Origin of the sequence: Luteibacter anthropi, from assembly GCF_011759365.1 — a bacterium.
Classification (GTDB): Bacteria; Pseudomonadota; Gammaproteobacteria; order Xanthomonadales; family Rhodanobacteraceae; genus Luteibacter; species Luteibacter anthropi.
Genome location: NZ_JAARLZ010000001.1, coordinates 229,150 through 690,522, shown reverse-complemented (window position 1 = coordinate 690,522; position 461,373 = coordinate 229,150). Strand labels below are relative to the sequence as shown.

Below are 461,373 nucleotides of genomic sequence, written 5' to 3'. Positions count from 1 at the left end.
GCCCGTTCGGGCGCGCACGGCATCGTGCAGTTGCTGGCCGAGGCCCAGGCCGATGCGTCGCCGCGTGATGCCCATGGCCGCGACGCGCTGACCCTGGCCTGCCAGTCGCCCCGTGCGCAGGCCGCCACCGTCCGCGCCCTGCTCGCCCTCGGCGCCCAGCCGAAGGAAGCCGGCGCCGACGGACGCAGCGCACTGGACCACGCCGCCTCGGCCGGCCGCTGGGACTTCGTGGCCCTGCTCGACCCGGATACGCCGCTACCCACCTCCCTGAGCGAAGCCGTGCTACCCGAGGCCGGCGCCGATTCGCCGCAGCATCTCTATGACGCGTTGCGCTTCGGACACTGGGCCGTGGCTTCCACGTTTCATGGAAAGGTCCGCGAGTGGCCGCTGGAAGAACTGGCTGCGCTGTATGTGGATCTTGCCGGCAGCGGCCACGACGCTGCCCGCGCCTGGCTGCTCGACCACGGCCTGCCCGCCGACGCCCGTCTCGCCACCGCCCCGGGGGATGACACGGCCCTTGGCCGGCGCCTGTTCGACGCCCTGCTGCCCCAGCTTCCGCACTCCGCCGATGCCCTGCTGCAACTGATGCGTGCAGGCGCATCTCCCGCAGGCACGGGGTTGCTGGGCCAGGCCATCTGCCGTCTCGACGGCGTGGACGCCCGCCTGCCGCTGGCGATGCTGGAGGCCGGCGCCGATCCGTTCGGTGCCGATGCCCGCAGCCGCACGCCGGTCCATATGGCTGCCGCCACGGGACAGGCCGCCATCCTCGGCGCGCTGCTCGCCCGTGGCGTCGATCCGAATGCCCGCGACAGCGGCGGCCGTACGCCGCTTCACGCCGCCCTGGAGCATGGCGGCAATCCGTTGCCGCTGGTCCGCCTGCTCGTCTCGCACGGTGCCGACCCGGAAGCTGCCGACGTCAACGGCGAAACGCCTTACGGTCTCGGCATCGGCCAGGGCGAGATCGAGCGCTGGCTCAGCTGGCCCGTCTGGCAGCCTCCGCGTCGTCCCTTGCGCGCCGACGACCTTCCCGCCGCGGCCGCCGCCGGTGATGTGCATGCGGTAGAACGCCTGCTCGAACTCGGTTTCGCCGTGGACAGCCGGGATGCGCAGGGTGCCACCGGCCTGTTGCGCGCGGCAGGTGCCGGCCAGCGTGACGTCGTGCAGCGCCTGCTCGATGCCGGTGCCGACGCGAGCGCCAGCGCCACGTCGGGTGTCACGCCGCTCGTTGCTGCGGTCAACACGCGTCGCGACGGTGTCGTCGACTTACTGCTTTCGCGCGGCGTCGCCGCGGACCAGCGCCTGCCTGGCGATACCACGGCGCTGATGATCGCGGCCGCCCTTGGCTATCCGGATATCGTCGAACGCCTGCTCGCGGGCGGCGCCGAAGCCAACGCCGAAGATGCACACGGGCACACCGCGCTGCATGCTGCTGCCCAGTACTGCTTCAGCAGCAGCGACAGCCTGCGTGCACGACGCCTGCTCGACATCCTCATCGGCAAGGGCGCCGACGTGAACAAGGCCGACAAGGACGGCGCCACGTCCCTGTTGTTGCTGCTCGGCTCGCACATGCGCCCCGGCAGCGATGCCGACGCCACGCACCTGGGTGCGCTGGTTCCCGTGCTTCTCGATGCCGGCGCGAAGATGGAACACGCCGACCATCGTGGTGTCAGTGCGTTGCACGCGTGCGCCATGCATGCCTTGCTGGCACCGGCACGCGTACTCCTGCATCGCGGCGCCAACCGCAACGCGGCGGATGCCTTCGGACGCACGGCCGGCGATGTGGCCCGCCATCTTGGATATGTCGACATCGCCCACGAACTCGGTGTACGGCAGGGGGCTGTGCCCAGCGTGCGCCAGACCCTCCGGCAACCGGCCCAACCGGACTGACGCAAAAGCCCCCGTATTCGGGGGCTTTTTTGTAGGAGCGCGCCTTGCGCGCGACCGGCGGAGGGAACCGAGCGTGTCGGCGATGGCGACGGTGCGATAGGTATGCTTTCGCGAGCACCCATCGCCGATGCGATTGGTTCCCACACCTTCCAGGGAGGGATTTTCGGTTGGCGGCGGGACGTTGCAAACGGTCGCGCGCAAGGCGCGCTCCTACACAAGCGGGTATGCCAACCGGCTGGGAAGCCTACTTCTCCGACCGCTCCCGCTCTTCCGCCGCATCGGCCTCGAACAGCTGCTGTAGATCGTGCAGCGCCTCTTTCGAGGTCTGCACCAGTGCGGCCTCGTCGTCATATACGAGGTATTGCGCGCGCAGGGTCTGGTGGTCCAGCTTGCGGAAACGCTTGATGCGACTCTCGACCACGTCGGCCGGCATGTCGAGCGACTCCAAAACGTGACGGGTCATTTCCAGGCTGGAATAGAACGTCTCGCGCACCGGATCTTCCACACCGATATCCATCAGCCGGAACGCATGCTGACGGTTACGCGCACGCGCCACGATCTTCAGATGCGGATACTGGCGACGAATAAGTCGCGCCGTACGGATATTGGCTTCAGGATCGTCCGTGGCAATCACGAACACCTCGGCCTTGTCCGCCTGCGCGGCGCGCAACATTTCCGGACGCGCCGGATCGCCGAAGAACAGCGACGTACCGCCGAAGCGACGCGAGGTTTCCACCTGCTCGACCGAGCTTTCCAGCGCCACGAACTGGATGCCCTGCGCACGCAGCACACGGGCGACGATCTGACCCATGCGCCCGAAGCCGGCGATGATGACGCGCGGCGTATCCGTTTCGATGTGATCGAACTCGCGATCCGGCTTGCGCACCTTCTCGTGCACCAGCCGCGATGCGGCAAGCACCAGCAGCGGCGTTAGCGCCATGGACAGCGAGATCGCCATCACCATCAGCCCGCGCTGGCTGTCGTCGATCAGGCGCTTCTGCTGCGCCAGGTTGAGGATCACGAAGGCAAATTCGCCGCCACTGGCGAGCACCGCCGCCAATCGAACGGAATCGGCTCCGGTCAGTGAGCCGACCAGACGCCCCAGCGGCACGATCAGCGCCGCCTTCACGGCCAGCAGCAAAAGCACCATGCCGATGACCAGCAGCGGCTTGGCGACCAGCAACGCGAGATCCACCGACATGCCGACGCTGACGAAGAACAGGCCGAGCAACAAACCCTTGAAGGGCTCGATATTCGATTCGAGCTCGTGACGGTATTCCGAATCCGCCAGCAGCAGGCCGGCGAGGAAGGCACCCAGGGTGGTGGAAATGCCCGCCACTTCCATCAGCCATGCCGTGCCCATCACCACCAGCAGGGCCGTGGCGGTGAACACCTCGGTGCTCTTCGCCCGGGCCACGAAGCGGAACACATGGCGCAACAGCACGCGACCACCGATGATCACGGCAAAGATGGTGCCCACCACGCGCAGCACGCTCATCAGGTCGGGCGCATGGGTGTCGCGCGCCACGGCTCCGCCCAGCAAGGGCACCGCTGCGATAAGCGGAATCGCGGCCAGATCCTGGAACAGCAGGATGGCGAAGGCCTGGCGTCCGTACACCGTGCCCGCTTCCTTGCGTTCGGCAAGGATCTGCAAGCCGAACGCCGTGGATGAGAGCGCCAGGCTGCCACCGACGATGAGCGCGGCCTTCCAGGTCAGGCCGAAGAGGAAGTATCCGATGGCCCCCAGTGCCGTGGCACAGGCGACCACCTGGAGGCTGCCCGTGCCGAAGACGGCGCGGCGCATGACCCAGAGTCGTGAAGGGGAGAGTTCGAGGCCGATGACGAAGAGCATCAGCACCACGCCGAAGTCGGAGATGGTGGCGACCCCTTCGGTGTCGCTGACCAGCCCGAGCGCGGAAGGTCCGATGGCGACACCGGCCAGCAGATAGCCGAGTACAGCACCGAGCCGGAATCGCTTGGTCAAGGGGACCGCGATGACCGTCGCCAGAAGAAAGACGACCGCCGTCTCGAGAAAGTGATGTCCGTCCATCCAGCGACTCCCGACGTGCTGCCGGGGATTATGTCATGCAAGGGAGGACAGCGACCGCGATGGGATCACATCGCCCGACGCGCCGTACCCATCCGGCGCGTCTTGGGGCCATGTTCAAACGTCAGCTCTTCAGCCAGCGCGCTACGTCCACGGCGAAGTAGGTCAGGATCGCATCTGCGCCCGCGCGCTTCATCGCCAGCAGCGATTCGAGCACCACGGCTTTTTCGTCGAGCCAGCCGTTCTGTGCGGCCGCCTTGATCATCGCGTACTCGCCGCTTACCTGGTACACGAAGGTCGGCACGCCAAAGGTGTCCTTCACGCGACGCACGATGTCGAGATACGGCAGGCCCGGCTTCACCATCACCGCGTCGGCGCCCTCGGTGATGTCCAGCTCCACCTCGCGCAGGGCCTCGTCGCTGTTGCCCACGTCCATCTGGTACGTGTGCTTGTTGCCCTTGCCCAGGTTGGCGGCGGAGCCCACGGCATCGCGGAAGGGGCCGTAGAAGCTCGATGCATACTTGGCCGAATAGGCCAGGATGCGGGTATGGATGTAGCCCTCGTCTTCCAGCGCCTCGCGAATGGCGCCGATGCGACCGTCCATCATGTCCGAGGGCGCCACGAAATCCATGCCTGCCTCGGCCTGGGCCAGCGACATCCTGATCAGCGCTTCCACCGTCGGCTCGTTCATCACGTAGCCGTTCTCATCTATCAGGCCATCCTGGCCGTGCGTGGTGTACGGGTCGAGCGCGATGTCACCGATGAGGCCCAGCTCCGGAAAGCGCTTCTTCAGCTCGCGGGTGGCGCGCTGGAACAGGCCGTCCGGATTCCATGCCTCGCGGGCATCCTCGGTCTTCACCGAGGCGTCCACGGAGGGAAACAGCGCCAGCGCCGGGATACCCAGGGCCACGCACTCCTCGCCCAGCTTCACCAGCTCGTCGATCGACAACCGCTCGACGCCCGGCATCGACGGCACCGGCTGGCGCACGCCCTGCCCCTCGACGACGAAGGCGACCATGATCAGGTCGGAGACGGTAAGGACGTTCTCACGCATGAGAGCGCGGGAGAAGGCATCGCGACGCATGCGGCGCATGCGAACGGCGGGAAAGCTCATGGTGGCGACCTGTCTGGGTGGCGATCCACCCATTTTACTCCCCACCCCGCCCCTGGCGCCGGGCAAAGCGTCGCAGCCCGGAATGTGCAGAACGGGCCTCGTCCGCGACCCAGGTCGCCTCAGGGCTCGCTCCCTGCCCTCTTCCCATCAAACACCGGCACCCGCGCCAGCAGACAAAACGCCACGGCCACGACCAACCCCAGCAAGGCCCCGATACCCCCTTCGAGATAAACCGCCTGCGACTGCTGCCACGCACCGAACAGCGTCGACATGATCACCGCCGAGGCAATCCCACCCACGACACTTCCGCCGAGGCAGAACAGAATCGCATTGAGCATGCCGCAGCTACGAAGGAAAAACGCCAGCGGCAGGCCGAAAACGATCATGCAGGCATACGTGGGGATGGTGATCACCAGGAGCAGCGTATCCACCCCATGCCACGCGCCGAAATTGCCGTTCGAGGCGGCCGAGATCAACAGGACGACCAGGAAAGCCGCAGGCACGGCGAGTGGAGCGATCAGCGCCGCGGGGATCAGGCCGATACCGCGTTTCGCGGGCGAGGCCTGCGAGCTATCAAGGGTGCTCTGTTCCGTCATGCCATCTCCTTCGCTGCGAGGCTTTTATCTTCGTGCGTCAGCCACTGTGCCAGTGGAAGGGAACGGTTTTCAACAAGGCGCAGGCACCGGCTTCCTGTAGGAGCGCGCCTTGCGCGCGACCGGTTATCGCGAAAACGTGGATTTACTGGCCATACCGGTCGCGCGCAAGGCGCGCTCCTACACGGGTCAGGCGGCGTCGATGCCGGGGTGGCGGGCCAGGGGAATGCCGTAGATGCTGGAGAGCAGCGCGGTGTCGAGGGCCTCGGTGGGGGCGCCGTGGCGATGGAGTTCGCCGTTGGCCAGGACGGCGATGTCGTCCGCGTAGCGGGCGGCCAGGTTGAGGTCATGCAGTACGGCGATGACACCGAAACCCTGCTCTGCGCATTCCTTCGCGCGACGCAGGATGAAATGCTGGTGCGCGATGTCGAGACCGGCTTCGGGTTCGTCCAGTAGTAACCAGCTGCCTTCCGCCGCACCATCCCATACCTGGGCCAGCACGCGGGCCAACTGCACACGCTGCTGCTCCCCACCGGAAAGGCCCATGTAGCTGCGGCCGCGGAGATTCCACGCGTGCGCAGCGCGCAGCGCGCCGTCGACGATGCGGGCATCGCGCAGCGTATCGGCGGCATGCGGGCTGCGACCAAGCGCCACCACTTCATCCACGCCGAAACCGAATTCAAGATCGACACGCTGTGACAGCATCGCACGTCGACGCGCGAGGTCGCGCGGATGCCACTGCTGCAACGAACGGCCGTCGAGTGTCACGCGGCCGGTTTCCGGTGCAAGGCGTCCCGACAACACGCCGAGCAGGGTGCTCTTGCCCGCACCGTTCGGCCCGACAAGGACGAGCAGACGGCCGGGTCGCGCCGTGATCGAAACCTTCTTCAGCACCACGCGCCCACCGCGCTGTAATGAAACGTCGGTTGCTACCAGACAGGCCGTCATCGCACACCCTCCCCCACGTTGCGACGAATCAGCAGCCACAGGAAGAACGGGCCACCCACCAGCGCCGTCAGCACGCCAATAGGCAGTTCGCCCGGCGCCACCACCGTGCGCGCGAGTGCATCGGCTGCCACCAGCAACGATGCCCCGCCAAGTGCCGAAGCCGGCAACAGGAAGCGATGGTCGGGACCGAACATCATGCGCAGCAGATGCGGCACGACGAGACCGACAAAACCGATCACACCCGAAAACGCCACCGCCGCGCCCACCGACAAGGCGACGAGGCCAACGAGCAACGGCCGCAAACGCTCCGGACGAAAACCCAGCAGCGACGCCTCGCCTTCACCCAGCAGGAGTGCATTCAGCGCGTTCGCCGCCTTCGGCAGGCACAGCAGCGGCAGCAGTATCCACGGCGCCACGATGCCCACCTTCGACCAGCCCGCACCACCCAGGCTTCCCAGCGTCCAGAACGTAAGGTCGCGCAGTTGGTGTTCGTTCGCCATATACGTGAGCAGGCCCACGCCCGCCATGGCAATGGCATTGATCGCCACGCCGGCCAGCAACAGGTTCGCCACGCCCGGTCGGCGGCGACCCAGCACATACACCGTGGATGTGGCGATGAGGCTACCCATGAAGGCGCACAGTGCCACGAGCCATGAACCGGCCTGCCCGCCGATGACGATGGCGGCGATCGCGCCCAGCGCCGCACCCGACGACACACCGATGAGTCCGGGATCGGCCAGGGGATTGCGGAACAGGCCCTGCATGGATGCGCCGCCGCTTGCCAGCGCCGAACCCACAAGCACGGCAAGCACCAGCCGTGGCAGGCGCAGCATCAGCACCACGTTGTCATCCCCGACCGCCGCCATCCCGTCGAACCAGCGAGCCAGGGCCCCTATGATCTGGCTCGCCGGGATATCGATGGCGCCACGCGAAAGATTCCACAGCGATGTCGCCAGCAGCAGGGCCACGAGGGCCAGGAGGGCGACACCGCGACGGGAGCGTACGCGCGGGATAGCGGCGGTCACGGCATTCATCGCGCGGCCGTCGCCCAGCGGCGCTGGAGGTCCGAGGCGGCCTCTGCCGTGCGCGGGCCGAAGCCGAGCAAGGCCTGTCCTTCGACGAAGTAGATCCGCTTCGCCTTGCCGGCCGGCGTATCGGCCACGCCCGGCAGCTTGAGCACGCCGTCGAGACCACCCACGGCATCCTCGCGTTCCTTCATGAGCAGGATCACGTCGGGCTTGAGTCCCACCAGTGCCTCGGGCGACACCGGCTTGTAGCCTTCGATGCCGGTCGCCGCATTGACGCCGCCGGCGAGCACGATGGCGCGGTCGGCCGCGGTGTCCTTGCCTGCGGCCATCGGGCTGCCCTGCCCCGTGGACATCAGGAACACGGCGCGCGGATGCGTGCCCATGGCGGCCACGGCCTTCGCCAGTTCGGTGAAGCGCGCGGCCACCTGGTCGGCGAGCGTGGCGGCATCCTTCTCGTGGCCGAGCAACCGACCGATGGTGCGGATCTTGTTCTCGATGTCTTCCGGCGTGCGGGAGACCGGCAGGGTCTCGATACGCACTCCCGCATCGCGGATCTGGCCCATCGCGCTATCCGGGCCCGCATCATGCGTGGCGAGAATCAGCTGTGGGCGCAGGGCCAGCACGCCTTCCGCGCTGAGCTGGCGCACATAACCCACGTTGGGCAGCTTCGTCGCATCGGCAGGGAACAGGCTGGTGGAGTCGACACCGGCAAGATCCCCCTGCGCATGCAGCGCATAGATCGTCTCGGTGACATCGCCGCCGAGCGACACCACGCGCGTGGCGGCGGTGGCCGCCAGCGGCAGCATCAGGGCCACGAACAGGCCATAGCGCTTCATCTTCATGCCTTTTTCTCCACGCGTGCGAGCAACGCACGCCAGTCGTCACGTTCCGGGATACCTGGCTTGCGCTTGCCGAACACCTGCACGATCTGCGTGCCATCGGCGGCATACAGTTCCAGCGAGGTCACCACGCCTTCCGGTACCGGCTTGCGCACGATCCACGCACTGTCGATGGCATCGGTGCGCAGGTGCAGGTTGAAACCGTTGTCGAGCACGTTGAGCCAGGGACCGGCCATCTTCACGTTCTGCACGGCACCGGTATGGATCTGCACCACGCCTGGCGAGCCGACGAAAACCATCAGCGGCTCGCCGCCTTCGGCAGCGGCTTCCAGCACGGTGCGCAAGGCGTCGTCGACGACACGGTCCGCAAACTCGTCGCCCACCAGGCGCAAGGCCTGGGTCCGGGTGACCTTGTGCTTGCGGAGCATGGCGAAGAAATCGTGCGGATCACGCAGCGCACGCCAGCTGTCACGCAACGAAGCGGTATCCACGGCATCGTCGGCAAGCTGTTCGGGCAGGGGTTCGTCCACCGTCACGCAATCGATCAGCGGCGACTGCACGGCCGCCGTGTAGCGATGCACCAGCATGCGCCATGCCGAACGGTCGGTTTCGTCCGTGAGGTAGATCTTGTGCACGGCGCGACCATCGCCATCGAAGAACTGCAGGCTTTCCAGCTCGCGGCCACGCGACTGGTCGCGTACCACGAAGCCATAGCGCCAGTGCTTCAGGAACAGGCGCAGGTCGATGTCCTCGTCGAGCACGATACCCATCGTGCCGCCGATATCGATGTTGTTGTACTGGCCTTTCTTCTCATGCACGCAGTACGCATTGCGCGTGAGTGCCATCACGCGGCCCAGCTGAGGCAGGTCGCGAATCAACGTAGGCAGGTCGCCTTCCAGGCGGGTCACCCCGTCGCCGACGCGGCTGGCCACGAGGGCACCTTCGCTCACGCCAAGGCGCTCGGCGGCATCACGGGCACGCAGGCCGGGCTCGGTTTCGCGCAGCTGGCGCCAGCCGCTGATCAACGCGGGAATATCGATACGCGGGGTCGGGGGAGCGGTGATTTCTTGCATGACGACTGACTCCTTCAGAACGTGTAACGCACGGAGGCGCTGATGGCGCGGCCGGGCATCGTGAGGCGCTCGATCTGGGCGCTGGCGACCTGGGCGTCATCGACGCCACCGCCGTTGAGGCTGCCGACATTGGCGAGCACGCCGCCGTGCAGGTTGCCCCAGTCCCAGTACTTGCGATCGGTGAGGTTGGTGAGGCCCAGCGACAGCTCCACCGGCTCGACGGGCTTCCAGTGCGCGTAGAAATCGAGGGTGGCGTACCCCGGTGCGCGGAACAGCGTGGGGCTGTCCAGGCGCGTCTTGCGGCGCACGCCCTTGCCGATCAGCTCGGCGCCCCAGGTCTTCGCATCGTAGGAAATGCCCAGCACGGCGCTCAGCGGATCGACGCTGTTGAGCGGCGTCCAGCCCGGCTGCCCGGTCACCTGCTTGTCGCCGCGCGATGCCGCCAGGTTGCCCTCGATGCGCCAGCCTTGCAGCGTGTCGCTGAAGGCACCGAGCATCAGGCCACCGGAGGCTTCCACGCCCTTGATCGTGGCCTTCGGGAAGTTCACGGCCTGCATCAGGATCAGCAGGTTCTGCTGGACTGCCCACTGCGGCCACTGGCTCTTGTCGTTGAGCGTATAGCCACCGAAGATGAAATCGCGATAACGGTTGTAGTACGCACTGGCCGAGAAGTAGCCCAGCTCGCCATTGCCGCGGATGCCGATCTCCACGCCCTTGCTGGTTTCCGGCTTGAGGTTCGGGTTGGGAATGATGCCGTACAGGCGCGGCGTGCCCCATGCCACGGCCAGCTCGCTATACAGCGGCGGACGGAAGCCCTGCGCATACTGCCCGTAGACCTCGATGGCATCGGTCACCGCATAGGTGATGCCCAGCTTCGGCGAGAAGCGGTCCTTCTTCACCTCGTTGAGGCCGCTCGCCACGAAGGAGCTGTTGTAATACGGGTCGTTATGGTCCGGCTTGAACGCGTAGTGATCCCAGCGCACACCCGGGGTGATGCGCAGGCGCCCGTCAAGCATGGCGATTTCATCCTGCCCGAAGACCGAGTAGCGATCGGTGTCGTTGCGCGGGAAGAAGCGCAGCGGATAGTTTTCGGGCATGTAGGGGGTGTTGCTTGAGACGATGCCCGTGGCGATATCGCGACCCTGTCCGCCCAGCGAACCGGTGGGCGTCGTGCGCGAGGCTTCCACGCCGTAGGCGATACGCTGCTCCACGCTGCCGCCGGTGATCGACTTGTAAAGCGCCAGGCGACCACCGAACAACCGTTCGTTCAGATCGCTGAGGAAGGTGCGGTCATAAGTAGCCTTGCGTGATACGACGTTCGCCAGCGTCTGCGTGGTCGATTCGGTCTCGGACTTCTGCCAGTAGGCATCCCATTCCAGACGATCGGCAATGCCCAGGTCGATGTTGGTGTAACGCTGCCCCACCGACAGACGGAAACGCGTGGCGCGGTCGTCGGCCTTGTCCGAACCCAGGAGGGTCTGTCCCGGCTGGCCCAGCGCGCTAAGCACGTTGGTGGTGGTGCTGTTGCGGTACATGTCGACGGTGACGCGATCCTCGCGGCCAGACGGTGCGATGTGCACGTACTTGCCGAGCACGCTGGTGGTGCTGAACGACAGCGGATCAGGACGCGTGCGCAGGTAGTTCGACGTGGAGATGTCGCCCTTGTTGTTCAGCGCGCTGCCTTCACGGTGATCGGCCACGAAGACCACGCCGTTGGTGGGCGTGCCACCGGCCAGCGTCACTGACGTACCCAGCGAGCGGTCGGCGCTGTTGTAGCGCTCCTTGATCGAGGCGTAGGTGTCCTTGCCGTTCTTCAGGTAATCGGCCGGGTCCTTGGTGACGTAACGCACGGTGCCACCAAGCGCGTCGGACGGATCGAGCGCCGACGCCGGGCCACGAATGATTTCCGCGCTCTTGAGCGTGTCGGGATCGACGAAGCTGCGACCCGCACGCATGCCGGTGGTGGAGAAGCCGAACGAAGTGGATGCCGGCACGCCATCGGTGAGAATCGCGACGCGGTTACCATCCAGGCCACGGATATTGAAGCTGTCCAGACCCCAGCGGCCGGCCGTGCCCACGGCGGACACGCCTGGTTCGTACTTCACCAGGTCGCGGATGTCGGCCACGAGGTGGCGGTCCATTTTCTGGCGGTCGATGACGGTGACCGTGGCCGGCACATCGAACTTGAAGGCGGAGCCGATGGCCGTCACCGTGACGCGGGGCAGGTCGTCGGTGGAGGGGGCGGGCGCGGCAGCCTCGGCGGCATGCGCGGCGCCAGCACAGGTGAGAGCCGCGCCAATCAGCGCGGCGAGGGCGTTCTTCTGCAACACGGATGTCTTCCTTCGCTAAGGACGTACGTGCCCCGGAGGGCACGGTGGCGGGTGCTTGCGAAGGAGGCGGGGCCTCCGGCTGGCGGCCGGGATGTCGGGTCGCCGCATTACGTGAGCGGCGTCACACCCATCTTAATAAGAATGGTTCTTATTCACAACATGATCACGGACAACCGACCGGGCGCGGATCATGCGTCGAGGCGCCCCGTGGTGTCGGGGTCGAAGAAATGCAGGCGTTCTGGCCGGAAACCCAGCGACACGTCGGTGCCGGCCTGCACCGTGCTGTGCGGGGGCACGCGGGAAACCAGCTCGTCCTGCCCGTGCCGCATGTTGAGGAACACCTCATTACCCACCGGCTCGACCACGTCCACATGGGCATGCAGGCGCTCGTCGGTGCCCGGATGGTCTGCCACGGTGAGCAGGTCTTCCGGGCGCACGCCCACGATCAGCGGCTTGTCGATCCAGGCCGCGAGCGCAGGTGAATCGGTGCCCAGGGCCATCGAGGCATCCTTCATGACCAGGCGCAGGCCGTTCTCGCGACGCAGCGTGCCGTGGAACAGGTTCATCGCCGGGCTGCCGAGGAAACCGGCCACGAACAGATTGGCCGGCTTGTTGTAGAGATTCATCGGCGTATCGAGCTGCTGGATGACACCGCCGTTGAGCACGACGATGCGCTGGCCCAGCGTCATCGCCTCGATCTGGTCGTGGGTGACATACACCATGGTGGCACCCACGCGACGATGGATGCGTGCAATCTCCACGCGGGTAGACAGGCGCAGCTTCGCATCGAGGTTGGACAGCGGCTCGTCGAGCAGGAACACGGCCGGATCGCGGACCATCGCACGGCCCAGGGCCACGCGCTGGCGCTGTCCGCCGGACAACGCAGCCGGACGATGATCCAGCCGCTCATCCAGGCCGAGCATGGCAGCGGCATCGCCGACGCGACGGTCGATTTCCTCCTTTGCCACGCCGCGCAGGCGCAGGCCGAAACCCAGGTTCTCGCGCACGCTCATGTGCGGATACAGCGCGTAGTTCTGGAACACCATGGCGATGTCGCGATCCTTCGGCGCCACGTCGTTCACCACGCGGTCGCCGATGGTCATCGTGCCGTCCGAGATGGATTCCAGGCCCGCGATCATGCGTAGCAAGGTGGTCTTGCCGCAGCCCGAGGGGCCGACCAGCACCAGCAGTTCGCCATCGGCGATGTCGAAGCTTGCTTCCTTCAGGGCCACGTGGCCGTTGGGGTATACCTTGCGCACCTTGTCGAGGCGGACCGCTGCCATCACCTGCTCTCCCATGCGTCCGGAAAGCGCAAGGCAAGCCTGCCAAGGCACCGGACAATGGAGTATTCTGCCGACGTAATCGTTTACGTCAAAGTGTCGATGAAGGGCCTCGCACGCTATTACGTGAAGAGCCCGCTGAAGAAATCGTCACTGGACGGCAGCCCCCGCGCGAGGCAACCTTGCGGGCTATCCGTGACACGACAGGTTTTTCAACATGGCCAACGTTAGCGCTGCGGCGCCGACCCTGCTCGCCGACCTCGGCGGCACCAATGTGCGGTTCGGCATCGCACATCCGAAAGAAAAACAACCGCTTATCCAGGAAAGCATTCGTCGCTACCACGTCAAGGACTACCCCTCGCTGGCGGACGCCGCGAAGCAGTACTTCAAGGAAACCGGGCACCCCGCCCAGCGCGCCATCATTGCCGCCGCCGGCCGCATCGATAACGGCGAGACCGTCAAGGTCACCAACAATCCCTGGGCCATCAACGGCCACGCGCTCGCCAAGGAACTGGACCTCGAGTGGGTCCACCTGGTGAACGACTTCGCCGCGCAGTCCATGGCCGTGATGCTCATGAGCGCCGACAAGGTCGTCGACCAGGCCGGCCACCGCGAGCTGGAAGCCGTCGGCAACCTCCCGGTGCCGAAGATCGGCGCGAAGGAAGAACAGACCTTCGTGGTCGTGGGCCCGGGCACCGGCCTTGGCGTGGGCGGCCTGCTGATCCGCGGCGACAAGGTGAGCGTGCTGCAGACCGAAGGCGGCCATGCCGGCTTCGCCGCGCACAGCGCCGACGATATCGAGATCCTCAAGGTCCTCAACCTGCGTTACGGCCGTGTCTCGAACGAGCGCCTGATCAGCGGCCAGGGTCTGGAAAACCTCTACTCCGCGATCTGCGAGATCGCCGGCCAGAAGCCGGACGACAGCATCCGCGCCGAGGACATCACCAAGCGCGCACTGCTGCCGGGCCAGAAGTCCGGCACCGACGACAGCTGCCCCATGTGCACGCGCGCCGTCGAAACGTTTGCCGGCATCTTCGGCAGCGTGGCAGGCGACCTGGTGCTCACGCTCGGTGCGTGGGACGGTGTGTATCTCACCGGCGGCATGACCCCGATCCTGCTGCCCTGGATCCAGGCCGGTCATTTCCGCGAGCGCTTCGAGGCCAAGGGTCGTTTCCGCGACACCATGGAAGGCGTGCCCACCCAGGCCATCATGAATCCGGAACCCGGCCTCATCGGCGGCGCCGCCCTGGCGATTGTCGAGGCGGGCGGTACGCCGCTGCATCGCTGACGAGCTGTCGCGCGCAACCACACGTGTTTGTAGGAGCGCGCCTTGCGCGCGACCGGACATGTCGCTACGTCCGGTCGCGCGCAAGGCGCGCTCCTACATGGTCAGGTTAAGGCTGGATGTCTCGCTACGGCCGGTCGCGCGCTGGGCGCGCTCCTACGGGATCAGGGTGAGGGGGCTAGCAGGGCGTCGAGGTCGCTTTCGTCGAAGCTCAGGCGTTCGCGGCTGCCACCGCCTTCGAGCACGGCGTCGGCCAGTTCGGCCTTGCGGGTTTTCAGTTCCTCGATGCGCTCCTCCACCGTGCCCGCCGTGATCAGGCGATACACGAACACCGGCTTGTCCTGGCCGATGCGGTGCGCACGATCGCTGGCCTGCGCTTCGGCGGCCGGATTCCACCACGGATCGTAGTGAATGACCGTATCGGCGGACGTGAGGTTCAGACCCACGCCACCGGCCTTCAGCGACAACAGGAACAACGGCACCTCGCCATCCTGGAAACGCTGCACCGGTTCCGCGCGATCACGCGTTTCGCCCGTGAGCGTCACGTAGGTGATGCGACGGCGATCCAGCTCATGGGCAATGAGCTTCAGCATTTCGGTGAACTGGCTGAACAACAGCACGCGACGGCCTTCGGCAAGCAAGGCCGGCAACATGTCCATCAGCAGTTCGAACTTCGCCGACTCACGCACGCCGCGCGCGGCTTCGAGCTTCACCAGTCGCGGATCGCAGCAGACCTGGCGCAGCTTCAGCAGCGCATCGAGCACCACGATGCCACTGTGCGCGATGCCACGCTGCGCGATCACCTCGCGCAACTCTTCGGCCAGCGACAAGCGCAGGCTCTCGTAAAGATCGCGCTGCTTCGGCTCCATCACCACGCGACGCGTGATTTCGGTCTTCGCCGGCAATTCCGATGCCACCTGCGACTTGGTACGGCGCAGGATGAACGGCGCGATGCGACGATTCAGGCGCTCCTGGCACGCGATGTCCTGATGCTTCTCGATGGGCACGCGATAGTGACGACGGAACGCACCTTCATCACCCAACAGGCCAGGCACCGCGAGATCGATCTGCGACCACAATTCGCCAAGGTGATTCTCAAGCGGCGTACCGGTCAAACACAGGCAACGCGGCACGTTCAACGCAAGCAGTGCACGACGCGCCTGTGTACGAGGATTCTTGACCTGCTGTGCCTCATCCAGCACCGCCAGCGAGAACGGCTGTTTTTTAAGCGTCTCTACATCGCGCGGCAGCAACGCATACGTGGTGAGGATGACGTCCTGCTCCGCGATATGCGCGAATGCCTCCGCTCGCTGCGGACCATGCAGCGCCAGCAGGCGAAGCCCGGGCGCGAAACGCGCCACTTCCGACACCCAGTTGGGCACGAGGCTGGTCGGCACCACCACCAGCGCAGGTGAATTCAGCGAGCCGCTTTCCTTCAGTGCAACCAGGTGGGTGATGAGCTGCAAGGTCTTGCCCAGGCCCATGTCGTCGGCAAGCACGCCGCCGGTGCCGGCTTCGGCCAGGGCATTCATCCAACGCAGGCCGTCGCGCTGGTAACCGCGCAGCGTGGCCTGGATAGCTTCCGGCACGGCATCGCTCGCGCGCTCGGCCGCTTCACGCAGGCGGCGGGTAAAACCGCGCAGACGCTCCGGCGCTTCGAACGAACCACCGCTGGGCAGCGCCTGCGCGAGTTCTTCCAGGCGACCGGCCTGCACGCGGGGCAGGTGCAGTTGCTGGCGCGGTTTTTCGAGGTATTCGGCCAGCGGCGCAAGCAGGCCACGCAACTCCTTCAGGCGCACCGGCACGCGTCGACGCTCGTCGACCGGGGCATACCAGACCGAATCCTCAGCCTCGCCCGGTGCCGGACTCAGGCTGAGCTGGTGTTCGGCCAGTGCCTGCGCCACGGCGGGCAGCAGGTTCACGCGCTTGCCTTCCACCTCGATACCGATTTCCAGATCGAAGGCGCGGTCGGCATCGTCTTCCTTGGCCTGCCCGTACCAGTGGACCGGCCCCTCCAGCACCTCGAACGGGAAGCTCGGTGCGTACTCCATCACGAAGCCATCGACTTCGAGCTTGGGACGCAGCGCCAGCCAGCGTGCGGGGGTATTCACTTCGAGCGCACCCGCATAGCCTTTGCCGGGAAACAGCCAGGCATCCTCGGGCAAGGTATCGGCCATGTCCCAGGGCAGGCCCTCGGTATCCACGGCGGGGTTGAGGCCTACCGCTTCCAGCCGTTCCATGGTTGCCAGTTCTTCGGCGCGGCGACGGGCGATTTCCAGCAGCACGCCGTTACGCACGCGACGCACCAGCGGCTCACCGCCCCGACCCGGCAGGCGCTCGCCCGCGTAGTCGAACGACAGGCGGCCATACGCCAGCGGCGGTGTACCGGCTGCCAGGCGGGCATGCCGGGTCAGCGCGTGCAGGGTAAGGATGGGGCGCGGCGCGACCTCGGCTTTCTTCAGCTCACCAAAAACCTGGGGCGCGGGCACGCGGTCGCCGGTATGCGCGCGGACCAGGCCGTCGCGGAAGGCGCCCGTGTTTTCCGGCGACAGCGGCGGCAGGTCCAGCCACGCGCTCTCGTCCGGATCGCCCTGCAAGGGACCCACTTCGGCGTGCTCGGCATCGAGGAACCACAACGTACCCACGCGGAACAGGCGCTGGCTGGCCGGCACCGCCGGGAGCAGCTTCTGGCTGCCGTCCTTCTCCAGCTGCCAGCGCCAGTTGAGCGGCACGGCCTTGCCGCGCGACAGCTGAAGGCCGGCAACTCCGCCGAAAAAGCACGGTGCACTGTCGAGGATGTCGGCCAGCAGGTGATCGCCGAGCGTGCCCGTGAAGCGGGCATAGCTACGGCTCTTGCGCAGGGTCTGCGGCAGGCCCAGCACCGTGGCGGCCAGCCGCTTCTCGGTCACGCTGAGCGCGACCTCCGGCAGATGCCGCGCATCCAGCGGCAGCGGCCGCGAGTAACGGCCGTCTTCACCCACGGAAAGCAGTACGGGAGCCGCATCCAGCCGGGCGGCCGGCTCGTGGTCGTCGTTCACGCCTTCAAGGAAGAAGCCGAGCACCGTGCGCTCGCTGACGGGGGCCGGCGCGCCCTTGTCGCCGAGCACGCGGCGCCATGCCGGTGGCAGGGCTCCAGCCGTCCCGGCATGCCTACGTTTGTCGTCCGGTTGATGCATCCGTGTCGATCCCGCCCGCGCGACCAAAACAGGAAGCTTAGCAAAGGGATGATGACGTTCCGGTAGGACTTTTTACCCGGTGGACCGGCCCGGTTCAGCGAACCGGGCCGCGTCTTCAGTGCTGGCGACCCGGAAAGAGGTCGACGGGGTACTCGGCCTTCTGCTCGCGCCCCATCAGGGTGCGCAGGCCTTCGGCGGGCGTGACCTCGCCGTGGAGCACCGCCTGGACGGCGGCGGAGATGGGCAGGTCCAGGCCGTGGGCCGCCGCGAGGCGGGCTACTTCATCGGCCGTGACCACGCTTTCCACCACCTGGCCGATCTGGCGCACGGCCTCGTCGAGCGGGGTACCACGCCCCAGGGCCAGGCCCAGGCGACGGTTGCGCGACAGGTCGCCCGTGCAGGTGAGCACGAGGTCGCCAAGGCCTGCGAGACCCATGAGGGTTTCCGCACGCGCACCCAGGGCCACGCCCAGGCGCAGCATCTCGTTCATGCCGCGGGTGATGAGGCCGGCGCGGGCGTTGAGGCCCAGCTCCATGCCATCGGCCACGCCGGTGGCCACGGCCAGCACGTTCTTCATGGCGCCGCCAAGCTCGGCACCGAGGATGTCGTGGCCGGTGTAGGCGCGGAAATTCGGCGCGTGCAGCAGCACGGCCAGCTCCTTGCCGAAGGCCTCGTCGGTGGCATGCACCGTGACGGCGCTGGGCAGGCCGGCGGTGACCTCGCGGGCGAACGACGGCCCGGTGACGACCGCCGCGGGACGACCCGGCAGCTTCTCGTTCACCAGCTCGTGCAGGAAGCGGCCCGTACCGGTTTCGAAGCCCTTGGTCGCCCAGGACACCTTCGCGCCGGGTTCGAGCAACGGCACGATCTGGTCGAGCATGGCCGCGAAAGCATGGCTCGGCACCACGATCAGCACGATGCCCACGCCCTTCAGCACGGCAGCGAGGTCGCTCTCGTAGGTGAGTTCGGGCGGCAGGTCGAGGTCGGGCAGGTAGCGCAGGTTACGGCGCGCGGCGGCCATGGCCGCCAGCGCATCCGCGTCGCGCCCCCACAACCGGGTGGGAACCTCGTTTCGCGCCAGCAGTGCAGCCAGCGCGGTACCCCAGGAACCGGCGCCGAGGACGGCGACGGTGGGTCGGGAGGGAGCGCTCATGCTCAGCTGTTGAGCGGATGGGCCCCGGCGCCCTCGAGCTGCTGGCGCTGCTGTTCGGCGTACAGGGCGTCGAAGTTGATCGGCTGCAGCAGGAACGGCGGGAATCCACCCTCCTGGACCATCGCCGAGACCATCTGGCGGCCATACGGGAAGAGCAGGTTCGGGCAGTACGAGCCCAGGATGCCGTCGCGGTCCAGCTCCGGGAAGCCGGCGATGCCGAAGATGCCAGCCTGGTGCACTTCGGCCAGGTAGGCGGTGCGCTCGCCCAGGGCGCAGGTGAGCGTGAGGCTGAGCACGACTTCGTACATGTCGTTGCCGAGGTCGGTGGCCTTGTGGCCGAGGTTGAGCTGGACCTGCGGCTGGGCCTCGGTCTCGCCCATTTCCTGGAAGATCTGCGGGGCGTTGGGGGCTTCGAACGAAGCATCCTTCACGTAGATCTTCTGCAGCACGAGCTGCGGCTGGCCGGCCTGGCCGTTGGCGTTGATCTCTGCCATGGTCTTTCCTCGAATGCGTCGTGTGGTGTGGATTCACGCCAGCGGCGCGAAAGGCCGGATTGTTTCATACATCGTATGACAGCGCACAGTCCGACTTGCTACAGACCGTCGGAATCTGAGAGAATGCCCGGCTTCCCTATGCCATGCCGACATGTCGGCTGGGTCCGTTACGCGATGCGGGCCTCTTCAATGGCGGAAGCGTTCCATCTCCAGCCGTCGCGTGGCGCCCCCTTCCCGGGTCGTTGCTGGGCCGTCGCCACCCTGGCCAAAGGGCGGTCCAACAGAATCTAAAGGAGGCCACCATGGCCCGTAGATGCCAAGTCACCAACAAGGGTGTGCAGACCGGTAACAACGTCTCGCACGCGAACAACAAGACCCGTCGCCGCTGGCTGCCGAACCTGCACGAGCGCCGCTTCTGGGTCGCCAGCGAAAACCGTTGGGTCAAGCTGCGCGTTTCCAACCACGCCCTGCGCACGATCGACAAGAACGGCATCGAAGCCGTGCTGGCCGACCTCCGTTCCCGCGGCGAAAAGATCTAAGGAGATCGCACCATGGCAAGCAAGCGCGATAAGCACCGCCTGATTTCCACCGCGGGCACCGGTCACTTCTACACGACCACCAAGAACAAGAAGAACACCCCGGAAAAGATGGTCTTCATGAAGTACGACCCCGTCGTCCGGAAGCACGTCGAATACAAGGAAGGCAAGATCAAGTGATCTTGCGAAAAGGCCGCCGCAAGGCGGCCTTTTTTTATGGGCGCTTTCCGGATGCATGGACCGCACTGCTCTGTAGGAGCGCGCCTTGCGCGCGACCGGTTGTCGCGATAACCCGGTCGCGCGCAAGGCGCGCTCCTACATAAGCGGGTTGCGTCGATGAGCCAAAAAAAAGCCCGCCGGATGGCGGGCTTTTTCGAGCCAGGCGAAGAGCGCTTACGCGCCCACCGCCGAATAGCCCTTCAGCCGTTGCGCGAACTGCTGCAGCGAGCGGATACCGCTTTCCTCGGCCTCGACGATCCACTGCTGGAGCGCCTTCAGCGACTTCTCGGCACCGCGCTCTTCCATGAGGGCCACGAGACGGGCGCGGAACTCGCATACCGTACGCAGCGCCGGGCGATTGGCCAGGGCAGCATGCATGCGCTCGCGGGCATCGTTGTCGAGCCAGCGACCACCGTCGGCCAGGGCGCGGCGCAGGCGGCGCGGCACGGCCTTGATGGTTTCACCGGCCTGGCCGGCTTCTTCGCGCAGCGTCGGCAGGATGACGTTGCGGTAGTAGTCGGTGGTGGCCTGGAAACGCAGTGCCAGCACGCCCTTCAGCGTTTCGGCGTCCGGCAGGTGCACGTTCGGGCGGATGTTGAGCGTGGGAGCCACGCGCAGCACCTTGGCCAGGCGCACGGCACGCAGGCCGCAGATCACCGCCCAGCCGATGTCGAACTCCCACTTGCGCAGGGCAAACTTCGCCGAGCTGGGGAAGGCATGGTGGTTGTTGTGCAGCTCTTCGCCGCCGATCCAGAAGCCCCACGGCGAGATGTTGGTGGCCGTGTCGGAGCTTTCGAAGTTGCGGTAGCCCCACCAGTGGCCGATGCCGTTCACGAAGCCGGCGGCCCAGAACGGGATCCAGATCATCTGGATGGCCCAGATAGCCATGCCGACCACGCCGAACAGCGACAGGTTGATGATGGCCATCAGCGTCGGGCCCCAGTACGGGTGCTTGCCGAACAGCGTGCGCTCGAACCAGTCGTCCGGGGTACCGCGGCCGTACTTCTCCATGTCGGCCTTGTTGTAGCTGGCCTCACGGTAGAGCGACACGCCGTCGAGGAAGACCTTCTTGATGCCGAAGACCTGCGGGCTGTGCGGATCTTCCTCGGTCTCGACCTTGGCGTGGTGCTTGCGGTGGATGGCGACCCACTCCTTCACCACCATGCCGGTGGTGAGCCAGCCCCAGAAACGGAAGAAACCGTTGAGGGTCCAGTGGAAGTCGACACCGCGATGGGTGGCGCTGCGGTGGTAGTACAGCGTCACCGTGAAGATGGTGAGCTGCGTGACGACCAGCAGATAGACCAGCATCTCGCCCCAGCTTGCGCGGGTGAGGCCGTTGGCCAGGAAATCGAGCAGGGTGTCGAGCATCGGGTCGGTACCGCGCTAAGGATGAAAGAGATGTGCAGGGCCCAGTCTAGCGGGGGGTTTCCATACCCACCAGCACGGTGTTAGAGGAAATGTGAAGTCGGCGACTGTCGTTTCAACGGCCGTTTGCGCACAATCGCCGGATGATTGCCCCTCAAGCCGTTCAGAGAGATCAACACGCTGCGGCAAGATGTCCGCAAGATGCTGCGCGTAACCCGGCGTTGGGCGACGTATCTGCATGAATGCGACACCTATCCTGAATGTGTCCGGGGTCTCCCGGCGCCGCGCTGGCCGCGCGGCCGTCAGCGAGCTTTCCTTCAAGCTGAACCGGGGCGAAGTCCTGGGCCTGCTCGGCGTCAATGGCGCGGGCAAATCCACCACGCTGGCGATGCTCGCAGGCGCCCTGCGCCCTGATGAGGGCCGCATCGAACTGGACGGCCAGCGGTTCGACAACCATCCTGGTCTCGCCCGTCGTACCGTCGGCTGGCTGCCGGAAGCCGCGCCATTGTGGCCTGAGCTGTCGGTGGACGAACACCTCGCCGCCTTCGCCGCGCTGCGCGGTATCGGCAGGGCCGAGGCCCGTCGTGCCGCCGATACGGTCATGGAACGTCTTCAACTGGGCGATCTGCGCCGCCGCCTTGCCGGGGTCCTGTCCCAGGGCCAGCGCCAGCGGCTGGGGCTGGCCTGCGCGCTGCTGCACGAACCTCCGCTGCTGATCCTCGACGAGCCGGCCAACGCACTCGATCCCGTGCAGGTGGGCGAGTTGCGCAAGCTGATCCGCGAGCGCTCGGCGGCAGGTGGTGCCGTGATCCTTTCCACCCACGTACTGGGTGAGGTCGTGGCGGTCTGCGACCGCGTGGTCATTCTCCACGAAGGGCGCCTGCGCCACGATGCGCCGCTGGGCGACCACGCCACGCTGGAAAAGGCCTTCTTCGCCATCGCCACGGGAGCGGTCGCATGAGTCTCGCCGCGATGACCCGCCTCGAGCTGCGCCGGCTCGCCGTACGCCCCCTGGCCTGGGCACTGGCCGCGCTTACCATCGCATGGCTGGCCTGGACCTTCGTGCTGGGCCTGGGCCAGTTCCTCGGGGCGCAGGTGAAACTGGCCGCCGTGGCCGACGCCCCGGGCTTTACCGATCTGGTCGCCATTCCCCTGTTGGCCGAACTGGTGAAGCTGGCCTTCCTCGTGGTGCCGCTGATGACCATGTCCGCGCTGGCAGGCGAGCGTCGCTCCGGCACCTTGCCGCTACTGCTGTCCACGGGACTCTCGCCCTGGCGTGTCGTGCTGGGCAAATACCTCGCCGTGCTCGCCTGGCTGGCGCTATGGCTGCTCGCCACGCTCGCCATGCCGCTCGTGGTCGGCATCCAGGGCACGGCCGATTGGGGCAAGCTTGCCGCTGCCACGCTCGGTACCGCACTGACCCTCGCCACACTGGCCGCCATCGGCATCGCGTGCTCGGCCGCCACCACGTTTCCCGCCATCGCGGCCGCCGCCGCCCTGATCGTCACCCTGGCGCTATGGACGATCGATCGTGGTGCGCAGGCCGCGGGCGTGAACGGCGGTTTCCTCGAATGGCTCACGCTCGCGACGCATCTCCAGAACCTGCTGCGTGGCCTCGTGTCATCCACCGATCTCGTCTGGTTCGCGCTGGCGATCGCTCTTGCGCTCACGCTGGCCGTACGCCGGCTGGGCGCCGACAGGGAGCGCCAGTGATGCGACGCTTCGACCGCCTCTTCGTCGTGATTGCCCTTTTCATCGGTGCGGGCTGCATCGGCTTTCTCAGCACGCGCCATCCGTGGACCGCCGACTGGACGCGCGGCGCGCGCGCCAGCCTCGCGCCGGAAAGCATCGCGGTGCTGCATACCCTCGACGGCCCGGTCGACGTAGTGGGCTATCTGTCGCCGACCGGCCCCCTGCGTGAACAGATCGCCGGGGTCATGGAGCGCTACCTGCGCGAGAAGAAGGACCTCACCCTTTCCTTCATCGACCCGGACCTCGATCCCGCCGCCTCACGTCAGCTCGGTATCAGCGGCGACGGTGCCCTGCTGGTGCGCTACAAGGGTCACGAGCAGCGGGTGGAAAGCCCGATCAACGAGCGCAACCTGTCCAACGCCCTCGAACGACTGGCGCGTGGCGGTGAGCGCGTGATCGCCTTCGTCACCGGTGACGGCGAACGCCAGGCCGACGGCCACGCCAATGCCGACCTGGGCACCTTCATGGGCCAGGTGGAGCGACGCGGCGTGCGCGCGGTGCCGTTGAACTTCAGCCAGACGCGTGGCGTGCCCGAACACACCGATCTGGTCGTGCTCGCGAGTCCCTCCGTCGCCCTGCCCGCCGGCAGCGTGAAGGCCCTCGTCGACTACGTGCGCGACGGTGGCAACCTGTTGTGGCTTACCGAGCCAGCGAATGACGATCTCGGCACCGCGCCGCTGGCCGACGTGCTCGGCATACGCGTGCTGCCGGGCGTGCTGGTGGACGGCCAGGGCAGCACGCTGAACGTGCAGGACCCGCGCATCGTCGTACTGGGGGACTACCCGTTCCATGCGATCACGCGGGCGTTCCGTGACACCACGCTGTTTCCGCAGGCGTCGGCGCTGGCGCAGGTCTCCGCGCACGACTGGGCCGTGGTGCCCTTCCTGCGTTCGGGCGAACGCAGCTGGACGGCCTTCGGTGGCATCGACAACGACAAGCCGTCCACCATCGCCTTTCATCCGGAACATGGCGAAATGAAGGGGCCGCTGGATTTCGGTTTTGCCCTCAACCGGCTTTCACCGAATCCGACAAAGAGCGAACAGCGTGCCGTGGTGATCGGCGACGGCGACTTCCTCTCCAATACCTTCGTTGGCAACGGTGGCAACCGCGCGCTCGGCGAGCGGGTCATCGACTGGCTGCTGGGCGACGACGTACTGGTCAGCCTGCCCTCGCGCGGCGCACCCGACCGGGCCATCGCCCTGTCCCAGGGCGGACTCAACGCCATCACCTTCGGCTTCCTCGTCGCGCTGCCGCTATTCCTGCTCGGGCTGGGCACGGGCATCGCATGGCGCCGCCGGAAGCGCTGACATGAAGGCTCGGCTGGCTGCACTTTTCGTGCTGGTGATCCTGGTCGGCGCCGTTGCGTGGGAATGGCACACCGACGAAACCGACGCACGCGCCCACCGGCTGACGACGCTCGATCCCGACGCCATCGGCCGCATCGATGTGGCGTTGAAGGGTTACCCATCGCAGCGCTTCGAACGTCGCGCGGGGCACTGGATCGACACCTCTGGCACCCCCGCCGACGAAGGCCGGGCCGACGAGCTGGCGGCGCTGGCGACGACCCCGGTAAACGCATGGAAACCGGCCGCGGACTTCGATGCGGCGAAGATCGGGCTGGCCTCTCCGGCTGCCGTACTCGTGCTCGATGGGACACGTATCGAGTTCGGTGAGATGACGGCCCTGGGCAAGCAGCGCTATGTGCGGGTAGGCGACCGGATCGCTTTCGTGGCGGCGCAAGCGCTGCCCAGAGCCCCCAGAACGCGGAACCTCCCCCTGTAGGAGCGCGCCTTGCGCGCGACCCGCCTTTCGCAAAACCCGGTCGCGCGCGAGGCGCGCTCCTACAGGTGCTTGCCTGTCGCTGACAAACACCCCATCTTTCGCCCATGCCTGAACTGCCCGAAGTCGAAACCACCCGCCGCGGCATCGCCCCGCACCTGGAAGGCCGCCGCGTCCGCGATGTCGTGCTGCGACGTCCCGACCTGCGCTGGCCGATCCCGGGCGAGGTCACGCAGTTTCTGCCGGGACAGGTCATCGAATCGGTAGACCGGCGCGCGAAGTACCTGTTGCTGCGCACCCAGCTGGGCACCGCCCTGCTGCACCTGGGCATGTCGGGCATGCTGCGCGTGCTGCCTTCCGACACGCCGGTCAACAAGCACGACCACGTGGATATCGTGCTTGAGCGTGATCGCGTACTCCGCTTTACCGACCCGCGACGGTTCGGCGCGCTGCTGTGGCAGAAGCCGGGCGAAACGCACCAGCTTCTGGAAAACCTCGGCCCCGAACCCCTCACCGACGCGTTCGACGGCGACGTGCTCTGGCACCTGTCGCGCGGACGCAGTGCCCCGGTGAAAACCTTCCTGATGGACAACGCCATCGTGGTCGGCGTGGGCAACATCTACGCCAGCGAAGCGCTGTTCGCGGCAGGCATCGATCCGCGCCGCGCAGCCGGCAAGGTCTCGCGGGAGCGCTACGCAAAGCTCGCCGACGAGGTGAAACGCATCCTGGCTTATGCCATCACGCGCGGCGGCACCACCCTGCGCGATTTCCTGTCGCCCGACGGCGCCCCCGGATACTTCTTCCAGGAGCTGTTTGCCTACGGGCGTGCCAACGAACCATGCAAGGTATGCGGCACACCGATCCGCGTGGTGACACTGGGACAGCGAGCATCGTTCTTCTGCCCGAACTGCCAGCACTGAACGAACGGCAAGCCTCCCTAGGCCGACACCGCTGCGCGGCGAAGCCCTACATCGCGTAGTCCTGGCCCTCATCTACTCTTCCCGGCACCCACCCGAAGCATGGATGCTTATGAAGAAGTTGATGCTGTCAACGCTGGCACTGCTCGCCTGTAGCAGCGCACACGCGGATATTCCTTACGCCGACAACCCGAACCGGCCGTTCAACGAGTACACGTGGATATCGACGCATAATGCGTTCGCTACTACGATTTTCCCCAGCCAGACGCTTTCCATCAGGGAACAGCTCGACTCCGGCGTCCGCAGCCTGATGCTGGACCTTCATTATTCCGCAGGTGCCGTACGGCTTTGCCACGGCAGTTGCATCGGTACCGAGCCGACGTTCTCGTCGCTGCTCAATGGCACGATCCTCCCCTTTCTCTCGCGCCAGCCGGATGCCATCGTCACGCTCCACCTGGAGGACTACGTAAACCGCACTGAACTGGCCCATGCCTTTTCCAGTGTGACGGGACTGGCACCGCAGGTCTTCAACCCCAATCGCTGGGCTACCGCCCAATGGCCCACGTATCAGCAGATGGTCAACAGCGGCCAACGACTGCTCGTCTTCTCGCAGAGGCTGGCCAACAGCGGCGATATGGATACCGCCAGCGGACCGCTGCACGTGATGTACGACAGCGACTACACGGTGGAAAACTACTGGAGCATCGGCGACACCATCTTCACGCATGACCATTCGTGCCGGTCGCGATGGAACTCGGTGCCGCTCGACACGGCACAGGTGTGGAACCGCACCTGGTCACGCCTGTTCGTGATGAACCATTTCCACACCTCGCCTTTCGGCGATCATGCGCCCACCGACAACAACTACAACGTGTTGCGCAGCCGGATCGACAACGAATGCCACGCGGCGGCGCGACGCAAACCGAACTTCGTGGCCGTGGATTTCTTCCACAACGGCCAGCTCGGCAGTGTGGCCGGCTCGCTGAACATGGGAACGATCGAGCTGTTCGATGGTGTCAGCGGCACAGGTAATCGTCTTTGCGCCATCCCGGCCAGGGCCAGCCACTCGGAGTCCTTCGCTTCGGACAAGGGACATCGCTGCCCACCGCGCAAGGCCCGTTCGGCCGTGCTCCGCGACATACCCAAGGGCACCACGTTCCGGCTGATCGGCGGCAACGATGCATGGAACAGCCCTGCCATGCGTGTATCGGCGGCCGAGGATCTGTACGGCAAGTCGGCCGTACTGCATAACTTCGAGAACGGCCAGGAGTTCGGAGGCGTCATCGCCGACCGCCTGAACGGAGGCAGGCTGGCCGGCGAGGTGATAAGGGCGGTGGTCGAAACCTCGCCCTGAGGCGCTTTAATCCGGCCAGCGCATCGCTGCGTGCGAGTTGTTGAACCGGGGGTCGCTCTCGTCACCGGACAGGGCGACCTTCAGGCCACCGCGCACGCCCGTGACATCGATCAGCTGGCCTTCCTCGAAACGCGAACCCAGAGCGGCCAGTTCCACGAAGTTTTCCGTGAGCACGCCGACGCGGTCGATGTCGTGATCGGGCACGTTGGTGACGCTGACGTCCGGACGACCGAACTTACGCATGCCACGCGTGCGGATCCACGAGCGGCCCTTGGTTTCCTCGGGGCTGCACAGGATCAGCACATGATGGCGCGGCGGCGCACCGCCGGGTACGAGATAGTGCTCACGCCAGTCCTTCGCATCGAACAGGGTGAGAATCTGCGGGTCCACGACGACCTTGCCACCGACGTCGGTCAGTGCGGCGACGACGCCCAGCGTGTCACGCAGGTAATCGAGGCTCTCGCGATCGGGGAATCGCCCGCGAATCACCATGACGTGGGGTGCCGCCCTGGCGGCCTTGTAGCCTTCGGGGTTGTCCTCGTTCAGCAGGTCACCCAGCGCACCAGCCAGGGGATAGCCCTCCCAGCGTGCCAGCACCGTGTTCTGCATGCGCTGCATCTCGATGCCTTCAGGCAGGCCGGGGCTGCCGTACTTCGACGACGGAATCACCACGTCCTCGGCGAACGATCCGAAAACGAAGTACAGCAGTACAGCCTGCTCGTCGCTGGGCTGCCAGTAAGGGCGCGGCCATTCGGCGGCGGGGGTCGTCGTCTCGGTCACGCGGGATTTCCTTCGTTGGTGTCGTTTTCGCCGAGGGGCAGTACGGACTGCTGGAGCTCGATCCGGCCATCGCCGGCCGTGATGCTCTTGAACTCGGCACGGCTCACGGAGACATAGCGGTCGTTGCCGCCGATCTCAACCTGGGGCCCCTGGGTCACGGCACGCCCGTGTTCATCCACGCGAACCACCATGGTCGCCTTGCGCCCGGAGTGGCAGATCGTCTTGATCTCTTCCAGGTTGTCGGCCCAGGCCAGCAGGTAGCGGCTGCCTTCGAAGAGCTCGCCCCGGAAGTCGGTGCGCAGGCCATAGGCCAGGACCGGGATGTTCAGGTTGTCCACCACGTCGGACAGTTGCCAGACCTGGGCCTTGCTCAGGAACTGGGCCTCGTCCACCAGGACGCAGTGCAGGGGACCCCGGGCGGCGATATCCGCCTCCACGGCCGCCAGCAGGTCGTCCTCGGCGCCGAAGCGCACGCCGCGGGCCTGGAGGCCGATCCGGGAAGCCACCACGCCCTCGCCATAGCGGTCGTCCAGCGCGGGCGTGAGAATCAGCGTCCGCATGCCGCGCTCGTGATAGTTGTGGGCGCTCTGCAGCAGGGTCGTGGTCTTTCCGGCGTTCATTGCCGAGTAGTAGAAATACAGCTTTGCCATGCGGGCCCGGTCCGTTCGTGACCGGACATGGTACCCAAACCCGCCCCCGCCGGCTCCGCCCGCCCCCGGTCCGCCACCTGCTACCATCCGGGGCCTCGTCCGCCAGTCCACCCCGGCCGATCCGATGCTCAACCCCCAACAACACGCGGCCGTCGAATACTGCGACGGTCCCCTCCTTGTGCTGGCCGGCGCCGGCTCCGGCAAGACCCGTGTCATCACGGAGAAGATCTCGCACCTGATCTCCCGGCGGCACCTGGCGGCCGAGAAGATCGCGGCGATCACCTTCACCAACAAGGCCGCGAAGGAAATGCGCGAGCGCGTGGGCCGGCTCATCTCCGACGATGCCGCCCGGGCGCTTACCGTGTGCACCTTCCACGCGCTGGGCCTGAAATTCCTGCAGATCGAGCACGAGCGCGCGCAGCTGCGCCGCGGCTTCTCGGTGCTGGATGCCGAAGACAGCGCGAACATGATCAAGGAGCTGTCGCCCAAGGGCGTGAAGCCCGAGGTGATCACCGGCATCCGCAACCTGCTGGGCAAGGCGAAGAACTCCGGCCTCACGCCGGAAGAAGCCATGGCTGCCGCACGTACGCCGCGCGAGATCGAGGCGGCGACGATCTACGATCTTTACCAGCAGCGCCTCGCTGCCTTCAACGCGGTGGATTTCGACGACCTCATCCGCCTGCCGTTGCGCATCCTCGAAACCGATGCCGATGCGCGCGCGATCTGGCAGGAGCGCCTGCGCTACCTGCTGGTGGACGAATACCAGGATACCAACGACGCACAGTATCGCCTGCTGAAGACCATCGCAGGGCCGAAGGCGCGCTTTACCTGCGTGGGTGATGACGACCAGAGCATCTACGCCTGGCGTGGCGCCAACCCGGAAAACATCGACCAGTTGGGTCGCGACTTCCCGCAGCTTCGCGTGATCAAGCTGGAACAGAACTATCGCTGTGCCAAGCGTATCCTGCGTGCGGCAAACCATCTCATCGCGAACAATCCGCACGTTCACGAGAAGAAATTGTGGAGCGACCACGTCGAAGGCCCACCCATCCGCGTGATCGAGTGCAAGGACGGCGATCACGAAGCCGAGCGCATTGCCGCCATCGCGTCCACGCTGCACGAGAAGTACAAGGACAAGGGTTGCCGATGGGATGATTTCTGCATCCTGTATCGCGGCAATTTCCAGGCACGTCCGCTGGAAAAGGCGCTGCGCCTGGCCAAGGTGCCTTACCACCTGAGTGGCGCGCTGTCGTTCCTGGACCGTGCCGAGGTGAAGGACATCCTCTGCTATCTGCGCCTGCTCACCAATCCCACCGACGATGCGGCGTTTCTTCGCGTGGTGAACGTGCCCAAGCGGGAGATCGGTTCGACATCCCTGGAAAAGCTGGGCCAGATCGCGCAGACGCGCAATGCCTCGTTGCTGGATGCCGCGCGCAGCGATGCCGCGCTGAAGAACCTGGCCGCGCGCCCTGCTTCTGCACTGGCGGGTTTCTCGCGGCTGATGGACGAGCTGCGCAGTCACGCCGTGCACGAGAGTGCGGCGGATCTCGTCGCCACCGTGGTAGAGAAAACCGGCTATGGCGCGCACATTGCAGCGACGACACCGGATGATGCCCTGCGTGAGCGCCGCCTGGGCAATATACGCGAGCTGATGGACTGGTTCCGCGCCATGGGCCGCGATGGTGGCCGCACCGGCGACATCGCGCAGCAGCTGGCCTTGCTGAGCCATGCCGATCGTGATGATCCCGGCAATGCCTTGCGCATGATGACGCTGCATTCGGCGAAGGGCCTGGAATTCCGCTTCGTCTTCATCGTGGGTTGCGAGGATGGCACGCTGCCGCATGAGGGCGCGCTGGATGAAGGCCGGCTCGATGAGGAGCGGCGCCTGATGTATGTGGGTATCACGCGTGCGAAGGAGATGCTGACGCTTTCGTATGCGTCACGCTCCAAGAAGTACGGCGAGGTGCTGTCGAACGATCCCAGCCGGTTTCTTGAAGAGCTGCCGCAGGATGATCTGCATTGGGATGGGCAGGATCCGGAAGCGGATGCCGAGGTGAAGAAAGACACCGCGGAATCGCATATGGCGAAGATCCGGGCGATGCTGGCGGGGAATGGGTGAGCCGCGGGGCTTGGCTGCCGGCTTCGGATCAAGGTGGTCGCGCGCGAGGCGCGCTCCTACAGTTGGGGTGTCGCTTCGTTGTGGTTGCGCGGCCGCCCTTGTAGGAGCGCGCCTTGCGCGCGACCGTCATCGCGAAACGCCGAACCCTAAAGCCGCGCCCCCTGATCCGCCGCCAGCACGGCCTCCGGCAACACCGAAGGATCCACACCCCGTGCAAACAGCATCACCTGGAACCGCTCCCCCATCTGATCCGGCAGGGTGAGCTTCTTCACTTCCTGCGCCAGTCGGTAACGCGCCGCTTCGTCATCCAGCGCAAGGTAGTCATTCTCGAAAAACTCCTGCATATCGGCAGCGATAAGAAACTGCGCCTGCGGCACATACGCGGCTACACCGAAGCCGGCACTGTTACCCGCCTCGGCCAGCGCCGTGAAATCCACCGACGCCGTGAGATCCTGAAGACCCGGCAGGAAGAACGCATCGCCATGCGCGCGATGACGGTAGAACGCACGCAAGGTGCCGTCCGTGCGCTCGGGCAGGTAATACTCGCTGCGCGTATACCCATAGTCTGCAAAGATCATCGCGCCCTTGCGAAGCGTTCCCGCCACCGCCTGCATCCAGTACGGCAGCTGCGGAAGGATCTCGGTACGGTAACCGGCCTCGAATTCGCGCCCGAGGTCACGCTCGACATGGCGGACCGCGCCATTGACCAGCACGTCGGCCGGGCGGTCGTTGCGATGAAACCTGCCATCGCCATCGAGCACCACGTATTCCTCGTAGACCTCGCCGTCGCGCGTGGTGAAGCGCGTGGTCGGCAGCGCATCGATCACCTCGTTGGCGAACAGCACGCCCTCCCATTCTTCTTCCAGCGGAGCGTCGAGCCATACAGCCCGCGCCGCCAGTGCCGGCGGCAGGTTGGCATGCAGGCGCTCACGCTGGCGCTCGCGCAGGTCGGCGCTGGGCTCCAGGATCATGTAACGGCGCGGGACCTTCCCAGCGACATCGAGCGCGCGCAACGCAGCTTCCGCAAAGGCACCACTGCCACCGCCGATCTCCATGAAGTCGGCATCCGGCCCCAGCGACGCCAGCACCGGCTCGAAAGCGCGTACGACGCAGCGGGCAAACAGCGTGCCCAGCTCGGGGGCGGTGACGAAGTCGCCGTCTGCGCCGAACTTGGTCTTGCCTGCGCTGTAATAGCCCAGGCCGGGGGTATAGAGGCAGCGTTCCATGAAGCGCGAGAACGGCATCGGGCCATGCGCGGCGATTTCTTCACGCAGCAGGGCGGACAGGTGTTCGGAGTGGGCGCGCTCGTCGGCGCCGGGTTCGGGGAGGCGGTCGGTCATGGGGATCAGGATAACCGATCCCATGGGGTGAGCCGAAGGCAGTCGCCAGTCTGGTCGCGCGCAAGGCGCGCTCCTACAGGGCAAACGTGTAGGAGCGCGCCTTGCGCGCGACCGGTGCGAAGCGAGGCTTCCCTTAGAAATCCTGCTGCAACGAAAGGAACACGCCACGACGCGGACCAAACTGCGGCGCGCCTACGCCGATACCCGTGCCATCACGCAGCTCATACGTGCGATCCAGCGCATTCACCAGAGCCAGCTGCGCATGCGTCGCCGCCCCCTGGAAGAACTGGAAATCGCGACCGACGCTGAGGTTCAGCTGGAAATAGGCCGGCATGGTATCGCCGTTGGGCACGATTCCATCACGACGCAGGCCTGATCCGTAGAGGTAGTCCGCACCGATGCGCGTCGTATCGCCGAATACATAGCTGACACCGCCCGACGAGGTGAACTTCTGGTCGTGGTCGAGGTGGATGTAATGATCCGCGATATAGGCCAGGTCATCCGGCTGGAAGTTGTACTGGCTGGTGATCACGTTCTTGCCGACCGAGCGGTTGTACGCGAAGTTGAAATACGCCGTGAGCGCACCGCCGTCGTAGTTCACCGTGAACTCGGTACCCTTCACGCGACCCTGGTCGTAGTTGAACGTGGAATACACCAGCGCCGTGCCGAACTGGCCTTCATCCTGGATGCGCGAAACGCGACGCTTGTAGCTGTCCAGGCCAAGCGTCCACTGGCTGCCGATCTTCTGCGAGATACCGATGTCGTAATAGCTGGAACGCTCGGCCAGCGGGGTATCGTTGCCACTATCCGGCTGCGCACCCGTGGTGCCCGCGAACTTCGCGATCGTGGTCGGCGAAATCATCTCCGAGGCCGGCGGCGTGAAGTAACGCGAATAGCCGGCATGGATGGTTGTGGTATCGGTGGGCTGGTACACCACGCCCACACGCGGGCTGAGCTGGCTTTCCACGCGGAACGCGTCGTAACGGTCACCGCGCAGGCCGTAGTTCACGGTCCATTTGTCGCCGATGCTCCACTCGTCCTGCAGGTACACCGCATAGGTACGGGCGAGCACGCGGCTCGTATCGAGGATGTTGAGCGGCACGGTCGACGACTGCGCACCGGTGTCGTCCACCGGGAACACCAGCGAATTATTGCTGGACGTGGCACGCTCGAACGAGCCGTAGATGCCGTAACGCAGGGTGTGGTTGTCACCCCACGGCGTCGAGAAATCTGCCTGCAGCGTGGTCGCGCGATTGGCACGACGCACGGTGGACGCCACGCCGTTGAACATCAGGTCGCCGATGTCGTCGGGCGTGAAATCCAGGCCGCTGTAGCGCGCGCCAGCCGACACCTGATAAGCGGTATCACCCAGCTTTCCCTGCAGGCTCAGCACGCCGAAACGGGTCTTTTCCTGCTGCCGGTCATTGAGCTGGGAGGAATCGAAGTTGGTGACGTCGAGGTAACCGAACTGCGGGGTCTGACCCGGGTTGTTCGGCAGTTCGAAGCGGTTGTTGGTCACGCCGAACATGAAGCTCAGGCGCGTATCGTTGTTGATCAGATACGAGACATCGCCGAAGGCCTTCACCTGGTTGGTGTGGTCATGGATCGGCTTGCGGCTGGACGTCGGGTTTTCGATGCCGACATCGTTTTCGAGGTAGTTGGCGGTGAGGAACCAGCTCCAGTCACCACTGCGGCCGAACAGCGTGGCGTTCGGGTTCACCGTGCCGAACTGGCCGCCGGTGATGCCCACGCTGCCGCCGACGCCATCCTGCTTCGGCGTACGCGTGGTGATATCCACCACGGCGGCCGTACGGTCACCGTACTGGGCCGGCAGCGCACCCGTGAGCAGCTTCACGCTGTCGATGGTGCGCGCGTCGAGCGTCTGGCCGAAACCGCCGATGCTTTCGGGAATCAGCACGCCGTTGATGCGGTACTGCAGGTTGGCGTGATCGCCACGCACATGCAGCTGGCCGTAGGAATCCTGGACCACACCCGGCGCCTGCAGGATCGCCTGGTTCAGCGGCGTGGAATCACCCAGCGGAAGGGCCTGGATCGTCTGCCGGTCCATCACGTACTGGCTGCTGCCGGTATCGGGCGAAAGGCTGTTGCGTGCCTCGTCGAGGCGGGCGGTCACATCGACCTCGCCCAGATTCGTAGCTTTTTGCGGAGGCGCGTCATCCGCAAAAACAGGGGCGGCGGCGAGCGCCAGGGCGATGCTGAGAGCGAGACGGGCGGGAGTCATCGGGGGCCTTTCGTAAAATGTTATAATGTTGCGATACACAGTTTCATGACGGTACCTTTCCAACCGCTTTCACGCAAGCGTTAAACATGATGCGCTATCAATCGAAGGCATATCGTTTTTCTGCCGGATACCCTCATGCCAAAGCGCGATTCCGAGTCCACTTCCCGCGAGATCGTTCCCGTCACGGCCGGTGACCGTGGCGATAGTGCTGTCGCCAAGGCGATCCTCGAATTCGTCAGTCGCATCCCTGAAAGCGACGTGCCGCGCGCAAGCAAAAGCACGGTGGAAGAGGAATGCCGACGCCTCGCCAGCACCGCCGCCAACAAGGCGGCACTCACCGCCGGTTCGCTCGCCCTGCCACCAGGGCCGCTCGGCTGGCTGACGGTGCTACCCGAACTGGTGGCCATCTGGCGCATCCAGGGGCAGCTCGTGAGCGACATTGCCGCGGCGTACGGCAAGACAGCCAAGCTGGGTCGCGAGCAGATGCTGTGGTGCCTGTTCCGACACACGGCAGCGCAGGCGTTTCGTGACATCGCCATACGCGTGGGTGACCGGCTGGTATTCCGCACTACCGCAACGAGCGTGTTGCAGCGTCTGGCAGGACGCATCGGCGTAAGCGTGTCCAAGCGCGCCGTAGGCAAAGGCATTTCACGCTGGCTGCCCGTGGTCGGTGCACTGGGAGTAGGCGCTTACGCTTACTACGACACCGGACAAGTCGCGAAGACCGCCATCGACCTGTTCAGTGGAGAAATTCATATCGATGATGGCGATGAGTCTTCGTCGAAGACGCCAAAGCATCGCGCTACTGACGACAAGACGGCCCCCATCGCCGACACGGCCGGCGATCCGTCGCCCAAGGCGACGTCCCGCAAGCCAATGAAGAAGGCGGCTCCAAAAAAACGAGCCGCTGCAACCAAAACGACAAAATCGGCCACCCGGAAGGCCACGAAGAAAACCGTCGCCAAGCGCACTCCTGCAAAGAGAAGCATCCGCAAGGCAAAGCCCGCGACGTGACGTCACCGGTCGTTTGCGTCAAGCTTCACCCATCGTGAAAAAGGAACTCCGATGAACGCCTCGCCGGTCGTGCTCGTCACCGGTGGCGCCCGACGTGTGGGTGCCACCATCGTTCGCCATCTGCATGCCGCCGGATGCCGGCTGGCCGTGCACTACCGCCACTCCGGCGACGAAGCCCGGATGCTGGCCGACGAACTCAACGCATCGCGCGAAGGCAGCGTAGCGACCTTCGCCGCCCCGCTCGAAGACGATGCCGCACTGCCGACACTCGTGTCGTCCGTCATCGCCACCTTCGGTCGCCTAGACGGACTGGTGAACAACGCCTCGGCGTTCTATCCGACCCCTATCGGCACCGCCACGGGCAAGCAGTGGGACGACCTCTTCGCCGCCAATGCACGCGCACCTTTTTTTCTGGCGCAAGCGGCCGCGCCAGAGCTTCGTAAAAACAGGGGCGCCATCGTCAACATCGTGGACATCTACGCCGAGCGGCCTCTCGCGGATCACCCCATCTATACGATGGCAAAGGCCGCACTGGCGATGCTCACGCTGTCGCTGGCGAAGGATCTCGCCCCCGACGTACGCGTCAACGCCGTGGCGCCGGGGGCCATCCTGTGGCCCGAGTCGGGCAAGCCGGAAGACGCTGCCGAAACGCTCATCGCAAAAACACCACTGGCCCGCAAGGGTGAGCCAGATGACGTCGCCGAAGCGGTGCGCTGGCTGATGCTGGACGCCCGCTACACCACGGGGCAGACCATCCGCATCGACGGCGGACGCACGCTCACCATCTGATCGTGCGCTGCCGGTAAACCGATCAGTTCTTCTGGCGGAATGCCGATTCAAGCAGGGCTCGGTCGAAACCCTGCCCCGGATCGCCTTCCTGCGTGTAGCGGTAAAGTGCAGCGGAATACACACCGTGCATCGCCGTCTGGAAGAGGCTCAGGGCAACCAGGCCAAGCACGCCCGCCGCAGCCACAGCGATCATCAGCGCCATGGATTGCGTGGCCGCCGCGGCACCGAACAGGATGAGGCTGACGGCGACCAGGCAGAACGTCAGGATGCCGCCCACGACGCCAATACCGGCGTTGCCGATGAGGTTCTCGCCCCAGGTACCCTTGAGCAGCGATGCACTGCGCTTGACGGCATCCACCGGACCAATGTCCTGCGCGGCCAGCACCGGCACCACGAGAAAAGTCGCCACCGACCAGCCAAAGCCCAGCATGCCGATCACGATGCGCCCGATCAGGCCGAAGCGCTCCTGGAGGGAACGCAGGATGACACCGACGGTCGCCGCGATCAGGGCATAACCAAGGATGCTGGGTAACCGGCTCCAGGCCGCACTCAGGCCCTCACGGAACGTCGGATTGCCGCCACCCAGGCGAACCAGGGCCGCCGAGGCAAGCGCCGTGTTGAAGAAAATCACCACGGCATATTGCACAAAGTAGAAAACAAAGCTGAGCAGCATGACCAGCGGCGGCATCACATGATGGCGCTGCCCTTCGAAGTCGGCATGGTGATGCCGCAGCGACATGAACACCGGCCAGCCGAAGCTGGCGATCACCACCAGCGAGCAAAGCCCCGCCAGCAATGGAAACAGCATCAGCTCCTTGTCCTGCCGGAGAATATTGGCGCTGGCCTTCATCAACGCCCAGCTACGTGCGAACTTGCCCATGTCCTTCCGATTCCCTTGGCCGAGTGCGCGCTTTGTAGCACCTGAACGCCCCCGCCGCCATAGCCCCTTCTTCCTGTAGGAGCGCGCCTCGCGCGCGACCGGGGTATCGCAAACGATGAAAATTTTCGCGATAACCGGTCGCGCGCAGGCGCGCTCTTACAACAAGCCGCGATCACGTTCGACAGAGGCGGCGGGGGCGGCCCTTGGCGCGACTTGATGGAGGTGAGGGGAGCGGGCGGAAAAGGCCCGACGGGTGGCGGTCAGGATGACCGCCATTTCCCGCCGAGACACGGAGGTCGAGTCGGGAAACCCCGCCCGCTCCCCGGGCCCGAAGGGGCGTAAGCCATAAGACACTGAGCCGCGCAGCGGCTCCTCCTTTCCCGAGGGACACCGCAGGCCGGAGCGACAAGGGCCGCCCCCGTCGGCTCTGCGACGCTACGTATCAGCACCGAGCGCGAGGCCGTAAGGCTAGCCCTTCCTACGGAGCGAAACACCACATGGACTGGGTTTCTACGGAGCGCAACATCGCCGATGCGATCAGCTCCCACACCTTCGGTAGCGAGGCCTCTACGGTCGTTAACGAAACGTATCAAACGGTCGCGCGCAGGCGCGCTCCTACAGGAGGAGGGAGGTCAGGTGGGGGTCTACGGTTAGTGGTTCTTTTGCTTTGGGGAAAGCCTGCCATAGCTCGGCCATGCTTTGGCCGCTGACGGGGTGGCGCAGGTCCGGGGCGATGTCGGCCATCGGTTTCAGAACGAAGGCGTGGCGCAGTTCGCTGCGGGGCAGTTCCAGGTGGCCCTCGCCGCTCAGAACCAGGTCGTCGTAGAGAACGATGTCCACGTCGAGTGTCCGGCTGGCGTAGCGGTCGCCGCCACGGATGCGGCCATGGCGGTCCTCCAGCGCGTGGAGCCAGTCGTTGAGCTCCTGGGGAGGCAGGTCGCTGTCGAGGCCCACCGCCAGGTTCAGGAAATCGGGGCCGTCGAAGCCCACCGCCGCGCTCCGGTACACCGGCGAGACGTCCAGCGCACCAAAGCGCTCGCGAATCTCGGCCACGGCGGCGGACAACCAGCGCCCCGCGTCGATGTTGGAACCCAGGCTCAGGTACGCGCGGCCCATTCAGTGCTCCACGACACCTGCGTCGCGCAGGGCGGAAAAAGCCTCGCGCACGTCGCCACCCGATGGCTGCTGGAACGGACGCAGGCCGAACTCGGGAAGGATCGCGATGAGGTGATCGAAGATATCGGCCTGGATACGCTCGTAATCGAGCCAGACCACGGTATTGGTGAAGCAGTAGATCTCGAACGGAATGCCCTGCGCACCCGGGTCGCGCATGCGCACCATGCGGGTCATGCGATCGTGTACGTCCGGATGCGCCGTGATATAGGCCTCGGCATAGGCACGAAAGGCACCGATATTGGTCTGTCGGCGCCGGTTCACCGGCAGCCTGCCCGGCTCGCCCAGGGCTTCGTTCCAGCGCTGGATGTCTTCGCGCTTGCGGACGAGGTAATCCTTCAGCAGGCGCACCTTGCCGAAGCGTTCTATTTCGTCGTCTTCGAGAAAACGCACGCAGGCCGCATCGACATAAAGCTCGCGCTTGATGCGGCGACCGCCGGACTCGGACATGCCGCGCCAGTTCTGGAACGACTCGGCGATGAGCTTCCACGTTGGTACGGTGACGATGGTGCGGTCGAAATTGCGCACCTTCACCGTATGCAGCGTGATGTCGATGACGTCGCCATCCACGCCGGCCGAAGACATCGTGATCCAGTCGCCCACGCGCAGCATGTCGTTGGTGCTGAGCTGGATGCCCGCGACGAAACCCAGGATGGTGTCCTTGAACACCAGCAGCAGCACCGCCGACATGGCGCCGATGCCCGACAGCAGCAGGCCGATGCTCTGGTGGGTGAGCTTGGTGATCACCAGCACCAGCGCCACGATCCACAGCGCGAGGTTCAGCAATTGCACTACGCCCTTGATCGAGCGCTTGCCGGCAGGTGTTGCGCTATAAAGCGATTCGAAGGCGATCAGCGCGCGCCCCAGCGAGGCGATCACGCAGACGATCATCCAGCACACGGCAAGGTTGCGCACGAAGACGCCAATGCCGTCACCGGGTTCGAGCAGTATGTCGATGCCGTAATAGATGACGATGGCCGGCAGCATGCGCGCCAGCCAGCGGAAGGCGCCGTGCTCGTAGAGCGCATCGTCCCAGCGCCAGACGGTGTGTCGCGTGGCCACGCGCACCACGCGGTGCAGGAACAGGCGGCCGATGAGGCCTACCAGCCACGCCGCGAGGAACAGGCCGGCCACCAGCGTGACACGACGCAGCTCCGGCGATTCGATGAAGCCCTCCACGACCGAGAGCGCCGCCTTCGGGGCCATCATTCCGGCTTCGTACCCCGCTCGATACGCACACCTACGGCCTTCGCGCCACGTACGGCGCCGGGCTTGGAGAGTTTCAGGCGCACCCAGGAGACGCCGAATTCCTCGCGCACGATCTCGGCGCAGCGTTCGGCCAGGGTTTCCACGAGGCCGAAGCTGGACGATTCCACGTAGGACTGCAGCCGCCTGGAGACCGACTTGTAGTTGAGGGTGTGTTCGATGTCGTCGCTGGCGGCCGGGCGACGGTTGTCGAAGGCCATTTCCAGGTCGAACGACAGCGTCTGCCGGATACGGCGTTCCCAGTCGTAGATGCCGATGACCGCGTCGATGCGCAGGTCTTCGATGAAGACGATGTCCATGAAGAGGGGGCTGTTGTTGCTTGGGAGTGTTACAGGGTCGGTGACTGACCCGCTTAACGCAAGCCATGCAGGAGCGCGCCTTGCGCGCGACCGGGGGTACCACTCCCTCTCACCCGCTACCGGACGTCCCTGTAGGAGCGCGCCTGCGCGCGACCGGACCGGCCTGCGCCTCTGGTCGCGCGCAGGCGCGCTCCTACAGGGAGGGTGTCAGGCAGCGGGGGGCAGGGTTTCGAGGCTCCAGCGGGGTTGTACCTGGATCGTTTCATCCTGCTGCTGACCCGCCGCGAGGCGGATCGCGCCGGCCAGGGCGATCATGGCGCCGTTGTCCGTGCAGAACTGGAGACGAGGGAAGTACACGCGGAAGCCATCGGCGGCGCCGGCCTCGGCCAGCTGGGCCCGCAGGCGCTTGTTGGCACCCACGCCGCCCGCGATCACCAGCCGCTTCGCACCCGTGGCTTCCAGCGCGCGCCGGCACTTGATGGCCAGGGTATCCACGATGGCTTCCTCGAAGCCCCGGGCGATGTCCGCGCGCACCTGATCCGACTGGTCGGACTTCTGCCAGGCCAGCAGCACCTGGGTCTTGAGACCCGAGAAGCTGAAATCCAGCCCCGGCCGGTCGACCATGGGGCGGGAGAAGCGGAACGCGCCGGGCGTGCCCTGCTCGGCCAGCTTTGCCAGCGCCGGGCCGCCGGGATACGGCAGGCCCATCAACTTGGCGGTCTTGTCGAAGGCCTCGCCGGCGGCGTCATCCAGGGTGTCGCCCAGGATGCGGTACTGGCCGATGGCCTTGACCTCCACCAGCATCGAATGCCCGCCGGAGACCAGCAGGGCCACGAAAGGCGGCTCCGGCGGGTCGTCTTCGAGCAGGGGCGCCAGCAGGTGGCCCTCCATATGATGTACACCGATAGCCGGCACGCCGAGCGCCCAGGCCATGGCACGGGCGGCGGCGGCACCCACCAGCAGCGCGCCCACCAGGCCGGGGCCGGCCGTATAGGCCACCCCGCCCAGGTCGGCCGGCGTGAGGCCGGCCTCCTTCAGGGCCTCGCGGACCAGGGGCAGCAGCTTGCGCACATGGTCGCGGCTGGCCAGTTCGGGCACCACGCCACCATATTCGGCATGCAGGGCGATCTGGCTGTAGAGCGCATGGGAAAGCAGCCCGCGACCCGGCTGTTCAGGGTCCCAGCGGAGCAGGGCCACGCCCGTCTCGTCGCAGGAGGTTTCCACGCCCAACACAGGCTTTGAAATTTTCGTTTTGATCACGGTATAATCCACGGCTCACCCGGGTTCACGGGTTAGTTTAGACAAGTGGAGTTTCCATGCCGAGCGTTAAAGTCCGCGAGAACGAGCCGTTTGAGCTTGCCCTCCGCCGCTTCAAGCGTACGTGCGAAAAGGCTGGCGTGCTGGCCGAAACGCGCAAGCGCGAATTTTACGAAAAGCCCACCCAGGAGCGTAAGCGTAAGCGCGCTGCCGCGGTGAAGCGTCACCTGCGCCGTCTGTCTCGCGACACGACGCGCCGGACCCGCATGTACTGATTGCCTTCCTGGCCCCCGGGCCGGGAAATGGACTCGCGGCTGGCGCGTTTGCCCGCTGCCGCCGCAATCAGGCGGAAATCCGAGCCGGCTCCGCCGAAAGGTGGAGCCGGCTTTTCGTCGTCCTGGAGATAAAGCGATGAGCCTCAAGGCAAAGATCACCGAAGACATGAAGGCCGCCATGAAGGGCGGCGAGAAGGATCGCCTGGCCGTGATCCGCCTGGTACAGGCGGCCATCAAGCAGCGCGAAGTCGACGAACGGATCGAACTGGACGACAACCAGGTGCTGGCCGTCCTCGAAAAGATGCAGAAGCAGCGCCGCGACTCCATCGAGCAGTTCGACAAGGCCGGCCGCACCGAGCTGGCAGACGTCGAGCGCTATGAGATGGGCATCATCGACGGCTACCTGCCGGCCAAGCTCAGCGAAGCCGAGCTGGACGCCGTGATTGCCGCCGCCATTGCCGAATCCGGTGCCACCTCGGCCCGCGACATGGGCAAGGTCGTGGCGCTCGTGAAGGAAAAGGCCGCCGGCCGCGCCGACATGGGTGCCGTGGCAGGCAAGGTGAAGGCAAAGCTGGGCTGAGGCCTCTCGCCGGCGTGCGGTGGCGCGCCCGGCGCGTGTTCGGACGTTCCCGCCCTCGCCGTTGTAGGAGCGCGCCTTGCGCGCGACCGGTTTTCGCGAAAACCATCGACGCATTCGCATCACCGGTCGCGCGCAAGGCGCGCTCCTACAAGAGACATGGGGCGCCTTGGCACAGCCGGTCGCGCGCAAGGCGCGCTCCTACAGGAAGCGTGGGGCGAGGGGGCACGTGTTCACGGCAACCCCACGAACCCCAACGCATCCTCCCTCCACAGCTGGGGAGCACCTCCGGCGCCACCTGCGGAGGGAATCCCATGCTCAAGTACGCCATCATCTTCGGCCTGATCGCGCTCGTCACCGGCGCGCTCGGCTTCAGCCGGATCTCAGGCGTCGCCGCGACCATTGCCAAGGTCTGCTTCGCGATCTTCCTGATCCTCTTCGTCATCGCCATCCTGGCCGTCATCGGCGTGTTCAAACTGGCTTTCTGACGTCTCGTCAAGCTCCTGACGGAAGCCGAGGCGTGGCATCCTAGGCGTCCATGCGCGGTCGTATTCCCGACAACTTCATCGATGAACTGCTCACTCGCGTCGACATCGTCGACGTGATCGAGCGGCGCGTGCCGCTGAAGAAGGCCGGGCGCGAGTGGACGGCCTGCTGCCCATTCCACAACGAGCGCTCGCCGTCGTTCTACGTGAGCCCGGCCAAGCAGTTCTTCCACTGCTTCGGCTGCGGCGCTCACGGCAGCGCGATCAAGTTCATCATGGACTACGACCGGCTGGAGTTCCCCGACGCCATTGAGGAACTGGCCCAGTCGGTCGGCATGAAGGTGCCTTACGAGGGCGGCCGCGACGACAAGCCCCGCGAGGATCGCACCGACCTCTACACCCTGCTCGACGATTCCGCCTCGTACTACCAGCGCGAGCTGGGCAACAGCGCCGAAGCCCTGGCCTATGTCGAGCGCCGTGGCCTCGATGCGGAAACACTGAAACGCTTCCGCATCGGCTGGGCACCGGCCGGTTTCGACGGTGTATTGAAGGCACTGGGCACCAGCGACCAGAAGCGCAAGCTGCTCAACGACGCGGGCATGGTCGCCAGCAACGAGCGCGGCAACCGCTACGATCGTTTCCGCGAACGGGTGATGTTCCCCATCCTCGACCGGCGGGGCCGTGTGATCGCCTTCGGCGGACGCGTGCTCTCGTCGGACCAGGGCCCGAAATACCTCAACTCGCCGGAAACCCCGCTCTTCCACAAGGGCCGCGAACTGTTCGCCCTGTGGCAGGTGAAGCAGGCCAACCAGAACCTCACCCGGATCATGGTGGTCGAGGGCTATATGGACGTCATCGCCCTGCACCAGGCCGGCCTGCCCATTGCGGTGGCCACCCTGGGCACGGCCACCACGCCCGACCATGCCGAAGTGCTGTTCCGCGCCGCACCCGACGTCTTCTTCTGCTTCGACGGCGATCGTGCCGGCCGTGCGGCCGCGTGGAAGGCCGTGGAGTCCATCCTGCCGCGCATGCGCGACGGCCGTCAGGCGTTCTTCCTTTTCCTGCCCGATGGCGAAGACCCGGACTCCCTGGTACGCCAGGAGGGCAAGGAAGGCTTCGAAAAGCGCATGAAGGAAGCCATGCCGCTATCGGAGTACTTCTTCGACGAGCTGGGCCGTGATGTGGATGTCAGCCGTATCGACGGCCGCGCACGACTCGCGGAACGGGCCCGTCCGCTCATTGCGAAGCTGCCCGACGGCGCCTTCCGCGACCTCATGGCGCAGGAGCTTCAGCGCCGGACGGGTGCGAAAGCACAGCTGGATGCCGAGGCACCCAGGCCCACCTCCGGCAACAAACCCACCAATGTGCAGCGCAGCCTCGTGCGCGCCGCCATCGCCATGCTGCTGTCCCAGCCCAGCCTTGCGCTGGATATCGAGGAACCCCACGGCTTCCGCCGGTTCCAGGCGCGCGGCATCGACCTGCTGTCCGAGCTGATCGACGTAGCGCGCAACCGGCCGGGCATCAATCCGGCCGTGCTGCTGGAGCATTTCAACGAACGGCCGGAATACCCGGCCCTGATGAAACTGGTGGAAGGCGCGCTCATCGGCGAGGCCGACGCGCAGCGCACCGAATTCCTCGACGGGCTGGCCCAGATGGAGCGCCAGGCGATGACACAGCGTCGCGAGTACCTGATCCACCGCATGCGCGACGGCCAGCTCGACGACACCGAAAAAGCCGAGCTGCGGGTACTGCTCGCGGCCCGGGCCGCACCTTCGCCGCTGGAGGCCCGATGATGCAGCGCACCGCGCATGACACGCGATCCATGGGATCATCCGTCCTTCGTTCCATGAAGGGACCGGCCGGGGCCGGGTTCGTGCGTTACTGATGGATTTGCTCAACAACCTCGTCGATGTGTTCGGGCGGAGCGGCTATGCGGCCGTCTTCATCGCCCTGATGCTCTGTGGAGCGGGTATCCCGCTGCCCGAAGACATCACCCTCGTGGCCGGCGGCATCATTACGGGCCTGGGCTACGGCGACGTTCACACCATGGTGCTCGTGGGGCTGGCCGGCGTGCTGGTCGGCGATTCCACCATGTTCCTGCTGGGCCGCCATTTCGGTGCCCGCATCCTGCGCTGGCGTTTCGTGGCACGGCTGCTTACGCCAGAGCGCTATGCGAAGGTGCAGGAGAAATTCGAGCGTTACGGCAATCGCATGATGTTCGTGGCACGCTTCCTTCCCGGCATGCGCACCGCCGTGTTCATCACCGCCGGTGCCACGCATCGCGTGGGTTTTTTCCGTTTCCTGCTGCTCGATGGCATGGCCGCGATCATCAGCGTGCCGCTATGGGTGTACCTGGGGTATTTCGGTGCGCACAACCACGAGTGGCTGACGATGTGGATCCGTCGTGGGCAGACCGGCGTGTGGCTGGCCATCGGTGCGGTCATCGTCGTGCTGGGCGTGCTGTGGTGGCGCAAGCGCAAGGCCGACGCCCGCGACTGCTGAAATGCATTTGGCCGGAAAAATCGGCCACTTGCTCACCCCGAAATCGGAATATTTCATATAAATCAAATATATGAAAAAAACCGACCAATAACGACATAACGATTTTCCCCCATCGTCATCCCTTGACGCCCGATACTCCGATGGCCCATATCGGGCACCGAGGAGTTAGCGCATGGAAAACAAACACCCTGTTAGAGCGCTCACCTGGCCCGCAGGCGCGCTGCGGTTCACCACACAAAAAGACGGCCCCGTTTCACCGACCCTTCATCACAAGGCGCATGGTGACGTCCTGGACCTTCGGCTGGCGCTCGGAGACCACCTGCCGGCAGGGCATTATCTCTGGCTGGACAGCCACTCATTCGGTTATGACAGTGAAAGCCGGGACTCCGAAAGGGACGCTGTCATATGTGCAGCCATGAAGATTCCAGACGAAAGAGCAGAGTTGCGATTCGCCGTTCCGGAAGGCCTCATTTTCGGAGATATCAAAACAGGCTGGGGAAACATTTACTACAAAACCTCACCCGACGAAAATCCGCCTCAATTTGTGCAGGGAAGTTATAGCTGGCAACTCATACAATCTGATCTGGCGTCGTATCAACCGCCGACAGTGCCGCAGGCCGCCGATCGCATCATCGACATAGCAACGCTGCCAATAGATCGGGATGACGACGATAAAGAGGTATATGGGATAGACGTGCAACTTCCAAGGGGACAGGCACGTCGTCCCGTGGATGCCGTCGTAACGATGGTCTTCAGCGATACTACCGTTACATCGTCCGCAATACTCGAAGGAGACCTGCTCATCGCCCGGACATACTTTCCAAAGGAAAGGATCGACCGCTGGAACGGTAAACTCCTCGCCATCTATGCTTACTATCGCTACCCCGTATGGATTCCCGGCATAGGTATTCCCGATGCCGCACAGGTACACAAGTCGTCTGGTGAAGTCCCTTTCGTCAGTCAGTTTGCGCGTTACGGCGTCATCGACAGCCGACCTCCACGGCCATGAGCAGGGCTCTTGACGATATCAGAGATCATCCCAGCTCACCGAAGAGCCAGTCCTTGAATATCGTCGTCTCTTCGTTTGACAGCGCGTCCTGGGAGACCGACAGGTAGTACGTATGCTGCAGGTCTGCCTCCATGCGCAACGGCTCCACCAGTCGTCCCGCAGCGAGGTCATAGGCCACCAAAAGCTGCAGGGCAAGCGCGACCCCCTGCCCCTCAATGGCGGCCTGCAGCATCATGGTCCCATCTCCAAACCCCATCTCCCTGGAAATGAGGGAAGGCTCCACACCGTGGCGCCTGAACCATTGATCCCAGCCTGCGACCGGGGCGGCTCTCCGCCCCGGTCGCTCATGCAACAGCAGACAGGCTGCGAGATCTTCCGGGTGCTGAATCTGTTTCGCCAGCACGGGCGCGCAGACGGGGGTATAGGCTGAAGTTACGAGGGGCTCCATACCTTCAGCCGGACGGTCATCGATAGCAATATCCCAACCTCCTCCTCCGTCGATAACCACCTCGACCGCAATATCCGGGTGCTTCGCGAAGAACCGGAATAGCCTCGGCACGAGCCATTTGGTACCGAACGTAGGGGGCACCGACACCCGAAGACCCACGCTGCGCTGCCCCATGACCTGGTCCGTAGCATGTTGCAGCGCACGAAAAGCGTCGCGGATACGCGGGAAATAATTCTCCCCCGCCGTCGTCAGCGACAGCTTGTTGTTGCTTCGCACAAAAAGCGGTGTACCGAGGTAGGACTCCAGTAATTTGACTTGCGCGCTGACCGCAGCAGCCGTCAACGACAGTTCCTCACCGGCTTTGGTGAAGCTCAAATGCTGCGCCGCAAGCTCGAACACACGCACGGCGTTGAGGGGGAGCGAACGCTTCATTGCAGAGTCATCAAGAAAAATTTGGGGAAGACCCGAAGAATTTCTAGTTTGCCTGCGTTACCGGAAGCCGCCAAGAATCCGCTGCGCTTTCGAACGGATCTTCGATGAACATCCTTACCATCGACACCGGCACCACCAACACCCGCGTCACGCTCTGGCGCGACGGCGAGGTGCTCGCCAATGCCGCACGCCAGGTGGGCGTGCGCGATACCGCGATCACGGGCAGCACGGCAAAGCTGAAAGAAGGCGTACGCGAGACCATCGCCGAAACCCTTGAAACGGCAAATGTGCAGCGCAAAGACGTAGGGCTGGTGCTTGCCTCGGGCATGATCACCTCCAACGTCGGCCTGTGCGAGATCCCGCACGTGCCTGCACCTGCCGGCATCGACGACCTCGCCAAAGCCATGCGCGAATCACTGATCGCCGATGTATGGCACGCACCGATCTGGTTCGTGCCCGGCGTACGCAACGCGGTGGATCACATCGGCCTGCACAACTGCGAGGCGATGGACATGATGCGCGGGGAGGAAACCGAATCCTTCGCGCTCGTGGAACGCCTCGGCCTCGCCGAGCCCACCGTCATCGTGCTGCCGGGCTCGCACTCGAAGTTCGTCAGCATCGACGCGAAACAGCGCATCGACGGCTGTGTGACCACGCTGGCCGGCGAACTGCTGCACGTGATCTCGCACGACACCATCCTGGCAGGCTCGCTGAAGGATGGCTTCGCGAAGCGCATCGATCCGGAAATGCTGCTTGCCGGCGCCGAGTCGTCCAAGAAGATCGGCCTGGGTCGCGCCTGTTTCAGCGTGCGCATCCTCGACCAGTTCGCGGTGTACGACGCCAACGCACGCGCCAACTTCCTGCTGGGCGCGGTGCTGGGCTCCGACCTGCTCACGCTCAAGAATTCCAGCGCGATCCGCATGAGTCCGGGTACGCGCTTCGTCGTCAGCGGCAAGCCGATCCTGCGCGAGGCCATCGCCCGGCTGGTGGAAGGCGACGATTTCTTTTCCGGCACCGTCACGGTACTGGGCGACGACGAACAGCGCGATCTCGCGGGCAGCGGCGCCATCGCCGTCGCCCGCCAGCGCGGGCTGCTCGGCTGAACTGCGCACGCACATGAGGAGGGATCGCATGAAGATGAAGATCGCACTGGGCCTTCGCGCCCTTGCCCTGGCCATGGCTTTCACCGCCGCGCCCGCTTTTGCCGACGAACCGGTGAAGATCGGTTTCGTGGTGAAGCAGCCCGAGGAACCCTGGTTCCAGGACGAATGGAAGTACGCCGAGCAGGCCGCGAAGGAAAAGGGCTTCACCCTGGTGAAGATCGGCGCGCCGGACGGTGGCCAGGTGCTTACCGCCATCGACAATCTGAAGTCGCAGCACGCACAGGGTTTTGTCATCTGCACGCCTGACGTGAAGCTGGGGCCGTCCATCGTCGCCAAGGCGAAGATGAACCACCTGAAGCTGATGACCGTGGATGATCGTCTCGTGGATGGCGCTGGCAAGCCCATCGAGTCGGTGCCGCATATGGGCATCTCGGCCTCGAAGATCGGCGAGCAGGTGGGCCAGGCCATTGCCGACGAAATCAAGAAGCGCGGCTGGAAGCCGGAAGAAACCGGCGCGCTGCGCATCTCCTACGACCAACTGCCCACGGCCAAGGACCGCACCGACGGCGCCATTGCCGCACTCACGGCTGCAGGCTTCCCGAAGGCCAACGTCATCAATGCCCCGCAGGCGAAGACGGACACCGAAAACGCCTTCAACGCGGCCAATATCGCCATCACGCAGAACCCGAAGTTCAAGCACTGGGTAGCGTTCGGCCTCAACGACGAAGCCGTGCTGGGTGCCGTGCGTGCCGCCGAAGGCCGTGGTTTCCGAGCGGACAACATGATCGGCGTGGGTATCGGCGGCAGCAAATCGGCACTCAACGAGTTTGCCAAGGGCGAGCCGACCGGCTTCTTCGGCAGCGTGCTCATCAGCCCGAAGCGTCATGGCTATGAGACCTCGATCGACATGTACGAGTGGATCAGGACCGACAAGGCACCGCCCGCACTCACGCTGACCACGGGCCGTCTCATCACCCGCGGCAACGTCGCCGAAGTGCGCAAGGAAATGGGGCTTTGAGCATGGGGAGCGCGCCGCGCCTGGAATTCCGTCATATCGGGAAGAGCTTTCCCGGCGTACGCGCGCTCTCCGATGTGAGCTTTGCCGTGCGCGCCGGCAGCGTGCATGGCCTGCTCGGCGAAAATGGTGCCGGCAAGTCCACGATGATGAAGATCCTCGGCGGGGAATACATTCCCGACGAGGGCGCCGTGGCGATCGACGGCGACGTGCAGGCATTCCGCAGCGCCGCCGATGCCATCGGTGCGGGCGTGGCCGTGATCCACCAGGAACTCCAGTACGTACCCGAGCTGTCGGTGATGGAAAACCTGCTGCTCGGTCGCCTGCCCACGCGCTTCGGCCTCGTGGACCGCCGCCGCGCACTGGCCTGGACACGCGAACGCCTCGATGCACTGGGCGTGGACCTCGACCCGCGAGCGAAGCTGCGCCAGCTGTCCATCGGCCAGCGGCAGATGGTGGAGATCGTGAAGGCGATCCTGCGCGACGCCACCATCCTTGCGCTCGACGAGCCCACCAGCTCACTGTCGCACCGCGAAACCGAGGTGTTGTTCCGCCTGGTACGCGACCTGCGTGCACAGGGCAAGGCGATGATCTACATCTCGCATCGCCTCGATGAAATCTTCGAGCTGTGCGATGCCGCCACGATCTTCCGCGACGGCCGCAAGGTGGCCGATTTCGACACATTGGAAGGCGTGACCCGCGACACCCTCGTGCAGCGCATGGTGGGCCGCGACATCGGCGACATCTGGGGCTACAAGCCCCGCGAGCACGGTGACGTACGCCTGGCCGTGCAGGACGTCACCAGCCGTATCGTGCAGCGCCCGGTGAGCTTCGAGGTGCGGGCCGGCGAGATCGTCGGCTTCTTCGGCCTCGTGGGTGCGGGTCGCTCCGAAGTGATGCGCGCCGTCTACGGTGCCGACCGCCGTCTCTCCGGCGAGGTGAGCGTGGACGGCCATCCGGTGAAGCCCTCGCATATCCGCGATGCGATCCGCCACGGCCTGGTCTTCTGCCCGGAAGACCGCAAGGAGGAAGGCATCATCGGCGTGCGTTCGGTGTCCGAGAACATCAACATCAGTGCGCGACGCAACCACCTTACCGCCGGCCTGTTCGTGAACGACCGCGTGGAAGCGAAGACGGCCGACAGCTACATCGAACGCCTGCGCATCCGCACGCCGCACCGGCGCCAGGAAATCCGCCTGCTTTCCGGCGGCAACCAGCAAAAGGCCGTGCTCTCGCGCTGGCTGGCCGAGAAAGACCTCCGCGTGCTGATCGTCGACGAGCCCACCCGTGGCATCGACGTCGGCGCCAAGAACGAAATCTACAACGTGCTCTACGAGCTGGCCGCGCGTGGCGTGGCCGTGGTGATGATCTCCAGCGAGCTGCCGGAAGTACTCGGCGTCTCGGACCGGGTGATCGCCATGTGCCACGGCCGCATCGTTGCCCAGTTCGCCCGCGGCGAAGCGAACGAGCGCAACGTGCTCGCCGCCGCGCTCCCCGAAGGCACCACCGCCACGAACGCCAGGTAATCCCATGACCGACTCCCAAGCCGCCGCCATCGGTGCCACCCGCGAAACGCCGGCCGCCCGCCGCCGTGCCCTGCTCTGGCAGGTCGTGGACGACTACAGCCTCATCCTCATCTTCATTGCGCTGTTCGCCGTGCTGAGCGCCAGCGTCCAGTACTTCTTCTCGTGGGACAACATGGTCGGCCTGCTGCTGTCCGTGTCGCAGATCGGCATGGTCTCCTGCACCATGATGTTCTGCCTGGCCTCGCGTGACTTCGATCTCTCGGTGGGCTCCACCGTGGCCTTCGCCGGCGTGTTCTGCGCCATCGTCGCCAATGCCACGGGCAGCGTCACCATCGGTGTCGCCGCGGCCCTGGTCGCCGGTGGTCTCGTGGGCTTCGTCAACGGTGCGGTGATCGCCAAGCTCAGGATCAACGCACTGATCACCACGCTGGCCACGATGGAAATCGTGCGCGGCCTCGCCTTCATCAGCTCTCAGGGGCAGGCGGTGGGCGTCACCAACGAGGCGTTCTTCACCATCGGCAGTGCCGAGCTGCTGGGCCTGCCCGTACCGGTGTGGGTCACCCTGGCCTGCTTCGCCGTGTTCGGCGTGCTGCTGAACAAGACCATTTACGGCCGCAACACCCTGGCCATCGGCGGCAACCCCGACGCGGCCCGCCTGGCCGGCGTGTCGGTGGACCGCGTGCGCATCGCCATCTTCCTGATCCAGGGCGTGGTGGCAGCGCTGGCCGGCATCATCCTGGCCTCGCGCATGACCAGCGGCCAGCCCAATGCGGGTGAAGGCTTCGAACTGAACGTGATCTCGGCCTGCGTGCTGGGCGGCGTATCCCTCATGGGCGGCCGCGCCACGATCAGCGGCGTGATCGTTGGCGTTCTCATCATGGGCACTGTGCAGAATGCGATGAGCCTCATGAACATCGACGCCTTCTACCAGTACCTGGTCCGCGGCACGATCCTCCTGATCGCCGTACTCGTGGACCAGCTCAAGAATCGCAGGCAAGCCCGCTGATGACCGAATCCGACTTCAAGCCCCTCTCCGACCAGCGCCAGGCCCACGCCGAGGGCGTGATCTGGGACGACCTGGCCGGCCTGGTCCGCTGGACCGACATCGCCACCTCGCGCCTGTTCGCCTACGACCCGGCCACCGGCCATGTCAGCGAGCATGTGCTGCCCGCCCGGCTGTGCTGCTTCGCGCTCACGCACGAGACCGGCGTGCTGCTGCTCGCGCTGGAAAAGCAGATCGCCCGCTTCGACACGCGTGACGGCCGCCTGCACATCCTCCAGGACATCGAGCCGGAGATCCTCGGTACGCGTGCCAACGACGGCCGCTGCGACCGCGGCGGTAACTTTGTCTTCGGCACGCTCAACGAGCGCGGGCCGGAAAAGGTCGCTTCGTTCTGGCGCTATACGCACGATGGTCACTTGCATCGCCTCGCCCTGCCCAAGGCCGCCATCACCAACAGCATCTGTTTCAGCCCCGACGGTGAAACGATGTACTTCACTGATTCGCCCACCGCGCAGATCATGGCCTGCGATTACGACGCCGCCTCGGGCGATGTCGATCGCATCCGCGTCTTCGCCGAGCTCACACCGGGCTACGAGCCCGACGGCTCCACCGTCGATGCCGACGGCTTCCTGTGGAACGCCGAATGGGCGGCCTCGCGCGTGGTGCGCTACGCACCCGACGGCCGCGTGGACGCCACTATCGCCCTGCCCTCGAAGCAGCCCAGCTGCGTGAGCTTTGCCGGTCCCGGACTGGATCGCATGGTCATCACCTCCGCCCACCTGGGCCTGGGCGACAAGGCCGGTCCCTTCGACGGCGCCATCTACATCGGCACGCCGCCTGCCGGTCGCGGCCTGCCCGAAGCCCGCTACGGTCACAAGGTGAACGCATGAGCACGCCCGATCCGCGCACTACCCCGCTTCCCCGCCTTGCCGGCAAGGTCGCCATCGTTACCGGCGCCACGCAGGGCATCGGCGCCGCCACCGCGAAGCTGTTTGCCGCCCATGGCGCCGCCGTGGTGCTGAACGTGCTGGAAGACAACGCGCAGGCCCGCAAGACCCTGCACGACCTCAACACCGACCAGGCCATGCTGTTCGAGGCCGACGTCACCGACCCGCAAGCCATCCAGCGCATGGTGGCCGCCGCCACCGAACGCTTCGGCGCGCCCGACGTGCTGGTGAACAATGCCGGTATCAACGTCTTCAACGAGCCGCTGTCGCTCACCGACGACGAATGGACCCGCTGCTTCGAGGTGGACCTCAAAGGCGCCTGGAACTGCGCCAAGGCCGTCCTGCCGGGCATGCTTTCGCTGGGTCGCGGCAGCATCGTGAATATCGCCTCGGTGCACGGCCACAAGATCATCCCGCACTGCTTCCCCTACCCCGTCGCCAAGCACGGCCTCATCGGCCTGACCAAGGCACTGGGCATCGAATACGCCGCTAAGAACATCCGCGTGAACTCGATCTCGCCCGGCCTGGTGCTCACCGCCATCGCGAAGGCGGGCTTCGACGCCGCGCCCGATCCGGAAGCCGAGCGCCGCAAGCAGACCGAGATCCTGCCCAACAAGCGGATCGGCGAGCCGGAGGAAATCGCCTATACGGCGTTGTTCCTCGCCTCGGACGAAGCCCGCTACATCAACGCCGCCGACATCCGCATCGACGGTGGCCGCTCCCAGCTCTATCACGAGTAACCCCATGGCCTGGCCGACTGCGCTCCCCCTCATCGCGATCCTTCGCGGCGTCACCCCCGACGAGGTCGTCGGGCATGTCGAAGCCCTCATCGCCGAAGGCTTCGACGCCATCGAGGTGCCGCTCAACTCCCCCGACTGGCAGCGCAGCATCCCCCTTGCCGTCGAGGCTGCCGGCAAGCGGGCGCTGGTAGGCGCGGGCACCGTGCTCACCCCGGAGGCCGTGGACCAGGTCGCCGACCTGGGCGGCCACCTGCTGGTTACCCCCAACACCGACCCGGCGGTGATCCGACAGGGCCGCGCGCGCGGCATGTACGCCTCCATCGGCTTCACCACGGCCAGCGAGGCCTTCGCGGCCCTGGCGGCCGGCGCCCAGTCGCTGAAGCTGTTTCCGGCATCCTCCTTCGGGCCGGGATATGTGAAGGCCTTGCGTGCCGTGCTGCCTCCGGACGTGCCCCTGCTTGCCGTAGGTGGTGTCACCCCTGATAACCTCGGCCAATACCTCGACGCGGGATGCATCGGCGCGGGTCTCGGCAGCGACCTCTACAAGCCGGGCCAGCCCGTGGAGCGCACCCATGAGCGCGCCCGAGCCTTCGTCAAAGCCTATCGATCGGTCTAAGCATGAAAGTCACCCGGATTACCACGTACCGCGTTCCTCCCCGCTGGATGTTCCTGAAGATCGAAACCGACGAAGGCGTCGTCGGCTGGGGCGAGCCCGTCGTCGAAGGACGCGCGCGGACCGTGGAAGCCGCCGTGCACGAGCTCTCCGAGCTCGTCATCGGCCAGGATCCCTCCCGCATCAACGACCTCTGGCAGGCCATGTACCGTGGCGGGTTCTACCGTGGCGGCGCCGTGTTCATGAGCGCCATCGCCGGCATCGACCAGGCCCTGTGGGACATCAAGGGCAAGGTGCTCAACGCGCCGGTATACGAGCTGCTGGGTGGCCGCGTGCGTGACCGCATGAAGACATACTGCTGGGTCGGCGGTGACCGTCCCGCGGATGTCATCGCCCAGATCAAGGAGCGCATGACGCACGGTTTCGACACCTTCAAGCTCAACGGCTGCGAAGAGATGGCGATCATCGCCACGAGCAAGGCCGTGGATGCCGCCGTGTCGCGCGTGGCGGAGATTCGCGAGGCGTTCGGCACCGATGTCGAGTTCGGCCTGGATTTCCACGGCCGCGTGTCGGCGCCGATGGCGAAGGTGCTGGTCCGCGAGCTGGAGCCGTATCGTCCGCTGTTCATTGAAGAGCCGGTGCTGGCCGAACAGGCCGAGTACTACCCGCGCATCGCGGAGCTCACTTCGATTCCGCTGGCAGCGGGCGAGCGCATGTATTCGCGCTTCGAATTCAAGCACGTGCTGGAGCGTGGCGGCATCTCGATCCTGCAGCCCGACCTCTCACATGCCGGCGGCATCACCGAGTGCGTGAAGATCGCCGCGATGGCGGAAGCCTACGACGTAGCGGTGGCACCGCACTGCCCGCTGGGCCCCATCGCCCTGGCCTCGTGCCTGCACCTGGACTTCGTGAGCTGGAATGCCACGCTGCAGGAACAGAGCATGGGCATCCACTACAACAAGGGTGGCGAGGTGCTCGATTACGTGCGCAACAAGGAAGCGCTGAAGCTCGACGCCGAAGGCTATGCCATGCCGTTCACTGGCCCGGGCCTCGGTATCGACGTGAACGAGGAACTGGTGATCGAGCGCAGCCGTGACGCCGGAGACTGGCGTAATCCCCTGTGGCGACATGCGGATGGCACCGTAGCAGAGTGGTAACCACGCCCCGCCGCCTCTACCGATCTCAAGGTGGCCATGTGGAAAAACCTTTGGGCTACCGAACCCTTGTAGGAGCGCGCCTCGCGCGCGACCGGTTATCGCGAGCATCATCATCGTTTCGATTCAACCGGTCGCGCGCAAGCACGCTCCTACAACGTAGCGGTGCTCCCACTTCTTTGGTAGCAGGGCTAGCTAAAGGATTGATGGTTTCGCTATGACCGGTCGCGCGCGAGGCGCGCTCCTACAGGGGCTATCGCAAGAGTCGCGTCTCCCCTACACCGAGCCCGTCCAGCCGATACCCGCCTACCGCCTCGCGTACCAGCCGCAGCGTGGGAAACCCTACTGCCGCCGTCATCCGCCGCACCTGACGGTTACGTCCCTCGCGCAGCACGATGCGCAGCCACGAATCCGGTACCGTTTTGCGATAGCGTACCGGCGGATCACGTGGCCACAGCCACTCCGGCTCGGCCACCGCCTCGACACCTGCTGGCAATGTGGGCCCGTCGTTGAGCGCTACGCCACGCCGAAGACGCTCGATAGCCTCTTCGGTGGGCACGCCCTCCACCTGCACCAGGTATGTCTTCGGCTGCTTGTGCTTCGGATCGGCCAGCCGATGCTGCAGGCGACCATCGTCGGTAAGCAGCAACAGGCCTTCACTGTCGTGATCGAGCCGCCCTGCCGCATACACGCCCTTGTACGGCACGAAGTCGGCCAGCGTGCGCCGGCCGGCTTCGTCGGTGAACTGGCAGAGCACCCCGAAGGGTTTGTTGAGCGCGACCAGCACTTACTTCGCGGGCTTCACGAAACGCAGCGTCATGCGATCGGACTCGCCGATGGCCTCGTATTTCGCCTTGTCCTGCGCGCCCAGTTCGAGCACCGGAGGCAGTGTCCATACACCCTTGGGATGATCGTGGTTATCCTTCGGGTTGGCGTTGATCTCGCTCTGCCCGTCCAGCTTGAAGCCGGCATCGGTAGCGAGCTTGATCACGTACTCCGTCGGCAGGTAACCGGTGTTGACCACCTGGTCGAGGGTCTTGCCCTTGTCGGCGCGATGGTCTTCCACGCCCAGGACGCCACCAGGCTTGAGCACCTTGTAGAACGATTTGAACATCGTCTCGGCGCTGCCGTCGGCCGCCCAGTTATGCACGTTGCGGAAGGTCAGCACCATGTCGGCCGAGCCATCGGGACCAAGGTTCGGCGTCTTGTTGTCGAACTCAAGCAGCTTTGCGTTCGAGTACTGCTGCGGGCCGAACGAGAATTTCTTCTCCAGCGCCGCCTTGCTCTTCGAACCGGTCGGCACGGCACCGATGTAGTGGCCGTTGGCGTTGAGGAAGGGGCCGAGGATTTCGGTGAACCAGCCGCCCGACGGCCAGATCTCGATCACGGTCATGTCCGGGCGCACGCCGAAGAAGGTAAGCATCTCCTTCGGGTGACGATAGACGTCGCGCGCCTTGTTCTGCGGCGAGCGCCAGCTGCCGGCGATGGCCTTGTCGAGCTGGGAGGCGGAAACCTGTCCCGCGCTGGCGGGCGGCGTGGCCTGGGCGGGCTGGTCGGCCTGGAAGGCTTCGGCACTACAGGACACGGCGAGGCCGATCACGCTGGCAATGATGAATGTCTTCATGGCGCTACCGATGGGTTGGGAGAATGGACGGAAAGGCTAGCATGGGCGCCCCCACCACCCTCAACCGTTTGCGACGAAACGGTACCCGGCCGCGACCCACGCACCCCCTGTAGGAGCGCGCCTGCGCGCGACCGGTGAAATCGAAACGATGAAGCTATTCGCGACAGCCGGTCGCGCGCAGGCGCGCTCCTACAGTGACGGGGTGGACGGTATGTCTACGTCGGGGCGGGCATCATAGGGCGATCTTCAGGGAAGACCCGTCGCATGCCCGTTCCACGTCACCGCCCCCTTATCGCCGCCCTGGCCCTCGCCGGTACGGCCTCGGCCCAGGAGGCGCCGCGCCTCGCTCCCGTGGTGGTCACTGCCACCCGTACCGCGCAATCGCCGTATGACATTCCCGCCGCCATCGACAGCGTTGCCACGCCACCCGATGGGACGCTGGATGTGAACCTGTCCGAACGGCTGCAATCGATCCCCGGCGTCACCGCCCGCGACCGGCAGAACTACGCGCAGGATACCCAGATATCCATCCGCGGCTTCGGCGCCCGTTCCACCTTCGGCATCCGCGGTATCCGCCTCTATACCGACGGCATCCCCGCGACCATGCCGGATGGCCAGGGGCAGGTGACGCACTTCAACCTTGATTCCGCCGAGCGTGTGGAGGTGTTGCGCGGTCCGTTTTCCGCGCTTTACGGCAATGCCTCCGGAGGGGTGATCCAGCTGTTCACTGCCGATGGCACCGAACCACCCGAACTGCGTTTCGGCGTGGCGGGTGGCAGCAATGGCAATCTGCGCGTCTCGGCCAATGCGCGTGGCGTGGAAGGCCCCCTGGATTACAACGTGGACGTGAGTCACTTCCGCACCAGCGGCTACCGCGACCACAGCGCAGCCCGGCGCGAATCCGGCAACGCGAAGATCGGCTGGGCCATCGACGACGACCGCAAGCTCACCCTCGTGCTCAATGCCGTGGACATTCCGGGCGCGCAGGATCCACTGGGCCTCACGCGTGCGCAGTACAAGGCCAATCCGCGTCAGGTGGCCGCCGTGGCTGATAGCTACGACACCCGCAAATCGGCCGACCAGCAGCAGGCCGGCCTGATCTACGAGCAACGTATCGATGCGGCGAACAGCCTGCGGGTGATGGGTTACTACGGGCAACGAAGTGTCACGCAATATCTGTCCATCCCTGTGACGTCGCAGACCGGTCCGCGAAATGCAGGCAATTCCGGTGGCGTGGTGGACCTGTCGAACCAGTACGGCGGTGGCGATGTACGTTGGACCTGGCATGACACGCTTGCTGGGCGTCCGTTCGAGATCGCCGCCGGCGTCGCTTACGACAACCAGCATCAGCATCGCCAGGGCTACGAAAACTTCATCGGCGACGAACTCGGCGTGCGCGGTCGTAAGCGCCGTGACGAGATTGATCGCGTGTTCGATTTCGACCAATACGCACAGGCGACATGGCGCGTGGCGGATAACTGGACCTTGATGGGCGGCGTGCGGCACAGCAATGTGCGCTTTCGCTCGGACGATCGGTATGTCACGCCGGGGAACCCGGATGACAGCGGCGGCGTGAAGTATTCGGCTACCACACCCGTCTTCGGTGCGTTGTGGCGAGCCGCATCGTGGGCGCATCTTTATGCCAACTGGGGGCGAGGCTTTGAAACGCCTACGTTCTCGGAGATCGGCTATCGCGCCGATGGCGGTGCCGGGCTGGCGTTCAACCTGAAACCTTCGCGGTCGAAGAACATGGAGGTGGGCGTCAAGCTGCAACCCTCCAATCGCATTCATGCCGGCGTGGCCCTGTTCCGGGCCGACAGCGATAACGAGCTGGCCGTGGCCACGAACCAGGGAGGGCGCACCACCTACCAGAACATCGCGCAGTCTCGGCGACAGGGGATCGAGGCGTCCTTCGACGGGGAGTTGGCGAAGGACCTGCACCTGCTCGCGTCGTATACGCGTTTGCAGGCGACGTTCCGGTCCGCGTTCATGACCTGTATCGCGACGCCGTGCGTGCAGGCGCCTGTGGCAGCGGGCACGCGCATTCCCGGTGTGCCGCGATCCATAGGTTATGCGGCGTTGAAGTATGGGCGCGACAAGGGCTGGCAGGCGGGGATCGACATGAATGCCATGGGGGCGACGTCGGTGAACGACCTGGGGACGGAATCGGCCCCGGGGTATGCGTTGTTCGGGGTGTCCGGCGGGTACGTATTCGACCAGGGGCCGTGGCGGGTGAATACGTTCGCGCGTGTCGACAATCTGGCGGACCGGCATGTGATCGGGTCGGTGATCGTCAACGATGCGAACGGGCGGTATTACGAGCCGGCGCCGGGGAGGACGTTTCTGGTGGGAGTGGATGTGCGGTGGCGGTAGGGGTTGGGTGATCGCCTGAACGGTCGCGCGCTAGGCGCGCTCCTACAGATGGAGCGGTGGCTGGGGTACGGCCTGGACCGGTCGCGCGCGAGGCGCGCTCCTACAGATGGGTGGGGGGTGGGGTACGGCCTGAACGGTCGCGCGCGGGGCGCGCTCCTACATGGGTTTCGTGTAGGAGCGTGCTTGCGCGCGACCGGGATCAGCCGGAGATCGCCAGTCGCTCGGAGCGATACATCCACGCCGCACCGATCACCGCCAGGATGGCTGCTGCAAAGCCACCGGCCAGCATCAGCCCTATCTCGTTCGCGGTCACGCCATCGCCGCGCAGCAGCTTCACGATGGCAAGGTTCTGCCCCAGCAACGGCACCGCGTACATCCAGGCCTCGGGCCTCAGCGGAATCACCGACAGCAAGGCACTGGGCAGGATCGGGATGATCATCAGCACCGAAAGATACGTCTGCGCCTCACGGTAGCTCTTGGCCATCGCCGAGACCATCGATTGCAGACCGGCCAGCAGCAGGATCAGCGGCAGCATCAACAGCACCACCTGCCCACCGAAGGCAAAGCCCATGTCGAGCGCAATCCCCAGCTTATCCACGGGTATGAACAACGGCGCCGTGGAAAATGCCGACACGCTCAGCAACAGGCTCACCAGCGAGAACGTGCAGATCGCTGCCAGCTTGCCGGCCAGGATCGTCCAGCGCGCTACCGGATTGACGAACAACGGCTCCAGCGACTGCCGCTCGCGCTCGCCCGCCGTCAGGTCGATGGCGAGATACATGCCGCCGAGGAACACGGTGAGCACGAAGAAATACGGCAGGAACGAGAACATCAACGCCGAGCGCGACTGCGAGCTGGCCTGGTCACGGTCGGCCACCTGCACCGGCCATGCCGTCGTCGGCGACAGGCCGCGGGCAATGAGTCGCATGGCGCCTTCGCGCTTGCCGTACGATTCGATCACGTTACGAACGCGCGATACCGGCGTGGACGCATCGCGTCGCGAGGAATCGTAGATCAGCTCCACCTGCACGGCCTGCCCCTTGCTCCAGGCATCGGCATAGCTAGGCGCAATGCGCAGCACCACGTCAGCGCGCTGGTCACGCACCGCGTCCTCCGGATCGCTTACCGCAGGTGTCGCATCGATACCTGCCCCTTTCAGCGCACGGATGAGGTTCGGCGCCAGCTCCGCACCGATCACCGGCACATCGATGGGCCGATCCGCTTTGTCCAGTTCGCGATTCACCATGACGTTCATCAGCATGATGAACATCACTGGCCCCAGAAGCGGACCCGTCAGCAGCGCGTTGATAAGCGTACGGCGATCACGCAGGTTCTCGCGCACTTCTTTCCAGTAGACCGCAGTGAAGGCCCTCATGCAGCAAGCCCTTCATCGGTACCGATCAGGCTGACGAAAGCATCTTCCAGATTGGCCTGCCCGGTCTGCTCGAGCAGCGCCGCCGGCGACTCATCGGCAACGACACGCCCATGGGCAATCACCACGATGCGATCGCACAGCGCGGCGACCTCCTGCATGATGTGACTGGAAAACAGCACGCAACGCCCCTCGTCCTTCAGCTGCCGCATGAAGCGGCGCATGGCCCGGGTTGCCATCACATCGAGGCCATTGGTGGGTTCGTCCAGCAGTACGTTGCGTGGATCATGGACAAGAGCACGCGCAATGGCTGTCTTTACCCGCTGGCCCTGCGAGAAGCCCTCCGTGCGCCGCCTGGCAATGTCATGCATGTCCAGCGCTTCGACCAGCGCTTCCCGGCGGCGCGCGATGTCCTGCCAGGACATGCCATGCAGGCGGCCGAAGTAGTCGATGTTTTCCGCCGCCGTCAGCCGCTTGTAGAGGCCACGGGCATCGGGAAGCACGCCGAGCTGACGGCGCGCGGCCACGGGATCGCTCCACACCTCGCGCCCATCGACCAGCACTTCGCCGCTGTCCGGTTTCATCAGCGTATAGAGCATGCGCAGTGTCGTGGTCTTGCCAGCACCGTTCGGGCCAAGCAGGCCGGTGATCTCACCGTCGCGGGCCGTGAAACTCACGCCATTCACGGCGCGGACCTCACCGAAAGCCTTGTGCAGATTGCGTACTTCGATCATGGCGTGGCTCCGTTGAAGCCCACGAAGACGGGCAGCGGGGAGAGGCGGTCGAGACAGGAGGTATCGAGCGACTTCGCATCGCCCTTGTCCACGAAATCGACGTAAAGTCGTGGCATGCAGCCGCGCATCACGACGTTATGGCCCTGCCCTTTCAGTACAACGTGGCGGCCATTGGGCAGGCCCTTCAGCACATCGTCGCCATAACGCGGCGGCGTGACCGGATCGAACTCGCCGGACATCAGCAAGGCGGGCACGTCGCTCTTCAGCGGCTGGCGGAAATCCGCCGGGCGCTTGCCATGGGGCCAGACGGAACAGGCCGCGTGAAAGGCCTCGATCATGTTGTCGCCCAGGATCAGCTCGCGATCCTGCGGCCGCGAATGCAGGTCGTCGGCATCCTCGGAACAGATGACCGAATACTGCATGCCGCCGTCCATCGTGTCGCCCAGATCGCCCGTCAGCAGCTTGGCCTGTCCCAGCAAGGGACCGACGTCACCGTGAGCCGCCGCATCGAGCGAGAGCGGAAGCAACGCCGCCGTTTCCGGCGAATAGGCGAACATGCGCACCACCGTGGCCAGTGCGTAATCGCTGAGTACCCGCTGCACCGATGCGTAGTTCTGCGGGTCGCGGAAGCTTACCTTGTGCGGGTTGGCGCGCAGTGCATCGCGCAGCTGGTAAAGCGTCTGGTACGGGTCGCCAAAGCGTTTCTCACAGGCCGCATCCGCATGGCATCGAGCGAACTGTGCCTTGAGCGCGGCATCGAGATTCACCGCGAATTCCTCGCCCAGCACCAGCGAGTTCGGCGCGATGCCATCGAGCGCCAGAGTACGTACCGACTGCGGATGACGCATCGCATACTGCTGCGCCACACGGGTTCCGTAGGACACGCCGAGGATGTCGAAACGCGGCGAACCCAGGGCCTGGCGCACGTCTTCCAGGTCGGCCACGGCATCCGTGGTGGTGTAGAAACGCACGTCCGCGTCTTTCGACAGCTGGTCGAGGCAGCGTTGCGTGTCATGACGGATGGCATCGGCCTGGAGCAGATGCGAATCATCGGCGCCACCCGGCTCGTCGCGACAACTCAGCGGATGCGATTCACCGGTGCCGCGCTGGTCGAGCAGCAGAATGTTGCGATGGGCGAGCAGGCCCTGCAAGGCAGGAGCTATCTGCGGATAGCTTTCCACCGCCGACTGTCCGGGGCCGCCGGCAAGGAACACCACCATGTCGTCGGCGGGTACCTGGGCCGAGCTGCGCAGCACGGCAAGGCGCAGCGGAATCTTGCGTCCTTCCGGGTGCTCACGGTCTTCGGGCGCTTCAAACGGCGCACACCACGCTGCCGTGGACAGCCCCGAATGGGGTTGTGGCAGTTCGCAGGGTTTCAGTTCCAGCGAGCCAAGTTTCCAGACACGAGGCACCGCGGCATGTGTTGCGGCCGGCGCGTTCGAGGGCGGGTGCTGTCCGTGATGCAGGGTCTGCCGCAGGCCGAAGGCGGCGGCGAGGATCGCGATGACGATGGCGATCCGTGGAGCGCGTTTCATGCCGTCAGTCCTCCGGCGTGAAGATGGATTCGATGGGTAGCGTGAAAAGCTTCGCGATCTTGAAGGCCAGGGGTAGGCTGGGATCGTATTTTCCTGTCTCCACGGCATTCACCGTCTGCCGGGAGACATCGAGCTTTTCACCCAGGTCCGCCTGGGACCAGCCCAGGGCGGTTCGCAATTCACGGACGCGGTTGTTCATCGCAGGCGATAGTACAGACCGAGCACGCACTTCACGATGCCGAAGCAGCCGAACAGTACGGGCAGTACCCAGATCGCCACGGCCTCGGGTTTCGGCAGCGGCAGCACCTGTGCGTTCAGCAGCATGCCGTACGAGAAGTACCCGAAGGCACCGATGCCACCGCCGATGGCAATGGCTTCGAGATCGATCCGTCGCTCGAACTCATCCTGGTCACGAATGACCCGAACCATGGCACGAATGACGAAGGCAACGGGAATCGCAGGCAGTAACGTGACCACTGCACGTATCGCCGTGCCTTCGAGGGTCTTCAGCCAGCTCACCGACAGGAAGATCAGCAGCATGTAGCCCAGCATCGCCGGAATGAATTCCCGCAGGTAACGCTTGTGGACGGCACGCATCGTCATGTCAGTGGGCCTCGATGAAGTCGTTGAGCGCCTTTTCGAAGGCCTTGGGCTGGTCGAGCATCACGTAGTGGCGTGACGGTGCGATGGCGATGACCTTCGCATTCGGGGCGTTTGCCAGCAGCGACTGGTAATAGGCCACTTTCTGCGCTTCGGTGAGCTTCACCGGACCCTGCGCGGCGTCTGCCTCGCTGTAAGGGGCGATTTCCAGGATGGGTGCCGTGGCGCTCTTGAGGTCATCACGGTAATCGGCGCCGGCATCTTCCGCCGCGTAGCGAGCCACCGCCTTCTGGTCGCTGCGCCCGTTAAGCGGCGCCACCTTTTCGGCAATCTTCGGATCGAGCGTCCCGATCTTCTGCATGTACTGGAGCTGCTGTGCCTTGAAGACGTCCGGCGTGGCCGATTCGAACTGAGCCCGCATGCCCGCGGCAATCGCCGTGCGTTGCTCAGGACTGACGCGCTCCATGCCCGGGAACACCGGCAGGCCATCCACGGCGACCACGCCGCCGGTGAGATCCGGATGGCGACCTGCGAATCGCAGCGAAAGAGTGGCCCCGAGGCTATGGCCGACCAGTAACGGCTTGCCCAGGTGTTTCTCCTGAATGAGCTGCGCGAGCGAGGCGTCGGCGCGATCCATCCAGTTGCCGTCGGCGCTGGGTGCCGGCATGCCGTCGAAACCGGCCAGGGTTACGGCGTATACCGTGTTATGGCGGGACAGGTCGGCGATGGTGTCTTTCCATACCCAGGGGCCACCGGCCAGTCCGGGCACCAGGATGATGGTGCGACCACCATGACCATGCTGTTCGACCTTGAGCGTGCCCACCTCGAAGGGTGCAGCAACGGAAGGCGCCGTGGCGGCGTGCAGGGTGGACGCGGCGCAGGCAGCCATCGCGAGCGCGGCGAGACGGAAGATGATGCGGTACGACATGGTGAAGCCCCTCCCCAGTGGCATGGAGCGTGTCAAGCACGCTTGACACGCATCCTGAGCCCTTCCCCTCACCGTGTCAAGCACCCTTTACATGACCTGCCAACAGGCTAATTCGGCATCGCTAGGCGAATACGGCAGTGCATCCGAATTTTCACACACGCGCACATCGTCCTTCGTCAATGCTGTCCTCGACGGACACAGTTACCGCATGACGCGCTCCAACGCACGAGGCTTTGAGCAGGAGAGTCACCATGATCCGCCTCCGTCTGTTCGCCACTACCAGCGCCGTCGTGCTTGCCGCCATGGCGACAGGGGACACCTACGCCGCCACCGGTACCAATACGTTCAACGTGCTGATCACGATCACCTCGGCATGCAACATCACCACCACGGCGCCGACCAACGTGAACTTCGGCACGCAACCGTCCACGGCTACCAATGTGCCGAACCAGGGCGCACTTAACGTCAACTGCACGCCGCTGGCACCGTTCACCATTGCGCTGGACAACGGACTGAACGGAACCAACGTCAACACCCGCGCCATGAACAACGGAGCCACGCTGGTTCCGTACCAGTTGTACCAGACCGCCGTCATCAGCCCGACCACCGTGTGGGGCAGCACCACGGGCACCGGCGGCAACGTGTACTCGGGAATTGGCACCGGCCTGAGCGTGCCCATTCCGGTGTACGGAAATGTGCCCAGCACGAACTTTGCCACCGGTTCCTACAGCGACACCGTCACGGCCACCATCACGTACTGACTGCGACCCACGTTTCGAGGGAAGAAGGAGAGCCATCATGATCCGCATCCGCTCACTCATCGCCGCCAGCGCTACCGTGCTCGCCGTCGTTGCCACGCCTGGCGCCTTTGCCGCCACCGCCACCAATACGTTCAACGTACTGATCACCATTACATCGGCGTGCAACATCACCACTACCGCGCCCACCAACGTGAATTTCGGTACGCAACCGTCCACCGCCACCAACGTGCCCAACCAGGGCGCCCTGAACGTCAATTGCACGCCGCTGGCACCCTTTACCATTGCACTGGATAACGGCCTGAACGGTACCAACGTCAACAATCGCGCCATGAAGAACGGAACGACGCTGGTGCCCTATCAGCTGTATCAGACCGCCGTCATCAGTCCGAGCACGGTATGGGGCAGCACCACCGGTACCGGCGGCAATGTGTACTCCGGCATCGGTACCGGGCTGAGCGTCCCGATACCTGTCTACGGCAACGTGCCAAGCACGAACTTCGCCACCGGCTCGTATACCGACACCATCACCGCCACGATCACGTACTGACGGTGTTTCGGTGCTTTTCCCGGATGGGGTTGGCCGGGCTGCTGGCCGCCGCGATCCTGCCTGCACCCACCACGTGGGCCAGCGGATTGCAGGTGTCGCCCATCGGCCTTCGCCTGGCTGCCGGCACACCTGCGGATGCGCTATGGCTCACCAACACCGGCAGCGAAATCCTTCACGCGCAAGTCCGCGTCTTCCGCTGGATACAGCAGGATGGCCAGGACATGTACGACGCGTCACGCGACCTGCTGGCCAGCCCGCCCATGGTGACCATCGCACCGGGCGGCAAGCAGATGGTGCGCGTCATACGTACGGGCGCGCCGCCCGACGGCGCGGAAACGGCCTATCGCGTCATCGTGGACGAATTGCCCAACGGCAAGCACGACGGACTGAACTTCGTGCTGCGCTATTCCGTACCGGTCTTTCTCGCGCCAAAGGGCGATCCTGCAGTCAAGGCGACGCTGCATACCGAATGGATCACGACGCCCTCCGGGCCCATGGTCCGGATTCGCAACGATGGCAATGGCCATGCGCAGATCGCGGAACTGTCCTTCACGGACGCCAGTGGCAAGCGAACCACGCTGGTGCGCGGCCTGGTCGGCTATGCGCTGCCCGGAAGCACCATGAGCTGGCCGACACCGAAGGAAACGCCACCAGCCACCGGGGTGCTGAAAGCAAGGGTGAACAGTGAACCGGTCGAATCGACCCTGGTCACTGGCGCGGGCGGCCGCTAGCCTCCTGGCGTTCGATGCTGCTGTCGTGCACGCCGTCGAAAACCATGGTCCCGCCGACGCGATTCCTCCGCCGACGGTGACCACCCGCGAACGCCTGGCCGGGGAAGACCTCTACCTGGAGGTCACCCTCAATGGCACGAGCACCGAACGTCTCGTGCATTTCATCATGCGCGACGACACCCTCTGCGTGCAGAACGCGGATCTGCTGGCCATCGGTTTCAAGCTGCCTGCCAGCGACGAGCTGCGTTGCCTGCGCGATCTCAAAGGCGTTACGTACACCTACGATGCCAGCGAACAGGTCATCCATATCGAGGCCCCGCTCGACCAGCTCCACCTGCAACGCCAGGTGCTCAATACCGTGGAGCGTGCCTCGACACCGCCCACCAGCGGCACCGGCGTACTTCTCAACTACGACGTATATGCCTCGCGCGGCGGAGGGCTCGGCAACGTCAGCGCCTTCACGGAACTGCGCGGATTCAGCGACGGACTGGGCGTGCTCAGCTCCACCGCGCTGGCCCGACGCTACCAGTTGCAGGGAGAGGGCTGGCAAAGCCAGACGGTACGTCTGGATACGCAATGGCGGCTGTCATTCCCGCAGCACTCGCTTGCGCTGACCGTGGGAGACAACTTCACCGGCTATACGTCGTGGTCGCGCGCAACGCGTATCGGCGGCATATCGCTTGGCACGGACTTCTCGCAGCAGCCTTATCGCATCACCACGCCCCTGCCGCAGTTCTTCGGCGAAGCCACGGCTCCTTCATCGGTCGATCTGTATGTGGATGGTATCCGCCAGTACAGTGGCCGCGTGCCGGCGGGGCCGTTTCAGCTGACGGCGACGCCCGGCATCGACCAGGCCGGCCAGGCCCAGGTCGTGCTCACCGACGCGCTGGGCAGGACGAGCACGGTCACCTTTCCGTTCTATGCGGCGAGGCAGTTGTTGCGGCAGGGCATCGATGACTGGTCGGTCGATCTCGGCAAGGTACGCGAAAACTACGGCACGTCATCGTTCTCGTATGGCAGCGCGCTGATCGGCAGCGGCACGTGGCGGCACGGCATCACCGACCAGTTCACGCTGGAAGGACATGCCGAGGCGGGCGACGGACGTACCAGCGGGGGCGTGGGCGGGCTGTGGAACCCGTTCGGCGCAAGCATCTTCAATGGCTCGCTCGCCGGTTCGCGTGGTGGCGGCATGCAGTATGGGCTGGGCTATACGTGGGTGGGCAAGTTCATGAACGTTGCCGTGGACAGCCTGCGCAGCAACAGCAGCTACCGCGACGTGGCATCCAGTTACGGCTCGCCACCTCCGCGCGTGTCCGAGCGCGCCCTCGTGGGCTTCACGGTGCACGAGTCGAACTTCGGCGTGAACTACGTGCGGCTTCGTTACCCCGGGCAGCCCAACTCCCGTTATGGCGGATTGTTCGCCATGCGGACGCTCGGCCGCGGCATCTCGGTGAACCTCAACTACAACCAGAATCTCGACAGCGGCAGCGACCGCAGCCTCTTCGTGGGCGTCACCATCTCGCTGGACGATGGCCTCACCGCCAGCCTGTCCGGACAGAGGGACCACAACCAGACCTTCGCCATCGCCGACGTCAGCCGCCCCATCGACGGCGACGGCGGCTTTGGCTGGCATGTCCAGGGACGCAGCGGAGAAAACAGCGGCGGCCTGGCCGAAGCCGGCTGGCTTGGCGATCGCGGTCAGCTGACCGTGGGTGCGAACAACCTCGGGCCTTCGACGTATACGTATGCCGATGCCGTCGGCGCCGTGGTGCTGATGGGTGGTCATGCCTATGCATCCCGCCGCATCGACGACGCCTTCGCCCTGGTGAGTACCGACGGCACACCGGATGTACCTGTCACGCTCGAAAACCGCGCCATCGGACAGACCGACAGCCGCGGCACACTGCTGGTCGCCCGCCTCAACGCCTGGCAGGACAATCACCTGGGTATCGATCCCCTCGATCTGCCTGCGGACGCGCGTATCCAGCGCGTCGATGCGGTCGTCGCACCATCGGATCGATCGGGCGTACTGGTCCGCTTTCCGGTGAAGTATGTGCGAGCGGCGACGATCCTGCTCGTCGATGGCGCAGGCAAGCCGCTGAAGGTGGGCGGTACCGTGGATACCGGCGACGGTGGCGAGCCGGCCATCATCGGCTTCGACGGCATGGTCTACCTCGACCGCTTGCAGGCGGGCGACACCACGATCCACGTCCAGCCTCCCGAAGGGCCGCCATGCAGCGTCAGCTTCACCTATCCGGACAAGGCAACGGACCTGCCACAGCTGGGCCCCTTCACCTGCCGGAGCGATACGCCATGAAATGGCTTGCCGTGATCGCCCTGTTGCTGGCGGCCCTGTGCGTGGCTCCGCGAGCGGATGCCACCACGACGTGCAGTGTCACCAGCATCACGGGCGTGGCGTTCGGACCGGTCGACCCGACCGGCACCTTCGTGGATACGACGGCCACGCTCAACTACAGCTGCACATACACGGGCGCGCTGGGTGCGCTGTTCGGCAGCTTCGTCACTCTGTGCGGCAGCATCGGGCCTGACGATCTCGGCAATTTCTCGCCACGCACGATGATCGACCCGAGCGGCGATCGCATGCAGTACGGACTGTTCCAGGATGCAGGCCGAACGGTGGTCTGGGGCTCCCGCCTCAGCGGAAGCTATACCCCCGGTTCGTTCAACCTGCAGATCGGCCTGCTGAGCAATGGCGCCATAGTGAACGGAAGTACGACGATCTATGGTCGCGTACCTGCGTCACAATCCAACCTCTCGCCCGGCGCGTACGCCGCCACGCTTGCTGCCGCGAACAACCAGCTGACCTATAGCTATAACGAGGTATTGCTGAGCCTGGGCACCTTCCCGTCCAGTTGCACGGCGGGAGGTTCCGGCGGCCCTCTCCAGGCCACGATGCCGCAGATAAACGTATCGGCATCGGTGGCCGCCAAGTGCACGCTCGGCACCGCCACCAACATGCAGTTCGGCAATGTGTCGGGCCTGCTGAACACCACCAGCAATGCGACGACGCTGGTGCGCGTCACCTGCACCAATCGCGCAGCCTTTCAGGTGGGCCTGGACAACGGAATAAATGCATTGAGCGGACAGCGACGCATGTCGTCCGGTACGGGGTACGTCCTCTACGATTTGTACACCGATAACCTGGGGACGCAGCGATGGGGCAATACGCTCAACACCGACACGGCGGGCGGCACGGGATCCGGAGCGCAGCAGACGTTGACGGTGTATGGCTTCGTCCGGACACAGCCTGCCGTGCAGGCGGGAAACTATAGCGACACGATTACGGTGACCGTGACGTACTGAGGGCGTCCGGGGTTGTGTCTCGCCCCGTAGGGACGGTTCGCTTTCCGGCCTCGCGCCCGGCGGATCGCCCGTAGCGGAAGGGGTCCGGTGGGAAAGCCCGCAGGGTGACGCTCCCTTGTAGGAGCGTGCTTGCGCGCGACCGGATGAATCGAAACGATGATGTTGTTCGCGCTAACCGGTCGCGCGCAGGCGCGCTCCTACAAAAGCACGCCATCACGTCGGGAGAGGCCGGAAGACGAGCCCTCCCTACGATGCAAAAGCCCACCTGGTGAGCCATAAACACACGCGATTCTCCCGAACGCACCGACAGAAGCGACTACTTGGAGCGTCGAAAATCCCACACCTCCCACACAAAGGACGTGTCATGGATACCACGCCACCACAAGCGCCCCCAGCCCTGATGCTCTCTACGCAGCAGGAAGGCATCGATGCCGTCGCACGCATGGCATCCAGGCAAGGCTGGATCGCTACCCAGCAGGCATTGATGCCATCACCCGACGACATCGCGTCACAGCGGGATGTCGACGCCTTCCTTACGGCATTCGAAGCCTACTGGATCGATTCCGTCCGCCTTGAGGCTGATCGCGATCCCATGCCACGCCAACAGGCATTGGCCTGGCAGCTGGCTGGGCTGGCCCGCGACATCGCGGCCCTGATGGCCCGGGACGGCAGCCTGGATGACACGGCGGCCACTGCTGCGCAAGCACTGGCTGCCAATCCTGAGCAGATTCCCGCAGGGCTGCACGCTAGTGAGCTGCTGGTCAACGGCGCGCCGCTCGCGGGCACGCTGGTCTTGCAGAACGACAACCAACCCGACCAGGCCATCGTGCTGACCCTGGATGGTGGCTGGAAGGTCATCGGAAACCTCGATGCTTACTACCGCGAACTGGAGCACCGCATGCGTCACGCACTGACGCGACGATCCGACCTTCCGGCCATGGATCGCATGCAATCCGCTCTTGCCATGCAGCGATTCTCGGCAGGACTTCGCTCCGTGGAAGGCTCACCGTGGCAAGCCATGGCCAAGCGAATCGTTGACCTGCAGAAGGAAAAGTTTCGGCAAGCCTGGTTCCAGTCGCAGGTCATGTCGCCTGACGCGTCACCCGGTTTCGCCATCATCGACCAGATGCGCGATGCCCTGGAACTGGATGCCGTGATCGACATCGATGCCATGCTCGCCACCCGTGACGAGCGCCTCTATCTTGCCCACCAGGAAGATCGTCTGGCAGCCGTGCCTGCCCCGATGCGACAGGACTGGATTGCCGCTGCGCTGGCCTATCGTTCCGCGCATCGCGCAGCGGCTGGCATCCTTGCCGATCATGGCATCGCACCTCCCGTAGATGCATTGGCATTCGCTCTGCAGCGCAATGAACAGCAGCCCGCCATCGCGCTATACGATGCCTATCTGGAGAGCCTGCGTTCCGGTCGCGCCGGCGAGTTGCGCAAGCAGTTGACGACCGGTTTGAGCCATGCCTTGATGCGGATCAGGGCCGAAGACGCACGGCTCGGTTATGTCCTTTCGCACGAGCCTGCCACCTTTCGAGACGACCATTCCCAGCGTGGATATCAATGGGTCAAGGCGGTTCTCGATTCACCGGCGCCTGCCGGGCGTGCCAAGGTGGAGGGACACGAGATTGTCGCCAGCCAGGTTCTTCTTGCGGGCATTCCCGTGGAGGGCCTGATCGCCATCGGCGTGCGGCAGCCGCAAAGTGTTCCGACCGTGGTGCTGTACACACCGGATGCGCCTGACGGCAAGCACTTTCGCGAATTCGACGACTGGCAGGATGCCACGAACCGGTTCCTTCACCACCCCATGTTCCACGATTACCTCGCAGCACGCGTTCCGCAGCTTCCGGGTGACTTCGGGCAGCAGGCTTCCCTGCAGCGTGAAATCAAGGGTGACGTGCTCGACGCTCACTTCGATGAGGCCCTCGCCGCGCTTTCGCAGTCTGCGCTGATCGGGGATAGCGCAATGCCATCGATGCTGACCGCGCCATTTCGACATGTGACGCCGCCATGGTACGCAACCGGTTCCGGCGAACCCGCTTCCCGGGGCAAGCGCGACCTGTTCACATGGTTGCTTCGTCCCTTTCGTCGCAAGCCAAGATGGCCAAAGGCTATCGGTGGGAGCATGCCCGATGAAGCATGGGGAATCGTGCATCTACGAACGCAGGATCTCACTCCGGGGCCCTTCGAGCCCAGGTTCCTCGCTACCCGCGTGCGCAAGCAAGGCGAGCCGGATAGCCACGGACTGTATCGGATAGGCGGCCAGACCTATATCGATCATGACGGCCTGATGTACGGCGCCCGCTATGACGAACAGATGGGTGCCGTTCGCCTGCGTCGCCCGGATGCCGCTCCCACGGCTTATGGCCCTCCCATCCAGCGAATCGGTACCAATCGCTGGACACATCACCGGACTGGCCTGCTTGGCGGAGGTGACAGGCCTCGTCCTGCCTCATATCCGCCCAGAAGACATCGTGCCGTGCAAGGCCAGGGCGCTCGCTACTTTCAGCGCCTCATCGCCGAGCTGGAAGATGCCTTCCCCAATCCCGTCCAACGTGAGGCGGCGCTCACCGACCTGCGCGATCGCCTGGGCAATCCTGCTCATGTCCGGATCCTGCCCATGGAACACCAGCAACGCCTCGACATGGCCATGAATCGTGCTGCGAACGTTCGCCCTCCCCGCCTGCCTTCGGAGCCCGTTCCAGCGCCGCCGGGCTATCGTGTCCTCGCGGACGCAGAGGTGCCTGAGCTGGTTTACACACCGTGGCGTTCGGAAGGGCATCTCGTGCATATCCGGACATTCGGCGGCCGGCCCTCCACCTATCTGCGCATGGAGTCGGACATGGTGTCCGCTACGCATCAGGGCATTACCCTGCGCGGCACGATGGGCGATCCCGTGTCACATAACGTGCCTTCCTATGCCTTACGGATCAGGCTACGCGACGCTTATGGTAAAAGTATCCAGGCAGGGCAGGCACGCTTTGACGTCTATCAGCACATGCAGGACCCGAACGATCTGATCGTGCGACCTCGTGGCGACCTGCCGCTCATGCTGCATAACACCGAGTACGAGGTGACACTCAGTCCGATGAATGATCTGCCCAGCTTGCACGAGCTTCTGGAATAACTTTTGCTGCCGGCTTCTGTAGGAGCGCGCCTGCGCGCGACCGGCCGTTGCGATACCTCCGGTCGCGCGCAGGCGCGCTCCTACACCAGCTCTTCAGCTTCCAGTTCGCTTTTGAGATAGGCGTAGTAGATAGGGCCCGCGACCAGGCCGGGTATGCCGAAAGCGGCCTCAAATACCAGCATGGCCACCAGCAGCTCCCAGGTGCGTGCGCGGATCTGGCCGCCCACGATGCGGGCATTGAGGAAGTATTCCAGCTTGTGCACCACCACCAGGAAACCCAGCGCTGCCACGCCCACCCACAGCGATACCGACAGCGCGGCCACGGTGATGAGGGTGTTGGAAATCAGGTTGCCGACCACGGGCAGCAGGCCCACCACGAAGGTGATGATCACCAGCGTCTTTGCCAGCGGGACATCGGCGCCCAGCAGCGGCAGCACTACCAGCAGGAACAGGGCCGCCAGCGTCGTATTGATCGCCGAGATCTTCAGCTGCGCGAAGATGATGTTGTGGAAGGCTTCGGCCAGGCGACGCACCCGCGTCGACAGTTCGAACGCCAGCGGGCGTGCAGGGCGGCCACCCGAGCCATGCGAGATCGCCACTATGGCGCCCAGCACCAGGCCGATCAGCACATGGGCGAACACTCTTGCCGCCGTCGTTCCCACCAGTTGCAGGTCGCCCGAATGCTTGTGCGCCCAGTCCATGCCTTGCGAACGCATGTCGGCGAAGCTGTCGGGCAAGTTCGTGGTGATGAAGGCCGGCAGTTGCTCGTGCGCCTTGTTGAGCAGGGGCGACAGCTTGGTATCCCATAGCTGCTGCGGATCGCCAAGGTCGTGCCGGTAGAAGCCGAGGATGCCCACCACGATCAGCACGATGGCACCGACCACCACCACGGCCACCACCGCCACCGCGATGGTTCGCGCGCCTTCGCGCCCGGAGGTGATGCGCCGGATCAGCGGGGTCAGCGCCTCCACCACCTCGTACACCAGCAACCCCGCGAGCAGGGCAGAGACCAGGTGGATCATCAGGATGCCCCACAGCGCCAGCGCCGCCAGCAGGTAGCTGGCGATGCGCACGATGCGGGAATCGGTGGGAAGCTGGACCATGCCGGTACTCCTAGGGGTGGCGGGATTCCAGCAGGGAGGCGATGAATGTCAGATCAATCGCCCGGCTTCCAGCTCCGCCTTCAGGTAAGCATAGAAGATGGGGGCCGCCACGAGGCCCGGCAAGCCAAACGCCGCCTCGAAAACCAGCATCGCCACCAGCAGCTCCCAGGCACGGGCCCGGATCTGCCCACCCACGATGCGGGCATTGAGGAAGTATTCCAGCTTGTGGATGAGGATGAGGAAGGCCAGCGCCCCCAGGCCCACGTACAGCCCCACTGACAGGCCCACGATGGTGATGGCCGTGTTGGAGAACAGGTTGCCGATCACCGGTAGCAGGCCGACGATGAAGGTGATGACGATCAGCGTCTTGGTGAGCGGCAGGTGCACGCCGAACAGGGGCAGCACACCGACGAGGAAGATGGCGGTGAAAGCCGTATTCACCAGCGAGATCTTGATCTGGGCGAACACGATATTGTGGAAGGCATCGGCCAGCCGGGCACAGCGCAGGCTCAGTTCGGCAGCGAACGGCCCCATCTGGTGCGACGGTCGCGTGCGGCTCAAGGCCACGAAAGCACCCAGCACGAGGCCGATGACGATATGCACCAGCACGCGGGCCGCTTCCTTTCCGGCAAGCTGAAGCGTGACGGCGTGCGAGCGGGCCCAGTCCAGCGCGGTGACGCGCAGGTCGTCCACGCTGTCGGGCAGGCGATCGACCACGGCCTGCGGCAGCTGCTGCCGCGCGCGCTCCACCATCGGCATCAGCTTGTTCTGCCAGAGGTCTTCGGGGTTGCCGATCTCCATGCGGAAGAAGCTGATCGCGCCGAGGATGAGCAGGGTAATCACGCCCACCACGACTACGCCGATGATGGCCACGGCAAGCACGCGGGCACGATCGCCGGAGATGCGACGGCCCATCAGCGGCGCCAGGGACACCACCACTTCGTACACCAGCAGGCCGGCCATCAGGGCGGGCAGCAGGCGCAGGTAAAGAATCAGGAACAGGCCAAGACCTGCCATGAGGTAGCTGGCGATACGAGATGCCCTGATCCGGGATGAGACGGCGTCCATGAACGACCTCGTCGTGGATGAGGGCGAAGTCTGTCAGTACGGGGTGGCGTATACCAGAGCCCCGTCCGTCGTCACGCTGTCGTAAACTCCTCGGACAATCGCCGCCCCGCGGGCGCGCAGCCTGTTTCACCAGGGGTTTTCCTTACCATGAAGAAGTTCGTCCCGACCGCGCTTGCCGCGGCCCTGCTGCTGACCGCCTGCGCTGGCGTGCAGAAACCTGTCGCTACCGCCGCTCCCGCGCCGCAGGCACCCGCCGCCGCACCGGCTCCGGCCGGCCCCGTCGCCGACGACAACCTGAATGCCGTGGCGTGGACACAGACGGCCAGCGAGCACGACTTCATCTACCTGCAGACGTTCCGCAACGCGCAAGAGAAATTGCTCAAAGCGAAGGAAGACACCCGCTGGGACGCCCTGCCGAAGGACGATCGCGAAGCCCACGCTTCGCTGAAGGGCCTGAAGCCGGCCGTGGTGCTCGACATCGACGAGACCGTGCTCGACAACTCGCCTTACCAGGCCCGTCTGGTCCGTTCCGGTGGCGAGTTCAACGAGGCCGCCTGGGCCGAATGGTGCAAGGAAGCCATTGCACGCCCGCTGCCGGGCGCCGTGGAGTTCACGAAGTTTGCCGCCGACCACGGTATTGCCGTGATCTACATCTCCAACCGCGCGAAGGACCTCGACGAATCCACCCTCGCCAACCTGCGCTCGGCCGGCTTCCCCGTGGCAGGCAAGGAATCCTTCCTGGGCCTTGGCACCTTCGTCGAAGGCTGCGAGCAGGTGGGCAGCGAGAAGGGCTGCCGTCGCCAGCTGGTGGCGAAGAACTACCGCGTGCTGATGCAGTTCGGCGACCAGATCGCCGATTTCGCCAACATCCCGGGCAATACGGCCGAGGGTCGCACCAAGGCCATGGCCCCCTACACGGCCTGGATCGGCGAGCGCTGGTTCGTGCTGCCGAACCCCACTTACGGCGCGTGGGAGGCATCCCTGTTCGACAACGATTACACTCTGCCTCGCGAAGCGCGTCGGCAGAAGAAGATCGACGCATTGAAAATCAAATAATTCAATAAGTTAGTCGACACTTGCTAAGGTATTGCTTTAGCAATGTCGTCCAACTATCATTTGAGGCGCCAAAACCCGTGGCGCTGAAAGCAATGCGGGCAAGGCCATTTCCCTTGCCGGCTTCGGGCCGGATAACCCCGTGAGGCCTCCTGGTCTCCGGGGTTTTTCTTTATGCGGCCCTTCATCCTGACCGGATTACCCTTGTGATCGGCGGGGCTCCCCCGTACCCTCGCCTCCCCGCCGTTTACGGACGACGACCGATGCTCCGCTCCACGACCAAGGCCTGGTTACTGATCCCGGCTCTCGTTCTCCTGGCCGCCTGCGGCAAGGACAAGGAGCCACCGGGCACGCCGGGTGGCGGCTCACCGGAAGATGCCGTGCGCGCCTCGCTGGAGCTGATCCGCGACGGTCGCTTCGACATGTACTGGCAGCACGCGCTGCCACCCGCCGATTTCGCCACGCTGCGCGCCGACTGGACGCGCCGCGACAGCGCCCACGCACCAGTGGATCCGCAGGACAGCGCCCGCTTTGCGGCCATGGTGAAACGTTTCAGCGAGGCGGACGCCGAGAAGAAGCTGTTTGCCGATGTCCGCCCGACGCTGGTCCGCTTCGATCGTGACTACAAGGACCAGATGCCCCTGCTCTCCGGCGTGGGCCAGTCGCTGGCGCTGACGGCCATCGACCAGGACAAGGGCCTCTCGGTACCCCAGAAGCGCCAGCTGCGCGAAGCCGTGAACGCGATCATGCCCTGGACGCAGACGGTGGCCTGGAACGACCAGGCAAAGGCAAAGCAGGCCATCGCCATCGCCGTGGAGACGGTACGCAATGCGCACCTGTCCACGCCCGAGGCGCTGCATGCACTGGATTTCCAGCAGTCGATGGCAACGTATTCCACTGCATGGCTGGGCCTGAAGAAACTGCTCGACGTCTACGGACTTTCCCTGGACAAGAGCTTCGACACTGCCACTATCGAGACGCTGGAAAACAGCGGCGCCTCGGCGCACGTGAAGATCACCTACACCGTGCTCGACAAACCCATCCAGACCGACACCACTCTCGTTTTGCTCGACGGCCGCTGGTATGACAGCGACCTCCTGCAGGACGTCCGCGCCGAGCATGCCCGGCTGAGCGCTCCCGCGCCGGCCGCCAGCTCGCCCGCCCCCGCCGGCACTGCCGCCGCGCCCGCTGCCCCCGTGGCAGACGCCCGCCCCCGCTAAGGCCGTACAATCCTGTGATGTCCGATATTCCGATGAGTGCGGATCCGCACGTCCAAGTCGCCCGTTCTCCCTGGTGGTTCAAGCTGCTGGGGCGCCTGCTCGAACCCTGGGTGAAGATCAAGCGCGAACCCGCCGAACCCGCCGCCCTGCTCCAGAGCGGTGCGGCCGTCTGCTATGCCATCGAGCGCGACGGCACTTCCGATGCGCTGATCCTCGAACGCGCCTGCCGCGAGGCGGGCCTGCCCAGCCCCATGCAACTGCTCCAGCTGCCCGGCCGCCGCCGTCGCTCGGTGTTCTCGCTGAGCCGCCGCGAGGGCTGGCTGTTCGGGCGCACCGACACGCGCGGCCCCAAGGAGCCCATCGGCCAGCTGATCCAGGCACTGGAGGACGACCCCTCCCGCGATATCCAGGTGGTGCCGGTGTCCATCTACGTCGGCCGCGCCCCCAACCGTGAAAGTGGCTGGTTCAGCGTGCTGTTCGCCGAAAACTGGCTGGTGGTCGGTCGCTTCCGCCGCATGCTGGCGCTGCTGCTCAATGGCCGCGATACGGTCGTGCAGTTCTCCGCGCCGGTGTCGCTGCGCACCGTGCTGTCGGAATCCAGCGGCCTCACGCGCGAGCGCCTCACCCGCAAGATCGCCCGCGTGCTGCGCACGCACTTCCGCCGCATCCGCGCGGCAGTGATCGGCCCCGACCTCTCGCATCGCCGCACCGTGGTCGATGCGGTGTTGAACGCCCAGCCGGTGCGCGATGCCATTGCGGCCGCGTCGAGCAAGGAGAACATCACGCTGGCGAAGGCCGAACGGCGCGCGCGTGATTTCGCCCTGGAAATCGCCGCCGACTATTCGCATCCGGTGGTGCGCTCCACCTCGTTCGTGCTGTCCAATTTCTGGAACAAGCTCTACGACGGCATCGCCATGCATCACTTCGACAAGGCCCGCGCCGCCGCGCCGGGACACGAAGTGGTGTACGTGCCCAGCCATCGCAGCCATGCCGACTACCTGCTGCTGTCGTACCAGCTGCACCATTCGGGCATCGTGCCGCCGCATATCGCGGCCGGCGTCAACCTCAACCTGCCGCTTATCGGCCCCGTGCTGCGTCGTGGCGGTGCGTTCTTCCTGCGTCGCAGCTTCAAGGGCAACGCGCTGTACTCGGTGGTATTCAACGAATATCTCGCGCAGCTGGTAGACCGCGGCGTGCCGCTTGAGTACTTCATCGAAGGCGGCCGCTCGCGTACGGGCCGCCTGCTCACGCCGCGCGCCGGCATGCTGGCGATGACGGTACGCGCCTTCCTGCGCGCGCCGCGCCGCCCGGTGATGTTCCAGCCCGTGTACATCGGCTACGAAAAGCTGATGGAAGGCAAGTCGTACATCGGGGAGCTGTCGGGCAAGGCAAAGGAAAAGGAATCGCTGATCGGCCTGCTGCGCGGCCTTAAGGTGCTGCGCCAGCGCTACGGCCACGTCACCATCAACTTCGGCGAGCCGATCCTGCTTACCCCGATGCTGGACGACGCCTCGGCACAATGGCGCGAAACCACGGCCGACCCCGACGTGAAGCCGGAGTGGCTGGGCCGCGTGGTGGACGACCTCGCCGAGCGCATCCAGATCAACATCAATCGCGCGGCCGACGTGAATCCCATCAACCTGCTCGCGCTGGCCCTGCTGGCCACGCCCAAGCACGCGATGGCCGAGAACGACCTGCTCGCGCAGCTCGAACTCACCAAGGCGATGTTCCAGGAGCTGCCCTACTCCGACCGCGTCACGATCACGCCAATGAATCCGCAGGGCATCATCGCCTACGGCGAGCAGATGAACTGGATCCGCCGCGTACGCCATCCGCTGGGCGACGTGCTCGTTACCGAGGGCGAGCAGGCGGTGCTGCTGTCCTACTTCCGCAACAACGTGCTGCACCTCAATGCGCCTGCTGCGTGGGTGGCGGCCTGCTTCCTCAACAACCGGCGCATGTCGCGCTCGTCCGTGGTGCGCCTTGGCAAGATCATCTACCCGTTCATCCAGGGCGAGCTGTTCCTGCCGTGGGACGCCGAAGGCTTTGCCAACCAGGTGCAGGAAACGATCGATTTCTTCGTGCGCCGTGGTCTCATCGAAGCGACCGGCGAAGGTCGTGTGCTGGAACGCGGACCCGGTCAGGACGACGGCGCCTACCAGCTGCGTGTGATCGCTCGCAGCATGTTGCAGGCTTTCGAGCGCTATTACATCGCCATTGCCGCTCTGGTGAAGAATGGCCCGCACACCATGTCGGCGGGTGAGCTGGAAAATGCCTGCACGCTCACGGCGCAGCGCCTCAGCCTGCTCAACGAACTGTCCGCACCGGAATTCTTCGACAAGGCGCTGTTCCGCGGCTTCATCCAGAAGCTGCGCGAGGCGAAGATCGTCTGGACCGACGAGCAGGGCAAGCTCGATTTCGCCGACGCCCTGGAAGACATGGTGCGCGATGCACGCGTCATCCTGGCTCGCGAAGTGCGCCATTCGATCCTGAAGATCACCCCGGGCGGTGATAACGACCGCGATCTCGATGCGCGGCCGCCGGACGATCCGCAGGCCTCGGGCACCGGCGACTCGCTGCACGAGCGGCATGTAGCGAACGAGAAACACCGCCACCATCACGGCGACTGACACGTCTGACACAACCTCAGGGGCTACACCGACGGAAGTCCGTCGGGCGTAGCCCTAAGGTGGCACGTCCGCCACGCCGAGGACCGGCCCCATGGACATGCTGCCGCCGCAGGCCCCGCCTGCCATCGTTTCTTCCTGCCACCAGGCGTGCGACGACGCCATGCAACGCATGGCCGGTACCCAGCGCTGGCTGGTCGACCAGCAGGCCGAACTGCCTGAGCCGGGCGACGACGATGCCGTCCTTGATGAATACCTGGCGGACGTGGCCGCCTTCTGGTCGGAGCCCGTTCCCGGGACACCTGTGGAAGATCCGATTCCGCGCCGGGAGGCGCTTAACCGCCGCCTGATCCAGGCGGCCCGCGATGCAGCCCTTCTCCAGACCGGCATGGGTCTGCTGGATGCGGCGTCGCTTGCCCTCGTGCAGGCGGCTGTCCGCCCCTACCCTTACGCACTGCCACTCGATATCCGGCTGAACGATGTGGTGGTAGACGACGTGCCGATCGCAGGCATGCTGGTCCTGCGCGACGATCGGCATGACGACAGGGTGTTGCTGTTCACCGTGCATGCGGGCTGGGAGTTATTCCCATCGATCGAAACCCTGCTCGGGGATCTGCAATATCGCCTTCATGAGGAAGGCGAAGACGACGCGCCCCCGTCCATCTCACTCAGGAACACCGGAGCCACGGCGTTCACCGGAATGACGGAGCACCTCATCGGTGCGCTGGAGGATTCGCTCCTGATGGCATGGAGCGCTGACGCACTGGTCGATACGCAATCGTCCTTTCCCGGGTTCGAGGCACTCGTCGATCCCCATGCCATGGTGACGACATGGACCGATGAAGCTGACGTCTCTAGCGGGCGCAGTAGACGCTCCCCGCCGCTGCGTCCGACGAGCCTTGCACGCGGCATGCGTGACGGACTCAAACAGCGCCCCCCGATCGGCGGGCGTGTCGCCCGCCTGCCTCTGACGCCATCCGGGCGGGAGGCTGCGGTGGCCTTGCCTGGACAAGTGCAAGGCGGGCTCCCTGTACTGGCATTGCCCGCCGCGGACACGCTCTTTCCCACACGCTTCATCGTCCGGGACGTAACGACGCCTCCAGGGCCGGCCCCGCTGGATGGCGTTTTCGTCATCAATGGCACGCAAGTCATACGGCAGGGAGAGCATTTCTACCGGGTTCGCTTCGATGCGGGTATGGGTGGCTGGCGTCTCAACGCTACCGGAGCCCTGGATGCCCGCTACACCGGTCCTCTCATCGAGCGACGTCCTGATGGCATATGGCACTACCGACGTGCTGGGCTTGCCGGCGGCAGCGGTCGCCCTGTAGTACCGGCAAAACGGCGGGCTTCTGCACCGGCATCCGTCGATGTCGATCAGCTCACACCGGAACAGCTACGCATTCTTCAGGGCGAACTCTGCGAGCGGATCGGATTGAGTGATGGTATCGAACTCTATGGCCGCGTGATGCGCCAGGCATTGCCAGGTGCGCAGGCAGCACCGCTTACCGCTCGCGAACTGGCCGTGTGGAACCAGTCCCTGGCCTTCGCCCGCCATGGTCAGCGCCCCGTATCGACGCCTCCGAGGCCCAGGACAGAACTGTCACCCGAGTTGCGGGAGTTTTCCGCCGACGATCTGCGCTGGATACAACGCCGCCTCATCCGCCGTTTCGAGTTCGCCGACGGGTCGCGCATCTTTCATGAAATGGCTTACCGCCCCGTCGGAGCCGACGTCGGCCCCACCATGACAAATGAGCATGCAAGGGCCTGGACCGAGGTTCTCAAAGAAGCGGGGGAACGTCATTTGCAAGCTGCGCCGCTGACACCGCCGACGCCGCCTGCCCTGCGTGAACGGGCGTCTGTATCCCGGCGAAAATCATCGGACATCGAAGGCTTTTCCCATGCCGAGACGCAGAAGCTCCGCTATCACCTGAAGCATCGGCTTGGTAACGAGCGGGGAAGCCAGGTCTATCGCGAAATGGCCTTCGAGGCCTCCCGTGGCACGCCTACGGCATCGTCCACGGAGCAGGCGCTATGGGATGAAATCGTCGCTTTCGTGGTGGACCAGCGGGGCAAACCCCGCGCCAGGAAGACAATATCCACCGATATCGCCGATATCCGGTCCAGCGAGCGCCAGGCGCTTCGCACCATGCTGAAGGAACGTCTCGGCGACAAGGAAGGAGAGACGGTGTACCAGTCCATGGTCTACACCTATCCATCCTCCTCGACACCGCCCTCCCTGACGGCGGCACAACGCACGGCATGGGAACAGGCCCTGTCGGATATCCGCGCCACTCGGGTCCGTGCCTATACGCGCGACCATGCGCTGTCCCCCTCGCTCGCCGACATGTCGACCCGGGAACTGGAACTGCTCAGGGTCCATCTGCGCGAACGCATCCACTATTACCCGGGCGAGGCGCTCTATCACGAAATGGCGCATCTTCCGCCGGGCACCGCGCCATCGGCGGCCGTCACGCCCGACAAGCTCACCGCATGGCAGGACGCCGTGGCTTCGGTTCGCAGCCGTCGCTATGCGCCTGCATCGGAGACGATTGCACGCGATGTACTCGACGACAACCTGTGGTTCGTTCCGGAAAGCGAATGGCCGGAGGTCGTGTTTTATTACGCCCCGCAGGAAAGCCTGGAGAGAATAGGCGATACCGCGATTGCACTGGGGCAATCCCATCTCAGCGCCGAAGGCATCCGCGGCATTCCCTTGTTCACCCTGGCGCCGGACGTTCCCACCGGCCGTGTCGCCTCGCTGGCGAAAGGCTGGCTTCCTTCCCCTACGAAGGATGCGCACCGCTCCCTGGGTTCACTTACCGGTGCGTGGGCACGCATCGAACTACGCCCGGCATTGAAAGCCATCAATGGCGAAGCGCCCGCATTCGAGGTTTTTCGCCGGGGAAATATCGACAGTGGCGTGTATGTACTACGCCCGACGGCACGAAGTGCCACGGCAGGCACCGCTCGTCATCCCGCATGGTTGTTCGACCATTACTCCGTGCATCTCCCGTCGCCCTGAACCTCATTACGCAACGGGATATGCCCGGCCCCCTTCCCCCGAGAGCAAGGATGCCCCATTGAACGCACTGCCACCCCCGACGCCACCCGCGCACGTCACCATATCCCAGCAAGCGGCCGTCGATGCCATCGAACGCCTCCGCCAGACCCAGTTGTGGCTGACCACTCAACAAGACCATCTGCCTGAACCATCCGTCGCCGACGCAAGAGGGGAGCACCTGTCCACGCGTCTATCCATTTTCTGGGACACGCCGGTTCCCATGCCGTTCGGGGAAATACGCGCAAGCCGACGCAAGGCGCTCGGCCAGCTACTTGAGCGCATTGCCCGCGACGATGCCTCGCTCCGCGCTGGCGATGGCACACTTCCCATGGATGCGAGAAATGCCATCCACGATCTGATACGTGCAGGGGATACGCCCCCGGATCATCTGCATGCAGCGGTGTTGACGATCGACGATAGCGAATACGCCGGATCACTCATCCTCCGCGATGACCTCCATCCGCACCAGGTGATGTTCTTTACCCCACAAGGCGGCTGGGAGGTTTTCCCTTCAATTGACGAGCTTTATCGGGATATCGGACATCGCATGAAGGAATCATCGGCTCCCGATGAAGCCTGGCAACCGACTCAGGCAGAAAAAGGGCACGATGCAGGCAACGATCGGTTTTTCGGCATGCGTGCCCTGGGCGGCCATGCGTTCGAAGCGGTTGCCGATCAACTGATCGAGCACCATCACCGGAAAATCATGACAGCCATGGAAATTTCCGATGAACCGTTGCGAAGCGATGCGCTGTACGACGCCCTGGACCTTCATGCATTGATCGACGTGCACGGCATCGTCAGCCAGCGCGATGCTGCCTTACTCCGCCATGATCGTGACCTAATACTGGCGTCATACCCCGTCGCTCTCGCCGATGCATGGAGAGACGCGTCGGCCGGCTATATCGCAGCACAACGCAGAAGCGATGATGCCATGAATAGTGCGTCGGTAACCTCGCCGTTGTCATTGATGGAGTTCACGCGAAGCGTCCTCGCGACAAAACTGAAATCACTTGGCATCGGCGATGCACCTGAAATGATTCACGTAAGACGGAAGTCGATGCCGGGTGGCCCTGTCGATGTTCTGTCGACACCCAGGGAGCCATCGTCCCTGGACGACACCAACCTTCTCCAGCTGGCTTTCGACAATCTGCCTGGCCTGCCCCTGGACGATCTGTGGCTGGGCGACGCAAGCGGCATCGCCCACCCGCTGCTTACGCCTTCCATGACCCGCCAGCTTATCCGCGAGATGGATGCCGGGTCGGCCTATCTGCGTTACATCGACAGCATCCTGGGCGATACGGCGCAGGGAAGACGACACCGGCAGCTTGCCTCGGAGCACCTTCTGGCAAGGATGCGCCTTGATGCCGCGACTGCCCGGCTGGAAGGTCACGGTGCACAATCGACTGCCTCGCCCGATCCTGCACCCGGCGAGGCCGCATTGCGGCGGGTGGATGCCGTGCTTGACCGCGCGATGTCGCCGTCCCACGCAAGGCTGGACCACGCTCAATCCAACGTACTTCAGCTCACCTATCGGGGAAGTGCCGTCTCAGGACTTCTTCTCATCACCACGGGCACACGAGACATCGTTGCCTATACGCCGGGCGCCCCTGATGGTAGGGTGTTTCGCGCATTCACCAGCCGCGACGACCTGGTGGAGCAGTTTCTCCACCAGCCGCGCTTCGAGTCCTACCTCGTTGAAAGGCTTCCCGCGTCCATGGCCGTGCGAGACAGCAACGGATCGACGCGATTCGCTGTCTCACACGCGTCACGAACCTGGCGATGGGTAGTGGGCGGTACGGGTCATGAATTCTGTACTGAGCTGCAGGAGGCCTTCGGCTACAGGGATGTCACCGACACATTCCCAGATGCCGTATACGACACCGCACGCGACCTGGTCAGGCTGGATACCGCCTATCTCACCCGTACGACGTCCCATGCAGACTGGCGCACGGTGTCGCTCATCCTCGCGCCGTTTGGTGCCTCCGGCGGACGCATGGTGCAACTGGGCCTTGCGCCTCTCCAGTCGATTCCTCACCTGGCCCAGGCCGCATGGCGCGCCTACGACGACATCAAGGCGGGTGATTACACACAATCGTTTCTGAACGGCGTGGATGGCTATGTGGCGGCGCTGAACGTCATCCCTTTGCACGGTGTCGCTTCCCGCCCCCTGGCCAGCCAGGTACTCAGGTGGGGCAGGCACGCACCCGCCCCTGCGCCGTGGAGTTCCGCAACACATCGCACCCGTTGATCCCGAGATGTCCTGCCAGCCTGGCAATGTGCCTCGGCCGGGCATTGCACGCAAGGAACAACCGGGCACATGCCGTGCCCGGCATCACACCAAGGAGCCATCATGGATATGACACCCCCTTCCTCCCCGCCACTGCATGCAGGCACGACACAGGCCGAAAGGCAGGGCGCCGCACTGACGCGCCTGATTACCCTTGAACGATGGCTCGAACAATGCGAGCGGGATATGCCTGCACCACCCGCTCCCGGGACGCTGACCGGCATCGACACCCACCTCGCCGCCCTCCATGCGTTCTGGAACGCCACGGACACGTCATCCGGACTCGTACGCCAGCGTGCATTCGCGAACCATCTCGCACAGGCCATGCAGGACGAGGCAGGCACTCGCATCGCCGACGGCACGCTCGACATGCGTGCCGCACCACTCTTGCGGCGTCTGGCCTCGCTTCGCCATGTCGGACTGGCGGACGGCATCCTCGCCAGCGAAATCATGCTTGGCCACTCGGCTTACGCCGGCGGTCTCGTCGTCCAGAACGCAACGCATGCCGATCTGGTGCTGGTGTTTCTTCCCGAACGCGGGTGGGAGTCGTTCCGCAGCGCCGACAGCGCAAGGGACTACCTCCGCCACCAGTTGCTCCCGCAAGCGGGTGCGCTGCCTGGGATAACCGCCGATGACGCAGCGCAGGCCGCTCTCGATGACACGGTAGACCTGCGCCCCATCATCGGCGACACGTTCGATGCCCTTGCAGCACGATTCATCGACGTGCAGGCCGAGAAGATCACGCAGGCCTGGGACGACTACACGCTTGACCGCGCCCTGCCGGAAGCGGCCACACGATTCCTAGACGACCTCCGTGACCACCAGCGCATGACGTCCCAGTTCGACATCGCAGCGCTCCTCGACCTGCGCGAGGCCCGTCTGGTCGAACAGGTTCGCCAGGAGCGTCTCGCCCCTCTGCCTACCCAGGTCAGGAAGGACTGGAAACGCTCGCTCAGGTCCTACAACCGGGCGCTCGCCGATACGGCGATGCTTCGCGACGCCATAGGGCTCTCCGATCCGGATTCCATGGCAGAACACGCCTCCCGGCTGCTGACGGGGCCCCTGACATCGCTTGGCATAGAAGCAGATCCCGCCGATATCCAAGTGGAAATCACCTCCTTGCCGAACCCAGGCTCCCCATCCGATATCGGCAGCCATCTCATCTCAGGCCCGGCAACGCGCACGGTATCGCTCGTGGAACTGGCGATCCGCGGCATCGGCCAGTATGACCTCGAAAGCTACCGTGCGCTGGACATCCGGAGCGTCCCGCTGTCGCCCAAGCTCGGGCATGCGGCGATCAAGACACTCATCCGTGAAGCCGACATCGGCGCAAGCTACCAGGCTTATCTCGATACATTGTTCAACCAGGGCAAGCGTGGTGATGCCGCACGTGCGCTCGCCAAGCACCTTCAGGCCGCACGCATGCGGTTCGAAGCCGAGGACGCACGGCTGTCCTACCATCTTCCCGACGAACCGCGATCCTTTGCCGACGACCATGACGAGCAGGGCTTCCGCTGGGTCGATGCCGCGCTGCGTTCTCCTGCGGCGGGCCGGCGAGACAAGGTCAACCAGCACGACATCGTCGTGAACCAGGTGACTTACATGGACATACCGGTCAACGGCCTTCTCGTCTTCGGCAGCAGGCATGTCGCCAGCGTGTCGCGGGTCGTCCTCTACACGCCCGGCGCACCGGACGGAATGGTCTTTCGCGAATTCGCCGACCGCCAGGAGGCGGCCCGGAAGTTCTTCTACCATCCGGCCTACAGGGAGTACCTCCTCGATCGTCTTCCTGCGGAGTTCGCACGTCCGGCACCCATGGGGCAGAGTCGTGAATTCCGTGGTGACACGCGTTCGCACTGGGTTCTTGGTGCCGATCAGGGGGCTGCTTATACATTGACCGCAGAACCGTTCGCGGAAAAGGAAATCCATGGTGATTTCCTCGATGCCATGTATGACGCCAATGTCGGATTGCGCAAGCGGGATGCGCTATACGTCTCGCGTAACCGGCAGCATGCCGACCTGGAGTCGGTTCTTGGCCATCCGCTTGCCGATGCGCCTTTTTCACCGGGAGCGCAGTTCATCGCCAGCGCACTGGTCGAGATACCTGCCAGTGCGATCCGGGCCGTCCAGGCATCCTGGCGCTTCTACGACCACGTCAAGGCCGGAGATTCCCGTAGCGCCGTCCTTGCCTTTACCGAGGGATACACCAGTGCATTGAACATCGTCACGCCACCGATGCTGGGCAACATGGCGAAGGCGCCGCTGGTCCGCTCCGGTGCAGGCTCGACTACACTGATTCCCTCGGGGGTATCCACGGCGACAAGAGCGTCCACATTCGAAAGCAGCTATGTCGCAAGGCAGGTCGTACCCCGTACGCGAGCCGACCGTCACGGCATTCATCGTATCGATGGCCGCAACTACGTGGCAAAGGACGGGCTCATGTACCCGGTCCGGTACGACGAAGCCTATGGCTACTGGCGGCTGGAGAAGCCTTCCGGGTCACTTGATGCGAGCTTCAGTGGCCCCGCCATCGAACGCGTCGGGGAGCACTGGGAGTACGCCCGCCACATCGGCCTGGAGGGCGGCATGCGACGTGCCTTGCGTGAGCGGATGCGCCGGGTCCTGCGGCTGGATGACGATGCAGCACCTGCTGCCCAGCCGCCGGAAGCGCCGGCCGCAAGGCCGGCTGTCGATCCCATGGGCTGGTTCCCACCGAATGCCGAGCATCTGCGCCCACAGGTGATGGCCGCGCTGGCGGATAATCCCACAGGTCACGCCATGGTCCGGCAGGACGGGACCCGGTTTCATATGGCGCTGAGGTCCACGACCGCACGCATCACCCGCGACGGACTCTCTTCCGAGTTGTCGGAGCTGAGCATCTACCAACGCCGCATGTTCATGCACGAACTGGAAACCCGTTTCCCTGTCGCCACCGAACGAGCACGCGTACTGGACGAACTGGGACTGGCGAGGGATGGCCGTCGCCTCTCCTCCCCACCCCGGTCGCCCACCCGCTCCCCTTATCGCGGGGACGACGGACAGGTGCCCGTCGTTTCCTCCACCACGGCGGACGACGCGGCAGGAGCGGCTGCCACCCTGGACGATATGGCGGAGTTGCCCGTGACGGAGCCGCTCGATGCAGGCCAGCTGGCACGCTGGAACGAAGCATTGCAGGCAGCCCGCAACCATCCCCGGGTATCGCCCCGCGCACCGGGCGCCAGTGAAGCCACTGTAGTCCCGGGCCAGATCATGCCGCGTGACGCATGGCCCGAGCGGGTCTGGCTGTACGTGGACGAGGTGCCGTTCTATGCCCCCAACGGCACCATCGAACTCAGACTACCTCCCCGGATTCCACGTCAGTCGGCCAGGCGGCAGAACCGCTTCCGGGTGACCGACCTGCCCCCGGAGACTGGAAGATCCATTCTGGACGATGTGCTGGCCGTGCCGGCCAGCCGCCGCCAGGCCTTCGAGCACGACATGTGGATCGAGGTTGATACACGCGCCCTTCGTGACATCCAGGTCGCGAATGGCGAACCGGCCTATGATTTCTACCGGGCCACCCATGACCAGGGCGGCCATCGATTCAGCCTCCGCTCCTGGTTCCATGAACTGCGCCTGCCGGCGGGCAGCTACCGCATGGGCATGCGACCCGACTGAGTCCCCTGCCGCGCTCGCCTCACCGGAGTGGGCGCGGTACCATGGCCGGCATGGCAACCCAAGAAAAGACCACCCATTTCGGCTTCCGTGATGTCCCCCTGGCCGACAAGCAGAAGCTCGTCGGCCAGGTGTTCACTTCGGTCGCGCGCAGCTACGACCTGATGAATGACCTCATGTCGTTCGGCGTCCACCGGTTGTGGAAGCGCCATTTCGTGGCCGTCAGCGGTGTACGCAAGGGCGACCGGGTGCTCGACCTCGCCGGCGGCACGGGCGATATCGCCGCACTGCTCAAGCCCGTGGTAGGCGACGAAGGCGAAGTGGTGGTGGGCGACATCAATGCCGCCATGCTCGGTGTCGGCCGCGACCGGCTGACCGACCGTGGCCTGGTGGCCGGCCTGCGCTGGGCACAGATGAACGCCGAGGCGCTACCTTTCCCCGACAACAGCTTCGATGCCATCACCATCGCCTTCGGCCTGCGCAACGTCACGGACAAGGACAAAGCGCTTGCCGACATGCAGCGCATCCTCAAGCCGGGCGGTCGGCTGCTGGTGCTCGAGTTCTCGAAAGTGCGCAGCCCGCTTCTCTCGAAGCTCTACGACATGCATTCGTTCCAGATTCTTCCTCGCCTGGGACGCCTGTTCGCCAACGATGCGGATAGCTACCGCTATCTTGCCGAGTCCATCCGCAAGCATCCGGACCAGGAAACACTGAAGGGGATGATGATCCATGCGGGCTTCGGTCATGTCGAAGTGCGCAACCTCACCGATGGCATCGTCGCCATCCATCGGGGCTACAAGCTCTGAGCGCGCGCGTCGGCCGACGCCGACGTTCGATGCGATAAAAAGCGCCCCTCGCTTCGGCACGCGGCCCCATGCCGCGTGTCTCTGCGCGGATAGTGAAGGTCCGGCTTACCCACCACCCTTGGTCGTCCTCCCAACGCCAAGGAAAGCCCATTGGACGCACTCCCTCCGCAGGTACCCCCCGCCCTGGTGTCCCCTGCCGACCAGCCTGCGCTGGATGCCGTGCAACGCCTTGCAAGCACCCAGCTGTGGTTGCTCGAACAGCAGAACGCCCTGCCCGCGCCGCCCGATGGCACACGCCGGCTGGAAGATTTCCTGGGCGAACTCGAACAGTTCTGGGCCACCTCCGTCGAACAAAGCCCGGGACAATCCACCGGGCGCAGAGCCGCATTCGCTGCAAAGATCGCCAGCACCGCGCTCGATGACGCCATCCTGCGCCAGCTCGATGACACGCTGGCGCCTCCGTTCGCCGACGTGATTCGCCAGTTCATACGTGCCTCCCAGGGAGATATCCCGCCGTCGCTGCATGCCAGCACGCTGCGCATCGGTGAAACCACTTATGCCGGGGCACTCGTGCTGGCCGACGAACGCCAGCCCGGCGTGCGCCTGCTCTTCACCACGCACGGTGGCTGGGAGGTCTTTGCAGCGGAAAACGCATTGCTGACTACGGTCGAAAGCCGGATGCGCGAAGCGCTGGCCGCAACCGGTGAACTTCCGGGTATCGACAATGCGAGCATAGAACCCCTGCTGGACGGCCATTTCGTCGAACTCGCCCCGCTGTTATCCCGCCCCTTCGAAGCGGTGACCGGGCGGTTGATCGAGCGCTTCGACGAACGACTGCGTTCGACCTGGCAACTGGAAGGCCTGGACGATGCCAGCCGGGTCGATGCGCTTTACGAACGACTCAACCTGCATGAACTTCTGGACCTGCACGCCATGGTCGAACGCCGGGAAGCCGATCTGGTTGCACATGCGAGCGAGGAACGTCTTGCCATGGCGCCACGATCCATTCGCGATGCCTGGCGCACGGCCGCCCGCGATTACCACGCCACCTTGCGGCGCACGGCGTGGAACCACCAGACCAGCCAGCTCGACGAGCCCTCGTCCATGGCGGACGTCGCACGGGAATGGCTGGCGCAAGGCCTGCAGCAACGTGGGTATGAGATCGCCCCCGACGATATCCGCATTCGTTCGACACGGGCCCCGTTCACGCCCGATGCCATCATCTCCACCCTGAGCGAGGGTCCCGCACAAACGACCCAGAGTCTTGTCCAGTTCGCCTTTCGCAACACAGGCCTGCTCCCGACCGAGCTTCTTACGGTGCTCGATGCTTCCGGACAACCCCGTCACGACATCTCCGCAAGCACCATTCGCGACATCGTCCGCAGTATCGATCTTCCCAACCGGTATGCCTTGCATCTTGATGCCATCATGGGCGCATCACCTGAGGGCAGGCTTCTACGCACGCTTACAGGCCAGCTCATCCGCGCCCGCCTCCGACTGGAGGCTGCCGATGCCCGGCTGAGCTACTACGATCCGTCCGCACGACGTGGTTTCATCGACGACCACGAGGAACGCGCTTTCCAATGGGTACAGGCCGTCGCGGATCATCCCGCATCCACGGGGCGCACCAGAATTGGCGGGCACGAACTGGTTGTGGCCCAGCTGGTCTATCGAGGCGCGCCGCTGGCGGATATCTTTCTCATCGGCGTACGCCAGGCCGGTGCCGTATCCCGCGTGGTGTTGTATACGCCAGCGGCGCCCGACGGCATCGCCCTGCGTGAGTTCGAAGATCGCGCGCAACTGGCCAGGGAATTCCTGCTGAAGCCACAGTTCGAGTCGTATCTGCTCGACCGCCTGCCAGATGATTTCGCCACTGTCGATCAACACGGCCGGCATTTCTCGGTATCCGATACCTCGCGCATCGCTCACTGGTCGCTGGGTGGCGGTAGCTGTGGGGAGTGCACGAGGTTCGCCGAGCCATTCACCGAAACCGAAGTAAGCGCCGATATCTTCGACACGCTTTACGACACGGCTCTGTCGCTGGCAAAGCGCAATGCGCATACGCATGCCCGCTCGCTGTTCCTCGCGGACATCGACAGCTTGAGCCGCGTGGCGGGGGGAGTGGGCGATCTCGTCACACCGCAGTCCCTGATGCTGACGCCCTTGCTGGAGAGTCCGTTTCGCATCATGCCCTCGCTCTGGCGTGCCTACGACAACATCAAGGCCGGCGACCACGCCCAAGCCTTCGTCGATGCAACGGCCGCTTATACGGCAGCACTGAACGTGGTCCCCCTCTACATGACTGCACCAGCGTCACTGTCTGTAGCCACCATGCGCATGCCCCTACGTCATGACCGGTCGGCCGTAGCCGGCCGTAAGCCGGCCCGGCCCGACACCTTGTTCGAAAGCCGCTACCAGGCCCCGGATGTCGTACTGCCGTCCGGCCCGGTGCCTGAAAATGGCGTATTCGCTCTTGCTGGAAAGCAGTACATCCAGCAAGGGGGCAAGACATACCACGTGCGTTTCGATCATTCGATCCAGAGCTGGCGCCTCAGCCGCCCCGCCGCCCCGGACGCCCGTTTTCCGGGGCCTGCCATCGAGCGACTCACCGCCAGCCAATGGGGCCTGCGGCGCACCGGCCTGCGGGGAGGCGGTCGCAGCACGCCCTACAACATGACGACCGTGAGTCATTGGCTGCGGATGCGCTCACGGCTCGTACCCCATCTGCGAACGATGACGTTCGAGCAGGTATTGAGATTGCGCGACTGGCTGCAGAGCAACGTACCGGTTTCGGCCAATCGCATCTTCCGGGAACTCGGTGTCGTGCATGCCCGGGGCCATGTCCCACGGATCTCGCCCGTGGAGTACGCGCTGTGGGATCGGGCCGTCCGATACGCCCGGACAGGCCGCCGTAGCCCCCCCGACGGCACCGCAGTGGCTCCGCAGGTGGTACAGCCCGAGTCCCCGCCGCTCACCGTCCCGCGCCCCGGCCCATCGCGCCCGGCAGCCGGCTCGCCGGCGCAGGGAACATCGACCGCCACCCCATCCAGACCCCCTGCCGAACCGGCGAACGTGCCACCCGGTATGCAGCGCGTGCCCATGAACGAGTGGCCCGATACCGCTTACTACTATTCGTCACCGTTGACGGCAGAACTATGGAACGGCACAGGCATCCTGCCCCTGCGGCAGAGCCGCCTGATGCAGGGCCAAGTCGAAGGCGTCCCGCTGCTGACCCTTCCACCGGAAACACCCCTGGGCAACATCGCCGGCACACCGTCGGCCTGGATGCCGCATGCAAGGGGAAACGCGCCATCTCTGCGACTTGGTTCGGTGGCCGGTACATGGGTACGCATCGACCTGGCACAGGTGCGCGCCGGCTGGCCCCATTCGGCAACGCCATTTGAGGTGTTGCGCCCCTCCCCACCAGGGAGCACGGCACTCGTGGTGCGTCCGCTGAACAACACCGGTCCCGAGGCCACCGTGACCTTCCTGGGTCATTTCACCGTTCAGCGGTGGCCGACACCCTGATGCACACATCTGGTGTATCGCCCCGAACCCGTCGTTACACGTCTCTCGCAAGGAAAGCCATCATGGACGCGACGCCCTCTACCCCTCCCTCTATCACCCAAAGTACCGAGCAGGCAGCGGTGGATGCCTATCGCCGGATCCAAGAGACTGGCCTGTGGCTCTCGGAGCAGCAACAGGCGCTGCCGGCGCTTCGCGATACACCGGACCATACCGACCGTGAAACCTATCTCACCGCCTTGCATGCGTACTGGGACGAGACGATTGACCGGGCACCGGGCCGGAAGAGCCCGCGCAATACTGCCCTGGCCGACAAGCTCGCCACCGTGATGACAGGCGTGGCGGTATTGCGCCATCAGGATGGCAGCCTGGACGACGCGGCGCTCGATCTCATCCGGGCGTTTACCGTCACGGATACCATTCCGCCTCCGCATATCCAGGTACACGATGTGCGCTTTGGCGATGCGGTCCACGCCGGCATGCTCATCGCCTTCGACGATCGCCATCCCGATCTTGTCGTTGTGTTCAGTGCCGACCGGGGTTGGGACCGCTTCGACAATATCGACAAAGCCTACGATTTCATCGACCGTTGGGCGCGCAGGACCCTCGCGTGGCGCGATGACCTGCCGGGCCTGGCAAAGAAGGATATCGACACCCTCGGCGATTTTCCCGCAGTCGGGTCGCGCCCTGTCACCGGGTCGCCTCTTGAAGCCATGGTGGGCCGCTTCATCGGCATGCAGCGGGAAAAACTGCAGCAGGCGTGGCTCGAGTACGCACTCGAGCGATCGGTGCAAGGGCGTGACCTGCGATTGAAAGAACGAGTGGCTGATGCGACGCGTCTGCACGACCTGTTCGACACGAGCGCCATCCTGATCGTTCGGGAGGCTCTTCTGCTCCGGCATATGACACAGGACCGTCTCGACAGGCTTCCTGCCGACGATGTCGCCGCTTTCCGCGATGTGGACGGCGTGCGGTCCGCATGGCTGAAGGCGGCCGACGAATATGCCGCGACGTTGCGCGCCGTGGTTGCGCAACGCTCGGCCCTGGTCAGCGATCCACTACCGTCACTGCATCAATACGCGGCCGATATGCTTGGATCGATCCTCGGCACCATGGGTATCGATGAAGACCCCCGCGACATCCAGCTGACGCTGGACCGCACCAGCGACCCTGCTGCACGCCTGGATTCCTTGCAGGCCCTCCTGGAAGGCCCGCCGGCGCTGCACACGAATCTGCTTGATCTGGCCTATGCCAATGCCGAGGCCCCCGGCCTGGGACGATTCACCGCGCGTGACAGCCACGGTCAACTATTGCCGGCACTCGATGACACCACCCTTCGCGGCATCGTCCGCACGCTGGACCTGCATACGCGATATCCCGACCTCGTCGAGTCCGCACGACGCCATGGCGAGGCCGGTACGGCATACAGGGATACCGTCATCGACCTCCAGCTGGCACGCATGCGCCTGGATGCGGTCGACGCCCGTGTCACCGGCTTCCTGGCGCAGTCCGATGAAGGCAGGCATCACGGGCTTTCCCAGCGGGGCTGGTTGTGGACGCAAGCCGTGCTCGATTCGCCGGCGGCATTGCACAGGCGTCAGGTCCACCATATGGATGTGGCCGCACGCCAGGTGACCTACCATGGAGTACCCGTTCGGGACATCATGGAAATCGGATGGAAGCAGATACCACCATTTCATCCGGTCGAACTGATGTCGTCGCTGGTCTACTACACACCTGACGCACCTGACGGCGTGGTTTTTCGTGAGTTCGCCAATGCAGGAGAAGCCCAGCGATTGTTCTTCCGCCATCCGGCATTCGCCGGATATCTGCTGGAACGCCTTCCCCTTGAGTTTTCCGAGGTACCGGAGAACGGACACGTACGCCGCTTCAAGTCGAATCGTCGCACCGACTGGGTTTTCGGCAGTGGCGAGCCGGATGGCTACACACCCATGGAATTCTCCTTCATTTCAAGGGACATCCAGACCGACATCCTTGAGGCGAATCACGACGTGGCGATCGATCTCGTCCAGCGCGACGCCCGCCTTCTGACGACCAGCACGCGTGAAGCCGATACCCGGCGAATGATTGACCTGCTGCACAGGCGTCCTGCGGAGCAACTCGTTGGTCGTGTGGTGATGGGAGCGGTCACGGCGCCATTTCATGTAGCTCCTGCCGCGTGGCATGCCTACGACCACGTGCGGGAGGGTAACTACGTCGATGCGCTGGCCGACATCGCCGGCGCCTACGCGTCTGCCCTGGGAGCAGCCAGCCCTCCTGCAACCCTGCTCGCTGCAGCCCCGAGGTCGGTTGGCACGGCGTTCTTCCGCGCGGCGGGCGGCCTCGGGCTGACGACGCATGTCGTCGGTGCTGTTCCGGCACGCCGGGCCAGCGTGCCGGTAAAGGCGATCCAGCATCCACAGGGGGTGTATGCCATCGATGGGCGGACCGCGATGGCTATCGAAGGCAGGCTGTATACGGCGCACTATGACAAGGCCCAGGGCACGGTCAGTGCCGACATGTCGCAGCCGCTCGACATGAGGTCGGTGACTGCGGTCCATCGATTTCATCATGCCCGATGGCAGGCACAGCGTGCCGGTGGCCCGGCGGCAGAACCCGTGGCATCCACCGAGATCGCGGCGAGTGTGGGTGGCCGGCGAGACGTCAACCTTTATCAGGAGTATCTGGCGCAGATCGAAAGGGAGTTTCCCGACCTTGTCGAACGGCAGATGGTCAACCACCAGATGAGCAGGGAACTGGTCGGCCTGCCGCCGCTGCGACGAATCAGCACCGAACAACGCATCCGCGTCGAGCGTGCCTGGGCCACGGCGGAGCAGACGTTACGCACCTCGCTGGCCGAACGGCCGTTTATCCATGGCCGGTTCCGGCGCGTACCGGATGAAGCACTTCCGGAGAAGGTCTGGTTCTACGGCGAGCATCCCGTTTACAGAAGTCCGTTCGTCCGCACAGCCAGCCGTCGCCAGGATGTCGGGCGAAATGCATGGGGCGCCTTCATCGGCGAATCGCAAGGGCATGGTGTCGTCGGCATCCGGGTTACGACGGTGCCTCCGCAGGCGACGGATGCCGCCATTTCGGCGGGTAGTGCCCTGCGTCGTTTCGACCGATCCTCCGCCTTTGCCGTCCAGGTCAACGTGCGCGATGTCCTCGGGCAACAAGCCACGCCGCGAGGGAGCATGCAGCTGCTGGAAGTGGTTGGCAATGCCCACCAGTACATCCTGAGGCCCAGGACCGGAGGACTGTTCGAGATGAGGCGTGGACAATTCACGCTCGTCGACAGGCTACCTGATCCGGCTCTGCCAGCCGATCTTCCTTGAGCCATCCGGGACGGGCCGGCGCGCCAGCCTGTCCCGGAAGGACCCGGCCTGCCGACGGTGGCATACTGGGACCTTCCTGTCTTGTGGAAAAGCTCCATGCGCCTTCTTCCCTTTGCCGCCATCACCATGGCCTTCCCCGTCGTGGCTTTCGCCGCCGACCCGCATTCCTACGCCCAGCCGGAGGTGGTGAAGGTCACCCACCTCGACCTCGACCTGAAGCTGGACTTCGGCAAGCGCGAGCTGGCCGGCAACGCCACGCTGAAGCTCGACTGGAAGGACGGCAAGGCGAAGTCCCTGGTCCTCGATACCCGCGACCTGAAGATCGCCTCGGTGGAGAGCCTGGATGCCGCGGGCAAGGCGTCGCCGCTGAAATTCGCCCTGGCGCCGCGCGACAAGGAACTGGGCTCGAAGCTCACCATCGACGCCCCCTCGCACCCGGCCAGCGTGCGCATCACCTATGTCACGGTGCCCGAAGCATCGGGCCTGCAGTGGCTCACACCGGAACAGACCGCCGACAAGAAGCAGCCCTTCATGTTCTCGCAGTCCGAGTCCATCCACGCGCGTTCGTGGGTGCCTCTGCAGGATTCGCCGGCCGTTCGCTTCACCTACGATGCCCATGTGACGGCGCCGAAGGACATCCGCGTGGTGATGAGCGCCATCAACGATGCAAAGCATCCGCTGGATGGCAGCTTCACCTTCGACCAGCCGCACCCGATTCCCTCCTATCTGCTCGCGATCGCCGCGGGCGATATCGCGGTGAAGGAAACCGGCCCGCGCAGTGCCGTGTATGCGGAACCGAGTGTCGTCGGCAAGGCGGCCCACGAGTTCGAGGACACCGAAAAGCTCATCGCCACCACGGAAAAACTTTACGGCCCCTATGCCTGGGGTCGCTACGACCTGCTCGTGCTGCCGCCGTCATTTCCGTTCGGTGGCATGGAAAACCCGAACATGACCTTCGCCACGCCGACGGTACTGGTGGGCGACAAGAGCCTCGTTTCGCTGGTGTCGCACGAACTGGCGCACTCGTGGTCGGGCAACCTCGTCACCAGCGCTGCCTGGCGCGACATCTGGTTGAACGAAGGCTTCACCACCTACGTGCAGGGCCGCATCACCGAGGCCGTGTACGGCAAGGTGCAGGCCGACGAGGAAGCCCTGCTTTCCGCACGCGAGCTGCAGAAGACCATCGGCGACATCCCGGCCAATTCGCAGAAACTGGCGCCGGAGCCGCACGGCGTAGGCGCCGACGATTCGCTGTCGTCCGTGGCCTATGACAAGGGTTCGTGGTTCCTGCGCACGCTGGAACAGCGTTTCGGCCGCGACACGTTCGACACTTACCTGAAGGGCTATTTCGCGCACTTCGCCTTCCAGAGCATCGACACGGAAACGATGTTCGCTTACATGAAGGCCAATCTGCTCGACAAGTACCCGGGCAAGATGAGCGAAGCCGAGGCGCGTCAGTGGATCTGGCAGCCGGGCATCCCGAAGGATGCGCCGCTGCCGACGTCGCCGCGCTTCGATGCCATCGACAAGGAACGCACCGACTTCCTCGCCGGCAAGCTCGATGCGGCAAAGCTCGATGCCAAGGGCTGGAATACGCAGGAATGGATGTACTTCCTCGATCGCCTGCCTGACGTGACCCCGCTGGACCGCATCAGGGCCATCGACGCCGCCTGGCACCTCACCGGCACGCCGAACGCGGAAATCGGCATGCGCTGGTACAGCCACGCCATCGCCGCAGGCGACAAGGACGTGTGGACGGCCGCCGCCGAGCACATCACCCGCATCGGCCGCATGTACCTGTCCATGCCGATCTACCGCGCCTTCGCCCGCACGCCGGAAGGCCTCGCGTACGCCAAGGACGTCTACGCCAAGGCAAAGAGCGGCTACCACCCGCTGACCCAGCAGGCGGTCGAGCGCATTCTCGCCGGCACCTCGAAGAAGAAGTGACGCAGGAACCTGCGGGGGCTCTCAGGGCCCCCGCAAGGCTTGCATCCTGAGCCCGCGCCCCGCATCTTGCGGGGCGTCACATATCCGGATCTCCCCAATCCATGGCCAAGACCCCTACCCTCTCCACCAGCTCGCGTCCCCTCTGGCAGCGCCTGCTCCTGCGCCGGTTGAAGTTCCTCGTCGTCGTGGCGCTCGTGCTGGGTGTCGGCGCGGGCCTGGTCTACCTGTTTGCCCCACAGCTTCTGCTGAAGGCCGATGCCGCACGCCTGGCCATGCAGGCGCATGTGGAGAAGAAGACCGTCGTTGCCGGCGACACCACCTGGTCGTATTACGAAGGCGGTGAAGGCCCCACCATCGTGCTGCTGCACGGCTTCGCATCGAACAAGGAAGTATGGCTGGAAATGGTGAAGAGCCTCGGTAGCCATTTCCACGTGATCGTTCCCGACCTGCCGGGCTGGGGCGAATCCTCGCGCAATGCCGGTGGCGATTACGGCATCCCCGCCCAGGCCACGCGCCTGGAGAATTTCGTGGCCGCCGTGGGCGCGCAGCGTTTCATGCTGGTGGGCCAGTCCATGGGGGGTGCCATCGCAGGTGTCTACGCCGAGCAGCATCCGCAGCGCGTCGCCAGCCTGGCGCTGGTCAGCTCCCTGGGGCTGACCTTCAAGGACAACGATTTCACCCGTGAGGTGAAGGCAGGCAAGAATCCGTTCCTGATGGAAAACCGTGCCGATCTGGAAGCCATCCTTGCGCTGACTTTCCTGAAGCCGCCGCACCTTCCGGGCCGCGTGGAAGACGCGCTCTTGGCGCGTAACCGCAAGGATCACGATTTCATCGCGCGTACGTTCGATGAGCTGAAGCGTCCGGAGCAGGCCTTTGCGCTCGATCCGGTGATCGGCAAGCTCAACATGCCGGTGCTGGGTCTTTGGTGCCATGACGACAAGCTGATCGACGTGTCGGCACTGGATACGCTGCGTAGCGGGTTGAAGAGTGCACCGGCCATTGGTGCCACGGTGCTCAGCGGTTGCGGGCATATGCCGATGCTGGAGAAGCCTGAAGAAACGGCGCGGGTGTTGAGCAGTTTTGCGCTGGCGCATTGACGAAGAGGGGGCGCCTTTGGCGCCCTCTTTTTTACGTTTCGGCATGAACGGTCGCGCGCAGGCGCGCTCCTACAAGGGAAGCGTGTTTGTTGTGGTTTGGTCGCGGGGCCTGTCGCGCGCGAGGCGCGCTCCTACAGGGGAGCGTGTTTGTTGTGGTTTGGTCGCGGGGGCCTGTCGCGCGCGAGGCGCGCTCCTACAAGGGAGCGTGTTTGTTGTGGCGTGGTCGCGGGACCGTCGCGCGTGGGGCGCGTTCCTGCAGTGGTGAGGTAATCGGGGCCTTGTAGGAGCGCGCCTTGCGCGCGACCGGATATGGCATCCCCTGCAAAAGCCTGCCGCCGTCAATCCGCCACGTCGGCCACCAGCCTATCCAGCTGCATCTTCAGCTCGCTGCCATGCGCCCGCAGCCACGTACGCTGCTCCTTGTGATCGGGCATCAGGTTTTCCACCCAATGCCAGAAACGTGGCGAGTGATTGCGCACCTTGAGGTGACAAAGCTCGTGAACCAGCACGTAGCGCAGCGCTGCGGGCGGTGCGAGCGCCAGCGCGAGATCCAGGTTGATGCGATCACGCGTATCCAGGCTTCCCCACAGGCTCTTCAACGGGCGGATGCGCAACGCCGTGGGCGCCGCATTGATCTGCGGAATATAGGCCGGCAGCCAGCGCGACACATCGCGGCGGATCTGCGCCTCGAAGTGACTCGCCAGCAGGCCACGCGCAACCAGCAAGGCCCGGCTGTGCGGGCCGGGAATCATGAGCGTGAGCCCACCTTCGTGCGCCTCGACCTTCGGATAAGGCCCCTCGGCCCAGTCCAGCGTGATGTCCTCGCCACGGAAAGGGAACGTGGCTGGCACGCCCACGCGCAGACGCGGCAGCGGCGCCGAATCCATATGGAATTCGCCGAGCTTCTGCTCCAGCCAGTCGGCGTGATGGCGCAGGAAGGCCGTCATCTGCGCCGGGTGGGTGCCGTTGGGATAGGTGAGCCTCGCGCCCTTGGGCGTTACCGTGAGGCGAAGGCGACGCGCACGCGGATGCGCCGCCTTCAGCACCCGGATGGTGCCGCCGGTGGGGGTGGAGAGCTCAAGCCACTCGCTATCGTCTGATGCCATGTGCCGGTTCTCGTGCGTATCCCGACGAACATCCCATCCACCCGTGTCACCGACTGCGACGCTTACTCCGGACGCGGCAGTTTGAACCACTCTTCCAGCTTGCCCAGCAGGCGCTCGTATTCGAGGGCCATGAGGGAGAAGTTCGCGTCCATCTCGGCCGCGGCGGATTCGGGGCTGTCGGCCTGTTCATCCAGCACGACGTCGGTGAACTTGATTTTACGCAGGATCAGGTCTTCGCCAAGTACGAAGGAGATGCGGTCATCGAAGACCAAACCAAGCTGGAAGACCTGTTTTCCCGTGCGCAGATGCTCGCGAATCTCATCGGTGTCGAGATCTTGGCGGCGGCAGCGCGCAATGGCGCCCGAGGCCGTGGCCGGATCACGCAGTTCACATTCGTCGCCCAGCGCCAGGCCACCCGGCAGGTCGCCCGAGGCGACCCAGTGGGTCATCAGGATGCGGGGGGATTCTTCCGGTGCCAGCGGCACGGCCGGGAAGCTGCCCAGCGCCTCGCGAACCTGGCTCAACGTATTCTCAGCCGACTTGCGACTGGAGGTGTCGAGCACCAGCCAGCCATTCTTCTTGTCGGCGTAGGCGCGCATGCGGGAGCTGCGCACGAAGGCACGCGGCAGCAGCTCGTTCATGACGTCGTCTTTCATGCGCTTGCGTTCGCGGCCGCTGACCTTGCGGCCTTCCTCGTCCACGATCTTCTGCACGCGATTGGCCAGCTCGTCGTTCACGACGGACGAAGGCAGGAGCTTATCCTCGCTACCCACGGTGACCATCGTGTTGCGCCCCACGCTGTGCGTCAGCGCCTCGTCGTTGCGACCCAGCGGCGACACGAAGCCACGCGTGGACAGCTCCATGGGCCCCACGGGGCGCAGGCGGTGTTCGGGCAGGGCTTCGTCGAGGCGTTCGAGGTCGTCGGAAACGGTAGCGGAAAAGCGGAACAGCGTGAGATTGCGAAAGAACATGTATCAGGGATTCTCTGGCGAATGAAGGGCCGTGGCGGGCGCGAGGCGCCCGCCGGCGAACGGTCCAGTCTAAACGGTCAGACGACCTTGGCGATCGCGTCGGCGACGCGATCGATGTTGCCGTCGTTCAGCGCGGCCACGCAGATGCGCCCCGTGCTCACGGCATAGATGCCGAACTCCTCACGCAGGCGATCCACCTGCGCGGCCGACAGGCCGGAGTACGAGAACATGCCGCGCTGGGTCTGGATGAAGCTGAAATCGCCCACCTTTGCCAGGCGCTGCACGAGGCCGCTGCGCATCTGACGGATGCGCTGGCGCATGCCGCCCAGCTCGTCTTCCCACACCTTGCGCAGTTCGTCGTGGTTGAGCACGGCAGACACGATGGAACCGCCATGCGTGGGCGGGTTCGAGTAGTTGGTGCGGATGATGCGCTTCAGCTGTGACTGCACGCGCACGGCTTCGTCGTGCGAACCGGTGACGATGGACAGCGCACCAACGCGCTCGCCGTACAGCGAGAACGACTTCGAGAACGAGCTGGCGACGAAGAACGCCACGCCCGCTTCGGCGAACTGGCGCACGGCGGTGGCGTCTTCCTCGATGCCGTCGCCGAAGCCCTGGTAGGCAATGTCGAGGAAGGGCACGAGGCCGCGCTCGCGCACGATGTCGATCACGCGCTTCCAGTCGGCCGTGGCGAGATCCACGCCCGTGGGGTTATGGCAGCAGGCGTGCAGCACGACGACGGCGCCCCTGGGCAGCTTGCCCAGGGCATCAAGCATGCCGTCGAGGTTGAGGCCGTGCGTGGCCGCGTCGTAGTACGGGTATTCCACCACCTGGAAGCCGGCCGATTCGAACAGGGCACGGTGGTTTTCCCAGCTGGGCGTGCTGATGGCGACCGGCACGTCCGGATTCAGACGCTTGAGAAAATCGGCGCCGACCTTCAGCGCGCCCGTGCCGCCGAGGGCCTGGGCGGTGACCACGCGGCGCTCTTCCAGCAGCGGCGAGGCGGCGCCGAACAGCAGTTTCTGCACGCCGGCGTTGTAGAGCGCGATGCCGTCGATGGGCAGGTAGCCGCGCGGGAGGTGGGCCTTCACGCGTTCGTCCTCGACCTGCTGCACCGCTTTCAGAAGCGGGAGACGGCCGTTGGCGTCGTAGTACACGCCGACGCCGAGATTGACCTTATCGGCGCGGGTATCGGCGCCATAGGCTTCGTTGAGGCCAAGGATCGGATCGCGCGGGGCGAGTTCCACGGAGGAAAAGAGAGTCATGATCGGCAGGCCTTGAAGCGTCTAAAGGTGGAAGGATCAGTCGTTGTCGTCACCGGTGTCGCCACCGGAAAGCCATTCGTGCGCGTCGGCGCGTGCCGCACCTTCGCGTGCGCCCAGGCTGGCGAAGTCGAACAGGCCGCGATCGGCCAGCTGCGACGGCGCCACGTTGCCCAGGGCGCGGAAGATCGTCTCACTGCGGCCGGGATGGTTCTTTTCCCATTCCACCATCATCCGCTTCACCACCTTGCGCTGGAGGTTTTCCTGCGAGCCGCAGAGGTTGCAGGGGATGATGGGAAAGGCCCTGGCCTCGGCGAACGCGGCAATGTCGTCCTCGTGGCAGTAGGCCAGCGGGCGGATCACCACGTGACGGCCGTCGTCCGAAAGCAGCTTCGGCGGCATGGCCTTCAGGCTGCCCTGATAGAACATGTTCAGGAAGAAGGTACCCAGGATGTCGTCGCGATGATGGCCCAGGGCGATCTTCGTGATGCCGTTGGCGGCGGCCCACTGGTAGAGCGCGCCACGGCGCATCCGCGAGCACAGGCTGCACATCGTCTTGCCCTGCGGGATCACGCGGGTCACGACGCTGTAGGTGTCCTGTTCGATGATGTGGAACGGTACGCCGCGCGCCGTGAGGTACTCCGGCAGCACGTGTTCCGGAAAGTCGGGCTGCTTCTGGTCGAGGTTGACCGCCACGATCTCGAAGCGCACGGGCGCCTTGGCCTGCAACGAAAGCAGGATATCGAGCATCGTGTAGGAATCCTTGCCGCCCGACAGGCACACCATCACCTTGTCGCCGTCCTCGATCATCCCGAAATCGGCGATGGCCTGGCCCACCTGCCGGCGCAGGCGCTTGGCCAGCTTGGCGGCTTCGTAGGTCTGCTTGCGGGCGGTTTCGGGGGAGGCGGACATCGGGCGGGCTTTGAGACGGGCGGCCCCCTATTGTAGCCGCTGCGGGCCGCCGCGCCGGGAGGTAGACTTGCACCTTTCCCCCTTCGCCCGGCCTTTCGCCATGCAGGTTCAGGACCCGACCGAACTCAACCGCATGCTCGCCGAGCTGAAAGTCGAGCATCGCCAGCTCGACTCGGCCATCGAGCAACTTGTCGAAACCATCAGCCGCGACGAGCTCCAGCTCACCCGCATGAAAAAGCGCAAGCTCCAGCTGAAGGACGCCATCTCACGCATCGAGAGCCGTCTCATCCCGGACCTGGACGCCTGAGCGGAGCCGGTCCCGGGCGATACCGTATGTAGGAGCGCGCCTGCGCGCGACCCGTACGGAGCCACCCGTCCCGGTCGCGCGCAGGCGCGCTCCTACATGGTTGGTTCAGCGTTCCGCCAGCTGGTTGGTGGGGCCTGACGGGTGCACTACCAGGGTGGCTGTCATGCCCGCAGCCAGCACCGTACCGGCCGGCAGGTGGTCGGTGTCGATCTTCACGCGCACCGGTACGCGCTGCGCCAGGCGCACCCAGTTGAAGGTGGGGTTCACCGAGGCCAACAGGTCGCTGCCCGTGGGGTTGTCTGCATCGGTAATGCCGCGGGCGATGCTTTCCACTCGGCCCTGCAAGCGCACGCCGCCGCTCATCAGGCGGATATCCACCGCGTCACCCACGCGCAGGCCCGGCAACTTGGTTTCCTCGAAATAGCCGTAGATCCAGTAGGAGTGGCTGTCGATCAGGGCCAGTCGTGCGCTGCCCGCGCTGGCGTAATCGCCCACGCGCACGTCGAGGTTGGTGACGTAGCCATCCACCGGTGCCCGCACTTCCGTGCGGTCGAGGTTGAGCTGCGCGGCGGCCAGTTCGACCTGGGCCTGGGCTACGGCGGCAAGGGCCTGCTCCTGCGCGGCGGAGGCCTGGCGGGTGCTGGCCTGCGCGGCCTGCCAGCCGGCCTTGGCGGCGTTGGCGGCGGCCTGGGCGTTGGCCTTGTCTTCGGCCGAGATCACGTTGTTGATGAGCTTCTGGCGACGCTCCGACTGCGCCTCGTACATCTCGTAGTTGGACCGGCTCTGCTGGGCGCTGGCGCTGGCCGCGTTGATGTTGGCGCCCGAGGCACGCGCCGAGGCTTCGGCCGCATTGAGGTTGGCCTGGGCCTGGGCCACGGCGTTCTCGTAGCGTGCGCGATCCACCACGAAAAGCAGGTCGCCCTTCTTTACCGTCTGGTTGTCCACCACGCGTACATCGGTGACCAGGCCGGCGACATCGGGCGCGATGCGTACGATCTCCGCACGCACGCGGCCATCGCGTGTCCATGGCGAATACATGTAGTGCTTCCACAACGCATGGCCGACGAAGGCAGCGATGACGACGATGACCGCGGTGACGGCGAAGCGGACGACGGTGGCGAGTTTCATGGCGATATCACTCAGATCAGGAACAGCGCGAAGGCGCCGAAGACACAGACGAAGACGGCCAGGCGAAACAACGGCGGATGCCAGACCAGCCGGTACAGACCGAAACGGCCGGCGACCGCATCCAGCAGCCAGAGCAGCAGCAACGACAGGACGAAAAGGACGAGCAGCCCCGGAACGAGGGCGTCGCCGAGGGCGATTTCACGAGGCATGGGCGATGTCCTTGGTGAGCGGGGCGGTCGGCATGTACGCGGCGAGCACGGATTCGCCATCGAGCAACGCCAGCCGGACCAGATGAAGGTGTTCGAGCAGGTAACCCTCGCCCTGGTGCTCGCCGACGCTGGCGATGGCCGTGGCCACGGCATCGCGCGCGAGCAGATAACCGGGTGCATCGGGTTTCTCGTAGAAGCGCGCGAGCGTGTGCAGTGCTTCGTCGAGGTAGGGACGCAGGGTGCCGGGCACGTCGCGACGCCCCATGTCGTGACGCAGTTCGATCAGCGCACGGCCGGTCTCGTGCACCGCCAGCGCCCATGCAATGAGCGCGCGTGAATCGGCGCTGCCCGGCTGGGTCTGCGCCACGACCTGGCTGACAAGATCGTGGTTCACGCTTTCAAAGCGATGGCGAAGACCCGGCAACGGCGCTTCGGCAGCCAGCGCCACCTGGGAACGCAGACGGGCCAGCTGGCGACGACGCAGCCACGCACTGCCGATGGCCGGCGGAATCACCACGAAGGATGCCGCCGCCGCACCCAGGCCGATGACCTGGGCAATGGCGTCGTTGATGAAGTGCGCCGGGTCATAGGTCTGCACATTCTTCAGCGCGAGGATGTAGGCGAAACCCATCGCCCAGCCCAGGCCGATCGAGGCCAGGCTCGGCGTCATCATCATCACGAGTCCGATGGCCAGGAACGGCGCCACGCCGATGATGAGCAGGCCATAGCCATCCACCTGCGTCAGCACGAAGAACAGGCAGACAAAGCCCGCCACCATGCCCGCGAGATAACCAAGCATGACCAGCCAGGTTACCCGCGTGGGATTCGGCGTGGTGGCGAACAGGCCCGCAAAGATCGTCGCCAGCAGCATGGCGCTTGCCCCCATGGGCCATGCGCTTTCGATCCAGAACGCACCGAGCACCAGCATCGTCAGCGTAGTACGGAAGGTGGCGATGCTCGCACCGATGAAATCGTTACCCCGGTCGAAGCTCACGCGTTCAGCGGAGCCGCCAATGACACGCGGCGATTGCAACGAGGCCGCCGCGTCCACGTAGGCATGCAGCTCCTCGGCAAAGCGGCCGAGCAACGAAGCACCCGTATCGAAATCACGCAGATCCTGCGGATCGTCGAGCGTCGTGCGCAACTCGGCGGCCTGGCGACGCATGGCATCGCGCGCCGTAACGATTCGCGGCAACAGCACGCGCGCGGCAAGACCGGCATCGATCGGCGCATGCAAGGCCTCGCCCAGTGGGGCGTAAAGCTTTATCAGCGTATCCGCCGTGCGCGTCCGCTTAGCACGCTTCAGGCGGTTGATGAGGTGATGCAACGACTGGAAGCTGGTGGATGCTGCCATGAAACGCTGGTTGAAAAGGCGCATGTGGTTGCTTCGCGCACGTGCCTCGGCATCCTCGAAGATCACCGAGCTGCGCAGGTCTTCCAGCGTTACCGCCGCGCGCACGAAGCGAAGGTGGGCTTTTTCCATCGCATCGCGGGGAATGGCACCCTCCGTACTGTCACGCACGAAACCCACGAAGTGCGCGAACTGGTCGCGTGCCGCACGGCGAAGCACATCGCGCATGCGGCTGGGAAACACCACGTCGTTGACCACGCCGCTCACCAGCAGGCCCAGCAATACCTCGCTGATACGTGCCACGGCGGAATCGAACACGCCTGGCGGATTGTCGATCACCGGTACCGCCACGATGGCCGCCGTATAGCCGGCCAGCACGAAGGCGTAGGACTTGAAGTTGCGATACAGCGTGGCACCGCCCGCACACAGGCCGATCCACAGTGACAGCGCCACCAGGAAGAGGTCACGCTGCTGGGGAAAGGACGCCACGATGCCGATCGCGGCCGTCGCCCCGGCCAGGGTGCCGATGGTGCGGTAGAAGCTCTTCGCCAGCACCATGCCCGACTGGCGGTTGGCCACGATGATCGTGGTCAGCATCGCCGTAGATGGTGCCGGCAGGTCGAAGCGCATGGCCAGCCAGCCGGCCGCGAAGAACGAGATCAGCGTCTTGACGACGAACAGCCACACCGATGCCTCTTCGCGCAGGCTCTCGGCGAGCACCTGACGGAAGGGGGGAGCGGCGTTGGTAGGGTTCACGGTCGACATGACGAGCGCTCGCTCATTCCCCGAAGCCGGCCAGCATCTTCTTGAGCAGGGTCTCCAGCTGCCCCTGCTCGGTCTCGGACAGGTTACGCGTCTGCCGGTGAAGCAACGTGATGATCTCGGGCATGAAGCTCTCGATCAGCGCGATGCCTTCCGGGGTGAGGGTAAGGGTGACCTTGCGGCGGTCGTCCTCGCTACCCGAGCGGGCGATAAAGCCCTTGTCGCAGAGCTGGGTGGTCAGCCGGGTGACGTTCGCCGACTTCTCACCCGCCGCATCGGCCAGCTGGGAGGGATGCAGGGCGTTGTCCGTCGAGCCGTACAGCATCATCAGGATGTTGTACTCGGGATGGTTGATCCCGTAGGCCCGCAGCGTGGCGTTGGCCTGGTCGCTCATTTCCTTGAACAGGTGCTTCACCAGGCGCACCAGGGCCGCCGGCTGGCGCGGAAAGGCCGGGTATTTGGTGCGGGTGACCTGAAGGCGGGCTTCGGTGGGGGCGAAATCGCTCATGGGAGGGGTCCGGGATGGCTTCCCTCACAAATATATATTTTAATTCTGAAATATCAATAGGTGTACTAACTTTCCTGTAGGAGCGCGCCTTGCGCGCGACCGGGGCGGCGGGGCAGTCCCGGTCGCGCGCGAGGCGCGCTCCTACAGGGCAAAAAAAATGGCGCGCCTTGCGGCGCGCCATTCATGTTCCAGCGTTGGGGTCAGGCTTACAGCTTGACCTTCACACCCAGGTTGTAGAACCGGCCGATGGCGCCGTCCTGCGCATAGGTGGGGTTGTAGTTGACGGCCGCGTAGTTGGCGACGTCCAGCGGAGCCTTGCGGTCCAGCGCGTTCATGATGGACGCGGTGACCGAGATGCGCGGCGTGAACTGGTAGCTGCCGGTGAGGTTCAGCTCGGTGAACGAGCCCACGTGGCAGCTGTCGTAGCCATCCGGAATGCACTCGGTGCCGTAGACATCGGGCGCCGTGTTCTTCAGGCCACTGGTGTGGTACAGCGTGCCGGTCAGCGTGAGGTCGTGCCAGATCATGGTGTTCGCCCACGACTCACGGTACCTCGGCGTACCCGCACCCGACGACAGGTTGTACGGACCATGCGTGCCGGCGAACGACTGCGTGGTGCCGTCAGGCAGCTTCAGCTTCCAGCTGAAGATGTCCGTGCCGTTGAACTCGGAGATGTACTGGATGCCATTGGCGAACGTGAAGTGCGCCTGCAGGTCGACGTCGAGGCCGTCGGTCTTCAGCGAGTTGGCGTTGATATAGCTGCCGATCACTTCGATCGGGCGTGCCAGCGCGTTCGGGTTTTCCGGATCGGGCTTGTCGGCGATGACCTGGGTACCTTCCGGCAGCGGCTGACCCGCGTAGTAGGCGGCCAGGATCGCATTCGGGCTGGTCGGCGTGATCACATCGGTCTTCTTGATGTGATAGTAGTCGAACGATGCATTCAGCCAGCTGGTCGGCTGCAGCACCAGGCCCAGCGTGTAGCTCTTGGCACGCTCCGGCTTGATGTTCTTGTTGGCGTCGGTGAACTGCGCCAGCTGGTAGGTCTGCACGTAGCCGTTGTTGCCGTGCGCCGCGGCGAAATCCGGCGGCGGGCTGTAGCTGGTGAAGCCTTCGCTCGAGCTGGAACCGTTTTCCGAGAAGCTCGGAGCGCGCACGCCCTTGGAGAACGTGCCACGCACGGCCAGCCAGTCCAGCGGCTTCCACTTCAGGCCCAGCTTGGGCGCGAATTCGGTGCCGATATCGGAGTAGTGATCGACGCGACCGGACAGGTCGGCTTCCAACGAGGTCAGCAGCGGTGCGTCGAATTCGAGGTAGGCACCCGCGACGTTGCGGCTGCCGTTGGTCTGGGCATTGCCCAGGCCCTGGAATTCGTTGTCCGGGTTCAGCGTGGGATCGGCCTGCGCTTCATGACGCAGCTGCACGCCGGTTGCCATGCCGAACGAGCCGCCCGGCAGGTCGAACAGGGCACGGTTGGCGGAGAGATCCAGCGCGTTGAGGTCCGACGTGGACGTCTTGTTGTAGCCCGGCGCCAGCATGCTGCGAACGGCAGCGCTGTTCAGCGAGGGATTGATGAAGTTGTAGGTGCCGTTGTTGATCGAGTTGATCAGGGCGTTGTAGTTGATGTAGCCGTACTGCTGGGTGTCGAGGCTGGTGTGGTTGAAGATCAGCGCTGCGTCGTAATTCCACTCGCCCCAGGTGCCCGCGATGTCGCCGACGATGCGCAGGTTGTGGTTGTCGTAGTTGGTGCCACGCGGAATGTCGCCGAAAGCATAGTTCAGCAGGGCAGCCTGGCCGGCTCCCGCGAACGGGTTGTTCGGGTTGAGGGTGACGCCGTCACTCAGGTAGACCGGCAGGGCGATGTTGTTGGTGTTGTTCGGCGTGGAGTTCTGGATCTGTGCCGGGCCGTTGACCGCATAGGTCTTGGTTTCCATGTAGCTGAGCGACACGTATGCCTTGGTCGTATCGTTGATCTTCAGCGTCAACCGGCCATAAGCGCCGCCCTGCTTCATCTTGGCCTGGATCTGGCCGTACTGCGAAACCATGTTCTGCTGGCAATACGTGCCGGTGCTGTCGGTAGTCTGCGTACCCTTGGCGCCGCAGCCACCCTGCAGGATGCTGGAAGTCGCCCCCGGGTTCGCGACACCCGTGGTGACATCACCCAGCGTACCAAGCGTGCCAGGCGTAACGGAGCCATAGATCGAACCGGAACTCTGCGAAGGCTGACCGGCCTGGAGGTTTGGACCACCGATGCGGCTGAGGTCAGCCGTGTTGTACGGGAAACCACGGTCTCCCGCACTGATGGAATTGTCTTCCTGGTACTGCGCGCTGAAGTAGACGTTGTAGCCGTCCTTGTTCAGGTCGCCGCCGCCGGCCAGGAAGGTTCCCTTGCGGGTGAAGCCGCCACCGTGTGCGGAGTTGCCCACATCAGCGGATGCTTCCACGCCTTGATAGCCCGGCTTGAGGATGACGTTGACCACGCCGGCGATGGCATCGGCGCCGTACAGCGACGAGGCGCCGTCCTTCAGCACTTCGATGCGATCGACCGCAGCGAGCGGGATCGTATTCAGGTCGACGAACGAGCGCTGGCCGTCGTCCGCCACGGCGTAGTTGGCCGCGCGATGGCCGTCGATCAGCACCAGGGTGGAGTTGACCGTCAGGCCGCGCAGGGCCACGCCGGAGGAGCCGGCCGCGAAACCATTGGTGAAGCTGTTGGGAATCGAGCCGCTGTTGTCGGCAGAAATCGAGCGCACCACGTCGGTGATCGTGGTGTAACCGCTGCGGGCGATGTCCTTGGCGGAGATCGTGGTCACCGGCGAGGCGGTTTCAGTGTCGATACGCGGAATCGCCGAACCCGTGACCGTGATGGTCTGCAGGTTTTGCGGGTTGGTCTTTGTGTCCTGCTGGTTGGCGTTGTCGGCGGACTGCGCCCACGCGCTACTTGCAACGGGAGCCAGGAGCAACGCGGCCAAGGCGCCGGCGAGCTGATTGCGTTTCATGATGACCCTTACCCTGAATTCTGGACGAAGTGAGCTGGCCCGATACGATGATCAGGTTGGCTGAAGAACGCTGGTAATAACGAGGTCACAGATGGGGAATACCTCGTCTTGTATTCGAGTCTTCCAGCATCACCTTCGATTTACAAGCAGTTAACACAACCATCCAATTTTGCGGGTCTGGAACAAGTATTAAGTGAAAGTGGAAATTTCTCGCAATAACTTGATATTGCAACGCCTTGAAATATATATGTGTATCGATCCATAAGCGCATGATATTGCGATTTCTTTCGCTCCCCGGTTTCGCAATATCGGCATATGCCATTCACTTATATGAACGCTAGCCAACAAGACGTGGCGCAACCATTACTTCTGACTTATTTGCTGAAACCTGCGTCAGCGCTTTCGTATTTATCCATTCCATGGATATAAACCGTATTATCGAATTCACGACCTGTTTGCGAAAAATGTTCGCAAACAGGCCTTAACGCGTGAAAATCGCTAGTCAGGTTCCGGCAGGAACGAGCAGGTCGTCGATACCCGCACGATAGAACAACTCCCTGCGTACCCTGTCGGCCACGCCGTTCACGATCTCGGCCCCGTCCTGCGACGGATCGACGTGTACGCGGAAGGGGCGCTTGCCGAAGGGCATATCCACCACCTCGACGATCTTCCGGGCTACTTCCGAGGCGTCGGCATCGGCCGGCTCCAGTGCGGAAAGACCGGCCAGCACCTGGTCCGGAACGCCCGCGTACGGGCCATCGAGATAAGCGGCGACACGTAGCGGGTCATCCGGCTTGCCTGCATGAAGGAAATGATTGGTTCCCTTGGTGAAGGCCCCCGGCACCATGATCGACGTCTCGATGCCCCAGCGGGTCAGTTCGCCTGCGTAGGTTACGGCCAGCGAATCCATGGCAGCCTTGGCGGCAAAGTACGGCGCCAGGAAAGGAGGAGTGCCGCCGCGGGTACTGCTGCTGGACACCCAGACCAACAGGCCCCGGCCCTGCTTGCGCATCACCGGCAACGCCGCGCGATTCACCCGCTGGGTGCCGAGTACATTCACGTCGTAAAGCCGGGCGTACTGTTCGGCGGTGAAGGCTTCCGCCGGGCCGAATACCATATGTCCAGCGTTATGGATCAGGACATCCAGACGTCCGTCGCGCGCCATTACCGTGCTGATGGCGCTTTCGGCCGATGCTTCCGAGGTGACGTCGAGTTCGACGGTGCGCAGGTCGATACCGCGCTCCTTCGCCTCGGCCAGCACCTCCTGCGACCGGCCGGCGTTGGTGCCGGCAAGGTCACGCATGCTGGCGTAGACGGTATGCCCGGCTTCGGCGAGCGCACGGGCGGTAAGCAGGCCAAAGCCGCTGGACGCACCAGTGATCAGAATGACTTGTTTCATGGCATGAGGTCTCCAGGAAAAGAGCGCGGTCAGATCACGCCGCCGTTGGCGCGCAGCACCTGGCCGTTGATCCAGCTGCCGTCCGGGCCGACAAGGAAAGCGACGGCGGCGGCGATGTCATCCGGGGTGCCCAGGCGCTCCAGCGGCGAGAGCTTCGCCAGGCGATCAATCAGCTCGTCGGACTTGCCCGTGAAGAACAGCTCGGTGCCGGTCGGCCCCGGTGCGATCGCGTTCACGGTGATGCCACGACCGCGCAGCTCGCGAGCCAGCACCATGGTGGTGGCCTCGATGGCCGCCTTGGTCGCGGCGTAAGGCGCATAGCCCGGTTGCAGCAAGGCGACGACGCTGGACGAGAAGTTCACGATGCGGCCACCCTGGCGCAGGCGCTTCGCCGCCTCGCGCATCGTGTAGTAGCTGCCCTTCACGTTCACGCCGAGCAGGCGGTCCAGGTCTTCGTCGCTCAGGTCCGCCACGGGCGAAAGCGCCATGACACCGGCATTGTTCACGAGCACATCGACGCCGCCGTAAACCTCTTCCACCGTATCGAAAAGACGACGCACATCGGCCGGGCTGGCAACATCGGCCTGTGCCGTGATGGCACGACCGCCGCCGGCCTCGATACCACGCACCACGGCCTCGGCCGCCTGTGAATTGCCGGCGTAGTTGACGACGACGGTGAAGCCATCCTTCGCAAGGCGTGAGGCAACGGCGGCGCCGATGCCGCGGGATGCGCCGGTGACGATGGCGACCTTCTGGGTTTGCTCGTTCATGGGGAGGCTCCGGTACCGGCACCATTGCCGGGCAGGGAAAGCATGGCCGTTGCCAACTTCCGGATAATCCCCTTAGATTTGGCTTCACTATTCCTTCGGATGGAACAATATGAGCCTGGATCGCTTCGAGACCATGCGCCTGTTCGTCCGGATCGTGGAACGGCGCAGCTTCACCCTGGCAGCTTCGGACCTGAACCTGCCGCGCTCCACCGCTACCCAGGCCATCAAGCGACTGGAGACCCGGCTGGGTGTGCGCCTGTTGCAGCGGACGACGCGCCAGGTCAGCCCCACCCTGGATGGCGAGGCGTATCACCGCCGCTGCGTGACGATCCTCTCCGACGTGGAGGACGCCGAAGCCGCCTTCGTCGATGCGCGACCCACGGGTCTCCTGCGCGTAGACATGCACGGCATCCTGGCGCGCACGTTCGTACTGCCCGCGCTGCCGGATTTTCTCGCCCTCTACCCCGGCCTGCGGATGCACATCGGCGAAGGCGATCGCTGGGTCGACCTCGTGCGGGAGGGGGTGGACTGCGTATTGCGCGTGGGTGAGCTGGGCGACAGCACGATGGTGGCCCGGCGCATCGCGATGCTGGAGGAAGTGACCTGCGCCAGCCCGGCCTATGTGGAACGCCATGGCCAGCCGTCATCGCCCGATGACCTGCAGGGCCATCAGGCCATCGGCTTCCTGTCATCGGCCACGGGCGCGATGATCCCGCTGGAGTTCATGGTGGATGGCGAGGTGCGCTACGTCACGCTGCCGTCCACCGTAACGGTGACCGGCGCGGAGACCAACACGGACCTGGCGCTGCTGGGCCTGGGCATCGTGCAGGTGCCGCTGTACCACGTGGCGGGTTATCTCGCAGAGGGTCGCCTTATGCGTCTGCTGCCTGACTATCCACCGACACCGTCACCGGTGTCGGTGCTTTATCCGCACAGTCGCCAGCTGTCGCCGCGCGTGCGCGTCTTCATCGACTGGCTGGTGTCGGTATTCGACACGAGCGAGGAACAGGGTGTCCGCCCGCCGTGACGAGCGCGGTCAATTCTTGAGCGGAACGGTTTCGAAGCCACCCTGAGGTGCCGGGCTCTGCGGCGCCGGAGCGGGTGCACTGCGAGCTGCGGCGGAAGGTGCACGGGCACCACAGGTGTAGGCGATCCAGTCCTGCGCGCCTTCGTTCGGCTCGCCGGCGGGCTTCACGGTGTCGGCACCCATCTTCGCAGCTTCGTTACGGGCCAGCACTTCCAGTTCGTCGCGTACCTTGAGGTCGCTGCGATCGACCGGGCCGACGCGGTTCATCACCGACACCGACAGCTTGCCCTGCTCCCGGCATCCCGAGACGTCGCCGTTCCACGCGGTACGTACGTTGCGTGCGCTGTCGTCGAGTTTGATGCCCCACGAGCAGGCCGACAGGGCGAGAGGGAGGATGAGAACGATGGCCTTGCGCATGGGTAACTCCGGAATCACGGTCGGCGGCTATGCTAGCCGGATGGCGCCGTGCGCGCGATCACCCTGATCGCGCGCACGGCCGATGAGGTCACCTGGGCGACTTCACCGGATTGCCGTCGGCGTCGATCACCTGGATCTCGCCCAGGTTCAACGCACGCACAGGGGCTTCGATCTTGCGCAGGTCGCCGACGATCACCCAGGTGAGCGCGTTCGGATGGACCACCTCGGACAGCGCGTGTTCCGCTGCCGAACGATCCACCGCGTCGATGCGCGACTTGAGCGTCTGCACGTAGTCGTCAGGGCGGTCGTAGATCACGATGCTCGACAACGCACTCAGTACCGACCCCGTCGTTTCGAAGCTGCCCGGCAGTGCGCGCACGCGCTGTGCGCGGATCTTGGCGATCTCATCGTCAGTCAACGGCTTCGACCCGATCACGGCCTGGGCCTCCTTGAGGATCTCCGCAGCGGACTCGGCCGTCTTGTCGGTCTGTACCGGTGCGTAGATGAGCATCGGGCGCTGGCCCTTCGCATCGGACAGCATGCTGCCCGCACCGTAGGCCCAGCGCTTCTCCTCTCGAAGGTTCATGTTGAGACGCGAGGTGAAGGTGCCGCCGAAGGCGCCGTTGGCGATGCCCAGGTCCAGCGCATCCTTCGCCTTGGTCGAAGGCGCCAGCAAGCCGGCCAGGATCAGCGACTGCGGCGAATCCGGGCGATGAATCAGGAACACACGCGGCTTCGCCTGAGCGGCAACTTCGCCGATGTTCTTCTTCGGAATGGCACTGGCCGGCGCCTTCCAGTCGCCGAACACCGCATCGAGCTTCGGCAGGATGGCATCGAGCGTGGTGTCGCCCGCGACAAGAATGCGCAGGTTATCCGGACGCAGGTAGTCATGCTGGAAGGCCGTGAGGTCGGCGGCGGTGAGCGACGCGATGGCCTTCTCGTTGCCGCTGCCGGTGAACGGGATGCCATAGGCATGCTGCTTGCCGTAGAGCAGCGGCGGCAGCGTGCGCAGCGCAAGACTGGTGGGTTCGGTCTTCTCCTGGGCGATGCCGGAGATCCACTGGCCACGCACGCGTTCGATGTCCTCGGGCTTGAAGGCCGGGTGGCGAACGACATCGGCAAACAGCTCCAGCGACGGCTGAAGCTCGCTGTTCAGGGCATTGAGGGCCACCGCGCACGTATCGAGCGAGCAGCTGGAACCGATGATGGCGCCCAGGCGCTCCTTGCGCTTGGACACTTCCACCGAATCCAGGTCGGTGGTGCTCTCGTTGAGCAGCGCCGAGGTAAAGCTGGCCGTGCCGAGCTTGCGGCCCTGGTCGGCTGCATAGCCCGCATCGAACAGCAGCTGGATCTGCGTGACCGGTACCGTGTGGCGTTCGGCCAGCACTACCTCGATGCCGTTCTTCAGCTTGCCGCGCTGCAGGGCCGGGAACTTGAGGTCCGGGAAGCTGGTGACGGCCGGCACGCCCGACGCGCGATCGACCTCGGACTTGCCCGCGGTGTAGCTCTTGGCCGCAGGCAGCACCGCCTTCGGACGCCCGGCGGCATCGCCCAGCCCCTTCACTGCCTTGTCTTCGGCTTCCGGATCGAAGCCTGCCGGCGCCGGCAGCACGGTGAGCGTATAGCTGCCCTTGCCGAGCCAATGCTTCGAGGCGGCGAGCACGGTGGCCGTGGTGGCCTGCTGTGAGCGTTCGAGATCCTTGCGGTAGGCCGCGGGATCGTTACGGTAGACCTGGCCCTCGGCGAGGATCGTGGCCTTGCCCGAACCGCCCACCTTTTCCAGCACGCGCACGAAGCCGGCCAGGTTGCTCACCTTGGCGCGCTCCAGTTCGTCGTCCGTCGGGCCCTTGGCGAGGAACTCGGCCAGCACATCATTGGCCACGGCTTCGGCCTTGGCCGGATCGACACCTTCCTTCACGTCCATGGTGAGCTGCACCTGGCTGGCCAGGGCGAACGGACCGATGGAAATGCTGACGTCGTCTACCAGTTTGTCCTGGTAGACCAGGCGCTGATACAGGCGCGAGGACTTGCCACCACCGAGGGCGGTGGTGGCCAGGTCGAGCTGCACGGCATCGTCGGTGCCCAGCTGCGGGGCGATCCACGTGCGCACGATGCGCGGCTGAGCCACCTGGTCGTGCTGCACGCCACGAGTGGAGGTGGCCAGCGGTGTCACCCACGGCTGCTGGCGCGGCACCGGCGGGCCGGCGGGGATGTCGCCGAAGTACTTCTGCGCCTTCGCGCGGGCCTGCTCCACCGTGATGTCGCCGGCCAGCACCAGCGTGGTGTTGGCGGCGCCGTAGTAATCGTGGAACCACTGCTTCACGTCGGCGAGGGACGCCGCATCCAGGTCGGCCATGGAGCCGATGGTGTCATGGTGATAGGGGTGGTTTGCCGGATACGTGTTGACGAGCACGTTTTCATCGACGCGGCCATAGGGCTGGTTCTCGCCCTGGCGCTTTTCGTTCTGCACCACGCCGCGCTGGGTGTCGAGTTCCTTCTGGCCGATGGCGCCCAGCAGATGGCCCATGCGGTCGGATTCCATCCACAGCGCCATGTCGAGGGCAGTGGTCGGCACCGTCTCGAAGTAGTTGGTGCGATCGAACCAGGTGGTGCCGTTCATGTCGGTGGCGCCAGCCAGTTCGAATGGCTGGAAGTAGGTGCCCTTGTGGTTCTCCGAGCCGGAGAACATCAGGTGCTCGAAGAGGTGTGCGAAGCCCGTCTTGCGCGCCGGCTCGTCGGCCGAGCCCACGTGGTACCACACGCTGACGGCCACCACGGGAGCCTTGTGATCTTCGTGGACCACCACGGTCAGGCCGTTGGGCAGCTGGAACCGGGTGAAGGGGATCTCGGGAAGGGTGGCGGACGCGCCGTCGGCGGCGGATGCGCCGCCGGCCAGGGAAATCAGCCCTGCCGCGAGCAGGGTCAGGCGTTTCTTCATGCGAGCTCCTGGAAGCCAAATGGCCACGTTATCGACCGAGGCTAGCCCGCGTGGTTCACCGGGCGCAATCGGCATCGGTCATGCCCCTTGTAGGCGTGTCCGCTGGCCCTCTGGCTGTCCGCTTTGCGGGTGCGCCTGTCCGCGGACAGACAGTACCGACAACGACACCTGACAAACCTCATACGAATCAGCTGATTGCAGCCTCTGACCCGCTGGCACGGCGTTTGCCTTAATACCCATGCCGGGACCAGACGGCCCGACCCACCACCCACTGAAGGAATCACGCCATGAAGTACGAACTGCCGATGCTCGCCGCCCTGCTGGTCACTTCCATGCTGCTGTGCGGCTTCACCCTGGGCCTGATGGTCTGACCATCCCACACCACCCAAAGGACACTGCCATGAAACACGAACTGCTCCTGCTCCGTAGCCTGCTGGTCGCCTCGATGATCGTCTGCGGCCTCATCCTCGGGAACATGCTGGGTTACTCCGGCGACCCCATCCAGCTCGCCGCCAAGGGCGCCACCGCTACCGCGACCGGCTGCGCCCTGCCACACGATGGCGTCATGTGCGTGCCCTCTGCCTCATAATGGGCGCATGCCTCATGTCATCCTGTTCCGTCCTGAGATTCCGCCCAACACGGGCAATGTGATCCGCCTCTGCGCCAATACCGGTGCAGACCTGCACCTGATCCGCCCGCTGGGCTTCGAACTGGACGACACGCGCCTGCGCCGCGCCGGCCTCGACTACCACGAGTTTGCCCGTGTCGCCGTCCATGACGACCTGGACACCTGCCTGAAGGCGATCGGTCCCACCCGGGTATTCGCGTTTTCCACCCGTGGCCATCGCCTGCATACCGACGTGACCTACGCCAGCGACGACGCCCTGCTGTTCGGCTGTGAAACCGCCGGCCTGCCCGAGGACGTACTCGACGCCATCCCGGAAGACCAGCGCGTGCGCCTGCCCATGCGGCCGGGCAACCGCAGCCTCAACCTGTCCAACGCCGTGGCCGTGGCGGTCTTCGAGACCTGGCGGCAGACCGGTTTCGACGGCGCGGGCTGACCGCGACACTGCGGATACGTCCCTTCCGGGGGTGGCAGGCTACAATCCGGCCATGACCTCCGATCGTCCCTCGGCCGACGCCGGCCCGACCCGTTTCCTTCCCCGTCCGTTGCGTGTCCTCGCCGGCCGCGCGATGGAGTCCGTGCTCAACCGTGCCGTGGATCTCGACCCGGATACCCGCCAGCGCCTCGATGCCCTCGATGGCCGCAGCGTGCAGGTCCACCTGAGTGGCCCCGATCTGACCTTGCGCATCTCGGTGGAGAAAGGCCGCCTGCGTGTCGGCCCCGGCGAAGACGACAGCAGCCTGCGCGTCACCGCCTCGCCAGGCAGCCTGCTCGCCATGGCCCTGCGCCGCGACGATGACGGCGTATCCCCGGGCAAGGTCGATATCGCCGGTGACGCCGAACTGGCCCGCCGGCTCGAACGCCTTGCCCGCCAGTACGCACCGGATATCGAGGAAGCCTTCGCCCAGCGTTTCGGCGATGCGATCGGCGTACCGCTGGCGCAGGCCCTGCACAAGGCCTTCGTGCATGCGAAGCAGACCGCCGGCCATCTCACCGAGGATGGCGCGGACTGGTTGCGTGACGAAGGCCGTGTCGTCGTGGCGCCCGGCGAAGTGGATGTCTTCCTTGACGGTGTGGACGCGCTGCGCGAGCGCACCGAACGTGCCGAGGCGCGCCTTGCGCGTCTGGAGCGCTCGCTTAAAGGCAACAACGCATGACGTCGCTGCGCCTCGTTCCGCGCCTGCTGCGCGTCGCCGCCGTCCTGCTCAAATACCAGCTCGATGAGCTGGTCGATGGCGCCCACCTGTTCCGGCCCCTGAAGCTCGTGCGGCCGCTTTTCCCGCGTCCGGCTGCCGATGTGCGTGGCATGTCGCGAGGGGCGCGCCTGCGCCTCGCGCTGACGGAACTCGGCCCGATCTTCGTCAAGGCAGGCCAGGTGCTGTCCACACGCCGCGACCTGGTGCCCGGCGACGTGGCCGACGAACTGGCGCTGTTGCAGGACCAGGTGCAGCCGTTTCCCGGCGCCGAAGCCCGCGCCATCGTCGAGCGCGAGCTGAAGGCACCGGTCACCACGGTCTACGCCCGCTTCGACGAGAACGCGCTGGCTTCCGCCTCCATCGCCCAGGTGCACGCGGCCACGCTGCACGATGGCCGCGAGGTAGTGGTGAAGGTGCTGCGCCCCGGCATCGACAAGCGCATCGCACGCGACATCGACCTGCTCCAGGCGCTGGGTGAACTGGCCCAGCGCTGGCATCCCAATGCCGACAAGATCCGCCCGCTGGACGTGGTGGCCGAAGTCGAGAAGATGCTCGCCAACGAGCTCGATCTCCAGCGCGAAGGCGCCAGCGCCAGCCTGCTCCGGCGCAACTTCGCCAGCGGTGTCGATCTCTACGTGCCCGAAGTCCACTGGGACTACAGCACCGAGCGCGTGCTCACCCTCGAACGCGTTCGTGGCGTCAGCGCCGACGACATCGCGGCCATCGAGGCCGCAGGCCTGGATCGCAAGCGCCTTGCCGAGAAGGGCGTGCGCCTGTTCTACGAGCAGGTCTTCCGCGACAACTTCTTTCACGCCGATGCGCATCCGGGGAACATCTGGGTAGACACCGCGCGTATCGACGAACCGCGCTTCATCGCACTGGATTTCGGCATCATGGGCTCGCTGCCCGAGGCCGATCAGTACTGGCTGGCTGAGAACTTCATCGCCTTGTTCGAGCGTGACTATGCGCGTATTGCGCAGTTGCATGTCGCCGCGGGCTGGATGCCGTCGAACATCCGCCTCGACGAGCTCGAAGCCGCCGTGCGCACCGTGTGCGAGCCGTATTTCACGCGCCCGCTATCGCAGATCTCCATCGCCGAGCTGGTGGTGAAGCTGTTCCAGACGGCGCGTCGTTTCGAGCTGACGCTGCAACCGCAGCTCATCCTGCTGCAGAAGACACTGCTGAACATCGAAGGCGTGGGCCGCATGCTCGATCCGGAGATCGACATCTGGGCCGTGGCGCATCCGGTGCTCAAGCGCATCCTTCGCGAGCGCTACAGCCTTCGCTCCACGCTGCGCGACGTACGTCGTCGCGTGCCGGAGTGGTTGCACAACGCACCTCGCATGCCGGAGCTGGTGCGCGATGCGTTGCGTCAGGTCGCCAGTGGCGAACGCCGCCACGTGGCCGATCCGCTGGCGCTGGCACTCGCGCGCGAAGATGCGCGCCGATTGCACCGCTCCATCGCCTGTGGCCTGCTCGGTGGCTCGCTGTTCATTGGTGCGTCGTTGCTGTACGCGCTATCGCCGCATGCGGCGTGGCCCGTGGCGCTGGTGCTCGGCATCGTGGGTGTTGCAGCCTTCGTGGCCGCATGGCCGCGTCGCAGTCGCTGACCGACATGCTCGAGATCCTGTACCAGGACGACGACCTCGTCGCCGTCAACAAGCCTGCGAACCTCGCCGTGCATCGCTCGGCCTTCGTCGGCCCGGACGACGCCTTTCTTATCGACATGCTGCGCGAGCAGGTCGAGGGAAAACTGCATCTTGCGCACCGCCTTGATCGCGCTACTTCCGGCGTGCTGCTGGTGGCGCGCTCATCCGAAGTCGCCGCGCAGCTCGGCGAGCAGTTCATGGGGCGCACGGTACGCAAGCGCTATGCCGCCATCGTGCGTGGATGGCCCGATCCGGAAGACGGCTGCATCGACTACCCGCTGCCCGGCTCGCGCGAGACCGGTCCGCGGCGGGAGGCTCAGACCGATTACCGGCGGCTGGGCATCATCGAGGTGGATATTCCGCTGGGTCGCTACGAAAAGCAGCGTTACGCATTGGTCGCCGCCGAGCCACGCACCGGGCGCTTCCGCCAGATACGCAAGCATTTCGCGCATATCCACCACCCCATCGTGGGTGACAGCCAGCACGGACGCGGCGATCACAACCGGCTGTACAAGCAGCATTTCGCATCGCATCGCCTGCTGCTGCATGCCGCGAGGCTGGAGTTCACTCACCCCCGCGATGGCCGCCCCATGAGTATCGACGCAGGCTTGGATGCGACGTGGCTCCGCCTGCTCGAACACTTCAACTGGCAAACCGCCTACGACAACTGGAGCCTCGCTTGACCGTCGTTCCAGCGAACGCTGGAACCCAGCGCCCCGGTTTACCAGCAAACACGACCACGCTGCATCGGCTCGTGTGTAGGTCACCCTCGTGCAAAAACCCAGCGCACCGCGCTGGGTTCCTGCTTTCGCAGGAACGACGTGAGGGATAGGCGGGGAATCTCAGGCTGGTAACCCGTCGTTCCAGCGAACGCTGGAACCCAGCGCCCCGGTTTACCAGCAAACACGACGACGCCACATCGGCTCGTGTGCAGGTCACCCTCGTGCAAAAACCCAGCGCACCGCACTGGGTTCCTGCTTTCGCAGGAACGACGTGAGGGATAGGCGGGGAATCTCAGCCTGGTAACCCGTCGTTCCAGCGAACGCTGGAACCCAGCGCCCCGGTTTACCAGCAAACACGACCACGCCACATCGGCTCATGTGCAGGTCACCCTCGTGCAAAAACCCAGCGCACCGCGCTGGGTTCCTGCTTTCGCAGGAACGACGTGAGGGATAGGCGGGGAACCTCAGTCTGGTAACCCGTCGTTCCAGCGAACGCTGGAACCCAGCGCCCCGGTTTACCAGCAAACACGACCACGCCACATCGGCTCGTGTGCAGGTCACCCCCGTGCAAAAACCCAGCGCACCGCACTGGGTTCCTGCTTTCGCAGGAACGACGTGAGGGATAGGCGGGGAATCTCAGTCTGGCAACCCGTCGTTCCAGCGAACGCTGGAACCCAGCGCCCCGGTTTACCAGCAAACACGACCACGCCACATCAGCTCGTGCGTAGGTCACCCTCGTGCAAAAACCCAGCGCACCGCGCTGGGTTCCTGCTTTCGCAGGAACGACGTGAGGGATGGGCGGGGATTCTCAGTCTGGTAACCCGTCGTTCCAGCGAACGCTGGAACCCAGCGCCCCGGTTTACCAGCAAACACGACCACGCCACATCGGCTTTCGCGTAGAGGCCCTCTGGCGCAAACCCGCCGCAACGCATCATGACGGCATCATCTGCGCTGCTAGAATCCCCCACCATGCTCACCGTCACCCGATCCATCGCCATCCCCGAGACCGAACTGGTCGAGCGTTTCATGCGCGCCGACGGTCCCGGTGGGCAGCATGTGAACCGTACCGAGAGTGCGGTGGAACTGCGTTTCGACGTTGCCTCGTCGGCTTCGCTACCCGATGAAGTTCGTGCGCGACTGCTGGCCCGCCGCGACCGGCGCATGACCGATGCTGGCATCCTGGTGATCCAGGCACGCCGCTTCCGCGACCAGGGACGCAACCGCGACGACGCGCGCGACCGCCTTGTGGAGATCATCCGCGAAGCCACCGTCGTGGCGAAGAAGCGCGTGGCGACCAAGCCCACGCGCGCCTCGAAAGAACGCCGCCTCGCCGGCAAATCGCAACGCGGCGACACCAAGCGTGGCCGCTCCCGCGACTGGAGCCGCGAATGACAGGCATCCCCGAGCGCCTGCCACCCAACGTGCCGTCCTTGCCCGATTCCGCGTGGCGTCGTTTCTCACGCTGGGCCATCCGCATCAGCGGCTGGCGCATCGTGGGCGACCTGCCCGACCTCTCGCGCGTCATTCTCATCGGCGCGCCGCATTCGTCATACTGGGACGGCATCTGGGGCCTGCTGATGAAATCGGCCATTGGCCTGGATCTTGGCGTAATGATCAAGCGCGAAGTGTTCAGCGGCCCGTTCGGTCCCATCGTGCGCAAGCTCGGCATGATTCCCATCGATCGCAAGGCCGCCACCGACATCGTCGGCCAGATGGTGCAGCGTTTCGCCACCCACCCGAAGATGTGGCTGGGCATCGCACCGGAAGGCACGCGCAAGGCCGTCACACAGTGGAAATCCGGTTTCCTGCGCATCTCCCGCGCGTCGGGCGTGCCCATCCAGCCGATCTTCATCGATTACCCCACGAAGACCTTCACGTTTGGCCCGCTCGTGCACGCCAGCGACGATATCGACGCCGACATGATTCGCATCCGCGCGATGTTTGCCGGTTATCACGGCAAGCACCGCGACGTCTGATCCGCATCAACGCTCGGAATGCCCCGACTCGTCGTAATCGCGATGAGTCAGCAGACCGGGCCGGATGAGATCGACGAAGGCCCGTGCCTCCGGGCTCAGGAATTTGCCCTTGCGCATCACCACGCCATAGCTGCGTTGTGGCAGGTACTGGCGCATGTTCCGTATCGCCAGGCGCTCGCGATCGGCCTCGGTAAGGCAGATGCCGGTCACGATGGAGATGCCCAGTCCCATGGCGACGTATTGCTTGATGACATCCCAGCCACCAACTTCGATGGCCACCTTGTAGGGCACGTGACGCTGTTGGAACACCATGTCCACGAGGCGGTAGGTGGTGAGCCGTTTCGGCGGCAGGATCAGCCCGTACTGCGCGATGTCTTCCAGCCGGATGTCGCTCTTCGTCGCCAGCGGATGATCGGGCGGCATGATCAGCATCGGGTCGTAGTGATAGACCGGTGCCCACGCGATGTCATGGGGTACGTCGATCATCGAGCCGACCGCGATATCCACTTCGTCACTGCGCAACAGCGCAATGCCATCGCGATTGGTCACGTTGGACAGCGCCAGATGCACTCCCGGGTAGCGCTCACGATAAGTCTTCACCAGTTCGGGCAGCAGGTACTGGATGGTGGACGACCCGGCCGCAATGGTCAGCCTGCCCGCCCTGGCTCCCTGTACGCGCGTGCGGAACGCCTGGTCCAGGTCCTCGAAGCCCTCCACGAGGAGACGGGCCATCTCGTACAACGCCTCGCCGGCATCGGAGAGCGTGATACGTCGGCGGGTGCGTTCCAGCAGGGTGGCGCCCAGCTCCCGTTCCAGCGCCTTCAGCTGGAGGCTCACCGAGGGCTGAGACAGGAACAGGGCTTCAGCCGCCCGGCTGAGACTGCCGAGCCGGGCGATATAGACGAAGGCCCGCAGCTGCTTGAGGCGGTTGCCCTTGTAGTAGAAACGGCCGCCGGTGTCCTCGCCCTCCTGGGCCTTTGAAACCCTGGAACGGCTCTTCGGCGTGGTTTTCCGCCCGTCATTCAGCTTTTTCATGCTCCGATTTCCTGATGATAATCAGCGAACTGGAACTACTATTAATTTATTCAATATGTTTCTTTGAAACATATGCTTTGTCAAATTCAATGATCGAGGCGTAGCGTGAACTCCCGACCCGTCGCTGGAGGCATCACGTCATGGCCGTTCCCAAGAGTGCGATCGATCCCCTGTCCGGCGTCCGCGTGGAGGACCGCAAGGCCCACGCCGATGTCCTGACCCCGGGGGCCCTCGCCTTCGTCGCCGGGCTGCATCGGCGTTTCGACACCCGCCGCCTCGCCCTGCTGGCCGAACGCAGCGCCCGCCAGCAGCGCTATGACGCGGGCGAGCTGCCCGACTTCCGCCCCGACACGGCCGCCCTGCGGCAGAGCGACTGGGCCGTCGCCCCCATCCCGGCCGCCTTGCAGGACCGCCGCGTGGAAATCACCGGCCCGGTCGAACGCAAGATGATCATCAACGCGCTGAACTCGGGCGCGAAGGTGTTCATGGCCGACTTCGAGGATTCCAGCGCACCCACCTGGCACAACCAGATCGACGGCCAGCGCAACCTGCGCGATGCCGTGAACGGCAGCATCGAGTTCACCAACGACGCCGGCAAGCGCTACACCGTGGGGCCTCACCCTGCCGTGCTCGTCGTGCGCCCCCGTGGCTGGCACCTGCCGGAGCGCCACATGGAAGTGGATGGCGACATCGTCTCCGGCAGCCTGCTCGACTTCGGGCTCTACGCCTTTCATAACGCGCGGACGCTGCACGAGCGCGATCGTGGCCCCTACTTCTACCTGCCCAAGCTGCAAAGCATGGAAGAAGCGGCGCTATGGGACGAGGTGATGAGCCATGCCGAAACCGAACTCGGCCTGCCCGACGGCTGCATGAAGGCCACGGTGCTGATCGAGACGCTGCCGGCCGTGTTCCAGATGGACGAGATCCTGCATGCCTTGCGCAATCGCGTTGTCGGCCTCAACTGCGGCCGCTGGGATTACATCTTCTCGTACCTGAAAACCTTTCGCGCACACCGCGAGCGACTGCTGCCGGAACGCGGACAGGTGGGCATGACGGTACCGTTCCTGAAGGCCTACTCCGAGCTGCTCATCCGCACCTGTCATCGCCGTGGCGCGTTCGCCATGGGCGGCATGGCCGCGCAGATTCCCATCAAGGGCGACGAGGCCGCCAACGAAGCCGCGCTTGCCAAGGTGCGCGCCGACAAGCTGCGCGAGGTGACTGCCGGCCACGACGGCACCTGGGTGGCTCACCCGGCACTCGTCGCAGTGGCTCAGGCAGTGTTCGACGAACACATGCCAACACCGAACCAGCTGCACGTGCGCCGCGACGACGTCATCGCATCGCGTGACGCGCTGATCGCGCCCGCCATCGGCACGGTCACCCGCGAGGGTTTCGACAACAACGTGGAAGTCTGCCTGCGCTATACAGCCGCATGGCTGGACGGCCAGGGCTGCGTGCCCATCCATCACCTGATGGAAGACGCAGCCACCGCCGAGATCGCCCGCGCACAGCTATGGCAATGGCTGCACCACGGGCCGATCGAATTCAGCGACCACGCATCCATCAGTTTCGCCCTGTTCGATCACGCACTGGAAAAACATCGTCACCGCCTGCGTGATTCCTCCGCACCCGGTGCCTCACGCGCCGACGAAGCCGCCACCCTGCTGTCCGCGCTTACCCGTGCCGACGAACTGCGCGACTTCCTCACCCTGCCCGCCTACGAGCGCCTGTCCTGAGATTCCAAGGAGAACCACCATGAAGACGCACAACGCCGAACACATCACGCTGGACTGGAAGAACAACGACCGCTGGAACGGTATCGAGCGCCCCTATAGCGCGGAAGACGTGGTGCGCCTGCGCGGCAGCGTGCAGGTGGAACACACGCTGGCCCGTCGTGGTGCCGAACGCCTGTGGCGCTCGCTGCACGAGCGCCCCTTCGTGAATGCACTGGGCGCCCTCACCGGCAACCAGGCGATGCAGCAGGTGAAGGCCGGGCTGGAGGCCATCTATCTCTCTGGCTGGCAGGTCGCCGCCGATGCGAATACGGCAGGCACCATGTATCCCGACCAGTCACTGTACCCGGTGGATTCCGTGCCCAATGTCGCACGCCGGATCAACAAGGCGCTGCTGCGCGCGGATCAGATCCACCACGCCGAAGGCAAGGATGGCCGCGACTGGCTCGCACCGATCGTGGCCGATGCCGAGGCCGGCTTCGGCGGCGTGCTCAACGCCTATGAGCTGATGGGCCAGATGATCGAAGCCGGCGTGGCCGGCGTGCATTTCGAAGACCAGCTCGCCAGCGCGAAGAAGTGCGGACACATGGGTGGCAAGGTGCTGGTGCCGACGCAGGAAGCCGTGCAGAAGCTGGTTGCCGCACGACTGGCCGCCGACGTGGCCGGCGTGCCCACGCTCATCATCGCGCGCACCGACGCCCAGGGCGCAGGTCTCGTTACGTCGGACATCGACGACAACGACAAACCCTTCCTCACCGGCAAGCGCACCGTGGAAGGCTTTCACGAAAGCCGCCAGGGCCTTGAGCAGGCCATCAGCCGTGGCCTGGCTTATGCGCCGTATGCCGACCTGATCTGGTGCGAGACATCCACGCCGGATCTGGACGAAGCACGCCGCTTCGCCGAAGCGATCCATGCGAAGTTCCCGGGCAAGAAGCTGGCCTATAACTGCTCGCCGAGCTTCAACTGGAAGAAACACCTCGACGAAAAGACCATCGCCAGCTTCCAGAAGCGCCTGGGCGAGATGGGCTACGCCTTTCAGTTCATCACCCTGGCCGGCTTCCACGCACTCAACCATTCGATGTTCCAGCTCGCCAACGGCTATCGCCAGCACCAGATGGCAGCTTATGTGGAACTGCAGGATGCGGAGTTCGCTTCGGAAAAGGACGGCTACACGGCAGTGAAGCACCAGCGCGAAGTGGGCACGGGCTACTTCGATGCGGTGAACCAGGTGATCTCGGGCTCGCTCAGCTCGCTGTCGGCGCTGTCAGGTTCGACGGAAGAAGAGCAGTTCCACCCCGCCTCGGCCGCCTGATGCTCGTGTAGGAGTGCGCCTTGCGCGCGACAGGTGCGCCGTGCATGTCCCGGTCGCGCGCAAGGCGCGCTCCTACTGGAATAGCAGCTCGCGCGATTGCTGGCTGGGCCCACGCGGAAGGGGGCTTGGCTGGCTGTCGAGGGGGAGACTGCGACCGAGGGCGGGGAGACTGCGCGCGGTCGCGGTGCGTATTTTCTGTCTCTTGTGGCGGCGCGTCAAGGAATGACGCGCTGTTCCGGCGGCACCAGGGCGATCACCGTCCAGCCCGGGCGCGGTTCCAGCTCGCGATGTCCGGATGCGATGCGCAGGGCGCCCTTCTCTTCCATGCCGAACAACAACACCGTGCGCGAACCGTACTGCTCGATGAAGTGCGGCCAGTCGAAGGTTTCACTGAGGCGCGTGGACTTGATCCGCCAGCCCTCCTTCAACAGATCGGCGAAGCGCGCATGGGTCATGTCGTCGGCAAACAATGCCGTGGCGAGCAGGCTACCTGCCAGCGATGCGCGACCATGGCTTTCCTCCGGCGACAGGTTGCGCAGGCGATATACCTTGTCGCGCCCGAACTCTTCGCGGTAATGCACGCTCACCAGCGAATTCAGTTCGCGATGCGTGGACATCGCAAAAAGATGACCGATACCGGCCAGATCGAGATTGCGATCCGCCGCCTGCGAGGCCGGGTTACCGAAGAACGTGGAAAGACCCGCCATGCGTGCGGCACGAATGCCATTCCAGTCGTCGTCGGCCACCACCACGCGAAGGCCTTCGTTCGCCGCCAGGGCCTGCGCAATCTCCAGCGCCACATTGTCCGAACCATAGATCAGTACGCCACGCGGTTCCGGATCGGCCACCTTGAGCCAGCGGGCCAGGGGCCGCGCCGTGGCGCTCTGGAATACCACGGTGCCGATGATCATCAGGAACACCAGCGGCACCATCTTGTCCGCGCCTTCAAGGCCGATCTTTTCCAGACGGATGGCAAACAGCGCAGAGACCGATGCGGCCACGATGCCACGCGGTGCGATCCATGCAATCAGCGCACGCTCCTTCCACGCCAGCGTGCTGCCGACGCTGGAGATGAGCACCGATAGCGGCCTGATGAACAGCTGCGCGACTACGAAGATCGCAATACCCGCGAACAACGCGCCGTTGGGCAGTGGCCAGTCCAGTCGCGCGGCCAGCAGGATGAACAACGTGGACACCAGCAGCGTCGTCAGGTGCTCCTTGAAGTCCATGATGTCGTCGATGTGCACATCGCGCATGTTGCCCAGCGCGATGCCCATGATCGTCACGGCAAGCAAGCCCGATTCATGCTCGAAGTGATTGGACACGCTGAAGGCGGCCAGCACCGCCGCCAACGTGCCGAAGTTCTGCAGATACTCGGGAATGATCTGCCGACGTAACAGCCGGCCGAGCACGAAGGCGGCCACGCCACCCACGATCACGCCACAGGCCACGGTGCCCAGGAATACCTGGATGGAATGCCCCTGCCGGTGCGACACGATCGCTTCGTACACCAGCACGGCGAACAGCGCGCCGATCGGATCGATGACGATGCCTTCCCAGCGCAGGATGTTGGAGATGCGCGCATTGGGCCGTACCGTGCGCAGCATCGGCGCAATCACCGTGGGTCCGGTCACACAGGTCAGCGCACCGAACAGCAGCGACAACTCCCAGCTGAGTCCGCCGATCCAGTGCGCGGCAGCGGCCAGCATCAGCAGCGCCGCGATGGCGCCGTAGCTGACCAGGCCACGCACGGCGTGCCCGATACCTTTCAGCTCACCGAAGCGCAGCGTGAGGCTGCCCTCGAACAGGATGACCGCCACCGCCAGCGAAACGATGGGAAACAACAGGTCGCCCAGCAGCTGATCGGGATGCAGCAGCCCCGTCACCGGGCCGGCGACGATACCGGCGAGCAGCAGGAAGAGAATCGCCGGCAGGCGCACCCGCCAGGCCAGCCATTGGCACAGGAACCCGATGCCGAGCATCAGGGTCAGCAGCATTGCCAGTTCCATAGAGGTGCAGATCCTTGTTCCCAAAAGAAAAACGACCAGCTCGGGGAGCCGGTCGCCAACGGGGATCATAAGGATCCAAATGTGAAGAAAGGCCGGGTCCCGATGCTGGAGCGGGGGGAGGGAGGGGTATCCAGCATCGGGACGGGGCGGGCGGGCCATTATTAAGAGAACCGCCTGGTACAGAATTCTCCGCCCCCACCCCCTATTTGTCAACTCTTCAGTACATGAAATAAAGTTCACCGGAGGAAACGCACTGTTTCACGTCATCACGACACGACCTCGTGGCAACAGCGAAAGCGTTCGGTGCGCACGCTCTGTTCTTTTCCGTATCGGGAATCAGGCCGTCACCGGCTCACGAATACGCATGGGCTGCCACTGTGCGTACGTAAGCGAGCGCCACGCCCATTCGACCGGACCAAAACGGAAAGCACGCAGCCAGAGCATGCTTGCCACGATATTGAACGCCCAGATGGCGGCGACCACGTAGGTGATCTGGTAGTACTCCAGCCTGCCGTAGAGCGCCCAGGGGCCGACCGAGAACAGGGCACGCGCGATGAGGCTGGTAAGGAGGTAGTTGCTGAGCGCTGTCCTGCCCACCGCCGAAAGCGCATTCCACAGGCCCTTTGCCACGCCTTGCCTCATCAACAACAGGATGAGCGCCGTGATGGCGAGCGATGCGGCTTCACGATTGAGGTAATAAGGCAGGTAAAGCCACAGGCTCATGCTCCACGTGGTGAATCCGTCCTGCTGCACGTGCCATAGCCCGAGCAACGAGAGCGGCACCGAGATCAGGAAACCGATGGCTACCGTCCAGGCGTAGACTTTCGTGGATTGACGTCCGGTGAGGAATCCATTCTTGAAAAGCCCCATGCCGATCAGCATGGCACTGAATTCATCGAAGATCTCCAGGTAACCGCGGCCCGACCTATCGCCATAAAGACGGGTAAAACGCGCCTCCACGCCTTCCACATAGCTCTGCTCGCGAACCTCGGCGACCTGCTCGGCATAGCCTTCCTTGTCGGTCACCTGCGATGTATTGAGTTCTTTCCATTCTTTCGCGCGCTTGACCGCTTCTGCATCCGGGTGGGCGCCCGACGTGTGGCTTACCTCGGCCGTTACCTGCTGCTGGAGTGCAAGACGCTGCGGAAGCTTGAGGTAGAAAAGCGACATGCTGGTTGTTGCGATGAACAGGGAAACAAGTGTGCCGGTGATGATCAGTGTGCGCGACTTGAGCAGACGAAACGGATAAAGAAAGATAAGCGCGCACAGGCCGTAATGGAACAGGATGTCGCCCGTCCAGATGAATACGCCATGCAGGAATCCCATGACGAGAAGCCACATGTTGCGTCGCATATAAATGTCCGACGCGGATGTGACGCCATCCCGCCTCGAGATGCGCTCGGTGAGAAGAACCACACCTGCACCGAACAGCATGGCGAACATGCCGCGCATACGACCTTCGAAGAAGATCCACTTGATCGCCCAGATGATCATGTTGAGCGTGGCGTGGTCGCCCGTGAATGCATTCAGCGGAATACCGCCGAATGCACCGGGGATCGCAAAATCATCGATGTTCATGACGAGAATGCCCAGCAAGGCAAACCCGCGAAGGGCATCGATCGTGACGATGCGATCGGACAACGTCACCGGCTGGGCAGTCGCCGACGGACGCGTGCGCGGGATGGGGCCGACGCCGCCAGCGGCGGAGTCGATGCTGATATCGGACATGGATGGTTCACTCAAACGACGGCATGGAGGATCGACACATGGCGCCTGTCGATCGACTCAATCCCCCCTCAAGGACTGCGCGGTCTGTAAGTCTTCCTGACGCCGGCCGATTCGCTCCCGGCATCTTGGCCGTGATTGCGATCCTGGCGAGATTGCAGGCCTAGGGTATGGCGCCTTGCGCGCCGTGACTTGGCCGTTTGGGCTGCGAGGCGCGAAAACTATCGTTCCTGGCGGAGGAATAACAATATTTCTTCGCGAAATCGCCAGAAAATCGCTGCCCCGGCAAATACTGATGCCCCGACTATTCGCTGGCTACTCGTCAGGACGTGCCTTCCGCCTTATGCCCTGGCAACGCCGATGGAGTCCTGCGCCCCGGAAAATCCGCAGGCGCAGGAGCGGAGTGTTACTGCGGTGACGCCGTCACCTGATGTACGTTCCAGCCGGAGGCATCCTCATTGAGCGTGAGGACCTGGGTCCCGGCAGGGAGTTGTACCGAGGCGGTGACCGTGGTCCATGCCTGCCAGTTACCGGTGGACGGGACATCAATGCTGCCGCTGAGGTTGTGCCCCTGGGCATCGGCCAGATGGAAGGCACGGGGCACGCCACCCGGCGATGCCACGCGGAAGGCAAGCTGGTAGGTGCCCGGGCGCGCCACGTTCACGGTGTAGTGGAACCATTGGCCGCTGGCCGTCCAGCCGAGGTCATAGCCACCACCTGTGTCCGCGCTCGTTTCCAGGTCCACGCTGTCGGCGCGGGAGACATTCGCACCGCCGTTGGCCGACAGCACGTTATAGGCAATGGCCTGGCCGCCCAGGTCGTAACTCGCGAAGGCCAGCGTGCCGGGGAACGCCAGCGCATGGGAGAACGCCGTATCGACCACGGTCGACTGCCAGCTATTGCCATTGAGCGTAGCGCTGAAAGTCGGCTCGCTGTTCTGGTAGGGCAACTGACCGGCGGCAACGCCGTTCACCGTATTTGCCGTCAGCGTGGCATTGCCGTTCTTCGCCGGATAGAACGGCGCTCCGATGACGATGCCGTTGCGCCATGGTGACACCACGGTATTGTTCGACAGCGTCGTGTTGGTCGACGTCGAGAAACCGATGCCGTCGAACATCGGCTGCACGACGACGTTGCCCGTCACGACGTTGCCGTCCACGATGCCGGTGTTCTGACCATCGCTGCCGTTGCCGATGTGAATGGCTGGCTGCCCTTGATCGAAACCGTTGCCGCCTGCACGCTCGATGCGATTGCCCGCGATACGCGAATTGTGCAGGTCGTCGCCATTGACGCCGAAACGCCCTACGCCAAGGCCGGTATAACGCGCGGTGTCAGCAATCAGGTTGTCTTCCACGTCATGGCCGGTACCGCCATACACACCGATGCCCTTGCCATTCCATGCGGCGATGAGCGTATTGTCCGTTTCGTGGATGTTGGTCATCGGGCTGTAGAAAACCTGCCCTGCACCCGATCCGTTGTAATGCACCGAGTTAATCGCCATCGCATCGTCACCCGTACCACGGATGAAATTGTTGGTGGCGGTGAGGTTGTTGCCTTGCGTGGCATCCAGCGACACATTGTTGAGGTTGCAGCCATCCGCCCATACCGAGGTCACGCGGTTGTTGCGAATGGTGCCGCCGTTGCCTGCGGCCCAGTAGCCGGACAGCACATGCTCGGTCCACAGGTTTTCCAGTAGCCAGTTGGTGCCCGCGATATCCATCGCGCCGCCTGCACCGTCGATGCTTTCACGGCTGGTCGCGTTGGAATCCAGGTGCAGCCCGCGAATCGTGGACGAGTGCACCTGGAACAGCGCACCGAGGCCACCGGCGTTGTTGGGCAGGCTCACCTGGCGATAGATGGTGCTGTACCACATGCCTGCGCCCTGGATGGTCAGGCCGTTGACGATGAGGCCTTGCGTACCCTTCAGGTAGAACGTACCGGCCGGCACCCACAGCACGCGGTTCTGCGCCTGCGCCTGGTTGATGCAGTTCTGGATGGCGACCGAGCTGTCGGGCGCATTTGTATCGCCACGGCCCAGCGTCGGCGCGTTGTCGGCTACGGCGCCGCAATCGGTGATCGACAGCGAGCCGGCCGGCTGCGCGAGCGGTGCGGGCGGGTTCTCGACGTCGATCACGTCGAGGTCATAGAAGCTCGCGGAGTTGTCACCGTCCTTGCGGAACGAAAACGTGCTGCCCGGTGCGATCGGATCGCCCTGCACGAAGAAGTGACTGTCGTCGAAGAAGGCGCGCGGACGACCGCTGGCGGGATTCTGGTCGCTCGCCTGGTACTGCTGGCCCTCGTAGATCCACGACTGGTGGGAATTGAGATTGACGTGCTGGCGGAAAACGCCGTTGACGTAGAGGTTGAGCGTCGTTTCGATGCCTCCGCCCTGCGGGGCATCGGGCACACTGGCGCGAACGTCGATGTAGCTGATCGGCTGACCGGTGTCGTTGCTCCACCAGACTTCTTCGCCGGTGTTGCGCAGTTCCACATAGGAATGGCCGGAAGCTTCCAACGCGGGCGTCGCGAAACGGTCGGCCGGAGGTGCCGTGAGGGCAACGAGGTGCGCGCCGTTGAGGTGTCCGGCTTCGGCCTCGTAACTGGTGAACGGCGTATGTGCGCCATTGGCCTGGGCACCGGCGGAAACGGCCAGAAGGGCCGGAATCAGCATGCTCAGGATACGCGGGGCGGAAGGGATGCGATCGATCATCACGCTCGTCTCGTAAGGAAGGGATCGGGCGCATGGGCACGGCATGGAGTCGCTCGCGGATCCATGGCGAACCGGACGGTCATGAACTATCCCTTGCCTCGGCATACGTCATGGCATGACGTGCCGCGCAAACATGGCCCTTTGACACGCTAGCCCCTGGCGCACTCCCGTGCATGGCAAAAAATCGCGCGCTTTGTTTACCCCGGACAGGGGGTAGCCGGGCCGTGACGGGGATCACTCTCCGGTATGTGAAGACGGGTTCTTCCACCGGCTGTTGGCCTTGAATGGGATATACGATTCATATATGTTTCGCATATTCTTCAGGCAGGAACACCCATGGGCATCGTGAACATCGACGACGAACTGCACGACCAGCTGCGCCGCGCATGTACGGTCACCAGCCGTTCGATCAACGCCCAGGCCAATTTCTGGATTCGCATCGGCATGCTTTGCGAGCTGCATCCCGAGCTGAGTTTCCAGGAACTGGTGGCGAGGGAACTGAGGGAGGCCGGCGTCAGGTCACAGCCACTGGCCGCATCGGCGTGATCAAGCAGCCCGACGAAATCGTTCGCATGGCGGAATCCGGCCGCTTGCTGGCCTCCGTATTCCATGCCCTTGATCGCCTGCCCATGGAAGGCATGAGCACGATGCAGATCAACGATTTCGTCGAGCGCATGATCGTCGATGAACTGAAGGCTCGCCCTGCCAGCAAGGGACAGTATGACTTTCCCTATGTACTGAACGCCTCGATCGACAACGTCGTATGCCATGGCATGCCGTCGGAAGACGATATTCTGCGTAACGGGCAGATCGTCAACCTGGATATCACGCTGGAAAAAGACGGCTACGTTGCCGATTCCAGCACCACTTACCTGATCGGCGAAGTCGGCTATGCAGCCCGGCGCCTGGTCGATGTGACCTACCAGGCCATGTGGAAAGGCATCGCCGAAGTACGCCCCGGCGCACGCCTTGGCGACATCGGTCACGCTATCGCCCGCCACGCGCGCGAACACGGGTATAGCGTGGTCAAGGAATTCTGTGGCCATGGCATCGGCCGGGAGATGCACGAAGACCCGCAGGTGCTCCACTACGGACATCGCGGCACGGGCGTCGAATTGCAGGAAGGCATGACCTTCACCATCGAGCCGATGCTCAACGAGGGCAGGCCCGCCATCGTGTCGCATCCCGATCAATGGCCGGTGTACACGCGTGACGGCAAGTTGTCCGCACAGTTCGAACATACGGTGGCCGTGACACGACACGGCGTGCGAGTGCTGACGCTCAGGCCTGACGAAAAGCCGCTTTGTGCCATGAGCTGAGTGCAGGCTGCCAGCAACGCTGGTTTCGCCGGCTCACGTCGATCAGAAACGCCGGTAATGAAGCGCTTCCGCCAGATGCGGCTGTTCGACACACCCCGTGCCGCCTTCTAGATCGGCGATGGTGCGCGCCACGCGGAGAATGCGGTGATAGGCGCGTGCGGAGGCACCCAGCTTGTCGAGTGCCGATTCAAGCCACTCGCGCTCCGCATGCGGCAACGCGCAGTCCCGCTCCAGGTTCACGACGCTCAGTTCCGCATTGCTCTGCCCCGAACGCAGCAGCGCCTTCTCACGCGCCGTGATGACGCGACGGCGCACCGTGGCGCTATCTTCGTCCATGGGTGAAGGGCCGGCCGTGAGGGCCGAGATGGGGACGCGCGGTACTTCCACGCACAGATCGATGCGATCGAGCAGCGGGCCGGAAATGCGCGAACGGTAGCGCTGCACCTGATCCGGCGTGCAGCGGCATTCGTGCAACGGATCGCCTGCGTAACCGCAGGGGCAGGGATTCATTGCAGCGACCAGCTGGAATTCCGCCGGAAAGGTGGACTGGCGCGCGGCACGGGAGATAACGATCTGCCCGGATTCCAGTGGCTCGCGGAGCACTTCGAGGACATGCCGCGAGAACTCGGGAAGCTCGTCGAGGAACAGCACGCCGTTATGCGCCAGCGAGATTTCGCCCGGGCGGGGGCAGGAGCCGCCGCCGACCAGTGCCACGCCCGATGCCGTGTGATGCGGGGCGCGGAAGGGACGGCGGCGCCAGCCTTCCGGATCGATATCTTCGCCAGCCAGTGAGCGGATGGCGCAGCTCTCCAGCGCCTCGGATTCAGTCATGGGTGGAAGAATGCCGGGCAGGCGTTCGGCCAGCATGGTCTTGCCGGTGCCGGGCGGGCCGATGAGAAGCAGGTGGTGGCCGCCGGCCGCGGCGATCTCCAGTGCCCGGCGCGCCTGGTGCTGGCCCCGGATGTCGCCCATGTCGGGGCCGGACTGCGGCAGGTCGTAGAAGTCGGTGGATACCGGTGGTGGCACCAGCTCGACCTGCCCGCTCAGCCAGGCGCAGACCTCGGCAAGGCTGTCGGCAAGCAGTACATCGGCCTCGCCGATGATGGCGGCCTCGGCGGCATTGGCACGAGGTACGACGATGCGACGGCCGCTGCGACGGGCGCGGATCAGGGCGGGAAGGATGCCGGACACGGGGCGGAGCTCGCCGGACAGGGCCAGCTCGCCCAGGAATTCACAGTCGTCGAGCCGTTCGCGGGGCACCTGTGAGCCGGCGGCGAGGATGCCCAGGGCGATGGCGAGGTCGAAACGTCCGCCATCCTTCGGCAACTCGGCGGGCGCCAGGTTCACGGTGACCCGGCGGTTGGGATACTCGAAGGCGGTGTTCTGGATGGCTACCCGGACGCGGTCACGCGCCTCGCGCACCGCCGCTTCGGGCAGGCCGACGATGGACGTGGAGGGCAGGCCGCCGGACAGGTGAACCTCGACGACGACCTGCGGCGCGGCAACACCTTCCTGCGCCCGCGACAAGGTGACCGCGAGACTCATAAGTGGAGGTATCGTAACCGGTAACGGATTTGGCCGGGTAGCGAACGTCGTCGATCCTGCGGGGATCCTGTTCGCATACGCGCTCCTTGCGCCGGCGGGGAAAATAACCGCCCCCGACCGCTCTCGGGGTGAGGGTGACGGATCGGAGGCGGTCCCGGGACTTGCGGTCAGTCCTACTGGCCGCCGTGCGCTGCGCTGACTTCGAGATCAGCGATGCGCTTTTCCAAACTTTCGAGCTTTTCGCGCGTACGGGCCAGGACCTGGCTCTGGACGTCGAATTCCTCGCGGGTTACGAGATCGAGGCGGCGTAATCCCTGCGCCAGAATGTCTTTGATGTTGGCGTGCATGTCCTCACGCGCTTGCGCCAACCCTGGCGGAACCAACGATGCCAATCGCTGTGCGAGTTGATCGATACCCTGCACATCCATCTTGCGCACCTCGATGTCGTGGAATGAATTCTAAGTGATGGGATTGTAGGCGCTATAGGCGTACGCCCACACGTCTTGTAGGGTTTTTCCTACAAAGGACCCAGGAAGACGCCCGGCAGCCCGGATGGCACAATGTCCATCCCCCGCGCCGGCACCCGCCTGCGCCCCAAGGAGCCATACATGAAGCTGGTGGTCGCCATCATCAAGCCGTTCAAACTGGACGACGTCCGCGAAGCCCTCGCCGATGTGGGCGTCCAGGGCGTCACCGTGACGGAGGTGAAGGGCTTTGGCCGGCAGAAGGGCCATACCGAACTGTACCGGGGCGCCGAGTATGTGGTGGACTTCCTGCCCAAGATCAAGCTTGAGGTCGCCGTGGCCGACGACCAGATCGAGCGCGTGGTCGAAGCCATCCAGCAGGCCGCCCGTACCGGCAAGATCGGCGACGGCAAGATCTTCGTCAGTCCGCTCGATCAGGTGGTGCGGATCCGCACCGGTGAGCTGGACAACGACGCCCTCTGAGGGGCGTCGTCCTTAAGGGCATCCTCAGGCCGCGGCCTGCCCCAGCCGCTTGAAGCGGCGGTGGTGCATCAGGATGCCGATGTAGTAGGCCATGTAGTAGCCGATGGTCAGCCCGGCGATCACCATCGTGAGCGGGCTGTTACCCGGTGCCGGTGCATGCGGGTGCGCCTGCGCACCGCCGAACATGGGCGCCAGCACCAGGAAGCGCCAGGCCAGGCGGCCCAGCAACAGGGCCGTCAGCGCTGCGCCGATCCATGGATTGGGGATGTAGCAATCCTGGCCGCCGGTGCCCAGCTCGAAGCGGGTCAGGCGCAGCCCCAGCAGGCCCAGGGCGCCGCCCACCAGCAGCCCCGCGAAGCCGCCCTCCGCCAGGCGGATGTCCTGCAGGCCCGAGGACAGGATCAGCAGGGCGATCACCCCGAACAACACCACGCGACCCGTCATGCGGCGCGTGCGGATCGGCTGCCGGCCGAAGCTGCCGCGCACCCGGCGATAGATGGCAAATGCCACCAGGCCGCCGATGAGGATCGGGGTAAACAGGGAAGCGGGGGACTGCGTGGCGATCTGGGCAAGCATGGCGAGGCTCTCGCGTTCGTCGGATGGGCACAGCTTAGCCACGCGCCGGTGCCGCCACGAGGGCCAGTCGCCACCCTTTGCGGGTGACGACTGTCAGCCCGTCCCGCCGCCTGGACGAAGGCGGCCAGGCGCGGCGCGGCTTACGCCGAGGCCTTGCCCTGGTTGGCCACGGCGGCCATCTTGGCGGCGATCTCGGCCTGGTCGCCCAGGTAGTAGTGCTTCACCGGCTTCAGATCGGCGTCGAATTCATACACCAGCGGGATGCCGTTGGGGATGTTCAGCTCGGCGATGTCGTCATCCGAGATGTTGTCGAAGTACTTCACCAGCGCGCGCATGGAGTTGCCATGGGCCGCCATCAGCACGTTCCTGCCCGAGGTGATCGCCGGGGCCAGCACCTCGTGCCAGTACGGCAGCACGCGGGCCACGGTGTCCTTCAGGCATTCGGTGAGCGGTACGTCGGCGATGCCTTCGTAGCGGGCGTCGTCGGCGAAGGACATCTCGCCCGGCTTCAGCGCCGGCGGCGGGGTGTCGTAGCTGCGGCGCCAGATCTTCACCTGGTCGTCGCCGTATTTCGCGGCGGTCTCGGCCTTGTTGAGGCCGGTCAGCGCACCGTAGTGGCGCTCGTTGAGACGCCAGTCGGTAACCACCGGGATCCACATCAGGTCCATCGCGTCCTGCACGTGCCACAGCGTGCGCACGGCGCGCTTGAGGTAGGAGGTGTGGGCCAGGTCGAAGGTGAAGCCGGCTTCCTTGAGCAGGCGGCCGGCCTCCTGGGCTTCCTTCACGCCCAGCTCGCTGAGGTCGACATCGGCCCAGCCGCTGAAGCGGTTTTCGAGGTTCCAGGCCGACTGGCCGTGGCGGATCATGACGAGCTTGTACATGGCGTCCAACGCTGCGAGGGAAAAAGGCGATGGTGGGCCGTGGCCCTGGGGCCGTCAACTTCGGGACCCTGCCGGAAGTCACGCTAAACCTTGCGGCCGCAAGGGGCATCCTAGGCCTACCAGCCTACTCGTGGAGTAACACACCATGCGCCGCACCCTGCTTTCGATCCTCGTCGCCCTTTCCGTTGCCGGCAGCGCCATGGCGCGGGACACCGACCCCTACAACAAGGTCAACGGCTCGGTGGAGGTATCCTCCGGCGAACACGTGGACAAGGTCAGCACCGTCAACGGCAGCGTCCGCGTCGGCGACCGCGCGGTGGTGCAGAAGGCGCAGACGGTGAATGGTTCGGTGAAGCTGGGCGATTCGGCCTCGGCCGACCAGGTGAACACGGTCAATGGCGCCATCACGCTGAACAGCAACGCGAAGGTGAGCGGCGACCTGAAGTCGGTGAATGGCCGTGTCTCGCTGGACAAGGGCGCCGACGTGAAGGGCCGCCTGTACAACGTCAATGGCGAGATCGAGCTGGACGCCGCCCATGTGGGCCAGGGCATCGAGACGGTCAATGCCGACCTCACCGTGGGTGCGAATTCGCAGGTGGAGGGCGGTGTCCTCTACAAGAAGCCGCAGGGCAACAACTGGCGCAGCGAGAACCGCAATCCCAAGGTCGTGATCGGGCCGCATGCCGTGGTGAAGGGTGACCTTACCTTCGAGCGTCCGGTGGATCTGTTCGTGAGCGATTCGGCATCGGTGGGTAACGTGAGCGGCGCGACGGCGAAGAAGTTCTCGGGGTCGGCTCCGTAAGGGGATTTGTTGCCGATATCGCTTCGAATGGTCGCGCGCGAGGCGCGCTCCTACAAGGGAGCACGCCTCGCGAACGGCTACGCCATGCCCCTGTAGGAGCGCGCCTTGCGCGCGACCACCCTCACACCCAGTCGCGCGGCTTCAGGTACTCGTAAAGCCGCGCCTCGTCACTCCCCGCGTCCGGCGCATACGCATACTCGAAGCGCACCTGCGGCGGCAGGCTCATCAGGATCGACTCCGTGCGTCCGCCCGATTGCAGGCCGAACAGCGTGCCGCGGTCGTAGACCAGGTTGAACTCCACATAACGCCCACGGCGATAAAGCTGGAACTGCCGCTCGCGCTCGCCATGAGGCGTATCCCGACGACGCTCCACGATCGGCAGATAGGCATCCAGGAAGCCCTGCCCCACGTCGCGGGTGAAATCCAGGCAACGTTCGAAACCGCCTTCGTTGAGATCGTCGTAGAACAATCCGCCCACGCCGCGTGTCTCGTTGCGATGCTTCAGGAAGAAGTACTCGTCGCACCAGCGCTTGTAGCGATCGTAGACATCCTCGCCATACGGCCGGCACAGGTCGCGCGCCACGCCATGCCAGTGACGTACATCCTCGTCGAAGGGATAGAACGGCGTGAGGTCGAAACCGCCACCGAACCACCACACCGGCTCCACGCCCTCCTTCGAGGCTTCGAAGTAGCGCACGTTGGCATGCGTGGTGGGGATGTACGGATTGCGCGGATGCAGTACCAGCGAAACGCCCGTGGCGATGAAGCCGCCGCCGGCCAGATCCGGCCGGTGGGCCGTGGCGCTCGGCGGGAGCTGGGTACCGGAGACCCGCGAGAAGTTCACGCCCGCCTGCTCGAAGATGGCGCCGTCGCGCAGCACGCGCGTACGACCGCCACCACCGGCGGGGCGGGTCCATGCGTCTTCCTGGAAGCGTGCCTTGCCATCGATGGCTTCGATGGCGGCGCAGATGCGGTCCTGCAGCTCACGCAGGAACGATTCGGCAATATCGGCTTGTTCGGACATGGGCACCGCATCCTCTTGGCAGGCGTGCAGCTTATCAAGAGAGCCCTGATTCCCCGCTGCGGCACGCAGCCGCGCAGGCGTGACGCCTCAGGCGATGCGTGCAGCCATGCGGCGGTTGCCGGTAAGCGCCGCCCAGCGCATGCCCGTATCGATCCACATGAGGTAGCCGGCCTCCATCGCCATGCGCAGCAGATAGCGCCGCGTCCACGGCATGGCTTCTTCCGCCCCCAGCGCAGAGGCGTCGAAGCCCAGGCGTCCGGCGAGGTACATGCAGCGGGCGAGATGGTAGCGGCTGGTGACCAGCCAGACGGGCGGCAACGGAGCTTCGTCGCCGGCCCTGAGCAGCTCCCGGGCGTGACGCAGGTTTTCCAGGGAATCGATGGATATCTGCTCCAGATCCAGCGGCACGCCAGGGGGCCAGTCGCGTGCCTGAAGCCAGCGACGCCCGGCCTCTGCCTCGCTTATGCCGCCCCCACTCAGGCCACCCAGCAACAGGACACGGTCCGCGCGCCCGTCGAGTGCGTTATCCCGGGCCCGCGAAAGACGGGCGGCAAAATCGGCCTCGGGCCGGTCATCGACGAGGCGACGACCGAACACCAGGAACACGCCGCGATGCCCTGCCCGCACCGGCGCACCCCGCGCCAGCCGGATCACCCGTACCAGGTGCGCCACATACAGCAGGCCCAGGCTGCCCACGCAGGCAAACGCCGTGACGAAGGCCGCCACGAGGATGTCGCGATCACTCAGGTAGCGCCATACGCCACGCCGCAAGGGCTTCAGCAGACCGGAGGACATAGCGCTTCCGAGGCGTCCGGGAAAACGCGCAGTGTACCCGCCAGTGCCGCTGGCTGAATCCCGGTGCGGCGTTCACGCGACGCTAGGGATCAAAAACGCTAGGCTCCCGCCATGCCTCATCCCATGTCACCCCTGGCCATTCGCGCCTATACCGCCACCTCCGCGCTCGGACGCGGCCTCGATGCCCACGCGCAAGCCCTGGCCACCTCGCGCGGTGGCCTGCGTCCCAACGACATCAGTTCGGCACCGCTGGACTGCTGGATCGGACGCGTCGACGGTATCGAAGACGAAGCCCTGCCCCGCCCGTTCGCCGAATGGGATTGCCGTAACAATCGTCTTGCCTGGATCGCGCTGCAGCAGGACGGCTTCGCCGATGCCGTACGCGATGCGCGCCACCGCTACGGTGCATCGCGTGTAGCCGTGTTGCTGGGCACGTCCACGGCCAGCATCGGCGCCACCGAAGAAGGGTACCGGCGCCTGGATCACGGCCACATGCCTGCCGACCTGCACCGCCCTGCCTTGCACACGCCGCACTCGCTTGCCGGTTTCGTCGCCGCGGTGTTCGACCTGGAAGGCCCCTGCCTCACCGTCGCCACGGCATGTTCGTCGAGCGCGAAAGTGTTCGCCAACGCCGAGCGCATGATCCGCCTGGGCCTGATCGATGCCGCCGTCGTCGGTGGCACGGATACGCTCTGCGACAGCGTGCTGTTCGGTTTCAATTCGCTGGAGCTGGTGTCGCCGACGCCATGCCGCCCCTTCGATGCGGCGCGCGACGGTATCTCCATCGGCGAGGCCGCCGGCTTCGCACTGATCGAGCGTCCACGCGAGAACGAAGACGCGCCCCTGCTCATCGGCTATGGCGAAGCCAGCGATGCGCACCACATGTCCACGCCGCATCCGGAAGGGCTCGGCGCCGAACTCGCCCTGCGCGACACGCTTGAACGCGCAGGCATCACCCCTGCCGATGTCGACTATCTCAACCTTCACGGCACGGCGAGCCAGAAGAACGACGAGGTGGAAGCCGCCCTGCTGACCCGGTTCTTCCCGGCCACCACACGCGCCAGCTCCACGAAGGGTTTTACTGGCCACACGCTGGGCGCCGCCGGCATCCTCGAAGCGGCCATCACCCTGCTCGCCATGCGCGATGGCGTGGTTCCCGCCAATCTGGGTGCCGACTCGCCTGATCCGCTGTGTGGCCCGCAGATGGCGTGGCAGGCCGAGCAGGCCGAACTGCGCATCGCACTCAGCAACTCCTTCGGTTTCGGCGGCAACAATGCCTGCCTTGCCTTCGCCCGGCAGGGAGTACCGGCCTGAGCGCCGCCCTTACCGTGTGGGTTCACGGCATCGGCCTGTGGGCGCCGGGAGCGTCGGACTGGCATGGCTTCAGCGACATCGTGGCCGGAAAGGCAGAACCCTCCGCCAGCACACGCCCGAATGCCGACATCCTGCCGCCGAACGAGCGCCGCCGCGCACCGGAAAGCGTGCTGCTTGCCGCCGCCGTAGCCGGACAGGCCGTATACATGAGCGGCCTCGATGTGGCGACACTTCCCTGCGTCTTCGCCTCGGCGCACGGCGACCAGGCCATCACCGACTACATGTGCGAGACGCTGGCGCATGCGCCGCGAGAGCTGTCGCCAACGAAGTTCCATAACTCCGTGCACAACGCACCCGCGGGCTACTGGACCATCGCCACGCACTGCCATGCGGCCTCCAGCGCGGTATCGGGTGGACATCACGCCTTCGGTGCCTGCCTGCTGGAAAGCGCCGCGCAGGCCGTGGCCGATGATCGCCCCGTGCTCATGGCCTGCTACGACATCGCCGGCAGCGGCCCGCTGGGCGAGATGACCGACAGCACCGGCGCCTTCGCCGTGGCCCTGGTGCTGTCGCCGCATGCGCAAGGCGCGGCCGCACGCATGGATCTCACGCCCGAGCCGGGCAATATCGGCACGCAGGCCAGCGGCGATGCCTGGCTGGACACGCTTGCCGCAAGCAACCCCAGCGCCCTGTCTGTGCCATTGATGGCGGCGCTTGCGCGAACACATGCCACCGCCCTGCGCCTTCCCGCAGCGCAGGGACTCGATCTGCACATCGACCTGGGTTACCCCGCATGAACGCATACGTCGACCGCAACTGTGTACTGATTCCCTGCCTCAACGAGGAAAAGGCAATCGGCCGCGTGGTGGCCGATGCACTCTTGCTGGGCCTGCCGGTGATCGTGGTCGATGACGGTTCCACCGATCGCACGCCGGATATCGTAGCTGCGCTACCGGTAACCCTGATCCGCCATCCGCAGCGCCGGGGCAAAGGCGAAGCGCTGCGTTCGGGCTTTCGCGAAGCACTGCGCATGGACTGCGACGGCGTGGTAACGATGGACGGCGACGGCCAGCACCTGGCATCCGATATTCCCGCCATTCTCGACGCCGCTCGCAGCTATCCGGACAGCATCGTGATCGGCGCGCGCCTGCTCGATCGCCAGCAGCAGCCGAACGGTCGCCGCCGTGCGAACGCCGTGGCTGACTGGGGGATTTCCTGGGCATGCGGAAGGCCGATCGTGGATACACAGAGCGGCCAGCGTTTCTATCCGCGCGCAGCGCTCGACCTGGTCGACCTGCATGCGGAGAATTTCGTCTTCGAGGCCGCCCTGCTCATCACGGCCTGCCGGGAGCGCGGCATCGGCGTCGTCTCGGTACCCATCGCTTCGCGCTACCAGGGCGAATTCCGGCTCAGTCACTTCCAGCCGGTGCGCGACGTGACCCGCATCACCACCTACACCATCGGTCGCGTCTTCCACTACGGCGACATCCTGGCCAGCTACCGCCGCTCGCGCAGCCTGCCCACCATCATCGACGACCACCCCATCACCATGTAGGAGCGCGCCTTGCGCGCGACCGGTTGTCGCGAAATCGCCAACGTGCGGGCCATTCCGGTCGCGCGCAAGGCGCGCTCCTACAAGGGCGGATTGGTCTCAGGGTTTGAGATGTCGCTCGCGCACACTACGTCGGTCGGCCCGGAGGGGCCGGTCAGGCTCCTCATCAGTCACCCTTTTCCGCAGCCCCTCCGGGCCGCCGGTCATGCCGGCGGATGAATCACCGCCACCCTGCCCGAGGCGATCTCGCGGCCATCGTGTTCGATGCGGAAGGTGTACTGCGCTCCGTTGTCGTCCGCCATCAGGCACTGCGCGTAGACATCGAGACGCCCCGGCAAGTCGTCGACGCGCTGCACCGCCAGAACGACACCTCGCAGGCTCACGAGCATGCCGGGCCGCGGCGGCCTGCCACCCTCGCGCGCTGCTTTCAATGCACCGTGCACCGCCGTCGCCTGCGCACCATATTCCGCCAGATGCACCGCATGCATGCCGTCCGGCCCGCGCAATGGATGCGTCGGCGAGACATGGGTGCTGCTCCACGCATGAATGGTGTCGTCATCGAAGCGATCCACCCCGTCGAGCAGGCACATATCGCCCGCATGCGGGATGAGGTCGATGAAATCAGTCTTCGCGTACATGCGGGGCCATCAGGATGGACAGGCAGAAATGGAAGGCAACGCCGAGTGCCACGGTGAGACCGATGGCGCGCAGCACGGGAATGCTGGACCACGCGAGCATGCCGAACACCAGCAGGGCGGACAGCACGCAGACGATGGTGGCGTGCAGCGTACGACGCTGCTCTGCCGCGTCACCGGTATCCCGCTCGAAGAACAGCGCGTAATGCAACCCGAGACCCGCGGCGAGAATCAGCGCAACGAGATGGAACAGCGAGATGGGAATACCCGCCATGCGCTCGACACCCAGTACAAGAAAGGTGGCGAGGGTCATCGGCGCCAGTACGTGCCATGCCCGTCGCACGCTGCGCAGGGCGACGGTGATGGTGACGAAGAGCAGTGCCCCCGCCGCGAGCACGGCATACAGGATGCGCGTGCGATAGGCGGCGACCAGTGATTCCGATGCGTCCTTCAGGTCGAGCAGCCGCACGTCGACGCCCGTGGCATACAACGCGTGCCCGATGGCCTGCGGGTCACGCACCCCGCTGAGGGTGGATAGCCCCACCCAGTGATCGTCGCGGTGCACCAGCATGGCGGCAAGGCGCTGGCCCAATGCCGAACGGGCGAACGCTTCCGGCGTCAGCGACGGCAGGTTGCGCGCCGCTTCGACGTCGCTGACGAAGGGAGCGAATAGATCCTTGCGAAATGGCATGCCGGACAAGGCCGCATCGAGATCGTGATCGAGGGTGGCCTTGTCCGGCAGTTTCGCCTGCCGCGCACGCTGGGTCGCCCTATCCGGCAGGTACACCGATGCCAGTTCGTACCCATCGAGTGCCTTCGCCTTCACCAGCGAGTCCATGATCGGTTCCAGCTTTCTTGACGCCACCAGCACGCCGTCGGCATCGGCGGCCTGTACCACGAGCAGATAGCGCACGTCGGGTGCACCCAGCTCGCCGCGCAGGCGGGCGTCGGTCATGAGCAGGTCGCGCGGCACGGGCGTAAGCGCCGAAAGATCGTTCTGCCAGAACGGACCGGGCGCAAGGAAAAGCATCGCCAGCACGGCAAGCGTGACCGGCACCGGCAACCAGCGCGGACGCGGCAACGCATCCAGCCATACGCGCAAACGCGCCAGGCCGGGCGTATCCGCCACGTCACGCACCTGCACGGGCAGCAGATGCGGCAGGAGGTAGCGCGTGGACAATCCGGCGGCGAGCAGGCCGCTGATGGTGAAGACGGCCAGCTGCCGCAAGCCACCTACGCCCGACGCATAAAACGCCAGGTAGGCGATGCACGCGGATGCGATGGCGGTCAGCAGCAGTGGCCACAGGCCGCGCACGCTGGCTACCGCCGATTCGCCGGCACGGCGATGACTGAGCAAGCGGATCGGGTATTCCTGCGCCACGCCCAGCAGGGTGAAACCAAAAGCCAGGGTGATGCCGTGCACTTCGGGGAACATGGCCAGCAACGCGGCAATACCCGCCAGCGCACCGGTAGCCACCGGCAAGGCACCGAGCAGCAGGCTGCGTACGCTACGATAGGCCAGCAACATCAGCACGATGAAACCCACGGTGGAGATGCGGCCGATCCAATCAGCCTGCTCGCGTGTCTGCGCGTTCACCAGCACGGTGAAATAACCCGGGCCGCTGATCGTGAGACGGGCATCCTTGCCACCGGGCAGCGCGGCGAGCGCCGTGCGGATGTGCTCCACGGCCTCGCCCTGCCTTGCAGGATCAAAACCCGCGCCACGCGTCTGCGCCAGCAACAGTGCCTCGCCCTTCGATGAAAACCAGACGCCTTCGCGCACGTCCGGCGAGTGGGGCGGCGTCCAGCGCTCCGCGATCTTCAGCACTTCAAGCGTGGGATCGCGGGGCAGTAATCCCTTCAGAAGGCTTGCGGCCGGTGAGCTGAGGTCATCAAGGCGCTGCTGCAACTGATCGGCGAGGTAATCTTCATCGAAGGCCTGCGTGTCCAGCGTCGGTGACAGCAGATAACGATAGGGAAGCAGATTCTCGTCCAGCGCACCCATGTCGAAATCGCCATTCACCACCTGGGTGAACTCGGGATCCTTGCGCAACGCAATCGCAAGGCCGCGGCTCCATGTCGCTTTCTGCACATCATTGCCGCCGTCGATGGCGAGCAGCAGCAGTCGCGAGCCCGGGCCTTCGCCCACCTGCTCCATCAGCAGCTTCTGGTCCGGCGTGTCGGGCGCCGGCATGAAACTGCGCAGATCGGTGCCGATCTTCAGGTGCTGCGATGCGAACCAGCCCAGCAGGGCCAGCAGCAGCAACCACAGGATGAGCAGACCGAGGCGAGCCTGCTTCACATCGCGCCGCCACACTGGGCAATGACATCGGCAAGCTCCGGCTCCGCGACCATGTGACCGGCCAGATCGCCAAGCATGTCGATGGTGGTATCGCCATCCTTCTCGTTCATGCGCATGCAGCGCGGCTGGTTGCCGCTGCCGTAAACCTGGATGGAAACGATCTGTTTCGCGAGGCTGGGGTCGCGCGGTGCGAGGGTCAGTGCCCAGCGATCGGCATCACGTCCCAGCTGCACGTCGAAGGCGTCGTCCAGGCGCGACGCATCGCCGCCAAGCAACGCGACGAAGCTGTCGAGCAGGATCCGCAGCTGCGGCGCACGCTTCAGTGAAAACGTGCGCGGCTTGCGACCTTCACGCTCCTGGGTCACCTCGCCATCGGCAATGGTGGAGACTTCTTTCGCCGGCTTGTCGACGCGGCGCTCGAGCTTGTCGCCACCCAGCCAGGCAAGCTCACCCGACACCACCAGCGGCTTGTCGAGCACTTTCATGAAGCGGGCTTCCGCAAATGGCGTACGTGCCGGCGCGGGACGTTTCAGCGACGCGACCAGCGCCTTGGCATCCGCCGGTTCAGGCGTCGGAGCGGCGAGGCATGCCAGTGGCAACAGCAGGCTCGTCAGCAGGACCCATTTCTTGCCAGAAGTCATAGAAGTTGAACCAGTTGTAGGGATAGGCACGGCAATAATGCTCGATGCGCGCGGCATAGCGCCCGACGATATCGTCCAGGGCTGCCGCGCGGCCAGCACGCGGGATGTCGATGGCAGCCGCGAAGGGCTCGAAGATCAGCCGGTAGCGGTCGCCGCCCAGGTAAAGGCCCATGCACAGCATGACAGGCACTTTCAGGGCGGACGCCAGCAGCCACGGGCCCACGGGAAAGTCGGCCGGCGTGCCCAGGAACGACACCGTGCGCGAGGCTTCGCCCCGATGTCCCCGGTCGGCCAGCAGGGCCACCATATGTCCCTGCGCCACGCCCTCGGCCATCGCCAGGGCCACGGAGGCACCCCCCAGCGAGGCGTCGATCACGGCAGCGCCCACTTCCGGCGCCAGCGCTTCCAGCATGGCGGTCATGGCAGGGGTCTTCTGCTTGTCGAGTACCACCCGCAACGGCGCGTCGGGGCTGTGTGCGCCCAGTGCGCGCAGGGCTTCGAAGCTGCCCTGGTGCGAGCCGATCAGCAGCACGCCGCTGCCGCTACGGATGCGTTCGTTGAGTTCGGCCAGTCCCTCCACTTCCACGCGGAAATCGCGATCTCCGCGTGCAAGGAAGAACAGGCGGTCGAGCAAGGTGGCCGCGAAGAAATGGACATGATGAAAGACATCACGCGTCGTGACCGGGCGACCCAGTGCACGCTCCAGGTACAGACGCGAAGCCTGCCTTTCGTCGGCGCGACGCACGAAGAAATACAGGGTGATCGGATAGAGCAGGACACGCGTGACCCGGCGCCCCAGGTGCAAGGCGATGGTGCGGATCAGCCAGAACGCAAAGCGACCGCCGCCTTCCCGCTGCTGCCAGTGGCTCATACGACGCCCTCCAGCGTGCCGCGTACCAGTACGTCGTCGCCGCGGCGGATGGTGAAGCGGAAGCGATTTGCTTCGAGCGCCACCAGCTCAAGCAAGGCGCGCTGCTCCGGCAGGAGCGGCGCGAGGAATTTCGCGTCGATGACCTGGCGCGTTGCCATGCCACGCCATTCGCGCAGCGCATCGGCCGCCTGCTCCAGCATCAGCACCCCGGCCACGATCGGTCTGCCCGGGAAATGCCCGGCAAAGCTGGGGTGGTCGGCGTCGAAGCACAGCGGGCGGACGAAGGACGCGATGTCGGCGGTGTCAGTCATCGGCGAGGCTTCCGGCAGGGGCGTTCTGGGCGATGTCGCCTCCCAGCGAAGCATGCCTGGACGAACTACAGCGTGAACGGCACTCAGGCCGCAGCGCGGTGCTGCTCGATGTGATCGGACAGCGAGCGCAAGCTCGTGAAGATGGTGCGATTCTCGGGGTTGTCTGACTTCAGCTGGAAGCCATAGCGCTTGGAGACGGCCAGGGCGATTTCCAGCGCGTCGATCGAATCCAGGCCCAGCTCGCCCCCGAACAGCGGCGCATCGGGATCGATGTCGGCCGGCTTTACCGAGTCGAGATTCAGGCTGGAGATGATCAGTTCTGCGAGTTCTTGCTGTGCTGCGTTTTGCGTTGCCATCTGTAGTTCCAGGCTCCCGGATGTCCTGCCTCCCCCCGGATGGCAGCGGCCGCGGAGTGTAACATACGGCCTCGCGGCGCCTGATCGACAGGGTTCAGGCACATGAAAGCCACCCGAACGTCTTCACGACGTGAGCCCACGGGCGGACGCTATGATGCCGTCACGTTCCGCCATGGATCCCGTGATGCCCCAAGGCCGCGAAATGCGCGATCACGCGCCGTCCACCCGCCCCGCGCCCCGGGTGGGCTACCTAACCGGCACGGCCGGGCCCTCGTCGCGGACCCTGGTCCGGCTCCGCTTCGATACGACGCCCTCCCCGGGGGATGCGCGGATACTTCACGTTCCGCTGCCGCCCCTGGGCGACGCTCCCGCTGAGGTATGGGAGGTCGAAGGAGAGGTCAGCCACGGCATCCAGGACGACGTGCGCTGGTCATGCGGCGGCGGATGGCTCTTTGCGGCCATCGAGGTCCACGAGGCTGATCACGGCGGCCCTGAAGAAACCGCTGCCCATGCTTACGGGCAACTTTCCCGCTTCGTGGAAAACAGTGATACCGGACATGTGCAGCGTATCTGGAATTACCTCGGCGACATCAACCAGGGCACGTCCGATGAAGAGCGCTACAAGCGCTTCTGCACCGGGCGCATCCGTGGTATGGGAACTGTGTTCTCGCAGGGTTTTCCCGCGGCGACCGCCATCGGCCATCACGGCGACCCGGGCCTGCTCCAGGTCTACCTGCTTGCCACCGATGCAGCCGGTACGCGTGTCGAGAATCCCCGCCAGGTGAGTGCGTGGCGCTACCCCAGGCAGTACGGCGTTACGCCGCCGAGTTTTGCGCGCGCCACCCTGCTGCCCGATGACGATGTGCTGGCGATTTCAGGAACGGCCGCGGTCGTCGGCCATGCATCTGCGCATGCGGGCGATATCGGTGCACAGCTGGAAGAGACGGCACGCAACCTGGATGCGTTGCTGGCCGCAGCAAACCTGCCTGCCGGTTTTGATGGGAATGCTCCATTGAAGGCCTATGTGCGCCATCCCGGGCATGCGGACATCGTGCGGGCCTTCGCGGCACAGCGCTGGCCCGACGCGCCGATGCTGGTATTGCATGGCGATATCTGCCGCGAGGAGCTGCTGGTGGAAATCGACGGCTGGCGCTATCGCTGATCCGTGCGATGCCGCTGACATGGGCGGCATCGCTGACCTATGCGCTGCCGCTTATCTGCGCGCTACCGCTCACCTGTGCGCTACCGCTCACCTGTAGGAGCGCGCCTTGCGCGCGACCGGTACGGAGCTTTGGGTGGATCGCCCTGAACCGGTCGCGCGCAAGGCGCGCTCCTACAAGGTCACTGTTTTTTTGTGGGGCGCTTCCAGCTTTCGATGCTGGTCTGCTGCGCGCGGGTCAGGGTCAGCGTGTCTTTCGGCGCATCCCGGGTAATCACCGAACCCGCACCGATGGTGGCGCCATCGTGCAACGTGACGGGCGCCACGAGCGAACTGTTGGAACCCACGAACACGTTGTCGCCGATCGTGGTGCGGCTCTTGTTCACGCCATCGTAGTTGCAGGTGATCGTACCCGCACCGATGTTCGTTCTGCTGCCGATCACCGTGTCGCCCAGGTAGGAAAGGTGATTGGCCTTGGAGCCTTCGGCGATCCGTGCGTTCTTCGTCTCGACGAAGTTGCCGATGTGCACGCCGGCCGCCAGGTCAGTGCCGGGACGCAGGCGCGCAAAGGGGCCGATCGTGCAGGGACCATGCGTGACCACGCCATCGATGTCGCAATGGGACAACACCACAGTGCCCGCAGCCAGCGATGCATTGCGCACCCGGGTGAAGGCACCGATGCGCACGTTGTCGCCCAGGGTGACCTCGCCCTCGAGGATCACGTCGATATCCAGCTCCACGTCGCGTCCCGCCGATACCTTGCCGCGCACATCGAGGCGCGAAGGGTCTGCCATGCGTACGCCGGCAAGCGCCAGTTCGCGGGCCATGCGACGACGATACAGGGCTTCCAGCTCGGCCAGCTGCCAGGGATCGTTGGCGCCGGTCGCCTCCGTGGCATCGCAATCGATGCACGCGGCCGGGGCAGCTTCCGCAGCCGCCATGGCGAAGACATCCGTCAGGTAATACTCGCGCTGCGCATTGGTATTGGTAAGACGCTGCGTCCATGCCAGCAGTGCCGCGGCGTCACCGGCAATGATGCCCGTGTTGATGAGGTCGATCGCCCGCTCGGCGGCACTGGCGTCCTTTTCCTCCACGATATGGCGGATCTTGCCGGCGGCATCCAGAACGACACGGCCATAACCTCGCGGATCGTCCACGCGGGTGGCGAGCATTGCCAGCGAATCGTCGGCTGTCGCCAGCTGCGACAGTGTTTCCGGGCGGATCAGCGGCACGTCGCCATAGAGCACCAGCACCCTGCCCTGGAGCAGGCCTTGCGCCTGGAGGTTTTCGAGCGCAACGCGTACGGCGTGGCCCGTGCCCAGCCGCTCGGTCTGTTCGATCCAGCCCAGTGAACCATCGGCGGCAAAGGCATCGCGTACCTGCTGACCATTATGGCCATATACCACATGGATACCTGCAGGATCGAGGCTACGAGCCGCGTCGATGACATGAGCCAGCAAGGGCCGGCCAGCCAAGGGCATCAGCACCTTGGCGAAGGCGGATTTCATGCGCTTGCCCTCGCCAGCGGCGAGGATGAGGACGTGGAGCGGTTCTGCTGTCATGGATGATGCATGCCATGGAAAACGTGACGCGAACTGTCGCGCTTTTGCTGCCCCGTGCCAAGTCGGCCGGGTGGCCTGTCATTTATCCCTGGGCCGTTCCGTCAGATGCTCAAGGTTGGGCTTATAGGCCTGGACGAAGGCATTGCGCAGGATGCCGAGGATCGCCTGCACCGTGGAGACGCTGCGATCGTCGATGGTGCCGGAGATGGGAACCCGGGTGGCGAACTGATCGTTCTCGTGGTTCTTGAAGACCTTGGTCACGCCTTCGGCCACGGCCTCGTAGGCAAGCTTCAAGGGGTTCTTCTTTTCCTGCTCCACGTCTTGTTTCCAGCTGAATATCTTCAGCCCGCGAAACAGCGGCTTCGCATAACCTTCGATATGACGATCCCTGGCCTGCAGCTCCATCACGAAATCGCCTTCGCCACCTGCGAAATCCAGGCCGGTATAGGCGCGCGCCAGTTCGTTCGCCTTCACCAGTTTGATGTTCTTCACCGTGAGCTGGTAGTGGAAATCGCCCGACTTCTCCAGCGGATCAAACTCTGCCGAGGCCTCCAGCGGTGCATCGCCCAGGACTTTGGCCGTCGCATGCAGGTGGGCCACGCGTGAGCCGCCCTCGCGCTGCACATTGGTCAGGTTGCTGACCTGTGCCTCCACCGAGGCCATCTTCAGGTCCACCTTGGGGCTGGAGACGAAGTTATTGAAGGTGACCGTGCCGTTGTAGACATTCAGCTCATCGATGCGCGTGGGCACGATGGCACGCAACTGCTCGCGCCAGTCCACGCCCTTACCTGTCTGGGTATCGCCCTCGCCGCGTCCGTCGACGAAGTTCACCACCGGATCGAAGAACTCGACCTTGCCGCGCAAGTGTCCTTTGACCAGCGCCCGCCAGCTGAGGGCGATTTCGGTACGCGGTCCCTCGAACAGGGGCACCGGCACCTTGCCATCCACCTTGACGATCTTCATGGTGTTGATCGTGTACGCGCCGCGCCATAGGTGGATATCGATATCGTCGATATGGCCGGAGTACGAGCCCATGTGCGCGAGCCGGCCGTTGAGCTGCTGGAGCACGACGTAAGGCAATGCAATCCGCGCCGCCAGCAGGATGAGGGCAACGGCAAGGAGGGTCCAGAGACTGTGGCGGTAGCGGACGTGCATGGCCGGCAGTGTGGAAGGCCCGGGGTCATCGGAAGATGAAGAGCCGTCAGTCTGCTCCTACAATGGGCCCCCCAAAAAAAACCCCGCCGGGGCGGGGTTTTTTCGAAGCGTCAGTGCTTGAGCGTCTTTCGCATGCGCTCCAGGGCCTGGAGCTGCGCGAGGGCTTCGGCCAGCTTGGCCTGGGCCTCGGCGACGTCGAGCTGCTCGCCGCGGTTGGCCAGGGCGGCCTCGGCTTCTTCCTTCGCCTTCAGGGCGGCCGCCTCGTCGAGGTCGGCCGCGCGGGCGGCCGTGTCGGCGAGGATCGTGACAACCTGCGGCTGCACCTCGAGGATGCCGCCGGAGACGTAGAACTGCTGGCGCTCGCCGTTGCTGCCGACCACGTCCACGTGGCCCGGCTTCAGGCGGGTGATCAGCGGCGCGTGACGCGGCGCGATACCCAGCTCGCCAAGCTCACCGGTGGCGACCACGAGCGTGGCTTCGCCGGAGAAGATCTCGGCTTCGGCGCTGACGATGTCGACGCGGATGGTATGGGTCATGGGCTGGATTCCGTCAGTGGAGGATAGGAGGGAAGAAGGCGCTTACGCGGCCTTCTTCGCACCCATGTCCTCGCCCTTCTTGATGGCTTCGTCGATGCTGCCGACCATGTAGAAGGCCTGCTCCGGCAGGTAGTCGAGGTCGCCGTCGAGAATCATCTTGAAGCCGCGGATGGTTTCCTTCAGCGGCACGTACTTGCCCGGCGAGCCGGTGAACACTTCGGCCACGTGGAACGGCTGCGAGAAGAAGCGCTCGATCTTGCGGGCGCGCGACACCGAAGCCTTGTCTTCCGGCGACAGCTCGTCCATGCCCAGGATGGCGATGATGTCCTTCAGCTCCTTGTAGCGCTGCAGGGTGCCCTGGACGCGACGAGCGATGTCGTAGTGTTCCTGGCCGATCACCGAGGCATCGAGCTGACGGCTGCTGGAAGCCAGCGGATCCACGGCCGGGTAGATACCCAGCGAGGCGATGTCACGGCTCAGGGTCACGGTCGCGTCGAGATGCGCGAAGGTGGTGGCCGGCGACGGATCGGTAAGGTCATCCGCGGGCACGTACACGGCCTGGATCGAGGTGATCGAACCGGTCTTGGTCGAGGTGATGCGCTCCTGCAGGACGCCCATTTCCTCGGCCAGCGTCGGCTGGTAACCCACGGCCGACGGCATACGGCCGAGCAGCGCGGACACTTCGGTACCGGCCAGCGTGTAGCGGTAGATGTTGTCGACGAAGAGCAGGACGTCCTTACCCTTGCCCGAGGCGTCCTTCTCGTCGCGGAAGTACTCGGCCATGGTGAGGCCGGTGAGCGCGACGCGCAGGCGGTTGCCCGGCGGCTCGTTCATCTGGCCGTAGACCATCGCGACCTTGTCGAGGACGTTGGAGTCCTTCATCTCGTGATAGAAGTCGTTGCCTTCACGCGTACGCTCACCCACGCCGGCGAACACGGACAGACCCGAGTGCGCCTTGGCGATGTTGTTGATGAGCTCCATCATGTTCACGGTCTTGCCCACGCCGGCGCCGCCGAACAGGCCGACCTTGCCGCCCTTGGCGAACGGGCACATCAGGTCGATGACCTTGATGCCGGTTTCCAGCAGTTCGTTCGCGGTGGCCTGCTCGTCGTAGGACGGGGCTTCGCGGTGGATGACCCACTGTTCCTTCTCGCCGATGGGGCCGGCTTCGTCGATCGGGTTGCCGAGCACGTCCATGATGCGGCCGAGCGTGGCGCCGCCGACCGGCACCTTGATGCCTTCGCCGGTGTTGCGGGCGACGAGGTTGCGGCGCAGGCCGTCGGTGGAGCCGAGCGCGATGGCGCGCACGATGCCGTCACCGAGCTGCTGCTGCACTTCGAGGGTGATCTCGGTGCCGTCGATCTTCAGTGCGTCGTAAACCTGCGGTACCTGATCGCGCGGGAATTCGACGTCGACGACCGCGCCGATGATCTGAACAACTTTGCCCTGGCTCATGGAATGCTCCGGATGAATCTTCGTAAGGTTCTGGTGAGGCGCCGCGTGATGCGTCGCCATCGCGTGTAGTTTTCGGTCAGACCGCGGCGGCGCCGCCGACGATTTCCGAGATTTCCTGGGTGATCGCGGCCTGACGTGCCTTGTTGTAGACGAGCGTCAGTTCGCCGATGACCTTGCTGGCGTTGTCCGACGCGGCCTTCATGGCCACCATGCGCGCGGCGTGTTCGCTGGCGAGGTTTTCCAGTGCGGCCTGGTACACCACGGACTCGATGTACCGCGTCATCAGGTGCTCGAGCACCGTGCGCGCATCGGGTTCGTAGATGTAGTCCCAGTCGTGGGTCTGCTCCAGCTTCACGCCTTCGCTGGCCTTGCCTTCGGCGCCTTCCAGCTCGCTGGCCACCAGCGACACCGGGAGCAGGGCCTCGATGACCGGCTTCTGCACGATGGTGTTCACGAAGTCGTTGTAGACCAGGAACACGCGATCGAGCTTGTTGTCGGCATAGGCATCGAGCACGACCTTGATCACGCCGATCAGGTCTTCGAGCTTCGGCTTCTCGCCCAGGTGCGTGGCCGAACCGATGAGGTTCACGCCCTTGATGCGACGGAAGAACTGCACGGCCTTCTGGCCGATGGCCACCACGTCGATCTCGGCGCCCTTGCCCTGCCACTCGCGGATCGAGGCCAGCGTGCGGCGGAACAGGTTGGAGTTGAGGCCGCCGGCGAGGCCGCGGTCCGTCGACACCACGATGAAGCCGACGCGCGCGACATTCTCGCGCTCGGTGAGGAACGGATGCACGAAGTCCGTGCTGGCCTGGGCAACGTGCGCGATGACCTTGCGCATGAGGCGCGCATAGGGACGCGAGGCCTTCATGAGGTCTTGCGCCTTGCGGATCTTCGACGCCGAGACCATTTCGAGCGCACGCGTCACCTTGCGCATGTTCTGCGTGCTCTTGATCTTGGTTTTGATTTCGCGGCCGCTTGCCATGGCTTACTCGTCTGTAAAGGGTGACGCCGGATCACGGGACGGGCGATGTCGCCGCCCCGTGGGTCTCGCTATTACCAGCTACCGGTCTTCTTGAACTCGTCGGCGGCCGACTTGAAGGTCGCCTCGATGTCCTTGTCCCAGTCGCCGGTCTTGTCGATCTTCGCCATCAGCTCGCCGTGGTTCTGGCGGAAGAAGGCATGCAGGCCCTTCTCGAAGGCGAGCACCTTGTTGACCGGCAGGTCGTCGAGGTAGCCCTTCTCGGCCGCGTAGACCGACACGCCGAGCTCGGCGATCGACAGCGGGGAGTACTGCGCCTGCTTCATCAGCTCGGTGACGCGCTGGCCGCGATCAAGCTGGGCGCGGGTGGCGGCATCGAGATCCGAAGCGAACTGCGCGAACGCAGCCAGCTCGCGGTACTGGGCGAGGGCGAGCTTCACGCCGCCGGAGAGCTTCTTGATGATCTTGGTCTGGGCAGCACCACCGACGCGCGACACCGAGATACCGGCGTTGACGGGCGGACGGATACCGGCGTTGAACAGATCCGTTTCAAGGAAGATCTGGCCGTCGGTGATCGAGATCACGTTGGTCGGCACGAAGGCCGAAACGTCACCGGCCTGGGTTTCGATGATCGGCAGCGCGGTAAGCGAACCGGTCTTGCCCTTCACTTCGCCGTTGGTCATCTTCTCCACGTACTCGGCGCTGACGCGCGAGGCGCGCTCGAGCAGACGCGAGTGGAGATAGAAGACGTCGCCCGGATAGGCTTCGCGACCCGGCGGACGCTTCAGCAGCAGCGAAATCTGGCGGTAGGCCACGGCCTGCTTGGAGAGATCGTCGTACACGATGAGCGCGTCTTCGCCGCGGTCACGGAAGTACTCACCCATGGCGCAGCCGGAGTACGGCGCGACGTACTGCAGGGCGGCGGCTTCGGAAGCCGAAGCGACGACCACGATGGTGTTGGCCAGCGCGCCGTTCTCTTCGAGCTTGCGCACCACGTTGGCGATCGAGCTGCGCTTCTGGCCGATGGCCACGTAGATGCACTTAATGCCCGAGTGCTTCTGGTTGATGATCGCGTCGATGGCGACGGCGGTCTTGCCCGTCTGGCGGTCGCCGATGATCAATTCGCGCTGGCCACGGCCGATCGGGATCATCGAATCGATGGACTTGTAGCCGGTCTGCATCGGCTCGTCGACCGACTGGCGCCAGATCACGCCCGGAGCAACCTTCTCGACCGGGCTGGTGCCCACGGCGTCGATCGGGCCCTTGCCGTCGATGGGGTTGCCCAGCGCGTCGACGACGCGGCCGAGCAGGCCCGGGCCGACCGGCACTTCGAGGATGCGGCCGGTGGTCTTGGCGGCATCGCCTTCGCGCAGATGCTGGTACTCACCGAGCACCACAGCGCCGACCGAGTCGCGCTCGAGGTTCAGCGCGAGGGCGTAGGTGTCGTTCGGCAGCTCGATCATTTCGCCCTGCATCACATCGGCCAGGCCGTGGATGCGCACGATGCCGTCGGACACGCTGATGATCGTGCCTTCGTTGCGTGCCTCGGCGCCGAGCTTGAACTGCTCGATGCGGGTCTTGATCAGCTCACTGATCTCGGACGGGTTCAGAGTGGTGCTGGACATGGTCGGTTCCTTGGGTTGCGCCGCTCTCACGGCACCCGGTGGTATGAGAATCTCGTATCAGTGCGTCAGCGCGCTGGCCAGCCGTTGCAGGCGGCCTCGCGCCGAACCGTCGATGACCTGCTCGCCCGTGTCGATGACGACACCGCCGAGCAACGTCGCATCGACGTGCGTATCCAGTTCGATCTCGCGCTTGAAGCGGCGCTTCAGCGATGCGCGCAGCGTTTCCGTCTGCGACGCGTCGAGATCCAGTGCGCTCGTGACCTTGACCTTCAGGGTCGACTCCGACTCCAGCTTGTACTGGTCGTAGAGCGCGGCGATTTCCGGCAGGAGCACCATGCGGCCGTTTTCTGCCAGTTCCTCGAGGAAACGGGCGAACGGCGCATCGGCGGCCATGCCTTGCGGAAGATGGATCGCAACGAGCTGCGTCGGCAGCACGCGCGGATCGTTGCCGAGGCCGGCGACCTGGGGGTCGACCGCAACCGCGGCGGCGAAATTCAGCGCTGCCGACCAGTCGGCAAGCGCACCCGACGCGTGCGCCACCTCGAAGGCGGCGCGCGCGTAGGGACGGGCGAGGGTGAGCGCCTGGGCCATGATCAGATCTCGGCAGCGAGCTGGTCGAGCAGCGCCTTGTGGGCCGCCGGATCGATTTCACGCTGGACGATCTTCTCCGCGCCCTGGACGGCAAGCTTGCCGACCTGTTCGCGCAGCTGCTCACGGGCACGCTGTGCCATCGATGCGATCTCGTCCTGGGCCTGGGCCTTCAGACGGTTGATCTCGTCGGTGGCTTCCACGCGAGCCTTCTCGATGATGGCGTTGGCCTGGGCCTGTGCCTTGTCGATGATCTCGGTGGACTGCAGGCGGGCCTGCTTGATCTCGGAAGCGACCTTGGCGTCGGCATCCTTGAGCTCGGCGCGCGCGCGCTCGGCCGCGGCCAGGCCCTCGGCCACCTTCTTCTGGCGCTCCTCGATGGCACCGTTGAGCTGGGGCCAGATGAACTTGGTGGTAAACCAGACCAGGATCGCAAAAGAGATCATCTGGCCCAGGAAGGTCATGTTGATTTCCATGATCTCTCCGAAAGACTCCGAACGCTTGTGTACTGACGATCACCGTGACGCCAGGGCGTCACGGTGACGGAACGAACGGCTTCTTAGCCGCCGACGGCGGCGCGGACGGCGCCGACCAGCGGGTTCGAGAACGCGAAGAGCAGCGCCACGGCGAGACCGATGATGAACGCCGCGTCGATCAGGCCGGCGAGCAGGAACATACGGCCCTGGAGCAGCGGAACCAGTTCCGGCTGACGGGCGGCCGACTCGAGAAACTTCGAGCCCATGATGGCGATACCGAGACAGGCGCCGAGCGCGCCCAGGCCGATGATCACGCCGATGGCGATGGCGGTCATGCCCTGCACGTGGGCGAGAAGCGAGGCGAGTTCCATGGTGTTCTCCTGGATAAACGAATAGCGAAAGGTGGAAAGAAAACGAACTGAAAGAGGGTGGAACGTCGGTGCGGTGAGTTAGTGGTGTTCCCGCGCCGTGGCGATGTAGACGATCGTCAGCATCATGAAGATGAACGCCTGGAGGGCGATGATCAGGATGTGGAAGATCGCCCAGGCCGTGTTGAACACGACGCCAGGCACGAAGCTGACCCAGCTCACCATCAGACCGGCAATCAGCATGAACACCAGTTCGCCGCCGTACATGTTGCCGAACAGTCGCATCGCGAGCGACACGGGCTTCGACAGGGTTTCGACGACGTTGAGAAGGAAGTTCGGGATCACCAGTACAGCCTTGGCGATCGGGTTGTGTGCGTGGAACGGGGCGGTCATCAGTTCCTTGGTGAAACCGAAGCCACCCTTGGCCTTGATGCCATGGCCGATGACGATCAGCAGCACGGCGACCGACAGGCCCACGGTGGTGTTGATGTCGGCGGTGGGCACCAGGCGAAAATAGGTGTGATGCGCCACTTCATGACCCGCGAAGGTCTGGATGAGCCAGCCGGCCAGGTCGACCGGGAGAAGATCCATGGCGTTCATGAAGAACACCCACATGAAGATGGACAGCGCCAGCGGGGTCACCGTACGGCGATCGCCGTGGAAGGTGTCCTTGACCTGCGTGTCGACGAACTCGATCGCCAGCTCGACCAGGGCCTGGCCCTTGGACGGCACGCCCGAGGTGGCCTTGCGCGCGAACAGCCAGAACCACAGGCAGAACACGACGCCCAGGCCGAACGAGATGATGATGGAGTCGGCACGCAGGTTCCAGAACCAGAAATGATCGGTGCTGAAATTCACCGTCATATGGTTCAGGTGGTGCTGGATGTATTCGGTCAGACCGCCTTGCGGTTCGCTCGCCATGCCTCAACCCTTGAATCTGAATGCAAATACGTTGACCGCGTAGCCGACCACCAGGCCCACCAGAGTGGGCAAGGGTGGCAGCTTCCACTGAACCAGAATGAGCAGCAGTCCACCGATGAGCACGACCCAGCGAAGGATCATGCCCACCAGGAACCGCATGAACGTTGCTCCCGCTCCACCCAGCGCACCGAAGGCTCGCGCGGCAAGCAGCGCGGTGCCCATGGCGACGATCAGGGTGCCCCCGAAAGCGGCCAGACCGGCCGACCGCCCCTCCAGGGTGAAAGCGAGCCCTACGACAACGGCTATCACCAGCTGCGCGATGACCACGCGCATGGCTAGATGACGACCGGCTGCAAGACTGTTGAGCAACGCGAGGCTCCCGTGGTTACGCGCAAGGCGGCACCAGCTGGTTCAACGGGCCACGGTGTAATCCGGAAAAGTATACCAGCGGCGTAAACGACTGGACAAGCGAGGAAAGGGCGCTACCACTCGCCGGCGCGACGATCCGTCGCGTCGTTGGAACGCCGGCGCGGCGGGGTCAGGCCCTGGCGGGCCGGCCCACCATCGCGCCAAGTGACGTGGCCGTTGCGACGGCGACGTCCATGATGTCCCCTGCGGCTGTCGCGGCACGCTCGACGCCCTCGCGCTGCAGGTGCTCGCCACGCGCCAGGACGGCACGCAGGGCATCGGCATCGGGAGCGAGCATGACATCGGCCATCAGGCCGGTCGCGGCCCTGGCATGTCCCTCGATGGCCTGCAGATGCAGGTCGGCGACACGTTCCATGCTGCGCCAGGCCAGCGCCTGTGCAGCGGCGGCCTGCTCGACGAAACGGGCGAAATCGGCGTATCCGTTTGCGTTGGCCATGGGTGTCTACCGTCGGGGAACGGGGGGATGCCGGAGTGTAGTCCCGCCTGCTGCAAGGCAGCAACCATAATTTGTTGCGGTGACAGGTTTTCGTTTGCCGGAAATGCCCGTATCCGTCAGCCGGTGTATTCGGCGCCGGAGGTGCAGGTTTCGTGGACCACCACCTTGCACAGCAACGGGACCTCGGGACGCAGGTGCTCGAAGATCCAGCGGGCAAGGTTCTCGCTGGTGGGGTTTTCGAGACCCTCGATATCGTTGAGGTAGTGATGGTCGAGACGGTCGTAAAGCGGCTGGAAGCGGGCCTTCAGCTCGCCGAAATCCATGACCCAGCCCAGCACGGGATCGGTGGGGCCCTCCACGTGCAATTCCACATGGAAGGAGTGCCCGTGCAGCCTCGCGCACTTGTGCCCTTCAGGCACATTCGGCAAGCGATGGGCCGCTTCGATGTTGAAGGTCTTGAAGATACGCATGGCCGGTCCGGGAGGCTGGTGACCGCCTAGTTTAGCGGCACCCCCGTCAAAACGCGTGGATACGGCAGGTCTTCACGATCCCTGTCGCATTTCCGGCGATGCGACTGGACTTTTCCCCGATGAACGGTTGCAGTGGAAACTTCACGCGGGGGCGAGGGGTCCCGCGCACAGCCTGCCCATAGCGCTCACAAGGAGGCCTTCGATGGGCCCTGGTCGTGATTCGCCCGGTGGTTCGCCCGTGAGCGGACTGGCCGAGGAGGTATTTGCTGCATTGCCCTGGCCCTGCGTGGTCTGGCCCCGGGACGGGGGCCCGGCCGTCATGGCCAATGAAGCTTTCCGGCGCGAGTTCGGGAGCTTGCTTCCCACGAGCCTGCCCGACTGGTTCACCACGCACCTGGAGCCGGGCAATGCGAACGACGAGTTCGTGATCCGCATAGCGGAACGGGCGCCGCGCCGGTTCCGGCTGACGCGGCAGCCGCTGGATCTCGCACCGGCCGCCTTCGACGCCGCCTTCCTGATGCCCCTGCCGGACGACGAACCCGGCAGCGACGAGCCCACGCCCAACAGCTTTGCCATGCTGCGCCCGGACGTGAGCCTGACCCGGCGCGAATCCCAGGTGCTCGACGGCATCATGAGCGGCAAGCTCAACAAGGTGATCGCCGCCGAACTGAACATCAGCCACAAGACGGTGGAACTGCACCGGGCGAACCTGATGGCCAAGCTCAGGGTTCACAACGTGGTGGAACTGGCCCGCGTGGTACTGGAGCCACCTGCCGTCGGACGACGGGACGAAGCGCCCGCGGAAACCGAACCGGTGACGGGATGAAAAGAAAAAGGCCGCGCCCTTTGGGGCACGGCCTTTTCGTTTTGGTGGCTAGAGGCGGGCTCGAACCGCCGACCTCAGCATTATGAGTGCCGCGCTCTGACCAGCTGAGCTACCTAGCCATGGAACCTGGTCGTTCGTGAGACGGGCTCACGAAGGCCGGGCAGTTTAATCGGGGCTGGCTCGCCATTCAAGTAGTGCCTTGCCCCCGCTTCCGGCGCTGTGGTTGAATCGGGGCGAAGCGCGACGGTTTTCGTAAGCGCGCCGGGGTTTTGCGGAGGGTTGATGATCGACGCAGATGGCTACCGACCGAACGTGGGAATCGTCCTCCTCAATGGGGACGGGCGCCTGTTCTGGGCGCGCCGCGTCAATCGCGACGGCTGGCAGTTCCCCCAGGGCGGCATGCGCAGTGACGAAACGCCACTGGAAGCCATGTACCGCGAACTGGAGGAAGAAACCGGCCTGCTGTCCCATCACGTCGAAGTGCTGGCCGAGACCCGTGGCTGGCTGCGTTACCGCCTGCCGAGCCGTTTCGTGCGCCATCACCAGCGCCCCACCTGCATCGGCCAGAAGCAGGTCTGGTTCCTGCTGCGCCTGGTCGGCTGCGAGGGCGACCTGAAGCTCGATGCCTGCGAGAAGCCCGAGTTCGACCTCTGGCGCTGGGTCGATTTCTGGTACCCGGCCAACCACGTGGTCAACTTCAAGCGCCAGGTCTACGAACGGGCCCTGCGCCAGTTCGCCCCTACCGTCGAGACGATCTGCCGGGTCGAGGTGGGCCGCTGCCCGCAGCAGGCCGAGGCCCAGCGCCGGGCCGTCGAGGGCGGCTAGCCTCCCGTTCACAATCGCGCGGTTGACAATCGTTCGCATTCGCGTTCGAATGCGCGCCATGTACATCTGCATGTGCAATGCCGTCACCGACCACGCCATCCGCCGCGCCGCGGCCGAGGGCGTGGAGTCGTTTTCGGAACTCCAGGCCCGTACGGGCTGTTCCGACTGCTGCGGGGCCTGCGAGTCGGAAGCCCGCCAGTGCCTGCGCGAGGCCGTGGCCGAGACCCGCTCCGTACTGAGCTTCCTGCCCACCCCGGCCTGAGTCGGCACACCGCGTAGCGCGGACGCAAACCGTCTTCATTCTCGTTACGTCATCGTCTTTCCGGGCGACGTATAGTCGCACCCTGCTTATCCAGGGAGACCCCATATGAAGGGCGACGCGAAGGTCATCGAATACCTCAACAAGGTGCTCTACAACGAGCTGGCCGCCATCAACCAGTACTTCCTGCATTACAGGATGTTCAAGGACTGGGGCTACAACGAGCTGGCCAAGCACGAGTACGAAGAGTCCATCGAAGAGATGAAGCACGCCGACAAGCTGATCGAGCGCATCCTCTTCCTCGACGGCCTGCCGAACCTTCAGCACCTGGGCAAGCTGCGCATCGGCGAAAACGTGGTCGAGGCCCTTCAGGGCGACCTCGATCTCGAAATGATCGCCACCAAGGACCTGCGTGAAGCCATCGCCTACAGCGAAGGCATCCACGACTTCGTGAGCCGCGACCTGTTCAAGTTCATCCTTGGCCAGGAAGAAGAGCACATCGACTGGCTCGAAACTCAGTTCAGCCTCATCAAGGACATCGGCCCCGAGCGCTACATGCTCAGCAAGGTCGGATCGATCAACCACGATTGATCTCAGAAGGGCCGCCGCAAGGCGGCCTTACTGTTTCCGGGTCTGCGGCACGGTTCCTTGACCGTTCCGAAACACAAGGGCTATACCATCGGCCCTTCACGTTTCATCCACGGACCCGTCCATGGCCCCACGCCATCCGCCACGGTTCGTCGTGCGTACGCTCGACGACGCGGCCCGCGAACGCCGCCGGCGCCTCCTGCTGGGAGGCGGCTGGGCCGTGAGCGTGGCGTTGGCCCTGCTGCTGGGCGCGTGGTACGGCGGCCGCAAGCCAGCCAGCACGGCCGGTCATGGCGATGCGCAGCGCACGGCCACGGAAACCGAAGACCTCCGCCAGCAGGTGGCCAATCTCCAGCGGGATGCCCAGGTCGGCGATGTCGCCACCCGCGAGCTGAAACGCAACCTTGCCGAGCGCGACGAGGAAATCAGCGGCCTGCGCACCGATCTGGATTTCTACTCCCGGCTGGTCGGCGGCGACAGCCAGCGCCAGGGCCTGCGCATCCAGGGCGCCCGTGGCACGCCGGTAAAAGACTCCCCGCAGGCCTGGAACCTCGTCGTGACGCTTACCCAGAACGCCCGCCGCGGCGAGCTGGTGAAAGGCACCCTCCACCTCAGCGTGGAAGGCATCCAGGCGAGCAAGGTCGTCACCCTCGAAGGTGCGGCCCTCGGCCAGTCCGGCGACCTCGTGGACCAGCCCTTCTCCTTCAAATACTTCCAGCAGGTGCAGACCAGCTTCACCTTGCCCACCGGATTCCAGCCGGCACGGCTGCGACTGGTAGCCGCCGTGCCCGGCGGCGAATCCGTGGACACCACGATCGCCTGGACCGACGCCACCCGAAACGAGGACACCAACGATGTTCGGCAGTAACCGCAAGACCCAGCCACCCGCCGTAAGCCCCGCCGCCACCAGTCTGATCGCCCAGGGCGTCGTCCTGCGTGGTGATATCGACTTCCGTGGCGCGCTGCACCTGGACGGCACCATCGAGGGCAACGTACGGGCGGAGGGTGATGGCATTCTCACCATCAGCGAGACCGGGCGTGTCGTCGGGCGCGTGGACGTGCCACACGCCGTCATCAACGGCGGCGTCACGGGCGACGTCGAAGCCCGCGACCGCCTGGAACTGGCGCCGCTGGCCCATATCGAGGGCGACGTGCAGTACCAGGTGCTGGAAATGGCAGCCGGCGCGAAGGTGAACGGCCGGATGATCCATCGGGCGCCCCCCACCGTGCGCCAGCTCGCCGAAAGCGCCACCGAGGTCACCCGGGCACTGACCAAGGCTTGACCTGTCACGGATCGGCGCCATTATGGGCGCATGAACAACCCCTTCCCCATGGCTCCCACCGCCGCCGCGCCGGACTACCGGTCGGCCGGTGCACCCCTGATCTTCACCGAGGCCGCTGCCCGCAAGGTGCATGAGCTGATCGAAGAAGAAGGCAATCCGTCGCTCAAGCTGCGCGTGTACATCAACGGCGGCGGCTGCTCGGGCTTCCAGTACGGCTTCACCTTCGACGAAGACCAGGCCGAGGACGACCTCGCCATCTCCCGCGACGGTGTCACCCTGCTCGTCGATCCGCTCTCCCTCCAGTACCTCACGGGCGCAGAGATCGACTACAAGGAATCCTTCAGCGGCTCGCAGTTCGTCATCCGCAATCCCAATGCGAAGACGACCTGCGGCTGCGGCTCGTCCTTCAGCGCCTGAGCCACCGGGCGTGAGCGCACGGATGGATCGCGACAAGGCCGTGGCGGCGGAAGCCCGCGAGAACGTCTTCGCAGGCGTCGACATCGATCGCATGGCCGAACGCCGCGACGACCGCCTGTGGGTGGAAGAAACCGAACGCGCAGCGGATACCCGCTTCCTGGTGCTCGATACCGAAGGCCGCGCCATGGCCCTTACCGGTGCCGACCTGCCGCAGTGGATGTCGTCGAACATGCGTGCCGAACGCTTCGGCGACGTGCCTGCCACCTTTCTGGGCCTTGCCCGCGATTCCGCCTGGTTCGCGCTGGTGCTCGACGAAGCCCACGTGGAGATCTTCGTCGCCCTCACCGGAGCGCGTCGCGTCGGCTTGCGCGATGCCGGACTGGCCTTTCCCGCCTTCGAGGCCGGTCTGTTTGCCTTCGCCAAGGGCGTGACGCACTGGCAGCGACAGATGCGCTTTTGCAGCCTCTGTGGCGCACCGACGATGGTGGTGTCCTCCGGGCATCGTGTGCAGTGCACGAATCCGGACGAGCCCCACCTGCACTTCCCTCGTACCGACGCGGCGATCATCGTCATCGTCGAACACGAGGATGCCTGCCTGCTCGGGCGGCAGCGCGGCTGGCCCGTGGGACGCTACTCGACGCTGGCCGGCTTCATCGAGCCCGGTGAGTCGCTGGAAGACGCCGTGAAACGCGAAGTACGCGAGGAATCCGGCGTCGAGGTACTCCACGCCACCTACCATTCCTCACAGCCGTGGCCGCTACCTGCCTCGCTGATGGTCGGCTTCACCGCCACCGCGAAGAACCGCGACATCCGCCTGCGCGACGACGAACTGGAAGACGCCCGCTGGTTCACCGTGGCCGACATCGTCGAAGGCATGGCCAACGGCACGCTCGGCGTACCGCCACCGCTATCGGTGTCCTACCGGCTGATTGAGCACTGGCTCGCAGAACGAGGCGTCAGCCTCGATGAACTGGTTTCAGCCACGCCCCGCCGCTGATCCACAGCCCGGCGCCCTTCGCCTACAATCGGGCCATCGACACGCGGACTGCATCGTCATGGCCCTACGCCTCTTCGCCGTACTCATCGCCCTGGTCATCGTCTGGAGCGTGCCCCAGCTTGCCCGCTGGCGCGACGATCGCTGGTTCCGCGCCTGGGTGAGCCGGCTGGGCGATCTCTCCGGCGCGGGTCGCGTGGCGGTGGTGCTGCTCGTACCCGTCATCGGTTGCGCCATCATCGGCGGCATCCTCCGCGCCCTGCCCCTGTTCGACATTGCCTGGTTCGTCTTCGCGGTGCTGGTGCTGATCTATGCGCTGGGACCGCGCGAAATCGAGACGGACCTCGATGCCGTCCTGCATGCCCCCGACACGCTTCGCCGCGAAGAGGCCGTGGCCGCCCTGCGCCAGGACGAACAGCCCCTGCCGTGGTTTGCACCGGCGCTCGTGGAAGCAACTTTCTACGCTGCCCTGCGTCGTCGCTTCGGCGTGTTGTTCTGGTTCTTCGTTCTGGGCCCCGTCGGTGCCCTCGGCTACCGGCTGGCGCAGTTGCTGGGCCGCGACGCATCGCTTTCGCTGGATGGCGACGCACGCTCTGCGGCGCGACGCCTCGTGGACGCACTCGACTGGATCCCCGCACACCTCATGGTGTTCGCCATGGCCCTCGTATCCGACTTCGATGCCGTGGTCGGCGCGTGGCGCCATTGGCACCGTCACTCCGGCAGCCCGCGCTCGCGCCTGGAACCGGATTTCCTCGGCGCCGTCGCCCGCGCAGGAGTCGATGCCGACGTGGAAGCCGGCGACGGCTACGTGCAGGACGTAAGCGACCCCATCGCGGAACTCGAAGACGCACGCCGCGTCATACGCCGCGTGCTGATCGTGTGGCTGGCCGTGGTCGCCGTGATCGTGCTGGCGGCGTGGTTCGCCTGAGGCTTCACCTCAGGCCTTGTCGCCACGCAATTCGACCACGCGCTGTTCCAGCACGACGGCATTCGCACTGCCCACGGGTAGCGCCGTGCCACCCACCAGCTCGATGCGCGACCAGAACCGGCGCGGCAGGCGGGCACGATGCAGCGCATCGTCGCGACGGCTGAAGATGCTTCCCCACATACCCCGTAGCGCCAGCGGCACCACGGGCACCGGGCGACGCGCCAGGATGCGATCGACGCCAGGCCGGAAGGGTGCGATCGAGCCATCCTTCGTCAACGCCCCTTCGGGGAACACGCAGACGACTTCCCCCGCAGCCAGCGCCTGATCGATCTTCTCGAAAGCCTCTTCCATCAAGGCTTCGTTTTCGCTGCGGCCGGCGATGGGAATCGCCTTCGCCGTGCGGAACACGAAGTTGAGCACGGGAATGGAAAATATCTTGTAGTACATCACGAAGCGCATCGGACGGCGCACGCATGCCATCAGGATCAATGCGTCCATGAAGCTGACGTGGTTGCACACCACGAGCGCGGCACCTTCATCCGGCACGTTCTTCAGTCCATCCACCCGCACGCGATAAAGCGTATTCACCAGCACCCAGGTGATGAATCGCATCATGAATTCGGGCACGAGCGTGAAGATGTACACGGCCACCGCGATATTCATGAGACCGGTAACCAGGAAAATCGTCGGCACATCCAGGCCAAGCAGTGTCAGGCCGATACCGAAACCAGAGGCAATGCAGATCAGCAACGCATTGACGATGTTGTTGCCAGCGATGATGCGCGACAGCTTGTCGCGCTGTGCCCGGCTCTGCACAAAGGCAAACAACGGCACGACGTAGAAACCCGCGAAGGCACCGATCATCGTCAGATCGAATGCCACGCGCCATGCACCCGGCGCGGCAAGGAAACCCTTCCAGTCGAGCATCACGCCGACGGGAAGCGTGGGATGGGCAAAGAAGAGATCCACGGCAAATACGGTAAGGCCGAAGGCGCCCACCGGCACAAGGCCGATCTCCACGCGACGCCCCGACAGGCGCTCGCACAGGAGCGAACCGATGCCGGTACCCAGCGAGAACAACGTCAGGGCCAGCGTATTGACCGAGCCATCGCCGCCGAGGATATGACGCGTGTAGTTCGGCAGCTGCGCCACCATCACCGTGCCGAAGAACCAGAACCAGGAAATGCCGAGCACCGCATTCCAGATGGCGCGGTCTTCATGCGTGATCTTCAGTACGCGCGAGGTTTCGCTGACCGGATTCCAGTTGAACTTGAGATCGGGTGCCGTGGCCGGAGCAGCCGGAATGGCGCGACAGACCAGGTAACCCGTCAGAGCAATGAGGATGGTCGCCGCCGATGCCGCCAGTGTCCCATAGCCCGGAATCAGCATGAGCGAATTGCCGACGATCATGCCGATGAGCATGGCCAGCTGCGTACCCGTCTCCACGAGGCCATTGCCCCCTACCAGTTCGCTACGCTCGAGCGCCTGCGGCAGGATGGAATACTTGATGGGACCGAACACCGTGGAATGCATGCCCATCAGGAACAGCACCACCAGCAGAAGCGAAACATGATGCGTGAAAAAGCCAACGGCGGCGATCGCCATTGCCAGGATTTCGAACAACTTAACGAAACGGATGATCCGGGCCTTCTCGAATTTCTCGGCCAGTTGCCCCGCCGTGGCGGAGAAGAGGAAATACGGAAGAATGAACAGCGCCGGCGCAAGATTGGTGTAAAGCGATACCGTCTTGTCCGGAAGCGCCATCTGGAAGGCCACAAGCATGACCATGGCATTACGGAATGCGTTGTCGTTGAACGCACCTAGTGCCTGGGTCCAGAAAAACGGCGCGAACCGGCGCTTGCCAAGGAGGGAAAACTGGGACATGCCATGCGCAGCCTGATGGTTTGGAAGCAGTGTATCCCAGAGGTCCGGCATCACGGCAAGGCAGGCACCGACAGACGCCGTGGCCATGGCGCCGGAGACTGCATGCCCCAAAACAACGATCAAGGAGCGATCATGCCCACTTTGCAAACCCCCAGGGCCATTCTGGCCGCACTCGCCACTACAGGGTGTCTGGCCGCAAATGCGGAGGATGTCCGCCTTCCATCTTCCGCCTATGTACCGCACATCGAGATACGCGATGGTGACGCTTTCGAGGGGAACCGGAGCATCCATCACGACATCGTGGTCGTACGTGATGTCAACCGGTACAGGGATGAGAAGGTCATTCTCGTCCGCTCCACCGTCCAGCAGCGGCCTTCTTACGCCGGCCTGGTCTGGCCTTTTGACGAGCCGGAGCACGAATATGGCATAGCCCTGAGCATGGCGGACGCCTACCATGTCTGGACACAAGTCGTGGCGCCCGGGCTGCCTGGCGACCAGGTAAGGCTGGTGCGTCAGGCGCCGCGATCCGATGGCGCCACCGACCGCACGATACAGGACAAGATCAGCTTCAAGACCAGTGTCGGCATAGGAACCGGAGTCGAAACCAATGGCCCCCTGGCCAAGGATGGCGGCCTTTCCCTGGGCAAGCTACCGATCAGCTTCACGAGCGGGTTAGAGCAATCGACCGAGCGTACCGTCAGCATGACGCTGAAGGACTATTTCACGGATAGTTTCGTCACCAGAACCGACTACTCGCAGGTAGCGGCGTGGGCATTCCGCCTTGCTCCCGATATCGCCAACGACCTGTGGTACTCGTATTCACACTATCGCATCGGTCCAGGCTGGCTCTACAACCTCGCGAAGTTCACACCCATGATGCAACAGGCGGCCATCGAGGTGGTTTCGGAATGGCGGATTCCAGGCAGCTATGAAGGTCCGATATACATCTGGACAAACAGTCGCGTTGACTCGCGCACGCGAAGCGGTCAGGCCGGCGCCAATTTCGTGGAACGTGACCCGGCATCCGAGGTCAGCCATCTCACGGAAGTGGACATGGCTACACCCCAACTCGCCAGGCAGCAGGTCGTCAGGCTTCAGTCGCTGTCCGGCAATGGCGATTGTCTCACCCAGAAGCACACGGACAAACCCGCGATCACGCTGGAATCATGCACCTCGGGCGATGTGATGCCCGAACAGCAATGGTATCTGGATAACGACAGTACTTATCGCAATCGTGCGAGCGGCATGTGCCTCGCCGCCGATGTACTCAGCGGAGGTGCCGCAGCCGAGGCATGTGATGGCGCCATGCTCAACAAGCAATGGGAATGGCGCGCCGACCGAATCCACTCGCGTTTCATGGATGGCGGCGCATGGCGCCTTTATGTGCGTGACGGAAAGCCCATGACTATCTTCGACCCTGTCAGGCATCAGAACACCCCCAGCAATCCGTTTCATGCATTGCTGAAGCCATGGTCGTCATATCCGCACGCGCCTACCCAGGGCGATGTGGTGCCTGCCCTTGTCGGAACCTCACCCCAGATATCGCAAGGCCTGCTCAGCTACAAAGCCATAGGCAATGACGAGCGCTGGCAGCCGGTTCCCGTCGATTCAAGTCGTTAAGCTCACCAGCTGACGAGCAGCCCCTGCATCATCCGTCATGCCCGGGCACGAGGCGGCGTTCATCAATGATGGCGTCGCCTCTTTTTTTATCCGGGAGATCCGCCATCGCAGTTACCCACGCCTTATCGTAGCCATCATGCACCCTACAGTGTAGGCGCCGAGCCCTCCTTCACTTTAGGAGTTCACCTACAGTCGTGACCGGGCGATGTAGGCAATCTAAGCCTACCCACCCCCACGCCAAAGGATTGGCTATGAAACATCGATACCTTACCCTGGCTGTATCCGTCGCCTTGTTGCATGCCGCCACCTGTTCTGCCTCCTCCGTCGTCATTCCACTGTCTCCTCTCCCACATGCCGAAATGGCGGCCGCACTTGTTCCAGGTGCGACACCCGATACCGCAGATACGCGAATCACCCGTGCCTTTGACGGCCGGGTCGCGTGGATACACGAACATGACCTGGACGATCCTGCCGTACGCCGGCATGCTCATGCCGCGCTCGATGCCGGACTGTTTGTCCTCGTAACGGCGACTGGCGCGCATCGATCCAATGGTTCGAACATCTTCGGCATCGAAGCCACCAGCCAGAGGACGGTGTATCACCGGCAGGCCGGTGGAAAACTTGAAGCAGCGTCGGTCGCCGATACCCTGATGCCATCGGAAGCATCGACACTCATCGCCGACTGGATTGACCAGCGCACGGTGCGCCCGGCGATTACTTCACGATGTGCCCGGCTGATGAACGGACCTGGAGCCCAGAGCACCTATCATCCGCGAAAAGAATTCAGCAAGACCGAATTTTTTTCCAATGGCCGCTCGATCGAGTATGACGTCGCTGTCGTTCGCCAGATCAGGGCCGGTAATGACAACAAAGTCATCTCTATAAAAACCACAACGATCAACCGGCCAACAAGCAATGGCGCCTGGAATGGACAACCCAATGTCGATCGCGGCCGACTGCTCATCATTCCCCAGAAATACGTCGTGCTTACCTCCGTGCAGCCGGTAGGTGATACCGCAGACATCCAGCTGGACCAGGCACAGCCCATGGGACGTGGCCCGTCTTCGGAGCAGATCACTTATGAAACCGAAGTCCAGACCCAGGCTGGATCGAACACAACCGGAAAGATCGTCGATTTCCTGAGCGGCTTCGTCGATGGCCCCAAGGGCGCACTCGCGAAGTTGCCTGTGCTTTTCTCGACGCCATCGGATCAACGCACCGAGAGGAAATCAAGCACGACAACCCTTACCGACTACGGTGTCGAACTGACGAAGCTCAAGGCCCCCAATGGCGCTGAGCAGGCCATGTGGATCTATGAACTGGATAGATCCATCCAGTTAGACAACTCCCGCTTCGAAGATGGGGAAGACGGGCAATACAAGAACTACTCGATGAAGAAGTCCACCCCCATGATGCGAGCCGCGACGCTGACCACGCTGTCGACCTGGAACGTGCCGGGTCACTGGCGAGGATCGGTCGACCTGACGACCAGGGCTACCATTCAGAACATCCAGTTCAGGGATCCGAAGCTGGGAGCGCCTATCTTCTCTGCGGATAAACGGGACGATATCCATGTCACGTATCGCGTAGACCTTGATTCTCCGCTCCTGGCCAGACAACCCGTCGTGCGTTTGCAATCGAGAGCGATGGATGGCTTTTGCCTGGCCCAGCCAGATGCATCCTCATCGCGAATCGACCTCGCCGAATGTGACGCAGGCGAAAGCGGCCCGGAGCAGCAGTGGATGCTGGACGAAGAGCGACGCTATCGCAATCGCGCAAGCAATCACTGCCTCACTGTCAACAGGCAGACCGGCGACATCACCGCCACAACGTGCAAAAGCGGTCTGAACCAACAGTGGACCTGGGCAGCCGATCGCATCGTCGCCGGTATCAATGGCGGCAATAGCGAGCGCTTGCACGTTCTCCATGGGGAGCCCAGCGGCAGATTTATCGAGTCCGCTCACGACCTTGTCGAATTCAATCCACGACACGAACTACTGAAGCCCTGGTCGAACTACCCCGAAGCACCCCGTGCCGGCAGCCTCATTCCCAATCCGGACGGAAAGAGCGACCCGGTGCCTCCGTATTACCTGCAGTTCAAGCGGGTATCCGATGGTGAGCGATGGATCATCAAACCCGTCATGAACGAGCTGTGATGTCCGCATTTGATCGCTCCAGGGCGCGATAGGCGATATCGCGGCGGTGGAACGCACCCGTGAAGTGGATGCGTTCCACCGCCTCATAGGCGTTTTCACGAGCCTGCGCGATCGTGGCGCCCAGTGCGCACACCGTCAGCACGCGGCCACCTGCGGTCACAGGCCTACCCTCGCTATCGGTGGCCGTACCGGCGTGAAATACCTTCACATCGGTACCGAAATCGCCGTCTGCACCGGTAATCACGTCACCCGTACGCACCTTGCCCGGATAGCCGCCGGCCGCGAGCACGACGCCGAGCGACGGACGTTCGTCCCAGATGGCATCGACACGGCCGATGTCACCGTCGAGCGCCGCCTCGACCAGATCCACCAGGTCGGACTGCAAGCGCAACATGATCGGCTGGGTCTCCGGATCACCAAAGCGCACGTTGAACTCGATGACCTTCGGCGCGCCGCTCTTGTCGATCATCAAGCCAGCGTAGAGGAAACCGGTAAACGGTGCGCCATCGGCCGCCATGCCGGCGAGGGTGGGCTCGATGATCTCGCGCATGACGCGGGCGGAGACCTCGTCGGTGACTACCGGCGCCGGTGAATACGCGCCCATGCCGCCGGTATTCGGACCCTTGTCGCCATCGTCGCGACGCTTGTGGTCCTGGCTGGTCGCCATCGGCAGCGCACGCTTACCGTCGGCAATGACGATGTAGCTGGCTTCCTCGCCATCGAGGAATTCCTCGATGACGACGCGCGAAGAGGCATCGCCGAAGGCCTTCTCGCCAAGCATGTCCTGCAACGCCGCCTCGGCTTCCGGCAGCGTCATGGCCACGACGACACCCTTGCCGGCCGCCAGGCCGTCGGCCTTGATCACGATGGGAGCGCCCGTCTCACGCACATGCGCCAGCGCCGGGGCCAGCTCGGTGAAGACGGCATAGTGCGCCGTGGGAATGCGATGACGGGCCAGGAAATCCTTGGCGAATGCCTTGCTGCCTTCGAGCTGCGCGGCGGCCGCGCGCGGACCGAAGCAGCGCAGACCTTCAGCCGTGAAGCGGTCGACCACACCGGCGACCAGCGGCACTTCCGGACCGACAATGGTGAGGCCCACGCCTTCGGCCTTCGCCAGGGCCACGAGGCCGTCGATGTCCGTCACGACCACGGCCGCGTTGCGTAGCTTCGACTCGATGGCGGTACCCGCATTGCCCGGTGCCACGATCACCTCTTCCACGCGCGACGACTGCGCGATCTTCCAGGCCAGCGCGTGTTCGCGACCGCCGCTGCCGATGACGAGGACTTTCATGAGGGGACTCCAGGCCGGGTAATCGCCCATTCTACCCGCCCACCTGTAGGAGCGCGCCTTGCGCGCGACCGGGGGCACGGCGGAGTCTGTCGTTCGGATGCGTTACGGCTTTACCGGTCGCGCGCAGGCGCGCTCCTACAGGGTGGGGTGGATGAGGGCCAGGAGGGCGCCTCTGGGCAGCTTGCCCGTTTCGTTGCGCGGCAATTCGGCCACGAAGCGCAGGGGGCGCGGCAGGAAGACGGGATCGACCGCACTGCGCAGGGCGTTCAGCACGTCCTGTTCACCGAGACCGGGCGCGACCACCAGCCCGGCGATGCGGCGGATACCGGAGTTGTCGGCCTCGTCGAGCTGGAACAGCACGCCGTCGCGCACGCCTTCGATGGCAAGCAGGCGCCGGTTGAGGTCGCCCAGCGAGGCCCGCTTGCCTGCGATCTCCAGCAGGTCGGTGTTGCGGCCACACAACCGGAAACGCCTGCCCTCGTCATGCAGCGTGACGATATCGGCCAGCACGATCGGCTCCGCCAGTTGCGGTGCCTCGACCTGCGTGCCATCGGGCTGCGGATGCAGCGAGGCCCCCTCGTAAAGCAGCCAGTCGTCGTCCGTCGAGGTGCGCCGGCTGGCAAAGACACAGGTTTCCGTCGAGCCAAACACCTCGTACAGCGGCGCACCGAAACGGGCCTCGGCGGCCATCGCCAGTTCCCGTGGCATGGGGGCGGTGGCCGATACGAACGCCGCCAGGGAAGGAAACGCCACTCCCGACTCGACGAGCGCGCGCAGGTGTACCGGCGTGGTCACCAGCACCCGTGGCTCCGGCAGCTGCGCAAGGGCGGCGGCCACGTCCGCAGGAAAGAACGGGCGGCCGGCATGGATGCCGACTTCGGACAGCAAGGGCATGAGCACCGAGGTCTCCATGCCGTACATGTGCTGCGGCGGCACGGTGGCAACGCTGTGAAAGCCGTCGCCGATGACCTTGCGCAGCATCCGTTCGTTGCCTGCATTGCTGGCGACAAACGCCCCCCAGGTTTTCACGTTGGGCTTGGGACGCCCGGTGGAACCGGAGGTATAGCCAATCGCGACGATGGCATCGGCGGCAATGGCGGGCACCTCGCCATAGGCTGGCACGCTTTCGTGCAGCGTCGGCATGCGCACATAGCCGAAGGGCGCCGGCGCAAGCGCCAGATCGCCAATGGCGTAGGCACCGGCATGCTGCGCCATCACTTCGTCCACGGCATGGGGCGCGCGCGAGGGCGGCAGAAGATTGATCTGACCTCGTAGGATCAACGCAACGAAGGCTACGAGGAAGGCGTAGCGGTCTTCGCAAAGATTCACCGCAGCGCTGGCATCGGGCAGGCTCGCCGCCACCCGCTGCGCGTGAGCAAGAAATTCGCCAGCGGACACGGCGCGGCCATCCCTCCACGCGACCACACGCGACGGCGGGCCGGCCAGCAACGGCAGACGGGGCGCGGCAGCACGCCCGGATGATTCATAGACGATCGACAATGGCGCCCTCCCCCTCAGGTGCGGATCATAGCCCCGCTCAGGGCGTCGCGGATGGTGCTGGGGCGATCCAGGCCGCCCAGCGGCGCGTCGAGCGCCGCTTCCAGCCGTTCGCCGAAATACCGTTCCAGCGTCGCCACATCGCGCGCGGGCGGCTGTCCATGGGGATTGGCGCTGGTGGACACCAGCGCCCCGCCAAAGGCCTGGCAAAGCGCCGCAGCGGGCTCGTGGGACGTCACCCGCAGGGCAATGCCATCGTGCGCACCAGCCACCCAGGCAGGAACGTGGGCGCTGCGCGGGAATATCCAGGTATTGGGACCGGGCCATGACGCCCGTACCTGCGCCAGCACCTTATCGGATACCCGGCCGAAGTCGATGTACGGCCGCACCTGCTCGAAGTCGGCGGCGATGAGCAACACACCCTGGGTGGGCGGGCGCTCCTTCAGCGCGAACAGGCGATTCAGTGCCGCCTCGTCGTGCGGATCGCAGCCAAGGCCGAACACGGCCTCGGTGGGATAGGCCAGCACGCCGCCTTCGCGAAGGAAGACGGCCGCATCGCCGACGGAGGAACGATCAAAGCGACACATGTCACTCGGCCGCCGGAGTGGCCGCCTTCGTGGAGGCCTTCTTCGTCGCAGCCTTCTTTACCGCCGTCTTTTTGGCCGCAGTTTTCTTCGTGGCCGTCTTTTTGGTGGCCGTTTTCTTGGTTGCGGCCTTCTTGGTCGCCGTCTTCTTCACCGCAGCCTTTTTCGCCGCCGGCGCCTTCTTCGCTGCCGCTTTCTTGCTGGCCGACTTCTTCGTGGCCTTGCCGCCACGCGGCTTCTTCACCGGAGCGGCCGCCAGCAGTTCCAGGCATTCGGTTTCGGTGAGCGTCTTCGGATCGCGATCCTTCGGGATGCGCGCATTCTTCTCGCCGTCGGTGATGTACGGGCCATAGCGGCCGTTCAACACCTGAACGTCGTTGCCGAAGTCCAGGATGATGCGATTGGCGATGGCCTCGAGCTTTTCCTGCACCAGCTGCGTCGCGCGCGGCAGTTCGATGGTGTACGGATCGTCTTCCGGCTTGAGCGAGGCATAGGTGCTGCCCTGCTTCACGAAGGGTCCGAAGCGGCCGATGCCGACGGTGACGTCCTCTCCGTTTTCCGCCTGACCGAGGTTGCGCGGCAGCTTGAACAGCTCCATGGCCTCGTCGAGCGTGATCGTGTGCATGCTCTGGCCGGGGCGCAGGCTGGCGTAGGTGGGTTTGTCCTCGTCGTCCTTGCTGCCGATCTGCGCATAGGCGCCGTAGCGGCCCAGGCGCACCGACACCGGCTTGCCGGACTTGGGATCCGCGCCCAGTTCACGCGCGCCCGTGGCCTCGCTGCGATCCACGCTTTCGGTCTTGTCGTCCACCAGTGTCTTGAACGGCTGCCAGAAGCGCTCCAGCAACGGCACCCACTGCTCTTCGCCACGGCTCACTGCATCGAGCTCGTCTTCGAGGCGGGCGGTGAAGTCGTAGTCGACGTACTGCGTGAAGTGGCCCGAAAGGAACTGGCTCACGGCACGACCCACGTCGGTGGGCTTGAACCGACGGCTGTCGAGCAACACGTACTCGCGGCTCAGCAGCACCTGGATGATGCTGGCATACGTGGACGGGCGGCCAATGCCGTATTCCTCGAGCGCCTTCACGAGGCTGGCTTCGGAATAGCGCGGCGGCGGCTCGGTGAAGTGCTGGTCGGCGGCGATGGCTGATACCGGCACGACATCGCCCTGGGTCAGGCGCGGCAGGCGACGCTGTTCTTCGTCGTCCTCGCCCTTCTGGTCGCGCCCCTCTTCGTAGACGGCCAGGAAGCCCGGGTCGATGACGGTGGTGCCGGTGGCGCGGAAGGCCGAGTCGTCGACCGGGAACTCCACCGACACGGTGTTGAGCGTGGCGTGGACCATCTGGCAGGCGACCGTGCGCTTCCAGATCAGCTCGTAAAGCTTGCGCTGGTCGTCGTTGAGGAACGAGGCGACGCTGCGCGGAATGCGCATGGCCGAGGTCGGACGCACCGCCTCATGGGCTTCCTGTGCATTCTTGGACTTCGACTTGTAGACCTGCACGGCGTCCGGCAAGGCGGTCTTGCCGTATTCGCGCCCGATCAGGTCGCGCAGCTCGGCCACGGCATCGTCCGACAGTGCCACCGAGTCGGTACGCATGTAGGTGATGAGACCCACGTTGCCCTCGCTGCCGAGGGACACGCCCTCGTACAGGCCCTGGGCCACGCGCATCGTGCGGCTGGTGGAGAAGCCGAGCTTGCGGGCGGCCTCTTGCTGCAACGTGGATGTGGTGAACGGCGGCGCCGGGCGGCGCTTGCGCTCGCGGCTGGTGACCTCGCCCACGGTGAAGCGGCCACCGGCTGCCTTCTCCAGGGCAGAGCGAGCGGCCAGGGCGTCGGTTTCGTTGGTGAGGTCGAACTGCTCGAACTTCTTGCCGTGCAGCTTGACCAGGCGGGCCTCGAAGGCGCCGTCCTGGTGGGTGAGGCTGGCCTGGATCGTCCAGTACTCGCGGGCCTTGAAGGCTTCGATCTCCAGTTCGCGCTCGACGATCATGCGCAGGGCCGGAGACTGCACGCGACCGGCCGACAGGCCGCGCTGCACCTTGCGCCAGAGCACCGGGGACAGGTTGAAGCCCACCAGGTAGTCGAGGGCGCGGCGGGCCTGCTGGGCATCCACGAGGTCGTGGGACAGCTTGCGCGGGTTGGCCACGGCCTCCTTGATGGCCTTGGGCGTGATCTCGCTGAACACCACGCGCTGGACATCCTTGCCCTCGAGCAGGCCGCGCTCCCTCAGGATCTCGCTGATGTGCCAGGAGATGGCCTCGCCTTCGCGATCCAAGTCGGTCGCGAGGTAGATGCTGGTGGCCTTGCTGGCCGCCTTGGCGATGGCATCCACGTGCTTCTCGTTGCGGTCGATGACCTCGTAGGCCATCGCGAAGCCGTGGTCAGGATCGACCGCGCCCTCCTTCGGCCGCAGGTCACGGACGTGACCGTACGACGCCAGCACCTGGAAATCCGTGCCCAGATACTTGTTGATCGTCTTGGCCTTGGCGGGCGATTCGACGATGAGGAGGTTCTTTGCCATGCGCTGATCGATTCCGGAATATCGCCAGGGACCAGAGTGGACCCTAGCGTGTGTATATATTTAGTTGGAAACATATCGCCGGGATGGCTGTCAAGCCGTGGCGATCAGACGACGCGCTGGTAGCGGTTCCCGGGCAACGTAGCGATCTCGCCTTCGAGCTCCAGCATCAGCAGCATCGAGGAGAGGGCTCCGGGGGATAGACCGGTGACGCCCACCAGGGTGTCCAAAGAAGCGGGATCGTAACCCATGGCGTCGAGGAGGCGGCGATATTCCTCATCCTGGCGCCAGTCGAACGGCCCTTTCCGGGCCTTTGGCGCCCCCGCGGCCGGGGGATCGAGCCGGCGGCGCAGCTCGGCGCCCAGCTCCATGGCGGCCGGTGCCAGTGCCGCCAGAATCTCATCGGGACGCTGGACCAGCCTCGCCCCGTCGGCGATCAGGGCATGGCAGCCCTCGGCCAGCCGGTTGTGAATGGAACCTGGCAGGGCGAACACCTCCCGGCCCTGCTCCCCCGCCTGTCGGGCGGTGATGAGGGAGCCGGACTTTACCCCCGCCTCGATCACCAGCACGCCCAGCGACAGGCCGGCGATGATGCGATTGCGCTGCGGGAAGTGAAACGCCTGGGCATGCGTGCCGGGCGGATATTCGCTGACGATGGCACCCTGCTCCGCGATACGTCGGGCCAGGGCATGGTGCTTGCGCGGGTAGACCCGGTCGGGCCCGGTGCCGATCACCGCGATGGTGGGCTGGCCTGCGTCCAGTGCCGCCGCATGCGCCGCCCCGTCCACGCCGTCGGCCAGGCCACTGGTCACCAGCAGGCCGCCGCTTGCCAGCTCGCTCGCAAACCGGGCGGCGTTGGCCAGTCCGGGAGCCTGCGCCTGCCGGGCGCCTACGATGGCCACCTGGGGGTGCAGCAGCAGCGAGGCATCGCCCTTCACGAACAGCGCTGCCGGGGGATCGGGCATGGCTTCCAGTTGGGGCGGGAAGTCCTCGTCGATGCAGCGGAGCAGGCGGTGGCCGGCTCCCTCGATCCACGCCAGGTCGGCTTCCAGGGTCGCTTCGTCGGGATGGGCGAGCCAGCGGCGCCCGTCTTCGTCGAGGGCTTCTTCGTGCCGTTGCAGCCAGGCCAGCAGCGGACGTGCCCCGCCGCGTACGACAAGGCCTTCACGCAGGCGGCGGGCACTCAGCCCCGGGGTACGCAGCAAAACGAGCCAGTCGCGGAGATCGGTGGAATCGGTCATCCGGCCAGTCTAGGCGAGCCCGGGGCCACCCGGGGCACCCGCGCCAGCCGCCACGGGACTGGCGCAAGGCCGGCGCAACGGGTCAGCCTTGCCCGCAGGCGAAGCGCTTCACTCTGGAAGCGACAGGCGGTCGCCACGATGAACCGGGCGGAGCGAGTCCATCACCAGGGCGTAGCTGACATGGTCGAAGGTGCGGAAGACCATCAGGTGCCCGGCAAACTCGTCGGGCAACTGGACCGACGGCGAGCTGTCGCGCCGATAGGTGTTGCCCCCCACGTCGTCGGCGATGCTGTCACCCTGCGCCATGATGGTGAAGGTCGTACCGTTGTCGACGCCGTCGGCCGAACCAGCCGAAATGGCTACGACCTGCATGGCGCCGACGGCATTCTTGGCGTCGCTGAAGGCGATCACACGCGGATCGGCCGGCATCGATTTCGGCGCATGCGGGTAGAAATACGGGTCGTAAGGCTTGTCGTCGACCGGCATCAGGCGGTCGCCCTTGCGGACTTCGAGCGTCGAATCCACCAGTACCAGGCTGGCCACGTCACCCTTGGTCGCGATCACTTCGGCCGTACCGATCACCGAGACTTCCACGCCACGATCCTGGCCGGTGCCCCAGTGGGTATCGTGGATGGTGTCTTCCATCCAGGGCGAGGGATAGGCCGTGACATCGTCGTCCAGTTCGTCGGCGACGAAGGAACCCTGGCCAGGCCGGGTCAGTTCATCCACATGGCCCTGCCCCTCGTGCTGGCGGAAACGCTGGGTGGGGCGGACGATGGCCCAGCGCTGGCCCGGCTGTGCCGAGTCGAGCTTGCGGGCATACATCTTGTTGCCGGGCGCGGCGCGCAGGCGGTTTTCCTCGAAGCCCACCAAGTAGGGCGCGCGCTTGACTGAGTCGGCACTCATGACCCTCAGTTCCTTGAGGAAGGTACGCAGATTCGCCAGGGGAATGGCCGAAATGGGCTCTCCCTCCGGGCGCACACGTGGCTCCAGGCTGATGCGCGGCGTATTCGTGCCATCGAGGGACAGGTTCAGCACGTCGCCGGGATAGATCAGGTGCGGGTTGCCCACCTGCGGATTGGCCTGCCAGATTTCAGGCCAAAGCCATGGCTTACTCAGGAACTTCGCCGAAATGGCCCACAACGTGTCGCCCTTGCGGACCGTGTAGGTATCGGGATGCCCGGGGCGCAGCTGGGATGCGGCCGCGTAGACGGCCACGGTAAAAAACATGCCGCCCAGCAGCATGGCGAACTTCTTGATCATGGTGGGATTTCCCCCTCCCCGGTGCTGTGGCGAGTTTAGCTGAATCGACCACGCGCGCACTACGCAGGCCGCTCGCCCGGCCTGCCGCTCACGCGTAGAATAGGCGGCCATCCTACAAGGTCCATCTGCTTGGATTTCGCCGACTTGCCCGCATTTTGCAGGCCAAGGGCGCCGCAGTGGGCCACGCAACGATCAAGGTGACACCGTGTCCACCCTCACCATCCTGGAATTCCCCGATCCGCGCCTGCGTACCAAGGCCGCGCCGGTCACCACGTTCGACGATGCGCTGAAGCAGTTCGTCGCCGACATGTACGAAACCATGTATGCCGCCAACGGCGTCGGTCTCGCCGCCACCCAGGTCAACGTGCACCAGCGCGTACTGGTAGCCGACATGAGCGACGACCGCAGCGAAGCCCTGGCACTCATCAATCCCGAGATCCTCGAAAAGGACGGCCAGCAGGTCTACCAGGAGGGCTGCCTGTCGTTCCCCGGCATCTATGCCGACGTGACGCGCGCCCTCAAGGTGAAGGTCAGGGCGAACGACGTGAACGGCAATGAGATCGTGGTCGAGGCCGAAGGTCCGCTGGCCGTATGCATCCAGCACGAGATGGACCACCTGGCCGGTAAGGTCTTCGTCGATTACCTCTCCCCGCTCAAGCGCGGCATGCTGCTGAAGCGGATGGAAAAACAGCGCAAGGCCAGCGCCTGAGCATGGGCCTTCGTCCCCTGCGCGTGGTGTTCGCCGGAACACCCGACTTTGCCGTGCCCTGCCTCGAAGCCTGCCGCGCCGCTGGCGCCGAGGTCGTGGCCGTCTACACGCAGCCCGACCGCCCTGCGGGGCGAGGCCGCAAGCTGGCGGCCAGTCCGGTAAAGGAAGCCGCGCTCGCCGCCGGCATCCCCGTGGAACAGCCAGAATCCTTCAAGGCCTCGGCCGACCGTGACCAGCTGGCCTCCTACGCCCCCGACCTCATGGTCGTGGTGGCCTACGGGCTGATCCTGCCGCGCAAGGTGCTGGCCATCCCGCGCCTGGGCTGCTGGAACGTACACGCCTCCCTGCTGCCCCGCTGGCGCGGTGCGGCGCCGATCCAGCGCGCGATCCTGGCGGGCGATGCCGAGAGCGGCGTCGATCTCATGCAGATGGAAGCCGGCCTCGACACCGGCCCGGTACTGGTCGAACGGCGCACGCCCATCGCCGCCGACGAAACCGGCGGCAGCCTGCACGACCGGTTGTCCGCCCTGGGTGCCGAAGCTCTTGCCGAGGGCCTGCGTCGCACGATGGACGGTGAGACGCTGGTGCCGCGCACGCAGGCCGGGGAGGGTGTCGAATACGCCCACAAACTCGACAAGACCGAGGCGAAGCTCGATTTCACCCGGCCGGCCATTGAACTGGAGCGCAAGGTCCGCGCCTTCGACCCCTGGCCGGTCGCCGAAGCCGAAGTGGCCGGCGAGCGCCTGCGCATCTGGTCGGCCCGCGCCATCGCAGCCGAAGGCCATGCCACGCCAGGCGAAGTGATCGCCTCGTCGCGCGAGGGCATCGATATCGCCTGTGGCGCTGGCGCCCTGCGCCTGCTGGCCGTACAGCGTGACGGCGGACGCCGCATCGGTGCAGCCGATTACCTCAACGCTCGCCCGGAGCTGCGGAAGGCCGCTTCGTGAGCAAGGCTCCTTCCGTTCGCGCGCTGGCGGCACAGGCGCTGGCGGATATCGCCCTGTCCGGGCACTCCCTGCGCGAAGTGGCCGACCGCGCGCTGCCCCGGTTGCCCGACGCACGCGACCGCGCCCTGCTCACCGCACTGCTCAACGAAGGCGCCCGCTGGTGGCCTCGCTTCGACGCGGCACTTGATCGCCTGCTGGACAAGCCGATCCGTCGCAACGAACCGGTGATCCACGCCCTGCTGGTCACGGCGCTGGTCCAGCTGGAAATCCTCGAACTGGCCGAATACGCCGCCGTTGCGGCCACCGTGGAAGCCGTGCGCGAACTGCGTCGCCCGCGGCTGGCCGGCCTCACCAATGCCGTACTGCGTCGATGGCTGCGCGAGCGCCAGACCCTGCTTACCGCCCTGGATGCAGAACCCGCTACCCGGCACGCCCACCCCGCCTGGCTGGCTGCCGCGATCGCCCGCGACTGGCCCGACCAGACCGACGACGTGCTGACGGCGGCCAATCGCGAGCCGCCACTCATGCTGCGCGTGAATCGCCGGCGTGCCGAGCGGGCCGTCGTCGCCGACGAACTGCGTGCCGCGGGACAGCAGGTCGAACTTCATCCCTGGCTTGCCGACGGCCTCGTCCTTCCGCACAGCACCGACGTCACCCGCTTGCCGGGCTTTGCCGAAGGTCGTTTCGCCGTACAGGATGGCGCGGCACAGGTACCTGCCGACCTGCTTGCCCTCACGAACGGCCAGCGCGTGCTGGATGCCTGCGCCGCCCCGGGCGGCAAGGCGTGCCACGCACTTGAGCGAGCCGATGTCCATCTGCTCGCCGTGGAAGCCGATGCCCGTCGCGCGCCGCGCATCCGCCAGAACCTCGACCGGCTGGGCCTGCATGCCGAGGTCGTCGTGGGCGACGCAGGCGATACGAGTGCATGGTGGGACGACCAGCCCTTCGACAGGATCATGATTGACGCTCCCTGCTCGGCGACGGGAGTCATCCGGCGCCGGCCGGATGTCCGTCTTCACCGCAGGGAGGCGGACATCGCCGCCCTCGTGGCGCAACAGTCCCGCATCCTCGCAGCGTGCTGGAAGACGCTCGCCCCGGGCGGTCGCCTGCTTTATGTCACCTGCTCAATCCTTCGATGTGAAAACGAAGGGGTGATCGAAGCCTTTCTCCGCAACCACGCGGATGCAGCGGTGCTAGCCGTCGCCCTTCCCGCCGGCCAGCCGGCCGCCATCGGCTGGCAGGTGTTGCCAGGCGACGGGGACCTCGACGGAATGTATTACGCCCTCCTGGAAAAGAGCGCCAACTGAACGAGATCAGCGGCATGGTCATCCGAAGCGACAGGCCGGTGATGTAACATCGACCCGCATGCCGGGCTCCGGCGGCACCGTACGGCTGCCTGCATTCACGTGGCCGCGGTTTTCCCGACGGGCGTTGATGGAAAGAACACGCATGACCGCAGCCACCACGGCCGCCGAACCTGGTTACACCTGGCGTACCGTCCTGCTGAGCGCCCTCGTCGCCCTCGTGCCCCTGGCCGTTTCCGTACCCTACAAGCCGAAGGCGCTGCTTCTGCTGGGCCTGCTGGTGACCGGTATCGTGTTTCTCGTGCGCAGGCCGGACACCCGTCTTCGCTACCGGCTGGCCGGGGCCATGGTCGCGGTATGCCTGCTGCGCTTCGTCTACGCCATCGCCAACATCGCCTGGCACAAGCTCGGCTGGGGAGAGCTCGACCTCCCGGCGCAGACGCTGCTGTTCCTGGGCATCGCCGCCGTCTTCACCGTTCCCCTGGACTGGCGCCTCATCTGGAACCTGTTCGCCCTGGTGACGCTTGTGCTGGGAGGCTCGTGCATCGTGCAACATCATGTCATGGGCGTCGAACGTGCCTACGGCATCAGCGGTGGCGAATGGAGTGCCATCGAATTCACCATGGTCACGCTGTGCATGGTGCTGTTTTCCGTCATCCGGCTTATCCAGCCGGAGGTGTCGCGCCTCGAGCGCTGGCTGCATGCCGTCGCCGTCGGTGTGGGCGCCTATGGCGCCATCCTCACGCAGAGCCGTGGGCCGATGATCGCCTTCGTGCCGGCCTTGCTCGTCGTCATCGCCATTCATGTGCGACGCACGGGCCACTGGCGTGGCGCGCTGGTCTTCATCGGCATCCTCGCCGTGGGTGTCGCCGGTACCACGACCGTGCTCGACCACAAGGTCATTCACCGCTTCGGCGAAGTCAGCGGCGAAATATCCACCTTCAGCAAGGACAACACGGCCGGTCCGGTGCGGGAACGCCTTGCCATGTGGGAGGGTGCGCTGGCCGCCTTCAGCGAGCATCCGATCGCCGGCGTCGGCCTGGATCAGTTCGGCGTCTATTCGCGGGCCCGCATCGCGCGGGGCGAGGCCTCTGAAACCATCGCCAAGTACGACCACCCCCACAACGAATACCTGGAGGCCGCCGCAGCCGGAGGCCTTCCGCTGCTGGTCATCATTCTGCTGCTGTTCGTCCTGCCCGTCGTTCACTTCGCAAGACGCGTCGACAGCCCGGACGAATGGACGGCCACGCTGGCTACGGGCGGCCTCGCCCTGGTCATCGTTTATGCCCTTTCCGCCATGACCGACAACGTCTTCTACCGGGCCATGCCGCATTCGGTCTACCTCTTCCTCACGCTCGGTTTCATGCTCGCAACGGCACGCCCGGTGCGTGTCGCCCTGCCGAGGGGAGCGGCGGCGTAATGGCTCGCGTACACCTGCTCGCCTGGGACAACCAGCGCGGCCTTTCCCACGACATCGACGTGGTCGAGAAAGCCTTACGCGACCTGGGTCACGAGGTCACCGTCACTCGCCTGGGCTCACGCCGGCACGACGGCGCATGGCGCCTTCGCGGCATGCGTGCACGCATGCAACTGCGCTCATGGCTCAGCTTCGGAAAGCGCCCCGCCCGCTTCGACGTGAACCTCTCGCTCGAACACGTACGCCCTGCCAGCTTCGGCCTGGCCGATCTCAACCTGCTGATGCCGAACCCCGAGTGGGTTTCCTCGCGCAGCCTGCGTTACCTGCCCCGCTACGATGCACTGCTCACCAAGACACACGAAGCCACGCGCATCTTCGAGTCCCGCGGACTCCGGGCCATCGAAATCGGGTTCCGCAGCCGTGATCGTCACGACCCCACCGTGGCACGCAAGCCACGGTCGTTCCTGCATGCCGCAGGCTCCAGCCACCTGAAGGGCACCGCCACGCTGGTGGAGGTGTGGAAGCGCCATCCCGAATGGCCACTGCTCACCGTGCTGCGAGCCGGCCCTTCGGCCGAGGATGACGGCGGTGCCTCCAACCTGCGCATCGTCCGCGAACGGTTGTCCGATGAAGATGTGCAGCGGCTGCAGAACGAGCATACCTTTCACCTGTGCCTGTCGCAGACCGAAGGCTGGGGACATTACCTGGTGGAGGCGATGAGCTGCGCGGCGGTGGTGATCGCCTGCGATGGCGCGCCCATGAACCAGATGATCAACGAGAACCGAGGTATCCCGGTAGCGGCCCGCGAAGGCGAGGCCTACCATCTCGCACGCACCTGGCATGTGGATGAAGCCGCACTCGAACAGGCCATCGAGCGCGCCCTTGCCATGGGCGATGACGAGCAACGCACCCTCGGCGCCAACGCCCGGGCGTGGTATCTCACCAACCAGATTGCCTTCCCGGCACGCCTCGGTGCGGCGCTAGACTCGTTTGACTGATCCGGCCCGCACATCGGGCGGCGGCGTGGCGAATTCGGCAAGATACTGATCGAGGCCCAGCTCGCTGCGCACCAGCTTGCGCCGGCGGGTGTCGTCGAGGATGCGGTCGTTCGGGTTGTCGATGATGTTCTTGCGCGTGCGGTGGTACAGGTGCGTGGCCAGCCCGCTGAAACGCATCTCGCGACGCTGCAACCCCATGTGATACGCCCGGTGCACCAGCTCGGTGTCCTCGCGACCCCAGCCGGTCATGGTTTCGTTGAAGCCGTTCAGCGCCAGCAGGTCGTCGCGCCAGAAACCCATGTTGCAGCTCTTGATGCCACGCGTCTTGCGACCCGGCTTCGCGTACAGGCGCGCCAGCCACGGCAGGCGCAACGTATGCCGGCGTCGCTCGATACCCGGGGAGAAGAACGTGGCTCTCACCGAGCCGTCGGCCAGCATGCGTTGCGTAAGCGGCTCATCGCTGAGCACGCGCGAGCCCTGCACGTAGCAGCCCTTCATGGCGAAGGCCTCGTGGTCGGCCACGAAGTGCGGTTCGGCCACCATGTCGCCATCGAGCAGGATGATGTAGTCACCGGTGGCCGCGGCAATGGCCCGGTTGCGGGCCCGGCTCATCCGGGCGCCGTCGTCCGGCTGCCACAGGTGGACCAGCCGCATCGGGAAGCTGGCCGCCACGCGCTCGATCATCTGGCGTGTCTCGGCACGCGAGCCATCGTCGGAGACGATGACCTCGTCGGGCAGGCGGGTCTGACGAGCCAGGCCTTCGAGCACGCGCTCCAGGGCAAGGGGCCAGTTATAGGTGAGGATGGCGACGGAGATGCGCATGATCGCCGAAGAATAGCCGTTTCCGTCCGGGCCCGGGAGCGATTCGGTTAGACTTCGCCGATGGCGAGCCTCCCCCTGACCCTAGTCGTTATCACCTACAACGAGGCGCATACGATCGCCCGTTGCCTGGACAGCGTGCCCTTTGCCGCCGAGAAGGTGGTGGTGGACAGCGGCAGCACCGACGATACCGTGGCCATCGCAAAGGCCCACGGCGCCCGCGTGGTCCACCAGGACTGGCTGGGCTTCGGCCCCCAGCGCAATTTCGCCACCACCCAGGCCAGCCATGAATGGCTGCTGGCGCTGGATGCCGATGAATTCCTCTCGCCCGAACTGGCCGCCGAACTGGAAGCCGCCCTGCCGGCCATCCAGGCCAGCGGCGATGCCGCGGCGTACCTGCGCCGGCGCACCATCTACATGGGCCGCCCCATGCGCTGGTACCGCCCGGCCATGGGCGAGAAGATGGCCCGCCTGTGGCACCGCGACCGCGCCCGCTGGACCGACGCCCGCGTGCATGAATCGCTGCGCTTCGAGGGCGCCTCGCGCACCTTGCGCGCGCCCTTCGACCACGTGAACAACCCCAGCCTCGTCGAGAAGCAGCTGAAGGTGCTGCGCTATTCCGAGCTGAAGTGCCGCGACTGGTACGACAAGGGCAAATCCACGCGCATGTGGCAGACCCCGTTCGTGTTCTGGCTGGCCTTCATCAAGGACTACTTCTTCCGCCTCGCCTTCCTCGACGGCTGGCGCGGTTTCATCATTGCGCAGACGGCCGCCAGCTACGCCGTCTACAAGCGCATGCGCTACTACGAAATGCGGCACAACCCGGTCTCCCGCGACTCGGCCGCCACCGCCCTGCATCGCCACGGACTCGACCGGGGCTCGGACACCACGACATGAAGAAGCACTACCTCCTCTACGGATCGGAACGCTACGCCCTGGCCATCCTGCGCCCGCTGCAGGACGCCATCCGCGCGCGCGGCCACGAGGCCGCCTGGTTCTTCGACGGCCCCGGTGGCGAAGACCTGGTGGACGGTGAAGTCTGGCTGCGCACCACCGAGGAAGTACGTCGCTACAACCCCATCGCGGTGGTCACCTCCAGCAACGCGGTGCCGCATTTCTTCCCGGGTGTGAAGGTGGAAACCTTCCACGGTTTCGATGCCGGCAAGCCGCGCCACATCTATATCCGCGGCTTCTTCGACCTGTACTGCACCACCGGCCCGCGCGACACGAAGTCATTCGGCGAGATCGCCGCACAGCTCGGCCATTTCGCCGTGAAGGAAACCGGCTGGCCCAAGCTCGACCCGTACATGGGCGACATGGGACGGCGCCCGGTGCCCGACGTGCGCAAGCCGCCGGTGATCCTCTACCACTCCACCTTCTCGCCTTCGTGGAGTGCCGCGGAAATCCTCTACGACAAGGTGCGTGAGCTGTCGCGCGATGGCCGCTATCGTTTCGTCGTCACCTTCCACCCGAAGATGAACCCGGAGACGACGGCCAGGTTCCGTGCGCTGGAAAACGACTACCTGCGCTTCGCGGACAACGACAACATCCTTGAACTGTTCAGCGAGGCGGACATGATGTGCTCCGACACATCTTCCGCGCTGAACGAGTTCCTGCTCACCGGCAAGCCGGTGGTCACCTTCAAGAACCGTCGCCCCGGCCCACAGCTGATCGACATCGACGATCCGGCGCAGTTCGAGCCGGCCATCGAGCGCGCGCTGTCGCGTCCGCCCGAGCTGATGCAGGCCATCGATGATTACGCCAATGCGATCCATCCCTATCGCGATGGCCGCTCCAGCGAGCGCGTGCTCGACGCCATCGACGCCTTCATTGCCGAAGGTGCGCGTAACCGGCGCCGCAAGCCGCTCAACCTGTGGCGAAAGCTGAAGATCCGCAAGCGCATCGGGTATTGGGGACCGGCCTGAACCAATGCCTCTGCACGCTTCCACCACGGGGTAAGCGGTAGGACTGCAGTCAGCCAAACCGGGCATGACACGTTAGACTGTTCATGATCTTTTAACGGTGACGACGCCCTTGTCCTACAGCGCCTATACCCGCTCGGAACACCTTCGTGCCCTATGGCCATGGCTGCCCCTGTGGACAGCCATGGCCCTGCTTGCCATCTTCGCGCACGGCCCCATGCCGATGTTCTCCACGCGCACTCTGGCCGTGGCCTGGGAAATGTGGGCGCATGGCCACTGGCTGGTGCCGCATATCAACGGCGAGCCATACAGCGAGAAGGTGCCGCTGCTGTTCTGGCTGATCCACGCCGGCTGGGCCGTATTCGGCGTCAGCGACGTGTGGCCACGCGTACTCGAAGTCATCTTCGGCGGTGCCCAGCTGGTGCTGGCCTCCGTGCTCGCCAGCCGGCTGTTCCCGGGGCGCCCCTGGGTAGCCAAGGCCACGCCGTGGCTGTTGATGGCGCTGTCGTACTCGTTCCTGTTCGGCCTGCAGATCATGTACGAGGTGCTGCTCGTCGTCTGGGTGCTGGCCGCGCTTGTCTGCCTCACGCCCACGGCCACGCGCGCGCAACCGCGCTGGTGGCTGTTCGGCCTCCTCATCGGCGCCGGCCTGCTTACCAAGGGCCCGGTGATGATCGTGCACGTGATCTTCCCATTGCTGTTCGGCCCGCTGTGGAACGACTGGGCGCGACAGAACAAGGCCCGCTGGTATGGCTTCGGCATGCTGGGCCTGCTGCTCGGCTTCGCGATTTTGCTGGCCTGGGCGCTTCCGGCCGGAGAAGCGGGCGGCGAGGCCTACCGCCAGCGCCTGTTCTTCACCCAGACCGCCGGCCGTGTCGTCGACAAACACACCCACGGCCTGCAGAACCACGCCCGCCCGGCCTGGTATTACCTGATGTTCCTGCCGGTGATCGCGTTCCCGCTCAGCGGATGGCTGCGCGGCATCGTGGCGCTGCCCACGGCACTGCTGCGCAAGCCCTGGCGACCGGGCACCGGCATCGCCGTGTGGATCACGGTGGCCTCGCTGGTGTTGCTGCTGATCTCCGCAGCGTTCGCCCACTTCAATACACGCATCGAGCAGGCGCTGGTCATCCTCGCCTTCGTGCCGCTGTTCGTCGCGCTGATGCGCCAGCCGCTGGAAACCGGCCTGCGCTTCCTCATCGCGTGGCTGTTCCCGGGCCTGCTCGTCTTCTCGCTCATCAGCGGCAAGCAGCTTTACTACCTGCTGCCCGAGCTGGCCGGCGTGACGATGCTGGTGGCCGCCTCCGTGGCCGACCTGCGCGAACGCCACAAGGGCATGGCCTCGCACTACGCTCTGGGCACCTGGCCGCTGTCGCTCGGCGCCTTCCTGCTGGCGATCGGCCTGTTCGCGATGCCGTCGGTGGTGCCGGCGCGCTTTGCGGACAACATGTGGCTCACCAGCATGGCGCCGTATGCCCGCTTCTTCGCCGTGATCTTCGTGGTGCTGGGCGCCCTGCTCCTGCTGCGCGGTCGCGGCGAGATGCGCCGCCTGGCCTTCGCAGGCCTCATCGGCACCGTGGCGCTCAACGCACTGTTCACCATGGGCCTGTGGTACCGCTACGATCTCGCCCCCGCCTCGGCCTACCTCGCTCAGGCGGACGCCGCCGGTCGCCCCATCGGCAACCTCGGCACGGAATACAACGGCCAGTACCACTTCGCCGGCCGGTTGATGCATCCCATCGCGCGGATCAACAACGTCCCGGGCATGTCCAATCCCGCCGACGACGATGACGACGACGAAGTGCATGACGGCGACAGCCTGGAAGACTTCGCCCGCCATCACCCCGACGGCCTGATCGTCTCCTACGCCAAGCACCCGCCGGCCGAGGCCTTCCGCTACGCCCGCCTGATCCAGCCCTCGCGCACCGGCTGGCTGATGATCTGGGACGCGGACACGCTGGAAGCACTGCAAAGCGGCCGTGAACCATCGGAGCCGAAGCAGCCCACCCTGCTGTATCCACAGGAATACTGGCGGACGCGGACGGCACTGCGATGAGCGATCCCCTCGTCGAACGCCTGCGTGCGCAGATCGGCGGCCCCCGCGACGGGGCCCTGCTGCGCTTTTCCATCGGCAACGCGCTGCTCGGCGAGGGACAGTATCTGGAGGCTTCGCACGCCTTCCGCGAGGCCCTGGTGTTCGACCCGGCCTATTCGGCGGCGTGGAAGCTGCTGGGCAAGGCCCTGCTGGCGAAAGACGACGAAGCCGGCGCCGCCGATGCGTGGCGCAAGGGCATCGAAGCCGCCGCGGCACGCGGCGACAAGCAGGCCGAAAAGGAAATGACCGTCTTCCTCAATCGCCTGGCGCGAAAGGGTTGATCGTCCGGTAGGGGTCGGCACGGTCGTAGGCGGTATAGCGCTTGTAGTGCCACTGGTACTGCGTGAAGGCGCGCTCCACGCACTGCTCCACGCCACGGTTCAGCGCCGCGCAGGCCAGCTTGAGGTCGGTGCTGTCGATGCCTTCGGGCGCGGGCAGTACATGGATGCGAAAGCCCCGGCCCTCCGGCAGCCGCTCGGCGAAGCTGAAAAGCACCGTGGCCCCGGTGCGCGCGGCAAGCCGTGGCAAGAGCACCATGGTCAGCGCATCCACTCCGAAGAACGGCGCAAACTCGCCTTCGCCCTCGCGCGGCTTCTGGTCTGGCAGTATCCCCACCGTGCCACCGGCACCCAGGCGCTTGAACAGCGTGCGCACCCCCGCGCCCTCGGCACGCACCTGTTCCGGCGCCAGCTTGCCGCGCACCTTGCGCAGCAGGGCCTCGATGGCCTCGATGCGCGGCGGCCGATACAGGATCGCCATGGGCGTCTTGCTGCACAGCCAGTAGTTCAGCAGCTCCCAGCAGCCCAGGTGCGGCGCGGCGATGATGACGCCCTTGCCCGAAGCCAGCGCCGCCTCGAACAACTCACCACCGACCACCTCACGCACGAGCCCGAGCGATGTCTCGGCACCACCGCCCCAGATGGCGGCTACTTCGGTCACCGAGCGCCCGGAGTCTTCCATCGTCTCCCTGAGCAGGGCGGCACGCGCCGCTTCCGTCAGTTCCGGACGGGTGAGCTTGAGGTTCACCGCCGTGTAGCGCGCGCTGCGCGAGCGCGAGGCCAGCGAGCGCCGGCCGATCCAGGCGCCGGCCGCGTGGATCGTACGCAGGGGCAGGAAGCTGACGAGGCGCAGCAGGAGATAGAGGAGGTAGATATCCGGACGCATCCGGGGAAGTTTAGGAGAAGGGCGCCGGGAAGTGGGGCGCAGGCAGCGCAGCGCGTTTTATTGAACGAATGACCACCCCGGGCATCCAGGCCGCTGTGAACCGAATCGCCCGGGGCGCGTTCCTCCCTTAAGCTATGGCGCCATCAGCCGCTACGGATTTCCATGATTGCACTGATCCAGCGCGTCGAATCCGCGCGAGTCGATGTGGACGACGAGACCGTGGGCGCCATTGGCGCCGGCCTGCTTGCGCTCGTGGCGGTGGAGCCCGGCGACGGCGAAGCCCAGTGCCAGCGCATGCTGGAGCGCCTGCTCGGCTACCGGGTGTTCTCCGACGCGGAGGGCAAGATGAACCTGAGCCTGAACGACACGGGCGGCGGCCTGCTGCTGGTGAGCCAGTTCACCCTGGCCGCCGACACCCGCAAGGGCATGCGCCCCAGCTTCACCAGCGCCGCCCCGCCCGAAGAAGGCCTGCGATGGTTCGATCACCTGGTCGCCCTGGCCCGGAAAGCCCACCCCGGGGTGGAAACCGGCCGGTTCGGGGCCCATATGAAGGTTCACCTGATCAACGATGGCCCGGTCACCTTCCGTCTGGAGGTGCGCTGAGGTCATCCCATGGGGCGAAAGGCCCCTTCCTCCTCACCGGATCGTGTCCGTTTGGCCCAAATGGCCGTTCTGGCGCGATTTTTGCGTACCCCCGATGAGGCCGATCCACTTGAAAACTGGTCAAAAAATCATCAAATGACTATACTGATCGGTTCCTGTAACCCCCGCGGCGGTCGGCATGACTAATAAAGCTCACGAGCAACAGTCGGAAATCAAGCAGCTCATTTCCAAAGGCCTGGAGCAGGGCTACCTGACCTACGCGGAAATCAACGATCACCTCCCCGACGACATCGTCGATCCGGAGCAGATCGAAGACATCATGGCGGTGCTCAAGGGCGTCGGCATCGAAGTCCATGATTCCGCCCCGGACACCGACACCATCAGCGACGGCGCCGCCCCCGGCTCCGCCTCGGATGACGAATCCGCGGCCGAAGAAGCCGTGGCGCTGCTGTCTGCCGTCGACTCGGAGGTGGGCCGCACCACCGACCCGGTCCGCATGTACATGCGCGAAATGGGCACCGTGGAGCTGCTGACCCGCGAAGGCGAAATCGCCATCGCCAAGCGCATCGAAGAAGGCCTCAACCAGGTCCAGACCGCGCTGTCGTCCTTCCCGCTCACCATCCAGCTCCTGCTCGAAGAGTACGACCAGCACCTGGAAGGCAAGCGCCGCCTCAGCGAGATCCTGGCCGGCTTCGCCGACCTGGAAGCCGCCGAGGACCAGGCCCAGGCGGCCGCCGCGGCCAACCCGGCCGAAGTTGCCGACGCCGACTCCGAAGACGACGACGACGATGGCGTCGATGCCTCCGGCACCGACGAAGACGAAGGCCCGAGCGGTCCGGATCCGGAAGAAGTGAAGCGCCGCATGGAAGAACTGCGCTCGCTGCACGGCAAGTTCCAGAAGTCCGCGCCCAAGGCCGAGATCGCCGACAAGAAGGTCGCGAAGATCCGCGAGCAGATGTCGGAAGCCTTCCTCAACCTCAAGCTGCCGTCGGCCCTGATCGACAGCTTCGTGCGCAAGCTGCGCGAAGTGGTGAACGACATCCGTCACCACGAGCGCATCCTCATGGACATCTTCGTCAAGCAGGTGAAGATGCCGCGCGCCGAGTTCCTGAAGAGCTTCCCGTCCAACGAGGGCAACCTCGAGTGGGCCGCCGACCTGTCGCGCAAGCGCCAGAAGTGGTCGCCGAACATCAAGAACTTCCGCGAAGCGATCGACGCAGAACAGGAAAAGCTCGCCTCCATCGAGCGCACCCTGTACCTGCCGCTGACCGACATCAAGGAAATCAACCGCGCCATGTCGGTGGGCGAGGCCAAGGCCCGTCGCGCCAAGAAGGAAATGGTCGAGGCCAACCTGCGCCTGGTCATCTCCATCGCCAAGAAGTACACCAACCGCGGCCTGCAGTTCCTCGACCTCATCCAGGAAGGCAACATCGGCCTGATGAAGGCCGTGGACAAGTTCGAATACCGCCGTGGCTACAAGTTCTCCACGTACGCCACCTGGTGGATCCGCCAGGCCATCACGCGCTCGATCGCCGACCAGGCACGCACCATCCGTATCCCGGTGCACATGATCGAGACGATCAACAAGCTCAACCGCATCTCCCGCCAGATGCTCCAGCAGTTCGGCCGCGAGCCGACGCCGGAAGAACTGGCCAAGGAAATGGAGATGCCCGAGGACAAGATCCGCAAGGTACTGAAGATCGCGAAGGAGCCGATCTCCATGGAAACCCCCATCGGCGACGACGAGGATTCCCACCTTGGCGATTTCATCGAGGACACCAACGCCAGCTCGCCGGTCGAGTCGGCGACGGAAACGGGCCTCATGGAAACCGTGCGCGACGTGCTCGCTGGCCTCACCCCGCGTGAAGCCAAGGTGCTGCGCATGCGCTTCGGCATCGACATGAACACGGATCACACGCTGGAAGAAGTCGGCAAGCAGTTCGACGTTACCCGCGAGCGCATCCGCCAGATCGAAGCCAAGGCCCTGCGCAAGCTGCGTCACCCGAGCCGCTCGGAGACGCTGCGCTCGTTCCTTGATATCGATTGATCGGTAGCGACGAAAAGTAGATGAAGAAACGCCCGCGCAAGCGGGCGTTTTCTTTTTGTCGGAGCCAGGGTACCGGGGTTTACCCGGTGCCTCCGGAACGATCCATCTGCTTTCGCGTCATGACACCTACTCGCAGGCCCATGGGCTTCAGCAGCTTCGCCACGGTATCCAGCGTGGGGCTCGTGAGGCCACGCTCGATATCGGCAAGCCCTCGCGCCGAGACGCCGCACAGCTTCGCGTACTCGGCGATCGTCAGACGCAGTGTGGTGCGTATGAACCGGATGGTATCGGCCACCGGACGATCGGGATGGCCCTCGATGTCCTCAAGCAAGGCCAGCCGCACTTCGAGTTGCTCGCTCGCCGACATGGGATGGAAGCGCTTGTCCACGATCAGAACGCCTCGATCTGGCGCACGACGTTCTCGATTGTCGCGCGCTGCATGTCCATCACCGCCTCATCCACGCCAAGCGCAAGCGCGTTCGCACGCAACGCCTTAAGGGCCGGCAACATGCCAGTGAGCGCGTCAAGCAAAGGCTCCTCGGGAACGCCGCCCGCCTCGGCAGCCTGACGTACGGCGCTACGCCACACGGGATGGCCAAGATCGTCTTCCGCCCAGCGCATGCGTCGCGCAATACCGTCCGGGTGCAGCATCATCGGCGCGAAATCAAACAAGGGCGTCAGGCCGATGAAGCCATCGGCACGGCGCTGGATAGCCGTGTTGCGCGCGTGGTTGTCCTTGTTGCCCAGGGCGACGTTCGCCACGTCACGACGAAGGTACTCGGCAATGTCCCGAAGCGGTTCCGTGCAGACGTTGCCCAGTCGTCGGCAGACTTCATTGTGCGACGGCGCCACGCCGAACCCGGGAACTTCGCATAGCGACGCCGCGCTCTCCTGAGCATGGCGCGTGACGCGCCCGCCTTCGACCTCGCGATCAAAGCGGGGAACAAAGAGCACGCCCGGGGCATAACGCAGTTCGCCGTATACATGAAGGCCAAGCTTTCGGGCCAGCACCATGTAGAGCGCTTCCTGTCGAAGGATCGACACCGTGGCCGCATGCGTCCCGACCGCGAACTTCACCAGCCAGTGTTTCGCCACCTCGTCATCAGGCAGTGCATGATCGAGGTAGAACAGACCATCACGTCCCTCGGCCAGGAGCAGCTTGGGCCACTCGCCCTGCACCCCCGACGAGCCACCGATAAACATTCCATGGGCCGCCAGGTAGTCGATGAAGTTGCCATCGCGAGCGACGATCTCATCCCAGGCGAATCCCGTCCGGTCATCCACTACATGGCGCCCAAAGCGCTCGGCGGCCTCGCGGATGCGCACGTTGCCGACAGGGTTGCCCGCACCCACGGACAACAGCGCCCAGTCGGCCGATGCCCCTGCGGTTTCAGGCAAGCCCATCTGCCGAAGCAGCCGCTGTCGCCCGAACCCCTGGGGCAAGAGATCGATCAGGTAAGGCGGCCAGGTGCTTTGGGTGTAGGTTTGCAGCGCCACGGGCGCATTGACCCCCACGGCGGCCGCATCGTTCCGGCCCATGAAGTCGAATAGATAGATCAACCCATAGCCGACATCTGTACCCGCCTCCCACCCACGTTCGGACGGATCGCGCAGAGAAACGACCGCCGCCTCCCGCCAGACGCCGTCCATCCAGATTTCAATGTGGGCCAAATGGGTCATTTAGGCACTTTTATATCACAATAAGGCCAGGATCTTTCCGTATAACGCATATTATACTGCCTAAGTAGGCGAGCCCTGACCTCACCCACGCCCCCTCCTTATCGCTAAGTCCGTAGCATGCGGTCCACCATCTCCTTGATCACGACATAAGCGGTCGTACGCAGGCAGTACGACTCACCTTAGAGCGTGGAGCGGGAATGACCGCGTCACTCATCGTGGAGTTTCCCGCTGGCGCCTCTGCGCCATGGATACGGCCGCTTCCGGCACATCGATCTCGACATAAAGGCCCAATTCGTTCAGTACGTCGAACAACTTGCCCCACTGGACGCTTTCGCCGCCCCGCTCGACCTTGGCGAGGAAGTTCTCGCTCACTCCGATGCCTTCCGCCGTGGCGTCCTGGCGCAGACCCTGAGCCTTACGGGCTCCCCTGACCAGGGGACCCAGCTCCCTGGCGGAGTTCAGTCGGATCTTCATCCCAATTCCTCGTGTTCGTGCGGATTAATGGCTGCGCCTCACGATAGCCGATGAATTCCTTACGATCATAAGGAATATGAGCGGTTAGCACGTAGATGCATCCAAAATCCTCACGAACGAAAGGAAATTGACTCTCAGCGTAGAACCCGCCAGCCAAATCCTTACATTCATAGGGAATATCCCAAAGAATGAGAAATGAATCGGACAATCCAAGGTGGATTCATGCGCCCTCCACCCAAGTACCAACGCCATAAATGCCAGAAGCACCTGTATCAGGCTGGGCGAGAAAGCACGGCTTCGCTACACTCCCCGCTCCGCAAGGGCCTATAGCTCAATGGTTAGAGCAGAGGACTCATAATCCTTTGGTTCCAGGTTCGAGTCCTGGTGGGCCCACCAAATGAATTTATTTCACGAGCCCCTGTTCTGAAAGGAATAATTGGCCTGATTGGCCAACTTATGATGTTCTGAAAGCATAAAGGGGCCGGTGATCACTGATCACATCGGCATACGTTATCCGGAAGGCAGACTCCGTGGGCCGATGCCCATGTCCGGAGCGGCCGCGCCGACGACAGAAGACCTTATATGCCCATCGAAGGCGCAGACGCCACGCGCGGGCAGGGACCGGCGTGTGGGTATTCCCGCGAACCATCGTAAATCTGTTCCGCCACGCCCTTACTTTCTCGATGTAGAGAAAGGAACCTCGCATCGCGCTTGGCGTGCTGGCGTGCCGATGGCGCCTATCACATGTATACATTTTGCGATTTATTCCATCACGGAACTGGCTTACCCTCTAGCCTGGTCCGATCCGTCCGCGACGTGGTCAGAGTTTTGGAATAGGGGCAGGAAGCGCTTGGAAATTCTCATTGGTCTCGTGGTCTTTTGGGTCATCGTCGGCTGGCTGAGCTCTAGAAAGAATCGCCAACCCCGGAATGACGCTGCCCGGCCTTCCTCCGCTCATAGTCAAACTCCTCTGCCCCGTACCAAGCCTCCCGCGACGGATACATATCGACCGGCGGCAAAAGCGGCGACAAAGCCAATTGACTTCGGTCCCAAGTCGGCGCCTAGGACAGATGCGAGCAAAGACCTCAGCGGCATCAATGATGCTTTTACAGGCCAACGCCTCAAACCTTCTCTGCCGATCTTCGAATGTGGCAGCTGCCATGTCTTCTACCAAGAAGCGAGCATGGCGGTCCTTCGTGAAGCGAACGCCTCCAAGTGCATGGTGTGCGGCAGCTCCCAGCTAAGGCGATACGGCGGTGGCGAATCGAATGCAAGTGCTCGGAACCACATTCCGGACGCGATCACATTGAGCAACTATCGCGACCACATAGGACAGGTGGTGACGTTCACTGGTTTTGTCCACGAAGTTAAGCAAAGCCGAAGGGGAACGGATTACGCTGTAATGTTCGAGGCCAAATCGTGGACGAAGGGATTGAAGATGGTTGCGTTCCGTGGCGGCGTTGCAAAGATCGGTGGCGCACAGAAACTGAAGGCCTACGCGGGCAAGACCATTACTGTCCGCGGCCTCCTCATTAACGATAGGACCTTCGGACCCGAAATCATTGTTGACGATCCCGCCATGATCTTGAGTGTCTCCTGATGAAGTGGCGCAATATTTCTAGCACTTACAAGGACCGGATCGCCGAGCTAAGCAAGCAACTCGATCGCGACCCATTCTCAGTACTTGGAGTAAACGCCTCAGCGAGTGATGAGGAGATAAGGTTGGCCTACCGAAAGAGGGTTCGCGCATACCATCCTGACAAACAGGATGAATTTGTCCGCTTACATGCTCAGGAGGTCGTAAAGATCGTCAACACCGCCTATGAGCGGATTTGTCGAATTCGGGGAATGTGATGGACCGATACCTTAGACACGATCTCATCGATTGGTTTGATCAAGAGCATCTTCGCTCCACTCGTGCATTGGTTATAGGCGCAGGAGCCGTTGGTAACGAGGTGATAAAGAACTTGGCGCTTTTGGGCGTTGGCGCGATCACCATTGTTGACTTTGATCGAATTGAGCTCCACAACTTGACGCGGAGTGCACTTTTCTCTGAGGAAGATGTTGGGAGGTATAAAGCCGAGGTAGCTGCAGCCGCGACCAAAAAGCTGGATCCTAACTGTACAGTAGAGTTTCTAGTCGGTGACGTTTGGAATGCTGTCGATTTTTCGCGACTACGTAGCTCCACCGTGGTGTTCTCATGCGTTGATGGCTTCTTCGCGAGAATCCGAATAAATCAGCTATGCAGTCTTTTGGGTGTCGACCTAATCAACGCTGGCATTGACTCGAGAGCTGTCTCTGCAGAGATTTTCCCATTTCTTAGGCACCCTGAAACCGCATGCTACGAGTGCAATTTGCCACCATCGGTCTACCAACGGATAGGCGAAAGATTTTCATGTGGCTGGTTGAAGAAGATTGCTTTCGAAGAGAAGAAGGTTCCGACAACAGCGATAACCGCTAGTTATGCCGGCGCTCTGGCCACATCGCTCTTTTTGTATTCGTTTAGAGAGGATGCGGCGCCGGGGGCTCGACGTATCTTCCTGGACTCAATCTCCCATACCAGCTCTTCGATGAGCCTATCCAAGAGCCCAATGTGCGCGTGCTGTTCGACTCATGGGAAAGAGCGGGTCACAATTAGGGCAAGCAGAAACATCGACAACCTACTTTTAGGCGGCGTGGATTCCCTTCGATCGCCGATTACGCTCAGCGATCCCGTCTTGGTTTCATGGGAGACGTCTGCAGATCCTAGTTGTGAGGAAGGTCGAGAACTTGTATTCGCATTGGCTTCAGAGTTTTCGGACGCAGACACGAGTTGTCGCAGATGTGGGCTTAAGCATCGACTGGCGCTGATTCGAGACCAATTTACAATAGAGGAACTCGCCGAGTTTCGGGGAATGAAACTTCCTGGAAAGTTTGTATCAATGCAAGAGAGCGACACCCAAATCTTGATTGAGTTGTACGACGGAGAAGAGCATGAGTGAGGTCAGTGTAATAATTCGAACCGCAGACCAGACCCGGAAAGCAGAGGTTTCGCTTCCGGGATCCCATACGGGTGCGGACGTTATTCAGGCCGCGGTGGACAATTGGGCCCTGCCCAAGGATACGGACTACTCGCTAGTCAATACTCGACTGTCGAAGGCAGTTCAACCTGCTGTGGCACTCGATGTACAGGGAGTTCAGAGTGGCGACATTCTTGAAGTCCAGCCCCTGCTTGTCGCAGGCTAAGTGAGCTATGAACGCATTCAACGCGCGCCGAGATGAGGATGTACGAAAGCTCAAGCAACTCGAGCAAGCGACCAGTGGTCGGATTCGTGTTATTGAGTGCTCTGGGCACCCGATTTCTCAGATTTCATTGCGGTATCAGGTGAGAACCGCAGGCGATGATAGGTATCCGGTGAAATCCTTGTCAGAGGTTGATGCCATCATACAACTGAGCTCACGCTACCCGTTTGAGGAACCTTCGATTTCAGTGAGAACGAAGGTTTTTAACCCGAACATCTACACGAGCGGGCGAGTATGTTTAGGCTCAAAGTGGATCGCTACCGAGTATCTTGACTTGCTTGCGCAACGGTTGTTCAAGATTTTGTCGTTTGACGACTCAATCATCAATGTTGCATCGGCAGCCAATGGAGACGCCGCGCGCTGGTACCTAAGGACTAAGCACTCAAATCCGCAGAGTTTTCCTAGCGATTCGCTTGTGGGGGCGACGGTGAATCAGAAGCCAGCGGTGCGATGGACAGATGATCCTGAATCGCAAACCGCAAAAGTTATAGTTTCGTGCCCCCATTGCAGAGCAAATATACGGCTGCCTTCCGGTCGGGTTGGAACTGTTGCTTGCCCTACTTGCAAAAATTCGTTCTCGGCTCAAACATGATTCAATGGAAAGCGGTTAAGCCTGACTCGGGTGCAGCCAAGCTGGCGGATGCGTTGGCTAAGCTCCCTATTCTCGATGCAATGTCTATCACCGCGCTGCTCTTAAGAGCGCCGGTTGTTTTGTTCAACGACGAGGCGAGGTCAATCATTCAGCATCACGTGTCTGCTCGAAGGGAGGAGAGTGGTGGCTTGCTTCTCGGACACGCTTTTATTCCATGCGAAGGGACGACCGCAATTCCTTACCCGCTTGTCGTCGTATCAAAGGCGGCGCCATCACACGAATACATCGGCACTACCGTTTCCTTGCAGATGGGGCCGTCAGTTTGGGATATGGCTCGAGAACACACGGATTCGGGTTTGCTTGTGGTTGGCTGGTTCCACAGCCACCCCAATCTCGGCGCTTTCTTTAGTGGAACAGATCGCAAGACACAAAGAGATTTTTTCTTTCATCCGTACTCACTCGGGTACGTAGTTGATCCCGTCCGGAGCGAGCATGCCTTTTTTTTGGGGGCAGAATCCTTTCAACTTTTCGAGGAAAGTGTTTTCCACGTACAGGCGGCGATCTTCTCACGTGTGAACGCAGGACCAGGCTAGTCGAAGGCGTGAGAAGCATGTGGCTCGTGATGCGAAGGGTAGCTGATCTTTAACCGAGGGATGTCTATGCCGGACGGCGAACTTTAGCGATCGACGGTTGCACTTTTGGCGGCGCGATCCGCAAATCGCTTCTCTAGCCCAGATTGCATGGCTACCTGATTAGATTGTGAGCCCATCCCCAAATCGTTAGCACCTTAAAGTGGAGCTGTCGTCGGGTTTTGATCCTTTGCGGAACGCCTCCGCGAACTGCGCTGGCATCCTATCCGCAAGGACGAGTGTGGGCGGAAATGGTTATAGTCCGCTCTCCAAGATTCGATCTTTTCCCGTGCGTCTGCAAGCGATAGAAACCAGTGGGCGTTCAGGCATTCGTCGCGCAGCGAACCGTTGAAGGACTCGATAAACGGGTTGTCGGTGGGTTTTCCGGGACGCGAATAATCCGGCGTGACCCCATACTCGCAGGCGTACCAGTCCAAAGCCATCGAAATGAATTCCGGGCCATTATTAACCTGTATGCATGTGGGGCTGCCACGACGCTGCCGCAAATGATCCAGGGTCGCGACGCCGTCTTCGCCGCGAAGACGGCGGGCCACCTCGATGGCAAGGCATTCCCCGGTGAAGTTGTCGACGATGGTCAGCGCACGAAAGCGTTGACCGTTGAAGAGTGCATCGGCCACGAAGTCCATACTCCACAGCTGATCCGGTGTCGTCAGGACTGGGCGGTCCAGACGGGTCGCCGCCGCTTTGCGGCGCCGCGGCCGTTGTGTCCGCAAATTAAGGCCGGCTTGTACGTAGATTCGATGTACCCGCTTGTGGTTTACGCCCAGCCTTCCCGACGCAAAAGCACGTGGATACGCCGCGCACCGTAGGCACGCGGACCTGAGCGATCTCACACATCCGCTGTCGTAGCGGAGCGTCCATGATCGGTCGTCTATGCCGGTAGTACCAGCCGGTTAGCGACAGCCGCATCACCGCGCACGAGCGGCGAATGCTCACCCCGTAGGTCTGCTGAAGGGTGCCGGCGAGCGCCTTGCGCTGCGCCGGCTTCAGAGTTTTTTCGCAGAACGTCCTGCAGCATGGCCTTGTCCAGGCTCCGGTCGGCAACCAGCTGTTTCAGCTTGCGGTTCTCTTCTTCCAGCTGCCGGAGCCGTCGGAGCTCGGGCAGACCCAGTCCACCGTATTTCTTTTTCCAGTTGAAATACGTTGCCTCACAGATGCCCATCTTCCGGCAGACCTCGGCGATGCTCGTCCCGGTCTCCACCTGGCGGAGGGCGAAGGCGATCTGTTCTTCGCTGCACTTGGTCTTTTTCATGGCAAAACCGTATCCCTCGCAGGGGCGGTTTCACCGGCTCACTCTACTTCGAAATGCCACTAATGGCAGGGATGGGGTCACCAATGGCACGGCTGAAAATCCAGCGTGCACGCAGCTTGCAGCTGGTTCGAATCCCACCCTCTTCGCCAGTTTCGCAAGCAAGACCACGACTTAAGATTTTTATACTACGCGATTCTTTGCCTATCACCCAGCAATCTGCAGGACGATCTTCCCGCGAGAACGCCCCGCTTCCGAGAGCGCTAGCGCTTCCCTGACGTCGGTAAGCGAAAGTATCGCTTCGACATGAGGCGTCACCTTGCCCGCCTCGACCAAATCCGTGATTTCGTTGAGCTGCTTCGCATTGGAGACGGTAAAGGCGCGCTCCACGCGCACGCCATGACGTCGTGCTTCGTCGGACGGAAACGCCACCGCCGTCACCATGCAGCCACCTTTTTTTAGCGTCTGGAAGGCGCGTTCGAAGGTGTCGCCGCCGACCGTGTCGAAGACCACGTCCATGTCGCTAACCTGTTCCTCGAACGGCTGGCTGGTGTAATCGATGACTTCGTCGGCGCCCAGGCCGCGAACGAACGCTTCGTTGCGCGAGGACGTGACAGCGGTGACATGAGCACCGACAGCCTTGGCGAACTGCACGGCAAGTGAACCTACGCCACCAGAGCTATTGGTGATCAGTAACCGCTGGCCGCCGACGAGGCTCGCTTTGTCGAACAGGGCCTGCCATGCGGTAAGTCCCGCTAAAGGCAATGCGGCGGCCCGGACCATAGTGAGGTTTGCCGGAACGTGCGCAACGTCAACGGCCTCGACCACGGCGTATTCAGCGAAGGCACCGGAGGGCACCAGGGCAAATACGCTTTCGTGCTGCATGAAGCCTTCAACGCCCTCGCCCACCTCCGCGACCGTACCGACCAGCTCGCTGCCCAGATAGATAGGCAGAGTCATGCCCAGGCGCTGCCCAGCGCCGTTGCGGATCTTCCACTCGATAGGGTTGACGCCCGCCGCCTGCACCTTGACCAGGATCTGACCGGGCCCCGGGGCGGGCCGAGCCACATCGGCAATTTCAACAACGTCATTGGCGCCGTATTCATGGATGACTACTGCCTTCATCGTGGTACTCCGCTGGATGGTGGACGCGGACGATGATAGATTGCCGTTTTATCGATGTGACGCCATCCCACATCGCCAAGACGCCAATAACCATGAGCCATGCCTACACCATCAGCCGTGTCGTCAAGCGATCTGATGAAAGCCTGCCCCTGCATGCACACGCGGAAGCGCAACTGACCTATGCCGCCTCAGGCATGGTCCAGATCCACACCAACGACGGCGTATGGCTGGTGCCACCGCACCTGGCAGCCTGGGTGCCGCCAGGTGTGGCTCACCGGCTGGATATCGTGACGGACGCCGAATTGTGGATGGTCCACTGGGAGTCATCCGCGCTAGGCGCCTGGGTTGGCCAAGGCCTGCTTGATCGAGCCTTTGCACTACGAGTGACACCGTTACTGCGATCCTTGCTCACTGAGTCCATCGGGAGCGATCCTGCGTCAGACAAAGCTGATCTCATGCTGCGGCTCATGTTGCACGAGCTCACTGCAATGGAGAAAGCCCCCACCTTCCTGCCGCTGCCTTCAAGCCCCGCCGCAAGGCGCCTCGCGGAACTGCTACTTGGCGACCCGCACCAGCGACTGAACCTGGACACGCTGGCCCAGCGGGCGGCTACATCGGCACGCACCGCGAGCCGGCTGTTTCCGCGCGAAACCGGATTGACGTTGAAGGCCTGGCGTCAGCGCGCGCGGATCGTCAGAGCCATGGAGCATCTGGGGCGCGGCGATGCGCCGGCGAAGGTTGCGCGCGATGTCGGCTTCGCCAGTACGGCCGCTTTCGCGCATGCGTTTCGCCAGGTCACTACGATGACGCCCACGGCATTCGCCGATCTGACTCCACCATAGGCGCAAACGCGCAGTGACCGTTCACCGCTGAAGTGATCCTGCATCCAAACAACGCCTCCCACGCATCCAAGCCTTCGAGACCACCCAACGGAAGGTACCGAGATGCTTGCGTCGCACCTGGCACGTCGTAAAGGAATCCGTTTCACACTCCGCATTGCAACCCTCGCGGCGGCCTTGGCTGCGCTACCCTTCACCGTAAACGCCGCGATTGCCATTCAGGACTCGCCCGAAGGAAAGCTGGGCGATCAGCTGGTCCAACGGATCGACACGAACAACCCGGCCACACTGCGGACATGGGCCGAGCGTGTCATCGCGCCAACCATGCCCAAGGACGACCGCGCGGCCTTCCTGAGTGAGCTGATGATCGCCAACCGTGAAAGCGGCGGCCTGGATGTCGTCGATCGTCGCTCCGATGCGCACCAGCCCGGCATGCTCCAGCTGGCGGTCAGGGCACGCCGCGACGGTCGGCAGGGTCTGTTTGTCCTCGTTGTCGATCCGAAGCAGCCAGATAAGCTCGCCCAGGCCACGCTCTTCCCCATGGAGGATGCCGGCCTTTACGCGACATGGCCGAAGGGGCCTGTATCCCAAGAGCAGATCGCCAGACTCGTAAGAGGCGCTATCGACAGGCTTGCCACTGCCGACGGGTTCTCAGGCTGCGTGACGGTCAAGGTCGCCGGGGCGGTGCTGGTGAATGAGTGCCGGGGCATGGCAGAGCGATCGTTTGCCGTGCCCATCGACGATCACACCCGGTTCCATGTCGGATCGATCGGCAAGATGTTCACCGCCGTCGCGATCGCGCAGCTCGTCGAGTCCGGCAAGCTCTCCTGGAAGACAACGCTGGCGGAGGCGTTACCCGAATATCCCGACCAGCAACTCGCCCGACGCATCACGCTGTGGCAACTGCTGCACCACACCGCCGGGCTGGGCGACTTCATGGTGGACGAATACTTCCAGCACCGCGAACGCTATATCGATCCCGAGGACTACCTGAGTCTCATCGCTCACCAGCCCGTCACTGGCGAGCCCGGTAAGCAGTGGAACTACAGTAACGCCGGTTACGTCCTGCTCGGCCGGATCGTGGAAAAGGTGTCGCGAGAAACCTACGACGACTACATCCAGCATCATGTATTCGCCCTCGCCGGCATGACATCCAGCGGCTTCGACAGGCTGGACGATGTCACCCCCCGCCTTGCCACCGGCTACTACCGGGAAGGGGTTTTCTCCCGCGACTGGAAAGCCGCATGGATGAAGCTCGGCGCCAAGGGTGGCCCGGCCGGTGGCGGCTACTCGACCAACGCCGACCTGATCGCCTTCGCCACGGCGCTGCGCGATGGCAAACTGGTCAACGCGGCCACTTTGTCGACACTGTTCGACGACGAGGTACCGGCCGGACCAGGGGCGTACGCCGCGGGCTTCGGTGACCGGCTGTCCCACGGCGTGCATATCCGTGGCCATACGGGCGGCATCGAGGGGACCACGGCCAATCTGCAGATCGTATGGGAGACCGGCGCCATCGTGGCGCTTACCAGCAACGAAGGACCGACGCAGCACTGGATGCTCGTCGAACACATCGCCGACCTGCTTGCCGCCGAAGCGCCGGCATCACCGGCGCCTTGACACCTTATTCGATCATGACCGGAGCGATCCCATGGATGCCGTCTACCTGATTCCCCTCATCGTACTGGCAGCCCCCGTGCTGGCCATCTTCTTCGTATTGCGCTATCGCCACATGCAGACACAGGCACGCTATCGCATGCTGCTGGAGCTGGCCGACAAGGGCGTCACGCTGCCTCACGAATTGCTCGTCGAGCAGCGCGTGGAGTACTCGGAGCGGCGCCGTGCACTGGTACTCATCAGCGGAGGTCTTGGCCTGACGATGATGCTACTCGCACTGCCCGGCCACCTGGACGATGGCTTGAGCATCCGCAGCCTCTGGGGGCTCGGCCTCCTGCCATTGATGACCGGCTTCGGTTATCTCGCCAGCTGGTGGTTGAACCAGCGTGGTGAGGCGCATGGCTGAGAGCGGCATCGGCGACATGGACAGGGCGCTCATCAGGCGCGTCCTGTCCAGCGACGATCGACGGGCATTCGACCAGCTGGTGCGTCGGCACCAGGGCATGGTGCGCGCCCAGCTCAGGCGATTGACGCATGGCGACGACGCCACGGCGGATGATCTTGCGCAGGAAGCCTTCCTGCAGGCGTGGAAGAAACTGGACCAGTTTCGTGGCGATGCGCTGTTCTCCACGTGGCTCTACCGCATTGCCTATAGCTGTTTCCTGCAGGCGCGACGCAGGACAAGCTGGAGCGATGTCCGTAGTGATGACGAGGCCACTGCCTCCTTATCGGCACCGCCGCAGCCGCTCGACCTGCTACTGGATCTTTCCCGCGCCATGCAACGCTTGTCCGACGGCGAACAGGCGGTGCTATTGCATTGCTTTCAGCTCGACCTGAGCCATGAAGAGACAGCCTATGTACTCGGCATGCCACTGGGCACGGTGAAGAGCCACGCATTACGCGGCAAGCAGAAGCTGAAGCAGTGGCTTACCCCATGGCAAGATACCGATCATCACGGAGACACCGCATGACACCCGACAATGACGATGCAATCTGCGCGTTGCTGCGCGCAGGATTCGACGGCCCGGTCGCGGACGATGGTTTCACTGATCGACTCATGCAACGCCTGCCCCCACGCCGTCGTCCGGTGCCCTGGCTAGCGGTGGCCGGTGCCGGTGTCGGACTGATCGCAGGCTGCCTCAGCCTGTGGCCTAGCCCCGTGCTGCATGCCGGGTGGAGCGACTGGATGCATAGTCGCCCCTCGACCGCCGCCATCGCCCTGTTGCTTGTCGTAGGCGGCATGTCGCTGCTCGGCCTGGGCTGGGGCCTCGCGGAATCCGACGACTAGATACTGCCAGCGCGGCGCAAGCTTGAGGTCAACCCAACAAGCCACGCTCCCGAAGCATCTCGACAATGCGGGCTGCGAGAAAGGCAGGCGACTGCTCCGAGCCATCAAGGCGAAGCTCCGGGGAGTCCGGTGTCTCGTAAGGATCGCTGATGCCGGTGAAGTGCTTAAGCGCCCCCGAGCGGGCTTGTGCATAGAGTCCTTTCGCATCGCGCGCTTCGCATACATCGAGGGGCGTGCTCACATGCACTTCGATGAAATCACCATGCACCTCCACCAGCGCACGCGCCACTGCCCGATCGTCCGCATAGGGAGCAATCGGGGCACAGATCGCCATGCCACCATGACGGACGATTTCCGCTGCCACATAGGCGATCCGCCGGATGTTTGCCGAGCGGTCGGCACGCGAAAAGCCCAGGCCGGCGGACAGGGTTTGCCGCACTTCGTCGCCATCGAGCAGACTGACCTGCCGCCCCGTGTTTTCGAGAAGGCTGGCCATGAGCGCCTGTGCGAGGGTGGACTTGCCGGCGCCGGATAACCCCGTGAAGAAAACGGCGCATCCGCGGTTTGCCGCATGCGGAAAGCGCTCGCGAAGGATGGCTTCCACTTCCGGATAGGTGAACCATGCCGGGATAGGGCTACCGTCACGCAGGTACTTGCGCAGTTCGGTGCCCGAGACGTCACTTGCGGTTTCACCCGGATGCAGTTCGTCGGTGGCGACATAGGCCTGTCTCACGGCCGAATACACCATGGGAGCGAAGGGAAGCACCGTGATACCCAGCTCGTCGGCGTGGGCCTGGACCAGAGCCTGGGCAGCTCGTGCCTCGTAGAACGGCCTTCCAGACACATCCTTTCCCGGGCCGGCATGATCGCGACCGACGATGAAGAAGTTCGCGCCGAAGTTCTTGCGGATGATGGCGTGCCATAACGCTTCGCGTGGTCCCGCCATGCGCATGGCCAGTGGCAGGACCGACAGTTTCACCGCCTTCGCCGGATAGTGCTTCACCAACGCGCGATAGCAGCGGACGCGCGTGTAGGTGTCGATATCCCCGTCCCTGGTACGCCCGACGACGGGATGCAGAAGGAGCTTTCCATCCACGGCAGCCATGGCACGTTGCGTCAGCTCGACATGCGCACGATGCAGCGGGTTGCGCGTCTGGAAGGCGACGATGCGCTCCCATTCCTGATTGGCGAGGTAGGCACGCATCTGGCGAGGTGACGTCCGCAGGTCGACGAAGTCGTGATGAGCCAACCGCTGCAAGCCGTGAACACGACCGCCCAGATAGACCCCGCCTCGCTTCAGCAGGTCGGCGACACCGGGATGATGCACATCCAGCGTGCCGTAGACCTGCAAGGCTTCACGGGCCTTGTCCGGGCGAAAGATGTCGGACAGGGTGAGCAGCGCCAGCGCTGTACCTTGCCCATCACGCAGCACGATATCCTGACCGACCAAAAGCGATGCCGCAGCGTCTTCGGAAACGTCGAGCACGATGGGCATGGGCCAGAGCGTGCCATCGGCCAGGCGAAGGCCATCGACGACGGCATCGTAATCCGCCTCGCGCATGAAACCGTCCAGCGGCGAAAACGCGCCATCCAGAAGCAGTTCAAGATCACATAGATGCCGGTGATCGAGCACCACGCTGGGAAGCGCACCGGAGGCACGCCTTGCAGCGAGAGCCTCCGCCTCGGGCAGGTATAGCTCCTTCAGCACTCCGCCGTGCGGCTCGACCAGCGTGGTCAAACGATCGTCACCTGGTTGACGTTGTTCTTCGGATCCGCCCAGAACGCCTCGTTGGCGAAGCGCCCGAAGACCTCGCGCGGCAGGACGGGTGTGCGCTCCACGGCCTCGACCCTGGCTCGAACGACATGCAGTCCCGGCATGCCCACGCGCGCATCGAATTCGTCGGCGCTGTAGGCGATGTTGTCGAAGTCATGATTGAACCAGGGTTCGCCAAGAAAACGGTATACCGCTCGCATGGCTGCCTCTGGATTGCGAACCAGGCTTTCATAGGTCAGCAACAACAGGTGATCGCGCGCGTATTCGCCGTAGAACGCTTCCTTGGTCGCCTGATAGGCAAACCCGACCATCCCGCGCGGATCGGTCAGTGCCTCGACACGCGAGTACACCGTCGTGTTCGTGTCGTAGCGAAACACCTTGCTGACACTCACCGGCTGCTTGAGTACCAGCCGTTCCATGCTGTCCAGCACCCAGGCCAGCTGACGTACGCAGGCGATAACCTTCACGCCGGGGAACAACGTATTGAGCAGCCCCATGCGGCTGCACCACAGGCGGCTCATGTCGAATACCGCTTCCGGCCGCGCATCGACCGAATAGAAGTTTTCCACCAGCCCGCGTAGCAGGGACACGCGCTGCTCATCCGTGACGTCGAAGGCAAAGTCGTTCTTGCTGCTGGCCTCGGCCACCACCACGCCCATGATGTCGGCCAAAGGGCTGGTCATGCCGGCGCGGAAGCGCGGATTCTGGTTGAGGATCGCGGCGAGCAAGGTGGTGCCCGCGCGGGGCAGGCCGGAGATGAAATGGAACCGGCGCTCTGACATGCGGTGTTTCCTCTATCGGGGTGCGGGCGCCGTGGATGCACGCAGGCGCATCTGGTAATCCATTTCGACCATGCGGGGATCGCCCTTGCCGAGCAGGCCCAGCAGGAGTTCTTCCGTGGCCCGTTTACCCATGTCGCGCACCGGCTGGTGCACTGTCGTGAGCAGGGGCCACACGCGTGTCGCAATCGTGGTGTCGTCGAAGCCGCAGATGGATATCTCGTCAGGCACCCGCACGCCGGCTTCGGCCGCGGCCCAGATGGCGCCGACGGCCATATCGTCGTCGGCCGCGAAAATGGCCGTGGGCCGCTGTTTCAGGCTCAGCAGCTGGCGGGCCGCCTTCACGCCCGACTCGAAGGAGAACTGGCCCTGCACCATGTAGTCGGCACGCTCCTCCAGCCCGGCACGCTTCATCCCGTCGCGGTACCCGGCCAGGCGCCATACGCCTGCGCCGTGCTTCGGGTCGCCAATGATGTGCGCGATGCGGCGATGTCCCAGCGCGACGAGGTGATCCACCATGGCGGCGGCGGCCTCGCGCTCTTGCAGGATGACCCCGGCGATGCCCTTGGATTTGCGCGGTGCGATGGAGGCGAACGGCACGTCGGTGGCGCGCAGATGGGCGAGCAGCGCCGGGTGGTCCGTGATGGGTGGCGTAAGGACCAGCCCATCGGGACGATGCCGCCAGAGGATGCCCTCGACACGCTCCATGAAATCCTTCGCCGTGGAATCCAGCGGCTGCACCATCATGCTGTACTGCTGCGCCTCGCAGGCCTCCTGCACGCCCGCCTGCACTTCCATGACATAGCTGGGCGACAGGTTGTCGTAGAGCAGCCCGATCATGAAGGAGCGATTGGAGGCGAGGCTGCGCGCCGACGCGAGTGGCCGGTAATTGAGCTCGGCCACGGCGGCCATGACGCGGTCGCGCACTTCCGCACGCACGCCAGGCTCCTGGTTGAGCACGCGCGAAACGGTCTTCTTCGACGTATCGGACGCACGAGCCACATCGTTGATGGTCACGCGCGACATGAAGGCCTCTTCAATGCTTCGTTCCCTGGGTGACTCCCGCGGCCACCTGCTCCACGGGCGTATTCCAACCGGATACCTCGACCACCGTACCGACCGAGCCTTGCGCCGGATAGCGCGCCGTGAGCACGACGGATTCGCCGGGCCATAGCGTGACGTCATTGTCAGTCCACCTCACGGGCAGCGCAAGGTCGCCCTTCGCGCCGCGGCGTATCGTCAGGTGCTCTTGTACGGCGGCCGATGGCGATGAGGCAGGGATGGACAGCGTCACCCGGGTGACATCCTCATCACCTTCACGAACGGTGGAGACCTGGACCTTGCGAGTCGCTTTCGGCAAGGATGCCAGGGCCGTGAAGTCGCCGTACTGCGTCACTGGTGTGAGGTACCAGTTGGACTTCGCCCAATCGAGCGTATCTTCACGCGTGGACAGCCAGTAGACGTTGCGACTGACAGGCTTGCCGTCCGCGCCGGCAAGTTCCAGTTCGACGAAATAGACCGTGGACAACCCGGTGACCGACGGCAGATCGAGCACCGGCTGCGCGTGGTTTCCCGCAAGTTCGATATCCTCGACCTGCTTCTGGTAGCGCACGCTGCCATCGAGGTTGCGGACTTTTACCAACGCCTTCAGCCCGTGACATTCATCCAATGTGTGGTTCACCACCACGACGGAACGCGAATCGTACGAATATTGGATGTGCACCGGTTCGTTGGCTTTCTTTGCGCCGTAGTAGGCCCCGGCCGGATTCATGTAGTAGTCGTACAGGTGCCAGTGCAACGACGGCCAGGCGCTGTTGAGCATCCAGTAGATGACGCCAGTGGCAGGGTTATCAGCTCCCATGCGGGCGTTGAAGGCTTCGAACTGTGCACGTACGTTGTCGTAGTTATCGAGCTGTGCCTTCGCCACGTAGTCGGCAAGGCCCGTCGGTGCACCGTAGCGCTTTGCCAGTGCGGTATCGAACGGCGTGAGCACGGCGAACGTCGACCAGTCGGCCGAGGCGTGGTACTGACGCGCCTGCGGGTACTTCCACAGGGCTTCCTGCTCCTGCACCGACAGCATGCGCTGCACATCTTCGATGCGAGGAATCACCGCACCCGCACTCACTTCCGAATCGAAGCCGAAGGCTGCGCCCTGCTTGTCCCCGTACCAATAGGACGGCGGAATCCAGTCGTAGGGGCCCGCCATCTTCATGCCCGATGGGCCGGCCTCTTCCGTCTTCTCATCCACGGCGGCGGAAATGACAGGCAACGACCAGCCTTCGTCGCGAAGCGTATCCGTATACATCTTCGAAAGCGTCGGCGGTGGGGCATGGTCGCTGCCGATGTAGAAGCCGATCACCGAAGGATGGTTGCGCAACAGGCGGGCCTCGCTGGCCATCGACGCCTTCGCCACCCGCATATCGGCGTCGTTCCAGGGTTCGCCGCCCGTCTTCGCGGCGGCCTCCCACTTGTCGCAGCATTCCCAGCCGGCCAGCACGAGGATACCGTTGCGGTCGGCCAGGTCGTAGAACCGGTCGTTCTCCAGCTTGCCCTCGCTGCGGATGGTGTTGATGCCCAGGTTCACCACATAGCTGAACTCGGCCTCCATGCGCGCGGGATCGTCGCGCAGGAACATGTCGGGCGCCCAGCCGCCACCGCGTATCAGCAGGGGCTGGCCGTTGATGGTGAACTGGCGATAGCCCTGGCGGGTGAGCGTGGATTCCACGCGGCGAATGCCGAACGTTGTTGCCGAGCGATCCGACGCAGCGCCATCGACCGTCACGGTCAACGCCATCTGATAGATCGGATGGTCGCCCATGCCAACGGGCCACCACACCCTGGGGTTGTCCAGCGTCACCGCTGGCGTCGATCCGGAGGCCAGCGATACCCGTTTCACCTCACCAGGGGCGAGACGGATCGTCTGCTGCACCGGCTTGTCGGCAACGGTGCCCGAGACGGTGACGTCATGGGCCACCGTATCCAGGTTGGTCGCCGTGACGCTCACGGCCAGGGTCGCCTGCTTGAGGTCTGCCGACAGTGTGGACATCACATGCGGTGCACTCAACGCCACGGGTCCCGTCTGGACGATGTCCACCCCACGCCAGGGCCCCATGTTGTTGTCCGGCGGCGTGGGATTCCAGTCCACCCAGCCAATGGACAGGCTCATTCGCGGATCACCCGGATACACCTTGAAGGCCACCGCATTGGCACCTGCGTGTACCCAGCGGGTGACGTCGATGTCGTGCTCGGGATAGGCCCCTGCCAGATCCGCGCGGTCGGCAACCTTCTGCCCGTTCACCCAGGCATCTGCGGCCGAGATGATGCCGTGGGTGCGCAGCAGCGTGTATCGCTTTGCGGCTGCCTTTGGCAGGTCGAAACCCGCCCGGTACCACCACGGCGTCACGAAGAGGTTGCCGCTGGCGTCAGGCACCTGCACGGCACGAAGGTTGTCGCTGTGGAATACATCGTCTTTAAAGACGCCGTTTTCCAGCAGGCCGGCCATCACGGTGGCGCGTCCGGTGACCGGATACCATTCCCTGGTGGCGAAACCACTGGCAGAGATCGCGGCGCCGCCTTGCTGGGCTTTCGCGTCGTCCTGGATCTGCCACCGGCTTATGGGGTTGGCGGTTCCTGCCTCCGCGGCAACGCGCGTATCGGCGTACGTGGTACCTGCCATCGCGGCTGGGCCAAGGGCCACGCCCATCACGATGGCGGTCACGAAGATCGTTCGTACTGCGTTCTGCATGGCGTCAATGCTCCCTGGCTGCCGTGCGCTGGATCTCCTGCGGCGCGAACGGCCATGCGGCATTCACACGCGCCCACACCAGGAAAACAACCAGCCCGGCGATGATCCATGCACCCGAAAGCAACAACGATAGTGTCGAAGCGGATACGTAGACGTATATCCAGCCCAGCAGCGCAATGATGCAGGGCACCGGATAGAGCCATTGCCGGTAAGGCCGGTGAAGCCCCGGCTCGCGCCGCCGCAGCGTGATGAGGGCCACGACCTGGGCGATGGACTGCACCAGGATGATCGCCGTCAGCAGCATGTTGATGACTTCGGTCAGGTCGAAGAAGGTGCCGGCCGCCGTGACCGCACCCATGGTCAGCAGGGCTATATGGGGAAAACCTTCCTTCCCATGGAGCCGGCCGAATGTCGAAAGAAACACTTTGTCACGTGCCGCTTCGTACGGTACCCGCGAACCGCCGAGCAGACCGGTGAACACCGATGCCAACGCCGTGACGATGATGAGCACGGTCATCACCGCCGCAGCCGCATGGCCCCAGCTCCGCTCTACCACCAGCGATGCCACGGATTTGGATGTCGCGATCTCCTGCCATGGCGCCACGCCCAGCACGCTGATGTTGAGCAGGAGATAGATCACCATCATCGCGGTGATCGAAATGATGATGGTGCGCGGCATGGTGCGCCCGGGATCACGAAGCTCGTCGCCGATATAGGCCGTGGTGTTGTAACCAAGGTAATCGTAGACGCCGATGATGAGCCCCCCGCCGAGTCCGGCGAAGAAATGCGGACCGAACGCGCCCGGCGGGACATCGAATGCCAGCCGGGCATCGAAGTGCGAGAACCCGGCTGCCGCCACGCCGATGATCGAAACGAGCATGATCACCCAAAGCGCAATGGTGATGATGCGTACCGACTCGATGCGGCGGTACAGCAACCACGTCACCAGAGCCGTTGCCACCACCCCCACCAGATGCGCGGTCCACCAGCCCATGCCGGGGAAGAAGAATTGCAGGTACTCCACCATGCCGATGATGCCCGTGGACATCAGCAGGGGAATCGCCAGCAGCATCGTCCAGATGAAGAGAAACGGCATGAGCTTGCCACTGCGCTCCTGGAACGCCCTGCGCAGGTAGACATAGGTGCCACCGGAGCCCGGCATGGCCGCGCCCAGCTCTGCCCACACCAGCCCATCGGCCATCGCCAGCAAGGCGCCCACGATCCACCCGACGATGGCCTGTGGACCGCCCATGGTCGCCACCATCAACGGGATGGTGATGAACGGGCCGATGCCGCACATCTGGGTCATGTTGATGGCGGTACCGGAGAAAACCCCGATCGACCGATGGAAGTTACGCTCACTCATGATGTCCCCCTACCACTGGCCACGAATGCCGAACATGAACATGCGCTCGGAGAACGTCGAGTGCCCGGGCTGGTTCGACCATGTCAGGTAATAGCGCTGGTATTCGTTGGTCAGGTTCGTGCCGTTGAGAAACACTTCCATCTGCTTGGCAAACTTGTAGGAGACCGACGCATCGATGTATTCCTGCGGGGCCTCGTACAGCTCCAGGCCCGTGATGCCGCCAACGCTGTCGGATACCGCGCGCCGGGAGCGGTAGTTGTACGCCACGCGCGCCTGGAAGCGGTCGTCCTGGTACCACAGGATGAAGTTGCCCGATTTGGTGGAGTTGTCCTGGAACGGGATCTTCTTGCCTGCCAGGTCGCGCTCGCCGGAATTGCTGGGCGCGTAAGTGGCATTCAGCTCCATGCCCGTCTTCGAGAAGATGCCTGGCAGGAAGGTAAAGCCCTGCCGATAGTCGAATTCCGCACCCTTGATGCTGTTGCCCGTGCCCTGCACGGGCTGGGTAATGACGATGCAGTGATTGCGTACCACGCCGTCTTCATCGGGCAGCGTGCAGTTGGTGACACTGCCGTTCTTGATGAAGCTGTCCACATTGATGCGGAACAGCGCGAGGCTGATCATGCTGGTGGGGTTGATGTAGTACTCGGCCGAGGCGCCAAAATTGGTGGAACGCCAGGGATTGAGGTTGGGGTTGCCGGTGGACGTACCGTTGGCAACGCGGAACACCGGGCCATCGGGCGTCTCGGACAACGAGTAGTTCAGCGTCAGGCCGCCCGCCCAGGTGCTCAGGTTCAGCGGCATCATGTTCTTCGAATAGGCAAAGCGGAATTTCAGGCTGTCGGTCGCGTCCAGTGCAAAGTTCAGCGACGGCAGGATGTCCCGGTACGATCGCCGGGTGATATCCGTACCCACGTCTTCCGGCTCGTCACCATAGGCACCCGGTGCGCCCGTCAGGTGCTGCGTCACGTTGAGCTTGCTCTGGATGATGCGCACGCCCACGTTGCCGCTATAGGGCATATCACCGATCGTGCCGTTGAAGTCACCCTGGAGATAACCCGAAAGCTCCTTGAGCCGCACGCCCCACGTGGTACCCGGCTCGCCAACCCGAACGGTATCGGGATACAGCGACTTCCAGAACGCCTCGGGATTCTTCATGGCATCGGGGTCGAGCGCCCAGAAGTTGATGCCGGACCCGAGCAAGTTGTTGTAGGCCTTGAAGTTGCTCGCCAGTGGTGCGACCGTATTCGGCATGGAGATGGCCGAAAGCGGGCCGGCACGGAAATAGCCCTGGTCGTTGCCGGCCGTACACGAGCCACTGTTCAACACCACGTCGGCGCCGACATAGCGCACCAGACACCCGTTCGGATCGCTCGCACCCATGCCGCCATACACCGGGGTCTCGAAGGTCCAGCCCTTGTTGCTTGCATTGCGGATGCTGTTGCGCAGGCCGAATTCGAGCTTGAACCCATCGTTGAAGTCGAACTTGCCGTCGAACCGCAAGGCGTTGAGGGCCACCTTGCGGTCGTAGTTGCCCGACGATTCGAGCGTCTTCATCGTCCAGGCGGCCGGATTGGCGAATGCTGCCGCCAATTCGGCCGGTGTATCGATCTTCAGGTAGCGGCCACGAAAGTCGGCCACGATGGGCAAGGTGTTCTGCGGGATACCCGAGGGATTGAATACACGGTTACCACCCAGTGCGGCGGGATACACCATCGTCCCGGGCGGCACGGCGTCGTCGGGTACGCCATCCTTCAGGACATTGGGCCACAGGGCGCCATCCGAATCGGATACGTTGACATCGGTTTCCTGGAGCGACTGCGACGCCGTGTCGTGGATACCCCGCAATGATGCGGTGAACGGGCCACCGTCGTCATAGTCCAGCTGCAGGTTCAGGTTCTTCGCCACGGAGAACTTGCGGATCATCTGCGAATACGATTCCACGTCGCCCGGCCACTTCTGGTACACCTGCGTGGTGAAGATATTCGATCCTTCCCAGCCAGGCTCGGGCGTGCCGTACTGGCCAAGTGCCGGCCGGCCGGTATCCCGCGATTGCAGCGGCACATAGGTCGCGCCCTGCCAATTGGTGGAGTTGAACTGGATACCGACGTTACGATCGAACTCGTGCTGCTGTGAATAGAAGTAATCGCTCGTCAGGCTGAAGCCGTTACCGATATCGAACTGGAACGAGGCATTGCCTGATTTCCGCTTACGCTCGGTAATGATCTGGTTGACGCCGAAGTTCTGGCTACCCAGGAAAACGCCGTTCGACTTGCCGTCACCGTTCACGTCCACGCTGCCATCGGCGTTCTGCACGATCTTCGACGGAATGGGTGCGCCGTTCCATGGCGTCAGGAAGCCGTTGTAGCCGCCGGAACTGACCGCGTTCTCGCCGTTGAGCACGGCACCATACTGGTCCAGGCCTTCGGTGGAGTTCATGCGTCGGGTATCGGAGTAGTCACCCGAGATCAGGAAACCCCAGCGGCCGTTGTCGTTATAGGAGATCAGGCCGTTGCCCTCGGGCCCCGTGTGCTTCGTGGTCGAACCGCGTTCGCCATTGGCCGAGTAGCTGTACGTGAAACCGGAAGGCAGGTCCCACGGACGGTAGGTATGCAGGTCGATGGCACCGCTGATGCCCGCGTCGGTTTCGCTGGCGGTCGCCGACTTGGCCACGTCCGCACCATGGAACAGCGTCGACGGCAGCATGCTGAAATCCGGCTGCTGGGAATCGATCTGGTCCGCCGTGATGAAGATCTCGCCATTGAGCATGGTGCCCACCTGGGGCAGGCCGCGGACGTCCACTGATGTACCCACGCCCGCATCGCGATTGATCTGCACGCCAGTGATGCGCTGAAGCGAATCGGTAATCGTCGTATCGGGCAGCGCGCCGATGTTCTCGGCGGTAATACTGTCCTGGATCTTGTCGGCATCGCGTTTTACGTCGATCGCCTTCATCTGCGATGCGCGCACGCCGGTAACCGTGACGCCCGAGAGGTCGACAGCCTTCCTGGCGCCGTCCTGATCGTCCTTGTCGCCTTCTTTCTTCGGCGCGGCCGGCGTTGCGGGCGGCGCGGCTTGCGCGTCCTGCCGGATATCGAAGAACGTGGAAGCGCTTGCCGACGTCGAAGCGACAGCCAGCAGCGTCAGCGTGATAGCGAACGACAAGGGATGCTTACAAAGTGGTGTGGACATGGGCCGTGACCTCGTGACTGTTGCCTGCCAGGAACGCGTAATGCCCGGACGCGCGCGAAAGCGCACGCCGTCGTGGTGCCAGTGCTTGTTTTCCCCAAACCCCCGGCGCGCCCCCGCGCACCGCGTTACTTCACTTCGAGAACGACATCCTTCCCAGCGCCCACTGCCCCTCGCGAGGGTCGCCGGTCACAAACACACACAAGGCATGCGCATCCGCCGCGATGGGCGTGGAAAGCTTCGTTTCCAGATGCACCTGACTACCCAAAGGCGTGGCGCGACCAAGCGGCAGCGTCGCGAGCCGTGGGCCATCACAGGCGTTTGCATGGATCTCGATGGCGTCTTGTCCATCGTGGCTTCCACGCACTACGGCGCCCCGGGCTTCGTCGCCATAGCGCCACGGCAGCTTTTCGGCCGTCACGGCGACGTGGCTGGCGCCCTTTACGTCTGCCATGCGCCACATCCAGCAGGCGTTTCCGATCTCGACGGCATACACCGGACTCGGGCCATGTGCCGGCCTGCTGCCCTGCAAGCGCGACGGCGGCTCACCCGAGCAGGTTTCCAGTGCAGTGCTGTCGCGACTTGACAGGGTAGCTTCGGTGACCTGGACTGACCGGGCCGAGGCGAGCACGCTGCCGTCCGGTGCGAACGTTGCAGCTCGCAACGTCACCCCGGCGGGCATCGTGAGCGGCTGCGCATACATCGCGGATGTCGCCGACGGCGCTGTACCGTCGGTGGTGTAGCGGATGGAACCACTATGGACCTGGTTGTCGAGCACCGCCCTGAACGCGCCGCCCGTCGCACGCGATAACTGGAACGTCGGCGCGAAGGCGGTATCCGCGACGCCAATGCCCAAGGCGCGATAACGCTCCATCTGAGCGGGGAGTCGTGCCAGGAATCCGTTCCAGTCATGAGCCGAGGGCGCCGACCAGCCCAGTTCCGCCAGCGCGGCGATACGCGGGAACGCGGCATGCTGGGTGTGTGCGAACGTCAGCATCTGCTCGGCCCACAGGCCGGCCTGCACGCCGATGATGTGCTTCGCTTCGTCTGCATTAGTACCCGGCGGCACCAGCTGCGAGTCGTACACCTGGCGCAACGTCACCTCGGGCGGCGGCCCGGCCCATTCGTCCGGGTGCCCGGATTGCAGGTGATCGAAGTACAACGATTCCTGCGGCGTCATCACCACATCGTGCCCCTGGCGAAGCGCCGCAAGCGCCACGCGCTCGTCGTGATCGCCATGCCAGGACATCACGACCTGCCCGCGTGGCAGCGCCACGCCAGCGGCTACTTCGTCGTCCCAGCCCACCGGGGTGCGACCGTGGTCGACGAGGTACGTGGCGACCTGCTGCATGAACCAGCCTTGCAGCTCATCCATGCTGGCCAGTTTCAGCGCCGTCATCTGCGCATTGACCTCAGCCGAGGTATTCCACTGCTGCTTGTCCGCCTCGTCGCCGCCGATGGAGACGTAGCGCGACGGGAACAGGCGCATGACCTCGTCCATCACGTCATTGACGAATCGCAGCGTCCTGGCGTTCGGGTTCAACAGCCAGGGACTGACACCCCAGTCGGTCCACACGGCCGGGCGCCTGCCTGTCACGCCCAGCCAGGGATAGGCGGCGATGGTGGCCTGCGAGTGCCCGGGAAGATCTATCTCTGGAACGATGTCGACGTAGCGCTCAGCGGCGTAGCGCACGATGTCGCTGATCTCGGCTGCCGTGTAGACCTTGCAATAAGGCCTGGATCGCCCGCCCGACACCTCACTGTCATTACCTACGGCGTCGCGACATGCACCCGCCGTAGACAGCTCGGGATACTTCGGTACCGGCAGACGCCAGCCCTGGTCATCGGTGATATGCCACACGAGCACATTCAGCTTGTCGAGCGACATCCAGTCGATCAGCCGCTTGATCTTGTCGGCGTCCTGGTAGTGCCGGCTGGAATCCAGCAGCAGGGCGCGCCATGCAAACCGGGGGTGATCCTCGATCGTGCCGTAGGGCACATGTGCGATGGCACCTCGTGTCCAGCCCGGCGGCGTCAACAGCTGCCACGCCGTCACGCTTCCATAGAACGCACCGCGTGCGGTACGGGCCGTGACGGTAATCCCTTGCGGGCCTATAACCAGTGCATAGCCCTCGTCACCCACGACAGCCGCATCCGGGCGCACATCGAACGTCACCGCCACGGGCGCGTTGCCGCTCGTTGTTTTGCCTATCGTCAGCCCACGCACGTCGGCGACCCGCTGCACGAAGTGATTCACGACAGCGGCCATGGCCGCGTCATCGCTTCCACGTACGACGACGCCCGCACCATTGCCAATGTCCAACACGCCGGCACCCGACGGCTTCACCACGGCGGGCATGGGAACCAGCGACCACGCAGGTACCGGTGCAGCGGTGGCGAACCCGCTTATCGCGTGCACAGCGATGACTATGGCGGCACACGTCAGTACGAAGTGGCGTTTACATCGCGTCGGCTTACGCTGCCTCATGCGACCAGCCCCTCGGACAACGTGGCTTCGGGCACTTCGCGACGCCCCAGAAACCAGCGCGCGGCTCCCTGCACGCCATGGCAACCATGCTCGGTCACCCACACCGGCACCTGCGCCAGCAGGGGACGCGCACTGCGACCATGCAGGAAACGCTCTTCGAACGCGCTGCGCTTGAGCAGATCGAACAGCGAAGACAGGAAACCACCGGCAAGGAAAATGCCTCCCGTCGGCACGCAGGTCATGGCAAGGCTGCCGGTGAAGCTTCCCAGGACGGCGCAGAACAGCTCCACCGCCTCCACGGCCTGCGGATTGGCCTGCGCCGAGGCCGTTGTCGTGACGTCTTTCGGTGTCGCCAGCACCGGCGTCTCGCCATCAAGCTCGCAAAGCGCCTGGTAGATGGTCAGCAGACCCGGCCCCGATACGATGGCTTCGACCGGTACATAGCCCCCTTCCGGCGCAATCCACGCGAGTACGTCGCGCTCACGCAACGAGTGGGGTGCGAAATCCATCTGGCCGGCTTCCGTCGTGAGTACGGTTGGCCGGGTTACACCGGGCACATGCAAGGCCGCACCCAGCCCCGTGCCCGGGCCGACCACCAGGGACGGCCCCGGGCCTCGATCGGACGGCCCGCACAGATGCCTGCCACTGGCGGCCAACGGACCGTCGATGGCGTAGGCAAGGGCTTCGAAATCATTGAGGAGCGCGATCTCGACCAGGCCAGGCGTGGCGCGCAAGTCGTCGATCCGCACGGGCCACGGGAGGTTGTCGTTCACCACCTCGTCGCCCATCACCTGACCGGCACACGCCAGTACGCAATGCGCAACCGGGGTGCGCACCTCCGCCTCGATGAATGCGTGGAGCAGCGCGGCAAGCGAGGGAAACGCGGCACAGGGAAACACGCGATAGGCGAGCGTCTCGAAAACGCCCGTCCCATCGTCGGCAGCGCGCATAAGCGCGACGTGGCCATTCGTGCCGCCGATATCGCCCGCAAGAAATTGCATTCCCGATGTCCCCCACCCCTTTGAAACCCACGGGTGAATCACGTGATCCGCATGCCCCCGCACCGGATTGGACATCAGGGTGTAACGGGACTGACACCGGTGTCAAGACATGCCGCAACAGGGATGGAACCGGGTGCAAGGCGTCGCCACGACTCCGCGGAAGCTCATGTCGATACCGTGGGCGCTCATTCGTCGTATACATGAAGGCGGCCATCCCGGCCGCCCTCATGCCAGGAGAGAGTCATGTCCTACATCGATGGTTTCGTCATCGCCGTGCCCAACGCCAACCGCGAAAAGTTCATTGAACACGCCCGCACCTTCGATCCCTTCTTCCTGGAAGTGGGGGCCCTGCGGGTGGTGGAGTGCTGGGGTGATGACGTGCCCGACGGCAAGGTCACCGACTTCCGCCGTGCCGTGCAGGCACAGCAGGAGGAATCCGTTGTGTTCTCGTGGGTCGAATGGCCCGACAAGGCCACCCGCGATGCGGGCATGGCGAAGTTCATGGACGACCCGCGCATGGCCGCCGCCAGTGACTGTCCTTTCGACGCCAAGCGCATGATTTTTGGCGGCTTTACATCGGTCGTCAGCTTGCCGGGCTAACGGCGTATCGAATTCGCTACGTCGCCGGAAGCGGTGCGAACATACGCCATGGCGTATAAATTCAATTTATTCGCTTTGGCGTATATGTATAAAATATACGCCAAGTTGTATATTGCCTTTTTATACGAGATAGCGCATATTTCGATAAGGAGGCTTATTCCATGCCCGACCTCGCCCGCTCAACCAAGCAGATTGGCGCCGTTATCCGCCGTCACCGTAAGCGCCTGGGACTCAACCAGAACGAACTGGGAGAGCGCACCGGGCTCCGGCAGGCCACGATCTCGCAGATCGAGAACGGGAAGCCGGGCAGTCAGATCGATACCATCCTGGCGATCCTGGCCGCGCTGGATCTTGAATTCCAGATCGGCGACCGCCGCCATGGAATCGATATCCGGGAGCTGATTGACTGATGGCAAGAAGCCGACGACATCCGCCGTTACGCGTTTATCAGAACCATCGGCTCGTAGGGCATCTGCTCAAGGAAACCAGCGGAGCCATCGCGTTCCGCTACGATCGCGAATGGCTTGATCGCGCGCAGGCTTTCCCGGTTTCGCTGTCGCTGCCGCTTCGCGAGGAGGCATGGCACGGTGAACCCGTGGTGGCCGTATTCGACAATCTTCTGCCTGACTCTCCGGAGCTGCGCAAGCGCGTGGCAGAAAAAATCGGCGCCGCCGGACCCGATGCGTACAGCCTGCTGGCCGCTATCGGCAGGGATTGCGTTGGCGCGCTTCAATTCCTTGAAAGTGACGACGACGATACACCGAATGATACAACCGCGATCTCCGGTGAACGCGTCGACGATCAGGCCATCGAAAAGCTGCTTACGTCATTGGCACAAGCCCCGCTGGGGCTTCGCAAGGATGATGACTTCCGGATATCCATCGCGGGTGCCCAGGAGAAGACCGCCCTGCTTCGCCTCGATGGTCAATGGCTGAAACCCCACGGAACCACGCCAACCACGCACCTGTTCAAGACACAGATCGGAACATTGCCCAACGGCGTCGACCTTTCCGACAGCGTCGAAAACGAATTCTATTGTCTTCAGCTTCTGAAACACCTAGGCCTGCCGGTGAACAATGCGCAGATCATGCGCTTTGGCAACACCAAGGCCCTGGTCATCGAGCGTTTTGATCGACACTGGAGCGAAGGGCGCCTGATTCGTCTTCCACAGGAAGATTTCTGCCAGGCACTTTCCGTACCACCTTCCCGCAAGTACCAAAGCGATGGTGGTCCAGGCTTCCGTGATATAGCCGGGCTTCTTAGCGGTGCCGATCGTCCGGCCGAGGATCACCGCACCGTGCTGCAGGCTCAACTGGTGTTCTGGCTACTGGGTGCCACCGATGGTCATGCCAAGAATTTCAGCCTCTTTCTTCGCCCGGGCGGAAACTATGCGTTGACTCCGCTTTACGATGTCCTCAGTGCCCAGCCCGCCGTGGATGCGCGCAAGATCGAACGCAAGCAAATGAAAATGGCGATGTCCGTAGGTGACAAGCGCCACTACCGCATCGATGAGATTCAGGCGCGACACTTCCAGCAAAGTGCAGATGCCGCGAAAATACCGCCCGCCCTTTCGGCCAGGGCTATCGACGATATCGCAACGCACATGGACCGCGCACTCGACCAGCTCGAAGCCAGTCTGCCAGGCGATTTTCCCGAAGCGTTGCATCAATCCATCAGTGCAGGCGTCCGACGCCGCTTGAAAGCCCTTCGACTCGGCCTCGCCGCCTGATCATTGCGCCAATGTTCGACGATAAGCCCCCGGGTAGCGACCATGAAGACATGGCTGCCGCCGGTGCCCCGGGGGATACCATCGTCAGTCGGTGAGCACCCCCAGCCCGCGCAACCATGTATCCAGCAACGCGGGCCAGCCGCCGATGGCATCGGTTGTCTTGCGCAGGGCGAACGCATGCCCTCCCTTCGCATACAGGTGCATCTCCACCGGAACACCTGCCTTCGTGAGCGCAAGGTAGTAGCTCACCGAGTTACGTACATCGTCGACGGGGTCGTTCTGCGCCTGCACGATGAAGGTGGGCGGTGCCTTGGTGCTGATCTTGTTCCTGGGATGCAGCTTCATGCCGTGTTCGTCCTGGTCCCACAGATGCCCCGGATACATCGCGATGGCGAAATCGGGAACAGGATTCTCCTTATCCGCATCGTCAACGGGCTTGTAGCTCAGGCGAGGATGATTGCTGATATCAGCCACCATATGACCACCCGCCGAGAAGCCGATCACGCCGATGCGCTGCGGATCGATCTGCAGCGCTTTCGCCTGATGTCGCAAGAGCACCATGGTGCGCTGCGCATCCTGCAATGCCATCGGCGCCGTTGGCTCCTTGCCGCAGTTGCAGTCGTCATTCCACCAGGGTCCGGAACCCGGCACCCGGTACTTGAGTACGACGCAGGTCATGCCTTTGGCGGTGAATGCGTCGCAGATCTGCGTGCCTTCCAGTTCGATGGCAAGCACGCGATACCCCCCGCCAGGGAACACGACCATCGTTGCGCCGCTGTTCTTTCCCTTGGGTGGATAGATGGTCATGGTCGGGCGACTGACGTTCACGATGGCAACCAAGGGTGCGGGCGCTCCGGGTTTTTGTTCGTTCCATACGCCCTCCGGCCCCTTCACGGGCGGCCTGGCTATCGCAAGGCCCTCCGGCCATAGCGGCACCTGCTTGCGTGGTGCTTCGGGCTCCCATGCGGGCCCTGGGTGTACCCAGTCGTTGGCGCGCACGGAGGCACAACCCAGCGCGACGGCGATGAACGCAAAAAACGACGCTATACGTATGCACATGATCCGATCCCCAGCCATGAATTCCCTGTCCTGGCATGGCAACACGGCAATGTGGCGAAAGGCTGGAGCGACCCGGCTGGGGAGCGGGCACGATCCGCCGGTAAGATGTGGCCTTGCTCCGTCGGACCTGCCCCATGCCGGTATCGCTGCTTTCACTATCGTCCCTGATGGACCCGTTGCGCGGCTTCGTCGCCGTGGGCCGGCGCATGAGTATCACCCGCGCAGCGGAAGACCTCTGCCTGACCCAGTCGGCCATCAGCCGCCAGGTGCATGCACTGGAGAGCCGGCTGGGCGTGAAGCTGCTCGTGCGCGGGCATCGTTCGATCACGCTCACTGCCGAGGGTGAGCGCCTGTTCCGCACCGCCGATGCCGCGCTACAACAGCTGCAGGAAGCCGTAGGCGCCATTGGTGACGAGGCGCGGCGTCGCATCGTCACGCTCAGTGCCAGCATCGGCGTCACCGGCCTCTGGCTACTTCCTAGACTGGGCCAATTCCAGTCCGCGCATCCCGATATCGAACTACGCATCGCCGCGCAGAACCGCCTCACCGATCTGGCCAGGGAAGACGTCGATCTCGCGATTCGCTACTGCTCGCGATCGGCTGCGCCCGAAGGTGCCCTGCATCTCTTCGACGAGGCGATTGCCCCGGTCGCGCATCCTTCCCTGCGTATGGGCGAAAACCTTGTCGATGACCAGGTCTTGCTTGAATTCGATGATCCTGCCCGTCCCTGGCTGCACTGGGATACCTGGCTGAAAACGCACGCGATGGCCCACGGCCGGCCACGCAGCATCCTGCGCTTCAACCAGTACGATCAGGTGGCTTATTCGGCCATGGCCGGCCAGGGTATTGCACTGGGCCGGGTGCCACTGCTTGGCACCATGCTGGCGGAAGGACAGCTCGTGGCCCTGGCACCTGCCGAAGCGCCGCATGGCAGCGATCATGGATACTGGCTGCTGAGTGAAGATACGGGCGACGATGCGCGCACGGTGGTGGACTGGCTCGTTGCGCAGGCGCGCCCATCCGCCTGACGCATGCTCCCCGCGCATGGCAGGCATGAGGATTGAGCGTTTGAACGGGCCGCCGCCGGGCGGTGCAATAGGCACGGATTTTTCGCCGGAACCGTGCCGTGTATCTCCCCCTGTCCCAACGCCTTCCTGGCGTCATTGCGAGCATGAGCTACCTGTCTCGCACTGAGGAGCGCCCCTTTCAGTACGCCTATCCGCCCCCGGACGGCCAGCCCTGGGAGAGCGCCGATTACGATATCCGTGCCACGTTCATCGCCGATGCGCGCCGAACAGAGGGCTCGGTGCACGATTGCGGCTTCGTGCTGTGCGATGCCCCTACCGGTGTGCGCGACTTCGAGGACAAGGACGAGCTGGCCCGCGTCTATTACCCGGAAGTGGCATCCCTGGCCCTGGCAGCGACCGGGGCTACGCGTGCCTACGTCTTCGATCACCTGGTACGCAAGCGCGAGGCGGACCGTCGTGCGTTGTCGTTCGGCCGCTCGTCACGCGGCCAGCCTGCCGCCGCCAACGGCCGCATCCATAACGACTACACCGAACAGTCCGGGCAGCGACGCCTGGGCCTGGTGATCGGCGAAGATGCCGCCATGGCAAATGGATCTCGTTATGCCATCGTCAATGTCTGGCGATCCATCCGGGGGCCAGTGCTCGATACGCCACTGGCCGTCTGCGATGCCCGTACGGTGGATGCCTCGGAGCTGGTGGTCGCCGATGTCCACTACCCGAAACGCAAGGGCGAGATCTACATGCTTCGCCATGGCCATCGTCACCGGTGGTCGTACTTCTCCGGAATGGATCGGCACGAAGCCCTGGTTTTCAAGCAATACGACTCGCAGGTGAGCGGCGTCGCGCGCTACACCCCCCACGCCGCCTTCGAACTGCCGGACGTGCCGGCAGGCACGCCCCTGCGTGAAAGCATCGAGGCCCGCTGCCTCGTCATCTTCGATTGAGACCGTCCATGATCGAGTTCTGGTTCGACTTCGGCAGCAACTACAGCTATCTGTCGGTGATGCGCATTGAAACACTCGCGCGACGGCACGGCGTGGATATCGCATGGCGCCCTTTCCTGCTCGGCCCGATCTTCCAGTCGCTGGGCTGGGAATCCTCGCCCTTCGTGTCGCAGGACCTGAAACGCCAGTACGTATGGCGCGACATGGCCCGGCGTTGCGAGCGTTATGACCTTCCCTGGTCGGTGCCCAGTGTCTTTCCGCGACGGTCGATCCTTGCGGCCAGAGTCGCACTCGTCGGCGCGCAGCAGCCGTGGATCGCTGCGTTTTCACGTGAAGTCATGAAGCTCAACTTCGCCGCAGACGAGGATATCGACAGCGCCGATACCCTTGCCCGCGTGCTCGACCGGCTTGGCCTGCCTGCGCAAGCCATTCTTGATGAAGCCGTATCCACGGCAAACAAGGACAAACTTCGCGAACAGACCAACCGGGCCGCAGCACGCGGCATCTTCGGCGCCCCCACCTTCTTTGTGGGCGACGAAATGTTCTGGGGCGACGACCGTCTCGACGACGCCATGGCGTTCGCCCTGAAACATCGCTCCGCTACAATACGATTTTAAGGAGAGCACGCATGGCAAGGATTCATCTGGTGGAAGGCCCGGTCGGTGCCGGCAAGTCCACGTATGTCGCCAGCCTTCAGTTGCTGCACGCGGCACCGGCGCTGATCCTCGATGCCTGGTTCGTCCGCCTGTTCAGCCCGGACCGTCCCGCCGAAGGCCTCATGCCCTGGTACGTCGAACGCAAGGAACGCTGCTTCACCCAGATATGGACCACAGCCCGCGACATCCTGGATCGCGGACACGACGTGGTGCTTGAACTGGGGCTGGTCGAACGGGCCAGCCGAGAACGCTTCTACGCCATGGTCGACGAAACCGGCTACGACATGACCGTCTACCTGCTCGATGCACCCCGCGAGGTTCGCAGGGAACGCGTCCAGCGGCGCAACCGCGAGAAAGGCCCCACCTTCGCCATGGAGGTACCGGAAGCGTTCTTCGAAATGGCCAGCGATCACTGGCAGCCGATGGACGATGTGGAAATCGAGATACGCGATGTACAGGTCGTCGCCCAGGCCTGAACCTCAGTACAGACGCAGAGACAATTCCACGTCATCCGCGAAGGGGACGGAGAGGTATCCGCCTCCCGCCGAACGTACCCGGTCAAGATACTCGGGGTTGTACTCGGCATTGTCGGCCACCACGAGTGCACCGGGCCGCAGATTCGCTTCAACGAGGTCGAGCACGTCGGCATAGAGGGCCTTGGCACCGTCGAGCAGCAGGACATCCACCAACGCGGGCAGGTCGCTGCGCAAGGTGTGCAGCGCATCGCCTTCGCGTATTTCCACGAGGTCGATGAGGCCCGCTTCCGTAAGGTGCCGGCGCGCACGCTGCACTTTCGACGGTTCGAACTCGCAGGTGATGACGTGACCACCGCCGTTATCACGAAGTGCCGCTGCGATATACAACGTGGAAATGCCGAACGACGTACCGAATTCCACGACGCTACGCGCACGGCTGTGGCGTACGAGCATGTAGAGCAACATGCCTGTTTCGCGGGACACCGCCAGCGGCATGTCCTTCAGGTGCCCATAGAAGTCCAGGTAGTCGGTCTTGCTGCGCATCAGGCGATTGCGTTCGCCTGCCGTCAGCGATGCCACGGCGGGCACGTCGAGCGGCGAAGCGCGGGCGGCTTCGTCGAAAAGACGGTCGATAAGAGGCGCCACGGGGGCGCAGGTCAGGGTAGACAAGGGAGAATCTCCGGGGCAGATGCGTACTGGTCGACGCCGGACTAGAATGCGATCAATTCGTCAGGTTTTCTAATCGCATTAGGACCCGCCCATGCCAGAGCGCCGCAACCCAACGATTTCCTTAAGGAAATCACCCAAGCAGACACGCTCTGAAGGGCTGATCGCCATCGTCCTGGAAGCCGCAGCTCAGGTTCTGGCCAAGGAAGGCGCGCAGCGCTTCACCACGGCCCGAGTGGCCGAAAAGGCCGGCGTCAGCGTCGGCTCCATCTACCAGTATTTCCCTAACAAGGCCGCCATCCTGTTTCGCCTGCAAAGCGATGAATGGCAGCAGACCTCGGCAATGATGCGGGACATCCTTGAAGACAAGGCCACCTCGCCCCTGCAACGACTTCGTCGGCTGACGCATGCCTTCATCCAGTCCGAATGCGATGAAGTCGGCGTACGCTCAGCGCTGAACGATGCGGCGCCGCTATACCGCGTCGCTCCGGAAGCCCATGATTTGAGGACCGAGGGAACGCGACGCTATGAAACGTTCATACGTGAGGTGCTGCCTGCAGCCCCTGAAACCACCATTGCCACGGTGACAGACATCGTCTCTACCACGCTCGGCGCCCTCGGCAAGGAATTCTCCGAGCAACGCCACGATGCGGGCGAGATTTCCGCCTATTCCGATGCCGTCGCGGACATGCTTTGCGCTTACCTTGTGAGTTGTGGGGCCAGATCGTCCTAGCCAGGTTTGCTGCGCCATACGCCCGGCGACTGCACTTGAAGTGCCGGATAGGCCCTGCTACGTTTCGCTCGCGGCCCTGACCGGGCTGTCGTAAGCGTTCACGTCAACCAACGCGCTCCGTATCGCGAATGCCTGCATTCGCGTCCTTGCGCATGAGTTGACGACATGAAACCACCTACGTTCCTTGCCGCGCCCCTCCTTGGCCGCGGCCCCATCGCCCCGGACCGCCTCGGGCTCTTCCTGTTTTTCCTTGCCAGCCTCGCCGACGGCGCGCTGATGCCGTTCTTCGCCCTGTGGGCGCAGCATGAGGCGGGTATTCCCACGCGTTACATCGGCCTTTTGCTCGCCTGCTATGCCGGCGGAGAGCTTCTGGCCACGCCCCTGCTCGGTGGCATCGCCGACCGCATCGGACGGCGCCCCGTGCTTCTGTGCTCCACGCTTGGTGTAGGGCTTGGCTTCGTGCTTCTCTCGCAGATGCACGGTGTATTCGCCATCGCTTTATGCCTGCTGGCGATCGGCATTTTCGAGTGTGCCTTGCATCCGACCGTACAGACCGTGATTGCCGATGTGGTGCCGGAAGATCGGTTGCGCATGCGTTTTGCATCGGCACGCATCGCATCCGGTGCGGGACATATTGCCGGTCCCGCATTGGGTGCCGCGCTGGCACTGCTATCGCTGAACACCGTGTTTGTCGGTTGCGGAATATCGCTTCTGGTCGCTGCACTGCTTGTGTTCTGCCTGCTGCCCGAAACGCGTCCGCTGGAAGAGCGATCGGCGCACGACGATGAGGAAGACGAAGAAGGGCTGTCCGCGCTGTTTCCCGCCTTCCGCGACCGCCGACTTGCCATGCTGTTGCTGTGGTTCGTGCTTCTGGAAATCGTGGACGGCTGGTCGGCGGCGGTCATTCCCCTGTATGCCAACGGGGAGCACGCACTGTCACCTTCTGGCGTGGGCCTGCTGTTTACCTACGGTGCCGCCGTAATGGCCTTGCTGCAATGGCCCGTGACGAAGTGGAGCGAGCGCATCTCGTCGTACCCGCTGGTCATCGCATCCGGCATGACGCTGGCCGCTGCCTTCCTGCTTTTGCTTCTGCCACCGGTGGCGCTCACCCTCTATGCCAGCGTGACGTTGTTCTCCCTGGCACAGGTGCTGTTCGGTCCCCTGGTGCCGGTTACGGTGAATGCCCTGGCTCCCCCGAAATCACGCGCGTCTTATATGGCGGCGGTCTCGACAGTCAATGACCTGAAGGACTCCGCAGGTCCGGCAACGGGAATGCTTCTGTATGGCATGGCCGCAACGCTGCCCTGGCTGATCGGTATACCGGTTGCCATCGGCGCGGCCATCGGACTAGCGACGACCATCCGGCGACACGAGCGCACGGCGTCCGCTTGAAACCTGCTTGAAAAAGAGGGGCGCCTCCCGGCGCCCCTCTTCTCACACCCACTCAGGTCTTCTTGCGCGTGCGCTTCTTCGCAGCGGGCGCCTTGGGAGCTTTGGGTGCCTTGACCGCCTTCGGCTTCGGGCTTTCCTTTACTGCCGGCGCCGATGCCGCGCTCATCTGTTCGAGCCAGGACAGGTCATCGACGTAGGAAAGGAAGTGGCGCAGATAAGGCGGCGACAGTTCCTGCATCAAGGCGATCGAGCGATGCACCAGCGCGCTGGAATTCAGCGGCCCGGCATCCGTCGGCACATGATCGAGCGACTGGCGGAACTGGCTTTCGGAGCGTTGTGCATCCCATAGCAGATGAAAGGCTTCCAGCTCCGGCAGCTCAGGCCAGGTAGGTGCCGGGGGCGTCATGCCATCGACCAGCTGGCCCAGAGGGCCACGCGTGCGTTCGCTCGCAACGACGTCGCCGGCTTCCTCAGGCGTCGCGCGCAGCGCGGTGATGCGCTCGTCGAGCAGGCGCCGCGCGGGACCTTCCATCGACGATGCCCGGCGTTCGAGCGCCTCGATCAGGCAATGCCGGATGGCGCGGGTCGCTTCACGGACCATGGGCGTTCGCGGGCGCATTGGATGGCTTCGGGATCGGCGCGATCTCCACGCGGCGGTTCTTCGCCCGGCCATCCTCATCGGTATTGGATGCCACCGGCTGCTCCTGTCCGAACGCCGCCGCGAACACCGACGACGCAGGCACGCCTTCACTTACCAGCGCACGGGTCACGGTCAGCGCGCGCTGCGCCGACAGCTCCCAGTTATCCGCATAGCGACGGTTGCCCTCGTGCACGATCTGATCATCGGTGAAACCGCTGACCATGAGGATTTCATCGCGCGAGCGCAGGTAGGCCGTGAGCGGGCCGGCGAGGCTCTTCAACAGCTCCAGGCCTTCCGGCTGGAGCTGATCGGAATTGAGTGCGAACAGCACGCTGCCGCTGATGCCGATGCGGCCGTTGACCAGCGTAACCCGGCCGCTGGCGAGCGGCACGGCCAGCGCCTGCTCCAGCGACACGCGCCGCTGGGTTTCCGCCTGGTGCTGCTTCACTTCCTGGTCGAGCCGGCTGGTCAGTTGCAGCTGCACGCCGATCACGCCCACGAGAATCAGCACGAAGGCACCCAGCAGCACCGACATCAGGTCGCCGAAGGCGGCCCAGATCGGAGTGGACGATTCCCCTTCGAGATCGATCTCGTCATTCATGCGGCGTCGTTTCCTTCGCTCTCACGCGAGGCACCGAGGCGCTGCATGTCTTCGAGAATCTGTTTCTGCGACAGCACGCTGAGGTCCACCACTTCGCGCGCCTGTGCGACGTAGTAGGCCAGCTGTTCGTCGCTGCGCGTCGAGGTCTGGTCCAGCGCTTGGGCGATGTGCTGCAAACGCTCCATGAGCTGGTCGTTCGATTGCCCGAACATCTGCACGGCCGCACCGAAGGCCTCGCCCAGGCTCGCAACTTCCGCCGCGCTGCCGGTGACCTGTGCCGCCACGGTTTCCAGCTTGCCCGTCTCGGCTTCGATGTGATCCGTAAAGCGCGTACCGACACGCTCAAGCAGTTCGGCCGAGGTGCCGACCAGGGCATCGATGGCCGTGCGCTGTTCGACCGATGCGTGGTTGACGGCATCGAGCAGGGTTTCGAGCGTGGCCAGCAATCGGGTGCGCTCTTCCAGCATCGAAGTATCGCGAACCATGCTGTCCGACAGCTTCTGGCGCAGTTCGCCCACCACTTCGGCCGCCACCTTCGGCGCTTCGGCCGCGGCCTCGACCAGACGCGAGATCTCGGCGATGGTTTCGCCGGCATGCGTCTTTGCGCTGGCCGTGATGGATTCAGCCGTGCGCTCCAGCGTGTCGCAGATGGCCTGCTGCTGGCTGGCAACCTTTTCACCCGCCTGTTCCCACTGGGACTGCAAGGTCGTGGCGACCGAGCCAAGTGCGTCCACCGAGCCCAGCGCCAGGCGCGCAACTTCGGCAATGGTTTCGCTGGAACGCACCTGCACACCGGCAACGATCTCGTTCGCCGTGCGCTCGAATCCGTCGACGATGGCCTGCTGACCTGCGAACGCTTGTTCGCTGGCCTGCGTCCATTGGGTGTTGAGGCCGGTAGTGACTTCAGCCAGCGCGTCCTTCCACTGCGCAAGACGCTGCGCGTCACGCGACTCCAGCACGGACTGCATCTCGGCATGCGAGCGGCTCACCGTATCGACGAGGGCGGCAGCGCGTTCGCCGAAGGCTGCCGTAACGACATCCAGTGCCTGGGCGTTACGCGACCCGAGCGCATCGTTGGCCGCTTCCTGCTTCGCCAATGCATCATTCCATGCACTGACCGCACCGGCTCCCACCGCATCCAGACGCGCTGCAACGCCATCGACCAGATCAGCGGAGCGCTTTTCAAACGTATCGGCAAACTTCGCCAACGAGCCTTGCAGATCCTGCACAAGCGCCGCATTCGTTTCGCGCTGCTGCGACAAGGCATCCCCCCACGTACTCGACAGTGCCTTGCTGGATGCATCGAAACCCGCCGACAGGCCGTCCAGCTGACGCTGCACCGCCTGCGTCACCGTTTCGCGCAGGGCGGTAGTCTCACCGGCAAGCCCGGCCATGGTGGCCTCGACGGCAGGCTGGATCGACGCGCTGGCGGCACGCGCGCTATCCGCGATGCCTTCCTTAAGCGACTGCTCCACCGACGCGGCAAGCTTCGTGTAGATCGCCTCCGCCGTGGCGTGAAACGCCTGCTGGCTGGCGAGCTGGCGCTCGGTGGCGTCCACGTTGTGCTTCTCGATCGACGCCATCATCGCTTCGAGGCGATCCACCAGCAGCGGCATGGCCTCTGCCTGCTGCCGCATCAGGCGCAGGGATTCCTCGCGCTGATGCGTCTGCGAATGCTCGCGCAAGGTGGTGCCGAGCTTCGCATCAAGCGACTGCACCGCCAGCATGCGGTCGCGACGGACCAGCGCCGAAAGCAGGCCCAGCATCGCCGACGTGGCGATACCCGCGATCGATGTGCCGAACGCAAAACCCAGCCCCTTCACGGGTGCCGCCAGCGAGCCACGCATGGCCTGCAGGTCGGTGGCACTTTCCAGCGCGAGCCCGGTGCCGCGCAGCGTTGCCATCATGCCCAGCAAGGTACCCAGCATGCCCAGCAGGACGAGCAGGCCAACGAGGTAAGGAGTAAGGGTTGGTGCGGGCAACGCCACGCGCTCACCCGCCACGCGCAGGCGGACGGCATTGCGCAGGCCTTCGGGCAGGCGGGTCAGCCAGCCATCGATGCTCTCGGGTGCCGCATTCAGTTCGCCAACCGCCGAACGCAGCGCCGTGGTGCCCTGGCGATAGCGGTAAAGCTCCATCGCACCGGCCAGGTAGCACACGCCCACCAGGATCGCGATGGCGGCACCGAGCGGATTGGAGCCCACGTAGCCCACACCGATCCAGCAGACCACGGCCAGGCCGGCAAGGAACACGACGGAAGGAATAAGGTTTCTGAACATGATTTTCCGGTTAACTGGCGCGAAGGGCGGCAAGCAGCCCTTCGATCGGTTGGAAGCGGACATCCAGCTCCGCGAGCAGCACGCTCTGCATGTCCTTGCGGAAGACATCGACCCACGCGAGGGAGTCTTCCGGGGCAAGGCGACGCAGGCGTTCGAAGCGCTCGGCGAGAAGGATAGGGACATTAGCCAGCAGGCCGTGTTCGAGCGGGCTCAAGGAGCGCTCCATCACGGCATCCACCTCTGCCAGCCGCCCCATGTCAGGGGAACGACCGGCCAGCATATCGCGCAGGTCGCCGCGCAGGCGCCCGGTGGCGGCCTGCATGGCCCGTTGCATGGTGAGGTAACGCTGGCGGAAAACGACGTATTCGGGCGGCGCATCAGCCGCAGGCACCTGCCCACCCCGTGCCGGCACGGCCACCGGCTCGCGTCCCGTCACGATGGCCTGGGCCAGCTGCGCCCGAGCCCGGACACACTCCTCCTCCACGGCACTGCCAAAGAGGGGGGCATCCTCAGGAGCCTCGGGCAGCTTGCCGTCCAGCGCCGTGGACAGCGCAATGGCATGGCTCCAGGCCAGCCAGCGGCTGAGCCGGTCCGGCAGCGAGCCGCCCGGCTGCGGCGCCGGGGCGCGGCTGAGACGGGCGATCAAGCGGATGAACGTCGGGCCGCGGACAGTCGTTCGTTCAGGTGCCTGCACTTAGGGGTCTACTGGCCAAAAGACGGGCATTTTACACGCGAAACGTGGGGTGGGCCGTGGGAAGCTGAATGGGCTCGGGGCTGGTGTGTTCTGCTTCGTAGGGAGGGCTCGCCTGTCGGCCTCGCGCTCGGCGCCTGCTGCGTGGTCGCTTAGAGGCGACGGGGGCGGCCCTTGGCGCGCCGGCCTGCGGTGTCCCTCGGGAAAGGAGGAGCCGCTGCGCGGCTCAGTGTCTTATGGCTTGCGCCCCTTCGGGCAAGGGGAGCGGGCGGGGTTTCCTGACTCGACATCCTGTCTCGGCAGGAAAGGCCGGCCTTCCTGGCCGGCCCCGCTTCGCGGCCTTTTCCGCCCACTCCCCTCACCTCCATCAAGTCGCGCCAAGGGCCGCCCCCGCCGCCTCTCCCCACGTCGCGGCAGCTTGTTGTAGGAGCGCGCCTGCGCGCGACCGGTTATCGCGAACACCATCATCGTTTCGATTCCACCGGTCGCGCGCAAGCACGCTCCTACAGAGATGCGGTGTCGCACGATGGATCGCCGATGCGACCGGCGCCACATCACGACTAACCTGACGTAACTACTGTCGTGTAGGAGCGCGCCTGCGCGCGACCGGTTGTCGCGAACATCTTCATCGTTTCGATGCATCCGGTCGCGCGCAAGGCGCGCTCCTACAGGGATTGTGTGGCGCTGGATGGATATCGAAACGGTTGGCGCCAAAGCCGATGCAACGTCATCGTGTTTGCTGGCAAACCGGGGCGCTGGGTTCCTGCGTGCGCAGGAACGACGGGGGCGATTTTTGAGAATATTTCCATACCCAAACGCATCCGCAATTTGGTACGGTGTGCGCGTTGTCTGCTCGTTCGTTGATGGCTCGGCAGACAACCATCGCTCGACGTATCGAGAAAGACGCGGAACGGAGGTGCGCTAACACCTCCGCCCGCTGACCAAACCAACTATCCAAAGGAGTTGATATGGCTGTGCCAAATCTTAAGGCATTCTCACACCCACCGTCTGTCCCGGACGGTCCAGGGACGTCCTAAACACCTGTCAGGACGCGGCTAACGCCCGCGTTCATCCTGATTTCTCACGGTTTCTGGCTCTGCCGTCGCACCCGGCGCGTAGCGCCCTGCCTGTGAGAAAACCGGACAAAGCGCGGGAATCGTGAGATCTCGTCGCCCGAGTCGATGAGGGGCACGGCCCTTGGCGTGCCCCGCTCGGAAGGCGGCGTACCAGGGAAAAACCAAACCATGAGTGATCCGAAAGACGAAGGCGTCCTCGGCGAGGGGAGCTTTGGCCTGAATGTCGAGGCCAGCATGGATACGTTGATGAATGACGCGACCGCGTGGCAGGCGTATGCCGAGGCGATGCAGTCGGTGCTGACCGAATACATGGCGGAAACCGAATTGCCGAATCAGCGGTGCGTCGCCCGGGCGATGTCGGGTGTCAACGTGCTGTATCGCATGGGCCTGCAATGCACCAGGCAGGCGAACGTGCGGCGCATGTGGGACGAGGTGCGTGCGCTGGGAGGGGCGAAATGATCGTGGGGCTATGGGAAGTGGGTGTCGCGCTGGTGTTGCTGGTGGTGAACCTACTTGTCTACATGAGCAGTTATGGCCAGAGGTGTTCGCTGGCGACGGGGGCGCGGATGTTTTCGGTGTTGTCGTTTGTGGCGTTTATCGCCGGGTCGTTTGCCGTGGGGGATATGGCGGCGCATGGATGTTTGCTGCCGCGGGAGGTGTGGCCGGGCATGGTGTTTGAAGCGGCCAGTGCGGGATTGGTGGGCGCGTCGCTGGGGGCGGTCTGGCTTTGGGGGATGTCGCGGTAGGAAGCGATGCGCCCGACGACACCGTATCCCTGTAGGAGCGCGCCTTGCGCGCGACCGGATGCATCGAAACGATGATGGTTTTCGCGACAACCGGTCGCGCGCAGGCGCGCTCCTACAACAGCCTGCGATCACGTGGGGAGAGGCGACGGGGGCGGCCCTTGGCGCGAGGTGATGGAGGTGAGGGGAGCGGGCGGAAAAGTTGTAGGAGCGTGCTTGCGCGCGACCGGTGGAATCGAAACGATGATGGTGTTCGTGACAATCGGTCGCGCGCAGGCGCGCTCCTACAACAGCCTGCGATCACGTTCGGTAGAGGCGGCGGGGGCGGCCCTTGACGCGACTTGATGGAGGTGAGGGGAGCGGGCGGAAAAGGCCGCGAAGCGGGGCCGGCCAGGAAGGCCGGCCTTTTTCGCCGAGGCAGGAGCCGAGTCGAAAAACCCCGCCCGCTCCCCGGGCCCGAAGGGGCGTAAGCCATAAAACACTGAGCCGCGCAGCGGCTCCTCCTTTCCCGAGGGACACCGCAGGCCGGAGCGACAAGGGCCGCACCCGTCGCCTCTAAGCGACCACGCCACAGGCGCCGAGCGCGAGGCCGATAGGCGAGCCCTCCCTACGAAACGACGCACCACAAGGACCGCTTTACTACGGAGCGACACCATTCCAACCGGTCGCGCGCGAGGCGCGCTCCTACAGGGGGAGGTGGAGGGTGAAGCGGGCGCCGCCCGTGGGGGAGTCGCCTACGTCGACGTGGCCGCCCTGGGAAGTGATGGCGCGGCGGACGATGGCCAGGCCCAGGCCGAAGCCACCGGTGCTGCGGTCGCGGCTGCGGTCGAGGCGGTGGAAGGGTTCGAAGATGGATTTGCGGTCGGCGGCGGGGATGCCGATGCCGTCGTCGTCGACGCGGATGACCAGGATGCCGCGCTCCATGGTGGCCGTGATGTCGATGTGGCTACGGCCGTAGCGCATGGCGTTGCGGATGAGATTCATGAGGGCGCGGGCCGTGAGCTTCGGATCGAACTGTGCCACCGCATCCGCTGGAAACACCGATACGTGGCAATGGATGTCCCGCAGTTCCATTTCCAGCGCGAGGCTGCCGGTTACGCTGTCGATGAACTCGGTGACGTTGACCTTGCAGCGCTCCGGCTCGCGGCCCGGCTGGCCCAGTGCGCCGTAGGAAAGCAACTCGCTTACGAGCTGGTCGAGCTCGCCGATGTCTTCCGACATCATGTCGATATAGCGGCGTCGCTCGTCCTCATCATCACTGGATTTCAGCAGGGCCAGCGCAAAGCCGAAGCGCGCGATGGGTGTGCGCAGCTCATGCGATATTGCATTGATCATTTCGCTCTGCGTGGATACCAGGGTCTGGATGCGCGAGGCCATGCTGTCGAAGCGCGTCGCCAGGGGTGCCACGCTGGACCGTGCGGGGAGGCCGGAGCGCACATGCAGTTCGCCGTCACCGAAACGCTGCGCGGCCTCGCGCAGTATTTCAAGATCCCGCCAATGTGATCGCAGCCAGAGAAATAAGCCACCGAGCATCACCGCGGCCACCATGGACCAGGCCAGTAACCGGAACACCGTACTTGAACCGAGCGAACGAATCTGCTGCGTATGCAACACCTGATGCGATGGCAGAATGGCGAGCAGAATATCGTCCGGCCCCATATCCACGGCATAACCCAGGTCCAGTTGCCGGCCCTGCTCCTCCGAGAGGGAAATCCGTGCGCGATCCATCAATTCAAAACGAATCATCGCCAGTGATGGCTGCACTTCATCCAGGGTCTTCTGCCGCCTTGCGGCGTCCTGCTTGGCCAGCATGTCGCGAAGGACATACATGGTGGAGCGTAAATCCTCCGCATCTGAAGGGCTCAGGCGTATCAGCAGCACGTACTGCATGGCAGGCACCACCACGACGGCGGCTGTTGCCAACCCCAGGATGAGAAAAAGATAGAGCTTGTAGAACGTACGCAACATGGCGGCCTACTCGTCCCACGCATACGGATTGAACAGGTAGCCCCTGCCCCACACCGTCTTGAACTTCTGCGGCTCCTGCGCCATGTCGTCGAACTTGCGACGCAACCGCGACACCCCCGCATCGATGGTGCGATCCAGCCCGTCGAACTCGATGCCTCGCAACTGCTTCATCAACTCGTCGCGACTCAACACACGACCTGGTGCGTGCGCGAACGCCAAAAGCAGGTTGTACTCGGTGGTCTTCAGGTCCACCGGATCGCCCTTCCAGGCTACGTCGCGGGACAGCTCATCGATGCGCAGGTTGCCATACGTCAGTACGTTATCGCGCGATGTTTCCGCGGTGCGCTCAGCCGCCGTCGTCCGGCGCATCACTGCCCGAATCCTCGCCAGTAACAAGCGTGGCTCAACGGGCTTCAGCACGTAATCGTCTGCCCCCAGTTCAAGCCCGGAGATCTGGTCCATCGTATCCACACGTGCCGTAAGCATCACGATGGGCGTGTCGCTCAACTGCCGCAGACGGCGACAGACCTCCACACCATCCATGCCGGGAAGCATCAGGTCGAGCACCACCACGTCGGGTGCGATGTCGTTGAATGCCGCCACGGCGATATCACCCCGCGGGCAGATGCGAACGTCGAAGGCGTAGCGGCCGAGGAACTCCGATACGAGCGCGGCGAGGCGCTGGTCGTCCTCGATGAGAAGTAGTCTATGCATGGCGTCACGAACCGGATTCGTCGGCAACATAGCATTGGCCCCGGCGCCCCACCATCGATTACGCCGGCGAAATTGTGTTTATTTGTAACCGGCATCTACACATAAGCACAATTGCCCCGCAAAGACCCCACAGTCTTTCCGCCGCAGGGTACCTACGCTCCTGTCCTGTTCCCATTCCCAGGTCCGGAGTACCCCCCCGTGAAATCGATCCGCCCCCTGTATCTCGCCCTTGCCCTGCCCTTGCTGGCTCCCTGCGCGCATGCCCAGGACAGCAGCGGCGACACGCCCCCGCCGGCCTACGTCGGCCTGGGTGCCGCTTATGTGCCGCGCTATGCCGGCAGCAAGGACTACCGCGTCTCCCCGCTGCTGGATGCCTCCTTCACCTTCCGCAATGGCTTCTTCATCGATGGCATGCAGGGCGTCGGGTTTCGCTTCCGCCTTACCGACCAGTTCTTCATCACCACGTCGGCCGGCATGGACGCGGGCCGCAAGGACCAGGACGACGTGGCGCGCCCCGGCTCGGACTTCCTCAAGGGCATGGGTGATATCAAGCCGTCCGTGCTCGCCAATGTGGGCATGGGCCTGAAGCTTGGCCAGCGTGCCGACATCGGTCTCGTCGCCAGCAAGGCCGTGAACCATGCTGATTACGGCATGAGCTACCACCTCACCGGCCATGTGTTGGCCTGGAGCGGCGAGAACGACAGCATCGATCTCAATGCCGCCCTCCACTACGGCAACGCCGACTACAACCAGACCTACTTCGGCGTCACGGATAAACAGGCCGCCAATACGCACTTCCAGCGCTTTGCGCCCGGCGCGGGCCTGCACGCGGCCACGGCCGGCGTGACCTGGACGCACCGCTTCGGCGAACACTGGATGACCCGCTTCACGGCCGAAGGCACCCGCTACCTCAAGGACGTCGGCGACAGCCCCATCGTGCAGAAGAAGATGGGCTATCTCGCAGGCGCATCCGTCGACTACCGCTTCTGAGGGAGGAACACACCATGTACGTGACCTTTGTACGAGTGTTGCACTACCTCTCGCTGCTCGGCCTGATCCTCTTCGCCGGATGCGCCGCCGATCCCGGCTGGCGCGGCCACGATCCGGACCATGGTCGCGATCGCGGCGAGTCGAAAGGCCTGTCCTGTGCCAGCTACGAGAATGCCTATCGTCGATGCGAGGTGGATGGACGCCTGCTGAAGGTGCGCCTGCGCGAGCGCCTGTCGGTATCCGAGTGCGAATACGGACGCAGCTGGGGCTGGAGCCGTCACTCCGTATGGGTAGACAAGGGCTGCCGCGCCGATTTCGACATCCTCGTGGACGACTGAGGCCGCGTCCTTACCGCCTGGACGGCGATCCTTTATCCTGCCGCCATGCGGCCGAGGCCGCCCGACCCATGACGGAGCAGGCGTGCGGCACGGTGACACCCCCCGACGGATTCCTCGTAACGCGACCTTCGCCTCGGCGCTGCGGTTGTGGATCGTCATGCTCGTGGTCGCAGGTGTCGTGGGCGCGGCCTGCCTGCTGTGTGGCGGTGGCGAGATCCGGGCCACGGAGGCATGGGCGGCCCTGTGGACCGATACCGGAACACCGGCCCGGACCATCGTCCACGAACTGAGGCTGCCAAGGACGGTAGCGGCGTTTGGCGTCGGTGGCCTGCTGGCCATGGCCGGTTGCCTGATGCAGGTGCTGGTGCGTAATCCACTGGCTGATCCTTACACGCTGGGCCTGTCCGGTGGCGCCGCCGTAGGTGCCCTCGGGGCGATGCTCGCCGGACTGGGCAGCGTGTTCGTGGCGATGGGTGCGGGCATCGGCGCGCTCATCACCTGTATCGCCGTGTTCGTGCTCGCGCATCGCGATCTGTTGTCGCGGCAGACATCAGAACAACGCGACGACACCACCGACCTCATCCTCATCGGCGTGGTACTGGCCGCCGGCTCCGGCGCCATCGTGAGCATGATGCTGGTCCTCGCTCCCGACCGTGATCTTCGCGGCATGCTGTTCTGGATGATGGGTGACCTGAGCGGCGTGGCCTGGTGGGGGATTCCCGCGATCTGCCTGCTCGCCTGCCTGTTTGTCGTGGTGCCGTTGGGGCGTCAGTTGAACCTGCTCACGCGCGGCGAAGATTCCGCCAGCGCGCTGGGCGTGAAACCGGGAGCGGTGAAAGCGGCGATCTTCGCGCTGTCATCCATCGCCACGGCCATTGCCGTCACGACGGCAGGCACCATCGGCTTCGTCGGACTGGTGGTACCGCATGCCTTGCGCCGGCTCGTCGGCAACGACCAGCGCGTGCTCATCCCGGCCAGTGCCATCGGTGGCGGTACGCTCGTCGTAGTGGCCGATACGTTGTCACGCAGCATCGTGGCGCCCATCCAGCTTCCCGTAGGCGCCGTAATGGCCATCATCGGCGTGCCCGCCTTTCTGATGCTGCTGGTGAGGCGGCGATGAAAACCTTGCTGACGACGCAAGAGCTGCACCTTTGCATGCAGGAGCGAGTGCTGGTGCATTCGCTCGATCTGAACGTGCGTGCCGGTGAGGTATGGGCCGTGATCGGGCCGAACGGTGCCGGCAAATCCACCCTGCTACGGACACTGGCCGGCCTGCGCGATGTGGACGGCGGCGAGGTAAGCCTTGATGGAAAGCCTCTATCCCGTTATTCCCCGAAGACACTTGCCAGGCGACGTGGATTCCTTCCGCAAGCCGTCACGGATGCCTTCAGTCTTACGGTATGGGATGCGGTGGCCTCGGCCCGCTATCCGCACCTGTCGTTCTGGCACTGGGGCGACGAGGATGATGAACCCACCCGTGAAGCACTGGCCACGTTTGAACTCGACGCACTGGCGGATCGCGATATCACCACGCTCTCCGGCGGCGAACGGCAGCGCGTGAATATCGCGGCCATCTTCGCGCAGGATGTGGATGTATTACTGCTCGACGAACCGCTTTCGTCGCTGGACCTGCACCAGCAGATGAGGGTACTGCAGGAACTTGAGCGCACGGCCGTACGCGACGAGCGCGCCGTGATCTACAGCGTGCACGACATCAACCTCGCCATCCGGCATGCAACGCATGCCATCCTGCTCGATGGAAACGGCACGGCCCTGGCCGGGCCGATGCTCGATGTCGTCACCGGCGACAACCTCAGCGCCGCATTCCGGCATCCCATCCACGGCGTGGACATCGACGGAGAACGCTTTTTCCGTGCCGGTCGCCTGACGAATCCGAAACCATGATGCGAAAGCTATTCCTTCTCGCGCTGTTGTCCACCGGTGCTGCCCATGCATCCGTCAGTGTCACCGATGATGCAGGTCACACGGTGACACTGGAAGCGCCTGCAGCACGTATCGTCAGCCTGGCGCCGAACATCACGGATGCCCTGTTCGCAGCGGGCGCCGGTGATCGCATCGTGGGCACATCGCGATTCAGCGACCATCCGGAAGCTGCCAAGGCCATTCCTGTTGTCGGGGATGCCACGATGCTCGACCTGGAGCGCATCGTCAGCTTGAAGCCCGACATCATCATGGTGTGGAAGAGCGGCACATCGACAGCCCAGATAGAGAAACTGTCCCACCTTGGCATTCCGTTGTTCTACGTGGAAACCACACGCCTTTCGGGGATCGCTCCCACTGTCCGGCGGCTAGGCGCGCTCACCGGCACCACCGAGACGGCGAATCGCAATGCGACGCGCCTCGATGCAGCACTGGGGTCGCTCCGGGCCACCTATGCCGGACGTCGACGGCTCAGCGTGTTTTTCCAGATATGGGACAAGCCGCTGATGACCATCGGCCATACGCAGATCATCGACGACGCCATCAGCCTGTGCGGCGCATCGAACATCTTCGCGGACCTGCCCCAGGCAGCCCCGACAGTAACCAGGGAGGCCGTGTTTTCCCGTAACCCGGATGTCATCATCACCACAGGCGACGACAAAGACAGTCTCGCCGACTGGAAGAAAAGCCCTTCCCTGAATGCGGCAAGGAATGGCCAGGTTTTCGCTATTGACGCCCCGACGCTGTCGCTTCCTTCGCCATCGATCCTTGAAGGAGTCGAGGCCTTGTGTCGTCGGCTGGACAAAGCAAGGTAGCGCCCCACGGGGCCCCATTGCCCTCTTGCGGCGCGGGCCACCACTGGCGAATATATCCGTGCATTGACGCATCATCCATGGATGATTCAGGGGAAACACTCGTGACGAGTCTCAAGGAGATGGCCGAGGCCATGCAGGCTATCGGCAAACTCATCATCGGCATCGCTTCCGCGATCGGTGTGCTTATCGTATTCGCGTACTGTTACTTCTACGCCCATTTCTTCCCATCCGGCGTCCAGATAGGCGACACGCTGCTTTTCCTCTCTGCGGCACTGGCTTTCGGGCTCATCTATATTTTCTGGCTTCTGGTAGGGAGTGCCGTTTGCCTGGGTATAAACCTGGTCTACAAGGGCCTGAAGGCCAGAAGAACATGGCCGGGCGTCAAGGATGAAAACCTCGGCCTCGGCCTGCTTCTCCTGCTGCCCTCACTCACCATCCTCGGCTTGACGTTATACATCGCCTGGGCGGTCCTGGATGCATTCGAGTGGTTCAAGCTTCTGGCAGCTCTCATGATGGGCGGCCTGGGTATTGTCCTCGGCATCGATTGCATCGCCTATCCCAACCGGTCGACGCCCGCGCATACGAAGCGCAGCCGTAGGGTGGGAGTCATACTCATTGCCCTGGGCATCCTGTTTCCAATGCTCATATCGACCTGGCTGGTCGGCCGGATGGAGCTGGCCACGTTCCGGGACATGGGTATCTATGCGGACAATGTCCGGATCATCGCCACGCCGGAAGAATTTCGCGTCATCAAGGCTGCGGCCGCCAAGATCGATGCGCCCATCTTCAGTTGCAGCGTCGAAGGCACGCAGGACTTCGCCGTGGACGGCATGCGGGTATGGTGGCATGGTCCCGGCGATCGCTCGCTGATTGCCATCCCCGGTGACAAGGCAGGCGCCCCGGATAAAGCGCGAATCGAAGTGCGTCGTGAAGGCATCCGGATCGTTCGCGAGAGCAAATCAGGGGAAATCAGTCACTGCGTTAACCTGGATACCCAGATACTTTTCGAAGGGGGGCGATCGGAGCTTACCCCTCAAGGCACCGCGATCATCAGCCAGCTTGGGACGGAACAAAAAGCCAGGATGAAATCTGCGGGCCTTGCGATCAGCAACATCGTTGTGACCGGTCACGCCGACAGACGCATTCCTCAGGAAGCCGGCCTCACCAACCAGAAGCTTTCAGAGGATCGCGCCCGGGCGGTAGCCGATGAACTCGCCAAGAGCCTTGGCCTGGGTAAAGACGACAAGCGCATTAGCTCAGCGGGTAAAGGCTCACTTTCCGCATCGGCGACCTGCCCGGCCACGATGACAGGCAAGGCACTGGACGAGTGCATGGCGCCGGATCGGCGCGTGGATATCAAGATATTCATGAATAACGCCGACCGGAGAGACGGATAGGTGCCGTCACCTCGCGCACCTTCATGACATCGGCGGCACAGGGATTCATGGATGCGCATCCGGCACAGGCAGGAGGAATACGCCTGCGGTATCGGATCGCCCATTGCGTCGCACATAATCTTCCATGGGTATGTCGGCGGGATCGTCCGCATCGCCACCCAGATACCGGTGCAACATGGCCGCCATGACATGGAAGGTGGTCTCCCGGGCCAGGGGAAGATCATCCGCATGGCCTGCCGCAGGGTCGACCAGCAGGCTGACCGGGTGACCCCGCAAGCGCAACTTCGCCACATAGCCCAGCACACCGCGCAGCGCCACGCGCTGATCGTTACCTCCGGCCACGATCAGCACGGGGCGCATCATCCGGTCTGTATTGGATAGCGGAGACTGCGCATGGAGGTGTGCCATGGTCGATGTATTCGATGGGTCCAGCGACACCGCCGACATCCAGTCTTCATAAGGCAGTTTCGACGACAGCACGTTCGCTTCGCGCGAGCGCCGCACCCATTCGATATCCCACGCAAAGTCGGTGGGCGGGACGATGGCGATGCCTGCGCGGAACATATCGCCCTGCCAGGTAAGGCCGAGCAGCGCCGAGTAGCCACCAAAGGATGCACCTGCGATAGCGATCCTGTCGCGGTCACCGACATCCTGGGCAAGCAATGCCTGCACGCCTTCGACAATATCCTTCTGCACGCGACCGTTACCGAAATCGCCATGCGGGGCCAGCATATAGTTCGTTCCGTAGCCCACCGAGCCACGGTAGTTCGGCTCGAATACCGCGTAGCCACGGTTGGCAAGAAAGGCCGCCACGCCGGAACCGAAATCATCCGGCGCCACGCTGGCCCATGGACCGCCATGAACGAGAACCACCATGGGCAGGTTCCTTGCGTCACGCCCCGGCGGCACACGGACGAAACCGTGCAGGCGCATGCCATCGGACGCCGTCCATTCGAAGGGAAGCTGGCTGGCGAGTGCATCGGAGGGCAGCCAGCGTCCGGCCACATCATCGCGGGCGCGTAGTGGTAACTCTTCGAGTACGGGCAGCAGATAGTTGCTGGCGGTATCCAGCAAGTAATATCGCCGCCCCTGCATATCACCGCCCTGCTCCACGATCAGCCAGTGCGAACGCCCCGCATCGATGGCAAGGGCCCGACCCGGGAGACGGTGCTCCAGACCTGCGAGGCGTTGCCTCGCCCTGTCGTCGAGGCCCCGGATCATGGCCACGGGCCCGCGAACACTCAGAAGCCATGGCAGACCGGATGCAGGATCTGCGCTTATGGCGGCGATATCCGCAAGTCGACCGGGATCGCCTGCGATGACGTCCCTCGCACCATTTTTCATCCGGTACAGCCGTGTGGGCGAGCCGTTTTCATCCGCAACAAAAAACAGGTCGCCGCTGCTGTCCAGCAAGGGCCATAGCTCGCAGCGGCGCATGACCTGACATCGCATGACATCGCTACGGGCGCCGGATGCATCGATCCGCGTCGTCACAAGCGACTTCCCGCGCAGGTGCTGGACATACGCGAGCACGCCGGTACCGGCAAAGGCATAGCCTTCGATCCGGTCGGTATCGGTATCCAGCACGTCCACCCGGCCATCGATGCCAACCCGTGACAGCCGCCATGCAACGGGCCGACCCATGGCATCTGGCAGCCGCTCGCGAACCACGATGGATGCGGGTGTAGAGGGATCGATATCGATGAATTCCCGCTTTTGAGGGCCGCCCAGTTCAATCACAACCCGCGCACCGCGCTCGCGGCCTGCGGCCAGTGCAAAGACCTTGCCCGGCGATACCAGCAGCAGCCATTCCCCATTGCGGGTCCACGCCAGGCGGCGAGCATCGCTGCGCGCGAGCAACGGATGTTCGGCACCACTGGTCGTATCCATCAACCAGACTCCTTTGTCACCTCCCTTCGAGCGCAGGAATGCCACGCGGCCTCCGTCGGGTGAGATAACTGCTTCCTCGATGGCGGTAGGCTGTAGAAAACCGGCGCGTGGCAGATGAGGCGCCACGGGACGGGCCGCCTCTATCTTCAACCGCGTTGCGAAATCCATAGCCTGAAGGGTGTTGCAAAAGACGAGCGCGGCCAGCGCCCCGAGCCATGGCCGGAACGATTTCATGAAACCTCCGGATCGGAGTCAGGCGTGGTGGGGAAGATGCTCCAGGCGAGGTACCGGCCCGGGGGCCGGCAGAATGAGCCACAAGCTTGCGACGGCCGGCAGGCCGATCAGCCCACAGGCCAGCGTCCATGTCAGCCGTGCGGGAGTCGACAGCTCGCGCCGCCGGGCCAGCCATGCACCCCACAGGAGGCTGATTCCCATGAGCGCCCATGCCAGTGTGCGAATGGGCGCGGGGACGGGTGGCGTATCGTGACTGTCCATGTCATCGACCGGCGCGAGGAACCCCACCGCCCACAGGCGCAACGCGTGGATGACCGGCGAAGGCCACCACGCGCGATAACGGTAGATCGCCGGATAGTCCTCACCCAGTGCACGGGTGGCAACCGGAGTCACCATGCCCTGATCGTTGACGCGAAGGACGGTCAGGTAAGGCGGCACGCCCACCATGTCATAGGCCTGTGCGGCGAAAGTGAAAGAGACCAGATAGCCGTCAACCAGTTCCACCAGCCCGATGGCGGAAAGATCGCCCGCATGACCGGGAATGGCGACTCGCTGCCGCGGATGCATCGCATGATCGCCATCGGCCAGGTAGCGACCGTCGTAGAGGTAGACCGCCCGATCACTCAACACGGCAACGCTGCCACCGATCGGCGTCATGCGCACGATACGTTCGCCGGAGGGAAGCGTCAGCAAAGGCAGGATACGTTTTACCGCCGCCACGTATCGATAGAGCGTCGGTCCCGCCGCCAGGATGACATCGCCTCTGGACAATCCGGGCATATCGCCCAGAGGTGTGGCAAGGGCTGGAAAGGCCGCATTGTCTTCGCCTGCGCCGAGGATGCCGGCCTGAAGCCCGGTCGCCATATCGACCCCTTGGTAACGCATATGCCGGTGGCTGAACGTCCATTGGATACGCGCATCGTGATCCTCGAACGCCATGGGTGCGCTGTTGCTCATCTCATTGCGTAGCGCAGGCGCACCCGCCGGTCGCTCGATGACGTGGACTTCCGAAAGCGCCACCTGCTCGCGCCATAACGGTGCATCGGGCAGCGACACATCTTCAAGGCCCGCGAGCATGCGATCACGCGGGCTCATGCGCATGGCCTCGGTAAAGCCACCCTTCGGCGGCGTCACCATGTTGCCGGGATGCGTACCTGACATGATCCAGCCCATTTCGGCAATGAAACCGCCCAGCAGGATCAGCACGTATATACCTGTCTGTACCGGAATCGCGACCAGGACCATGGCAGGCAGGGAACGTGGCGGTGAACCCAGGTCCGGTCTGAAGGCGAGCATCGCAAGGGCAAAGGTGTAACCGCTGGCGATGAGCTGCAAAAGGATCGCCGCCGGACCGGACGCCTTCGCAACCATGATCCACAGGATCAGCACCAGCCCCGACGCTGCGTACCGTCGGTCGGCAAGCAGGCCGTACGCTCCTGCGAAGTAGGCACACATGGCTACCAGGAACGCGGCCAACGGGATCAGTACATGGCGCAGGTCGACGACGCGTGCCGTCCCATAAGCCTGCCATGCAACGGCAAGTAGCAGAGGCAGCATGATCGCCACGAGCAGGCCGAGGCAACCGGCGATGAACAACCCCAGTCCGATGCGCCAGGGTGCCATCGGGCGATGCAGCAGGTTGAGCCACTGGTTGGGACGCCTCCAGGTGCCCATCTGGTGCAGGCCAAGCAACAGGCCGGTAACCACATAACCTGCTGCAAAGACGCGGCGCACATTGACCGGCTGCTGGCCGAGATCGGTAAGACGATTCAGGAACGCAAGCGCGAGCAAGTGCGCTAGTGCATACAGCAGTACCCAGAGGCGATAGCGGAGCCATTCGGCGCGGATGATGTCAGGCATCGTTTCGGTCCTCGCGTCAGGCCGCACGCGGCACGGCGTGGTGTTTGGCGAGAAAGCCGTTCACCGCGCGATCCAGGCTGACGGGCAGGTGATGGATATCACGAGCCCCACAGGCGTGCAGGAATCCTGCGAAGCCTTCCCCCTGGTCCAGCACAAGGTAGTGATACAGGCCATCGATGCGTTGCACTTCGAGCAGGCCGGGAACGAGACGGGCATCCGGGCCACGGAAGGGAATGTCGGCAACCCAGTGCATCACGCGTGCACGGAAATCATCCGGCGGCGACATGTTCCTCAGCGCACCACGCTCCATGATGATGAGGTTGTCTGCGACCCGTTCGATCTCTTCCATCTGGTGCGAGCAGTAGACCACCGTACAATCACGCGTGGCGTTCGAATAAAGCAGGGTTTCCAGGAAGGCCCGCTTGGCGACCACGTCGAGGCCCAGGGTCGGCTCGTCGAAGACCAGCAGTTCAGGCTGTTGCGCCAGCGTCAGTGCCAGGTTGAAACCGGCACGTTCGCCGCGCGAGAGTTGCGACACCTTTTGCGTGCGCACCACGTTGTAATGGCCGATCGTCTCGTCGAAGGTCTCCTGGTGCCAGTGGCGATACTGGCGACGTTGCATCGCCGTCACCGCATCCACGCTCATCCATCCCGGAAGCGTGTGTTCTTCGTTGACGAAACCGATGCGCTCGCGATCATGCGGCGTGAGTGAACGACAGTCGCGACCCAGGATGAAGGCCTCCCCCGAGCTGGCCGGGAGAAAGCCCAGCAGGATGCGGAACAGCGTGGACTTGCCGGCACCGTTCGCGCCGACGATGGCATGGATACTGCCGCGTCCGATCTCCAGATCGAGATGGTCAATCGCCATCTTGCCCGCATAGCGCTTGCACAGCCCGATGGTGCGGATCACCGGATCGTCGTTCATATCCCCTCCCCCGCGGCGCTCAGGCCGTCTTCCTGTCCAGGATCGCCAATGCCTTGTCGAGCCGCGCCATCGCACGTTCTGGCGGGTAATCCAGCGCGATCACCTCATGCACGAAGGACTGGATGGCCTCGTCCATGCGCCGGTCGCGCTCGGCCGAACTCAGGCGCTGACGCGGTTCGGCGACGTAGAGCCCCAGCCCCTGGCGCGATTCGAGCCAGCCTTCGGCCGTCAGCTCGGCATAGGCCTTGGCGACGGTGTTCGGGTTGATCGTCAATTGCTGTGCCAGGCCGCGCACGCTGGGCAGTTGTGCGCCCGGACGCAGGGCGCCGGTAGCGATGCGCATGCGCACGGCATCGATGATCTGCCGGCCGATAGGGCGCGGATCGCCAGTGGTGATCTGGATGGGAAGTGCCTGGGTACGGGCCATGATGGTGAACCATGTGTACTAGTTCAAGTAGTACACTACAGGCGGGCTGCCGGGTTCAATAGGCCGGAAGGCAGGTGATGGTTTCGCGGGGCGCACTGCGTGAAGCGGACCGCGGGGTTGATCGCCGATGCGATCGGCTCCCGCACCTTCGGTCGCTGTCCCGATTACGTTGTAGGAGCGCGCCTTGCGCGCGACCGGGTTTTGGCGATAGTCCGGTCGCGCGCAAGGCGCGCTCCTACAGGGGTTATTTTGTCTTTTCGGGCAGGCGGTAGCGCTGCTTGCTGTAGGCCCAGCTGGGCCACAGGGCGTGCGCCAGCACGACCTTCTCCAACTGCGGGTCCACCGGCTGCGGCTCCAGTTTCTCGCCATCGACCAGGTAATGGTATTGCGTGGCCGGCTGGTTGGGGCGCAACACCACGAGAGTGTCGTCCTTCAGGTAACCGTAGTTGTCGCCGTACTGCATGATGGCGCGGTCGGGATAGCGCTTGGTGAGATCCGCGCCGAGCATCGGATGTTCGCTGCTGATGCCGATCAGCGAGAGCAGGGTCGGTGCGAGGTCGATCTGGCTGACGATGTGGTCGTCTTTCTTCACCGGCACGCCGGCGCCGAGGATCAGCGCGGGAATGTGGAAGTGACGCACCGGCACGAGGCTGGCACCGAACACGCGTGCATCGTGGTCGGCCACGATCAGGAACACGGTGTGGTTCCAGTACGGCGACTGCTTGGCGCGCTCGAAGAAACGGCCGATGGACCAGTCGGCGTAGCGCACGGCGTTCGCGTTGCTTGCCGGCTCGCCTTCGGCCTTGATGCGACCTGCCGGGTATTCCCACGGCGTGTGATTGGAGACCGAGAAGGCCACGGTGAGCGTGGGCTTTTCGCCATCGTCGAGCAGGCGCTGGTGCAGCTCGTTGAACATGTCTTCGTCGGACGCACCCCACGACCCAACGAACGAAGGCTTCGTTTCGAAGTTGGCGCTATCGACCACTTCGTTGAAGCCGTTGCCGAAGAAGAACGAGCGCATGTTGTCGAAGTGCGCTTCGCCGCCGTAGAGGAAGCGGGTGTGATAACCGAAGGTGTCGAGCAGGGCACCCAGCGTGAAGAAGTCGCGCTGGCTGCGGGGCAGCTTCAGCACTGCCTCGGCCGGCGTGGGCATGAAGCCCGTGGTCACCGCTTCAAGGCCGCGTGCGGAACGCGTGCCGGTAGCGTAGGTGCGGGTGAGCCACCAGCCTTCGTTGGAGAGCTTGTCCAGTTCGGGCGTGTAGCCGTCGCCGCCCAGGCTGCCCACGAACTGCGCACCGAGGCTTTCTTCCAGGATGATCACGAGGTTCAGCGGCTTGTCGCCCTGGCGCGTGGCCTCCTGCTTGTGCAGGCTCGGATACTGCGGGTCGAGCGGCGAGCCATCGAGACCGGCGGCCTGGCGCACGAGGGATTGCATCTCGGCGTCGTCCATTCGTCCGTACACGGCCGAAGCCGAGCGCTCGTTGCCTAGTGCAATCGCCGCGTTCAGCACGTTGTACAGCGAGTTCAACGGCAGCGTGTTCACCATGGCATCGTTGGTGAAGGCCACCTGCGACGCATTGAGCGGACGATGCTGCAAGGTGCCGCGCGCGGCGAGGAAGAGCACCGCGAAACCGATCACCGTCGCCACCGGACGCACCCAGCCACGCACCGACCGGCGGTCGGGCTTGCGGGTGGGCAGCAGGCGGAAACCGATCCAGGCGATCAGTACCAGGGCGATCAGGCCCGCGCCCACCGACAGCTTGTAGCCGTGCCAGAGCATGGCCGCGACTTCATGCGGGCTGGTGAGGTATTCGAAGTAGAGACGGTTGGGACGCGTGTCGTATTCGACGATGAACTGCGGCGTGGAGACTTCCAGCAGTGCGAACAGCACCCACCACACGCGATACCACCAGGCGGTGATGCGGGTGGGCCACTGGCGGTGGCCGAGCCAGGGGGAAAGCAGGGCGGGCAGCGCCACGACCATCGCGATCAGCGACAGGTCGATGCGCCAGCCGCCGGACAGCACGGGCCACAGGCCGCCCGAGTCATGAACGCGCTGCCACTGCCAGAAAGACAGTCCCAGGCGGGACAGTGTCAGGAAGACGAGGGTGGCGACAATGAATCGCCATGTAAGCTTGCGCACTTGGGTGGGTCCGGCTGGGTACGGCGGGCTTGCCGTACGGTGATGTCACGGGTTGTGACAATATAACGCTTCCACGATTGACTTACGGCAGCCTTTCGGCCGCCGCATGAGGACGACGATGTTCAGACTGGCCCAGGCCAAGCCGATCGCCACGGGACATGTGCGCGAGGTTTACCAGCACCCTGACGACCCCGACCTGCTGATCAAGGTCATCTCCACGGCCTCCATCAAGGAGCGCTGGGACAACGGCCCGTGGATACGCCGGCTGGGCCGCGCAGGTCCGTACAAGGACTTCGTGCGCGAGTTTCGCGAATACGTCACCAGCATCTACAAGGGCGACTATGCCACTTCGCCGGTGGCCCGGGTGGTCGGCATCGAGATGACCGACATCGGGCTGGGGCAGATCGTGGAGAAGGTGCGCTCGCCCGACGGGTCCCTGGCGCCTACCCTGCATGCCTGGGTCCAGGCGGAAGGGTTTACCGATCGCACGCAGGCTGCGCTGGAGGAGTTCTACGCGCGGCTGTTGTCGCATGATGTCATCGCGGCGGACCTGCATGCCTGGAACGTGGTGTACGGCGAGGATTCTCGTGGTGGTGCGCGGCTGGTGATGATCGACGGGTTCGGGGAGAAGAACCTGATTCCGCATTGCTCGATGAGCCGCTCGCACAATGCGTCGCGCACGAAGAAGAAGTACGAGCGGATGCTGAAACGGACGAAGGCCGAAGCGCCGAAGTAGTCGCCGCCACCGCCACCGCCCCTACCCGACCGCTTCGGGCGGGGTTGTCGATACCTTCCCTACCTGTCGTTCCTGTGAAAACAGGAACCCAGCGCCCCGGTTTACCAGCAGGGCGAGGGCGCTGCATCGGCTCTGGCGTAGGAGGCTTCATCGCGACAACCGACTGCACCGCGCTGGGTTCCAGCTTTCGCTGGAACGACGGCTTCGGGTTGGGTCGTCGTCCCTCCGCCCGTCGGCTTCGGGTTGGGTCGCCGTCACCCCCGCCCGTCGGCTTCGGGTGGGTTCACCGCCACCTCCCTACCCGTCGTTCCTGTGAAAACAGGAACCCAGCGCCCCGGTTTACCAGCAGGGCGAGGGCGCTGCATCGGCTCTGGCGTAGGGGGCTTCATCGCGACAACCGACTGCACCGCGCTGGGTTCCAGCTTTCGCTGGAACGACGGCTTCGGGCTGGGTCGTCGTACCCCCCCCGTCGGCTTCGGGTGGGGTCGTCGTCACCCCCGCCCGTCGGCTTCGGGCGGGTTCACCGCCACCTCCCTACCCGTCGTTCCTGTGAAAACAGGAACCCAGCGCCCCGGTTTACCAGCACAGCGACGGCGCTGCATCGGCTCTGGCGTAGGGGGCTTCATCGCGACAACCGACTGCACCGCGCTAGGTTCCAGCTTTCGCTGGAACGACGGCTTCGGGTGGGGTCGTCGTCCCCCCGCCCGTCGGCTTCGGGTGGGATTACAGCCACCTCCCTACTCGTCGTTCCTGTGAAAACAGGAACCCAGCGCCTCGGTTTACCAGCACAACGAGGGCGCTGCATCGGCTCTGGCGTAGGGGGCTTCATCGCGACAACCGACTGCATCGCGCTAGGTTCCAGCTTTCGCTGGAACGACGGCTTCGTGGGCGGGTACCGTAACTTCACCTACCATCGTTCCTACAAAAACAGGAACGACGGTGGGTTGCGGTTTACTGGGTTGGGGGAATGCGGGTTTCCATCGACGACGCGCAGCCGGGAATCCACGCATCGGCCGGTACCAGCGAGAAGCTCATGCGGTTGGCCGCGCCGATATGGCGGGTTTTCTCGCGGATCGCGCAACGGTCGATCGCCTCGTCGTTGACCAGCAGCCAGCGATGCACGGGATCGGCGGCCTGCCACTGACGAGCGTCCTGCAACTGATACACCGCATCGCGCGAGAAGCCGAATTCAGCCACCGGGCGACGGGCCTGCAGGAGGTTTTCTTCGCGCCAGGACACCAGGCCAAGCTGGCCGTCCGGGCCGATCACCTCGTCGGCTGTCGTCATGAGGCCACGGGTCGACTGGTTGGCATCGAGCAACGGATAGCTGCCCAGCGGCCAGACGATCCAGGCCAGTGCAATGCCACCCAGCAACGCGGCCACGCCGCGTTTCGGACGAAACACCAGGGCCGATACCAGGAAGGCGACACCGACGGCCACGACGCAGATCCACAGCGCCTCGCCATGACCTGGCAGCTCATAACCTTCAGCGAAGCGCTGGGCAATCTTCGGCGCGGTCTTCCATGCCCACAGGCCCGCACCACCGAACACCACCGCGCAGGCCACCGTCACCCAGAACGAAACCTTCGGCAGCCAGCGCGTCTTCAGCAGCTCGCCCACATAAGGTGCCATCGCCAGTGCCACCATCGGCAACGCAGGCAGCAGGTAGATCTCGCGCTTGCCACGAGGGATCGAAAAGAACACCAGTACCAGCAGGAACCACACCAGCGGCATCCACACGCGCGGCTCGCGCAGTCGCCATGCTTCGCGCCAGCGCGGCACGATGAGCGCCGCCAGCAGCCAGGTGGGAATCCACGTACGCAGGATCACCAGCAGGAAGAACCAGGGTTTTTCCTCGTGCGCCCACGAATTGGCGTAGCGCTCGGCGGTCTGCCGGAACAGGATGTCGTGCACGTAGGCCAGGTATTCCGGCGTGCGCATGCCGTAGGCCGTGACCAGCATCGGTGCCAGCCATAGCGAGATGGCGAGCAGGAAGGCCAGCGCACCACCCGCCCAGCGCCAACCGTCGCCGCGGGTGAGCGTCACGCCCGGCCAGCGGCGCATGCGCATCGCCAGATAAGGCAGCAGCATCAGCAGGGCGATGACACCCACGCCCTTGGTGATCACGCCCAGGCCGGCCGCGAAGCAGCCCAGCCAGTACATGCGCCAGTCCGGGCCTTTCAGGCAGTGCAGCAGGATGCCGGCATTGCCCAGGGTAATCCAGAACAGGTTCAGGGGATCGATCTGCGCGTGGCGGATCACCCCGACGAACTGCATCGTCATGAGGACAATGGCCGCGGCATACAGGCCGATGCGCGGGGTCCACAGGCGACGGCCCACGTGCCAGACCACCGCCAGGGTGCCCAGGCCCGAGCACAGCGAGGTCAGCAGGAAGGCACCGCGCCAGCCGCCGGTGAGCCACATCCAGAAGGCTTCCGTCCACATGAGCATGGGTGGCTTGTCCGAATACAACTCCATGCCCCGGTGCGGAAACAGCCACTGGCCGGACTCCAGCATCTGCCGGGCCACCAGGGCAAAACGGGGTTCATCCGGCGGCCACGGGTCGCGCAGGCCGATGCCCGCCGCCAGCACCAGAAGGGCGATGAGCATGAACCAGCCGAACTCGCGGCGAAAGGAACGTTCGTCGTTGGAAAGCATGAAAACCATGGGCCGGACAGGTCGGCAGCCATCCTAACGGACCCGCCTGTCCGCGCCCTTACAAAGACCTTAGGAATTTTCGGCAAATGTGACAGGTAGTTAGCTCTGCCCTGCCCTCGTTGCGACAGCTCACGGCGAAATTTCTTCGCGGCACCATTTCAATTTTCACGAGACCGCACGTCTAGGAGGTTCGCCGGTGCGGAAATCGGCGTCTGTCCCTGCCCGTATGGGCGCCGATTTCCCACCGTGCGACCTTATAGACTCGATACAGCCCCATGAATGCGGTCAGAGCCATGGAACGAACCCCGCCGGCGGGAACACCGGCAAGCGAGACACGTGCCTCCCAGGTGGTGGCGCTGTTCCGCGAGCACAACGCGGCCCTGGTGGGCTTCCTCCGGGCGCGCCTCAATTCGCTCGCCGATGCCCAGGAAGTGGCGCAGGAGGTTTACCTGAAGCTGCTGACGCTGGGGCCGGACACGGCCATCGATTCGCCGCGTGCCTTCCTGTTCCGCTCGGCGGCCAATCTCGCCGTGGACCGCCTGCGCATGCGCAATGTCCGCGCGGCAGCCCCGGTCGATCCTGATCACGACGACTGGCACGTCACCCCCATTCCCGAACAGCACGCCTCGGCCGTGGAGCAATGGCGAGGGCTGCGCGAGGCCCTTGACGAGCTGCCGCCCAAGACCAGCCGGGCTTTCGTGATGCATGTGATCGATGGTCGCGACTTCGCCTCCATTGCCCGCGACATGAACCTCAGCGAGCGCATGGTTCGCTACCACGTAGGCAATGCGCTGGCGCACTGCCGAGAACACCGAGACCGTGCGGAGACCCCACGATGAACACCATGCCGACCGGATACGACCGGCATATCGAACACACCGCCGCGGACTGGTGGGCACGACTGCGTGACCCGGCTCTTCCCGAGCAGGCGTTGTTGCAGTGGAGCGACTGGCTTGAAGCCGATCCGCGCCACGCGCATGCCTTCGATCATGTCGCCGCCCTGGCTGAATCCATGGGCGACATGGCGCCGGCCGAGCGCCAGGCGTTCGTCGATCGTTTCGCTTCTCCACAGCGCCGTGTCATGGCTCGCGCCCGGCGTCCGCGCCTGGCGCTTGGGCTCGCTGCCGGCGTGGCCACCGTGGCTCTGGCGGCAGGCGCCCTGGTCCTGGGCCTGCGCGGCACCCACGGCGAGGCAACGACGCAGTACGCCAGCGAACGCGCCGGGCATCGCGATATTTCGCTGCCCGACGGGTCCAGCATCGAGCTGGGCGCCGCCACGTCGCTGACGACCCGCTACGGCAAGAACGAGCGCGCCATCGACATGGACGAGGGCGAGGCGTATTTCCATGTCGCCCACGCGGCGCGGCCGTTCGTGGTCAACGCGGGCCCGCTGCATATCCGCGACCTGGGTACGGCATTCAATGTGCGCCGCACTGGCGACCGGGTGACCGTGACCGTCACGGAAGGCCGTGTACGCATATCGCCGTCCGGCGCCGACGGTGGAGGTCCGGTGGAGCTTGGCGCAGGCCGCCAGGTCTCGTTCGATCCCGAGACCCAGGCCATGCGCTTCCTCAACGTCGATCCGGGTACGGCCACCTCCTGGCGCGACAATCGCCTGGAATTCGTCAACGAGCCGCTGGCCTCGGTCCTGGCCAACGTCAATCGCTATGCGACCCGGCCTGTGCGTCTGGCCGATCCGGCGCTGGGCAGGCTGACGTTTACCGGCACCGTGCAGGTCGATACCATCGACAGTTGGGTTGCCGCGCTGCCGCGCGTCTTCCCGGTGCGGGTGGATTCGTATGCCGACCGGCTCGAACTTGCCCGTCAGACTTCGACCGCGCGGAGTGCCAGGCCGCGTTAAAACGTTTTGGGGCCGCCACTCTTGCCGTACACGGTTCGCGGGCGCCGGCGCGTATCCACCGGCGCACTCGCGCTATTGATCGCGCTTCCTCCGGCCGTCTTCGCGGACGGTGGCGATCTTCCGCCGCCGGCGACGGCCATGTCGTTCGCCATTGCGCCCCAACCCCTGGCGACGGCCCTGCTTGCCTGGGGCAAACAGTCCAACGTACAGGTACTCACCTCCTCGGGCTCCATCTCGAACTGGCGCACCGATGGCGCCCAAGGGGTGCTCACCCCGGGCGCCGCGCTTGACGAGCTATTGCGCGGCACCGATCTGGTGCCGGAGTCTTACGATCCGCATACCGTGGTGGTGCGTCAGAAGCAGAAGCCGGGCGACGCCACGCCACCCGAGCCCGACGTGGCTTTCGATCCATCGAGCGTGGTGCCCCTGGCCACCGTGGACGTGCGTGGCCTGATCACCGATGGGGGCTTCAAGGCCGATACGACGCGCTCGGCAACCCGCACGGAGACCTCGCTGGCCGACGTGCCGCAGTCCGTGACCGTGGTGAACCGTGAAGTGATCGCATCGCAGCAGGCCGTGGACCTGGGCGACGTCGCCCGCTATGTCGCCGGTGTGCAGTATGTGGATGGCTACGGCAGCTCCCCGATCTTTCTCATTCGCGGTTTCGACGCGGGCCTCGGCCTCACCGACGGCATGCCCAACGGCGTGGCGCGCACCGAAGACCTGCCGCCACTGATCGGCATCGAGCGCGTCGAAGTGCTGCGCGGCCCCGAAGCGATCCTGGGCGACACGTCGCAGAACAATAATTTCGGCGGCTCGATCAACGTCGTGATGAAGCGCCCACAGGCCGATACGGTGCGCAACCTCACCTATTCCGTCGGCGAATACGATGGCGCGCGACTGGGCGTGGATCTGGCCGGCGCCGCGTCAAAAGATGGTGCCTTCACCTATCGCCTGGTCGCGGCGGGCCAGCGGGCCGCGAAGACACCACAGGGTGACGGTGGCGGCCGCAGCAACTATCTCGCGCCCTCCTTTGCATGGCAGGGTGAGCACACGCGCGTCATGGCCGGCCTGGAATACGTGAACAACCGCATACCCGGCCCGGAACACACCGTATTGCTCGGCGCAACGCTGTCATCGCGATCACCGGTCCGCGACCTGCCCGACATCCCGGATGACCGGTCCAATTTTCGGACCACGCGGGCCGTGTTCGATGTGGAGCACGATTTCTGGGACGACTGGACCTTCCACAGCCGTGGACAATACGTGCGCCAGCGCAGTGACGGCCGCAGCTGGTCCTACGACTCCGACAACGTCTACGGCCTGCTTGCGCCGGTAACGCGAAGCTTTCGCTACACCGCCAAGTACTGGACCTGGCAGAACGACCTCGCCGCGCGCTTCCAGCACGGCAATGTGACTCATAACGTGCTGATCGGTTTCGACGTGGCGCGGACGCATGCCGGCGACGATTCCGATCGCGGCACCACCGAAGTCCAAACCAACGACAAGGTAAGCAAGGGCGACGCGTTCATTTCTACCCGTCCTCTAGCCATCGACCTGCTGAGCGGCAACACATTCTCCGAAGCCAAGTTCGCCGAAGCCCTGGTGCCCATCAATACCACCGTGCAATCGCTCGGCGGCTCCTGGCAGACCAATTCCGGGCTGTACCTGCAAGACCAGATCTCCATCGGCGAGCGCTGGATCGTACTTGCCGCCTTACGTCGCACCAACTACCGGCTGGATACGAGCTGGACGGACGGCGCACCGCGGCGGGTGAACAAATCGCGCTGGATTCCCAAGCTTGGCCTGGTCTACAAGCTCACCCCCGATGTGTCGCTTTATGCGGACACATCCACCGGGTTTCAGCCCAATCCGCTGCTCGGCAAGGATGGCCAGCCCCTGCCCGTTGCCACCTCACGGCAGGTGGAAGTGGGCGGCAAGTTCGACCTGTTCGACCAGCGGGCGCGACTTACCGCCGCGCTTTATCGCATCCGTGTCGATCACAGCGTCAGCCTGGTTTCGCCGGAACCGCCGTTCTTCGCCACGCCCGGGCCCGGACAGACCAATCATGGGCTGGAAGTGGAATTCACCGGCCGCGTCGCACCCGGTTTCGATGTGCTCGCCAGCCTCACGGAAACCCGCATCCACAACAGCGACGACACGCGCCCTACCGGCGCGCCTCGCCACCAGGCGGCCGTGTGGGCCAGCTATCGCTTCGGCGAGGGAAGCATCCAGCCCTGGGGTGTTGCCGCAGGCATCCTCGCACGCAGCCACAGCCTGGGACGCACCAGCGGTGACGGACAGTATTTCGGTATTCCCGGGCAGGCCAGCGTCGAAACCAATGTGACCCGCTACGGCGAGAACTGGCGAGTTACCCTGGGCGTGAAGAATCTCTTCGCCCGCACGCTGTATGCCGTGAATTTCGACGAGACCTTCGTGCCGATCCGGCAGGGCCGTGTCGTGTTGCTCACCGGCAGCTACGACTTCTAGGCCGCTGTACCGGCTGCGCGCGTAAACGCACGCAGCGTGACCTCGCAGACCTCGTGACGAAACGTCTCGCGTTCGCCAGATTCGTCGTTTGCCACCGATACCAGCGGAAGCTCGTAGCAGCCGTGGTCTCCGGCGATACCTCCGTGGCGACGCCAGAAGCGATCGTAAGCCGCCATAGTGACGCCGGCCCTCCGGCCGAGCGGATGCGCTTCGGCAGACACGCCGCGAAGCCTGCGAAATCCGTAGTGCCGCGCCAGCGCGCGCACCACGGCGAACAACAGGTCGCGCGGGCGCAGGCCGCCGCTGGCCCGGATGAGGGGAAGCATCGCACTGCGATCCAGGCAGGCCCAGGGACCCCGAAGGGCGCCCAGCAGCACGCCTTCCTCCCCGGCGAAGGTGATGGCGCAGGAGGCGATCACCTCCTTGTCTCCGTTGAGCAGAACCAGGCCCAGTTCGCCGCAGCTTTCGTTCTCGGGAGCACGGGCATGCAGATAGGCCATCTCACCACCGCCCAGCGGGAGCGTGGCAAGGCGCACATCATGCCCCTTCAGCAGGCGACGGCTCAGGCGCTCCGGGAGCTCCTTGGAAAGGAAGCGGTAATGCGCATCCACCATGCGGGCGCGGGCGGCCAGATCGAAATCGCGGGAGATGTAGTGCGGCTGCCAGCGTTCGTAGAGCCGGGGGTTCAGTTCCGCCGCGGCGCGCATCGTCCGTGAGGAACCCACGAGCTTCAGCCATGCGGCATGCCGTGGCAGTGCGACCAGGCTGTTCAGCAGATACCGCAGCCGCCCCTCGGGCAGCACCTGGCGGCGCCGCAGGGCGGCCCGGCGCCTGGCGTGTTCGAGCAAGGCAAGCAGACCACCGTGGCCGGGCTGGCCCGGCCAGCCGAGAGGCAGGTCGGAAAGCGTCTGGGGGGCGTGATGGTGCGCACTCATGTCCTTATGACGTATCAGGGGCGAAAAAGTGAAACCGACCCCGGATTTCCCGTAGGAGCGCGCCTCGCGCGCGACCGGTCAGGGCCGTGAATGTCCGGTTACCAAGCGGTCGCGCGCGAGGCGCGCTCCTACAGGGGGCGGTTCCGGGACCGGCGACGCTGGTCGCGCCAGACGATCCAGGCTCCGACCAGGGTCATCCCGGCCAGGGCGTACCAGGTGATGGCGTATTGCAGGTGATTGTCGGGGAAAGCGATGACCGTGAGGCCACCCACCGGGCCGTCGTTGCCATCACCCTTGCCGGGAGAGGACAGCGCATCGGCGTCGATGAAGTACGGCGCCGCGTCGTCGAGCCCCTTGGCGGCAGCGATGGCGGCCACGTCCCGCGAGAACCAGCGATCGTTCGCCGGCTCGTTATTCTGCAGGAAGGCGCCCTTGGGCTCGCTGATGCGCAGCAGGCCGGAGACGGTCGTTTCGCCTTCGGGCCCGGTCACGCAGGTGGCCTTGCCATCGCACCAGGTCGGCGAGACGAAACCGCGATTGATGATCACGATGTCGCCGTTCTTGCGCCGCATCGGGGTCAGCAGCCACGAACCCATGCCCAGCTCGGTGCTGGCACGCACGCGCACGCTCTTGTCGTCGAGGAAGATGCCCGTGAGGCGTACACGCCGGTATTCGTCACTGGCGGCGGTTACCTGCGGCCACTGCCCCTTGCGAGGAGCATCCACGGCTTCGGCGTGCACGCGCGCATCGACGCGGGCGATCAGCTCGTGCTTCCACGCGCGGCGGTGCACCTGCCAGGTGCCCAGCGCGACAAAGCCCACGAACACGATCACCCCGACAAGGGCGAGCAACCCCAGAACGAAGACGCCGCGCGGTGAGCGCGGCGTCTTCTCGACAGTGGCGTCGTTCCCGCTCAAGGCAGGTTTTTCACCTGCTCGGTCATGTCATGCATCATGCCCGGCATCATGTTGGTGTTGAGGTGGTACATGACCCAGATCGAACCGGTCAGCGTGATCACCACCAGCACCAGGGTGAAGATGAGCGCGAGCATGTTCCAGCCGCCCTCCGACTTCGTGTTCATGTGCAGGAAGTAGATCATGTGGACCACGATCTGGATGGCCCCGAAGATCAGCAGCACCACCGCGAGGGTGCGCGAGTCGGGAATGACCTTGTCCATTACCAGCCAGAACGGGATGGCCGTCAGCACCACGGCGAGGAAGAACCCCGTCATGTAGCCCTTCATGGTGCTGTGCGGCGCGTCGTCGTGGCCGTGATCGTCGTGATGATCGTGCGATTCGGCGTGCGCGCTCACGGCAGAACTCCCATCAGGTAAACGAAGGTGAAGACGCCGATCCACACGACGTCGAGGAAGTGCCAGAACATCGACAGGCACATGATGCGACGCTTGTTGGCGGCGGTGAGGCCGTGCTTGCTCACCTGGAACAGCAGGGTCACCAGCCAGACGATGCCGAAGGTGACGTGCAGGCCGTGGGTGCCCACCAGGGTGAAGAACGACGACAGGAACGCACTGCGCTGCGGGCCCGCACCCTCATGGATGAGGTGAGCGAACTCGTACAGCTCGATGCCCAGGAACGCGGCACCGAACAGGGCGGTGATGACCAGCCAGGCCATCATGGTGCCCTTGCGGTTCTTCTGCATCTCCAGCACGGCAAAGCCGTAGGTGATGGAAGACAGCAGCAGCATGGTGGTGTTGATCGCCACCAGCGGCAGTTCGAACAGGTCGGCACCCGAAGGGCCGCCTGCGTAGCTGCGACCGAGCACGCCATAGGTGGCGAACAGGGTGGCGAAGATGAGGCAGTCGCTCATCAGGTAGATCCAGAACCCGAGCAGCGTGCCGTTGGCCGGGTGGTGGTCTTCCTTCATCCAGAACTGGAGCTTCTGGCCCGCGGTGCCCGCGGAAGACGTGGCATGCATATCAGACATGGGAGGCAAGCTCTTCCGTACGTGCGGTCTCGGTGCGAGCCACTTCTTCCGCAGGGATGTAGTAGTCGCGCTTGTAGTTGAAGGTGTGGCCGATCGCGGTCACCAGCAGGCCCACGAAGGCCAGGCCGGCCACGAGGAACATGTGCCAGATCATCGCGAAGCCGAGCACGAAGGCGAAGCCGGCGAGGATGATGCCCGCGCCCGTGTTCTTGGGCATGTGGATCGGCAGGTAGCCCTCGGTGCGACGCTCGGCGTGGTGTTCCTTCATCTGCCACCAGGCATCGGAATCGTGCACGACCGGGGTGAACGCGAAGTTGTAATCCGGCGGCGGCGACGAGGTGGACCACTCCAGGGTGCGGCCGTGCCACGGATCGCCCGTGACGTCGCGCAGGGCGTCGCGACGCTTCCAGCTGACGAAGAGCTGGATGATGAACGAGCCGATGCCCAGGGCGATGAGGCCCGCGCCGACGGCGGCGATCTGGAACCAGATCTGCAGCGACGGATCTTCGAAGTGGTTCATGCGGCGGGTGACGCCCATGAAGCCCAGCACGTAGAGCGGCATGAAGGCGAGGTAGAAGCCCACCAGCCAGAACCAGAACGAGCACTTGCCCCAGAACGGATCGAGCTTGTAGCCGAAGGCCTTCGGGAACCAGAAGTTGATGGCGGCGAACACGCCGAACACCACGCCGCCGATGATCACGTTATGGAAGTGCGCGATCAGGAACAGGCTGTTGTGCAACAGGAAGTCGGCCGGGGGCACCGCGAGCATCACGCCGGTCATGCCGCCGATGACGAAGGTGACCATGAAGCCCATCGTCCACAGCATCGGCACTTCGAACTTGATGCGGCCACGGTACATCGTGAACAGCCAGTTGAAGATCTTCGCGCCCGTGGGAATCGAGATGATCATCGTGGTGATGCCGAAGAACGAGTTGACGCTCGCACCGGATCCCATGGTGAAGAAGTGATGCAGCCACACAAGGTACGACAGCACGGTGATGACCACGGTGGCGTAGACCATCGAGGCGTAACCGAACAGGCGCTTGCGGCTGAAGGTGGACACCACCTCGGAGAACACGCCGAACACCGGCAGCACCAGGATGTAGACCTCGGGGTGGCCCCAGATCCAGATCAGATTCACGTACATCATGGCGTTGCCGCCGAAGTCGTTCGTGAAGAAGTTGGTTCCGGCGTAGCGGTCGAGCGAGAGCAGCACCAGCACGGCGGTGAGCACCGGGAAGGCGGCGACGATCAGCACGTTGGTGCAGAGCGAGGTCCAGGTGAAGACGGGCATCTTCATCATGGTCATGCCCGGCGCGCGCATCTTGACGATGGTGGCGATCAGGTTGATGCCCGACAGCGTGGTACCGACACCCGCCACCTGTAGCGACCAGATGTAGTAATCGACACCGACATCGGGGCTCTGCGCCAGGCCGGACAGCGGCGGGTAGGCCAGCCAGCCGGTGCGGGCGAATTCACCCACGAACAGCGAGGCCATCACCAGCAGCGCACCGGACACGGTCATCCAGAAGCTGAAGTTGTTGAGGAACGGGAAGGCCACGTCGCGCGCACCGATCTGCAGCGGCACCACGTAGTTCATCAGGCCCGTCACCAGCGGCATCGCCACGAAGAAGATCATGATCACGCCGTGGGCGGTGAAGATCTGGTCGTAGTGGTGCGGCGGCAGGAAGCCGGGGTTGCCGTTGAAGGCGATGGCCTGCTGGGCGCGCATCATCAGCGCGTCGGCAAAGCCACGCAGCAGCATCACGATGCCCAGCACCATGTACATGATGCCGATCTTCTTGTGATCGATGCTGGTGAACCATTCCTTCCACAGGTAGCCCCACAGCTTCGCCTTGGTGATCAGGGCGAGCAGGGCGATGCCGCCGATGGCGACCATGGCGAACGTGCCGAGAAGGATCGGCTCGTGGTAGGGGATCGCCTCAATGGTGAGGCGACCGAAGATCAGTTTGACTAGATCTGGCGTGTTCATTACCGGGCTCGGCTAGGCTTCAATTCGTAAGTGGCCGCCGCTTTACAGCGGGCGTCCGGCAGGGGACATGGCCACGCCATCGTCGGTGCGGCTGATGCACAGCGAACCGACGTAGCGCTTTTCGGCCTCGGACAAGCCCAGGCGCGAGCGGGTGGCGGCATCCGGCGAGGCCACGTTGTACGTGCCCACGATGCCCTGCCCGCCCTGCTTGTCCAGCGCCATCATTTCGTTCTGGCACATACGGTTGGATTCGACGCACCGGTTGAGGATGCGGTCGTACAGGCCCTTGCTGACGCTGCCGAAGTAACGCACCGGCTCACGCTCGCTGGGCTGCTCCAGCTTGAGGTAATCGTCCCGACCCAGCTCGCCGCCGCCCGCACGGACCTTCGCCACCCAGGTGTCGAAGTCGCCGTTGGAGAGGCTGTGGAAGCGGAAACGCATGTCCGAGAAGCCGGCACCGCTGTAGTTGGCGGAGATGCCCTCGAAGTCGCCGGTCTTGTTCATCACGGCGTGGAGCTTGGTCTCCATGCCCGGCATGGCGTAGATCATGCCTGCCAGGGAGGGGACGAAGAAGGCGTTCATCACGGTGGAGGCCGTGATGTGGAACTCGATGGGGCGATCGACCGGTGCGGCCATCTCGTTGACCGTGGCGATGCCCTGTTCCGGGTAGAGGAACAGCCACTTCCAGTCCAGCGCCACGACCTCGACCACCAGCGGCTTGGTGCCTTCGGCGACCGGCCGGGAAGGGCCGATCTGGTCGAGCGGGCGGTAGGGGTCGAGCTTGTGGGTGCTGGTCCAGGTGATGGCGCCCAGCGCGATGATGATCATCAGCGGGGCCGACCAGACGATCAGCTCGAGCACCGTGGAGTGGCTCCACTCCGGGTCGTACTCGGCATGGGCTGCCTTGTTCGACTCGCGGTACTTCCATGCGAACAGCAGGGTCATGGCGATGACCGGGATGATGATGATGAGCATCAGCACCACCGAGATCGCGATGAGATCGCGCTGCTGGCGGGCGACGTCGCCGGCCGGGGAAATCAGGACGGCATCGCACCCCGACAGGAGCAGGACCAGGGCGGGGATCAGCAATCCGCGCATCATCTTCATGGACATTCGCATGATGGAGGCAATCGTGGGGACACAAAAAGGTACGCCGATCCGCTTTTTTGGACCATAGGACACATTGTCCCATGTACGGGGATTGCCCGGGACGCGATCTTGGTTATGCTGTCCCCAACGCCAATAAGCGGGGAAGGATCATGATGTCAAGCCTTTCACACGCCGATCACGCCAGTGCGGGGGCACAGGCCGAGCGGGATCTCACTCACCATCATGGAAGTGCGGCACACGCGCCCGTGGCGCCCGGCGAGATCGCCGTGGGCGTGGTCATCGGCAGGGCCTCGGAATACTTCGACTTTTTCACCTACGGCATCGCCTCGGTGCTGGTCTTTCCGTCGGTGTTCTTTCCGTTCCTGAGCCAGCTCGACGGCATCCTGATGGCCTTCGCCATCTTCTCGCTGGCCTTCATCGCCCGCCCCATCGGCACCACCTTGTTCATGAGCATCCAGCGCACCTGGAGCCGCAGCACCAAGCTCACGGCGGCCTTGTTCCTGCTGGGTACCTCCACGGTCTGTATCGCCTTCCTGCCCGCCAACACCTCCGGCGGCTACGGGGTGATCATCATCCTGTCCCTGCTGCGCTTCCTCCAGGGCATCGCCCTGGGCGGCTCGTGGGACGGCCTGCCCTCCCTGCTGGCCCTCAACGCGCCCAAGGGGCGTCGCGGCTGGTACGCCATGCTCGGCCAGCTGGGCGCACCCACGGGCTTCCTGATTGCCGGCGCCCTGTTCCTGTTCCTCAACACCCAGCTGTCCCGCGAGGATTTCCTGGGCTGGGGCTGGCGCTATCCGTTCTTCGTGGCCTTCGCCATCAACGTGGTGGCCCTGTTCGCCCGCCTGCGCCTGGTGGTCACCGAGGAATACACCCAGCTGATGGAAGAGCGCGAGCTGGAGCCCATCGGCATCATCGAGATGTTCCAGGCCCAGGGCTACAACCTGTTCATCGGCGCCTTCGCCGCCCTGGCCAGCTATGCCCTGTTCCACATCGTCACGGTGTTCCCGCTGTCGTGGATTGCCCTGAATCACTCCCAGGACATCAATAACGTCTTGATTGTGCAGCTGGTTGGCGCTTTCGTGGCGATCCTGGCCACGGTGGCCTCGGGCGTCATCGCCGACAAGATCGGCCGCCGCAACACCTTGGGCACCATGGCGGTGCTGATCGGCCTGTTCGCCATCGCCTCGCCCTTCCTGCTCAACGGCGGCAAGCTGGCGCAAGACCTGTTCCTGGTGCTGGGCTTCGCCCTGCTGGGCCTGTCCTATGGCCAGGCGGCCGGCACGGTCACGGCCAACTTCGCCAAGCGCTACCGCTACACGGGTGCCGCCCTCACCACCGACTTTGCGTGGCTGATCGGTGCGGCCTTCGCCCCGCTGGTGGCCCTGGGCCTGTCGCAGCGCTTCGGCCTGATCGCCGTCAGTGCGTACCTGCTCTCGGGCGTGGTCTGCACCCTGCTGGCCCTGCGCATCAACAAGGCCCTGGAAACCGAACGCTCCAAAACCCCGGTGTAACCACACCCCGTAGGAGCGCGCCTCGCGCGCGACCGGTACGAAGCGTATGGCTCATGGCTTCGTACCGGTCGCGCGCGAGGCGCGCTCCTACAGGGTATCGCTCTGTTGAATAACCGCCCGATTCCCGTCGCCAGCCTCCCTGCGGGCCGGGTACCCTTTACCCATGCTTTTCGACCTGCCCGACCACGACACCCTGTACCGCGCTCTGCTGGACCGCGATCCCGCCTATGACGGCCATGTCTTCGTGGGCGTCACCAGCACAGGGGTGTTCTGCCGGCTGAGCTGCCCGGCCCGCAAGCCGAACATCGGCAATACGCAGTTCTACGACTCGGTGGCTGCCTGCTTCGAGGCCGGGTTCCGGCCCTGCCTGCGCTGCCGCCCGCTCGACCCGATGGGCGAGCGCGAGCCCATGGTGCGGGCCTTGCTGGCCCGGCTGGAAGACGACCCGGAGCGGATCTGGTCCGAGGACGACCTGGTAACCCTGGGCTACGACCCGTCCACCGTACGGCGCACCTTCAAGCGCCAGCTCGGCCTGACCTTCCTCGACATGGCCCGGCTGCGCCGGACAGGGCTCGGCATGGACAAGCTGGCCACCGGCGCGCCCGTGATCGAGGCACAACAATCTGCCGGATTCGAGTCGGGCAGCGGCTTCCGCGATGCCGTGGCGCGACTGCTCGAAGACACGCCGCTGCATCTGCGCGGTCGTGACCTGCTCAAGGCGGACTGGGTGGAGACCCCTATCGGCCCGATGCTGGCCGTGGCGGACCCAACGGCCCTGCACCTGCTGGAATTCGTCGACCGCACCGCCCTGCCGTCCGAGCTGAAGAAGCTGCGTGAGGCGACTCGCTCCGCCGTGGCTTTCGGGCGCAATGCGGTCATCGAGCGGATCGAGAGGGAGCTTGGGGAGTACTTCGCCGGAACGCGCACCCGCTTCGAGACGCCGCTGGCCATGCATGGCTCGGCGTTCACACGCACGGTATGGGACGAGCTGATGGCGATTCCCGTGGGCACCACGCGCAGTTATTCCCAGATCGCGACCAGCGCCGGCCGGCACACGGCCGTGCGCGCTGTCGCGCGCGCCAATGGCGCCAACCAGATCGCCATCGTCATCCCCTGCCACCGGGTGATCGGGGCGGATGGGTCGCTCACCGGCTACGGCGGTGGCTTATGGCGAAAGGATTGGCTGCTACGCCACGAACGCAAACTGGCAAATACCTTGTAGGAGCGCGCCTTGCGCGCGACCGGGGTGACGACAAAGTGGATGCGGTCGCGACAACCGGTCGCGCGCAGGCACGCTCCTACAAAAACCGGCCATGGCGAGCGCAACCCTGTAGGAGCGCGTCTCGCGCGCGACCGGGGTGACGGCAGGGTGGATTGTTTCGCTACGAACGGTCGCGCGCAGGCGCGCTCCTACAAAAACCGGCCATGGCGAGCGCAACCCTGTAGGAGCGCGCCTCGCGCGCGACCGGGTGACGGCAGGGTGGATTGTTTCGCTACGAACGGTCGCGCGCAGGCGCGCTCCTACAGAAGTGGGTCAGTTGGTTACGGGATAGGGGCCGTTCTCGAACACGGTGTCGTGATAGCCCTTTACGCCGATGGTCCGGGCGAGGTCGCTGCGGAAATCTTCGCCGCGACGCAGGCAGTCGAGCACGAAGGCGAAATCGCGTTTCGGTGTCCAGCCCAGGTCGCGTACGGCGCGTGAACTGTCGTAGACGCGATCGAGTGACGGAAGCAGTTTCCAGCCACGTGTCGCATAGAGCGCATCCACCTCCGGAAACAGGCGACGCACGACCGCAGGTGCATCGTGGCGCAACTGCGCCACATCGTGACGCGCGAACGGTGGCGGCGCCGAGATGATGTAGCGACCGAACCTCAGCGCCGGTGCACGCTCCACCGCCAGCAGGTGCGCATCCACGATGTCGGCCATATCCGCGCGGCGATAAAGCAGCTCGTTCGCCTGCATGTTCAGCGTGTCGTATTCCGCGCGAACCCCGGCCTGATCGTCGTCTTCCGGAAAGAACCGCGACGTACGCAGCACCAGCACCGGCAGGCGATCCTTGCGGGCCACCAGCTCGCACATCCCTTCGGCGGCAATCTTCGTTGCACCGTAGATGTTCTTCGGGATCGGCACCACGTCTTCGTCGATCCATGCCGCGGGCTCACCGGCCGCAGGCGACAACGCCGCGCCGAAGGCGCTGGTGGTGCTCGTGAACACGAACGAGCGCACCTGATTCGCGACCGCCGCCTCAAGCAGGGCCACGGTACCGGCGACGTTCGTGTCCACGAACTGGCGCTTGCTGTGCGTGGCCACGTGCGGCTTGTGCAGCGTGGCACTGTGGATCACCGCATCCACACCGCGCATGGCTTCGCGCACAAAGGCTTCGTCGGCAATCGAGCCTACCTCGTCGGTATAAGCGGAAGGCTTGATGTCGATACCGCGTACGGCACGGCCATCCTTGCGAAGACGACGCACCAGGGCCTCGCCCAGATGCCCTGCACTTCCTGTGACGAGAATGCGCATGCGTTGTTACCAGACCAGGTCGTCGGGAACGACGAACTGCTTGTAGTACTCGTCGTCATCGTCCGGCGGCAGGGGATCGCCTTCCTTGCGGCCGTGGTCGAGCACGATGAGATCCGGTCCGCGATGGTGGATCTTGTCGGCCGGAAGGCGCGGAATCAGTTCATAACCCTCGCCATGGCGAACGATGACCAGCGTACCCGCCGCCAGCTGGCCTCGCTGCGCTTCATTCACCAGCACGCTGGTGATGCGTTCACCATCGGTGAAGCGGTAGGCGATGTCGCCGTCGCGCTTGACCCGCGTGGTTTCGATGATCTGGCGGACCTGGGCGCGGATTTCCTTCTGCCGGGCTTCGGCATTGCGCTCGGCGGCAATCGCCCGGTCGCGCTCGGCACGTTCGGCCTGAAGCTGGCGGGCATCGACTTTTTCTTCGGCAGGCGCGGCAGGGGCCTTGCCCTGGCGCTGCTTGGCCTGGTCGCGGACGATCTTGGCGGCCTTGTCTTTCTTGACGAGGCCGGCCTTGAGAAGCTGTTCCTGGAGGGGGTTGCGCATGATCGTAGGGGTCGATGACTGAACCCCGATTCTAACGGCAGGAGCTCGCCTTGCGAGCGACCGGATTGGCGGTAAGCCCTGGAGGGCCTCGCTTTCGACCGGTCGCGCGCAGGCGCGCTCCTACAAAAGCGATGTACCGGCAGGAGGAAACGCAGCCCTGTAGGAGCGCGCCTTGCGCGCGACCGGGTTGGACGGTAAGCCCTGGAAGGCCCCGCTTTCGACCGGTCGCGCGCAGGCGCGCTCCTACAAAAGCAATGTACCGGCAGGAGAAAACGCAGCCCTGTAGGAGCGCGCCTTGCGCGCGACCGGGTTGGCGGTAAGCCCTGGGGGCCTCGCTTTCGACCGGTCGCGCTCAGGCGCGCTCCTGCACAGGGCTGTTAGCGGCCGATCTGGCGAAGGGGCTTGCCGCTCATCAGGTTGCGCTCGATCTGTTCCAGCGTCACGCCCTTGGTCTCCGGCACCAGCCAGAAGGTGATGAAGATGAAGACCGCGTTGAGCGCCGCATACAGCCAGAACGTCTGGGCGTTGCCGATGCCGCTCAGCAGGCTGAGGAAGGTGGCGCCCACGATCATGTTGGTCACCCAGTTGGTGAAGGTGGAGCAGGCGATGCCGAAGTCACGACCCTTCAGCGGCTGCACCTCGGAACACAGGGTCCAGATCAGCGGACCGGCCGACATCGCGAAGCCCACGATAAAGACCAGCAGCATGGCGACGGTGAAGAACTGCTCGCCGCGGGTATGGATACCCATGCTCATCATGGTGCCGACCACACCCAGGCCGATGGCCATGATCGTAAAACCGACATAGAGGATGGGCTTGCGGCCCAGGCGATCGACCAGACCAAAGGCAATGAGCGTCGCCAGCACATTGGTCAAGCCCACGGCGGCGGTGAACCACATCTGCGCATGTGTGTCGTAACCCATATCCTTGAAGATGCGCGGCGCGTAATACATCACCACGTTCATGCCGGTGAACTGCTGCACGGCCTGCAACAGCACACCCAGCCCGACCGAACGACGGAAATTGCTGTTCTCGCGGAACATGCTCCAGCCGTGTTGCTTGGTCTTCAGCTGCTCGTCGATATCGGCCATTTCCTTCTCTACCACCTTCTCGTCGCCGCGCAGCTTCGCCAGCACCACCTGCGCATCCTTGCGACGCCCCTTCAGCAGCAGCCAGCGCGGGCTATCGGGCAGGAAGAACAGACCGAGGAGGAACAACAGGCCCGGCACGGCGATGATGCCGAGCATCCAGCGCCAGTTGCCCGAACTGCTGAATGCGGTATCCGACAGGAAGGCCAGCAGGATGCCGGTGGTGATCATGAGCTGGTAGGTGGAAATCATGGCGCCACGGATGCGCTCCGGCGCCACTTCCGCAAGATAGAGCGGAGCCGTGAAGGTTGCCACGCCGATAGCCAGGCCCAGGACGAAGCGCGCCACGATAAGAATCTCGGGCGATCCAGCCACCGCACAGAACAGCGAGCCGGCAACAAAAAGCACGCCTGCGAGGATCAGCGACCGCTTGCGTCCCAGCGATGCGGACATCCAGCCGGCGCCGAGTGCACCCACCGCCGCTCCGGCCATCATGGAACTGACTATCCACTCGATCATGTGGTCGCTGATCTTGAATTCGGCCTGGATGAACTGGGTGGCCCCGGAAATCACGCCGATATCCAGGCCGAACATCAGTCCGGCCAGCGCGGCGAGGATACAGGTGGTGACGATCGCTGCCTTGGGATGGGCAGTATCGACCTCTTGTTTGACGGCGGTATCCATGGCTGTGGAACCTTCAGGAATGTGAAAGGGTTCCCGGAATTGGATGCCTCGACATGTGTTCGTTCCGTCGTCGCGGTGTCTCACGCGGGTGAGCTTGCGGCTCGGGGTTCAGGGGAATGTCGTGCCTGGAAGGCATGGGGCGCCCTGCCCTTATCCGGCAAAAATCTTTTGCGCAGCGCGCCCCGGCATGGAACCCGGCCGCCCGACGAGCACCGATCAGCCTGGCGCATCGAGCCATGAAAAGTCCCACAAATGATTCAACCGTGCCCTGCCGGCAACCGCTTCACGATATCCAGCAACCCTGCGACGAATACGTGGCGTCGCTTCGTCAGGCCTGTGGTAGCGTCGCTGCGTTATTCCCACGCATGACCTGCTCTTGGCCAAGTCCGACGTTACCCATCATTCCACCGATCCCTCCATCACCACGGGCGAAGCGGCCCGCTTGCTCGGCATCTCCATCAGCACGGCGCAGAAGTGGATCGAAAGCGGCGCGCTGGAATCCTGGAAAACCCCAGGTGGCCATCGCCGGATGCACCGCAGCGCGGTGCTTGCCCTGCTCGACGAGCGCACGGCCAGGGCGAGCGAAGGCGGCTCGCCATCATCTGCCGAACTGCGGCCCCATCGGTCACCGGCCTACCCTGCACCCGCCGACGAAGCGGGACGCCTGCGCGCCGTGGGCCGCACCGGCTTGCTCGATACACCACCCGAAGCCTCCTTCGATCGCATCACGTGGCTGGCCGCGCAGCTGACCGGCGCACCGGTAGCCCTGCTGTCACTGCTGACTGCACACAGGCAGTGGGTGAAATCACGCTTCGGCAGCGATCTTGCGGAAACGCCGCGTGAGTGGGCTTTCTGCAGCCACGCCATCATGGGTAGCGCCGCGCTGGAAATCGAGGACGCACGCCAGGACGTGCGCGTGCGCGACAACCCCATGGTGACGGGGGCGCCGCATATCCGCTTCTACTCAGGATTGCCGTTGCATACACCAGACGGGCATGCCGTGGGCACGCTGTGCATCCTCGACTGGCGTCCGCGCCGGCTCAGCGAGGTGCAGGCCACCGGCATGCGCGCGCTGGCCGCGCTGGCCGAAGACGAGATCCGCCTCTACATGGCCGAACGCGGCCGGCGCTGAGTCGTCAGGCCAGTTCGGATACGGCCCGGCGTACCGTATCGATGCCGCCGGCCTGTGTATTCGTTGCGCGGGCCACGTCAGAGACACGGTCCAGCAGGGTCTCCACCGAGGTGAGGATGTCGCGCATGGCCGCCCCGGCTTCGCCGCTGCGGTCGTTGCCCTCCTGCACGCGTTCCAGCGTCCGCTCGATGAGGGCGCGGATGTCCCGGGCCGAGTCGGCACTGCGCTGCGAGAGCATGCGCACTTCCTGCGCCACTACCGCAAAGCCCTTGCCATGCACGCCTGAGCGAGCGGCTTCGATAGCGGCATTCAGTGCGAGGATATTGGTCTGGAAGGCAATGGAATCGATCATGCCGACAATCTCGGCGATATCGTGGGCGCCTTCCTGGATGGCGGCCATCGTCGCGATCACCGCTTCCACCAAGGCACCCCCATCGGTGGCCGAGCGACTGGCCTCGTTGGCCAGGGCATTGGTGATGCGCGCCTGCTCGGCGATCGCCGGCACGGTATCGGCCAGCTCGGCCAGCGATGCATGCAGGGTGCGCGTGGCGCGTGTCTGAGCGGTGACGTCGGTGGCGTACTTCACCACCTTGAACGGACGCCCTGCCATATCCAGGATCGGGTTGTAGCTGCCCTGGATCCACACCTCGCGACCTCGCCGGTCAACACGACGATAGAGCGATGAGTCGTACTCGCCACGCCCGAGCTTTTCCCAGAACTCCCGGTACTCCAGGCTTTCGCGATCGGCAGGATCGACGAACATGCGATGGTGCTGGCCGATGACTTCGTCGCGCGAGTAGCCCATGGTGGCGAGAAAGTTGTCATTGGCATCGAGGATGATGCCCTCCAGCGTGAAGCTGATGACGGCCTGCGCCTTGTCGATGGCGGAGAGCCGGCCCTCCATGTCTGCCATGCGCAATCGCTGCCCGGTGACGTCGGTGGCGAACTTCACGACCTTCACCGGCTTCCCCCAGCGATTCAGCACCGGGTTGTAACTGGCCTGTATCCATACTTCCCGGCCGCCGGCTCCCAGCCGACGGTACAGGCCCACGTCCGCCTGCCCCGAGCCCAGCCGCTCCCAGAACGCCGCGTACTCGGGCGAGGCGGCATCGTCGGGATCGACGAATATCCGGTGGTGCTGGCCGACGATCTCCCGCTCGGCATAGCCCATGGCGTCGAGAAAGTTCTGGTTGGCCGCAAGGATGGTGCCGTCCAGGGCGAACTCGATCACCGCCTGCGTACGGTTGATCGCGTCCAGTTTTCCGCGAATGTCGGCAGAAGATGTGCCGAACAGGGCACGAACTCCGGCGATGATGTCGATTGCCATGGCGACCCCCAGCGCTCAATGACGCTCGTTCTTATCGTCGATTTCCGAAGATCGCTGAACTGGCGTTGCCGAAAAAACATATAACTTGCTGCGAAACGCTATTCCACGGCACCTACGCCGAGCTGGCGGGAATCGCTGCGCCCCTGGTCATCGACCACGCGAACGAGGAAACGCCCCGTGCGCTCCGGCGCCCACATCAGCACCTGGCCGCTGGGGACACTACCCAGATAGGCGTCGTCCACGAACCAGTAAAGCGTGCGTGCGCTGGCATCGCTGGTGGCCGTGAAGGCGATCTTCTCGCTGCCCAGCCGGGAGACGCGCATCTGGTAGGTGCTGCCTTTCAGCGGAGAGGTGATCTTCGGCGGGTCACCGGCAAGCTGGCCACCGCCCTGGCAATCGGGCAACGGTGGCGGCGTGCGCCGTGGCATGCCGGCCTGCGCGAAGACCCGCGCCAGGTCGGAGGGCCAGTATTCGTAGACCTCGGTGCGCGTGGCCTGCGGATCGTAGGGAGGACACGCCGGCTTGCCCGTGCGGGTATCCACGACCACCGGACGATGCACCGTGCTCACCCGGATCGGCGACTTGCCGGGAATGAACCAGGTGCTGCCGACCTGGGGACACCACGCATTGGGCAGGTCGCCACTGGCGATGCAGATCGGCACGCGACGCAGGTTGGGCGGATTGCGGCGGACAGGTTCGGCCAGCCCCGGGCGCTCCGCACGCAAGGCATCGGCGATGCGGAAGAACAGCGGTGCCGCGGCGTCCACGCCCACGAAGGCCGGATTACCCGAACCGTCGAAGTTTCCGATCCAGACCACCAGCACGTAGGGGCCGAAACTTCCCGCCGTCCATGCATCGCGGAAGCTCCACGACGTACCGGTCTTCCAGTACAGCGGAAGTCGCGAGGGCTGTGCGGCCACGGCATCGTCGGGACGCGGGTTCTGGCGAAGCATGTCCATCACCATGAAGCTGGCTTCTTCGCTGAGCAGCCGCGTGCCTTTCGTACGTGGCGTGTCGGCGAGCAGGCGCAAGGGCCGTAGTTCGCCCCGGTTGGCCAGCATGGCGTAGAGGCCTGACAGCTCCTGCATCGTTACTTCACCGCCGCCGAGCACCAGCGCGAGCCCGTAGTGTTTTTCGCTCGCCATGCGCGATACGCCGGCATCGCGCAGGAACTGGTAAAGGCTGGGGCTGTCGAGACGCGAAGCCACCTGCACCGCAGGGATATTGCGGCTGCGTACGAGCGCCTGGGTGGCGGTGATCGGGCCGAGGAAGTGACCGTCGAAGTTCTCGGGCGTATACGGTCCGAACGATGACGGTACGTCGCGCAGAACGGTCTCCGGATGCAGCAGGCCCTGGTCGAATCCCAGTGCGTAGATGAAAGGCTTCAGCGTGGAACCAGGCGAACGCTTCGCAAGCGTGCCGTTCACCTGGCCGAAGATCGACGAGCCGAAATAATCGGCCGAGCCGACCATCGCCTTGACACCCATGTCGCGCGTATCAACGAGGATGGCCGCCGCGTTGCGGATGCCCCGGTCACCGGCACGGATCACGTACTGGCGCACCTGCCGCTCAAGGCTGTGTTGCAGGCCCAGGTCGAGCGTGGTGGTGACGCGCATGTCATCGTTGCCATCGATACGTCGCTCGGCCAGTACCTGTTCGACGAAGTGCGGTGCTTCGAACGGAAGCCGCGACAGCGGGCGCAGGCGCAGCGGAAGATCGAACAAGGGGCGCGAGGTTTCGTCGGCCGGATGTTTCGCGACCCAGCGCTGGAAAAGACGATCACGCGAGGTCTTGAGCGCATTGTCGATGACACTGGTGCCGTCGACATTGCCGGGCAGCCCGCGCGCCGGCTCCTGCGGGATCACCGCCAGGGTGAGTGCTTCGGGCAGGTTGAGCTTCGATGGTGCCTTGCCGAAGTAGGCGAGGCTTGCCGCACCTGCGCCTTCGACATTGCGACCGTAGGGTGCCGCATTGAGGTAAGCCTCCAGGATGTCGTGCTTGGAATACTGCAGCTCCAGCTGCACGGCACGCAGTGCCTGGATGAACTTGCCGCCGGGGCTGCGGGTGTCCAGGTGCCATACCAGTCGCGCGAGCTGCATCGTGATGGTCGAGCCGCCCTGGGGGTTGCCGTGGCGCACGTACGTCATCCATGCGCCGCGCAACAGGCCCCAGGCGGAAACGCCCGGATGCCAGCGGAACCAGCGATCCTCATGCAGCAGCACGCCATCCACCAGCGCAGGCGAGATGTCTTCCAGCGGCACCCATAACCGGTAGCGATCATCGCTGGCGAGGGTAAGACGCAGCAGGCGACCGTCGGCGTCGTAGACCGCCGTCGATGACGGGAACCAGGCGCGCAGGGGCTCGTGCGGCCAGAGACGGAAACCCAGGGGGATCGCCCCAAGCAGCAGCAACGCCACCAGGGCGTTGTGCCATTTGATGGGGTGGAAAAGACGGATCAGGACCATGGTGCTCTATCTGTAGGAGCGCGCCTTGCGCGCGACCGGTATGAAAGCGTGAGCTGTTCGCTTCGTACCGGTCGCGCGCAAGGCGCGCTCCTACATGGCTAGGGTTTCCGTTCTACCGTGATCGTGCCGCCGCCTGGTGCCGTGGACTGGGCACTGCTGTCATACAGCGACTGTGCCAGCACCGGCGGGATCACAAACGTACCTGCATTGGTTGCCTTGATGCGGTAGACGAACTCCGCGACATCGGGCGAGGCGTAACCGTAGACCACCACGCGATCCTCGCGCACGTCGGCGTAATCGAGCGACCAGGTGGAGGCCGAGGTGCCGATCGGCGCATGCCAGGCGGGCGTGTCGTCGGCTTCTCCTTCGGGCTCGTCGCCTTCGCTTCCCTCGCTTTCGTTGTCCGTGGGCGATACCGCCTCGTCCGTCGATGGCGCATCGGCCGGGGCCTCGGTATTGAGCACCGGCTCGAAGCCGCCGGGCAGCAGATCGACGATGGCCACGTCGGACACTTCCGTGTCGCGCGTGGAGCGGATGCGCAGATGCACATCGATCTCGTCACCGACGCTGAGCTTGTCGATGGCCTTGCCCTTGGCGTCCGTATAGGTGCGGGTCACCTCGATGCCATCCTTGCGCGTCTGCGTCGACGGCTTGCGGTCGAAACCCGCCTGCGCCACGCCATACCATGCGGCCGCGTCAGCATCGTTGACCAGGCGCAAGCGCTGCGCCCCCGCCTTCCAGTGACCATCCACCAGCGAGCCCTTCACTGCCCCGATAGGGGTGACGTTGCCGTCGGCGGCCACGGAGCCGATGGACAGCTTGCTCACGTCGTCCGGTGCCTGCGCAGCCCAGGCGTCCAGCGCCAGGATGATCATGCCCGATGACAAGGTGTTGTAGTGCCCGTTGCCCAGCGGACGCACCAGATTGTCGACGGTCTCCGCCGGCAGGGCGCGCGCCTGGTCCGGGAAGTGCCTGGCCAGCAGATAAAGCACGGTCGCATCGCGAATGGCCGGGTCGTAATAGTCGGCATACGAGTACGTCTCGTCGGTACCCTTGCGCGCAAGCAGCTTGCGCGGGCCGGATATCAGGTCGGACGCCAGGCGATCCTGGTGCAGCAGCTGGTACGACGCGGCCAGCCATGCTGCCGCGACGTCGTTCTTCCATTCCTTCGCATGCATGTCCTGAAGGCGACGCTGCAACGAGGCCAGGTCGTTGGTGGTGACATTGCCCTGGCGAGTCAGCAGGTAGATGGCATAGGCCCGCTGACGCATGCCGGCCAGTGAATCGTCGCTGTCATCGGCGGCGATCTGCTTCAGCGCATTGTCTGCCGACGCCAGCATGTCGCGCGGGATCGCCACGCCACGATCGGCCGCCTCGATGAGGTAATGCACGGCGTAGTCGGTCGCGAAGGTGTGCGTATCCGGCGTGGCTGTCCACAGGCCGAAACCGCCCTGCCCGTTCTGGCGTGCACGCAGCACGTCGAACAGCGCGGCGACCGGATCGGCGGGCGGGGTGTCGCCATCACGCATCTGCGCCGGCTTCACATCACCGAACTCAGGGCGCTTGCCGAGGATCAAGGCGGGCATGGCCGCGCTGATGACCTGTTCGGTGCAGTAGTGCGGGAAGTCGACCAGATAAGCCGCCAGCCCGCGTGCCAGCACCACGGGCACCGTGGAGAACGACACGTCGCGACGGGCGTATTCATCGTGCATGTCACGCAGCGCCGTCACGTCGCCGCGTGCATGCGCATCGACGCGACCGAAAGCGAGATCGGTGCGCATCGCCGAGGCCGGACGCACGGAGAGATCCACACCCTGCTTCGCGGACTTGCCGTTGGCGCCTGCCGTGAAGCTGAGGTTGCCCGACCCGAGCTTGTCGGTGGCACGCACGCGGAAGATCGCCACGCCTTCGCGCATCTCGCCCAGGCTCAGCGTCTTCGTTGCTTCACCGACCACCTGGAGTTGCGGGCCGGTCTTGAGCCCGACCGACACCGGCACCTCCTTGCCACCCAGACCCGTGAGGTTGTTGGCCACGCCGACGCTGATCTCGGCTTCGTCGCCCGGAGCCAGCGTGGTAGGCACGTTGGGAGACAGCACGAAATCACCGCGCACGGTGGTGGCGCCCTCGAAGGTACCGATCTTGTCCGGCGACACACTCACCGCCATTACGCGCAGCTTGCCGTTGAAGTAGTCGGGCACCTTGTAGGTAAGGTCACGCGAGCCGTCCACGTCGACGATGCCCGACCAGTAGGCCACGGGCTTGTCGCGCTTGCGCCGGAAGGGGTTGAGCTGGCGGCCGATGGCACCGTCTGCGTCACCGCCCGGTGCCGCCATCGTCATGAGTTTCTGGAAGTCGGGAATGATGAGATCGAGGATCTGCGAAGTGGAAACTTCCAGCATCCGCTTGCGGAAGAAGTATTGCAGCGGATCGCCCAGCTTGTATCGGGCGACCTGGAGGATGCCCTCGTCCACGGCGAAGACCACGGCACGCGTCGGTACCGGGGAGGTCACGTGGAAGGTCACCGTGTCGCCTGGCTTGACCAGGGCCGGCGATTCCACGGCAATGGCATTGCGGCGCGCATCCATGTTCACGGAGAACGGCACCACCCCGAACGACAGCGGGCTCATGAAGATCTCGTCAGACGACGGATCGCGCACGTACTGCACGTTGATGTAGCCGTTGCCCTCGAAATCGGCGGGCACGGTGATGTGCTGCACGGAACTGGTGGTGTCGGCGTGGAACCATGCGTGCGCATACACCTTGTCGCGCTCGATGGTGATGAGACCGCTGCCCGGGTACGGCGCACGGATCGCCACGTCCACCGCCTCGCCCGGGGCGTAGTCCTTCTTCGAGAGATTGAGCTGGAGTTCCGTGTTGCGATCCAGCGAGCGGGACACATTGCCCTCGCCGGCCACCGACCATGCGACACGGTTCACTTCCTTGCCGTCGGCATTCTTCACCACCAGGGCGAAGTTGCCGGGCTTGTCGGTAGGCAGCGTCACATCCAGGCCGGCCGCGGGAATCGTCAGCGGCGTTTCGGACATCACCGATTCGCGCGCCTTGGATTCGTACTTGTAGACGCCGGAATCCTGCTTGGTCAGCACGGACACGTAGCGTGTCTCGACGATGGCCTGCTTCAGGCCGGAGAGATCGATGCGCTTGGCCGTGGGATCGATGGCCACGAGGTTCACCGAACGCTTCGCATCGCGGCTGACGTAGTCGAGGTTGTCGACCGACTTGTAGCCCACCAGCCAGTCATTGGACGACACCATGCCCTGCGTGGCAGCGGCCACGCTGCGGCCACCCTCGGCCTCGTAGGCCTTGGCGAGGAAGTAGAGCTGGTAGGTCGCATCGGCGTAGCGGGACAAATCGAGGGCAAACTCGGCATGGCCCTTGTCGTCCGTCTTGGCATCCGCCAGCTTTTCCTCGAAACCTTCCTTCGCACGACGGATGTCGTAAAAGTGGTAGTCGCGGTAGCTGGGGAAGGAGGGGAACGCCGGACGCAGCACCAGCGAGCCTTCCACGCGGCGATCGGCAGCCGGCGTGCCGAACAGGTTCTGCACGTCCACCAGTGCCTTGAGCTTGTCGGGCCTGGCCCAGCCTTCGGCGACCGCCGTGGAGAGCTTCGCCGAGACCTTCATGCGGTCGGGCTGGAATTCCTTCACCTGCACCGAGGTGCTGCCGATCTGCGAATACGGCTTGCCGTCTTTCGCGATGTACAGGTTCACCGTCCAGTTGCCGGTGGGCGAGGTCTCGGCGGTGGTGTAGTCCAGTTCGGCGAAGCCGGCCTGGTCCATCGACACGTTCTGCTGACGCACCGTGGTACCACGCGGATCGACCACCTCGGCAATGAGCGGCATACCGGCTACGTTGCGCGTCCAGCTGTTGGCACGCACGATCATGCCGATGTGGAACAGGTCGCCCGGACGATAGATACCGCGATCGGAGAACAGGTAACCGGAGAGCTGGCCCTGGCTATGCGCGTTGGGCTCGCCGCCGATGTCGAAACGCGAGAAGTCGAGCGTGCGGTCGTAAGAGGTGACGGGCAGGAACGAGAGATCCTCGCCCTGGCGCACCACGAACATCGCGGCCGTCTTGTCGTGATTGAAGCCATCGACATTGCCGAAGTGCGCACGACCGTCCGCGCCCGTGACCTGCGTCAACAGGGTGCTGCCGTTCTTGGCGATGACGCTGACCGTGGCGCCAGCCACCGGCGACCCGCTGCGGATCGACTGGACGAAGATATCCTGGCTGCCATCCTGCGAGTGCTTGGCGATCACACCGAGATCGGTGATGACCACCAGGCGCTCGTCGCGCGGCCAGTCGTAATGGGTGCCCGAGTCATCGCTGGCCACCACGGCCGCGGCCGCCGCGTCGGGATCCCCACCCGCCTGGCGCGATGCTTCTTCGCGGGCGGCCTTGCGGCGGTTTTCCAGCTGCTCGTCGGCCTGCTGCTGGTCGTAACCGGACAGCTTGATGAGAAAGACGCCGCGCTTGCCGCTGGCGAGGTACTGGCCGAGGTCGAAACCTTCGTAATGTGCCTTGCCCGGGCCTTCGTCCGGGAAGCTCACCTTCTTTACGAAGCGGTCCACGATGTTGTCGGCGCTCAAGCCGTACATCTGCGGCTTGGCATAGCTGCCGGAGTTGAGCGACACCAGATGCTGCAACTGGTCGGGCAGCACACGCCCCACTTCCACGCGCATGCCGGGCATGTTGCGCGATACGACGGAAATGCGATGGTCGCCGGACAGCGACAGCAAGGCGCCATCGGCCATGAAGCGCAGCAGGCGCGGGTAGTCCGGCACCTGCAGCACCTCGACGCGCGGCGACGCCATGACATAGCCGCCGAACGAGGTCATGCCCTTGTCGACGCGCACATAGATGCGCTGGCCGGGGCGTGCGTGATAACGGAAGCTCTGCGCCTGCGACCAGTCGTTCTCGGTGGGCACCACCTCAGGCTTGATCGCCGTGAAGCGGCGCAGGTCGCTTTCGCTGATGTTGTTGTTACCTGGAAACCGGAAGTCGTCCGGCACGATCCAGGCATGCAGGCGCTTGCCAAGCTCGGCGTCGCTGACCGCACCACTGAAATTCATCACCACGACCTGCTCGGGCTCGTAGCGTTCGTTGTCGACCAGGGTGGCCGACATCTCGTCGAGCTTCAGGCTGTACAGGCCGGGCACCCGCACCGAGGTTTCCAGCGCCTTCTCCGTGCCCTCCCCGCCCCGGCTGCTGGTTACTCCATCGCCGAGCTTCAGGCCCACCGAGCCATCGTCACGCGGCAGTTGCAGGGGCTGGGAATGGATGAAGGCGCTGAGGCGGCGTTCGTCGTAGGTGACGCTGAACTTCAGCGCGTCGCCACGCTTCGCATCGCGCTCACGCAGGTCCAGCGCAATACGCTTTTCCAGCTGGGCGGCATCCACCGGGTAGTTGAAGCCGAGCTGGATGATGGTTTTCTTGCGTGTCGGGTCTTGCGGGTCCTGGTAGAACTCGCCGTTGACCACGCGCGCCGTGAACGGCGCCGTGCTGAAACTAAGCTGATCGTCAGCCAGCAGCACATGCGGCGCGAACACCTTGGCCTTGTCGAAGCGTACGTCGATCTTGCGGCCCACCGGCCAGTCGCCGGCCGGCACGAATTTCAGGGTGCGGTCGTTTTCCCAGCTCCACTGGCCCGGCAGCTTCGGCTCCATGGCAATGCCATCGGTCACCGGCTTGCCCAGTGATTCCAGCTTCGCCGCGGACGCCGAGAAGCTCACCACGAGGGGATGGATGCTGACCGGCGTGCGCGCGTAATCCGAGATGTCAGGCGCCGGGGCCTGGAAGGTGATGCGATTGGGCTCCACGGGACGCGGGCGGTTTTCCCACCAGTGCCAGCCAAACCACCCGGCCGCGGCAAGCAGCAACACACCGGCAATGGAACCGGTGAATTTCAGGGGATGGCTGCGCGCCACCCGACCGGTGGCGGGCACCCAGGAAGGGGCCGACCAGGCCATGTTGCCGAAAACAGGCCGTAGCAGGCGGCCCAGCAGCCAGAGCAGGCCGCGCACCAGGCGCACCGGCAGCAGCAGGATGAAGCGCAGAAGATCCATGTTCCCTTGATCCTTGAGTCGGGTGACGACTGTGGCCGCGATGACGGATACGCCGACGGCACCACCGCGTTGGCGGTGGCGCGAACAGGATCGGTATCCCCATGCGCAGCCTGCTCGCGACGGATGTCCTGCGAGCGACGGGATTCTGACACAGCACCGCCTTTCTTCGGAATTTTTTGTGGCACGACCGATGCCCATGGAAGGATTCTGAAAAATCCTGCGGACACGTGAAGGCGTGAAATACTTCACGACATGCCTTCCGGGCATGCCACATGCTCGCGCGTTGCGTTATCGTCTGGTCGTCCGCCTCTCGACTCTCCTTGGCGGGCGACGCACGCGCGGGGGGCGGTGCGCCTATCACGGACATGTCGTGCCGGGAGGGGGGAAGAAACACGCGGCGCGACTCGCGACGGTGACCATGATGAGCGAGTATCGAGAGACTCCTTTCGAGAGGGCCCTGGCTACCGGTGACGCCGCGTTTCACGATCTGGCCGATTTTGCGCCAGTCATGATCTGGCGTTCCGGCACCGATGCACTCTGCGACTGGTTCAACAAGCCATGGCTTGATTTCACCGGCCGCAGCATGGCTGAAGAAGTGGGAGAAGGCTGGACCGAAGGCGTTCATCGCGACGACTACGACCGCTGCCTGGCAACCTATCTCGGCGCCTTCCATGCGCGCGAGCCGTTTTCCATGGAATACCGGTTGCGCCGAGCCGACGGCGAATACATCTGGCTGCTCGACAACGGTGCGCCGTATTACCGCGATGGTCACTTCGCCGGTTACTGGGGAAGTTGCGTGGATGTCTCGGCCCATCGGGATGCCCAGCAGGCCCAGCGCATCCTCATCAACGAACTCAACCACCGGGTGAAGAACACGCTGGCGGTGGTGCAGGCCATCGCCGCGCAGAGCTTCCGCGACGATCGCGGTCTCGCCGAGTCCCGGCAGACCTTCGAGCAACGCCTGCTCGCCCTGGCCGGTGCGCACGACCTGCTCATCGCACGGTCGTGGGAGGAAGTGTCCCTGCGAGCTATCGTGGAGGCCACCATCGCCCCGCACGATCCAGGCGGAGATCGCATCCTGGCGGATGGGCCGGCCCTCATGCTGAGGCCCGAGACGGCGGTCTCCGTCGCCATGGCCCTGCACGAATTGGCGACCAATGCCGGCAAGTACGGCGCCCTCTCCGTCGCCCGGGGCACCGTGCGCATCGACTGGAGCTACCGCGAGACCAGCGGCGGCATGCTGCGCATCGAATGGAAGGAAGCCGGCGGCCCCGCTGTGCACCTGCCCAGCCAACGCGGCTTCGGCACCCGGTTCATCGAGCGCGTGCTGGCCGACCAGGCGCGGGGCATGGCCCAGGTGCGCTTCGAGCCCGACGGCGTACGCTGTGTCTTCGAGGCGCCGGCCCGTGCAGGTTTCCGGCTCAGTGGTCGGTTGGGCGAGCCTTCCCTGCGGATGGAAGGCGGCTGACGAATTTTTTTGTCGGCCGTGTCGATTCGGACAAGGCGCAATCGACGTACTTCATGAAGGGTGGGAAGGTTCCCACCCCCAGCCAAGGAGAAACGTCATGCGATTCATGGTCATCGTGCGGGCCAACCCCACGTCCGAGTCCGGCGCCATGCCCAGCGAGCAACTGCTCACGGCCATGGGCAACTACAACGAGGAACTGGCCAAGGCCGGCGTGCTGCTGGCCATGGAAGGCCTGCATCCCAGCAGCAAGGGTGCCCGCGTACGCTTCTCGGGCGACCGCCGCGAGGTCATCGATGGCCCCTTCGCCGAAACCCGCGAACTGATCGCCGGCTTCTGGTTGATCCAGGTGCGCTCGCTGGACGAGGCCATCGAGTGGGTGAAGCGTTGTCCTACGCCGTTCGACGAACCGGAATTCTCCGAGATCGAACTGCGCCAGGTCTTCGAGGCCGAAGACTTCGGCGCCGAGTTCACGCCCGAAGCGCGCGAGCAGGAAGAGCGCCTGCGCGCGGACATGGCCACCCGGTACTGAATCCCTTCTTCCACGAGGACATCGTCATGCAGTATCTCCAGCCCTATCTGTTCTTCAACGGCACGTGCGAAGAAGCCATCACCTTCTACGCCAAGGTGCTCGGCGGCACGATCTCCATGCTCGCCCGCTTCAAGGACGCTCCGATGCCCCCGCCCTCCGAAGATCCGGACGGTGGCCCCAAGGCAACGCCCGAGCAGATCAAGGAAAACGAAAACCGCGTCATGCACGCCCGCCTCGACTTCGGCGGCCAGGTCCTCCTCGCTTCGGACTGCCCCTCGCATTTCAAGTACGACGGCATCCAGGGCTGCTCCATCACCCTGGGCTTCGCGGAGGTGGCCGAGGGTGAGAAAGCGTTCAATGCACTGGCCGAAGGCGGTCAGGTCGGCATGCCCTTCAGCGAGACCTTCTGGTCCGAACGCTTCGGCATGGTGGTGGACCGCTTCGGCGTATCGTGGATGGTCAACGCCGGCACCCCGAAAGCCGTGCCGTAAGGAGAACACCCCATGCGATTCCTGATCGTCCGCAAGGCGGACCATGACAGCGAGGCCGGGGTCCGCCCGCATCGCGAACTGCTCGAAGCGATGGCCGACTATGTCGACACGCTGGCCGCCGACGGTCGCTTTCTCGCCGGCGAGGGCCTGCGGCCCAGCCGCGAGGGCGTGCGCGTGCATTTCGGGCCGGGGCGCAAGGCCGTCACGGTCGATGGTCCCTTCACCGAAGCGAAGGAGCTGGTGGCAGGCTTCAGCATCATCGACGTCGAATCGATGGAGGACGCCGTGGCCTGGGTACGCGACTGGCCGGCGGAAGATGCCCATGGTCAGGCCGAGGTCGAGATCCGGCCGATCGGCTGTCCGGGTGGGCTGGGCGGCTTCGGCGACCCCGCCGAGGGTGAGTCGGACACGCCGCGCTACATGGTGATGCTCAAGGCCAACCCGCGCAGCGAGACCGACTGGAATCCGGGCCCGGATATTCTCGGGCGCATGGCCGAGGCCAACCGGCAGGGCCATGATGCGGGATTCCTCATCGCCGGCCAGGGCCTGTCGTCGAGCCGGCATGCGAAGCGGGTGCGCTTCGGCCAGGGCAAGGCGACAGTGTTCGATGGGCCGTTCGCGGAAATCAAGGAAATGGTGGCCGGTTTCTGGGTGCTCCGGGTGAACTCGCTGGACGATGTGATCGCCTGGACGGAAACCTACCCCTTCCCCGACGGCGACGACGCGCGGCTGGAAATCCGCGAGCTGTACCGCATGAGGGATCTCATCCCCGTAGCCGGCTGATGCCGCGGCGCGGCTTGCCTCGCATGGCGACGGATGCTGTCATCCGTCGCCATGACGAACGACGCCGCGCATCGCGCCATCGACGCGATCTGGAAGATCGAGTCGCCAAGGATCATCGCTACCCTCGCCCGCCTGGTCCGTGACGTCGGACTGGCCGAGGAACTGGCGCAGGATGCGCTCGTGATCGCGCTGGAGCGCTGGCCCACGGAAGGCGTACCCGGCAACCCTGGCGCGTGGCTGACGCAGACGGCACGCCATCGTGCCGTGGACCGCATCCGCCGCGAGCGCATGGCCGGCCGCAAGCTGGAAGCCCTGGGCCAGGACATGGAGGGCCTGCTCGAATCGAGCGATGACGCCCTGATCGAGGCGCTGGATGACGATATCGGCGACGACATGCTGCGGCTGATCTTCACGGCCTGCCATCCCGTGCTGTCGGAAGAATCGCGCGTGGCACTCACGCTACGCCTCGTGGGCGGCCTGTCCACCGACGAGATCGCCCGCGCCTTCCTCGTGCCGGAAGCCACCGTCGCGCAACGCATCGTGCGCGCGAAGCGCAGCCTCGCCGATCCGCAGGTGGCCTACGAGGTGCCGCGCGGCGAAGAGCGGATGGCGCGACTGGCGGCCGTACTGCGCGTGATCTACCTCGTTTTCAACGAAGGCTATGCCGCCACGGCCGGCAACGACTGGATGCGTCCGGCCCTGTGCGAGGACGCCCTGCGGCTCGGGCGCATGCTTGCCCAGCTGATGCCGCAGGAGCCGGAAGTCCATGGCCTCGTGGCACTGATGGAGATCCAGGCCTCGCGTACCGCTGCGCGACTGGATCGCCACGGTGCTCCCGTGCTGCTGCTCGATCAGGATCGCCGACGCTGGGATCGCCTGCTGATCGGCCGCGGGCTGGCCGCGCTGGAACGTGCCGAAAGGCTCGGTGGCCGCAACGGTCCGTATGCCTTGCAGGCGGCCATTGCGGCCTGTCATGCGAGAGCCATTCGCGCGGAAGATACCGATTGGCCCCGTATCGCCGCGCTCTACGCCGAACTGGTGGACGTGGTGCCATCGCCTGTCGTGGAGCTCAACCGCGCCGTGGCTGTCTCGATGGCCGACGGCCCGGCCGCAGGACTGGCCATCCTGGAGCCCCTGCTCGACGAGCCGGCCTTGCGCGGCTATCACCTGCTGCCCAGCGTGCAGGGCGACCTGCTCTACCGCCTCGGCCGCTTGCCCGAAGCCCGCGAAGCGTTTCTCCGTGCCGCCGCGATGACGCGGAACGAACGCGAGAAGAGCGTGCTGACCCAGCGGGCGAATAGCTGCCTGGAAGCCTGACGTGCTAGCCTGCATCGCAATTGCAATGCACAGGTGCCGCCATGAAAACCGCCACCATCCCCTCGATCCGGGTCGAACCTGCGTTCCGCGAACAGGCCGAAGACGTGCTGGTTGCCGGGGAGACCCTCTCCTCCTTCGTGGAAACCGCGCTGGCCGAAGCCATCGACCGGCGCCGCATGCAACGGGACTTCATCGCCCGCGGGCTCGCCTCACGCGATGACGCCGCGCGTACGGGCGTCTATCACGCCGCTGCGGACGTACATAAGGAGATCGCCGAACGCCTCGGCGACCTGCCCAAGGGAAAGCGATGAGCTACGAGGTTCGCTACACGGAAACCGCGCGAACCGACCTGCTCCGCTTTATCGATTTTCTCGCAGAACACGATGCAGACGCTGCGTCACGGGCGCTGGATACCATCATCCGCGCCACGTCGTTGCTCGAACGTTTTCCCTTCACCTGCCGCAAGGCCCAGCACGGCAATCCGTTTCTGCGCGAGCTCGTGGTGTCATTCGGCGCGAGTGGATACATCGCGCTGTTTGAAATTGAAGCCGCTCACGTCACCATCCTCGCCATCCGTCACCAGCGCGAGGACGACTGGTTCGCCTAGTGCGTGACGTCGATGTTGACCTTGGTGCCATCGGGCACGTCCTGCAGCTGCTGCAGGATGGAGCCGGTGAGTTCGAAGTGCTCCAGGGCGGATACAGGATTGAGGTTTTCCACCGAGTATTCGCCTTCCGCAAAAATCGGCAGCGTGACATAGGTGTAACACTCGCCCTCGGCGCAGGGCTTGCCGGCTTCGATCAGCGCCTCGACCAGCGGCGGAAGCAGCCATTCCTCGGCCACTTCCTCGCGCAGCAGAGCGTTGAACTGCTCGACGTCGTCAGCCACCTGCTCCACTTCGGCCGTGCCGGTGTTGAGCCAGTACACGCCGCCTTCGTCCGCCTCGTAGAACATGTCGCCCAACGCGGTGAACAGGAGCGGGGTGAAGGCATCGCCGATGCGCCAGCGCCAGGATTCGGCAAGCGCGTCGATGGCCGCCTTGTCCGGCGTGCAGGTGAGATCGTTCCAGGAAAGGGACATACGGGGGAAGGGATACGTGCGGGGATGCCCTAGTTTACTCCCATCCCGGACGACGGGGCATCGGCGGCGCGCTGCACCGCCCTGACGAACTCCGACCGCGCCCGGGCCTGGGCGTCATTGGTAGCCACGGGCCATGCGGCAAGCTGCACGATCACCAGGTGGCGCGTCGGGTCCACGTGCAGCAACTGCCCGAAAATACCGATGCCCGCGAACGAACCGTCGTCCCAGGTCCACCACTGGTAGCCATAACCGCGGCCGGGCACGCCGATATCCGCATGTTTATGGGTCGCATCGGCGATCCAGCCGTCCGCCAGTACCGGCTTGCCGGCGGCCACGCCACCATCGAGCAGGAACTGCCCCAGCCGGGCATAGTCGGCCAGCGTGGCGGATACACCCGAGCCACCGGCCTCGGTGCCATCCACCTCGTCCTTCAGCCAGATCGCGTCCGTGCCCATGCCGTAGGGCTTCCAGATCGTTTCCGACAGGTACGACGCCAGCGTCTTGCCCGTGGCTCGCTCGACGAGGATGCCGATGAGATCGGTCTCGCCTGTCTTGTAGACCCAGCGCTCGCCCGGCGCGAATTCGCGGGGAAGCTTCGCCATGTAGGTGACCAGCAGCGGCACGCCCTTCTGGCGCTCGCCTTCGTACATGCGTGCCACATCGGAATGGGGATCGACGTAGTCTTCGTTCCACCGCACGCCCGAGGTCATCGTCAGCAACTGGCGCACGGTGACGTCGCGATACGCACCGGCATCCAGCTGCGGGATGTAACGCGTGACCTTGTCGTCGAGGCTATGGATATAGCCGTCGCGCAATGCGGCGCCCACGAGGGTGGACGTGAACGATTTCGCAACCGAGAACGATGTCCAGCGTGTCGCCGCCGTGGCGCCGAGCCCATAGCGCTCAAGACGGATCTTTCCATCCTGAAGCACCATGATGCCGGCGACATGGTGCTCGCGCATGTAATCGTCGAGTGTCCTGCCATCGTCGAAACGAGGAAGCAGGGGTGCGCCCGCGGCGAGCGGATGCGGCGTGCCATGTCGCACCGTATTGCTTGCGTAATGCGTTTCCATCGCACGGAACGCCGCTTCGCGCTGCGGCTCGTTCCAGAACAGCACATCGGTGCGCCGCGCATGCGGCGTGGCGCAGGCGGCAAGGAGCAACAGGCCCGGCACAAGCAGGAGACGCACGTAGCGAATCATGCGCGCGACACCACGCGCGGCTTCAGCACACGACGCCTCAGCTCGAAGATGCCCACGGCCACCGACGACAGCAGCGCAGGGCCCAGGCCATAGATGACCCGGTAGGCCAGCAGCGCCGCGAGTACCTGCGCGCGCTGCTCCTGCGGATATGCCGCCAGCGTCAGCGCCTCGAAAGCACCGATGCCGCCGGGGGTGTTGCTGATGATGCCCGCGATGATCGCGCCCACGTAGATCGGTGCGAAGTCGAGGAAATCGCCTGCGATTTCCGGTGGCATGAGGAAATACATCGCCAGCGTGGCGCCGGTCATCTCGATCACGCCCAGCACGATCTGCGCGGCAGCCGACCGCGCCGACGGCACCGGCATGGAGAATTTCCAGATCTTCAGCTCGTCATGCCTGCCCGCCAGCCAGCGCAGCAACAATACGAACAACACCACCAGTACGACGCCGGGCCAGCGACCCCAGCCATAGGCAATGTCCGGCTCCAGCATGAGCGCGATGCAGATCACCGCGGCAAAACCCATCGACACGGAGAAACCCACCAGACCCACCACGCGCGCCACATCGGGCGCACTCACGCCCTGCGTGGACAGCATGCGGTAACGCAGCGCCGTGCCCGTGATGGCGTGGAAGCCGAGCGCATTGCAGATGGCATGCGTGGTCACGCCGGAGAAGATTTTCATCTTCATCGGCACCTTGCCCGGCACCACGGTTTCCACCGCGAACACGTCGTAGGCCGTGAGGCAGCCCCAGCTCACCAGCGTGGCGAGGATGGAGCCCACCACATGCCAGTGCGGAATGCGGTCGATGGCGTCACGCACGTCGTGCCAGGCCATCCGTGCGATATAGCGGTGCAGCAGGAAGACCGCCATGCCCACGATCACCAGGGTGACGGCGTACTTCGCCACGCGGCTGGCCAGCTGCCTGCCGGTGGGTTTGTGGTCCGTTGGGGTCACCGCATCACTCGTGGCGCAATCGAAGGGCGGCATGATCCCCCTTGGCTCCGCCGATCTCAAGTCACGCCGCCACACGGCCGTCGCGGATCTCGACGGTGTGACCGTCCAGCGCCGCCACATCGGCCGGATCGTGGGTGATTACGAGCAGCTGAAGGTCGAGACGCCCCTGGAGTTCGCGCAATTCCTCGCGCATGCGGCCACGCAGCGCCGGATCGAGCGCGGAGAACGGCTCATCGAGCAACACGATGCGCGGCTCGGCAGCCAGGGCTCGGGCCAGCGCCGTGCGCTGGCGCTGGCCTCCGGACAGCTGCGCCGGATGGTGGCCGGCGACCTGCCCCAGTTCGAAAAGCGCCAGCCAGCGCTCCACGCGCGGATCACGCCTGCGCCGCGACGGATTGATCCAGCCGGGCGACAGCCCGAAGCCGATGTTTTGCGCCACCGTCAGGTGCGGAAACAGCGCGTAATCCTGGAAGACATAGCCTGTCCCGCGATCCCGCGCCGGCAGGTTCGTGCGCTCGTCGAACAGGGTGCGTCCGTCGATGCGCACATGACCCGCATCGGGCGTCAGCAGGCCCGCGATGGCACGCAACGTCAGGCTCTTGCCCGCACCGGAAGGCCCGTACAGCACGATACGGCGCTGCGAAGACGCAAACGCCACATCCAGGTCAAAGCGACGATCGCCCTCGCCCACCGCCATGCGGATGGCAACATCCACGCTCATGCGCTGGCCCTCGGCGCATGTTTCGGCGCCAGCCAGCCGGCCAGCAGCAGGGCAGCCACGCAGGTGACCGAGGTCACCGCCACCATGACCCCGGCGCCGGCGTCGTCACCGGCCTGTACCGCGGCGTAGATGGCTACCGACAAGGTCTGCGTCCGCCCTGGAAGGTTGCCCGCGATCATCAGCGTGGCACCGAACTCGCCCATGGCCCGTGCGAACGCCAGCAAGGCACCCGCCACGATGCCGCGCGATGCCAGCGGCAGCGAAACACGAAAAAACACCGCCATCTCCCGCAGCCCCAGCACCCGCGCTGCACTCTCCATCTGCGGGTCCACGGCCTCGAAAGCCGTTCGCGCTGCCTTCTGCACCAGCGGAAACGCCACCAGCGCCGAGGCGATCACCGCGCCCTGCCAGGTAAAGACCAGCTGGATACCGATCCGATCGAGCCATTCGCCCAGCACACCGCGCCGCCCGAACAGCACGAGCAGGTAATAACCGAGCACCGTCGGCGGCAGCACGAGCGGCAGGGTCAGAATGGAATCGACCAGCTCACGCGCCGGCGAACGCCAGCGCGACAGGCCCCACGCCACCGCGACACCCAGCACCACGTCGATCGCGGTGGCCCAGGCGGCAACCTTCAGTGACAGCGCCAGTGGAATCCAGAGCCCGTCCACGCGTCGCTCAGGGCGCGCCGAAGCCGTAGCGGGCAAGAATGCCCTGCCCTTCGGCCGACAACACGAAATCGCGGAAGGCGCGCGCCTCATCTGCTTGTTTCGATCCAGCCACCGAGGCGATGGGATAACGCACGGGCACCGGCGTGGGCACGGTCGCCACGACACGCACCCTGCCCTTCGCAACGGCCGCATCGGTGGCGAACACGAAGCCCGCATCCACTTCGCCACGCGCCACGTAATCCAGGCTTTGTCGCACGTTCTGCGCCAGCACGCCCTTGGCCGACACAACATCCCACAGCTTTGCCGCCTCAAGCGCCGCCTTCGTATAGCGGCCCACCGGCACCGACGCCGGATCGCCGTAAGCCACACGCTTCACCGCTGGCGTGGCCAGATCAGTCGGCGCGGTAATGGCCTGCCCCGTACCCATGGGAACGATCAGCACCAGGGTATTGCTGGCGAAATCGCGGCGCGACGTGGCATCGACCACCTTGCCGGCCACGGCCTTGTCCATCGCTGCCTCATCGGCGGACGCGAACACATCCACGGGCGCACCCTGCTCGACCTGGCGCAGCAGCACGTCCGACGCCGCGAAGTTGAAGACCACATGCGTGCCTGGGCGAGTCTTTTCATACGCCACGCCCACGGCCCGGAAGCCATCGGTGAGGCTGGCGGCGGCCGAGACGACGAGGTCGGCGGCAACCACTGGACCGCAGGCGAGGCAAAAAGCCACGAGGCCGAAGATGCGGAGACGATGGCGAAAGGCGGTCGATGTCATGGATCGGACTATAGCCATGGAATGCGACCGGGAAGAAGGGGCTCCCCCGAAAGACTGCGAAAGGCCAGATACCCACACCCCATATGACAACTATAAGATGCCATATTGATAGAAATGTAGGCCAAACCCATCATTAAACGTAATATATACGCCAAATTATCCGAAAACAGTAATTTCTGACGAATCATCATTATAATCACGTATGGATTGCCATTCGATTTCGCCGGTGGCCCGTCCAGATCGGCGGCACGCCCCTCCGGCGCCGCGCATGGAACAAGGAGCCCCACCGTTGAAAACCTGGCACTGCATGATTACGGCTGCACTCGCACTCCACTTCGCAAGCGCGACCGCCGAAGCCACCACCGTCAAGAAAGTCGATTTTCACCGCGCCGACGGCGTGGCATGCCACGCCTCGCTCACCATCGACAAACCCACATGGCCTGCCAGCATCTGGGGCGCGGAAGGCGTAGCGCCCGAAACGCTCGCCTCGGCACTCCACATCCGCTGCAACGATGGCGCGGTCAAGGTGCCTGCAAAAGCATTCGCCGACCTCGGCAATCCGCTATGGATAGCCGTCGAGCTGGCCGAGCGCGGCTACGACGTCGTGATCAACGGCGCCCAGGGCCCACTGGCCTATGTAGCTCGATTGCACGTGGAAAACCGCGCCGTCGTAGCACGCGACGTAGCCTCCACCACGCTCCCCGGCGTAGCCGAACACGCCAGCTACCGCGAAGAAGAAACCTGACCCACCCCTGTAGGAGCGCGCCTGCGCGCGACCGGTGATATCGAAACAATGAAAAGTTTCGCGACAATCGGTCGCGCGCAGGCGCGCTCCTACACGACAGTAGTTACTCCAGGTTAGTCGTGAGGTGGCACCGGTCGCATCGGCGATCCATCTTGCGACACCGCATCTCTGTAGGAGCGTGCTTGCGCGCGACCGGTGGAATCGAAACGATGAAAATGGTTCGCGACAATCGGTCGCGCGCAGGCGCGCTCCTACAACACGCCGCGATCTCGGTGGGAGAGGCGGTGGGGGCGGCCCTTGGCGCGACTTGATGGAGGTGAGGGGAGTGGGCGGATCAGGCCCGAAGGGGAAGGGTCAGGATGGCCCGTCTTTCTCGCCGAGGCACGGAGGCCGAGTCGAGAAACCCCGCCCGCTCCCCGGGCCCGAAGGGGCGAAGCCATAAGACACTGAGCCGCGCAGCGGCTCCTCCTTCGTAGCAAGGCCTCTGCGGTCGTCAACGAGACGTATCAAACGGTCGCGCGCAAGGCGCGCTCCTACACAAGCGGGCTAGTGGGGTTTTTGTTCGGCGGCCAGTTTTTCGTCGAGGCGTTTGGCGCCGGCCTGGGCGTAGGTCTTGCAGGTTTCGCCTTCGCCTTGTTCGGGGTGGGGCGTCAGCAGGATCTCGCAAGGCAGGGCGGCAACGCGCTCGAAGGTTTTACGATAGGCCGCTACGAATGCCGGGTGGGCGCTGTAGCGATAGTTGTCCGACGAGAAAGCAAACAAGCTATCGACGTAGGCAATGTCCTTGCACGTGCCGCCTTCGCAGGAGCGCCATGTCCATGCCGTGCCACCCGGCGTATGGCCCGGCGTGATGTGGGCGGTGAGTTTCAACGGGCCCATGGTGACCACGCTGCCATCCACGATATCGCCGCGTGCTTTCACCGGCGTATACGCAGACGCCTCGCCAAACTGCGGGTCGTCCGGATCCCGGCCGCCGAGCATCATCGCCTTTGCGCTTGCCGCCGTGACGCGTACCGGCGCGCCCGTGTCCTTCGCCAGTTTCGCGAGACCACCCGCGTGATCGAAATGGGCATGCGAGTTCAGGATGACGCGAATGTCTTCCACCTTGAAACCCAGCTTGCGGATGTTTCCCTCTACCTGCGCGGCAATGGTGTCGTTCATCGGCGCGTCGATCAGCACATGCCCCTGCGGCGACGTCACGAGAATGGCTGACAAGCCCTTGGTGCCGACATAGTACGTATTACCGAAGACAACGTGCGGCGCGACCGGCTCGCTCCACGCAGCATGGTCATCGGCAAGAGCGGGCAGGGCGGCACAGGCCGCGAGAGCAAGAAGGATACGGCGCATTCAGGTGTTCCCCATGGACGAAAGTCGACAGAAGGATACGGCTACCAGGGAGGAATGAACGAGCCGGACTTATGGCCTGTCGCGGGCAGCGCGTCAGCGACGACGCTTGCGGGCCCGCCAGAACAGGAAACCTGTCACCAGCAGGAACATCGGCAGCAACCCGCCAACGCAGGCCACGACGCGCCAGAGCATGCCGCCCACGGCGGCGGAGTGGATGGGGAACAGGGTGTTGGCGAGGCGACCGCCCGGGCCAAGTTGCGTCGCATCTTCGCCGCCCAGCACCTGGGCGGTGGCGGGGTCGAGCCAGACGGTACTGCGGCCGATCGGGTTCCATTCGCCCTGGCGGCGGATGCGCATCACCAGCGTGCCGTTGTCTTTCGTTGGCAGGGTGAGACGGGTGAGGGCCGCGTCGGGGGCAACGGCCTGTGCGGCGACCAGGATCGCCGGCCAGTCGATATGCGACGCGGCGGGACGCTTCGGCGGCTTGGGGCGGGCCGGTTCATGGAAGGCCGCCGCCAGCCCGTCACGCACGGCGCCGCGGTACGCCATGGTGGCGCCTGTGCCGAGGGAGACGATGAGCAGGGGCAGGGCAACCACGCCGACGAAACGATGGAAGCTGGCCCAGCGCAGTATCGGAGGCTGCGTGTGCGGCTTCAGGTGGCGCAGGGCGCGCTGGCGGCCCGGCCAGTACAGCCACACACCGGAAAACAGCATGAACAGGCCGGTGATCGAGACGATGCCCAGTACGGTTTCACCGATCTCGCCGGTCAGTAGCTTGGTATGCCATTCCTTGAGCAGCAGCAGGATGTCGCGCGCCTGCACGCGGTGGAACAGAAGCTCGCCCGAGGTGGGATCGAAATAGTAGTGATCGCCATTGCGGGCCTGACCATCCCATACCGGCAGTTCTGCGTCTGGAGCGGCCACCGTGCGGAGCTGCTTGCCTTCAGTCGATTGCAAAAGACTGTCCAGCGCACGCCCCTGTGTTGCCAGATCGGGCAGCTGGCGCGACGTCAGCTCGGGATGTGCCGCTTCGAATAGCGGGTCTTCGAAGAGCAGCACGCTGCCCGACAAGGTCACCAGCGCCAGCAACAGGCCGAGCGTGAGACCCAGCCACAGGTGCAGGGTCTTCAGGGCGGCACGGAAGCGGCGTGGTGTCGGGCTCATCAGAAGTCCACGGAGGCCTGTACGAAGTAGGTGCGCGGCTGGCCGACATAGATGCCGTCGTTGTTGTCGGTCGAACGCGTAAAGTAGCGCTTGTCGGTGAAGTTCTTCACGCCGGCACCGATGCGCAGGTTCGAGTACGACGGACCGAAGGCATATTCGGCTCGGGCGTTCCAGGTCGTCCAGCCCGGGATGTCGCCCAGGTCGCCATCCGGCGTCGGCACCCGCTGGTACACGCTGGGGCGGGTGGGATCGAAGCTCGGCGCACCCGGCGAATGCTGCTTCGACTGGGCGAAGGCGTCGAGGTTGAAGGTCCACTGCGAGATGCCGTAGCGCAGGCCCAGGTTCGCGGTGCGACGCGAGTAGAAGGGGATATCCAGCCCGGCGAACGATCCATGACGGTAGAACGCATGGGTATAGGTTGCCGTGCCCCACAGCGAAAGGCCGTTCAACGCATCGCTGAATGCGCCCAGATCCACATGGCCGGCGGATTCGACACCCTTGTGCGTGGTAGCACCCAGTGAGGTCCAGCCATCGTGCGAATCGGGCTGATTGGGCAGCTTGCCTACCAACTGCAATTCATGATCGAAGTTGATGCGGAACAGCGACAGCTCGCCACCCCAGGCCTTGTCGTCGTAGCGCGTGCCGATTTCATAGGTGCGCGCGGTTTCCGGCTTCAGGCCCGAGGCGAACTGGTTCGTGGAATCCTTCTGGCCGATCTGGAAATACTGCAGCGAGCCGAACGAGGTTTCGGCGTTGGCATAGAGCTTCAGTGCATCGCTCAGGTGATAGATGACATTGAGCGACGGCAGCGACTTGGAGTATTCCTCGCGGCGCGTCGTCGGTCCCTTCACGATCACCGTACTGCTGGGATGCGCTTCCCACTGGCTGTGGATGCGCTCGAAACGGATGCCCGGCGTGATCGTCCAGTTGCCTGCGTTGATGGTGTCGTCGACGTAGAGCGCATGCGCCTCGTTGGCACCGGTGTTGTTGCCCGAAAGCACATACGGGCCATTGTATGGATTGCTGTCGAACGGCGTGTACCACAGCGGCGAGTTGTACTTGTTGTTGCGATAGGTCTGCTCGTGCATCGCTTCGCTGGTGTAGCGATAGCCCACGCCGATCTCGTGCGTCACCTGGCCCCAGTCGAACAGCTGCGAATAGCGCGGCTCGATGGCGAAGGTGTGGTAGTTGCGCGGATACGCGTTCAGCTGGTGCGAGTAGGTGCCGTTCGGATTCTGGTTGATCGTCTCGATGTGGCTGCCGCGGAAGCTGTCGGTGTAATAGGTCTGCACCTCGAAGCTGCGACGATCGTCCACATGGCTGTACTTCATCACGTAGTCGGTGCGACGACCGTGGAAATCGTCGTACGGACGGCGCGACTGGAACGGGTCGGCGTTGTAATCGGCCTGGGTGAGGCCGCCGGGCATGCCGGCCTGGCCGTCGTAGTGATGAATGCTGGCGCTCAGCGTGTCTTCGGACGTGATGGCGTATTTCGCCTTCAGCATCACGTCGTCAATGCTTTCGTTGTCTTCGCGCTCGCGGAAACCCGGGCCATGCACGCCGTTGTAGAGCAGGGCCACGCCAAGGCCATTCTGCGTGGTGCCGCCCAGGAACAGGTTGCTGTTGGTGCGGATGCCGCCCTTGTCGCTGCCCTGGAACTGCACGCCCGCGCTGCCGCCGAAGGTCTCGGGAATGTCACGGGTAACGAAGTTGATGATGCCGCCCACGTTCTGCGGCCCGTAGCGCACGGAACCCCCGCCGCGCACGACGTCCACTGCCTGGAGGTTGCCCAGGCCCACGGGCGCCATGGACACCTGCGGCTGGCCATAGGGCGCTACGGCGATGGGCACGCCGTCGAGCAGGATGGTGGAGCGGGGCGACAGGCGCGAGGTGAGGCCGCGCACACCCACGTTCAGTGATACGTCGCTGCCGCCCGTGCCATTGCTTTCCTGCACCTGCACGCCGGGGATGCGACGCAGCGCATCGCGCAGGTTGATTGCACCGGCCTCGCGCAGCTCTTCGCGACGTACGACGGTGCGTGCACCCGGATGGTTCTGCACCGTGTTGTTGGCGGCTTCACCCAGCCAGTCGCCCACCACCTTGACACCCTCCAGCTCGGCCGGCGGCGGATTCGGCACGTCTTCGGCGCGGACGGGCGACACGGAAAGAACGCCGGCAACAGCGACGGCGAGCAGGGTGGGGCGAAGCGACATTCAGGCGGCCTGGCGTAAAGCGAAAGGCCGCCATCGTAAGTGCGAATGATTATCAGATCAAATACATCATTCTTGAAGCCGCAAGGATGTCAGGTCGGCCAGGCGTTGTGAAGGATGCACTGGCAGAAATCCGTGCGGTGGAAATGCGGCTCCTTGTAAGCCATGACATCGGCCTTGACGTTGCCGAAGGTGGTGTCGGGTTTGCTGCGCACGCCGTCGTAAAAGGCGTTGATGATGCCCTGCTTGAAGGCCGGGCCGCGCGGATGGGCCACGGCCACGGCCTCGCGGTCGGCCGTGCTCACGGTGCTGAAACCCAGTCCCAGCACGTCCATTTCGACGCCCGCCGTGACCAGGGCGATCTCAGGCTTCATGTGGACGGGAATGCCCGGGGTGGTATGCAGCGCGATGGATGCCCAGACCACGTCGATGTCGCCCTGGGCGATGCCCCGCGTCTTGAGGAAATCCCGGGCGGCGTTGGCGCCATCCACCTCGAAACGCTCGGTGGCGCTGGCGTAGTCCGGCATCAGGCCCATGTCGTGGAACATGGCCCCCGCGTAGAGCAATTCGGGGTCGTAGCCCAGGTTCTTCGCGTTGCCGCTCAGGGCACCGAAGAGGAATACACGGCGGGAATGGTGGTAGAGCAGGTCGGTTTCGGTGTCGCGGACAAGCTGGGTGATGTCGCGCGCGAGGGTGCTGTCGGGAATGGCGATGCCGGCGATGACGGTCATGGCGGGAAATCCATCGAAGGGGAAAGGAGCACCATTCCACCGCGAGGCATGCCCGTCATGATTTGACGCGATATGGCAAATACTGCCATCTTGCGCAGCATGCAGACACCGCTACCCATCGTCATCCTCGCCCCCCCGGGGGTCCAGATGCTGGACGTCACCGGACCGGCCGATGTCTTCGCCGAGGCCAACCGGCAGGCAGGGCGCGAGGTCTATCGCGTCGTCACCGTGGGCACGGCGCCGCTGGCCGTGGCCTCGTCGTCGGGCATCCGGTTTCTGCCCGACCGCAGCGTGCTGGAGGACATGGAGCGGCTGGATACGCTGCTGGTGGCCGGTTCGCCCGATCTGCCCCATGCGGCGACCGAGACGCATGTGATCGACTGGATGAGCCGGCATGCGGCCAGGGCACGCCGCCACGGTTCGATTTGCAGCGGCGCCCTGCTATTCGCCCTCACGGGCCTGCTCGACGGCCGTCGGGTGACCACGCACTGGAAGGTGGCCGACCTGCTCGCCCAGCGCTATCCCTCGCTCCAGGTAGAAGCCGATGCCTTCGTGGTCCGCGACGGCGCCGTCTGCACGGCGGCGGGTGTCACGGCGGGCATGGATCTCGCCATCGCCCTGGTGGAGGAAGACCTCGGCAAGGAAGTGGCCATGGCCGTCGCGGCGGAGCTGGTGGTGTTCTACCGGCGGCCGGGCGGGCAGATGCAGTTCAGCCGCCACGGCGAGGCTGCGCCAGCCGGACGGGGCGCGTTACAGGAGTTGCAGCGCTACGTGGCGGCGCATCCGGGGGAAGACCATTCCGTGGGTGCGATGGCGGCGCGGGTGGGCATGAGTCCCCGGCATTTCGCTCGGGTGTTCGGGCATGAGACGGGGATGACGCCTGCGGACTTCGTGGAGGCGATGCGCGTGGAAGCGGCGCGGCGCTGGCTGGAGGAAGGGCATGAGACGCCCAAGCGGGTCGCGGCGCGGTGTGGGTATGCCGACGTCAACGGGCTGCGGCGGGCGTTTGTGCGGCGGCTGGGGGTGACGCCGGCGGAGTATCGGAAGCGGCATGCGTTTGCGCGGTGACCTGTCGCGCGCGAGGCGCGCTCCTACAGGGGCGTGGTCACGCGGAGCGGGCGTCAGGCGTGGCACGGCAGGGTGTCGCCGGGCGTTGAATGCGGGGACGTCAGATGTCGATGATGCCGCGGCGCAGGGCGATGGCTACTGCGTGGGTGCGGTCGTTGGCCTGGAGCTTGGCGAGGATGCTTTTCATGTGCGCCTTGACCGTTTCCTCGGCGATGCCGAGTGCGCCGGCCACGTCACGATTGGCCTCGCCCATGGCCACACGCCGTAGCACCTGGGTCTCGCGCGGGGTCAGTTCGTCGTCGGCCGCGTATTCCGCCATCTCGTTGGCGATCTCTTCGGGCACGCGGCGCTTGCCTTCCATGATCTGGTGGATGGTGGCCAGCATGTCCTTGCGCAGCTCGCTCTTGAGCAGGTAACCCTGCGCACCCGCACGAAACGCCTTCATCGCCTGCACGTCACCGCGATAGGTGGTGAGCACGAGGATGCGAGCATCCGGGAATTCCGCGCGGATCTTCTCGATGGCGGCGATGCCGCCCATGCCCGGCATCTGCAGGTCCATGAGGGTGAGATCGGGACGCACCTGGCGATAACGCTCGATCGCTTCTTCGCCCGTGCTGGCCTCCGCGACCAGTTCGAGGCCGGGCTGCCCCTCGATCACCGCGGCGATGCCTTCTCGCAGCAGGGGGTGATCGTCGACGGTCATGATACGGATGGACGCCATGGAGCCTTGGCCAGAAAGTGGGTACCCCGAGTATCGCGCAAAGGGGAGACGCGCAAATATATGGTGGTCTACATTCCATGACACGCCGTGCACCCGGCAATTGCGACTCTGCGCACAATGAGCAGATCCCGAAGCACGAAAACCCAAGACACGCCGGTAATGGGCAGGATTCGCTGCGGCATCGGTGGCTGGGTATATGCACCGTGGCGTGGAACCTTCTACCCCGAGGGCCTGGTGCAACGGCGTGAGCTCGAATACGCCAGTCGCGCGCTGAGAACCCTTGAAATCAACGGCACTTACTACCGTTCGCCCGATGCGCCAACGTGGCGCAGCTGGGCCGGGCAGACGCCCGATGGATTCGTGTTCTCGGTCAAGGCACCACGGACGATCATGCAGTCACGCGCACTGGCCTCCACGGGCGAGCGCGTGAAGCGTTTCGTGGAGAGCGCCGCCGGGCTGGGTGATCGCCTCGGACCGATCCTCTGGCAACTGCTGCCCACGCGACGGTTCGATCCGGACGACATCGCGGCGTTCCTCGACCTTTTGCCGGAAACGCATTCGGGCCTGCCACTGCGCCATGCCATCGAGGTGCGCCACGAGAGCTTTCTCGACCCGCGCTGGTGCGAACTGGCCCGGGGCCGGGGCATCGCCACGGTCTTCACGGACTCCACCGAGCACCCGTCCATGGCCGATCTGACCGGCCCTTTCGTCTATGCCCGGCTGATGCGCAGCCAGGCCGGGGAGACCTCCGGCTACCCGGGAAAGGCGCTCGACCACTGGGCCCGGCGCGCTGGTGAATGGGCCGCCGGGGGCGATCCTGCCGACCTGCCCCATGTAGAAGGCCCCTCCACCACGATGGTGCCGCGCGACGTCTTCGTGTATTTCATCTCGGCGGCGAAGGAACGCAATCCTGCCGCCGCGGTCGCATTGGACACACGTGTCCATCGCGACGCCTGATTTGTTCCCCTTACGGAAGCCCCATGGATCGTCTTATCCAGAACACCCTGATCGACCTTTTCGCCGAGCACCAGATCGGCCTCGAACCTGATGAAGACTGGCTGCTCACCGAGGGCGACGACTTCCCCGCCTTGCGCGGCATATGGCACGAAGGCAAGGACGGCGGCATGGGACGGCTCGACCTCGATATCGTGCTCGACGAGGAGCGCACCATCGAGGAAAGCTTCGGAGGCATGGGCGGCGGCAAGGTCGGCTGCCGTGATGCACTGGATAGTTTCGCCCGTAACGATCTCTACGTCGTGCTGGCCGCGTGCTGGCACACGGTGGATCGCGACCGGCTTGCCGTGCGTGAGCTGACTGCCGGCACGCATCGTTTCACCGTGTACGTCGGCGATTTCGCGCTGCGCGGCAACGAGGGTGCGGAGCTGGAGATTCCCGAGGATGTGCTGTCGGCACTGGAAGCGGCCATCGCCACGGCACCGCTGACGAACGACGTGCACTGGATCCGCGTGTTCTACGGCAACGTGGGCGACGGCAAGACGCAGGTCGAAGTACTGCTCGACAACGAGCCCTGGGCCGCTGGCCACAAGGCCATTGCCTCGGCCGAATGGCCGCAGCGCCCTCATTTCTACAGCCTGCGCAACCTCATCGCCCTGGTACCCCTCAACTGAATTGTAGGAGCGCGCCTCGCGCGCGACCGGACGTGCCATCGCGTATCCCGGTCGCGCGCAAGGCGCGCTCCTACAGGGCCCGGTATGGCATCGCTTGGCCCGGTCGCGCGCGAGGCGCGCTCCTACATGGCGGGTTGAATCAACCGATGGATGCGCCGCCATCCACGATGATCGTCGAGCCCGTGGTAAACGGCGTGGCCGCCGCGTACAGCACCGCGCGCGCCACATCCTCCGGCTCACCCACGCGTCTGGCCGGAACCTTCCCAGCCACCGAGGCGAACATCGCCTCGCGCTTGTCGTCGTCCATGCCATCCCATAGCGGCGTGCGGATCGTGCCGGGGGATACGGCGTTCACGCGTACCGGCGAGAACTCCAGCGCCATGCCACGCACAAGCCCTTCCAGCGCCGCATTGATCGCCCCCTGCAACACGGCACCCCCGCTGGGCCGCGTGGCGAGGTAACCACTCACGAGCGTGAGCGACCCGCCATCGTGGATGCGCGCGGCGCGGGCCACGCGATACGCGCCCCAGAACTTGCTCTCCATCGCCTTGTAGGCGTCATCGAGCGACAGCTGGCGCACGGGGCCGGAAGGCGTCTTCGCGGCCGATACCACCACGTGGTGCCAGGTGTGCGTCGAAAGCAGGGCTTCGACGGCCAGTGCATCCGCCGTATCGAGCACGACCGCGCGGGCGTCGTGGCCGATGTCCTTCACGGCGGCATCGAGCTTGCCCGGCGAGCGCGAGGCGATGGTGACGCGGGCACCTGCTTCGGCGAAAGCCCGGGCGGTGGCCAGGCCGATACCCGAGCTGCCGCCGACGACGAGAACGTCCTGGCTGGAAAACGAGAACATGCAAGCACCTCACTGTCGGAATGGAATACCCGGCACTATGATCCTTGCGACATTGCCAACAAACCGTCGTCAGACGAATGCACTCTTTCCCGGACCTTGAGAATGCTCGATAACCTCCTGGAACTGACCGTCTTCGCCCGCATCGCCTCCACGGGCAGCCTTTCGGCCGCCGCACGCGATCTGGACCTGTCGCTGGCCGTGGTGAGCAAGCGACTGTCCGCCCTTGAGGCACGGCTGGGCGTGCGTCTTATCCAGCGCACCACGCGTCGGTTATCGCTCACCGACGAAGGGCACAGCTTCCATGCGCGTTGCGTGCGCATCCTCGCCGAAGTGCAGGAGGCGGAAGCGGCGCTGTCGAACAGTCGGGATGAGGTGACCGGCGTGCTGCGGATCACGGCCACGCGAGGTTTCGGGCGACGCTGGATCGCACCGCTGGCGGTCGCGTTCCGCGAACAGCACCCCAGGGTGAGCGTGCATCTGGATCTCAACGATGCGCTGGTGAACATCGTGGATGAAGGCCTGGATGTAGCCATCCGCTTTGGCATGCTTTCGGATTCCTCGTTGATCGCACGGCCGCTGGCGCCGAATTTCCGCGTGCTGTGCGCGGCGCCTTCCTACCTGGCGCACAAGGGCATGCCGAAAACACCAGCCGACCTTGTTACGCATGATTGCATCGTGTTCGGACCGGGGCCCGGGAAAGAATGGACGTTTCATCGCGATGGAGAATCCGTGGCGGTGAAAATCACGGCCGCCTTTCACACCAATGATGGCGAGGCCGCGCATACCCTGGCGGTGGCCGGTGGCGGCATCGTGCAGAAGTCGGTATGGGATATCGGCGACGACCTGGGCACGGGGCGGCTCGTGCGCATCCTGCCCGAATTCACCGTGCCTGCCGCGCCGTTGCAGGCGGTGTATGCGAACGCGCAGCATCTGGCGCCGAGGGTGCGGCGATTCGTGGACTTTTGTTCGGAGCGGTTGCGCGAGGCGTGGCGTTGGGGGGAGTGATGTGGGGCATGGGTATTCTGTGGTTGCGCGCGAGGTGAGCTCCGGTATCCATCGCTACGCTTTCGCCCTGACGGTCGCGCGCAGGCGCGCTCCTACACCGCGGCTTGTGTAGGAGCGCGCCTGCGCGCGACCGGACCGGAGCGAAAGGCGTATTGCCCGGCCGGAGTGGATCAACATTGCAAGAACGCACCGTGCGCGCAACCGCGGCCAGGCCGCGATCAATCCGAATCGCGATACGCCGGCCAGTCCTCCGGCCGCATGATCTCGAACAAGCCCTCCCGCCGCGTGCGACGCGCCAGGCGAAGCACCTCCGCATCGCGCGAAAACAGGACCGACGCACCCGACGCCGCCGCGATATCCAGGAACTTCTGGTCATCCTTGTCGCGACATCTCGGCGGTCGGTTCACGGCAGACATATCGGGAAGCACCTGCAACAGCGCATCGAAGCGCGAGGCAGCCACCTCGCGCTTCGCATCGTCGAGCTTCAGCGTCGGATACGACAGCACGGCCAGCCATTCCTCGCGGCATTCCGCATGCGTCACCGCCTCGACCTCGCCGCTTTCGATCGCCGCAAGCAGCGGCTCTGCACGCGGATCTCCGAAGACAAACGCATCCAGGCAGACGTTGGTATCGAGGACAACCCGTGCCGGCATCAGGCCACCGCACCTGCAAGCCGTTCGCGCTGCGCGGCCACGATGTCGTACGAGCGCTTGCGCGCCGCATGATCGAACACCTGCGCGGTGATGATGAGTTCATCGGCCTGCGTGCGTTCGATGAATTCCGCAAGCCCGTCACGCACGGTATCGGGCGAACCGACGATGGCGCACGACAAGGCGTGATCCACCTGCGCCTTCTCCATCGGAGTCCACACCCCTTCCATGCTGTGCACCGGCGGCGGCAGCTGGCCTGGCACGCCACGACGCAGGTTCCAGAACGCCTGCTGCTGCGAGGTGAACAGGCGGCGTGCTTCTTCGTCGGTGTCGGCAGCCACGACGTTGATGCCAAGCATCGCGTACGGCTTCTGCAACACATCCGACGGACGGAACATCGTGCGATACACGTGCAGCGCCTGCATCATCAAATCGGGCGCAAAATGCGAGGCGAAGGCGAAGGGCAGGCCGAGCTGCGCTGCAAGCTGCGCGCTGAACAGGCTTGAGCCAAGCAGCCACAGCGGCACGTTCGTATCCACGCCGGGCACGGCACGCACGGTCTGGCCCGGCTGCAACGGTCCGAGATAGCGCTGCAATTCGAGCACGTCATCCGGAAAACGATCGTCGCTCGGTCCCATCGCGCGACGCAAGGCACGCGCCGTGCCCTGATCGGTGCCGGGTGCACGCCCGAGACCCAGATCGATACGGCCCGGATAGAGCGAGGCGAGGGTACCGAACTGTTCGGCAATCACCAGCGGCGCGTGATTGGGCAGCATGATGCCGCCGGAGCCTACGCGGATGGTCTTCGTCGCCTCGGCCACGTAGCCGATCACCACGGCGGTCGCGGCGCTCGCGATGCCGGTCATGTTGTGGTGTTCCGCCAGCCAGTAGCGGTGGAAGCCCAGCGCTTCGGCGTGAATGGCGAGATCGCGCGAGTTGCGCAGGGCATCTGTCGGCGTGGCGCCACGCACCACGGGGGACAGGTCGAGCACCGAGAACGGAATCATCCTTAAGGTCACCTCGAATAGGGGGAGGCGGCAGACCGCCAATGCGTCCGACATGGGCACCGCAGGCCGCTTTACAACCCTTACAAGGCACGATGGGGAAACAATCCGTTCGGCTCAGCGATGCGCCGCGGAACGATGAGGGGAGGAAAATGTACCCATTCGTCCAACCAGTCCGGTTAACCCCGGGGGAGCACACCATGATCGACATCCGTCCCTTCAGCAGCCTGGGTGGTGCCAACCACGGCTGGCTCGATGCAAAGCACCATTTCTCGTTCGCCTCGTACAACGATCACAAGCGCATGGGCTGGGGCGCGCTGCGCGTGTGGAACGACGACACGATCGCCCCGGGCACCGGGTTTCCGCCGCATCCGCATTCGGACATGGAGATCATCACCTACGTTCGTGAAGGTGCGATCACCCATGAGGACAGCCTGGGCAACAAGGGCCGCACCACGGCCGGCGATGTGCAGGTGATGAGCGCGGGTACGGGCATCCGCCATGCGGAGTACAACGCCGAACCCGGCGCGACCCGGATCTTCCAGATCTGGATCATCCCCGATGGTGAGCGCAAGGCACCCTCGTGGGGCACCCGCCCGTTCCCGAAGGGCGAGCGTTCGGGCCGTTTCGTGGCGCTGGCCAGCGGCATGCCCGGTGATGACGAGGCTCTGCCGATCCGTACCGACGCCCGCGTGCTCGGCGCCAGCCTGAAGGCCGGCGAGAGCGTGGAGTATCCGCTGGGCCAGGGTCGTTACGCCTATATGGTGCCGGCCGTGGGTTCGGTGGAGATCAATGGCCAGGCGCTGGGCAAGGGCGATGGCGCGGCAATCCGTGACGAGACCGTGCTGCGGATCGTTGCAAAGGAGGATGCGGAGCTGGTGCTGGTGGATAGTGCGGCGTAAGTAGCAGGTAGCCGGCGGGGTGGCTTTGCCGCTCCGTCAGCTGTCGCGCGCAAGGCGCGCTCCTACAGGGGGTATCCTGGGCGTCGCGCTTGATGGCTGTCGCGCGCGGGGCGCGCTCCTACAGGGATTCGGTGCCTTGTAGGAGCGCGCCTTGCGCGCGACCGGTCACGGCTTGTGTTTCATCAACCCGTGCGTGAACAGGTAAGCCGCCGTCTGGTAATACGTGATCGCATCCTTCCCGTCGCGCGGGTCCGGATGCTCCACCGGCGTGGCGTCACCCGTGGTGAACTGCGGCACCATTTCCTTCACCGGCATGCGCGGCACCAGCGAGGTCAGGCGGCCGTCGTGCAGGTAGCCCAGCTCCTGATAGGTGCTGACGAACGCCCGCTCGCGACCCGGCTCCAGTCGGAACAGGTCGTAGCCATAGAAGCGCGAGTCGTAGCTGAAACCCAGCATGCCCAGCACCGTCGGCGGCACGTCGATCTGGCTGATCACGCGGTCGATCACGCCCGGCTGCACGTGCTTGGGCGAATAGATGTAAAGCGGGATGTGGTAGCGGTCGATCGGCAGGCTGGTCTTGCCCGCGCTGGTGGCGCAATGGTCGGCCGTGATCACGAAGATCGTATCGTCGAACCACGGCTTGGTGGCCGCACGCTTCAGGAAATCGGCGATGGCCCAGTCGGTGTACTGCACCGCCGCGTTGCGCATGCCCTGCGGCAGCGGCACGCGGCCGGCCGGGAAGGTGAACGGGCGATGGTTCGAAGTGGTCATCACGTGGCCGAAATACGGCTTGCCCTTCGCATACGCCGCGTCCATGCGCTTGATCACCAGCGTGTACAGATCTTCGTCGGCCACGCCCCACACGTTCTCGGCGTGGATGTCCTTGCTGTCGATGACGTTGCGATCCACTGCCGCGTAGCCATTGCTGGCGAAGAAGTGGTTCATGTTGTCGAAGTAGCCGTAGCCGCCGTAGACGAACTCCGACACATAGCCCTTCGCATTGAACACGTCGGCAAGCGACCAGAGGTTCTCGTTGTCCGGACGCTTCACGATGGACTCGCCCGGCGTCGGCGGCACCGAGAGCGCCAGCGCCTCCAGCCCGCGCACCGTCCGGGTGCCGTTCGCATACATCTGGGTGAAGAACAGGCTCTTCGAGGCCAGGGCGTCGAGGTTCGGGGTGAGGCCGCGGTGCTTGCTGACGTCCAGGCCTTCCACGTAGTCGCCGGACAGGCTCTCGACGCTGATCAGCACCACGTTGAGTTTCTTCTCAGGACGGTCGGCGGTGATATGCCGGGTCAGGTCCATCGGGTCGGTGCTGGTGAAGGTCGCGTCGGGCGTCTTCAGCAGGCTGCGCAGGTTGGCGAAGGCTTCGCCATCGGGGATGGTGGGGTAGTACTTGGTGTAGTCGAGCTGGTTGTCGCGGAAGGCCGCGAAGAACTGGTAGATGCCGTTGCCGGCCAGCTCGTTCACGTAGTTGTTGCGCGACTGGTCCTTCATGGAACCATCGACCGCGAAGCTCACCGCCACGGTCAGCAGCAGCCACACGCCCGCCACGGCGCTGCGGCCGCGGAAGCGCGAGCCGTTGTCTTCGGCGCGCAGGGGACGACGACTGAACCACATGACCAGGATGGTGGCCGCAAGCAGCAGCAGCGACCACGTCACGATCGGGTACGATTCGCGGATGTTACCGACCACTTCGTGAGTGTAGACGAGATAATCGACGGCGATGAAGTTGAATCGCGCGCCGAACTCGCCCCAGAACACCAGCTCCGCCGCACCCAGGTAGAGGATGGCGAAGGCCAGTACGAAGCAGAAGCCCAGGAAGATCCGGTGCCCCCAGCGCGAAAGGTAGGCCCGTCGCGGCAGCAGCCAGAGCACCAGCAGCAGCGGCCAGCCCATATAGATATAGGTGATCAGGTCGTAGCCCAGGCCCACCGCGAACAGGTAAAGCCACATGCCGGGGTCATGGGGCACCTCGTGCCCCGTATGCACCAGCAACACCAGACGAACCAGGAAGGCCACGCCCACGAAGAGGGCGCCGAACCAGATAAGAGGCCGGAAACGCTGCCGTAGCGCGCCGGGTGCCGGGTTAACAGGACGCATGATGCCTCGCGATCAGAACCGGCCGGGACGGCGGGCTGTCGCGGAATCGTAAGAATCCGGGCTTACGGGTGGCTTTCCATAAGCTTAGGGGAACCTTTCATCACACGGGATTGTCGTTCCCGCTGCCCTCCCAAGCCGCTCTGTGGCACCCTACACGACCTTTATCGATACAAGTGGAGTCGCGGCAGGGTGGAGCACGAAACGAGGACCGAGCTCCCGACGACGACCGACCCGACCCTGGCGAAGCCGGCGCTGTACGCGACGCTGCTGCGCCGTGCGGGTGGCCCGTTGCTGTCGGTGGCCCTGCTGTGCCTCGCCCTGTGGGCCCTGCATGCCATGGCCAGCGAGGTCACGTACCGGCAGATCGCCCACTACGTGCACCGCCTGCCGAATACGGACATCGCCCTGGCCGTGCTGCTGACCGGCGCCGGCTATGCCGTGATGACGCTGTACGACTGGTTTGGCCTGGCCAGCGTCGGCAAGCGCCTGCCGGCCAAACGGGTGGGCTTCATCTCGTTCATCAGCTACGGCTTCTCGAACGCGCTGGGCATGTCGCTGCTGGTTTCCGGCTCGATCCGCTACCGCTTCTACCTGCAGGCCGGCCTCACCACGAGCGAGATCGCCCGCGTCGTGCTCTATACGACGCTGAGTTTCTGGCTGGGCCTCACCGCGATCACGGGCGTCACGCTGCTGATCGTGCCGATACCGCCCGAGGTACCACTGTCGGGCCTGCGCATTCCGCTGGCCATCGTGCTCACGCTGGTGCCCCTGGCCTGGTTCATCCTTTCGCTGACGATGCGTCGTCCGATCAGGGTGTGGCGCTGGGCCATGCACGCGCCGAAGCCAGCCGTGGCCGCCCGGCAGATCCTCATCGGCGCGCTCGACTGGGGCCTGGCCGCCGGCGTTCTCTACGTGTTGATGCCGCAGGAGATCGTGGGCGGTTTCGGCCATTTCCTGGCGCTGTTCGTGCTGGCGCAGATGGCGGGCCTCATCAGCCACGTGCCGGGCGGCCTGGGCGTGTTCGAAGCCGTGCTGCTGGCGGGATTCGGCGCCACCGGCAACCAGGGCCTGGAAGCCCCCATCCTGGGCTCGCTGGCCGCCTATCGCCTCGTCTACTACCTGCTGCCGCTGGCCGTGGCCACGCTGATGGTGATCTGGCGCGAGGTGCGAGCGCTGCGCCATGCGGCACTCATCACGCCCTGGTTCAGCAGCCTGCTGCCGCCGTTCTTCGCGGGGCTGACGCTGGTCTGCGGCGCGGTACTGCTGTTCTCGGGCGCCACGCTGGCGATCCCCGGACGCATGGAGATCCTGCGCGGTTTCGTGCCACTGCCGCTGGTGGAGGTCTCGCACTTCCTGTCCAGCATGGTCGGCATGTTGCTGTTGATCCTCGCGCGCGGCCTGCAACGCCGCCTGGACGCCGCCTACGTACTCACCCTGATCCTGTTGCTCGTCGGAGCAATCCTCTCGCTGCTCAAGGGCATCGACTACGAGGAAGCCACCCTGCTGTCGCTGCTGGCCCTCGCCCTGGCACCCGCCCACAAGCACTTCTACCGGCGTGCATCGCTATTCCGCGCCACCTTCTCGGTGGGCTGGGTGGTCGCGATCCTGGCCGTGCTCGGCTGCGCCACCTGGCTGGTGTTCTTCAGCTTCAAGCACGTCGAATACAACAACAATCTCTGGTGGGAATTCAGTTTCCGCCACGGCGGTGCGCCGCGCGCCCTGCGCGCGCTCGTGGGTGCCGCGGCGGTGGTGATGCTGTTCGCGCTGGCCAACCTGATCCGCCCGGCACGCCCACGTCGCTCGCTGCCCGGCGAAGCCGAGCTTGGCCGGGCCATGCCGCTGCTCAAGCATTTCGGCTCGGCCCAGGCCCATCTGGCGCTGGTCGGCGACAAGATGCTCATGTTCGCGCCCGACGACCGCGCCTTCATCATGTATGACATCGAGGGCCGCAGCTGGGTGTCGATGGGCGATCCCGTCGGTGACGACGAGGAAGCCCGTCGTGAGCTGGTCTGGGCCTTCCGCGAGGAATGCGAGCGTGCCGGCGGCTGGCCGCTGTTCTACCAGGTGCGCCCGGAAGATCTCGACCTGTATCTCGAAGTAGGCATGAACCTGCTGAAGATCGGCGAAGAAGCACGCGTGCGCCTGGAAACCTTCAACCTCGACGGCAAATCGAAGAAGACCCTGCGCGGCACCGTCAACAAGCTCACGCGCGACGGCCTGCGCCTGGAGATCGTGCCCATCGACGAGGTGCCGGCCCTGCTGCCGCGCCTGAAGAAGATCTCCGACGCCTGGATGCGCGACAAGAAGGTGCGCGAAAAGCGCTTCTCGCTGGGCCTGTTCAACGAGCGCTATCTCGCCCGCACACCCATGGCGGTGGTCTGGCAGGGCGACGAGCCCGTGGCCTTTGCCAACATGTTCCTCACCGAGTCGAAGGAAGAAGCCTCCGTCGACCTCATGCGCCACCTCCCAGAGGGCCCTTCCGGCATCATGGATTTCCTGTTCATCGAACTGATGGTCTGGGCGAAAGCCGAGGGCTATCGCTGGTTCAACCTGGGCATGGCCCCGTTGTCAGGCCTCACCAACCGGCGCACGGCGCCACTGTGGAGTCGCTTCGGTGCCATGGTGTTCGGCCGGGGCGAGCGTTTCTACAACTTCCGCGGCCTGCACAAGTACAAGGAAAAATTCGATCCGGAATGGGAGCCACGCTACATCGCCGTGGCCGCCGGCATTGCCGTGCCCCTCGCGCTGGCGAATGTCGCCAGCCTGATTTCCGGTGGTCTGGGTGGAGTGGTGCGCCGGTGACGTTTACTGCAAAGAAAGTTGTTCGCTATGTGCTGCTTGCGATCGTCGCGCTGGGCGCGCTCGCACTGCTGGCCTGGCATCCATGGACGCATGCATCCATGGAGAAATCCACCGTGGAATTGCCGGCGCTTGCCTCGCCTCCGAAGGGCGAGGAAGACCTGCTGGTGGTGATCTATTCCGGCGACGGGGGCTGGTGGGATCTCGACCAGCGCCTGGGCGCCGTGTTCGTCCAGCGCGGCATCCCTGTGGCCGGCGTCAGCACCTTCAAGTATTTCTGGCGCTATCGCTCACCCCAGGAGTCCGCACACGACCTCGACGGCCTGCTCGACAAGTACACGGCGCAGTGGAGCAAGAAGCGCGTGCTGCTGATCGGCTATTCGTTCGGCGCCGATGTGCTGCCCACCATCGTCGGCATGATCCGGCCCGACAACCGGGCAAAGCTGGCACAGCTCGTGCTGCTTTCGGGCAGTCGCGACGTCAACTTCGAGATCGAGCTCGAGGGCTACATGAAGCAGGGCTGGTGGACCACCCACACGCACAACTTCCTGCAATGGCTCAATCCCGTGGTGCATACCGACGCCATGCCGCCTATCGTGCAACTCGGCGGCAAGCCACCGATGGCCTGTTACTACGGCCAGGAAGACGCCGATGACAGCCTCTGCACCGATCACCGGCTGCCGTCCTTCGTCACGGTCTACCAGAAACCCGGCTCGCACCATTTCGACGAGAACTACGAAAAGCTGGCTACCGAGCTGATCCAGCGCATGCCGGCCGGCGCCTCCACATCGCCTTAACCGGGAATCGGCCGATTCACCCGGCCGCTTCGTCACGAAAGCTTCACCCGCACGCCACCGGAAATTTCTCTTCCGGCGTTCAACCTGCCTGTGCGGGTGGAGGCGTGCGCGGAGAAGAACCATGCAACGAGAACCGGGAAAACGCGACTACGGAACATCTGATTGCGCACGCCTGCGCAGCCTGGCGAGCCGGGGAAGCCCTGTGCCCACGCCTGTGAAACGCGCACCCAGGGACGTGCGTCCGCCTGCGCGCAAGCCTCGTCATGAGACGCATGCGCCAGCATAGGCTGAATTTATGGCGACCACTGCCGTATCGGTAAAGCCGTACGAATTTTAAGACTTCTCCTATATCCGGCCGGCCTTCACGTCTGGAAGATGAAGGCCGTCTCCCGCTCAGCCTGCCAGCGGCGGGAAACGATATCGTCGATGACCGATCCGACGGCAGGATGCCGTCCGTCCCTAGCGCCAGGATCGATCCCCCCTTCATCGGCGATAGCGCCGCGTCGGTTTCGCCGGGCCGCGTTATAACGGTGGCTAGCGCCATCAGACCCAGGGACGGTCACCATGGCCCTGCGCGTGAGCGCCAGGGCCATGTTTTTTTGGTGCCATCGACTTTACAGCCGCGTGCACCGACCTCTAGGCTCGACGGATGGGCTGCTTACCAATTCCTCTCTTTGCCTTGCTCGGCTGCGGCATCGGTTACCTGGTCGACTCGCGTCCCGGCTCCTTGTGGGGCGCCGGTATCGGCCTGCTCGTCGGGCTGGTGCTCACCGTGATCGTCTTCCGCGCGATGCGGCGGGCAAACCGTTAATCCGGCCGGCCGAAAAACACCGACACGCCCAGCCCGGCAATCAGCGATGGGCCGTGGCTGCCGATCCGGTGTAGTGCATAGGCATCCAGCTGTGCGTGATTACCGATGTCGTAGGCTACACCGCCGCCGGCCTGCACTTCGTTGCCGTTGTCGGCGTCGTGGATGAGATCGGCCTCGACATAGGCTGTCCAGTGATCGCCGAAGCGGCGGCCGAACGTGGGAGCCACCGTCCAGGTGTTGTGGCGGCCGAGGCGATCCAGGTTTACATAGAGCGTGTTCTGGTGAATGTCGTCGGGCTTCCACTGCATGGTGGTGCCCAGCGTGTACTGGCGTGCATCGTTGCTGAGGTCGTGGTCACCGTTGGCGAAGGTGACTTTCGCGAGCGCTGCCCAGGAAAAGGCACCCGCGTCACCGGAACCCCCGGGTGCGAATTTCATGCCGACGCTGCTGTCGCCGTGGCCCAGGTGATGGCGATGCAGGCCGACGTCGCTCTCTTCGAAGCGGTTCCACGCCGAACCGCCGAACTGCAATTCCAGCGGGCCACCCAGCCCGATACGAAACAGGCTGTCGGCGGTATACGTGCCTTGCAGGACGCCGCCCGGACGCTCGCGCTGATAGGTCGGCAGGCCCTGTTCCCACGCGAGCGTGCCCACCGGCACGGTCGTCGTGGCGAAACCCGCGCCAGGGCGGTCGAAGTCGGGCGGGTCGGCGAGGACGCCTTGCGAGGCAACGAGCAGGAGGAGGGGCGTCAGCCGGCGTAAATTCATGCGGGCATTGTCGACGGCGCCCGTCACGCCCGTGCGAAGGAAACGGGAGCGGCGCCGGGCCGCTCCCGTCACGACCTCAGGGCGCCTTCACCACCGGGAACGTTTCTGCCAGGTCGATGCTGGCGTCAGCCGCCACGTCCGTGGCCGAACGGCCGAGCTTCACGGCGTAGTGGCCGGCCGCGATGTGCCAGCGCTTGCCGGCGTCGTCCCAGCGCGCCAGCGCGAGGGCTTCCAGCGGAATGTCCACGCGGCGGCTCGCACCGGCATCGAGCTGCACCTTCGACCAGCCGGCCAGGCGACGCGTGCCACCGGAGGGGCCGGTGACATAGATCTGCGGTACATCGGCGCCGGCGACCTTGCCCGTGTTCTTCACCGTCACATGGGCCACCGGATTGCCCCTGGCATCCTTGTCCACGGCGAAATCGCTGTAGGCGAAGCTCGTGTAGGTGAGGCCATAGCCGAAGGCGAACAGCGGCTTCAGGTTCTTCTTCTCGTACCAGCGATAGCCGACGTCCGCGCCTTCGATGTTGTAGTCGACGTTGTCGGCCGGCTTCTCCTTCGAATACAGGCCGGCACCCTGGATCGTCGGACGCGGCAGTTCGGACTCGTCACGCGGCCAGCTGATCGGCAGGCGCCCCGAGGGCGCCGTCTTGCCGTACAACAGGCGTGCGATGGCCTCGCCACCACCCGAGCCCGGATACCAGGCCTGCATCACGGCAGCGGTGTGATCCAGCCACGGCATCTTCACCGGGCCGTTGGTTTCCAGCACCACCACCGTATGCGGATTGGCCTTCACGACGGCCTCGACCAGTGCGTCCTGGTGGTCGGGCAGGGTGAGGTCCGGCGTGTCGAACGACTCCGCCGCCCACTTGGTGACAAACACCACGGCCACATCCGCGCCAGCAGCAGCTTTCGCGGCCGCGGCCGGATCGGTGCCGGGATCGAAGCTCGCCTTGCTGGCGAACTTGCGGATGAAATCCAGCGGGGCGGACGGGTGGTAGCGCACGGGACCGGGCCAGCCGGTGGGCTCGAGGCCCGGCACCGGATCGCCGGCTTCATCGGTCACCAGCGACGAGCCGCCACCGGCAAGCACGCCCTCGTCGGCGCGACCACCGATCACCACCACGGACTGTCCCTTGCCCGACAGCGGCAGGAGGCCGCCTTCGTTGCGCAGGAGCACCGCGCCGGCTTCGAGCGTGTCGCGGGCGACAACGCGATCGGCAGCGTAAGGCACCTTGCCGTTCTTCATCGGCTCGTCGATCACGCCATGCGCGAACAGGCTGCGCAGGATGCGCTTCGCCATGTCATCCAGGCGTGCCTTGGGGAATTCACCCTTGGCGTAGGCCTCGCGCAGTGGCTTGTCGAAAAAGACCTCCTTGTCGAAAACCTCGCCGGCCGACTGCTGGTCGAGCCCGGCCATGGCCGCCTTGGTGGCGCTGTGCACGCCACCCCAGTCGGACATCACGAAACCCTTGAAGCCCCATTCCTTCTTCAGCACGTCGTTGAGCAGCCACTCGTTTTCGCCCGCATAGACGCCGTTGACCTTGTTGTAGGCCGACATCACCGAGCCCGGATCACCCTTGGCGATCGCCAGCTGGAAGGCGAGCAGATCGGATTCGCGCAACGCGACGGGATCGATGTCCGAGCTGAGCGTGTTGCGGCCGGATTCGAGATCGTTGATGGCCAGGTGCTTCACCGTGGCCACCACGTGGCGTTCCTGCACGCCCTTCACGGCGGCGCCGGCGATGGTGCCCGCCAGCACCGGATCTTCTCCGGCGTATTCGAAGTTGCGGCCGTTGCGCGGATCACGCGTGAGGTTCACGCCACCCACGAGCATCACGTTGTAACCCTTGCCACGCGCCTCGCCGCCGATCATGCGGCCACCGGCATGGGCCACCGCCGGATCGAAGCTGGCCGCCGTGGCCAGACCGGCCGGGAGCGAGATGGCCCCCTTGCCGTCGGAACCGGTGCGGGTCACGCCCAGGCTGGCATCGGTTTCCTGGATGGCAGGCAGGCCAAGGCGGGGAATGGCCGGTATATAGCCGGCACCGCCCAGCGCCCCTTCGGGCTGTTCGAACTTCTCGCTCTTCTGGCCGAACTCGGAGCGGATGAGACGGAATTTCTCGTCGTCCGTCATCGCCGCGACGATGAGATCGGCGCGGCGATCTGCCGAAAGCGAGCGATCCATCCAGGGACGATCCGTCGGGGTGGCGGCATGGGCGGAGGCGGCGAGGCCAGCGGTGATGGCGAAGGCGAGGGCGGTGCGGCGCACATCGACGGTCATGGGCATGGTTCCGTTGCAAGGAAAACGTCCCACCTTGTTCCAGTAACGTTTTCATCGCAACTGGGCAGGCGGGTCCGCGCTAGGCTTGGACCTTGCCAGCAGGGTCTGAAGACCCCACTTAAGTGGTTCAATGAATTCACAAAAGTCGATGCCGCTCGCCGAATTCCACCCCGCCGTGACCACCTGGTTCGAGGCCACTTTTCCTGCGCCCACCGACGCGCAGATAGCGGCGTGGCCGATGATCCGTTCCGGTCGCCATACGCTGGTGGCGGCGCCCACGGGTTCGGGCAAGACGCTCACGGCGTTTCTCTCGGCCATCGACAGCCTGGTGCGTGAAGGTGTGCGCGACGGTGGATTGCGCGATCGCACCACCGTGCTCTACGTCTCGCCGTTGAAGGCCTTGTCCAATGACATCCGCATCAACCTCGATGCGCCCCTGGCCGGCATTCGCGAGGAACTGCGCAGGCAGGGCCTGCCCGATGTGGAGATACGCACCGCCGTGCGCACGGGCGACACGCCATCGGCGGATCGCGAACGCATGCGCAAGCGTCCCCCGCATATCCTCGTGACCACGCCGGAATCCCTGTACGTGATGCTCGGTTCCGAGTCGGGCAGGGCGATGTTGCGTGACGTTCGCGAAGTGATCGTCGACGAAATCCACGCCGTGGCGGCCAGCAAGCGCGGCAGCCATCTTGCGTTGTCGCTTGAACGCCTCGAAGCGCTGGCGCAACGGCGCATCGTGCGCATCGGCCTGTCGGCCACGCAGAAACCCATCGACAAGGTGGCGGCCTTTCTCGTGGGCGACGAGCGTACGGACTGCGCCATCGTGGACATCGGACATGCACGCAAACGCGACCTGGCGCTCGAAGTACCACCGGTGCCACTGGAAGCGGTGATGTCCAACGACATGTGGGAGCTGGTGTACAACCGGCTCGCCAACCTCGTGGAACAGCATCGCACCACGCTGGTGTTCGTGAACACGCGGCGCATGGCCGAACGTCTTGCCAGGCACCTGTCCGAGCGGCTGGGCAAGGAGATCGTCGCCGCGCACCATGGCAGTCTCTCCCGCGAACAACGCCTCGACGCCGAACAGCGCCTGAAACAGGGGGAACTGCGCGTACTGGTCGCTACCGCATCGCTGGAACTGGGCATCGATATCGGCGATGTCGAGCTGGTCTGCCAGATTGCCTCGCCCCGCTCCATTGCCGCCTTCCTGCAACGCGCGGGGCGTGCGGGTCACGCCGTGGGCGGCACACCCAAGGCACGGCTGTTTCCCACCTCCCGCGACGATCTCGTGGAATGCACGGCCCTGCTGGACTGCGTACGACGCGGCGAACTGGATGCACTGATCTTTCCCAAGCAGCCCGTGGATGTGCTTGCACAGCAGATCGTCGCCGAAGTGGCCTGCCAGGAGTGGGACGAAGATGCGCTCTACGATCTGGTGAAACGGGCGTATCCGTATCGCGCGCTGCAACGGGAATCCTACGACGCCATCGTCCGCATGCTGGCCGATGGCTTCACCACGCGCGTGGGTCCACGAGGGTCCTATATCCATCGCGATGCCGTGAACCGGCGCCTGCGCGAACGACGCGGCGCGCGCCTTGCCGCGCTGACCTCCGGCGGCACGATTCCGGAAACCGGCGATTACAACGTGGTGCTGGAACCGCAGGCCACGCTGATCGGCACGGTGAACGAAGACTTCGCCGTGGAGAGCCTTGCCGGCGACGTGTTCCAGCTGGGAAATCGTTCCTACCGCATCATCCGCGTGGAGATGGGACGCCTGCGTGTCGAGGATGCGCAGGGACAGCCACCCAATATTCCGTTCTGGCTGGGCGAGGCGCCCGGTCGCACCGATGAGCTGTCGGCCGGCGTGTCGCGACTGCGTGGCGAACTATCCGCACGTTTCGATGACGGCGGTCGTGAAAATGCGCTCCACTGGCTGATGGAGACGCTATCCCTTTCGAAGGCAGCGGCCGAGCAGGTGGTGGAGTATCTGTTCCGCGCACGCGCCGCGCTTGGCGCGCTGCCTACGCACGATACGCTGGTGATGGAGCGATTCTTCGACGAGTCGGGCGGCACCCAGCTCATCATCCACACGCCATTCGGCAGTCGTATCAACAAGGCCTGGGGCCTCGCGCTGCGCAAGCGTTTCTGCCGCAAGTTCAATTTCGAGCTCCAGGCGGCCGCCACGGAAGACGCGATCATCCTGTCGTTGTCCACCAGCCACAGTTTTCCGCTGGAAGAGGTGTCGCGCTATCTGCACTCCAACAGCGCCGAACACGTGCTGGTACAGGCCCTGCTCGATGCGCCGCTGTTCGGCGTGCGCTGGCGCTGGAATGCCACGACGTCGCTTGCGTTGCCACGTTTCAACGGTGGCAAGAAGGTCGCGCCGCAGTTGCAGCGCATGAAGAGCGAGGACCTGCTGGCCACCGTGTTTCCGGACCAGGTCGCCTGCCTGGAGAACATCGTGGGCGAACGCGAGGTGCCCGATCATCCGCTGGTCAACCAGACGCTCGACGACTGCCTGCATGAGGCGATGGACAGCGAAGGCTGGCTCGACGTGTTGCGTGGGCTGGAATCCGGACGCATCCGCGTGATCGCGCGCGACCTCGCCACGCCGTCGCCATTGGCGGCCGAAGTACTGGGCGCGGCACCTTATGCCTTCCTCGACGACGCGCCGCTGGAAGAACGACGCACCCAGGCCGTGCAGTCGCGCCGCTGGAACGAAGCGCAGAGCGCCGACGATCTTGGTCGACTGGATGCCGAAGCCATCGATTCCGTGCGCGAAGAGGCGTGGCCAGAGGCGCGAAGTGCCGATGAAATGCATGAAGCCTTGATGCTGCTCGGTGCGGTGACCCTGAGTGAAGTGATGGACAACGCGGGGTGGAACAAACTGCTTGCAGTGCTGGCGAAGGATGCGCGTGCCACGCTTCTGGGCAAGGGTGACACCGCATTGTGGATCGCGGCCGAGCGCCTGCCTGCGTGGCGTGCGCTGCATCCGGATGCCTCCATGCGACCGGCCATCGAAGCGCCGGCGGAGTATGTCGCGCAGGCATGGACACGCGAAACGGCGCTGGTGGATATCGTGCGAGGACGCCTGGGCGGCCTTGGTCCGGTATCTGCCGTGCAGGTTGCCGCGTCGTTGAATGTGCCCGTCGCCGATATCGAACTGGCGCTCACGTCGCTGGAAAGCGAGGGCTATGTGATGCAGGGCCTGTTCTCACCGGGCATCACCACCACACAATGGTGCGAGCGTCATCTGCTGGCACGCATCCACCGCTACACCATCGGTCGCCTGCGTCGCGAGATCGAGCCCGTGACGCGGCGCGATTTCTACCGGTTCCTGCTCGACTGGCAGCATGTCACGCGATCCTCGCAGGTGGCCGGACCGGATGCCCTGGCTGGTGTCATAGCGCAACTGGAAGGTTTCGAAGGTGCGGCCGGAGCGTGGGAGGCCGAATTGCTGCCGGCGCGCGTGAGCGATTACAGCATCGGCTGGCTTGACGACCTGTGTCGTGCAGGGCGCGTGGTGTGGAGTCGACTGCGTCCGGGCACGGGAACGAGCGGCCCCGTGCGCGCGACGCCGATCGTGCTGCTGCCGCGCAGGCAGCTCGGCATCTGGTCGGCCGCGGCGCCGAATGCCAACGAAGACGTGAAGCTGTCGTCGCGCGCGCAGGCCGTGGCCGATGCCTTGCGTGACGAGGGCGCGCTGTTCTTCGATGAGCTGGCGTCGATCACCCGGTTGCTGCGTACCGAGCTGGAAGACGCGCTGGGCGAGCTGGTCGCCAGCGGTCGTGTCACGGCGGATAGCTTTGCGGGCCTGCGCGCGTTGTTGTTGCCGGCATCCAGGCGCGACAACCATCGCCACCGGCGTACGCGCCGGCATATGTTGAGCGGCATCGAGGATGCCGGCCGCTGGTCGCTGGCGCGGCGTCCGCGTGACGAGCGCACGGATGCCGATGGGCTGGAACATATCGCCCGCACGTTGCTGCGTCGTTATGGCGTAGTGAGCTGGCGCATCCTTGAGCGCGAGGCGGCGTGGCTGCCGCCGTGGCGCGAGTTGCGGCGGGTGTATCACCGGCTGGAGGCGCGCGGGGAGATCCGCGGCGGCCGCTTCGTCGATGGGCTGGTCGGCGAGCAGTTTGCGTTGCCGGATGCCCTGGTGGCCCTGCGGCAGATCCGGCATCGGTCGCATGATGGCGAGATCGTGTGCATTGCTGGTACCGATCCGCTCAATATCGTGGGCGGCATCATCGCCGGGACGAAATTGCCTGCCGTGCTGGGTACGCGTGTTGCGATACGCGATGGCGTGCCGGTGGGGGCGATGGTTGCGGGGAAGTTTGTGACGCTGGCCGAGTTGTCGGCAGAGGAAGAGCATGAGGTGCTGGGGGCGTTACAGCGGCGATCGGATATGCGGGTTTCTTCCGGGGGCGGGTAGGGAAGCGCTCGCTTCGCTTCGGTCGCGCGCGAGGCGCGCTCCTACAGAAGGCAGCGAGGCGCGCTCCCTGTAGGAGCGCGCCTCGCGCGCGACCGGTCAGCCTCAACGCAACTGGATATCCCCGATCACCCACAGCTTCGGCCCAGGCTTGCCGGTGATCACGAAGCAAAGGTCATGAACGCCCTCGCGCTTAGGCAGGATGCCGTCCAGCGTGGCGCGGCCGTCGTTGGCCTTGGCCAGCGGAATGGTGCTGATCTTCGGGCCGTCGCAGCTGTCGAGGTGGACTTCGATCTCGCCGGCCCTGGTCTTCGACTTGCGCGACACGATGCCGGATGCGTCCTTCCACAGGGCGTAGTTGTACGGCAGGCGATCCACCTTGACCTGGATGCCGTACAGGCCATCCATCGGCACCTTCTTCCACACCCAGCAGGTGTTCATGATGTCCACCTTGTACACCGGGCGCACGCCATCGATGGCGTCGGGTGCTTCAAGACGCAGCACCAGCTTGTCGCCGCAGCTGTCGAGCTGATCGCTGCTGCGGGACAGCAGCGACTTCGCATCGATGGCTTCCTCGCGCGGGCCGGCCAGGCCGAAACCGCCCGAGAATGCATTGGCGTGGATCGTGGTGGGCAAGGTGACTTCGAACGGGCCTTCGTACGCTTTCGACTGCGTCGTGGGGGCCGAGCCGTCGATGGTGTAGCGCAAGGTGCCGTAGTTCACCTGGTTGGACAGCGTGACGCGTGCCTTGTCGCCATCCACGCGCTCGGCGGAGATCGCCACGGCATAGGCACTGTCGGCAGGCACGATGCCGGCGGAACGATAGCGGGCCATCTGCGCGGGCAGGCGGGCGATGAAACCATTCCAGTCGGCCTTCGGCGACCACGTACGCTCCGCGAGCGCCGCGATGCGCGGGAAGATCGCATGCTGGATACGCGCCCAGGTAGGCTGGTATTCGGCGAACAGGTTGACCTGTGCACCCAGCACGTGAGCCGCCTTGGCCGCGTCGATTTCCGGCGGCACCAGGTCGAAGTCGTACACCGTCTGCAACGACTGGCCGGAAGGACGCCCGGCCGGTTCATCCGGCAGGGTGGACTGCAACTGGTCGAGATAGAGCGTGGGTGAGGGCGCCAGTACTACGTCGTGCCCGGCATTGGCCGCCTTGATCGCACCCTTCGTGCCGCGCCATGACATCACGGTGGCGCTGGCCGGCACCTTGCCGTCGAGGATTTCATCCCAGCCGATGAGGCGGCGGCCATGCTGGTCGAGGTAGTCGCCGATGCGCGCCACGAACCAGCCCTGCATCTTTTCCTCGTCGGTGATGCCGAGCTTCTTCATCTGCGCCTGGATGGACTTCGAATGCTCCCATTCGTCCTTCGCGGCTTCATCGCCACCCACGTGGATGTACGTGGACGGGAAGATCTCCATCACTTCGTCGAGCACGTTTTCGAGGAAGGTGAAGGTCGCATCGTCGGTATTGAACAAGGCAGTGTTCACGCCCCAGTCCGAGGACACCGTATGCTTGCCCTTGCCTGCGCCGAACTGCGGATACGCAGCGACGGCGGCCTGCGCATGGCCCGGCATCTCGATCTCGGGAATCACCGTGATGTGACGCTCGGCGGCATAGGCCACGACTTGTCGTGCCTCGTCCTTGGTGTAGAAACCACAGTACGGCTTGTTCGCGCCACCGGTCAGCGCGATATCGGGACCAACCGGCTGGCGGCATGCGCCCTGCTGGGTGAGGTTCGGATATTTATCAATCTGCAGGCGCCAGCCCTGGTCGTCCGTGAGATGCCAATGGAAGGTATTGAGCTTGTGCATCGCCATCTGGTCGATGAGATGTTCGATCTCCGTCACCGACTGGAAATGCCGGCTGGAATCGAGCATCAGGCCACGCCAGGCAAAACGGGGGGCATCCACGATGTGCACACCCGGCACGCCGTTCTCCGACGCCGGATCGGTCAGCAGCTGCCAATAGGTGACCGCGCCATAGAACAGCCCCGTCTCGTCGTTGGCGGCGATGTACACACCCTTGCCGTCCACATCGAGCGTATAACCCTCATGGCCCTTCGCCGTGGACTGCGTCGCCAGGTTGATGGCGCCACCCCTGGGCTTGCCTTCCACGATGGCCGGCGCAAAACCGCGCGCCTGGCGCACCCAGCCCTGCAACTGTGCCGCCACGCGCTTCGCGGCGGCGTTGCCAGCCGGCACGACGATCGTGGTCGTGGCATCGATGCGGTAGTGACCCGGCGCACGCGCGAGCTGCGCGGGCATGGGAATCAGGGATAACGGCGTCGTATCGACCGGTGCGTTGTCGTGTCGTGGCTGCTGGCTGGCGCATGCGCTCAACCCGAGAGCCAGGGCGAGCATGAGAGTGCGACGCATAGTTACCCCTGTGTGGATGTTGAGAAGTCTTGAACCGGGCGGGAAGTGTAAAAGCTTCGACCCTACGCACAGGTTGGATATTCGTAAAGTGCCGCGTGTTCCGCGAAGGTTTCGCAGGATCGGCACAGGCCCGGGCCGGGCAGCGCGACATGGCACGCTTGTTTCGTGCAAAAAAAGCGGGCCCGAAAAGTAGGGTTTGTCGGGCCCGTGGGGAATGAAGCTTCGAGGGGTGGTGCGGCCGTCCGTGGCCGCCGATCCATCACATTCGATCAGAGGTCGAAATGCACCGAGGCCATGTAGCGGCGGCCGGTGGTGTAATGCGCGACCGGCATGTCCTTGATGCCGATGTACTGCTTGTAGGCTTCGTTGGTCAGGTTCATGCCTGCCAGGGTGAACGAGACCTTGTCGTTGAGCTTGTAGCCCAGCGTGGCGCCCAGGTCGCCGTAGTCTTCCGTGGTGGCCGGCGGCGCACCCGCGACGTAGCCACCTGCCAGGTACTTGCTGCGCCAGTTGTACGAAAGACGTGCGCTGAAGGCGCCCTTTTCGTAGTACGGGCTGAGCGAGTAGGCGTTCTTCGAGTTGTACGGCAGCGAGCCGCCCGAATCGAGGGTGCCCTTGGCATAGGTGTAGTTCGCCGTGACACCGAAACCGGTTTCGCCGAACGCCTGCTGGTAGCTGATGCTGCCACCCTTGATCTTGCCCGAGCCGACGTTGGTCGGACGGCTGACGTTATAGGTGCAGAAGCCGTCGGCCGTGCACAGGCCTGCTGCCAGCTGGCTGGCGAAGGTCTTCGGATCGGTCGAGGTGGCCGAGTTGAAGTGACGCTCCTGGAACACGTCCATGAAGATGTAGTCGTCGATCTTCTTGTAGAACCCGGTGATGGCCAGGTACGACTGCGGTGCGAAGTACCACTCGGCCGACAGGGAGAAGTTCTTCGACTTGTACGGCTTCAGGTTCGGATCGCCGCCCGCGCCGGTGAGCACGGTGTCGTTGAGGAACAGGTTGTTGACCTGCATGTTGTACGGCGCACGGGCCAGCACCTTCGCGGCAGCGAAGCGCAGCACGACGTCTTCGGCGACGTCATAGGCGATGTTCACCGACGGCAGCCAGTTCTTCGAGGTCTGCGACGACTTCACGTACGAGCCTGCCGGCGCCGGAAGCACCGGGGCACCGAGGTAGTTGTAGCCGAAGCCATCGGTCTTCGTGTCGACGTAGCGGATACCCACGTTGCCGTGGAAATCGCCGCCGGCGAAGTTGGCCTGTGCGTAGGCCGCGTTGGTCTTCTCGATGATCTTGTACGTGCCGTTGAGGAACGTACCCGGATCTTCGTTACCACCGTTCGTGGCGCGCACCCAGGCGTACTGCTTGTCCGGGTCCGGCATGATGTGGCTGGCCGCGCCATCCCACATGCTGACGCCGTCGAGGTTGGTATAGCCCGAGGTGCCGAGGTCGGCCAGCGAGATCGGGCCGTTGCCGCCGTACACGTGGGCGTTCATGCCCTCTTCGTGGCGGTTCCAGCGGTAGCCGACCAGCAGCTGGTTGACGAAGGAGTCGAAATCCTTGGTGAAATCGAGCTGGCCATAGCTGTCACGCGAACGTGCGTTGTACGAGCCGTAGTTGCCCGGCCAGCCGCCGAGTCCCGGGGTGTCGCCCATGTGCCAGTTGTTCGGATCGCGCGCGGCAGCCGGGTTGTCGAAGTTGAAACCGCGACGGATGTCCCAGGTGTAGCCACCGGCATACACCGGTTCCATCACCGCCTGCGAGATATTGTTGTTCACGGCCTTGCTGTAGCCGGCCGCACCGCCGAGGCTCCAGCCGTCGCCGTGGTAGGTCGACTTCACATCGAACGCCGACGTACGCACCACCGACTTGCGGACGTTGCTGTCGTACGTGCCCTGCGCAATGGCCGGGCAGTTCGGGCTGTCGTTGCCGCAGACATGGCCGCCGGTAACGACGCCGTTCGGACCCTGGTTGAAGCTGGTGACGTTACCCAGCGTGCCTGCCGAACCGGTGAACGGATAGAGCGACTGGTTCCAGTTGTCGAAGTTCTCGCGGACGAACAGCGAGGTGACGTCGATGTCCCAGTTGTCGGTCGGACGGATCTGGAAGCCCAGCGTGGCGGTATCGCGCTTGCGCTTCTGCTGGAACCACGCCGAGTTCACCTCGTCGGGCACCTTGGCGTTCGGATCGAGCGTGCCGTTGGCGATGCCAGCGGCGACGGCCGGGCTGGCGGCCCACTTGGAGACCGGGCTGTAGCTGAAGATCTCCAGGCCCTGGCGATCGATCTTCTCTTCGTAGTGCTGCAACGAAGCGATCACGCCGAAGGTGTTGGAGGTGTTCTTCCAGCTGTACAGCGCCGAACCCGACGGGCGGCTGCCCGACGACGCCTGGTCGTTGTAGTTCAGGCCGAAGGACGCGCGCACGGTGTTGGCCGGCAGGTCCAGCGGCTGCAGCGTGTGCAGCATCACGGTGCCGCCCAGGCTGCCTTCCGGCAGGCGCGCTTCGGGCGACTTGTACACTTCCAGGCGACCCACGATTTCCGGCGCCAGCATGGTGAAATCGAAGCCGCGGTTCGGCTGCGCACCGTACTGCCACGGCGTCTGCGAGATCGGCTGGCCGTTGAGGAAGGTGAGGTTGAGGCTGGGGTCGGTGCCGTCGATCGACACGCGGTCGCCCTGGCCGAACTGACGATCGATGACGACGCCCGGGATCTGGGTCATCGCTTCGGCGACGTTCGTATTCGGGAACTTGCCGATGTCCTCGGCCGTGACCGCTTCCACCACCGCGTCTGCATTGCGCTTGGTGTCGAGCGACTTCTCAAGGCTGGCGCGGATACCGGTGACGGTGATCGCGTCGAGCTGGGCCGCCTTGGCAGCATCGGCCTTTTCCTGGGCCGTCTGCGGTTTGGCGGGTGCTGCCGAATCCTGCGCGAAGGCAGCTCCGGTCATACAGCACAGTGCGGCGACAATGCTCGCCGTGAGCAGGTTTCTACGATGCGACATGATGTCCTCCCCTCAGAGGATGAAAGCGTCGACGGGTTTCGCGACCGCGCCGTGCCTTGTTGCTATCGAAGGGCCTTGGAGGGCCCGGTTTTTTAACGAGTCAGCGTTCCTTCCCCGCTCTTCAATGAGCGGTCGAACCGTGCAGGTAGAGACCGGCGGCACCGATCACTCCCAGCTGTCCGTGGTCCATCAGACGTACCGGCACTTGCTGTAGAAAGGCGCGCATGACGCCCTTGTTGAAAAACCTGGTAGCGAAGCTGCTCTGCAGCAGCCGGTCGCGGATCTGCGGCAGGATGCCGCCGGCGAGATACACGCCGCCGCGAGCGCCGTAGAGCATGGCGAGGTCGCCGACGAAACTGCCCAGCAATCCGCAGAACACATCCAGCGCCTCCACCGCGACCGGATCGCTCCCGTCGAGTGCGGCGCGGGTGACGTCCGCGGGCTGGGCCAGGATCGACGGCACACCGTGCAATGTCGAAATGGCGTTGTAGAGGTTGACCAGACCGGGCCCGGAGAGGGCGGTCTCGTAGGAAACGTAGTCGCGGCCACGGGAAAGCACACCGAGGATGGCGGATTCGCGCTCGTTGCCCGGCGCCAGCGAGATCTGTCCGGCTTCGGTCGCCAGCACGGTGGCGTGCGGCGTGCCCGGCAGCAGCACGGCCGAACCCAGGCCGGTGCCCGGACCCATGACCAGTACAGGACCCACGGCCGGCTCGGCGGTGGTTTCGATCACCGCGGTGGTCTGGTGGCTTTCGAGGAACTGGCAGGCATAGGCCACCGCCTCGAAGTCATTGACCACGGCAAGGCCGGAAAGGCCGAGCGTCGTGCGGATGTCGCCGATGGAGACCGGCCAGGGCAGGTTCTCGTTGACCACGGCGTCGCCCAGAACGTAACCGGCGCTGGCCACGGCGCAATGCGCGATGGGAGCGTGGCTTTCAAGGCGACCGACGAAGTCCTTGAGCACGGCGGTAAGGCTCGGCCAGTCGGCGCAGGCATAGCGCTCGTAGCGCAGCACTTCGATGCCGTTGCCGGCGCGCTGCACGAGTCCTACACGGGCATGCGTTCCGCCCACGTCGGCGGCGAGAAACGCCTCCTGACGCGAAGCACGCACGATTTCCCGCTGTTTGGCCGACTCGCCCACGCCTTGCCCCTTATGACTGATTCCCTGTCGTCACATGAATGTTCCGTGACGCCCTGCATTCCGGCGCAGTCTTGAGTGGAATGACAACGTTGTCAACATGACTATCGGACAAGACATGCCGGTTTCCGTCATGCGCCGCAATAGCCGCTTCCTGCCGTTTTTCCCGGGATAAGCAAAACACCCGCTTTTCAATCGTGATTATTTGCTCGTCAGATACTTGCTGCATCGCAGCATCGAAAGTCATCCGGGAATGACAACGAAGTCGGAGGATCGCTTTCGCTGATTGACAACGTTGCGCACACGAGTCAATAAAGGGACAAAACCGGGGCGTGTCCGTCGGTGATGCCGACCGGGATACCACATACAACTAAGCGGGGAGTTCCCATGTCGTCCACCACGGTCGCCGTCGACGAGACGCGCCAATCCAGCCTGGTACCGATGGTCATCATCGGTGTCCTGTTCTTCATCTTCGGCTTCGTCACCTGGCTCAACGGCCCGCTGATCACCTTCGTCAAACTGGCCTTCGCACTCGATGACGTGGGTGCCTTCCTGGTGCCGATGGCCTTCTACCTGTCGTATTTCTTCCTCGCCCTGCCGTCGTCCTTCATCCTGAAGCGCACCGGCATGAAGAAAGGCATGGGCCTGGGCCTCTTCGTGATGGCCATCGGTGCCGCGCTGTTCGGCCAGTTCGTCACCATGCGCATCTATCCGGGCGCGCTCACCGGCCTGTTCGTGATCGGTGCCGGCCTGTCGCTGTTGCAGACGGCCTCGAACCCGTACATCTCGATCCTGGGTCCCATCGACAGCGCCGCCCAGCGCATCGCCTTCATGGGCATCTGTAACAAGATCGCCGGCGCGCTCGCCCCGTTCGTCTTCGGCGCCCTGGTGATGAGCAACATCGGCAGCTTCGACAAGCAGATCGCCTCCGCCCCCACGGCCGCCGACAAGGACGCCTTGCTGGCCGCCTTTGCCGCCAAGGTGCACATGCCGTACATGGTGATGGCCGGCCTGCTCGTGGTGCTGGCGATCTGGGTGGTGTTTTCCTCGCTGCCCGAGATCAAGCCGTCGAATGAGAACTCCGAGCGTGCCATCGGCCACGCCAAGGGCAGCCTGCTGAGCTTCCCGCACCTGTGGCTGGGCGTGCTGTGCCTGTTCGTGTACGTGGGCGTGGAAGTGATGGCCGGCGACGCCATCGGCACCTACGGCCAGGGCTTTGGCATCTCGCCGGACGAAACCAAGCACTTCACCTCGTACACCCTGTTCGCGATGCTGCTGGGCTACATCGCCGGCCTCGTGCTGATTCCGAAGTTCGTTTCCCAGCAGAAATACCTTGCGCTTTCGGCGATCCTGGGCGTGATCTTCTCCATCGGCACCTATGTGACCACGGGCTACACTTCGGTGGGCTTCGTCGCGGCCCTGGGTTTCGCCAACGCCATGATGTGGCCGGCGATCTTCCCGCTGGCCATCAAGGGCCTGGGGCGCCTGACCGAATTCGGCTCGGCCTTCCTGGTCATGGGTATCGCCGGCGGCGCCATTATCCCGGTGCTGTTCGCCCACCTGAAGCAGGTGTTCGACTTCCAGGGGGTGTTCCTGGCGATCATGGTGCCGTGCTACCTGTACATCCTGTACTACGGGGCGGCAGGCCATCGCGTCGGTCAGCACGTCAAGGACTGACACCCTATCTTCGCAGTGCAACGGCCATCCGCTAGGATGGCCGTCTTGCTTATGAGGGTCGTAGATTGCGCAGCCCCACCATCAAGGACGTGGCCGAACGCGCGGGCGTCTCGCTGAAGACGGTGTCCCGCGTCATCAACCACGAACCTTCCGTCCATGCGCGCACCCGCGACAAGGTGCAGCGCGCCATCGAAGCCCTCGATTACCAGCCCGACCAGGCCGCGCGCAGCCTGCGCAGCTCGCGTACGTATGCCCTGGGCCTGGTCTACGACAACCCCAACGCGCACTACGTCATCGCCATGCAGAACGGCGTGCTGTCGGTGTGCCGGGAGCGCGGTTTCGGCCTGCAGATCCACCCCTGCGATTCGTCCGCCCCGCGGCTGGCCGAGCAGCTGGGCGACCTCGTACGGCGCAACCGCCTTGCCGGGCTGGTGCTGTGCCCACCCATGTCCGAACAGCCGGGCCTGCTGGCCTCGCTGACCGAGCAGAACGTACCCTTCGTGCGGATCATTTCGGCACGCCAGGATCCGAAGGACGGCTGGCCCTGCGTCTTCGTGGACGACCGCGACGCCGCTTATGCCATCACCGAACACCTGATCCAGCTAGGCCACCACCGCATCGGTTTCCTGTGGGGAGGCAAGGGGCATCGTTCCAGCCCCGAGCGTTATCAGGGCTATGAGGATGCATTGCGCGAATACGGCCTGCCCGTTGACAAGAAGCTGGTGGTGGAGGGCGATTATTCCTTCGACGACGGTTTTCGAGGTGCGCGCAAGCTGCTCGCGCTGAAGGAAGCACCGACGGCCATCTTCGGCTCCAACGACGAAATCGCCGCCGGCGTGCTGGCCGCCGCCCGCTCCGGTGGCGTCGACGTGCCCTGGGAGCTTTCCATCGCCGGCTTCGAGGACAGCCCGTTCTCCAAGCAGTCGTGGCCGGCACTCACCACCGCTCGGCAGAACACCGACGAGATCGGCCGGCATGCGGCCCAACGGCTCATCGCGGAGCTGGAGCGGGAAGAGGGCACCGCCATCGACAACGAAGGCTTCAGCCCCGAACTGGTGGTCCGCGGCTCCACGGCCCCAAGACGCCTGTAGGAGCGCGCCTGCGCGCGACCGCTTGTCGCGGATATTCCCATGGTTTCGCGATGACCGGTCGCGCGCAAGGCGCGCTCCTACAGGGTTTTCGGGAGTCCACAGGGTCTTAACGCCCGGTTTGTTATGCTTTGCGGGATGTCCTCCCCGCGTCGAGCCTCGACGCCTTGTGCAGGACATCCCGCGAGTCCCCCAATCGTTTACCGGCGGACCGTTTCGAGCGCCGCCTTTCGCGTTGCGCATCCCTATCCCCAGGACGGCAATCCCGGCCACGTGTTCGTGTGCCTGCGCGTCCGCGTGAACAGGAGCACACACGATGCAGGATTCCGCAGGGCATGACGCCCATTTCGGCTGGTTTACCCGCCGTCGCAAGCATCTGAAACCCGACGATCTCACCATCGTCGACGAACCCATGTTGAAGCGCGCCGTGGGCGCTGCCGCCCTTGGCAATGCCATGGAGTGGTTCGACTTCGGTGTCTACGGCTATCTCGCCGTGACGCTGGGGCATGTCTTCTTTCCCGGCAGCAGCCCCACCGCACAGGTGATCGCCACCTTCGCGACGTTTACCGTGGCCTTCCTCGTTCGCCCCATCGGCGGACTCGTGTTCGGTCCCTTGGGCGATCGCTTCGGGCGCCAGCGCGTACTGGCTGCCACCATGATCATGATGGCGCTGGGCACCTTCGCCATCGGCCTGATTCCCAGCTACGACAGCATCGGCATCTGGGCGCCCATCCTCTTGCTGCTTGCGCGACTGGTGCAGGGTTTCTCCACCGGTGGTGAATACGGTGGCGCGGCCACGTTTATCGCTGAGTATTCCACCGATGCACGGCGCGGCCAGATGGGCAGCTGGATGGAGTTCGGCACCCTGGGCGGCTATATCGCCGGCGCCGGCGTGGTCACCGCACTCACCATGCTGCTGAGCACGCAGGACATGCACGCATGGGGTTGGCGCGTGCCGTTCCTCGTTGCCGGGCCGCTGGGCCTGCTCGGCCTCTACATGCGCATGAAGCTGGAGGAAACCCCTGCATTCAAGGCACATACAGAAGCGATGGAAGCACATGGCGATACGCCGCGCATCGGCCTGCTGGAACTGGTATCCGTGCATGGTCCGCAGCTGCTGAAATGCGTGGGCCTGGTGCTGGTGTTCAATGTCGCCGACTACATGCTGCTCACCTACATGCCGAGCTATCTCACGGTGACGATGGGTTACAGCGAGGCCAAAGGCCTGCTGCTGATCATCATCGTGATGCTGGTGATGATGCCGCTCAACGTGGTGGGCGGGCGTTTCAGCGACCGTATCGGCCGTCGCCCGATGATCATCGGTGCGTGCGTGGCGATGCTGTTGCTCGCCATTCCCTGCATGCTGCTGGTGGGCACGGGCAACGACCTGTTGATCTTCGCCGGCCTCATGGCACTTGGCGTGATGCTGGTCTGCTTCACGAGCACGATGCCGTCGACGCTGCCTGCGTTGTTCTATACGCCTGTGCGATACAGCGCGCTGTCCATCGCGTTCAACGTGTCGGTATCGCTGTTCGGTGGTACGACGCCCCTGGTCACGGCGTGGCTGGTGGAGCGCAGTGGCGATCCGCTGGTACCGGCGTATTACCTGATGGGTGCCGCGATCATCGGCATCATCACGATGCTGTTCGTGACCGAAACCGCCGGCATGCCGCTGCGTGGCTCGCCGCCAGCCGTGGCCGATCATGCAGAGGCACGCGAACTGCTGGCCGGCGATGCACCGTTGACGGTGGATGAAACGCTGCCTGCACTGCCTGAAGACAGTAACGCCGAGGGTGAGGCGAAGCCCGCCTAGCGGGCCAGCGTCATCACGCCGATGGCGGCAATGGCGAGCAGGATGCCCAGCCAGTTCAGCGCCGAGAGCTTCTCGCGGAACGCGAACGCGCCCACGAGCGTGCCGAGCAGTACGACGCCGACATTGGTCGAGGCGAAGACCAGGGACGGTTCGCTCGCCAGGACCTGGTGGCCGCGGATATAGAACAGGATGTTCCCGAAGTTGCAGGCGCCCAGCACTGCGCCGAAACCGAGGTTGCGCAGGGATAGCGCCGCCTTGCCGGCCACAGCCCGGCCGAAGGCCACCAGCCAGCACAGCACCATCGCGATCAGGAAGGCGGCGAGCAGGGCGCTGGCAAACGATGCGCCGGCCAGTGCGATGAGCTTGAAACAGACGTCGATGGCGCCGAAACCTGCGAAGACGAGCAGGGGCGCCCACCAGCTTCCGGCTTCCACCTTGCCGCGCTCCTTGCGCCAGAGCACGCACAGGACAGCGACCAGGGCCAGGCCGATGCCGGCACCCTTGAGCGGCGTGAGCGTGTCGCCGAGGAAGACGAAGGCGGCAAACAGGGAAACGAAAAGCGAGAGTCGCTGGGCCACGTCGGTACGCACGATGCCAACGGTGCGCACCGAGCGCGCCATGACGATGAAGATCGAGGGCAGCAGCACGCCGAGGGCAATCAGAGGTGTCCAGGTCGCCCGCGCATCGAGAGCAGCCCGTGGCGTGCCGTTGAGCAACCACCAGGTGAGCGCCGACGCCACGATGTAGTTGGTGCCGACCGCTTGCACGATGTCGATCCCGGCCCGGCGGGCAAGCTTGAGCAGGATCGAGACGGCGACGCTGAAGGCGACGGCGAGAAGGATGTAGCGCATGGAAACGACGCCCGGGTTCAAGGTGGCGAAGAATGCGCCCGTAGCGCGCCCGGCGCAAACACCCTGGATACCCCACTCTTCGTTCCGGCAGGTGGGGTGACGGTTGCCCTTGGCTCGTCGTTCCTGTGAAAACAGGAATCCAGCGCCTCGGTTTGCCAGATGGACGAGGTTGTCTCATCGGCTTTAGCGTAGGAGATTCCCTCGCGACAACCCACTGCACCGCGCTGGGTTCCAGCGTTCGCTGGAACGACGGTAGGTGGGGTGACGGTTGCCTTTAGCTCGTCGTTCCTGTGAAAACAGGAACCCAGCGCCTCGGCTTGCCAGATGGGCGAGGTTGTCTCATCGGCTTTGGCGTAGGAGATTCCCTCGCGACAACCCGCTGCACCGCGCTGGGTTCCAGCGTTCGCTGGAACGACGGTAGGTGGGGTGACGGTTGCCCTTGGCTCGTCGTTCCTGTGAAAACAGGAATCCAGCGCCTCGGTTTGCCAGATGGACGAGGTTGTCTCATCGGCTTTGGCGTAGGAGATTCCCTCGCGACAACCCACCGCACCGCGCTGGGTTCCAGCTTTCGCTGGAACGACGGTAGGTGGGGACTTCTACCGTGCGTTAGCCTTAGCGTTTCAGCTGGGCCGCTTCGCGGGCCAGGGTTTCGATGGAAGCGTAGTCACCTGCGGCCAGCTTGTCGGCCGGGGTGAGCCACGAGCCGCCCACGCATACCACGTTCGGCAGCGACAGGAACTCGTGCGCATTGGCGAGGCTGACGCCGCCGGTGGGACAGAAGCGGATCTGCGGCAGCGGGGAAGCCCAGGCACCTATCAGCTTCGGGCCACCGGCCGGCACGGCCGGGAAGAACTTCTGGAAACGGTAACCGCGCTCCAGCAACTCCATCGCCTCGCTGGCCGACGCGGCGCCCGGCAGCAGCGGCAGCTCGGAGTCGTCCGCCGCATCGAGCAGCCTCGGGCTGCTGCCCGGTGACACCGCGAACTTCGCGCCAGCCTTGAAAGCCGCCTCCAGATCCTTCGCCGTGAGCACCGTACCCACGCCGACAAACGCACCTTCCACCTCAGCCGCAATCGCACGCACGGCATCCAGCGCGGCCGGCGTACGCAGGGTCACCTCGATGGCTGGCACGCCACCGGCGACCAGCGCACGCGCCATGCCGACGGCCTTCGATGCGTCCTCGATGATCACCACGGGTACCACCGGCGCGAGCCGCAGCGTGGATTCGACCTGTTGTTGCTTCGCTTCGTTGCTCATCTCTACTCCGGTGGTTCAGAAGACGCCCGCACCGAGGTCGGCCGTGACGGACGACTGGCGGAACATGGCAAAGAGTTCGCGGCCCATGCCCACATGGTGGGCGGACAGGTCGATGTTGTCGGGAATGCGCGCATTCCACTCGTCGGCGGGCACCAGCACTTCGATGCTTCCCGTCACGGCATCCAGGCGCACGATGTCACCTGTGCGGATACGCGCGATGGGACCACCGGCTTCTGCCTCGGGGGTGACGTGGATGGCAGCGGGAACACGGCCCGACGCGCCGGACATACGGCCGTCGGTCAGCAGCGCCACGCGATGACCACGATCCTGCAAGAGGCTCAACGTCGGCGTGAGCTTGTGCAGTTCGGGCATGCCACGCGCACGCGGCCCCTGGAAACGCAGCACTGCCACGAAATCGCGGTTCAGCTCGCCACGGTCGAAAGCAGCCTTCACGTCATCCTGCTCGTCGAAGACGATGGCAGGAGCTTCGACGACCATGCGGTCTTCGGGCACCGACGATACCTTGATCACGCCACGGCCGACGTTGCCCTTGAGCATGCGCAGGCCACCGTCATGACGGAACGGCTCGGCGATGGCACGAAGCACGCCGCGATTGCCACTTTCCTTCGACACCGGCGTCCACGTGAGCTTGCCGTCCACCAAGGACGGCTGCTGGCGGTACGCGTCGAGGCCGTGGCCCATGATCGTGTTCACATCGCCATGCAACAGACCGGCATCGAGCAGCTGATCCATCAGGAAGGCCATGCCGCCAGCCTCGTGGAAGTGGTTCACGTCCGCGTAGCCATTGGGATACACGCGCGCCAGCAGCGGCACCACCGCCGAAAGCGCATCGAAGTCATCCCAGCGCAGCTCGACACCCGCCGCGCGGGCGATGGCGACCAGATGCAGCAGGTGGTTCGTGGAACCACCCGTGGCATGCAGGCCGACCACGCCGTTCACGATGGCACGCTCGTCGATGATTCGGCCCAGCGGAAGGTAATGCTCGCCAAGGCAGTCCGAGGCAAGCACGCGATCGATAGCTGCTGCGGTAAGTGCATCGCGCAGCGGCGTATCCGGTGCCTCGAAGCTTGCACCCGGCACGTGCACGCCCATGATCTCCATCAGCATCTGGTTGGAGTTGGCCGTCCCATAGAAGGTGCAGGTGCCCGAACCATGGTACGAACGGGCTTCGGCTTCGAGCAGTTCGGCACGCGATGCCTTGCCTGCCGCGAAGGCCTGGCGCACCTTCGACTTCTCTTCGTTGGGAATGCCCGAGGGCATCGGTCCCGACGGAATGAAGGCGCTGGCGAAATGGCCGAACGACAACGCGCCGATCAGCATGCCCGGCACGATCTTGTCGCAGATACCGAGGTAAACGGCACTTTCGTACATGTCGTGCGAGAGTGACACGGCCGTGGCCATGGCGATCAGGTCGCGCGAGAACAGCGACAGATCCATGCCCGGACGGCCCTGGGTCACGCCGTCGCACATCGCCGGCACGCCACCGGCCACCTGGGCCGTGGCACCGCGCTCGCGCGCCAGGCCGCGGATCAGCTCCGGGTAGCGCTCGTACGGCTGGTGCGCCGAAAGCATGTCGTTATAGGCGGTGACGATCGCGATGTTCGCGGCATGGCCGTTGCGCAGCGCGTTCTTGTCCTGCTCGCCGCAGGCGGCGAAGCCGTGTGCGAGGTTGCCGCAGGACAGATGATGCCGCTTCGCGCCCTTCCCGCGTGCGGCTTCGATTTTCGCGAGGTAGGCGGTACGCGACGCATGGCTGCGTTCGACAATGCGCTGGGTCACCTCGGCGAGGACAGGATGGATGGTCATGGCATGTTCCTGAAGGCTTTGACCGTGCCGCGCGCTCCATCATGGCGCGCGGGAGTGGCGGAAAGCCGCCGACTCCCCATCGGCGGCAGGAAAGGCGTCTTACGGCGCCCAGTAAACGTCGAGCGGAACGCGGTCCTGCGTGAGCACGGAACGGATCGGGAAATCCTCGCCGGCCTCGGCCTTGGCGAGCACGTCCTTCTTGTCGGCACCTTCGATGTGCAGGTACAGCGTGCGGGTGTCGAGCACCTTCGGCAGCGTGAGCGTGATACGCGGCTCGCCGGCACCGCCGGCGCGCATCGACAGCACGGTCTTCGTGCCGTGCGGATCGATGGCTTCGGCAAGGTGATCGCCGCCCGGGAAAAACGAGGCGGTGTGACCATCCGGGCCCATGCCCAGGATCACGGCGTCGAACGGCAGGCCCAGCGCATCGATGCGTGCGCCTACACCGGACAGCGCGGCATCCACGTCGTCCTTGTGGGCTGCATCGAACAGCGGGAGGAACTGAGCCGTATGCGCTTCATGGTGTAGCAGGTGATCGGCGACCAGCTTCGCGTTGGAGCGATCGCTGTCGGTATCCACCCAGCGCTCGTCCACCAGCGTCACGGTGACCTTCGACCAGTCGATCTCCTGCTCGGCCAGCACGGCGAACATCATCTTCGGCGTGCCGCCGCCGGAGACGGCGAGGGTGGCCTTGCCGCGCGCCTTGATGGCGGCGTCGAGTTTCGCGGCGACATCGCGTGCGAGCGTGTCGGCGAGGGTCAGCTTGTCGGCGAATTCATGGCGGTTGATCTTGGCGTTCATGCGGCATCCTCGGCCCAGGTGCGGCCATCACGTTCGATGAGCGCCACGGCGGCGCTCGGACCCCAGGTGCCTGCGGTATACGGCTTGGGCGTATCGCCCGCGGCCTCCCACGCGTCGAGGATCGGGCCCGCCCAGTTCCATGCCGCCTCGACTTCGTCGCGACGCATGAAAAGCGTGGGATTACCGCGCACGACATCGAGAATGAGGCGCTCGTAGGCGTCGGGCTGCTGCACACCGAACGCTGCCGCGAAGCTCATGTCGAGCGGCACGTGACGCAGACGCAGCCCACCCGAACCCGGGTGCTTGATTGTCAGCCACAGCTTCACGCCTTCGTCCGGCTGCAGGCGCAGCGTGAGACGGTTGGGCAGGAGCGGGCCGCTGGTCGGGTCGAAGATGGAATGCGGCAACGCACGGAACGTCACCACGATCTCCGAGACCCGATTGGGAAGGCGTTTGCCGGTGCGCAGATAGAACGGCACACCGGCCCAGCGCCAGTTACCGATCTCCGCCTTGAGGGCGACGAAGGTTTCGGTTCTGGACTGGTCGCTGCCGAGCTCGTCGAGGTAGCCCGGAACGCCCTGACCTTCCGCTGCACCGGCGCGGTACTGGCCGCGCACGGTGAGCTGGGCTGCGTTGCTGGCGTCGATGGGACGCAGCGAACGCAGCACCTTGAGTTTCTCGTCGCGCACGGCGTCGGGTGCGAGCGACGAAGGCGGCTCCATGGCAAGCATGCACAGGAGCTGCAGGATGTGGTTCTGGACCATGTCGCGCAGGGCGCCGGCACGATCGTAGTAACCGGCTCGATGACCCACGCCGACGGTTTCGGCCACGGTGATCTGCACGTGGTCGATGTGCTGGGCGTTCCACAGCGGTTCGAACAGGGCGTTGCCGAAGCGCAGCGCCAGCAGGTTCTGTACCGTTTCCTTGCCCAGGTAATGATCGATGCGATACGTCTGCGATTCGCTGAAGACTTCGGCCACCGCGTCGTTGATCGCGTTGGCGCTGTCGAGGTCGCGGCCGATGGGCTTTTCCAGCACCACGCGCGAACGCTCGCCATTGAGGCCCAGGGAGCCCAGGCGCTGGCAGATGTCGGTGAAGATCTCGGGCGAGGTCGACAGGTAGAACACGCGGATGTGGTCCGCCTGCTGCGCCATCAGGGCAGCGAAGTCATCCCAGCCCTCGGCCTTGCGGGCATCGAGCGCGCGATAGCTCACCAGCTGGATGAAGGCATCCAGCTGCGACGCCACCACGTGGGTCACGTTCTTCTCGACCGCTGCGCGGACCTGTTCCCGGTAGCCGGCGTCGTCCAGGCCTTCGCGGGCCACGCCGATGATGCGGCTGCCGCCCTGGATCTGGCCGTCCACGAAGCGGTGGTACAGCGCGGGCAGGAGCTTGCGTACGGCGAGGTCGCCGGTGCCGCCGAAGATGACCAGATCGAAGGGTTCGATCACGGGGAGGGGAGCGCTCACGACAGTCGCCTCATGGGATTCGGATTGAGATGCCTCCGGATCGTACCAGTGACATACCAGGACGTACCAGCCCCGTACCACTTCGCGAATCCTTACGGGCGCTTTGACGGCCCGATTACAGTCTGAAAACGTTTTCCTTGCAATTTAAATCGTGCAAACAAGCGTTCGATCCGGCCGGTGGTATGCGCGCAAGCCCAAGTGCTTGCCGCACTGGTCGCTGATTGGTATCTTCGCTGGATGGAAAGCGCCCTCGTCGCCGAATACCAACGCCTGCAGCACGACCCGGCCGCCCGGCAGCCGCTGGCGTACATGCGCCTGCGCCGGGCCATCCGCAACGTCATCGAGAATGGTGAGGTGCAGGTGGGTCATGCGCTGCCCAGCGAACGCGACCTGGCCAGGGCCCTCACCCTGTCCCGGGTCACCGTTCGCAAGGCCATCGGCGGCCTGGTGGAAGACGGCCTGCTCACCCAGCGGCACGGGGCGGGCACCTTCGTTTCCGAGCGCATCGTCAAGCCGCTTTCCCGCCTCACCAGCTTCACCGACGACCTGCGCGCCCGCGGCCTCAACCCGCGTTCGGAGTTCTTCGAAAAGGCCATCGGCGAAGTCACGCCGGAAGAGGCCATGGCAATGAACCTCTCGCCCGGTACGCAGGTGGTACGCCTGCATCGCCTGCGCTATGCGGGCGATGAACCACTCGCTATCGAGCGCAGTGCCGTGCCGCACGACCTGCTGCCCGATCCGCACCTGGTTGAGGATTCCCTCTACGAGGCCCTCGACAAGCTCGGCAACCGACCGCTGCGCGCCCTGCAACGCCTGCGCGCCGTGGTGCTGGGCCCCGCACAGACCCGCCTGCTTCGCCTTTCACCCGGCAGCGCCGGGCTGAACATCGAGCGACGCAGCTTCCTCGACGATGGTCGCATCGTCGAATTCACCTGTTCCTGGTATCGCGGCGACATCTACGACTTCGTCGCGGAACTGCAAAGCGACTGAGAGCCCACTGCCCATGACGATCAAGCCGCAAGACACCCTGATGTACAGCGAAGCGCACGAGACTGCCGAGGTCGTCGAGCGACAGCTCGCTCAGAACGAGGCGGTGGTTTCCGCACTCGCCGAGCGCCTGCGCGCCAACCCGCCACGCATGATCATCACCTGTGCCCGCGGCAGCTCCGACCACGCGGCGATGTATGCCAAGTACGTGTTCGAGACCCAGCTGGGTGTGGTCACTGCATCGGCCTCGCCATCGGTGACGTCGATCTATCACGCCGACCAGCACCTCGATGGTTCGCTGTACGTTGCCGTGTCGCAGTCGGGCAAGAGCCCGGACCTGGTCCGCAATGCAGAAGCCGCCAAGCGTGCCGGTGCCTATGTGGTGGCGCTGGTCAACGTCGTGGACTCGCCGCTGGCGGAAGTCGCCGACGTCGTCATTCCGCTGCATGCGGGCCCGGAAAAGAGTGTGGCTGCCACCAAGAGCTATCTCGGTGCGCTGTTCGCGATCCTGCACATCGCCGCCCGCTGGAGCGGCAAGAAGGACATCGCCGACGCACTCACCGCACTGCCGGCACAGCTGCGCGCCAACTGGGACGCCGACTGGTCGTCACTTACCGATGGCCTGGTCACCGCGCACAACCTCTTCGTGGTGGGCCGTGGCTTCGGCTTCGCCGCCGCGTTGGAAGCCGCACTCAAGTTCAAGGAAACCTCGGGCATCCACGCGGAGGCATTCAGCGCTGCCGAAGTGAAGCATGGCCCGATGGCGATCGTCGGCCCGGGCTTCCCCGTGCTGTTCTTCACCCAGAACGACGACACGCTGCCCAGCGTGCTCGATGTGGCCGCCGAGTTCCGCAAGCGCGGCTCGCGCGTGTGGGTGGCGGCGCCGGGCGTCGAGGGCGAGGACATCCTGCCGCTGGTCAGCAGCGCACCGATTGCCGCGCCTCTGATCGCCGTGCAGAGCTTCTACCGCGCCACCGCGGCGCTGGCCTTGAAGCGCGGCTTCAATCCGGACGTGCCGCCGCACCTCAACAAGGTGACCGAGACCGTCTGACCACGCTTCGCCGTCATTTACGCACTGGACCCATCGAAGGAATCTCCCCATGACTCTCGCCCTCGTCAACGGACGCGTACTCACCGACAACGGATTCCAGAGCGGCTTCGCCGTGCTGGTGGATGACGGCACGATCACCGGGCTGGCCCTGCCTTCCGATCCGCGCGTGCGTGCGGCCGAGAAGCATGACCTGGGTGGCCGTACGCTGCTGCCGGGTTTCATCGATTGCCAGGTGAACGGCGGCGGTGGCGTGCTGTTCAATGACGAGCCCACGGTGGATGCGATCCGCCGTATCGGCGAGGCGCATGCAAAGTTCGGCACCACGGGTTTCCTGCCCACGCTGATCAGCGATGACGCAACGGTAATGGCGAAGGCCATCGATGCCGTGAACGAGGCCGTGGCGCAGGGTGTGCCGGGCGTGTTGGGCATTCACCTGGAAGGCCCGTTCATCGCGCCGGAACGCAAGGGCGTGCACGACCCGAAGAAGTTCCGCATCGCCAATGCCGACGATATCGCGATGGTCGCGCGCCGCCACGGCGGCGTGACCTTGCTCACCCTTGCACCGGAACGTGCCGATGATGCGGTGCTTCGCCAACTGGTAGAAAACGGCGTGATCGTCTGTGCAGGCCACACGGCAGCCGACTACGACACCACCGTGAAGGCGCTGAAGCTGGGCGTGCGCGGCTTCACCCACCTGTTCAACGCCATGACGCCCTTCACCAGCCGCGAACCGGGCGTGGTCGGCGCCGCCCTCGACGACGAAGGCAGCTGGTGCGGCCTCATTGCCGACGGCCACCATGTACATCCGGCATCGCTGCGCGTCGCGATCAAGGCGAAGGCCCGCGCGAAGATGATCCTGGTCACGGACGCCATGCCGCCGGTTGGCTCGGACGATCCGAACTTCGTACTGAAGGGCGAGACGATCACCGCACGTGATGGCGTCTGCCAGACGGCAGACGGCACGCTCGCCGGCTCCGCACTCGACATGGCCACGGCCGTGCGCAACACCGTCGAAATGGTCGGCGTCTCGCATGACGAAGCCGCACGCATGGCAGCCACATACCCGGCCGCCTTCCTGGGCCTGGATCGCACACACGGCCACATCGCCGCCGGCTACCGCGCCGACTTCGTCGTCGCCGATGAAGACTTCAGCGTGGCCGAGACCTGGATCGGCGGCAAGAAGGTCTACAGCAAGGCATGAGCAACGAACGCGACGTCCTGCTGTTCTCCTACGGCACCCTGCAACTCGACACGGTGCAGCTGAAATCATTCGGCCGCCTGCTCGACGGCGCCGACGACGCCATCCCCGGCTACCACCGCACCATGGTGGAAATCACGGATCCGGACGTACTTCGCACCAGCGGCGAACGCTTCCATCCCATCGTGAGCCACACAGGCAACCCGACCGACGAAGTCGCCGGCAAGGTCTTCCGCATCACCGCCGACGAACTCGCGGCAGCCGATCGCTACGAAGTCTCCGACTACAAGCGTGTCTCGGTACGCCTGAAGTCCGGCCACGAAGCCTGGGTCTACATCCAGGCCTGACCCCCAGCACTCTGTCCCTGTAGGAGCGCGCCTCGCGCGCGACCAGTTGGAACGGTGTCGCTCCGTAGTAAAGCAGGCCGTGTGGTGCGTCGCTCCGTAGGAAGGGCTCGCCTTCCGGCCTCGCGCTCGGCGCCTGTGGCGTGGCGGCGCACGAGGCGGCGGGGGCGGCCCTTGGCGCGCCGGCCTGCGGTGTCCCTCGGGAAAGGAGGAGCCGCTGCGCGGCTCAGTGTCTTGTGGCTTCGCCCCTTCGGGCACGGGGAGCGGGCGGGGTTTTTCGACTCGGCCTCCGTGCCTCGGCGAAAAAGGCCGGCCTTCCTGGCCGGCCCCGCTACGCGGCCTTATCCGCCCGCTCCCCTCACCTCCATCAAGTCGCGCCAAGGGCCGCCCCCGCCGCCTCTCCCGATCTCACGGTGATCTTGTAGGAGCGCGCCTGCGCGCGACCGGTTGTCGCGAAAACCATCATCGTTTCGATGCATCCGGTCGCGCGCGAGGCGCGCTCCTACAGGGATACGGTGTCGTCGGGTGCATCGCTTCCTACCGCGACATCCCCCAAAGCCAGACCGCGCCCAGCGACGCGCCCACCAATCCCGCACTGGCCGCTTCAAACACCATGCCCGGCCACACCTCCCGCGGCAGCAAACACCCGTGCGCCGCCATATCGCCCACGGCGAACGACCCGGCAATAAACGCCACAAACGACAACACCGAAAACATCCGCGCCCCCGTCGCCAGCGAACACCTCTGGCCATAACTGCTCATGTAGACAAGCAGGTTCACCACCAGCAACACCAGCGCGACACCCACCTCCCACAGCCCCACGATCATTTCGCCCCTCCCAGCGCGCGTACCTCGTCCCAGATGCGCCGCACGTTTGCTTGCCTGGTGCATTGCAGGCTCATGCGATAGAGCACATTGACGCCGGACATCGCCCGGGCCACACACCGCTGATTCGGCAATTCGGTTTCGGCCATGTATTCGGTCAGCACCGACTGCATCGCCTCGGCATACGCCTGCCACGCGGTCGCGTCATTCATCAACGTATCCATGCTGGCCTCGACATTCAGGCCAAAGCTCCCCTCGCCGAGGACGCCTTCGTCTTTCGGATCACTCATGGTTTGGTTTTTCCCTGGTACGCCGCTTCCGAGCGGGGCACGCCAAGGGCCGTGCCCCTCATCGACTCGGGCGACGAGATCTCACCATTCCCGCGTTTTGTCCGGTTTTCTCACAGGCAGGGCGCTACGCGCCGGGTGCGACGGCAGAGCCAGAAACCGTGAGAAATCAGGACGAACGCGGGCGTTAGCCGCGTCCTGACGAGCGTTTAGGACGTCCCTGGACCGTCCGGGACAGACGGTGGGTGTGAGAATGCCTTAAGATTTGGCACAGCCATGATCAACTCCTATTCGGTTGGTTCTGGTCAGCGGGTCAGGGGTGCTCGATACACCTCTGGCTCGCGTCTTTCTCGATACGTCGAGCGATGGTTGTCTGCCGAGCCATCAACGAACGAGCAGACAACGCGCACACCGTACCAAATTGCGCACGCGTTTGGATATGGAAGGATTCTGAAAAATCGTCACCACGCGCTCGTCGTTCCTGCGTACGCAGGAACCCAGCGCCTCGGTTTGCCAGCAAACACGATGACGTTGCATCGGCTTTGGCACCAATCGTTTCGATATCCATCCAGCGCCACACAATCCCTGTAGGAGCGCGCCTTGCGCGCGACCGAATGCATCGAAACGATGAAGATGTTCGCGATAACCGGTCGCGCGCAGGCGCGCTCCTACACGACAGTAGTTACGCCAGGTTAGTCGTGAGGTGGCACCGGTCGCATCGGCGATCCATCTTGCGACACCGCATCCCTGTAGGAGCGTGCTTGCGCGCGACCGGTGGAATCGAAACGATGATAGTTTTCGTGACAACCGGTCGCGCGCAGGCGCGCTCCTACAACAAGCTGCCGCGACGTGTGGAGAGGCGGCGGGGGCGGCCCTTGGCGCGACTTGATGGAGGTGAGGGGAGTGGGCGGAAAAGGCCCGAAGGGGGCCGGCCAGGAAGGCCGGCCTTTTTCGCCGAGGCAGGAGCCGAGTCGAAAAACCCCGCCCGCTCCCCGGGCCCGAAGGGGCGAAGCCATAAGACACTGAGCCGCGCAGCGGCTCCTCCTTTCCCGAGGGACACCGCAGGCCGGAGCGCCAAGGGCCGCCCCCGTCGCCTCTGCAACGCCACGTTCCAGCGCCGATGCGAGGCCGGAAGGCGAGCCCACCCTACGGAGCGAAGCACCACATGGGCTGCTTTACTACGGAGCGCAACATTCCAACCGGTCGCGCGCGAGGCGCGCTCCTACAGGGCAGAAAAAGGGCCGGCGTGTCCGCGCCGGCCAGTTCTGGGGATTCGCGGGGCATCCGGATACGTTGCCCGGATGCCCTTTGGTGGCGTCAGAAGTCGTAGCGGACGCCGAAGCGGAAGTAGCGTGGGTTCTGGAAGGCGATGGGGCGCTGGTAGTCCTGGCTTACGACTGGTATGCCGTCGCGGATGGTGCCGGTTTCGCCGACGTCGATCTGTGCGACGGGGCGCTGGCTGCCGACCACGTTGAAGACTGCGGCGGTGAAAGCAAGCGGCTGTTTTTCGCCTGCCCATACCGGGCGGTATTCCGCATTGAGGTCGAGGTTCCAGGTGTACGGCAGGCGGCCCTTCGATCCGCGGGGTGATGGCTTGAGGCCGCATTCGAAGTACGACGCACCGTAGTCGATGGCATCTACCGGGTCTACGCCGATGCAGTTCTTCGGACGCCCCGTGGCGACCGACAGGTTGGCGCCGAAGAGCCATTCCGGGGTGGCCTGGAAGTAACCGTAAGCCTTCAGCTGGTGCGTGCGGTCGTTCGGCAGCGGGCCGTTGGTGTACTGCATGATTTCCGGGGCATCCCAATCCTGCGTCACCGACGGATCGAGCTGGCCGATATCCGATTTCAGCTGGCCTTCGGAGTTGCCGTAGCTGCGCGAGAACGTGTAATCGACGCGACCGAACCAGCCGTCCGCGAAGTGATGTTCAAGGTACAGGTCCAGCGAGTAGTAGCTGCGCTTGAGGTCGGGGAAGGGCACGTTGCCCGGCGGCGGCGAGGTGAAGTCGGCCTTGCTCAGCTTGAACGGCACGAGGTTGCCGCCGCCCACGTCGACGAGGAAGGTATTCGACTTGCCCGGGTTGAACAGATAGCAGCCGGGAATCGATGCGTTGCTGAGGTCGATGCCGTTGCGTGCCGCGTAGGTTTCGAACGGGCGCGAATCGCAGAAGTCGTCGATGGAGCTTTTCAGCTTGCGATACGTGGCCTTGGCACCGTAGCTCCAGTCGGCATTGATGGCCTTGTCGAAGCCGAGGATGTACTCGTCCTGGTAATAGGCCTTGATGCCCTGGGCGCCAACGGTCTTCGGATTCGGTACCGTGCCGTCTTCACCGTTGAGGTAGCGGCGCGAGCCCAGCAGCTGCGCTCCGGTGGGTTCGCCGTTGGGGCCTACGCCCGTGTACGAGTAGTACTCGCTGTAATACGTGGATGCCGAGGCGGCACGAATGGCCACGTTGGACGGAATCGCCAGATGGTAACGACCGGCGTTGCCGTAGATCTTGAACGTGGAGTCGCCAAACACGTCCCAGGTGAGGCCCAGTCGGGGGGCGAGCTGGTGACGCTGCTTCACGTACACATCGCCGTTGCCGTTGATGTTCTTGAACTGCTCGTTGCGCAGGCCGATGTAGGCCATCCAGCGGTCGTTGACCTGCCAGCGGTCTTCGATGAACTGGGCTTCCTGTTCCGTCTTCACCGACGCACCGGTCTGGAACAGGCGCTTTTCGACGAAGTACTGGGCGCCGGGTGGCGGCACGATGTCGGGACGGTTGGGCACCGCGCCGGCATCCTTGTAGACCCAGCGGTAGCCGCCTTCGTAGACGTTGCCCGAATAGGATTCGAGCGTCTGGTTATCGATGCCGGCGCGCAGGTCGTGATCGCCGATGTGGTATTCGACATCGAGGCGATAGCCGTGCGTCTTGTCCTTCGCGCCCTGGCCCAGCACCGTGTTGTTTACCAGGCCGCAGCCGGTGATGGGCACGTTGACCGTGCGCTGGTCGGTGATCCAGGGGCAGTTGGGATTGTCGGCGTAGCGGAGGTTACGCACGTGGCGCGTGTTGGAACGGCCATAGAGCGCATTCACCGTGAGGTCGTCGGTGATGTAGCCGGTGTACTTGCCGATGTAGACGTCGCCACCCGGCGCTGAACCCGGACCCGCGTCGAAGTTCTTGAGGTTATCGGTGCCGATGTAGTTGGCACGGCTGCCCGTGGCGTAGTCGTAGCGATAGACGCTGCGCTCGGTGTTGGTCTTGTCGCCGATGCCGGTCAGTTCGAGGATGTGGCTGTCGGTGATGTTCCAGTCGATCTTGGCCATCCACTTGGTGGCCTTCTGTTCCTGGTTGGTTTTCTGCGGCGCGATGATGGGGCTGATGTTCTTGCTGTTGGAACGGGTGAAGTCACCCGCCGCGAAGAAGAACAGCTTGTCCTTGATGAGCGGGCCACTGATGTAACCGGTGTACTGCGTGTCGTTGCTCTTGTTTTCCGAGCGATCCTGATAGAGCACGCCATTCTTGCGATAGATGCTGCGCGGGCTCTGGCGCAGGCCCGAGGGCTGCCAGTACATGCCCACGCCGCCCTTCCATTCGTTGCCACCGCGCTTGGTCACGATGTTGATCACGCCACCGGTAGAGCGGCCGTATTCGGCGCCGTAACCGCCGGTGAAGATCTGCTGCTGGTCGATGGCGTCGAAGGGCAGGCTGGTGAAGCCCAGGCCGGTGAGCGCGTTGGTGACCGCATAGCCGTTGATGTAGTACTGGTTTTCCGAGGCCGACGAACCACCGAAGGAAGCGACGTTGCCGTAGCGGCTGTCGCCGGAGATCACACCAGGAGCGAGCAGGGCGGCGGCGGTGACGTCGCGCGCCAGCGGCAGCTTCTGCAACTGCTGCGAGGTGAGCACGGTGCGCGAGTCGACGGATGACACGTCGATGGACGGCAGCACGTTGCCGGTGACCTGCACGCCTTCGAGGTTCTGTGCCGAGCCTGCCGATGCGGCAGCCCCTGCAAAAGAGACGTCTACACCGGTACCCAGGGCGACCTGGACGTCGTCGCGGCTTTCCACCACCTGGCCGCTGCGCTCCAGCGTGATCTTGTAGCGGCCGACGGGAAGCGAAGACACGCGATAGCGCCCTTCGGAATCCACCGAGGTGTCGCGGGCAAAGCCCGTATCGAGGTTTTGCAGGCGCACGACGGCGCCTTCGGGCTGGGCCACGCGGCCAAAGATGACGCCCGATGCATTGGACTGGGCGAGGGTGGTTCCGCTTACGAGGCAGAGGGCGAGGGCAGTGCAGAGCGACGAACGTCGCGGCAGGATGCCGCGAAACAAGGAACGCTTCATTTGTGGTCTCCCCGGAATGAACAACAAGGCGACGGCCGCAGCGCGACCGCCAAGCAAGTGCACATCTGATGACCACCACGCCCGGCTGGTACCCCCCACCCGGGCGCCCGCCCGTGCGCAAGTAGTTGCGCTTCGGTGGGCATCTCAACCGGTGTAGCCGCAATTGCTTACGACTGTCAAGCGATTGTTAGAAATTCGTGACACACGTCCGGCCGGGGGCTACAGTGGCGCCGTTCGGGTGTCCCGGCTGGCTCCAGGCCGGCGGGATGAAACGGGAAGCCGGTGCGCCGCGTCGCGGCAAGGCCGGCACTGCCCCCGCAACGGTAAGCGTCGGGAGGCGTTTTCTCCCGGGGAATCGGCTCGCAGCCACTGCGAAAGCGGGAAGGCGCCGGGTCCCATGACGCGAGTCCGGAGACCGGCCCGATGGATGCGCCTGCGAACTTTCGTGGGCGCTCTGCCTGTTTCGGACGATTCGCGGAGGGCGGATCCGGACCGCCCTGTGGCCGTTCGCGGCCGCACGCGTTCGTCTTTCCTCCTTCACGTTCGTCCATCGCTTCGTGATTGCCGCTACCCACGCGGCGGAGGAACCCGTTCCATGAAGAAGACCCTGCTCGCGATGGCCCTGCTGTCGTCCATGGCCGCTGCCCACGCGGCCGACGCCCCCGACCGCCTCGATCCGGTGGTAGTCACCGCCAATCGCGCCGCGACGCCGCTGGACCAGGTGCTGGCCCCCGTGACCGTGATCTCCCGGGACGATATCGACCGCATCCAGCCGGTCAATGTCCGCGACCTGCTCAACGGCCTGCCTGGCATTTCGATGGCCAGCACCGGCGGCATCGGCCAGCAGACCACGATGTTCATGCGTGGCACCAACGGCGACCATGTGCTGCTTCTGATCGACGGCGTCCGCGTCGGCTCGGTCACCACGGGCGCTCCCGCCTGGGAACAGCTGCCGGTGGGCCAGATCGACCATATCGAGATCGTGCGCGGGCCGCGTTCCAGCTTGTACGGCTCCGACGCCATCGGCGGCGTGATCCAGATCTTCACCCGTCGCGGCCAGACCGGGCAGGCACCGACCCCGAGCGTGTCCATCGGTGGCGGTAGCCATGGCTATGCGAGCGGCCAGGTCGGCCTGTCCGGCGGCACCGAACATGGCTGGTACAACGCCAGCCTGGGCGGCCAGTACACCTCCGGCATCAAGGCCTGCCGCCCCGGCTCGGCCGCGGCCGGCGCCGGCTGCTTCACGAACGACGTGGCGCACGACGACGCCTACCGTACCTACAACGGTGCGCTCTCGGGCGGTTACCGCTGGGACAACGGCACCGAACTGACCGGCAGCTGGCTGCGCAGCAAGGGCATGGTGGAGTACGACGGCGACTACCAGAACCTCACCCGCCAGTCGCAGCAGGTGGCCGGTGCGAAGCTTGCCTTCGACGTGCTGGAGAACTGGCGCATGTCCGTCAGCCTCAGCCAGAACCAGGACCGCGCCGACAGCTATCTCAATGGCCAGGGCAAGGTGGTGCTCGACCAGGTGACCTTCCTTCCCATCGTCACCGACCCGGACAAATACCGTACCGGCTATCTCTATTCGAAGCGCAACCAGGCCTCCTGGCAGAACGACGTCACCCTCGCGCCGGGCCAGACGCTGAGCGCCGGCGTCGATTTCCAGCAGGAGAAGCTGAAGAGCTCGCCGGCCTATGTGCGCGGCAGCCGTGACAACAACGGCGTGTTCGCGCTGTACCAGGGCGTGTTCGGCCCGCACGAGGTGCAGTTGTCGGCGCGTCACGACCACAACAACCAGTTCGGCAACCACACCACCGGGTCGGCGGCGTACGGCTACTCGTTCAGCGACGGCATCAAGCTCACGGCCTCGTATGGCACGGCTTTCCATGCCCCGACCTTCAACGACGAGTTCTCCCCTTACTACGGCACCGTCAGGCTGGACCTGAAGCCGGAGAAATCGCGCACGGCGGAACTCGGCCTGACGGGCCGCCAGGGCGTGTGGAACTGGGGCGTCACGGCTTACCAGACCACGATCGACGACCTGATCGGCCAGAACGATGACTTCGTACCCGCGAACGTCAGCAAGGCCCGCCTGCGCGGCCTCGAAGGCCAGGTGGGTGCCGATGTGGACGGCTGGCACCTGCGCGGTTCGGCGACCTTCCAGCAGCCGAAGGACCGCAGCGCGGGCCCCACGTACGACAACCTCCTGCAACGTCGTCCCGAGCGCTTCGCCCGCGCGGACGTGGACAAGGACCTGGGCGCCTTCACCGTGGGCGGTTCGGTTTACGCCGCCGGCCGCAGCTACGACAACGCGTCCAACACGCTGCGTCTTGGCGGCTATGCCACCGTCGACCTGCGCGCCACCTGGCACGTGGACAGCGACTGGAGCGTGCAGGGCCGCGTGGCGAACGTGGGCGACAAGCGCTACGAAACGGCCGCGTTCTACAACCAGCTGGGCCGCACCTACTACCTGACGCTCAACTACACCCCCAGCCACTGATACCCCCCTGTAGGAGCGCGCCTCGCGCGCGACCGTACGAAGCGATACGCCACGAGTTTCAAACGACGCCAGTGGCAGCTTCATCGGCCACCCCGGTCGCGCGCAAGGCGCGCTCCTACGGAAAAAAGCCACACGAAGATAAACGAGGCCCCTGCCTTCCGGCAGGGGCCTTACCATAGGCACAGCCACAAAGAAGCCCGGACGTCATAAAGTGCGCCCGGGCGCGGGCATGTTCCCCGCGATCACAGGGAGTGTTGTGAACTTCTTTGCTCCATTCATCCGCCGGCCGATCGGAACCTCGCTCATGGCGGCGGGCCTCACGCTGGCCGGCTTCCTGGCCTACCTGCTGCTGGGCGTCGCCGCCTTGCCGGCGGTGGAAGTGCCGGCCGTGTTCGTGCAGGTGCAGATGCCCGGCGCCAACGCCCAGACGATGGCCACGACCATCATCGCCCCGCTGGAACGCCACTTCGGGCGCATCCCCGGCGTGGACCAGATGTATTCCAACAGCGCCGAAGGCAGCGGCTTCGTGCGCATCCGTTTCACGATGGATCGCACCACCGATGCCGCGGCCCGCGACGTGCAGGCCGCCATCAACGCCTCGGCGGCCGACCTGCCGCCCGGACTGCCTTCGCCGCCGCAGTATTTCAAATTCGATACAGGCCAGATTCCGGTACTGCTGGTCGCGCTCACATCGAAGTCGATGCCGCCGGACAAGCTCTACGATCTGGTGGATACGCAAATCCGGCCGACCGTGGCGCAGATCGACGGCGTGTCACGCGTGCAGGTCTTCGGCGGCACGCCGCATGCGGTGCGCATCGAGCTGAACACCCAGGCGCTGGCCGCCAAGGGGCTCACCGCCAACGACGTCGCCAATACCTTGCGCGCCGCCAACGTGAACTCGCCACAGGGCCTGCTCAGCGACGGCCTCACCAATATGACGGTGATCGCCAACGATGGCCTGCGCGAGCCGGAGGACTTTGCGAAAATCCTCATCGCCGTGCGCAATGGCGTGCCGGTGCGGCTGTCCGACATCGCCCGCGTCTACAGCGGCCAGCAGGATCAGTACCAGGCCGCGTGGTTCCAGGGCCAGCGCTCGGTCACCATGCAGATCAACAAGCGGCCGGAGGCGAACGCGATCGCCACGGCCGAGGCGATCCGCGAGGCCTTGCCTCGCTTCCGCGCCATGCTACCCGCCGATGCGGAAGTCACGCCGATCTTCGATCTCACCCAGACCACCCAGTCCGCCCTGCACGAAGTGAAGGTGGCGCTGCTCATCAGTATCGTGATGGTGATGCTGGTGATGCTGGTGTTCCTGCGACGCCTGGGGCCCACACTCATCGCCACCCTCAGCGTGCCGCTGTCGCTGGCCGGCGCCTTCGTGGTGATGTGGGTGCTCGGTTATACGCTGAACACCATGTCGCTCATGGCGCTGGTGCTGTGTATCGGCTTCGTCGTGGACGATGCCATCGTGGTGATCGAGAACATCGTGCGCCACATGGAGAACGGCTCGGAACCCATGCCGGCCTCGCTCGACGGCGTGCGCGAGATCGGCTTCACGGTGATCTCGATCACGGTGTCGCTGGTGGCGGTGTTCGCTCCGCTGCTGTTCGGCAACAACATGATCACCAAGCTGCTGCGCGAGTTCTCGGTGACGCTCGCCTCGGCCGTGCTCATCTCGGCCATCGTCTCGCTCACGCTGACGCCTGCGCTGTGTGCGCGCTATCTCAAGCACGACGATCCCGACCGCAAGCCCGGCCGGCTCGAACAGCGCCTGGAACGCTTCGACCGTGGCCTGCTGCGCCTGTATGAACGCGCGCTCGACTGGGCCATGCACCATCGCCGGATCATGCGTTGGCAGCCGTTGACCCTGCTGTTTGCCACCGTCCTGCTGGGCATCGCCGTGGTCAAGACGGCGGGCGGCAACTTCATGCCCGACGAGGACACGGGCATGTTGCAGGCCGACGTCGTCGCGGATGCCAACATCTCGCCCGATGTGATGAACGAGAGACTGAAGCGTGTCGGCGAGATCATGCAACACGACGATGCCGTGCTGGATGTCACCACCATCCTGGGTGGCGACAACGGTGGTGCCGTGGGCAACCAGGGCACGATGTTCATCGATCTGAAAACGAAGGGAAGCGCTCCCGGCCAGCGCCATGAAGGCATCAAGGAGGTGATGGAACGGCTGGGCAAGGTCTACGAAAAACTGCCGGACGTGCAGGTGTTCATGTCGCCCGTGCAATTCCTGGGTGGCAGTGGTGGCAACAGCAACCGCGGCCAGTATTCTTTCCAGCTCATCAGCACCGACGGCCAGGATCTCCAGCCCTGGGTGCTGAAGCTCGTGCGCCAGATGCGCACGATGAAACAGTTCAAGGACGTCGGCAGCGATTTCGACGTGGTGGGCAAGCAGCAGATGCTTACCGTGGACCGCGATACGGCCAACCGGCTCAACGTGAGCATGGGCCTGATCGACACGGCGCTATACAACGCCTTCGGACAAAGCCAGGTGTCGGTGATCTATTCGGACATCAACCAATACTGGGTGGTGCTCACGGCCACCGCCACGGAAGCGATGAGCCCGGAAGCCCTGCTCAATACCTACGTGAAGAGCGCCACGGGCACGATGGTACCGCTGTCGGCCGTGGCGAAGATCCTGCCGCGAGCCGCTCCCACGGCCGTCACGCACCAGAACCAGTTCGAATCCGCAGACGTCACCTACAACCTGCCGCAGGGTGTCACGCCGGACCAGACCAACGCCCTGATCGAACAGGCACTGCGTGCGATCCACCTGCCCGAAGGCATCCGCATGGACGTCACGGGCCTCAACCAGCGCCTGCAGGATGCGAAATCCAATGGCATGGTGTTGCTGATCGGTGCGATTCTCGCGGTGTATATCGTGCTGGGCATCCTCTACGAGAGCCTGGGCCACCCGCTCACCATTCTCTCGACGCTGCCCGCCGCCGGTGCCGGTGCGTTCCTGGCGATGCTGGTCACACAGACGCAGCTGACCTTGATGGCGATTATCTCGGTACTGCTGTTGATAGGTATCGTGAAGAAGAACGCGATCCTGATGGTGGATTTCGCGCTGGTCGCCGAACGCGAGCAGGGCATGACACCGGTAGAGGCCATCCGGCAGGCCGCGCTGGTGCGCTTCCGCCCGATCACGATGACCACCCTGGTGGCGATGGGCGCCGCGCTGCCGTTGGCCATCGGCTTCGGCGTGGGCTCGGAAATGCGCCGCCCGCTGGGCATCGCCATCGTCGGCGGCCTGCTGGTCTCCCAGCTGCTTACCCTGCTGAGTACACCGGCGATCTACCTGTGGAATCACGACCGCAAGGTACGCAAGGCCCGCCGTAAGCACCGCAAACTGCTCAAGAAACGGCTGAAGCGCTGGAAGGCGATACGAAAGAAGCGCTCCTGACCTGCCGGCCGACCCATGTAGGAGCGCGCCTTGCGCGCGACCGGGTTATCGCGACAACCCGGTCGCGCGCAAGGCGCGCTCCTGCATAAGCGGGGGTCAGGCTGCGGCGGGGAAGATGCTGGCGTTTTTCCAGGTGCCGGCGCGGTAGTACACCACCGTGATGAGTACCGATATCGTCGAGCTCACCGGGAAGGCCCACCAGATCGCATCAGCGCCCCAGTAGGGGCCGAGAAAGTACGCGAACGGATAGCGGATGAACCACATGGTGAGCGCCAGCACGCAGAGCGGGAACATCACCGCGCCCGTGGCGCGTACCACGCCGAACAGCACGAAGGTCACGCCGAACATCAGGTACGACCAGACCACGATCAGGTTCAGGTGCTGCGCGATGCCGATGGCCGTGCTGTCTGAACCCAGGAAGATCGACAGCGCACCGCGGTTGAACAGGCACACGATCACGACCAGCGCCCCGGTCATGCCCAGGCTGGCCAGCACACCGGCGCTGCCGATGCCCGGAATGCGATCCCAGCGACGCGCGCCCACGTTCTGCGCCACCATCGACGACACCGCCGTACCCACCGCGATCGCAGGCATCTGGATGTAGTTCCACAGCTGCACGGCCGCACCGTAGGCCGCCGTCGTCTGCGAGCCGTGGCGGTTCACCAGCGCCATCATGATGATGGCCGACGACGAGATCACCACCAGCTGCGCACCCATCGGCATGCCCTTGAAGATCAGGCTGCGCATCACCGCGCGATCGGGAATCAGCATGTGCAGTTCATGGCGATGGATGCACAGGAAATGCTTGCGCCGGTAAAGCCAGGCGATAAGCGCGATCACCGAGACGACCTGCGCGATCAGGGTCGCCACGGCGGAGCCGGCGATACCCATCCGGGGAATCGGGCCGATGCCGAAGATGAAGACCGGATTGAGCGCGATGTCGAGCACCACGGCAAGAATCATGAAAAGCAGGGGCGTCCGCGAATCGCCCGCACCGCGCAGCACCATCGCCAGCAGCACGGACAGATAGGCCGAAGGCAGGGCCAGGAAGATGATCCGCAGGTAGGCAATGGCGTAGGGCTGCACGTCCGCCGGCGTACCCATGGCGGCCAGCATGGCCGGCGTGGTGATGAATCCCCCCGTGGCCACGAGCACGGACAACAGCACGAAGAAACCCAGTCCCGTACCGACGACGCGACGCGCTTCGGCGATGTCACGTGCGCCCAGCGCCTGCCCGACCATGATCGTCGTGGCCATGCTGATGCCGAACACGAGGCCCAGCAGGAAGAACAGGATGAGGTTGGCATTGGCCGTGGCGGCAAAGGCCGCCTCCCCGAGGAAACGGCCGATCCACATCACATTGACCGAGGCATTGAGCGATTGCAGGATGTTCGTCGCCAGGATGGGCATGGAAAACATCAACAGCGTGCGCCCGATCGGTCCCTCGATCAGGGAAGGATTCGCTTTCATGCATCGGCCCTTGTGCGGTCCACGAGATGGTTCACATAGCGTCGCACGTCCTCGGGCCAGCCGGCGATGAGTTCGTCGAAGTGATCGGCCTCATGACGATGGAAGGCACGCGAGGCTTCTTCATAACCCGGCAGGTCACCGGCCAGGGCAAACATCACCCGGTCCACGACTTCGCGCGCCTGACGCACCCGCTCGGCGGGTGCCCCTTCGCGACTGGCGCTTTCGACCAGGCGCCGCAGTGCCACCGAGGCACCGCCCGGCTGGTTGGCGAGCCAGTCCCAGTGGCGGGGCAGCAGGGTGACTTCACGAGCCACGACGCCCAGCTTCGGCCGCCCGGGGCCGCGTTTTGCCGGCGGTTCGGTCTCATCGGCGGACAGTCGCGACAGCACGTCTTCCACGCTGCCACGGTAGTCGATGTCTACCGGGCGACCGGTGGTGTCGTCGTAGACGATGGGAGACGCATCGGGCCGGGCATCAAGCAGTTGCTTGCAACGCTCGGCCACGTCCGCGAGCGACCCGGCGGCCACGCAGACGTAGCCGTCAAAAGCTGCATAGATGGCGGGCATCTGACATTCTCTATGAGTCGATCGGATGCGAAATATATTACCCGGGTTAAATATAAGCAAGCTCACCGAGTGACGGGAATCTTCAATTTATCTTTACAAAACAATAAATTAATTAGCAGCCCTTGGTCTTTCGAGTTTCTCTGTCCGGTACGGACTTGACTTGGTCCGCCCTCACGAGGATCATCGGTATTAACGCGATAGCTGGCGTCTTATCAGACGGCGTTGCCTACCACGAAAGTGGTTCCGCCCGGTGCGGAGGTAACAGGACCAGACTACGGGGCCCCGCTTGCGGGGCCTTCGCTTTTTCAACGCCCGCGTTTTGGTTTCGTTCCACGAAGCGCATGACCAAGCAGTACGTTCAACCGGATTTTGCCCTGCATGGGGGCAGCCTTTCCATGGTCTAAGGCGTAGGCGCTCTGCACAACGAGTAGAACCGCTGAAGCTCCGCGTTCTCGCCAGCGTTTGACGTTGAAGAAAACACCATATCGAATGCTCTGACCGGGAACATCCGTCACATCCACCGTGACGTAATTGTCATCCTTCGCGAACCCGCACTGCCGGTTTTTCAGACTTTCCACGACAGCGCGCAAACCCTTCGATAGGGCGTACCGCTCCCTACAAAAAGTACGCTGCTCACGATCATCTCCGTACCGCTCGCTCTCACAATCACCAGGGAGAATTTTCCTTGTGAAGCAGTGCAGGCCAAAACCTACGTGCACATTTACAACAACGCCCTCCATCTTCGAAGTAGCGGGTAGCTCAATATCGAATTTGAAAGGATGCAAATGATTTAGAGGGTACGATTTGTTTTCCTTGCATCTGTGCGGAGCCCACCGCATAAGACCCGCCGTCCAATTCACTCCCAAATCATCCACCTGTTCTATGAAGATTCTTCCTAGAAGAAATTCTCTCACAAAGAGCTCGGAAAAGATTTCGGAAGCGACCATCTAAATCAATGACTTATAAAGTCATCTCTGCCCGCTGATTTAGCCGACATCCAGACGTAGGAATCCATCGACAGCACTCCATAGGTGATGCCGCCATCGATCGCGCTGGGAGCGTCACAGCCGGCGGCACCTGCAGCCACCAGCAAGGGTAGGTAATGCTCTTCGGTCGGATGGGCACGAATGGCGCTGGGGGCTAGGCGGCGGTAGTCGAGCAGCGAACGCATATCACCAGCCATCACGGCCTCGCGCGTCCAGCGGGCAAATTCCGCCGCATAGGCCGCATGGCCCTGGCCACTATCACGGCGTATCTCGTAGAGGTTGTGCGTGAGGCTGCCCGAGCCGACCACCACCACGCCGCGCTCGCGCAAGCTGCCCAGCGCCTTGCCCAGGCGCAGGGCACCTTCCGTATCCAGGTTATGCGGCATGGATACCTGGATCACCGGAACATCGGCATCCGGGCGCAGGTAGCGCAACGGCACCCAGGCGCCGTGGTCGTAGCCGCGCTCGGCGTCCACCATGGCGACAAAACCCGCATCGATCAGCAGCGAGGCCGTTTCGGCCGCCAGGGCCGGGGCGCCGGGCGAGGGATAGGTGAGCGTGTAGAGCTCTGGCGCGAATCCGCCGAAGTCATGGATGGTCGCGGGCGTCGCCGCCCCGGTGACGCGGATGCCGCAGGTCTGCCAGTGCGGCGAAACCACCACAATCGCCGCCGCCGCGCCCAGCGGCTCACCGATCTGCGTCAGCTTCGAGCCGAGCAGGCCGGGCTGCAACGCGAAGGTCGGAGCACCGTGGGAGATGAAGAGGGCGGGGGCGCGGATCATGAGGACACCTGGGGACGGGCCGTGGCGGTCGCCACCCTCCCAATGTAGGAGTTCTCCCCGTCGCTATAAATCGTCTTCCGGCGAACGCATTGGCGCCGAATGGTGAACGACGAAATGCACGTTTTTTCTTGCGCGTTGAAAAGTTCCGTGGGAACCTTACATTTGGCTTACAGGAATATGGCAGGGCAGTGCCTGTCCGGCCCTTGGTCCCAGCGGGTAGGGAGGGACTAGAGGAGCAACATGATCATCTCTTTAGAGGGGATCGAACCGGTCGCCGCAGGCGGCCGTCGGTACATTTACGAGCACCCGGACCATCCGTCGTTGCTCATCAAGGTGATGCGGCCGGATAACCTGCAGCATCGCTGGTTCAACGCGCCCTGGTATCGCAGGCTGGCGCGCACCGGCCCGTACGTGAGCTACATGCGGGAATTCAAGGAGTACCTGACCTCTCGTCGCTTCTCGGACGAGCCCTCGCCCGTGGCCCGTATCGTGGGCCTGGTCGATACCGACCAGGGCCTGGGACTGGTTTCGGAGAAGGTGACGGGCGATGACGGGCGCATGGCGCCTTCGCTCGAATCCATGGTGAAGGCGCAGGGCATGACGCCCGAAATCAACGCACTGATCAACCGCCTGTTCGAAGAAGTGCTGCGTCACTACGTCATCGTCAACGACCTGCACGCGGCCAATGTCGTGTATGGCACGGATTCGCGGGGCGGCCCGCGACTGGTGATCATTGATGGCTTCGGCGAGAAGAACGTGTTGCCGCTCACGTCGATGAGCCGTCGCCACAACGCGCGCCGCGCCCGGCTGAAATTCGAACGCCTGCGGGCGCAGCTTGCCGCGATCGACAAGGCGCGTCCGCGCATGCCGGCGGAGACCGCACGGGTGCGGCCCGGTGAGCATCGACAGGGACAGGCGTCCCGCGCGGCCTGAGGGCCGCGTCAGGACATCACCGGGTCCAGCGGCGTCGACCGCGGACCCAGCTGCTCCAGCGGCACGGCTCGCGAAAACAGCCAGCCCTGCATCGATACGCATCCTTCGGCGAGCAGCCAGCCACGCTGGCGCTCGGTCTCGACGCCTTCGGCGACCACTTCGAGATTGAGGTTGCGGGCAAGGAAGATGATCGAGCGACAGATCGATGTATCCACGTCGTCCTGCAACAGCGTGGCCGTGAAGTGGCGATCGATCTTGATCTTGTCCAGCGGCAGGCGGGACAGGTAGGTGAGGTTGGAATAGCCGGTACCGAAGTCGTCCAGCGCCACGCTCACGCCCAGCGCCCGCAGTTCGTGCAGCGTGCGGATCGCCCGCTCCGGTTCGTGCATGAAGGCGCTTTCGGTCAGCTCCAGTTCCAGCGACGAAGCCGGTGCACCGGTCTCCTGCAAGGCCTGCCGCACTTCCGCCACCAGATCGCTGTGTACCAGCTGGTGTACCGAGACATTGACCGAGATGCGGCAGTCGGGCCCCAGCAGTTCGGCGATGCGCCGCTGGCGACGACAGGCCTCGCGCAGCACCCACTGGCCGATCTGCACGATCGCACCGGTTTCCTCCAGCAAGGGAATGAGCCGGTCCGGTGAGCCCAGGTCGCCGGGCGCCGTGGGCCAGCGCAGCAATGCCTCGACACCGATCACGCGTCCGTCGTCACCGGCATGCTGGGTCTGCCAGGCCAGCGCCAGTTCGTGATCGAGGTTCGCACCCGACAGGCGCGTGAGCACGGTGAGCCTTGCCATGGCGGTAGCGTGCATGTCGGGCGAATAACGCTTCCAGGTATGGCGTCCCGAACGCTTCGCGTCGTACATCGCCGTGTCGGCGTTGCGGATCAGTGTGTCGGCATCGGCGCCATCGCGTGATGCGAAGGCCACGCCGATGCTGCATTTCAGGCGCTGTACGGTGCCACCCACTTCGAGCGGCTCCTCGATGGCGCCCTGGAGCTTCGGCAGCACGTCGAGCGCCTTGGCCGGCGAGGTGGTGAAGGGCAGCGCGGCGAGGAATTCATCGCCACCGAAACGACCCACGTGGGCCTCGCTGCCCAGCACGTCGCCCAGGCGCAGGGTGATGTCACGCAAGACCTGGTCGCCCAGCTCGTGGCCCAGCGCGTCGTTGATGACCTTGAAATGATCCAGGTCGACGAACAGCACCATCACGCCGGTGCCGTTGACGCGTGCCTCCAGGATCATCCGTTGCAGCGTCTCGCGCGACGAGCGCCGGTTGGGCAGGCCGGTGAGGTCGTCGTGCGTGGCCTGGTGATTCAGGCGCTCTTCGTAGCTGCGCTGCTCGGTGACGTCGCGCACGATCACCAGCGTGCCTTCACCGTGTTCGTCGCGCATGCCCGACAGTGCCAGCTCCGCCTCGAAAGGCATGCCCTCTACGGGTTCCAGCCACGCGGCGATGCTGCCGCCTTCGCCGCCACGACGTACGGCCTGCAAGGTGTCTTCATCCATGAAGCCCGCCGCCTCCTTGCCGACCAGCGTGCCGCCGTCGTGTCCAAGGCGCTCCTGGGCCAGCAGGTTGGCATAGGCGATGCGATCGTTGCGCACGATGACCAGCGGCAACGGCACGCGCGCCAGCAGGCGGCGATAGGCCGCTTCGCTCGCTGCGAGGTAGCGATCACTGTCGCGCAGGCGCAGGCGTGTTTCGTGCAGGGCGGTGATTTCCGAAATCGTGCCCGCGAGGATCGACTTGCCCGCCTCGTCGGTGATCCGCGTGCCGCGCAGGTTCACCTGCACTTCGCGGCCATCGGGGCGGCACAGGCGATGCTCGATGTCGTACGGACCATCGCCCTCGTTGAAACGATGCAGCCATTCCACGATGGCGGGCTGGTCTTCCGGATGCACCAGCTTGTAGTACGTGCCCTGTCGGCCACCGACACGCTCGGGCGGCAGGCCGGTGATCTCGTGGACCTGCCCCGACCAGGCGATGGTGCCGGTCGCGAGGTCGGCTTCCCACAGGCCGATATGCCCTGTCCGCTGCACATCGCCGAGATGGCGCGCCGTGCGGCTCAATGCATCGAGCAGGCGATCCTGGCGGCGATAGGCACGCGAGAAAAGTCCCGCACCCAGGTTCAGCAGCATCACGAGGCCGAGCGTCGCCAATACGGTCGGCTCTGCCTGCCGCACCCACTCGGCCCGGATCGCCGCCCGATCCAGTTCGGCCAGTGCCACGAAGGGATAACGCGCCGACGCAGACCAGGCGTAGAGGTTGTCGCCTTCCTCGCCGTGATCACTGGTCCCCGCGCGCGGACCCTGGCCATGCCAGACCGCATGAAGGTCGTCGCGATTTCCCGCGAAGAGCTGACCATCCGGGGAAAACACGCCCATGGTGCCGCCGCCGGGCATCATGTGGCGCATGCCTTCGCTCACGCGTGCGGCGTCGATGAGGGTTCCGAAAGCCGCGGGCCGGTCCACACGCGCATCCGCTATCACGCGGATGGCTGCCGGCACCGTCCCGCTGGTCTGCGCGACACCCACGCGAACACCCACACCCAGGACAGTACGTTTCGGTGTCTCCATGCCGGGACGCCAGTCGGAGGCCGGATTGCCGACGGCCGCGAGCACATCGCCACGGGCTTCGAGGGCCACGAAACCCGGCAGCTCGGGATGCCGGGCCTGCACCTCGGCGAGGCGGTGCCGCAACGATTCGTCGTCAGGTCCATCCACGGCATTGCGCAGCGCGAGGAGGGGGCCGAGGCTGGCGTCGATCTGCTGGTCGACCATGCGAACCAGCGCGGTAGCCACGCCACTCAGCTGCCGCCGATAGCCCACCTGCAGGCGCTCGTAGCCTTCCAGTTGCAACGCACCGACGATGGCGACCACGCCGACCGTCACCGCCAGGGATACGGCCCAGGTTGCCAGGCGCATCCGGCGGGCGCGTCGACTCCTGGCCCCCTTTGCCTTCGCTTCCCGCACCGTCCCCTCATCCCTCGTGAGTGCCCTCGTCGCCCATGCGCAGCAGCACACGGGACCCGTGCGACGTTAACGGCAGGCCCGTGGCCGCCTTGAACGTGCAAGCCCCGAAAAGGGGCATCGGGCATCTTGCACTCTTTGAGATGAAATTTCTCATCCCACCCCCTTTATTCACGCCAACTGAACACTATTTACCGAACGATGCGGTTCACAAACTTACGGCCCGTCAAAACAACAACAAGTACTCCCGATAAGGACTCTCCCCCATGCGTCCCTCACGCCTTGCCCTCGGCACCTTAGCCGCCCTCTCCCTCGCCGCCGTGGCCGCCCCAGCCGCTGCCACCCACATCGAGGTACAGGGTGGCCGCAGCTACATGGATAGCTACGGCACGCCCGCGTTCTTCATCGAATCGGTGTTCGATCCGCACACCATCGGCCAGAGCCGTTTCACCTGGTCGCCGGATGTGTCGATCGGCTACATCAAGGGCCGCGACATCGGCCGCTTCAGGGATTCGCATCCCGGCGTACGCAACAACGTGTGGATCGGCGCGGCCGGCGCCCGCTTCCACTACGGCAACGATGGCGACTGGTACCAGCCGCTGTTCTTCAGCTTCCAGGTGGCCGGCGCGGCCGGCGGCCACACGCAGGCGCTTTCCAGCGGCTACGAATTCGTGAGCACGCTCGGCTACCAGTTCAAGAACGTCAGCTTCCAGATCCGCCACATCTCCAACGGCAGCTTCAAGGAGCCGAACCGTGGCGAGACGATGGCACTGGTGGGTATCGGTTTCGATATCTGATTTGCGCCAGCCCTGATTCGCGCATGAAAAAAGCCCGGCCGCCAGCGGCCGGGCTTTTTTCATGGTGTCAGCAACGACGCTGGCGCAGGTTGCCATTGCAGTTGACCAGCTTCTCTACGCCTTCCGGGTAGCTGGCTTTCGTCGATGACTTGCTGATCGATCCGCGGCTGTTGCGGCAGGATGCCTGGACCGCACAGGTACCCGGCTCGTTGCCTGCAGAAACGTTTGCCGAGCACGTGGCGGCCGCTGCCGACTGCTGGAAGGCCTGCAGGCAGCGCGCATCGGACGATCCGGTAGATGCGGCAACCGAACGGGGAAGGCTGCCAGCAGAAGCGGACAGCGGAAGGGCGCAGATAACGGCGGTAAAAAAAGCGATCGTCCTGATCATGGCGGGCTCCGGTGAGTGGCCGGCCATTGTCCGTGTCGGAAGATGCGCGGCTCCAGCGGAGATATCGCCCGATACGCGTGCGCCATCACGCCCAGCCCCTGTAGGAGCGCGCCGGCGTGCGACCGTGGTGCCCAAGGCATCTCCCGGTCGCGCGCAGGCGCGCTCCTACAGTGAAGGGGTGGCTAGTCAGTGACCCGACGCTGCCGGTCCTGCCTTGGCCGTGAACGGCGGCTTGGCGAGCCACACCACGAAGACCAGCGCGAAGAAGATGAAACCCAGCAGCTGGAATACTTCGTTGAACGATATCTGGTAACCCTGCTGGGTGATCAGCTGGTTCATCGAGGCGGCCGCGTACTGCGACTGCGGATCGCCACCGCCGATCACCGTCAGCGCCTGCTGCGCATCCGGATTGAACGCCGTGATGTTCTCCGCCAGGCGCTCGTGGTGCACGATCGCGCGGTGATCCCACAGGAAGGTGGTGAGCGAGGCGGCGAAACTGCCGCCCAGCGTACGCAGGAAGGTGGCCAGGCCGGAGCCCGACGCGATCTCGCGCGGTTGCAGGTCGGACAGCAGGATCGACAGCACCGGCATGAAGAACAGCGCCACGCCCAGGCCCTGGATCAGCTGCACGCCCGCCACATGGAAGAAGTCGATTTCAAGATAGAAATCCGACCGCATGAAGCAGGTGGCGCCCATCACCAGGAACGCACCGGTGGCCAGCAGGCGCAGGTCGAACTTGTGCGCGTAGCGACCCACGAAGGGCGTGAGGATCACGGGCAGGATGCCCAGTGGCGCCGCCGCGAAACCGGCCCATGTGGACGTATAGCCCACGTTGCGTTGCAACCACTGCGGCACCAGCAGGCCGATGGCAAAGAACGCCGCATAGGCCAGCACCAGGCACAACGTGCCCATCGCGAAGTTGCGATGACGGAACAGGCGCAGGTTGACGATCGGGTCCTTGTCGGTGAGCTCCCAGATCAGGAACACGATCAGGCCGATGGCCGCGATGATGCTGGTGACGATGATGAAGGTGGAATTGAACCAGTCCTCGTCGTTGCCCTTGTCGAGCACCACCTGCAGGGCGCCCACGCCGATGATGAGCGTGATCAGGCCCACGTAGTCGACGCGCGGCTTCTCGGTGGTTTCCGGACGCCCCTTCATCTGGTTGGACACGACCATGCTGGCGAAGATGCCGATGGGCACGTTGATGAAGAAGATCCACGGCCAGGTGTAGTTGTCGGTGATCCAGCCACCCAGGATCGGGCCCGCGATGGGCGCCACCACGGTCACCATCGCCAGCAGCGCCAGCGCCATGCCGCGTTTGGCGGGTGGATAGATCGAGATCAGCAGGCTCTGCGTGATCGGGTACATCGGGCCTGCCACCGCACCCTGGATGGCACGGAACAGGATCAGCATGCTCATGCTCTGCGCGATGCCGCACAGGAACGAGGCCAGCGAGAACAGCAGCGTGGCCCAGACGAACAGCTTGGTTTCGCCGAAGCGACGGGTAAGAAAGCCCGTCAGCGGCAGCGCGATGGCGTTGCTCACCGCGAACGAGGTGATGACCCACGTACTCTGGTTGGAGCTGACGCCGAGGTTGCCCGCGATGGTGGGCAGCGAGACGTTCGCGATCGTGGTGTCCAGCACCTGCATGAAGGTCGCGAGCGAGAGGCCGACCGTGGACAGCGCCAGATTGGGCGGTCGAAATTCGGTGCTCATGGAAGAACCTGATCGATGGGGGAGGGGGCCGCAGGCGAGCGGCGGACGGGGCAGGAAATCCCGTCCGCCATGACGCTTACTTCGGCGCCTTTTCCTGTTCGCCGCCGCCGGCCGACGCGTTCTCGTGGATCACGCGGGCGATCTCGGCATCGGCACCGGCCAGACGGTTGTTGTAGACGTCGGTGGAGAACTCCGGCTCGGTCGGAGCCTGCTTGGCGAGCAGGCCGCCGCTCTGGTCATGCAGCGACACCGTGACCTTGGTCGACAGGCCCAGGCGCAGCGGCTTTTCGTCGAGCTGCTTCGGGTCGGTGAAGACCACGCGCACCGGCACGCGCTGCACGATCTTGATCCAGTTGCCCGTGGCGTTCTGCGCCGGCAGGATCGAGAACGCGCTGCCGCTGCCGACACCCAGGCTGCGGATCTTCGCCTTGTAGACCACGTCGCTGCCGTACACGTCGGCGGTGACGTCCACCGGCTGGCCGATGCGCATGTGGGTGAGCTGGGTTTCCTTGAAGTTGGCGTCGATCCACACTTCGTGGAGCGGCACCACCGCCATCAGGGCGGCACCCGGCTGCACGCGCTGGCCCAGCTGCACGCTGCGCTTGGCGACATAGCCATCCACCGGCGCGAGGATGGAGGTTCGCGCTTCGGTGAGCATGGCGTCGCGCAGCTTCGCGGCGGCCGCACGCACGTCAGGATGCGAGGCGACCACGGTGTCATCGACCAGCACCTTGCTCGTGCTGTAGCTCTGCTTCGCTGAAGACAGGCTGCTCTCGGCCGAGGTCAGCGCATCGAGGGCGTGGGACAGTTCTTCGGCCGAGATGGCGCCGGTCTTCGCCAGGTCGCGGCGACGGTTGTAATCGGCACGGGCGCGGTCCACCGCGGTCTGGCGCACCGCCATGTCGGCCTGCGCCGAGCTGACGTTGTTGTACAGGCCGCGTACGCGACGGACGGTGTTGGCCAGATCGGCACGCGCGCTTTCGACCTGGATCTTCGCGTCGCTGTCGTCGAGCTTCACCAGCACGTCGCCCTTGTGCACGAGGTCACCGTCGTCGGCGGTGATCGACAGCACGGTGGCGGCGAGCTGCGGCGTGATCTGCACGACGTTGCCGTTGACGTAGGCGTCGTCGGTGTCCTCGTACCAGCGACCGTCCACGAAGTACCAGACGGTCCAGCCGATGGCGGCGAGGACGATGACGGCAAGCAGAAGCTTGAGGAAGAACCCGCGACGGCTCTTCGGCGGCGGCGCCACGACGGCGCCGGCAGGGGCGGTGGTTTCTTGTGACATCGTTAGCTGCCTCGAGGAACGTAATTCAGTGGTTGGCCGGCGCGGCGGACGCGACCGGCTGGTCGGCGGCTTCGGGGCGGAAACCGCCACCGAGCGCCTGGATCAATTGAACGGAGGTATCCACCTGCTGCGATTGCAGGGCGGCCAGGCGCTGCTCGGATTCGAGCAACTGCTGACGCACCACCAGCGAATCGAGGTAGCTGCCCACGCCTGCCTTGTAACGCTGCTGCGAGAGGTCGTAGGCCTGCTGCGCGGCTTCATGTGCACGCTGCTGCGCCTGCAGCTGCGTGCCCACCGAGTCCAGCGCCGACAGGTCGTCGGCCACTTCGTTGAGCGCGCCGACCAGGGTCTTGTTGTACTGGGCCACGGCGAGGTCGTAGTCCGCATCCTTGCCGGCGAGGTTCGAACGCAGGCGACCGCCATCGAAGATCGGCAGGCTGAAGGCCGGTAGCACCTGCCAGAAGCGGGCGCGCGAGTTGAACAGGTCCTTCGAGCCACCCGCCGCCTGCGCGGCAAGGATGCCGATGGAGACATTGGGCAGGAACTCGGTCTTGGCCGCGGCGATCTCCTTCGATGCCGCTTCCACGCGCCAGCGCGCGGCAACCAGGTCGGCGCGATGACCCAGCAGGTCGGCCGGCAGGTTCACCGGGATCGCGACGGCCGTCGGATTCAGCGCCGAAGGACGGGTGATGTCCATGCCACGGTCCGGGCCCTTGCCCAACAGCACGCTGAGCGAGCTGCGTGCCGAATCGATCGCGCGCTGGGCCACGGCCATCTCGCGTTCGGCCGAAGCCACTTCGCTGTCGGCCTGCTTGACCTGCATCTGGTTGTCCACGCCGGCGGCGACGCGCTGGCGGGTCAGGTCACGCGAGGCGTTGCTGCGATCCAGTTCGGCACGGGCGACGTCCAGCTGGGTGAAGGCGTAGCCGAGCTGCACGTAGGCACGGGCGACGTTGGTCGAAATCTCGATGCGCGCGGCACGGGCATCGACTTCGCTGGCGCGCTGCGCACCCAGCGCCGCTTCCCAGGCGTCACGCTTGCCGCCCCACAGGTCGAGGCCCCAGTTGAAGTCGCCGTAGCCGTACTTGGTCCACGAGAAGTGGTTGCCCAGCGGCGCAGGGAAGAACGTGCCCGGCAGGTGGGCACCGGCCACGCCGGCACCGACCTTGGCATCCGGGCCACGCGCGGCATCGGCCGCACCGACCTGGGCCTGGGCCTGGCGCACGCGGATATCCGCGGCGGCGAGGTCAGGGTTGTCTTTCAGTGCTTCCTCGATGAGGCCGCTGAGCTGGCTGTCGCCGATGCCCGTCCACCAGTCGGCCGCCGGCCAGCCGGCAGGCGACACCTGCACCTTGGCCAGGCTGCGCTCGGCATGAAGGGTGGCAGGGTCGGTCAGCTTGCCCTGCGGCTCCAGTCCGCGGCTGGTGACGCAGCCGGAAAGGACCAATGCGGCCCCGACGGCCGCCACGAGAGTGTGCAGACGCATTGCGTTTCGCCTCGAACGTGTGGGTTCAGTCTTTGTCGCGGAGCGCGGTCAGCACCCGCTCCAGGTAATCGTGCAACTGCTCGCGCTCCGTCCCGGAGAGATCGCGCTGGGCGCGCTCCAGGGTGGCGACGTTGCTTTCGTGCAGGTGTCTCCACAGCGCGTCGCCCGCCTCGGTCAGCTCGATGCGCAGGGCACGGCGGTCCAGCTCGTGCGGCTGGCGACGCAGGTAACCCTTCGATTCGAGCTGGTCGAGCTGGCGGGTCATGGCGCCGCCATCCAGGTCCACCGCACGGGCCAGTTCGGTGGCCGTCATGGGGCCGATCGTGGCGAGGCGCTTGAGCACGTGGAACTGGGTGAATTTCAGGTCCGCCCCCTGCGCGGCGAGATCGGTCTCGATCGCCCTGACGATCTCGCTGCGCACCATGCCGATCAGGGCACCGAGGCTGTCGCGGCCGTCAGGGGAATAGCAGAGGGAAGGGTTCATGGACGTGCATTCTATTGCCCGGAATATAGTTGTCAAGGCAAATATGCGCACGTCGGATATTTTGTTATCCGGGTTTATTTATCCTTCATCGGCCAGCAGCGCGGCGAGCGCCGGGTCGCGCACCTCGAACAACTCGAAGACGCCGAGCGCCCGCAGGGTCGGCAACTGGGCGAGAAGCCGCGGTTCCAGGCGCCGCAGCTGCTCTTCCGGGGTGCTCGGGTCGAGCATGGAATGGGCGCAGGCGACGAACGTGACCAGGGCATCGCCGGCCTGGCGATCCTCGGCTTCCTCGGAAAACTGGGTGGTGACGAGACGGATCATGGGGGACCTCCGGCGTCGGTTGCCCCGTCAGGTCCCTTGAGGGGACAGCTGTCAGGACAGTTACTTGGGGTAGCAAATGTTAGCCAAGGAAGGTATCGGCCTGATAACGTTATCAGGCCAAGTTATGTCGAAGGTCGGCCAATATGCTTAATGATCGACTCCATCAGCTCCTGGAGAGCCCCGACGGGCCTCCCCTGATCGCCTATCACGCCCGGGGCGAGATCCCCCTGAAGGAAACCGACTGGCACAGCCATGTGCGTGGCCAGTTCTTCTACGTGGAAGAGGGCGTCTTCGTTACCCAGACCGAGCACGGCTCGTGGCTGCTGCCGCCCAAACGGGCCGGCTGGATGCCGCCGGGCGAACTGCATACGGTGAGCATTGCCGGGCCCAGCAGGGCCTGGGGTGTCTTCATCACCCCGACCATGACCCAGGGCCTGCCCGACAAGCCCTGCGTGGTCGGCGTGGACGACCTGCTGCGCGAGATCATCAAGCGCGCCTCGCTGTGGAGCGTGGAAGACGAGCCCACGCCCGAACGCGAGCGCCTGCTCGCCGTGCTGCTCGACGAAATGCGCCGCGCACCGGTGGAACCGCTGCATCTGCCGATGCCGGTGGACCGCCGCCTGCGTCGTATCGCCATGACCATGTACGAACGGCCCGACGACACGCGTTGCATCGAGGAATGGGCGTCATGGGCCGGCATGTCCACGCGCACGCTCACCCGCCTGTTCCGTCAGGAAACGCAGTGCAGCGTGGCCGAATGGCGACAGCAGGCGCGGCTCACGCGCGCACTGGAACGACTGGCCACCGGCGAACCGGTGTCGGTGGTGGCCGATGCACTGGGCTATGCCACGCCCAGTGCATTCGTGGCGATGTTCCGCAAGGCCTTTGGCGATTCGCCGGGGCGTTATCTCGCACGACAGGCGGCAGGCTGATCGCGGCATCAGTCGAAGGCGGGGCCGTCCATGTCGCGCCCCGTCGTCGGCTTGCACATCCATAGCGCTTCGAAGGTCATGGGATCGCCACCGGCACTGGCAACGACATCGACGCCGATACGGCCATGCACCCATGGCCCATGTTCGCCGGGAGCGGCCACGTCGTAGCAGGAGCGCACGCTTCGCCATGCGCCGGTGCCGACCATGGCCGTTTCCTGCTCACGGCATTGCGCCATGGCTTCCTCGTGGGTTGGCAGGCGATGCGTGCCGCTGACGTAGTGTTCTTCGCCGCAATCGACCACGACGGCGAGCGCCGGTGCGAACAGGCACAGCGACAGAATCAGGACAAACACGGACGGCATGCGCCGCCGCGTCGGTTGAAGAGTTCCCACCCCAGGCTCCTCGTAAAGGGACGTTTTCCAGACGGGGCAGCGTGACGGCCGCAAGAGCGGACCGATATGGAAGGATTCTCAAAAAATGTGAAGACGTCGCCTACGAAGGCGAGGCCTGTCTGCATGGGAGGTCAGTGCGCCGGAAAGCGGTAGCCGACGCCCGGTTCGGTCTTCAGCCAGCGCGGCGTGGCCGGATCGTCGCCCAGCTTCTGGCGCAGCTTGCCCATGACGATGCGCAGGTAATGGGTGTCCTGCACGTGCGTGCCGCCCCAGACCTCGCGCAATATCTGCTGCTGGCTCACCACGCGACCGGGGTGGCGCACCAGCAGTGAGAGCACGGCGAATTCCTTGCGGGTCAGCGACACCGGCTGGTCATCGAGAAACACCTCGCGCCGGGCCAGGTCCACCGACAGGCGTTCGTCGTCGTAGCGCACGGGCGCCTGCGGCTCGCCGCCCTTCGCGCTCTGCCGCAGCAGCACACGCAGGCGCGCCATCAGCTCCTGGATGCCGAAAGGCTTGGTCACGTAGTCGTTGGCGCCAGCATCCAGCGCCTTCACTTTTTCCGTTTCCGCGTCACGCACCGACAGCATCACCACCGGCACGGGGCTCCAGCCACGGATCTCGCGCAGCACGTCGTGGCCTTCCATGTCGGGCAGGCCGATGTCGAGGATGACGATGTCCGGCGACTGCGTGGCCGCAAGGCCCAGGCCCTCCTCACCGTTGGCGGCGAGCAATACCTGGTAGCCCTCGGCACGCAGGCCGATGTCGAGGAATCGGCGGATCTGGGCTTCGTCGTCGATCACCAGCACACGGTGGGCGGTTGGGTTCATGGGGTGTCGTCAGGTGGCGGAGGCAGTGGCAGCGAGACCCGGATGGTCGTGCCACCGCCCACGTGGGGCAAGGCCTCCACGCTACCACCATGCGCACCGATCATGCCGCGACAGATCGCAAGCCCCAGTCCCGTGCCCTGCTTGCCGCGATCGCCGCGCGATACCGAATAGAACATGTCGAAGATCCGGGCACGTTCGTCTTCGGGGATGCCCGGGCCACGGTCGGCCACGTCCACGAGCAGGCGCCCGGCCTCCGTGCGCACGATCACTCGCACGGCTTCGTCACGTGGCGAGAAGCTGGCCGCGTTCTCCAGGATGTTGAACAGCGCCTGCTCGATGAGCGCCGGATGCACGTGCAGCAGTACCGTATCGGCTGGCAGGTGCACGTCCACGCGGGTATCCGGAAACAGCTTGCGCAGGCGGCTTACCGAGGCGGCGACGATCTCGCCGGCATCCACCCAGTCGCGGTTGAGCTTGAGGGTGCCGTGGCCCAGGCGGGTCATGTCGAGAAGATTCTGGATGTAACGATCCAGGCGCTGGCCTTCGCCGAGAATGGCTTCCAGCAGTTCGCGCCGCTCCTCCACGGGCAGCTGGGCTTCGTAGCTGAGCAGGGTGCCCGCCGAGCCGATCATCGAAGCCAGCGGCGAGCGAAGGTCGTGCGACACGGACGACAGCAGTGCACTGCGCAGGCGTTCCGTTTCGCCCTGCACGCGGGCGCTTTCCAGCTCGGTGGCCAGGCGTGCGCGTTCCAGCGCCTGGCCGATGTCCTGCACCATCGCCAGCGCGAGGCCACGACGGTCTGCGTCAGGCTCGCGTGCGCCAAGCGGGAAGCGAAGCGCGGCGACGCCCGCACGCTGGTGTTCCGCACCCAGCGGCAGCATCCAGCACGACGCGGCATTGAGCGTATCGGTGTAGCGGCCTGCCGGTTCGGCATGGATCTCACTCCAGTCGGCAGCGGCGCGATCCTGTGTGGACAGGGCGAACGCATCCGGCATCGACGTCACCACGCCCAGGTGGGCACTCGCATCGCGGGCGAGGATCGCCACCTCGGCATCGAGCGTGCGCGCCAGCGCGCGGGCACCGGCGGCGCGAATACCATCGGCATCGGCGCTGGTCGCCAGCTGCTGGCCGAGGCTCACCAGCGCCCGGCCGCGCACTTGCGCGGCGCGCAGTGACGTCACCTGCCCCGCCAGGCGTGTCGCGAGCCGGCTGCATACCAGGGCCGCCGCCAGGAACAGTACGACGGCGAGCACGTCGTCTGCGTTGGCGATCGCCAGCGTGTAGCGGGGCGGCGCGAAGAAAAAGTTATAGCCCACGAAGCAGAGCAATGCGGTGTAGACGGCCACCGCCATGCGCGTGCGCACCGCCACGGCCAGCACGGCGGTGAGGAAGATCAGGGAGAGGTTGGCGACAGACAAAAAGCGGTCGGCCACGAAAGCCAGCGCCATGGCAGCCACGGTCGCCAGGGTGGCGAAGACGTAGTCCTTGCGGTCGTTCGGATGCTCGGGCAGGCGCAGCCGGCGGCGTGCACGGGCGCGCTCGGTCGGCGTCGCGACGATCGTCAGTTCCAGGTGTGCCCCGCGGCGGAGCAGTTGCTGGGTGAGCGAATAGCCGAGCCGGCGGGCGATGGGCCGCTCGCGCGTGCGCCCCACGATGATCTGGCCTACGCCTTCGCGATCGGCCCAGGCCAGCAGCTCGTCGGCCACGGCGTGACCACGCAGGATCACGGCCTCGCCGCCGAGGCGGCGGGCAAGCCGCATCGCGGCATCGACACGCTCGCGACGCTCGTCGGACAGGCCGCCGCGATCCACGAAGACGACGCTCCATGGCGCACCACGGCGTTCGGCGATGCGACGTGCGATGCGCACGAGGTATTCGCTCTGTGCGTGACCATCGATGGCGGCCATGCAACGACGACGTACCGGCATGGCGCCGCCGCGCGCGAGCATGTGTTCGCGCAGGTCGCTGTCCACGTGCGAGGCAACGGTTTCCACCGCCAGTTCGCGCAGTGCGGCGAGATTGGTCGGGGAGAAGAAGGCATCGAGTGCCACGGCTGCCGTTTCCGGCACGTAGACCTTGCCCTGTTTCAGGCGACCGATCAGTTCGCGCGGCGGCAGGTCCACCAGCACGATGTCGCGTGCGCGGTCGAGGAAGGCATCGGGCACCGTCTCGCGCACGGCCACGTTGGTGATGCGGCGCACCTGGTCGTTGAGGCTTTCCAGGTGTTGCACGTTGAGGGCCGTGTACACCTCGATGCCCGCGTCGAGCAGTTCGGCGATGTCCTGCCATCGGCGGGCGTGGCGGCCGCCGGGCAGGTTGGTGTGAGCCAGCTCGTCGACGAGGATCACCGCCGGGCGGCGGGCAAGGGCCGCTTCGAGGTCGAATTCGCGAAATTCACGGCCGGCGTATTGGGCCGTGCGCGTCGGCAGCACTTCCATGCCGTCGAGAAGGGCGGCCGTTTCCGCACGACCGTGGGTTTCGACCAGGCCCACGACTACGTCGATGCCCTGCCGGCGCAGGTCGCGCGCGGCGGAGAGCATGGCGTAGGTCTTGCCGACCCCGGGCGCGGCGCCGAGGAAGATCTTCAGTCGCTGGCCGACATCGTTCTTTACCGTGTTGAGCAGGGCATCGGCCCGGGCGTCGCGGGTGTCGGTCATGGGTCGATGGCCTGGGGGGATGGGAAAATCCTAATGGATGTGGGGGTGGGTGGGGCATCGCTTCGGAGCGGTCGCGCGCGAGGCGCGCTCCTACACGAGCCTGTTGCGTATCGCCTGGGCCGGTCGCGCGCGGGGCGCGCTCCTACATGGGTCCGTTGCGTATCGCCTGTGGCGGTCGTGCGCGACAGGGGTGCCGTGTAGGAGCGCGCCTTGCGCGCGACCGGTCCGGAGCGACCGCGGTTACCGCGACGCCCGATCCAGCGCGAGGTTGAGCTGCACCACGTTGACCCGCGGCTCACCCAGCACACCGAACTGCCGACCCTGCGTATGGGCGGCTACCAGTTCACGCACCTTCGCCTGCGCCAGCCCACGTAGCCGCGCCACGCGAGCCAGCTGGTATTCGGCAGCGGCCGGGCTGATCTCCGGGTCCAGGCCGCTGCCCGAGGCGGTGACCAGGTCCACCGGTACGGGCGCCTGGTTGCCCGGATCAGCGGACTGCAGGGCAGCGATACGCTGCTTCACGGCATCCGTGAGCGCCGGATTGGTCGGGCCCTGGTTGGACGGCGACGACGACGCGCCATTGTTGGACGTCGGCGTCGTAGCCGACGGACGGCTCCAGAAATAGCGCGGATCCGTGAACGACTGGCCGATCAGCGACGAACCGACCGGCTTGCCGTCACGCTCCACGATGCTGCCGCCGGCTTCATGCGGAAACAGCAGGTGGCCCAGGCCACCGACCACGGCCGGATAAGCCACCCCCGTGACGGCGGTCAGCAGCAGGAGAAGGACGATCGCGTTGCGCAGCAGGGTGCTCATGGGTGTTGCCTCAGTAATGCAGGATCGCGTCGACGATGGCGCTCAGCTGGTTGTTCTTGCGACCGCCGTCGTAGGCGGCCACGTCGTACGACTTCTCGTAACGCAGCTCGGGGCGGATCTCCAGGTCCTGGCTGACCCAGTGCGTCATGCCCAGCGTGTGCGTCGTGTAGCGCGTGGCGTAACCGGTACGCTGACCCTTCTGGTCGTTGTACCACTCGTTGCGAAACGAGAACATGTTGGTGGTGTTGATCGCCACGTTGAAGTAATTGACGATGCCGTACTCACCCGCCTTGCCGGCCGTGGCCGACGAACCCGGCACGCCCGGCGTGCCATCCGGGCCATAACCCGGGATGTTCCGGCCGTACATGTAGTACGCCTCGGTGAGGATGTGCACGCTCTCACTGAAGCGATGGCCCCACGTCGTCACGTACATCTGCACGTTGTTGTAGTTGTAGTCGGACGAGTTGAAGCTGTTGACGCAGGGATACAGCATGTCGTTGTTGTCGGCCGACACCCAGCGCACGCAGGCCTGCAGGGTGGGTCGCGACTGATGGTTCCACACAGCCGTGTCGTTGCCACCATTGATGCCGATCTGCACCGTCCACTGCTGGTTGAGGCGTGTGGTGGTCATGATGCCCATCTGTGTATACGGGTCGACCGTATAGAGCACCGAGTGGGTCACGAGATAATTGTTGGGCGAGAACTGCGCCTCGATATCGGGCAGCGACAGGTAACGACCCACGCGCACGACCATGCCCTCGGCGATATGCGGCAGATAGATTTCGCCGTAGAACAGCATCGGGTCGTAACCATAGGTCTTGCCCGGCAGCGCCTGGTCCGCACGCGGATTGTTCAGGTACTGGTTGCTGAAGACACCCTTCATCGTGGTGTAGTGGTAGTCGTAACCGTAAAGGTTATCGATGTGGAAACCCCAGTCGATGTGGTCAGTCTGCACTGTGTCCGGCAGGCGCTCGATGCGCAGCAGCGCCTGGTTGAACTCGACACGATTCGGACGCGTGGCATACGACAGCGGGTAGTTCGTGTGCTGCGAGCTGCTGGCGTTGACCGACGGATTGATCCAACCGTATACCTCGATGCGGTTGTCCTTCATCCACTTGCCGACGCGGGTGCAGGTCAATGCCTTTTCCAGCGGGTACTGCGAATTCAGGTTCGGTACGCCGATGGGGTATTCGACACCACCTAGCTGCCACTCCGCCGAGGGGAACGGCATCGACGGGAGCGGCGACGGCATGGCGCGGCGTGCCGGCGCCGGAGCGTTCGGGTCGGCGGGCTGGGCGTCTTCGCTATAGGCAGCGGCAAGACGCGTGAAGAAGCCCTTGGAGCAGTCGTCGCTGCCGTCGGCGGCAAGCGCCTTCGAGACCGGGGCGACCGCGAGGATGGCGGCAAGAAAAGCATAACGAGTGGTGCGCATGGTTGGACCGATCCCTTCCGGGACCCCTTTTCGGTGTGTGTGAGTGGGTGTTGCGTCAGATGCCGGCGTAGCCGCCGAGCGTGTATTCGTCGTCATCGCGGCCCACGATCACGACGCGCGGACGCAGCGTCGTGACGGGAGCAGTGTTCGCGCCGGTAGCCTGTTCGGTGTTCACGACGCGCACTTCCATGTCCAGGTCGGCGCCTTCTTCGATGAGCAGGGTGAGCTTGACGGATTGCATGGTGATACCTCGGGTCAGGCCAGTCCGACCAGGACCAGCAACATGTCGATCAGCTTGATGCCGACGAACGGCACCGCGATGCCGCCCAGGCCGTAGACGAGCAGGTTGCGGCGCAGCAGCGCACCGGCGCCGAGCGCACGATAGGCCACGCCCTTCAGGGCCAGCGGAATGAGGAAGATGATGATCAGCGCGTTGAAGATCACGGCGGAGAGAATCGCGCTCTGCGGTGTCGCCAGGTGCATCACGTTGAGCGTATTGAGCGCCGGATAGGTGCTGGCGAACGCCGCCGGGATGATGGCGAAATACTTGGCAATGTCGTTGGCGATGGAGAACGTGGTGAGCGCGCCACGGGTGATCAGCATCTGCTTGCCGATGCCCACCACCTCGATCAACTTGGTCGGATTGGAATCCAGGTCGACCATGTTGCCGGCTTCTTTCGCCGCCTGCGTGCCGCTGTTCATCGCCACCGCGACATCGGCCTGGGCAAGCGCCGGGGCGTCGTTGGTGCCGTCACCGCACATGGCCACAAGGCGGTTCTCGGCCTGGATGTCACGGATCAGCTTGAGCTTCGCTTCAGGGGTGGCTTCGGCGAGGAAGTCGTCCACGCCGGCCTCGGCCGCAATGGCGGCGGCGGTGAGCGGGTTGTCGCCGGTGATCATGATCGTGCGGATGCCCATGCGGCGCATCTCGGCGAAGCGCTCCTTGATGCCGTCCTTCACGATGTCTTTCAGCTCGACCACGCCCAGGGTCAGCGCGCCGTCGACCACGATCAGCGGCGTGGCGCCACGACGAGCGACGTCTTCGGCCATGCGACGCACCAGCGGCGGCATGTGGCTGTCCTGCGAATCCAGGTAGCGCTCCACGGCATCCATCGCGCCCTTGCGGATGTGGCGGGTGCCGGTGTCCACGCCACTCATGCGGGTCTGCGCGGTGAAGGGCACGAACACGGCACGTGCATCGTCGCGACGGCGACCGCTCCAGCCGAAGGTGTCGTTGGCAAGGGCCACGATGCTGCGGCCTTCCGGTGTTTCGTCGGCGCGCGAGGCCAGTTCGGCGGCTTCGGCCAGTTCGCGTTCCTCGATGCCCGGTGCCGGGTGGAAGGCCACGGCCTGACGGTTGCCGAGGGTGATCGTGCCGGTCTTGTCGAGCAGCAGCACGTCCACGTCGCCTGCGGCCTCCACGGCACGGCCGGAGGTGGCGATGACGTTGGCGCGGATCATGCGATCCATGCCGGCGATACCGATGGCCGAAAGCAGGGCACCGATGGTGGTGGGGATCAGGCAGACCAGCAGGGCGATGAGCACGGTCAGGCTGATCGGCTCGCCGCTGCCGGCGGCCTGCACGCTGTAGATCGAGTAAGGCAGCAGGGTGGCGCAGGCCAGCAGGAAGATCAGGGTGAACTTCGCCAGCAGGATCGTCAGCGCGATCTCGTTGGGTGTCTTGCGCCGGGAGGCGCCTTCCACCATCGAGATCATGCGGTCGAGAAAACTCTCGCCCGGATTGCTGGTGATCTTCACCACGATCCAGTCGGACAGCACGCGGGTGCCGCCGGTGACCGCGCTGCGATCGCCGCCGGACTCGCGGATCACCGGTGCGGATTCGCCGGTGATGGCGCTTTCGTCCACGCTGGCCGCACCGACGACGATCTCGCCGTCGCCGGGCACGATGTCGCCGGCTTCGACCAGCACGTGATGGCCGGTACGCAGGTCGCTCGACGGCGTGAACGTAATGGCAGCCTCGCGATCCGGGCCAGCCAGCTTCTTTGCTGCCACGTCGCGACGCGAACCGCGCAGTGCATCGGCCTGGGCCTTGCCGCGACCTTCCGCCAGCGCCTCGGCGAAGTTAGCGAACAGCAGCGTGAACCACAGCCACAGGCTCACCCAGAAGATGAAACCCGTGGGTGCCTCGCCGTGACCGGTGAGCGCCTGCACCCAGAGCAGGGTGGTGAGCACGCTGCACACGAAGACGACGAACATCACCGGATTGCGGAACTGCAGCCGCGGCGAGAGCTTGAGAAACGCGTCGCGCAGGGCGCGCATCACCAGCGCACGATCGAAACCGCGCGGCGTATGAGCATGGGTGTTCATGGATCAGTGGCCCGTGGCGGACATCAGGTGTTCGGCGATCGGCCCGAGGGCGAGTGCCGGGAGGAAGGTGAGCGCACCGACGACGATGACGACGCAGGCGAGCAGGGTCACGAACAGCGGCGTATGCGTGGGCAAGGTGCCGGCGGACGGCGGCACGTGACGCTTGGCGGCCAGCGAACCGGCCATGGCCAGCATCGCGATGGCGAGCGGGAAGCGTGCCAGGAACATGCAGATGCCGAGCAGGACGTTCCAGAAGGGCGTATTGGCCGACAGACCGCCAAACGCACTGCCGTTGTTGTTGGACGCCGAACTCACGGCGTAAAGCATTTCGCTGAAGCCGTGTGCACCCGGATTGGAGACACCGGCCACGCCTGCGGGACTCATCACCGCCACGGCGGTGCCGATGACCACCAGGGCGGCGGGAATCAGCACGGCGAGACTCGCCATCTTCATTTCATACGCTTCGATCTTCTTGCCGAGGTATTCTGGCGTGCGGCCCACCATGAGGCCTGCGATGAAGACCGCGACCACGGCGAAGGCCAGCATGCCGTACAGACCTGCACCGACACCGCCGAAGATCACTTCGCCCAGCTGCATCAGCCACATCGGCACCAGGCCACCCAGTGGGGTGAGCGAGTCGTGCGCGGCATTCACCGCACCGCAGGACGCGGCCGTTGTGATGGCGGCGAACAGACCCGACGAGGCGATGCCGAAACGGGTTTCCTTGCCTTCCATGTTGCCGCCGCTTTGCAGGGCGGAGGCCTGTGCGTCGATGGCCAGACCGTGCAGCGCCGGGTTGCCCGCCTGTTCCGCTGCCACGAGGCCTACGGTGAGCGGCACGAAAATAAGCAGCATGGTGGCAAGGATCGCCCAGCCCTGGCGGCGGTCACCCACCATGCTGCCGAAGGTGTAGCAAAGCGCCGCAGGGATAAGGAAGATCGCCAGCATCTCGATGAAATTCGAGAACGGCGTGGGATTCTCGAACGGATGCGCGGAGTTGGCGTTGAAGAAGCCGCCGCCGTTGGTGCCGAGCATCTTGATCGCCACCTGCGAAGCGGCCGGGCCCATCGGCAGGGTCTGCGTGCCGTGCTGCACGGTGGCTACGTCGAGGTAGGCCGATACGTTCTGCACCACGCCCTGCGAGATCAGCAGCAGGGCCATCACCAGCGAAAGCGGAAGCAGGATGTAGAGCGTGGTACGGGTCATGTCGACCCAGAAGTTGCCCACCGCCGCGCTACCGCGACGCACGAAGCCGCGCACCAGGGCTACCAGCACGGCAATGCCCGTGGCGGCCGAGAGGAAGTTCTGCACCGTGAGGCCGAGGGCGTCCGTGAGGTAGCTCATGGTCGACTCGCCCGTATACGCCTGCCAGTTGGTGTTGCTGGCGAAGCTGATGGCGGTGTTCATGGCCAGGTCCGGGGCCAGGGCGCCGAAGTGCTGGGGGTTCAGCGGCAGCCACTGCTGGGTGCGCTGGAGCAGGTAAACGGCAGCGAGGCCGGCCACGTTGAACACGAGCATGGCCAGCGCGTAGCGCTTCCAGCCCATGTCCTCGTCGGCACGAATGCCCGCCAGGCGGTAAAGCATGCGTTCCACCCCTGAACCGAAGCGGGTGACCTTGTTGGGCTCGTCGGAGAAGACCAGGGCCATGTAGCTGCCCATGGGCTTGACCAGGGCCAGCAGCACGACCAGAAACAGGCCGACCTGGAAGAAGTCGTTGGCGGTCATTCGAACCACTCCGGCTTCAGCAGGGCCACGCAGAGGTAGCCGGCCAGCGCGACCGCGATGGCGGTGGCGACGATGTACACGAAAGACATGACGGCAGCTTCCTCAGCGACGACCCAGGCGGTCGCAGATCATCAGGAAGCCGATCGTCATGGCGGTGAGCACGACGGCAAGGAGGACGTACAGGAATTCCACGGGGGCAATCCGTCATGAAGGGACGGTGCGTATTGTTCGTTTCCGCGGATATTTACGGTGTATCGGGGCGGGGAGGGGGCGTAACGTTTGTGTAAATTTTTATATGGCCCTGATATCCACCAGCAACCGTCGTTCCAGCGAAAGCTGGAACCTGGCGCGATGCAGCCGGTTGTCGCGATGACGCCCCCTACGCCAGAGCCGATGCAGCGTCTTCGCCCTGCTGGCAAACCGGGGCGCTGGGTTCCTGTTTTCACAGGAACGACGAGCGTGGGTGTCGTTCCTGTGCAGGTTACCTTCGCTGGCTACTCAGCGAGTGCCTTCCAGGCGTTCCTTGAACAGCTCGTCGATGCGGCGGTATTCGTCGTACCAGGAATCCGGGTGGACGAAGCCGTGGCGCTCCAGCGGGTACAGCGACATCCAGAAGTTCTTCTTGTGCAGCTCGATGAAGCGCTGGTACATGCGCACGGTATCGCTGGCGAGCACGTTGTCGTCGATCAGCCCGTGCTCCATCAGCAGCGGATCAGAAAGGTTCTCGGCATAGCGGATCGGCGAGCTGGTGGCATACGCCTCCGGATCGAGCTGCGGGTCGTTCAGGATGTTCGAGGTGTACTCGTGGTTGTAGCTGGTCCAGTCGGTGACCGGACGCAAGGCCGCGCCTGCCGCGAACTCGCCCGGTGCGCGCAGCAGCGACATCAGCGTCATGAAACCGCCGTAGCTGCCGCCGTAGATGCCCACGCGCTTCGGATCGACGCCCTGGTTCTTCACCAGCCACGCCTTGCCATCGAGCAGGTCTTCCAGTTCCGGATGACCCATCTGGCGGTAGATCGCCGTGCGCCAGTCGCGGCCGTAACCCTTCGATGCGCGGTAATCCACGTCGAGCACCACATAGCCGCGCTGCACCAGCATGTTGTGGAACATCTGCTCGCGGAAGTACGCGGGATAAGACAGATGCACGTTCTGCAGGTAGCCCGCACCGTGCACGAAGATCACCGCCGGACGCCCCGAGGCCGGTGCCGCGCCTTCGCCATAAAATTTGGCGTAGATGGTGCCCGCACCATGGCTGGAGGGCATTTCCACCACCTTCGGTGCGATCCATTCACGCGCCTTGTAGCCCGGCTTGCGCGTATCGGTGAGATCGCGACCCTGGCCACCATCCACGCCGATCACCGCCAGCTGCGACGGCACGTAGGCCGACGAATGCAGCACGGCCAGCGAGCGCCCGTCGGGCGACAGCGAGAAGTCGTCGAGGCCTTCGTAACGCGTGATGCGCGACAGCTCGCCACCGGCAGCCGGCACCTTGTAGATGTCGTAGCTGTACGGCGCCACCTTGTTGGAACGCACATAGAAGGTATTGCCATCCGGCGACAGCACCGGGTGATCCACCTCGAAGTGGCCGGAGGTCAGCGCCGTGGCCTTGCCACCGGGCGCGCGCGTATACAGCTGCGACCAGCCGCTTTCCTCACTGAGGTACCACAACGTGCGGCCGTCACGCAGCCAGCCGAAATCGTTGTAATCCCAGTTGATCCAGGCCTTGTCGGTGAGACGATGCTGGGTGACCAGCGCATGGCGGTCGAAATCCACCGTGGCGATCCAGCGATCCTTGTTGTCGATGGCGCGCAGCTGCACGGCCACCTGGCTGCCTTCATCGTTCCAGACGATGCCCTGGCTGTATTCGCTGTTGACGATGAGTGGGCGCTTCTTCGGCGCGGCGAGCGCGTCGGCGCGATCGTTCTTGCCGTCCTTGCGCAACGCTGCGACGGTCTTCGCACGGATGTCGGCCAGCGGATCGTCGGAAATGCCGGGCAGCGTGGCCGTATCGAGGTCGAAGCTGGCGTGCTTGCGCAGGTCGAGCAGGTGCAGCGACTGCGGTGCCGGATCGTTGCGACCCACGTAGGGGCGCGTGGCTTCGGCTTCCGCGTAACCCGAATCGGTGACGTAGCGGGTGAGGTCGGCGACCTTGCCCTGATCGGCATCCTTGGCCTGGGTGACCACGATCATCCAGTGGCCATCGGGCGAGAGCGAGGTATCGGAGACCGACACATCCTTGCCCAGATAGAACGGCTGCGGCGCGCGACCCGTATCGGCGGCGGCGAGTGCGTCGGCGTCCGCGCGCATGGCGTCTTCATCCGCGCGCAGCTGGCGCAGGGTCTTGAACAGCGCCTGCTGGTCGTCCTTCAGGTCGTCGCTCTTGCGCTGCTTCGGGTCTTCGCCTTCCTTGAGCACGGCCGCCGGCGCCGCCGGACCACCGGCCATCGACCACGCGAACCAGTCATTGCCGCTGCGGAACGTGAGCAGGCGACCGTCGAGCGAGAAGCGCGGCTCGGCTTCCTTCGCGGCAGTACGGGTCACCTGCGTGGTGCTGCCATTGGCCAGGTCGCGCACGAAGACATCGCCGTGGCGCACGAAGGCTGCGTGACGGTGTGCGCGGTCGTACACGATGTGATTGCCGTCGGCCGCAGCCACCGCCGTGGGGTCGAGGCGCTCCGGCGCCCCGCCCGACGCAGCGACGCGATAGAGATCGCGCACCGGGCTGCCATCGCGCTTGAGCGCGTAGTAGACCTGGCGTCCGTCGACACTCCAGTAAGGCAGTTCCACCGCCGGCCCGATCCAGTCCGGATCGGCCATGATCGTTTCCATGTCGAGCGGCGCCTGGGCCGAAAGGGCCGGCGCAGCGGCCAGGGCGGTGATGAGGGCAGCGGCGAGTACGCGCATAAACAAAGAGCTTCCGCGAGGACAAAAGAAGCCAGCATAACCGCCACACACCCCTTGTAGGAGCGCGCCTTGCGCGCGACCGGGGGTGACGATATCCATCATGTCTTGCGATACCCCGGTCGCGCGCAAGGCGCGCTCCTACATACAGGACTCCCGGCAGGGGTGGGGTGGGTGGAGGGTTTGCTACCCTCGGGTCCCCCTTTGTCATGAGGCCGCCTCCATGCGCGTCATCCTGCCCCGTCTCCTCGCCGCCAGCCTGCTCGTGGCCTTCAGCGCCCATGCCGCCCCGGGCACGCCACCGCAGACGCCCAAGCGGATGGTCTCCGAGACGCTGGCCGGCGTGCCGGTGAACGATCCCTACCGCTGGCTGGAAAACCCCGAAGCGGCCGACGTAAAGCAGTGGATCGAGGCCCAGAACACCTATACCGAGTCCACCATCGGCGCCATGCCGCTGGGCAAGGAGCTGAGCGCGCGCATCCGCGAGCTGGCGATCACCTCCACCACCCGCTCGTCGCCGACGCTGGCCGGCGGCACGCTGTTCTACTTCGAGAACACGCCGCCCCAGCCGCAGCCGGTACTGGTCGCGAAGAAATGGCCTGACGGCGACACCCGCGTGCTGGTCGATCTCAACAAGGGTGACGGCAATACGGCAATCACCGAATACTGGCCGTCGCCGAGCGGTCGTTATCTTGCCTATGGCACGGCCGAAGGCGGCAGCGAACTGACCACCATCCATATCCTCGATACCAGCACGGGCAAGGCCCTGCCGGACGAACTGCCCTGGGCCGGTGGCGGTACCGCCCCGCAGGCACTGGCCTGGGACGCCGACGAGAAGGGCGTCACCTATGCCCGCTTCGATGCCCCCACCAAGGACAAGCCGCTGACCGGCTTCGACGCCTACCTGGCCCATCACGTCATAGGCCAGCCGGCGGCAAAGGACACCACCGTGTTCGGCAAGGGCTATTCGCCCATCGCCGAATACATTCTCGACGAAGGTCGCGGCGGCAAGTCCACCGCGCTGCTGGCCAACGAGGGTGACGGCGGTCCGGCCGAGGTCTACCTGCGCGACGGCAAGGGCGAATTCCGCAAGGTGCTGGGTCGCGACGCCGATGTGCGTTCGGCCAGCTGGGTCGGCGACCGCCTGTTCGTCGTCACCTTCGCCAACGCACCGCGCGGCCGCATCGTGGCCGTCGATGCCCAGGGCAAGACGACCGACGTACTGGCCCAGGGCGACGGCGCCATCCAGAAGGTAAAGCCACTGGGCGACGGCTTCCTCGTGGTGCGCAGCGCCGGTCCCGACTGGTGGGCCGACCAGTACGATGCGAAGGCCACGCTCGTGCGCCGCGTGCCGCTGCCCGCCACGGGCGTGAGCATCGGCGGCATCGCCTCGGAGAAGGGCCAGGACAAGGCACTGATCACCTACGGCGGCTGGACCACGCCCACGCACTGGGCCGAGTACGACGGCAAGACCGGCACCCTGAAGACCATCTTCGAAGTGAAACCAGCGGCCGATTATTCGAAGGTGCGTGTCACCCGTATCGACGGCACCTCGAAGGACGGTAGCAAGGTCCCGGTGACGGTGATCTCGATGGACGGGATCGCACCGAACGGCAAGCGCCCGACCATCCTGTACAGCTACGGCGGTTTCGGCATCCCGGTGACGCCGGGCTTCATCGGCCCCAACCTCGCCTGGCTGGAACGCGGCGGCGTGCTTGCGTACGCAAACATCCGTGGCGGCAACGAGTTCGGCGAAGCATGGCACGAGCAGGGCCAGAAGCTGCACAAGCAGAATGTCTTCGACGACTTCTATGCCGCATCGCAGGCACTCATCGACACGAAGTGGACCGACACGCAGCACCTGGGCATCCTCGGCGGCAGCAACGGCGGCCTGCTGATGGGCGCGTCGCTCGTGCAGCACCCGGAGCAGTACCGTGCCGTGGTCGGCATGGTCGGCATCTACGACGTGCCGCGTCACGAAACAGCGTTCGCCAATGGCCCGTACAACGTCAGCGAATACGGCACGGTGAAGGATGCCGCGCAGGCGAAGGCCACGCTGGCCTATTCGCCGCTGCACAACGTGAAGAAGGGCACGAAGTATCCCGCCGTGCTACTCACCACCGGAGCGAATGACCCGCGCGTCGCGCCCTGGCAGTCGCGCAAGTTCGCCGCGGCATTGCAGGACGCCACCACGTCCGGCCAGCCGGTGCTGCTGCTGACGCGCATGAATGCGGGGCATGGCATCGGTGCGCCTTTCAGCCAGCGTGTAGGCAATGCGGCGCTGTCGATGACATTCTTCGCCACGGAGCTTGGCCTGGGCGAATAAACCCCTCGCGCGCAGGCGCCTCCTTGTAGGAGCGCGCCTCGCGCGCGACCGTTCATTGCGCAATCTGTCGGCGTTGCCGCCCAACCCGTCGCGCGCAAGCACGCTCCTACAATGCACCGCGGCTACCGGGCCGACCGTACCGACGACCAACGCCCCCCTGTAGGAGCGCGCCTCGCGCGCGACCGGCATGACGAATGCATGGATGTTTACGCGACAACCGGTCGCGCGCAGGCGCGCTCCTACAAGGGATACCCGCCGTCGCTTATGCTCTGGATACCCGCCCCCTGAGCCCCCTGCATGAAAGCCCTTCCGCTTTGTCTCGCGCTTTTCGCCGCGCAGCTGGTTACCGTATCTGCGCTTGCCTCTCCTGCACCGACGACTACCGCACACCGGTCTAACGACAGCGATCGCAGGGCCATCGAAGCCCTGCTGGCGAACTACACGCGATGCGTCACGCAGGGCGATGAAGCAGGTTTTCGCGACATGCTTCTGGATGACCGGATTCCGTTCTCTGACGTCGCAACGACACCTGCCACAAATGCACCGGTAGACCTGCGCCAATACGAAGCCTTTCGCAAGGCCGTGTTCGCAAGCGGACAGCACTTCCGACAGCGCTTCTCGAATATCCACATCGAACAGAACGGGCCGCTCGCGCAGGTCTCGCTCGACTTCGTGACGGAGCGCGTGTCGGGCAAGCCGGAATCCGCAGCCGGATGGAAAGTGCTTCAGCTGGTGAAAATCGGTGATCGCTGGAAGATTGCCAGCGAGCTTTACACATTCTGACGCGGCAGGAATTTCCGCCGGATGTCCCTGCCTTCAAGGCATCACCTGCCGAACCCTCGCGCCCGGCAGGTGATGTCACTCCATCAGGCGATCAGCATGCCCAGCGGCGCCAGCGGGCCCACCGGAATGAAGTCGAAGTTCAGGATGCCTGCCTTCGCCAGTGGCAACGTTCCGACGATGTCGCGTGCCTCTTCGACCGTTTCGGCGTTGATGAGGAAGACCACGCCAGGCGTGTCTCCACGGAACCAGAACTGGTCCATCTTGCCGTCCAGGTAAAGCCTGAGCGTGGCGGGTACCTCGCTCGGCATGTACTGCTGGCGCTGTTCCGGAGTAAGGGGAGCGTTGCCCGAGCCGATTGCGAACACTTTCATGAGTGGCCTCCTTGAGGGACCGTGTGTGGGGAGGGCTCAATCTAGTGATCGGCACGCGGCGCTGGTATTGTCGTAAACGACAACATTAGAGGCATTCACGCCATGCACATTCACATCCTCGCCCTCGAAGGATTGTTCGATACGGGCCTTACCGTCCTGCTGGACGCCCTGTCCATGGCCAACCGCTTCGCCATGCGCGAGGGTGGCACGCCACCTTTCCAGCTCACCGTCGTGGGCATGCGCAAACGGGTGAAGACCGCGCTGGGCATGCTCATGCCCACCACACCCATGGCCGGAACACCCAGCCCCGACTGGATCGTGGTGCCGGCGCTGGCCACGGGAACGCCCGATACACTCGTTCCCGCCCTGGCACGCGCGGATGTCAGGAAAGCCACGGCGCAATTACTTGCCTGGCACGCCGATGGCACGCAGCTGGCCGCCTCGTGCATCGGCACCTTCCTGCTGGCCGAAACCGGCCTACTCGACGGCCGCGAGGCGACAACGACGTGGTGGTTGGGGCCGTTGTTCCGCCAGCGCTATCCCCGTGTGCAACTGGATGAATCGCGCATGCTGGTGCCCACGGATATCGGCGTCACCGCCGGTGCCGCGATGGGACACCTCGACCTCGCCCTGTGGCTGATACGTCGCACCAGTCCGGAACTGGCTTCCGTCGTGTCGCGGTACCTGCTGGCCGACCTACGCTCGTTGCAGGCGCCTTACATCATTCCCAACCACCTCGCGCAGGCCGATCCGCTCGTGCAGCGATTCGAACGCTGGGCACGCGACCGGCTGAAGGAAGGTTTTTCGTTGCAGGATGCCGCAAACGCACTGGCCACCAGCCCGCGCACCCTGCAACGTCGCTGCGAAGCCGTGCTGGGCAAGTCGCCGCTGTCCTATTTCCAGGACCTGCGCGTGGAGCGCGCGCAGTCGCTGCTTCACGGCAGCAAGCTCGACCTGGAATCCATCGCCGCGGAAGTCGGCTACGGCGACGGCGCCACGCTGCGCAGCCTGCTACGCCAGCGACTGGGCAGGGGAGTACGCGAGCTACGCACCGACCTCATGTAGGAGCGCGCCTTGCGCGCGACCGGTGATATCGGAACGATGAAAATTTTCGCGACAACCGGTCGCGCGCAGGCGCGCTCCTACAACAGCCTGCGATCACGTATGGAGAGGCGGCGGGGGCGGCCCTTGGCGCGACTGATGGAGGTGAGGGGAGTGGGCGGATAAGGCCGCGAAGCGGGGCCGGCCAGGAAGGCCGGCCTTTCCTGCCGAGACAGGATGTCGAGTCAGGAAACCCCGCCCGCTCACCGGGCCCGAAGGGGCGAAGCCATAAGACACTAGCCGCGTCAGCGGCTCTCCTTTCCCGAGGGACACCGCAGGCCGGAGCGACAAGGGCCGCCCCCGTCGCCTCGTGCGCCGCCACGCCTCACGCGCCGAGCGCGAGGCCGAAAGGCGAGCCTTTCCTACGGAGCGAAACACCATAAGGATTGGGTTCCTATGGAGCGCAGAATCGCCGATGCGATCGGCTCCCACACCTTCGGTAGGAGGGCGCCATCATTCGGAGACGCCACGTATCAAACGGTCGCGCGCGAGGCGCGCTCCTACAGGGTTACGTTAGGATGTGGGGTTGTTGCCTTGCTGGATCATTGCGATGACCTTGCCTACTGTCGAACACGAAACCCAGGCCGATCCCGGTTGGTCGGTGATCTGGCTGCATGGCCTCGGGGCCGATGGCAACGACTTTGCGCCGATCGTGCCCGAGCTGGTGGATCCGGCATGGCCTGGTATCCGCTTCGTGTTTCCGCATGCGCCCGTGCGGCCGGTCACGGTGAACAACGGCGTGCCGATGCGCGCCTGGTACGACATCAAGGGCCTGGCCATCGCCGACAAGCAGGATGCCGAAGGCATCCGCGCATCCATCGACGAAGTGGAACAGCTGATCACCCGCGAGAACGAGCGTGGCGTGCCCACCTCACGCATCGTGCTGGCCGGCTTCTCGCAGGGCGGCGCCATGACGCTCTCCGCGGGCCTGCGCCATCGCGAAGCGCTGGCCGGCCTGCTGGTGCTGTCCGCCTACCTGCCGCTGCACGACACCATCGAGGCCGAGCGCGCCGGTGCAAACCACGCCACGCCCATCTTCTGGGGTCACGGCGTCGCCGATCCCGTCGTGCCACTGCAGCTAGGCGAGCACTCCCGCCAGTTGCTCGAAACCCTCGGCCATCGCATCGACTGGCATACCTATCCCATGGGTCACCAGGTATCCCTGCCGGAAATCGCCGATATTCGCGCGTGGCTCACGGAGCGATTCACCGCTGCGTGACGTTGCGCGCGTCCGTGCCGGGAGGCATCCGGCATACTCCGCGCATGTCCACCGCGCCCCGCCCGTCCTCGCCCCTGCCCGATTTCTGCAGCCTGCCGGTGCTGTTCGCACTGCTGGTCGTGGGGGCACTTACGGTCAGCCTCATGCGGCTCGCGCCGGGCGCCACCGGCGGCTGGCGCGAATACAGTGCCGCGGTGCTGTTCACCAGCTGGCTGTCGATGCTGCTGACCGTGGCGTTGTGCAAGCTGCGTCCGGCCATGCAGCGGCTGCCAGGACCCTGGCCGTATGCGGCGGTCTGGCTGGTGCTGGTGGCGATGGCGGGCGTCGCGGCCGCCGTGCTGGGCTGGCTCGATCATGGCCTGTCCCTGGGCATCGGGCCTGCCGAACCGCAACGGTTCACGGTGATGGCCATGCTCTCCGCCGGCCTGCTTGGCGCCTGCCTGCTGCGTTACTTTTATGTCGTAGGGCAATGGCAGGCACGTGTCGCGGCGGAGGCGCAGGCGCAGGTCGCTGCGCTGCAGGCACGCATCCGGCCGCACTTCCTGTTCAACAGCATGAACACCGTGGCGGCATTGATCGCCGTGGACCCGCCCGCGGCGGAACGCACGGTGGAAAACCTCTCCGAACTCTTCCGCGCGGCACTGGGCAACGACCGCGATGCCATCGGCACGCTGGGCGACGAATGGCGACTGATCGACCGCTATCTCGAAATCGAGACACTGCGGCTGGGAGATCGCCTCGTCGTGGAGCGCGTGCTGGATGCACCCGACACACTCCCGCTGCCTCGCCTGTTACTGCAGCCCTTGGTAGAGAACGCCATACGTCATGGCATCCAGCCACGCATCGACGGGGGCACCCTGGGCATCGTGATCCGACGCGTAGCAGGCGGCGTGGACGTGCAGGTGGATAACCCTCTGCCACGCATTCCCGCACCCGCAGGTACGGGGCACGGCCTTCGCAGCGTCCGCGAACGTGTGCGTTATCACTACGGCGAACGCGCCCGCGTGGATGCCGCCGCACAGGACGCCCGCTTCGTCGTGCGCCTGTTTCTTCCGGAGGTCGCCCATGCGCGTGCTGATCGCCGATGACGAACCGCTGGCGCGGGCACGCCTGGCCGGCCTGCTCGCGCGACGCACCGACGTGGAAGTGGTGGGCGACGTCGGTGACGGCGAGGCCGTGATCGCCGCCTGCGAAACCCTGCATCCCGATCTGGTGCTGCTCGACATCGAGATGCCCGGCTTGCGCGGCACCGATGTGGCCAACCGTCTGGCCGCGCTCGCCATGCGTCCACAGGTGGTGTTCTGCACGGCCTATGAAGGCCATGCCCTGCAGGCCTTCGACCTGGGCGTCACCGATTACCTGCTCAAACCCGTCCGCACCGAGCGCCTCGACGAGGCGCTGGATCGTGCCGCCGCCAGGCTGCCCGTGCGATTGTCGACCTCCGGCACATGGTTGCGTGTGCGCCGGGGCAACGACGAGATCCGTATTGCCTTCGCCGAGGTGCTCTACCTGCTGGCCGAGGACAAATACGTCGCCGTGCATCACCCCCATGGCGTCCATCTCATCGACGACTCGCTGCGCCAGCTGGAAGCCAGCCACGGCGATCGCCTGATCCGCCTGCACCGCAACTGCCTGGTGCCCCGGGAGCGCCTGCTCGGCCTGAAGTCCCTCACCGATGGCCGCGTCATGGCCCGGCTCGATGGCAGCGAGGCCAGCCTGGAGGTCAGCCGGCGCAACCTGCCAGCCTTGCGGCAACTGCTGCGCGGCTGATCGTCGCGCTGCGCGCGACGGGGGTTTGCGGGACAATGGCGGGCTATGAGCGCGCCATCCAACGGAATATCCATGACAGCCCCGCTTCGCATCGCCACTCGTCAGAGTGCCCTGGCCCTCTGGCAGGCCAATCATGTTGCCGACCTGCTGCGCCGTGCCCATCCGGGCCTGCTGGTCGAACTGGTTCCCCTTTCCACCCGGGGCGATGAAATCCTCGACCGCTCACTCGCCACCCTGGGTGGCAAGGGCTTGTTCCTGAAGGAACTGGAAGTCGCCATGCTGGAGGGTCGCGCCGATATCGCAGTGCACTCGCTGAAGGACGTGCCGGCCGAACTGGAACCGGGTTTCACGCTCGGCGCCATCGTGGAGCGGGCCGATGCGGCCGATGCCTTCATCAGCAACACCTACGCCACGTTCGCCGACCTGCCGCAGGGCGCGAAGGTGGGCACCTCGTCGCTGCGTCGCCAGGCCCAGACCCGCGCATTGCGCCCTGACCTGGAACTGCTCGACCTGCGCGGCAATGTGAACACCCGGCTGCGCAAGCTCGACGAAGGCGAGTACGACGCCATCATCCTTGCCTGTGCCGGAGTGGAACGCCTGGGTCTCGGACACCGCATCCGCGCCCGTCTCGCCAGCCCGGACTGGCTGCCGGCACCGGGGCAGGGAGCTATTGCCGTTGAGGCACGGGAGGGCGACCTGCGTGTACTTGACCTTCTGGCCGCGCTGGACGAGAAGAACACCCGCACGGCCATCGACGCAGAGCGCGCACTCAACGAGCGACTGGGTGGCAGCTGTGCCGTGGCCATCGGTGCCTGGTGCGTGCCAACCGAGCGCGGCCTGGTGCTGCACGGACTGGTGGGCAATGCCGCCACCGGCGAGCTGATCCGGGCCAGTGCGGAAATCGAGGGCGACCGGCCGGTGGAGCTTGGCCACGAAGTGGCCGCGATGCTGATAGGGCAGGGCGCCGAAGATTTCCTCAAACCCCAGCGATAACCGCTAACTGTAGGAGCGCGCCTTGCGCGCGACCGGTTGTCGCGAATGTATCCATGGTTTCGCGACAACCGGTCGCGCGCAAGGCGCGCTCCTACACGATCAGAAGTTGTAGACGAGGTTGGTCGTCGTCAGCTTGTCGGTGCTTACCGTGCCCGGCTGGGTGTCGCTGTTGTAACGGATCTGGTAGCCGACCTTGAGCGCCATCTTCTTGGTCATGCTGACCGAGATACCAATGTCGTTCTGGTAGTACTGGTTCTTCGAGCCCGCTTCGATCAGCAGCGTGTCTTCCAGCGCCGTGTTGGCGGTAAGACGATACTTGCCGTTGACCAGGCCACGACCCACCACCTCGCTCTCGGCGTTCGGCGTGTAGCGTTCGGTCAGCGGCGAGCCGTTGGGACCAAGCGCCGGCGTGCCGTCGGGGTTGGTGATGTCACGGGTGGACTTGGCCGGCTGGTAGCGCTTGAAACCGGGACCGATTTCGAAGGACAGCTCGGCGCGCTCGTTCTTCAGCGCGATATAACCGTAGCCGACCGAAAGAATGCCCTGCCAGGTATTGGCGCCGAAGTCGTCGTGCTCATAGCGCGCCGCCGTCACCACGTAGCTGCGCGGGTCGAACTTGTAGCCTACCGATGCGCCGGTGTCGTAACGGTTCGCCGTGGTGCTGAACTTGTTGACCGTATTGCCTTCACCGTCCTGCACCGAGACCTCGCCCTTGGAGCGCAGGCCGTTGAGGAAGAAGTTGTTCTTCCACACCTCGTTTTCCTGGCTGAGGCCGAGCTTGGCGTTCGCGTTCTCGGAGCGCGAGTTGCCGCGGGCCGAGGCGAAGCCGAATTCACCCGAGCCGGTCCAGCCGCCGTTCTGTGCTGCATTGGTGTTCTGGTCGGCAGCAGGCGGCGTGGCGTTGGCGTCCTGGGCCGACGCAGCGAAGGGCAGCGCGGCGAGGACGAGCGTGGCGATAAGCAGTTGTTTCATCGTCTTCCCGAATAGGTGATTGGAATGGTTTTGCGCCCGGCCGCTCCAGCGACCGGACGTGGCGCACCCCCGCGCCGTGTTCTTTTGGTACGCCTCAGCCTTGCGGCAGCTGGGCGTAAGCGCGGCCGTAAAGCCGCTGCTCCAGGCATTGACCGACAAGGCAGCTTAACGCGGCCACACCGGCGCTCACGATCTGCCCCACCCCCTCGCCATGGGTGACCAGCAGCACGCAGGGCAGCCCCACGGAGAGGGCTGCCACGCCAAAGCGCCAGCCGAGCAGGGATGCGCCGCTGCGGCCGGTGGTAAGCCATGCCGTCTGGCCGCGCTCCTCGGCCAGCTGGCGCAGCGAGCGCCAGCGCAGACCCTCGACCACACCCGTGGCGAGCCCCACGGCCAGCAGCGCCAGCCGCCAGGGATTGAACGGTTCGCCCCGGGTTTCCGTCTGTGCGGCCACGCATAGCCAGAACCACAGGCCACCTGCAAACAGCGCCCCCACCGTGCGGCCCAGCGGCTGCACATTGGCCATCGTGGCCAGATCCACCGGCAGGGCGAGCTGCCGGGTCGTGCCCCGGCTGGTGAACACCAGGGTGGCCAGGCTGCACAGCATGAGGGCAGCGCCGGCCACGCGCGTGGCCCAGAAGTCGTTGCCACCGCGCGCAAGTCCGGCCAGGGCCAGCATGGGCATGTAGTTGAGCATCGCCACCAGGCCTTCCGCGGTCGGCATCATCCGGCGGACCGGGTTCCAGCCATGCCACTCAGGGGCGAAGGGCAGGCGCAGGCAGGTGGCCAGCAGGCCCAGGCTCACCAGTACCAGGCCGATCGCCAGCGGTACCAGCACCTCGCCACGGCCATCGGGATACAGGCCCAGGGCCAGTGACGTGCCCAGGACCATCCACAGGCCATGGCCCGCTGCCGTGGCGGTCTGGATGACTGCCGTCGGCACGGAAAAGAGCAACTGGGCACGCCGCTTGTCGCCGGGCGGGTCTTGGCGACCCAGGGCGACGGTCGACGTGTCGTTCGGTTCCGCCATGGAGGGAAGCCTTGCGGCGAATCGCAAAGCAGCATTTTGCGGGTTGCCGCCCTCGGGCGCAAACCGGAAGGCGGACGGGGCCCCAGGCCGACGCCCTTGCGGAGCGCCCCGGCCACCGCCATGCTTGGGTTGCGTAGATACGGGCGTCACACCCGTACGGACACACTACCCACGCTTCATCTGCCGGCGACACCCATGGACCGCTACGAGCGCATTCTTACCCTGCACCGACTGCTGAAGTCCGCGCACTATCCGGTGCCTTTGTCCCGCCTCATGGACGAACTGGAGTGTTCGCGCGCCACGCTTTACCGCGACGTCGCCTTCCTGCGCGATGCCCTGGGCGCCCCCGTCCAGAGCGTTGCCGGCGAACAGGCGTCGTTCCGCTACGAAGCGGGCGAGGGCGACAGCTTCGAACTTCCCGGCCTGTGGCTCACCAGCGACGAGCTGGCGGCCCTCATGGCCCTCAACGAACTCATCGGACGCTCCGACCCTGGCGTGCTGGCCGGCGCGCTCGCACCGTTCAAGGCGCGCATCGAGCGGCTGCTTTCCGACCATGGCAGCGGCAAGGCCCTGCCGGTGGACCGCATCCGGGTGATTTCCTGGGGCGCGCGCAAGATGGACCAGCAGGTGTTCCGCATCGTCGCGGGCGCGGTGCTGGAGCGGCGCCAGGTCACCTTCCGCTATCGTGCGCGCACCACCAATTCAGACACCAAGCGCACGGTCTCGCCGCAGCGGCTCACGCACTATCGCGACAACTGGTACCTCGACGTATGGGACCACGACCGCGAGGCGCTGCGCAGCTTCGCCGTGGACCGCATCGCCGAACCGCAGGCGCTGGAAGCCCGCGCACGCGACGTGGAAGAGGCCGAACTCAACGACCTGCTCGCCTCCAGCTACGGCATCTTCGCCGGCAAGCCCAAGGCCTGGGCCACGATACGCTTCTCCTCGCATGCCGCACGCTGGGTAGCCGACGAGCACTGGCATTCGCAGCAGAAGGGCGAGTGGCTGCCCGACGGGCGCTACGAGCTCAAGGTGCCGTACTCGAACTCACGCGAACTGCTGATGGACGTGCTCAAGTACGGCCCCGATGCCGAGATCGTCGCACCGCTGCCGTTGCGCGAGGAAATGAAGATCCTGCTCCAGCTGGCCCTCACGGGTTACCAGAACGGGTCCGACGCCAATCACTAGCCATAGCGTTCCATGAGCGACATCGATATCGCCGACCCCGGGGCTCTCCCCGCCACTCACGGGCATCCGCGCAAGCCGCGCGTCGCGCTGGCACTCGGTGCGGGTGCTGCGAAGGGGCTGGCGCATATCGGCGCCATCGAGGTGCTTGAAGAGCACGGCTTCGAGATCGTCGCCATCGCCGGCACCTCCATGGGTGCGCTGGTGGGGGGCATCTATGCGATGGGCAAGCTCGATGTCTACCGCGACTGGGTGTCGACGCTGGCCCGTTTCGACGTGCTGCGCCTGGTGGACTGGAGCTTCTCCGGCGGCGGCTTCATCAAGGGCGATCGCATCATGGCGGCGCTGCGCGAGCTGATCGGCGAGGTGAACATCGAGGACCTCGACATCGGCTACACCGCCGTTGCCACGGACCTGGATCGCGAGCGCGAGGTGTGGCTCACCAAGGGGCCGCTGTTCGACGCAATCCGCGCGTCCATTGCGATTCCCACGCTGTTCCGGCCGTATCAGCATGATGGTCGGCGGCTGGTGGATGGCGCCCTGCTTAACCCGTTGCCCGTGCTTCCCTTGATGCGCGAGGAAGCCGATTACGTCATCGCCGTCAGCGTGGACGGCGCGGCCGAATTGCAGAAGGCACCGGAGAAGAATGTCACCGCCGTGCCGGAGCAGGGCTATGCCGCGCGGCTCGGCCGTCTCATCGGCAAGGTGCTGCCGCATTCCGATCCGAAGCCGAAAGACCCGGGCGCGTTCGAGCTGATGACCCAGGCGATGGACCTGATGCAGGCCAACCTGTCGCGGCTGCGCCTGGCGGCGTATCCGCCTGACCTGCTCATTGAGATGCCGCGCAATGTGTCCGCGGTGTACGAGTTTTACCGGGCGCGTGAGCTGATCGAGCTGGGGCGCGAGCGGACGGAGAAGATGCTGGAAGGGTGGGAGCCGCGGAATCTGCCGAAGGGGTGAGTGTGGGCCGCTTCGCCGGGCGGTCGCGCGCAAGGCGCGCTCCTACAAAAACCGACCACGCCCCGCCCCTGTAGGAGCGCGCCTCGCGCGCGACCCAATGCAACGCACCGTTACACCTGTAGGAGCGCGCCTCGCGCGCGACCCTATCGGCGATGCTTCAGAGCTCCTCGGTCTTCGTGACCTTCGCCCGGCGCATCAGCCATGCCACGCCGCGCAGGTCGGCCACGCCGACCCACAGGCGGTCGAGCATGCCGTACTTCGAGGTGCCCGCCGTGCGCGGGCGATGGCCCACCGGCACGCTCTGGCTGGCAAAACCCGCACGCTTCACCAGCGCGGGCAGGTAGCGGTGCATGTGGTCGAAGTAGGGCAGGCGCAGGAAGGTTTCGCGCTCGAACAGCTTGAGGCCGCAGCCGGTGTCCGGCGTGTCGTCGCGCAGCATGCGCGAGCGCACCGCGTTCGCGATCTTCGAGGAAATGCGCTTGTTGAAGCTGTCGCGGCGCGTGACGCGCCAGCCGGCGAAGAGCTTCAGGTCGGGTGCGGCACCTGCACGCGCATCCAGCAGCTTCGGAATATCGGCCGGATCATTCTGGCCGTCGCCGTCGAGCGTGGCGATCCATGGCGCACGCGCAGCGCGCACGCCATTCCACACGGCCGTGCTCTGGCCGCTGCGGGTGAGGTGGCGCACGATGCGCAGCTCCGGATACTGGGCGCGGGCGGCAGTAAGCACCGCTACGCTGTCGTCGGTGCTCAGGTCGTCGACGTAGATGATCTCGAAGTCGATCCGTCCACGCAGGGCCGAGGCGATCTCGGCGAGGAGGGGCGGGATGTTGTCGCGCTCGTTGAAGACGGGCACGACCACGGCGAGGTCGGTCATCGCGGTTCCGGAGGCAGGAATTCAGGGGCGGCATTATCGCCCAACCGGCGCCGCTTGGGCGCCGTGGCGCCCACATCCGTTCAGATCCGGCCCACGGCCTGTGTGGAAGGACCCTCGATGGCCGACCGCCAGGCGCGGGCCACGGCATCCATGGTGTGCCGGCTGGCGCCCTGGGCCATCACCACGAGGGTGCCGCCGCTCAGGGCCAGCTGACGGCCGTCCCAGCCATCGCGGCGGAATGAGCTGTCGCCATCGGTCATCTTGCCGGGCATGTAGAGGGCCACGACAGGCTCGTCGTCCATCCGGGTCACGACGTGTACGGCCGGATACGGGCCTACCGTGCAGTCGTGCACATAGGTGACGCCATTCGGCGCGGGCCCCTTCAGCGGCGCCGCACGGCCTACGAAACCGGCTTCCACCTGGGCATCGGTCATGGGATGGGTCATGCCCAGGGAATTCATTTCCTCGGGCATGTGTGCCACGGCCAGGGCGGGCAGGGAGTTCAGGTCGGTATGGCGCCAGAGCATGCCCACGCCCGCGAATGCGATCAGCACCGAGGCCGCCATCGCCATCCATGCCCGGCGACGCCCGACCTGACGCCGTCGCTCACCGGTGGCCTGGGCCAGCAGGATACGGTCGGCCAGCCCCACAGGCACGGGCACGGCAAGCGCGGCTTCCAGGCCATCCTCGAAGCGCTGGGCGCGTTGCCAGAAGGCGGCACAGCCCTCACGGCAGCTGTCGCGATGCGCCAGCAGCTGCGGATCGGTGGAACGCGGCTCGGCGCCGATGCGGCGACGGAATTCGAGGCAGTTCATGCCCGACCTCCTTCGGCCGCGCTCTTGCCGCCCAGCAGGCTTTTCAGCCGCTGGCGGGCACGGAACAGCTGGGTCATCACGGCACCGGGCTGCTGGTCGGTGGCGGCGGCGATCTCGTCGCAGCTCATGCCGCCGAGCACCTGCATGGCCAGTGGCTCGCGGTACTTGTCGGGCAGTTTCTGCATGGCGTCACGGACCTGGGCGGCATCGCCGCTGCGTTCGGGACTGGCGAACGCGGCGTCTTCGGCAACGGTGTCGTCGAGTTCCACGGTATCGAAGTGCTTGCGCTCGTAGAGACGGGCGTGTTCCCGGCGCAGGATGGTGAACAGCCAGGGCTTGGCGCTTTCCGCGTCACGCAGGGCGTCGAGGTTTTTCCAGGCGCGCAGGAAGGTTTCCTGCACCAGGTCCTGGGCAACGGATTCGGAGCGCGCCAGCCAGAACGCGAACCGGTAGAGGTCCGCCGACAGGGCACGCACCATGGCTTCGTACTGGCGCTGTTTCGGGTTCACGTTCCCTTGGACCGGAGCCATCGCCGATTCCTTACAGGGACATGCCTCAGCGGATCTTGCTGAGGATGCCGTCCAGCTCGTCGTTGCTGTGATAGTGGATGACCAGCTTGCCCTTGCCGCCGCGGCCGGTGGCCACTTCGACACGGGTGGCGAAACGCTCGGCCAGCTCGCGTTCGAGGTCGGCCACGTTCGGATCGGCCGCCGTGGCCGACTTGGCCTTGCCCTTGGGCGCCATCTGCGCCTTGCGGGCGGCGTCTTCCAGTTCGCGCACCGTCCAGCCATGGCGCGAGGCTTCCAGCGCCAGCGCCTCCGCCACCGATGCGGGCAGGGTCAGCAGGGCGCGGGCATGGCCCATTTCCAGCTTGCCTTCGTCCATCAGCTGCTTGATCGAGGACGGCAGCTCCATCAGGCGCAGCAGGTTCGACACCGCCGCACGCGAGCGGCCGACGGCATCGGCGGCCTGCTGGTGGGTGAGGTCGAATTCGTCGACCAGGCGCTGCAGGGCCTGGGCTTCTTCCAGCGGGGTGAGCTCCTGGCGCTGGATGTTCTCGATGAGCGCCATGGCCAGCACGGACTGCTCGGGCACGTCCTTCACCAGCGCCGGGATCTCGCTCATGGAGGCGCGCTGCGCGGCGCGCCAGCGGCGCTCGCCGGCGATCAGCTCATAGCTGTTCTTGCCGATGGCACGGACCACCACCGGCTGGATCAGGCCCTGGGCCTTGATCGACGCCGCCAGTTCGTCGAGGGCTTCGTCGTTCCAGTGACGGCGCGGCTGGTACTTGCCGGCCTGGATCTGGTGGATCGGCAGCGTGCGCAGCTCGCCTTCCTGTTCGATCACCGACGGCGCGGCATCGGGACCGCTGCCTCCGCCGAGCAGGGCATCCAGGCCACGGCCGAGTCCACGTTTCTTCGCTGCTGCCATGGGGGCTCCTTAAGGCGTCTGCGCCGGATCGTCGGTGCCGGTATCCGCCGTGGCGGCTTCGACAGGGGCATCGTCTGCCGCCGCGCCCTGGCTACGGACGCGATCGCGACGGATGATTTCGCCGGCCAGGCCGATATAGGCGATGGCGCCGCGCGAACCGCGATCGTACAGATGGATGGGCTGCCCATGACTGGGCGCTTCGGCCAGGCGCACGTTACGCGGGATGATCGAGCGCAGCACCTGGTCGCCGAAATGCTGGGTGAGCTGGGCCGAAACCTCGTTGCCGAGGTTGTTGCGCACGTCGTACATGGTGCGCAGCAGGCCTTCGACTTCCAGTGCCGGGTTCAGGCGCTGGCGCACGGCGCTGATGGTATCGAGCAGGCTCGACAGGCCTTCCAGCGCGAAATACTCGCACTGCACCGGAATCAGCACGCCATCGGCGGCCGTCAGCGCATTGAGCGTGAGCAGGTGCAGCGTGGGCGGGCAGTCGATGATGATCGTGTGGTAATCGCCGGCGACCTTGGCGAGCTGCTCTTTCAGGCGGTGCTCGCGCGCCATGCCGTCCATGAGCTTCAGCTCGGCGGCGGTGAGGTCGCCATTGCCCGGCAGCAGGTCGAAGCCGGCTTCGGTACGCACCAGGACATCGCGGATGGGCACTTCGTCCATCAGCACTTCGCAGCCGTTGGGCTTGGTTTCGTACTTGTCCACACCCGACGCCATGGTGGCGTTGCCCTGCGGGTCCAGGTCGACAAGCAGCACCTTGCGCTTCGCAGCGGCAAGGGCCGCGGCGAGGTTCACGGAGGTAGTGGTCTTGCCGACGCCGCCTTTCTGATTGGCGACTGCGATGATGCGAGCCATGGAGTGTGGTTTGCTGCCGTGCGCGGAAAGGGCGCTAGGTTAGCATCCCAGCCCCCTGTAGGAGCGCGCCTTGCGCTCGACAGCCCCTGTCACCCCCGCCGTATCACCACCAGGTGCCTTTCACCCTCCACCCCCGGCACCGAAAGCGTATGGATCGCCTCCACCCGGAAGCCGGCCGGCACCCCGTCCAGTTCCTCGGCCGGGTGCTTGCCCTTCATGGCCAGCCAGGTGCCCCCGGGAGCCAGCAGATGCCCACCCCAGCCGAGCATGTCGGCCAGGGAGGCAAAGGCGCGGGCCGTGATGCATTCGAACGTGCCCTCGACCTCTTCGACACGACTCTGCAAGGCACGCGCATTGCCGAGCTTCAGCGAACGGATCGCCTCGCGCAGGAAACGGACCTTCTTGCCGTTGGAGTCCACCATCAGCACCTCGCGCGCCGGCTCGGCGATGGCCAGCGGAATGCCGGGCAGCCCCGGACCGGTGCCCAGGTCGGCCAGCGTGCGGCCATGCACATACGGCAGGATCGTGAGCGAATCCAGCAGATGGCGCGCGATCATCTCGCGGTCGTCGCGGATGGCGGTGAGGTTGTAGGCCGAATTCCAGCGCTCAAGCAGCTCGCGATAATCGAGCAGGCGCTCCACGGCGCCCTCCGGCAGGGTCAGGCGCAGGTCGGCGATGCCGCGCTGGAGCTGGTCTTGAAGGGCTTCGCGGGTCGTCATGCGCAGGTTCCGGTGTCACGGCTGGCTGCGAAGTATGGTTGGCCCAGTCCAAACCCGCTACCGTCCCGGCATCGAAGATTCCGACAAGGAGCGTTCATGGCAGGCAAACGGAATGCCCCACCCGGGGCAGTCGAAGTCAGTGACGACTACCGTTTCAACGATGCGCTGGCGCGTATCGACTGGAAGGAGTTCGAGCGTGTCATGGCGCGCTGGTTTACGTACCAGGGCTTCCAGGTCGCCCATCGGGGAACGGGTCAAGGCAGATCCATCGTGGATGGCGGCGTAGACCTCGTCCTTGAAAAATCGGGACGGCGGATCATCGTGGACTGCAAACACCACAAGGTCTACCAGGTTCCCTATAACCCGGTGGCGCAGCTTGCCGGCTTGCGAACCGAGGAGAAGGCTCAGGGCTGTATCGTCGTCAATTCGGGGCAGTTCAAGGACGCGGCGAAGAAAACCGCCGACGCGAATGGCGTAGAGCTGATCGATGGCAAGAAGCTGAGAAGCATGATTGCTCCTCATCTATCCTGGTTGCTGGACAAGACGCAGCCCATTCCCCCGGCATCCGACGCCGAGGTACACCCGACGATGCCCATTCTGCGACAGGCTCCTTCTGTCGAGGATGCCCCGGTATCGATCACCCGCCCCGATGCCTATCGTGAAGTACGCGGAAACTCCATCACGAGCCGCCCCGTAGCGCCGCTGACATCACGACGTGGCGTGTGGCTGGCACTGGCCGCGTGCACGATGCTCGCTGCGACCGTGGCCCTGATCATTACGATCCGGCCTTCCACGACGGTGGCAAGTAAAACGCCCGCACCTGAAAACAAACCCGTCGAATCGCCCCAGGTAGCGCCTCCTAAAGCAGGCATCGCCTCTGCGAAAGCAAGCAAGCCTGACGTGGCCCGGCCAGCGCCCGACCCCGTCCACGTGGCACCCCGCAAGCCTCGTGACAGCATGCAAGCGAAACCCGCGCCGCTTGCAGAAGAGATCGTCTACAAATCGGCAGACATGAGCGATGAGGAATTCGCGGCGTGGAAAGCCCGCAAAGCCGAGCGAGCGCACGGCCCGGCAGCTCAGGCCGTGGAAGCCCCGCCCGTGGACAAGCGTGTCGACGAATCCCCTTACGAAACGCCCGAGGGGACGGGTGAGTCTCCGACCTCTCCGGAGACGATGCGGACGATCCTGCGTACCAACCGGCGCTGAGGCCCGCTGCCTTCGCCTCAGGCGGCGTCGAGTTCGACGCGGGTGACCAGCATGCCGCGCGAACGCAGCGAGCCGTTGACGGCGTGCTTGAGCTGGGTGCCGACCGCGCGGCGGTCGGCCGGGTGGGCCGTGGCGCTGTCGCGCAGGGCGGCCACCACGTTGCGGCGGATCATGTCCGGTGCCTCGTCGATCACTTCATCGGCCACTTCGGGCTCCAGCACCTGCCAGTAGACCGTGCCGCCGTCGAAGCGCAGCACCTGGCCGCCCAGGTCGATCTTGTGGGTGACCTTGTCGAGCAGTGGAACGAGGAGGTGCGTGCCCGTGGTGAGCAGCGCAGGGGTGCGGCCAAGCCGGCGCACGCTGTAGACCTGCCCCTCGGGGACACGGCGCACCGACGCCGCCACAAGGGCGAGGAGGGCGATCGAGCTGGCAAGGAGGATGCTGATCAACATGGCTGCGACGTCAGAAACTTATGGGCGATTCCTGTTGCAGTGCGAAAGAAAGTGCTGCACTGCCGTGACCGAACTAGGGGTTTAATTCTAATTTAACGGCCGTCGTTAACGCCAGTTTTACCAAACCCCCATGTTCAGTTAGCGGAAGGTTTGGTCAAAAGTTGAGCAGCGGTCATAAAACGACCAGGGCGCGGGGCAGAAACGATCAAAGTTTGACCGCTCCGACACGAATGATAACAATTATCAATCATCGTACCGGCCGGCCACTTCCATGAATCTCCTCGGCTGCGCGGCGGCTTTCGTCGCCATGCTCCTTGTCTATCTCGCCTCGCCCAACCAGCGGGCGATGGCGCGCCCGCTGGGCCGGGCCGCCCGCTGGCTGGCGGGCGTGTTCGCGGTGCTGGCCCTCGTGGCCTGGGTCGCTGGGGAAACGACGCTGCCGGGAATTTTCTCAGCGCTGACCGCCCTGATGTTCGGCGCCGTGGTGTTCCCCTACCTGTGCTGGTGGCTGCGGCCGGCCGGTGAGCGGAGGTCCCGCTGATGCTCGCCCGCACCTTTGCCGGCGCCGTGCTCGGTTTTCCGCTGTCCATCGCGATCGTCTCCCTGGCGATCTGGCTCTGGCCCGGCTCCAGCGAGAGCGCCGTCATCCCCCTGCTGGTGCTGTTCTTCCCGCTGTGGATCGGCGTGATGGCCTGCACCTTCCTGTTCCGCAGCGGGCTTCGTGCCTGGGGCTGGCTCGTGGCCGCCAATATCCTCGCCTTCGCGGCGCTGTTCCTCGCCAAGCACACGCTACCCGGACTCTGATCCCATGAAAGCCGCCACCCTGCGCACCTTTACCACCGTGCATACGTGGGCCGGCCTGCTGGCCGGTTTCGCCCTGTTCGTCGCCTTCTATGCCGGCGCGCTGACGATGTTCCACGAGGAAATCGACACCTGGGCGCTACCGAAGGCCGAGGCGGCACACGCCGATTCGCTGGATCGCGCAGGCGACATGCTCAAGGACATCGTGGCGAAGCATCCGGCGGCCAGCGAGCAGATCGGCCTGACCTACCCGGCCGATCATCCCTCGCACGAGATCGCCGCATACTGGATGGACAAGGACGGCTGGAAGACGCAGACGCTGGCTGACACGCAGCCGCGCAGCACCGAAGACCACGAGCACGGCCTCGCGGATTTCGTGTACGAGCTGCATTACGACCTGGGCATTCCCACGGCCGGCCTCTACCTCATGGGCGTGGTGAGCGTGATCTACGGCCTGGCGCTGCTCACGGGCCTGCTGATCCACCTGCCCAACCTCGTGCGCGAGCTGTTCGCGCTGCGTCCGGGACACAACCTCAAGCGCCTGTGGCAGGACGCGCACAACGTCATCGGCATCCTCAGCCTGCCGTTCCACATCATCTTCGCCATCACCGGTGCCTTGCTCTGCCTGACGTCCGTTGCGCTGCTGGCGTTCAACACGCTCGCCTTCGACGGCAGGCTCATGCCCGCCTTCGAGCGCATGACCAGCGCCATGCCGGCGGTGGAGGCGAAGGACGGCCACGCCGTGATGCTGTCGCCGACGGAACTCGCGCAGCGTGCGCGCCGCGCCGCCATGGAAGCCGGTGCGGCGGACTTCCATCCGGATTACATGCGCTACATGCATTACGGCAAGCCGGGCGCTGCCGCCGAAGTACGAGGCACATCGACGAAGACGCTCGGCGAGTACGGCATGGTGGCCCTGGATGCCACCGATGGTCACGTCCTCCAGGTGCAGGTCAGCGGCACGCGCGATGCCAACCACGCCACGTACTCGGCGATCTTCGGCCTGCATTTCGGCACCTTCGGCAGCCTGTCGTTGCGCTGGCTGTACTTCCTGCTCGGGCTGGCCGGTGCGTTCCTGTTCTACTCGGGCAACCTGCTCTACATCGAGACACGCCGCAAACGTCGTCAGGTAGACCAGCCGCTGAAGGTACGCGCCATGGCAACGGCCACCGTGGGCGTGTGCCTGGGCACCTGTTTCGGCATCTCGGTGGTCTTCGTCGCCAACCTGCTCGGGTCGTACGCGGGCTATGCGCCCACCGCCTTCGTGCAGCCAGTCTTCTTCATTGCCGTGGCAGTCGCCGTGATCTGGACCTTCGTGCGCCGTCCGGCGCGTGCCGCCGTGGACCTGCTGTTCGCCACGGCCCTGCTGAGCGTTGCGGTCGGCGTGCTCGACATGATCCTGCATGGCGATCGCCTGCTTCGCACGCTGGCCGATGGCCGTTACGACGTCATCGGTGTCGATCTGGTGGCTATCGCCATGGGCCTGGGCTTCGGCTGGCTCGGCATCGCCACGCGGCGGCGCGCGCGAGCGGGCGACCCGTGCAGTGTCTGGTTCGGTGGGCGCACGGATCGCCATCGTCACGGCGACGAAACGCAGGCCGCATGAGTTATCCCGGTCCCCGTCGAAGGGCCTACATCGGGAACCGATAGCCACGACAGGCATTCAGGCTGGTGAAAAGCGCGTGGAAACGCGTGCTGCACCGCAACATGCGTTTCCGGCGCACCCAAGCAACTGACACCGAAAGATTTTTCGGTGTCCTCCCGAGGGGGCCGCAGCACGTAACCCCCGTTACTCGTGCATCGCAACAAGCTATTGATTTATCAGGCTTTACAGCTTGCGTGAAAACGTTTACGTTGCGCGCCCACATGCCCTCTGCGGCAGGGGAAAGGGCGAGAAGACACGTGAGTGTGACGATCAAAGACGTCGCGAGAATGGCCAACGTATCCGTGGCCTCGGTCTCGCGCGCGCTCAACGGGCACACCGGCGTCACCGCCGAAACCCAGAAGCGTATCCGTGAAGTGGCGACCCGCCTGCGTTACGTGCCGCACAACGCCGCACGCAGCCTGATCACCCGGCGCACCCAGACCATCGGGGCCCTGCTGCCCGACCTGCATGGCGCGTTCTTCTCCGAGCTGATCCGCGGTATCGATCTGGCCGCGCGTGCCCGTGGGCTCTACTTGCTGGTATCCAGTTCCCACGGCGATGCCACCGAGGCGGCCATCGCGCTGCGGGCCATGCAGGGCCGCGTGGATGGCCTGCTGGTGATGTCGCCGCATGCCGACCGGGTCTTCCTCGACGAAAGCCTGCCCATCGTGCTGCCGACCGTGCTGATCAACAGCCACGTGCGCTCCGAGCGACATGCCGCCATCGACGTCGACGATTACGGTGGCGCCCGCGCCATGGTGGAGCACCTGCTTTCGCAGGGCCGCCGCCGCATCGTCTTCATCGCCGGCCCCGAAGTGAACCACGACGTGCAGGAACGCTGCCGCGGCTACCGCGAGGCGATGACCGAAGCCGGCCTGGGCGAATACGCAACGGTGCTGTCGGGCGACTTCACCGAGGAATCCGGCTATCACGCAGGCAAGCAGGCGCTCGAAGCCGCCGTACGCCCTGATGCGATCTTCGCCGCCAACGACATGATGGCCATCGGCTGCCTGTCCGCGCTGGCCGAAGCAGGCATCCGCGTACCCGACGACATCGCCGTGGCCGGCTTCGACGACATCCCGATGGCGCGCTACGTGTCGCCGCCACTCACCACGGTCCGCGTGCGCATCGCCGAACTTGGCGAAGCCGCACTGGAGCGCCTGGTGCGGATGATCGATGCCGACGAAGACAGCCCGCCCGAACCACGCATCGTGGTCGGTACCGAATTGGTCGTGCGCGCCTCCACCGGCAGCCGCGACGCGAGCACGCGAAAGGGCTGACCGCCGTTTCGCCAGCCCTTGGGGGCGTCGTGCCGCGACGCCCCCGGCAAGACAAGCAGCACCCGCAGTATTTCAAACGCCAACGCCGGTCCGCGAACGCGGTATCGCAGGGAATACGGGGCAGATCGCCCATGACGAACGTGGCTCGACCACGCGCGACGGGGTCCGTTTGGACCGCCACCGTGATCCCTGCATGACGGATCGGAACGACACTCACTTTGGGAGAGGGGAAGCATGAAGGCTTCGATGCAGTTGAAGAAAAAGCTGTTGGTCAGTGTCATCGCCGCCACGGTTGCCGCGGCAGGCCTGTCGTCCGTTCATGCGCAGTCGGCCAATGCCACGCTGCGCGGCAAGGCCACGCCCGGCGCCAACGTCACCGTGTTCAACCCGGCAACGGGCCTGACGCGCAAGGCGACTGCCAACGACGATGGCTCCTATGTCATCAGCGGCCTTCCCCCGGCCACCTATCGCGTCGATGCCGGTCCCGGCACCGAGCAGGACGTGACGCTGCAGGTGGCCTCGATCGCCACGGTGAACATCACCGCCCCGGCAGCCGCCACGTCCGCGAGCGCCGCTGACGCCACGGCGCTGCAGGGGGTGTCCGTTGCGGCCACCACGATCCAGGAAGTGAAGACGCCGGAAGTCGGCCAGACGATCTCGCTGCACCAGATCGCCACCATTCCGCAGGTATCGCGCAACTTCCTCGAATTCGCCGACACCGTGCCGGGCATGGTGTTCAGCGTGGACTACAAGGGCAATACGTCGCTGCGCGGCGGCGCGATGAACGACAGTTCCGCGAACGTCTACATCGATGGCGTCAGCCAGAAGAGCTACGTGAAGCAGGGCGGCGTCTCCGGCCAGAGCGGCAGCCAGGGCAACCCTTTCCCGCAGCTGGCCATCGGCCAGTACAAGGTGATCACCTCGAACTACAAGGCCGAATACGACCAGGTGTCGAGCGCTGCGATCACCGCGGAAACCAAGTCGGGCACGAACGAGTTCCATGGCGAGGTCTTCGGCACCTACACCAACGATGCCTTCCGCAATCGCACGCCGGCCGAGAAGTACGCCGGTTCCAAGGCGGAGTCGGAGTCGAAGGAATACGGCTTCGCGTTCGGCGGTCCGATCATCAAGGACAAGATGCACTTCTTCGTGGCCTTCGAGCAGAAGAAGTTCGATACGCCGGTCACGGTGGTGCCCAACAGCGCCAACATCAGCCACTTCGACGGACAGGACCCGGGTAATTTCCTGCCGGCGAGCGCGCGCGCGCAGCTGGGCCCGGCGAACGTTCCGTTCAATGAGAAGCTTTACTTCGGCAAGATCGACTGGGAACTGACCGATCGCGATCGCATCGAGCTCAGCACCCAGGTGCGCCGCGAGACGCAGGTCGGCGGCATCGGTACCGGCCTGGCGGCGACCACCGGCCTGAACAACACCAATCACGACACCCGCGGCACGTTCAAGTGGCAGCACAGTGGCGAGAGCTGGTTCAACGAATTGATGTTCACGTACGAGAACGCGTTCGTGAAGGCTTCGGCGTTCAACGATGCGCCAGGCTCCATCTATACGTCGCGCCTGGACCAGGACAACATCATCCTCAACACGGGCTCGGCCGATCCGCGCGCCACGCAGAACAAGAGCCAGGAAGGCCCGAGCATCTCGGATACCTTCACGTTCAATGACCTTGAATGGAAGGGCGACCACGTCGTCAAGTTCGGCTACAAGTTCAAGTCCGTCGAACTGCGCGCGGAAGATGCCGCAGCCAACAACCCGCAGTTCTACTACGACGTGACCTCACAGAACGGCACCTCCCCGGTGCCCTGGAAGGCGTTCTACGCACAGCGCGTGCCCGGCGAAAGCGGTATCGCGCAGACGACTGCACGCCAGTACGGCATGTTCGCCCAGGACGACTGGACGGTGAACGACCACCTCACGCTGAACCTCGGCGTGCGCTGGGATTACGAAGTGACGCCGTCGTACGTGAACTACGTAACGCCACAGCGCGTGCTCGATGCCATCGATTCGCAGGATCCGGGCGCCCCGGCCGGCCAGACGTTCCGGCAGACGCTTGCCGCCGGCGGCATCAATATCAACGACTACATCAGCAACGGCCATAACCGTCGCTCGTTCCGTGGTGCATGGCAGCCGCGGCTGGGCTTCTCGTACGACGTATTCGCGGACGAGGCGCATGTGATCCACGGTGGTGCCGGCCGTGCCTACGACCGCAACCTGTACGACTACCTCCAGCTCGAACAGACCAAACTTTCGCTGCCGCAGACCAACCTGTTCTTCAACGTGCCAGGCCATGGCTGTGATCTCTCGCAGTCTAACTGCATCGCATGGAACCCGGCCCTGCTGCAGGGACAGGGCGCACTAGAAGGGCTGGCCATCGGTCCGAACAGCGGCCAGGAAGTGGACATGATGAACAATAAGCTGAAGGCACCGTATTCGGACCAGTTCAGCCTGGGCATGTCCAACACGATCGGCGAGTGGATCACCGACGCCACCGTGTCGCGCGTCATCAGCCGGGATGGCTTCGCTTTCACGCTCGGCAATCGCTTCCCGGGCGGCAATTACTTCGCCACCCCCGCTGACAACAAGTACTTCACCGATGGTGTCGATCATACCGGCGAAGCTGCCTGGAACCGCGGCATCCCGGGCCTGGGTGGCCTGATCATCGGCAACAACGGTATTGCAACGCGTACGACGCAGGTGCTGCTCTCGGCGCAGAAGCCTTACACGGTGGAATCGGGCTGGAGCACCAGCTTCGCGTACACCTATTCGCACGCCAAGCAGAACCGCGACATCAACGAACACTATGCGTTCGAAGAGCCCACCATCCAGGAATTCCCCGTGCTTACCTCGAACGCCGTGTCGAAGCATCGCTTCGTCGGTACGGCTGCCGTGGACCTGCCCTGGGGCCTGAACGCGTCCATCAAGCTGACCCTTGCGACGCCGATTCCATACACCGCCAATGCCTGCTTCGATGCCATCGCCGCCAACGGTGCCAAGTGCACCCCGTCGGTCGGCACGCCCAGCGGATCGAAGTTCCTTATCGGTGGCGACATCTGGGGCTATCGCGACATCGACGTCCAGCTGACCAAGGACTTCGTGATCGACAAGGACACCAAGATCTACGCACGTTTCGACGTGCTCAATCTCTTCAACTGGAAGAACTACGCCGACTACACCGCCAACTGGGGTAGCGGTGGCGTCTTCAACCCGAACGGCGTCACCTACAACCGCCACGGCAACATCACGTTCGTTCCGCGCACCGCTCGTTTCACCGTGGGCCTGAAGTTCTGACGTAAGCCACACCGGGAACCGGGGTCCGTTCGCGGACCTCGTTTCACATGGCGCAGGGAAGGGCCGCCAGTGGCCCTTTTTTGTTCCATGCAGCCGTAAACGTTTACGGCTGGCCGACAGCAACGCTCATTCACCGAGAGGCACTGATCATGGGAAAGACCAACGCGAAGCTTGCAAGGCACGTCGCCATCGCCCTCGGGCTGATGACCGCCGCCGTGGCTCCCGTCCCCGTGTTCGCACAGTCCAGCACGGCGACCATCCGCGGCCACCTGAATAATGCTCCCACCCAGGCAAAGGGCGAGGTGGTCGCTACGAGTGTGAGTAACGGCTCCGTCGCACGTGTACCGCTGCGGGACAATGGCACGTATACGCTCGCAGGACTTCAGCCAGGCACCTATCGCATCGATGCCACCGCCAATGGCGCCACGGCCAGCCAGACGGTGACGGTGCAGATCGGACAGTCGCTGGTACTGGACATGGATGTGGCCGGCGCCGCGGTAAAGCCGGAGAATGCGGCCAACCTGCAAGGCCTTACCGTCACGGCGAACTCGCTGATCGAGACGCGTACGTCGGAAGTGGCAGGCAACATCACCACGCAGCAGATCCGCGACCTGCCGCAGAACTCGCGCAACTTCCTTAACTTTGCCGGCCTTACCCCGGGCGTGAGCACGCCGAAGGACAAGAACTCGAAGTCGTTCAGCGCCGGTGGCCAGCCGAGCAACCAGACCAATGTCTTCATCGACGGCGCCAGCCTGAAGAACAATATCCTCCAGGGTGGCCTGGTCGGCCAGGATTCCTCGCGCGGCAATCCGTTCTCGCAGGAAGCCATCCAGGAGTTCCGCGTTCTCACGCAGAACTACAAGGCCGAGTACGAGCAGGCCGGCACCGCCATCGTGTCAGCCGTGACCAAGTCGGGCACGAACGAGTTCCATGGCTCGGTGTACGACTTCCTGCAAAGCCGCGGCATGGTCACCCAGGATGAATTCTCGCGAAAGGTCAGCGACGGCAAGCCTGCGTACCGGCGCCAGCAGTACGGCGCGTCGCTCGGCGGCCCCATCATCAAGGACAAGCTGCAGTTCTTCATCAACTTCGAAGGCAACAAGGAAGACGCCAACAAGACCGTCTTCATCAATAATCCACGGTATGCCGACCGCTTCCAGCAGTACAACGGTACTTATTCCGCACCCTTCGACGAAAAGGTGTACTTCGGCAAGCTGAGCTGGCACCCGGACGACAAGAACGACGTCGACCTCAGTTACTCCAACCGAAAGGATTCGGAAACGATCAACTTCGGCGGTACCACGGCATACGATGCCCGGCAGGTGCGTGAGAACAAGGTCACCGACCTTCTCCTGAAGTGGCAGTACCGTGGCAATGCGTTCGTCAACGAAGTGCTGATCGACCGGGGTTTCTACAAGTACAACCCGCGCCCGGTGAATCCGGACATTCCCTCGCAGAACTACGTGGGCATCGCGCAGATCGGTGGCGCATCGGGCCTGCAGAGCAAGGAACAGACGAATTTCACGATCCGTGATGACGTGACCTTCGACGATCTCAACTGGCATGGCCAGCACGTGATCAAGACCGGCGTGAAGATCGCCACCGTCAACCAGCGCCTGCTCGAAAATAACAGCTTCACCCCGCAGTACACCTATCGGCCCGATTCAGTGAATGGGCTGGATATCCCGTATGCCGCCGTGTATTCACCGTCCGGCAAGCGCGCCAGCCTCAAGAACAAGCAGTACGGCATCTACGTGCAGGACGACTGGGACGTCACCGACCGCCTGCAGCTCAACCTCGGCGTGCGCTGGGACTACGAGACCAACGCGATCAACCGATTCTACGTGACGCCCGCCGACCAGGCCGCCGTGGTGCGAGCGCTTGGACTATCCGAGGATTACATAAGCAACGGGCATAATCGCAGCGCTTACAAGGGTGAGATACAGCCACGGGTGGGCTTCTCGCTCGACGTGAGCCCCAGCGGGGACCAGAGCACGACCCTGTTCGGTGGTGCCGGCCGGTATTACGACCGCACGCCGTACGACAACATCATCCAGGAGTCGTTTCACGCGCAGTTCCCGTACTACAACTTCTTCTTCTCGGCCAACGGCGCGCCGAACCAGGAAGGCAATGCCACCATCCCCTGGCAGTCGCAATACCTTACCCGTGCCGGCCTCGATGGCCTGATCAGCGGCGGCAATCCGGGCGGCGGCGAGATGGACCTGCTCAACAACAAGACCCGGCCGCCTTTCACCGACCAGTTCAGTGTCGGCGTGCGCCAGGTCATGGGCGACTGGGTGGGCTCACTCACGTTGAGCCGTATGCTGGGCTATCGCCAGTTCACCTGGATCTTCGGCAATCGTCCTGGTCCCGATTACACCTCCGTACCCGTAGGCCCGTACAACACGGTGCTGATCAATACGACGAAGAAATATTCGTCCAGCTCCGTGCTGATCGGCATCGACAAGCCGTATACCGATGAATCCGGCTGGGGGGTGGGCATCGCCTATACCTATACCGATGCGAAGAAGCAGGGCAACGATGCCTATTCGCTCGACTATGCCACCCCGGGCGCCTATCCCGGCGGCCGCACCGCCGAGCGCAATCGCCTGGTGATGAACGGCTCGGTCAAGCTGCCCTGGGATATCAAGCTCAGCACACTCATCACCCTGGGTTCGGGCGATCCATACGACGTGGCCTACGGCACGGCATACAACGACCCCAACCGGGGCACGCATATCGGCGCTGCCGCACCGAAGAAGGGCAACTTCATCATTCCCAATGCCTGGGGTTATCGCAACGTCGACCTCGCCTTGTCGAAGACCTTCCGCTTCGCCGGCACCCAGGCACTGGAATTACGCGCCGACGCGTTCAACGTCTTCAACTTCAAGAACTACGGTTGCTATACCACGCTGGTTACCGAGCCAAACTTCGGCCAACCGGCCTGCATCGTGGGCGTGACCCGCAGTTATCAGGTCGGTGCGCGTTACAGCTTCTGATGCATCGCTTCGTCCGTCACTCCGCTGAGTCGAAGGCAGCGGAGTGACGGAACGGAGAATTTTCCACACGGCAATGTAAACGTTTGCACCACCATGCTAACGTCCATCGCCATCCGTTTTACCCGTATACCGCCGGCCCCACGGCGTTCGTGACCGCCTCCTCCAAGGATCGCCATGCAAGCCTCCATGAAGAAAAGCCTCTCCGTCGCCCTGGGCGTTCTGCTGGCCACCGTCGCACCGTTCTCGATGGCCCAGAAAGCCGAAGCCCGTGCCACACACCATGCGGTGGCGAGCGAACCGCATGCCATTCCGGCGACCATCGCCGACCTGCAGAAGCGCAGCTTCCAGTGGTTCTGGGACAGTGGTAACCCGGAGAACGGACTCATTCCCGATCATTACCCCGGCGATTCGTTCGCCTCCATCGCCGCCGTGGGTTTTGGCCTCACCACCTATGGCGTGGGCGTGGAGCGTGGCTGGATCACCCGCGACCAGGCCATCGATCGCACGCTGGCCACGCTGCGCTTCTTCAAGAACGCGCCGCAAGGCGACGCCGAAGAGGGCGAAACGGGCAACCACGGCTTCTTCTATCACTTCCTCGACATGAAGACCGGCAAGCGCTTTGCCAACTGGGTCGAAGTGTCGTCGGTGGACACCACCCTGTTGCTGGGTGGCGTGCTGTTCGCACAAAGCTACTACGACCATGACACGCCAAAGGAAAAGGAAATCCGCGAGCTTGCCGACGCCATCTATCGCGGCATCGACTGGACCTGGCTGCAGAAGCGTTCACCGCTGATCAGCATGGGCTGGACGCCGGGCGGCCGCACCATCCCGCATGACTGGGAGGGCTATAACGAAGGCATGCTCGTCTATATCCTCGCGCTCGGCTCTCCCACGCATCCGGTGGGCGACGATGCCTGGTCCGCCTGGACGAAGACCTACGACAAGACCTGGGGCGAATTCCACGGCCAGACCTTCCTGAACTTCGCACCGATGTTCGGTCACCAGTACAGCCATACCTGGGTAGACTTCCGTGGCATCCGTGACGAATGGAACCGCGAGCACAACCTCGATTATTTCGAGAACAGCCGCCGCGCCACCTATTCGCAGCAGGCCTATGCCATCGCCAACCCCGGCGGCTGGAAGGGCTACGGCAAGGATGTCTGGGGTCTCACGGCCAGCAACGGCCCCGGCGGCCTGATCGTGAAGCAGGGTGACAAGGAGCGCACTTTCCACGGCTATACGGCGCGCGGCGCCGGTCTCGACTACATCTCGGACGACGGCACCATCGTGCCGACGGCGGCCGGTGGCTCGATTGCCTTCGCACCGGAGATCGTGATTCCTGCGCTGGAAGAGATGAAGAAGCGCTACGGCCAGTACATCTATACCAAATACGGTTTCGTGGATGCCTTCAACCTCAGCTTCGATACCCATACGGACCTGCGCACCGGGCGCGTCGTGCCGGGCTTCGGCTGGGCCGACACGGTGCACCTTGGCATCGACCAGGGTCCGATCGTGCTGATGATCGAGAACTACCGCAGCGACTTCGTCTGGAACGTGATGAAGCGCAATCCGTATATCCGCAAGGGCTTGCAGCGCGCAGGCTTCAGCGGCGGCTGGCTCGACGCGGACACGGCGGCCGAGCTGTGGTGAAGTCGTTCGCTACCGCGCTGTTCCTGGCGTTCGCCTGTCTTGCCACCGCTTGCGGCAAGACCGACACAGGGACGCGTGAATTGCAGTTCTGGACCATCGGCCGCGAAGGCGAAGCCGTGCGCCAGTTGTTGCCGGAGTTCGAACGCGAGCATCCCGGCCTGCATGTCGTCGTGCAGCAGCTGCCGCTCACGGCCGCGCACCAGAAACTGCTGACGGCCTATGCCGGCGATTCCACTCCGGACATCACGCAGCTGGGCAATACCTGGATTCCGGAAATGGTGGCCCTGGGTGCCCTCGAACCACTGGACAAGCGCGTCACGGCATCCCGCGTCGTGGATCCAAAGGATTATTTCCCGGCGATCTGGTCGACCAATGTCATCGACGGCACCCTGTATGGCGTGCCCTGGTATGTCGATACACGCCTGCTGTTTTACCGCAAGGACCTGCTGGCCAGGGCTGGCTACGACCATCCTCCGCGCGACTGGGCCGAGTGGCAGGCCATGATGGCGAAGCTGGCCCAGCCGAAGGGCCAGGCGTATGGCGTGCTGCTGCCGACCAATGAATTCGAGCAACTGCTCGCGCTGGCCCTGCAGCAGGACGAACCGCTGCTGCGTGACGATGGCCGCTACGGCAATTTCCGCAGCGCGGGCTTCCGCAAGGCGCTGGCTTATTACGTCTCGATTTTCCGCGACCAGCAGGCCCCGATGATGACCAACGTCGGCATCGGCAATCCGTGGGCAGCATTCGGACAGGGCTTCTACGCGTTCTATCTATCGGGCCCGTGGAACATCGGCGAATTCCGCAAGCGCCTGCCTGCGGAGCAACAGGACGACTGGGGAACCACGCCGCTCCCCGGACCGGATGGCCCCGGCGCATCGAATGCCGGCGGTTCCAGCCTCGTGATCTACAAGGCGTCAAAGCACAAGGACGAGGCCTGGGCGCTGGTGGAGTTCCTCTCCCGTCCCGATATCCAGGAGCGCTTCTACGCCATCCTGGGCGACATGCCGCCGCGCCGTTCGTCTTGGGACGCCCCGGCCTTGCGCCATGACGACAAGGCCACCGCGTTCCGCGAGCAGCTTGAGCGGGTGAAACCCACGCCCCAGGTGGCCGAGTGGGAACGCATCGTCACGGAGATGCAGCTGGTGGCCGCGCAGGCCGCCCATGGCGATATCACCGTCGACGAGGCCGCCGCGGAAATTGATCGCCGCGCCGACCGCCTGCTGGAGAAACGCCGCTGGATGCTCGACCGCGGCCACAAGGCAACCCCATGAAGCCCTCACGCGCCGCCTGGATCTTCATCACCCCCGCCCTGGTCATCCTCGGTCTGTTCTTCCTGCTGCCGGTGATCGCCGCGCTGGCGCTGTCACTGACCGACTACGACCTCTACGCGCTGGCGGATATCCGCAACCTGCGCTTCATTGCGCTGGACAACTACTGGACCCTGCTGCACCGCCCCCTGTTCTGGTCTGCGCTGGGGCACACCGTGTACTTCGTGGTGGTGGGCGTGCCGCTATCGCTGCTGGCCTCGCTTGGTGCAGCCATGCTGCTCAATTCGCCCCTGGCCCGGTTCAAGCCGTTCTTCCGTACGGCGTTGTTCGCGCCCGTGGTGACGACGGTGGTCGCCGTGGCGGTGATCTGGCGTTACCTGTTCAACACGAAGTACGGCCTGATCAACTACGCACTGGATTCCATCGGCATGCCCACCATGGACTGGCTGGGTGACCCGCACTGGGCGATGCCCACGATCATCCTGTTCGCCGTGTGGAAGAACTTCGGCTACAACATGATCATCTTCATGGCGGGCCTGCAGGCGATTCCGGGTGATCTTTACGAAGCCGCGCGCATCGACGGCGCGTCGGCCTGGGCGCAGTTCCGCCATATCACGCTGCCCATGCTGAAGCCGACGATGACCATGGTGAGCATCCTCACCGTCTCTGGCTATTTCCAGCTGTTTGCCGAGCCGTATGTGATGACCGAAGGCGGCCCGCTGCAAAGCACGACCTCGGTGCTTTACCTGATGTACGAAGAAGGCTTCAAGTGGTGGAATCTCGGCTCCGCCTCCGCCGTGGCCTTCATCCTGTTCGCGATCATGTTCGCGGTTACCGCCACGATGCTTCGCCTGTCGAAGCGGGGAGAAGCCGCATGAGTCCGCGTAGCGCCAAGGCCGTGATCAATGGCCTGCTTATCGCCTGGGCAGGCATCGCCATTGCGCCGCTGCTGTACATGCTGTCGGTGTCGTTCATGACACCGGGTGAGGCCAGCGCACTGCCGCCGCCCATCCTGCCCGACCACCCGACGCTGGCGAACTATCGCCAGCTGTTCATGAATGCCGGCATGGGGCGTTACCTGTTCAACAGCCTGCTGATTTCCACCGCCATCACGGTGATCTCGCTGGCTTTCAACCTGATGGCGGGTTATGCCTTCGCCAAGCTGGAATTCACCGGACGGCAGAAGCTGTTCCAGGGCCTGCTCGGCGCGCTGGTGATTCCCGCCCAGGTAGCGATGCTGCCCCTGTTCCTGTTGTTGAAGTACATGGGTCTGGTGAATACCTACGGTGCGATCATCGTGCCCGCGCTGGCGACGATCTTCGGCATTTTCCTCGTACGCCAGTATGCGAGCGGCATCCCCAACGATCTTCTGGAAGCCGCCCGGATCGACGGTGCCGGCGAATTCCGCATCTTCGCCACCATCGTGATGCCGTTGCTCAAACCCATCATGGTAACGCTGGCGATCTTTACCTTCCTGGCCGCATGGAACGACTTCATGTGGCCGTTGATCGCGTTGACCGGGCAGGAGCATTACACGCTGCCTATCGCACTGGCGTCGCTATCACGCGAGCACGTGCAGGACAGCGAACTGATGATGGCCGGCTCGGTGGTGACGATCCTTCCCGTGCTTGTGTTGTTCCTCGCCTTGCAGCGGTATTACCTTGAAGGCTTGTTGCTTGGCAGCGTAAAGGGCTGAATCCATGCGTCGTTTCCTGCTGGCATGGCTGCTTCCATATGGCTTCGTCCACGCAACGGATGCGCCGCGCCTGCTCGATGGATTCGATGCTGCTTCGGGATGGACCGCTGCGCATACCGACGATGTATCTGCGTCGTTGCATCCGGTGTCCGGCAAGCATGGCCGTGCCTTGTGCCTGGCGTTCGACTTCAACGGCGTGTCCGGCTCGGCCTCGATGCGTCGTGAGCTACCCGTCGATTTCCCGGCCGGATTCATGTTGTCGTTCGATGTGCGTGGCGACATGCCGGCGAATACCCTGCAGCTCAAGCTCATCGATGGCAGCGGTGACAATGTATGGTGGTTCCAGAAGCCGGGCTTCGTGCCGTCGGCTTCCTGGCGGACCGTTCAGGCCACCAGTCGCGAGGTGGAGTTCGCCTGGGGACCGACGAAGGACCGCGTGCTGCGCCATACACAGGCCATCGAGTTCATGGTCTACAAGGAGGCCCAGCCAGCGGGTGCTGCCGACAAGGGCGAGGTGTGTTTCGACAATCTGCGGCTCACGCCTCGCCAGATCGCAGCCGTTCCGCCCGTTGCAGTCACATCGAACGCGATGTTCGAGACACGGGCGAAGCACGGGCGCCGCGGGATCTATCCGCGCGGTTTCTCGGGTGAGCAGTCGTACTGGACGATCATCGGTGTCGATGGCGGATCGAAGGATTCGGCGTTGATCTCCGAGGATGGTGCCGTCGAAGTAACGCGGGGCGGCTTCACCATCGAGCCGTTTCTCATCGAGAACGGCAGGTTGACGACATGGGCGGACGTCACGGCCACCCAGGCATTGCGCGAACGCTATCTTCCGATGCCGTCGGTAACGTGGGCACGCGATGGGCTCCGGCTTACGAGTGCGGCTTTTGCCGAAGGCAAGCCAGGCGGGTCGTTGCTCGTGCTGTCCTACCGGGTGGCCAACGACAGCGACAAGGAGAGAAACGTCACGCTCGCGCTGGCTGCGCGTCCTTTCCAGGTCAACCCGCCGACGCAGTTCCTGAATGCACCGGGCGGCATGTCGCCTATCCACGATATGTCGTGGATAGGCGATGCCCTGGTCGTGAACAGCGAGCGACGGGTGATTCCGTTGCAGACGCCATCGCGTTTCGTGGCCCAGGCGGATAAAGCCAGTACCCTCGTGGACCAATGGTCCAGGGGCGACACCGTGGCGACGGTACAACCCCATGATGGCGTAGCGCGGGTCAGCGATCCGAAGGGTTTCGCACAAGGTGCGTTGCTCTATGAGCTTCGCCTGCCGGCGCATGGGCATGTCGATCTGGGCCTCGTGGTGCCGTCAACGCCCGGCATCGATGTACCACGTCCCGCCGACGCGGCGCACTGGCTTGAGGCCCATGCCGATACCGTAGCGTCGCAATGGCATGAAGCGCTCGATCGGGTCGATCTGCGCGTACCGGCCATGGCGCAACCCGTGGTCGATACGATGAAGACCGGCATCGCCCATATGCTGATCTCACGCGACGGGCCGGCCTTGCAACCGGGCACCCGATCCTACTCGCGGACATGGGTGCGCGACGGCGCGATGATGCTTGAGGGGTTGCTGCGAACAGGGCACGAAGATGTGGCGAGTGAGTTCGTACGCTGGTACGCGCCGCACCAGTTCAGTAACGGCAAGGTACCGTGCTGTGTGGATGCGCGGGGTTCCGATCCGGTGCCCGAGAACGACAGCCATGGCGAGCTGGTCTTCGCCATGGCCGAGTTGTGGCGTTACACACACGATCGCACGATGCTCGCATCGCTCTATCCGTATGCGGGCAAGGCTATCGATTACATGGACCGCCTACGTTTGTCGGAGCGACAGCCCGCCCGCCTGGATGGTGCTGATCGGGCTTTGTACGGACTCATGCCTGCATCGATCAGCCACGAAGGGTACTCGGCCAAGCCGATGCATTCGTATTGGGACGATTTCTGGGCGTTGAAGGGATATGACGATGCCGTAAGCCTCGCGCAGGCGATGGGCCGTGGCGAGGATGTCCGGCGATTTACGGCATCGCGCGATCAGTTCCGCGATGATCTGCATGCATCCATCGCTGCGGCCGTGAAGGAGAAAGGTATCGATTTCATCCCGGGCGCAGCCGAGCTGGGGGATTTCGATGCGACGTCGACGACCATTGCGTTGTCGCCGGGTGGTGAGCAGTCGCATCTGCCCAGGACCTTGCTCGACGCCACGTTTGAACGCTACTGGCGCGACTTTGTCGCGCGTCGCGATGGCCGGCGCGACTGGGACGATTACACGCCTTATGAGGTTCGCGTGATCGCCACCTTCGTCCGGCTGGGCTGGCGTGATCGCGTCGGCGAGCTGCTGGCGTTTTTCCTTGCAGATCGCAGGCCTGCCGCCTGGAACCAGTGGGCAGAGGTGGTCGGTCATGATCCGCGCAAGCCGCGTTTTGTCGGCGACATGCCGCACGCGTGGATTGCGTCGGATTACGTACGCTCGGCGCTGGACCTGTTCGCCTACGAGCGGACCGATGACCATGCCATCGTCCTCGGCGCAGGGTTGCCCATGGACTGGCTGGAAGGTGAGGGCGTGTCGGTACGTGACCTGCGTACGCCGTATGGGCGGCTGGGTTATACGCTCAAGGTGAAGGATGGGCGTGCCTGGGTGACTGTCACACAGGCGATCCGGCCGCCGGGCGGACTGGTGCTTTCATTGCCGGGGAAGGAAGTGAGGCTGGCGCAGACCGGTGCCGCGCAGGAGGTCTCTCTGTAGTCGAGGGCATGGGCTCATGCGCCTTCGGCGGTCGCGCGCAGGCGCGCTCCTACAGGGGAATGTAGGAGCGCGCCTGCGCGCGACCCAGCATCCCGGAAACCCACCACGTAGACACTCGCACCCGACGCGCTACGAAAGCACCCGACCTACCGGCTCAATGCGTCGCCACGCGCGTACGCAGCAGCGCATCCACCGACTGCTGCCATTCGGCGGAGCCTGGCTTGGCCTGCGGCGCTTCCTGTCCCAGCTTGCGATTCACGGCGTCATCCCATTCCGCCGAACCCGGCGTGGGGCCGTGACCGTCATCGCTGACCGCAAGGATCTTGTCGACCCAGGCAAGCCACTCGGGCGAGCCAAGAGCCGGATTGGCCGGAGCGGCCCTGCCCGGCGCAGGGGAGGACGCTGCCGTGGTGGCCGCGGCGGATGCAGCTTCGGGGGCCGGAGGCTCGGCATGCGAGCAGGCGGCGATGATCAGCGCCGCCGTCAGCGGCACGGCGGTGAAGAGAAAGCGATTGATGATGGAACGCATGGGTACATCGACCTCACAACAGCGTCAGACGTCCGATGCTAAGTGCCGTTACCCGTCCGTAAGTTGAACGCGCTACGGAACTTCTTGCGTTCGTTCAGCTTCGTGCCGCCACTTCATCGATATGGCGAAGCAGATCGGCCGGATCCTCGAAGACGCGATAGGCGCCTGCACGCTCCAGTTCATTCTCGCCATAACCGCCTGAAAGCAGGCCGATGCCCAGGGCCCGGGCCCGCTGGGCGGCCAGCATGTCCCAGATGGCGTCGCCGATGACCATGGCATCGCGGATATCGGTGCCCAGGCGCTCGGCAGCGGTGACGAAGAGGTCCGGATCGGGCTTTGCGTGGCGCACCTGGTCGCGGGTGACGACGGGGATCGTGTGCGGGTCCACGCCCAGCGCGGCAATGTTGTGGGCCGCCGTTTCCATGCGGCCGCTGGTGGCGATGGCCCAGGGGATCTTCGCGTCGGTGAGCCAGCGCAGCAGCTCCACGGCGCCCGGCAGGGGCTTCACGGCGCCTGCCTCGGCCAGCCGGCCATAGGCGGCGGCGTGGTTGCGGCGCAGGCGGTCGATGCGCTCGGGCGTGATCTCGGTACCCGTCTCACGCAGCAGGATATCGGTGAACAGGCCACCGCTCATGCCGATCTTCCGGTGGATACGCCACACGGAGAGATCGATGCCCTCCATGTCGAGCGATTCCTTCCAGGCGAGGACATGCTGGTAGACGCTGTCGACGAGGGTGCCGTCGAGATCGAAGAGGAAGGCGTGCTTTTGTCTGGACATACCCGAAGATTACACCTGTAGGAGCGCGCCTTGCGCGCGACCGGAGTTACCGAATGTCTCCGGAATACCCCGCATCGCCGCTTCATTGGCTTGTCGCGCGCAAGGCGCGCTCCTGCAGCGGCCTTAGAACTTGCCGGCGCGGAAGTCCGCGATGGCCTCGTGGATCTGCTCGGGGGTGTTCATCACGAACGGGCCGTAGCGGGCCACCGGCTCGGACAGCGGCCGACCCGCCACCACGAGGATACGGGTGACCGTCTGGCCAGCCGCCAGCGGCACGGTATCGCCGGTGCGCGAGAACACGGCCAGCTCGCTGCGATCCAGCACCTGCCCGGCCACATGGGCGGCTCCGCCGTCGAACACGTAGGCGAATGCGCTATGGCCCTCGGGTAGCGGCAGGTCGAGCGTCGCGCCGGGTTCGAGCGCGATATCCAGGTAAACCGGCGCCGTGACGATGCCCGAGACCGGACCCGTCGCGCCGTCCAGCTCACCCGCGATGACCTTCACGGTCACGCCTTCGGCCGGATGCACCGTCGGGATGTCGACCGGCGGGATGTCCTGGTAGCGCGGCGTGGTCATCTTGTCCGAGGCCGGCAGGTTCACCCACAGCTGGAAGCCCCACATCAGGCCGGCTTCCTGCTGCGGCATCTCGGAATGCAGGATGCCGCGACCAGCGGTCATCCACTGGACGCTGCCCGGACCCAGGTCGCCCCGGTTGCCGTGGTTGTCGCCGTGCTGCATGCGGCCGGCGAGCATGTAGGTCACGGTTTCGAAGCCGCGATGGGGATGCTCGGGGAAGCCTTCGATGTAGTCGCCCGCGTCGTCGGAACGGAATTCGTCGAGCAGCAGGAAGGGGTCCAGCATGTCGAGGGCTGGCTGGCCGATGACGCGCTTGAGCTTCACGCCGGCGCCGTCGGCGGTATCCATGCCGCGGACGCGGCGGATGATGCTGCGATGGGTCATGTCGTGCTCCGGGGTGTGCTTCTGATGCGCACAAGATGCGCCCGGGGACGGGGGATGCCTAGGTGTGTGGGGTGAACGATCTGTTTCGGTGTGGGGGTGCGGGGTTATCGCCTGGCCGGTCGCGCGCAAGGCGCGCTCCTACACAACAAGCCACGTCGCCCCCCCCGGGCCCACCGCGATCCTGTAGGAGCGCGCCTTGCGCGCGACCGGCCAGGCGAAACATCCCGATCAATGCACCCAATGCCCGGAACGCTGCCGCGGCGGATGATCGTCCCCCTCGGGACGCGGAGCCACCATCGACTTGATCTCGTCCTCGGTCGGCGGCTTCTGGCGCCAGTATTCGTTCACCGCATTGAGCACCTCGGGCAGCTGCCCCAGGCACTCATCGTATTCCTCGTCGCTGAGCTTCTCGAACTCGGCGTCTGCCTGGAGCACGCCTTCATCGACGGCCAGGGCCATCACCGGACCCAGCAGCTGCATCAGGTCAGGGTCTTCGGCGAGGCGGTTTTCCCACACCCCCGCACGCATGTCGATGCCGCGGCTGAAACCCTCGCACCAGCCGGCGGCCGACAGCAGAGGACCTTCCTCGGTATCGATCTCACCAAGGATGGGCTCGTACGCATCGACGTCGAGCTCGGCACTGATCGAGTCGTTGAGCTTGGCCAGCAGCGCCAGCACGCGGTTGCCTTCGTCCTCGTCGTCGAACGCCTCGTGCAGCACTTCGTGCAGCCACTCTTCGGGTTTGATTTCGAGCGGGCCCACCGCCACCGCCGAGAGCAGACCATGCACGCCGTCGAGCATGAGATCGCCCTCACCGCCGTGCGCGCGCAGGTAGGTGTCGAGTTCTTCGAGTTCCTTGTCGTCGAGGGAACTCGGCCATTCGGACTTGGGTACGTTCAAAGCGTCAGCTCCAGTGCCACCGGCGTATGGTCGGAGGGTTGCTCCCATTTTCGCGGGGCCTTGTCGATGATCGACGAGGTCGCCACGGATTTGAGCGCATCGCTGATGAGGATGAGGTCGATTCGCAGACCCATGTTGCGGCGGAACGCTGCCTGACGGTAGTCCCACCAGCTGAAAAGGCCGCCTTCTTCGGTGAAAAGGCGGAAACTGTCGTGCAGGCCCGTATCGAGGATGGCCTGCAAGGCGGCACGCTCGGGCGGGGAGCAGAAGATGTCCTCGCCCCAGGCCACCGGATCGTAGACATCGCGATCGTCACGGCAGATGTTGAAATCGCCCAGTACCACGAGCTTCGGGTGTCGTGCGATTTCCTTCTCGATGAAGTCGCGCACCTTTGCCAGCCAGTGCAGCTTGTAGGTGTACTTCTCGTCGCCCAGCGCCTTGCCGTTCACTACGTAGAGATCGATGACGCGGATATCGCCAACGGTGGCGGCGAGGATGCGTCGCTGCGGGTCGTCGAGGCCGGGGATGTCCGTCACGACGTCCACGGGCTCCTGCTTCGCCAGGATGGCGACGCCGTTGTAGGTCTTCTGCCCGGAGTACACCGAGCGATAGCCCATGGCGGCGATCTCGTCCACCGGAAACTTGTCGTCGGTGAGCTTGGTTTCCTGCAGCGCGACGATGTCCGGCTGCGCCTCGGCCAGCCATTGCTGGAGATGGGGCAGGCGGACCTTGAGCGAGTTGACGTTCCACGAAGCGATCTTCATCGCCCCATTGTAAAGGAAACCCGTGTGACGACCCGGCGTCACACGGGTTTCATCGTCAGGCCAGCCCGTAGCTCTTCAGCAGGGCGCCCGGCTGCGGCTCGCGGCCACGGAAGGCCTTGAACGATTCCAGCGCGGGACGCGTGGCGCCTACGGCCAGGACCTGCCGGCGGAACCGCTCGCCCGTGGCACGATCCAGCACGCCGGCTTCCTCGAAAGGCTCGAAGGCATCGGCCGAGAGGACTTCGGCCCACAGGTAGCTGTAGTAACCGGCCGAATAACCGCCGGCAAAGATATGCGTGAAGCCGTGCGGGAAACGCTGCCAGGCCGGCGGATGCAGCACCGACACCTCGTGGCGCACCGACTCCAGCACGTCCATGGGACGGGCACCCTTTGCCGGGTCGTATTCCAGGTGCAGGCGGAAATCGAACAGGCCGAACTCCAGCTGGCGTACCAGGAACATGCCGGTGTGGAAATGCCGGGCCTTGAGCATGCGCTCGTACAGCTCGTCGGGCAGCTCCTCGCCCGTGCGGTAGTGACGGGCAAACAGGCGCAGGGCTTCGCGATCCCAGGCGAAGTTCTCCATGAACTGGCTGGGCAGCTCCACCGCGTCCCATTCGACGCCGTCGATGCCACCGACGGACGGAATATCCACCTCGGTCAGCATGTGGTGCAGGCCGTGGCCGAATTCGTGGAACAGCGTGAGCACGTCGTCGTGCGTCAGCAGGGCCGGCGCGCCGTCGGTCGGGGGCGGGAAGTTGCAGGTGAGAAAGGCCACCGGCAGTTGCAGGTGCCCGCCGTCGCGGAAGCGCGCCTCGCAGACATCCATCCAGGCGCCGCCACGCTTGCCCGAGCGTGCGTAGAGGTCGACATAGGCGCCCGCGAAAACGGTGCCGTCGGCATTGCGCAGGTCGTAGTAGCGGACATCCTTGTGCCAGGTGTCCACGTTGTCGCGCGGCGCGAAGGTGACGCCGTAGAGACGATTCACCACGGCGAACAGGCCGTCGACGACCTGCTGGGCGGGGAAGTAGGGCTTCAGCTGCTCTTCGTCGAGCGCGTAGCGCTCGACGCGCAGCTTTTCGGCAGCGAAACCGACGTCCCACGGCTCCAGGTTGTCGATCTTCAGGCGTTCCGTGGCGAACTTGCGCAGTTCTGCCAGTTCTTCCTTCGCACGGGGGCGGGCCTTCGCGACGAGGTCGCGCAGGAAGTCGAGCACCACCTGCGGGGACGTGGCCATCTTGGTGGCCAGCGATTCCTCGGCGGCATTGGCGAAGCCCAGGAGCTGGGCGGCTTCGTGACGCAGGGCGACGATCCGGTCGATGCGCTCGGAGTTGTCGAACTTGCCCTTGTTCGGGCCCTGGTCCGAGGCGCGGGTCTGGTAGGCGTAGTACACGTCGAAACGCAGGTCGCGATTCTCGGCATAGGTCAGCACGGCCTGGACACTGGGCTGCTTGAGGGTGACCAGATACCCGTCGAGGTTGGCTTCGCGGGCGTATTCGCGCAGCACGGCACGGCCGGACTCCGGAATGCCCGCGAGGTCGCGCTCGTCGGTGATGTGCTTGTGCCAGGCCTCGGTGGCGTCGAGCACCGCGTTGGAGAATTCGGTGCTGAGCCTGGACAGCTCCACCCCGATCTCGCGGAAGCGGCTGCGCGCCGGTTCTTCCAGGGCTACGCCGGACAGGCGGAAATCGCGCAAGGCGTGCTCGACGGCCGCACGGGCCGCCACCGGCAGCGAAGCGAAGTCGCTCCGGTCGGCCACGGCCTGGGTCGCCGCATAAAGATCGCGGTTCTGGCCGATTTCGATGCCGTGGTCGGTGAGTTTTTCTTCCGCCGCGCCGTGTGCCTTGCGCAGGGCTTCGGAGTCGGCCACCGAATGCAGGTGGCTTACCGGCGACCAGGCCCGCGAAAGGGTCTGGTCGAGGCGTTCCTGGGCGAGGATCACGTGCTCGAAATCGCGGGCTGCGCCCGCTGCCGTGATGGCATCGATGCCGGCGCGCTGCGCGGCAATCAGGCGGTCGACCGCAGGCTCCACGTGCTCGGGCCGGATCGCCGAAAACGCCGGCAGGTCGCCGCTGGGATCAAGAAGGGGGTTGGTGGTGCTGTCCATGGGATCTCCTCTCGGATTCCCAGCGTGGAGCCAGCGGCGCATCAAATCAAGCAGCCGCCCCCTGTAGGAGCGCGCCTGCGCGCGACCGGTCATCGCGACGGATGACCGTTATCGCGCTCACCGGTCGCGCGCAAGGCGCGCTCCTACAGCAGGTATTCGTCTTTCAGGCGGACGTAGTTGGCTGCGGAGTAGTAGAGCTGCTCGACCTGCTTGTCGCTCAGCACGCGCACCATCTTCGCCGGATTGCCCACCCACAGCTCCCGCTCGCCGACCACCTTGCCCGGAGGGACGAGGGCACCGGCGGCCACGAAGGCATGCTTCTTCACCACCGCACCGTCGAGCACCGTCGCATGCATGCCGATCAGGCAGGCGTCTTCGATGGTGCAGGCGTGGATGACCGCCCCATGACCGATGGTGACGTCTTCGCCGATCAGGGTGGGGAAGCCGCCCGGTGTGTAAGGGCCATCATGGGTGACATGGATCACCGCGCCGTCCTGGAGATTGCTGCGGGCACCGATGCGGATGTGATGCACGTCGCCGCGGGCGACGGCACCCGGCCAGATCGACACGTCATCGCCCAGCTCGACGTCGCCGATGACCGTAGAGGCCGGATCGACGTAGACGCGGGCACCAAGGCGCGGAAGGATGCCCCGGAACGGGCGGATGGCATGGGGCATGAGCTTCAAGGGACCGTGAACGTAGCCGGCAGGATACCGCCTTCGCGCCCCGGCCCGGACCGGTTTACTGGAAGCGGCCGCCCGTGATGCGCCCATCCGCGTCGAACTGCGGGAAATAGCGGCTGTTGTTCATGCGGATTTCCATCGTGGTGGCCGTATTGGGCATCACCAGCAGGACATCGGGATAGGCCGCGTGGAACTGGGCCGCCGTGGGATGCGTACCGATGAAGGCGTCAAAGGCCTTGGTATCGGTGACGAAACCGGCGACCGGCGCTGGCTGGCTGGCGGCAGGCGCAGTGCGGCATGCGCTGAGGATGGCGACGCCGAGAACGGCCATGAAGAAAAGCGTGGCGAGACGGTGCATGGGGCAGGCTCCTTGCCTTGGGGGAGGGCCGATTATCCCCCGAATGGGGTATGCCAACCATGAACGTATTCGGCAGGAAGGAGGGTCGCCTCCTTCCTGCCTGCGGAATCAGCGGAAGCTGCCGCCCTGGATACGGCCGTGCGCGTCCAGATCAGCGAAGTACCGGCTGTTGTCCATGCGCAGTTCGCGGGTGGCCATGTCACCGGGAAGCACGAGGGTCAGACACGAATAACGGCTGCGGAATTCGACCGGGGTCGGACGCGTGGCGACGTAGGCGTCGAAAGCGGCCATGTCGGTGATGCCACAACGACGCACGTCGTTGCCGCCACCGAAACCCGGAACGGGTCGGTCCGCCTGCGATGCAGCGGCCGGAAAAACCATGCTATCGGTGGGGGTATGGGCCGATACAGCCAGCGGAGCGGCCACGAACAGGGCCGAAAGAAGGATGCGATACATGTGTGGCTCCTTGCCGGGATAGGTTGATTCGCTGAATCAGCGGAAGCGGCCGCCGACGATACGGCCATGCGCGTCGAGCTGCGCGAAATAGCGGCTGTTGTCGTAGCGGATTTCGGTGGTGGTGACGTCGCCGGGGAGCACGAGGCCGACGCACGAATAGAAGGCACGGAACTCCGCCGGCGTGGGCTTGCCGGCGATGAAGGCCGCGAATTCGTTGAGGTCGGTCACGCCACAGCGGGACGGTACCGGCTGGATGGCCGGGGCATCGACGACGGGCGTGGAGACCTGGGCGGCGGCGATGGCCGGAGCGGCGACGAAAAGGGCCACGAGGGCCTTGCGAACGATGTGGTTCATGAAGGAGGTTCCGTTTCCTGTGGTGGTCGTTGTCCGTCCTTCGCCGTGGCGAAGAGCGGGCGGCCACTATGGGCATCCGGCGCCAACCGCTTCCTGAATTCGCCTATCCGCCATGCCGACGCATCGCGTCGGCTTTCGCCTCGTCTTCGGCGGTTACCACCTGCTGCTGCGCATCGAGCTTCGCGCCCAGGATGATGAGGGTGTAATTGGTGGGGTCGAAGTCGCGCAGCAGTGCGATTTCACGTCGGGCTTCTTCGAGCTGGCGGCGGTTGATCTGCTGCTCGATTTCCTGCGAGGCGAAGGGCAACGTCTCGCGCAGGGCATCCAGCGCCGACGGGTTGTCGGGGTCGAGCTGGATGATGCTGAGGTAATACTCGTAGGCGTTATTGCCCTGGGGGGCTACCAGGCGCCCCTCCTTCGTTGCCTGCCGCGCCAGGCCGAGCAGGATGTCGACCTCGCTCGAATGCCCCGCCGGGTCCGTGGATACGCTGAGGGTATGCCCGATCATCGCCCCGGTATCGGCACGATGACCGCGCAGCCATATCGTCGAGGCTATCGCACAGGCCACGATGGCGGCTGCGCCGATGATAAGGATCGCGCGACGGGATGGCACGACCGGTTTGGCAAGGAGCATGGGGGCGGCTCGCAATGGGGCATCCGCCGACACACCCACTGTGGCCGACGGACGCGGACGGTATCGCAGCTTCGTTGCAGTACCGTGGCAGTTGCAGACAACGTGTTACAGATGATTCGACGAGGCGTGGTGCACACCACCCAGGCTGCGAAGATCCGGTTCAAGTGCCAGCGCGGCAATCTCCCGGTCGAAACAGGGGTTGGCCTGTCGTACGGTTTCCAGCGAATGGCCGTCCAGCAACTGCTTGCGAACCTGCTGGCGCTGGGCATCACTGCATACTTTCTTCACCACGAGGCGCGTGGTGGTATGGGTGTCACCGGCAGCGGCGGTAGACGCCGCCAGGCCAAGAAGGGCAAGGGTGATGCATCGATACATGGTGTGACTCCGTGTCATGAAACATAAAAGGCGCATGCGAGCCATCCGCTACGCATGCACCCTTCACTTTGACATGGAGTGGCAGGCCACGGGGCCTGTCATCCGGGGGATTTCACCGATATGTCCCGTCAGAATTTCGCGCTGACGTTGAAGAAGTACTGGCGCGGCGCACCGGCCATCAGCGTCTGGTTGTAGCCGTCCGGATCGGAGGCCACATAGCCGTTGGTGCCGGTGGAAGCGAAGTAGCGCTTGTTGAGCAGGTTGGTGACGTTGAGGCCCACGCTCAGGCCCTTGAACACGTCGAGGTCGCCGAAGTCGTACGCGAGGCCGGCGTTGAAGATCCAGTACGACGGCACCTTGGAGTCGTTGATGTACGTGATGTAGCGCTGGCTGGTGTACTTGCCTTCGAGGTTGGCGCGCCAGCCGGCGATCTCGTAGCTGACCGAGCTGGAGAACATGGTCTTGGGCACGCCCACCACGTACTTGTCGGCCGTGTTGATCGTCACGCCGCCGGTCACGTAGTCGTCCTGGTACTGCGACTTGTTGTACGAGAACGAATTGAGCCAGCTCAGGCCCTGCACCGGCTTCCACAGGAAGGCCAGGTCGGCGCCCTGGCTCTTCACGTCACCGACGTTGTTGAGCGAGGAGGCGCAGGTGACCACGGCGGGGCAGGGCGTGACCACCAGCAGGCGGTTCTGGAAGCGGGTGTAGAACACGCCCACCGAGGCTTCGAAGGTGTCGCCGTGGGCGCGGTAACCAGCCTGCCAGGTCTGCGATTCTTCCGGCTTCAGGTGCGACTTGGCCGCATCGAACGCTGCCTGCGAGGTGCTGAACGGCGTGATGCCGTAGGCAGAGATGTTCTTCGCGTACGAGGCGTAGATGTCCTGGTTGGCGTCGAGCTTGTAGTCGATACCTGCCTGCGGCAGGAAGCCCTTGCTGGCCTTCATGCTGCCCTGGGCAAACGATGTGGTGGGCACCCGCGAAGTGGCATCGGTGGTGACGCTCAGCGACTTGGCACCGACGTTGATCGTGAGCTGGTCGTCGAGGAGATGGATCGTATCCTCGGCGTAGGCCATGCGTGTCTTGGTTTCATAGTGCTGCAGGAACGCACGCAGGAACGGTGTCTGGTCGTTATAGACGCGGTACAGCGCGGTGTACTCGCCGCCCAGGGGGAAGAAGTTGCGCTCCTGGTTGGTATTGGACTCTTCGCCCCACACGCCCACTTCGATGTCGTTGTTGCCGACGGTGGCTTTCAGCGCCGAGGTCAGGCCATAGCGGTCCAGGCCGTAATCGGTGGTACGCATGGACAGCGGCACGGTCGGCGACGAGGCCTGGTACGGCGTGGCCCACTGACCTTCGCCGCGATCGGTGTGGTAGTAGCCCGTGCTGTCGAGGGTGATGCCCTCGCCGAGGTTGAACGAGCCGGACAGGCCTGCAAGGCTGTCCTGGCGGATGCCGCCGCCGGCGTAGTACGTGGCGTCGCCCTTGTCGTAATTGGCCGGCAGCCCGTTGAGCACGGCCGGGTAGGCGCCCTTGCCGTTGAGCGCATTCGCCATCTGCACGGCGGTGTTCCAGTCCGGCTGCAGGTAGTCCCAGTTCCAGCCCAGCACGCGCTGGCTGGTGAGGGACAGATCCATGTAGTCGTATTCCTTGCGCTTGCTGCTGTCGGCAAACAGGCTGATGCGGTTGCCGTCGCCCCACTGGTACACGGCCTTCAGGTTGGCCTGGTTCGACTTCTGGTCGCCGAAGCCCTTCCACTTGTCGGTATCGGCGTGCACGAAGGACACGTAGGCAGAGAAGCCGCCGTGGTCACCCGTATCCACGCGGGCGAAGGTACGCTTGGTCGAATCCGAGCCGATGACCTGGCTCAGGCGCACGCCCGGCTTCATGTCCGGATCGGCAGAGTAGAACTGCACCGTGCCGCCGAGGTTGGTATTGGAGGCGGTGCCGAGGGCACCGGCGCCCTGGGCGAGTTCCACCGTCGACAGATTCTCGGTGGTGATGGCGCGGGTCACCTGCAGGCCGTCGGTCACGCCGTAGCCCATCGTGCCGAGCGGGATGCCGTCGAGGGTGAAGCCCAGCCGCGACTGATCGAAACCATGCAGGTTGATCTGCGTAGACCACTCGTAGGCGCCGAACGGGTCGGCTGCCTGGAACTGCACGCCGGGCAGTTTTTCCAGCGCTTTCAAGGCGCTGGTGCCGGGCACCTGCTGGCGCACGATCTCGTCGGTGCCGATGCTCTGGATCTGGCGGGTTTCGCCCGGCGCGATCACCGACACGGCGTCGAGCTGGCGGGCGGTCTTGCTGCTGTTGCCGTCCGTGTTGGTGTCCGCATCCGTCGACGCGGCAGCCGGAGCCGGCTTGGCGCCGTCGTCGGCGGCCTGGGCAAGGCCCACGTGAAGGGTGAGGGCAAGGGCGGTGGCGAGGGCGGTACGACGGAGTGCGGTACGGGCGAACGTCATCGGGAAATCCTTCCTGGGCATTCGCGAAAGCGTCGCCTGACTTCATGTAACGATGCTTACTCGTATATGACGGGCGTCTTACGCCAATACCGGCCTCGGCTGCTATCGTCATGCGTGTTTCGTCCAAAAGAGCGCGACGCCATGCCTTATTTCTACCTCGCCATCGCCATCGTCGCCGAGGTGGTCGCCACATCCGCCCTCAAAGCCTCGGATTCGTTCAGTCGTCCGTGGCCCAGCGTCGTGGTGGTCATCGGCTATGGCATCGCCTTCTGGTTCCTGTCCCTGTGCCTGCGCACGATTCCCACCGGCATCGCCTACGCGATATGGTCCGGGGTAGGCATCGTGCTCATCTCGGCAGTCAGCTGGGTCTGGTACCGCCAGGCCCTGGACCTGGCCGCACTCATCGGCCTGGGCCTGATCATCGCGGGGGTGATCGTGGTGAACGTCTTTTCGAAATCGGTGTCGCACTGAGCGGCGAGGTTCGCCAACCCGTTCACTGAAAACGGCCGCTCATCCGGCCAGCCTTGGGTCCGGTACACGACCCGTTTGTCAGGAGGATCCGATGCGTCGTTCCGCGTTGCGTTTCCTGGGTATCGCCATCGCGCCGGCATGGCTGGCCGCGTGCGCCACGTCATCCCCGCCGCCGGTAGCCGTGGTCACACACCATGTGGCTCCCATCGCCGTCTCCTGTACGACGGACGCCATGACCGAACAGCCCTGCATTGCACAGGCCCGCGAGTCGTGCCAGTCACCACAGGTGGATACGATCCACCTGGTGCTGGCCACGCCAGTGACTACCGGCGTCGACCAGCACGGCAAGTCGAGCTACCAGTACCGGGCAACCTATACGTGTCCGCATAGCGTGACGGCACTGGCGCCGAAGTAACACAGCTCAATGCACCAGGGCGGCGCTGGCCAGCTCGCGTTCGATGAAGTCCGGCGTAAAAGCCGGCGCATAGCGCTTGATCACCCTGCCCGAACGATCGACAAGGAACTTGGTGAAGTTCCACTTGATGTCCTCCGCCCCGAGCAGGCCGGGCGCGGCATGCTTCAACGAAGCGAACAACGGGTGCGTCCCGGCGCCATTGACCTCCACCTTGGAGAACATCGGAAAGGTCACGCCATAGGTAAGGTCACAGAACGATTTGATCTCGGCGTCCGCACCCGGCTCCTGGTTTCCGAACTGGTCACAGGGAAAACCGAGGATCTCGAAATCCTGCCCGCGCATACGCTGGTACATCGCTTCCAGGCCCTGGTATTGCGGCGTGAACTGGCAGCGTGAGGCCACGTTGACGATAAGCAGCGCCTTGCCACGATAGGTGTCCATGGACACGATATCGCCGTCGATGGTGCGCAGCTGGTGCTCGTAGATGGACTGCATGGCGGGATTCCCTGTGGTTGATCAGGGGAGTGTCCATCTCAGGGGATGGCAAGACCAATCGATTGATTCAACACCCGCCATAGGGAACGGCTATCCATCGATGACCCCATCGTTGCCCTCAATCATGCATCGCTACTCATCCTCAGGAAGACTTCGATGGGGGTAGCGCAAACTTCACGGGAATGATTGCGTAACCCGAATCCGGCTTGCCGTCCTTGCCAACATGCGGATTGAAATGGTGCTGCGTCACCATCTTCTTCGCGGCATCGTCCAACTCCGGATACCCGGACGATTTCTCAACCGTTGCGCGGGATGCTGTGCCTTCGGTATCCACAAAGGTTTTTACGACGACAAGACCTTCGTGCTTTGCGGCGATGGCATCTGCTGGATAGGGCGACGTGCTCGTACCATCACCCGTCGATGGCGCCGCCGCATCCACGCCTTTCTGCGTTTGTGGTGCCGCGAACGCGCTTTGAGCGATCAACCACACCAAGGACGTCAGTGCGTAAATTCCTGCTGATTTCATGATCACCCTCTCAAGCCATCGATGGCTGGTGGCGTAGGGTGCTCCCTGGCCGCAGGCGAGACAAGCGACGGAATGATCAGGCTGCCGTCATGCGTTCCAGTTGGGTGAGCCAGGCCATGGCATACGTGTTGTCCGTCCCGCACATCTCCTGTTCGGGACGCAGGCCGCCACACACCTTCGGCCGTTCGGGACGACCGAAGATGGCGCAGCGATTGTCCGCCGTGAGCTGGATGCAGCGAACGCCTGCCAGCTTGCCGTTGGGCATGCCGGGAATGGGCGAGCTGATCGACGGAGCGATGCAGCACGCGCCACACCCGGGGCGGCAGGCAAGAGCCATGCTCAGAAGCGCTGGCGCAATTCGCGGTAGACCGGATCCGTATCCGGACGCTGGCCGTGCCAGCGCTCGAAGCCGTCGGCAGCCTGTTCGATCAGCATGCCCAGGCCGTCGCGGAACCAGTCCGGACGCACGCCAGCGGCAACCGCCCAGCCCTTGAAGCCGGCAGCCGCGGTGCCGTAGCAGATGTCGTAGGCGGTGGAATGGTCCTGCACGATGGACATCGGCAGGTCGAACTTGCCACCGTCGAAACCGATAGACGTGGCGTTGACCACGAGATCGAAGCACTCGCCGTCCAGGCCGTCCCAGTAACGCGTGTGGCAACGCGCAGGTTCGCCGATGGCATCGGCAAGCTCGTCGGCGCGCTCGGGCGTGCGGTTGACGATGGTCAGCGTCTTTACGCCAGCATCCATCAGGGCCCAGGCTACGGCCTTGGCCGCGCCGCCGGCACCGAGCAGCAGCGCGTCGTGACCACGCAGGTCAAAGCCGTGGCGTTCGGTGATGTCACGGACAAAGCCGCTGCCATCGGTGTTGTGAGCCTCGATGCGACCATTGCCCAGATGGGTAAGAGTGTTCGCGGCACCGGCGCGCTTCGCCGCCTCGGTCACCTCGTCGGCCATGGCGAGCGCCACCAGCTTGTGGGGCATGGTGACGTTGGCCCCATGGCCGCCTTCGGCAAAGAAGCGACGGACCTCGGCTTCGAAGACCACGGGCGCGGCGTCGATGACACGGTAATCGAGGGCGATACCCAGCTGTTTCGCGAAAGCCGAATGGATTTCGGGGGACAGCGAATGCGCGATCGGATGACCGAACACGGCGTAACGACGAGCTTCGACGCTCATGGACTCTCCTGGCTCTTGGCCGGACACCATGTCCGGCGGACGGATTCTAGCAATGCGGCGGTGGAAGGGCTGTCGCGACCCGTGAGACAGGGGCTGCCTACCTTAGGCCCCACCACCACCGGCAGGAATCCCGCCATGAACACGCTCTCGCCGCACCGCCTTCGCGCCCTTATCGCCCTGGCCTGGCTGGCCGTGGGCAGCCTGCTGCTGGTGCTCACCCCGTTGTCCGCGCGCAGCGACGCCTTGGGCTGGTCGCCGTTGTTCTGGCTGGTGCTGGCGCCGGCAAGCGTGTTGCTGGCGATGCGGCCGAAGCTGCCGCTGGAGCTGCTGGCGGCACTCCTGCGCCGCTGAGTTTCATGTAGGAGCGCGCCTTGCGCGCGACCGGTGATATCGAAACGATGAAAATTTTCGCGACAACCGGTCGCGCGCAGGCGCGCTCCTACAACAGCCTGCGATCACGTATGGAGAGGCGGCGGGGGCGGCCCTTGGCGCGACTGATGGAGGTGAGGGGAGTGGGCGGATAAGGCCGCGTAGCGGGGCCGGCCAGGAAGGCCGGCCCTTTTCGCCGAGGCACGGAGGCCGAGTCGAAAAGCCCCGCCCGCTCCCCGTGCCCGAAGGGGCGCGAGCCATCAAAACACTGAGCCGCGCAGCGGCTCCTCCTTTCCCGAGGGACACCGCAGGCCGGAGCGCCAAGGGCCGCACCCGTCGCCTCTGCTCCGCCACGTATGAGCGCCGATGCGAGGCTGATAGGCGAGCCCTTGCTACGGAGCGAGACACCACAAGGGCTGCATTCCTACGGAGCGCAACATCGCCGATGCGATCGGCTCCTACACCTTCGGTAGGGAAGCCTTCTCATTCGGAGATGTCACGTTTCAAATGGTCGCGCGCGGGGCGCGCTCCTACAGGGTGGTGGGGTCAGGTGCTTAGGCCGAGGCGTTTCATTTCGAGGCGGCGGAGGAATTCCTGCATGATGCGCAGGTAGAGGTCTTCGCCCAGGTAGGCGTCTTCCACGCCTGCGTCGATGGACGGGTTGTCGTTGACCTCGATCACTACCGGGCGCTCGCCTACCTGTTTCAGGTCGACGCCGTAGATGCCGTCGCCGATGGTCTGCGTTGCCTTGAGCGCCAGCTTCACCACTTCGCTGGGCGCATCGCGCACGGGCACCGTGCGGAAGCCGCCGGATTTCGCCGTGCCCTTGGCACCGTGGTTGTAGATCTGCCAGTGGCCGCGCGACATGAAGTACTGGCATGCATACAAGGGCTCGTGGTTGAGCACGCCGATACGCCAGTCGAATTCCGTGTAGAGGTATTCCTGTGCGATGAGCAGGGCGCTGTGCGAAAACAGCTCGCCGGCCGCTTTTTCCAGTGCTTCGCGGCTTTCCACCTTCACCACGCCGCGCGAGAACGAACCGTCCGGGATCTTCAGCACCAGCGGCAGGCCCAGCCGGTCCGGCAGTTCGCGCAGCTGCTTCGGGTCGTCGCGATAGATGATCTCGGTGGTTGGCGTGGCGAGCTTGCGCGAGACCATCAGGTCGTTAAGGAAGATCTTGTTCGTGCAACGCAGGATCGAGGTCGGATCATCCATCACCACCATGCCTTCCTTCTCCGCGCGATGCGCGAAGCGGTAGGTGTGGTTGTCGCTGGCCGTGGTTTCGCGGATGAACAGGCCGTCGTACTCGGCCAGGCGCTGGTAGTCGTTCTTGCCGATCGGATCGACCTCGATGCCCAGGTGCTTGCCCGCCTCGACAAAATGCTTCAGCGCCTTGCGGTTCGACGGCGGCATGGCCTCGTTGGGGTCGACCAGCATCGCGATGTCGTAGCGATAGCGGCGGCGTGTACGCGGCTTGCGCCATATCTTTCGCGAGAACTTCTCCAGCGCGGCAGCGAAGGCGTCTTCCTGGGCGTCGTCCAGCGTATGCAGGCCCACCGGCTTCACCGCCGTCACCTGCCAGATCCGCTCGCGCTCGAACTCGATGCGCATGAGCGGGCAGGGGAACATGTCGAAGACCTGGCGGGCGAGATCCTGCAGGTCGGGATAGGCGGTTTCGCCGAAGTAGACCAGGACACCGAAATCAGTGGTGTCGCGACCGCCGGCCGGCAGGAACTTCTGCAGCCTCTGGTTGAGGTCGTCGATGTCAAGGCCATAGAGCGAACGACGGCGCAGGTCGTTCACCGTGCGCACCGAGGGGATCACCTTGTGGCCGCGGGCCTCGGCCAGCAGTGACACGTAGTAACCGGTGCCCAGGTACTTGTAGCTGCGGCACAGGTTGATGACATGGGTGCGCTCGTCGTCGCCACCGATGGGCTCGCGGAGGTAATCCATGGCACTGACGACGTCGGCTGAAGGGTAGTACGAGCCCCAGTCCGAGGCTTTCTCCACGACGATGACGAGCCGGCTCATGAGACCTCAGCAAACGACGATTCCGTGTCCGGGGCCCGACATCGGGCCGCCGCGTTTCGCCGGTGCCGGCAGTGTGTTCCCCGCTGCCACGACGCACAAGCCGGGGCGCTGAAGCCCGATTGAACGGGTTCATGAAAAAGTCATTGATCGATGGGGGCGAGGGGTCTACAGTGCCGCGCTTGCCGAATACCCCTGTCCGGCTCCGCAGCCGTCCTGTCCCACCCGCGCCGGAGTTCCATCACGCATGCGTCCACCCCCGGTTACCGCCGCGGTACGCGTTCGTCGCGCCGAAGTCAGCGATCTCGACGACCTGGTCGCGCTCGAGGAATCGAGTTTCGCCCAGGATCGCCTGAGCCGCGCCCAGTACCGCAAGCACCTCGACAGCGAAACCGCCCTGGTCCTGGTGGCCAGCGCCAATCACCGCCGTTTCCTCGGTACCGCCGTGGTGTTCTTCCGCAAGGGCACCACCGTGGCACGCCTGTACTCCCTCGCCACCCAGCCGGCGGCCCAGGGCAAGGGCGTGGGCTCGGCGCTGATCGAGGCTTCCGAGGTATCGGCACGCCAGCGTGGCTGCCGCTCGCTGCGCCTTGAAGTACGCAAGGACAACGGCGTCGCCATCCGCCTCTACGAGCGTCTGGGCTACGAAAAGATCGGCGAGTACGCGGCGTATTACGCCGACGGCACCGACGCCCTGCGTTTCGAGAAGCAGCTCTGAGCGGTCACGGGGCTATACTGGCCCTCGTTTCCAGGGAACCGACCATGCGCCGATCGATCCTCCCATGCGCCCTCCTCATTGCCGTCGTCGCCCTGTCGGGCTGCGGCAACAAGGGCCCGCTGTTCATGCCGCCTCCGCCTGCGCCGGGCAGCACCGCCAAGCCACAGGCCGTTCCGCATCCGGCTGCCGCGTCCACGGTGCAGGGCCCCGCGCCCGTGAGCACCACGATGTCGCCGTTCAACCCGATCATCCACCAGTAAGCCGCCATGCCCTCCCGCTTCACCAAGATGCATGGGATCGGCAACGATTTCGCCATCGTGGACTGGCGTGACGATGCCGGCCGCGTCCCCGACGCGGCGCGCATCGCCGCGCTGGCCGACCGCCAGACAGGCATCGGCTTCGACCAGCTCATCAGCATCGAGCCGGCGCGCGATCCCTCCTGTGCGTTTTATTACGGCATCTGGAACGCCGACGGCTCGCCCTCGGGCCAGTGCGGCAACGGCGTGCGTTGCGTGGCGGCCTGGCTTTATCGCGATGGCGCCATCGAGCGCGACGTGCCGGTCAGGCTCGAAAGCCCGTCCGGGCCGGTCACCGTGCGCGTGCTCGGAGCGGACATGGTCACGGTGGATATGGGCGAACCGGATTTCACGCCCGCGCATATCCCGCTCGACCGCCCGGCGCATTCGACCTACACGCTCGACGTGGACGGCGACGAGGCCACCTTCGGCGCCGTCTCCATGGGCAACCCCCACGGCGTGATCTTCGTCGATGATGTCGCCGACCCGCGTGTCGACCAGCTCGGGCCGAAACTCACGCGTCACCCCGTCTTCCCGGAAGGCGCCAACATCGGTTTCGCCCAGCGCCTGGGGCCCGATCGCCTGCGCCTTCGCGTGCACGAGCGCGGCAGTGGCTGGACACGCGCCTGCGGCACCGGCGCCTGCGCGGCCGCCGCCGTGGCACGCGTCCTGGGTCTTGCCGGCGACACCGTGCATGTCGAGCTTCCCGGCGGCACGCTCACCATGGCGTGGGAGGGTCCAGGCCATACGCTATGGATGACCGGTCCGGCCGCCTTCGTCTTCGAAGGCGAGGTGTGACGTCAGCCTCCGAACGCGGCACACTGGGTCAGGCACGCAGCAGATGAAGGACAGCCCCATGAGCGAGACCGCGATCGAAGGCGACATCGAGCCGATTACCGTGGCGTCCTACCTGCGCCGGCATCCGGACTTCCTGGCCGATCACCCCGACCTGGCCGACCTGCTCGTGCTGCCCACGCGCAATGGTCCGGCCACCTCGCTGGCCGTGCACCAGCTGCGCAGCCTGCGCGAGAAGAACACCGAACTCGAAACCCGGCTGCGCGAGCTGTCCACCGTGGCCGGCGAGAACGAAACGCTGATGCGCCGCGTACACAGCCTCATGCTGGCCCTGCTCAGCGCGGGCGACATCGCGGAAACCGTGCGCAGCGTGGTCCGCCGGCTCACCGACGACTTCGGCTCCGAGCGCGTGCGCCTGGTCTTCTTCGGCGACCTCGCCGGCCTGCCCGACGAACCGTGGCTGCTGCGCGAAGCGCGCGGCAGTGCCGGCCTGCCGGAGTTTGCCTCGTTCCTCGAACACGGCGACCCGGTCGCCGGCCGCCTCGCGCCCGAGAAACTGCATCGCCTGTTCGGCGAGGAAGCCGGGGAGGTGCGCTCGGCCGCCCTCATGCGCATCGGCCGCGACGCCATGCTGGCCATCGGCAGCAACGACGCCGGTCGCTTCCACCCGGGCATGGGCACGTTGTTCCTGGACATGATTTCCACCAGCGTCGGCTCGGCGATCGAACGGGCCCGGAAGGCCGCGTGACACCGCAGGAGGCCGTCGAGGCCTTCCTCCGCCACTTCGCGGCGGAGCGGGCACCGTCCGCCCACACGCTGGACGCCTACCGTCGCGACCTCGGCAAGCTGCTCGCCTTCATGGAGGCCGAGGGCATCACCGGCTTCGACGCCCTGGTACCCGATCGCCTGCGCAGCATGATCGCCCGTGAGCATCGCTACGGCCTGGCGCCGAACAGCCTGCAACGGCTGCTCTCCGCCTGCCGCACCCTGTTCCGCTACCTCCAGCGCGAGGGCCGGCTCGCCCACGATCCGGCCGCCGGCGTTCGTGGCCCGAAGGTACGGCGCAAGCTTCCGCACGTACTCGACGTGGACGAAGCCAAGCAACTGGTGGAGACCACGCTCGACGACGCCCACGCACCGCGCGACACGGCCATGCTGGAACTGCTCTATTCGAGCGGCCTGCGTCTTTCGGAGCTGTGCGGCCTGCGCTGGGGCGACCTCGACCTGGACGACGGGCAGGTGAGGGTGCTCGGCAAGGGCAACAAGACACGCATCCTCCCCGTGGGCCGTTACGCCGTCACGGCCCTGCGCAACCTCGCCGCGCAGGGTGGCAACGCACCGGAGCAGGCCGTGTTCAAGGGCCGGGCCGGGCTGCCCATCCATCCGCGTACCGTGCAGAAGCGCCTCAGCCTGCTCTCGGCCGGGCTGTCCCGCCACGTCCATCCGCACATGCTCCGGCACACCTTCGCCAGCCACATGCTGGAGTCCTCCGGCGACCTGCGTTCGGTGCAGGAGCTGCTGGGCCATGCGGACATCGCCACCACCCAGATCTACACCCACCTCGATTTCCAGCACCTGGCGAAGGTCTACGACGCCGCCCATCCCCGGGCCAAACGGAAGTCGTGACGCATTTTCGGCACTTGCCCGGACCGCCTTCCGGCCCCACGTTGGGCCTCTCCCCCAAGGAACGCACCATGGAATCGATGCACGCCACGACCATCGTCTGCGTCCGCCGCGGCGACAAGGTCGTCATCGGCAGCGACGGTCAGGTCACCCTCGGCAACACCGTGATGAAGGCCAACGCCCGCAAGGTCCGTCGGCTGGGCCGGGGCGACGTGCTCGCAGGCTTCGCCGGCGCCACCGCCGACGCCTTCACCCTGTTCGAGCTGTTCGAGGAGAAGCTGGTCAAGCACGGCTACAACCTCACCCGCGCCGCCGTCGAGATGGCCAAGGAATGGCGCACCGACCGTCGCCTGGGTCGCCTGGAAGCCATGCTGGCCGTGGCCGACCGCGAGGCCTCGCTGATCATCTCGGGCAACGGCGACGTGCTGGAACCCGAGCACGGCCTCATCGCCATCGGTTCGGGCGGCCCCTATGCGCAGTCCGCCGCGCTGGCCCTGCTTGAGAACACCGACATGGATGCACGCACGATCGCCGAAAAAGCGCTCAAGATCGCTGGCGATATCTGCATCTATACCAATCACAACGTTTCGATCGAAGAGCTCTGAACGATGTCCGAACTCACCCCCCGCGAAATCGTCAACGAACTCGACCGATACATCATCGGCCAGCACGACGCCAAGCGTGCCGTAGCCATCGCGCTGCGCAATCGCTGGCGCCGCATGCAGCTCGAACCGGGCATGCGTGACGAGGTCACCCCGAAGAACATCCTGATGATCGGCCCCACGGGCGTCGGCAAGACCGAGATCGCCCGCCGCCTGGCCACCCTGGCGAACGCCCCGTTCGTGAAGGTCGAAGCCACGAAGTTCACCGAAGTGGGCTATGTCGGCAAGGATGTGGAGTCGATCATCCGCGATCTTGCCGATGTCTCGTACAAGCTGGTCCGCGAGCAGGCCAAGTCGCGCGTGCGCAGCCAGGCCGAGGATGCCGCCGAAGACCGCCTGCTCGACGCCCTGCTGCCGCGCCGCCAGTCCACCGGCTGGGACGACACCGGCACGGGCGCGCCGGCCATCGACAACGACACCCGCCAGAAGCTGCGCAAGCAGCTGCGCGAGGGCGCGCTGGACGACCGCGAGATCGAGCTGGATTTCGCCATGAACGTGGGCGTGGAGATCATGACTCCGCCGGGCATGGAGGAAATGAGCCAGCAGCTGGGCCGCATGTTCCAGAACCTGGGCGGCAGCAAGTCGCAGAAGCGCAAGATGAGCATCCGCCAGGCACGCCCGCTGCTGGTCGAGGAAGAAGCCGGCAAGCTGCTCAACGACGAGGAACTGCGCAGCCGCGCGGTGGATATCGCCGAGCAGAACGGCATCGTCTTCATCGACGAGATCGACAAGGTGGCACAGCGTTCGGAGTGGGGCGGTGCCGGCGTGAGCCGCGAAGGCGTGCAGCGCGACCTGCTGCCGCTGGTCGAGGGCTCCACGGTCTCCACCAAGTACGGTTCGATCAAGACCGACCACATCCTGTTCATCGCCTCGGGCGCTTTCTCGCTGGCCAAGCCCTCGGACCTCATCCCCGAGCTGCAGGGCCGCCTGCCGATCCGCGTGGAGCTGAGCGCGCTGTCGGTGGACGACTTCAAGCGCATCCTGCGCGAGCCGAACAACGCCCTGACCAAACAATATGTTGCGCTGCTGCAGACCGAGGGCGTCACGCTGGAGTTCACCGACACGGGCATCGACCGCCTGGCGGAGGTGGCCTTCCAGGTGAACGAGCGCACCGAGAACATCGGCGCCCGCCGCCTGCATACGGTCATGGAGCGTCTTCTGGAGAAGATCTCCTTCGAAGCGGCCGACAAGTCCGGCGAAAATTACGGTATTGACGCTGAATACGTCGATAAAAACCTGTCTTCGCTGGTCAAGGACGAGGATCTGAGCCGTTACATCCTCTGAACATGGATGACCCCTCCCCTCTGCTAAGCTATTGACCACTATGGGCAAGGTTATCCAACTCAAAACGAACGGCCAGCGAGCCTCCCTGCGCGAAGCGCAGGACAGTCGCCAGCTGATTCGCATCTGGCGCGGCGAACTCGAGCACGGGAGCTTCTGTGGCTACGTGGGCGGGGTCGGCCGCGAGTTCTTCCTGCTGTGGGTCGTCGGCGACGGCGTGAGCTACGACGGCATGTACATCATGCGGCACCGCGACATCTCCGAATTCGAGGCGCCGGACAAACATGCCGGCTTCCTCGAAAAGGCGATGGCGCTGAAGGGCATCGTCCCGACACCGCCTGTGGACTTCCCGCTGGACGACATCAGCCAGGTGGTGAAGACCGCCTCGACGATGGCGCCGGTCATCGGCGTGCATGTCGACAGCGAGGACGAGGCAGAAGTCTGCTACATCGGCCGCCTGGTCAGCGTCGAGGAAGACGGCTTCAACATGCAGGAGATCACCCCCGACGCGGAATGGCTGCGCGAGCCGTCGTTCTTCTCGTGGGATGAAATCTCCACGATCAGCATGGAAGACGCCTACGCGACATCGCTGCTGGCCGTGGCGGGCGATCCCCCGCCGCTGGAGCAGGGCACCGGCGGCGGCTTCGGCCACGCCACCTGACACCTACCTGTAGGAGCGCGCCTTGCGCGCGACGCTTTCGCCGGTCGCGCGCAAGGCGCGCTCCTACAACGACAAGTCCATCCCCATGTCCCGCCCGCGCCCTCTCGACATCACCCTGCACCAGGCTTCCCGCGTTCTTGAAGTTGTCTTCGACAACGGCGAACGCTTCCGGCTTCCCTACGAATACCTCAGGGTGAACTCACCCAGCGCCGAGGTGCAGGGCCACGGCCCGGGCCAGAAAGTCCTCGTATCCGGCAAACGCCATGTCGGCATCAGCGCCGTGGAACCCACCGGCCATTACGGCGTGCTGTTGCGCTTCGACGACGGACACGCCAGCGGCATCTTCGGCTGGGACACCCTGCACGACCTCGGCCGCGCCTACGAAAGCGCCTGGCCCGCCTATCTCGCGCAGCTCGAAGAAAAAGGTCTTTCCCGCGAATGAGCGCACGGGGATGAAAGCATTGCGCGCACGCAAGGCGTATATTTGCGCGCCATCCCGCACCACACACCGGCGAACAACGGACGTTCCAAGGTACTCACACCGGAGCACCAAGGCATGACGCGAATCGTCGTCGTCGGCAGCATCAACATGGACCTGGTCACCCTCGCGCCGCGTTTCGTCGAGCCGGGTGAAACCCTGACCGGGGACCGCTTCCTCACCATCCCCGGCGGCAAGGGCGCCAACCAGGCCGTAGCGGCCGCGCGCCTCGGCGCCAAGGTGGCGATGGTCGGCAATATCGGCGACGACGCTTTCGGCCAGCAGCTCTACGACGGGCTGAAAGCGGAAGGCATCGACGTCAGCCATGTCACCCGCGTGGAAGGCATCGGCAGCGGTACGGCGTCGATCACCGTCGCCGGTGGCGAGAACGAAATCATCGTGGTGCCCGCCGCCAATGGCCGCGTCACGCCTGCCCAGGTGGAGGCCGCGCGCGACACGATCCGCGGCGCCGATGCCCTGCTGGTGCAGCTGGAGATTCCGCTCGACGCCGTGGACGCCACCTTGCGTATCGCGCAGGAAGAGGGCGTGCCGGTGATCCTCAACCCTGCGCCCGCGCAGCGCCTCCCGGTGGAATGGCTGAATCGCGTGCGCTTTCTCACGCCCAACCAGCACGAGCTGGCCACCGTGCTCGGTGACGCGGGCGAAACCGATTTCCGCGAACTCATGCGTCGCGCACCGTGTCCGGTCGTGCTGACCCGCGGTGCGGAAGGCGCGTGGTTCCGCGACACGGACGACGAGCCGCGCCACCAGGCCGGTTTCAAGGTCGACGCGGTGGACAGCACCGGCGCCGGAGACACCTTCAACGCCGCCCTCGCGGTGTACCTCGCCGAGGGTCTCGACGTGGCGGTGCGCAAGGCCTGCGCCACCGCGGCGATCGCCGTCTCCCGCCTGGGCGCCCAGGGTGGCATGCCGCGTGCCGACGAGGTTGCGGCGTTCCTGGAGAAGCATGCATGAGACGTAGCGGGCTGCTGCACGCCGAACTCAACCGCGTCATCGCCGCCATGGGTCACACCGATACCCTGGTGATCGGCGACGTGGGCCTGCCGGTACCCCCCGGCGTGCCTTGCATCGACCTCGCCGTGCTGCCCGGCATGCCATCGTTCGCGGCCGTGTTCGAGGCGGTATACGCGGAACTGGCGGTGGAAAGCCTCACCCTCGCCAGCGAAATCCGCACGCACAATCCTGCGATGGTCGCGCTGCGCAATCGCCTGGAAGGCGAGGGCCTGCGCATCGCTGAGGTGCCTCACGACGACTTCAAGCAACTGACCTCGCGCGCCGTCGCCGTGGTGCGCACGGGTGAAACCGCCCCCTACGCGAACGTGATCCTGCATGCAGGCGTGACCTTCTGATGAACACGCCACTTGTCCGGATGCGCGATATCCACAAGGCCTTCGGACCGGTGAAAGTGCTCGAAGGCGTCGCCTTCGAGCTGCTTCCGGGCGAAGTGCATGCCCTGATGGGCGAGAACGGGGCGGGCAAATCCACGCTGATGAAGATCCTCACGGGGATCTACGCGCCCGACGCGGGGACCATCGAAGTGGATGGCCAGCCGGTGTCCATCACCTCGCCCGCCGATGCCGAGAAGCACGGCATCGCCATCATCCACCAGGAACTGAACCTCATCCCGTCGCTCAGCGTCGCGGACAACCTGTTCCTCGGTCGCGAACTGCATCGCTTCGGCCTGCTCGACCGCAAGGCCATGGAGATCCGTGCGAAGGAATGGCTGTCGCGCGTCGGCATGGATCGCCTCGATCCGGACACGCTGGTGGAGCGTCTTTCCGTCGGCCAGCAGCAGATGGTGGAGATTGCCCGCGCGCTGGGACAGAAAGCGCGCGTGCTGATCATGGACGAACCCACCGCCGCACTGACCGAACGCGAGACCACCACGTTGTTCGCACTGATCCGCGAACTGCGCGCGCACGGTACCGGCATCGTCTACGTCTCCCATCGCATGGAAGAGATCTTCGCCATCTGCGACCGCATCTCGGTGCTGCGCGACGGCCAGTTCGTCGGCACGCGCCCCATTCCGGGCCTGGCCTTCGATGAAGTGGTGAAGATGATGGTCGGCCGCACGCTCGATGCGCGTTTCCCCGAGCGCACGCCGAACATCGGCAACGTGCGCCTGAAGGTGGAACACATCAGCGGCGGCATCGTGCAGGACGTCAGCTTCGAGCTGCACGCCGGCGAAGTGCTCGGCGTGGCCGGCCTCATGGGCGCGGGGCGTACCGAACTGGCCCGCCTGCTGTTCGGCCTGGACAAGCTCGAAGCCGGCAAGGTGACACTCGAAGGCACGGTGGTCACCCCGAAGACACCGAGCGAGGCGATCCACGCCGGCTTCGGCTTCGTCACCGAAGACCGCAAGGCGCAAGGCCTCGTGCTCGACATGAGCCTGCGCGAGAACGTGAGCCTGCCGCGCGTGCCAGCGCGCGCCGGCCTCGTCGATCGTCCGGCGGAAAAGAAACAGACCCACGGCCTCATCGACGCGCTGAAGATCCGCACGCGCGACATGGAGCTCGACGTGCGTGCGCTCTCCGGCGGCAACCAGCAGAAAGTGGTGCTCGCCAAGTGGCTCGCGCTGAAACCGCGCGTGCTCATCCTCGACGAGCCCACCCGTGGCGTCGACGTCGGCGGCAAGGCCGAGATCTACCACATCATCAACCAACTCGCGGAGCAGGGCGTGGCCATCCTCATGATTTCCTCGGAACTGCCGGAGGTGCTCGCCATGAGCGACCGCATCCTGGTAATGCACGAGGGCCATGCAACGGCCCTGCTCGATGCCCACGGCGCCACCCAGGAAGCCGTGATGACCGCCGCCACCGGAGGCAAGTGACATGACGCAGCAAATCAACTGGAGCCGCGTGGCGCCACTGCTCCAACGCCTGGGTTCGGTGATCGGCCTGGTGCTGCTCTTCATCGTGCTCTCGGTGATGAGCCCCGACTTCCTCACCACGGGCAACCTGCTCACGGTGCTGCGCCAGGTGTCGATCAACGCGTTGATCGCCTTCGGCATGACCTTCGTGATCCTCGCCGGTGGCATCGACCTCTCGGTAGGCGCGATCCTCGCCCTCACCGGCGCGGTCACGGCGGGCCTCATGGCGGCCGGCCACGGCATGGTGCTTTCGGTGGGTGCAGGCCTCGGCCTGGGCCTGCTGCTGGGCATGCTCAACGGCGTGCTGGTCTCCTGGGGCAAGGTGGCGCCCTTCATCGCCACGCTGGGCACGATGACCCTGCTGCGCGGCGTCACGCTGTCGTATACGCAAGGCAGCCCCATTCCCGTCACCAACCAGGGCTTCGCCTTGCTGGGCGGCGGCTATGTCGCCAACCTGATCCCGCTACCGGTGATCTGGATGTTCGTGGCCTTCGCCCTGTGCGGCTTCCTGCTGCGCGGCACGGTGTTCGGTCGCCACGTGGTCGCCATCGGCGGCAACGAAGAGGCCTCACGCCTCTCCGGCGTGCGCCTGGCGCCGATGAAACTCGCCATCTACGGCCTGTCCGGCCTGCTCTCCGCTTTCGCGGGCATCGTGCTCACTTCGCGCCTGTACTCCGCGCAGGCCACGGCCGGCGCCGGCTACGAGCTGGATGCCATCGCAGCGGTGGTACTCGGCGGCACCAGCCTGGCGGGCGGCCGCGGCTGGCTGTTCGGCACCCTGGTCGGCGCGCTGCTGATCGGCTTCCTCAACAATGGCTTGAACCTGCTGGGCGTAAGCTCGTTCTACCAGCAGGTGGTCAAGGGCATCGTCATCCTGATCGCCGTCCTGCTCGACCGGCGCCAGTAATCACCACGAGGGACACATCCCATGCGCAAACTCAGTTTCTTCGCCGCCGCAGCGGCCACGCTTCTTGCGGCCTGCTCGCAGCAGGGTCCGGGCGAGTCCGCCCCCTCGGCGTCTTCCTCGGCAGGTGGCGGTGCAGCCGGCACCCCGGTGATCGGCCTGGCGCTGTCCACGCAGAACAACCCCTTCTTCGTCGAACTCAAGGACGGCGCACAGAAGGCGGCCAAGGATGCCGGCGTGCAGCTGGTGGTGGTCGATGCCCAGGATGATCCGGCCCGCCAGATCTCCAGCGTCGAGGACCTGATCCAGAAGCGCGTGTCGGTGATCCTGCTCAACCCCACCGATTCGTCGGCACTGGCCGGTGCCGTGCAGTCGGCGCAGCGCGCCAACATCCCGGTGATCACGCTCGACCGTGGCGTGGATGGCGCCGAAGTGGCCTCGCATATCGCCTCCGACAACATCGCCGGCGGCAAGATGGCCGCCGACTTCCTTGCCAGGCAGCTCAACGGCAAGGGTAACGTCATCGAACTGCAGGGCGTGGCCGGCACTTCGGCGGCCCGCGAGCGCGGCAAGGGCTTCGACGACGCCATCGCCGTTACCGGCCTGAAGATCGTCGCCCAGCAGCCGGCCAACTTCGACCGCGCCCAGGGCCTCTCGGTCAGCGAGAACCTGCTCCAGGGCAACACCGACGTGCAGGCGATCTTCGCCCAGAACGACGAGATGGCCCTCGGCGCCGTGCAGGCGCTGGCAGGCAAAGACAAGAAGATCCTCGTGGTCGGCTTCGACGGCACGCCGGACGGCAAGGCCGCCGTGCAGAACGGCACCATGGCCGCCACCGTCGCGCAGCAGCCAGAAGAGATCGGCAAGCTCGGTGTCGAGACAGCAAAGAAGCTGATCGACAAACAGCCGGTGGACAAGACCATCGCCGTGCCGCTGAAGCTGCTCACCAAGGAATGAGGAAAACGGGCCGAAAGGCCCGTTTTTCTGACAGCCCGCTTGTTGTAGGAGCGCGCCTCGCGCGCGACCGTTTGAAACGTAATGCTCCGTAGTGAAGCAAAGCCGTCCCTACCGAAGGTGTGAGAGCCGATCACATCGGCGATGTTGCGCTCCGTAGGAACCCAGCCCATGTGGTGTTTCGCTTCGTAGGGTGGGCTCGCCTATCAGCCTCGCATCGGCGCTCCTACGTGGCGGAGCAGAGGCGACGGGGGCGGCCCTTGTCGCTCCGGCCTGCGGTGTCCCTCGGGAAAGGAGGAGCCGCTGCGCGGCTCAGTGTCTTATGGCTTACGCCCCTTCGGGCCCGGTGAGCGGGCGGGGTTTCTCGACTCGGCCTCCGTGCCTCGGCGAGAAAGACGGGCCATCCTGACCCGTCCCCTTCGGGCCTGATCCGCCCACTCCCCTCACCTCCATCAAGTCACGCCAAGGGCCGCCCCCGCCGCCTCTGTCGAACGTGATCGCGGCGTATTGTAGGAGCGCGCCTGCGCGCGACCGGTTGTCACGAACATCATCATCGTTCCGATCCATCCGGTCGCGCGCAAGGCGCGCTCCTACAGGGATACGGGGTCGTGGTGCAAATACCTTGTAGGAGCGCGCCTGCGCGCGACCGGTTGTCGCGAACATCATCATCGTTCCGATCCATCCGGTCGCGCGCAAGGCGCGCTCCTACAGGGATCGGGTTTTACGGTATCGGTCGCCGTGTTCCTAGGAAACATCGACCACATTTTCAGACCAGTCCTAAAGACATTCCCCTTCGCATGCCTACACTGGGGAACCTCTTCAGTCACTGATGAGGTCGCCTCCCTTGAGGCTGCGCAACAGGCTCTTTCCGGTGATCGGCCTCGCGCTGTCGATCATGGCGGCCCCTTATCTGGCCGGCCAATTTACGCACTGGCTTCTCAGCCTCACCGATCCTCCGGTGACCTGGCACCTGTGGTCGGACTACGCCCGGGTGATGCATCAGGCCGGTTATGCCGCCTACGCATGGCGCATCCGTCTCGCCGGTGGCCTGGGCTTCGGCATACCGCTGCTGGTGATCCTCGCCTGCGTCGTCACGTTGATTCGCGCTTTTCGCGCTCATCGTGCCTTGCGCGCGACTCTGCGCTTCGAACCGCTGACCACGGTATCGGCAGCTTTCCGGCATGGCGTCGTCCTCGCGCGCGGTATCGCCACGGATCATTCGGTACTGGTCGTCGCGCCAAATGCCCGCCGCGCACTGCAAGGCACCCTCGTGCCAACCCTGCGCCGCGCGCCTGGCCCCTGGCTGCTCGTCGGCACCCCTGAGGTCATTGCTGCCGCTGCGTCGCAGACCCGAGGCCGGCCTGTGGTTCGCGTCGCTCCGTTCGGCCACGGCCATCGCTGGAATCCCTTCGCGGCAGCGTGGACCGAAAACGGGCTGCACCTGCCTGTGCTGGAAAGTCTCGCCGAACGCTGGTTTCCGGTCACCGACCCTCGCCAGCGCTTGCTCACCAGCCATGCGCGGCAGGCGTTCGTGGCGCTGGTCCGGGCCATCGATGACGTACTTCGCCATGGTGGCGAGGTGGTTATCCCGGCGCCGGGTGACCTTCAGCGTTTCATTGAGCCTTTGAGTAGGGATTCACGCCGGTCCTATCTGGATCACCTCATCGCGGCACCGGGTATCTCGGAAGCTACGCGGCAGGCGCTGCAGCCCTGGTGCGCCCTGGACGACAAGGCCTTCGCACGGGTCAGCGAGGCCTTGCGGGGTGGCCTTGGCCTGTTCAGCCGTCCGCTGGCCGATGCGGCGACCCGGGGCAATGACCTTGCCGGCATCGACCTGACGAAGGCGGTCGTCCTGTTTGAACTTCCGGCCGACATGCAGCGACAGGCCCGGCCTCTGGTCGATGCCTTTATCGCGTGGTGGCGACATGCCACGCGCGACGTATCGCATCGACGGCTGATCCTCGATGGACTCGACCACCTCGGTCATTTGCCTGTGCTGTTGGATGGTGACCTGCCATACCTTGCCACGACGCGCCGCTTGTCGAACCTCCGCACGGTCTACGGTCGTGACTTTCCCGCCTTGCTTCAGCGCTTTCCCTGCGTGGTCATGCAGACCGTTCCCGATCAAACCACCGCGGAAGCTGAACAGGCCGCACTGGAAGCTTATGTGTCCGTGCATGAGCCGCACCGGCATCCGCCGACGCGACCGGCGACGACACGCGATCTGTGCGAACTGAAGGCCGATCACCAACTCGTGCTGATCCTTCCGCATTCGATACCGCGTCTATGCCGCATACCCACTATGCGCTACCGGCCTGCCACCTTGCCAGAACCTCCTGATGGAGATGCCATGCCTTTCCCCCGTTCTCTCGCCGGCCTGCTGGCCTCACTGATGGCAGCGTGCTCGGCAAAAGCGCCCGAAACCCCGGTGACCCCATCCGTAACGGCTTATGACAGCAACCGTCGATGCGATATCTCGAGCGGCATTGAGGGCCAGCCAGCATTCATTGGCGCGTGCCTGGGGCCGCATCGATTCCGCCTTCCTGTCAATCTGTTTGAAGGACAAGCGGGACAGGACGACGATCCGAGGCGTCTCGATCTGGTCCTGCTGTGGCCCGAACTCACACCGGTGCCGCAAGGGGTGGATTACCACGATTCAACGGATATGTTTCTCTCAAGCGTGAGAATCACGGTGATGCATCTTTCGCGGATTTCCGATGAGGCTTATCCCGGTAGGTTGGGACGCTCCATGGAAGCGTTTGACAGTCAGAAAGACCATCCAGAATACAACCTGGATCTACGCATCAAAGGCGACCCGGTCTATGGACTCACTCCGTACTACGCTGATTTCAGAAGGCTGGTCTCGTATTACGAGAGGCGATATGGCTTCGCATCCCAGGAAACCCTTCATGCAAGTAAACCCGATGGTCATCATGATTGGTATATTGCGACGGGAGAAACCGGTTTTCCGTTGACTTTTATCAGGTGCAATGTGAAATCGGTACCTGACGGCGTAAAGCTCGTCAATGGACGAATTGTGGATAATCCAGAAGATCGCAGGCGATCGTCCTGCCTTCACTTGTTCCTCTTGCCAAAATACAAAGCCATTGTAGAAATAGATTACAACCGCGCCGTCATGTTCGATTGGAAACGTATCGAACAGAAAATTATTTCGATCATGGAAGACGGTGAGCTGAAATAATGAGCAACCAAAAGGGAGCTTTGGATAGCGCGATATCGACATTCTGTCGTCGTATGCCGAAACGGGAAATCGTGAACTGTATTGGAACTATCTGGCTGGCGTTCCTGGCAATGATGGGTACGGCGCTCTTGCCTTGGGTGTCGTACGAAATGACAACATGCCGGGTGCAACGGCGAATGCTTATGCCCAGGCCTACGCACGTGAACATGATGGGAAAGTACTCACGGAGCGCGAATGGGATTCCTTTGGCGTTGACCTGATGAAGCGCGATTACGTTGCCCGATCTGAGCGATTTCGGTCGGGCGAGACCCAGTTGGCGTTAAATTTACCAGCACGCGATATTCAGAAAGCTCATGATGATTCATTCAACAACATCCAGATTGACCCCAATGCCTGGACACCCCGCAAGCTGCTGGAGGCTGCACATCAAAAGGACATAGAGGAAAAACACCGAATAGATCGCGGTGAGATGTGCCCCGAGGAAGCCGGGCATCACGCCGACACGCATTGGTCCACGATGCTCAACAACGGCTACGGCGGACTGCACCGCATGAGCGCCACGGCCCTGCAAGCGTCGGTCGATCGCGTCATGTCACCGGACGATCAGAAGGGCTACATCACCGACATGGCAGCAGCGTACTTCACGGCCATGAAGGGTCGCTCCCATCTTTCACCCGACATCATCGGCCAGAAGGATCACTACTTCGGTCGTGACCGCAATGGTGACTGGAGCGAATTCCGCACCCTGCATACGGCGGTCGGCACCGAGACCGACATGCGGGACGTCACCGATCCGAAGACCATCCAGGAGTTGGAAGACACCCGCAGCCTTCGCCTGGAACGCAAAGCCGCCCGCGAGGCGTTTCATCCGGATGATCCAGGCAAGCTGCAGGCGTCGCCGCATCCGCTGGCGGATAGCCGGCCGTCGTCGAGCTTTCCTTCAGCGGCAGATGATCCTGTCTACGCCAGCATGCGGCTTCAGCTGCCGCTGGACGTGTCCGATGACCAGGTAGCGCAGATGGCAGTGCGGGCCAGGGGTATCGGCATTCACCACGAGCGTGATCTGGCCGGGGTGGATGTCGAGGGGAGGGAGCTGGTGTGTCGGGGCGTGCGGCCGGGGAGCGAAGTAACGGTAGCGATGGATACGCCGGCGCCGCCCAAGGAGCAAAGCATCGCACTGGCACGGGGGCTGGATCAGCACGTATTTGAGCAATCTCAGCAACAGGCGATGCAACAGGCTCAACAGATGGCCATGCAGCAGGAAGGCCCGGTGATGCGGTTGTAGGAGCGCGCCTTGCGCGCGACCGGTTTTCGCGAAAATCATCAACGCATTCGCATCACCGGTCGCGCGCGAGGCGCGCTCCTACAGTGATTGTTAGTCCTGGGGGGCGGGTGCCACGACTTCGCGCTGGCCGTTGATGCCCATCGGGGAGACGATGCCTGCGCTTTCCATCGCTTCGACAAGACGCGCCGCGCGGTTGTAGCCGATGCGGAACTGGCGCTGCACGAACGAGATGGATGCACGGCGCGTGCGCAGCACGAAGGCCGCCGCTTCGTCATAGAGTGGATCCAGCTCTGCATCTATGCCGTCTTCGCCCGGTTCGCCGTCCATCGCATCGCTCGGCGGACCGGCAAGGATTTCTTCCTTGTAATCCGGCTCGCCGAACTGCTTCAGCCACGCGACGATGCGATGCACTTCTTCGTCGGCAACGAATGCACCGTGGATACGCTGTGGATAACCCGTGCCCGGCGGCAGGAACAGCATATCGCCCTGGCCGAGCAGGCTTTCCGCGCCCATCTGGTCGAGAATGGTGCGTGAGTCGATCTTCGACGACACCTGGAAGGCGACGCGCGTGGGAATGTTCGCCTTGATGAGGCCGGTGATCACATCGACCGACGGACGCTGCGTCGCCAGGATGAGATGGATGCCTGCCGCACGTGCTTTCTGTGCGAGTCGTGCGATCAGTTCTTCGATCTTCTTCCCAGCCACCATCATGAGATCGGCCAGCTCGTCGATCACAACGACGATCATCGGCAGCGTGTCGAGATGCTCGGGCACTTCCGGATGTGCGGGGAAGGGGTTGAACAGCGGCTTGCCCGCCGCGCGCGCTTCGCGCACCTTCTGGTTGAAGCCGGCGAGATTGCGCACGCGCAGGTCGGACATCACGCGATAGCGGTTTTCCATCTCCGCCACGCACCAGTTCAGCGCATTGGCGGCGAGCTTCATGTCGGTGACCACGGGCGCCAGCAGATGCGGAATGCCTTCGTAGACCGAAAGCTCAAGCATCTTCGGATCGATCATGATCATGCGCACGTCTTCGGGCGTGGCCTTGTACAGCATCGACAGGATCATGGCGTTCACCGCCACCGACTTGCCCGAGCCCGTCGTGCCCGCAACGAGCATGTGGGGCGCCTTCGCGAGATCGGCCACCACCGGCTCGCCCGTGATGCCTTTGCCCATCGCAAGCGTCAGCAGCGAATCGGAGCCGCGGTATTCACTGGAATCGAGGATCTCCGACAACGCGATCATCTGTCGCTGTTCGTTCGGCAGCTCCAGGCCCATGCAGGTCTTGCCGGGAATGGTTTCCACCACGCGGATGGAGCTGCGCCCAAGACCACGTGCCAGATCCTTCATCAACGCGACGATCTGGTTGCCGCGCACGCCGACGGCGGGCTCGACTTCGTAACGCGTGATGACCGGACCCGCCGACGCACCCACGACCTGCACCGGCACCTTGAACTCGCGCAGGCGCTGTTCGATCAGCTCGCCCGTCTCCGCCAGTTCGTGGTCGGAAATGGCCAGGTGGTTCTGCGTGGCGGCAGCGAGCAACGAGAGCGGCGGCAAGGTCACCGTGCTGTTGCTGGTGGTGGCGCGTAACGCGCGCACGGGTGTGAGCGTGACGACCTGCGCAGACGTCGCAGGACTTTCGTCGTTTGCCGCGATGGCAAAACGCGACACGGGCGCAGGTGGTGGTGCCGCCAGTACGGGAATGGCGATCTCCGGCTCATCTTCTTCGATGGGCGTCGTCGGTATTTCTGCCGGTACGTAGGTGTCGCGCGCAGCCGGGATCGGTGCCGGTGCCGGCTCGGATGCCGGCAGCACGTGGTCCGGTTCTTCGGCGACGGAGGCCTGAGCCATCGTGCGCGGCGCCAGCCACGGCTCGCGGATCACGATGTCTTCTTCCGCCCGGTGACGCGGCGGCACGGGCGTGGTCACGGAAGGACGAGGCCCGTTCGTTCGCGAAGGCTCGGCGCGCATGGGCTCGATCAGCTTCGCTTCCACCCGCGGCGCCTTGCTTGCCGGAGCGGGTTTCTTCGCTGGTGCCGGACGACCACGACGACGTGCCGCAGGGCGGTCTGCACGACGCACGGCACCGGAGGCCCGGCGCGGGGCTGCGCGCGATGACGATGTTCGCGAGAACGCGCGATGCGTCAGCGCGATGGCCAGCGCACCCAGTGGCTCGACGAGGGTCGTGGCAGCGGACAGCATGCGGCCCCAGGGCACGCCCAGGTACCAGGGCAGGGCGAGCAGCAGCGGGACGATGGCGACAACGCTGCCGATCATGGGCCCGGGCAGGTCGCCAAGCGTTCCGGCAAGCCACCGGCAGACGCTGCCACCTGCCGCAGGATCGTCCGTGAAATGGGCTACGACCAACCCTTCGAGCATGGCACTCGAGAGCAGAACCAGGGTAAAGCCCGCCCAGAAGCGAATGGCACCCGGCCCGGCACCCGGCTGCGGCCGGCGACGGACCAGGGCGACGAGCGAGCGCCATAACAGGGGAAGCAACCAGACAGTGGAAAGCCCGAAGGCGCCGAACACGAAGGAAGCCATGCCTTACCGAGGGAGAGAGAATCGAGCAGAAGCCGTAGTTTAGCGTGCATTTGTACGAATCGTCGCTGAAACCCCCGCTAACCCCCTGTCTGTGTTGACAGGGCCCACTTTATGAGAGCCAGCACGAAGTCAGCCTGCGAGGCGTGAAAGCCAGGTAACCCCGGCGTTCGGATACAAGAATCTGCGACCGGGTCGCGCTTTCGCGCATCGACGCGTTTTTTGGTCAAAAATGCGCACGCCCCCTGGCGTAGCTTCTTGCGACCTTCCCCGAGATGGAGCTTGCCATGCGTCGCGTATCGCCGATCCTGTTTACGCTAGCCGCCGTACTGACCGCGCCCTGTGCTTTCGCGCAGAGCACGCCGGTCAACCTCGCGCTTCATCGCCCCGTCACCGCGAGCAGCACCGAGAACGCCATCGCCTTCAAGGCCGACAACGTCAACGATGGACGCATGGACACCCGCTGGTCGTCCGCCGCCTCCGATCCGCAGTGGATCTCGGTCGACCTGGGCTCCGTGCAGAAGATCAACCGCGTCACGCTCGACTGGGAGCGTGCGCACGCGGGGATGTATCACATCGATGTCTCCACCGACGGCCAGAGCTGGCAGCCGGTCGCTACCCAGCCCACCAGCAAGGGTGGCAGCGAAACGCTGGATTTCTCCCCGGCCAAGGCGCGCTATGTGCGCATGTACGGACTCACGCGCACCACCCAGTACGGCTATTCGCTGTTTGAATTCCAGGTGTTCGGCGCAGACGATTCCACGCCCGGTGATCCGGGCAACCCGGGTGATCCCGGTAATCCTGGCAACCCCGGTGATCCAGGTAACGGCAACCCGCCGAATCCGGGCAACGGCCCGACCACGTCCTACAACGCACGCGTCGCCGGTGCGCAGACCGAGCCGCCGGCACCGTTCGTCATCGCCGACGTCGCCTCCTTCAACAACCCCTGGGGTCTCGACTTCCTGCCCGACGGCCGCGTCGTAGTGACCGAGAAGAGCGACCACATGTACGTGGTGACCACCGCCGGTGCGAAGACCTCGATCACGGGCCTGCCGACCTCGGTCGGTGCCAACGGCGGCGGCGGCCAGAGCGGCTTCCACGACGTGGCTGCATCGCCGACCTTCGCACAGGACCACACGCTGTGGTTCAGCTATGTGGCGAAGGCCACCGACGGCAACAACCACCTCACCCTCGCCAAGGCACGCCTGGACGAATCGGCACAGGGCGCATCGCTCGCCAACCTGCAGGTGGTCTGGCAGGAGCCGTCGAATTACTCGGTGCGCGGCCAGCCCGGGGCACGCATCGCCTTCGCGCCGGATGGCCAGCACGTGTTCCTCTCTGCCGGCGATGGTGACATCCCGGATGCGAAGGGCGATCGTGGCTTTACCGCGCAGCTGCCCAACTCCGGCCTGGGCAAGATCATCCGGCTCAACCTCGACGGCAGCACACCCAGCGACAACCCCAATGCATCGCAGCCTGGCGTGGCCGGCCAGATCTGGGCCAGCGGCTTCCGCAATCCGTACGGCCTGGCGTTCAGCGCCGACGGCAAGTTGTGGGAAACCGAGATGGGCCCGGCTTCCGGCGATGAGTTCAACCTCATCGTGAAGGGCGGCAACTACGGCTGGCCGCTGGTCAGCAACGGCAATCACTACAACGGCGATGCCTGGATGCCGGGCCAGCCGTATCCGCGTCACGACACGGCACCACAGTACGTGCAGCCGGCGGCGTACTGGGGCTGGTTCCCCACCACCAACTCGATGTCGCCCTCGGGCCTGGCCTTCTACAACGGCAACCTGTTCCCGCAGTGGAAGGGCTCCGCACTGCTGGGTTCCACCTCGTCGATCGCGCTGTATCGCGTGATCCTCGATACCTCGGGCAACGTGACGGGCGTGGAGCGCTACGGTCGCGATGCCAAGGGCACCTATACCGGTAGCGTGCGCGCGCTGAAGGTCGCCGCCGATGGCAGCATCTGGTACGTGCGTGGCGGTGGCGACGGCATGCTGCGCCGGATCACCCCGAAGCCGTAAGAGACGGGCGGTCGCAGGCCACGCCTGCGACCGCCTCTTGCGTCATGCGCGATAACGCGGTGCGACGTCCTTGTTGGACAGCAGTGGTGCCATGATCTTCCTCGCGCTGTCGTAGATGCGGAAATGACCTTCCTCGTGCAGGGTGGGAATCGTCACGACTTCACCGCGGTCGTAGCCCAGCAGGGCAGCGTCCACGAGGTCGGCGGTTTCCATCACCTTGCCCGGTAGCAGGGCATCGACATCCTTGCCTGACTTGTCCCAGATTTCCGTGCGGGTAGCGCCGGGCAGCACCGCCTGCGCGTGCACGTTCGTGCCCTGCAGGACCTTCGCCAGACCCAGCGTCACGTTCACCAGGTGCGCCTTGCTACCGCTGTAGATTCCGTCGAACAGTTCCGGAACCAGCGCCAGCACCGAGGCGATGTTGATGATGCCGCCCTTGTCGCGCGCCTTGAATGCCTTGGCCGCCGCCGCCGACAGCAGGGTCGGTGCCGTGACGTTGATGGTGAGCAGGCTTTCGATGGCGTCGGCGCCATTTTCCAGGATGCTGCCGTTGAGCGAGATGCCCGCGTTGTTCACCAGCAGGGTGATGGCCTCATCCGTGGCAAGGCGCTGCTCCAGCGCCTCGATGTCCGCGCGCCGGGACAGGTCGGCGCGCAGCACCTCGACCTGGCGGCCGGTGCGTTCGCGCAGCTTCGCTGCCAGGGCTTCAAGGCGATCCGTGCGGCGCGCTGCAAGGATGAGGTCGTAACCCCGGTCGGCCAGACGCTCCGCATACACCTCGCCAATGCCACCGGAGGCGCCGGTGACCAGCGCCGTACCCTTGCTCTGTTCATTGCTCATGGGATCTCTCCGTACCTGTGGATATCAAAACGATAGTGACTGCGTTGCGGTACGATAGGGACGTCGCTACCATATTGCAATGGACCCCGAGAAACTTTCTTCCGGCACCTGTCCGATCGCCCGGGGCCTGGCCCTGGTGGGCGACGCGTGGAGTGCGCTGATCCTGCGCGAGGTAGGGCGTGGACAGACCCAGTTCGACCAGCTGCGCTCGAACCTGGGCATCGCGCCCAACATCCTGTCCCGTCGCCTGAAGGCGCTTACGGACGTGGGCGTGCTGGAAAAGCGCCGCTACAACGAGCGGCCGCCTCGCGACGAATACGTGATGACCCAGGCCGGCAGGGAATTCCTGCCAATCCTGGCGGCGATCGGCGAGTGGGGCCGCCGCCACAACGGCTGCGGCGCGCCGCTCAGTTACCTGGTCAACGAGGACACGGGCGAGCGGGCGAACGCCATCGTGGTGGACGAAGCCACCGGAGCGCCCTTCGGAGAGGTGCGCACGCGGATCGTGCTGCCCGAGGGCGTGGCCTGATCCCTAGGGACAGGTCAGGGCAGCAAAGCGGTCAGCCGGATCGCCATGATGCGTGGCGACGATGGGGCGCTGTACGGCGGTATGCCAGGGAATGGACGGCCACCAGCGCGGGATGACCGGATGCGTAGTCGGTTCCACCGCCTGGCCCGGTTCGGGAATGAGCACGTCAGCATGCACGCAGCGGGCGGCGGCGAGTACGCGTTCCGGTGGTTCCGTCCAGGCGTGGTGCGCCAGCTTGAGCAGCCCCCAGTGCACCGGGATCATGGTGCGCGCGCGCACTTCCTGGTGTACCCGCACCGCCTGCTCCGGACCGAGGTGCCAGTCGGGCCACTGAGCGTCGTACTGACCCGTCTCGATGAGACTGACGTCGAAGGGGCCATAGCGCTCACCGACATCGACGAAGGTGTCGTTCATGCCGGTGTCGCCGGAATAGAACACGCGATGCGCCGGACCGAGCAGGGCGAAGCCCGTCCACAAGGTGTGGCCGCTGTTGCCGTTCAGGCGTCCCGATGCATGGCGCGATGGCGTGGACACGATGCGCAACGTGCCCACCGTCGTGTCCTGCCACCAGTCCAGTTCAGTGATGCGTTCACGGGGAACGCCCCAGTCTTCCAGGTGCGCGCCGATGCCCAGCGGCACGACGAAACGCACACCCCGCTGATTGAAGGCCTGCACCGACGGGCGATCGAGATGGTCGTAGTGGTCGTGGGAGATCACCACCACATCGACGTGCGGCAGGTGATCGATCGACACGGGCGGTGCATACCAGCGCTTCGGACCCAGCCACGAAAACGGCGAAGTGCGCTCGCTCCAGAACGGATCGACGATGACGTTGGTGCCGTCGATCTCCAGCAGCATCGATGAGTGCCCGAACCAGCTCGCGCGCAGGCCGCTGGCCGGCGGCGTGCGATACGCGGCCGAGGCGTCCACCGTGGGCACCGGCGCATCGGGCTCTTCGCCCGGTCGCGATGCGAACAGCTGGAGGATGCCGCCCTTGAGGTCGATGAACATGGGCTGCGGATTGGCGAAACGACCGCCGTGCCACTGCGGCGAGGCTTCGTCGCGCGCCAGCTCGTGCCCTTGCGATAGCGCGCCGACGTTCGGCCACGCAGTGAGGGCAACGACACCAAGGAAAACGACGAGAAGAACGGCGAGGATCGCCAGGTAACGAAAGAAGCGCTTCAACGGAACAATTCCAGGTTCTGCCGGCGCCGAAGATAACCGTTCCGGGCCGTCCGTGGACGGCCCGGAACGCATGCCATCAGGCCGCGACCGGCGCGTCCTTCATGGTGGCCATGTCGATCACGAAGCGATAGCGCACGTCGTTCTTCACCAGGCGCTCGTAGGTCTGGTTGACCGACGCCATGTCCACCACTTCCACGTCGGACACGATGTTGTGCTTCGCGCAGAAGTCCATCATTTCCTGGGTTTCGGCCATGCCGCCGATGGCCGAACCGGCCACCGAGCGACGCGGCAGCATGAGGCCGCCACCGAACACCGGATCGACCGGCGTGAGCACGCCCACCAGCACCATCACACCGTCCAGCGCCAGCAGCGCGATATACGGGTTGATGTCGTGGCTGACCGGAATGGTGTTGAGCAGGAAGTCGAAGCTGGCGGCGGCCTTCTGCATGGCCTCGGCGTCCTTCGACACCAGCACCGCATCGGCGCCCAGGCGCTTGGCATCCGCACCCTTGGCTTCGGAGGTGGTGATCATGGTGACGTGGGCACCCATGGCCTTGGCAAACTTCACGCCCATGTGGCCCAGGCCACCCAGGCCGATCACGCCGACCTTCTTGCCTGCGACGTTCTGCTTCCAGTGGCTCAGCGGCGAATAGGTGGTGATGCCGGCGCAGAGCAGGGGAGCAACGGCCTTGAGGTCGAGATCCTTCGAGATCTTCACCGCGAAGCGCTCCTCGACCACGATGTCGGTGGAGTAGCCGCCCTGGGTCGGGGTCTTCTTGTCCTGCTCGGTGCCGTTGTAGGTGAAGCTGGTGTGGTTCAGGCAGTACTGCTCCAGGTCGCGCTTGCACGACGCGCACTCACGGCAGGAATCCACCATGCAGCCCACGCCGGCGATATCGCCCACCTTGAACTTCTTCACCTGCGCACCCACCGCCACGACGCGGCCGACGATCTCGTGGCCGGGGACCATCGGGTAGATCGAATTGCCCCAGTCGTTATGCGCCTGGTGCAGGTCCGAATGGCAGATGCCGCTGTACAGGATTTCGATGTGGATATCGTGCGCGCCAACGTCGCGGCGCTTGAAATTGAAAGGGACGAGGGGGGACTTAGCGTCCTTGGCGGCATATCCGCGTACTTCGAACATGGGTGTCGTCCTCAACCGGGTGGGAAATCAGGAAACCATAAACTTCAACAATCCGGCGGGCCAGCGGGATTTTTGCAACGAATCGTTGAGATATCCTAGATAATCATGCGACCGGACAATCTCTCCCATCTTGCCGCCTTCGCGGCCGTCGCCCGCCATGCCAGCTTTCGCAAG

At 64.7% G+C, this 461,373-nt stretch carries 393 protein-coding genes, 2 tRNA genes, 4 pseudogenes and 1 riboswitch (2 of these 400 cut by a window edge); of the genes and pseudogenes, 193 read left to right on the top strand and 206 right to left on the bottom strand.

Annotation, left to right across the window (positions count from 1 at the left end; translation table 11 throughout):
- Positions 1-1,887, top strand: the 3' portion of a protein-coding gene (locus tag HBF25_RS02910) for an ankyrin repeat domain-containing protein (RefSeq protein WP_166946352.1). Its footprint begins 1,554 nt before the window's first position; the window shows 1,887 of its 3,441 coding nt (coding positions 1,555-3,441); its start codon lies beyond the left edge, outside the window; its stop codon occupies positions 1,885-1,887.
- A 244-nt stretch (positions 1,888-2,131) separates the two neighbouring features.
- Here HBF25_RS02910 and HBF25_RS02905 read toward each other — a convergent pair whose 3' ends face one another.
- The 9 genes from HBF25_RS02905 to HBF25_RS02865 form a co-directional block, all read right to left on the bottom strand.
- A complete protein-coding gene (locus tag HBF25_RS02905) occupies positions 2,132-3,937 on the bottom strand; it encodes a monovalent cation:proton antiporter-2 (CPA2) family protein (RefSeq protein WP_166946350.1) in 1,806 nt (601 codons plus the stop codon).
- Positions 3,938-4,058: 121 nt separating this feature from the next.
- Complete coding sequence (gene hemB / locus HBF25_RS02900; RefSeq protein ID WP_166946348.1) at positions 4,059-5,048, bottom strand: porphobilinogen synthase; 990 nt, start codon at positions 5,046-5,048, stop codon at positions 4,059-4,061.
- A 119-nt stretch (positions 5,049-5,167) separates the two neighbouring features.
- Positions 5,168-5,644 (bottom strand): hypothetical protein, encoded by a 477-nt coding sequence (locus tag HBF25_RS02895; RefSeq protein WP_166946346.1) that lies wholly within the window; start codon positions 5,642-5,644, stop codon positions 5,168-5,170.
- Between the two features lie 186 nt (positions 5,645-5,830).
- Complete coding sequence (locus HBF25_RS02890) at positions 5,831-6,589, bottom strand: heme ABC transporter ATP-binding protein (protein WP_166946344.1); 759 nt, start codon at positions 6,587-6,589, stop codon at positions 5,831-5,833.
- Positions 6,586-7,623, bottom strand: coding sequence for a FecCD family ABC transporter permease (locus HBF25_RS02885; protein WP_166946342.1), 1,038 nt, complete (start codon positions 7,621-7,623; stop codon positions 6,586-6,588). Before HBF25_RS02885 ends, HBF25_RS02890 begins: the two co-directional genes overlap by 4 nt.
- The gene (locus HBF25_RS02880) at positions 7,620-8,459 is read right to left on the bottom strand and encodes a heme/hemin ABC transporter substrate-binding protein (protein ID WP_166946340.1); all 840 of its coding nucleotides are present in this window, start codon (positions 8,457-8,459) and stop codon (positions 7,620-7,622) included. The genes HBF25_RS02885 and HBF25_RS02880 overlap by 4 nt, the downstream gene beginning before the upstream one ends.
- Positions 8,456-9,529 (bottom strand): hemin-degrading factor, encoded by a 1,074-nt coding sequence (locus tag HBF25_RS02875; RefSeq protein ID WP_166946338.1) that lies wholly within the window; start codon positions 9,527-9,529, stop codon positions 8,456-8,458. Before HBF25_RS02875 ends, HBF25_RS02880 begins: the two co-directional genes overlap by 4 nt.
- Positions 9,530-9,543: 14 nt before the next feature.
- Positions 9,544-11,859: a TonB-dependent hemoglobin/transferrin/lactoferrin family receptor gene (locus tag HBF25_RS02870; protein WP_166946336.1), complete on the bottom strand. Its 2,316-nt coding sequence runs from the start codon at positions 11,857-11,859 to the stop codon at positions 9,544-9,546.
- 188 nt (positions 11,860-12,047) lie between these two features.
- Positions 12,048-13,142 carry an ABC transporter ATP-binding protein gene (locus HBF25_RS02865; RefSeq protein ID WP_166946335.1) on the bottom strand — a complete coding sequence of 365 codons (1,095 nt, stop codon included), beginning with the start codon at positions 13,140-13,142 and terminating at the stop codon, positions 12,048-12,050.
- Positions 13,143-13,356: 214 nt separating this feature from the next.
- Here HBF25_RS02865 and glk (HBF25_RS02860) point away from each other — a divergent pair, with 214 nt between their 5' ends.
- Positions 13,357-14,427: a glucokinase gene (gene glk, locus HBF25_RS02860; protein ID WP_166946333.1), complete on the top strand. Its 1,071-nt coding sequence runs from the start codon at positions 13,357-13,359 to the stop codon at positions 14,425-14,427.
- A gap of 161 nt (positions 14,428-14,588) precedes the next feature.
- On the opposite strand, the gene HBF25_RS02855 is transcribed toward glk (HBF25_RS02860), so the two are convergent.
- From HBF25_RS02855 to secB, 3 genes are all read right to left on the bottom strand, one after another.
- On the bottom strand, positions 14,589-17,600 hold the full coding sequence (locus HBF25_RS02855; RefSeq protein WP_166946331.1) for a DEAD/DEAH box helicase: 3,012 nt from the start codon (positions 17,598-17,600) through the stop codon (positions 14,589-14,591).
- A gap of 115 nt (positions 17,601-17,715) precedes the next feature.
- A complete protein-coding gene (locus HBF25_RS02850) occupies positions 17,716-18,753 on the bottom strand; it encodes an NAD(P)H-dependent glycerol-3-phosphate dehydrogenase (protein WP_166946329.1) in 1,038 nt (345 codons plus the stop codon).
- 2 nt (positions 18,754-18,755) lie between these two features.
- Positions 18,756-19,247, bottom strand: a complete 492-nt coding sequence (secB, locus tag HBF25_RS02845) for a protein-export chaperone SecB (protein ID WP_166946327.1) — start codon at positions 19,245-19,247, stop codon at positions 18,756-18,758.
- Between the two features lie 302 nt (positions 19,248-19,549).
- On the opposite strand from secB, the gene rpmB reads away from it, so the two are divergent.
- Positions 19,550-19,786: a 50S ribosomal protein L28 gene (gene rpmB, locus HBF25_RS02840; RefSeq protein WP_089981369.1), complete on the top strand. Its 237-nt coding sequence runs from the start codon at positions 19,550-19,552 to the stop codon at positions 19,784-19,786.
- Positions 19,787-19,798: 12 nt separating this feature from the next.
- Positions 19,799-19,963, top strand: a complete 165-nt coding sequence (rpmG, locus tag HBF25_RS02835; protein WP_036109728.1) for a 50S ribosomal protein L33 — start codon at positions 19,799-19,801, stop codon at positions 19,961-19,963.
- Between the two features lie 213 nt (positions 19,964-20,176).
- On the opposite strand, the gene HBF25_RS02830 is transcribed toward rpmG, so the two are convergent.
- Entirely contained in the window at positions 20,177-21,370 is a 1,194-nt protein-coding gene (locus HBF25_RS02830) for a DesA family fatty acid desaturase (protein WP_166946325.1), read from the bottom strand.
- A 235-nt stretch (positions 21,371-21,605) separates the two neighbouring features.
- On the opposite strand from HBF25_RS02830, the gene HBF25_RS02825 reads away from it, so the two are divergent.
- The 6 genes from HBF25_RS02825 (at position 21,606) to HBF25_RS02800 (ending at position 27,169) form a co-directional block, all read left to right on the top strand.
- Entirely contained in the window at positions 21,606-22,328 is a 723-nt protein-coding gene (locus HBF25_RS02825) for an ABC transporter ATP-binding protein (RefSeq protein ID WP_166946323.1), read from the top strand.
- Positions 22,325-23,080: an ABC transporter permease gene (locus HBF25_RS02820; protein ID WP_166946321.1), complete on the top strand. Its 756-nt coding sequence runs from the start codon at positions 22,325-22,327 to the stop codon at positions 23,078-23,080. The genes HBF25_RS02825 and HBF25_RS02820 overlap by 4 nt, the downstream gene beginning before the upstream one ends.
- Entirely contained in the window at positions 23,080-24,426 is a 1,347-nt protein-coding gene (locus tag HBF25_RS02815; protein WP_166946319.1) for a GldG family protein, read from the top strand. Before HBF25_RS02820 ends, HBF25_RS02815 begins: the two co-directional genes overlap by 1 nt.
- A gap of 1 nt (position 24,427) precedes the next feature.
- Positions 24,428-24,901, top strand: a complete 474-nt coding sequence (locus tag HBF25_RS02810; protein ID WP_166946317.1) for a hypothetical protein — start codon at positions 24,428-24,430, stop codon at positions 24,899-24,901.
- Positions 24,902-25,005: 104 nt separating this feature from the next.
- Positions 25,006-25,818 (top strand): bifunctional DNA-formamidopyrimidine glycosylase/DNA-(apurinic or apyrimidinic site) lyase, encoded by an 813-nt coding sequence (gene mutM / locus HBF25_RS02805; protein WP_166946315.1) that lies wholly within the window; start codon positions 25,006-25,008, stop codon positions 25,816-25,818.
- A 109-nt stretch (positions 25,819-25,927) separates the two neighbouring features.
- Positions 25,928-27,169: a phosphatidylinositol-specific phospholipase C domain-containing protein gene (locus HBF25_RS02800; RefSeq protein ID WP_166946313.1), complete on the top strand. Its 1,242-nt coding sequence runs from the start codon at positions 25,928-25,930 to the stop codon at positions 27,167-27,169.
- 6 nt (positions 27,170-27,175) lie between these two features.
- On the opposite strand, the gene HBF25_RS02795 is transcribed toward HBF25_RS02800, so the two are convergent.
- The gene (locus HBF25_RS02795; protein WP_166946311.1) at positions 27,176-27,949 is read right to left on the bottom strand and encodes a hypothetical protein; all 774 of its coding nucleotides are present in this window, start codon (positions 27,947-27,949) and stop codon (positions 27,176-27,178) included.
- Entirely contained in the window at positions 27,946-28,599 is a 654-nt protein-coding gene (locus tag HBF25_RS02790) for a thymidine kinase (RefSeq protein WP_166946309.1), read from the bottom strand. Before HBF25_RS02790 ends, HBF25_RS02795 begins: the two co-directional genes overlap by 4 nt.
- A gap of 124 nt (positions 28,600-28,723) precedes the next feature.
- Between HBF25_RS02790 and HBF25_RS02785 the strand changes: the two genes are divergently transcribed.
- Positions 28,724-30,718, top strand: a complete 1,995-nt coding sequence (locus HBF25_RS02785; protein ID WP_166946307.1) for a UvrD-helicase domain-containing protein — start codon at positions 28,724-28,726, stop codon at positions 30,716-30,718.
- 146 nt (positions 30,719-30,864) lie between these two features.
- Here the strand turns inward: HBF25_RS02785 and HBF25_RS02780 are convergent, their stop codons facing one another.
- Complete coding sequence (locus HBF25_RS02780) at positions 30,865-32,058, bottom strand: class I SAM-dependent methyltransferase (protein WP_166946305.1); 1,194 nt, start codon at positions 32,056-32,058, stop codon at positions 30,865-30,867.
- 133 nt (positions 32,059-32,191) lie between these two features.
- Positions 32,192-34,300 carry a TonB-dependent receptor gene (locus HBF25_RS02775; RefSeq protein ID WP_166946303.1) on the bottom strand — a complete coding sequence of 703 codons (2,109 nt, stop codon included), beginning with the start codon at positions 34,298-34,300 and terminating at the stop codon, positions 32,192-32,194.
- Positions 34,301-34,435: 135 nt separating this feature from the next.
- Between HBF25_RS02775 and HBF25_RS02770 the strand changes: the two genes are divergently transcribed.
- On the top strand, positions 34,436-35,314 hold the full coding sequence (locus tag HBF25_RS02770; RefSeq protein ID WP_166946301.1) for a hypothetical protein: 879 nt from the start codon (positions 34,436-34,438) through the stop codon (positions 35,312-35,314).
- A gap of 51 nt (positions 35,315-35,365) precedes the next feature.
- Positions 35,366-36,103 carry a pteridine reductase gene (locus HBF25_RS02765; protein ID WP_166946299.1) on the top strand — a complete coding sequence of 246 codons (738 nt, stop codon included), beginning with the start codon at positions 35,366-35,368 and terminating at the stop codon, positions 36,101-36,103.
- Between the two features lie 22 nt (positions 36,104-36,125).
- On the opposite strand, the gene HBF25_RS02760 is transcribed toward HBF25_RS02765, so the two are convergent.
- The 5 genes from HBF25_RS02760 to tsaD all read right to left on the bottom strand — a co-directional run bounded on the left by HBF25_RS02760 (position 36,126) and on the right by tsaD (position 40,954).
- Positions 36,126-36,983: a DUF6159 family protein gene (locus HBF25_RS02760; protein WP_166946297.1), complete on the bottom strand. Its 858-nt coding sequence runs from the start codon at positions 36,981-36,983 to the stop codon at positions 36,126-36,128.
- 615 nt (positions 36,984-37,598) lie between these two features.
- Entirely contained in the window at positions 37,599-38,099 is a 501-nt protein-coding gene (folK, locus tag HBF25_RS02755) for a 2-amino-4-hydroxy-6-hydroxymethyldihydropteridine diphosphokinase (protein ID WP_166946295.1), read from the bottom strand.
- Complete coding sequence (locus tag HBF25_RS02750; protein ID WP_243852969.1) at positions 38,100-39,365, bottom strand: mechanosensitive ion channel family protein; 1,266 nt, start codon at positions 39,363-39,365, stop codon at positions 38,100-38,102.
- On the bottom strand, positions 39,362-39,721 hold the full coding sequence (folB, locus tag HBF25_RS02745) for a dihydroneopterin aldolase (RefSeq protein ID WP_166946293.1): 360 nt from the start codon (positions 39,719-39,721) through the stop codon (positions 39,362-39,364). Before folB ends, HBF25_RS02750 begins: the two co-directional genes overlap by 4 nt.
- A gap of 207 nt (positions 39,722-39,928) precedes the next feature.
- A complete protein-coding gene (gene tsaD, locus HBF25_RS02740; protein ID WP_166946456.1) occupies positions 39,929-40,954 on the bottom strand; it encodes a tRNA (adenosine(37)-N6)-threonylcarbamoyltransferase complex transferase subunit TsaD in 1,026 nt (341 codons plus the stop codon).
- 83 nt (positions 40,955-41,037) lie between these two features.
- Between tsaD and rpsU the strand changes: the two genes are divergently transcribed.
- From rpsU to HBF25_RS02710, 6 genes are all read left to right on the top strand, one after another.
- Positions 41,038-41,253 carry a 30S ribosomal protein S21 gene (gene rpsU, locus HBF25_RS02735; RefSeq protein ID WP_029213735.1) on the top strand — a complete coding sequence of 72 codons (216 nt, stop codon included), beginning with the start codon at positions 41,038-41,040 and terminating at the stop codon, positions 41,251-41,253.
- A 136-nt stretch (positions 41,254-41,389) separates the two neighbouring features.
- A complete protein-coding gene (locus tag HBF25_RS02730; protein WP_166946291.1) occupies positions 41,390-41,833 on the top strand; it encodes a GatB/YqeY domain-containing protein in 444 nt (147 codons plus the stop codon).
- A gap of 311 nt (positions 41,834-42,144) precedes the next feature.
- Positions 42,145-42,318: a DUF1328 domain-containing protein gene (locus tag HBF25_RS02725; RefSeq protein ID WP_166946289.1), complete on the top strand. Its 174-nt coding sequence runs from the start codon at positions 42,145-42,147 to the stop codon at positions 42,316-42,318.
- Positions 42,319-42,368: 50 nt separating this feature from the next.
- Positions 42,369-44,108 carry a DNA primase gene (dnaG, locus tag HBF25_RS02720; protein ID WP_166946287.1) on the top strand — a complete coding sequence of 580 codons (1,740 nt, stop codon included), beginning with the start codon at positions 42,369-42,371 and terminating at the stop codon, positions 44,106-44,108.
- A 91-nt stretch (positions 44,109-44,199) separates the two neighbouring features.
- Entirely contained in the window at positions 44,200-44,817 is a 618-nt protein-coding gene (locus HBF25_RS02715) for a DedA family protein (protein WP_166946285.1), read from the top strand.
- A gap of 172 nt (positions 44,818-44,989) precedes the next feature.
- Positions 44,990-45,826 (top strand): hypothetical protein, encoded by an 837-nt coding sequence (locus tag HBF25_RS02710; protein ID WP_166946283.1) that lies wholly within the window; start codon positions 44,990-44,992, stop codon positions 45,824-45,826.
- Between the two features lie 25 nt (positions 45,827-45,851).
- Here the strand turns inward: HBF25_RS02710 and HBF25_RS02705 are convergent, their stop codons facing one another.
- The gene (locus HBF25_RS02705; RefSeq protein WP_166946281.1) at positions 45,852-46,706 is read right to left on the bottom strand and encodes a LysR substrate-binding domain-containing protein; all 855 of its coding nucleotides are present in this window, start codon (positions 46,704-46,706) and stop codon (positions 45,852-45,854) included.
- Positions 46,707-46,810: 104 nt separating this feature from the next.
- Between HBF25_RS02705 and HBF25_RS02700 the strand changes: the two genes are divergently transcribed.
- From HBF25_RS02700 to dgoD, 8 genes are read left to right on the top strand one after another with little or no spacing between them, the layout of a single operon-like run.
- A complete protein-coding gene (locus HBF25_RS02700; RefSeq protein ID WP_166946279.1) occupies positions 46,811-47,809 on the top strand; it encodes a 2-dehydro-3-deoxygalactonokinase in 999 nt (332 codons plus the stop codon).
- Between the two features lie 28 nt (positions 47,810-47,837).
- Positions 47,838-48,827 (top strand): arabinose ABC transporter substrate-binding protein, encoded by a 990-nt coding sequence (locus HBF25_RS02695; RefSeq protein ID WP_166946277.1) that lies wholly within the window; start codon positions 47,838-47,840, stop codon positions 48,825-48,827.
- A gap of 2 nt (positions 48,828-48,829) precedes the next feature.
- Positions 48,830-50,350: an L-arabinose ABC transporter ATP-binding protein AraG gene (gene araG / locus HBF25_RS02690; protein WP_166946455.1), complete on the top strand. Its 1,521-nt coding sequence runs from the start codon at positions 48,830-48,832 to the stop codon at positions 50,348-50,350.
- Positions 50,351-50,354: 4 nt separating this feature from the next.
- Positions 50,355-51,356, top strand: a complete 1,002-nt coding sequence (gene araH, locus HBF25_RS02685) for an L-arabinose ABC transporter permease AraH (protein WP_166946275.1) — start codon at positions 50,355-50,357, stop codon at positions 51,354-51,356.
- Positions 51,356-52,243 carry an SMP-30/gluconolactonase/LRE family protein gene (locus HBF25_RS02680; protein ID WP_166946273.1) on the top strand — a complete coding sequence of 296 codons (888 nt, stop codon included), beginning with the start codon at positions 51,356-51,358 and terminating at the stop codon, positions 52,241-52,243. Before araH ends, HBF25_RS02680 begins: the two co-directional genes overlap by 1 nt.
- Positions 52,240-53,040 carry an SDR family oxidoreductase gene (locus HBF25_RS02675; RefSeq protein ID WP_166946271.1) on the top strand — a complete coding sequence of 267 codons (801 nt, stop codon included), beginning with the start codon at positions 52,240-52,242 and terminating at the stop codon, positions 53,038-53,040. The genes HBF25_RS02680 and HBF25_RS02675 overlap by 4 nt, the downstream gene beginning before the upstream one ends.
- Positions 53,030-53,656, top strand: a complete 627-nt coding sequence (locus HBF25_RS02670; protein WP_343203644.1) for a 2-dehydro-3-deoxy-6-phosphogalactonate aldolase — start codon at positions 53,030-53,032, stop codon at positions 53,654-53,656. Before HBF25_RS02675 ends, HBF25_RS02670 begins: the two co-directional genes overlap by 11 nt.
- Positions 53,657-53,658: 2 nt before the next feature.
- Positions 53,659-54,810 carry a galactonate dehydratase gene (gene dgoD / locus HBF25_RS02665; RefSeq protein WP_166946267.1) on the top strand — a complete coding sequence of 384 codons (1,152 nt, stop codon included), beginning with the start codon at positions 53,659-53,661 and terminating at the stop codon, positions 54,808-54,810.
- Positions 54,811-55,060: 250 nt separating this feature from the next.
- Here the strand turns inward: dgoD and HBF25_RS02660 are convergent, their stop codons facing one another.
- A complete protein-coding gene (locus HBF25_RS02660; protein WP_166946265.1) occupies positions 55,061-55,594 on the bottom strand; it encodes a pseudouridine synthase in 534 nt (177 codons plus the stop codon).
- Positions 55,595-56,431, bottom strand: coding sequence for a class I SAM-dependent methyltransferase (locus tag HBF25_RS02655; protein WP_166946263.1), 837 nt, complete (start codon positions 56,429-56,431; stop codon positions 55,595-55,597).
- Between the two features lie 264 nt (positions 56,432-56,695).
- Here HBF25_RS02655 and HBF25_RS02650 point away from each other — a divergent pair, with 264 nt between their 5' ends.
- Positions 56,696-58,804 carry a TonB-dependent receptor family protein gene (locus HBF25_RS02650; RefSeq protein ID WP_166946261.1) on the top strand — a complete coding sequence of 703 codons (2,109 nt, stop codon included), beginning with the start codon at positions 56,696-56,698 and terminating at the stop codon, positions 58,802-58,804.
- 199 nt (positions 58,805-59,003) lie between these two features.
- Here the strand turns inward: HBF25_RS02650 and HBF25_RS02645 are convergent, their stop codons facing one another.
- The 6 genes from HBF25_RS02645 to HBF25_RS02620 are packed head-to-tail and all read right to left on the bottom strand — an operon-like array spanning position 59,004 to position 63,973.
- Positions 59,004-60,179, bottom strand: coding sequence for an ABC transporter permease (locus tag HBF25_RS02645; RefSeq protein WP_166946259.1), 1,176 nt, complete (start codon positions 60,177-60,179; stop codon positions 59,004-59,006).
- Positions 60,176-60,910, bottom strand: coding sequence for an ABC transporter ATP-binding protein (locus tag HBF25_RS02640; protein ID WP_166946257.1), 735 nt, complete (start codon positions 60,908-60,910; stop codon positions 60,176-60,178). Before HBF25_RS02640 ends, HBF25_RS02645 begins: the two co-directional genes overlap by 4 nt.
- Positions 60,907-62,445 (bottom strand): alpha/beta fold hydrolase, encoded by a 1,539-nt coding sequence (locus HBF25_RS02635; RefSeq protein WP_166946256.1) that lies wholly within the window; start codon positions 62,443-62,445, stop codon positions 60,907-60,909. The genes HBF25_RS02640 and HBF25_RS02635 overlap by 4 nt, the downstream gene beginning before the upstream one ends.
- 4 nt (positions 62,446-62,449) lie before the next feature.
- Complete coding sequence (locus HBF25_RS02630; RefSeq protein ID WP_166946255.1) at positions 62,450-62,644, bottom strand: helix-turn-helix transcriptional regulator; 195 nt, start codon at positions 62,642-62,644, stop codon at positions 62,450-62,452.
- A complete protein-coding gene (locus tag HBF25_RS02625) occupies positions 62,641-63,048 on the bottom strand; it encodes a hypothetical protein (protein ID WP_166946253.1) in 408 nt (135 codons plus the stop codon). Before HBF25_RS02625 ends, HBF25_RS02630 begins: the two co-directional genes overlap by 4 nt.
- A gap of 1 nt (position 63,049) precedes the next feature.
- Positions 63,050-63,973: an alpha/beta fold hydrolase gene (locus tag HBF25_RS02620; protein ID WP_243852968.1), complete on the bottom strand. Its 924-nt coding sequence runs from the start codon at positions 63,971-63,973 to the stop codon at positions 63,050-63,052.
- Between the two features lie 251 nt (positions 63,974-64,224).
- Between HBF25_RS02620 and HBF25_RS02615 the strand changes: the two genes are divergently transcribed.
- The 6 genes from HBF25_RS02615 (at position 64,225) to HBF25_RS02590 (ending at position 72,469) form a co-directional block, all read left to right on the top strand.
- Positions 64,225-64,734 (top strand): Csu type fimbrial protein, encoded by a 510-nt coding sequence (locus tag HBF25_RS02615; protein ID WP_166946252.1) that lies wholly within the window; start codon positions 64,225-64,227, stop codon positions 64,732-64,734.
- A gap of 37 nt (positions 64,735-64,771) precedes the next feature.
- Entirely contained in the window at positions 64,772-65,281 is a 510-nt protein-coding gene (locus HBF25_RS02610; protein WP_166946250.1) for a Csu type fimbrial protein, read from the top strand.
- A gap of 29 nt (positions 65,282-65,310) precedes the next feature.
- Positions 65,311-66,012, top strand: coding sequence for a fimbrial biogenesis chaperone (locus HBF25_RS02605; RefSeq protein ID WP_166946249.1), 702 nt, complete (start codon positions 65,311-65,313; stop codon positions 66,010-66,012).
- A 25-nt stretch (positions 66,013-66,037) separates the two neighbouring features.
- The gene (locus HBF25_RS02600; protein ID WP_166946247.1) at positions 66,038-68,329 is read left to right on the top strand and encodes a fimbria/pilus outer membrane usher protein; all 2,292 of its coding nucleotides are present in this window, start codon (positions 66,038-66,040) and stop codon (positions 68,327-68,329) included.
- Positions 68,326-69,336 (top strand): Csu type fimbrial protein, encoded by a 1,011-nt coding sequence (locus HBF25_RS02595; protein WP_166946246.1) that lies wholly within the window; start codon positions 68,326-68,328, stop codon positions 69,334-69,336. The genes HBF25_RS02600 and HBF25_RS02595 overlap by 4 nt, the downstream gene beginning before the upstream one ends.
- Before the next feature lie 364 nt (positions 69,337-69,700).
- Positions 69,701-72,469, top strand: a complete 2,769-nt coding sequence (locus tag HBF25_RS02590) for a DUF6543 domain-containing protein (protein WP_166946245.1) — start codon at positions 69,701-69,703, stop codon at positions 72,467-72,469.
- Between the two features lie 80 nt (positions 72,470-72,549).
- Here HBF25_RS02590 and HBF25_RS02585 read toward each other — a convergent pair whose 3' ends face one another.
- Positions 72,550-73,572, bottom strand: coding sequence for an AI-2E family transporter (locus HBF25_RS02585; protein ID WP_166946243.1), 1,023 nt, complete (start codon positions 73,570-73,572; stop codon positions 72,550-72,552).
- A 48-nt stretch (positions 73,573-73,620) separates the two neighbouring features.
- The gene (locus HBF25_RS02580; protein WP_166946242.1) at positions 73,621-74,640 is read right to left on the bottom strand and encodes an AI-2E family transporter; all 1,020 of its coding nucleotides are present in this window, start codon (positions 74,638-74,640) and stop codon (positions 73,621-73,623) included.
- A 147-nt stretch (positions 74,641-74,787) separates the two neighbouring features.
- Between HBF25_RS02580 and HBF25_RS02575 the strand changes: the two genes are divergently transcribed.
- The 11 genes from HBF25_RS02575 to HBF25_RS02525 all read left to right on the top strand — a co-directional run bounded on the left by HBF25_RS02575 (position 74,788) and on the right by HBF25_RS02525 (position 99,255).
- A complete protein-coding gene (locus HBF25_RS02575; protein WP_166946241.1) occupies positions 74,788-75,696 on the top strand; it encodes a 5'-nucleotidase, lipoprotein e(P4) family in 909 nt (302 codons plus the stop codon).
- A 260-nt stretch (positions 75,697-75,956) separates the two neighbouring features.
- A complete protein-coding gene (locus tag HBF25_RS02570) occupies positions 75,957-76,913 on the top strand; it encodes a hypothetical protein (RefSeq protein WP_166946239.1) in 957 nt (318 codons plus the stop codon).
- A 17-nt stretch (positions 76,914-76,930) separates the two neighbouring features.
- The gene (gene plsB, locus HBF25_RS02565; protein WP_243852967.1) at positions 76,931-79,543 is read left to right on the top strand and encodes a glycerol-3-phosphate 1-O-acyltransferase PlsB; all 2,613 of its coding nucleotides are present in this window, start codon (positions 76,931-76,933) and stop codon (positions 79,541-79,543) included.
- Between the two features lie 91 nt (positions 79,544-79,634).
- On the top strand, positions 79,635-82,562 hold the full coding sequence (locus tag HBF25_RS02560; RefSeq protein ID WP_166946238.1) for a hypothetical protein: 2,928 nt from the start codon (positions 79,635-79,637) through the stop codon (positions 82,560-82,562).
- 58 nt (positions 82,563-82,620) lie between these two features.
- The gene (locus tag HBF25_RS02555) at positions 82,621-84,852 is read left to right on the top strand and encodes a dermonecrotic toxin domain-containing protein (protein ID WP_166946237.1); all 2,232 of its coding nucleotides are present in this window, start codon (positions 82,621-82,623) and stop codon (positions 84,850-84,852) included.
- A 102-nt stretch (positions 84,853-84,954) separates the two neighbouring features.
- Positions 84,955-88,548: a dermonecrotic toxin domain-containing protein gene (locus HBF25_RS02550; protein ID WP_166946235.1), complete on the top strand. Its 3,594-nt coding sequence runs from the start codon at positions 84,955-84,957 to the stop codon at positions 88,546-88,548.
- A 50-nt stretch (positions 88,549-88,598) separates the two neighbouring features.
- On the top strand, positions 88,599-89,351 hold the full coding sequence (ubiE, locus tag HBF25_RS02545; RefSeq protein ID WP_243852966.1) for a bifunctional demethylmenaquinone methyltransferase/2-methoxy-6-polyprenyl-1,4-benzoquinol methylase UbiE: 753 nt from the start codon (positions 88,599-88,601) through the stop codon (positions 89,349-89,351).
- A gap of 150 nt (positions 89,352-89,501) precedes the next feature.
- The gene (locus HBF25_RS02540; RefSeq protein WP_166946232.1) at positions 89,502-92,879 is read left to right on the top strand and encodes a dermonecrotic toxin domain-containing protein; all 3,378 of its coding nucleotides are present in this window, start codon (positions 89,502-89,504) and stop codon (positions 92,877-92,879) included.
- 62 nt (positions 92,880-92,941) lie between these two features.
- Entirely contained in the window at positions 92,942-96,211 is a 3,270-nt protein-coding gene (locus tag HBF25_RS02535) for a hypothetical protein (protein ID WP_166946231.1), read from the top strand.
- Positions 96,212-96,307: 96 nt separating this feature from the next.
- Positions 96,308-98,158 (top strand): M1 family metallopeptidase, encoded by a 1,851-nt coding sequence (locus HBF25_RS02530; protein WP_166946230.1) that lies wholly within the window; start codon positions 96,308-96,310, stop codon positions 98,156-98,158.
- Positions 98,159-98,259: 101 nt separating this feature from the next.
- Positions 98,260-99,255, top strand: a complete 996-nt coding sequence (locus HBF25_RS02525; protein ID WP_243852965.1) for an alpha/beta fold hydrolase — start codon at positions 98,260-98,262, stop codon at positions 99,253-99,255.
- Positions 99,256-99,593: 338 nt separating this feature from the next.
- Here HBF25_RS02525 and HBF25_RS02520 read toward each other — a convergent pair whose 3' ends face one another.
- The 4 genes from HBF25_RS02520 to ttcA form a co-directional block, all read right to left on the bottom strand.
- Positions 99,594-100,361: a M48 family metallopeptidase gene (locus HBF25_RS02520; RefSeq protein ID WP_166946229.1), complete on the bottom strand. Its 768-nt coding sequence runs from the start codon at positions 100,359-100,361 to the stop codon at positions 99,594-99,596.
- A gap of 62 nt (positions 100,362-100,423) precedes the next feature.
- Entirely contained in the window at positions 100,424-101,332 is a 909-nt protein-coding gene (locus tag HBF25_RS02515) for a recombination-associated protein RdgC (protein ID WP_166946227.1), read from the bottom strand.
- A gap of 77 nt (positions 101,333-101,409) precedes the next feature.
- Positions 101,410-102,597, bottom strand: coding sequence for an amino acid aminotransferase (locus tag HBF25_RS02510; protein WP_166946225.1), 1,188 nt, complete (start codon positions 102,595-102,597; stop codon positions 101,410-101,412).
- Positions 102,598-102,633: 36 nt separating this feature from the next.
- Positions 102,634-103,506, bottom strand: coding sequence for a tRNA 2-thiocytidine(32) synthetase TtcA (ttcA, locus tag HBF25_RS02505; protein WP_166946223.1), 873 nt, complete (start codon positions 103,504-103,506; stop codon positions 102,634-102,636).
- A gap of 67 nt (positions 103,507-103,573) precedes the next feature.
- Here ttcA and HBF25_RS02500 point away from each other — a divergent pair, with 67 nt between their 5' ends.
- Positions 103,574-103,813 (top strand): YdcH family protein, encoded by a 240-nt coding sequence (locus HBF25_RS02500; RefSeq protein WP_425483425.1) that lies wholly within the window; start codon positions 103,574-103,576, stop codon positions 103,811-103,813.
- A 105-nt stretch (positions 103,814-103,918) separates the two neighbouring features.
- Here HBF25_RS02500 and HBF25_RS02495 read toward each other — a convergent pair whose 3' ends face one another.
- The 7 genes from HBF25_RS02495 to HBF25_RS02465 form a co-directional block, all read right to left on the bottom strand.
- Positions 103,919-104,941, bottom strand: a complete 1,023-nt coding sequence (locus tag HBF25_RS02495; protein WP_166946221.1) for an HlyD family secretion protein — start codon at positions 104,939-104,941, stop codon at positions 103,919-103,921.
- An 11-nt stretch (positions 104,942-104,952) separates the two neighbouring features.
- Positions 104,953-105,150 (bottom strand): DUF1656 domain-containing protein, encoded by a 198-nt coding sequence (locus HBF25_RS02490; RefSeq protein WP_166946219.1) that lies wholly within the window; start codon positions 105,148-105,150, stop codon positions 104,953-104,955.
- The gene (locus tag HBF25_RS02485; protein ID WP_166946217.1) at positions 105,140-107,266 is read right to left on the bottom strand and encodes an FUSC family protein; all 2,127 of its coding nucleotides are present in this window, start codon (positions 107,264-107,266) and stop codon (positions 105,140-105,142) included. Before HBF25_RS02485 ends, HBF25_RS02490 begins: the two co-directional genes overlap by 11 nt.
- A 13-nt stretch (positions 107,267-107,279) precedes the next feature.
- Entirely contained in the window at positions 107,280-107,771 is a 492-nt protein-coding gene (locus HBF25_RS02480; protein ID WP_166946215.1) for a MarR family winged helix-turn-helix transcriptional regulator, read from the bottom strand.
- A gap of 206 nt (positions 107,772-107,977) precedes the next feature.
- Positions 107,978-110,767: a TonB-dependent receptor plug domain-containing protein gene (locus HBF25_RS02475; RefSeq protein ID WP_166946213.1), complete on the bottom strand. Its 2,790-nt coding sequence runs from the start codon at positions 110,765-110,767 to the stop codon at positions 107,978-107,980.
- A gap of 502 nt (positions 110,768-111,269) precedes the next feature.
- Positions 111,270-112,166, bottom strand: coding sequence for an SDR family oxidoreductase (locus HBF25_RS02470; protein WP_166946211.1), 897 nt, complete (start codon positions 112,164-112,166; stop codon positions 111,270-111,272).
- A 29-nt stretch (positions 112,167-112,195) separates the two neighbouring features.
- Positions 112,196-112,936: an SDR family oxidoreductase gene (locus HBF25_RS02465; protein ID WP_166946209.1), complete on the bottom strand. Its 741-nt coding sequence runs from the start codon at positions 112,934-112,936 to the stop codon at positions 112,196-112,198.
- A 115-nt stretch (positions 112,937-113,051) separates the two neighbouring features.
- Between HBF25_RS02465 and HBF25_RS02460 the strand changes: the two genes are divergently transcribed.
- Positions 113,052-113,963 (top strand): LysR family transcriptional regulator, encoded by a 912-nt coding sequence (locus HBF25_RS02460; RefSeq protein ID WP_166946450.1) that lies wholly within the window; start codon positions 113,052-113,054, stop codon positions 113,961-113,963.
- 9 nt (positions 113,964-113,972) lie between these two features.
- On the opposite strand, the gene HBF25_RS02455 is transcribed toward HBF25_RS02460, so the two are convergent.
- Positions 113,973-114,380, bottom strand: coding sequence for a DUF4156 domain-containing protein (locus HBF25_RS02455; protein WP_166946207.1), 408 nt, complete (start codon positions 114,378-114,380; stop codon positions 113,973-113,975).
- Between the two features lie 88 nt (positions 114,381-114,468).
- Complete coding sequence (locus HBF25_RS02450) at positions 114,469-117,318, bottom strand: M16 family metallopeptidase (RefSeq protein WP_166946205.1); 2,850 nt, start codon at positions 117,316-117,318, stop codon at positions 114,469-114,471.
- Between the two features lie 400 nt (positions 117,319-117,718).
- Between HBF25_RS02450 and HBF25_RS02445 the strand changes: the two genes are divergently transcribed.
- The 7 genes from HBF25_RS02445 to HBF25_RS02415 all read left to right on the top strand — a co-directional run bounded on the left by HBF25_RS02445 (position 117,719) and on the right by HBF25_RS02415 (position 123,486).
- A complete protein-coding gene (locus HBF25_RS02445; protein WP_166946203.1) occupies positions 117,719-117,907 on the top strand; it encodes a hypothetical protein in 189 nt (62 codons plus the stop codon).
- A gap of 7 nt (positions 117,908-117,914) precedes the next feature.
- Positions 117,915-118,379 (top strand): tRNA (cytidine(34)-2'-O)-methyltransferase, encoded by a 465-nt coding sequence (locus HBF25_RS02440; RefSeq protein ID WP_166946201.1) that lies wholly within the window; start codon positions 117,915-117,917, stop codon positions 118,377-118,379.
- A 52-nt stretch (positions 118,380-118,431) separates the two neighbouring features.
- Positions 118,432-119,100: a ubiquinone biosynthesis accessory factor UbiJ gene (locus tag HBF25_RS02435; protein WP_166946199.1), complete on the top strand. Its 669-nt coding sequence runs from the start codon at positions 118,432-118,434 to the stop codon at positions 119,098-119,100.
- Positions 119,097-120,749 (top strand): ubiquinone biosynthesis regulatory protein kinase UbiB, encoded by a 1,653-nt coding sequence (gene ubiB, locus HBF25_RS02430; RefSeq protein WP_166946197.1) that lies wholly within the window; start codon positions 119,097-119,099, stop codon positions 120,747-120,749. The genes HBF25_RS02435 and ubiB overlap by 4 nt, the downstream gene beginning before the upstream one ends.
- 5 nt (positions 120,750-120,754) lie before the next feature.
- Entirely contained in the window at positions 120,755-121,471 is a 717-nt protein-coding gene (locus HBF25_RS02425) for a pseudouridine synthase (protein WP_166946449.1), read from the top strand.
- A gap of 1,008 nt (positions 121,472-122,479) precedes the next feature.
- Positions 122,480-122,902 carry an alternative ribosome rescue aminoacyl-tRNA hydrolase ArfB gene (arfB, locus tag HBF25_RS02420; protein WP_166946448.1) on the top strand — a complete coding sequence of 141 codons (423 nt, stop codon included), beginning with the start codon at positions 122,480-122,482 and terminating at the stop codon, positions 122,900-122,902.
- Positions 122,899-123,486, top strand: a complete 588-nt coding sequence (locus HBF25_RS02415) for a 1-acyl-sn-glycerol-3-phosphate acyltransferase (protein ID WP_166946195.1) — start codon at positions 122,899-122,901, stop codon at positions 123,484-123,486. Before arfB ends, HBF25_RS02415 begins: the two co-directional genes overlap by 4 nt.
- 6 nt (positions 123,487-123,492) lie before the next feature.
- Here HBF25_RS02415 and HBF25_RS02410 read toward each other — a convergent pair whose 3' ends face one another.
- Positions 123,493-124,521: a LysR family transcriptional regulator gene (locus tag HBF25_RS02410; protein WP_166946193.1), complete on the bottom strand. Its 1,029-nt coding sequence runs from the start codon at positions 124,519-124,521 to the stop codon at positions 123,493-123,495.
- 140 nt (positions 124,522-124,661) lie between these two features.
- Between HBF25_RS02410 and aceB the strand changes: the two genes are divergently transcribed.
- Positions 124,662-126,257: a malate synthase A gene (gene aceB / locus HBF25_RS02405; protein WP_166946191.1), complete on the top strand. Its 1,596-nt coding sequence runs from the start codon at positions 124,662-124,664 to the stop codon at positions 126,255-126,257.
- A gap of 19 nt (positions 126,258-126,276) precedes the next feature.
- Positions 126,277-127,566 (top strand): isocitrate lyase, encoded by a 1,290-nt coding sequence (gene aceA, locus HBF25_RS02400; protein ID WP_166946189.1) that lies wholly within the window; start codon positions 126,277-126,279, stop codon positions 127,564-127,566.
- A gap of 215 nt (positions 127,567-127,781) precedes the next feature.
- Here aceA and HBF25_RS02395 read toward each other — a convergent pair whose 3' ends face one another.
- The 3 genes from HBF25_RS02395 to HBF25_RS02385 all read right to left on the bottom strand — a co-directional run bounded on the left by HBF25_RS02395 (position 127,782) and on the right by HBF25_RS02385 (position 134,010).
- On the bottom strand, positions 127,782-129,575 hold the full coding sequence (locus HBF25_RS02395; protein ID WP_243852964.1) for a cation:proton antiporter: 1,794 nt from the start codon (positions 129,573-129,575) through the stop codon (positions 127,782-127,784).
- A gap of 336 nt (positions 129,576-129,911) precedes the next feature.
- A complete protein-coding gene (locus HBF25_RS02390; RefSeq protein ID WP_166946185.1) occupies positions 129,912-131,303 on the bottom strand; it encodes a DUF418 domain-containing protein in 1,392 nt (463 codons plus the stop codon).
- 403 nt (positions 131,304-131,706) lie between these two features.
- Positions 131,707-134,010: a carbohydrate-binding protein gene (locus HBF25_RS02385; protein ID WP_208392369.1), complete on the bottom strand. Its 2,304-nt coding sequence runs from the start codon at positions 134,008-134,010 to the stop codon at positions 131,707-131,709.
- Between the two features lie 336 nt (positions 134,011-134,346).
- On the opposite strand from HBF25_RS02385, the gene HBF25_RS02380 reads away from it, so the two are divergent.
- Positions 134,347-134,556 (top strand): ParD-like family protein, encoded by a 210-nt coding sequence (locus tag HBF25_RS02380; protein ID WP_166946181.1) that lies wholly within the window; start codon positions 134,347-134,349, stop codon positions 134,554-134,556.
- Complete coding sequence (gene map / locus HBF25_RS02375; protein ID WP_166946179.1) at positions 134,553-135,329, top strand: type I methionyl aminopeptidase; 777 nt, start codon at positions 134,553-134,555, stop codon at positions 135,327-135,329. Before HBF25_RS02380 ends, map begins: the two co-directional genes overlap by 4 nt.
- Positions 135,330-135,371: 42 nt before the next feature.
- On the opposite strand, the gene HBF25_RS02370 is transcribed toward map, so the two are convergent.
- Positions 135,372-136,874, bottom strand: a complete 1,503-nt coding sequence (locus tag HBF25_RS02370; RefSeq protein ID WP_166946177.1) for a YifB family Mg chelatase-like AAA ATPase — start codon at positions 136,872-136,874, stop codon at positions 135,372-135,374.
- A 173-nt stretch (positions 136,875-137,047) separates the two neighbouring features.
- Positions 137,048-137,302: a ubiquinone biosynthesis accessory factor UbiK gene (gene ubiK, locus HBF25_RS02365; RefSeq protein WP_166946447.1), complete on the bottom strand. Its 255-nt coding sequence runs from the start codon at positions 137,300-137,302 to the stop codon at positions 137,048-137,050.
- Between the two features lie 180 nt (positions 137,303-137,482).
- Here ubiK and glnK point away from each other — a divergent pair, with 180 nt between their 5' ends.
- On the top strand, positions 137,483-137,821 hold the full coding sequence (glnK, locus tag HBF25_RS02360) for a P-II family nitrogen regulator (RefSeq protein WP_166946445.1): 339 nt from the start codon (positions 137,483-137,485) through the stop codon (positions 137,819-137,821).
- Positions 137,822-137,845: 24 nt separating this feature from the next.
- On the opposite strand, the gene HBF25_RS02355 is transcribed toward glnK, so the two are convergent.
- Together HBF25_RS02355 and gpmA are read right to left on the bottom strand one after the other, a co-directional pair.
- On the bottom strand, positions 137,846-138,439 hold the full coding sequence (locus HBF25_RS02355) for a CcdC protein domain-containing protein (RefSeq protein WP_341778022.1): 594 nt from the start codon (positions 138,437-138,439) through the stop codon (positions 137,846-137,848).
- Between the two features lie 98 nt (positions 138,440-138,537).
- Complete coding sequence (gpmA, locus tag HBF25_RS02350) at positions 138,538-139,278, bottom strand: 2,3-diphosphoglycerate-dependent phosphoglycerate mutase (RefSeq protein WP_166946175.1); 741 nt, start codon at positions 139,276-139,278, stop codon at positions 138,538-138,540.
- Between the two features lie 145 nt (positions 139,279-139,423).
- Between gpmA and HBF25_RS02345 the strand changes: the two genes are divergently transcribed.
- On the top strand, positions 139,424-140,080 hold the full coding sequence (locus HBF25_RS02345; RefSeq protein ID WP_166946173.1) for a polymer-forming cytoskeletal protein: 657 nt from the start codon (positions 139,424-139,426) through the stop codon (positions 140,078-140,080).
- 121 nt (positions 140,081-140,201) lie between these two features.
- Here HBF25_RS02345 and hemF read toward each other — a convergent pair whose 3' ends face one another.
- Both hemF and HBF25_RS02335 read right to left on the bottom strand, forming a co-directional pair.
- Positions 140,202-141,104: an oxygen-dependent coproporphyrinogen oxidase gene (gene hemF, locus HBF25_RS02340; RefSeq protein WP_166946171.1), complete on the bottom strand. Its 903-nt coding sequence runs from the start codon at positions 141,102-141,104 to the stop codon at positions 140,202-140,204.
- Between the two features lie 87 nt (positions 141,105-141,191).
- Positions 141,192-141,899 carry a YdcF family protein gene (locus HBF25_RS02335; RefSeq protein ID WP_166946169.1) on the bottom strand — a complete coding sequence of 236 codons (708 nt, stop codon included), beginning with the start codon at positions 141,897-141,899 and terminating at the stop codon, positions 141,192-141,194.
- Between the two features lie 123 nt (positions 141,900-142,022).
- On the opposite strand from HBF25_RS02335, the gene HBF25_RS02330 reads away from it, so the two are divergent.
- The 3 genes from HBF25_RS02330 to HBF25_RS02320 are packed head-to-tail and all read left to right on the top strand — an operon-like array spanning position 142,023 to position 144,768.
- On the top strand, positions 142,023-143,213 hold the full coding sequence (locus HBF25_RS02330; RefSeq protein ID WP_166946441.1) for a beta-ketoacyl-[acyl-carrier-protein] synthase family protein: 1,191 nt from the start codon (positions 142,023-142,025) through the stop codon (positions 143,211-143,213).
- A 14-nt stretch (positions 143,214-143,227) separates the two neighbouring features.
- Positions 143,228-144,010 (top strand): beta-ketoacyl synthase chain length factor, encoded by a 783-nt coding sequence (locus tag HBF25_RS02325; protein ID WP_341778021.1) that lies wholly within the window; start codon positions 143,228-143,230, stop codon positions 144,008-144,010.
- Positions 144,007-144,768, top strand: coding sequence for a glycosyltransferase family 2 protein (locus HBF25_RS02320; RefSeq protein ID WP_166946167.1), 762 nt, complete (start codon positions 144,007-144,009; stop codon positions 144,766-144,768). Before HBF25_RS02325 ends, HBF25_RS02320 begins: the two co-directional genes overlap by 4 nt.
- 200 nt (positions 144,769-144,968) lie before the next feature.
- Here the strand turns inward: HBF25_RS02320 and HBF25_RS02315 are convergent, their stop codons facing one another.
- The 6 genes from HBF25_RS02315 to HBF25_RS02290 all read right to left on the bottom strand — a co-directional run bounded on the left by HBF25_RS02315 (position 144,969) and on the right by HBF25_RS02290 (position 149,881).
- Positions 144,969-145,403, bottom strand: a complete 435-nt coding sequence (locus HBF25_RS02315; RefSeq protein WP_166946165.1) for a hotdog family protein — start codon at positions 145,401-145,403, stop codon at positions 144,969-144,971.
- The gene (locus HBF25_RS02310) at positions 145,387-147,702 is read right to left on the bottom strand and encodes an MMPL family transporter (RefSeq protein ID WP_341778020.1); all 2,316 of its coding nucleotides are present in this window, start codon (positions 147,700-147,702) and stop codon (positions 145,387-145,389) included. The genes HBF25_RS02315 and HBF25_RS02310 overlap by 17 nt, the downstream gene beginning before the upstream one ends.
- Entirely contained in the window at positions 147,699-148,343 is a 645-nt protein-coding gene (locus HBF25_RS02305; protein WP_166946163.1) for a LolA-related protein, read from the bottom strand. Before HBF25_RS02305 ends, HBF25_RS02310 begins: the two co-directional genes overlap by 4 nt.
- On the bottom strand, positions 148,267-149,214 hold the full coding sequence (locus HBF25_RS02300; RefSeq protein WP_166946161.1) for a lysophospholipid acyltransferase family protein: 948 nt from the start codon (positions 149,212-149,214) through the stop codon (positions 148,267-148,269). Before HBF25_RS02300 ends, HBF25_RS02305 begins: the two co-directional genes overlap by 77 nt.
- The gene (locus HBF25_RS02295) at positions 149,211-149,525 is read right to left on the bottom strand and encodes an ApeI family dehydratase (RefSeq protein ID WP_166946160.1); all 315 of its coding nucleotides are present in this window, start codon (positions 149,523-149,525) and stop codon (positions 149,211-149,213) included. Before HBF25_RS02295 ends, HBF25_RS02300 begins: the two co-directional genes overlap by 4 nt.
- An 83-nt stretch (positions 149,526-149,608) precedes the next feature.
- Entirely contained in the window at positions 149,609-149,881 is a 273-nt protein-coding gene (locus HBF25_RS02290; protein WP_166946158.1) for a phosphopantetheine-binding protein, read from the bottom strand.
- 184 nt (positions 149,882-150,065) lie between these two features.
- On the opposite strand from HBF25_RS02290, the gene HBF25_RS02285 reads away from it, so the two are divergent.
- Complete coding sequence (locus HBF25_RS02285; RefSeq protein WP_166946156.1) at positions 150,066-151,043, top strand: chorismate transformation FkbO/Hyg5 family protein; 978 nt, start codon at positions 150,066-150,068, stop codon at positions 151,041-151,043.
- Between the two features lie 179 nt (positions 151,044-151,222).
- On the opposite strand, the gene glmU is transcribed toward HBF25_RS02285, so the two are convergent.
- From glmU to queD, 13 genes are all read right to left on the bottom strand, one after another.
- Positions 151,223-152,602, bottom strand: a complete 1,380-nt coding sequence (gene glmU / locus HBF25_RS02280) for a bifunctional UDP-N-acetylglucosamine diphosphorylase/glucosamine-1-phosphate N-acetyltransferase GlmU (RefSeq protein WP_166946154.1) — start codon at positions 152,600-152,602, stop codon at positions 151,223-151,225.
- 78 nt (positions 152,603-152,680) lie between these two features.
- Positions 152,681-153,757 carry a DUF748 domain-containing protein gene (locus HBF25_RS02275; protein WP_166946152.1) on the bottom strand — a complete coding sequence of 359 codons (1,077 nt, stop codon included), beginning with the start codon at positions 153,755-153,757 and terminating at the stop codon, positions 152,681-152,683.
- Between the two features lie 110 nt (positions 153,758-153,867).
- Positions 153,868-154,293: a F0F1 ATP synthase subunit epsilon gene (locus HBF25_RS02270; RefSeq protein WP_166946150.1), complete on the bottom strand. Its 426-nt coding sequence runs from the start codon at positions 154,291-154,293 to the stop codon at positions 153,868-153,870.
- Positions 154,294-154,335: 42 nt separating this feature from the next.
- Positions 154,336-155,748 carry a F0F1 ATP synthase subunit beta gene (gene atpD, locus HBF25_RS02265; RefSeq protein ID WP_166946148.1) on the bottom strand — a complete coding sequence of 471 codons (1,413 nt, stop codon included), beginning with the start codon at positions 155,746-155,748 and terminating at the stop codon, positions 154,336-154,338.
- A 76-nt stretch (positions 155,749-155,824) separates the two neighbouring features.
- Positions 155,825-156,733: a F0F1 ATP synthase subunit gamma gene (atpG, locus tag HBF25_RS02260; protein WP_166946147.1), complete on the bottom strand. Its 909-nt coding sequence runs from the start codon at positions 156,731-156,733 to the stop codon at positions 155,825-155,827.
- Between the two features lie 71 nt (positions 156,734-156,804).
- Complete coding sequence (gene atpA / locus HBF25_RS02255; RefSeq protein ID WP_166946145.1) at positions 156,805-158,355, bottom strand: F0F1 ATP synthase subunit alpha; 1,551 nt, start codon at positions 158,353-158,355, stop codon at positions 156,805-156,807.
- A gap of 57 nt (positions 158,356-158,412) precedes the next feature.
- Entirely contained in the window at positions 158,413-158,946 is a 534-nt protein-coding gene (locus tag HBF25_RS02250; RefSeq protein WP_166946143.1) for a F0F1 ATP synthase subunit delta, read from the bottom strand.
- Positions 158,947-158,948: 2 nt separating this feature from the next.
- Positions 158,949-159,419: a F0F1 ATP synthase subunit B gene (locus HBF25_RS02245; RefSeq protein ID WP_166946141.1), complete on the bottom strand. Its 471-nt coding sequence runs from the start codon at positions 159,417-159,419 to the stop codon at positions 158,949-158,951.
- Positions 159,420-159,502: 83 nt separating this feature from the next.
- Positions 159,503-159,790 carry a F0F1 ATP synthase subunit C gene (gene atpE / locus HBF25_RS02240; protein WP_166946139.1) on the bottom strand — a complete coding sequence of 96 codons (288 nt, stop codon included), beginning with the start codon at positions 159,788-159,790 and terminating at the stop codon, positions 159,503-159,505.
- Positions 159,791-159,868: 78 nt separating this feature from the next.
- Positions 159,869-160,708, bottom strand: a complete 840-nt coding sequence (gene atpB, locus HBF25_RS02235; RefSeq protein ID WP_166946137.1) for a F0F1 ATP synthase subunit A — start codon at positions 160,706-160,708, stop codon at positions 159,869-159,871.
- 3 nt (positions 160,709-160,711) lie between these two features.
- On the bottom strand, positions 160,712-161,077 hold the full coding sequence (locus HBF25_RS02230; protein ID WP_166946135.1) for an ATP synthase subunit I: 366 nt from the start codon (positions 161,075-161,077) through the stop codon (positions 160,712-160,714).
- Positions 161,078-161,246: 169 nt separating this feature from the next.
- Positions 161,247-161,573 carry a hypothetical protein gene (locus HBF25_RS02225; RefSeq protein ID WP_166946133.1) on the bottom strand — a complete coding sequence of 109 codons (327 nt, stop codon included), beginning with the start codon at positions 161,571-161,573 and terminating at the stop codon, positions 161,247-161,249.
- A 116-nt stretch (positions 161,574-161,689) separates the two neighbouring features.
- On the bottom strand, positions 161,690-162,043 hold the full coding sequence (gene queD / locus HBF25_RS02220; RefSeq protein ID WP_166946132.1) for a 6-carboxytetrahydropterin synthase QueD: 354 nt from the start codon (positions 162,041-162,043) through the stop codon (positions 161,690-161,692).
- A gap of 202 nt (positions 162,044-162,245) precedes the next feature.
- Here queD and HBF25_RS02215 point away from each other — a divergent pair, with 202 nt between their 5' ends.
- A complete protein-coding gene (locus HBF25_RS02215) occupies positions 162,246-162,869 on the top strand; it encodes a LuxR C-terminal-related transcriptional regulator (RefSeq protein ID WP_166946130.1) in 624 nt (207 codons plus the stop codon).
- Between the two features lie 42 nt (positions 162,870-162,911).
- On the opposite strand, the gene HBF25_RS02210 is transcribed toward HBF25_RS02215, so the two are convergent.
- Positions 162,912-162,988, bottom strand: a tRNA-Met gene (locus HBF25_RS02210).
- Positions 162,989-163,151: 163 nt separating this feature from the next.
- Here HBF25_RS02210 and HBF25_RS02205 point away from each other — a divergent pair.
- The 8 genes from HBF25_RS02205 to HBF25_RS02170 all read left to right on the top strand — a co-directional run bounded on the left by HBF25_RS02205 (position 163,152) and on the right by HBF25_RS02170 (position 168,163).
- Positions 163,152-163,694, top strand: coding sequence for an RNA pyrophosphohydrolase (locus HBF25_RS02205; RefSeq protein WP_166946128.1), 543 nt, complete (start codon positions 163,152-163,154; stop codon positions 163,692-163,694).
- 49 nt (positions 163,695-163,743) lie between these two features.
- Positions 163,744-163,956: a (2Fe-2S)-binding protein gene (locus HBF25_RS02200; RefSeq protein WP_166946126.1), complete on the top strand. Its 213-nt coding sequence runs from the start codon at positions 163,744-163,746 to the stop codon at positions 163,954-163,956.
- Positions 163,957-164,061: 105 nt separating this feature from the next.
- Entirely contained in the window at positions 164,062-164,544 is a 483-nt protein-coding gene (bfr, locus tag HBF25_RS02195) for a bacterioferritin (protein ID WP_166946123.1), read from the top strand.
- A gap of 121 nt (positions 164,545-164,665) precedes the next feature.
- The gene (locus HBF25_RS02190) at positions 164,666-165,409 is read left to right on the top strand and encodes a DUF6776 family protein (RefSeq protein ID WP_166946121.1); all 744 of its coding nucleotides are present in this window, start codon (positions 164,666-164,668) and stop codon (positions 165,407-165,409) included.
- On the top strand, positions 165,396-165,824 hold the full coding sequence (locus HBF25_RS02185) for a bactofilin family protein (protein WP_166946119.1): 429 nt from the start codon (positions 165,396-165,398) through the stop codon (positions 165,822-165,824). The genes HBF25_RS02190 and HBF25_RS02185 overlap by 14 nt, the downstream gene beginning before the upstream one ends.
- Before the next feature lie 30 nt (positions 165,825-165,854).
- The gene (erpA, locus tag HBF25_RS02180; protein ID WP_166946117.1) at positions 165,855-166,241 is read left to right on the top strand and encodes an iron-sulfur cluster insertion protein ErpA; all 387 of its coding nucleotides are present in this window, start codon (positions 165,855-165,857) and stop codon (positions 166,239-166,241) included.
- Between the two features lie 10 nt (positions 166,242-166,251).
- Positions 166,252-167,238 (top strand): NAD(+) diphosphatase, encoded by a 987-nt coding sequence (gene nudC, locus HBF25_RS02175; protein WP_341778019.1) that lies wholly within the window; start codon positions 166,252-166,254, stop codon positions 167,236-167,238.
- 58 nt (positions 167,239-167,296) lie between these two features.
- On the top strand, positions 167,297-168,163 hold the full coding sequence (locus HBF25_RS02170; RefSeq protein ID WP_166946115.1) for a cobalamin biosynthesis protein: 867 nt from the start codon (positions 167,297-167,299) through the stop codon (positions 168,161-168,163).
- Between the two features lie 9 nt (positions 168,164-168,172).
- Here HBF25_RS02170 and HBF25_RS02165 read toward each other — a convergent pair whose 3' ends face one another.
- Positions 168,173-170,047 carry an MFS transporter gene (locus HBF25_RS02165; RefSeq protein ID WP_166946113.1) on the bottom strand — a complete coding sequence of 625 codons (1,875 nt, stop codon included), beginning with the start codon at positions 170,045-170,047 and terminating at the stop codon, positions 168,173-168,175.
- Between the two features lie 3 nt (positions 170,048-170,050).
- Between HBF25_RS02165 and HBF25_RS02160 the strand changes: the two genes are divergently transcribed.
- Both HBF25_RS02160 and HBF25_RS02155 read left to right on the top strand, forming a co-directional pair.
- Positions 170,051-171,667, top strand: a complete 1,617-nt coding sequence (locus HBF25_RS02160; protein WP_166946112.1) for an RICIN domain-containing protein — start codon at positions 170,051-170,053, stop codon at positions 171,665-171,667.
- Between the two features lie 251 nt (positions 171,668-171,918).
- Positions 171,919-173,823, top strand: coding sequence for an RICIN domain-containing protein (locus HBF25_RS02155; protein ID WP_166946110.1), 1,905 nt, complete (start codon positions 171,919-171,921; stop codon positions 173,821-173,823).
- Here the strand turns inward: HBF25_RS02155 and purD are convergent.
- From purD to HBF25_RS02125, 6 genes are all read right to left on the bottom strand, one after another.
- Positions 173,807-175,114, bottom strand: a complete 1,308-nt coding sequence (gene purD / locus HBF25_RS02150) for a phosphoribosylamine--glycine ligase (RefSeq protein ID WP_166946108.1) — start codon at positions 175,112-175,114, stop codon at positions 173,807-173,809. The two genes, HBF25_RS02155 and purD, sit on opposite strands and share 17 nt — an antisense overlap.
- A 135-nt stretch (positions 175,115-175,249) precedes the next feature.
- Positions 175,250-176,614, bottom strand: a complete 1,365-nt coding sequence (locus HBF25_RS02145; protein ID WP_166946106.1) for an AMP-binding protein — start codon at positions 176,612-176,614, stop codon at positions 175,250-175,252.
- A gap of 14 nt (positions 176,615-176,628) precedes the next feature.
- The gene (gene tsaC / locus HBF25_RS02140; protein WP_166946104.1) at positions 176,629-177,198 is read right to left on the bottom strand and encodes an L-threonylcarbamoyladenylate synthase type 1 TsaC; all 570 of its coding nucleotides are present in this window, start codon (positions 177,196-177,198) and stop codon (positions 176,629-176,631) included.
- A gap of 1 nt (position 177,199) precedes the next feature.
- On the bottom strand, positions 177,200-179,713 hold the full coding sequence (locus HBF25_RS02135) for a DNA topoisomerase I (protein WP_166946102.1): 2,514 nt from the start codon (positions 179,711-179,713) through the stop codon (positions 177,200-177,202).
- A gap of 104 nt (positions 179,714-179,817) precedes the next feature.
- Entirely contained in the window at positions 179,818-180,951 is a 1,134-nt protein-coding gene (gene dprA / locus HBF25_RS02130) for a DNA-processing protein DprA (RefSeq protein WP_166946100.1), read from the bottom strand.
- 108 nt (positions 180,952-181,059) lie between these two features.
- Positions 181,060-182,214 carry a LysM peptidoglycan-binding domain-containing protein gene (locus HBF25_RS02125; RefSeq protein ID WP_166946098.1) on the bottom strand — a complete coding sequence of 385 codons (1,155 nt, stop codon included), beginning with the start codon at positions 182,212-182,214 and terminating at the stop codon, positions 181,060-181,062.
- Positions 182,215-182,419: 205 nt separating this feature from the next.
- Here HBF25_RS02125 and def point away from each other — a divergent pair, with 205 nt between their 5' ends.
- The 5 genes from def (at position 182,420) to HBF25_RS02100 (ending at position 187,589) form a co-directional block, all read left to right on the top strand.
- Entirely contained in the window at positions 182,420-182,923 is a 504-nt protein-coding gene (gene def, locus HBF25_RS02120; RefSeq protein ID WP_166946096.1) for a peptide deformylase, read from the top strand.
- 2 nt (positions 182,924-182,925) lie between these two features.
- A complete protein-coding gene (gene fmt / locus HBF25_RS02115) occupies positions 182,926-183,870 on the top strand; it encodes a methionyl-tRNA formyltransferase (protein ID WP_208392368.1) in 945 nt (314 codons plus the stop codon).
- Positions 183,867-185,177 carry a 16S rRNA (cytosine(967)-C(5))-methyltransferase RsmB gene (gene rsmB / locus HBF25_RS02110; RefSeq protein ID WP_166946094.1) on the top strand — a complete coding sequence of 437 codons (1,311 nt, stop codon included), beginning with the start codon at positions 183,867-183,869 and terminating at the stop codon, positions 185,175-185,177. Before fmt ends, rsmB begins: the two co-directional genes overlap by 4 nt.
- A gap of 142 nt (positions 185,178-185,319) precedes the next feature.
- The gene (locus tag HBF25_RS02105) at positions 185,320-186,594 is read left to right on the top strand and encodes an O-antigen ligase family protein (protein ID WP_166946092.1); all 1,275 of its coding nucleotides are present in this window, start codon (positions 185,320-185,322) and stop codon (positions 186,592-186,594) included.
- Positions 186,594-187,589, top strand: coding sequence for a glycosyltransferase (locus HBF25_RS02100; protein ID WP_166946090.1), 996 nt, complete (start codon positions 186,594-186,596; stop codon positions 187,587-187,589). The genes HBF25_RS02105 and HBF25_RS02100 overlap by 1 nt, the downstream gene beginning before the upstream one ends.
- On the opposite strand, the gene HBF25_RS02095 is transcribed toward HBF25_RS02100, so the two are convergent.
- Positions 187,572-188,411: a glycosyltransferase family 2 protein gene (locus HBF25_RS02095; protein ID WP_166946088.1), complete on the bottom strand. Its 840-nt coding sequence runs from the start codon at positions 188,409-188,411 to the stop codon at positions 187,572-187,574. The genes HBF25_RS02100 and HBF25_RS02095 overlap by 18 nt on opposite strands.
- 60 nt (positions 188,412-188,471) lie before the next feature.
- Between HBF25_RS02095 and HBF25_RS02090 the strand changes: the two genes are divergently transcribed.
- The 4 genes from HBF25_RS02090 (at position 188,472) to HBF25_RS02075 (ending at position 192,706) form a co-directional block, all read left to right on the top strand.
- Positions 188,472-189,305, top strand: coding sequence for a glycosyltransferase family 2 protein (locus tag HBF25_RS02090; RefSeq protein ID WP_166946086.1), 834 nt, complete (start codon positions 188,472-188,474; stop codon positions 189,303-189,305).
- A complete protein-coding gene (locus HBF25_RS02085; protein WP_166946084.1) occupies positions 189,302-190,333 on the top strand; it encodes a CDP-glycerol glycerophosphotransferase family protein in 1,032 nt (343 codons plus the stop codon). The genes HBF25_RS02090 and HBF25_RS02085 overlap by 4 nt, the downstream gene beginning before the upstream one ends.
- Positions 190,334-190,442: 109 nt before the next feature.
- Entirely contained in the window at positions 190,443-192,386 is a 1,944-nt protein-coding gene (locus HBF25_RS02080) for an ArnT family glycosyltransferase (RefSeq protein WP_166946082.1), read from the top strand.
- Positions 192,383-192,706, top strand: coding sequence for a hypothetical protein (locus tag HBF25_RS02075; RefSeq protein ID WP_166946080.1), 324 nt, complete (start codon positions 192,383-192,385; stop codon positions 192,704-192,706). Before HBF25_RS02080 ends, HBF25_RS02075 begins: the two co-directional genes overlap by 4 nt.
- Here the strand turns inward: HBF25_RS02075 and HBF25_RS02070 are convergent.
- Positions 192,681-193,589: an LpxL/LpxP family acyltransferase gene (locus HBF25_RS02070; RefSeq protein ID WP_166946078.1), complete on the bottom strand. Its 909-nt coding sequence runs from the start codon at positions 193,587-193,589 to the stop codon at positions 192,681-192,683. The genes HBF25_RS02075 and HBF25_RS02070 overlap by 26 nt on opposite strands.
- Before the next feature lie 162 nt (positions 193,590-193,751).
- On the opposite strand from HBF25_RS02070, the gene dtd reads away from it, so the two are divergent.
- Together dtd and rpoD are read left to right on the top strand one after the other, a co-directional pair.
- Entirely contained in the window at positions 193,752-194,192 is a 441-nt protein-coding gene (gene dtd, locus HBF25_RS02065) for a D-aminoacyl-tRNA deacylase (RefSeq protein ID WP_166946077.1), read from the top strand.
- 178 nt (positions 194,193-194,370) lie between these two features.
- Positions 194,371-196,239, top strand: a complete 1,869-nt coding sequence (rpoD, locus tag HBF25_RS02060; protein ID WP_166946075.1) for an RNA polymerase sigma factor RpoD — start codon at positions 194,371-194,373, stop codon at positions 196,237-196,239.
- Between the two features lie 79 nt (positions 196,240-196,318).
- On the opposite strand, the gene HBF25_RS02055 is transcribed toward rpoD, so the two are convergent.
- The 3 genes from HBF25_RS02055 to HBF25_RS02045 all read right to left on the bottom strand — a co-directional run bounded on the left by HBF25_RS02055 (position 196,319) and on the right by HBF25_RS02045 (position 198,393).
- On the bottom strand, positions 196,319-196,627 hold the full coding sequence (locus HBF25_RS02055) for a helix-turn-helix domain-containing protein (RefSeq protein WP_166946073.1): 309 nt from the start codon (positions 196,625-196,627) through the stop codon (positions 196,319-196,321).
- 2 nt (positions 196,628-196,629) lie between these two features.
- Positions 196,630-197,919 (bottom strand): type II toxin-antitoxin system HipA family toxin, encoded by a 1,290-nt coding sequence (locus tag HBF25_RS02050; protein ID WP_166946071.1) that lies wholly within the window; start codon positions 197,917-197,919, stop codon positions 196,630-196,632.
- Between the two features lie 210 nt (positions 197,920-198,129).
- Positions 198,130-198,393: a helix-turn-helix domain-containing protein gene (locus HBF25_RS02045; protein ID WP_166946069.1), complete on the bottom strand. Its 264-nt coding sequence runs from the start codon at positions 198,391-198,393 to the stop codon at positions 198,130-198,132.
- A gap of 320 nt (positions 198,394-198,713) precedes the next feature.
- Here HBF25_RS02045 and HBF25_RS02040 point away from each other — a divergent pair.
- From HBF25_RS02040 to HBF25_RS02015, 6 genes are all read left to right on the top strand, one after another.
- Positions 198,714-198,789, top strand: a tRNA-Ile gene (locus tag HBF25_RS02040).
- A 454-nt stretch (positions 198,790-199,243) separates the two neighbouring features.
- Positions 199,244-199,993, top strand: coding sequence for a hypothetical protein (locus HBF25_RS02035; protein ID WP_166946068.1), 750 nt, complete (start codon positions 199,244-199,246; stop codon positions 199,991-199,993).
- On the top strand, positions 199,993-200,247 hold the full coding sequence (locus HBF25_RS22615; RefSeq protein ID WP_166946066.1) for a J domain-containing protein: 255 nt from the start codon (positions 199,993-199,995) through the stop codon (positions 200,245-200,247). The genes HBF25_RS02035 and HBF25_RS22615 overlap by 1 nt, the downstream gene beginning before the upstream one ends.
- Positions 200,247-201,374 (top strand): ThiF family adenylyltransferase, encoded by a 1,128-nt coding sequence (locus HBF25_RS02025; protein ID WP_166946064.1) that lies wholly within the window; start codon positions 200,247-200,249, stop codon positions 201,372-201,374. The genes HBF25_RS22615 and HBF25_RS02025 overlap by 1 nt, the downstream gene beginning before the upstream one ends.
- Positions 201,375-201,625: 251 nt before the next feature.
- On the top strand, positions 201,626-202,267 hold the full coding sequence (locus tag HBF25_RS22610) for a ubiquitin-conjugating enzyme E2 (protein ID WP_166946062.1): 642 nt from the start codon (positions 201,626-201,628) through the stop codon (positions 202,265-202,267).
- Positions 202,228-202,860, top strand: a complete 633-nt coding sequence (locus HBF25_RS02015) for a Mov34/MPN/PAD-1 family protein (protein WP_166946060.1) — start codon at positions 202,228-202,230, stop codon at positions 202,858-202,860. Before HBF25_RS22610 ends, HBF25_RS02015 begins: the two co-directional genes overlap by 40 nt.
- 186 nt (positions 202,861-203,046) lie before the next feature.
- Here the strand turns inward: HBF25_RS02015 and HBF25_RS02010 are convergent.
- Positions 203,047-204,169: pseudogene (locus HBF25_RS02010) on the bottom strand (IS3 family transposase).
- Between the two features lie 204 nt (positions 204,170-204,373).
- The gene (locus HBF25_RS02005) at positions 204,374-205,291 is read right to left on the bottom strand and encodes an NADP-dependent oxidoreductase (RefSeq protein WP_166946058.1); all 918 of its coding nucleotides are present in this window, start codon (positions 205,289-205,291) and stop codon (positions 204,374-204,376) included.
- A gap of 92 nt (positions 205,292-205,383) precedes the next feature.
- On the opposite strand from HBF25_RS02005, the gene HBF25_RS02000 reads away from it, so the two are divergent.
- The 5 genes from HBF25_RS02000 to HBF25_RS01980 all read left to right on the top strand — a co-directional run bounded on the left by HBF25_RS02000 (position 205,384) and on the right by HBF25_RS01980 (position 209,035).
- Complete coding sequence (locus HBF25_RS02000) at positions 205,384-206,133, top strand: AraC family transcriptional regulator (protein ID WP_166946056.1); 750 nt, start codon at positions 205,384-205,386, stop codon at positions 206,131-206,133.
- Between the two features lie 174 nt (positions 206,134-206,307).
- Entirely contained in the window at positions 206,308-207,750 is a 1,443-nt protein-coding gene (locus HBF25_RS01995; protein WP_243852963.1) for a serine hydrolase domain-containing protein, read from the top strand.
- A 31-nt stretch (positions 207,751-207,781) separates the two neighbouring features.
- Positions 207,782-208,153, top strand: a complete 372-nt coding sequence (locus HBF25_RS01990) for a DUF6249 domain-containing protein (RefSeq protein WP_166946052.1) — start codon at positions 207,782-207,784, stop codon at positions 208,151-208,153.
- Positions 208,146-208,718: an RNA polymerase sigma factor gene (locus HBF25_RS01985; protein ID WP_166946050.1), complete on the top strand. Its 573-nt coding sequence runs from the start codon at positions 208,146-208,148 to the stop codon at positions 208,716-208,718. The genes HBF25_RS01990 and HBF25_RS01985 overlap by 8 nt, the downstream gene beginning before the upstream one ends.
- Complete coding sequence (locus tag HBF25_RS01980) at positions 208,715-209,035, top strand: hypothetical protein (protein WP_166946048.1); 321 nt, start codon at positions 208,715-208,717, stop codon at positions 209,033-209,035. Before HBF25_RS01985 ends, HBF25_RS01980 begins: the two co-directional genes overlap by 4 nt.
- A 28-nt stretch (positions 209,036-209,063) precedes the next feature.
- Here the strand turns inward: HBF25_RS01980 and HBF25_RS01975 are convergent, their stop codons facing one another.
- From HBF25_RS01975 to HBF25_RS01940, 8 genes are all read right to left on the bottom strand, one after another.
- Positions 209,064-210,773: a bifunctional sulfate adenylyltransferase/adenylylsulfate kinase gene (locus HBF25_RS01975; protein WP_166946046.1), complete on the bottom strand. Its 1,710-nt coding sequence runs from the start codon at positions 210,771-210,773 to the stop codon at positions 209,064-209,066.
- Complete coding sequence (locus tag HBF25_RS01970; RefSeq protein ID WP_166946044.1) at positions 210,770-211,591, bottom strand: sulfotransferase family protein; 822 nt, start codon at positions 211,589-211,591, stop codon at positions 210,770-210,772. Before HBF25_RS01970 ends, HBF25_RS01975 begins: the two co-directional genes overlap by 4 nt.
- Positions 211,592-211,603: 12 nt before the next feature.
- On the bottom strand, positions 211,604-212,614 hold the full coding sequence (locus HBF25_RS01965) for a LacI family DNA-binding transcriptional regulator (protein WP_166946042.1): 1,011 nt from the start codon (positions 212,612-212,614) through the stop codon (positions 211,604-211,606).
- A gap of 10 nt (positions 212,615-212,624) precedes the next feature.
- The gene (locus tag HBF25_RS01960) at positions 212,625-215,333 is read right to left on the bottom strand and encodes a glycoside hydrolase family 2 protein (RefSeq protein ID WP_243852950.1); all 2,709 of its coding nucleotides are present in this window, start codon (positions 215,331-215,333) and stop codon (positions 212,625-212,627) included.
- Between the two features lie 4 nt (positions 215,334-215,337).
- On the bottom strand, positions 215,338-216,699 hold the full coding sequence (locus HBF25_RS01955) for an APC family permease (RefSeq protein ID WP_166946040.1): 1,362 nt from the start codon (positions 216,697-216,699) through the stop codon (positions 215,338-215,340).
- 9 nt (positions 216,700-216,708) lie between these two features.
- The gene (locus HBF25_RS01950) at positions 216,709-219,888 is read right to left on the bottom strand and encodes a TonB-dependent receptor (protein ID WP_166946038.1); all 3,180 of its coding nucleotides are present in this window, start codon (positions 219,886-219,888) and stop codon (positions 216,709-216,711) included.
- A gap of 130 nt (positions 219,889-220,018) precedes the next feature.
- The gene (locus HBF25_RS01945) at positions 220,019-222,373 is read right to left on the bottom strand and encodes a beta-N-acetylhexosaminidase (RefSeq protein WP_166946036.1); all 2,355 of its coding nucleotides are present in this window, start codon (positions 222,371-222,373) and stop codon (positions 220,019-220,021) included.
- Positions 222,370-223,374, bottom strand: coding sequence for a glucokinase (locus HBF25_RS01940; RefSeq protein ID WP_166946034.1), 1,005 nt, complete (start codon positions 223,372-223,374; stop codon positions 222,370-222,372). The genes HBF25_RS01945 and HBF25_RS01940 overlap by 4 nt, the downstream gene beginning before the upstream one ends.
- 243 nt (positions 223,375-223,617) lie before the next feature.
- On the opposite strand from HBF25_RS01940, the gene HBF25_RS01935 reads away from it, so the two are divergent.
- The 3 genes from HBF25_RS01935 (at position 223,618) to HBF25_RS01925 (ending at position 225,703) form a co-directional block, all read left to right on the top strand.
- A complete protein-coding gene (locus HBF25_RS01935) occupies positions 223,618-223,974 on the top strand; it encodes a DUF1428 domain-containing protein (protein WP_166946032.1) in 357 nt (118 codons plus the stop codon).
- A gap of 161 nt (positions 223,975-224,135) precedes the next feature.
- Complete coding sequence (locus HBF25_RS01930) at positions 224,136-224,384, top strand: helix-turn-helix domain-containing protein (protein ID WP_166946030.1); 249 nt, start codon at positions 224,136-224,138, stop codon at positions 224,382-224,384.
- Entirely contained in the window at positions 224,384-225,703 is a 1,320-nt protein-coding gene (locus HBF25_RS01925) for a type II toxin-antitoxin system HipA family toxin (protein ID WP_166946028.1), read from the top strand. Before HBF25_RS01930 ends, HBF25_RS01925 begins: the two co-directional genes overlap by 1 nt.
- Before the next feature lie 84 nt (positions 225,704-225,787).
- Here HBF25_RS01925 and HBF25_RS01920 read toward each other — a convergent pair whose 3' ends face one another.
- Entirely contained in the window at positions 225,788-226,762 is a 975-nt protein-coding gene (locus HBF25_RS01920; RefSeq protein ID WP_166946026.1) for an alpha/beta hydrolase, read from the bottom strand.
- A gap of 134 nt (positions 226,763-226,896) precedes the next feature.
- Here HBF25_RS01920 and HBF25_RS01915 point away from each other — a divergent pair, with 134 nt between their 5' ends.
- The 4 genes from HBF25_RS01915 (at position 226,897) to HBF25_RS01900 (ending at position 229,866) form a co-directional block, all read left to right on the top strand.
- The gene (locus HBF25_RS01915) at positions 226,897-227,790 is read left to right on the top strand and encodes a LysR substrate-binding domain-containing protein (protein WP_166946024.1); all 894 of its coding nucleotides are present in this window, start codon (positions 226,897-226,899) and stop codon (positions 227,788-227,790) included.
- Positions 227,791-227,933: 143 nt separating this feature from the next.
- On the top strand, positions 227,934-228,734 hold the full coding sequence (locus HBF25_RS01910) for a CmcJ/NvfI family oxidoreductase (protein ID WP_166946022.1): 801 nt from the start codon (positions 227,934-227,936) through the stop codon (positions 228,732-228,734).
- Positions 228,735-228,742: 8 nt separating this feature from the next.
- Complete coding sequence (locus HBF25_RS01905) at positions 228,743-229,351, top strand: 2-hydroxychromene-2-carboxylate isomerase (RefSeq protein WP_166946020.1); 609 nt, start codon at positions 228,743-228,745, stop codon at positions 229,349-229,351.
- An 11-nt stretch (positions 229,352-229,362) separates the two neighbouring features.
- On the top strand, positions 229,363-229,866 hold the full coding sequence (locus HBF25_RS01900; RefSeq protein WP_166946018.1) for a P-loop nucleotide/nucleoside kinase family protein: 504 nt from the start codon (positions 229,363-229,365) through the stop codon (positions 229,864-229,866).
- A 3-nt stretch (positions 229,867-229,869) separates the two neighbouring features.
- Here the strand turns inward: HBF25_RS01900 and HBF25_RS01895 are convergent, their stop codons facing one another.
- On the bottom strand, positions 229,870-230,535 hold the full coding sequence (locus HBF25_RS01895; RefSeq protein ID WP_166946016.1) for an O-methyltransferase: 666 nt from the start codon (positions 230,533-230,535) through the stop codon (positions 229,870-229,872).
- A 91-nt stretch (positions 230,536-230,626) separates the two neighbouring features.
- Between HBF25_RS01895 and HBF25_RS01890 the strand changes: the two genes are divergently transcribed.
- Both HBF25_RS01890 and HBF25_RS01885 read left to right on the top strand, forming a co-directional pair.
- Complete coding sequence (locus HBF25_RS01890; protein WP_166946014.1) at positions 230,627-231,265, top strand: TetR/AcrR family transcriptional regulator; 639 nt, start codon at positions 230,627-230,629, stop codon at positions 231,263-231,265.
- Positions 231,266-231,430: 165 nt separating this feature from the next.
- Entirely contained in the window at positions 231,431-232,657 is a 1,227-nt protein-coding gene (locus tag HBF25_RS01885) for an MFS transporter (protein WP_166946013.1), read from the top strand.
- A gap of 52 nt (positions 232,658-232,709) precedes the next feature.
- Here HBF25_RS01885 and HBF25_RS01880 read toward each other — a convergent pair whose 3' ends face one another.
- The 4 genes from HBF25_RS01880 to HBF25_RS01865 are packed head-to-tail and all read right to left on the bottom strand — an operon-like array spanning position 232,710 to position 236,871.
- A complete protein-coding gene (locus HBF25_RS01880; protein WP_243852948.1) occupies positions 232,710-233,258 on the bottom strand; it encodes a DUF2894 domain-containing protein in 549 nt (182 codons plus the stop codon).
- Positions 233,248-233,898: an OmpA family protein gene (locus tag HBF25_RS01875; protein WP_166946009.1), complete on the bottom strand. Its 651-nt coding sequence runs from the start codon at positions 233,896-233,898 to the stop codon at positions 233,248-233,250. Before HBF25_RS01875 ends, HBF25_RS01880 begins: the two co-directional genes overlap by 11 nt.
- Positions 233,895-236,177, bottom strand: coding sequence for a DUF802 domain-containing protein (locus tag HBF25_RS01870; protein WP_166946007.1), 2,283 nt, complete (start codon positions 236,175-236,177; stop codon positions 233,895-233,897). Before HBF25_RS01870 ends, HBF25_RS01875 begins: the two co-directional genes overlap by 4 nt.
- Positions 236,178-236,187: 10 nt before the next feature.
- A complete protein-coding gene (locus tag HBF25_RS01865; protein ID WP_166946005.1) occupies positions 236,188-236,871 on the bottom strand; it encodes a DUF3348 domain-containing protein in 684 nt (227 codons plus the stop codon).
- Positions 236,872-238,112: 1,241 nt separating this feature from the next.
- Here HBF25_RS01865 and HBF25_RS01860 point away from each other — a divergent pair.
- Positions 238,113-238,403, top strand: coding sequence for a hypothetical protein (locus HBF25_RS01860; RefSeq protein WP_166946003.1), 291 nt, complete (start codon positions 238,113-238,115; stop codon positions 238,401-238,403).
- Entirely contained in the window at positions 238,400-238,690 is a 291-nt protein-coding gene (locus HBF25_RS01855; RefSeq protein ID WP_166945872.1) for a hypothetical protein, read from the top strand. The genes HBF25_RS01860 and HBF25_RS01855 overlap by 4 nt, the downstream gene beginning before the upstream one ends.
- A 681-nt stretch (positions 238,691-239,371) precedes the next feature.
- Here the strand turns inward: HBF25_RS01855 and HBF25_RS01850 are convergent.
- Together HBF25_RS01850 and HBF25_RS01845 are read right to left on the bottom strand one after the other, a co-directional pair.
- Positions 239,372-240,655, bottom strand: coding sequence for an ATP-binding protein (locus HBF25_RS01850; protein WP_166946001.1), 1,284 nt, complete (start codon positions 240,653-240,655; stop codon positions 239,372-239,374).
- A gap of 6 nt (positions 240,656-240,661) precedes the next feature.
- On the bottom strand, positions 240,662-241,369 hold the full coding sequence (locus HBF25_RS01845) for a response regulator (protein WP_208392366.1): 708 nt from the start codon (positions 241,367-241,369) through the stop codon (positions 240,662-240,664).
- Between the two features lie 198 nt (positions 241,370-241,567).
- On the opposite strand from HBF25_RS01845, the gene HBF25_RS01840 reads away from it, so the two are divergent.
- From HBF25_RS01840 to HBF25_RS22495, 6 genes are all read left to right on the top strand, one after another.
- Positions 241,568-242,359 carry a MipA/OmpV family protein gene (locus tag HBF25_RS01840; protein WP_166945997.1) on the top strand — a complete coding sequence of 264 codons (792 nt, stop codon included), beginning with the start codon at positions 241,568-241,570 and terminating at the stop codon, positions 242,357-242,359.
- 14 nt (positions 242,360-242,373) lie between these two features.
- Positions 242,374-242,697: a DUF3011 domain-containing protein gene (locus HBF25_RS01835; protein WP_166945995.1), complete on the top strand. Its 324-nt coding sequence runs from the start codon at positions 242,374-242,376 to the stop codon at positions 242,695-242,697.
- Between the two features lie 157 nt (positions 242,698-242,854).
- Positions 242,855-243,817 (top strand): FecCD family ABC transporter permease, encoded by a 963-nt coding sequence (locus tag HBF25_RS01830; protein WP_166945993.1) that lies wholly within the window; start codon positions 242,855-242,857, stop codon positions 243,815-243,817.
- Entirely contained in the window at positions 243,814-244,602 is a 789-nt protein-coding gene (locus HBF25_RS01825) for an ABC transporter ATP-binding protein (RefSeq protein WP_166945991.1), read from the top strand. The genes HBF25_RS01830 and HBF25_RS01825 overlap by 4 nt, the downstream gene beginning before the upstream one ends.
- Positions 244,599-245,453, top strand: a complete 855-nt coding sequence (locus HBF25_RS01820) for a cobalamin-binding protein (RefSeq protein ID WP_166945989.1) — start codon at positions 244,599-244,601, stop codon at positions 245,451-245,453. The genes HBF25_RS01825 and HBF25_RS01820 overlap by 4 nt, the downstream gene beginning before the upstream one ends.
- Positions 245,454-245,554: 101 nt before the next feature.
- Positions 245,555-246,850, top strand: a complete 1,296-nt coding sequence (locus HBF25_RS22495) for an OmpA family protein (RefSeq protein WP_208392365.1) — start codon at positions 245,555-245,557, stop codon at positions 246,848-246,850.
- A 45-nt stretch (positions 246,851-246,895) separates the two neighbouring features.
- Here the strand turns inward: HBF25_RS22495 and HBF25_RS01810 are convergent, their stop codons facing one another.
- From HBF25_RS01810 to HBF25_RS01790, 5 genes are all read right to left on the bottom strand, one after another.
- Positions 246,896-248,740 carry an alpha/beta hydrolase family protein gene (locus HBF25_RS01810; RefSeq protein ID WP_166945987.1) on the bottom strand — a complete coding sequence of 615 codons (1,845 nt, stop codon included), beginning with the start codon at positions 248,738-248,740 and terminating at the stop codon, positions 246,896-246,898.
- A 252-nt stretch (positions 248,741-248,992) separates the two neighbouring features.
- On the bottom strand, positions 248,993-250,834 hold the full coding sequence (locus HBF25_RS01805; RefSeq protein WP_166945985.1) for a hypothetical protein: 1,842 nt from the start codon (positions 250,832-250,834) through the stop codon (positions 248,993-248,995).
- 16 nt (positions 250,835-250,850) lie between these two features.
- Positions 250,851-251,759 (bottom strand): ABC transporter ATP-binding protein, encoded by a 909-nt coding sequence (locus tag HBF25_RS01800; protein WP_166945982.1) that lies wholly within the window; start codon positions 251,757-251,759, stop codon positions 250,851-250,853.
- A gap of 19 nt (positions 251,760-251,778) precedes the next feature.
- On the bottom strand, positions 251,779-252,186 hold the full coding sequence (locus HBF25_RS01795) for a GntR family transcriptional regulator (protein WP_166945980.1): 408 nt from the start codon (positions 252,184-252,186) through the stop codon (positions 251,779-251,781).
- A gap of 244 nt (positions 252,187-252,430) precedes the next feature.
- Entirely contained in the window at positions 252,431-254,329 is a 1,899-nt protein-coding gene (locus HBF25_RS01790; RefSeq protein WP_166945978.1) for a sulfatase-like hydrolase/transferase, read from the bottom strand.
- Positions 254,330-254,447: 118 nt separating this feature from the next.
- On the opposite strand from HBF25_RS01790, the gene HBF25_RS01785 reads away from it, so the two are divergent.
- Positions 254,448-255,065, top strand: coding sequence for a YrbL family protein (locus HBF25_RS01785; protein WP_166945976.1), 618 nt, complete (start codon positions 254,448-254,450; stop codon positions 255,063-255,065).
- Between the two features lie 951 nt (positions 255,066-256,016).
- On the opposite strand, the gene HBF25_RS01780 is transcribed toward HBF25_RS01785, so the two are convergent.
- On the bottom strand, positions 256,017-257,723 hold the full coding sequence (locus HBF25_RS01780) for an ArnT family glycosyltransferase (protein WP_166945974.1): 1,707 nt from the start codon (positions 257,721-257,723) through the stop codon (positions 256,017-256,019).
- Positions 257,724-258,016: 293 nt separating this feature from the next.
- On the opposite strand from HBF25_RS01780, the gene HBF25_RS01775 reads away from it, so the two are divergent.
- From HBF25_RS01775 to HBF25_RS01765, 3 genes are all read left to right on the top strand, one after another.
- The gene (locus HBF25_RS01775; protein ID WP_166945972.1) at positions 258,017-258,562 is read left to right on the top strand and encodes an RNA polymerase sigma factor; all 546 of its coding nucleotides are present in this window, start codon (positions 258,017-258,019) and stop codon (positions 258,560-258,562) included.
- Positions 258,559-259,584 carry a FecR family protein gene (locus HBF25_RS01770; protein WP_243852946.1) on the top strand — a complete coding sequence of 342 codons (1,026 nt, stop codon included), beginning with the start codon at positions 258,559-258,561 and terminating at the stop codon, positions 259,582-259,584. The genes HBF25_RS01775 and HBF25_RS01770 overlap by 4 nt, the downstream gene beginning before the upstream one ends.
- Before the next feature lie 138 nt (positions 259,585-259,722).
- The gene (locus tag HBF25_RS01765) at positions 259,723-262,074 is read left to right on the top strand and encodes a TonB-dependent siderophore receptor (protein ID WP_166945970.1); all 2,352 of its coding nucleotides are present in this window, start codon (positions 259,723-259,725) and stop codon (positions 262,072-262,074) included.
- Here the strand turns inward: HBF25_RS01765 and HBF25_RS01760 are convergent.
- The 6 genes from HBF25_RS01760 to cyoA all read right to left on the bottom strand — a co-directional run bounded on the left by HBF25_RS01760 (position 262,071) and on the right by cyoA (position 268,053).
- Positions 262,071-263,009: a DUF535 family protein gene (locus HBF25_RS01760; protein WP_166945968.1), complete on the bottom strand. Its 939-nt coding sequence runs from the start codon at positions 263,007-263,009 to the stop codon at positions 262,071-262,073. The genes HBF25_RS01765 and HBF25_RS01760 overlap by 4 nt on opposite strands.
- Positions 263,010-263,137: 128 nt before the next feature.
- On the bottom strand, positions 263,138-263,926 hold the full coding sequence (locus HBF25_RS01755; RefSeq protein ID WP_208392364.1) for an SURF1 family protein: 789 nt from the start codon (positions 263,924-263,926) through the stop codon (positions 263,138-263,140).
- Positions 263,923-264,321, bottom strand: coding sequence for a cytochrome o ubiquinol oxidase subunit IV (gene cyoD / locus HBF25_RS01750; protein WP_343203643.1), 399 nt, complete (start codon positions 264,319-264,321; stop codon positions 263,923-263,925). Before cyoD ends, HBF25_RS01755 begins: the two co-directional genes overlap by 4 nt.
- Positions 264,318-264,944 carry a cytochrome o ubiquinol oxidase subunit III gene (gene cyoC, locus HBF25_RS01745; RefSeq protein WP_243852995.1) on the bottom strand — a complete coding sequence of 209 codons (627 nt, stop codon included), beginning with the start codon at positions 264,942-264,944 and terminating at the stop codon, positions 264,318-264,320. The genes cyoD and cyoC overlap by 4 nt, the downstream gene beginning before the upstream one ends.
- A gap of 1 nt (position 264,945) precedes the next feature.
- Positions 264,946-266,946 (bottom strand): cytochrome o ubiquinol oxidase subunit I, encoded by a 2,001-nt coding sequence (gene cyoB, locus HBF25_RS01740; protein WP_166945964.1) that lies wholly within the window; start codon positions 266,944-266,946, stop codon positions 264,946-264,948.
- A gap of 42 nt (positions 266,947-266,988) precedes the next feature.
- Positions 266,989-268,053: a ubiquinol oxidase subunit II gene (gene cyoA, locus HBF25_RS01735; protein WP_208392363.1), complete on the bottom strand. Its 1,065-nt coding sequence runs from the start codon at positions 268,051-268,053 to the stop codon at positions 266,989-266,991.
- A 152-nt stretch (positions 268,054-268,205) separates the two neighbouring features.
- Between cyoA and HBF25_RS01730 the strand changes: the two genes are divergently transcribed.
- Complete coding sequence (locus tag HBF25_RS01730) at positions 268,206-269,567, top strand: MFS transporter (protein ID WP_243852944.1); 1,362 nt, start codon at positions 268,206-268,208, stop codon at positions 269,565-269,567.
- Between the two features lie 163 nt (positions 269,568-269,730).
- Positions 269,731-270,789, top strand: coding sequence for a bifunctional transcriptional activator/DNA repair enzyme AdaA (locus tag HBF25_RS01725; RefSeq protein WP_166945962.1), 1,059 nt, complete (start codon positions 269,731-269,733; stop codon positions 270,787-270,789).
- 312 nt (positions 270,790-271,101) lie between these two features.
- Here the strand turns inward: HBF25_RS01725 and HBF25_RS01720 are convergent, their stop codons facing one another.
- From HBF25_RS01720 to HBF25_RS01710, 3 genes are all read right to left on the bottom strand, one after another.
- Positions 271,102-272,088 carry an NAD-dependent epimerase/dehydratase family protein gene (locus tag HBF25_RS01720; RefSeq protein WP_166945960.1) on the bottom strand — a complete coding sequence of 329 codons (987 nt, stop codon included), beginning with the start codon at positions 272,086-272,088 and terminating at the stop codon, positions 271,102-271,104.
- A 6-nt stretch (positions 272,089-272,094) separates the two neighbouring features.
- On the bottom strand, positions 272,095-272,637 hold the full coding sequence (locus HBF25_RS01715; RefSeq protein ID WP_166945958.1) for a DUF2058 domain-containing protein: 543 nt from the start codon (positions 272,635-272,637) through the stop codon (positions 272,095-272,097).
- 377 nt (positions 272,638-273,014) lie between these two features.
- The gene (locus HBF25_RS01710; protein WP_166945956.1) at positions 273,015-274,409 is read right to left on the bottom strand and encodes a sugar porter family MFS transporter; all 1,395 of its coding nucleotides are present in this window, start codon (positions 274,407-274,409) and stop codon (positions 273,015-273,017) included.
- 376 nt (positions 274,410-274,785) lie between these two features.
- Between HBF25_RS01710 and HBF25_RS01705 the strand changes: the two genes are divergently transcribed.
- Positions 274,786-275,541 carry an excisionase family DNA-binding protein gene (locus tag HBF25_RS01705; RefSeq protein WP_166945954.1) on the top strand — a complete coding sequence of 252 codons (756 nt, stop codon included), beginning with the start codon at positions 274,786-274,788 and terminating at the stop codon, positions 275,539-275,541.
- Between the two features lie 4 nt (positions 275,542-275,545).
- Here the strand turns inward: HBF25_RS01705 and HBF25_RS22605 are convergent.
- The 4 genes and pseudogenes from HBF25_RS22605 to HBF25_RS01690 form a co-directional block, all read right to left on the bottom strand.
- Positions 275,546-275,995, bottom strand: a pseudogene (locus HBF25_RS22605) (methyl-accepting chemotaxis protein); the annotation flags it as partial.
- A 96-nt stretch (positions 275,996-276,091) separates the two neighbouring features.
- A pseudogene (locus tag HBF25_RS22600) lies at positions 276,092-276,868 on the bottom strand (PAS domain-containing protein); the annotation flags it as partial.
- A 98-nt stretch (positions 276,869-276,966) separates the two neighbouring features.
- Positions 276,967-279,333 carry a penicillin-binding protein 1C gene (gene pbpC / locus HBF25_RS01695; protein ID WP_166945950.1) on the bottom strand — a complete coding sequence of 789 codons (2,367 nt, stop codon included), beginning with the start codon at positions 279,331-279,333 and terminating at the stop codon, positions 276,967-276,969.
- Between the two features lie 98 nt (positions 279,334-279,431).
- Complete coding sequence (locus tag HBF25_RS01690; protein WP_166945948.1) at positions 279,432-285,419, bottom strand: alpha-2-macroglobulin; 5,988 nt, start codon at positions 285,417-285,419, stop codon at positions 279,432-279,434.
- Positions 285,420-285,840: 421 nt separating this feature from the next.
- Between HBF25_RS01690 and HBF25_RS01685 the strand changes: the two genes are divergently transcribed.
- From HBF25_RS01685 to HBF25_RS01655, 7 genes are all read left to right on the top strand, one after another.
- A complete protein-coding gene (locus tag HBF25_RS01685) occupies positions 285,841-286,887 on the top strand; it encodes an HWE histidine kinase domain-containing protein (RefSeq protein WP_166945946.1) in 1,047 nt (348 codons plus the stop codon).
- Between the two features lie 97 nt (positions 286,888-286,984).
- Positions 286,985-287,416, top strand: coding sequence for a YciI family protein (locus HBF25_RS01680; protein WP_166945945.1), 432 nt, complete (start codon positions 286,985-286,987; stop codon positions 287,414-287,416).
- A gap of 26 nt (positions 287,417-287,442) precedes the next feature.
- Positions 287,443-287,907, top strand: coding sequence for a VOC family protein (locus HBF25_RS01675; RefSeq protein WP_166945944.1), 465 nt, complete (start codon positions 287,443-287,445; stop codon positions 287,905-287,907).
- A 12-nt stretch (positions 287,908-287,919) separates the two neighbouring features.
- On the top strand, positions 287,920-288,690 hold the full coding sequence (locus tag HBF25_RS01670) for a YciI family protein (RefSeq protein WP_166945942.1): 771 nt from the start codon (positions 287,920-287,922) through the stop codon (positions 288,688-288,690).
- Between the two features lie 33 nt (positions 288,691-288,723).
- On the top strand, positions 288,724-290,007 hold the full coding sequence (locus HBF25_RS01665) for an RNA polymerase sigma factor (protein ID WP_208392362.1): 1,284 nt from the start codon (positions 288,724-288,726) through the stop codon (positions 290,005-290,007).
- A 41-nt stretch (positions 290,008-290,048) separates the two neighbouring features.
- Entirely contained in the window at positions 290,049-290,318 is a 270-nt protein-coding gene (locus HBF25_RS01660) for a YlcI/YnfO family protein (RefSeq protein WP_166945941.1), read from the top strand.
- The gene (locus tag HBF25_RS01655) at positions 290,315-290,614 is read left to right on the top strand and encodes a type II toxin-antitoxin system RelE/ParE family toxin (RefSeq protein WP_166945939.1); all 300 of its coding nucleotides are present in this window, start codon (positions 290,315-290,317) and stop codon (positions 290,612-290,614) included. The genes HBF25_RS01660 and HBF25_RS01655 overlap by 4 nt, the downstream gene beginning before the upstream one ends.
- Here the strand turns inward: HBF25_RS01655 and HBF25_RS01650 are convergent.
- The 6 genes from HBF25_RS01650 to modA are packed head-to-tail and all read right to left on the bottom strand — an operon-like array spanning position 290,611 to position 295,412.
- Positions 290,611-291,087 carry a T6SS immunity protein Tdi1 domain-containing protein gene (locus HBF25_RS01650; RefSeq protein ID WP_166945938.1) on the bottom strand — a complete coding sequence of 159 codons (477 nt, stop codon included), beginning with the start codon at positions 291,085-291,087 and terminating at the stop codon, positions 290,611-290,613. The two genes, HBF25_RS01655 and HBF25_RS01650, sit on opposite strands and share 4 nt — an antisense overlap.
- Positions 291,088-291,116: 29 nt before the next feature.
- Positions 291,117-292,277, bottom strand: a complete 1,161-nt coding sequence (locus HBF25_RS01645) for a serine hydrolase domain-containing protein (RefSeq protein ID WP_341778010.1) — start codon at positions 292,275-292,277, stop codon at positions 291,117-291,119.
- Positions 292,278-292,285: 8 nt separating this feature from the next.
- Entirely contained in the window at positions 292,286-293,278 is a 993-nt protein-coding gene (locus HBF25_RS01640) for a lysylphosphatidylglycerol synthase transmembrane domain-containing protein (RefSeq protein WP_166945935.1), read from the bottom strand.
- A gap of 28 nt (positions 293,279-293,306) precedes the next feature.
- Positions 293,307-293,966: an ATP-binding cassette domain-containing protein gene (locus HBF25_RS01635; RefSeq protein WP_166945933.1), complete on the bottom strand. Its 660-nt coding sequence runs from the start codon at positions 293,964-293,966 to the stop codon at positions 293,307-293,309.
- Positions 293,963-294,637, bottom strand: coding sequence for a molybdate ABC transporter permease subunit (gene modB / locus HBF25_RS01630; RefSeq protein WP_166945932.1), 675 nt, complete (start codon positions 294,635-294,637; stop codon positions 293,963-293,965). The genes HBF25_RS01635 and modB overlap by 4 nt, the downstream gene beginning before the upstream one ends.
- Positions 294,638-294,644: 7 nt before the next feature.
- On the bottom strand, positions 294,645-295,412 hold the full coding sequence (gene modA / locus HBF25_RS01625; protein ID WP_166945930.1) for a molybdate ABC transporter substrate-binding protein: 768 nt from the start codon (positions 295,410-295,412) through the stop codon (positions 294,645-294,647).
- Positions 295,413-295,701: 289 nt separating this feature from the next.
- Between modA and HBF25_RS01620 the strand changes: the two genes are divergently transcribed.
- Positions 295,702-296,157 carry a hypothetical protein gene (locus tag HBF25_RS01620; RefSeq protein WP_166945929.1) on the top strand — a complete coding sequence of 152 codons (456 nt, stop codon included), beginning with the start codon at positions 295,702-295,704 and terminating at the stop codon, positions 296,155-296,157.
- A gap of 546 nt (positions 296,158-296,703) precedes the next feature.
- Here the strand turns inward: HBF25_RS01620 and bla are convergent.
- The 4 genes from bla to HBF25_RS01600 all read right to left on the bottom strand — a co-directional run bounded on the left by bla (position 296,704) and on the right by HBF25_RS01600 (position 301,609).
- Positions 296,704-297,504 (bottom strand): subclass B3 metallo-beta-lactamase, encoded by an 801-nt coding sequence (gene bla / locus HBF25_RS01615; protein WP_166945928.1) that lies wholly within the window; start codon positions 297,502-297,504, stop codon positions 296,704-296,706.
- 93 nt (positions 297,505-297,597) lie between these two features.
- Positions 297,598-298,668 (bottom strand): PepSY-associated TM helix domain-containing protein, encoded by a 1,071-nt coding sequence (locus tag HBF25_RS01610; protein WP_166945926.1) that lies wholly within the window; start codon positions 298,666-298,668, stop codon positions 297,598-297,600.
- Complete coding sequence (locus tag HBF25_RS01605; protein WP_166945925.1) at positions 298,668-300,881, bottom strand: TonB-dependent receptor family protein; 2,214 nt, start codon at positions 300,879-300,881, stop codon at positions 298,668-298,670. Before HBF25_RS01605 ends, HBF25_RS01610 begins: the two co-directional genes overlap by 1 nt.
- Before the next feature lie 89 nt (positions 300,882-300,970).
- Complete coding sequence (locus HBF25_RS01600; protein ID WP_166945923.1) at positions 300,971-301,609, bottom strand: HD domain-containing protein; 639 nt, start codon at positions 301,607-301,609, stop codon at positions 300,971-300,973.
- A 72-nt stretch (positions 301,610-301,681) separates the two neighbouring features.
- On the opposite strand from HBF25_RS01600, the gene HBF25_RS01595 reads away from it, so the two are divergent.
- Positions 301,682-302,677 (top strand): GlxA family transcriptional regulator, encoded by a 996-nt coding sequence (locus HBF25_RS01595; protein ID WP_208392360.1) that lies wholly within the window; start codon positions 301,682-301,684, stop codon positions 302,675-302,677.
- Between the two features lie 100 nt (positions 302,678-302,777).
- Here HBF25_RS01595 and HBF25_RS01590 read toward each other — a convergent pair whose 3' ends face one another.
- Positions 302,778-303,398 (bottom strand): response regulator, encoded by a 621-nt coding sequence (locus tag HBF25_RS01590; RefSeq protein WP_166945922.1) that lies wholly within the window; start codon positions 303,396-303,398, stop codon positions 302,778-302,780.
- Between the two features lie 159 nt (positions 303,399-303,557).
- Between HBF25_RS01590 and HBF25_RS01585 the strand changes: the two genes are divergently transcribed.
- Positions 303,558-304,355 (top strand): DUF72 domain-containing protein, encoded by a 798-nt coding sequence (locus HBF25_RS01585; RefSeq protein ID WP_243852942.1) that lies wholly within the window; start codon positions 303,558-303,560, stop codon positions 304,353-304,355.
- 23 nt (positions 304,356-304,378) lie between these two features.
- The gene (locus tag HBF25_RS01580; protein ID WP_166945919.1) at positions 304,379-305,026 is read left to right on the top strand and encodes a DUF6348 family protein; all 648 of its coding nucleotides are present in this window, start codon (positions 304,379-304,381) and stop codon (positions 305,024-305,026) included.
- Positions 305,027-305,165: 139 nt separating this feature from the next.
- Here HBF25_RS01580 and HBF25_RS01575 read toward each other — a convergent pair whose 3' ends face one another.
- A complete protein-coding gene (locus HBF25_RS01575; RefSeq protein ID WP_166945917.1) occupies positions 305,166-305,876 on the bottom strand; it encodes an SDR family oxidoreductase in 711 nt (236 codons plus the stop codon).
- A 102-nt stretch (positions 305,877-305,978) separates the two neighbouring features.
- Between HBF25_RS01575 and HBF25_RS01570 the strand changes: the two genes are divergently transcribed.
- Positions 305,979-306,881, top strand: coding sequence for a LysR family transcriptional regulator (locus HBF25_RS01570; RefSeq protein WP_166945915.1), 903 nt, complete (start codon positions 305,979-305,981; stop codon positions 306,879-306,881).
- 218 nt (positions 306,882-307,099) lie between these two features.
- On the opposite strand, the gene HBF25_RS01565 is transcribed toward HBF25_RS01570, so the two are convergent.
- Positions 307,100-307,534, bottom strand: coding sequence for a putative toxin-antitoxin system toxin component, PIN family (locus HBF25_RS01565; protein ID WP_166945913.1), 435 nt, complete (start codon positions 307,532-307,534; stop codon positions 307,100-307,102).
- Positions 307,534-308,538: an LLM class flavin-dependent oxidoreductase gene (locus HBF25_RS01560; protein ID WP_166945911.1), complete on the bottom strand. Its 1,005-nt coding sequence runs from the start codon at positions 308,536-308,538 to the stop codon at positions 307,534-307,536. Before HBF25_RS01560 ends, HBF25_RS01565 begins: the two co-directional genes overlap by 1 nt.
- 197 nt (positions 308,539-308,735) lie before the next feature.
- Here HBF25_RS01560 and HBF25_RS01555 point away from each other — a divergent pair, with 197 nt between their 5' ends.
- Positions 308,736-309,437 (top strand): pirin family protein, encoded by a 702-nt coding sequence (locus HBF25_RS01555; protein ID WP_166945909.1) that lies wholly within the window; start codon positions 308,736-308,738, stop codon positions 309,435-309,437.
- Positions 309,438-309,602: 165 nt separating this feature from the next.
- Here HBF25_RS01555 and HBF25_RS01550 read toward each other — a convergent pair whose 3' ends face one another.
- Positions 309,603-311,540: an LTA synthase family protein gene (locus HBF25_RS01550; protein ID WP_166945908.1), complete on the bottom strand. Its 1,938-nt coding sequence runs from the start codon at positions 311,538-311,540 to the stop codon at positions 309,603-309,605.
- A 189-nt stretch (positions 311,541-311,729) separates the two neighbouring features.
- Between HBF25_RS01550 and mprF the strand changes: the two genes are divergently transcribed.
- From mprF to HBF25_RS01535, 3 genes are all read left to right on the top strand, one after another.
- Positions 311,730-314,342: a bifunctional lysylphosphatidylglycerol flippase/synthetase MprF gene (gene mprF / locus HBF25_RS01545; protein ID WP_250878664.1), complete on the top strand. Its 2,613-nt coding sequence runs from the start codon at positions 311,730-311,732 to the stop codon at positions 314,340-314,342.
- Positions 314,339-315,136 carry a virulence factor gene (locus HBF25_RS01540; protein WP_250878663.1) on the top strand — a complete coding sequence of 266 codons (798 nt, stop codon included), beginning with the start codon at positions 314,339-314,341 and terminating at the stop codon, positions 315,134-315,136. Before mprF ends, HBF25_RS01540 begins: the two co-directional genes overlap by 4 nt.
- Positions 315,137-315,785: 649 nt before the next feature.
- Positions 315,786-315,947 (top strand): hypothetical protein, encoded by a 162-nt coding sequence (locus HBF25_RS01535; RefSeq protein ID WP_166945904.1) that lies wholly within the window; start codon positions 315,786-315,788, stop codon positions 315,945-315,947.
- Here the strand turns inward: HBF25_RS01535 and HBF25_RS01530 are convergent.
- Positions 315,944-316,714, bottom strand: a complete 771-nt coding sequence (locus HBF25_RS01530; protein ID WP_166945902.1) for a transporter — start codon at positions 316,712-316,714, stop codon at positions 315,944-315,946. The two genes, HBF25_RS01535 and HBF25_RS01530, sit on opposite strands and share 4 nt — an antisense overlap.
- 76 nt (positions 316,715-316,790) lie before the next feature.
- Positions 316,791-318,998, bottom strand: a complete 2,208-nt coding sequence (locus HBF25_RS01525) for a glycoside hydrolase family 3 C-terminal domain-containing protein (protein ID WP_166945900.1) — start codon at positions 318,996-318,998, stop codon at positions 316,791-316,793.
- 148 nt (positions 318,999-319,146) lie between these two features.
- Between HBF25_RS01525 and HBF25_RS01520 the strand changes: the two genes are divergently transcribed.
- On the top strand, positions 319,147-323,436 hold the full coding sequence (locus HBF25_RS01520) for a DEAD/DEAH box helicase (protein ID WP_166946411.1): 4,290 nt from the start codon (positions 319,147-319,149) through the stop codon (positions 323,434-323,436).
- A gap of 102 nt (positions 323,437-323,538) precedes the next feature.
- Here the strand turns inward: HBF25_RS01520 and HBF25_RS01515 are convergent, their stop codons facing one another.
- The 3 genes from HBF25_RS01515 to glk (HBF25_RS01505) all read right to left on the bottom strand — a co-directional run bounded on the left by HBF25_RS01515 (position 323,539) and on the right by glk (HBF25_RS01505) (position 329,961).
- Positions 323,539-325,818 carry a family 20 glycosylhydrolase gene (locus HBF25_RS01515; protein WP_243852940.1) on the bottom strand — a complete coding sequence of 760 codons (2,280 nt, stop codon included), beginning with the start codon at positions 325,816-325,818 and terminating at the stop codon, positions 323,539-323,541.
- Positions 325,819-326,087: 269 nt separating this feature from the next.
- Positions 326,088-328,766 carry a TonB-dependent receptor gene (locus HBF25_RS01510; RefSeq protein WP_425483427.1) on the bottom strand — a complete coding sequence of 893 codons (2,679 nt, stop codon included), beginning with the start codon at positions 328,764-328,766 and terminating at the stop codon, positions 326,088-326,090.
- Positions 328,767-328,941: 175 nt separating this feature from the next.
- Positions 328,942-329,961, bottom strand: coding sequence for a glucokinase (gene glk / locus HBF25_RS01505; RefSeq protein ID WP_250878658.1), 1,020 nt, complete (start codon positions 329,959-329,961; stop codon positions 328,942-328,944).
- A 384-nt stretch (positions 329,962-330,345) separates the two neighbouring features.
- On the opposite strand from glk (HBF25_RS01505), the gene HBF25_RS01500 reads away from it, so the two are divergent.
- From HBF25_RS01500 to proP, 3 genes are all read left to right on the top strand, one after another.
- The gene (locus HBF25_RS01500; protein WP_166945896.1) at positions 330,346-331,635 is read left to right on the top strand and encodes a sugar MFS transporter; all 1,290 of its coding nucleotides are present in this window, start codon (positions 330,346-330,348) and stop codon (positions 331,633-331,635) included.
- Positions 331,636-331,700: 65 nt separating this feature from the next.
- A complete protein-coding gene (locus HBF25_RS01495) occupies positions 331,701-332,726 on the top strand; it encodes a LacI family DNA-binding transcriptional regulator (RefSeq protein WP_166945894.1) in 1,026 nt (341 codons plus the stop codon).
- Positions 332,727-333,039: 313 nt separating this feature from the next.
- On the top strand, positions 333,040-334,536 hold the full coding sequence (gene proP, locus HBF25_RS01490) for a glycine betaine/L-proline transporter ProP (protein WP_166945892.1): 1,497 nt from the start codon (positions 333,040-333,042) through the stop codon (positions 334,534-334,536).
- On the opposite strand, the gene HBF25_RS01485 is transcribed toward proP, so the two are convergent.
- From HBF25_RS01485 to zwf, 5 genes are all read right to left on the bottom strand, one after another.
- Entirely contained in the window at positions 334,533-335,387 is an 855-nt protein-coding gene (locus tag HBF25_RS01485; RefSeq protein ID WP_166945890.1) for an EamA family transporter, read from the bottom strand. The genes proP and HBF25_RS01485 overlap by 4 nt on opposite strands.
- 612 nt (positions 335,388-335,999) lie before the next feature.
- Entirely contained in the window at positions 336,000-336,644 is a 645-nt protein-coding gene (eda, locus tag HBF25_RS01480) for a bifunctional 4-hydroxy-2-oxoglutarate aldolase/2-dehydro-3-deoxy-phosphogluconate aldolase (protein ID WP_166945888.1), read from the bottom strand.
- 15 nt (positions 336,645-336,659) lie between these two features.
- A complete protein-coding gene (gene edd / locus HBF25_RS01475) occupies positions 336,660-338,471 on the bottom strand; it encodes a phosphogluconate dehydratase (RefSeq protein ID WP_166945886.1) in 1,812 nt (603 codons plus the stop codon).
- 99 nt (positions 338,472-338,570) lie between these two features.
- A complete protein-coding gene (gene pgl / locus HBF25_RS01470; RefSeq protein WP_166945884.1) occupies positions 338,571-339,272 on the bottom strand; it encodes a 6-phosphogluconolactonase in 702 nt (233 codons plus the stop codon).
- On the bottom strand, positions 339,269-340,741 hold the full coding sequence (gene zwf / locus HBF25_RS01465) for a glucose-6-phosphate dehydrogenase (protein WP_166945882.1): 1,473 nt from the start codon (positions 340,739-340,741) through the stop codon (positions 339,269-339,271). Before zwf ends, pgl begins: the two co-directional genes overlap by 4 nt.
- A gap of 237 nt (positions 340,742-340,978) precedes the next feature.
- Here zwf and HBF25_RS01460 point away from each other — a divergent pair, with 237 nt between their 5' ends.
- From HBF25_RS01460 to HBF25_RS01445, 4 genes are read left to right on the top strand one after another with little or no spacing between them, the layout of a single operon-like run.
- On the top strand, positions 340,979-341,731 hold the full coding sequence (locus tag HBF25_RS01460) for a GntR family transcriptional regulator (protein WP_166945880.1): 753 nt from the start codon (positions 340,979-340,981) through the stop codon (positions 341,729-341,731).
- Positions 341,732-341,744: 13 nt separating this feature from the next.
- A complete protein-coding gene (locus tag HBF25_RS01455) occupies positions 341,745-342,779 on the top strand; it encodes an SIS domain-containing protein (protein ID WP_166945878.1) in 1,035 nt (344 codons plus the stop codon).
- A gap of 49 nt (positions 342,780-342,828) precedes the next feature.
- Positions 342,829-343,980 carry an N-acetylglucosamine-6-phosphate deacetylase gene (gene nagA, locus HBF25_RS01450; protein WP_166945876.1) on the top strand — a complete coding sequence of 384 codons (1,152 nt, stop codon included), beginning with the start codon at positions 342,829-342,831 and terminating at the stop codon, positions 343,978-343,980.
- Positions 343,977-344,324, top strand: coding sequence for a gamma-glutamylcyclotransferase family protein (locus tag HBF25_RS01445; protein WP_166945874.1), 348 nt, complete (start codon positions 343,977-343,979; stop codon positions 344,322-344,324). The genes nagA and HBF25_RS01445 overlap by 4 nt, the downstream gene beginning before the upstream one ends.
- A gap of 534 nt (positions 344,325-344,858) precedes the next feature.
- Here the strand turns inward: HBF25_RS01445 and HBF25_RS01440 are convergent.
- From HBF25_RS01440 to HBF25_RS01430, 3 genes are all read right to left on the bottom strand, one after another.
- Positions 344,859-345,149: a hypothetical protein gene (locus tag HBF25_RS01440; RefSeq protein ID WP_166945872.1), complete on the bottom strand. Its 291-nt coding sequence runs from the start codon at positions 345,147-345,149 to the stop codon at positions 344,859-344,861.
- Positions 345,146-345,436: a hypothetical protein gene (locus tag HBF25_RS01435; protein ID WP_166945870.1), complete on the bottom strand. Its 291-nt coding sequence runs from the start codon at positions 345,434-345,436 to the stop codon at positions 345,146-345,148. Before HBF25_RS01435 ends, HBF25_RS01440 begins: the two co-directional genes overlap by 4 nt.
- 1,314 nt (positions 345,437-346,750) lie before the next feature.
- Positions 346,751-349,762, bottom strand: coding sequence for a TonB-dependent receptor (locus HBF25_RS01430; protein ID WP_166945868.1), 3,012 nt, complete (start codon positions 349,760-349,762; stop codon positions 346,751-346,753).
- A 219-nt stretch (positions 349,763-349,981) separates the two neighbouring features.
- A riboswitch (cobalamin riboswitch) is annotated at positions 349,982-350,200 on the top strand.
- A gap of 157 nt (positions 350,201-350,357) precedes the next feature.
- Here HBF25_RS01430 and HBF25_RS01425 point away from each other — a divergent pair.
- Both HBF25_RS01425 and HBF25_RS01420 read left to right on the top strand, forming a co-directional pair.
- Positions 350,358-352,265, top strand: coding sequence for a TonB-dependent receptor domain-containing protein (locus tag HBF25_RS01425; RefSeq protein ID WP_166945866.1), 1,908 nt, complete (start codon positions 350,358-350,360; stop codon positions 352,263-352,265).
- 256 nt (positions 352,266-352,521) lie between these two features.
- Entirely contained in the window at positions 352,522-355,686 is a 3,165-nt protein-coding gene (locus HBF25_RS01420) for an efflux RND transporter permease subunit (RefSeq protein ID WP_166945864.1), read from the top strand.
- Between the two features lie 96 nt (positions 355,687-355,782).
- Here the strand turns inward: HBF25_RS01420 and HBF25_RS01415 are convergent, their stop codons facing one another.
- The 4 genes from HBF25_RS01415 to HBF25_RS01400 all read right to left on the bottom strand — a co-directional run bounded on the left by HBF25_RS01415 (position 355,783) and on the right by HBF25_RS01400 (position 359,490).
- Positions 355,783-357,156: an MATE family efflux transporter gene (locus HBF25_RS01415; RefSeq protein WP_166945862.1), complete on the bottom strand. Its 1,374-nt coding sequence runs from the start codon at positions 357,154-357,156 to the stop codon at positions 355,783-355,785.
- A complete protein-coding gene (locus tag HBF25_RS01410) occupies positions 357,153-357,722 on the bottom strand; it encodes a DUF2239 family protein (protein ID WP_166945860.1) in 570 nt (189 codons plus the stop codon). Before HBF25_RS01410 ends, HBF25_RS01415 begins: the two co-directional genes overlap by 4 nt.
- 305 nt (positions 357,723-358,027) lie before the next feature.
- On the bottom strand, positions 358,028-358,669 hold the full coding sequence (locus tag HBF25_RS01405; RefSeq protein ID WP_166945858.1) for a hypothetical protein: 642 nt from the start codon (positions 358,667-358,669) through the stop codon (positions 358,028-358,030).
- Between the two features lie 5 nt (positions 358,670-358,674).
- Positions 358,675-359,490 carry a DODA-type extradiol aromatic ring-opening family dioxygenase gene (locus tag HBF25_RS01400; RefSeq protein WP_208392358.1) on the bottom strand — a complete coding sequence of 272 codons (816 nt, stop codon included), beginning with the start codon at positions 359,488-359,490 and terminating at the stop codon, positions 358,675-358,677.
- A gap of 240 nt (positions 359,491-359,730) precedes the next feature.
- Between HBF25_RS01400 and HBF25_RS01395 the strand changes: the two genes are divergently transcribed.
- Positions 359,731-360,423: a YrbL family protein gene (locus HBF25_RS01395; RefSeq protein WP_166945856.1), complete on the top strand. Its 693-nt coding sequence runs from the start codon at positions 359,731-359,733 to the stop codon at positions 360,421-360,423.
- An 8-nt stretch (positions 360,424-360,431) separates the two neighbouring features.
- On the opposite strand, the gene HBF25_RS01390 is transcribed toward HBF25_RS01395, so the two are convergent.
- On the bottom strand, positions 360,432-363,344 hold the full coding sequence (locus tag HBF25_RS01390) for a putative bifunctional diguanylate cyclase/phosphodiesterase (RefSeq protein WP_166945854.1): 2,913 nt from the start codon (positions 363,342-363,344) through the stop codon (positions 360,432-360,434).
- A 311-nt stretch (positions 363,345-363,655) separates the two neighbouring features.
- Here HBF25_RS01390 and HBF25_RS01385 point away from each other — a divergent pair, with 311 nt between their 5' ends.
- A complete protein-coding gene (locus HBF25_RS01385) occupies positions 363,656-364,186 on the top strand; it encodes an acyloxyacyl hydrolase (RefSeq protein ID WP_243852932.1) in 531 nt (176 codons plus the stop codon).
- A 67-nt stretch (positions 364,187-364,253) separates the two neighbouring features.
- Here the strand turns inward: HBF25_RS01385 and HBF25_RS01380 are convergent, their stop codons facing one another.
- The 6 genes from HBF25_RS01380 to HBF25_RS01355 all read right to left on the bottom strand — a co-directional run bounded on the left by HBF25_RS01380 (position 364,254) and on the right by HBF25_RS01355 (position 369,872).
- Positions 364,254-364,574 carry a hypothetical protein gene (locus HBF25_RS01380; protein ID WP_166945852.1) on the bottom strand — a complete coding sequence of 107 codons (321 nt, stop codon included), beginning with the start codon at positions 364,572-364,574 and terminating at the stop codon, positions 364,254-364,256.
- 186 nt (positions 364,575-364,760) lie between these two features.
- Positions 364,761-366,293 carry a DHA2 family efflux MFS transporter permease subunit gene (locus tag HBF25_RS01375; protein ID WP_166945850.1) on the bottom strand — a complete coding sequence of 511 codons (1,533 nt, stop codon included), beginning with the start codon at positions 366,291-366,293 and terminating at the stop codon, positions 364,761-364,763.
- 76 nt (positions 366,294-366,369) lie between these two features.
- Positions 366,370-367,581, bottom strand: coding sequence for an HlyD/EmrA/EmrK family protein (locus HBF25_RS01370; protein ID WP_166945848.1), 1,212 nt, complete (start codon positions 367,579-367,581; stop codon positions 366,370-366,372).
- A 25-nt stretch (positions 367,582-367,606) separates the two neighbouring features.
- Entirely contained in the window at positions 367,607-369,067 is a 1,461-nt protein-coding gene (locus HBF25_RS01365; protein WP_166945846.1) for an efflux transporter outer membrane subunit, read from the bottom strand.
- Positions 369,068-369,092: 25 nt separating this feature from the next.
- Positions 369,093-369,551, bottom strand: a complete 459-nt coding sequence (locus HBF25_RS01360) for a MarR family winged helix-turn-helix transcriptional regulator (RefSeq protein ID WP_166945844.1) — start codon at positions 369,549-369,551, stop codon at positions 369,093-369,095.
- Positions 369,552-369,629: 78 nt separating this feature from the next.
- Complete coding sequence (locus tag HBF25_RS01355) at positions 369,630-369,872, bottom strand: hypothetical protein (RefSeq protein ID WP_166945842.1); 243 nt, start codon at positions 369,870-369,872, stop codon at positions 369,630-369,632.
- A gap of 143 nt (positions 369,873-370,015) precedes the next feature.
- Between HBF25_RS01355 and HBF25_RS01350 the strand changes: the two genes are divergently transcribed.
- Positions 370,016-370,804, top strand: a complete 789-nt coding sequence (locus HBF25_RS01350) for an AraC family transcriptional regulator (RefSeq protein ID WP_166945840.1) — start codon at positions 370,016-370,018, stop codon at positions 370,802-370,804.
- An 8-nt stretch (positions 370,805-370,812) separates the two neighbouring features.
- Here the strand turns inward: HBF25_RS01350 and HBF25_RS01345 are convergent, their stop codons facing one another.
- From HBF25_RS01345 to HBF25_RS01300, 10 genes are all read right to left on the bottom strand, one after another.
- Entirely contained in the window at positions 370,813-371,157 is a 345-nt protein-coding gene (locus tag HBF25_RS01345; protein WP_166945838.1) for a hypothetical protein, read from the bottom strand.
- A 170-nt stretch (positions 371,158-371,327) separates the two neighbouring features.
- The gene (locus tag HBF25_RS01340) at positions 371,328-372,026 is read right to left on the bottom strand and encodes a response regulator (protein ID WP_166945836.1); all 699 of its coding nucleotides are present in this window, start codon (positions 372,024-372,026) and stop codon (positions 371,328-371,330) included.
- On the bottom strand, positions 372,023-374,683 hold the full coding sequence (locus HBF25_RS01335; protein ID WP_166945834.1) for a sensor histidine kinase: 2,661 nt from the start codon (positions 374,681-374,683) through the stop codon (positions 372,023-372,025). Before HBF25_RS01335 ends, HBF25_RS01340 begins: the two co-directional genes overlap by 4 nt.
- Before the next feature lie 240 nt (positions 374,684-374,923).
- Complete coding sequence (gene kdpC / locus HBF25_RS01330; RefSeq protein WP_166945832.1) at positions 374,924-375,499, bottom strand: potassium-transporting ATPase subunit KdpC; 576 nt, start codon at positions 375,497-375,499, stop codon at positions 374,924-374,926.
- A 10-nt stretch (positions 375,500-375,509) separates the two neighbouring features.
- Positions 375,510-376,931: an outer membrane beta-barrel protein gene (locus HBF25_RS01325; protein ID WP_166945830.1), complete on the bottom strand. Its 1,422-nt coding sequence runs from the start codon at positions 376,929-376,931 to the stop codon at positions 375,510-375,512.
- Positions 376,932-376,986: 55 nt separating this feature from the next.
- Complete coding sequence (locus HBF25_RS01320; RefSeq protein WP_166945828.1) at positions 376,987-377,172, bottom strand: hypothetical protein; 186 nt, start codon at positions 377,170-377,172, stop codon at positions 376,987-376,989.
- Between the two features lie 14 nt (positions 377,173-377,186).
- Positions 377,187-379,259, bottom strand: coding sequence for a potassium-transporting ATPase subunit KdpB (gene kdpB / locus HBF25_RS01315; RefSeq protein WP_166945826.1), 2,073 nt, complete (start codon positions 379,257-379,259; stop codon positions 377,187-377,189).
- Positions 379,260-379,262: 3 nt separating this feature from the next.
- Positions 379,263-380,984, bottom strand: coding sequence for a potassium-transporting ATPase subunit KdpA (gene kdpA / locus HBF25_RS01310; RefSeq protein WP_166945824.1), 1,722 nt, complete (start codon positions 380,982-380,984; stop codon positions 379,263-379,265).
- Complete coding sequence (kdpF, locus tag HBF25_RS01305; RefSeq protein WP_166945822.1) at positions 380,981-381,073, bottom strand: K(+)-transporting ATPase subunit F; 93 nt, start codon at positions 381,071-381,073, stop codon at positions 380,981-380,983. Before kdpF ends, kdpA begins: the two co-directional genes overlap by 4 nt.
- A 409-nt stretch (positions 381,074-381,482) precedes the next feature.
- Complete coding sequence (locus tag HBF25_RS01300) at positions 381,483-383,888, bottom strand: S9 family peptidase (RefSeq protein ID WP_166945821.1); 2,406 nt, start codon at positions 383,886-383,888, stop codon at positions 381,483-381,485.
- Positions 383,889-384,108: 220 nt separating this feature from the next.
- Here HBF25_RS01300 and HBF25_RS01295 point away from each other — a divergent pair, with 220 nt between their 5' ends.
- Together HBF25_RS01295 and HBF25_RS01290 are read left to right on the top strand one after the other, a co-directional pair.
- On the top strand, positions 384,109-386,211 hold the full coding sequence (locus HBF25_RS01295) for a prolyl oligopeptidase family serine peptidase (RefSeq protein ID WP_166945819.1): 2,103 nt from the start codon (positions 384,109-384,111) through the stop codon (positions 386,209-386,211).
- A gap of 297 nt (positions 386,212-386,508) precedes the next feature.
- Positions 386,509-386,994, top strand: coding sequence for a YybH family protein (locus HBF25_RS01290; RefSeq protein ID WP_166945817.1), 486 nt, complete (start codon positions 386,509-386,511; stop codon positions 386,992-386,994).
- An 83-nt stretch (positions 386,995-387,077) separates the two neighbouring features.
- Here the strand turns inward: HBF25_RS01290 and HBF25_RS01285 are convergent, their stop codons facing one another.
- A complete protein-coding gene (locus tag HBF25_RS01285; RefSeq protein WP_166945815.1) occupies positions 387,078-387,365 on the bottom strand; it encodes a hypothetical protein in 288 nt (95 codons plus the stop codon).
- A 102-nt stretch (positions 387,366-387,467) separates the two neighbouring features.
- Here HBF25_RS01285 and HBF25_RS01280 point away from each other — a divergent pair, with 102 nt between their 5' ends.
- The 5 genes from HBF25_RS01280 (at position 387,468) to hemC (ending at position 392,448) form a co-directional block, all read left to right on the top strand.
- Positions 387,468-388,430, top strand: a complete 963-nt coding sequence (locus HBF25_RS01280) for a GlxA family transcriptional regulator (protein ID WP_166945813.1) — start codon at positions 387,468-387,470, stop codon at positions 388,428-388,430.
- A 586-nt stretch (positions 388,431-389,016) separates the two neighbouring features.
- Entirely contained in the window at positions 389,017-389,685 is a 669-nt protein-coding gene (locus HBF25_RS01275; RefSeq protein WP_166945811.1) for an alpha/beta hydrolase, read from the top strand.
- A 44-nt stretch (positions 389,686-389,729) separates the two neighbouring features.
- Positions 389,730-390,773, top strand: coding sequence for a sensor histidine kinase (locus HBF25_RS01270; RefSeq protein ID WP_166945809.1), 1,044 nt, complete (start codon positions 389,730-389,732; stop codon positions 390,771-390,773).
- The gene (locus HBF25_RS01265) at positions 390,751-391,455 is read left to right on the top strand and encodes a LytR/AlgR family response regulator transcription factor (protein ID WP_166945807.1); all 705 of its coding nucleotides are present in this window, start codon (positions 390,751-390,753) and stop codon (positions 391,453-391,455) included. The genes HBF25_RS01270 and HBF25_RS01265 overlap by 23 nt, the downstream gene beginning before the upstream one ends.
- 72 nt (positions 391,456-391,527) lie before the next feature.
- Positions 391,528-392,448, top strand: a complete 921-nt coding sequence (hemC, locus tag HBF25_RS01260) for a hydroxymethylbilane synthase (protein ID WP_166945805.1) — start codon at positions 391,528-391,530, stop codon at positions 392,446-392,448.
- A 99-nt stretch (positions 392,449-392,547) separates the two neighbouring features.
- Here hemC and HBF25_RS01255 read toward each other — a convergent pair whose 3' ends face one another.
- Entirely contained in the window at positions 392,548-393,420 is an 873-nt protein-coding gene (locus HBF25_RS01255; protein WP_166945803.1) for a DUF481 domain-containing protein, read from the bottom strand.
- A gap of 94 nt (positions 393,421-393,514) precedes the next feature.
- Positions 393,515-394,450, bottom strand: coding sequence for a hypothetical protein (locus HBF25_RS01250; protein ID WP_166945801.1), 936 nt, complete (start codon positions 394,448-394,450; stop codon positions 393,515-393,517).
- Between the two features lie 195 nt (positions 394,451-394,645).
- On the opposite strand from HBF25_RS01250, the gene HBF25_RS01245 reads away from it, so the two are divergent.
- A complete protein-coding gene (locus HBF25_RS01245; RefSeq protein ID WP_166945799.1) occupies positions 394,646-395,638 on the top strand; it encodes a helix-turn-helix transcriptional regulator in 993 nt (330 codons plus the stop codon).
- A gap of 12 nt (positions 395,639-395,650) precedes the next feature.
- Positions 395,651-396,595 carry a patatin-like phospholipase family protein gene (locus HBF25_RS01240; RefSeq protein ID WP_166945797.1) on the top strand — a complete coding sequence of 315 codons (945 nt, stop codon included), beginning with the start codon at positions 395,651-395,653 and terminating at the stop codon, positions 396,593-396,595.
- A 157-nt stretch (positions 396,596-396,752) separates the two neighbouring features.
- Here HBF25_RS01240 and HBF25_RS01235 read toward each other — a convergent pair whose 3' ends face one another.
- The 6 genes from HBF25_RS01235 to rsmG form a co-directional block, all read right to left on the bottom strand.
- A complete protein-coding gene (locus tag HBF25_RS01235) occupies positions 396,753-397,469 on the bottom strand; it encodes a glycosyltransferase family 2 protein (protein ID WP_166945795.1) in 717 nt (238 codons plus the stop codon).
- A gap of 80 nt (positions 397,470-397,549) precedes the next feature.
- Positions 397,550-398,284, bottom strand: coding sequence for a DUF3379 family protein (locus HBF25_RS01230; RefSeq protein WP_166945793.1), 735 nt, complete (start codon positions 398,282-398,284; stop codon positions 397,550-397,552).
- The gene (locus HBF25_RS01225) at positions 398,281-398,814 is read right to left on the bottom strand and encodes a sigma-70 family RNA polymerase sigma factor (RefSeq protein WP_166945791.1); all 534 of its coding nucleotides are present in this window, start codon (positions 398,812-398,814) and stop codon (positions 398,281-398,283) included. The genes HBF25_RS01230 and HBF25_RS01225 overlap by 4 nt, the downstream gene beginning before the upstream one ends.
- Positions 398,815-398,839: 25 nt before the next feature.
- Positions 398,840-399,715 carry a ParB/RepB/Spo0J family partition protein gene (locus tag HBF25_RS01220; protein WP_166945789.1) on the bottom strand — a complete coding sequence of 292 codons (876 nt, stop codon included), beginning with the start codon at positions 399,713-399,715 and terminating at the stop codon, positions 398,840-398,842.
- Between the two features lie 9 nt (positions 399,716-399,724).
- Positions 399,725-400,573, bottom strand: coding sequence for a ParA family protein (locus HBF25_RS01215; RefSeq protein ID WP_166945787.1), 849 nt, complete (start codon positions 400,571-400,573; stop codon positions 399,725-399,727).
- An 89-nt stretch (positions 400,574-400,662) separates the two neighbouring features.
- Positions 400,663-401,292: a 16S rRNA (guanine(527)-N(7))-methyltransferase RsmG gene (gene rsmG, locus HBF25_RS01210; RefSeq protein ID WP_166945785.1), complete on the bottom strand. Its 630-nt coding sequence runs from the start codon at positions 401,290-401,292 to the stop codon at positions 400,663-400,665.
- Between the two features lie 96 nt (positions 401,293-401,388).
- On the opposite strand from rsmG, the gene HBF25_RS01205 reads away from it, so the two are divergent.
- Positions 401,389-402,498 (top strand): restriction endonuclease, encoded by a 1,110-nt coding sequence (locus HBF25_RS01205; protein WP_166945783.1) that lies wholly within the window; start codon positions 401,389-401,391, stop codon positions 402,496-402,498.
- Between the two features lie 17 nt (positions 402,499-402,515).
- On the opposite strand, the gene HBF25_RS01200 is transcribed toward HBF25_RS01205, so the two are convergent.
- The gene (locus tag HBF25_RS01200; protein ID WP_208392357.1) at positions 402,516-402,950 is read right to left on the bottom strand and encodes an SPFH domain-containing protein; all 435 of its coding nucleotides are present in this window, start codon (positions 402,948-402,950) and stop codon (positions 402,516-402,518) included.
- A 271-nt stretch (positions 402,951-403,221) separates the two neighbouring features.
- On the opposite strand from HBF25_RS01200, the gene HBF25_RS01195 reads away from it, so the two are divergent.
- The 11 genes from HBF25_RS01195 to HBF25_RS01145 all read left to right on the top strand — a co-directional run bounded on the left by HBF25_RS01195 (position 403,222) and on the right by HBF25_RS01145 (position 420,344).
- Complete coding sequence (locus HBF25_RS01195; RefSeq protein ID WP_166945781.1) at positions 403,222-403,491, top strand: hypothetical protein; 270 nt, start codon at positions 403,222-403,224, stop codon at positions 403,489-403,491.
- A complete protein-coding gene (locus tag HBF25_RS01190) occupies positions 403,491-403,754 on the top strand; it encodes a hypothetical protein (RefSeq protein ID WP_166945779.1) in 264 nt (87 codons plus the stop codon). Before HBF25_RS01195 ends, HBF25_RS01190 begins: the two co-directional genes overlap by 1 nt.
- A 4-nt stretch (positions 403,755-403,758) precedes the next feature.
- Positions 403,759-405,357, top strand: coding sequence for a PepSY-associated TM helix domain-containing protein (locus tag HBF25_RS01185; protein ID WP_166945777.1), 1,599 nt, complete (start codon positions 403,759-403,761; stop codon positions 405,355-405,357).
- A 260-nt stretch (positions 405,358-405,617) separates the two neighbouring features.
- On the top strand, positions 405,618-406,676 hold the full coding sequence (locus HBF25_RS01180) for a LacI family DNA-binding transcriptional regulator (protein WP_166946399.1): 1,059 nt from the start codon (positions 405,618-405,620) through the stop codon (positions 406,674-406,676).
- Between the two features lie 234 nt (positions 406,677-406,910).
- Positions 406,911-409,979 carry a TonB-dependent receptor gene (locus tag HBF25_RS01175; RefSeq protein ID WP_166945775.1) on the top strand — a complete coding sequence of 1,023 codons (3,069 nt, stop codon included), beginning with the start codon at positions 406,911-406,913 and terminating at the stop codon, positions 409,977-409,979.
- 149 nt (positions 409,980-410,128) lie between these two features.
- Entirely contained in the window at positions 410,129-412,978 is a 2,850-nt protein-coding gene (locus HBF25_RS01170; protein WP_166945773.1) for a TonB-dependent receptor, read from the top strand.
- A 174-nt stretch (positions 412,979-413,152) separates the two neighbouring features.
- Positions 413,153-414,628 (top strand): glucoamylase family protein, encoded by a 1,476-nt coding sequence (locus HBF25_RS01165; protein WP_243852920.1) that lies wholly within the window; start codon positions 413,153-413,155, stop codon positions 414,626-414,628.
- Positions 414,625-415,899 (top strand): sugar ABC transporter substrate-binding protein, encoded by a 1,275-nt coding sequence (locus HBF25_RS01160; RefSeq protein ID WP_341778005.1) that lies wholly within the window; start codon positions 414,625-414,627, stop codon positions 415,897-415,899. The genes HBF25_RS01165 and HBF25_RS01160 overlap by 4 nt, the downstream gene beginning before the upstream one ends.
- A complete protein-coding gene (locus tag HBF25_RS01155) occupies positions 415,896-416,774 on the top strand; it encodes a carbohydrate ABC transporter permease (protein ID WP_166945769.1) in 879 nt (292 codons plus the stop codon). The genes HBF25_RS01160 and HBF25_RS01155 overlap by 4 nt, the downstream gene beginning before the upstream one ends.
- Positions 416,771-417,592, top strand: coding sequence for a carbohydrate ABC transporter permease (locus tag HBF25_RS01150; RefSeq protein WP_166945767.1), 822 nt, complete (start codon positions 416,771-416,773; stop codon positions 417,590-417,592). Before HBF25_RS01155 ends, HBF25_RS01150 begins: the two co-directional genes overlap by 4 nt.
- 4 nt (positions 417,593-417,596) lie before the next feature.
- A complete protein-coding gene (locus HBF25_RS01145; RefSeq protein ID WP_166945765.1) occupies positions 417,597-420,344 on the top strand; it encodes a glycoside hydrolase family 15 protein in 2,748 nt (915 codons plus the stop codon).
- Between the two features lie 154 nt (positions 420,345-420,498).
- On the opposite strand, the gene HBF25_RS01140 is transcribed toward HBF25_RS01145, so the two are convergent.
- The 13 genes from HBF25_RS01140 to HBF25_RS01080 form a co-directional block, all read right to left on the bottom strand.
- The gene (locus HBF25_RS01140; protein ID WP_166945763.1) at positions 420,499-420,873 is read right to left on the bottom strand and encodes a hypothetical protein; all 375 of its coding nucleotides are present in this window, start codon (positions 420,871-420,873) and stop codon (positions 420,499-420,501) included.
- Positions 420,874-420,967: 94 nt separating this feature from the next.
- Complete coding sequence (locus HBF25_RS01135; RefSeq protein WP_166945761.1) at positions 420,968-421,651, bottom strand: HAD family hydrolase; 684 nt, start codon at positions 421,649-421,651, stop codon at positions 420,968-420,970.
- Positions 421,652-421,774: 123 nt separating this feature from the next.
- Positions 421,775-422,611: a pirin family protein gene (locus tag HBF25_RS01130; protein WP_166945759.1), complete on the bottom strand. Its 837-nt coding sequence runs from the start codon at positions 422,609-422,611 to the stop codon at positions 421,775-421,777.
- Positions 422,612-422,839: 228 nt separating this feature from the next.
- Positions 422,840-423,559, bottom strand: a complete 720-nt coding sequence (locus HBF25_RS01125; protein WP_166945757.1) for a YecA/YgfB family protein — start codon at positions 423,557-423,559, stop codon at positions 422,840-422,842.
- Complete coding sequence (gene xth / locus HBF25_RS01120) at positions 423,508-424,275, bottom strand: exodeoxyribonuclease III (RefSeq protein ID WP_166945755.1); 768 nt, start codon at positions 424,273-424,275, stop codon at positions 423,508-423,510. Before xth ends, HBF25_RS01125 begins: the two co-directional genes overlap by 52 nt.
- A 55-nt stretch (positions 424,276-424,330) precedes the next feature.
- Positions 424,331-426,379 (bottom strand): M3 family metallopeptidase, encoded by a 2,049-nt coding sequence (locus tag HBF25_RS01115; protein ID WP_166945753.1) that lies wholly within the window; start codon positions 426,377-426,379, stop codon positions 424,331-424,333.
- Between the two features lie 143 nt (positions 426,380-426,522).
- Positions 426,523-427,056: a gamma carbonic anhydrase family protein gene (locus HBF25_RS01110; protein WP_166945751.1), complete on the bottom strand. Its 534-nt coding sequence runs from the start codon at positions 427,054-427,056 to the stop codon at positions 426,523-426,525.
- Between the two features lie 64 nt (positions 427,057-427,120).
- A complete protein-coding gene (locus tag HBF25_RS01105; RefSeq protein ID WP_243852918.1) occupies positions 427,121-427,420 on the bottom strand; it encodes a hypothetical protein in 300 nt (99 codons plus the stop codon).
- A 108-nt stretch (positions 427,421-427,528) separates the two neighbouring features.
- Positions 427,529-427,876, bottom strand: a complete 348-nt coding sequence (locus tag HBF25_RS01100; protein ID WP_166945749.1) for a hypothetical protein — start codon at positions 427,874-427,876, stop codon at positions 427,529-427,531.
- Positions 427,877-427,912: 36 nt separating this feature from the next.
- Positions 427,913-428,230 (bottom strand): hypothetical protein, encoded by a 318-nt coding sequence (locus tag HBF25_RS01095; protein ID WP_166945747.1) that lies wholly within the window; start codon positions 428,228-428,230, stop codon positions 427,913-427,915.
- A 103-nt stretch (positions 428,231-428,333) separates the two neighbouring features.
- Positions 428,334-428,864 (bottom strand): hypothetical protein, encoded by a 531-nt coding sequence (locus HBF25_RS01090; protein ID WP_166945745.1) that lies wholly within the window; start codon positions 428,862-428,864, stop codon positions 428,334-428,336.
- Positions 428,865-428,969: 105 nt separating this feature from the next.
- Positions 428,970-429,239: a hypothetical protein gene (locus HBF25_RS01085; RefSeq protein ID WP_166945743.1), complete on the bottom strand. Its 270-nt coding sequence runs from the start codon at positions 429,237-429,239 to the stop codon at positions 428,970-428,972.
- Between the two features lie 128 nt (positions 429,240-429,367).
- Entirely contained in the window at positions 429,368-431,701 is a 2,334-nt protein-coding gene (locus HBF25_RS01080) for a TonB-dependent receptor domain-containing protein (RefSeq protein WP_166945741.1), read from the bottom strand.
- Positions 431,702-431,842: 141 nt separating this feature from the next.
- On the opposite strand from HBF25_RS01080, the gene HBF25_RS01075 reads away from it, so the two are divergent.
- Together HBF25_RS01075 and HBF25_RS01070 are read left to right on the top strand one after the other, a co-directional pair.
- On the top strand, positions 431,843-432,172 hold the full coding sequence (locus tag HBF25_RS01075) for a DMT family transporter (protein WP_166945739.1): 330 nt from the start codon (positions 431,843-431,845) through the stop codon (positions 432,170-432,172).
- Between the two features lie 91 nt (positions 432,173-432,263).
- Positions 432,264-432,587, top strand: coding sequence for a hypothetical protein (locus HBF25_RS01070; RefSeq protein WP_166945737.1), 324 nt, complete (start codon positions 432,264-432,266; stop codon positions 432,585-432,587).
- Positions 432,588-432,593: 6 nt separating this feature from the next.
- On the opposite strand, the gene HBF25_RS01065 is transcribed toward HBF25_RS01070, so the two are convergent.
- The 4 genes from HBF25_RS01065 to aroE all read right to left on the bottom strand — a co-directional run bounded on the left by HBF25_RS01065 (position 432,594) and on the right by aroE (position 434,784).
- The gene (locus HBF25_RS01065; protein WP_166945735.1) at positions 432,594-433,082 is read right to left on the bottom strand and encodes a glutathione peroxidase; all 489 of its coding nucleotides are present in this window, start codon (positions 433,080-433,082) and stop codon (positions 432,594-432,596) included.
- A gap of 142 nt (positions 433,083-433,224) precedes the next feature.
- Entirely contained in the window at positions 433,225-433,608 is a 384-nt protein-coding gene (locus HBF25_RS01060; protein ID WP_166945733.1) for an energy transducer TonB, read from the bottom strand.
- Positions 433,609-433,684: 76 nt separating this feature from the next.
- A complete protein-coding gene (locus HBF25_RS01055; protein WP_166945732.1) occupies positions 433,685-433,945 on the bottom strand; it encodes a YkgJ family cysteine cluster protein in 261 nt (86 codons plus the stop codon).
- Positions 433,946-433,947: 2 nt separating this feature from the next.
- The gene (gene aroE / locus HBF25_RS01050) at positions 433,948-434,784 is read right to left on the bottom strand and encodes a shikimate dehydrogenase (RefSeq protein WP_166945730.1); all 837 of its coding nucleotides are present in this window, start codon (positions 434,782-434,784) and stop codon (positions 433,948-433,950) included.
- Between the two features lie 135 nt (positions 434,785-434,919).
- On the opposite strand from aroE, the gene HBF25_RS01045 reads away from it, so the two are divergent.
- Complete coding sequence (locus HBF25_RS01045) at positions 434,920-435,135, top strand: hypothetical protein (protein ID WP_166945728.1); 216 nt, start codon at positions 434,920-434,922, stop codon at positions 435,133-435,135.
- Positions 435,136-435,699: 564 nt separating this feature from the next.
- On the opposite strand, the gene HBF25_RS01040 is transcribed toward HBF25_RS01045, so the two are convergent.
- The gene (locus HBF25_RS01040; RefSeq protein WP_166945726.1) at positions 435,700-437,184 is read right to left on the bottom strand and encodes a RimK family protein; all 1,485 of its coding nucleotides are present in this window, start codon (positions 437,182-437,184) and stop codon (positions 435,700-435,702) included.
- 244 nt (positions 437,185-437,428) lie between these two features.
- On the opposite strand from HBF25_RS01040, the gene HBF25_RS01035 reads away from it, so the two are divergent.
- From HBF25_RS01035 to HBF25_RS00965, 16 genes are all read left to right on the top strand, one after another.
- Complete coding sequence (locus HBF25_RS01035; protein WP_166945724.1) at positions 437,429-437,899, top strand: GNAT family N-acetyltransferase; 471 nt, start codon at positions 437,429-437,431, stop codon at positions 437,897-437,899.
- Positions 437,900-437,943: 44 nt separating this feature from the next.
- Positions 437,944-438,159, top strand: coding sequence for an LPS translocon maturation chaperone LptM (gene lptM / locus HBF25_RS01030; protein ID WP_166945722.1), 216 nt, complete (start codon positions 437,944-437,946; stop codon positions 438,157-438,159).
- Positions 438,160-438,165: 6 nt separating this feature from the next.
- Positions 438,166-438,993: a diaminopimelate epimerase gene (gene dapF, locus HBF25_RS01025; RefSeq protein ID WP_166945720.1), complete on the top strand. Its 828-nt coding sequence runs from the start codon at positions 438,166-438,168 to the stop codon at positions 438,991-438,993.
- A gap of 58 nt (positions 438,994-439,051) precedes the next feature.
- A complete protein-coding gene (locus HBF25_RS01020) occupies positions 439,052-439,738 on the top strand; it encodes a DUF484 family protein (protein WP_166945718.1) in 687 nt (228 codons plus the stop codon).
- On the top strand, positions 439,735-440,616 hold the full coding sequence (locus HBF25_RS01015) for a tyrosine recombinase XerC (protein WP_166945716.1): 882 nt from the start codon (positions 439,735-439,737) through the stop codon (positions 440,614-440,616). The genes HBF25_RS01020 and HBF25_RS01015 overlap by 4 nt, the downstream gene beginning before the upstream one ends.
- Positions 440,617-440,684: 68 nt before the next feature.
- Positions 440,685-441,218 (top strand): ATP-dependent protease subunit HslV, encoded by a 534-nt coding sequence (gene hslV, locus HBF25_RS21995; RefSeq protein WP_208392356.1) that lies wholly within the window; start codon positions 440,685-440,687, stop codon positions 441,216-441,218.
- A 3-nt stretch (positions 441,219-441,221) separates the two neighbouring features.
- Entirely contained in the window at positions 441,222-442,559 is a 1,338-nt protein-coding gene (hslU, locus tag HBF25_RS01010) for an ATP-dependent protease ATPase subunit HslU (protein WP_208392355.1), read from the top strand.
- Between the two features lie 40 nt (positions 442,560-442,599).
- Positions 442,600-443,217, top strand: coding sequence for a hypothetical protein (locus tag HBF25_RS01005; RefSeq protein WP_166945714.1), 618 nt, complete (start codon positions 442,600-442,602; stop codon positions 443,215-443,217).
- Between the two features lie 22 nt (positions 443,218-443,239).
- Positions 443,240-443,659, top strand: a complete 420-nt coding sequence (locus HBF25_RS01000) for a gamma-butyrobetaine hydroxylase family protein (RefSeq protein ID WP_243852914.1) — start codon at positions 443,240-443,242, stop codon at positions 443,657-443,659.
- A 114-nt stretch (positions 443,660-443,773) separates the two neighbouring features.
- Positions 443,774-444,670, top strand: a complete 897-nt coding sequence (gene rbsK, locus HBF25_RS00995; protein WP_166945713.1) for a ribokinase — start codon at positions 443,774-443,776, stop codon at positions 444,668-444,670.
- Positions 444,667-445,065, top strand: a complete 399-nt coding sequence (rbsD, locus tag HBF25_RS00990) for a D-ribose pyranase (RefSeq protein WP_166945711.1) — start codon at positions 444,667-444,669, stop codon at positions 445,063-445,065. The genes rbsK and rbsD overlap by 4 nt, the downstream gene beginning before the upstream one ends.
- Positions 445,065-446,546: a sugar ABC transporter ATP-binding protein gene (locus tag HBF25_RS00985; RefSeq protein WP_166945709.1), complete on the top strand. Its 1,482-nt coding sequence runs from the start codon at positions 445,065-445,067 to the stop codon at positions 446,544-446,546. Before rbsD ends, HBF25_RS00985 begins: the two co-directional genes overlap by 1 nt.
- Position 446,547: 1 nt before the next feature.
- Positions 446,548-447,492: an ABC transporter permease subunit gene (locus HBF25_RS00980; protein WP_166945707.1), complete on the top strand. Its 945-nt coding sequence runs from the start codon at positions 446,548-446,550 to the stop codon at positions 447,490-447,492.
- 21 nt (positions 447,493-447,513) lie between these two features.
- On the top strand, positions 447,514-448,446 hold the full coding sequence (gene rbsB / locus HBF25_RS00975; RefSeq protein ID WP_166945705.1) for a ribose ABC transporter substrate-binding protein RbsB: 933 nt from the start codon (positions 447,514-447,516) through the stop codon (positions 448,444-448,446).
- Positions 448,447-449,287: 841 nt separating this feature from the next.
- The gene (locus HBF25_RS00970) at positions 449,288-451,645 is read left to right on the top strand and encodes a type IV secretory system conjugative DNA transfer family protein (protein WP_166945703.1); all 2,358 of its coding nucleotides are present in this window, start codon (positions 449,288-449,290) and stop codon (positions 451,643-451,645) included.
- A 157-nt stretch (positions 451,646-451,802) separates the two neighbouring features.
- Positions 451,803-452,930 carry a hypothetical protein gene (locus tag HBF25_RS00965; RefSeq protein ID WP_166945701.1) on the top strand — a complete coding sequence of 376 codons (1,128 nt, stop codon included), beginning with the start codon at positions 451,803-451,805 and terminating at the stop codon, positions 452,928-452,930.
- Between the two features lie 90 nt (positions 452,931-453,020).
- Here HBF25_RS00965 and HBF25_RS00960 read toward each other — a convergent pair.
- A pseudogene (locus HBF25_RS00960) lies at positions 453,021-454,634 on the bottom strand (DNA translocase FtsK); the annotation flags it as partial.
- Positions 454,635-455,761: 1,127 nt separating this feature from the next.
- Here HBF25_RS00960 and HBF25_RS00955 point away from each other — a divergent pair.
- Positions 455,762-457,501: a PQQ-dependent sugar dehydrogenase gene (locus HBF25_RS00955; protein ID WP_166945697.1), complete on the top strand. Its 1,740-nt coding sequence runs from the start codon at positions 455,762-455,764 to the stop codon at positions 457,499-457,501.
- 42 nt (positions 457,502-457,543) lie between these two features.
- Here HBF25_RS00955 and HBF25_RS00950 read toward each other — a convergent pair whose 3' ends face one another.
- Positions 457,544-458,341 (bottom strand): SDR family NAD(P)-dependent oxidoreductase, encoded by a 798-nt coding sequence (locus HBF25_RS00950; protein ID WP_166945695.1) that lies wholly within the window; start codon positions 458,339-458,341, stop codon positions 457,544-457,546.
- A gap of 79 nt (positions 458,342-458,420) precedes the next feature.
- Between HBF25_RS00950 and HBF25_RS00945 the strand changes: the two genes are divergently transcribed.
- On the top strand, positions 458,421-458,870 hold the full coding sequence (locus HBF25_RS00945; RefSeq protein ID WP_166945693.1) for a winged helix-turn-helix transcriptional regulator: 450 nt from the start codon (positions 458,421-458,423) through the stop codon (positions 458,868-458,870).
- A 3-nt stretch (positions 458,871-458,873) separates the two neighbouring features.
- On the opposite strand, the gene HBF25_RS00940 is transcribed toward HBF25_RS00945, so the two are convergent.
- Together HBF25_RS00940 and HBF25_RS00935 are read right to left on the bottom strand one after the other, a co-directional pair.
- The gene (locus tag HBF25_RS00940; protein ID WP_208392354.1) at positions 458,874-460,055 is read right to left on the bottom strand and encodes an MBL fold metallo-hydrolase; all 1,182 of its coding nucleotides are present in this window, start codon (positions 460,053-460,055) and stop codon (positions 458,874-458,876) included.
- Positions 460,056-460,131: 76 nt separating this feature from the next.
- Positions 460,132-461,199 (bottom strand): NAD(P)-dependent alcohol dehydrogenase, encoded by a 1,068-nt coding sequence (locus HBF25_RS00935; protein ID WP_166945689.1) that lies wholly within the window; start codon positions 461,197-461,199, stop codon positions 460,132-460,134.
- Between the two features lie 105 nt (positions 461,200-461,304).
- Here HBF25_RS00935 and HBF25_RS00930 point away from each other — a divergent pair, with 105 nt between their 5' ends.
- Positions 461,305-461,373, top strand: the 5' end (the start) of a protein-coding gene (locus HBF25_RS00930; protein ID WP_166945687.1) for a LysR family transcriptional regulator. Its footprint extends 840 nt past the window's final position; the window shows 69 of its 909 coding nt (coding positions 1-69); its start codon is at positions 461,305-461,307; its stop codon lies beyond the right edge, outside the window.

What these genes read in the sequence shown, in the direction of transcription:
- HBF25_RS02905 (WP_166946350.1), bottom strand. Translation starts at nt 3,937, where the DNA reads ATGGACGGACATCACTTTCTCGAGACGGCGGTCGTCTTTCTTCTGGCG.
- hemB (WP_166946348.1), bottom strand. Translation starts at nt 5,048, where the DNA reads ATGAGCTTTCCCGCCGTTCGCATGCGCCGCATGCGTCGCGATGCCTTC.
- HBF25_RS02895 (WP_166946346.1), bottom strand. Translation starts at nt 5,644, where the DNA reads ATGACGGAACAGAGCACCCTTGATAGCTCGCAGGCCTCGCCCGCGAAA.
- HBF25_RS02890 (WP_166946344.1), bottom strand. Translation starts at nt 6,589, where the DNA reads ATGACGGCCTGTCTGGTAGCAACCGACGTTTCATTACAGCGCGGTGGG.
- HBF25_RS02885 (WP_166946342.1), bottom strand. Translation starts at nt 7,623, where the DNA reads ATGAATGCCGTGACCGCCGCTATCCCGCGCGTACGCTCCCGTCGCGGT.
- HBF25_RS02880 (WP_166946340.1), bottom strand. Translation starts at nt 8,459, where the DNA reads ATGAAGATGAAGCGCTATGGCCTGTTCGTGGCCCTGATGCTGCCGCTG.
- HBF25_RS02875 (WP_166946338.1), bottom strand. Translation starts at nt 9,529, where the DNA reads ATGCAAGAAATCACCGCTCCCCCGACCCCGCGTATCGATATTCCCGCG.
- HBF25_RS02865 (WP_166946335.1), bottom strand. Translation starts at nt 13,142, where the DNA reads ATGGCAGCGGTCCGCCTCGACAAGGTGCGCAAGGTATACCCCAACGGC.
- glk (WP_166946333.1), top strand. Translation starts at nt 13,357, where the DNA reads ATGGCCAACGTTAGCGCTGCGGCGCCGACCCTGCTCGCCGACCTCGGC.
- HBF25_RS02855 (WP_166946331.1), bottom strand. Translation starts at nt 17,600, where the DNA reads ATGCATCAACCGGACGACAAACGTAGGCATGCCGGGACGGCTGGAGCC.
- HBF25_RS02850 (WP_166946329.1), bottom strand. Translation starts at nt 18,753, where the DNA reads ATGAGCGCTCCCTCCCGACCCACCGTCGCCGTCCTCGGCGCCGGTTCC.
- secB (WP_166946327.1), bottom strand. Translation starts at nt 19,247, where the DNA reads ATGGCAGAGATCAACGCCAACGGCCAGGCCGGCCAGCCGCAGCTCGTG.
- rpmB (WP_089981369.1), top strand. Translation starts at nt 19,550, where the DNA reads ATGGCCCGTAGATGCCAAGTCACCAACAAGGGTGTGCAGACCGGTAAC.
- rpmG (WP_036109728.1), top strand. Translation starts at nt 19,799, where the DNA reads ATGGCAAGCAAGCGCGATAAGCACCGCCTGATTTCCACCGCGGGCACC.
- HBF25_RS02830 (WP_166946325.1), bottom strand. Translation starts at nt 21,370, where the DNA reads ATGCTCGACACCCTGCTCGATTTCCTGGCCAACGGCCTCACCCGCGCA.
- HBF25_RS02825 (WP_166946323.1), top strand. Translation starts at nt 21,606, where the DNA reads ATGAATGCGACACCTATCCTGAATGTGTCCGGGGTCTCCCGGCGCCGC.
- HBF25_RS02820 (WP_166946321.1), top strand. Translation starts at nt 22,325, where the DNA reads ATGAGTCTCGCCGCGATGACCCGCCTCGAGCTGCGCCGGCTCGCCGTA.
- HBF25_RS02815 (WP_166946319.1), top strand. Translation starts at nt 23,080, where the DNA reads ATGCGACGCTTCGACCGCCTCTTCGTCGTGATTGCCCTTTTCATCGGT.
- HBF25_RS02810 (WP_166946317.1), top strand. Translation starts at nt 24,428, where the DNA reads ATGAAGGCTCGGCTGGCTGCACTTTTCGTGCTGGTGATCCTGGTCGGC.
- mutM (WP_166946315.1), top strand. Translation starts at nt 25,006, where the DNA reads ATGCCTGAACTGCCCGAAGTCGAAACCACCCGCCGCGGCATCGCCCCG.
- HBF25_RS02800 (WP_166946313.1), top strand. Translation starts at nt 25,928, where the DNA reads ATGAAGAAGTTGATGCTGTCAACGCTGGCACTGCTCGCCTGTAGCAGC.
- HBF25_RS02790 (WP_166946309.1), bottom strand. Translation starts at nt 28,599, where the DNA reads ATGGCAAAGCTGTATTTCTACTACTCGGCAATGAACGCCGGAAAGACC.
- HBF25_RS02785 (WP_166946307.1), top strand. Translation starts at nt 28,724, where the DNA reads ATGCTCAACCCCCAACAACACGCGGCCGTCGAATACTGCGACGGTCCC.
- HBF25_RS02780 (WP_166946305.1), bottom strand. Translation starts at nt 32,058, where the DNA reads ATGACCGACCGCCTCCCCGAACCCGGCGCCGACGAGCGCGCCCACTCC.
- HBF25_RS02775 (WP_166946303.1), bottom strand. Translation starts at nt 34,300, where the DNA reads ATGACTCCCGCCCGTCTCGCTCTCAGCATCGCCCTGGCGCTCGCCGCC.
- HBF25_RS02770 (WP_166946301.1), top strand. Translation starts at nt 34,436, where the DNA reads ATGCCAAAGCGCGATTCCGAGTCCACTTCCCGCGAGATCGTTCCCGTC.
- HBF25_RS02765 (WP_166946299.1), top strand. Translation starts at nt 35,366, where the DNA reads ATGAACGCCTCGCCGGTCGTGCTCGTCACCGGTGGCGCCCGACGTGTG.
- HBF25_RS02760 (WP_166946297.1), bottom strand. Translation starts at nt 36,983, where the DNA reads ATGGGCAAGTTCGCACGTAGCTGGGCGTTGATGAAGGCCAGCGCCAAT.
- folK (WP_166946295.1), bottom strand. Translation starts at nt 38,099, where the DNA reads ATGGGCCGCGCGTACCTGAGCCTGGGTTCCAACATCGACGCGGGGCGC.
- HBF25_RS02750 (WP_243852969.1), bottom strand. Translation starts at nt 39,365, where the DNA reads ATGATGGCCCCGAAGGCGGCGCTCTCGGTCGTGGAGGGCTTCATCGAA.
- folB (WP_166946293.1), bottom strand. Translation starts at nt 39,721, where the DNA reads ATGGACATCGTCTTCATCGAAGACCTGCGCATCGACGCGGTCATCGGC.
- rpsU (WP_029213735.1), top strand. Translation starts at nt 41,038, where the DNA reads ATGCCGAGCGTTAAAGTCCGCGAGAACGAGCCGTTTGAGCTTGCCCTC.
- HBF25_RS02730 (WP_166946291.1), top strand. Translation starts at nt 41,390, where the DNA reads ATGAGCCTCAAGGCAAAGATCACCGAAGACATGAAGGCCGCCATGAAG.
- HBF25_RS02725 (WP_166946289.1), top strand. Translation starts at nt 42,145, where the DNA reads ATGCTCAAGTACGCCATCATCTTCGGCCTGATCGCGCTCGTCACCGGC.
- dnaG (WP_166946287.1), top strand. Translation starts at nt 42,369, where the DNA reads ATGCGCGGTCGTATTCCCGACAACTTCATCGATGAACTGCTCACTCGC.
- HBF25_RS02715 (WP_166946285.1), top strand. Translation starts at nt 44,200, where the DNA reads ATGGATTTGCTCAACAACCTCGTCGATGTGTTCGGGCGGAGCGGCTAT.
- HBF25_RS02710 (WP_166946283.1), top strand. Translation starts at nt 44,990, where the DNA reads ATGGAAAACAAACACCCTGTTAGAGCGCTCACCTGGCCCGCAGGCGCG.
- HBF25_RS02705 (WP_166946281.1), bottom strand. Translation starts at nt 46,706, where the DNA reads ATGAAGCGTTCGCTCCCCCTCAACGCCGTGCGTGTGTTCGAGCTTGCG.
- HBF25_RS02700 (WP_166946279.1), top strand. Translation starts at nt 46,811, where the DNA reads ATGAACATCCTTACCATCGACACCGGCACCACCAACACCCGCGTCACG.
- HBF25_RS02695 (WP_166946277.1), top strand. Translation starts at nt 47,838, where the DNA reads ATGAAGATGAAGATCGCACTGGGCCTTCGCGCCCTTGCCCTGGCCATG.
- araG (WP_166946455.1), top strand. Translation starts at nt 48,830, where the DNA reads ATGGGGAGCGCGCCGCGCCTGGAATTCCGTCATATCGGGAAGAGCTTT.
- araH (WP_166946275.1), top strand. Translation starts at nt 50,355, where the DNA reads ATGACCGACTCCCAAGCCGCCGCCATCGGTGCCACCCGCGAAACGCCG.
- HBF25_RS02680 (WP_166946273.1), top strand. Translation starts at nt 51,356, where the DNA reads ATGACCGAATCCGACTTCAAGCCCCTCTCCGACCAGCGCCAGGCCCAC.
- HBF25_RS02675 (WP_166946271.1), top strand. Translation starts at nt 52,240, where the DNA reads ATGAGCACGCCCGATCCGCGCACTACCCCGCTTCCCCGCCTTGCCGGC.
- dgoD (WP_166946267.1), top strand. Translation starts at nt 53,659, where the DNA reads ATGAAAGTCACCCGGATTACCACGTACCGCGTTCCTCCCCGCTGGATG.
- HBF25_RS02655 (WP_166946263.1), bottom strand. Translation starts at nt 56,431, where the DNA reads ATGAAGACATTCATCATTGCCAGCGTGATCGGCCTCGCCGTGTCCTGT.
- HBF25_RS02650 (WP_166946261.1), top strand. Translation starts at nt 56,696, where the DNA reads ATGCCCGTTCCACGTCACCGCCCCCTTATCGCCGCCCTGGCCCTCGCC.
- HBF25_RS02645 (WP_166946259.1), bottom strand. Translation starts at nt 60,179, where the DNA reads ATGAGGGCCTTCACTGCGGTCTACTGGAAAGAAGTGCGCGAGAACCTG.
- HBF25_RS02640 (WP_166946257.1), bottom strand. Translation starts at nt 60,910, where the DNA reads ATGATCGAAGTACGCAATCTGCACAAGGCTTTCGGTGAGGTCCGCGCC.
- HBF25_RS02635 (WP_166946256.1), bottom strand. Translation starts at nt 62,445, where the DNA reads ATGAAACGCGCTCCACGGATCGCCATCGTCATCGCGATCCTCGCCGCC.
- HBF25_RS02630 (WP_166946255.1), bottom strand. Translation starts at nt 62,644, where the DNA reads ATGAACAACCGCGTCCGTGAATTGCGAACCGCCCTGGGCTGGTCCCAG.
- HBF25_RS02625 (WP_166946253.1), bottom strand. Translation starts at nt 63,048, where the DNA reads ATGACGATGCGTGCCGTCCACAAGCGTTACCTGCGGGAATTCATTCCG.
- HBF25_RS02620 (WP_243852968.1), bottom strand. Translation starts at nt 63,973, where the DNA reads ATGTCGTACCGCATCATCTTCCGTCTCGCCGCGCTCGCGATGGCTGCC.
- HBF25_RS02615 (WP_166946252.1), top strand. Translation starts at nt 64,225, where the DNA reads ATGATCCGCCTCCGTCTGTTCGCCACTACCAGCGCCGTCGTGCTTGCC.
- HBF25_RS02610 (WP_166946250.1), top strand. Translation starts at nt 64,772, where the DNA reads ATGATCCGCATCCGCTCACTCATCGCCGCCAGCGCTACCGTGCTCGCC.
- HBF25_RS02595 (WP_166946246.1), top strand. Translation starts at nt 68,326, where the DNA reads ATGAAATGGCTTGCCGTGATCGCCCTGTTGCTGGCGGCCCTGTGCGTG.
- HBF25_RS02590 (WP_166946245.1), top strand. Translation starts at nt 69,701, where the DNA reads ATGGATACCACGCCACCACAAGCGCCCCCAGCCCTGATGCTCTCTACG.
- HBF25_RS02585 (WP_166946243.1), bottom strand. Translation starts at nt 73,572, where the DNA reads ATGGTCCAGCTTCCCACCGATTCCCGCATCGTGCGCATCGCCAGCTAC.
- HBF25_RS02580 (WP_166946242.1), bottom strand. Translation starts at nt 74,640, where the DNA reads ATGGACGCCGTCTCATCCCGGATCAGGGCATCTCGTATCGCCAGCTAC.
- HBF25_RS02575 (WP_166946241.1), top strand. Translation starts at nt 74,788, where the DNA reads ATGAAGAAGTTCGTCCCGACCGCGCTTGCCGCGGCCCTGCTGCTGACC.
- HBF25_RS02570 (WP_166946239.1), top strand. Translation starts at nt 75,957, where the DNA reads ATGCTCCGCTCCACGACCAAGGCCTGGTTACTGATCCCGGCTCTCGTT.
- plsB (WP_243852967.1), top strand. Translation starts at nt 76,931, where the DNA reads ATGTCCGATATTCCGATGAGTGCGGATCCGCACGTCCAAGTCGCCCGT.
- HBF25_RS02560 (WP_166946238.1), top strand. Translation starts at nt 79,635, where the DNA reads ATGGACATGCTGCCGCCGCAGGCCCCGCCTGCCATCGTTTCTTCCTGC.
- HBF25_RS02550 (WP_166946235.1), top strand. Translation starts at nt 84,955, where the DNA reads ATGGATATGACACCCCCTTCCTCCCCGCCACTGCATGCAGGCACGACA.
- ubiE (WP_243852966.1), top strand. Translation starts at nt 88,599, where the DNA reads ATGGCAACCCAAGAAAAGACCACCCATTTCGGCTTCCGTGATGTCCCC.
- HBF25_RS02535 (WP_166946231.1), top strand. Translation starts at nt 92,942, where the DNA reads ATGGACGCGACGCCCTCTACCCCTCCCTCTATCACCCAAAGTACCGAG.
- HBF25_RS02530 (WP_166946230.1), top strand. Translation starts at nt 96,308, where the DNA reads ATGCGCCTTCTTCCCTTTGCCGCCATCACCATGGCCTTCCCCGTCGTG.
- HBF25_RS02525 (WP_243852965.1), top strand. Translation starts at nt 98,260, where the DNA reads ATGGCCAAGACCCCTACCCTCTCCACCAGCTCGCGTCCCCTCTGGCAG.
- HBF25_RS02520 (WP_166946229.1), bottom strand. Translation starts at nt 100,361, where the DNA reads ATGGCATCAGACGATAGCGAGTGGCTTGAGCTCTCCACCCCCACCGGC.
- HBF25_RS02515 (WP_166946227.1), bottom strand. Translation starts at nt 101,332, where the DNA reads ATGTTCTTTCGCAATCTCACGCTGTTCCGCTTTTCCGCTACCGTTTCC.
- HBF25_RS02510 (WP_166946225.1), bottom strand. Translation starts at nt 102,597, where the DNA reads ATGACTCTCTTTTCCTCCGTGGAACTCGCCCCGCGCGATCCGATCCTT.
- ttcA (WP_166946223.1), bottom strand. Translation starts at nt 103,506, where the DNA reads ATGTCCGCCTCCCCCGAAACCGCCCGCAAGCAGACCTACGAAGCCGCC.
- HBF25_RS02495 (WP_166946221.1), bottom strand. Translation starts at nt 104,941, where the DNA reads ATGAAACTCGCCACCGTCGTCCGCTTCGCCGTCACCGCGGTCATCGTC.
- HBF25_RS02490 (WP_166946219.1), bottom strand. Translation starts at nt 105,150, where the DNA reads ATGCCTCGTGAAATCGCCCTCGGCGACGCCCTCGTTCCGGGGCTGCTC.
- HBF25_RS02485 (WP_166946217.1), bottom strand. Translation starts at nt 107,266, where the DNA reads ATGTCGACCGTGAACCCTACCAACGCCGCTCCCCCCTTCCGTCAGGTG.
- HBF25_RS02480 (WP_166946215.1), bottom strand. Translation starts at nt 107,771, where the DNA reads ATGAGCGATTTCGCCCCCACCGAAGCCCGCCTTCAGGTCACCCGCACC.
- HBF25_RS02475 (WP_166946213.1), bottom strand. Translation starts at nt 110,767, where the DNA reads ATGAAACGCAATCAGCTCGCCGGCGCCTTGGCCGCGTTGCTCCTGGCT.
- HBF25_RS02470 (WP_166946211.1), bottom strand. Translation starts at nt 112,166, where the DNA reads ATGAAACAAGTCATTCTGATCACTGGTGCGTCCAGCGGCTTTGGCCTG.
- HBF25_RS02465 (WP_166946209.1), bottom strand. Translation starts at nt 112,936, where the DNA reads ATGAACGAGCAAACCCAGAAGGTCGCCATCGTCACCGGCGCATCCCGC.
- HBF25_RS02455 (WP_166946207.1), bottom strand. Translation starts at nt 114,380, where the DNA reads ATGCGCAAGGCCATCGTTCTCATCCTCCCTCTCGCCCTGTCGGCCTGC.
- HBF25_RS02450 (WP_166946205.1), bottom strand. Translation starts at nt 117,318, where the DNA reads ATGAAGAAACGCCTGACCCTGCTCGCGGCAGGGCTGATTTCCCTGGCC.
- HBF25_RS02445 (WP_166946203.1), top strand. Translation starts at nt 117,719, where the DNA reads ATGAAACACGAACTGCTCCTGCTCCGTAGCCTGCTGGTCGCCTCGATG.
- HBF25_RS02440 (WP_166946201.1), top strand. Translation starts at nt 117,915, where the DNA reads ATGCCTCATGTCATCCTGTTCCGTCCTGAGATTCCGCCCAACACGGGC.
- HBF25_RS02435 (WP_166946199.1), top strand. Translation starts at nt 118,432, where the DNA reads ATGACCTCCGATCGTCCCTCGGCCGACGCCGGCCCGACCCGTTTCCTT.
- ubiB (WP_166946197.1), top strand. Translation starts at nt 119,097, where the DNA reads ATGACGTCGCTGCGCCTCGTTCCGCGCCTGCTGCGCGTCGCCGCCGTC.
- HBF25_RS02425 (WP_166946449.1), top strand. Translation starts at nt 120,755, where the DNA reads ATGCTCGAGATCCTGTACCAGGACGACGACCTCGTCGCCGTCAACAAG.
- arfB (WP_166946448.1), top strand. Translation starts at nt 122,480, where the DNA reads ATGCTCACCGTCACCCGATCCATCGCCATCCCCGAGACCGAACTGGTC.
- HBF25_RS02415 (WP_166946195.1), top strand. Translation starts at nt 122,899, where the DNA reads ATGACAGGCATCCCCGAGCGCCTGCCACCCAACGTGCCGTCCTTGCCC.
- HBF25_RS02410 (WP_166946193.1), bottom strand. Translation starts at nt 124,521, where the DNA reads ATGAAAAAGCTGAATGACGGGCGGAAAACCACGCCGAAGAGCCGTTCC.
- aceB (WP_166946191.1), top strand. Translation starts at nt 124,662, where the DNA reads ATGGCCGTTCCCAAGAGTGCGATCGATCCCCTGTCCGGCGTCCGCGTG.
- aceA (WP_166946189.1), top strand. Translation starts at nt 126,277, where the DNA reads ATGAAGACGCACAACGCCGAACACATCACGCTGGACTGGAAGAACAAC.
- HBF25_RS02395 (WP_243852964.1), bottom strand. Translation starts at nt 129,575, where the DNA reads ATGGAACTGGCAATGCTGCTGACCCTGATGCTCGGCATCGGGTTCCTG.
- HBF25_RS02390 (WP_166946185.1), bottom strand. Translation starts at nt 131,303, where the DNA reads ATGTCCGATATCAGCATCGACTCCGCCGCTGGCGGCGTCGGCCCCATC.
- HBF25_RS02385 (WP_208392369.1), bottom strand. Translation starts at nt 134,010, where the DNA reads ATGATCGATCGCATCCCTTCCGCCCCGCGTATCCTGAGCATGCTGATT.
- HBF25_RS02380 (WP_166946181.1), top strand. Translation starts at nt 134,347, where the DNA reads ATGGGCATCGTGAACATCGACGACGAACTGCACGACCAGCTGCGCCGC.
- HBF25_RS02370 (WP_166946177.1), bottom strand. Translation starts at nt 136,874, where the DNA reads ATGAGTCTCGCGGTCACCTTGTCGCGGGCGCAGGAAGGTGTTGCCGCG.
- ubiK (WP_166946447.1), bottom strand. Translation starts at nt 137,302, where the DNA reads ATGGATGTGCAGGGTATCGATCAACTCGCACAGCGATTGGCATCGTTG.
- glnK (WP_166946445.1), top strand. Translation starts at nt 137,483, where the DNA reads ATGAAGCTGGTGGTCGCCATCATCAAGCCGTTCAAACTGGACGACGTC.
- gpmA (WP_166946175.1), bottom strand. Translation starts at nt 139,278, where the DNA reads ATGTACAAGCTCGTCATGATCCGCCACGGCCAGTCGGCCTGGAACCTC.
- HBF25_RS02345 (WP_166946173.1), top strand. Translation starts at nt 139,424, where the DNA reads ATGCGCCGCACCCTGCTTTCGATCCTCGTCGCCCTTTCCGTTGCCGGC.
- hemF (WP_166946171.1), bottom strand. Translation starts at nt 141,104, where the DNA reads ATGTCCGAACAAGCCGATATTGCCGAATCGTTCCTGCGTGAGCTGCAG.
- HBF25_RS02335 (WP_166946169.1), bottom strand. Translation starts at nt 141,899, where the DNA reads ATGTCCTCCGGTCTGCTGAAGCCCTTGCGGCGTGGCGTATGGCGCTAC.
- HBF25_RS02330 (WP_166946441.1), top strand. Translation starts at nt 142,023, where the DNA reads ATGTCACCCCTGGCCATTCGCGCCTATACCGCCACCTCCGCGCTCGGA.
- HBF25_RS02320 (WP_166946167.1), top strand. Translation starts at nt 144,007, where the DNA reads ATGAACGCATACGTCGACCGCAACTGTGTACTGATTCCCTGCCTCAAC.
- HBF25_RS02315 (WP_166946165.1), bottom strand. Translation starts at nt 145,403, where the DNA reads ATGTACGCGAAGACTGATTTCATCGACCTCATCCCGCATGCGGGCGAT.
- HBF25_RS02305 (WP_166946163.1), bottom strand. Translation starts at nt 148,343, where the DNA reads ATGACTTCTGGCAAGAAATGGGTCCTGCTGACGAGCCTGCTGTTGCCA.
- HBF25_RS02300 (WP_166946161.1), bottom strand. Translation starts at nt 149,214, where the DNA reads ATGAGCCACTGGCAGCAGCGGGAAGGCGGCGGTCGCTTTGCGTTCTGG.
- HBF25_RS02295 (WP_166946160.1), bottom strand. Translation starts at nt 149,525, where the DNA reads ATGACTGACACCGCCGACATCGCGTCCTTCGTCCGCCCGCTGTGCTTC.
- HBF25_RS02290 (WP_166946158.1), bottom strand. Translation starts at nt 149,881, where the DNA reads ATGGCAACGCAAAACGCAGCACAGCAAGAACTCGCAGAACTGATCATC.
- HBF25_RS02285 (WP_166946156.1), top strand. Translation starts at nt 150,066, where the DNA reads ATGCCCCAAGGCCGCGAAATGCGCGATCACGCGCCGTCCACCCGCCCC.
- glmU (WP_166946154.1), bottom strand. Translation starts at nt 152,602, where the DNA reads ATGACAGCAGAACCGCTCCACGTCCTCATCCTCGCCGCTGGCGAGGGC.
- HBF25_RS02275 (WP_166946152.1), bottom strand. Translation starts at nt 153,757, where the DNA reads ATGCACGTCCGCTACCGCCACAGTCTCTGGACCCTCCTTGCCGTTGCC.
- HBF25_RS02270 (WP_166946150.1), bottom strand. Translation starts at nt 154,293, where the DNA reads ATGACCCATACCATCCGCGTCGACATCGTCAGCGCCGAAGCCGAGATC.
- atpD (WP_166946148.1), bottom strand. Translation starts at nt 155,748, where the DNA reads ATGAGCCAGGGCAAAGTTGTTCAGATCATCGGCGCGGTCGTCGACGTC.
- atpG (WP_166946147.1), bottom strand. Translation starts at nt 156,733, where the DNA reads ATGGCAAGCGGCCGCGAAATCAAAACCAAGATCAAGAGCACGCAGAAC.
- atpA (WP_166946145.1), bottom strand. Translation starts at nt 158,355, where the DNA reads ATGTCCAGCACCACTCTGAACCCGTCCGAGATCAGTGAGCTGATCAAG.
- HBF25_RS02250 (WP_166946143.1), bottom strand. Translation starts at nt 158,946, where the DNA reads ATGGCCCAGGCGCTCACCCTCGCCCGTCCCTACGCGCGCGCCGCCTTC.
- HBF25_RS02245 (WP_166946141.1), bottom strand. Translation starts at nt 159,419, where the DNA reads ATGGAAATCAACATGACCTTCCTGGGCCAGATGATCTCTTTTGCGATC.
- atpE (WP_166946139.1), bottom strand. Translation starts at nt 159,790, where the DNA reads ATGGAACTCGCCTCGCTTCTCGCCCACGTGCAGGGCATGACCGCCATC.
- atpB (WP_166946137.1), bottom strand. Translation starts at nt 160,708, where the DNA reads ATGGCGAGCGAACCGCAAGGCGGTCTGACCGAATACATCCAGCACCAC.
- HBF25_RS02225 (WP_166946133.1), bottom strand. Translation starts at nt 161,573, where the DNA reads ATGGCCAACGCAAACGGATACGCCGATTTCGCCCGTTTCGTCGAGCAG.
- queD (WP_166946132.1), bottom strand. Translation starts at nt 162,043, where the DNA reads ATGCGTATCTTCAAGACCTTCAACATCGAAGCGGCCCATCGCTTGCCG.
- HBF25_RS02215 (WP_166946130.1), top strand. Translation starts at nt 162,246, where the DNA reads ATGGGCCCTGGTCGTGATTCGCCCGGTGGTTCGCCCGTGAGCGGACTG.
- HBF25_RS02205 (WP_166946128.1), top strand. Translation starts at nt 163,152, where the DNA reads ATGATCGACGCAGATGGCTACCGACCGAACGTGGGAATCGTCCTCCTC.
- HBF25_RS02200 (WP_166946126.1), top strand. Translation starts at nt 163,744, where the DNA reads ATGCGCGCCATGTACATCTGCATGTGCAATGCCGTCACCGACCACGCC.
- bfr (WP_166946123.1), top strand. Translation starts at nt 164,062, where the DNA reads ATGAAGGGCGACGCGAAGGTCATCGAATACCTCAACAAGGTGCTCTAC.
- HBF25_RS02190 (WP_166946121.1), top strand. Translation starts at nt 164,666, where the DNA reads ATGGCCCCACGCCATCCGCCACGGTTCGTCGTGCGTACGCTCGACGAC.
- HBF25_RS02185 (WP_166946119.1), top strand. Translation starts at nt 165,396, where the DNA reads ATGTTCGGCAGTAACCGCAAGACCCAGCCACCCGCCGTAAGCCCCGCC.
- erpA (WP_166946117.1), top strand. Translation starts at nt 165,855, where the DNA reads ATGAACAACCCCTTCCCCATGGCTCCCACCGCCGCCGCGCCGGACTAC.
- HBF25_RS02170 (WP_166946115.1), top strand. Translation starts at nt 167,297, where the DNA reads ATGGCCCTACGCCTCTTCGCCGTACTCATCGCCCTGGTCATCGTCTGG.
- HBF25_RS02165 (WP_166946113.1), bottom strand. Translation starts at nt 170,047, where the DNA reads ATGTCCCAGTTTTCCCTCCTTGGCAAGCGCCGGTTCGCGCCGTTTTTC.
- HBF25_RS02160 (WP_166946112.1), top strand. Translation starts at nt 170,051, where the DNA reads ATGCGCAGCCTGATGGTTTGGAAGCAGTGTATCCCAGAGGTCCGGCAT.
- HBF25_RS02155 (WP_166946110.1), top strand. Translation starts at nt 171,919, where the DNA reads ATGAAACATCGATACCTTACCCTGGCTGTATCCGTCGCCTTGTTGCAT.
- purD (WP_166946108.1), bottom strand. Translation starts at nt 175,114, where the DNA reads ATGAAAGTCCTCGTCATCGGCAGCGGCGGTCGCGAACACGCGCTGGCC.
- tsaC (WP_166946104.1), bottom strand. Translation starts at nt 177,198, where the DNA reads ATGTGTCGCTTTGATCGTTCCTCCGTCGGCGATGCGGCCGTCTTCCTT.
- HBF25_RS02135 (WP_166946102.1), bottom strand. Translation starts at nt 179,713, where the DNA reads ATGGCAAAGAACCTCCTCATCGTCGAATCGCCCGCCAAGGCCAAGACG.
- dprA (WP_166946100.1), bottom strand. Translation starts at nt 180,951, where the DNA reads ATGACCGATTCCACCGATCTCCGCGACTGGCTCGTTTTGCTGCGTACC.
- HBF25_RS02125 (WP_166946098.1), bottom strand. Translation starts at nt 182,214, where the DNA reads ATGATCAAGAAGTTCGCCATGCTGCTGGGCGGCATGTTTTTTACCGTG.
- fmt (WP_208392368.1), top strand. Translation starts at nt 182,926, where the DNA reads ATGGGCCTTCGTCCCCTGCGCGTGGTGTTCGCCGGAACACCCGACTTT.
- HBF25_RS02105 (WP_166946092.1), top strand. Translation starts at nt 185,320, where the DNA reads ATGACCGCAGCCACCACGGCCGCCGAACCTGGTTACACCTGGCGTACC.
- HBF25_RS02100 (WP_166946090.1), top strand. Translation starts at nt 186,594, where the DNA reads ATGGCTCGCGTACACCTGCTCGCCTGGGACAACCAGCGCGGCCTTTCC.
- HBF25_RS02095 (WP_166946088.1), bottom strand. Translation starts at nt 188,411, where the DNA reads ATGCGCATCTCCGTCGCCATCCTCACCTATAACTGGCCCCTTGCCCTG.
- HBF25_RS02090 (WP_166946086.1), top strand. Translation starts at nt 188,472, where the DNA reads ATGGCGAGCCTCCCCCTGACCCTAGTCGTTATCACCTACAACGAGGCG.
- HBF25_RS02085 (WP_166946084.1), top strand. Translation starts at nt 189,302, where the DNA reads ATGAAGAAGCACTACCTCCTCTACGGATCGGAACGCTACGCCCTGGCC.
- HBF25_RS02075 (WP_166946080.1), top strand. Translation starts at nt 192,383, where the DNA reads ATGAGCGATCCCCTCGTCGAACGCCTGCGTGCGCAGATCGGCGGCCCC.
- HBF25_RS02070 (WP_166946078.1), bottom strand. Translation starts at nt 193,589, where the DNA reads ATGCGTCCGGATATCTACCTCCTCTATCTCCTGCTGCGCCTCGTCAGC.
- dtd (WP_166946077.1), top strand. Translation starts at nt 193,752, where the DNA reads ATGATTGCACTGATCCAGCGCGTCGAATCCGCGCGAGTCGATGTGGAC.
- rpoD (WP_166946075.1), top strand. Translation starts at nt 194,371, where the DNA reads ATGACTAATAAAGCTCACGAGCAACAGTCGGAAATCAAGCAGCTCATT.
- HBF25_RS02050 (WP_166946071.1), bottom strand. Translation starts at nt 197,919, where the DNA reads ATGACCCATTTGGCCCACATTGAAATCTGGATGGACGGCGTCTGGCGG.
- HBF25_RS02045 (WP_166946069.1), bottom strand. Translation starts at nt 198,393, where the DNA reads ATGAAGATCCGACTGAACTCCGCCAGGGAGCTGGGTCCCCTGGTCAGG.
- HBF25_RS22615 (WP_166946066.1), top strand. Translation starts at nt 199,993, where the DNA reads ATGAAGTGGCGCAATATTTCTAGCACTTACAAGGACCGGATCGCCGAG.
- HBF25_RS02025 (WP_166946064.1), top strand. Translation starts at nt 200,247, where the DNA reads ATGGACCGATACCTTAGACACGATCTCATCGATTGGTTTGATCAAGAG.
- HBF25_RS22610 (WP_166946062.1), top strand. Translation starts at nt 201,626, where the DNA reads ATGAACGCATTCAACGCGCGCCGAGATGAGGATGTACGAAAGCTCAAG.
- HBF25_RS02005 (WP_166946058.1), bottom strand. Translation starts at nt 205,291, where the DNA reads ATGAAGGCAGTAGTCATCCATGAATACGGCGCCAATGACGTTGTTGAA.
- HBF25_RS02000 (WP_166946056.1), top strand. Translation starts at nt 205,384, where the DNA reads ATGAGCCATGCCTACACCATCAGCCGTGTCGTCAAGCGATCTGATGAA.
- HBF25_RS01990 (WP_166946052.1), top strand. Translation starts at nt 207,782, where the DNA reads ATGGATGCCGTCTACCTGATTCCCCTCATCGTACTGGCAGCCCCCGTG.
- HBF25_RS01985 (WP_166946050.1), top strand. Translation starts at nt 208,146, where the DNA reads ATGGCTGAGAGCGGCATCGGCGACATGGACAGGGCGCTCATCAGGCGC.
- HBF25_RS01980 (WP_166946048.1), top strand. Translation starts at nt 208,715, where the DNA reads ATGACACCCGACAATGACGATGCAATCTGCGCGTTGCTGCGCGCAGGA.
- HBF25_RS01970 (WP_166946044.1), bottom strand. Translation starts at nt 211,591, where the DNA reads ATGTCAGAGCGCCGGTTCCATTTCATCTCCGGCCTGCCCCGCGCGGGC.
- HBF25_RS01965 (WP_166946042.1), bottom strand. Translation starts at nt 212,614, where the DNA reads ATGTCGCGCGTGACCATCAACGATGTGGCTCGTGCGTCCGATACGTCG.
- HBF25_RS01960 (WP_243852950.1), bottom strand. Translation starts at nt 215,333, where the DNA reads ATGCAGAACGCAGTACGAACGATCTTCGTGACCGCCATCGTGATGGGC.
- HBF25_RS01955 (WP_166946040.1), bottom strand. Translation starts at nt 216,699, where the DNA reads ATGAGTGAGCGTAACTTCCATCGGTCGATCGGGGTTTTCTCCGGTACC.
- HBF25_RS01950 (WP_166946038.1), bottom strand. Translation starts at nt 219,888, where the DNA reads ATGTCCACACCACTTTGTAAGCATCCCTTGTCGTTCGCTATCACGCTG.
- HBF25_RS01945 (WP_166946036.1), bottom strand. Translation starts at nt 222,373, where the DNA reads ATGAGGCAGCGTAAGCCGACGCGATGTAAACGCCACTTCGTACTGACG.
- HBF25_RS01940 (WP_166946034.1), bottom strand. Translation starts at nt 223,374, where the DNA reads ATGCAATTTCTTGCGGGCGATATCGGCGGCACGAATGGCCACGTCGCG.
- HBF25_RS01935 (WP_166946032.1), top strand. Translation starts at nt 223,618, where the DNA reads ATGTCCTACATCGATGGTTTCGTCATCGCCGTGCCCAACGCCAACCGC.
- HBF25_RS01930 (WP_166946030.1), top strand. Translation starts at nt 224,136, where the DNA reads ATGCCCGACCTCGCCCGCTCAACCAAGCAGATTGGCGCCGTTATCCGC.
- HBF25_RS01925 (WP_166946028.1), top strand. Translation starts at nt 224,384, where the DNA reads ATGGCAAGAAGCCGACGACATCCGCCGTTACGCGTTTATCAGAACCAT.
- HBF25_RS01920 (WP_166946026.1), bottom strand. Translation starts at nt 226,762, where the DNA reads ATGTGCATACGTATAGCGTCGTTTTTTGCGTTCATCGCCGTCGCGCTG.
- HBF25_RS01915 (WP_166946024.1), top strand. Translation starts at nt 226,897, where the DNA reads ATGCCGGTATCGCTGCTTTCACTATCGTCCCTGATGGACCCGTTGCGC.
- HBF25_RS01910 (WP_166946022.1), top strand. Translation starts at nt 227,934, where the DNA reads ATGAGCTACCTGTCTCGCACTGAGGAGCGCCCCTTTCAGTACGCCTAT.
- HBF25_RS01905 (WP_166946020.1), top strand. Translation starts at nt 228,743, where the DNA reads ATGATCGAGTTCTGGTTCGACTTCGGCAGCAACTACAGCTATCTGTCG.
- HBF25_RS01900 (WP_166946018.1), top strand. Translation starts at nt 229,363, where the DNA reads ATGGCAAGGATTCATCTGGTGGAAGGCCCGGTCGGTGCCGGCAAGTCC.
- HBF25_RS01890 (WP_166946014.1), top strand. Translation starts at nt 230,627, where the DNA reads ATGCCAGAGCGCCGCAACCCAACGATTTCCTTAAGGAAATCACCCAAG.
- HBF25_RS01885 (WP_166946013.1), top strand. Translation starts at nt 231,431, where the DNA reads ATGAAACCACCTACGTTCCTTGCCGCGCCCCTCCTTGGCCGCGGCCCC.
- HBF25_RS01880 (WP_243852948.1), bottom strand. Translation starts at nt 233,258, where the DNA reads ATGGTCCGTGAAGCGACCCGCGCCATCCGGCATTGCCTGATCGAGGCG.
- HBF25_RS01875 (WP_166946009.1), bottom strand. Translation starts at nt 233,898, where the DNA reads ATGAATGACGAGATCGATCTCGAAGGGGAATCGTCCACTCCGATCTGG.
- HBF25_RS01870 (WP_166946007.1), bottom strand. Translation starts at nt 236,177, where the DNA reads ATGTTCAGAAACCTTATTCCTTCCGTCGTGTTCCTTGCCGGCCTGGCC.
- HBF25_RS01860 (WP_166946003.1), top strand. Translation starts at nt 238,113, where the DNA reads ATGAGTGATCCGAAAGACGAAGGCGTCCTCGGCGAGGGGAGCTTTGGC.
- HBF25_RS01855 (WP_166945872.1), top strand. Translation starts at nt 238,400, where the DNA reads ATGATCGTGGGGCTATGGGAAGTGGGTGTCGCGCTGGTGTTGCTGGTG.
- HBF25_RS01850 (WP_166946001.1), bottom strand. Translation starts at nt 240,655, where the DNA reads ATGTTGCGTACGTTCTACAAGCTCTATCTTTTTCTCATCCTGGGGTTG.
- HBF25_RS01845 (WP_208392366.1), bottom strand. Translation starts at nt 241,369, where the DNA reads ATGCATAGACTACTTCTCATCGAGGACGACCAGCGCCTCGCCGCGCTC.
- HBF25_RS01835 (WP_166945995.1), top strand. Translation starts at nt 242,374, where the DNA reads ATGTACGTGACCTTTGTACGAGTGTTGCACTACCTCTCGCTGCTCGGC.
- HBF25_RS01830 (WP_166945993.1), top strand. Translation starts at nt 242,855, where the DNA reads ATGCTCGTGGTCGCAGGTGTCGTGGGCGCGGCCTGCCTGCTGTGTGGC.
- HBF25_RS01825 (WP_166945991.1), top strand. Translation starts at nt 243,814, where the DNA reads ATGAAAACCTTGCTGACGACGCAAGAGCTGCACCTTTGCATGCAGGAG.
- HBF25_RS01820 (WP_166945989.1), top strand. Translation starts at nt 244,599, where the DNA reads ATGATGCGAAAGCTATTCCTTCTCGCGCTGTTGTCCACCGGTGCTGCC.
- HBF25_RS01810 (WP_166945987.1), bottom strand. Translation starts at nt 248,740, where the DNA reads ATGGATACGACCAGTGGTGCCGAACATCCGTTGCTCGCGCGCAGCGAT.
- HBF25_RS01805 (WP_166945985.1), bottom strand. Translation starts at nt 250,834, where the DNA reads ATGCCTGACATCATCCGCGCCGAATGGCTCCGCTATCGCCTCTGGGTA.
- HBF25_RS01800 (WP_166945982.1), bottom strand. Translation starts at nt 251,759, where the DNA reads ATGAACGACGATCCGGTGATCCGCACCATCGGGCTGTGCAAGCGCTAT.
- HBF25_RS01795 (WP_166945980.1), bottom strand. Translation starts at nt 252,186, where the DNA reads ATGGCCCGTACCCAGGCACTTCCCATCCAGATCACCACTGGCGATCCG.
- HBF25_RS01785 (WP_166945976.1), top strand. Translation starts at nt 254,448, where the DNA reads ATGTTCAGACTGGCCCAGGCCAAGCCGATCGCCACGGGACATGTGCGC.
- HBF25_RS01780 (WP_166945974.1), bottom strand. Translation starts at nt 257,723, where the DNA reads ATGCTTTCCAACGACGAACGTTCCTTTCGCCGCGAGTTCGGCTGGTTC.
- HBF25_RS01775 (WP_166945972.1), top strand. Translation starts at nt 258,017, where the DNA reads ATGGAACGAACCCCGCCGGCGGGAACACCGGCAAGCGAGACACGTGCC.
- HBF25_RS01770 (WP_243852946.1), top strand. Translation starts at nt 258,559, where the DNA reads ATGAACACCATGCCGACCGGATACGACCGGCATATCGAACACACCGCC.
- HBF25_RS01765 (WP_166945970.1), top strand. Translation starts at nt 259,723, where the DNA reads ATGTCGTTCGCCATTGCGCCCCAACCCCTGGCGACGGCCCTGCTTGCC.
- HBF25_RS01760 (WP_166945968.1), bottom strand. Translation starts at nt 263,009, where the DNA reads ATGAGTGCGCACCATCACGCCCCCCAGACGCTTTCCGACCTGCCTCTC.
- cyoC (WP_243852995.1), bottom strand. Translation starts at nt 264,944, where the DNA reads ATGCATGCCACGTCTTCCGCGGGCACCGCGGGCCAGAAGCTCCAGTTC.
- cyoB (WP_166945964.1), bottom strand. Translation starts at nt 266,946, where the DNA reads ATGAACACGCCAGATCTAGTCAAACTGATCTTCGGTCGCCTCACCATT.
- cyoA (WP_208392363.1), bottom strand. Translation starts at nt 268,053, where the DNA reads ATGAAGATGATGCGCGGATTGCTGATCCCCGCCCTGGTCCTGCTCCTG.
- HBF25_RS01730 (WP_243852944.1), top strand. Translation starts at nt 268,206, where the DNA reads ATGATGTCAAGCCTTTCACACGCCGATCACGCCAGTGCGGGGGCACAG.
- HBF25_RS01725 (WP_166945962.1), top strand. Translation starts at nt 269,731, where the DNA reads ATGCTTTTCGACCTGCCCGACCACGACACCCTGTACCGCGCTCTGCTG.
- HBF25_RS01720 (WP_166945960.1), bottom strand. Translation starts at nt 272,088, where the DNA reads ATGCGCATTCTCGTCACAGGAAGTGCAGGGCATCTGGGCGAGGCCCTG.
- HBF25_RS01715 (WP_166945958.1), bottom strand. Translation starts at nt 272,637, where the DNA reads ATGCGCAACCCCCTCCAGGAACAGCTTCTCAAGGCCGGCCTCGTCAAG.
- HBF25_RS01710 (WP_166945956.1), bottom strand. Translation starts at nt 274,409, where the DNA reads ATGGATACCGCCGTCAAACAAGAGGTCGATACTGCCCATCCCAAGGCA.
- pbpC (WP_166945950.1), bottom strand. Translation starts at nt 279,333, where the DNA reads ATGGTCCTGATCCGTCTTTTCCACCCCATCAAATGGCACAACGCCCTG.
- HBF25_RS01690 (WP_166945948.1), bottom strand. Translation starts at nt 285,419, where the DNA reads ATGGATCTTCTGCGCTTCATCCTGCTGCTGCCGGTGCGCCTGGTGCGC.
- HBF25_RS01685 (WP_166945946.1), top strand. Translation starts at nt 285,841, where the DNA reads ATGAGCGAGTATCGAGAGACTCCTTTCGAGAGGGCCCTGGCTACCGGT.
- HBF25_RS01680 (WP_166945945.1), top strand. Translation starts at nt 286,985, where the DNA reads ATGCGATTCATGGTCATCGTGCGGGCCAACCCCACGTCCGAGTCCGGC.
- HBF25_RS01675 (WP_166945944.1), top strand. Translation starts at nt 287,443, where the DNA reads ATGCAGTATCTCCAGCCCTATCTGTTCTTCAACGGCACGTGCGAAGAA.
- HBF25_RS01670 (WP_166945942.1), top strand. Translation starts at nt 287,920, where the DNA reads ATGCGATTCCTGATCGTCCGCAAGGCGGACCATGACAGCGAGGCCGGG.
- HBF25_RS01665 (WP_208392362.1), top strand. Translation starts at nt 288,724, where the DNA reads ATGCTGTCATCCGTCGCCATGACGAACGACGCCGCGCATCGCGCCATC.
- HBF25_RS01660 (WP_166945941.1), top strand. Translation starts at nt 290,049, where the DNA reads ATGAAAACCGCCACCATCCCCTCGATCCGGGTCGAACCTGCGTTCCGC.
- HBF25_RS01655 (WP_166945939.1), top strand. Translation starts at nt 290,315, where the DNA reads ATGAGCTACGAGGTTCGCTACACGGAAACCGCGCGAACCGACCTGCTC.
- HBF25_RS01650 (WP_166945938.1), bottom strand. Translation starts at nt 291,087, where the DNA reads ATGTCCCTTTCCTGGAACGATCTCACCTGCACGCCGGACAAGGCGGCC.
- HBF25_RS01640 (WP_166945935.1), bottom strand. Translation starts at nt 293,278, where the DNA reads ATGCCGCCCTTCGATTGCGCCACGAGTGATGCGGTGACCCCAACGGAC.
- HBF25_RS01635 (WP_166945933.1), bottom strand. Translation starts at nt 293,966, where the DNA reads ATGAGCGTGGATGTTGCCATCCGCATGGCGGTGGGCGAGGGCGATCGT.
- modA (WP_166945930.1), bottom strand. Translation starts at nt 295,412, where the DNA reads ATGACATCGACCGCCTTTCGCCATCGTCTCCGCATCTTCGGCCTCGTG.
- bla (WP_166945928.1), bottom strand. Translation starts at nt 297,504, where the DNA reads ATGCGCCGTATCCTTCTTGCTCTCGCGGCCTGTGCCGCCCTGCCCGCT.
- HBF25_RS01610 (WP_166945926.1), bottom strand. Translation starts at nt 298,668, where the DNA reads ATGAGCCCGACACCACGCCGCTTCCGTGCCGCCCTGAAGACCCTGCAC.
- HBF25_RS01605 (WP_166945925.1), bottom strand. Translation starts at nt 300,881, where the DNA reads ATGTCGCTTCGCCCCACCCTGCTCGCCGTCGCTGTTGCCGGCGTTCTT.
- HBF25_RS01600 (WP_166945923.1), bottom strand. Translation starts at nt 301,609, where the DNA reads ATGACCGTCATCGCCGGCATCGCCATTCCCGACAGCACCCTCGCGCGC.
- HBF25_RS01595 (WP_208392360.1), top strand. Translation starts at nt 301,682, where the DNA reads ATGGCAAATACTGCCATCTTGCGCAGCATGCAGACACCGCTACCCATC.
- HBF25_RS01590 (WP_166945922.1), bottom strand. Translation starts at nt 303,398, where the DNA reads ATGGCGTCCATCCGTATCATGACCGTCGACGATCACCCCCTGCTGCGA.
- HBF25_RS01585 (WP_243852942.1), top strand. Translation starts at nt 303,558, where the DNA reads ATGGGCAGGATTCGCTGCGGCATCGGTGGCTGGGTATATGCACCGTGG.
- HBF25_RS01580 (WP_166945919.1), top strand. Translation starts at nt 304,379, where the DNA reads ATGGATCGTCTTATCCAGAACACCCTGATCGACCTTTTCGCCGAGCAC.
- HBF25_RS01575 (WP_166945917.1), bottom strand. Translation starts at nt 305,876, where the DNA reads ATGTTCTCGTTTTCCAGCCAGGACGTTCTCGTCGTCGGCGGCAGCTCG.
- HBF25_RS01570 (WP_166945915.1), top strand. Translation starts at nt 305,979, where the DNA reads ATGCTCGATAACCTCCTGGAACTGACCGTCTTCGCCCGCATCGCCTCC.
- HBF25_RS01565 (WP_166945913.1), bottom strand. Translation starts at nt 307,534, where the DNA reads ATGCCGGCACGGGTTGTCCTCGATACCAACGTCTGCCTGGATGCGTTT.
- HBF25_RS01560 (WP_166945911.1), bottom strand. Translation starts at nt 308,538, where the DNA reads ATGATTCCGTTCTCGGTGCTCGACCTGTCCCCCGTGGTGCGTGGCGCC.
- HBF25_RS01555 (WP_166945909.1), top strand. Translation starts at nt 308,736, where the DNA reads ATGATCGACATCCGTCCCTTCAGCAGCCTGGGTGGTGCCAACCACGGC.
- HBF25_RS01550 (WP_166945908.1), bottom strand. Translation starts at nt 311,540, where the DNA reads ATGCGTCCTGTTAACCCGGCACCCGGCGCGCTACGGCAGCGTTTCCGG.
- HBF25_RS01535 (WP_166945904.1), top strand. Translation starts at nt 315,786, where the DNA reads ATGGGCTGCTTACCAATTCCTCTCTTTGCCTTGCTCGGCTGCGGCATC.
- HBF25_RS01530 (WP_166945902.1), bottom strand. Translation starts at nt 316,714, where the DNA reads ATGAATTTACGCCGGCTGACGCCCCTCCTCCTGCTCGTTGCCTCGCAA.
- HBF25_RS01525 (WP_166945900.1), bottom strand. Translation starts at nt 318,998, where the DNA reads ATGACCGTCGATGTGCGCCGCACCGCCCTCGCCTTCGCCATCACCGCT.
- HBF25_RS01520 (WP_166946411.1), top strand. Translation starts at nt 319,147, where the DNA reads ATGCCGCTCGCCGAATTCCACCCCGCCGTGACCACCTGGTTCGAGGCC.
- HBF25_RS01515 (WP_243852940.1), bottom strand. Translation starts at nt 325,818, where the DNA reads ATGCGTCGCACTCTCATGCTCGCCCTGGCTCTCGGGTTGAGCGCATGC.
- HBF25_RS01510 (WP_425483427.1), bottom strand. Translation starts at nt 328,766, where the DNA reads ATGACCGGAGCTGCCTTCGCGCAGGATTCGGCAGCACCCGCCAAACCG.
- HBF25_RS01500 (WP_166945896.1), top strand. Translation starts at nt 330,346, where the DNA reads ATGTCGTCCACCACGGTCGCCGTCGACGAGACGCGCCAATCCAGCCTG.
- proP (WP_166945892.1), top strand. Translation starts at nt 333,040, where the DNA reads ATGCAGGATTCCGCAGGGCATGACGCCCATTTCGGCTGGTTTACCCGC.
- HBF25_RS01485 (WP_166945890.1), bottom strand. Translation starts at nt 335,387, where the DNA reads ATGCGCTACATCCTTCTCGCCGTCGCCTTCAGCGTCGCCGTCTCGATC.
- eda (WP_166945888.1), bottom strand. Translation starts at nt 336,644, where the DNA reads ATGAGCAACGAAGCGAAGCAACAACAGGTCGAATCCACGCTGCGGCTC.
- edd (WP_166945886.1), bottom strand. Translation starts at nt 338,471, where the DNA reads ATGACCATCCATCCTGTCCTCGCCGAGGTGACCCAGCGCATTGTCGAA.
- pgl (WP_166945884.1), bottom strand. Translation starts at nt 339,272, where the DNA reads ATGAACGCCAAGATCAACCGCCATGAATTCGCCGACAAGCTGACCCTC.
- HBF25_RS01460 (WP_166945880.1), top strand. Translation starts at nt 340,979, where the DNA reads ATGGAAAGCGCCCTCGTCGCCGAATACCAACGCCTGCAGCACGACCCG.
- HBF25_RS01455 (WP_166945878.1), top strand. Translation starts at nt 341,745, where the DNA reads ATGACGATCAAGCCGCAAGACACCCTGATGTACAGCGAAGCGCACGAG.
- nagA (WP_166945876.1), top strand. Translation starts at nt 342,829, where the DNA reads ATGACTCTCGCCCTCGTCAACGGACGCGTACTCACCGACAACGGATTC.
- HBF25_RS01445 (WP_166945874.1), top strand. Translation starts at nt 343,977, where the DNA reads ATGAGCAACGAACGCGACGTCCTGCTGTTCTCCTACGGCACCCTGCAA.
- HBF25_RS01440 (WP_166945872.1), bottom strand. Translation starts at nt 345,149, where the DNA reads ATGATCGTGGGGCTGTGGGAGGTGGGTGTCGCGCTGGTGTTGCTGGTG.
- HBF25_RS01435 (WP_166945870.1), bottom strand. Translation starts at nt 345,436, where the DNA reads ATGAGTGATCCGAAAGACGAAGGCGTCCTCGGCGAGGGGAGCTTTGGC.
- HBF25_RS01430 (WP_166945868.1), bottom strand. Translation starts at nt 349,762, where the DNA reads ATGAAGCGTTCCTTGTTTCGCGGCATCCTGCCGCGACGTTCGTCGCTC.
- HBF25_RS01425 (WP_166945866.1), top strand. Translation starts at nt 350,358, where the DNA reads ATGAAGAAGACCCTGCTCGCGATGGCCCTGCTGTCGTCCATGGCCGCT.
- HBF25_RS01415 (WP_166945862.1), bottom strand. Translation starts at nt 357,156, where the DNA reads ATGAAAGCGAATCCTTCCCTGATCGAGGGACCGATCGGGCGCACGCTG.
- HBF25_RS01410 (WP_166945860.1), bottom strand. Translation starts at nt 357,722, where the DNA reads ATGCCCGCCATCTATGCAGCTTTTGACGGCTACGTCTGCGTGGCCGCC.
- HBF25_RS01405 (WP_166945858.1), bottom strand. Translation starts at nt 358,669, where the DNA reads ATGGTCGCTTCCGAAATCTTTTCCGAGCTCTTTGTGAGAGAATTTCTT.
- HBF25_RS01400 (WP_208392358.1), bottom strand. Translation starts at nt 359,490, where the DNA reads ATGATCCGCGCCCCCGCCCTCTTCATCTCCCACGGTGCTCCGACCTTC.
- HBF25_RS01395 (WP_166945856.1), top strand. Translation starts at nt 359,731, where the DNA reads ATGATCATCTCTTTAGAGGGGATCGAACCGGTCGCCGCAGGCGGCCGT.
- HBF25_RS01390 (WP_166945854.1), bottom strand. Translation starts at nt 363,344, where the DNA reads ATGCGCCTGGCAACCTGGGCCGTATCCCTGGCGGTGACGGTCGGCGTG.
- HBF25_RS01385 (WP_243852932.1), top strand. Translation starts at nt 363,656, where the DNA reads ATGCGTCCCTCACGCCTTGCCCTCGGCACCTTAGCCGCCCTCTCCCTC.
- HBF25_RS01380 (WP_166945852.1), bottom strand. Translation starts at nt 364,574, where the DNA reads ATGATCAGGACGATCGCTTTTTTTACCGCCGTTATCTGCGCCCTTCCG.
- HBF25_RS01375 (WP_166945850.1), bottom strand. Translation starts at nt 366,293, where the DNA reads ATGAGCACCGAATTTCGACCGCCCAATCTGGCGCTGTCCACGGTCGGC.
- HBF25_RS01370 (WP_166945848.1), bottom strand. Translation starts at nt 367,581, where the DNA reads ATGTCACAAGAAACCACCGCCCCTGCCGGCGCCGTCGTGGCGCCGCCG.
- HBF25_RS01365 (WP_166945846.1), bottom strand. Translation starts at nt 369,067, where the DNA reads ATGCGTCTGCACACTCTCGTGGCGGCCGTCGGGGCCGCATTGGTCCTT.
- HBF25_RS01360 (WP_166945844.1), bottom strand. Translation starts at nt 369,551, where the DNA reads ATGAACCCTTCCCTCTGCTATTCCCCTGACGGCCGCGACAGCCTCGGT.
- HBF25_RS01355 (WP_166945842.1), bottom strand. Translation starts at nt 369,872, where the DNA reads ATGATCCGTCTCGTCACCACCCAGTTTTCCGAGGAAGCCGAGGATCGC.
- HBF25_RS01350 (WP_166945840.1), top strand. Translation starts at nt 370,016, where the DNA reads ATGCTTAATGATCGACTCCATCAGCTCCTGGAGAGCCCCGACGGGCCT.
- HBF25_RS01340 (WP_166945836.1), bottom strand. Translation starts at nt 372,026, where the DNA reads ATGAACCCAACCGCCCACCGTGTGCTGGTGATCGACGACGAAGCCCAG.
- HBF25_RS01335 (WP_166945834.1), bottom strand. Translation starts at nt 374,683, where the DNA reads ATGACCGACACCCGCGACGCCCGGGCCGATGCCCTGCTCAACACGGTA.
- kdpC (WP_166945832.1), bottom strand. Translation starts at nt 375,499, where the DNA reads ATGAGCACCCTGCTGCGCAACGCGATCGTCCTTCTCCTGCTGCTGACC.
- HBF25_RS01325 (WP_166945830.1), bottom strand. Translation starts at nt 376,931, where the DNA reads ATGCGCACCACTCGTTATGCTTTTCTTGCCGCCATCCTCGCGGTCGCC.
- HBF25_RS01320 (WP_166945828.1), bottom strand. Translation starts at nt 377,172, where the DNA reads ATGCAATCCGTCAAGCTCACCCTGCTCATCGAAGAAGGCGCCGACCTG.
- kdpB (WP_166945826.1), bottom strand. Translation starts at nt 379,259, where the DNA reads ATGAACACCCATGCTCATACGCCGCGCGGTTTCGATCGTGCGCTGGTG.
- kdpA (WP_166945824.1), bottom strand. Translation starts at nt 380,984, where the DNA reads ATGACCGCCAACGACTTCTTCCAGGTCGGCCTGTTTCTGGTCGTGCTG.
- kdpF (WP_166945822.1), bottom strand. Translation starts at nt 381,073, where the DNA reads ATGTCTTTCGTGTACATCGTCGCCACCGCCATCGCGGTCGCGCTGGCC.
- HBF25_RS01300 (WP_166945821.1), bottom strand. Translation starts at nt 383,888, where the DNA reads ATGCGCGTACTCGCCGCTGCCCTCATCACCGCCCTGGCCGCTGCGCCG.
- HBF25_RS01295 (WP_166945819.1), top strand. Translation starts at nt 384,109, where the DNA reads ATGCGCGTCATCCTGCCCCGTCTCCTCGCCGCCAGCCTGCTCGTGGCC.
- HBF25_RS01290 (WP_166945817.1), top strand. Translation starts at nt 386,509, where the DNA reads ATGAAAGCCCTTCCGCTTTGTCTCGCGCTTTTCGCCGCGCAGCTGGTT.
- HBF25_RS01285 (WP_166945815.1), bottom strand. Translation starts at nt 387,365, where the DNA reads ATGAAAGTGTTCGCAATCGGCTCGGGCAACGCTCCCCTTACTCCGGAA.
- HBF25_RS01280 (WP_166945813.1), top strand. Translation starts at nt 387,468, where the DNA reads ATGCACATTCACATCCTCGCCCTCGAAGGATTGTTCGATACGGGCCTT.
- HBF25_RS01275 (WP_166945811.1), top strand. Translation starts at nt 389,017, where the DNA reads ATGACCTTGCCTACTGTCGAACACGAAACCCAGGCCGATCCCGGTTGG.
- HBF25_RS01270 (WP_166945809.1), top strand. Translation starts at nt 389,730, where the DNA reads ATGTCCACCGCGCCCCGCCCGTCCTCGCCCCTGCCCGATTTCTGCAGC.
- HBF25_RS01265 (WP_166945807.1), top strand. Translation starts at nt 390,751, where the DNA reads ATGCGCGTGCTGATCGCCGATGACGAACCGCTGGCGCGGGCACGCCTG.
- hemC (WP_166945805.1), top strand. Translation starts at nt 391,528, where the DNA reads ATGACAGCCCCGCTTCGCATCGCCACTCGTCAGAGTGCCCTGGCCCTC.
- HBF25_RS01255 (WP_166945803.1), bottom strand. Translation starts at nt 393,420, where the DNA reads ATGAAACAACTGCTTATCGCCACGCTCGTCCTCGCCGCGCTGCCCTTC.
- HBF25_RS01250 (WP_166945801.1), bottom strand. Translation starts at nt 394,450, where the DNA reads ATGGCGGAACCGAACGACACGTCGACCGTCGCCCTGGGTCGCCAAGAC.
- HBF25_RS01245 (WP_166945799.1), top strand. Translation starts at nt 394,646, where the DNA reads ATGGACCGCTACGAGCGCATTCTTACCCTGCACCGACTGCTGAAGTCC.
- HBF25_RS01240 (WP_166945797.1), top strand. Translation starts at nt 395,651, where the DNA reads ATGAGCGACATCGATATCGCCGACCCCGGGGCTCTCCCCGCCACTCAC.
- HBF25_RS01235 (WP_166945795.1), bottom strand. Translation starts at nt 397,469, where the DNA reads ATGACCGACCTCGCCGTGGTCGTGCCCGTCTTCAACGAGCGCGACAAC.
- HBF25_RS01230 (WP_166945793.1), bottom strand. Translation starts at nt 398,284, where the DNA reads ATGAACTGCCTCGAATTCCGTCGCCGCATCGGCGCCGAGCCGCGTTCC.
- HBF25_RS01225 (WP_166945791.1), bottom strand. Translation starts at nt 398,814, where the DNA reads ATGGCTCCGGTCCAAGGGAACGTGAACCCGAAACAGCGCCAGTACGAA.
- HBF25_RS01220 (WP_166945789.1), bottom strand. Translation starts at nt 399,715, where the DNA reads ATGGCAGCAGCGAAGAAACGTGGACTCGGCCGTGGCCTGGATGCCCTG.
- HBF25_RS01215 (WP_166945787.1), bottom strand. Translation starts at nt 400,573, where the DNA reads ATGGCTCGCATCATCGCAGTCGCCAATCAGAAAGGCGGCGTCGGCAAG.
- rsmG (WP_166945785.1), bottom strand. Translation starts at nt 401,292, where the DNA reads ATGACGACCCGCGAAGCCCTTCAAGACCAGCTCCAGCGCGGCATCGCC.
- HBF25_RS01205 (WP_166945783.1), top strand. Translation starts at nt 401,389, where the DNA reads ATGGCAGGCAAACGGAATGCCCCACCCGGGGCAGTCGAAGTCAGTGAC.
- HBF25_RS01200 (WP_208392357.1), bottom strand. Translation starts at nt 402,950, where the DNA reads ATGTTGATCAGCATCCTCCTTGCCAGCTCGATCGCCCTCCTCGCCCTT.
- HBF25_RS01195 (WP_166945781.1), top strand. Translation starts at nt 403,222, where the DNA reads ATGAATCTCCTCGGCTGCGCGGCGGCTTTCGTCGCCATGCTCCTTGTC.
- HBF25_RS01190 (WP_166945779.1), top strand. Translation starts at nt 403,491, where the DNA reads ATGCTCGCCCGCACCTTTGCCGGCGCCGTGCTCGGTTTTCCGCTGTCC.
- HBF25_RS01185 (WP_166945777.1), top strand. Translation starts at nt 403,759, where the DNA reads ATGAAAGCCGCCACCCTGCGCACCTTTACCACCGTGCATACGTGGGCC.
- HBF25_RS01180 (WP_166946399.1), top strand. Translation starts at nt 405,618, where the DNA reads ATGCCCTCTGCGGCAGGGGAAAGGGCGAGAAGACACGTGAGTGTGACG.
- HBF25_RS01175 (WP_166945775.1), top strand. Translation starts at nt 406,911, where the DNA reads ATGAAGGCTTCGATGCAGTTGAAGAAAAAGCTGTTGGTCAGTGTCATC.
- HBF25_RS01170 (WP_166945773.1), top strand. Translation starts at nt 410,129, where the DNA reads ATGGGAAAGACCAACGCGAAGCTTGCAAGGCACGTCGCCATCGCCCTC.
- HBF25_RS01165 (WP_243852920.1), top strand. Translation starts at nt 413,153, where the DNA reads ATGCAAGCCTCCATGAAGAAAAGCCTCTCCGTCGCCCTGGGCGTTCTG.
- HBF25_RS01155 (WP_166945769.1), top strand. Translation starts at nt 415,896, where the DNA reads ATGAAGCCCTCACGCGCCGCCTGGATCTTCATCACCCCCGCCCTGGTC.
- HBF25_RS01150 (WP_166945767.1), top strand. Translation starts at nt 416,771, where the DNA reads ATGAGTCCGCGTAGCGCCAAGGCCGTGATCAATGGCCTGCTTATCGCC.
- HBF25_RS01145 (WP_166945765.1), top strand. Translation starts at nt 417,597, where the DNA reads ATGCGTCGTTTCCTGCTGGCATGGCTGCTTCCATATGGCTTCGTCCAC.
- HBF25_RS01140 (WP_166945763.1), bottom strand. Translation starts at nt 420,873, where the DNA reads ATGCGTTCCATCATCAATCGCTTTCTCTTCACCGCCGTGCCGCTGACG.
- HBF25_RS01135 (WP_166945761.1), bottom strand. Translation starts at nt 421,651, where the DNA reads ATGTCCAGACAAAAGCACGCCTTCCTCTTCGATCTCGACGGCACCCTC.
- HBF25_RS01130 (WP_166945759.1), bottom strand. Translation starts at nt 422,611, where the DNA reads ATGACCCATCGCAGCATCATCCGCCGCGTCCGCGGCATGGATACCGCC.
- HBF25_RS01125 (WP_166945757.1), bottom strand. Translation starts at nt 423,559, where the DNA reads ATGGGAGCAACCCTCCGACCATACGCCGGTGGCACTGGAGCTGACGCT.
- xth (WP_166945755.1), bottom strand. Translation starts at nt 424,275, where the DNA reads ATGAAGATCGCTTCGTGGAACGTCAACTCGCTCAAGGTCCGCCTGCCC.
- HBF25_RS01115 (WP_166945753.1), bottom strand. Translation starts at nt 426,379, where the DNA reads ATGGACAGCACCACCAACCCCCTTCTTGATCCCAGCGGCGACCTGCCG.
- HBF25_RS01110 (WP_166945751.1), bottom strand. Translation starts at nt 427,056, where the DNA reads ATGCCCCATGCCATCCGCCCGTTCCGGGGCATCCTTCCGCGCCTTGGT.
- HBF25_RS01105 (WP_243852918.1), bottom strand. Translation starts at nt 427,420, where the DNA reads ATGCACCGTCTCGCCACGCTTTTCTTCATGGCCGTTCTCGGCGTCGCC.
- HBF25_RS01100 (WP_166945749.1), bottom strand. Translation starts at nt 427,876, where the DNA reads ATGTATCGCATCCTTCTTTCGGCCCTGTTCGTGGCCGCTCCGCTGGCT.
- HBF25_RS01095 (WP_166945747.1), bottom strand. Translation starts at nt 428,230, where the DNA reads ATGAACCACATCGTTCGCAAGGCCCTCGTGGCCCTTTTCGTCGCCGCT.
- HBF25_RS01090 (WP_166945745.1), bottom strand. Translation starts at nt 428,864, where the DNA reads ATGCTCCTTGCCAAACCGGTCGTGCCATCCCGTCGCGCGATCCTTATC.
- HBF25_RS01085 (WP_166945743.1), bottom strand. Translation starts at nt 429,239, where the DNA reads ATGTATCGATGCATCACCCTTGCCCTTCTTGGCCTGGCGGCGTCTACC.
- HBF25_RS01080 (WP_166945741.1), bottom strand. Translation starts at nt 431,701, where the DNA reads ATGACGTTCGCCCGTACCGCACTCCGTCGTACCGCCCTCGCCACCGCC.
- HBF25_RS01075 (WP_166945739.1), top strand. Translation starts at nt 431,843, where the DNA reads ATGCCTTATTTCTACCTCGCCATCGCCATCGTCGCCGAGGTGGTCGCC.
- HBF25_RS01070 (WP_166945737.1), top strand. Translation starts at nt 432,264, where the DNA reads ATGCGTCGTTCCGCGTTGCGTTTCCTGGGTATCGCCATCGCGCCGGCA.
- HBF25_RS01065 (WP_166945735.1), bottom strand. Translation starts at nt 433,082, where the DNA reads ATGCAGTCCATCTACGAGCACCAGCTGCGCACCATCGACGGCGATATC.
- HBF25_RS01060 (WP_166945733.1), bottom strand. Translation starts at nt 433,608, where the DNA reads ATGAAATCAGCAGGAATTTACGCACTGACGTCCTTGGTGTGGTTGATC.
- HBF25_RS01055 (WP_166945732.1), bottom strand. Translation starts at nt 433,945, where the DNA reads ATGGCTCTTGCCTGCCGCCCCGGGTGTGGCGCGTGCTGCATCGCTCCG.
- aroE (WP_166945730.1), bottom strand. Translation starts at nt 434,784, where the DNA reads ATGAGCGTCGAAGCTCGTCGTTACGCCGTGTTCGGTCATCCGATCGCG.
- HBF25_RS01045 (WP_166945728.1), top strand. Translation starts at nt 434,920, where the DNA reads ATGAACACGCTCTCGCCGCACCGCCTTCGCGCCCTTATCGCCCTGGCC.
- HBF25_RS01040 (WP_166945726.1), bottom strand. Translation starts at nt 437,184, where the DNA reads ATGAGCCGGCTCGTCATCGTCGTGGAGAAAGCCTCGGACTGGGGCTCG.
- HBF25_RS01035 (WP_166945724.1), top strand. Translation starts at nt 437,429, where the DNA reads ATGCGTCCACCCCCGGTTACCGCCGCGGTACGCGTTCGTCGCGCCGAA.
- lptM (WP_166945722.1), top strand. Translation starts at nt 437,944, where the DNA reads ATGCGCCGATCGATCCTCCCATGCGCCCTCCTCATTGCCGTCGTCGCC.
- dapF (WP_166945720.1), top strand. Translation starts at nt 438,166, where the DNA reads ATGCCCTCCCGCTTCACCAAGATGCATGGGATCGGCAACGATTTCGCC.
- HBF25_RS01020 (WP_166945718.1), top strand. Translation starts at nt 439,052, where the DNA reads ATGAGCGAGACCGCGATCGAAGGCGACATCGAGCCGATTACCGTGGCG.
- hslV (WP_208392356.1), top strand. Translation starts at nt 440,685, where the DNA reads ATGGAATCGATGCACGCCACGACCATCGTCTGCGTCCGCCGCGGCGAC.
- hslU (WP_208392355.1), top strand. Translation starts at nt 441,222, where the DNA reads ATGTCCGAACTCACCCCCCGCGAAATCGTCAACGAACTCGACCGATAC.
- HBF25_RS01005 (WP_166945714.1), top strand. Translation starts at nt 442,600, where the DNA reads ATGGGCAAGGTTATCCAACTCAAAACGAACGGCCAGCGAGCCTCCCTG.
- rbsK (WP_166945713.1), top strand. Translation starts at nt 443,774, where the DNA reads ATGACGCGAATCGTCGTCGTCGGCAGCATCAACATGGACCTGGTCACC.
- rbsD (WP_166945711.1), top strand. Translation starts at nt 444,667, where the DNA reads ATGAGACGTAGCGGGCTGCTGCACGCCGAACTCAACCGCGTCATCGCC.
- HBF25_RS00985 (WP_166945709.1), top strand. Translation starts at nt 445,065, where the DNA reads ATGAACACGCCACTTGTCCGGATGCGCGATATCCACAAGGCCTTCGGA.
- HBF25_RS00980 (WP_166945707.1), top strand. Translation starts at nt 446,548, where the DNA reads ATGACGCAGCAAATCAACTGGAGCCGCGTGGCGCCACTGCTCCAACGC.
- rbsB (WP_166945705.1), top strand. Translation starts at nt 447,514, where the DNA reads ATGCGCAAACTCAGTTTCTTCGCCGCCGCAGCGGCCACGCTTCTTGCG.
- HBF25_RS00965 (WP_166945701.1), top strand. Translation starts at nt 451,803, where the DNA reads ATGCCGGGTGCAACGGCGAATGCTTATGCCCAGGCCTACGCACGTGAA.
- HBF25_RS00955 (WP_166945697.1), top strand. Translation starts at nt 455,762, where the DNA reads ATGCGTCGCGTATCGCCGATCCTGTTTACGCTAGCCGCCGTACTGACC.
- HBF25_RS00950 (WP_166945695.1), bottom strand. Translation starts at nt 458,341, where the DNA reads ATGAGCAATGAACAGAGCAAGGGTACGGCGCTGGTCACCGGCGCCTCC.
- HBF25_RS00945 (WP_166945693.1), top strand. Translation starts at nt 458,421, where the DNA reads ATGGACCCCGAGAAACTTTCTTCCGGCACCTGTCCGATCGCCCGGGGC.
- HBF25_RS00935 (WP_166945689.1), bottom strand. Translation starts at nt 461,199, where the DNA reads ATGTTCGAAGTACGCGGATATGCCGCCAAGGACGCTAAGTCCCCCCTC.